This window comes from Halotalea alkalilenta (assembly GCF_001648175.1).
GTDB lineage: Bacteria > Pseudomonadota > Gammaproteobacteria > Pseudomonadales > Halomonadaceae > Halotalea > Halotalea alkalilenta_A.
On the sequence record NZ_CP015243.1, the window covers coordinates 1 to 461373 of the forward strand.

Genomic DNA, 461373 nt, shown 5'->3' on the forward strand with positions numbered 1-461373 from the left:
CTATGGTCGTCAAGCATATTCTGGCGCAAAGCCTGCCCATCAAGGCAAACTTCACTGATTCGTGGATCATGCTGGCCGAGATCGTCTCGTCGTATCCGTTGTCTTCGTCTTTCGATGACCTGACCACTTGGGGTTATATGGTCAAGCCTCACGGACCATTAGTACACGTTAGCTCAAAGCGTTGACCGCTCTTCTACACCGTGCCTATCAACCTCGTCGTCTTCGAGGGTCCTTTAGGGGGCTCGAGGCCCCAGGGAAGTCTCATCTTGAAGGGGGCTTCCCGCTTAGATGCTTTCAGCGGTTATCCCGTCCGAACATAGCTACCCGGCAATGCCACTGGCGTGACAACCGGAACACCAGAGGTTCGTCCACTCCGGTCCTCTCGTACTAGGAGCAGCGCTTCTCAAACTTCCAACGCCCACGGCAGATAGGGACCGAACTGTCTCACGACGTTCTAAACCCAGCTCGCGTACCACTTTAAATGGCGAACAGCCATACCCTTGGGACCGACTTCAGCCCCAGGATGTGATGAGCCGACATCGAGGTGCCAAACACCGCCGTCGATGTGAACTCTTGGGCGGTATCAGCCTGTTATCCCCGGAGTACCTTTTATCCGTTGAGCGATGGCCCTTCCATACAGAACCACCGGATCACTAGAACCTACTTTCGTACCTGCTCGACCTGTCCGTCTCGCAGTCAAGCACCCTTATGCTCTTGCACTCAATGCACGATTTCCAACCGTGCTGAGGGTACCTTCGTGCTCCTCCGTTACTCTTTGGGAGGAGACCGCCCCAGTCAAACTACCCACCACACACTGTCCTTCCCCCGGATCACGGGGGCAAGTTAGAACGCCAATGATGCCAGGCTGGTATTTCAAGGTTGGCTCCCCCCGAACTGGCGTCCAGGGTTCATAGCCTCCCAGCTATCCTACACAAGCAACATCAGCGTCCAGTGTGAAGCTGTAGTAAAGGTTCACGGGGTCTTTCCGTCTAGCCGCGGGTACACTGCATCTTCACAGCGATTTCAATTTCACTGAGTCTCGGGTGGAGACAGTGTGGCCATCATTACGCCATTCGTGCAGGTCGGAACTTACCCGACAAGGAATTTCGCTACCTTAGGACCGTTATAGTTACGGCCGCCGTTTACCGGGGCTTCGATCAGGAGCTTCGCCTAAGCTAACACCATCAATTAACCTTCCGGCACCGGGCAGGCGTCACACCCTATACGTCCGCTTACGCGTTAGCAGAGTGCTGTGTTTTTAATAAACAGTTGCAGCCACCTGGACTCTTCGACCGGTTCGCGCTCCGAGAGCTAGTCTCTTCACCCTACGCCGGCGCACCTTCTCCCGAAGTTACGGTGCCATTTTGCCTAGTTCCTTCACCCGAGTTCTCTCAAGCGCCTTGGTATTCTCTACCTGACCACCTGTGTCGGTTTGGGGTACGGTCACACGTTACCTGAAGCTTAGAGGCTTTTCCTGGAAGCGTGGCATCAACGGCTTCCCAGTTCCGAAAAACTGGTTCGTCTCGTATCTCGGCTTTGAACCTCCGGATTTGCCAGGAGATTCGGCCTACCTACTTTTACCCGGACAACCAACGCCGGGCCCGCCTAGCCTTCTCCGTCCCCCATCGCAGTAACGTCTGGTACGGGAATATTGACCCGTTTCCCATCGACTACGCCTTTCGGCCTCGCCTTAGGGGCCGACTCACTCTGCTCCGATTGACGTCGAACAGAAACCCTTGGTCTTCCGGCGGGGGTGGTTTTCACACCCCTTGTCGTTACTCATGTCAGCATTCGCACTTGTGATACCTCCAGCAGACCTTACGATCCACCTTCGCAGGCGTACACAACGCTCCTCTACCGCTCAGGCCATAGACCTGAACCCGTAGCTTCGGCACCTGGTTTGAGCCCCGTTACATCTTCCGCGCAGGCCGACTCGACTAGTGAGCTATTACGCTTTCTTTAAAGGATGGCTGCTTCTAAGCCAACCTCCTAGCTGTCTAAGCCTTCCCACATCGTTTCCCACTTAACCAGAATTTTGGGGCCTTAGCTGACGGTCTGGGTTGTTTCCCTTTTCACGACGGACGTTAGCACCCGCCGTGTGTCTCCCACGCTGCACTCATCGGTATTCGGAGTTTGCCTCGGGTTGGTAACCCGGGATGGGCCCCTAGCCGAAACAGTGCTCTACCCCCGATGGTGATACGTGAGGCGCTACCTAAATAGCTTTCGAGGAGAACCAGCTATCTCCGAGCTTGATTAGCCTTTCACTCCGATCCACAGGTCATCCGAATCTTTTTCAACAGATCCCGGTTCGGTCCTCCAGTTGATGTTACTCAACCTTCAACCTGCCCATGGATAGATCGCCCGGTTTCGGGTCTATTCCCAGCAACTATGTCGCCCATTTAAGACTCGGTTTCCCTACGCCTCCCCTATACGGTTAAGCTCGCTACTGAGAATAAGTCGCTGACCCATTATACAAAAGGTACGCAGTCACAGGACTTGCCTGCTCCCACTGCTTGTACGCACACGGTTTCAGGATCTATTTCACTCCCCTCGCCGGGGTTCTTTTCGCCTTTCCCTCACGGTACTGGTTCACTATCGGTCAGCCAGGAGTATTTAGCCTTGGAGGATGGTCCCCCCATGTTCAGACAGGGTTTCACGTGCCCCGTCCTACTCGTTTTCACACCCTATGCCCTTTCATGTACGGGGCTATCACCCGCTACGGCCCGACTTTCCAGACGGTTCCACTAGAACATAAGCTGCTTAAGGGCTTCTCCCCGGTCGCTCGCCGCTACTGGGGGAATCTCAATTGATGTCTTTTCCTCGGGGTACTTAGATGTTTCAGTTCTCCCGGTTCGCCTCCGTACGTTATGTATTGGCGTACGGATACCGACCTTCTGGCCGGTGGGTTTCCCCATTCAGAAATCGCTGGATCAAAGGTCATTTGCCACCTCCCCAACGCTTATCGCAGGCTATCACGTCTTTCATCGCCTCTGGCTGCCAAGGCATCCACCGTGTGCGCTTAATCGCTTGACCATATAACCCGAAGGGGTCTGGTCACCGATCAACGAAAACAATTTCGCCGGATACGCTTGAGACGTATCTCTCTGCCCGCCTTGCGGCCGGCAGGCCAGCGTTCACGACACGAGGTCTCCACCCCGGTGTTCGCGCTGGACTTGGTCAGCATGATCCACATTGTTAAAGAGCGTACTGTCGCGAAGACAGTCGGAAACCCACGTCTTCCTCTTGATCCGGAGGACATTGGTTTGCGACTGGCATCGGTATTTTCTTCGTTGGCCTGGACAGCGACCTCGATTCAAACGAATCGATGGTGGAGCCTAGCGGGATCGAACCGCTGACCTCCTGCGTGCAAAGCAGGCGCTCTCCCAGCTGAGCTAAGGCCCCGTTGTCGTCACCGCTCTCACAGATCCAACCAGGAGAATGGTGGGTCTGGGCAGATTCGAACTGCCGACCTCACCCTTATCAGGGGTGCGCTCTAACCAACTGAGCTACAGACCCAGCTTCGGGCACTCAGAGCTTACCTTCGGCATACTTCGAACTGCCGACCTCACCCTGCTTTCCACAAGGTCAGGGGATGCGCTCCAACCAACCGAGCTACAGACCCAAGCCGGGGCCGTAGACCCTTAGTACTTCGCTCTTGCTTTCGATCAGGCAATTTGGTGTGGGTACTCGGCTCAACCACGGCGCTGTCGTTTAAGGAGGTGATCCAGCCGCAGGTTCCCCTACGGCTACCTTGTTACGACTTCACCCCAGTCATGAACCACACCGTGGTGACCGTTCTCCCGAAGGTTAAACTAGCCACTTCTGGTGCAATCCACTCCCATGGTGTGACGGGCGGTGTGTACAAGGCCCGGGAACGTATTCACCGCGACATTCTGATTCGCGATTACTAGCGATTCCGACTTCATGGAGTCGAGTTGCAGACTCCAATCCGGACTGAGGCGAGCTTTCTGGGATTGGCTTCACGTCGCCGCTTCGCAACCCTCTGTACTCGCCATTGTAGCACGTGTGTAGCCCTACCCGTAAGGGCCATGATGACTTGACGTCGTCCCCACCTTCCTCCGGTTTGTCACCGGCAGTCTCCTTAGAGTTCCCGACCGAATCGCTGGCAAATAAGGATAGGGGTTGCGCTCGTTACGGGACTTAACCCAACATTTCACAACACGAGCTGACGACAGCCATGCAGCACCTGTCTCAGAGTTCCCGAAGGCACCCATCCATCTCTGGATAGTCCTCTGGATGTCAAGGGTAGGTAAGGTTCTTCGCGTTGCATCGAATTAAACCACATGCTCCACCGCTTGTGCGGGCCCCCGTCAATTCATTTGAGTTTTAGCCTTGCGGCCGTACTCCCCAGGCGGTCAACTTAGTGCGTTAGCTGCGCCACTAAATCCTCAAGGGATCCAACGGCTAGTTGACATCGTTTACGGCGTGGACTACCAGGGTATCTAATCCTGTTTGCTACCCACGCTTTCGCGCCTCAGCGTCAGTGTCAGTCCAGAAGGCCGCCTTCGCCACTGGTATTCCTCCCGATCTCTACGCATTTCACCGCTACACCGGGAATTCTACCTTCCTCTCCTGCACTCAAGTCCGCCAGTTCCAAATGCTGTTCCCAGGTTGAGCCCGGGGCTTTCACATCTGGCTTAACAGACCGCCTACGCGCCCTTTACGCCCAGTAATTCCGATTAACGCTCGCACCCTCCGTATTACCGCGGCTGCTGGCACGGAGTTAGCCGGTGCTTCTTCTGCGAGTAACGTCCCCCCTCCAGGGTATTAACCCAAAGGCGTTCCTCCTCGCTGAAAGTGCTTTACAACCCGAAGGCCTTCTTCACACACGCGGCATGGCTGGATCAGGGTTGCCCCCATTGTCCAATATTCCCCACTGCTGCCTCCCGTAGGAGTCTGGGCCGTGTCTCAGTCCCAGTGTGGCTGATCATCCTCTCAGACCAGCTACGGATCGTTGCCTTGGTAGGCCTTTACCCTACCAACTAGCTAATCCGACATGGGCTCATCCGATAGCGGAAGGTCCGAAGATCCCCTCCTTTCTCCCGTAGGACGTATGCGGTATTAGCGTGCGTTTCCACACGTTATCCCCCTCTACCGGGCAGATTCCCATGCATTACTCACCCGTCCGCCGCTCGCCACCAGGGAGCAAGCTCCCTGTGCTGCCGCTCGACTTGCATGTGTTAGGCCTGCCGCCAGCGTTCAATCTGAGCCATGATCAAACTCTTCAGTTTAAATCTTGCTGCCCCCCACCTTCGAAAAGACGGACGGCTTAGCCTGGCTCGACAGAGCTGTTACATCGACAAACGATGGATCGCTTGCCTTTGTGGTCGCTGCCTCGATGCCTGACTGGATACATCAGTGACGTTGCCGTCTCATCGAGCCGAGCGCCCACACAAATTGCCTGATCGACTTGTTAAAGAGCGTCTCGTCGCGGGCTGAACCTTGCTTCGAAGAAGCGTGCCCTGCGTCGAGTGGATGAGCATTCTACTCAGAAACGCTTTGGTGTCAACCACTTCCTTGAGGAAGTGTCGTTCGGAACCAGCCAACCACCCGTTCCCGAACCAACCTGAAACACCAAAACAATCAATGACTTGCTCTTCCCGCTGCGGGTTAACCCCGGTCAGCGAGGGCGTACTTTATAGACCCCCTCGCCACTTGGCAAGCCCTTTCCGCAGGTTTTTGATCGCGACTTTCAGCGCTCGGGCACCAACGAAACGCGGGCGAAACTACGCTTCCCTGCCTGAACGACGTAGCTACGGCCGAATTCGAGCAAGGCATCTTTGTCCATCACCACACCATCCACCTTGACCCGCCCGTTGTTGAGCAGGTCTTTGGCCTGGGCGCTGTTCTTGACCAGCCCCGAGCGGTTGAGCACGAAACCGATCGGCACACCGGCGTCCCCTGAGAAAGCGACCTCGACTTCCGGCATGTCCTCAGGCAACTCACCGTCGCCGAGTACGTTACCGCTCGAGCGATGGGCATTGGCCGCCGCCTCTTCGCCGTGATAACGGGCGATCAGCTCGCGCGCAAGCACCATCTTAATGTCACGGGGATTGGCGCCATTGGCCATCTCTTCGCGCAACGCCTCGAGCTCCGCATTGGACTTCAACGAGAGCAGGTCGAAGTACTTCCAGATCAGCGCATCGGGCATGGAAACCAGCTTGTTGAACATCGCCCCCGGCGCCTCGTCGACACCCACATAGTTGCCGAGCGACTTGGACATCTTCTGCACACCGTCAAGACCTTCGAGCAGCGGCATGGTGATCACCACCTGCGGGGTCTGGCCGAAATGCTTCTGGATCTCGCGACCCATCAGCAGATTGAACTTCTGATCGGTACCGCCCATCTCGATGTCCGCTTCGAGCGCCACGGAGTCGTAGCCCTGCACCAGCGGGTAGAGGAACTCATGAAGCGAAATCGCCTGATTCGCCTGATAGCGCTTCTCGAAGTCGTCGCGCTCGAGCATCCTCGCCACCGTGCTTTGCGCCGCGAGCTCAATCATTTCGGCAGCGCCCATCCTGGAGAACCACTCGGAGTTGAACCGCACCTCAGTGAGTTCGGGATCGAGAATCTTGAACACCTGCTGCCGATAGGTCTCGGCATTTGCCCTGACCTGCTCCTCGGTCAGCGGCTTGCGAGTCACGCTCTTTCCGCTCGGATCGCCGATGCGGCCAGTGAAGTCGCCGATCAGGAAGATCACCGTATGCCCCAGCTCCTGGAGCTGACGCATCTTGGTCAGCAGTACACTGTGGCCCAGGTGGAGATCGGGCGCGGTCGGGTCGAACCCGACCTTGATGCGCAGCTTACGACCCGAGCGCAGTTTCTCGAGCAGCGCGTCCTCGAGCAGGATTTCATCGGTGCCGCGCTTGATCAGCTCAAACGCCTCGACAACGTCGTTCATCAATCGTCTCTCTCGCGTCAGGAAAAGCGGATTCGGAAGCGACGCATCCCAACACGCTGCGCCACCTCGCCTGCAAAAAGGGCATGATTGTACCATGTCATCGACGATGCGCCCGCCGCGGCAGCTCGCTTTGCCGTCACCAGCGGCAGTTGGTTAATATCCGACTCCGCCACTTCGATCGCACCAATCTCCTCGCGCAGGAATTCGATCATGCCCGTCGATCCAACCACGCCACAGAGCGTTTCCGACCGCTTCGCGCAGGTCAGCGAGCGTCTCGCCCTGGCCCTCGCCGATGCCGGCCGTGATCCAGCAGCAGCCCGCCTGCTGGCGGTAAGCAAGACGCAGCCAGCGGACCGACTGCGCGCCCTTTACCAGGCAGGACAGCGGGCGTTCGGCGAGAACTACCTGCAAGAAGCGCTGGGCAAGCAGGCCATGCTTTCCGATCTCGACATCGAATGGCATTTCATCGGCCCGATCCAGTCGAACAAGACACGCGACATCGCCGAGCATTTCGATTGGGTACATAGCATCGATCGTGAGAAGATCGCCCAGCGCCTGAATGACCAGCGCCCCAGCGACCTCCCCCTCCTCGACGTATGCCTGCAAGTCAACGTCAGCCAGGAGCAGAGCAAGTCAGGAGTGGCCCCAGAGGCGCTGCTCCCGCTGGCGCAGCGCATAGCGGCGATGCCTCGCCTGCGCCTGCGGGGACTGATGGCGATTCCCGAGCCCTGTGACGATCCCGTACTTCAGCGAGCGCCGTTCGCACGACTGCGCGCGCTGTTCGAGTCGCTTCGGGCGGAGCTGCCGCAGGCTCCACTCGACACGCTGTCGATGGGGATGAGCGCGGACCTCGAGGCTGCGATCACCGAGGGCGCCACCATGGTCAGAATCGGTACCGCCATCTTCGGCCCGCGTGAATATCCGAGTGGCCCCTGAGAAGAAATGCTCGCCGCCGCTCGCAGCGCAACGATGGGGCGGCCAATCAAGGAGTTCGACATGTCCAGCCAGCTGAGCTTCATCGGTGCCGGCAACATGGCCCGCGCGATCATCCAAGGCCTGATCGCGAGCGGCCATCCTCCAGAGAAGATCACCGCCACCGCCACTCGCGAGCAGACCCTCGCACCGCTTCGCGAGCGCTTTGCCATCACGACCTCGCTGGACAATCAAGCAGCCGTGCTGAATGCCGATGTCTTGGTCCTTGCGGTCAAGCCACAGAAGCTCGCCGAGCTATGCGTGGGTCTTCGAGATGCCGTGCAGCAAAGGCGTCCGCTGGTACTGTCGGTGGCGGCAGGCATCCGCTGTAGTTCGATCGAGCGCTGGCTGGGGGGCAATATTGCCGTCGTCCGCTCGATGCCCAATACACCTTCGCTCGTCGGCACGGGGGCCTGTGGGCTTTATGCGGCACCTGGCGTAAGTGATGCACAGCGTGCCCTGGTGGAAAGGCTCATGGGCGCCGTTGGCATCACCGAATGGGTAGAGGAAGAGGAGCTGCTCAGCGTCGTCACCGCGATCGCCGGAAGCGCACCGGCCTACTTCTTCTATATGATCGAAGCGCTGGAAAAAGCGGGCGTGGCCCAGGGCCTGAAGCGGGATAGCGCTCGGCGGCTGGCGATCCAGACCGCGCTGGGCGCGGCGAAGATGGCCGCTCTCGGCGAACATGATCCCGAGACGCTGAAGCGCCAGGTGATGTCGCCCAACGGCACCACCGAGCGCGCGATCCAACGCTTCGAGGCCGGGGGATTGGAGGCGCTGGTGCTCGATGCCTGCAACGCCTGCCGGAACCGCGCCAACGAGCTGGCGGACCAACTCGACCAGCCTTAGCGCAAAGCGCTCGCGCTTTGCCGAAATCACGGGGGCGGCAACAGCCGCCCCTTCACGCGCCTGACACTGGAGGATGCCATGGGCTCCCAGATGGGAAGCATCGGCCTGACGCTGATCAATACGCTGTTCAATCTGTTCGTCTTCGTGCTGATGCTACGCTTTGCGCTGCATGCCTCGCGAGCCGACTACTACAACCCGATGACCCAGGGCGTGGTCAAGGCAACCGGCTGGCTGGTCCATCCGCTACAGCGCCTGCTACGCCCGATCGGCCGTTTCGATCTGGCTTCGCTGGTGGCAGCGATATTGGTCAAGATCGCCGCCCTGCTGCTGATCTTCCTGCTCTTCGCTGGCACCCTTCCCCCTGTGCTCAACCTGCTGATCGCGGGTTTCGCCGGCGCGCTAAATGCCCTGGTGAAGATCTATTTCTTCGCCCTGATCGTGATGATCATCCTCAGCTGGGTCGCCCCGCGAGCGGACCACCCTGGCGCGCTGCTGGTGATCCAGGTCACGGAACCGATCATGTCGCCGCTGCGCAGGGTGATTCCGCCGCTGGGAATGCTCGATCTGTCCCCGATCGTGGCCTTCATCCTGATCAACCTGATCGACAGTATCGTGGTCAGTTCGCTGGTCCGCGCCTCGATGCTGCCGGCCCGCGTGGTGGTGGGATATTGATGGTGAACACGCAGTCGGGTTCGGTGGGCCTGGTCGAACCCAGCATCGCGCGTTTCGATACGCCTCTCGAGCTTGCTTGCGGGAGGACGCTCGATGCCTTCGAGTTGGTCTACGAGACTTATGGCGAACTCAATGCGCAGCGCAGCAACGCCATCCTGATCTGCCATGCGCTGTCGGGCCATCACCACGCAGCGGGCTTCTACCCGGGGGAGCAAAAGCCCGGATGGTGGGACACCCACATCGGCCCCGGCAAGAGCATCGATACCCGTCGCTACTTCGTGGTTGCGCTGAACAATCTCGGCGGTTGCCACGGCAGCACCGGCCCCACCTCGATCAATCCCGCGACCGGACGGATCTGGGGCCCCGACTTCCCGCTGATGACGGTCACCGACTGGGTAGAGAGCCAGGCAAGGCTTGCTGACCATCTCGGCATCCAGCGCTTCGCCGCCGTGATAGGCGGAAGCCTCGGTGGCATGCAGGTGCTGCAATGGTCGCTCGCCTACCCCGATCGCCTGGCCCACGCGGTCGTGATCGCCGCGACGCCGAAGCTTTCGGCGCAGAACATCGCCTTCAACGAAGTGGCCCGACAGGCGATCCGTTCGGACCCCGAGTTTCATGACGGCTGGTACGCTGAGCACGATACGCTGCCTCGCCGAGGATTGAGGCTGGCGCGCATGGTCGGCCATATCACCTACCTCTCCGAGCTGGCGATGGGGGCGAAGTTCGGCCGCGACGTACGTAACGAACTCAACTTCGGCTACGGTGTGGAGTTCGAGATCGAGTCCTACCTGCGCTACCAAGGCGAGAGTTTTTCCAATCGCTTCGACGCCAACACCTATCTGCTGATGACCAAAGCGCTCGACTACTTCGATCCCGCGGGCGCTTGCGATGGCGACCTTGCCGCGGCGCTCGCACCGGCGCAATGCCGCTTCCTGGTGGTCAGCTTCAGTACCGACTGGCGCTTCGCGCCGGAGCGCTCCAAGGAGCTGGTCGATGCGCTGATGCTGGCAGGCAAGCGGGTGAGCTACGCCAACGTGGATTCACCCCACGGCCACGACGCCTTCCTTATGCCCCACCCCCGCTACGACACGGTGTTGGGAGGGTTCCTGCGCCACGCCGGCGACACCCTGTCACTGCCTAGGGCTGAAGATGAATGAGATGAGAGCGGATCTTGCACTGATCTACGAGTGGGTCGCACCGAACACCCGGATGCTCGATCTCGGCTGCGGTGACGGCGCCTTGCTCGAGCTGCTCGGACGCGACAAAGGGGTCACGGGCTATGGCCTGGAGATCGACCACGACGGGATCAATGGCTGCATCACGCGCGGTGTCGATGTGATCGAGCAGGACATCGACCAAGGCTTGGCCAACATCCCGGACGATGCTTTCGACTTGGTGGTGATGACCCAAGCGCTGCAGGCACTCAAGCGGCCCGACCTGACGCTGGACGAGATGCTTCGTGTCGGGCGGGAGTGCATCATCGCCTTCCCGAACTTCGCCTACTGGCGCCACCGCCTGCACCTTGGCATCAAAGGCCGGATGCCGGTCTCGTCATCACTGCCCCATGCTTGGTACGACACCCCGAATATCCACCTCTCGACTTTTCGGGACTTCACCAACCTGTGCCACTCCCGCGGCTACACCATCATCGACCAGGCTGTCGGTCGCCAGGGTTCGTGGAGCGTGCGACGCTGGCCAAACCTGCTCGGCCAAACGGCGATCTTCCGTATCCGCCGCTAGGCCCGGCGCTCGGCGGGAGCCACCGCTCACTGATAGAATCGAATCCAGCCGCCGCACGCCAGGAGACGCAGATGAATTTCCATACCCGCAAATGGATCAAGCCCGAAGACCTCAATCCCAACGGTACCTTGTTCGGCGGTAGCCTGCTGCGCTGGATCGATGAAGAAGCGGCGATCTATACGATCATCCAGCTCGACAACCCTCGCGTGGTGACCAAGTTCATCTCCGAAATCAACTTCGTCTCCAGCGCCCGCCAGGGCGACATCATCGAGCTCGGCATCACCGCGACCCACTTCGGCACCACCTCGATCACGCTCAAGTGTCACGTACGCAACAAGATCACTCGCAAGAGCATCCTCACCATCGAGAAGATCGTATTCGTCAACCTCGGCGAGGATGGCCTGCCTGCGCCACACGGCCGGACCCAGATCACCTACGTCAAGGACCGGCTCCCCAGCGAGGAGTGACTCGCTGGCGTCAGCGCCACTTCCAACCGGCGCTCCAGCGCCATTTCCGCCGTCGTACCCTCGGCCTCGATGCGGCAACCATAGGCCAGCACCTCGACACCGCACCGTACCGCATCGACCAGGCCGGCAGCGTACGCGGGGTCGAGATGCCAGGCCGGCAGCACCCGATCGATTCCCGTATGGGCGACACAGAAGAGCAGCACTGCACGCCCGCCACCGGCGGCGATGCCGCTCAGCGAGCGCAGATGCTTGAGTCCACGTACGCTGACCGCATCGGGAAAGTAGCCAAGTCCGTCCGGCTCGCGAAGCGTCACCTGCTTGACCTCGACGTAGCAGTCGGGAGAGGCGAAATGGTCGAGGCGAAAATCGAGTCGCGCGTCTTCGATACGTACTTCCGCCCGCATTCCCACCCATCCCTTGAGTTCTTCGATCACTCCCCGCTCGAGCGCCTCGCGCACCAAATGATTGGCGCGTGCGGTGTTGACCGAGGCGAACGACGAACGATCGGGATCGTCGAGCTGGATCAGCTCCCAGCTCCACGCCAGCTTGCGCTTGGGGCTATCGCTATACGAGAGCCATACCCTCGCCCCCTCGCGGTCGAGCCCGCGCATCGATCCGGTATTAGCGCAGTGGGCGACCACCTGCTCACCTGAATCCAACACCACATCAGCGAGAAAACGCTTGTAGCGCCGGACCAGGCGTCCTGTACGAAGTTCGTTGAATTTCAAACCATCTCCCGTCCAAAGATCGAAATTCTGTGCTATAAGGCCTCATCGCAATGCCATATACATCTTGCACTGCGAGGTTTTTTTCTATAAAAGGCTCTACCTTCGGTGGGTCAAGCACACCCGTGAGGGTGGGATCGCTGCGACCTTGCGGCCCAAGATACACTGCGCAATGAGGCATCCCCATGGCAGTAGCCGAACAGCAACCGGAAGCGCTGAACAAATTCACCCCGTACCAGCCGGCCCCGGGTGAAGAGTACATGAACGAGAAGCAGCTGGAGCACTTCCGTCAGATGCTGCTGGATTGGAAGCGGGATCTGATGGAAGAGGTCGACCGAACCGTTCGGCATCTTCAGGAGGAAGCGAACAACTTCGCCGACCCTGCCGACCGTGCTACTCAAGAAGAAGGGTTCAGTCTCGAGCTCCGCACTCGTGATCGCGAGCGCAAGCTGCTCAAGAAAATCAACGAGACCATCGAGAAGATCGACGAGGAAGACTACGGCTACTGCGAGGCCTGTGGTGTGGAGATCGGCATTCGCCGCCTCGAAGCCCGGCCAACCGCGACGCTGTGCGTTGACTGCAAGACCCTTGCGGAGCTCAAGGAGAAGCAGCTCGGCGGTTGAACCCCTCGATGCTCATTGATCCACGACGGACGCCTCGGCGTCCGTCTTGCTTGGGATCGAAAACCCAGGGAGCGAAAGCGATGAGCGGGGCTGCAAGCTATCGCGGAAGGTTCGCACCAACCCCGTCAGGCCCGTTGCACTTTGGCTCTCTGATCGCCGCCCTCGCTAGCTGGCTCGATGCACATGCGGTGGGAGGCGAATGGCTGCTGCGCATCGAGGACATCGATCCTCCCCGCTGCCCTCGTGGTGCAAGCGAGGACATCCTCCGCCAGTTGGAAGCATTCGGCCTCCACTGGGATGGCGATGTACGCCATCAGAGCCGGCGTAGCGAAGCCTACCAGCATGCCCTGGAAAAACTCGCCACCCTCGGCCTCGCCTACCCCTGCGGCTGCTCACGCAAGGATTGGCAGGGGTTCGACCACTACCCGGGCTGGTGCCGGGAAGGCAGCCTGCACCCAGATCGCCCGCAGGCATGGCGCCTTCGCACCGATTCAACGCACCAACCGGTCAAGGTCAGTTGGCAGGACCGCAGGCTCGGCCGGCAGGAATGGACCCCCGCCGCACTTGGCGACGTAGTGCTCAGACGACGCGATGGATTCTGGGCCTATCAGCTGGCAGTCACGGTCGACGATGGCGACCAAGGCATCACCGATGTGGTGCGTGGCTCAGATCTGCTCGACAACACTCCCTGGCAGCTGCTGCTACAGCGCAATCTGGATCTACCGACACCCAGCTACCTGCACCTCCCATTGGCCCGCGCCGCCAATGGGCAAAAGCTTTCGAAGCAAAACCTCGCCCCAGCGCTGCCCCGTAGCGAGGAGGCCGCGCGGACGCTTCTCCATGCGGCGCTGCGCGCACTTGGTCAGCATCCACCCGTCGAGTCGCTCGATGCACCGGTTCAGGAGCAGCTCTGCTGGGCGAAGAGCCATTGGCGCAGCACCGCGATCGGGCAGGGCGACATCGTTTTCCGACCGGCCCTCGAGTCTCGCTAGAAACCTATTTCCGCCACCGCGTCGACCATCATGGCGCTGAGTTCAAGCGATCTTTGGTGGCGCACCCAAGGTCGTATCTCGTCGCGCCAGAAACCTCGCTATGCTCAGCCCCAATCGGCAATGCACCAAAAACGACCGTTGGCGCACCATTTTTGAACGCAAGCACCAGCAACTTGGCCGAAGGCTGATGAGGCACGGAGTGACGCTCATCCCACCAAAACCATAACCGCATGTTTTAAATGTAAAAAAAACAAACTGGCACACATCGAGCATTAATATCAGCAAGAAAAACAACAACGCTCGTCAGCGAAGGAATAAAAACAACAACCTTCGCTCAAGGAGGCAGCGCAACAAAAACAACAAGCGCTCCTCTAGACATCCGATACAGCGATACCGACAAGAACAAGAATCGCTGGATGGAGACGAACGTGCCGACATGACAATAACAACGTCGGTCCAGGGAGAGTAATACGCGACGCCGCGAACGAGGCACAACAAAAACAACGCCTCCTGGTCGGCACCCCGGAACAAGAACAACTCACCGGGGCAGCCATCTCTTTTCGTTGATCAAAGAGAGCGTCCGCGTGCATGGAGGATTGTTTTGAATACGGCACGGCGCATTAGCCCGCCACACCAAGCGTCCGTCGAGCTCACGTATCTCGCGCCTGCAATGCGTATTCAGAGCGATGCGCCATACACGAAGAATTCAAGCGCATCTTTAGCTTCGCTGCTGTCGCCATGTGCCACGCAGCATTCCGGGGAGGCTTCGGCCTCCCTTTTGCTATTTGAGCGCAAGGCTCGGTAGCCGCTCTTTGCATCCCCGGGTACCTTGGTTACACTTACCGGAACCAGCAGAATGTCGATTCTCATTTCGTCCAGCTTCGATCAGGTACCGGTAAACGTTTGAAAACCCCAGTCGGCGACCAGGCCTCTCTTTCCGCTCCTCGCATCCTCCCTCGTGATGAGCACTCCCTCTCTCGAGGCATGCTCAGTGAAAACGCTCTCAAGGTTCTGTACCGCCTCAATAAAGCGGGGTTCCAGGCGTATCTAGTGGGAGGCTGCGTGCGTGACGGCCTGCTCGGCATCACCCCGAAGGATTTCGACGTTGCCACCGACGCGACGCCTGACGAGGTCAAGGCGCTGTTCCGCAACGCCATGATCATCGGCCGGCGCTTTCGCATCGTTCATGTCCGTTTCGGCCGGGAGATCATCGAGGTCACCACCTTCCGTGGCCAGCATGATGATGAGGATGACGTCAGCCGAGCGCACCGCTCGGCCACGGGCATGCTACTGCGCGACAACGTTTGGGGAAGCATCGATGAGGATGCGCTGCGCCGCGATTTCACCGTCAATGCGCTCTACTACAGCGTCGCCGATTTCTCGATCTATGACTGGACCGGCGGCATCGACGATCTCGAGCGCCGCCAGCTGAAACTGATCGGCGATCCTGAGGTGCGCTATCGGGAGGATCCGGTTCGGATGCTGCGAGCGATACGCTTCGCTGGCAAGCTCGGATTCAAGATCGAGGAACGTACCGCCGCCCCGATCATCGATCTCGCACCGCTGCTGCTCTCGATCCCCCCCGCGCGGCTGTTCGAAGAAGTGCTCAAGCTGTTTCTCAACGGTGCGGCGCTGGAGACCTATCGAGGCCTACGCGAGCATGGACTGTTCGCGATGCTGTTTCCGGTCACGTTCGATGCCTTGAGTGTCATGCCATGGGCCGAGGCGATGATCGAGCAGGCGCTGATCAACACCGACCAGCGCATTCTCGAGGGTAAACCCGTCACCCCGGCCTTCCTCTATGCTGCGCTGCTGTGGCCGGCTGTAGTGATGGATGCCAATGCCCTCGAAGAAGAAGGCATGCCAACGGCTCTCGCTCACCAGCAGGCGGCCCAGCAGGTGATCAGCCGCCAGTTGCAACACACCTCGATCCCGAAGCGCTTCAGCTTCCCGATGCGCGACATCTGGGAGCTCCAGCTGCGTCTGCCGCGGCGCAAGGGCAAGCGCGCCGACCAGGTGATGAGCCATCCGCGCTTCCGTGCCGGCTACGATTTCCTACTGCTGCGCGAAAACGCTGGAGAACTGGCGGCCGGCCTAGGGGAGTGGTGGACACGCTATCAAACCCTCGAGGACGCCGAGCGTCGGGTGATGATCAGCCAGATCGTCCACGAGCCCGCGGGCCTCGACGAGCCATTGCCCGAAACTGCATCCAAACCGACGCACTCACGCCGCCGGCCGCGTCGTCGCCCCCCTCGGGGAGAATGAAAGGATGCCCGACGCTGTGCTTGCCCATCGGGCTTTCATCGGTCTGGGCAGCAACCTGGATCTCCCACGAAAGCGAGTCAGCTCAGCCATCGAGGCACTCGCCTCGCTGCCGCTGTGCAGGCTGGTGAAGGCCTCGCCACTTTACGCCAGCCGGCCGGTGGGCCCGCAGGATCAGGACGACTTCGTCAATGCGGTGGTGGAGCTGCGTACCGCCTACTCGCCACTGGCGTTGCTCGACCAGTTGCAACGCCTCGAGCAGAGCCAACGTAGGGTGCGGCTGCATCGCTGGGGCCCACGCACGCTCGATCTCGACCTGCTGCTGTTCGATGATCGTGTGATCGAGCATCCTCGCCTTTGTGTTCCCCATCCAGAAATGCTAAATCGTGCCTTCGTATGGGTACCGCTGCTGGACATCTCTCCTGGCCTGCGCCTGCCCGACGACCGTGTACTGAGCGATCTGGTGGATGACTCACTACGCGGCTCACTGGTCGAGCTCACGCCCTGAGCCGACGCTTCCTCAACGATCTCCAACGAGAGCCTTGCCATGCCCGCCGTCACTCTCTCGACCCTCACAGGTCGCCGTGAGTCCAACACGCCCTTCAGTTGCCTGACTGCCTACGACGCCACCTTCGCGCGTCTGGCCAGCGACGCCGGCGTCGAGGTACTGCTGATCGGCGACTCCCTTGGCATGGTGCTTCAAGGACACTCGAGCACTCTGCCGGTCACCATCACCGACATCGCCTATCACACGGCCTGCGTCGCCCGGGCAGGAGTCGACAGCCTGATCATGGCGGATTTGCCGTTCATGGCCGATGTCAGCATCGAACGGCTGCTCGACAATGCGGGAATCCTGATGCGCGCGGGCGCGCAGATGGTCAAGATCGAAGGAGAGGCTTGGCTCGCCGAAGGCGTCGAAGCGCTCAGCCGACGCGGCGTACCGGTCTGCGTACACTTGGGATTGACCCCCCAGCATGTCAATGCGCTGGGCGGTTACCGTATCCAAGGTCGCGATCCGGAGAGCGCGCAGCGAATCATCGACGATGCCCTGACGCTGGAGCAGGCCGGCGCCGCGGTCGTGCTGCTCGAATGCGTGCCGAGCGATCTTGCCCTCGAAGTACGCGACGCACTGGCAGTACCCGTGATCGGTATTGGCGCAGGCCCTGATGTCGACGGGCAGATCCTGGTCATGCACGATATGCTCGGCGCCTCGCTCGGGCGCGTGCCACGCTTCGTGAAGAATTTCCTGATCGGCGAAGCATCGATCCAGGAGGCATTCGCGGCTTACCACGAAGCGGTGGTGAACCGGGAGTTCCCCGCCGAAGAACACTGCTTCTGAGTTCCTGGCGCACGCTCGGTACCGCTGGAGGGCACCCCATCATGCAGACATTCCATACCATCGCTGCGCTACGCCAAGCGCTCACCAAGGCTCGCGCAGCTGGCGTGCGTATCGCGCTGGTGCCGACGATGGGCAATCTCCACCAGGGCCACCTGGCTCTGGTGGAAGAGGCGCGACGTCGCGCCGATCTGGTCGTGGCGTCGATCTTCGTCAACCCGATCCAGTTCGGTCCAAGCGAAGATTTCGCGCGCTATCCTCGCACTCTGGACGACGATCGGGCGCAGCTCGAGTCGACAGGCTGCGATGTGCTCTTCGCACCCGATGTCGACACGCTTTATCCCAATGGGTTGGACGGATTGACCCAGGTGCGGGTGCCCAAAGTTTCGCAAGGACTTTGCGCCGCCACGCGCCCAGGGCATTTCGACGGCGTGGCGACAGTAGTCAGCTTGCTGTTCCACATCGTCGGCCCCGATGTCGCTCTGTTCGGCAACAAGGACTACCAGCAGCTCGCAGTGATTCGCAAGCTAGTCGCGGATCTGCACTTCCCGATCGAGATCGTCGACGTACCGACCGTTCGCGACGCCGACGGGCTGGCACTCTCTTCACGCAATGGCTATCTCGATCGAGAGCAGCGAGAACGCGCACCCTTGCTGGCTCGCAGCCTGCGCAGCATCGCCGAACGCCTGGCCCAGGGCATCCCGGCAGCCCAGGCCCTAGCGCAGGGGCGTGACACTCTCGAGGCTCAAGGCTTCGTGATCGACTACCTGGAGCTGCGCGCGCCCGATCTCGCGCCGCTCGACGGCGACGCTCGCCAAGCGATTCTGCTGGCCGCTGCCTATCTCGGTACGACCAGGCTGCTCGACAATCTTGCGGTCACTCTCCCGGGCTGAACCCTCGGCTCTGCGATCAGCCGGCTTCGACGAAGCGATCGCGCCCGGCATTGAATCCGCACAGCAGTGCCAGCAAGCCGATGGCGAGAATCAGCCCGGCCACCTCAAACCAGTCGCCGCGCAGGTCGTGCAGCAGCCCCACCCCCAGGGTGCCGAAAGAAGCGAGCGAGTAGCCGACTCCCTGAGCCATGCCGGAGAGCGCGCCCGCGCTCTGGGCATTGCGGGTTCTCAGCACCAGCAGCGCAAGCGCGAGACTGAACGTTCCGCCCTGGCCAAGCCCCAGCAGCACGATCCAGAGCCACAGGGTAGAGACAGGCATCAACAGGATGCAGAGCAGCGGAACGACGCTCAGGGCGAGGAACAGCGCGATCACACCGCTCTGGTGACGAAACCTGGCAGCGATGAACGGCCCGCCCAGCGCGGTGACGAGCTGCAAAAGCACCGATACGGACATCATCAGTCCGGCCTCGAGCGCGCCGAGCCCACGCGCCATCAGCATGGTCGGCAGCCAGCCGAAGACGATGTAGGCAAGCGAGGACTGCAGGCCCATGTAGAGGGTGACCTGCCAGGCAAGCATCGAACGCCAGGGCGCTCGCACACGTCGACGCTCCGACTTCGGTTCGTGCTTCGCGCGCCGAAGCTGAGGAATCCAGATCAGCGCGGCCGCCAGGGCCAACAGCGCCCAGCAGGAGAGCCCTAGCCGCCAGCTGCCACCGAATGCCTCGGCCAGCGGCACACTGGCACCTGCAGCGAGGGCCGCGCCGCTGCACAGCGCCATGGTGTAGATCCCGGTCAACAGGCTTGCATGGTGCGGATAGTGACGCTTGACCACGCTCGGTAGCAGCACCCCGGCCACGCCGATTCCCGCCCCCGCCATGACCGTGCCGAGCAGCAGTCCGGCAATGCCGAAGACACCACGCAGCGCAACGCCGGCGGCAAGCACCAGCAAAGCGAGCAGAATCGTTCTGGCGCTACCGTAGCGGTGGGACAAACGCGGGGCGAGAAAGGCGAAGGCGCCGAGGCAGAATACCGGCAGGAAGGTCACCACTCCCGCGAAGCTTGCACTGAGGCCAAGCTCACTGCTTACCTGGCCGAGCAGTGGCGCAAGGCTTGAGAGCGCTGGACGCAGGTTGAGCGCAACCAGTACCAGCCCGACCAGCAGCGGAAGATGATGCGAGAGGAAGGCACCCGCCGACTCACCGGGGAGATCGCGCCTGGATGGCTGCGCGCAGGCGTAGGACGGTTCCGCGCCCTTGGTCGACGACGGTGCTGCACCGGCAGTGGAAAGAGGAGTAGTCGTTGGCGAGGGCACGAGCAGGCGCCTTGTAAAGTCTTGGGCCAGCGAGTCTACCCGCAGCGGGAATCAGATTGAACCGTTCGGACAAGTCCATCGGTCCAATGTGCGAGAGCCCCGCATGGCTACTGCCATGCGGGGCTCTCGTTGAATCGTCCGGCGCGGCGGTCAGGCCGCGACCGGCGATTACTCTCCTTCGCCGAGGCCCGCCTCGAACGCTGCCTTCTCGGCCGGTTCGATCTCCTTGATCGACAGCTTGACGCGTCCGCGATTGTCGACGTCGAGCACCTTGACGGTGACCATATCGCCCTCGTTGAGGAAATCGCGCACGTCGTTGACGCGCTCAGGCACGATCTGCGAGATGTGCACCAGGCCGTCGGTACCCGGCATGAAGTTGACGAACGCGCCGAAGTCGGCGATCCGCACTACCTTGCCGCGGTACAGCTTGTTGATCTCCGCTTCGGCGGTGATCGCCAGCACGGTATCGACCGCTTTCTTCGAGCCTTCCTTGGTATCGGCATAGATCCGCACCGTACCATCGTCCTGGATGTCGATCGAGGCACCGGTGTCTTCGCAGATCTGGCGGATGGTCGCGCCACCCTTGCCGATCACGTCGCGAATCTTGTCGGTGTCGATCTTGATCAGCACCATCGAGGGCGCGTGGTCAGCGACCTCCGAACGGCTCTCGCTGATCACCCGGTTCATCTGCTCGAGGATGCTCTGACGTGCTTCGAACGCTTGGTTCAGTGCACGCTCCATGATCTCCTCGTTGATCCCCTCGATCTTGATGTCCATCTGCAGTGCGGTGACACCGTTGACCGAGCCTGCGACCTTGAAGTCCATGTCACCGAGGTGATCCTCGTCACCGAGGATGTCGGTGAGCACCGCGAAGCGATCGCCATCCTTGACCAGGCCCATGGCGATACCCGCAACCGGCGCCTTGAGCGGCACGCCTGCGTCCATCAGGGCAAGCGAAGAGCCGCACACCGATGCCATCGAGCTCGAGCCGTTGGACTCAGTGATCTCGGAGACCACGCGAATCGAGTAGGGGAAGTCGTCGCCGTTCGGCACCATCGCCTGAACGCCGCGCTTGGCCAACCGTCCGTGCCCGATCTCGCGACGCTTCGGCGAGCCGAAGAAGCCAGCCTCGCCGACGCTGTAGGGAGGAAAGTTATAGTGGAACATGAAACGCTCGTGGCGCTCGCCCTCGAGGCCCTCGATCAGCTGCGCTTCGCGCAGGGTACCGAGAGTCGCGGCGACGATAGCCTGGGTCTCGCCACGGGTGAACAGCGCCGAGCCGTGAGCGCGCGGCAGCACCCCGACCTGGATCGACAGGGGACGCACGGTCTTGTGATCACGGCCATCGATGCGCGGCTCGCCCGCCAGGACCCGCTCGCGAACGATGCGTTTCTCGAGCGAAGCGAAGGCACCAACCACCGCGTCGGCCTCGAATTCGCCAGTACCGGCCAGAAGTTCGATCGCCTGTGACTTGAGCGCGGCGAGCGCGTCCTGGCGGGCCATCTTGTCGGTCACCCGGTAAGCTTCACCGATGCCCGCTTCGAAGCCGACGGCAACCGCCTGCTTGAGCGCGACGTTTTCGACCGCTGGCTGCCAGTCCCACTTCGGCTTGCTGCCTTCCAGGGCGAATGCCTTGATCGCCTCGATCGCGACCTGCATTTCCTGGTGGGCGAAGAGCACTGCGCCGAGCATTTCGTCTTCGGTCAGCTCTTTGGCTTCCGACTCGACCATCAGCACCGCTTTATCCGTGCCGGCGACGACCATGTCGAGCTCGGAGCTCGCCAGTTCCGCCTGGCTCGGGTTGAGGAAGTAGCCGCGATCCTCATTGAAGGCCACGCGCGCGGCGCCAATCGGGCCGGCGAAAGGCACGCCGCTGATCGCGAGCGCAGCGGAGGTGCCAAGCATCGCCGCGATGTCGGGATCATGCTGCTTGTCGGCTGACATCACCGTGCAGATCACCTGCACTTCGTTCATGAACCCTTTGGGGAACAGCGGACGAATCGGCCGATCGATCAAACGTGAGGTCAGCGTTTCCTTCTCGGTCGGACGCCCTTCGCGCTTGAAGAACCCGCCGGGAATCTTGCCGACCGCGTAGGTCTTTTCCTGGTAGTGAACGGAGAGGGGGAAGAAGTCCTGGCCCGGCTTGACGTCTTTGCGAGCGACTGCGGTGCAGAGGACTACGGTGTTGTCGATGGTGACCAGCACGCTGCCAGTAGCTTGACGGGCGACGCGGCCAGTCTCCAGCGTGACGGTCTGACCGCCGTACTGGAAGGTCTTGGTGACGGGATTCACTCTGAATTCCTTCGAATGTTATACGATCGTGTACGCTTTCTATGCGCTCAGGTCGCCATCTTAGAGCCTTCGGCCTGCACTGTCACTGCGCCCTCGGGCGCACCATGAGTGCCATTACCTGGGACGCATCGAGGCGAAAAAAAACAGGCAGCCCACAGGGCTGCCCGTTCGATACAGTGCAAGGCTTGCGCTCAGCGACGCAGGCCAAGGCGCTGGATCAGGCTCTGATAACGCTCGAAGCTCTTGCCCTTGAGGTAGTCGAGCAGCTTGCGGCGCTGGTTGACCATGCGGATCAGGCCACGACGGGAGTGGTGATCCTGCTTGTTGCTCTTGAAGTGGTCCTGCAGACCTTCGATGTTGGCGGTCAGCAGTGCGACCTGGACTTCCGGGGAACCGGTGTCGTTTTCGCTGGCACCGAATTCCTTGACGATTTCGGCCTTGCGCTCGGCAGTAAGTGCCATGGGAGCTTCTCCAATCAATATGCTTTGAAATAAAGCAGTCAGTGTCGAAGACCACGCATATTTGCAGTCTTCAGCGAAGGCGACGTCAGCCGTTGGCCGCGTCACGCAAGAGACGTCGGGGAGCGAGCTCGCCCTCCTCCGTCACGGTGACGAGCCCCAGCAGGCGCTCGTCGCAGTACAGCCTCGCCATGGTGCCCGGGGCATGAGAACCGGTTGCACAGCGAATCCGCCGCCCCTGGTTCAACAGCAGGGCGGTCGGCTCATCGGTTTCGAGCCTGGGCAGGTGTGCGATCAGCGCATCGACCGGCAACAGTCGCACATCGCGCTCCTCGCCCAATGCCTCGAGCGCATCCAGGCCCACCATCGCACTCGCCTCGAACGGCCCCGTGCGCAGCCGCCGCAGCGCGCTGAGATGCGCACCGCAGCCAAGCGCCGCGCCGATGTCCATGCCAAGCGTGCGAATGTAGGTACCCTTGCTGCAATCGACCTCGAGATCGAACCAGCCGGCATCCGCATCGAGCGAAACGAGGCGCATATGATAAATGGTTACACGCCGCGGCGCACGCTCGATCTCGCGCCCTTCACGGGCCAGCTCGTAGAGCGGACGGCCCTGATGCTTGAGCGCTGAGAACATCGGTGGAATCTGCTCGATTTCACCACGAAATCGCGCCAGCACGCACTCGATGCCCGCTTCATCGAGCGCGGGTACCGGGCGCTCTTCCAGCACCACACCCTCTGCGTCACCGCTGTCGGTGGTGATACCGAGCTGGACGCGGGCGAGATAACGCTTGTCGGCATCCAGAGCGAACGAGGAGAACTTGGTCGCCTCGCCGAAGCAGATCGGCAAGAGCCCCGTGGCCATCGGATCGAGCGTGCCGGTATGCCCCGCCTTGGCGGCCTGGAATATCCCACGTGCGCGCTGCAGTGCACGGTTGGAACTCAGCCCCTTCGGCTTATCGAGCAACAGCACGCCGTCAACTGGACGGCCCCGACGGCGCTTGGCCATTACTCCGACTCCGGCTCGTCGTCGCGGCTGCGCCGATCGCTATCCACCGCACGCTCGATCAGCCGTGAGAGCTGATCACCCCGCGCTACGCTTTCGTCATAGTGGAAGCGCAGCTCGGGCACGTGACGAAGCTTCATCCGCCGAGCGACCTGCGAGCGCAGGAAACCGGACGCGCGCTTGAGGATCTCGAGGTTCTCGCGTACGCGAACAACATCGTTCTCGCCGAGCAGGGTGAAATAGACGTCTGCGTAGCCGAGGTCACGACTGACCTTGGCATCGCTGATCGTCACCATACCCAAACGCGGATCCTTGACCTCGCGCTGCACCAGCAGCGCGAGTTCCTGTTTGAGCTGCTCGGCGACCCGATCGGTCCTGGTAAATTCACGCATCTGCGCTCCTCGCGGCCCGCTTAGAGCGAGCGCTCGACTTTGACCTGATCGAAGACTTCGATCTTGTCGCCGACCTGGACATCGTTGTAGTTGCGTACGCCGATACCGCACTCCATGCCATTACGGACTTCGCTGACGTCATCCTTGAAGCGGCGCAGTGACTCGAGCTCGCCTTCGTAGATGACCACGTTGTCGCGCAATACGCGGATGCTCTTGTTGCGGTAGACGGTACCCTCGACCACCATGCAGCCGGCGATCGCACCGATCTTCGGCGCCCGGAACACGTCGCGCACCTCGGCGATGCCCACGATCTCCTCTTTCCACTCCGGCGCCAGCATGCCGCTCATCGCCTGCTTGACCTCATCGATCAGCTGGTAGATGACGCTGTAGTAGCGAAGATCCAGCCCTTCGCGGTCGACGATCTCGCGAGCGCTCGCATCGGCACGGACGTTGAAGCCGACGATGATCGCCTCACTGGCAACCGCCAGGTTGGCATCGGTGCCGGTGATTCCGCCAACCCCGGAGGAGACCACGGTGACCTTGACCTCGTCGGTGGAGAGCTCCTCCAGCGCATGGCGGATAGCCTCCAGCGAGCCCTGCACGTCCGCCTTGAGCACGATGTTGACCGAAGCGATCTCTTCCTTGCCCATCTGGCTGAACATGTTCTCGAGCTTGGCCTTCTGCTGCCGGGCGAGACGCACGTCGCGGTACTTGCCCTGACGGAAGTTGGCGACTTCGCGCGCCTTCTTCTCGTCGGCAACGACGTTGAACTCCTCGCCAGCATCAGGCGTGCCATCGAGACCGAGCACTTCGACCGGCATCGACGGGCCAGCCGAGTCGACCTGCTGACCGAGCTCGTTGACCAGCGCGCGCACTCGACCATAGTGCAGGCCGGCGAGCAGGATGTCGCCCTTGCGCAGGGTACCGTTCTGGACCAGTACGGTAGCCACCGGGCCACGCCCACGATCCAACCGGGATTCGATCACTACACCCTTGCCGGGTGCCTCCGGGACGGCCTTCAGTTCGAGCACTTCGGAAACCAGCAGCACCGCTTCGAGCAGCGCATCGATCCCCTCGCCGGTCTTCGCCGAGACCAGGACGAACTGGGTATCGCCCCCCCACTCCTCGGAGATCACTCCGTGCTGGGAGAGCTCATTGCGGACGCGGTCGAGATCAGCACCAGGCTTGTCGATCTTGTTGATCGCCACCACCAGCGGTACCTCGGCGGCGCGCGCGTGCTCGATCGCCTCGATGGTCTGCGGCATCACACCGTCGTCGGCGGCGACCACCAGGATGACCACGTCGGTCGCCTTGGCGCCACGCGCACGCATCGCAGTGAAGGCCGCGTGTCCGGGGGTATCGAGGAAGGTGACGTCACCGGTGGCATGCTCGACGTGGTAGGCGCCGATGTGCTGGGTGATGCCGCCCGCCTCGCCGGTGGCGACCTTGGTGCGACGAATGTAGTCGAGCAGCGAGGTCTTGCCGTGGTCGACGTGTCCCATCACCGTGACCACAGGCGCACGCGTGAACTCTTCACCCTCGTAGGAGATTCCTTCGAGGACTTCGGTCTCGAGCGCGTTGTCCTTGATCAGCTTGGGCTTGTGGCCCATCTCCTCGGCGACGATCGCCGCGGTGTCCTGATCGATGGTCTGGTTGATGGTGACCGCGGCGCCCATGTTGAACATCGCCTTGATCACTTCGGTCGCCTTGACCGACATCTTGTCGGCCAGCTCAGCGACGCTGATCGACTCGGGGATGCTGACCTCACGGATGATCACTTGGGTCGGGCGCTGGAAGCCGTGGGCATTGTCGCGCCCGCGACGGCCGCCGCGACGCTCGGAGCGCTTGGCCTTCTTGCCGGCCGAGCCACGACGCTCGCTGCGGTCGCTGCGATCGTCCTCGTCTTCGCGACGTCCACCGCTCTTGCGCCCGCCCCCGGCGGCCTTGCGGCCGGCAGCTTCACGGCCACGACGATTGTCGTTGCGCGGTTCCTTGAGCGGCGCGTTGACTACCGGCTCTTCCCCTGAGCTCTCTTCAGCGGAGGCGGAGGCGGCAGCCCCAGCCGGTGCCGTGACGGCTGGCGTTGAGGGCGCCACTGCCTCGGCAACGGGTGCCTGCTCGCGAGCGGGCTCGCTCGCAGGCGGCGCTACCTGTGCCTCCTGCAACTCTTGCACTTCGGCCTCGCCCGCCTGGGCCTCCGGCTCCGCACGAACATAGGTACGCTTCTTGCGGACCTGTACCTCGATCGTCTTGTTGCGATCACCAGTACGGATCTTGCTCTTGGTCTTGCGGGTCAGCGTGATCCGGTTACGACCCGGTCCCGCGCCACCGCCGTGCTGTTTGGTGAGGTGATCAAGCAAGCGCTGCTTGTCCTCCTCGGAGACGACATCGGTCTCTGCCTTATGGGTGAGACCAGCCTCGCTCATCTGTTCGAGCAGGCGGCTCGCATCGCGCCCCACCTTGCTTGCGAATTCCTTAACCGTCATTTCTGCCATTGCGACCCTCCTGAACCCGTTTCCCTGCTGCCCGTTGCGAAACCGCGCCGCCGCGCCTCGAAAGGCCGGCGGCTTTAGCCGCTACGCTTCGCCCTCGAACCAGGGGGCACGGGCGGTCATGATCAGTACCGCGGCGCGCTCTTCGTCCACGCCTTCGATGTCCTTGAGATCGTCGATCGACTGCTCGGCGAGATCTTCCATGGTGCGAATGCCACGACCGGCCAGCGTGAACGCCAGTGCACGGTCCATGCCTTCCATTTCGAGCAGATCGTCGGCCGGGGCGCCCTCTTCCAGGCTCTCCTCGCTGGCGATCGCCAGATTGAGCAACTCATCCTTGGCACGCGCGCGCAGCTCTTCGACCAGCACCTCGTCGAGCTCCTCGATCTCGAGCATCTCGTCGAGCGGTACGTAGGCAATCTCTTCGAGCGAAGTGAAGCCTTCGTCGACCAACAGACGAGCAAGGTCCTCTTCGATGTCGAGATGCTGGATGAAGTATTCGATGAAACTGTCGACTTCCTGCTCGAGCTTGCCCTGGGCTTCCTCCTCGGTCATCACGTTGAGCGTCCAGCCGGTCAGCTCGGAGGCAAGCCGCACGTTCTGCCCGCTGCGGCCGATCGCCTGGGCAAGATTGTCTTCAGCGACCGCGACGTCCATGGTATGGGAATCTTCGTCGACCATGATCGAGGCGACTTCGGCCGGAGCCATCGCATTGATCACCAGCTGCGCAGGATTATCATCCCAGAGGATGATGTCGACACGCTCGTTGCGAAGCTCGTTGGAAACCGCCTGGACGCGCGAGCCGCGCATCCCCACGCAGGCGCCGACCGGATCGATGCGACGGTCATTGGTCTTGACCGCGATCTTGGCCCGCGAACCAGGATCCCGAGCGGCACCTTTGATCTCGATCAGCTGCTCGGCGATCTCCGGCACTTCGATCTTGAACAGCTCGATGAGGAACTCGGGACGAGTGCGCGAAAGGATCAGCTGGGAGCCGCGAGCGTCAGGGTCGACCTTCCAGAGCAGCGCACGAACGCGTTCGTTCATTCGATAACGTTCGCCGGAAATCATTTCGCTACGTGGCAGGAAACCCTCGGCGTTATCACCGAGATCGATGATCAAGCCATCGCGGGTGGTCTTCTTCACCCCACCGGCGACCAGCTCTCCTTCGCGCTCGCTGTAGTGTCGCACGATTTCGGCCCGCTCGGCTTCACGCACCTTCTGCACGATCACCTGCTTGGCGGTCTGGGCCGCGATTCGGCCAAAGCTCACCGACTCGATCTGCTCCTCGACGAATTCGCCAAGTCCCAACGGCGGCTCACGCTCTTCGGCCGCGGAGATTGGAATCTCGCGGGCCGAGGTGGTGTAGTCTTCATCGGGAACCACGGTCCAACGCCTGAAGGTGTCGTAATCTCCAGTGGCACGGTCGATCCGGACCTTGACGTCGACGTCCTGTCCCTCGAAGCGCTTGCGAGTCGCGCTGGCCAGCGCAGCCTCGACCGCCTCGAAGATCACGCCACGAGGAACACCTTTTTCGTTCGAAATTGCGTCAACGACCAGCAAAATCTCTTTGCTCATGCCTTTGCCTCGCCAGATAAATCATTTTTGTCCCGCTCGAGGACCGTCCTTGGCCGACACCCACGCATCGCTTTGGCGACACTGCGCACCGCACTATTTTTCGAAGGTCGGCACCACCTGAGCGCGTTCGATCGTTTCGATCGGAAAGCCGAACTCTTCCTGATCGACCCGCAGGATCACTTCGTCCTCTTCGAGCCCGATCAAAAGCCCCTGGAACTTGCGGCGCCCCTCGAACGGAATGCGCAGACGCAGTTGGACACGATGTCCAGCGAAACGCTCGAACTGAGAAAGCGTGTAGAGCGGTCGATCCATGCCCGGTGATGAGACTTCCAGGTTGTACTGGCCAGCAATGGGATCTTCGACATCGAGCAGGCCGCTGACTTGACGACTGACTTTGGCACAGTCGTCGACGTTGACGCCTTTGTCGCTATCGATATACACCACCAGACGCGAATTCTTGCCCTGCGCGACGTAATCCACACCCCACAGCTCGAATCCCATCGCATTGACCGTCGGCTCGATCAGCGCCTGAATGGCCTGTTCCTTGGTCGCCATAGACAAAGGCTCCTATGAGTAAGACCGGCTCGAAGGGAATCGAAGAACATGACGTCACGCGACGACTCCCCAGGCGACGGACGCCTCGAATACGTTCGCGAACCGGCGCCGGACGGTTTCCGCTGGCACCCTGACGTGAAGACGGGAAAGGTGGCCGACTGGCAGCTACTGCGATCGAGGCGCTGCCACCGCGCAAGGGGCCGGCACGGACCATCATCCAACGGGCCGTCCGCCAACAAAAAGCCCCTTCTTGCTGGAAGGGGCCTTTCGAATAAACTTGGTAGCGGGGGCCGGATTTGAACCGACGACCTTCGGGTTATGAGCCCGACGAGCTACCAGACTGCTCCACCCCGCATCAACGCGCGAAATATTATAGATCTTTCGATCCGGAATCAACCTGGTACTGATTCCTCAAACCGGAAACGGAGGATTTCGCGAACCTTCGCTTCCTTTCTTCTACTGCCCTGTAGGTAATAAAACTGCCTACGAACTTTATTTGGTGCCGAAGGCGGGACTTGAACCCGCACGTCCGTAAGGACACTACCCCCTCAAGATAGCGTGTCTACCAATTCCACCACTTCGGCATCGGGGCTGACGCACTATACACTCAGAAGCCTTTACAATCAAATACTTCTGCTTCAGCGCCCAGGGATGGAATCTCACCATCCCCTTCACTCACAAGGCCACGAGCAGCTTACTGCTCCTCGCTTCCCTCGAGTGCTGGCGCAGCATTATCCACACCCTGCCCTTGATCGTCAAGCGCCGGAGCATTCTGGTTTTGCGACGGCGCGGCCTCGGGCGCAGTGAGCGGTGCCTCGCTGGGATCGGCGCTGCCCAGCCCTTGGGCCGGTGCATCGTCGAGCACGGGCACACCGCTGTGCTGACGCTCGATCAGGCTCGCATCCGGAATGCCGCTGATCGGCACGCTACCGGCGTTATTGGCATACCAGGCGAGGCCAACCGAAGTGGCGAAGAAGACTGCCGCCAACACCCCTGTGAGTTTGGCGAGAAAGCTGCTGCTGCCACGCGAACCGAAAACGGTCTGGGAGGCACCGCCGCCGAAGGCGGCCCCCGCCTCGGCGCCCTTGCCCTGCTGAAGAAGCACGAGCGCGACCAGCGAGATCGCCAGCAGCACATGAACCAAAAGGGTTATGACTTGCATGAAATCAACCTGCAGCATGACAAATGGATAAGAAATCGTCGACCTTGAGCGAAGCACCACCGATCAGGCCGCCGTCGATATCTGGCTGAGCGAGCAGCTCCTGCGCGTTTCGCGCATTCATGCTGCCGCCATAAAGCAGCCTCAGGCCACTCGCCAGCTTGGCGTCGAAGTCGCCTTGATAGCGACGGATCGCCGCCATCACTTCCTGCGCTTGCTCGGGTGACGGAGTGCGGCCGCTGCCAATCGCCCATACCGGCTCGTAGGCGATGGTGACCAAGGGGCGCTGCTCCGGCTCCAGCGGTGCCATTACCTTGCCGACCTGGCGCAGCACCACCCGCTCGGTATCTCCGGCGTCGCGCTCCTCGAGCGTTTCTCCGACGCAGAGAATCGGCTTCAGCCCCTCGTTGAGCGCGGCGACCATGCGATCGTAGACGTCTTCGTCGCTCTCGCGGTAAAGCCGGCGTCGCTCGGAATGCCCGACCAGCACATAATCCGCCCCGAGTTCCTTGAGCATCCTGCCGCTCACCTCACCGGTATGCGCCCCCGAACGCAGCGGATTGAGCGTCTGCGCGCCAATCTTGACACCGCTCGCCCCCAGCGCCCGCTGCATCTCGAGGATATAAGGAAAAGGCGGCAGCAGCGCCACCTCCACCGTGGGGGGCAAAGGAAACCCCTCCAGGGCGCGCGCGAACTCCTCGATCAATTGAGAGGAGCCATTCATCTTCCAGTTGCCGGCGATCAGCGGTGTACGCATGAGCATGCCTCGCATTGGGTGGGAAATGGTAATGGAGCGCTGGAGGCAATACAACTCGACTCGCCGCCTATCGCCAATGTCAATCCTGTACGCAGCGCTCGATGCTGGCCGCGATCCGGCCAGCCAACCGTTCGACATCGAAGCGCGGATGAGCCTCGACCATCACTCGAATCAGCGGTTCGGTGCCCGAGGGACGCAGCAGCACGCGACCGTCGCTGCCAAGCTCAGCCTCGACCGCACGTAGGGTTTCAACGACTCCAGCATCCTCGAGCAGCGCGCCGCGGTCAGCATCGGCACCTATGCGGACATTGACCAGCGTCTGCGGCGCTTTTTCATAGCCCACCAGCAGCGCTTCGAGAGAGCGGCCTTCGCGCATCATGATCGCCAGCACTTGCAAGGCAGCGACGATGCCATCACCCGTGGTTTGCACATGTCCGCAAACGATGTGTCCCGAGGATTCGCCGCCAAGCTGCCAACCCAACGCATCGAGTCGCTCGATCACATAGCGATCGCCGACGTTGGCCCGCTCGAAGGGTATCCCCTGACGTTCGAACGCCTGGGCAAGTCCAAGATTGCTCATCACCGTACCGACCACGCCGCCACCAAGCACGCCGCGCCGATGGCGATCGCTGCCGATCAGGTAAAGGATATCGTCGCCATCGACCTCGCGCCCCTTGGCGTCGATCAGGATCACTCGATCGCCATCGCCATCGAAGGCGATACCGATGTCGGCACCGGTCTCGATCACCTTGGCCCGCAGCGCCACGGTATGGGTCGAGCCGACGTTACGGTTGATGTTGAGGCCATCGGGAGAGGCGCCGATCACCGTGACGGTGGCGCCGAGCTCGCGAAATACACTGGGCGCGATGTGATAGGTCGCCCCGTTGGCGCAGTCGAGCACCACTTTGAGCCCATGCAGGGTGAAACGCCCCGGCACGGTCGATTTGCAGAACTCTATGTAGCGCGCAGCGGCGTCGTCGATGCGAACCGCCTTGCCCAGATGCTCGGAGTCCACGGTGACCAGCGGCTGGGTGAGCTCCTGCTCGATCTCGAACTCGATGGCATCGCCCAGCTTGGTGCCCGCCGCCGAGAAGAACTTGATGCCGTTGTCCTGGAAGGGATTGTGCGAGGCACTGATGACCACACCGGCGTCGGCGCGAAAAGTCTGGGTCATGTAGGCGATACCGGGGGTCGGCATCGGCCCGAGCAGCATCACGTCCACGCCCGCCGCCGAGAAGCCGGCTTCAAGCGCGGCTTCGAACATGTAGCCCGAAATCCGAGTATCTTTACCGATGATCACCCGCGTCTTCTGCCTGCGCGCGAGCACCCTGCCCGCCGCCCATCCAAGCTTGAGCATGAAGTCCGCAGTGATCGGTGACCTGCCCACGGTCCCGCGAATGCCGTCGGTTCCAAAATACTTGCGCTGCCGCGACGCATCCGAGCTCGCAGGCTCGACCGCTGTGTCCATTATGCCTTTCCCTCACGCAGCACCGCCCAGGTCATCTCGACCACATCCCAGGTCGCCGCCACGTCGTGAGTTCGAATGATTCGGGCGCCTCGCTCGACTGCCATCGCAGTCAACGCAAGGCCGCCGTAAAGCCTGCCCTCGCCCTTCTCACCAAGCGCTCGAGGCACCCCCTGAGCATCGGCGAGAGCCGCGCCAATCATACTCTTGCGCGAGGTGCCGACCAAGATCGGCAGCCCCAGTTCGACCAGCCCGGCCATCTCGGCCATTAGTCGAAGATTGTGCTCGGGCAGCTTGCCAAAACCGAAGCCCGGATCGATCACCAGCCGCTCGCGATCGATCCCGGCCGCCACGCAGTCGTCGACGCGCTGGCGCAAAAAGTCACCGACCTCAAGCTCGATCGCCTGGTCGTAGTGCGGATCCAGCTGCATCATGGTGGGCTCGCCGTTCATGTGCATCAGGCAAATCGCCATCGAGCTGGCGCATGCGGCCTCGAGCGCGCCGGAACGAGTCAGGGAGCGGACATCATTGATCATTCCGGCACCGAGCCTGCCGCACTCGCTGATCACACCGGCCGAGCTGGTATCCAACGAGACCACCACCTCGAACTCCCGCACCAGGGCCTCGACCACCGGCGCGACCCGCTCCAACTCCTCGTTGAGACTCACCGGAGCGGCGCCAGGGCGAGTCGATTCACCGCCGATGTCGATCAGCGAAGCTCCCTCTTCGATCATCCGCTGCGCATGTCTCAGCGCGGCATCGAGTCCGAGGTGCTTGCCGCCATCGGAGAAAGAGTCCGGCGTGACGTTGAGGATGCCCATGACCCGAGGCCTGGAAAGATCCAGCGAGCGCCCGGCACAATCGAGAACGGAAGGAGAGAAATAGCTTTTCATTTGCTCAGGAGAGGAACGCGGGGGATGGCGGGAAGCCGAAGGTGAAAAGCCGCGACCGCCAAACAGGCGGACGCGACTTCCAGCGATTGGGACGGTGGCTCAGTTCGCCGGGCCACCGACCGGGTCACCAGGACGGGGGCGATCGTCGCCGCTTTCACTCGGCGGGGCACCCTCTGCTTTTCCGTCACCCTCGACCACGGCACCGCCGCTCGGACCACCGCTATTGTCGCCCTTGGGCGGTGAAGGGAAGCGGCCTTCCATGATTTCCCTGATCTGATCGGCGTCGATGGTTTCATAGTGAATCAACGCCTCCGCCATCAGATCCAGCTTGTCCCGGTTGTCATGAAGGATCTGCTCGGCCCTGGCATAGCACTCGTCGATGATCTTGCGAACCTCGCGATCGAGCTTGGTCGAGGTCTCGCCGGAGCTGAACTTCGAGCCGCTCGCACCCGGCCCGCCGAGGAACTGGTGGGACTCGTCCTCGTCGTACATCAGCGGCCCCATTTCAGCCGAGAGCCCCCACTTGGCGACCATGCTGTGGGCGATCTCAGTGGCGCGCTTGATATCGTTCGAAGCACCGGTGGTAACGCCGTTCGGACCCAGCGTCATCTCCTCGGCAATGCGTCCACCGAACAGCGAGCAGATCTGGCTGATCAACTGCTGGCGAGAATAGCTGTAGCGATCTTCATTGGGCAGGAACATGGTCACCCCAAGCGCACGACCGCGCGGGATGATGGTGACCTTGTAGACCGGGTCGTGCTCGGGCACCAGCAGGCCGATGATCGCGTGTCCCGCCTCGTGATAGGCGGTGTTGCTCTTCTCTTTCTCCGACATCACCATCGAGCGCCGCTCGGCACCCATCATGATCTTGTCCTTGGCTTCCTCGAGCTCTCGCATGCCAACCACGCGAAGGTTGCGCCGCGCAGCGAACAGCGCCGCTTCGTTGACCACGTTGGCGAGCTCGGCGCCGGAGAAGCCGGGCGTACCGCGGGCGATCAGCTCGGGACGCACGTCGTCGGCCAGCGGCACCTTGCGCAGGTGGACCTTGAGGATATGCTCACGGCCGCGGATGTCGGGCAGTCCAACGGTCACCTGGCGATCAAAGCGCCCCGGGCGCAACAGCGCGGGGTCGAGGACGTCCGGGCGGTTGGTCGCGGCGATGACGATGGTGCCGTCGTTGGCCTCGAACCCGTCCATTTCCACCAGCAGCTGGTTGAGCGTCTGCTCGCGCTCGTCATGACCGCCCCCCCCATGCCGGAGCCACGCGAGCGGCCGACCGCATCGATCTCGTCGATGAAGATGATGCAAGGCGCCTGCTTCTTGGCCTGTTCGAACATATCGCGCACGCGAGAGGCGCCGACGCCGACGAACATCTCGACGAAGTCCGAGCCGGAAATGCTGAAAAACGGCACCTTCGCCTCGCCGGCGATCGCCTTGGCGAGCAGCGTCTTACCAGTACCGGGCGGCCCCACCATCAGAAGCCCGCGCGGGATCTTGCCGCCGAGGCGCTGGAACTTGGTGGGGTCGCGAAGGAAGTCGACGACCTCTTCTACCTCTTCCTTGGCTTCGTCGCAGCCGGCGACGTCCTTGAAAGTCGTCTTGATCTGATCCTGCGAGAGCAGCTTGGCCTTCGACTTGCCGAAGCTCATCGGTCCACCCTTGCCGCCTGCGCCACCCTGCATCTGGCGCATGAAGAACAGGAAGATGGCGAGAATGATCAGGATCGGGAAACTGGCGATCAGCAGCCGCGACCAGATGCTTTGCTCCTGAGGCTCACGCCCTTCGACCACCACGTTGTGGCTGAGCAGGTCGTCCATCAGACGCGGGTCGTCCGCCGCGGGGCGGATGGTCTGGAAGTTGGAGCCGTCGCCGCGCTCACCGCGGATCACGTACCCGTCGATGGTGACTCGCCGGATCTGGTCGTTCTGCACCTGCTGGACGAACTGGGAATAGTTCATCGACTGCGGCGAGGAATCGACGCTGAAATTGTTGAACACCGTCAGCAGGACCGCTGCGATGACCAACCAGAGAATCAGGTTCTTGGCCATGTCGTTCAAGGGGACACCCTCACTACGCTAAGTCTTTAACCACCGTCCGGGACCGACGGACACGCCTGACCCTCTGCGGCCTATCGAGCACGCCCCTTTCACCCTACACTGGCACGAAGCCTAAGTGCAGCATATCTGGCGAGATGGGGGCAACGGCCTCTCTATGCAAGTATCGCACGTTCGCCTTGGGAGGAAAGCTCACCCTTTGAAACCGCGACCGAGCAGATAGATTTCACGCGAACGGGGACGGGAAGCCGCCGGTTTGCGGCTGATGACCTTGGTGAAGGAGCCTCGCAGCTCCTTGAGATAAGCCTCGAAGCCTTCTCCTTGGAACACCTTGGCAAGGAAATCTCCATTCGGCTTCAGCACCTGTCGCGCCAGGTCGAGCGCGAGCTCGACCAGGTACATCGCACCCGGCTGATCAATGGCGTTCTGCCCACTCATGTTCGGCGCCATGTCGGAGATCACCATGTCCACCCGGCGCCCGCCAAGGGCGGACAAGATAGCATCGAGCACCGCCTCCTCGGTGAAGTCACCCTTAATGAACTCGACGCCAGCGAGCGGCTCCATGTCGAGGATGTCGGAAGCGATCACCACGCCCTGCGGCCCGACCCGCTTGGCCACGACCTGGCTCCACCCACCGGGGGCGGCGCCAAGATCGACCACGGTCATGCCGGGCTTCAGCAGCTGATCCTTATCGTCGATCTCGAGCAGCTTGTAGCTGGCTCGCGAACGGTAGCCATCGACCCACGAGCGCTTCACATAGGGGTCGTCGAAATGCTCCTTCAACCAGCCGGCACTCGATCGGCTGGTAGCGTTCTTGCGCTTCGGGGAAGAGGAATCACCGGCATCGCCGGAAGATGAACGGGCCAAGGGGTCACCTGGGAGTCTTGCGGGGGAACGAAAAACAGCGAATGACTGCATGAACATCGCGCTATCGCGACATCCAAGGCTTGGGGTAGACTGCGCGGTCAGCATTCAGGTACCAACACAGGCCATTCAAACTATCATGTCACTCTCGTCGGCTCAAAAGAAAAGCTTCCGCAGCATCGGCCACCATCTCGACCCGGTGGTTCAGGTGTCGGAGAACGGCCTCAGCGAAGGCGCTCTCAACGAGCTGGAACGCGCACTCGCCGATCACGAACTGATCAAGATCAAATTGATGAGCAACGACCGCGAGGAGCGCGAAGCCCAGATTGCCGCGGCATGCTCCCACAGCGGCGCGGAGCTGATCCAGAAGATCGGCAAGATGGCGCTACTGTATCGCCGCAACCCGAAGGCTTCCCCGAAGCTCTCCAACGTTCAGCGCTTCAGCAGATCCGAATGAGCCACCGGCGGCACGCCGCCGCCGGCCCATTTGTTCTCATCCTTCCCAGGCACGCACCGCTCAGATCACGAAGCTCAAGCCGACGCAGAACAGCAGCAGCGCGAACAGGCGCCGCAGCATCGTCTGCGACAGCCGATGCGCCAGCCTGACCCCGAACCGGGCGAAGACCATGCTGGTCAAGGCGATGCCAACCAACGCAGGCAGGTAGACGAAGCCGACGCTGTACTGCGGCAGCCCGCTCTCGCCCCATCCGAAGTACATGAACGACAGCGCGCCGAATATCGCGATCGGCAGGCCGCAGGCAGCGGATGTCGCCACCGCTTGCTGCATCGGCAGGTTCTTCCACGCCAGCAGCGGTACGGTCAGCGAGCCACCACCGATGCCGAAGATCGCCGAGGCCCAGCCGATCACCACACCGGCTATCTTCAGCCATAGCTTGCTCGGCTGCGTAAAACTGCCATCGCCCCCTTTCGGCTTGAGGTTGAAAGCGAGCTGGATCGCCATGCAGATGGCGAACACCCCGATGATGGTCTGCAAGCGCGGCCCTGAAATGTAGGAGGCGGTGAGCCCCCCGAGCACCGAGCCGAAGACGATCCCGACGGTCATCCACAGCACCAGGTGCCAGCGTACGGCGCCCTTCTTCTGATGACCCAGCACCGAGTTGATCGAGGTGAATACGATGGTCGCGAGCGAAGTGCCGACCGCAAGATGGGTAAGGATGTTGGCGTCCATGCCATGGGCGGCGAAGCTGTAGACCAACACCGGCACGATGATCAGCCCACCACCGACTCCAAACAGCCCCGCCAGCACTCCCGAGCAGGCGCCCAGCACCAGATACAGCAGAAACTCCATGTTGCTCCCTCGATGATGATCCCTTCACCGGCCAAGAGGTTGCAGGAATGGCCGCGCTACCGGAAGAAACTGACGATTGGCTTAACATTTCGACGCGAGGAATTCTATCCCATCGCAGACACCAACGCCCGCGAGGGGCACTCGCGGGCGTTGGTGTCTGCCACGGCTTGGAAGCCAGGTCAGATATGCTCGACTTCGCTGATCTCGTATTCGACGTCGCCGCCGGGCGTACGCACCAGCACGACGTCGCCCTCCTCCTTGCCGATCAGCGCGCGCGCGATCGGTGAGGTGACTGAGATCTTGCCGGCTTTGATCTCCGCCTCGTCCTCGCCAACGATCCGGTAACGGGTCGTCTCATCAGTGTCGAGATTGAGCAGAGTGACGGTCACGCCAAAGATCACCTTGCCATTCTTCGGCATCTTGGCGACATCGATCACCTGGGCATTCGACAGCTTGCCCTCGATCTCCTTGATACGCCCTTCGATGAAGCCCTGCTGCTCTCGCGCAGCGTGATACTCGGCGTTCTCCTTGAGATCACCGTGCTCACGGGCTTCAGCGATGTCGCTGATCACCTTAGGCCGCTCGACGCTTTTCAGCTGAGTGAGCTCATCGCGAAGGCGCTTTTCGCCTTCGACCGTCATGGGCACCTTGTTCATCACATCACTCCTGCATGCATATCCTGAAGACGCCGCACCTTGACCTGATCGCCGTATTCGAGCGCCAGACAAACGGCGCGCGCCCCCGCGAGGGTAGTCGCGTAGGGCACCTTGTTGGCGAGTGCGGTACGGCGGATCTCGGAAGAATCACTGATGGCTTGCCGACCTTCGGTGGTGTTGACGATGTAGTCCACGTCGCCGTTCTTGAGCATATCGACGATGTGCGGACGACCTTCGGACACCTTGTTGACAAGCTTTACGGGTAGCCCGGCCGCTTCGAGCGCCAGGGCGGTACCTTGGGTGGCAATCAGATCGAAACCCAATGTTAACAGAGAGCGCCCCACCTCGATAATGCCGACCTTGTCAGGATTGCGCACCGACAAGAACGCCACTCGCGGTTTGTCGCCACCCAGCTTGGGAATCGGCTCGTTGGCGCCAAGCTGGGCCTTGTAGAAGGCTTCGGCGAAGGTATCTCCGCTGCCCATCACCTCGCCGGTGGACTTCATTTCCGGCGAGAGAATCGGGTCGACTCCCGGGAACTTGGCGAACGGGAACACCGCCTCCTTGACGCTGAAGAACTTCGGCACGATCTCCTCGACGAAGCCTTGCTCTTCGAGGCTCTTGCCCGCCATGCAGCGCGCCGCGATCTGCGCCAGCGAAACACCGATGCACTTGGAGACGAACGGCACGGTGCGTGAGGCACGAGGATTGACCTCGATGATGTAGATCTTCTCGTCCTGCCAGGCGAGCTGGACGTTCATCAGCCCGACCACGCCGAGCTCGACCGCCATCTGCTTGACCTGCTGGCGCATCTCGTCCTGGACCGACCGGGGCAGCGAATAGGGCGGCAACGAACAGGCCGAATCGCCGGAGTGCACCCCGGCCTGCTCGACATGCTGCATCACCCCACCGATCACCACTCGCTTGCCGTCGCTGACCGCGTCGATATCGATCTCGATCGCCGCCGACAGGAAGTGGTCCAACAGCACCGGGCTGTCATTGGAGACCTTGACCGCATGGGTCATGTAGCGCTCGAGCTCTTCGGCGGAGTAGACGATCTCCATCGCCCTGCCGCCGAGCACATAGGAGGGGCGCACCACTAGCGGATAGCCGATCTTCTCAGCCTTGTCGAAGGCCTCGTCGAAGCTGCGCGCGGTCGCGTTCGGCGGCTGCAACAAGCCGAGCTTATCGATCATCTGCTGGAAGCGCTCGCGGTCTTCGGCGCGGTCGATCGCGTCAGGCGTGGTGCCGATGATCGGCACGCCGGCGGCTTCCAGGGCGCGGGCGAGCTTGAGCGGAGTCTGGCCGCCGAACTGCACGATCACCCCCTGCGGGCGCTCCTTCTCGACGATTTCGAGCACGTCCTCGAGCGTCACCGGCTCGAAGTAGAGCCGATCGGAGATGTCGTAGTCGGTGGAGACGGTCTCGGGGTTGCAGTTGACCATGATCGTCTCATAGCCGTCCTCGCGCATCGCAAGCGCGGCGTGGACGCAGCAATAGTCGAACTCGATCCCCTGGCCGATCCGGTTGGGGCCACCGCCGAGCACCATGATCTTGGGACGGTCGCTCGGATTCGCCTCGCACTCCTCCTCGTAGGTGGAGTACATGTAGGCGGTCGAGGTGGCGAACTCGGCGGCGCAGGTATCGACCCGCTTGTAGACCGGATGAATGCCGAAACCGTGGCGCCGGGCACGCACTTCGTCTTCCTTGATCCCGAGCAGCGTCGCCAGCCGAGCATCGGAGAAGCCCGAGCGCTTGAGCCGATAAAGCGTCTTGTCGTCGAGCCCATCGAGGCCTGCGTCGACGATGCGCTGCTCGGCCTGGATCAGCTCTTCGATCTGGACCAGGAACCAGCGATCGATCTTGGTGAAGCCGTAGATCTCATCGATCGACAGTCCTGCGCGGAAGGCATCGGCGACATAGAAAATCCGATCGGGCCCAGGACGCTGGAGCTCGCCCTGCATCAACGACATCGATGCCTGGTCGAAGCGGGTGAGTTTCGGGTCGAGGCCATCGACGCCGGTCTCCAGGCCACGCAGCGCCTTCTGCAGCGACTCCTGGAAAGTGCGCCCGATCGCCATCACCTCGCCCACCGACTTCATCTGGGTGGTCAACCGGTCATTGGCCTGGGGGAACTTCTCGAAGGTGAAACGCGGGATCTTGGTCACCACGTAGTCGATCGAGGGTTCGAACGAAGCCGGGGTGGCGCCGCCGGTGATATCGTTCTGGAGTTCATCGAGGGTGTAGCCGATCGCCAGCTTCGCCGCGATCTTGGCGATCGGGAAACCGGTCGCCTTGGAAGCCAGCGCGGAGGAGCGGCTGACCCGGGGGTTCATCTCGATCACCACCATCCGACCGGTTTCGGGATGGATACCGAACTGGACGTTGGAGCCGCCGGTCTCGACCCCGATCTCACGCAGCACCGCGAGCGACGCGTTGCGCATGATCTGGTACTCCTTGTCGGTGAGCGTTTGCGCCGGCGCGACGGTGATCGAATCGCCGGTATGCACACCCATCGGGTCGAAGTTCTCGATCGAGCAGACGATGATGCAGTTGTCGTTCTTATCGCGAACGACCTCCATCTCGTACTCCTTCCAGCCGAGCAGCGACTCGTCGATCAGAAGCTCCTTGGTCGGCGAGAGCTCGAAACCGCGATGGCAGATCTCCTCGAACTCCTCGCGATTGTAGGCCACCCCACCGCCCGATCCGCCCATGGTGAAGGAAGGACGGATGATGCAGGGAAAACCGAGCTCGGCCTGGATCTCCCACGCCTCGCTCATGTGATGGGCGATCTTGGCCTTAGGACACTCGAGACCGATCCTGCGCATCGCCTTGTCGAAGCGATCGCGGTCCTCGGCCTTGTCGATGGTGTCGGCGTCGGCGCCGATCATCTCGACACCGTACTTGTCCAGCACGCCGTGGCGCTCGAGATCCAGCGCGCAGTTCAGTGCGGTCTGTCCGCCCATGGTCGGCAGCAGCGCGTCGGGACGTTCCTTCTCGATGATCCGCTCGACCACCTGCCAGGTGATCGGCTCGATGTAGGTCGCGTCGGCCATCACCGGGTCGGTCATGATCGTCGCCGGGTTGGAATTGACCAGGATCACGCGAATTCCTTCCTCGCGCAGCGCCTTGCAGGCCTGGGCGCCGGAGTAGTCGAATTCGCACGCCTGGCCGATGACGATCGGGCCGGCGCCGATGATCAGGATGCTCTGGATGTCGGTACGTTTTGGCATGACGGTATCCGCGATGTGCTTTGCTTCCCCGGGAAGATCCCGAGTTCTCGAAGGTGATGCGACCACGCGGCGAGTAGCCGCGCGGCCCTGCGTATCAGTGGCCCTTGTGCGCGGCCATCATCGCGATGAAGCGATCGAACAGCGGCGCCACGTCATGGGGACCCGGGCTCGCTTCGGGATGCCCTTGGAAGCTGAACGCGGGGCAATCGGTACGCTCGATGCCCTGCAGGGTGCCGTCGAACAGCGAGCGATGGGTGGCGCGCAGATTGTCGGGCAGGCTCGCTTCGTCGACGGCAAAGCCATGGTTCTGGCTGGTGATCATCACCTTGCCGGTATCGAGATCCTGCACCGGGTGGTTGGCACCGTGGTGGCCATGCCCCATCTTCACCGTCTTCGCTCCGCTCGCCAGCGCGAGCAGCTGATGGCCGAGACAGATGCCGAACACCGGCACCTTGGCCTCGCACAGCGCCGCGATCGCCTCGATCGCATAGTCGCATGGCTCGGGATCACCAGGACCGTTGGAGAGGAAAACACCGTCGGGAGCGAGCGCGAGCACCTCTTCGGCGGAGGTCTCGGCGGGAACGATGGTCAGGCGACAGCCGCGCTCGGTGAGCATACGGAAGATGTTGTACTTGGTGCCATAGTCGTAGGCGACCACGTGGTAGGGGCGCTCGCGCTGTTCGAAGTCGCTGTAGCCTTTCCCGAGCACCCATTCGCCATCGTGCCACTCGAGCCGCTCGGTGGTCGATGCGACCCGGGCGAGATCCATGCCCTTGAGGCCGGGGAACTCGCGCGCCAGCTCGATCGCCCGCGCCTGCGCATCGCTGTCTTCGGCTGCGGGACCAGCCAGAATGGCGCCATTCTGCGCGCCCTTGTCGCGCAGGATACGAGTCAGGCGACGCGTATCGATATCGGCGATGCCGACGATACCCTGGGCACGGAGGTACTCATCCAGCGTGTGCTGGCTGCGAAAGCTGCTGACCAGTCGCGGCAGGTCGCGGATCACCAGGCCCGAGGCACAGACCCTGCTGGACTCGACGTCCTCCTCATTGACCCCGGTGTTGCCTATATGGGGGTAGGTCAGAGTGACGATCTGTCGTAGGTAGGAGGGATCGGTAAGAATCTCCTGATAGCCGGTCATCGCCGTGTTGAACACGACTTCCCCACTGGTCTGGCCATCGGCCCCGATGGAGACGCCATGGAACACACTGCCGTCCGCCAATGCCAGTATCGCGGGTTTGATCAAGGCTCTGTCCTCCCGAAGACAAGATGGACGCCCGGCCGAGAGAGACCGCCGCTATGCCGCGAAGCGCGGCCGGCGGTCGAACCGAGCGTGGTTGGATCCTGGTGTTCACCTCGAGGCGGCGTGAGGGATGAAAGCTTGCCGCGCGTAAAAAAGCGGGACGAATCCCGAAGGCTTCATCCCGCTTTCCGTGCAGTCCTGTACCGGCACCCTTGCATTCCTTGACTCCAAAGAGCCGGGACCGATTCGCCTTTGCGGGGCCACACACCTTTGCCCGAGGCCAAATTTTTCTGATTCTACGATATCCGGACTCAAAGGGCCAGTTCGGGCTCTCCAGAGAGAGAACGCCTGGAGTAGCGCAGGGTCTCTCCCGGCGTCGGCACGATGAATGCTTCGGAATCGATCCCTCGCGCCTCCCGCGCGGCCTCGAGCCGCTGCTGCGGCTCGAACTGACCGTCATCGGCGAGCGAGAAGCAACCGAAGTGGCATGCCAGGCTGCGCTGGCTGCCGAGCTGACGGTGCGCTTCCAAAGCCTCGTCCGGCCCCATGTGAAAATCGCGCATGAACCACTGCGGGCGAAAAGCACCGATCGGCAACAGCGACACCGCCATCGGCCCAAACCGCTGTCGCAGCTTGGCGAAGTCGTCGCCGAATCCAGTATCGCCCGCGAAGTATATCTTCCCGAGCGAGGTCTCGAGCACGAAGCCGCCCCACAGCGCACAGCGCCTGTCCCACAGCGAGCGCGCGCCCCAATGACGCGCGGGAACGAAGGTCAGCCGCCTCCCGCCAAGCTCGGCCTGTTGCCACCAATCGAGCTCTTCGACCACCCTGACGCCCGCATCCCGGCACAGCCTTCGATTACCGAGCCCGGTGAACAATTTCATGTTGGGGAATCGCCGCCCCAGCTGGCGCAAAGTCCATACGTCACAATGATCGTAGTGATTGTGGCTGAGCAGTACCGCATCGATACGCGGCAGTGCGTCGAGCGCCACTCCTGGGGGATGGAAACGCTTCGGGCCCGCAAAGGTGAAGGGGCTGGCGCGCTCAGACCAGATCGGGTCGGTCAGCAGGTTCAAGCCAGGTAGTTGAATCAGGAAGGTCGAATGATTGACCAGAGTCACCCGAATCTCGTCCTCCCCCGCCTCGGCGACTGGCCGGCACGGCCGCTCCAATCCTGGCTGCCAATGCCAGCGCGGAAGGTGGTTCTTGCGCTCCTGGCGCCAACGCTTGAAATCCTCGCGCGAACGTTCAGGCAGCGGCGGGTGATTGAAAAAACGCTCTCCATCGAAATGGTCCGAGCATGGGCCGCGATAGCGATAAGCGCTGGCCAGCCCCTTGAGGCGCAGCCACGAAAGCGGTGCAAAACGAGACATGAAAACGTTCGACTCTCCCTGAAACGATGGCAACTGGGCGGTGGCCACGCGAAACCGAGGCTTTCCCTCAGGCCCGACGACGGCTGCTCAGCGCAGCCGGGCGTAGAGCAGCGTATCGCCAAGCCGCCCGGCGGCGTCGCGACGGTGCCGGCGCAGCCGCCCCTCGAGCTCGAAACCCGACCGCTCGGCCACCCTTTGGCTGGCGAGATTTCGCGCATCGCAGCTGAGCCACAAGCGTTCGAAGCGAAGCTCTTCGATCAAACAGGTGGCGAGCGCGCGCAGCGCTTCGCTGAGATAGCCCCTTCCCTGGCTCTCGCCAGCTCCCCAATAGCCTAGTTCAGCACTCGGAATACACCAATCGATGTCACGCGCGTCCATCACCCCGACCAACCGCTCCTCCCCCTTGCGCCACAGCCCAACCGTCAGACTGCGCTCGCAAGCGTAGAGGCCACGCACACGCCGGCAGAAAGCTTCTCGCTCGCCCAAGGAAGTGTCCTTTCTCACCCAATCGAGCCAAGGCGCCAGATGCGCATGAGAGCGTTGAAGCTCAGCATGCAGCGGCTCTGCATCCGTGATCTCGAGCTGGCGCAGCCAAAGCCGCGGGCTCTCGATGCGTCGCGGCAGTCGGCTCATGTCACGATACCCCGCTGAGGCGCACAGCCTGTGAAGCCATCGGCGAACTGTGCAGGGCCTTGAGAGCCAGGCGCACCGGATGAGGTGCGAGGCGCACCCGAGCATCGAGCAGATCGAGCATCCAGCGCATCGCCCCCCCCCCCGGATTCAGCCGTGCTTGAGCCCAAGCACGTCCTGCATGTCGTAATGCCCTGGTGCGCGTCCGGCCACCCAGCCCGCGGCGCGCGCCGCGCCGCGGGCGAAGGTCATTCGGCTGGAGGCCTTATGGGTAATCTCGATGCGCTCGCCTTCGGCGACGAACATCACCGTATGCTCACCGACGATATCCCCACCGCGTACGGTGGCGAAGCCGATTTCGTCCGACCGCCGCGGGCCGCACTGACCGACGCGAGAGAACACTCCACACTGGTCGAGGTCGCGCCCCAGCGCATCGGCCACTGCTCGCCCCATCATCAGCGCGGTACCGGAGGGAGCGTCGACCTTGTGACGGTGGTGGGCCTCGATCACCTCGATGTCGAAGCCGGCGTCACCGAGTGCCTTGGCGGCGGTGGCGAGCAGGTTGAGCGAGAGATTCACCCCCGTACTCATATTGGCGGCGAACACCAGAGGCAGGCGCTTGGCGTACGCCTCCAATTGGTTCGACTGCTCGGCGTCGAGCCCGGTAGTGCCGATCACCATGCCCTTGCCGTGCTCGGCGCAGAAAGCCAGGTTGTCGAGCGTGGTCGCCGGTGTGGTGAAGTCGATCAACACATCGAAATCATCGATGATCCGATCGAGGCTGCCCACGGCGGTGACGCCGGCACGGCCGAGCCCGCAAAGCTCGCCGATATCGACACCGACCAGCGAACTGCCCGAACGGACCACCGCGCCGCCGAGATCAGCGTGCTCGTCCTCGAGCACCGCCTGCACCAGCATCCGCCCCATGCGCCCGGAGGCGCCCATTATCGCGATACGTGTCATGCCGCTCGTCTTCGCCTCTTCGAAATGGATCGGCGGGTAAAAGGCTTCATTCGTGCCTATCCCGCCGCGTCGCATCCAAGGTTAACCGCTCGGGCGACAGCCCGCACGGACTGAAGTAGCATCGCAGGGCCATTCAAGCCGACCGGTATTCCATGCGCGCTCTCGCTCTCTACCATTTGATCGCGGCCCTCGGCCTCGCCGCCTGCGCCCCGACCGGCCCATTCATGCTCGGCGGCCCGGAGGGAGGCGGCGAAGCCACCGGCGTCGGGCTCTGCGGCACCCTCAAGCTACCTGGCAGAATGCCCGATGGCACCGCTCTCGGCGGCATCTCCGCGCTGGCCTACGATGCCACCAACGATGTGCTCTACATGCTTGCCGATCGCGCACGGGTATTCACCGCCAGAGCTCTTTTCGATGACGACCGGCTGGTCAGGCTCGAGCTGCTCGACAGCTTCACCCTGCTCGATGCCAATGGCGACCAGCTCAGGATGCCCAGGTCGGACAGTGAATCGATGGCCTTGAGCGTCGCAGCGGATGGGGCAAGGACATTGTTGGTAGGCTTCGAGCGCGACCATCGCATTCAACGCTTTTCACTCGATCCCAAGCGCCTCGGCATACCCCTCGATGACCCGATTCGCCCCGAGGGTGTCCGCAGCGCACGCAACAACGGCAGCTTAGAGGCAATGACCATCCACCCGCGCTTGGGCGTCATCGCGGGGTTGGAGTTCTCCCCACGCGATCTGCCCCGCGGCGAGACCCGTCTGTTCGACCTGCATGGCAATGAATGGCGCTATCGGCTTGCCGAGGCCGCAGGCAGTGGACTTACCGCTATGGCGCCGCTCGACGATGGCTTGCTGACACTCGAGCGTGCCTTCAAACCGTTCCATCCGCTGGTGATCTCACTGCGCAAGGTGACACTCGAAGCCAATGGAGAAGCGCACGTCGAGACCCTGGCTCGCTTCGCCAGTGACCAAGGTTGGCGACTCGACAATTTCGAGGGGCTCACCCTGATCGGCGACCACCGCTACCTGATGGCCAGCGACAACAACTATCTGCCGATCCAGAGCAGCTTGCTGAGCTGCGTGGAGGTTCCTGGGGCGAGTGAAAAGCGATAGACGACTCCCCGACCTCACAGACCGGCAATACCCCGGCGCAAACCACGCCGTCCACCGCCGATAGCGCCGATAGCGCCGAGACCAGCTCGCCCTGAACGAAAGGGACGGCGATAGAATGGAAAAAGCCCCGAATCCGGGGCTTTTTCAACTGAAGGTGACGCTCAGGGACGCATGTCCTCGAAGAATTTCTTCACCCCGTCGAACCATCCGCTCTTACGCGGAGAATGCTTGGTGCCGGTACCGTCGAGGCTCTCCTGGAAAGCACGCAGCAACTCCTTCTGGCTCTCGTTGAGATTCACCGGGGTCTCGAGCACGACCTTGCACATCAGGTCCCCCGGCACGCCACCGCGCACCGGCTTGACACCCTTGCCGCGAAGCCGGAACTGCTTGCCGGTCTGGGTCTCCGGCGGGATCTTGAGCTTGACCCGACCTTCGAGGGTCGGCACTTCCAGCTCGCCGCCCAAGGTGGCATCGACGAAGTTGATCGGTACCTCGCAATAGAGGTCGCGCCCATCACGCTCGAAGATCGGGTGTGGCTTGATCGCTATCTGAACGTAGAGATCGCCCGAGGGGCCGCCATTGACGCCACCTTCGCCCTCGCCGTTGAGCCTGATCCGATCACCGCTGTCGACACCGGCGGGGATCTTCACTGACAAGGTTCGAGTCTCGCGCACCCGCCCTTCACCGTGACACTGCACGCAAGGGGTCTCGACCACCTCTCCGCGCCCGTGGCAGGACGGGCAGGTCTGCTGCACAGCGAAGAAGCCCTGCTGCATGCGCACCTGCCCCATGCCGTTACAGGTCGGACAGCTGCGCTTCTTGGTACCCGGCTCGGCGCCGTCGCCATGGCAATGGCCGCACTCGGCAAGCCTTGGGATGCGAATGTCGACGCTGGTGCCAGCGACCGCCTCTTCGAGTTCGATCTCGAGGTTGTAGCGCAGATCCGCGCCTCGCGCAGCGGAATTGGGACCACGCCCACGCCCACCAGCGCCGAAGATATCGCCGAACACATCACCGAAGATGTCGCTGAAGCCGCCCGCGCCGGCACCAAAGCCACCCGCGCCGAAGCCGCCGGCCTGACCATCGACACCGGCATGGCCGAACTGGTCGTAGGCGGCGCGCTTCTCCTGGTCCGAGAGCACTTCGTAGGCTTCGGATACCTCGCGGAACTTGGCTGCGGCCCCATCATCGTCCGGATTGCGGTCGGGATGATATTTCTGCGCCAACCGACGATAGGCTTTCTTGATCTCTTTCTGATCGGTGGATCGATCGACACCGAGAACTTCGTAATAGTCACGTTTCGACATGGGTCTATCGGCCTCCAGATAGCCGCCTAGGCCTCGTGCGCAAGCTCGGTGAGCACCTCACAAGAGCCATGAGTGTCAGTCAGGTTCGTTCAAGGCGATGCAGCGCTCGCCAATGGCTGCAAGAAATGCACCATCTACGGCTGCATCACGCGAAACGGCGCGGAAGCATGGACTTCCGCGCCATCGCTCGAAGCTGAGCGGCGAGACCGCCTTCGCTCCTTACTGTTTCTTGTCGTCTTTGACCTCTTCGTACTCAGCATCGACGACATCGTCTTCTTTTTTGCCGCCCTGCTGAGCCTGATCGGTGCCAGCGGACTCGCCGCCCTGCTGGGCCTGCTCGGCGTAGAGCTTCTGGGCCAGGGCGCCGGAAGCCTCGGTGAGGGCATCGAGCTTGGTCTGGATAGCATCCTTGTCGTCGCCCTTCAGCGCTTCCTCGAGATCCTTGATCGCCGTCTCGATCCGCTCTTTCTCACCTGCCTCGGCCTTGTCACCCGCCTCTTCGAGCGTCTTGCGAGTGGCATGGATCATACCGTCGGCCTGGTTACGCAGCTGTACCAGTTCCTCGAACTTCTTGTCCTCGGCCTGGTGAGCCTCGGCGTCGCGGACCATCTGATCGATCTCCTCCTCGGAGAGGCCGCCGGAGGCCTTGATCACGATGGACTGCTCCTTGTTGGTCGCCTTGTCCTTGGCCGACACATTGAGGATGCCGTTAGCATCGATGTCGAACGCCACCTCGATCTGCGGCATGCCACGCGGCGCCGGCGGAATGTCGGAGAGATCGAAACGGCCCAGCGACTTGTTCTGCGCAGCCTGCTTGCGCTCACCCTGCAGCACGTGGATGGTCACGGCCGTCTGGTTGTCATCGGCGGTGGAGAAGGTCTGGGTCTTCTTGGTCGGGATGGTGGTGTTCTTCTCGATCAGAGCGGTCATCACCCCGCCCATCGTCTCGATACCCAGCGTCAGCGGGGTGACGTCGAGCAGCAGGACGTCCTTGACGTCACCGCCGAGCACACCGCCCTGGATCGCCGCGCCCATCGCTACCGCCTCATCCGGGTTGACGTCCTTGCGCGCTTCCTTGCCGAAGAACTCAGCGACCTTCTGCTGCACCATCGGCATGCGGGTCTGGCCACCGACCAGGATCACATCGTCGATTTCGGAAGCCGAGAGGCCAGCATCGGCCAGCGCTGTCTTGCACGGTGCCAGCGAACGCTGTACCAGATCCTCCACCAGCGACTCGAGCTTCGCCCGGGAAACCTTGACATTGAGGTGCTTGGGCCCGGTCTGGTCGGCGGTGATGTAGGGCAGGTTGACGTCAGTCTGCTGCGCGCTCGACAGTTCGATCTTGGCTTTTTCCGCGGCCTCTTTGAGGCGCTGCATCGCCAGCGAGTCGCCGGACAGATCGATGCCACTATCAGCCTTGAACTGGCTGACCAGATAGTCGATCAGCTTGATGTCGAAGTCTTCGCCACCGAGGAAGGTGTCCCCGTTGGTCGCGAGCACTTCGAACTGGGTCTCGCCGTCGACGTCCGCGACCTCGATGATCGAGATGTCGAAGGTACCGCCACCGAGGTCGTAGACCGCGATGGTCTTGTCACCGCGCGCCTTGTCCATGCCATAGGCCAGCGCCGCGGCGGTCGGCTCGTTGATGATCCGTTTGACGTCGAGTCCGGCGATGCGCCCGGCATCCTTGGTCGCCTGGCGCTGGGAGTCGTTGAAGTAGGCCGGCACCGTGATGACTGCTTCGGTGACCGTTTCACCGAGGTAGTCTTCGGCGGTCTTCTTCATTTTCTTCAGGACTTCGGCGCTGATCTGCGGCGGCGCCATCTTTTTGTCCTTGACCTGCACCCAAGCGTCGCCGTTATCGGCTGCGACGATTTTGTAGGGCACCATTTTGATGTCTTTCTGCACCACATCGTCGCTGAATTTGCGACCGATCAGGCGCTTGACCGCATAGAGGGTGTTGGTCGGATTGGTCACCGCCTGACGCTTGGCGGACTGGCCTACCAGCGTCTCGCCATCGTCGGTATAAGCGATGATCGAAGGAGTGGTACGACCACCTTCCGCATTTTCGATCACGCGCGTCTTGTCACCATCGAGCACCGCGACGCAAGAGTTGGTGGTGCCCAGGTCGATACCGATGATACGTCCCATTAGATTCACCTCGAGTCTTTGAGCTTTGCGGCGGCTAACCGCTGACCATTCAATTAATGATTGCGCGAACGTCTTTGCGTGATATTCGGCAGTGATGAACCTCTTACCTTGCCGTGTCACACCACCTGGTTGCTTGGCTATATAAGGGCGCCGCGCGGGCTTTCAAGGGTAGCGCTGTGATTCCTCAGGGCACCTTGCTGACCACGACCATCGCCGGGCGCACCAGACGGTCGTTGAGCAGGTAGCCTTTCTGCAGCACTTCGATCACGGTATTCGGCTCCACCGCGGGATTCGGCACCATCGCCATCGCCTCGTGATACTGCGGATCGAATGGCTCGCCTTGAGGGTCGAGCACCGAGACACCGGCCTTGCGCAGTGCGTCGAGCTGCAAGTCGCGCGTCATCCTCACCCCCTCCCGATGCACTTCGGCGACCGATTCGTCCTGCAGGCTCTCGAGCGCCTTGTCGAGACTGTCGACTACCGGCAGCAGGCTGCCGACGAACTTCTCGAGCGCGAACTTGCGCGCCTTGTCGACTTCCTGATCGGCACGGCGGCGGGCGTTCTGCGCCTCCGCGGCGGCGCGCAGCGCCTGGTCACGGGCACCTGCGAGTTCGGCTTCGAGCTCCTCGATGCGGGCGGTGAGCTGATCGAGCTCGTCGCTACCGCCGACCGCCTGATCTTCCACGCTCAGCTCGTCCTCGACCGACAGACCGGGATCGAGCGTCTCATCGATCTCCAGCGGCTGCGGCTCGGCATCGCGCTCGGCGCGGGCGAGTTCTTCGTCGACTTGCTGCGGATTTTGTGGATCACGGGCCATCTTCACTACTCCTGACGCAATCTCGTTGATGGTCGAGGCCGCTCGGCGCGCACACCAAGCAGGCTGATTGAAGGGGTGTCGAACTTCCTTTCTGCTCAGCCGTTCGTCCGATGGACTCAAACATGGGGTTGATAGGTGTCGATCTCAAGCCACCAAAGCGCACATAGAGGACTGTATGAATCGACACTGCGCGGGTGTAATATCGCCAATGACTGTACGCATGCACATGAAACCAAGATGTCGCCAAGGCGACGCCCCATGTGATCAGGAGGAGCGTCCATGCTGACCCAGCTCACGATCCGCGACTATGCCATCGTCGATCGACTCGAACTCGACTTCCATCGCGGCATGACCGCGATCACCGGAGAGACCGGCGCGGGCAAATCGATCCTGCTCGATGCGCTATCGCTGTGTCTCGGCGAGCGCGCGGACGCGGGCAGCGTACGTCACGGTACCGAGCGCGCCGAGCTCTCCGCACGCTTCGATATCTCCCGGCTGCCAGAGGCCAAGGAGTGGCTGGAGGCGCGGGAGCTCGGCAGCGACGACTGCCTGCTGCGCAGGGTGATTTCGAGCGGCGGGCGCACCAAAGCCTGGATCAATGGCTCCCCCTGCACGATCGCCGACCTCAAGGCCCTCGGGGAACGGCTGATCGATATCCACGCCCAGCACGCGCATCAGTCGCTGCTGCGAGAGCAACAGCACCAGCGACTGCTCGACGAGTACGCCGGGATCACGGCCGAAGTCGACGAGCTGCGCGGGATGCACCGCGACTGGTCGCTGCTGCGCAAACGGCTCAGGCAGGCCCAGGAGAGCGGCGACGAGATCCAGGCCCGGCGCCAGCTGCTGCGCTACCAGGTCGAGGAGCTCGACACCCTCGGCCTCGCCGAGGGCGAGCTCGAACGCCTGGAGGAAGAGCAGACATCCCTGGCCCATGCGGAGCAGTCGCTCAGCGAGGCGCAGCTGGCGCTACGATACTGCGAAGATGATGAAGAAGGCGCCCTTGCGCGCCTTTTGAGGGCGCGCAGCGGCCTCGCCGAGCTGCCGGGCAGCGATCGCGGGGCGCTGGCCGCGGCGCTATCGCTGCTCGAGGAGGCCAGCATCCAGATCGAGGAGGCCGGCCGCGAGCTCAACCGCTTCGTCGATGCCACCGAACTCGATCCCACCCGGCTCGCCGAAGTCGACAGCCGACTCGGCGATGTCCACCGCATCGCCCGCAAGCACCATGTGATGCCGGATGAAGTGGTCGAACTTCATCGACGTCTGGCAGACGAACTGGCCCAGCTCGAGGTCGGGGACGACGATCTTGAAGCGCTGGCCTTGAAGACCCGGCAGCTGCGTGACGAGTGGCGCACCCTCGCCCAGCGAATCTCCGATATTCGTCAGCGCAAGGCGTGCGAGCTCGGCGAGCAGATCCAGGCACAGCTCGCCTTCCTCGGCATGGAGAAAGCTCGCTTCGAGGTGGCGGTCTCACCTCGCGAAAGCGCCCAGCCGGAGGGCATCGATCAGGTCCAGTTTCGAATCAGCGCGAACCCCGGACAGCCTCCCCGGGCGCTCAACAAGATCGCCTCCGGCGGTGAGCTTTCCCGCATAAGCCTTGCCATTCAAGTGGTGGCCGCACGCCATAGCACCATTCCCACGCTGGTCTTCGACGAAGTCGACGTCGGCATATCGGGCGCCACCGCGGAAATCGTCGGCCAGCTTCTGCGCGGGCTCGGCGAGCGTGATGCCCAGATTCTCTGTGTCACCCATCTGCCACAGGTGGCGGCACAGGGACACCAGCACCTGCACATCGAAAAGCAGGCCACCGATGAATCCACCCTGACCCAGATGGCACTTCTCGACGAGAGCGGGCGCATCCGGGAGCTGGCTCGGATGCTGGGCGGCGTCCATCTCTCCGAGCGCACCCTCGCTCACGCCCACGAAATGCTGAGCGCAGGGCAGCACGCCGCTCAGCACTGAGCACCGACACTGGGAGATGAGTGCGAATCTTCACCCGCCCTACTCACAGCCCCCGGTGGTAGATGACGGAAGGCCCAACGAAAACCGCCGCTTCCAAGGAAGCGGCGGTTTCATCGAACACTACGCAGCGGACTCAGCCACCTCGGCGTGAAACGCCATCCAGACGAGTGGCTTTCGAGCCCTTCGGACGCACGTACAGCACCAAGGCATGATCGACGAGTTCATAGCCCCGCTCCTCGGCGAGCTCACGCTGGCGACGCTCGATGTCGTGATCGAAGAACTCGATCACCTCTCCCGTCTCCAGGCAAAGCATATGATCGTGATGATCTTCCTGGGAAAGCTCGAATACCGCGTGACCACCGTCGAAATTGTGACGCACGACGAGCCCCGCAGCCTCGAACTGAGTCAACACGCGATAGACTGTTGCGAGGCCGACATCCTCGCCCGCCTCAAGCAGAGAGCGATAGACGTCTTCCGCGCTCATGTGGAGATCCTCTTCTCGAGTCGCCTCGAGAATTTGCAGAATCTTCACGCGCGGCAAGGTGACCTTTAGGCCGGCCTTGCGTAATTCCTGGTTCCTGTCGGCCATGGGATGCTCTTCGCAGTCACTGGATGTATCGGGTATGATCGACCAACGCAAACGATATGGAAAGTCAGGGGCAAATGCAAAATTCGATCAGAATCGTCACCCTTTGCTGTGTGATCAGCTTGATCGGTGGCTGCGGCTTTTTCAGCGTCTATAAACGCGACCAGCCCCAGGGTAACCTCATCACTCCCGAGATGGTGCAGCAGGTCCAACAAGGTATGACTCGCGAACAGGTCACCTACATCATGGGTGCACCGCTCATGGACAATCCGTTCGATGCCAACCAGTGGGACTACGTCTACCAGTTGCACACCGCCGATGGGCAGGTCTACGACAAGCGCGTCAGCCTTTACTTCCAGGATGACCAGGTATCGTACATCGACACCTCAGGCGACATAGGCACGGCCCCGCCAGCCAGGGAGCAGGCACCGCCCGCAAGCGAGGCCACCACTACTCCGCTGCAACCGGTCACCCCGATCCAATCGTCCACGCCCAGCGCAGGCGATTGAGGACGGCAAACCGCTAGCGATCTTTGGCCCGCGCCCGGCGGGCCGATTTGGGATCCACCTTGAGCGGTGAATAAACTTCGATTCGGTCTCCCTCGGAGACCGTCTCCGTTTCGGGCTCGCGTATTCGCTCACCGAAGACACCAAGCGGCGCCTCAACCAGCCAGCGCTCATCCGCCACGCCGAGCGCGCCGCCTCGCCCGGCCATAATGAAGGCTTGGCGTATCGTAGTGCCCGCGGCAACGCTTAGCCCCACCAGACGCTGCTCGCCTCCTGCCGCGAGCGCGACTTCTACCCTGATATTTTCTTCAGCCGCCATGAACCTGATCCGCACGCCGGGTAAAAGCATCCACCAACTGCCCGGCCATTTGGCCGAAAAGCTGTCCGAAAGCCATACCCAGCAAGCGGTTGGAAAAATCGAACCGCATCTCCAGCGTCACCCTGCAGCTCTCATCGCTCAACGGCTCGAACCTCCAATAGCCATCGAGGCTCTTGAACGGGCCTTTGACCAAGGACAGATCGATACGCTCAGGGGTGTGGAGATCGTTGCGAGTGACGATGCTCTGCTTGATCCCCCCCTTGGCGAGGGTCATCTCACCGATCAGGTAGTCGTCAGTGCGCTCGATCAGACGCGCCGCGCGGCATCCAGGGAGGAACTGGGGGTAGCTTTCGAAATCGTTGACCAAGTCGAACATCTGTCGACTGGAGTGCCGCACCAATGCGGTCCTTTTCACCGTAGGCATGCGCCCTCCGCTGACGACGTTGCGATGACCGGGTATCATCGCCCGCCTGTTCCAGGTTCAAAGCCTTGAATGATACCATGCCGCCCCCATCCTGCTGGTAGCGCGGCATGCGATGCCAGTAGCGCGACGTGCTTTTTTCGGCCGCTCGCGGATCAAGTCGCATCGTCCGACTCCCCTACTTTGTTTCCGACTTGCGAGGTCCCATGGGCAAGAAGAAAGGCCAAGCGCCGGGCAGCAATCTCATTGCCCAGAATCGCAAGGCGCGACACGAATACCACATCGAAGAAACCTTCGAAGCGGGCTTGGCCCTCGCGGGATGGGAAGTGAAGAGCCTGCGTGCCGGCAAAGGCCAGCTCACCGACACCTACATACTGGTCAAGAATGGCGAGGCCTGGCTGCTCGGTTCTCACATCGCACCGCTACCGACCGCCAGCACCCACAACGTCCCAGAGCCAGACCGCACCCGCAAGCTCCTGCTGCACAAGAAAGAGGTCGCCAGGATCTTTTCACGCACCCAGGACAAGGGCCACACCTGCGTTCCACTGCGCCTCTACTGGAAGGGTCACCTGGTCAAGTGCGAGCTCGCACTGGTGGTCGGCAAGAAATTGCACGACAAACGCGCCGCGGAGAAGAACCGCGACTGGGAACGCCAGAAAGGACGCATCATGCGGGAAAGCCGCTGATTCGAGAGCATGGGATTGAAAAGGACTCGAGCGGCCCCATTATCCCATTACAGCGCAGCCGCATTGGCCTGGATCACGCCATCTGCTATGCTCGCTGAGTTTCGGGGGCGTTATGGATTCGACGCTGGTGGCAAATCCCGAGGTGCATGCCGAGAGCGTAACGTATCTCGTTAATAAAACGTTACAAATGATATAGTCGCAAACGACGAAACCTATGCTCAGAAAGGTGCTCTCGCAGCCTAAACCTGCTTGAAAACCTGTTCTACCCGAAAGCGATGTGCCCATTCATCGCGGACGGGCGTGAGCTAAAACTGATGGGATCGTGTTCGTGGGTGCCTTCTCCTCGAATGCTAAATCTTAGAAGGCTCGCGTCAGCGGATCCTGCCCGTCGGAGCCGATGACGTTAGATCAAAAGACGGAACTAAGCATGTAGAGCCAACGGACGAGTGCCGGCGGACGCGGGTTCAACTCCCGCCGCCTCCACCAATCCAGGAACGGGCCATCGCGCAAGCGGTGGCCCTTTTCTTTGCCTGGAGCATGCTCGAACCGCCATCGACGAGGCATCTTCGATGAGGCTCGCGGCGGCCATTGGCATTCCGTACTCCGAGCAGATCTGGCTAGCCGCGGAAGATGGCCGCTGCGGCGGCGACCAGGGCTGCGTTATCGGGCGCGAGGGTGCCATCCCTGAGGTATTTACCGTCTTCCAGGCCGACGCGGGTCGACCATCGTCGCTCTCGTGCGAGCTCAACGAAGGGCCAGAGCGTGGCGTCGAAACCGTGGAGAAGAATCGGGCGGCGCACATTCGCACGCTGAAGCACTGCCGCGATGCCTTCCGCGACCTGGTACGCAACCTCGAGATCCTGCTCTTCGACTTCGATCAGTAGACGAAAAACCCGGCCATGGCTGGAAAGCGTGATGAAGCGCTCCGCGTCGGCCACGCTGGCGAGACCCGCCTCGACTCCGATTCCGCGTCGATGAAGAAGGTCGATGACCGCAGGTGCATCCGGTTCCGACAAATTCACCGAGGCGTAGTCAGGCAGTTCGGTCCAGCTGGCGATTGCACTGCGGGTGCGCTGCTCATCGTTTTCGATCCAATCCCCCGTCGACACTCCGATGAGCGTGCCAGGGCAGGCAAGGCGAACGGCGCGGATGGTTGCGTCCACGGCCTGCAGGCTCTCCTGCCCGCTCGGCCCACGGGGATGAAGGTGGAGTTCGCTCGCACCGAAATCGATACAGGCGGCCCCATCCAGCGCCATAGCCCGCGCCGTCAAAGGAAGTCGGGGATGAAAGTCGTGAGGGCGTGCGCCGTTGAGGCAAGCTTGGATGATCATATGGCCTCAGGTCGGGATGAGAAGCGGTACATGGAGCCACGAACCGTCAGGTTCTCCAAGCGGCCATCGGATCTCCCGCGCACGCTCGGTTGTTCATTTTCCTGCGCGATAATTGCGATGACTCGGCACGACCAGTCCACGAAAGATGGCGATATAGACAACCGCTACCCATCACAGTACCAAGCAAATACGCTCGTAAAATCGGCTTCCAACAACCACTAGGATAACGCGCTCATCCCAATCGACAGAGCGAATACCGCCAATACGAGAGCAGCCCCTCTCTGGAGATAGTCCGGACGAAGCCACGGCACTCGCCCACTGCCAAGCAGCGCGCCAAAGGCAATCCAACCACAGGCAATAGGTATCAGTAGCAGAGAAAAGACCAGGAACTGCCCCGCGAAACTGGGCAAATCCACGAATGTAGAGGAAGGAAACACAGCGCTTGCAAACAAAAGCCCCTTGGGATTGAGAAGTGTCGCCATGAACAGCGCCCGCTTACCCACGGGAGAGGATTTGACTTCACCAATCGCCAGGGTGGTTCGCCACATCTTGAACGCGAGCCAGATGATGAAGATGGCGCATAGAAACTTGATCACATGGGGCAGCAAAGGAAAATTGGCCGAGAGCGAGATCAGCAAATAACCCCAGGTGGCGATCGATACACCATAGCCACATAGCTCCACCGGAATCAGCGCCAATGAGCTCCGCACGCCGCGGTTCAGGCCTGAGGCAGCAAGCAAGGTATTCGTAGGTCCCGGAGTGATCAGGATCGCGATTATCGCGAGCAGGGACAGGAACCACTCATGTGAATACGACATGATGTTCAAGCTGAATGGCCAATGAGGCCATAGTTTTTATCACACCATCGCGGAAAAATCTCTTTGCATAGGACGCCCGAGGAGGTCTCTCGATGAGATGCTCCTTGGCCGGATGAAACCGAATCGCAGGTACGCCCTCACAGCCATCGAGCCTCGAGTCACCCAGCAAAAAATTCCTCGGATGCCCTTTCCACAGCCATCCAAGTAGGCCATAGCGCCCCTTTCCCAACCACTTCCCGGCAGGATATCGGGCCACGCCCTGCTCCCTGGCCCTGGTCCCACGACCGGATCTTCCGGCGGTCGCAATGGATCGCTTCCGTTGAGCGTAACAGCGCGCCTGGGATGAGGGCGAGCCTGGAAACGCGTTCCTGGTGGAAACGTGCGTAGCCCGCTGGAGCTGCTACTACTGAAAGGACCGCAGGATGCGGTCGTCGTTTTTTGCTACGCAACCGAGTCAAGGAGTCAGCCATGCAACGCAAAGGCATTCTCGCTTTAGCCCTTTCCCTCGGTTTTCTCGCCACGGGTGTAGCCTCGGCGCAGGAGGACTCGAGCAACAACAACGATTCCTCAGGCACGGCGGCTGCGACGCCGAGCCCGGAACGAGATCAGGACCAGGGTACAGCCCCGACAGCACCGAGCGAGGAGCAGGAAGGCGTCACCCAGGACGCCGATTCCACGCCGACCGCGCCACAGCACTCGCTGGATCCGGACAGTGCGGAAGAGCGCGTCCAGGAAGGCGATGATCAAGAATCTACGAGCACTTGGGACAGCATCAAGAATAACGTCAGCAACGTTTACGAGAGCGCCAAGGAGAAAATCCAGTAGGAATCCCAAGACCATCGGACGACACGAACAGCCTGTAACGCGCTCGACCGACGCGATGGTCGTTCGCCTGCTAGCCATGAGCTCGACCAAGGTCTAAGCTGCTGACGTCCTTTGGACGTCCAGAGCGTCATTCACTTTCCATCATGGAGCTCGACTATGCCTACCTTGTTCGACTCTTTTCGAATGGGCGATCTGACGCTACCCAACCGGATCATCATGGCCCCGCTGACCCGTTCCCGGGCCAGCGCGGGCCGAGTACCCAATGCACTCATGGCCGAGTACTACCGCCAGCGCGCCTCGGCGGGACTGATCATCAGCGAAGCCACTTCGGTGACACCAATGGGCGTTGGCTATCCGGATACTCCGGGCATCTGGTCTCAGGCTCAGATCGAAGGTTGGCGCGAAGTCACTGACGCAGTGCACCAAGCGGGCGGGCGCATCTACCTGCAGCTCTGGCATGTGGGGCGAATCTCGCACCCGTCCTATCTCGATGGCCGGGACCCGGTAGCCCCCAGCGCGATCGCCGCAGACGGCCCCGTCAGGCGGATAAGGCCGAAGACCCTCCACCCCATCCCCCGGGCGCTCGAGGCCGATGAGATTCCTGGGGTGATCGAAGACTATCGCCGTGGAGCGGAAAATGCCCAGCTGGCCGGTTTCGATGGGGTCGAGATCCACGGCGCGAATGGCTATCTGCTCGACCAGTTCCTGCAAACCGCCAGCAATCATCGAGATGATGCCTATGGCGGCTCGATAGAGCATCGCGCGAGGCTGCTGCTGGAAGTGACCGATGCGTGCATCGAGGTATGGGGAGCTCAGCGGGTAGGGGTCCATCTCGCTCCACGTGGCGATACCCACTCGATGGGAGACGAGAATCCGGAGGCGCTATTCGGCTATGTCGCCGACCAGCTCGGCATCCGCGAAATCGCCTTCATCTGCGCTCGCGAGTACCTTGGAGAGGATAGCCTCGGGCCGATGATCAAGCGTCGCTTCGGCGGCCCCTTCATCGCCAACGAGAAGTTCGATCTCGCTCAGGCCGAAGCGGCCATCGAACGCGGCGACGCCGACGCAGTGGCGTTCGGCAAGCTCTACATCGCCAACCCTGATCTGGTCGAGCGCTTTGAGCGCCGCGCCGCACTCAACGTACCGGAGCCGGAAACGTTCTACTCCGAAGGCGCGCACGGCTATACCGACTACCCCACGCTCGGCGCCTAGCGGCGGCGTGCGTGGAGTGCTTACTCGCGGGTCAGTTCGTAATCAAGCTGCGAGTCGATCGGCTCCATGCTGAGATCGAGCATGCGCAGGGTATTTTCATCGATGCGTTGGAAGAAACGCTGGTGTTCGCCTTGGGGATCGAGCTGGTAGACCACTGCGTTCTGATCCGCCGAGGTGCCGGTGACCTGCGTCCACTGACCTTCCGACAGCTCGACCTGATCGCCCTCGCCGGATCCTTTGTAGGTCTCCTTGAGCGAGAAGCCGCTGGGCTGCTCGTCCCCGGTGAAGCGCAGGGTCAGCTCGGTTTCGATTCCCTCGCACGAAGCACACGGCAAGGTACCGCGGAAGACCTGCGACTGTACCTGGGAATCCTCCTGGGAGGCCCCCGCCTGGCTCACGCGTGACGAATCGGTGGAGGGCGTCGGGCCGGTCTGCTCCGGCTCGTCATCCGCTCCGCCGCACCCCGCCAGCATTCCCAACACCAAGGCTCCGGCCACCAACGTCCTGGCCTTTGTCAGCCGACTCCTCGACATTTCCATCCCCTTCTTGATCTGATCTTGCCCAGCCCGTCTTCGAAGACGGCGCTACTGTTAATTAGCCTGCTAAAATTAAAATGACATCGCAGGACACCATTATCTGCCGGAGCATAGCATGCCTGTCTCACACGCTTTAACGTCGACGACCAATCCCGAACTGGTGATCAACAAACTCAAGCGACACTGGGCGCATAAGGAAAATCTCACGCTGAGCGAGCACACCGACGGGCTGCTGATCCAGTTCTCCCGCGGACGCTGCCTGCTGACGACACAGGGCAATACCCTCGTCGCCCAGCTGGACAGCGATGACGAGGCTGCGCATGGCCACTTGGAAACAGTGATGAAAGAGCACCTGGAGCGGTTCTCACCTCGCGACGAGACGCTCGTTCTCGAGTGGCGGCGTGGCTGACGCATCGTCAGCCCAAAGGCATGGTTCACTGCGTAGCGTCACCTGGCAACGCAAAGCCGATCACGTAGTCACCTCGGTCGGGCGACTGGCGTGCCCCGCCAGCGCTCACTACCACGTACTGCTTGCCGGTATTCGGAGACACGTAGGTCATCGGGCCGGATTGACTACCCACTGGCAGCCGCGCTTTCCATATCTCCTCGCCGGTGGCGCTGTCGAAGGCACGCAGGTAGTAGTCCTGGGTGCCAGCGAAGAACACCAGACCAGACTGGGTGGCCAGCGAAGCCCCGAGGGTCGGCATGCCGATCGGGATCGGCATGCGCATCTTGATCCCGAGCGGGCCCGTATCCTGCACGGTACCGACCGGCACCTGCCAGACCAGCTCCCGAGTCTTCAGATCGATGGCCGACATGGTGCCGAACGGCGGCTTCTGACAGGGGATGCCCAGCGGCGACAGGAAGCGCTGGCGCATCGCGCCGAATGGCGTGCCCTGCTGCGGAACCACCCCCATCTCGATGCCACTGGCACCGGCGGCGATCTGATCACGTGGGATCATGTAATGGGCCAATCCCAGACGCATGTCGTTCACGAACATGTAGTGGGTGGTCGGATCCACCGACACGCTGCCCCAGTTCATGCCACCCAGCGAGCCGGGGAACTGCAGCGCGCGATCCATACCCGGCGGCGTATAGGGCCCGTCATAGCGCATCTGCTTGAACTCGATCCTGCATAGCAGCTGATCGAATGGAGTAGCGCCCCACATGTCCGACTCGGCCAGGATTTCATTCCCGATCGAGGGCATCCCGACCGAGAACGGCTGAGTCGGGGAATAGCGCTCTCCAGGCATGTTGCCTTGCGGTACCGGACGCTCCTCGACCTCGGCTATGGGCTCTCCGGTCTCGCGATCGAGCATGAATATCTCGCCCTGCTTGGTAACCTGGATCAGTGTCGGCAAGATCCCGCCTTGGTCATCGGGAATGTCGTAGAGCAGCGGCTGCGCCGGAACATCCAAGTCCCACAGGTCGTGGTGGGTCATCTGATAGTGCCAGCGCACCCGGCCGGTTGCGGCCTCGACCGCGACTACCGACGAACTGTACTGATCATCCAGCTCGGTACGCTGCCCAGCATAGAAGTCAGGCGTCGCATTGCCGGTGGGCAGGTAGATCAGGCCTAGCTCGGGGTCGTAGGACATCGCCGACCACACGTTGGGTGTACCACGAGTGTAGGTCTCGCCTTCCGGCGGGCGCTGGGTGGTTTCAGGGTTGCCTGGATCCCAAGCCCATACCAGCTCACCGCTATGTACGTCGAAGGCGCGGACCACCCCCGGCGGCTCGTCGACGGCGAAGTTGTCGGCGACACGTCCTCCCACCACAACCAGGTCGCCGGCGACCAGCGGGCTCGAGGTCTGCTGGTACCAACCCTCGTTGACTGGCCCCATATCCGCCTGGAGATCGACCGTGCCATCGTCGCCAAAATCCGCGCATGGCTCGCCGGTCTCTGCGTCGATGGCGATCAGACGAGCGTCGATGGTCGGCAGGAACAGGCGCCGGCGGCAGGCCGCTGGTGCCTGGGCGGCGGCATCGCCCGAAGCGGCTTCGATCGACGCGTCCTCGTAGTAGCCCAGTCCGCGGCAACGCTGCCAATTCGGCGACTCAGCCTGCGGATCGAAACGCCAGCGCTCGGTACCGCTATCGACATCCAGAGCGAACACCTTGCCGTAGGCGGTGCAGTGATAGAGGGTGTCATCGACCTGCAGCGGAGTATTCTGGTCCTCGGCGCCAGAGCCCGTACTTTCCGGTATATCGCCGGTGCGGAAGGTCCAGGCAATCTGCAACTGACCGATATTGTCCTTGGTGATCTGATCGAGTGCGGCGAAGCGGTCACCCGCGACGGTATTGCCCCATGCTTTCCAGTCCGTCTGTGCCTGCCCCTCGGCGACCGGCACGACGTCAGGCGTCGAGGTGGCGCGCAACACCGGGCTGGGAACGAACATGTAGCCTATCGCCGCGGCCACAGCGAGTGCCATCACACCGGCCAGCGCATAGCCACCGCGTCCGCCACTCCCTCCCGAGGAGCGCACCAGGGCCGGATAGGCCAGGGCGATCACTACGCCGATCACCGCGAACGTCATCAACCGCGAGACCAGCGGCCAGAACTCGAGGCCAGCATCCGCTACCGCCCAGAATGACGTCGCGACGAAAGCCACCGCGTAGAGCCAGGCTCCCAGCGGCCTACGAGCGACCACCAGAACACCGGAGGCCAACATCGCAGCGCCCATTAGCACGAAGTACCAGCTGCCGCCGAGGAAGACCAAGTAGCCACCCCCGACGCCCATCGCCAATCCAAGAATGGCGACTGCCAGCCCGAGCAATAGCAGTAGCCAACCGCAGACGCCCCGGGCGCCGGCTTCATTTTCCATATGTCGATCCCTTTTTCATGACCCCGGTTGCATGCTCAGGTCGCGGCGAAGATGCAAAACAATACGGGGGAGCCCATCATCACTTCTCATGCGACCGTAACGAGACCATGTCGACAAGCAAGCCGCTCCACGAATCATACAGCTTAGATCATCATAATCTCGAGCGATTGAAGGTTAGCGACATAGCGTGGTCAGGCTGCCTTGGTTGCTCTGGCGCTCATTAATGATCGAGTCTGTGAAGGATATCTTCAGCCGACCAATATTCTAGACGCCAGCAATTAGCCCTGTCTTCATTACATCGAGCGCACTAACACTGAAAATGAGCGCATTTGCAGATTAATTGACTCATCAGGTTGCAAACGGCGCAGACATAGGCCATCAAAAGAGGCCATATCCCACCATCGTGACCAGGAAACCCAGCGGATTCTCTCCGGTAATCTTCACACCCTTTGATCGTTTCTTTTCATCATCAAATCATTTCTTTGTTCAACCTTCATCTCGTATGTACGCAGAACGTCGCAGAGAATGCGCAATGGACGTCGAGATCGTTGCTTTCAGCGCACCGACATACGAGGAACCAGGCGCATGGCCAGAACCACCGACCTAGAGTCGATCACTATTCTCCGCTGCGTTGCCTGCCTGCTGGTGGTGTATAGCCATGCCAATCAGTTTGCACTGAAGCTGGTCTCCTCGAACTTCCCGTTCATCGATATCGGCGGCGCGACCGGGCGGCTGGGCGTTGAAATCTTCTTCATGATCAGCGGCTATCTAATGATCTACGTTCATTGGAACGACTTTTCCGCCGGCAAAACCACCTACTTCCTGCTCAAGCGATGCGTTAGAATCTTGCCGATGTATTATTTCTTTACCCTTCTCGCCATCGCTTCTTTCATCATCTATCCATCCGCCTACAGTTCGATGAAATTCACCTGGCTCAGCGCGATGGCTTCTTTTTTCTTCGTTCCCATGGTCAAGGTCGATCAGCTCGACTTCCCCACCCCCATACTTTCAGTGGGCTGGACACTTTGCCTTGAAATGATGTTCTATTTGCTGTTCTCACTGTCACTGATATTCAGCCGGAAAATAGGAATCTTGTTCGTCGTCGCCAGCACCATCGGACTGGTCATACTGGGCTGGTCGACGGAAGGCGGCTTGCTGCTCGAGTTCTATACCTGGGACATCATTCTCTGCTTCACCATCGGCATGCTCTACGGCGTCGCCAACCGATGCGGATTCCATCTCCCCATCCCAGCGATCAACCAATCGATATGCGCGATCCTGGCCGCGACGGCCTACGTGATAGCCTTTCAGTACGAAATCAAACCACTGCTCTACCCGCTTACCTTCGCAGTGTTCTATTCGATTCTCTCGCTGGATCGTGGCGAGCGCGTTGCTTACCCCAGGCTGCTCATTCACCTGGGCAACGCCTCCTATTCCATCTACCTCTGCCACATGCTGTTGATTGGCGCCTTCGCGGTGATCCTGCAAAAGATAGGTCTCAGCGTGAACGGCTTGGCCAGCATGTTCTTCACCATCGCCATACTAGGGGCGAGCGCGACCGCCTGCGGCTGCCTGACCTACCTATGGTTGGAACGCCCCATGACCCGCCTCTTCTCGCCCTGGGTAAAACGCCGATCTCCCCAGGCGCTGGCGTGAGGCCGAAATACATCGCAGTGCTGGCGAGGATTGAACGGGCGGGATGGCCCCGGGGAACATGCGCGGCTACGCGACGTTCCCCGGGGCCAACGCTTACCCAACGATCATTACCCGCAGGCCACCGCTGGCTTCGATTGCCACATCGTCCGGAAAGTAGCACTCCAGGGCCCGGGATCCTGGATCCAGTTCAGGGCCAGGCTTCAGGACTACGGTGCCGATCTTCCATTGTATGGCTCACGCAACCTCATACAGCCGCCGCTCGACCAATGCATTCCCCCGCAGGCGGTTCGCTCTCTTGGCGATAGCGAGGACAGCAAGGTCTACCAGGGGCTCGACGACGATGACCAGCATATAGGCGCCACCGAATGCCAGGATCGGCATCGCGCTCTCGACGGTGAAACCTTGGCCATAGAACGCCCAGAAGGCGACCCAAGACACGATACCGGCCTGATAGATCGTCGAAAGTGCCAGCGCCTGGCGATACGTCAGGTCGACATAGGCAGTGTCCGGCCGAATGATGCGGCGCGCCAGGGCGGACACCGCGAACAGAGGCATCAGCAGCGTGGTGACGTTCATACCGTACTGCGGCAGATCGAAAGGCGCGAAGAATATGCCCTGGATCAGTAGCCCAAGTGCCAGGCCGATTGCTGCTGGCGCCGCGCCGAAGAGCAAAAACAGCGTCGACCCGAGGATGAAATGCACCTCGGAGACGCCGACAGGGTGATGCGGCAAGACCTCGAAGAAGCAAAAGACCAGGGCGGTCGTTGCCAAGGTCCGCGCCATGAGCGAGGGCAGGCTACGCTCGCGCATCGCCTCCCGCGCAAGCATGAGGGTGTAGGCGCCAGTGCCTGCCACCGTGGCATGGCTCAGCCAGATTTTGCCGGCATCCACAAGACCGGGCTCGATATGCATGGTGATCTCCTTGGCCGTCTGCGACAGCGTCGAATTGAGGCTTATGGGCACCAGCGATCAGCGCATCACCCGGAGCGCGGCTGAACGCAGGGCCGTTTCGGGTTCAACCAGCGGTTGCCGGACTGACGGCCACCGGTGAACGATGCGGCGCATGCCCATGGTGCATTGGCGGACAGCTCGCATGGGCCAGCGCCACCGGGTGCCCATGTGGCGTGTTCAGATACGCCTGTCGCCACTCCGATGCCCGGTGCGAGATATCCTCCGCGTCGGTCAGGCCCAGGGAAGCGATCATTTTTTCCATCGCCGACGTCCATTGGCGGTAGTAGGTGTCATTGGCGCTTTCTCCCGGCAGCGCTGGCGATGCCTTGATCTCTTCGCTGAACACCTGGACCCAATCCCGCCAGGGGAACAGGCCCGACTGGTACAGGTGAACCATCATCGAAAAAGCCTGGGCCTGCCACGGCTTGTCGAATACCGGGCCTTCTTCGTCCTTCGGTAGGCCAATGGCTTCGCAATCGTTTCGCGTCATCCCGCTCATGCTTCCTCCAGATAGCTTTCCCACAGGTCGATGTACACCTTGTCCGCACGTGCCTCGCCCCATAGCTCCAGAGCGGTGAAGCTTATGCTGTAAACGTGCTGGGGCTGCTCTCCCTGCCCGTGCGCCATGGTATCCGGCGTGGCGAAAACACCGTGGTCGGCTTCGATCCTGCCGACCTTGCCACGGACGTAGCGCGGCAGCCGAGTGTGCGTGGTCGGGTTGAGGTTCTTCGCGCGTATCTGGTCCCCCACTGCGAAGCGGGCATCCACTGCGTGGTCGACGCGGGCAGACGCGCCGGTCTGGACGACCGGCGCCACCATGTCCAGGGTCAGCACGGGCGCCGCGACCGAGTTGCGAGTCGGTTCGGCCGTTCCCCGGAGCTCGGCGGCGGAAATCACTCCCTTTTCGAGCAGCATGGTCTCGAACGAGTGAATCCAGTGCTCGTAGTAGCTGGCCTGCAAGTAATGCGCAGGCTCCATGCGCTCCATGGCATGGCGGAATTCATCCACATTGAAGTGTCCGCCGACGAAGAGAGCGGGGAACAGCGAGAACGCCCTACGCTCCCATTGATGATGGAAGTACGGCTCATCGACTTCCGCAAGAACCGGTCCGTGTCCATGCATACCACCTAGATCGTGTATCCCGTTCATAAGTCGCTCCTCGTCAGCAGGCTATGGCGCATCATCCGGAGACTTGGCCAGTCCCGTTCCGATCATCGAGTCCCGCGTGACCAGCTCGGCCAGTTGCTCCTCGCTCCATCCATCGGTTCCCGCGGGTCTTTCGGGTAGCACCAGATAGCGCAGCTCGGCGCTGCTGTCCCAGACGCGGACCTCCTTGTCCGCGGCAATGGTCAGGCCGAATTCTGCCAGCACGCTGCGCGGATCGATCACGATGCGCGAGCGATAAGGTGCCGACTTGTACCAGATCGGTGGCAGCCCGAGGGTTGGCCAGGGGTAGCAGGAACACAGTGTGCAGACCGTCACATTGTGGATATCGGCGGTGTTCTCCACCACCAGCATGTCCTCCCCCTGAACGCCGGAGACGCCCAGTTCGGCGATGGCCGCGGTGGCATTCTCCAGCAGCCGGCGCTTGTAAAGCGGATCGGCCCAGGCCTTGGCGACCACCCGCGCACCGTTGCGCGGGCCGATCTTGTGTTCATAGGTGTCGATCAATGCCTCTAGGGCAGCGGGATCGACCAGCCCCTTCTCGAGCAGGAGAGATTCCAACGCCTTGACGCGCAGCTCGATCTCTTCCGGCGGCTCGGTGTGGTCATGGTCGTGTTCATGGTTCATGTCAGGTGCCTCGCTGATCTGAAATTGACCGGTATTTCGCGCAGGGATCGCCTTAGAACGTCTGCCAATCGCCAGCCGCCTCGAATGCGGCCGCAGCCTGGTAGATCGTGCTTTCGGCGAAGTGCCGACCCACCAGCATCAGCCCTACCGGCAGACCATCCAACTGACCGCAGGGGACAGACATGGCCGGGTGACCGGTGACGTCCAGGGGCGTGGTGTTGCCGATCATCTCCAGCGCCCGGGTCACGTTCTCGGTCACCGGGCAGCCGAGCGCCGGCAGTGGCTGCGCGGTGATCGGTACGGTGGGCATCACCAGCAGGTCATAACGATCCAGCGCCTGGTCGTAGCCGGCCCGCGCCCTGCGCGCCAGATTCTGGGCCTTGGCGTAATAGCGGCCGTTGTAGCGTTCGAGGCCGTACTGGCCAACCAACATGCACAGCTTGAGCGATGCGGAAAGCGCATCGGCGCTGTTGCGCCAGCCGACGTGCTTGTCCAGTAGCCCGACGTCGTAGAGTCCCTTCCAGTTAAAACCCATGCCATTGCCATGCATCATCTGGACCGTCAGGCCCTCGCAGCCGATCGGGTGCCAGAGCGATCCCGCCAAGCCGTGCTCGGCTACTGACACCTCGCTGACCACGGCACCCAGCCGTTCCAGGCGGGCGATGCCCTCACGCACCTTGTCGGCCACGCGGGGGTCCAGGTTGGCCAAATGAAAGCCTTCGCTCAGGATGCCGATTTTCAAGCCCTCCACGCCACGCCCCAGCGCCTCGGAATAGGCATCGACCGGCGGCGCATATTGGCGCGGGTCGAGGCCATCGGCACCGGCCAGCACCTCCAGCATCAGAGCGTTGTCGCGCACGTTGGCGGTGATCGGTCCAACGTGATCGATGGTCGCCTCGATCGGCATGACGCCGGTGTACGGCACCAGGCCATGCGTCGGCTTCATCCCGTAGGTGCCGCAAAACGCCGAGGGGATGCGGATGGAGCCGCCCTGGTCACCACCGATGGCCATGTCCACCGCCCCGGCGGCCACCAGGGCAGCGCTGCCGGAGGAGGAACCGCCCGCGGCATAGCCGTGGCGACGCGGATTGTGCACTGGCTCAGGGTCAGAGGTATGGCTGCCACCGGACAGGCAGAAATGCTCGCAGGTGGCCTTGCCGAGGATGGTCGCCCCGGCGTCGAGCAGGCGGGTGACCACAGTAGCGTCGAAGGATGGTACGAAACCTTCCAGGGTGGAGGCGCCGTTCATCATCGGCACCCCGGCCAACGCCACGTTGTCCTTGAGCGCGACGGTACGCCCGGCCAGCTTTCCCTCGGCACTCCCCTGAACTTCGGTCCTGTAGTACCAAGCGTTGCACGGGTTCTCATCGCCGCTGGGTCGATAGCCAGCGGAACGAGGGTAGCGAACTTCGGGAACTTCATCGGGCAGCTCATCGACCAGGTCGTAGGCGTCGAAGCTTGACTGCATCAGGGCCAGGTATTCACTGGCCTGCTCCGATGTCAGCCGCATATGCAGGCGGCTGGCAAGGTCTTGGAGTTGATCGAGATTGGGGCGAACGATAGCCATGGGAGTTTCCTGTTCCTGCTCCAGGTCGGGCCAGCGCAGCCGGCCACTACGGAAAATGTGCTGTACGAATGCAAGGCGCGGACGCTTCGCGCGGGGCATGGAATCCAGCGCCACCGGATCCAAATTAGATCGAGCGACTCACTGGCGCTTGGCTCAGAAGGACAGCCGTTTGGTCGAGAAGGACAGCCTGCCGAACCCATGCCGTGCGACGACGGGCTCAGAACACCCGGACATAGCGAAGGTTCATGCGAAAGTCTTCCCTGGCGCCGTTGTCCACCGATAGATCCCGCCCCAGCTGCAGTTGGACCTGGTCCTTGGGCGTGACGAACTTGCTGGCCGTGAGGCGGAGATTGGTGGTCTCCAATCTGTTGTCCTGATCGACGCCGTCGACCTGGGTTTCCCCACCCCAGTTGTGGCCGAAGCCGATGCCGAAGTCGGTGGTGGGATCAGGCATGTAGCGCCCCATGATCTGGGCGCTATAGGAGACGTCCTGCTCCAGCCGGGAGGATGAGGAACCGAAATCCTTGTTGTCGCCGTACCAGATGACGTCACCGACCAGGTCGAGGGCCCAATTCTCGGTGAAGTGCTTGATGTAGGCGGCCTGGAAGTCGACTTTCCAGCGGTTCTCACCAAGGTTGAGCGCATCGTTCTTATCGTAGTCACCGGTAGGCACGTAGAGATAAGCGGTCGCGCTGAGGGTATCCCGGGCGTCGTTGAGCCGGTACTTGATCGGCGCGGTGAGGATGAGATCGCCGATTCCGCTGGCGCTGCCCATGGCGGATGCATCGCCGTTGCCCGACACATGGCCGAATGGCACCAGGAACTGCGGATCGATGGTCACCCTGTCGCTCAACCGGTAGACATGCAGCAGGCGAAGCATGCCGATGTTGGAGGTCAGGTTGAAGTCGGAGCTGCTCTTGCGCCCTTGGGAGTACAGGGCATCGGTGCTGGAGTGCTGGTAATAGATGAGGCCAACGGTCGATCCTGCGGGGAGCTGCTCGTAGTCACCGGGCGCCACTTCGACGGCCTGGGCAGGCAGGGCGGGCAGCAAAGCGGCGAGCAGCAGGAGGCGGGGTTGGTACATTATTGTTGCTCCTTGGCAAAGGGAGGCCGTGCCGCCTCGAGCGGCAGGCGGTTTCGGTGGCGAGGGATCAGGCCTGCATCGGTTGTGCGTCGCGCAGCATGCCGGTCCGCGGGTGGCAGTTGATGTACTCGAACATCTGGCTGCGGGCATCCGACACCGACACCTCGTGGTAAAGCCGCAGCTTCTGCAGGCCGGCAGCCACTCGGAAGAAGGTGGTGAAGATGCGCAGGTGGGTTGGGTGGGACTCCGCCCATCGCTCCAGCCTGTCGAGCGAGCGCCAGTGCCCGATGTCGTAGGCGATGTCGAGCAGGTTGCCGTCCAGATCGATGTTGCGTACGAAGCGGTTGCTGTAGCAGCCCAGCGCCTGGCCCTCATCGCGCAGGAAGTCCATCCCCTGCAGCAGCGGCGGCAGCATCTCGTCGAAGTACAGCGCGCGCTCTTCGTCTCCGGCCTCGGCCCAGTCCTGCCCGGAGCGGATCAAAGCGATGTTGTCGTGCCCCTGTACCAGCACTCGACCGCCCTTGGCGGGGTCTCCGGAAACGACCCGCAATTCGCCGGACGGCCGCATCCTGTCGGTCTGGGAGACCGGGAAGCGGTCACGCATCGAACCCCAGTAGCCGTGTTCCTCGATATCGCCGCTGATACCGTCCATCACGCCGCCGACGCCGGGCAGGTCGTCGCGAAAGCCGTACAGGGTTTCGAACTGCTCGGCGCGAGGGGCGATGATTTCGCGGAAATAGCCCAGCCCTTCGCCCAGGCGATCCTCGGAGGACCACCAGCCATCCACCTCCGGCGAACGCAACCAGCGGCAGTAGGCGGCCGAATCACGCCAGTAGCCGACGACGATGAAGTTCTCGTAGCCCTGATTATCGGTGTGGTGGGTTAGATCATGCTGCTGCGGACCATCGGCGAGGCCGAAGCTGGCGACGATGTCGCGCATGGCCTTCAGGGCGGCTTCACGCTGCTCTTCGCGAAACTGTATGCCGAGGTAAGCCATCACCACCTGCTGCAGGCTTGCATCCGCACGTGCCACCCACATGGGAAAAGGCGGCTGGTAATCATCGTCGACCCGACGCGACAGCGTGCGGGGACATTTGAGGTGCTGGTCGATGGCGGATTCCATGGGAGCTCCTGGTTGTGATTTTTGAATTCAGGCTTGCGGATGGAGTGATACGAGCGAGGTTCGTCCCGGCTCGACGGGGACGCACCGCGACGGTGATGGAGTCGAGAAGGAAGCGAATGCATCCGACGCCAAATCGCGCAGTCGCGTAAAACGGGGCCGTTCGGTCAGCCAGTGGCGCTCTTGGGCGAGCATGGGCATTCCTCGTCGATCGGAGTGGGAGAAACTCGACGAGAGAGAAATTAGGCAGGCGCGCCTCTCGGCGCTTGGTCAAGAAGGACAGCCACTTGGCTGAACGAGACAACTTACCGGCGGCGCAAAAACGCCCGCACTGCTGTGCCACGCAACCACGCACCACAACAGCGCAAGATCAGCGGCCTATTCCGCCTCACGCATCATTAAGTGACACCGGCAAGCGAAGCAGCAGTCCGTATGCGGCGCCGATCCATCCGGCAACGCGGACAAGTCGCTTTCGCGCACTGATACGGCTCATGGGAGGGCGTGGCGGTGCGAGCTGGGTCGGGCGCTCTCTACCGGCGGGACCGGATCAAGTGAGGACTTGGTTACCTTCGTCGAGGCTTTCAGCGACATGGCCTGTTAATTGCTTGAAGGCTGGACTCTCAAACAGTCGTCGTAGATCCGCCGATGCGAGGTGTCCGCCGTGAGCAGCACTCAGTATTCGACCAGCGTCGTCACTGCCCCCCGCCGCTTCGAGTATTGGAAGGAGGTCGTGTGTCGCCATTGCATTCCCGCCTCCAGCAAGCCTTTGGTCAAAAGCGACTTCGAAGGCCAACTCGCTGTCCGCGGCCTTGGCTCGCTTGACATCTGCACGCTGTCCGCACCGTTGCATTATTGGGAGCGCACGCCCCGGCATCTGCGCAGCGGCCCCGACGAAGACCTCTGGCTGGGCTTCACCCGGCATGGCTACGGCGAACTGGAGCAAGGCGGCCGCAGGGCGAAGCTGTCGGCCGGCAGCCTGATGCTCTACGACGCCTCGCAAACCTTCCGCTTCAGCCTCGGCGGCTCCGACATCCACCTGGTGCGTATTCCCCGGCATCTGCTGAGCTTCCGCCTGCCCGGCGTCGAGAAACTCACCGCCCAGGTGCTGGACGACCGCCGCCCCGGCGTGGTCCCGCTGCGTGAGATGCTGCTCCAGGCTGCCGCGACTCCCCCAGGGCTTCAGGATGCGGAAATTTCCAAGCGCTTCTCGCAGACGATGCTCGACCTGTTGGTACTCAGCCTGGAACTGCAGGATCTGAAGAAGACCAACGCCGAGCTGGATCTATACGCCCGGGTAATGAACTACATTCGTCTTCACCTCAGCGATCCGAATCTGACCATCGAGCGCATCGCCCAGGCGCACCATGTCTCCACCCGCACCATCACCCGCGCATTCGCCCGACACCAGAAGACGCCAGTCTCGGTGATCTGGCAGGAGCGCCTGCAGGCTAGCCGAGAGGCGATCGAGAACGGCCATGTGCGCAGTGTTTCCCAAGTCGCACTGGACCATGGATTCTCGGATTTCTCACACTTCAGCCACGCCTTCCGCAAGGCCTTCGGCGTCGCCCCACAGACGCTGCTGCGCAAGCACTGATGGCGATGGGCTGACGATCAGCCATTGGTGTCAGTCCGCTGCCTTCAAAGTCAGCCTCGTCCAGGACAGCGAAAGCCCAGATGTCGGCAACCTCCTCGATCACCTTGTTGATCGGCTTTCCTACGCCGTGGCCGGCGCGGGTCTCAACGCGCAGAAGGTGGGGGCGGTCGCCGAGATCGGCAGCCTGGAGAGCGACGACATACTTGAAGCGGTGGGCAAGCACGACGCGATCGTCTGTGTCGGCCGTCATCACCAGGATGGCGGGATAGGCCTTACCGGTGCGGATGTTGTGATAGGGCGAGTAGCTCAGCAGATTGCGAAAATCCGCCTCTTACGCCGGGTCGCCGAACTCACTGATCCATAGCTGAGCGCCGGTGAAGCGATCGAAACTCAGCATGTCCATCACGCCGACGCCGGGAAGCCCGGCGGCAAAGAGATCCGGCCGCTGGTTGACCACGGCACCGACCAGCAACCCGCCATTGGACTCGCCTTGGATCGCAAGCCCATCGGATGAGGCGATCCCTTCGGCCCGCAGATACTCGCCAGCGGCGATGAAATCGTCGAAGCTGTTCTGCTTGTCGAGCAGACGCCCGCCGTCATGCCAGCCCTTGCCGTATTCGCCACCGCCGCGGATGTTGGCGACGGCAACGACACCGCCCTGCTCCACCCATACCAACTGGGCAGGCGAATAGATTGGGATAGCGCTGATTCCAAAGCCACCGTAGCCGTACAGCAGGGTTGCGGCAGGTCTAGTGACGTCCTCGCGCCGGACGATGAACATCGACACCTTGGTGCCGTCCTTCGAGGCGTAGAAACGCTGCTCGACGACGATCCGATCGAGATCGACGGCGATCTTCGGCTGCGCCCATACTGAGCTTGTGTTGGTGGCCACGTCGTAGCGATAGATCGTGGTCGGCGCATTGTGGCTGGTGAAGACGAAGAACGCCTCGTCGTCCGTCGCTCGGCCGCGAACCCCCCCGGCGCTGCCGATGCCGGGTAGCTCCAAGACGCCGCCGGAGAAGCCATCAAGCCTGTAGCGCTCCACCTGCGTCTTCGCATCGACCAAGTAGGAGACGATGAGCCAGCCTCCGAACAGCGATGCATCGTTGAGGATCGCCTCCTTCTCGACGATCAAGTCAGTGAACGTCGGCTCGGCATCACCGAGATCCAGGGGCACGATCTTTCCGCGCTCTGCACCCTCCTGGGTAGCCAGGAACAACTTCGTCCCGATATTGCCGACGACGGACCAGTAGTTGTCGAAGTTCGCGACCAGTGTGCGCGGCGTCCAGCCGGAACTGGCCAGATCCACGATGGTCGGTGCGCTACCACCCGAGCCGGGGGAGGAGTGACCAGGTACCGGCCGTCGTCGGTCATGCCAGCCACGTGCACCAGGTACGGCTGCTCGGGCGTGGCATGGACGAGTCTATCCGCCTTCTGCGACGTGCCCAGCGCATGGAAGTAGACGGCATGACCGTCCACGCGCGCCTTTGGCGTCGTGCCCTTCCCCGGCTCGGAAAAGCTCGAATAGAAAAAGCCCGACCCGTCCTCCGCCCAGCCGTTGGGGTCGATCAGCACCCGATCCGACCCGCTCACGCCCTCGCGGGCGACGAGGAGCGCCTGATCGTCAAGCCCGGCGTTGCGCGTGAAGAAGTAGCGATTCCCCCGCTCCTGCGGTGCGGTGAGGCGTTCGTGATCGAACAGCGTGGTCAACCGTTCGCGCAGCAGCTCTCGGCCGGGTAACTCGGCCAGAAAGGCGCGGGTGAGCTGGTTCTGGGCTGCCACCCAGGCGGCGACGTCGGGATCACACTTGGCATCGTTCTCCAGCCAGCGGTAGGGATCTGCGATCTTGGTGCCGAAATGCTCGTCGACGACGTAGACGCGTTTGATTTCAGGATAGGGCATGGGCGCCTCCTGGTTCGCGAAGGAGATCAATCGTGAAACGCATAGACAGGATCCGATCGGCAATGACCGATCCAATGCTGATTGAGAAAAAGCGTAGCAAGCCTACCAAACGAGCACTCGTCTCCGGCTGGATTCATCTCACCGTATCGAACCAGAGCGCGGACCGTCGGCATTTCAAGACTTCTCTGACGATCTATTTTTCGAGATTTAGATCATCGAACGGTCTCGTAAAAGCGTCCCGGGTATTTGGGAATTTATCCAAGAACTCCTCGCCATATTTCGGCAATCAATTCGGAACAGCTACCAAGATTATTCGTCAGCTGTAAGCGAGAATCTCCATGAATCTTCAAGGGATGACTTCGACGGCTCCTGAACTCGTCTCGCTCCTCCGTAGCTCAGAATCGTAGAGAATCCCGTCTTCCCGCCATCCGGGCGATGACGACAAGATCGCAGAAGGCGACGGTGAGGCCTGACATTGGCTGCCGAGTATCGATTCACTTCAGCCATCGGACGATGCCGACAGGCTCCCCATTGATACAAGCATGTTGCGAAGCGATATGTGTCGGTCACCAGGACTTGTCATTACATTGCATTCAAGATGCTTCGATCATTAAAATGCTTATAAGTGTCGATATCCGGATAGAATGGAGTGCTTGAGCGCTGGCCGCCTCCCCCACTCATCTGAAGATCATGTTCTAATCGATACAGAAATGGCTCTACCACGCTGCTGAGATGAGTCAACGGGGTTATATGACGCTCGATGCAAAAACCTGAACGGGCATTGCAAGCCGACAAGACAGCGCTGGGCCGCAGCCGCGGGTGACCACGCGCGTTCGATCGTGAAACCGCCCTGGCACAGGCGACCTGCCTGTTCTGGTCCAAGAGCTATGAAGCGACCTCCATCGCCGACCTTATCAAAGCGATGGGGCTCGGATCGCCCAGCCTGTACGCGGCTTTCGGCTCAAAGGAGGCACTCTACGCCGGGGCGCTGCGACATTTTACGAGCCGTACGCGATTTTTTCCAAAAGCGAACGCTGGAAGAACTGAATGGATCGGGAAATGGATACACCATCATCGGTGGCCTGCTGATCCAATGGGGAAAAACGAGTAGGCAGAACATCGAAGCGTCTTATGACCATACATTCGTACGATCGTTTTTGACAATGTTCACGGTGGTCGTCGAGACGCACACGGAAAACGATGAAGGAGATCAGCGCGAATACGATACCTTGGCCGTTCTCAATAGCTGGAGAAACGACGGCTTTCGATGGGGATTACGCAGTGTTGATCGGACTTCGACAGCATGGCTCAGCGCGACTTACATTGCCGTAGGCTTGCCTTGAGCAATGTCTCCATTTCTTGAGCAATCCACATAGTCCCTGGCAACTATCGGGGGCCGGTTGATGCCCTCTGCTTAAAAGACATAAACCGCTCGCCCGCGTCATAAGGCGCCCGCTCTGCGAAGGCAACAACAATTTTCCTGGTGAAGCTCACGACAGCAAAGCATACAGTCCAGCCACTTCCACGCATTCAAACCAATCTATCCGAGTATTACCATTGCATACTTCATAGTGGATCTAATTATTATTAGCGCCATAATAAGAGATAAAACACCAACTGAAAATGCCCATATTTTTCGCCATCGAGTTTTCTGCCGTTCATGGTAACGCCGACCATAGTCAATAGCGGAAAGGACAGGAATCAATATGCCACCCAAGGAGAGGGCTAGCCCAAATAGTAGCGCCATTCCACCCAACTCGTCTTTAACAACTGCTACTGCAGCCAAAGCTAGAACCAATGTCGCCCCAAATGCATAATTTTTGATCAACTCAATGAATTCTTTTATTTCATTGACTTTACTTTCATCCGACATGGGAGGCTCCAATCATATTTAATCATCGGCAATAACTTTATTTACTTAATTCATTGACAAATGTCCATGTTCAATTGTGCACACCATTTTTACAACGCCCACCGCTCGCCCCACCCTCCCCAACCCCGCATCCTGGCCCGGTCTAGCGGTGCTGCGCCACACGTTGCCCCGCGCACCGTATCGTCCGCCCACTACCCGGAATCGAACATCGCCGATAGCTATCATCATGGCGTCCGCGTCCTCGATATCTCCGAGGGGGCGCGCACCATCCGCACCGTCTCGACCAGCGTGACCGGACTCATCGCGACCGCGCCGGATGCCGACGCTGAGAAGTTCCCACTCGATACCCCTGTACTCCTCACCAACGCCGCCGCGATCGGCCTGCGCGCCGTCGTCGACAGCATCACCAGCGCCGGCCGCCACCAGCTCGGCGTCGCTGAGCGGACCTTGACACTCACTGTCGGCCACCCCGACATCGCTGTCGAAACCCCGGTGCGCGTAACCGGCTACAAGCCCGAGATCGACGCCACCGCCTGGATCGCCACCGAAGTGACCCATTCACTCAGCGATAGCGGGCTAGTCACTGATCTCAAATGCGAGACGGATGGTGCATAACCAGCGGGTGATGAGAAATCAGATATCGACGGAAAGGTCACATAGTGGCATTTCTTGCAGGACAACTATTATTCATGCACTCTATCTATGATAATCCATGCATCTTGGGAGATCGCCATGCATACCCTCACACTTGCGGAACTACGCACGACCACCCATGCCGGTGGAATCAAAGGAGTGACGCTAAAAGCCGAGGGTGGGGCTTTTCTCATCCAGGTCAGCACCCGCAGGGGCACCGATGCCTTACTGGCCAAGGCACGCAGCAGCGAGCCGCGTCGCTTCGGCAATCCCGTCCAGGCGTTGAACCTGCTACATGACCTGGGCTTGGTGGTCGGCGAATTCGATGTCGCCCATTGGACACCCACGGCACGCAGCAGCACACGTGTACGGCCTGATCGCGCCATTGCGATGAAACGAGCACACGAAGCCGCCGGGCATGACGAATGGTTTCGCGCCGAGGTGGCCAAAGGCATCGCAGAGGCCGACGATCCCAATGCCCAATGGGTCAGCCATGAAGACACCAACGCAAGCTGGGCCGCACGACGAGCAGCCCTTCTCGAACGAACCAAAGGGCATGATCATTGAAGGTATTCTGGCTAGCCGCCGCACTTCGTGACCGAGATACCCAGCTCGAGTACATCGCCGCCAAAGATCCATTGGCCGCCGTAACTCAAGGCGATCGGATTCAGGGTCAAATCGATCATCTCGCAGAACATCCCAATCTAGGCCGCGAAGGACGCGTCAGCGGTACCCGAGAGTTGATCATCGCCAGTACACCATTCATCGCCGTCTATCGCGTACTTCCGCGAGCCAAGCGCATCGAACTCATCCGGCTACTACACGGCGCGCAGCGATGGCCGCTGTGATTGCAGAAGAGAAACCATGATGGAGCTACTCAGCCACCGGGGCCATTATGGATCGATCGAGACCAGCACCGAGGATAACTGCCTGTTTGGCAAGCTGCAGTTCATCCGCGCGCTGGTCACCTATGAGGGCGAAAACCGTCGAAGAGCTGACCGCTGCTTTCCAAGAGGCGGTCGACGATTATCTCATAGACGTACGAGCAGCTTGGCGTAGCGCCAGAGAAGCCATACCCATAGCCTGTGGAGGGAAAACCATGTTGTTCCCCATCGCGATAGAACGTGGCGACGATACGCATGCATACGGTGTGGCGGTCCCGGATATGCCGGGCTGCTTCTCGGCCGGTGACACCTTAGAGGAAGCATTGGCCAATGTTCACGAGGCTATTGAGGGCTATCTGGAAGTGCAGACCGAATATGGTGAGCCGCTTCCTCAGGCCCACTCGATCGAGCATCATTTGGGTAACCCGGACTACGAAGGCTGGATATGGGCGGTGGTCGATGTCGACCTGACCCCCTACCTGGGCAAAAGCCACAAGATCAACGTCACGCTGCCGGATCTACTGGTCAAGCAGATCGATGATTTCGTGGCCAGCAACCCCAGCGACAAGAGCCGTTCTGGTTTTCTATCCCGCGTTGCCTTGGCAGAGCTGGCACGCGCAAGGCGCAGCGCCTGACCGGTGGCGGCGTTGCAGAAAAAGGGAGCAGCGCCGCCAAGTGACCAAAAGCCTCAAAGTCGGCGGTACTGCCCCACCACCACCCCGCAGAACTCCACCGCGTCGAGGTCGAGCTCGATTTCCTGCCCACCGGACATCGACAGAAACCTCAGCCGTCCTGCCTGAACGTCCATCCGCACTACTCGCATGAAATCCACACCGCGCAACAACAAACAATCCCCATGCCCCGGAGCGGCTCGCTCGTCGACCACCAGCACGCCTCCCTCGGTGATCGCCGCTCCATCACGCCACAGCTCCACCACCTCGACGATATAGCAGTGGCCAGGATCCTTGATCAGATCAAAAAATGGCGCCCGTCATTGACGGGCGCACGATACTCGACTCGCATCAAACCCGCCCAAACCACTGTGCATACGTACACAAAAACAGCGCTTTGGGACGTTTGCAATATGTCACGAATCACTGATCACATGCCACCGAGTTCGGTGAATCACAGAGCCATGGGGCCTCCGCAGACATCGGGTGATACCACAATTCCCTACACCCTGAGACCATACACCTGCGGGGTATCGAGGTGGTGACATTAACCGACGCCAACACCCTCCCCGAAGGCCTCAAGACCAATCGCCGCAAGGGATCACGCGACAACATCGTCGCATGGACTCCCCGGCTTCAGGCGGCGTGGGATGCCGCAGTTCAGCGCAGAGCGAACATCTGGGAAAAGCGCGGCCGGGCCGTCCCTCTCAATCCGGCTCGGCGGCCTTTGATCATCTCGAGAAACGGCGATGCGCTGCAGAAAAGCTCGTTCGATAGCGCCTGGCAACGCTTCATTCACAACGCCATGGAGGACGGTGCGATCGACATCGAAGACCGCTTTGGACTGCATGATTTAAAGCGCAGAGGGATCACGGACACCGAAGGAAATAGGCACGACAAACAGGACGCAGCCGGTCATCGGTCACCAGCGATGATGGACGTTTACGACCTGAGTTTGCCGATCGTGCCGACCTCGGAAACGCGCAAATGAACCAACAATCTACGCGATCAATCTACGCAGAAACGAAAAAACCGCCCCGAAGGCGGTATGCTCTTTGCTGCAACTGCTTGAATTTTCTGGCTTTCGGATGGTGCCGGCACCAGGAGTCGAACCCGGGACCTACTGATTACAAGTCAGTTGCTCTACCAACTGAGCTATGCCGGCTTTACGTGGTGCTCGAGTTGGAATTCCGAAGCGGGGTGGCTGGGGTACCAGGATTCGAACCTGGGAATGCCGGTACCAAAAACCGGTGCCTTACCACTTGGCGATACCCCATCGAAGAAGTGGTGGCCAGAGACGGAATCGAACCGCCGACACGGGGATTTTCAATCCCCTGCTCTACCAACTGAGCTATCTGGCCCCTTGCCAACGGCGCTTATTTAAACGGATATCCTCCCCATGGTCAAGCACTTGCCGAAAATATTTGGTCCTGGGCCAGGCCTGCCGTGCGCGCCTCATTCGCTGGGGGGAACGTAGCCTTGGGCGGTGTCGGTAGGCTGGTTATCGAGAAACAGTTCGAGCTGCTCCATCAGGTACCGACGGGTCGCGGGGTCGAGCAGGTTGAGATGCTTTTCGTTGATCAGGCGCGTTTGCAGCGCCTGCCACTCGTTCCAGGCCTGCTGGGAAACGCTGGCTTGGATCTCCTGGCCCTTGGCGCCGGGCAGCGGGGGCATGGTGAGCGCGGGCAGCTCTTGCTGGTACTTGCGACAGAATACGGTGTTCGCCATGGCTCGCTCTTGCGGTCGGGAAAAGACGGCCGTGCTCTTGTCACAGCCCGTAAGGTTCTAGGTGGGGGCGGTGTCTCTCAGGTTCAATCGCGGCTCAATCGTTCGAGCAGCTTCTTGACCGGAGCGGCGAGGCCGATGCCGGAGAGATCCCGCGGATCGATCCAGCGGCGCTCGTCGTCGGCGATCCCGTAAGGGGGTGTCGCAACCTTGGCCGGGGTGGGCAGAATCTCGAGCTGGAAATGGGTGAAGACGTGAATGAAGGGCGCCCATTCGGGCTCGCGCTCGGCCCGTGGAGCATAGGTATCGAGCCAATCGTCGAGCTGCTCCTCGTCGTCGAACTGGGGTAGCCCCCAGAGCCCTCCCCAGAGTCCGCTCGCCGGCCGACGTTCGAGCAGCACGCGGCCGTCATCGCTGCATAGCAGCAGCATGCGGGTGTGCCGGCGCGGCACCGCCTTGCGAGGTTTGGACTCGGGGAAGCGGGTCTCCTCCCCACGGCGATGGGCCTCGCAGTGATCCTCGAGAGGGCAGAGCAGGCAGGCAGGCTTGGTCCGAGTGCACAGGATGGCGCCGATATCCATCATCACCTGGGTGTAGTCACCGACCCGCTGCTGAGGCGTGTAGCGCTCAGCGAGCTCCCACAGCCTGCGCTCGACCGCGGGCCGCCCAGGCCAGCCTTCGACGGCATGGAAGCGGCTGAGCACGCGCTTGACGTTGCCATCGAGGATCGCTGCACGGCCGTTACCTGAAAGGCTGATCACCGCGCCCGCGGTCGAGCGCCCGATGCCGGGCAGCTCGGCGAGCGCTTCGACGCTCTCGACCGGGAAGTGGCCGCCATGCTGCTCCACGACGATTTTCGCGGCTCGATGCAAGTTACGCGCGCGCGCGTAGTAGCCGAGTCCGGTCCACAAGTGCAGCACTTCATCGATCGGTGCGCTGGCGAGGGCGAAGACATCGGGAAAGCGCGCCATGAAACGCTCGAAATAGCCAATCACGGTGGCAACCTGGGTCTGCTGGAGCATGATCTCCGATACCCACACCCGGTAGGGTGTCTGCTCACGCTGCCAGGGCAGGTGAGTGCGTCCGTTGTGGTCGAACCAATCGAGCACCCGGCGCTGGAACCATTCGGGCGAAAGCTCGCTTTCCGAAGCTGGCGCTGGGCGCCTCGAAACGGCGTCGAGGGATGCTTCGGTCAATTGAACAACCCCCTCAATACATCACGCACGCGCTGTCCGTCCTGGGTGCCAAGGGCATCATCGATCCGAGCGCCAATGTCGCCTTCGAGGACGTCGTTGAGGTGCTGCCTCAGCGCCTCTCGCCCGCCCCGCTCGAGCTCCTCGGCGAACGCGACCTGATCGAACCGGCACCACTCTCCCGGCGCTCCGGCATACTCGCCCTCGCAGCGCAGTGGCAGCCTGATCCGCGAGAGCTGGGCCGAAACACCGCAGGCGCGCTGGGTTGGATCATCGACGAACCCGGCATGAAACAGCAGATCGAAACGACGGGCGGCGAGATCGCTCTGTCCCGCGCCAGTGAGTTCCAATCCCGGCACCGCCCCCTCGAGATCGTCGCTATGGACGACGCCGTGATCGATGGTGAAGGTTCCTTCCAACCGCTCGATCGGGGTGTCGCTCTGCGGCTCGCGGCTCGGCTGGCTGGCGGAGAGCGTCGCGGCGGCGGCGCAGATCTGCCCGGGCACGTCGACGCCACGCAGGCGGCCATCGACGATGGCGACGCGACCTTGTCCAGAGAGATTGCCGAGCAGTGCCTCGACGCTGTCGGCCTGGGTCGCAAGCTGCGCCTGAGCCTGCAGATTACCGGCGAAGCGCTGGTCGCTCTCATTGGAATAGGCGCTCAGCATCGGCTCGAGCGCCACACCCTCGACCTGGGGAGAAAGATCGAGACTGATCGGCGACTGGCGCAGGTCGGCACTGCCGGTCGCGCTGATCCGACCGCCATAAAGCCCGGCGCTGAAGTGCTGTAGCGCCACTTGGCCATGATCGTTGGTGAAACGTAGCGAAGCCTGGTCGAAATCCACTCCCCGCAGCTTGAGCCGTTCGATGGCGAGTCGTCCATCGATGGCGCTCTCGTTCAAAGCATCGAAAGAAGGCAGTGGCGTGATCGCGGTGGCGTCGCCTTCGGCGAAGGCGCGGGAAATCAGCCAACCGCCACTTCGACTCGCGGCGGCGTCCTGCTCGAGCGCTTCTCGCGGCGGCAAGTAGGGGTCCAGATCGAGCGAGGGAGAACGCAAGTCGAAGTCGAGCGCACGCCCATCGAAGTCCGCCGCCAGCATTCCCTCGAGTGTCTGGCCATCGATACGCGCTTGTAGATCGCTCAGCGTCAGCCGCGAACCTTCACCGCTCAACGCGGCGTCGAAGCCGACCTCGTTCAACGCTTGATCGCCAGCCATACCCTCGAGGCCCACTCCTCGATCGGCCAGCCAGCCACGCAAGCTGCCGTCGGCCAAAGCCAGCAGTCCCTGGTATTGAGGAGTGTCGAACAGCGACTCGACCAGAAGCGAACCACTGAGCTTCAGCTGGCTACCGCTATCGAGCTGCAGCGCGTCCAGTCGAACGCGCTGTTCCAGCATATCGGCGTCGAGGTCGAATCCGAGGCGCAGCAGCAGTGCGTTCCCATCGAGCGCCTGGGGATGGAATTCACCATTGAAGCTCACACCGCTGGCACGGTAGCGTCCCCGATCCAGTGCAATCTCGAGGCTCGGCAGGGTCAAATCGAGTCGCTGGTTGCGCTCGGGGGCGAGCGCGGGGATCGACGAGTTGGTACCGAGGGCGAGGTTCTCCATCGCATAGAGGCCGCGCCCAGGATCCCCCTTGACCCTGGCGTTGAGCGTGACTTGGCTGCTCACCTCAGGCGCCTGGCTATTCAGCTCGAAGGCAAGCTCGATGGGAAAGAAATGCCCCGGAGCCACGTTTGAGCCATTGAAGCGCAGGTTGTCGAGTCGTATGTCCAGGGGCGGATGATCGCTGCCTTGGTACAGGTAGTGATCGACGTAGTGAACCCGCCCCTGGGTGACCTGCACCGTGGAGATATCGACGGCCAATGGCCGATCGGCAGGCGTTCTGGGAGCACCGCTGCGCTCGCCGGTATCGACTTGGGAAAACCAATCTTCGTCACTCAGGCGCTGGGCGGGAGCGGTCTCGACCGGCGCTTCGGCGCTGGCCGCCGGATCGGCGAAATGGTCAGCGACCGCCTGCCAGTTGCCGCGTCCGCTATCGTCACGTTCCAACTCGAGACTCAGCCCATCGATCACCACGCCATCGATCGAGATGTCTCCAGCAAGCAGAGGCGCGAAACGCACCTTCACATCGGCACGGTCGAGGGCAGCGAAGGGGACGCTGTCGGCCGGCTGATCTGGCAGGCGAACGGTCACATCTTCGACGGAAACGCCAAGACGCGGATAGAAGGTCCAGGAGATCGGCCCATCGAGGGCAACGTCCAGCCCGGTACGCTGCTTGGCGGCCTCGATCAGGCGCGGTTTCAGGTCATTGGGGTCGAAGAAGGTCGTGGCGTAGATCACACCGCCCACTACTACGAGCGCGATGACACCTACGGCGGCGAGCAGAGCTCGAAACAGACCTTTCATTGCATCCCCCAAGACGACTCGAGCACGATACTTCTCAAACGCCAAGCCCCGCGCAGGGCCGGCCCCGCTCGCCTACCGAGCGGTAGCAGTGATGATAACTTATCGAACACTGTTCGACATCTCGGGATCGCCTCTTTTTCAACACCCTCAGGTGACCATGCAGTGTAGCGAACGTGGCTGGCGGTTCTCTATAATGCCGGGCATAGATTCCGTTCGTTCCGGCCTTTAGCGCCGGATGCGCCGCTCATAACAGAGTCGCCTTCGCGACCTGGGCCCCATCACCGGAAAGCCACACATGACCGATCTACCCGCCGCCGGCGAGCCAGCCGCGCGCCGCACCGCTACCGTCAAGCGGGATACCGCCGAAACCCGCATCGAAGTCAGCATCGATCTCGACGGGGAAGGTCGGCTGGACGTCCAGACCGGTGTTCCCTTCTTCGAGCACATGCTGGATCAGGTGGCACGGCACGGCCAGCTCGATCTCACCATCCGCTGCGATGGCGATCTCGAGGTCGACGACCATCACACCGTCGAAGACGTGGGCATCGCCCTCGGACAGGCGTTTCGCCAGGCCCTCGGCGACAAGCGCGGCATCCAGCGCTACGGCCATGCCTATGTGCCGCTCGACGAGGCGCTCTCACGCGTGGTGATCGACTTCTCCGGCCGCCCGGGGCTGTTCATGGAGGCGAATTTCACCCGCGCCACCATCGGTCGTTTCGAGACTCAGCTGGTCAGCGAATTCTTCCAGGGATTTGCCAACCAGGCCGCCGCCACGCTGCATATCGACAACCTCAAGGGTGTGAACGCACACCATCAGGTCGAGACGATATTCAAGGCTTTCGGCCGCGCGGTACGCCAGGCGGTCGCCTTCGATCCGCGCATGGGCGGGCGCATCGCCTCGACCAAGGGTACTCTCTGAGCATCGCAGCAGACTCCGCGGGTGCCGGCACACCGCCACCCTCACATCGATAGACGAGGCCTCAATGACCATTGCAGTGATCGACTACGGCATGGGCAACCTGCACTCGGTAGCGAAGGCGCTCGAGCACGTCACCGAAGAACGTATCGCGATCACCCGCGATCCCCGCGCGATCAAGGGCGCCACTCGCGTGGTGCTGCCCGGCCAGGGCGCTATCCGCGACTGCATCGGCGAGCTGGAGCGAACAGAGCTTACCGGGCTGGTCAAGACGCTGCTGGCGGATGGCGACAAGCCACTGCTCGGCATCTGCGTCGGCCAGCAGATGCTGATGGAAAAGAGCGAGGAAAATGGCGGCGTTCGCTGCCTGGGTTACCTCGAGGGCGAGGTCAAGCGCTTCCCCGCCGACATGGTCGAGCACGGTGAGCGGCTCAAGGTACCTCACATGGGCTGGAACCAGGTCGAGCAACACCATATGCACCCGCTGTGGGAAGGCATTCCCACCGGCGACCGGTTCTATTTCGTGCACAGTTACTACGTCGCGGCGTCGCACGATGCCGAGGTGTTCGGCACGGTCCGCTACGGCGATGTCGTCGCCCATGTGGCGACCGGGCGCGACGCCACTTTCGCCGTTCAGTTCCACCCTGAGAAGAGTGCGGCAATGGGCCTGCGCCTGCTGGCCAACTTCGTCGCCTGGGCCCCCTGAGCGCGATCATCATTCATCCAGCATCCGGCCCGCCGGATGCTGAAAAGCCGCCAGGCGCCATCGCGCCGCACGCTTTACGACCAAGGTACACCGACATGCTCGTGATCCCCGCCATCGACCTCAAGGATGGTCACTGCGTCCGCCTCAAGCAGGGACGCATGGAAGACGCCACCGACTACGGCGCCGACCCGGTAGCGATGGCCAGTCGCTGGGTCGAGGCCGGCGCCCGCCGGCTTCACCTGGTCGATCTCAACGGTGCCTTCGAGGGCAAGCCGGTCAACGGCGCAGCGGTCACCGCCATCGCTCGCGCCTATCCCGATTTGCCGATCCAGATCGGTGGCGGCATCCGCTCGCGCGAAACCATCGCCCACTACCTCGACGCCGGCGTCTCCTATGTGATCATCGGTACGCTCGCGGTCAAGCACCCCGAGTTCGTCGCTAAAGCGTGCAGTGAATTTCCCGGCAGGATCATCGTCGGTCTCGATGCCCGCGATGGCTTCGTCGCCACCGACGGTTGGGCGGAGGTATCTGCGCTGCGCGCGGTCGAGCTGGCCAAGCGCTTCGCCCATGACGGTGTTTCCTCGATCGTCTACACCGACATCGCCCGCGACGGCATGATGCAGGGTGTCAATGTCGCAGCCACCGTCGAACTGGCTGAGCAGGGCGGCATTCCAGTGATCGCTTCCGGCGGCGTCACCGACCTCGACGACATCCGCGCGCTGTCCGCGGTCGCCGATCGCGGCATCCTCGGCGCGATCACCGGACGTGCGATCTACGAAGGCAGCCTCGATCTGGCCCAAGCACAGGCGATCTGCGATGGCCGCTGAGTCTTCGCCCACCGCCACAGGAACAGGAGCCTCGAGATGAGCCTTGCCAAGCGCATCATTCCCTGCCTGGACGTCGACCGCGGTCGCGTGGTCAAGGGCGTCAATTTCGTCGGCATCCGTGACGCGGGTGATCCGGTCGAGATCGCTAAGCGCTATAACGACCAGCACGCCGACGAGATCACCTTCCTCGATATCACCGCCAGCCACGAACGGCGCGGCACCACCCTCGAGATGGTGAGTCGGATCGCCGGGGAAGTGTTCATTCCGCTCACCGTTGGTGGCGGCATTCGCAGCTGCGACGATATTCGCGCGCTGCTCAACGCTGGTGCGGACAAGGTATCGATCAACACCGCCGCGGTGTTCAATCCCGACTTCGTGCACGAGGCCGCGGAACGTTTCGGCAGCCAGTGCATCGTCGTCGCGATCGATGCCAAGCGAGTCTCCGCCGAGGACGAGGCGCCACGCTGGGAAATATTCACCCACGGCGGACGCAAGCCGACCGGCCTCGATGCGGTCGAGTGGGCACGCAAGATGGTCGAATTCGGCGCTGGAGAGCTGCTGCTCACCAGCATGGATCGCGACGGCACCAAGGCTGGCTTCGATCTCGGCGTGACTCGTGCGATCAGCGATGCCGTCGCGGTGCCGGTGATCGCCTCCGGCGGGGTCGGCACCCTCGACCACCTGGTCGAAGGGGTCAAGCAGGGCGGCGCTGATGCGGTGCTGGCTGCGAGTATCTTCCACTTCGGCGAATACAGCATCGGCGAGGCGAAGGACTACCTCGCCAAGCACGGCGTCGAAGTACGTCGCTAGGCGGCCGGCCTTTCTCCACGGCCTCGAGCGCGCGTGAAGCCTCGGCTTGCGCGCGCCCAGCCGTACGCGGGAGCGGCCGCATCTTCGCGCGTCCCTATCACGGTTCACTCATCGTCGAGCGATAGGCCGATATTGCTCACTCCTTCGTTACGCCCCAGTCGTTTCAGCGCGCGCAGCGCCGGCGCATCGAGCGGAGCCTCCAGTCGCTCCAGCACCTCTTGCTGGAAATCGCGCTCGTCCGCCATCAGCGGGTGAGCATCGATCAATGCGGAAAGCCCCTCCTCGTCCTCGATCTCCTCGCCTTCGCTGAGCTCGATGAAGCGCTCGACCCCATGGCGCGACAGCCGCGAGAGTTCGAGTGCCCCCTCCGGGCGCTGGCCGGCCAACGCTTCGAGGCAGGTCGAAAGAGCCAAGGTCGCGTCCCGCGCCATCTGCGCGCCGAAGCTGACATCGCTCTCAGCGAGCTGGTCGTCGAGCCCCGCCTCGATGGCGGCAAGCTTTTCTCCCTGGAGGGTGAAATCGATCCTGGCGGCGGGCACCAGCAGCGCCTCCCATACCAGTGCCATCGCACTATCGACACGACGTCGGTCACCGCCGCCACTCACCTCGTGAAAGAGCCGATAGTTGTGCAGCAAGCGCTCGGTGAGCGCGGCCATGAACACTATCGCCTCGCGCTCGGGCAGGTTGCGCAGCCGGGTCTCGAGTCGAGCCATATCGTCGTCATTCATGACGGTCTTCCCGTTCATCTCATTGGTCAAAACAGAGTTCAAGGCCAAAAGTAGTCTACGGGCACACGCCCGCGTGAATCGAGCAGCACGCCCTCCTCGCGCAGCAGCCGTCGCTGACGGTCGGCGCCAGAATGATCGGCGATTCTTCCCGACGCGTCGACCACCCGCTGCCAAGGCAGGCCGTGCCCATCGGGGAGGCTGCGCAACGCAGCGCCGACCATTCTCGCGGAAGCGCCGTCGGTCATCTTGGCAATCCGCCCATAGCTGGTCACTCTTCCTTTCGGCACCCGCGCTACGATGGTCAGGATCTGCTCCCGCAGCTGCTGGTTCATTCTCGCATCCTCCGTACGTCCCAGAGCCTGCTCAAGCCTGCCTGAGAAACGCGGCGCTCGGTGCGTACGACTATCGGATCAATGGAACATTTGCTACAACTTGTAGCGTCTCGGCCAGACTCGTACCGAGCCAAGTGCTTCGTCGCGGTCGCGCACCGGCACCTTTCACCAGCAATGCAAAGGGTCGCACCGCGAGGACGCCCCCACGCATCAGGACGGCGGGAGTTCGCACCATGCATGTCTACTTCCTGCAGCACCACCCCGACTACGGTCCCGCACGCATCAGTGATTGGCTCACCGGCATGGGCCACAGCTACAACATCTGCCGTCTCTACCACGATGAAATGCCTCCCAAGCTCGCCGATTTCGACGCGCTGGTGGTCCTCGACGGACCGGACAGCGCGCTCGACGAGGCGCCCTATCTCAACATAAAACGCGAACGCAAACTGATCGAACGTACCCTGGCCAGCGCCAAGCCGCTGATGGGCATCGGCTATGGCGGTTGTCTGATCGCCCAGTCGCTCGGCGCGATCGTCTCACCCGGCACCTTCGCCGAGCTCGGCTGGCACGGCGTAGTGCGCGCTCCCGCCTGCCGGTTACCATTACCGGAGCGATTCGATGCTTTCCACTGGCACAGGGAAATCTTCGGACTGCCGCAGGAAGCGCATCCGGTAGGCAGCACCACCGCAAGTCCGATACAGGGCTTCAGCTGGGACGACGAACGCGTCATCGCACTGCTCTTTCACCTCGAGGCCACTGCCACCTCGGCACAGGCGATCGCCGAGGTGGCGCTCGAGTGCGTCGGAGGCGACGAGCCCGGTGGTTTCATCCAGTCGCGCGGAGAGATGTTCGAGGCGACCCGCCGCTTCGACCGCCTCGCCCCGATGCTCGATCGGGTGATGATGGCCTGGCTGCGACTCGGCTGAGACATGTCATGGGGTCGATGACCACCAGGGCCCTGGTACGAAGCTCGAAGGGTCGGCGCGAGCGCCGACCCTTCGCATCGACGCGCAGCTCAGGCCGCCCATAGCGGAGCCGGGCTTTTCGCCACGCGCTAAGCGATCGAAGGCGGATGGCTCACCCGTGGACGTCGATCAAAGCGCCGCCTGCATAGCTCGAACACTCACCGAAAGAGATCAGCTCGAGGCCATGCTCACGCCCCAGCCGCTCGACATCGTCTTCCCAGGCGGGATCGACCGCGATTAACAAGCCACCCGATATCTGCGGGTCGCACAGCCACTGCCAATGCGCGTCGTCCATGTCAGCGAGCTGCTCGCCAATCGCTTGTCGATTGCGAACGCAGCCGTCGGGAACGGCGCCCTGGCGCCGATACGCTTCGGCCTCGCGCAGCATCGGCAGGCGGTCGAAGTCGACCCGAGCCGCGACTGCGCTCGCACGGCACATCTCACCCAGATGGCCGGCGAAACCGAAGCCGGTCACGTCGGTCATTGCATGCACGCCTTCGATCGCCGCCAGGGCGACGCCGATCTCATTGGGCCTGAGCATCACATCACGAGCCAGGGCCCAATGCTCGATGGCGAGCAGCCCTTGCGCCTGAGCCGCGATGAGGATGCCGACCCCGAGCGGCTTGGTCAGGTAGAGCTTGTCACCGGGCTTGGCGCCAGCGTTGCGCTTGAGCTGGACGAGGGGCACCAGGTCATTGACCGAGAGACCGAATAGCGGCTCGGAAGCGGCGATGGAGTGTCCACCGGCGAGGCTCAAACCCAGCTCGCGACACACCGCTTGGGCACCGGAGAGCACCTCGCCTGCCACGGTCGCGGGCAGGCTGTCCAGCGGCCAGCCGAGGATGCTGAGCGCGAGAACCGGAGTCCCACCCATCGCAAATACGTTGCCAATCGCATGGGTCGCACTGATGCGGCCGAAGTCGAAGGGGTCATCGACAATCGGAGCGAAGAAATCAGCGGTGCTGATCAATCCTTGACCATTGCCGAGATCGAATACCGCTGCATCCTCACGGCCCTGGTTGCCCACTATCAGGCGGGGATCGAAGGCACCGGGGCCTGCGGCACGGATGATGGCATCGAGCACGTCAGGGGCGATCTTGCCGCCACTCGTCGCGTCGAGATACTGGGTGAGTCGAATCGAGGTCATGGCGGCTTCCCTTGGTAGCTAGGACCAAGCATCAGAGACATCGCCACCGATAGGTGGCCAAGGCCCCGGCTCTAAAGCAAGCCTAGATCGCCGCGAGAGCGTCGGCGAGTTTGTCGACCGCGATTACCTGCATGCCTTCGGGCGGCTGCTTGGGCGCGTTGGCGCTCGGCACGATGGCACGAGTGAAACCATGCTTGGCGGCTTCAGCGATACGGCTCTGGCCGCTCGGCACCGGGCGAATTTCCCCGGACAACCCCACCTCGCCGAAGACCACCAGCTCGCGAGGCAGTGGCTGATTGCGCAAACTCGAGACCACCGCCAGTAACACGGCAAGATCAGCGCTGGTCTCGAGCACCTTGACCCCGCCGACCACGTTGAGGAATACGTCCTGGTCACCGGTGAACAGTCCCCCGTGCTTATGCAGCACGGCAAGCAGCATAGCCAGGCGCTGGCCATCCAGACCGACCGCGACGCGGCGGGGATTGCTCATCTGCGACTCATCGAGCAGTGCCTGGACTTCGACCAGAATCGGTCGCGTACCTTCCCATACCACCATTACCAGGCTGCCCGCGGACTGCTCCTCATGGCGAGAGAGGAAGATCGCACTCGGGTTCTTCACTTCCTTGAGCCCGTGCTCGAGCATGGCGAAGACGCCCAACTCGTTGACCGCACCGAAACGATTCTTCTGCCCACGCAGGGTGCGAAAACGAGAATCCGCGCCGCCTTCGAGCAGAAGCGATGCGTCGATCATGTGTTCGAGCACCTTGGGGCCAGCGAGAGTGCCATCCTTGGTGACGTGACCGACCAGCAGCAGCACGGTGTTGGTACGCTTGGCGAAGCGGGTCAGCGCCGCGGCGGATTCGCGCACCTGAGCCACGCCGCCCGGAGCGGAAGTGACCTCCTCGAGGTGCATGGTCTGGATCGAATCGATGATCAGGATATCGGGGCGTTCGCGTTCGGCGGTAGCGATGACCGTCTCGACGCTGGTCTCGGCGAGCATCCTGAGCCCCTGAGTGGGCAGCTGCAGCCGATGAGCGCGCATCGCCACCTGGGAGAGCGACTCTTCGCCGGTGACGTACAGCACCCGTTTGGCCTGGGCCAGCTTGCAGGCGGTCTGCAGCAGCAAAGTGGACTTGCCGGCCCCCGGGTTGCCGCCGAGCAGCACGGCGGAGCCGGGCACCAAGCCACCACCGAGCACGCGATCGAACTCCTCGAAGGTGGAGGAGAAACGCGGCACCTCGGCGAGATCGACGCTGGCTAGGTCGATCACCTCGTTCGAAGCGGCGCCGGCATAGCCTTGCCGCGCGGGCTGCGCGCCCGGACGCGGGCTGGGCGCGAGCCGAAGCTCGCTAAGCGTGTTCCATTCCCGGCAGTTACTGCACTGTCCCTGCCACTTGCTGTATTCAGCGCCGCACTCGGTGCAGACGAAAGCGGTCTTGGCCTTGGCCATCGAAACCTCTCGAAACTATGCCTTATCGATGACCGAGCTCGAGGCCAGGACGATCACGTCCACCCGGGGAGCCTGAGCGAGCGTGGGCGCATCGGCCATCGATCATTGACGCTGGAGACGCAGGCTCTCGCCATTCTCGAAACGATGAAGCTGGGGGTCGATCAGCTCGAGCGTGCGGTCATCGATTTGCAGGAAGTAGTACATTTGGCCATCGCTGCGCTGATCGGGTGTCAGCTCGAGCACCGACGCTTGGGGATCGGTGGGAATCCCTGAAATGATGTCCCAAGTGCCCTGGTAGTGCTCGGCGGGCGGATTCTGCGGATGGCCTTGATAGGCCGCATCGAGCGTGAAGGTTCGCTCGGAGGGGGATGCCGAGTTCTCGTCGCCCGAGAGCTCGACGGTAGTGAGGATGCCACTGCAACTGCGACAAGGCAGCGTGCCACGATATACCTGCTCGTCGGCGGACGAACTCTGTGATGCGGCACCCGAGCCGGCTGGCGCCGAACTCTGCTGCCCCGCACATCCCGCCAGCAGCACGGAAGCTCCAGCACCTGCCAGCAACATCTTGATATTCATTGCGTTCTCCTCAATCCCTGGATCAGCTACGAAGGCGCCGAGGCTGGGACGCCATCGTGATTTTCTCGCCCACATTAGCATATCGACACCGTGCAAGGAGATGACCACGAAAGCACTGGATTCAAGCCAACGATCATCCTGCGCGCCCGCGCTTGCGCGGCCAGCGTGCAAGCGCGACCATGAGGCTTTCGCCCTGGCGCCCTTGAAGCAAGCGAGACCACATGAGTAAGTTCTGGAGTCCCGAGGTACACCAACTCACCCCCTATGTTCCGGGCGAGCAGCCGCGCCAGCGGTTGATCAAGCTGAATACCAACGAGAACCCCTATCCACCGGCGCCCGGCGTCGCAGATACGCTGCGCGACTTCGATGCCTCCGCACTCAGACTGTATCCGGACCCCGAATCCCGAGCATTGCGCACGGCAATAGCCGAGCACTATGCGGTCACGCCGGAGCAGGTGTTCGTCGGTAACGGTTCCGACGAAGTGCTGGCGCTGGCATTCATGGCTTTCTTCCGCCAGCCGCTGCCTCTCTACATGCCGGAAATCAGCTACAGCTTCTATCCAGTCTATTGCCAGCTCTATGGTGTCGAACGCAAGGCGCTGCCCCTCGATCACGAGTGGAAGGTCGACCTCGAGGCATTTCCCACCAACAACGGTGGCGTGATCTTCGCCAACCCCAACGCTCCCACCGGCCATGCACACCCGCGCGAGGCGATCGCAGGATTGCTCGAGCGCCAGCGTGACTCAGTGGTGCTGGTCGACGAAGCCTACGTCGACTTCGGTGCGCAGAGCGCGGTTCCTCTGATCGAGCGCTATCCGAACCTGCTGGTTTGCGGCACCTTCTCCAAGTCCCGCAGCCTCGCAGGCCTAAGGCTCGGCTTCGCGATCGGCTCCAAGGAATTGATCGAGGGCATTGGGCGAGTCAAGAACTCGTTCAACTCCTACCCTATCGACCGACTCGCCGAAGCGTGCGCGATCGCTTCCCTGGCCGACCAAGCGTACTTCGAACGCTCTACGGCGGCGGTGATCGCAACCCGAGAGTGGAGCAGGGAAGCGCTAACAGCGCGCGGCTTCGACGTGCTGCCCTCGAGCAGCAATTTCCTCTTTGCCAGGCCGACGCGCATCGATGGGCCGGCACTGTTCGAATCGCTGCGCGAACGGGGGCTGTTGGTGCGTCACTTCTCGAGCCCGGCGCTGGCACCTTTCCTCCGCATCACGATCGGCACCGATGAAGAGATGCGCACGCTGGTCGAGGCGATCGACGAGATCCAAGCATGAGCGATCCAGGGCTGGGGCTCGATGGATTCCACCATGTGGCGTTGATCACCTCGGACTATCCGCGCGCCAAGCACTTCTATGTCGACATCCTTGGCGCCAAGGTGATCGACGAGACTTTGCGCGTGGAGCGTGAAAGCTACAAGCTCGATCTGCTTCTGCCCGGTGGTGCGCAGCTCGAACTGTTCTCCTTTCCTACGCCGCCACCGCGGGTCAATCGCCCGGAAGCCTGTGGCCTGCGCCACTTGGCCTTTCGCTGTCGGGATGTGGACGTCGCCCGCCAGGTGCTCGAGACACGCGGCGTGACCTGCGAACCAGTGCGGGTGGATGAACTCACCGGACGGCGTTTCACCTTCTTCGCCGATCCTGACGGAACACCGCTGGAACTCTATGAAGCCGGCTGAGCTGCGGTAACCCTCGACTCGTTGCATCGGCCATGAGTCGCAAGCAATGGAGTCGATCGAAACGCTCGATGCGCGCCGCAATCTTATCCACAGCGCCTGCCGCGAACCGGCTGTGGGTAAACCATCCACCGGGCGTGCGCTCCGCTGCCGTTCTCTCTGCTCTCGCCGCCCCTTTTGGGGCACCCCTTTTGGGGCGCCCCTCGCCGGGCGGCCCCAAAAGGTGAAAACCCCCGCACCATCGGTGCGGGGGTTCTCGGGATGAATGCTTGACGATGACCTACTCTCACATGGGGAGACCCCACACTACCATCGGCGCTGAGCGGTTTCACTGCTGAGTTCGGCATGGGGTCAGGTGGGACCCGCTCGCTATGGTCGTCAAGCATATTCTGGCGCAAAGCCTGCCCATCAAGGCAAACTTCACTGATTCGTGGATCATGCTGGCCGAGATCGTCTCGTCGTATCCGTTGCTTCGTCTTTCGATGACCTGACCACTTGGGGTTATATGGTCAAGCCTCACGGACCATTAGTACACGTTAGCTCAAAGCGTTGACCGCTCTTCTACACCGTGCCTATCAACCTCGTCGTCTTCGAGGGTCCTTTAGGGGGCTCGAGGCCCCAGGGAAGTCTCATCTTGAAGGGGGCTTCCCGCTTAGATGCTTTCAGCGGTTATCCCGTCCGAACATAGCTACCCGGCAATGCCACTGGCGTGACAACCGGAACACCAGAGGTTCGTCCACTCCGGTCCTCTCGTACTAGGAGCAGCGCTTCTCAAACTTCCAACGCCCACGGCAGATAGGGACCGAACTGTCTCACGACGTTCTAAACCCAGCTCGCGTACCACTTTAAATGGCGAACAGCCATACCCTTGGGACCGACTTCAGCCCCAGGATGTGATGAGCCGACATCGAGGTGCCAAACACCGCCGTCGATGTGAACTCTTGGGCGGTATCAGCCTGTTATCCCCGGAGTACCTTTTATCCGTTGAGCGATGGCCCTTCCATACAGAACCACCGGATCACTAGAACCTACTTTCGTACCTGCTCGACCTGTCCGTCTCGCAGTCAAGCACCCTTATGCTCTTGCACTCAATGCACGATTTCCAACCGTGCTGAGGGTACCTTCGTGCTCCTCCGTTACTCTTTGGGAGGAGACCGCCCCAGTCAAACTACCCACCACACACTGTCCTTCCCCCGGATCACGGGGGCAAGTTAGAACGCCAATGATGCCAGGCTGGTATTTCAAGGTTGGCTCCCCCCGAACTGGCGTCCAGGGTTCATAGCCTCCCAGCTATCCTACACAAGCAACATCAGCGTCCAGTGTGAAGCTGTAGTAAAGGTTCACGGGGTCTTTCCGTCTAGCCGCGGGTACACTGCATCTTCACAGCGATTTCAATTTCACTGAGTCTCGGGTGGAGACAGTGTGGCCATCATTACGCCATTCGTGCAGGTCGGAACTTACCCGACAAGGAATTTCGCTACCTTAGGACCGTTATAGTTACGGCCGCCGTTTACCGGGGCTTCGATCAGGAGCTTCGCCTAAGCTAACACCATCAATTAACCTTCCGGCACCGGGCAGGCGTCACACCCTATACGTCCGCTTACGCGTTAGCAGAGTGCTGTGTTTTTAATAAACAGTTGCAGCCACCTGGACTCTTCGACCGGTTCGCGCTCCGAGAGCTAGTCTCTTCACCCTACGCCGGCGCACCTTCTCCCGAAGTTACGGTGCCATTTTGCCTAGTTCCTTCACCCGAGTTCTCTCAAGCGCCTTGGTATTCTCTACCTGACCACCTGTGTCGGTTTGGGGTACGGTCACACGTTACCTGAAGCTTAGAGGCTTTTCCTGGAAGCGTGGCATCAACGGCTTCCCAGTTCCGAAAAACTGGTTCGTCTCGTATCTCGGCTTTGAACCTCCGGATTTGCCAGGAGATTCGGCCTACCTACTTTTACCCGGACAACCAACGCCGGGCCCGCCTAGCCTTCTCCGTCCCCCCATCGCAGTAACGTCTGGTACGGGAATATTGACCCGTTTCCCATCGACTACGCCTTTCGGCCTCGCCTTAGGGGCCGACTCACTCTGCTCCGATTGACGTCGAACAGAAACCCTTGGTCTTCCGGCGGGGGTGGTTTTCACACCCCTTGTCGTTACTCATGTCAGCATTCGCACTTGTGATACCTCCAGCAGACCTTACGATCCACCTTCGCAGGCGTACACAACGCTCCTCTACCGCATGCCTGCATCCTTAAGCCTACTCCCTTCACGCGCAACGCCACCCACTCGACGTTCGTGGATGGCTTTCACTCGCTGCGCTCGTGCAAGCGAATAGTCTTAAGTGATGCAGGCACACCCGTAGCTTCGGCACCTGGTTTGAGCCCCGTTACATCTTCCGCGCAGGCCGACTCGACTAGTGAGCTATTACGCTTTCTTTAAAGGATGGCTGCTTCTAAGCCAACCTCCTAGCTGTCTAAGCCTTCCCACATCGTTTCCCACTTAACCAGAATTTTGGGGCCTTAGCTGACGGTCTGGGTTGTTTCCCTTTTCACGACGGACGTTAGCACCCGCCGTGTGTCTCCCACGCTGCACTCATCGGTATTCGGAGTTTGCCTCGGGTTGGTAACCCGGGATGGGCCCCTAGCCGAAACAGTGCTCTACCCCCGATGGTGATACGTGAGGCGCTACCTAAATAGCTTTCGAGGAGAACCAGCTATCTCCGAGCTTGATTAGCCTTTCACTCCGATCCACAGGTCATCCGAATCTTTTTCAACAGATCCCGGTTCGGTCCTCCAGTTGATGTTACTCAACCTTCAACCTGCCCATGGATAGATCGCCCGGTTTCGGGTCTATTCCCAGCAACTATGTCGCCCATTTAAGACTCGGTTTCCCTACGCCTCCCCTATACGGTTAAGCTCGCTACTGAGAATAAGTCGCTGACCCATTATACAAAAGGTACGCAGTCACAGGACTTGCCTGCTCCCACTGCTTGTACGCACACGGTTTCAGGATCTATTTCACTCCCCTCGCCGGGGTTCTTTTCGCCTTTCCCTCACGGTACTGGTTCACTATCGGTCAGCCAGGAGTATTTAGCCTTGGAGGATGGTCCCCCCATGTTCAGACAGGGTTTCACGTGCCCCGTCCTACTCGTTTTCACACCCTATGCCCTTTCATGTACGGGGCTATCACCCGCTACGGCCCGACTTTCCAGACGGTTCCACTAGAACATAAGCTGCTTAAGGGCTTCTCCCCGGTCGCTCGCCGCTACTGGGGGAATCTCAATTGATGTCTTTTCCTCGGGGTACTTAGATGTTTCAGTTCTCCCGGTTCGCCTCCGTACGTTATGTATTGGCGTACGGATACCGACCTTCTGGCCGGTGGGTTTCCCCATTCAGAAATCGCTGGATCAAAGGTCATTTGCCACCTCCCCAACGCTTATCGCAGGCTATCACGTCTTTCATCGCCTCTGGCTGCCAAGGCATCCACCGTGTGCGCTTAATCGCTTGACCATATAACCCGAAGGGGTCTGGTCACCGATCAACGAAAACAATTTCGCCGGATACGCTTGAGACGTATCTCTCTGCCCGCCTTGCGGCCGGCAGGCCAGCGTTCACGACACGAGGTCTCCACCCCGGTGTTCGCGCTGGACTTGGTCAGCATGATCCACATTGTTAAAGAGCGTACTGTCGCGAAGACAGTCGGAAACCCACGTCTTCCTCTTGATCCGGAGGACATTGGTTTGCGACTGGCATCGGTATTTTCTTCGTTGGCCTGGACAGCGACCTCGATTCAAACGAATCGATGGTGGAGCCTAGCGGGATCGAACCGCTGACCTCCTGCGTGCAAAGCAGGCGCTCTCCCAGCTGAGCTAAGGCCCCGTTGTCGTCACCGCTCTCACAGATCCAACCAGGAGAATGGTGGGTCTGGGCAGATTCGAACTGCCGACCTCACCCTTATCAGGGGTGCGCTCTAACCAACTGAGCTACAGACCCAGCTTCGGGCACTCAGAGCTTACCTTCGGCATACTTCGAACTGCCGACCTCACCCTGCTTTCCACAAGGTCAGGGGATGCGCTCCAACCAACCGAGCTACAGACCCAAGCCGGGGCCGTAGACCCTTAGTACTTCGCTCTTGCTTTCGATCAGGCAATTTGGTGTGGGTACTCGGCTCAACCACGGCGCTGTCGTTTAAGGAGGTGATCCAGCCGCAGGTTCCCCTACGGCTACCTTGTTACGACTTCACCCCAGTCATGAACCACACCGTGGTGACCGTTCTCCCGAAGGTTAAACTAGCCACTTCTGGTGCAATCCACTCCCATGGTGTGACGGGCGGTGTGTACAAGGCCCGGGAACGTATTCACCGCGACATTCTGATTCGCGATTACTAGCGATTCCGACTTCATGGAGTCGAGTTGCAGACTCCAATCCGGACTGAGGCGAGCTTTCTGGGATTGGCTTCACGTCGCCGCTTCGCAACCCTCTGTACTCGCCATTGTAGCACGTGTGTAGCCCTACCCGTAAGGGCCATGATGACTTGACGTCGTCCCCACCTTCCTCCGGTTTGTCACCGGCAGTCTCCTTAGAGTTCCCGACCGAATCGCTGGCAAATAAGGATAGGGGTTGCGCTCGTTACGGGACTTAACCCAACATTTCACAACACGAGCTGACGACAGCCATGCAGCACCTGTCTCAGAGTTCCCGAAGGCACCCATCCATCTCTGGATAGTCCTCTGGATGTCAAGGGTAGGTAAGGTTCTTCGCGTTGCATCGAATTAAACCACATGCTCCACCGCTTGTGCGGGCCCCCGTCAATTCATTTGAGTTTTAGCCTTGCGGCCGTACTCCCCAGGCGGTCAACTTAGTGCGTTAGCTGCGCCACTAAATCCTCAAGGGATCCAACGGCTAGTTGACATCGTTTACGGCGTGGACTACCAGGGTATCTAATCCTGTTTGCTACCCACGCTTTCGCGCCTCAGCGTCAGTGTCAGTCCAGAAGGCCGCCTTCGCCACTGGTATTCCTCCCGATCTCTACGCATTTCACCGCTACACCGGGAATTCTACCTTCCTCTCCTGCACTCAAGTCCGCCAGTTCCAAATGCTGTTCCCAGGTTGAGCCCGGGGCTTTCACATCTGGCTTAACAGACCGCCTACGCGCCCTTTACGCCCAGTAATTCCGATTAACGCTCGCACCCTCCGTATTACCGCGGCTGCTGGCACGGAGTTAGCCGGTGCTTCTTCTGCGAGTAACGTCCCCCCTCCAGGGTATTAACCCAAAGGCGTTCCTCCTCGCTGAAAGTGCTTTACAACCCGAAGGCCTTCTTCACACACGCGGCATGGCTGGATCAGGGTTGCCCCCATTGTCCAATATTCCCCACTGCTGCCTCCCGTAGGAGTCTGGGCCGTGTCTCAGTCCCAGTGTGGCTGATCATCCTCTCAGACCAGCTACGGATCGTTGCCTTGGTAGGCCTTTACCCTACCAACTAGCTAATCCGACATGGGCTCATCCGATAGCGGAAGGTCCGAAGATCCCCTCCTTTCTCCCGTAGGACGTATGCGGTATTAGCGTGCGTTTCCACACGTTATCCCCCTCTACCGGGCAGATTCCCATGCATTACTCACCCGTCCGCCGCTCGCCACCAGGGAGCAAGCTCCCTGTGCTGCCGCTCGACTTGCATGTGTTAGGCCTGCCGCCAGCGTTCAATCTGAGCCATGATCAAACTCTTCAGTTTAAATCTTGCTGCCCCCCACCTTCGAAAAGACGGACGGCTTAGCCTGGCTCGACAGAGCTGTTACATCGACAAACGATGGATCGCTTGCCTTTGTGGTCGCTGCCTCGATGCCTGACTGGATACATCAGTGACGTTGCCGTCTCATCGAGCCGAGCGCCCACACAAATTGCCTGATCGACTTGTTAAAGAGCGTCTCGTCGCGGGCTGAACCTTGCTTCGAAGAAGCGTGCCCTGCGTCGAGTGGATGAGCATTCTACTCAGAAACGCTTTGGTGTCAACCACTTCCTTGAGGAAGTGTCGTTCGGAACCAGCCAACCACCCGTTCCCGAACCAACCTGAAACACCAAAACAATCAATGACTTGCTCTTCCCGCTGCGGGTTAACCCCGGTCAGCGAGGGCGTACTTTATAGACCCCCTCGCCACTTGGCAAGCCCTTTCCGCAGGTTTTTGACCCAAAGGTCAAAAACTCCGGAAAAAAGCCACCGGGTGGAAGTTACGAACCGAGCTCATCCATCATCGCCATCGGTACTGCCAAAGCCCCTGCAGCAGATCGACGAGGGTGAACAACCCATTCCACGGCGGCAACCAGGGCAGCAGGCAGACGATCACGACACCCATCGCCATGGCGCTGAACGGAGATTGATAGTCGAAGAGCTTGAGCGCGGTGCCGAAGGAGCGCTTCATCCTCTGGCCGACCATGTCCACGCTATAGCACTCATCGAGCAAAAGGTGGATCACAACGCCCAGGCAAAGTGCCGCGCCCTGCAGCCATGCCTGCTCAGCCGTACTACCGAAGAAGTGATAGCCAAGCGCGCTGATCGAAAAACCGCTGGCCAACGCGGCAAGCAGCGAATGCCAGACTCCCCGGTGCACCGTGAGACGACGAAACAAGCCGCTGGCGATATAGCGCACCCCGGTGTAGACGCCGATCCCAGTGCTGGCCAGTGAAGCAAGCGTCATGTGCGGTGTCAGTGCGATCACCGCAGCGACCATCGCGATCACCGCGAGCATCGTGAAGATCAACCCCACTGCGTGAGAGCGATCAGCATCGATATCGGGGAGTATTCCCCCCAGGGCCACCAAGCCGGTCAGCGCCAGCGCCTCGCTGAGCGTCCAGGCCCCCAAGTACCAGCCCGCGGTAGAAAGCCCCGCGCCGGTCATCGCCGCTGCGGATAAATGCGTCTTGAAGTCGGCCATGCGCCTTCATCTGTAGGAAATACCAGTGAACGAAAAAACACTGTTCAAAGAAACAGATTATGACGCACCATTGTTTGTAACAACAATCAATTACGCAGACATTCACTTCGACTGCGAAAACTACTCGGCGGCGTTCAGATACTCATCCTTGAGCTTTACGTAGTTATTCGCCGAATAGACGAAAAACGCGTACTCATCCGGCCTCAACTCCCGCAGCTTGCGCGCTGGATTGCCGGCATAGACGTGGCCGCGCTCGAGCCGTTTTCCCGGAGTCACCACCGCACCAGCAGCGATCAGCACTTCGTCCTCGACCACCACACCGTCGAGCACGACCGCCCCCATGCCGACCAGCACCCGGTCCCCGATCGTGCAGCCATGCAGCACCGCACGGTGGCCGATGGTCACCTCTCGACCGATGGACAGAGGGTAGCCCTCAGGGTTGTAGCCGCTGGCGTGGGTGATGTGCAGCACCACGCCGTCCTGCACGCTGGTTCGCGCACCGATACGAATGCGATGCATGTCGCCCCGGATCACCGCCTGTGGCCAAACGGAAACATCGTCGCCGAGCTCCACGTCGCCGAGCACCACGCTGGTTGGATCGATCATGACTCGCGCACCAAGCACCGGCGCGCGGCCGCGAAAACCGCGTACGTTCATCTTCGCTTCCTCGTTCTCGGTCGAATGCATTCATATCCTGATCAAGGAGGCTACCAGAACCAACGCCACCGGCGGGATCGCCAGCTACCGCGCCATGCCTCGCCAAAGCACGAACCCGACCTCGCGAACACCCGGCGCGCGCAGGGCGTGGCACTCATCGAGCACCATGACCGCAAACCAGACGATCAACAAGCCGCCGAAGGCAGGAAGAATATCCGGCGGGATGGTGGTGAGCAGGTCGAAGGAGGTCATCCCGGCGATCGGACGGACATCGGCCAAGGTGGAAGTCGAGCGCCGAGGAATCCAGCGTGACCAGCCAGTGCATCGCGCCATCCAGAAATCGGGCGAGGACATGACATAGCCCACTAACACGAGAAACCGCAGGTAAAGCAACTCGTATCTTGCGAAAAAAATAAACCTGGGTTAAATTTTAATACCTTGTTTGATAGGCCGTTGCCCGCAACAACGCGGGCCTTTTTCATCTGGAACCGAGCATCTCAAACCCGACCGGCGGAGAAGATCCATGCAAGAACTCTACTGGATCAACGACCTCGGAGAGGTCTGTCTGATCAAGCTTCCCCCCAAAGTCAGCTACGAATACGACTCCCCCATCGGTATGGCGCGCCTTACCCGCCATGACGCATATCCCCCTCTGACACTACTGCTGCCGCTGCCTCATGACCGCCGCGCCGTGCTCAGGCTCGAGCGCTGGATGCGCCAAGGTCTGCAGAGCCACACGCTCTGACCACTGACTAATCGGTAGGGCGCGATGACACTTACCCACGAAATGCGGCGCGCCCCTGAGAGATGCTAGGTAAAGAGCCGATGCTTCTCGCCACTCGCACAGCCCCAGCATGCCCCGCGAATAGAGCCTCGTCTTCCCCCGCCACCACCCGTCAGCGAGACCCGGCTCATATCGCGGCATAGGCTTGGCCAAGTTCGTTCAACTCTCCATTGGCATCGAACAACGTCGACGTAGCCAGTGGGCCATTCTCCCCTCCAATCCCCCATGGATACCAGGAATAGCCGCGCACCCACGGGGTGTTTTCCATGAACGCGCAGACTTCCTGCATGAATATCAGGGTCTCTTCGCGGTTATAGCGATTAGGCCTGGTGCCGTCCCATGCTTCCCAATCCCCTACCGCGAACTCATTGACCCACAGCGGGCGATCGTAGAGCTGGTGGACGAACTCGAGCAGATCGATGAACGCCTCCGACGAGGGAGATCCGTAATGGTGAAACCCCACCGAATCGACCCGTAAGCCACGAGACTGCGCTCCGGCCATGAACTCCTGCATCCAGGCACCGTGAGGCTGAGCGCAGGAGGGCCCGACCAGCTCGACGGGATCGACCTGCTCAAGGCTCGGCCAAGCATCCAGCGCCTGCTCGACCGGTACATTGGACTGATCCTGCCGGTCGGGCTCATTGAAACCAAACAGCAACTGTGGCCGGGGAGAGGCTATCGTGCCCAGCCAGTGGGGCGTGTCCGCTGGATTCCACCCCCAGACCATCGGCACGAAGCGCATCGTCGCATCGTTCGCCGGCATACCCTCTTCAGAAGGCGTCAATCCCCAGTTGTAGTACCACGCAGTATGCATTCCCGAAGCGGAGGGCGCGGCGCCCGCCAGCCCTTTCTTGGTACTGGTCGAGGTCTGCGCCATGGCCCAGTTGGCGCGAGCCGCGATCAGCGCGCTCGAGCAACCGGCGAGAAAAGTTCTTCTGGACAGGGTCATCGATGATTCACCTCGTGCGATGGGCAAAGGGTAGGCTCGGACGCCAATCACGACGCGATCGACTAATGCCCTTTCAGCGGAACATACTTCGGCCGAGACATCGTCCAGCATCATCGTCATTTCATCTCTCGATACGCCGAATCCTCCCTTCCACCGCAAAAGCGCAATTGAAACTCCCCCAGGTGGGCCCAACATGCAGTATGAACAGCCGTACACGCCGAGGACCCTTCATGCATAGCAACCCGTTGCTCCAGCCCCACGAGCTTCCGCCCTTTGCCGATATCGAGCCGCGCCACGTCGAGCCCGCGATCGATACACTGATCGAGCGCAACCGGGCCACCGTCGACCGGCTCGTGGCAGCGGGTGATTTCAGCTGGAAAGGACTGGCCAAGCCACTGGAAGATGCCGGGGAGGAACTGTCCCAAGCCTGGTCTCCGGTCTCCCACCTCAATTCGGTGAAGAATTCGAGCGAACTGCGAGAGGCCTACCAGGCCTGCCTTGCCAAGCTTTCCGCCTACGGCACTTGGTTCGGCCAGCACGAAGGGCTGTTCGCCGCTTTCGAATCGCTGCGCCAGAGCGCGGAATACGAAGACCTCGACGAAGCGCAGAGAAAGTCGATCGACAACACCCTGCGTGATTTCCGACTCGCAGGGGTCGACCTGCCAGCGGACAAGAAAGCCCGCTATGGCGAGATCCAGGCACGCCTTTCCGAGCTTTCCAATACCTTCTCCAACAACGTCCTCGATGCCACCCAGTCGTGGCATCTGGATATCGATGACGATACCCGCCTCGCAGGCCTCCCCGAGAGCGCGCGGGACACGCTGCGAGCCAACGCCGAAGCGAAGGGCGTCGAAGGCTATCGGGTCACTTTGGATTTCCCGAGTTTCTTCCCGGTGGTCACCTACGCCGATGATCGTGAACTGCGTCGCGAGGTCTACACCGCCTTCGTCACCCGCGCCTCCGACCAAGGGCCGGATGCCAGCAAGTTCGACAACTCCGAGGTGATGGCGGAAATCCTCTCGCTGCGCCACGAGCTCGCTCAACTACTCGGGTTCGCTACCTACGCCGACCTGTCACTGGCGACCAAAATGGCCGAGTCTCCGCGCCAGGTGCTCGACTTCCTCGAAGACCTCGCCACCCGTGGCAAGCCCCAGGCCGAGCGGGAATACGCCGAACTCCAGCAGTTCGCCCGCGAGGCTCTCGGCATCGAGCACCTCGAGCCTTGGGATTCGAGCTATGCCGCCGAGAAGCTCCGCGAGGCGCGCTATTCGATCTCGCAGGAACAGCTGCGCCCCTATTTCCCGGCGCCGAAAGCGATCGATGGTCTGTTCAAGGTGGTCAAGCGGCTCTACGGCCTGGAGATGGTCGAACGCCAGGACGCGCCGAAGTGGCACGATGACGTGCGCTTCTTCGAGATCTTCGATGATGGTGCGCCGATCGCTGGTTTCTATCTCGATCTCTACGCGCGTGAAGGCAAGCGCGGCGGTGCCTGGATGGATGTCTGCCGCACCCGCCTGCGGCGCAACGGCGGCGAGCTGCAGCGTCCGGTCGCCTATCTGGTGTGCAACTTCACCCGCCCGGTGGGCGGTAAGCCCGCGCTGCTCACCCACGATGAAGTGCTGACCCTGTTCCACGAGTTCGGCCATGGCTTGCACCACATGCTAACCCGCCAGGAGGTCGCCGACGTTTCCGGGATCAGCGGCGTGGCATGGGATGCGGTCGAACTGCCCAGCCAGTTCATGGAGAACTTCTGCTGGGAGCGTGAAGGGCTGGATCTGATCGCCTCCCACGTGGAGAGCGGCGAGCCGCTGCCCGAGGAACTCTACGAGAAGCTCGTCGCGGCGAAGAACTTCCAGTCTGCGATGCAGATGATGCGCCAGCTCGAGTTCTCGCTGTTCGACTTCCGCCTGCACTATGAACTCAAAGCGCCGACCAGCGCCGATGTCCAGCGCATGCTCGACGATGTACGCGCCAAGGTCGCAGTGGTGCCGCAGACCGAGTTCAACCGCTTCCAGCACAGCTTCAGCCACATCTTCGCCGGTGGCTATGCGGCTGGATACTACAGCTACAAGTGGGCAGAAGTGCTCTCGGCCGACGCCTTCTCGGCGTTCGAGGAAGCCGGCGTGTTCGATCAGGCCACGGGGCAACGCTTCCGCCTCGAAATCCTCGAACAAGGTGGCGCTCGCGACGCCGCAGAGATGTTCAAAGCATTCCGCGGCCGCGAGCCGAGCATCGAGCCGCTGCTACGCCATTCGGGGATCAGTTCCGCCGCCTGAATGCGCGCGGCAACGCTCATCGCCGCTCCCCGTCCCCTGGCCGACGGGCGGCGGCGCCTTCATTCATCTCGCCCTGGAGGGCGCATCGATATGCCCGCCATCAAGCGCTTCATCGCTGGGGCCGTATGCCCCCGCTGTGCGGCAATGGACACCCTGCGCAGCTGGGACCACAGCGGAATACGCTACCGCGAGTGCGTCGACTGCGATTTTCTCGAACAGCTCGCCATCGAACCGACGCCTACCACCGAAGAGCTCGCCACCCGGGTCAATCGGCCTCGTGAGAACGAGCGCGACAATGAGATCCAGACGGTACGCATTCTCGACCCAGGCACGCTGCGCCGCTGAACCTTCCCACCCGGCGGGATCGGACCGCGCCAGCCTTCGGCGCGGCACTTGCCACATTCAGCCAGGGCTGTGAGCGGGGATCACTCCGCAGGCAAAACGACCGCCGCCGCCACCCAAGGTCGGATGGTCGCTGTAGTTATCGCCCCCTGCATGCACCATCAGCGCACGCCCATAGAGATCGGACTCCTCCAATCGCGGCGCCAGGGTCGGAACCTGCGCGGTGCCATCCTCGGCCACGGCCAGAGCGGGCAGGTCGCCCAGATGGCTATCGTCCACATAAGGCCCCTGGTGGGTGCCATGCTCATCCGGATCATAGTGACCACCCGCCGCGCCTGCGGCGATGACTTCGCCCGCGTCGTTCTCGCCCGGCTCACAGCTCGGCGTGGTATGCAGGTGCAGCCCATGGATGGAGCTGTCGAGCCCAGAGAGGTCGGGAGTGACCAATAGGCCGTACTGGGTGTTTTCGAACGTCACGGTACCGATCGAGTCGCCGATACCATCGGCGCTGACCCGATGGACGTCTACTTCGACCGCGGCCATGGCCCAGGGGGCCGAGGTCAATGCAGCGGCACACAGCAAGGAAGGTAGATACTTCATTTGCGTCTCCTAGTGTCTTGGCGGGCGCGCGGCGCTGCCGCGCGTGTCCTGAAGCCTAGCCAAGATCAGCGAGGAGACACGAACTCTCGCATCGAAGCGGGTTGAGAGCGCTCAACGGCCGAGGGAGTCGAGGATCCGCAGGCTCGGGGAGGCTTGGTTGAGGGTATAGAAGTGCAGCCCTGGCGCGCCGCCCTCGATCAGGCGCTCGCAGAGCCGGCTCACCATCTCATGGCCGAAGGCACGCATGCTCTCCTGATCGTCGCCATAGGCTTCGAGCTGCTTGCGGATCCAGCGCGGAATGCCGGCACCGCAGACATCGGAGAAACGTACCAGGCTATCGAACTGGGTGACCGGCATGATCCCGGGAATGATCGGCGCTTCGACGCCGAGGGCACGCACCCGTTCGACGAAATGGAAGTAGGCCTCGGCATCGAAGAAATACTGCGTGATCGCGCGACTGGCCCCCGCCTTCATCTTGGCGGCGAAGAAGCGCAGATCGGACTCGAAGTCGCGGGCCTGCGGATGCATCTCTGGGTAGGCTGCCGCGAGCAGCTCGAAATGATCGCCGTGCTCGGCGCGAATGAGCTCGATCAGCTCGCTCGCATAGCGCAGCTCTCCACCGCCGCCTTGGCCAGAGGGAATGTCACCGCGCAGCGCAACGATGCGGCGAATGCCCAGCTCCCGATAGCGTGCCAGCAGTTCGCGCAGTTCCTGCTTGTCGCTGGAAATGCAGGACAGGTGGGGAACGGCATCGACCCCACCATCGCGCAGCTCGAGCACCGTTTCGAGCGTGCGATCGCGAGTCGAGCCCCCTGCGCCGAAGGTCACCGAGCAGAACTCGGGGTTCTTGGTCATCAAGGCGTCCCGGGTGGCAGTCAGCTTCTCACGGCCGGCGTCGGTACGGGGAGGAAAGAACTCGAAACTGACTTCGAAGGTTCGGGACATGCTGGCCTACCTGGAAAATCGAGCGACACGATCGGCATCGCCGATCGACGGAATCCGACCATTTTGCCCAGCCGAGCGAGGTGAAACCAATGAAAGTTAGTCGCCATCCACTTCGAAATCACTCATGCGGCATCGGGCCGTCGCAACTCATGGACTCAACATCACGTTGCTGACCGCCCCTTCGCCGACCTTCACTTCACGCTGTACCGGTTGGCGATGACGCCGCTGCTGGCCATTTTCCTCGGTCGCCCATTCGAGTCGGCTGATCAGGTAGTAGCTGCCAGCGGCCAGGTGCTCGAAGCGGAAATTACCGTGATCGTCGGCCAGCGTGCGGCGGGTGTATTCCTGTGCACGAGGGTCAGCGGGCGCGATTGGCCGGCCCGCCCGTAGCGCTTCGTAAGCTTCACGCGAATAGCTGGTCACCGGCGCTGCGAGTACGTCGACACCGGCACCCGGCACCACGCGTCCCTGGCCGAGATCGACCGAGACCTGGCCTGCGATGGTCGAACTACCCGAGCGCGCGAGCTTGGCGTACTCCGCCTCGGGAAAGGGTGCGCGTTGCGTGCTGGGCGCTTCGCTCGGCAGCAACCCCTGGCAGCCGGCAAGCAGTGAAAAGCTAGCGCAAAGAAGCGCCAGGGAGAGCGATCGTTGCATCGTGACCTCGAGACCAAGACCCTGAAACCCAGGCTATCAAACGGCGGGGAACATTCTGCCATGCCTCGGCGGCGGCGTCGGTTTCGTTAGCGTCAGCGCTTACAACCGATGTGTAAAAGCCGCGCCACGGAGGCCGCAGACAAAGAAAAAGACCGCCCAGGGAGCGGTCTTGGTGCCAGGGAAGGCTCGCTCTGTGGCGAACGCTTCGTTTTCTTACGCCTCATCAAGCGAAGAAATCCATAAGCGCCATCCTAGCAGAGCCCGCCGCGACAGCCAATTGGCTACGGACACGAAAAAAGCCGCTCCGGAGACCGGAGCGGTATAAAGACCGTGACTAGCTTGATGAGGAGATGCCAACAGTGAACCTGACATTCACCGGTAGCGTGTGGTGCTTGGCGAACACCACGGAACCGAGAATACATGGGCGAAAAGGATCGAGTCAATAGTAATGATAAAAATTATCATTAACGCCCGACTACACGACTCATACGGATCGAAACGAAAAAAACCGCTCCCAAAGGGAGCGGTAGAAGGACCGTGACTAGCTTGATGAGGAGATGTCAACGATGAACCTGACATTCACCGGTGACGTGTGGTGCTTGGCGAACACCACGATGACGAGATTAGCGGCGTTGCCGGGAAGCGTCAAGGGTAATGATAAATATTTTCATTACCTAAGAAGAAACCAGATTATTCGCGAACCATTGCCTTGTCGTCGTCCCGCCTGACGCCGCTCGATCGACACCGCACAGCACGACGAGGCCGAATAACGAGAAGGTATCACTGTCCTCGCGGGGCTCAACGATCGGCACTGCACTCGAGCACCAGCAGCGGATCCAGGCGTACGTCGAACCAGTTCATTCCCCAATGAAGATGCGGCCCGGTGGCGCGGCCGGTGGCACCCACCGCCCCGATCACCTCGCCCTGCTCGACCCGCTGTCCGATCTCGACGTCGATCCTGGATAGATGGAGGAAGTTGGAGCTGATCCCATAACCGTGATCGAGCAGCAGCGTCCCACCGGTGAGATAGAGATCGGGATTGGCGAAGGTGACCACCCCGCTCGCTGGCGCGACGACCGGCGTGCCGTTGGCGGCGGCGATATCCATCCCGGAGTGTGGCGCGCCCGGCGTACCGTTGTAGACCCGCATGTTGCCGAAGCGGCCACTGATCCGCCCCTTCACCGGCCAGACGAAAGGCTCGACGAAATCGGTGCGTGGATCATCACGTCCGCGTGACGCGCTCACTTCAGCCTGCTCGCGGCGAATTCGTTCAGCGATCTCGGGCGGCGGCGAAACGGTCCTCGGCGGTACACCGCTGATTCGCTCGACATCCCAGGCGCGCGGTTCGACCCTGATCGCGACCTCCTGGGGCGCGGCATCCGGCGGTGTAACCTTCACCGTCACCTCCGCTTGCGCATCGCGCGGAACACCCAGCACCACCGTGCCGTAGCCGGTGACCCGCAGCTCGCGCCCGGCATACTCCACCTTGCTGCCCGGCGGTACCCGCCCAATCACCATCGCCGACTGCTGCACCGCCTGTGGAAAGGTAATGGCTACCTCGGCGCGGGCGGGCGGCACGGAGATCGCGAGCACGCAGGCTAAGAGCATCAAGTAGAGAGGAATCAACGCAATACGCAGGTTCAGGGGCATCGGTGGCGCTCGGTTGGAGATGAATCCTGCTCAGCCTAGCGCAACTGGCGGGTACGGCTCCATGCCTGGCTCAGCGGCAAGGTAAAGAGGCCACCTCGGCGAGGGGTAAATCGGCTAGGCTGTCGAACGTTTCTTAGCCAAGCGACGATGGAGCCGAGATGAACGACCTGCTACTCAAGAGCGTGCGCCCCTGGGGCGATGAGAGCGTGGACCTGCTGATCCGCGACGGGCGAATCGCCGCCATGGCGCCCCATCTCACGGCCGAAGGTGTGGAAGTGATCGATGGCAAAGGCCACATCGCTTTGCCAGGGCTGGTCGACGCCCATACCCACCTCGACAAGTCGCTGCTCGGCTGGCCTTGGTATCGCAATGAGGTCGGGGCGCAGTTGCTCGACAAGATCGACAACGAACGCCAGGTGCGACAGGCACTCGGCCTCGACGCGCAGGTCCAGTCGATGCGCCATGCACTTCGCTCGCTGGCCTTCGGCACCACGCTGATCCGCTCCCACGTCGATATCGACACCGAGCAGGGACTCAAGGCGCTCGAAGGCGTGATCGAGACTCGCCGACGGCTTTGCGAAGTGCTCGACATCGAGCTCGTCGCCTTCCCCCAGTCGGGAGTGATGCGTCGCCCCGGCACCATCGAGCTGCTCGATCGCGCCCTGGCGCTTGGCGCCGACCTGCTCGGCGGCCTCGACCCCTGCGCGATCGACCGCGACCCCAAGGGCCAGCTCGACGTGCTCTTCGAGCTGGCCGAGAAGCACGGCAAAGGGATCGACCTGCACCTTCACGAAACCGGCGAGCTGGGCGCCTTTTCGATGGCGCTGATCTTCGAGCGCATCCGAGCCCACGGCATGCAAGGCCAAGTGTCGATCAGCCACGCCTTCTGCCTCGGCGCCCCTGACTGGCAGCGCACCCAGGCACTGATCGACGAATGCGCCGAGCTCGGGGTGACGATACTCACCACCGCACCGGCCTCCCGGGAGGTGCCGGCGATACAACGCTTGATCGCGGCAGGCGTGCCAATCGGCGTCGGCAACGATGGTGTCCGCGATACCTGGGGGCCCTACGGTAATGCGGACATGCTCGAGCGCGCCAAGCTACTCGGCCTGCGCAACAACCTGCGCCGCGACGACGAGATTGAGCTGGCGCTTGGGCTTTGCAGCTACCGGGGCGCGAGGGCGATCGGACACGAGTCCCGGCGCCTGAAGGTAGGCGAGCGAGCCGACCTGTTCCTGGCCACGGGGGAGACCGTCGCCGAGACGGTAGTCACCCATGCCCCACGCGCACTGGTGATCAGCCATGGGCGCGTAGTGGCTCGCAATGGTGAAGCCTTGCTGCCGACACCCTGATTTAGACGACGAGGGCCTTGAGCGCTCAGTCGCTCAAGGCGGGGCCCTGAACCAGCTCCTCGATCTTCGCCGGCGCGACGAAGCCAGGGGAGCGTGCGACCTCCTCACCCTGCTTGAACAGCAAGAGCGTCGGGGTCTGGCGCAGACGGTGCGAGAAGAAGAACGACTCGCCCACCACCTCGAGCTTGACCTTGGCCAGGGTCACGCCTTCAGCCGCAGGGCTGGCGGCGAACTTGCCGATCGACAGGTCGAGCATCTTGCAGCCTGGGCAGTCATCCTTGTAGAAATCCACCAGCAAGAGCGGATGCGCTGCGAGGGCGTCGGCGAAAGCGTCAGGCGAGGTGATGTCGATGGTGTTCATGGCTTTCTGCTGTCCTTGATGTGATGACGCCTCGCGTCCACTCGTTGATCGCTGCACGGTCCTTGTCGCCGTGCGGCATCTGTTCGATTTCCAAGCGCGGATAGGCCGATGCGAAGAACTTCGCCATTCGCTTCACCGCGCCGCAGTAGAACTCTTCACCCCACTGGGTCTCACCGGTACCGAACACTGCGACATGCGAAGGCTTGCCGACCCGCTCGAAGAGCTCGGCGATGAATTCCTTCATCTCCGGCGGCGTGCGTCCCGAGTTGGCAGTCCATGAACCCAGCAGGTAGAGATCGAACCGCTCGGCCGGAAAAGGCTCGGGAAGGACATCGGCGAGCGACTCGATGGTCACGTACACCTGCGTCACCCGATGGCCGAGGCGCTCGGCCTCGGCCTTGATCAGCTCGGCCACTTCGCGGGTGTTGCCACTCAACGAATCGAACCCAAGCAGGATCTCCATGGTGACGCTCCTGGGCGAAGCCCGCATACAGCGCGGACGGGGAAATCAAAGGTCGTCGAAACCGTTGTCCAGGTTGGTCTTCTTGTAGCTTGCGTTACGCATCTCGAAGAAGTCCGTCTTGGTCTCGGTGAAGTTGTCTGCGTAAGCCTTGATCCAAGGCATCACGTTGTCGCTGCTCTGCGAGTAGAGCTTGTCGATGCCGAGCATCCCCGCCATCTTGTTGGCGCGATACTTGACGTAGCCGACCATCTCATCGAGGTCGATGCCGTCGATGCCATCGAGCACCTCGGAGGACCACACGGTCTCCAGGTCGATCGCGTGGGCGAACGCCTTGTGGGTGTATTCGGTCAGCCGGTCGCCCTGGAGCTCAGGATTCTCGCCGACGATCGCCCGGATCAGCTCGCTGATGAACTTCGAGTGCGCCAGCTCGTCACGATTGATGAAGCTGATGATCTTGCCGGTGCCGGTCATCCGGTTCTGGCGCACCAGGTTGTAGAAATAGGCGAAGCCAGAGTAGAAGTTGATCCCCTCGAGGATCGACGACTGGATCAGTGCACGTACCAGCGTCTCGGCCGACTTCTCGGTCATGAAGTCGTTGTACGCCCCCATGATCGGCTCGTTGCGCTTGATGATCGTCGGATGGGTGCGCGCCAGTTCGAACACGCGGTTCTGGTCCTGGAGCCCAGCGATCGAGGCGAGCACGTAGGAATAGCTTTCGTTATGGATCACTTCCTGCTGGCCGATGATCGCCGCATTGGCGTGAGCGGCGGGATCGGTGATGTACTCGGCGACGTTGTAGATGAAGCGCGTCTGCGGCGAGTCGAGAGTGGCGAGCAGGCCGATGATCGCATCGAAAGCGTACTTCTCCTTGCCCGAGAGCTCGCCGTACTGCTTGGCGTCGCCCTTCATGTCGACCTCGTCGGGAATCCAGTAGTTGGTCGACAGCTCCTTGTATGCCCGATAGAAGGACGGGTAGGGAATGTCGTTCCAGTTGAGGATGCCGCTGGTCTTGCCGTTGATGATTCCAGTGGAGCGGTTCGGATTGAGCGGCTCGAGAATCTTGATCCGGTCGAGGCGGGAAGTAGCGGAGATCGTGGTCATGGTCTGCCTTGTCTGGTCGAATACGAAGCGAAACGCGCATGGCGCGTCAGCCATTCGGACGACGCGCCGCCCCGACTGGGGCTTGTGATCGAGGGCTCGCGGTCCGTCTGAAAAGTGCCTGCGCTCGGCGACTCTTCAGACCAGACCCAGGCCTCGGATCAGCTCGAGCACCACTCGCACTCGCTGATATCGATGTCGTTGGAGCGCACGTAGTAGGTGGTCTTGAGCCCTTCCTTCCATGCGGTCATATGCAGATCCAGCAGCGTGCTGGCGCGAATCCCGCTCGGCACGTAGAAGTTGAAGCTGATCGACTGGTCGACGTGGCGCTGGCGACGGCCGTTCTGGCGCACGCTGGCGAACTGGTCGACCTTGTAGGCGCCCTTTTCGTAGAACGGATAGGTCTCGAGCGAGAGGCCAGGCGCCACCACCGGACGGCGATAGTCCTTCTTTTCCTCGTAGTAGAAGACGCTGTAGATCGGGTCGATCGAGGCGGTGGAACCGGCGATCTGGGCGGTGCTCATGTTCGGTGCCACCGCCAGCAGATAGGCATTGCGCACCCCGAACTCGGCGACGTAGGCGGCGAGCGTCTGCCACTCGTCGCTGTCGTAGCCACGACGCTCGAAGTACTCGCCGGTATGCCAGTCGCTGCCCTTGAACACCTTGTAGGCGCCCTTCTCCTTGGCCAGCTCCATGCTCGCCTTGATCGCGAGATAGTTGATCCGCTCATAGAGCTTGTCGCAGTAGCTTTCCGCCTGCGGGTCGTTCCAGTCGATTCCTTTCTGCGCCAGCAGGTGGTGCCAACCGAAGGTGCCAAGACCGATCGCCCGGTACTTCCGGTTGGTGATCGTCGCCTGCGGCACCGGCAGCTCGTTGAGGTCGATCACGTTGTCGAGCATCCTCACCTCGATGCGAATCAGCCGCTCGAGGATGTCCTCGTCGACCAGATCGGGTTCGGCGAGCACCGCGCGCCCGAGGTTGATCGAGGAGAGGTTGCAGACCACGAAGTCGCCCGCCTGCTTGGTGGTGACGATCTGGTCGCCGCTGATCACTTCCTGGATCATCCGGGTCGGGCTCATGTTCTGCAGGATCTCGGTGCAGAGATTGCTCGAGTAGACCATGCCCTGGTGCTTGTTCGGGTTCATCCGGTTGACTTCGTCACGGTAGAACATGAACGGGTTGCCGGTCTCGAGCTGGCTGACCATGATCCGCTTGAAGATATCGATCGCCTTGACGATCTTGCGGCTGATCCGCTCGTCGGCGACCACCTCTTCGTACTTCTCGCGGAAGCTGCCGGAGCCGCGCTTTTCATCGAAGAAGTCCTGCAGATACCAGCCCTTGATCGCCTTGACCTCGTGCGGATCGAACAGATACCAGTCGCCACGACGCTCGACGGTTTCCATGAACACATCGGGGATGCACACCGAGGTAAACACGTCATGGGCGCGCAGCCGCTGGTCGCCATTGTTCAGGCGCAGGTCGAGGAACGATTCGATGTCCTTGTGCCAGACGTCCAGATAGACCGCGATCGCGCCCTTGCGCTGGCCGAGCTGGTCGACGCTGACCGCGGTGTTGTTGAGCTGCTTGACCCAAGGCACCACGCCGCCGCTGGAATTGGGCACGCCGCGGATCGCCGACCCAGAACAGCGCACGTAGCCGAGATAGGCACCGACCCCACCGCCGTGCTTGGAGACACGAGCGACGTCGGTGTTGCTGTCATAGATGCCCTGCAGGCTGTCGTCGACGGTATCGATGAAGCAGCTCGACAGCTGGCCGCCGATCTTGCCGGCATTGGCCAGCGTCGGGGTGGCGACGGTCATGTACAGGTTCGACAGCGCCCAGTACGCCTCCTTGACCAGAGTCATGCGACGCTCGCGGGGCTTCTCGTCCTGCATCAGGTAGAGCGCGATGGTCAGCCAGCGCTCCTGGGGCAGCTCGTAGACGTTGCGGGTGTGGTCGGTGGCGAGATAGCGGGTCGCGAGCAGATAGAGGCCGTTGTAGGTGAACAGCTTGTCACGCTCGGGCTCGATCACCTTCCCGGCTTCGATCAACTCGTCCTTGGAGTAGTTCTTCAGGATATCGCCGGAATAGATCCCGCGTTCACCCAGGCTCTCCTGCAAGCCGACGTAGGAGCCGTACTTGTCGTCGTCGTTGTAGAAGCGGTTCTTGCTCGCCTTCTTGTACAGCTTGTTGAGATAGAGCCTGGCGGCGAACAGCTCCCACTCCGGCGTCGCCACGTCGGTACGCGACTCCGCCTCGCGGATCAGGTAGTCGACCATGTCGTCGGCGGCGATGCTCTCCCTGCGCTCGATGAAGCCAAAGGCCTTCTGCTTGTACTCGCTGATGTCGAGGTTCGGGAACTCGGCATGGATGCGACCCAGGTAGCGTTCGAGGCGTTCGAGGTCGAAAGGCATCTGGCGTTTGCCAGCGTCCTTCACAATCAGGGGAGTCGTCATGGTGTTCTCGATGTCCATTCGGGTCGCTGTCTTCGGCCCGCCGCGAGCCAATGCACGCGTGAACCAGTCGGGGGCTGCGTAACCGTCGATCAGAAAAAAACAAAAGTGAAAAAGCGCGGCTGCGGCGCAAAAACTCGCTTGACAAGCTTGTCCGGGAACGTTCTGACCCAGAGTCGCCAAGTACCACATATGGTAAAGAATTAGACGCCGACAACCAATATATTGTGCCTATCCGATTCCGTCCATCCCTTTCTGAAGTGCCCACTAACGCCCTAGCCCAAGCATTGAAAGGACTTTTCTAAAGGCACCAAAGGGCCCGTCGCAAGCCTGTGGACAACCCTCGGTTTCATCCAGAGCACACACACAGCTCATCCACAGCTAACCCACAGGAATCGCCTTCGGAGACCATCGCGCGCAATGGAAAAACCGGCCATGCGGCCGGTTCGAAAGTACGGGTTGGAGAGATTCAGAAGGCCCGGTCGCGGGTCTCACCGATCGAGAGGATCGCCACCAGGCTGAGCAGTGCCATGCCCACCACATAGCCCCCGACCCATTGCAGCCCGCCCCAGCCGACCAGCCACTGCGCCGCATAGGGCGCGAGCGAAGCGCCGAGGATGCCGGCCAGGTTGTAGGCCGCGCAGGCACCGGTATAGCGCACCCGAACTGGAAACAGCTCGGGCAGCAGCGCTCCCATCGGGGCGAATATCCACCCCATCGCCAGTAATCCCATGCACAAGAACAAAAGCATCGAAGGTGTCGAGCCGCTGGCCACCAAGCTGCCGAGGACGAGCCCGGTAAGCAGCGTGAAGCAAAGCCCGCTGACGATCACTGGACGCCGCCCGAAACGATCGCAGGCCAATGCCGAAACCGGCGTCGCCAGCGCCATGAACACGATCGCCACGCAGAGCATGGCAAGGAAACCACCGCGGTCGAAGCCGAGCTGGCTGGTCGCATGGTTCAACGTGAACACCGTGGTGATGTAGAAGATCGCGTAGCAGGCCACCATCGCGAACGTGCCCTGGAGAAGCGGGCGCCGGTGGTCACGCAGCAGCTCCTTGAGCGGTGCGCGCACCGGCTCACGCGCCTGTTCACGAAGAAACGCCTCGGACTCGACCAGGGATACCCGGACGTAGAGGCCGAGGAACACCAGCACCGCGCTGACCAGAAACGGAATGCGCCAGCCCCAGGCCATGAAAGACTCGCTGCTCATCCCGAGCAGCAGCACGAGGAACATGCCGTTGGCGAGCAGAAAGCCAAGCGACGGCCCCAACTGCGGGAACATCCCGAACCAAGCGCGCCGCCCCTTGGGCGCGTTCTCGGTGACCAGCAGCGCAGCGCCTCCCCACTCGCCGCCGATGCCGAGCCCCTGGCAGAAGCGCAGCACGCAGAGCAGGATCGGCGCGGCCACACCGATCGAGGCATAGCCGGGCAGCAGCCCGATGCCTACCGTGGCGACGCCCATCAGCAGCAGGCTTGCGACCAGGGTCGACTTGCGCCCGAGCAGGTCGCCGAAATGGCCGAACAGCACCGAGCCGACCGGACGCGCGACGAAGGCGATACCAAAGCTCATGAAGGCGGCGAGCGTTTGCACCCCGGGCGATTCGGAGGGAAAGAACGCGGGCCCGATCACCAACGCTGCGGCAGTGGCGAAGATATAGAAGTCATAGAATTCGATCGTGGTGCCGATCAGGCTCGCCGCGATCACCTTGCGCGGCGAATTGGCCGGCCGCGCGCGCTCGGCGGCGCTTTCCTCTGCCAGGGCGGTGTCGAGGGTCATGTATGTCGCGCTCCAGCTGGCGCCAGGTCCCCGCTACGGGGGGAGTCGGGTGTCGATAAGAGAGGGCATGGAAATTCCGTGCGGCGCCGAGGCGATAGCGGGGGCCGCGCGGTGAGAGAGTTGCGGTGGCGGCTCGCCAAGGATGGGAGACGAACCGTCGGACGCCGATCAGGATCGAGGATCGACGCGACCACCGCGGACCTTCGGGGGTTGGAAGGCATGCGCAGTATAAGCGCCCTAAATGGACTGTGCATGCCCTACTTTAGACAAAAACGGCAATTCAATATCAACATACTCTCAGTATTAGCAATCCACCACATCTCAAACGATGAAACAGGGTTCGCAGCGCACCTCGCTTCTGACCGAGTTGGCGATGAAGCATGCCTGGTGAGCCTGATGGTGGATCCGCTCGATCAGCGCGCGCTCCGGCTGCTTGTCCCCAGCGAAGATCACCTCTGGACGCAGCACGACCTCGCGGATCATTTCACGCCCGGCCTCGTCCTTGCCCATCACCCCGTAGGCGGGATCGAAGTAGCGATCCACGCACAGCCGCCGCTTGGCCGCGATGCCGAGAAACCAGAGCATGTGGCAGCTGGCGAGCGCGGCGACGAACAGCTCCTGGATCGACCGCGCAGGCATCGGACATCGGCTCAGGCACCACCAGCGGCGACGAGGATCCATCCAGCTCGATGCCGCCGTCGAAACGCAGGCGGTGACGACGGCTATAGAGATTGTCGGTGAACCGCTGCTCCCCACGCAGCCATTCGAGCTCGGCGGTGTAACGGTGGCTCATATGCGGGCTCCTGTCGTATATGCGTGCCGCACTGCGGCCGCCAGCAGCCCCTCGGCGAGCGGCACCCGCTTGCCCTCGAGTGCGGCGCGCTCGGGCTGGAACAGCACCGCGACGAAAAATGGATGATCGGTGAGTTCGAACCCACGAACCTCGCCGCTTTCATCTTCGGCGTTGATCCGCAAACGGTCGCCGAACAATCCCTCGCGATAGGCCTGATTGACGCCGAAGCTGCAGCGATAGCGTGCCTCGATCTCGAGTGCATCGTCGTGCAATGCGCTCAGACGGCTCCCCGGCAGCAGCCGCACCGGCTGCGAACGCTCGATCAAAGCGCAGGCCAGCGGCGCGATCACCGCACGGCCTGCGTCGACCAGTTCGGCATGGGTGGCATCATCCCAGTCGAGCACGTCGAGCGCCCATTCGAGCAGCGCATGCTGGCAACCACCGCAGGTGCCGAGGAAAGGCACCCGGGCTTCCCGCGCGGCGCGGATCATCGAGAGTACCCGCCCGGTATCGGCGTAGGGGCTGCCCGGTGTACACCAAAGCGCATCCCAGCGGGACGCGTCGTCTTCCAGCTCAACGGTTGCCAGCCACACGCCTTCGACCTCGACGCCGAGCCGCGTGGCGGCCCGGTCGAGGGCGAGCGGAATCGCACGATGAGCGGTCACGGCGTCGGAACGATCGCCGATCAGACCAACACGTAAGGGCCGGGTCATGCAGGTCTCCTGGTCAGGGTAAATCGAAATCGAAGGCACGGAAGTCGTCGAGCCGCTCAGCGGCGGCGGAAAAAGCCCGCAGGCGCGGCGCCTCTATCCCCGCTGTCCATTCAGGCAGCATCGCGCTGCAGAATCGCCATGCCACCGCCAGGGCAATCGCGCCATGGGTCGCCCGCTCGGCGTCGAGCGGCGGCGATGCGATGGCAAGCTCCTGCTCGAGCTCACGCCACGCCACGGCGAGCTGCATGTCGATCCGCTCGACCCAGGGCGCGTGACGCTTCTCCTCTGGGCGCAGCCGCTGCTCATAGATCCGCTGCACCGCCTTTTCACACGCCGCCAGCGCCAGGCCGGTGATCCTCAGGTCGCGCAGCGCATCCCCAGGCGCCAGCGGCGTCAGGCTGTGCGACGCGGTGAGCCGCTCGACATGGAGGATGATCAGGCTGGAGTCGACCAGCACGGTGGCGTCGTCGCACACCAGGGTCGGCACCTTAAGCAGCGGATTGATCGCGCTGAACCGCTCGGGCTCGCTGAACACCGACAGCTGCTCGAGCTCGAATGCGACGCCGAGCCGACGCAGCGATATCGCGGTGCGCCTCACGTAGGGAGAATCGAGCATTCCGATCAAACGCATGTTCCATCTCCGTCAGCCATGCTTAACTTGGATATCGACCCAATGCATCGCCATCACCGCTTCAAGCCGAATCTAGCGCTCCTCATCGGCGATGAATATCGACTTCGTCATTCCATTTAGGTAAGCAAAACTGACATGCAACGTCTGCCCGCACTGAATACGCTGCGCTGCTTCGAGGCGACAGCCCGGCTCGGCAGCGTCACCCTCGCCGCCGCCGAGCTCTGCGTCAGCCACTCAGCGGTCAGCCAACAGATCAAGCAGCTCGAGGAGAACCTGGGTGTCGCACTGTTCGAGCGCAGCGGGAGAAGGATCAAGGTCAGCGAGCACGGCAGGCTTTATGCGCTGCAGGTCGGCCACCACCTCGCCGAACTGAATGCAGCCACCAGACAGCTGAGGCGCGCGCCACGAAGCCCCAGCCTGACGCTGTCGACCTTGCCTTCCTTCGGACAGCACTGGCTGCTGCCTAGGCTGCCGCGCTTTCGCGCCCGCCACCCCGACTGCCGGCTGGTCCTTCAAGTCGCCCTCGGCCTGCACGAGACAGCGATCGCCGGAGCCGACCTGAGCGTGCGGATGGGTCTCGGCGAATGGCAGGGCATGACCAGCCAGAAGCTGTTCGAGGATCGCTGGGTGATGGTCTGCGCGCCCCACTTCAACGGTGGCAGGCTGCCCGAACGCGCCGAGGAGATCATCCGCGCGCCGCGGATCGAGTCCGCGGAACCGTGGAGCGCCTGGTGCCAGGCAGCCGGCGTCGAGCCCCCACCGCCCGGCGGGCTCGCGATCAACGACTCGAACCTGATCCTCGAAGCGCTACGGCTCGGCTACGGCGTCGCGCTCGAGCGGCTCAGCCTGGTCGCGGGAGCGCTCGCGCGCGCAGAGCTGGTGCGGCTGAGCGAGATAGAGGTGAGCTACCCCTATCCCTACTGGCTGGTATGGCCGCGCGGACGCGGCGACTCCCCTGATTGCCGTGCCCTGCGCGCCTGGATCGAGGCGGAGGTGGACGACTATCTGGCCGGCCTCCCGGCCGGCTAGGGGCGATCCAGGCCGGCCATGAAGGCGCGTACCGCCTTGGCCGAGCTGTCGGCGGCAAGATTCAGGAACACGCCCATCTCGTTCTCCTCCTCGCCACCGCCGGCGAGATCGGAAACCGCGCGGAAGGCGATGAATGGCACCTGGTTGGCCCAGGCGACCTGCGCTACCGCGGCGCTTTCCATGTCGACCACCGAGGCACCGAAGGCCTCGTGGGCATAGCCGCGAAACTCAGCGTTATCCATGAATACCGGCCCCGAGACGCCGCTGCCGCCGACCACCAGCCGCGGCGGGTGATTCAAGCACTGCTGCTCGGCGTCGCAGCGCAGCGGCAGGTCGGCGGGCAGCCGCCGGGCCTCGGCGAGCAGCGTCTGGTCGGCGTCGAACCAGAACCTACGCTCGCCCTGCGGATGCTCGGCATTGACCACGTTGACGTCGCGCGGCACGAACATACCGAAGCCCGCGCGTTCGCTCGGTTCGGCGAACGGCGGCGGAACGAACTCGCCGGGGGCGGTCTCACGGGCGTAGATCCCCTCGAGGTAGTTACCCCAACGCTCGGCCACCACCACGTCACCGATGTTGAGCGACGGATCCAAAGAGCCCGCGATGCCGCTGAACAGGATCCGGCGCACATCGAAGCGGTCGAGCACGAGCTGGGTATTCATCGCGGCGTTGGTCATGCTCACCCCACTCAGAAACAGCACCACCGGCTGCCCTTCCAGAGTACCGGTGGCAAAGGCGACCCCATTGGCGCTGAAGTCGCGCCGCTCATCCAACCCTTCGAGCAGCCGTTCGAGCTCGGGGGCGAAGGCTGAGATCACCGCGGTGCGCGGCACGGTATCGAGCGGGTCGGCATAGGCGTAAAGACGCTGCGCCGCGGTGATCGAAAGGCCGAACAGCAGCCAGGTGAGAATCAGTGGACGAAGCATCAGGGTTCCCTGGGTCTGGATCTTGGTTGCTAGCCCAGACTCTACCCGAAAAGCGCACGGCTGCCGCCCCAGCCACGCAGGCCAAAGCGGCATCGATCACAGCCGAACGATGAGCTTGCCGAGATTGGCACCCTCGAGCAGGCCGATGAACGCGCCAGGCGCATTTTCCAGGCCATCGACCACATCCTCGAGATAGCGCACCTCGCCGCTTTCGACCCAGCCGCCCATGTCGCGCAGGAAGCTCGGAAACTGTTCGGCCACGAACTCGCGCTGGATGAAGCCGCGCAGGGTCAGGCTGCGGCTCAGCACCGCGTACATCACCGCCGGCAGCCGATCCTCGCCCTCGGCACGGCCGTGGGCGTTGTACTGGGCGATCAGGCCGCACACCGGCACCCTGGCGAACTCGTTGAGCAACGGCAGCACGGCGTCCCATACCTTGCCGCCGACGTTCTCGAAATAGACATCGATACCGTCCGGGCAGGCCTGCGCCAGCTGTGCGGCGAAATCCGGCGCGCGATGATCGAGGGCGACATCGAAGCCGAAGTGCTCGCGCAGCAGCCGGCACTTCTCGGCGCCGCCGGCGATCCCTACCGCGCGCGCGCCCTTGATCCGCGCGATCTGGCCTACCGCCGAACCCACCGGGCCGCTCGCCGCAGCGACCACCACGGTCTCACCGGGGCGGGGCCGTCCGATGGTCAGAAGCCCCGAATAGGCGGTGAACCCAGGCATACCGAGCACCCCGAGGGCGGTGGTCGGTGGCAGCTTTGGGTCGAGCCGGCGCAAGCCGCTCCCATCGGAGAGCGCATAGCGCTGCCAGCCCGAGTAGGAGAGCACCAGATCGCCTTCGGCGTAGTCGGGGTGGCGGCTCTCGACGACCCGGGCGACGGTGCCACCGACCATGGTCGCGCCAACGGCCACTGGCTCGGCATAGGACTTGGCATCGCTCATCCGTCCGCGCATGTAGGGATCGAGCGACAGATACTCCACCTTGAGCAGCACCTCGCCCTCGCCGGGGCTCGGCACGCTGCTCTGCTCGAGGCGGAAATCATTCGGATCCGGACGCCCGACGGGGCGCTTGGCAAGTACCACACGCTGATTGATCGATTGGCTCATTGATGTGCTCCTGGATGACGACGTGCCCCCATCCTAAGCGACAATCAGTTCGCCCACTAACGGCATCGTCGTAGCCGGCGCCCAACGCGACGACCCCGGCGCGGGGCCGGGGTCGTCGCTGATCGTCTAGCGCTGAAGCGGAAGTAGCCTCAGTGCAGATTCTCGAGCTTGGCGTGCCGGCGCGAATAGCCGAAGTAGAACACCAGGCCGATCGCCAGCCAGATCATGAAGGCGATCCAGGTCTCGAGCGCCAGGTTGAGCATCAGGATCACGCAGATCACCACCGAGAGCGGCCCCAGCACCCAGGGCGCCGGCACCTTGAAGGCGCGCTTGAGGTCAGGGCGGGTCCTGCGCAGTACCGGCACCGACACCGAGATGATGGTGAAGGCCAGCAGGGTGCCCATGTTGATCAGCTCGGCCAGCGCACTGAGCGGCACGGTCGCCGCGATCAGCGCCGACAGCGTGCCGAGCAGCCAGGTCGAAGCGACCGGCACCTGACGATCGTCTACCTTCGACATCCAGCCCGGCATCAGCCCATCGCGGGACATCGCGAACACCACCCGGGTCAGGCCATAGCCCATCACCAGGATCACGGTCATCATCCCGGTCACCGCAGCGAGGCTGACCAGCCCCGCGAGCCAGTCGATCCCGGCGCGCTGGAACACCAGCGCGATCGGGTCGTCGACGCCGCGGAAATCGGCGAACGGGACGATACCAGTGGCTACCGTGGCAACCAGCGCATAGAGCACCGCGCAGATCAAAAGCGAACCGATCAAGCCGATCGGCAGGTCACGCTGCGGCTGGCGCACCTCTTCGGCGGCGGAGGAAACGGCGTCGAAGCCGAGGAAGGCGAAGAACACCAGCGCAGCAGCACTGATCACGCCGGAGACGCCGAATGGCGCATAGGGCTCGAAGTTCTCCGGCTTGACGTACCAGATACCGACCGCGATCACGAGCAGGATCACCGCGATCTTGATCACCACCAGCAGGTTGTTGATCCGCTTCGACTCACGGATACCGAGGGCGAGGACCGAGGTGATCGCCATCATGATCACGAAGGCCGGCAGATTGAACAGCGTGGTCTCGCCCGCGGCGTTGACCCCGGGCGCGGCGGTCAGCGCCGCGGGCAGGTGCAGACCGAAACCGCCGATCAACGACTGGAAGTAGCCGGACCAACCCACCGATACCGCAGCGGTGGCGAGACCGTACTCAGCGATCAGGCTCCAGCCGACGATCCACGCCACCAGTTCGCCGAGGGTGGCATAGCTGTAGGTATAGCCGGAACCCGCCACCGGGATCATCGAGGCGAACTCCGAATAGCACAGCGCGGCCAGCGCGCAGGCACTGGCCGCGAGGATGAAAGAGAGCGCCAGCGCAGGCCCGGCCTGTACCGCCCCGACCCCGGTGAGAACGAAAATCCCGGTGCCGACCATTGCCCCCAGACCCAGCATGATCAGGTCGGTGGCGCCGAGCACCTTCTTCAGCTCCGACTTGCGCGCGTTGGCGCCGGTCATGACCTCGATTCTTTTCTTACGGAATAGACTCATGAATGCCTCTTGAAACGCATCCCTGGTGCGTAGTTGTACGAATTCGCCCGATGCGTCGCATGCGCACGAAATGGGAAGTCGCCATCGGCACGACGGCCGATGAGAGCGGCATTTTCCACCAACCGGCAGCGTTTGTCTTTGTCACCCGAACACTTTGGCGATTCGGATCACCCAGCGCCGATCCTTCAAGCAATTTTTCTTGCCGCCGATATGTCCAGGCTGACGCGCTATTTCCCGCAATCCCGCATCGATGGGCGATGCCCCCACAGGTACCTTAGGCGCATGAGTACAACTACAACGGCAATCAGCCTGCCCTCTCCGTCCCGTCCACTGGCATCCTCTTCCGTCTCCCGCCTGCCGCGACGGTGGAAAACCAGGCATCGTCTCTACTTCGCGCTGGTGCTGATGTGGCTCGGCATGATCGCGCTGGTCGTGATCATGGCGCTGCAGCAGCGCGCAGCAAGCGCCCAGGAACGCCAGGAGGGGCTGCGCAACCTGGTCTCGATCGCCGCCAGCATCCTCGATACCGAGATCAGCCGCGCGAGCACCGAAGGTTCGGCGCGGATCATCGCCCGTGACCGCGCCCTGCGCCTGATCGGCACGCTGCGCTTCGACACCGACAACTACATCTTCGCCTTCGACGAAGACGCCAAAATCCTCTCCCACCCCCGTCGTGAACGCGGTGACGACATGTCGGGACTCACCGACTCCAACGGCATCGCGATCTATCCGGCACTGATCGAAGTGGCCAATCGCGACGGCAGCGGCTTCGTGGAGTACCTGTCGCGCACCGCCGATGGAGAGGAACTGGAGCGCAAGTTGAGCTACGTCACGCTCGACCCCGCCACCCGCAGCTACATTGCCGCCGGGGTCTACGTCGATGACCTCCAGCACGACTTCGCCGCCGCGCTTCTGCGCTCAGCGCTGATACTGCTGCTGGTCGGCGGCATCGTCTCGCTGTTCATGCTGCTGCTGATCCGCAGCATCTCGCAGAGCCTCGGGGGCGAACCCGAGGAGGCGGCGAAGATGGTCGCGCGCATCGCCACCGGAGACCTGAGCGCCAGTCTCGCCCTGCGGCGAGGAGACAGCGCCAGCCTGCTGTTCCACATCCAGCGGATGCGCGAACAGCTGATCGAGACCATCGGCGAAATCCACGCCGAGAGCGACAGGATCGACCTCGGCGCGCGCGAAATCTCCAGCGGCAGTACCGATCTCTCCTCGCGAACCGAAGAGCAGGCCGCCTCGCTCGAGCAGACTGCCGCGAGCATGGATCAGCTCACCGCCACCGTGCGCCAGAACGCCGAGAATGCCCGTCTCTCCAGCGAGATTGCCCAGCAGGCCTCCGATGCCTCGCGCAAGGGACGCGACGCAGTACAGCAGATGGTCGGCAACATGGCCGAGATCAGCGCAGGTTCGAAGCGGATCAACGAGATCATCGGCCTGATCGACGGCATCGCCTTCCAGACCAACCTGCTGGCGCTCAACGCCTCGGTCGAGGCGGCGCGCGCCGGCGAGCACGGGCGTGGCTTCGCCGTGGTCGCCGAGGAGGTTCGCGGGCTCGCGGGCCGTTCGGCGAACGCCGCACGCGACATCAAGACGCTGATCAAAGAGGCCAGCGGGCTGATCGACAAGGGCGCGAGCCAAGCGGAATCAGCCGACCAGCGGATGCAGGCCATCTTCGATGCCATCACCCAGGTCGAAAGCCTGATCAGCGGCATCTCAGCGGCCTCGGAGGAGCAGCGCCAGGGCATCGAGCAGGTCAACCAAGCGATCGGCCAGATGGACCAGGTCACCCAGCAGAACGCCGCCCTGGTCGAGCAGGCCACCGCCGCCGCCGCCGCGCTCGAGAACCGCACCACGCGGATGCGCGAAGCGGTAGGCCGCTTTCGCCTGCCGACCGTCTGAGCGCTGCACGGCAAGGGCATGCCACCGCTTGCTCCCAAGCCACCGCCCAGGTGGCTTGGGGGCGAGACGAGAGGCAAACTAGGTGGCATGTGAGTTCGTCGCAGCGGCTGGCGCCCTAGGATGAACAAGGATCGCAACAGCTTCGGAGAAGCCCTTGCCCACCATTGACCGTCGACGCTGGGAACGGCCGAATGCCGAGCCCAAGCTGTCCCACGCGAACGCCCTGCTGATGCTGAGACGCTATGCCGCCAGTGCCGAGCTGCTGGCCCATGAGCGTCTCGCCGACGGCCTCGCCAACGGCGCCTGGCGGCTGGAGTGGCGCATGGGTGACGGGCATCACTGCGCTGTGCTGCGGATCAGCATCATGCTGCGTTCGACCATGAGGCGCGACTGCTCACCTGGCTGGATGGACGCTGCAATGCCCCCGCGCCGCTGCATTTCGAGCCAGCCCGGGATGACCAGCCACCCTGGATGCTGCTGCCTTGGCGTCCAGGCATGCCTCTCGGCGCTTGGCTACGCGGTGCCCGACCGGCCGTCGGTGCACTGGCCGAACCGATCGCCGAGCATCTCGCCGGGCGTCTCGCGCTGAAGCCGCCGAGCGCGCTAGGCCTGCCTGAATATCCCAATGCCTCGCTGGCGAAGCTGATGTTCGAGCTACTCGACCATCCGCTGGTGAACGCCCGACTGGCACCGCGGCTGCGCGTGCGGCTGCAGCGTGAGGTGGAGCGCCAGGGCGCGCGCCTCAATACCCAGCCTTCCCTCGACGGCTTGGTGCATAGCGACTTCAGCGGCTCCAACCTGCTGATCGAAGAGGATGCGCATGGCGTGCGCATTGGCGCGGTGGTCGACTGGGAGTTCGCCCACCTCGGCAGCGCGCTGATCGATCTCGGCCATCTGCTGCGCGCACCCGCCCTACGCGATCGCTCCTTCACCGACCGCTTCACCGAGGCGATGGCCACCCAGGGGCGGCCGCTCGCGCCCGGATGGATCGAAGCGGCGACGCTGGTCGATATCCTGGCCTGGCTCTATTTTCTCTCGCGCCCGCCCGAGCGACCAAGGCTGTTCGCCGACTGCAGGGCACGACTCGAGGAGATCCTCGTCCAGCTGGGCGACTGAGCGCCCGACGCGTCAGCCATCCGGCCCACACCCGGCCAACGCGCCCCTCGCCTCCTGCCGCCGCCGAGCCCTGGCAAAGCGCAGTGCCTCCTCCTCGGACTCGAGCAATACTTCGCGGACATAATCGATGTGCTGGCCGGAAAGCGCGCGGGCGCGCCGCGCCTGGCCATCCCGGATCGCTTCGAACAGCGCACGGTGCTGTTCGAACAATCGGTCCCGGGTTTCGGCGCGCTGGGCATGCATTCCGGCGATGTTGATCACGGTATTGCGGGTCATCATGCCGTGGAGACTGCGCATTGAGTGCAGCAGTACCAGGTTGTGGCTCACCTCGGCGATCACCAGGTGGAAGCCGACATCGGCCGCAGCCTCCTCGTCTCGCTGCTCTCCCAATGGGGCTCGATAGATCGCCTCGACCCGGGCGAAGGCCGCGGAGAGCCGCTCGCGATCGAGATCGGTGGCCCGCAGCGCAGCGTAGTAGGCGCAGCCTCCCTCGAGCAGATGGCGATACTCGAGCAGGTCGTGGCGCGCCTCGAGGCTTTCGGACATCAATCCATCGAGCGGATCGTCGAAGCTCGCGCCGAGCTGGCTGGAAACGTAGGTGCCCCCGCCTTGCCGGCTACTCAAGAGCCCCTTGGCCGCCAGCCGCTGGATCGCTTCACGCAGGGTTGGACGCGAGACACCGAAACGCTCGGCCAGCACCCGTTCCGCGGGAAGCCGCTCACCGGCGACGAAGTTTCCCTCGAGCACCAAGCGCTCGAGCTCGCGCACGATCTCATCAGCGAGACGACGCGGCCGGATCCGCTGCCCTACCGCCTCGGCCATCCTGGCCGGAGGCAATTGGTCAACTCGTCGTACCAAAGTATCAATCCTCCAAACGACAATACACGCCCAATGTCTAATGCGACTGCGTTGACCCTTACAGGGCTCTCATCCTCTACTGACTCTAGCATGAAGGTAAATTGGTTTTACCAATTTTCCAATACCCTTCGACACGTGGACGTCGATGCGACGATGAGGACATCCAATGGAACCCTGGCAGCAAGACTACCTGCCTCTTGGCAGTCTATGGCTCTCCGCACTAGCGGCATTGGTGCCAATCGTATTCTTCTTCGTCGCCCTGGCGGTGCTGCGTCTCAAAGGCCATGTCGCAGCGATCGTCACCCTGACGCTCGCGCTGGCGATCGCCATGCTGGTCTACGGCATGCCGGTGGGATCAGCGCTGGCCTCGGCGATCTACGGCTTCTTCTACGGGCTCTGGCCAATCGCCTGGATCATCGTCACCGCGGTGTTCCTCTACAAGCTGACGGTGAAGAGCGGCCAGTTCGATGTGATCCGAAGCTCGGTACTCTCGATCACCGAAGACAAGCGGATGCAGGTGCTGCTGATCGGTTTCGGCTTCGGTGCCTTCCTCGAAGGTGCCGCAGGCTTCGGCGCACCGGTGGCGATCACCGCAGCACTCTTGGTCGGACTGGGCTTCAATCCGCTCTATGCCGCGGGCCTCTGCCTGATCGCCAATACCGCGCCGGTGGCCTTCGGCGCCTTGGGTATCCCAGTGATCGTCGCCGGTCAGGTGAGCGGCCTGCCGGCGTTCGACATCGGTGCGATGACCGGACGTCAATTGCCGTTCCTGTCGGTACTGGTGCCGTTCTGGCTGGTCGCGATGATGGACGGCTGGAAGGGCATCCGCGAGACCTGGGTAGGCTGTCTGATCAGCGGGGGCACCTTCGCGGTCACCCAGTTCGCCACTTCCAACTACATCGGCCCCGAGCTGCCCGACATCACCTCCGCCCTGGTCAGCATGGCCTGCCTCACCCTGTACCTTCGCACCAAGCGTCCGGTCGCGGTGCTCGCTGGGATCAATGCGAACACCGTCACCCCGCCGACGCCAGGGCCCAGCCATACCCTGGGCCAAGTGCTCTATGCCTGGTCGCCGTTTTTGATCCTCACCGCCCTGGTCACGCTGTGGACGATGCCGATGTTCAAGGCGCTGTTCTTGTCCGGCGGCGCGCTCTACTGGCTCACCTTCAACATCGAAGTGCCGTGGCTGCACATGCTGGTCGAGCGCACCGCACCGATCGCCGCCGAACCCACGGGGATGCCGGCGGTATTCAAGTTCGACCCGCTCGCCGCCACCGGCTCGGCGATCTTGATCGCCGCGATCATCTCCACCTGGGTACTCAAGCTGTCGCCTCGCGTGGCGCTGTCCACCTTCAAGGAGACGCTGATCGAACTCAGGTGGCCGATCGCGACGATCGGTACCGTGCTCGGCTTCGCCTTCGTCACCAACTACTCGGGAATGTCCTCGACCCTGGCGCTGCTGCTCGCCGGCACCGGCGTGGCGTTCCCGTTCTTCTCGCCCTTCCTCGGCTGGCTGGGGGTATTCCTGACCGGCTCCGACACCTCCTCCAACGCCCTGTTCGGCGCGCTGCAGTCCGCCACCGCCCAGCAGTTGGGCCTGTCGGAAACGCTGATGGTGGCAGCCAACGGCAGCGGCGGGGTGACCGGCAAGATGATCTCGCCTCAATCGATCTCGGTGGCCTGCGCCGCGACGGGATTGGTCGGCAAGGAGTCGGACCTGTTCCGCTTCACACTCAAGCACAGCCTGGTGTTCGCCACCTTCGTCGGCATCATCACGCTGCTCCAGGCCTACGTCTTCACCGGCATGGTGGTCGGGCAATGATCGAACGATGACCGCCCCGGCGACGGCCTGACACCGCCGCCAGCACAGACCAATACCGGGCCCACCCGGAGGAGTACCTGATGAGCGAGATGTTCTTCGACGCAGCACCGAACGCCACCCGGGTGGCGCCGGCGCGCCCGCTGCCGCGCGACTATCCCGCGACCAAGCCGGGCGACGTCTACCTGTTCGGCACCTGCGTAGTCGACCTGTTCTATCCCGAGGCCGGGCTGGATGCGATTCGACTGCTCGAGCGCGAGGGTATCCGGGTCCACTTTCCCGACCAGCAGAGCTGCTGCGGCCAACCGGCCTATACCTCCGGCTATACCGACGAGGCGCGCGCAGTGGCGCGCGCCCAGCTCGCGCTGTTCGAGCACGACTACCCCGTGGTGGTGCCCTCCGGCTCCTGCGCGGGGATGTTCCGCCACCACTATCCGATGCTCTTCGCCGACGAGCCCGTGCTGCTGGCCCGGGCGCAGGCGCTGGCGGAACGCACCTTCGAACTCGCCGAGTTCTTGCTCGAGGTGTGTCGAGTGCAGTGGCGCGACCAGGGGCCGCCGGTGGCGGTGGCACTGCATACCTCGTGCAGCGCCCGGCGGGAGATGAACACCCACCTGCATGTCCGCACCCTGCTCGACCGACTCGACAATGTCGAACGTCGCGAGCATGACCACGAGAGCGAATGCTGCGGCTTCGGCGGCACCTTCTGCGTACGCATGCCCGAGATCTCCGGCGCGATGGTCGCCAACAAGATCGAATCCCTCGAGCGCAGCGGCGCAGCTCGGATGGTCACCGCCGACGGCGGCTGCCTGATGAACATCAGCGGCGCGATGGAAAAACGCGCGGCGGGGATGCCCAGCGAACACCTCGCCAGCTTCCTGTGGCGGCGTACCAATCCAGCGGCGGTGACCCAATGAACCAGGCCGCGCGTATTCCCGCCGTCGAGCTGTCCAGCCGCCAGCTGAAAGCCAATGCCCATGAGGCGCTGAACGACGCCCAGCTGCGCACCAACATGCGTACGGCGATGGACAGCCTGATCGCCAAGCGCCTCGCTGTGATGCCCGAGGCGGAGCGCGAGCCGCTGCGCGAGCTCGGCAACCATGTCCGCGCCCGCGCGCTGTCGAAACTGCCGGAGCTGCTCGAACGGCTGGAAGCGAGGCTCACCGCCAACGGGGTCCAGGTCCACTGGGCCGAGACCGTCGAGGAGGCCAATGCGGTGGTGCTCGACATCGCCCGTCGCCGCCGCGCCCGCGCGGTGATCAAGGGCAAGTCGATGGTCAGCGAGGAGATGGAGATGAACGAGGCGCTCGAGGCCGAGGGCATCGAGTCGCTCGAATCCGACATGGGCGAGTACATCATCCAGCTCGACCATGAAAAGCCCACCCACATCATCATGCCGGCGATCCACAAGAACGCCCGCCAGGTCGCCAAGTTGTTCGAACAGCACTTGGGCGAGCCCTATACCGAGGACGTCGACGAGCTGATCCAGACCGGCCGCCGGGTGCTGAGAAAGAAGTTTCTCGACGCCGACATCGGGGTTTCCGGGGTCAATTTCGCCATCGCCGAGACCGGCACCCTGCTGCTGGTGGAGAACGAGGGCAATGGCCGGATGTCGACCACGGTACCGCCTGTGCATATCGCGGTGACCGGGATCGAGAAGGTGGTGGAGAACCTGCGCGACGTGGTGCCGCTGCTTTCGCTCTTGACCCGCTCGGCGCTCGGCCAGCCGATCACCACCTACGTCAACATGATCTCCGGGCCGCGCAAGATCGATGAGCGCGACGGTCCCGAAGAGGTCCACCTGGTGCTGCTCGACAACGGCAGGAGCCAGGCCTTCATGGACGCCGAGCTGCGCCAGACCTTGAACTGCATTCGCTGCGGCGCCTGCATGAACCACTGCCCGGTCTATACCCGCATCGGCGGGCGCGCCTACGGCACCGTCTACCCTGGCCCGATCGGCGCGATCATCTCCCCGCACCTGATCGGACTGGAGAACGCGCCGGACCACCCCAGCGCCTCTTCGCTGTGCGGCGCCTGCGGCGAAGTCTGCCCGGTGAAGATTCCGATCCCCGATATCTTGCGCCGGCTGCGCGAGGAGAACGTCAAGCCTCCCGATGCGGCGAGCGCTCATCCGCTGCGCGGCCAGGGCAGCAAGCACTCGCCCCGGGAGCGCAGGCTATGGCGAATGTGGGTGCGGCTCTACACCTCGCCGAGACTCTATCGGGCGTTCAGCTTCGCGTTCACCCGGCTGCGTCGGCTGACACCTGCACGCCTCGGACCCTGGACGCTCAACCATGCGCCACCCCGTCCGGCGAGCCGCTCGCTGCACGAGCTCGCCCGCAAGCACCTCGACCGTGATCGCCTTGGAGCCAACCGATGAGCGCCCGTGAACGCATTCTCGCCAAGCTGCGCAGCGGGCTGGCCGGCAGCATCCCACGCCCCGACGACTTCGAGCCTGCGGTAGTCACCGAGCCCTGGCGCTACCCGGACCGTGCGGCGCGCATCGAGCGGTTGATCGAGCTGATGAGCGCCGTGCAGACCCGCTTCGAGCGCACCACCCGTGCCAATTGGCCAACGCGGGTGCTGGCCCTGCTCGAGGCGCGCGGCATCGATCGGCTGCTGGTCGCCACCGGTATGGCCCACGGCGCGAGGCTCGCCGAGCATATCGAGGGCGTCGCCAAGGCGCCCTCGCTGTTCGCCTACGACCGGCCAATAGAAGCGTGGAAGAGCGAACTGTTCGACAGCGTGCCGGCGAGCCTCACCACCACTCGCGGCGCGATCGCCGCCACCGGCAGTTTGATTCTCTGGCCGACCGTCGACGAGCCTCGGCTGATGAGCCTGGTACCGCCGCTGCACATCGCCCTGCTCGAGGCCAGCAGGATCCAGGACAACCTGCACGAGGTGATCGAGGCCGAGGGCTGGGCCGCGGGCATGCCGACCAATGCGCTACTGATCTCGGGCCCCTCGAAGACCGCCGACATCGAACAGGTGCTCGCCTACGGCGCACACGGCCCTGCGGAGCTTGTGGTGGTGCTGCTCGAGGATGCCTGAACGCCAGCCTCCGCCATCAGGCGCTCGAGCTCGGCGTGACGCTCGGCCTCAGGCAGCCCGCCGAGCGCCTCGACCGCGGCGTAGAAGCGCGTCCAATCCTCCCCGGCCCGAGCGAACAGCGCGCCGAACGCCGGTACCCAGCGGTCGTAGAGGGTGAAGGCCACCAGGGTCGCGTTGTTCATCTCACCCAGCATCCACTCATCGAAGCGGCGATCGCCGTGCCACTCGCGCTCGCGCAGGCAAAGATAGGCGGCGCGGTTGGCGGCGAAGATATCCTCCTTGCGCCGTGCCATCTCCTGCTGATCGAGCGGCGAGGCATAGAGCCGCGACAAGCGCTCGCGGGTGTCGCGCAGCAGCGTCTTGAGCTGCGCGCGCTGCCGAGTCAACAGATCATCGGCCGGCTCGAAGCGGCGCCTGCGCCATTCGATGATCCCCCGCTCCTCGACGAAGCTGGCATAGGACTCGTTAAAGCTGGTGTCGCCGGGAAGGTAGAAGCGCTGGTGGGACAGCTCGTGAAAGATCGTCCCGACCAGTTGGGCATCCGAAAACGCAAGCATCGGCGAGACCAGCGGGTCATCGAACCAGCCGAGCGTCGAATAGGCCGGCACCCCGCCGATGTACACATCCATGCCCCGCGCCGCGAGCCGCCCGGCCTCCCGCTCGGCGGTCGCCTGACGGTAATAGCCGCGATAGTCGACGCAGCCGGCGATCGGAAAGCAGTGCTCCAGCGCGGCGAGTGAAAAGCGCGGAGCCGCGTACAGGTTCCAAAGTACATAGGGTCGATGAAGCTCGGCGTAGAGCCGATAGCTGCGGTTGTCCGGCAGCCCCAGCGCGAGCGATGCGAAGGCACGGGCCTCGAGCGCTACCGCCAGCCTCCTTTTGAGCTCCGGATCCACGCCTGGATCGGCCAGCATCGGCGCGATCGGCTGGCGCGCGCGCATCAGCGAGTAGTGCCCCTCGACCAGCTGGCCGTAGTAGCCAACCGTCGAGCAGCCGCACAGCAGCCAAAACGACGCCAAGCCGAGAATCCTCGCCAGATATCGCCTGAGCGTCGCTCTCGGCAGCAGCGGTGACGAAACGGAATGGGCCATTCCAAATCCTGATTGGTCTCGATCGATCCGATCCGTGAGCATGAGGCCAAGGGCGTGCTCACCCCCGGCCACCCATACCAACGACAACTCAGCGGGACAAGGCGAGATCATGCAATCGACCCCCGACGTGGCGCTCGATCAACAGGCGCTATATCCGCTACCAGGCATTTTGAACAGCGGCCGCCTGCCGGTCTCCAGCCTGCATGCGCTCTACTACGAAGAGTCAGGCAACCCCGACGGACTGCCGGTGCTGTTCCTGCATGGCGGCCCCGGCGCTGGGTTCAAGCCCGTTCAGGGACGCACCATCGATCCTTCGCGCTGCCGGCTGGTGATGTTCGATCAGCGAGGCGCCGGGCGCTCGACGCCCACCGCTTCGCTCGAGGACAACACCACCCAGGCGCTGGTCGAGGATATCGAACGCCTGCGTCGCCATCTCGGGATCGACCGCTGGCTGGTGGCCGGCGGCTCATGGGGCAGCTGTCTGGCGCTGGCCTATGGAGAAGCCTATCCCGAACGCTGCCTCGGTTTTCGCCTGCATGGGATCTTCCTCGCCGACCAGGAGGGGATCGACTGGTGGTTCCAGGGGTCTCGGGCGATCTTTCCAGACCATTGGGAGACCTTCGCCGCCTTCGTCGAGCCCGATGAACGCCATGACCTGCTCGACGCCTACTACCGCAGACTGACCAGCGACGATCTCGAACTCCAGCGCGCCGCAGCCGAGCAGCTGCGCCAGTTCTCGGGCTGGACCCAGACCTTCCTGCCCGACCCCGAGCACGTACGCCAGCTGCTCGAAGGCGATGCCGCGCTCGCGCTGGCGCGCTGCTTCACCCACTACTGCCGTCATCGCGCGTTCCTGCGCCCGGGCCAGCTGCTCGACGAACTCGATCGGATCCGCGCGCATCCAGCGGAGATCGTCCAGGCCCGCTACGACACCGTGACGCCGGTGATCAGCGCCTGGCGCCTGCATCGTGCCTGGCCCGAAGCGAGGATGACCCTGGTCACCGAGGCCAACCATCTCGCCACCCAGCCACCGATGGCGACCGCGCTGCGTGCCGCCACCGACCGCCTGCTCGACCGGCTGATCCCCTGATCCGAGGCATCGCGCATGACCACTCCCGGTTACGACATCGAGACGCTCTACGCGCTGCCAAGCCTCAGGGCGCCGACGCTCTGTGCCAACGGCAAGCGGCTCGCCTACCTGAGCGACGAGAGCGGTTTCGACCAGCTCTGGCTGCTCGAGCTCGAAAGCCTCGATCGGCGCCAGCTGAGCGACTGGTCAGAGCCGCTGGGTTCGATCTCGTTCAGCCCGAACAACGATGCGGTCCTGTTCACTTACGACCACGGCGGCGACGAGCGCCATCAGTTCGCCCTCGTCGATCTCATCGACGGCAGCATCCGCCGGCTCACAGACGACCCCAGCGTCGTGCATCTCTGGGGCGCCTGGTCTCCGGACGGGCGCTCGATCGCCTTCAGCTGCAACGCCCGCGACCGACGCCATATGGACGTCCACCTGCTCGACATCGAAAGCGGCGCGCGCCGCTGCCTGATCGAGGGCGACGGCTTTCGCGAGGTGGTCGGCTTCTTTCCAAGCGGTGATGCGCTACTGGTGCGTGTCTCGCCCGAGTCGCTCAACGACCAGCAGCTATATCGCCTCGAGCTCGAAAGCGCAGACTGCCATCCACTGCTCGAACACGCAGGCCCTGCGCACTATTCGCAGATCAAGTTCGCAGCTAACGATCAGGCCCTGGTGCTCGGCGACCAGGAGCGTGAACGCCCCGCACTGTGCCGGGTCGACCGTGACTTCACCCGGCTCGAGACGCTGGTCGAGAGCGAATGCTACGAGCTCGACGGCTTCGCCCGCTCGCGTACCGATGAAAGGCTGGCCTGGACGCTCAACCGCGACGGCTGGAGCGAACTATGGGTCGGCTGCGGCCCCGATGGGGGCGACGCGTACCGGGTCGAGGGCCATCCGCCCGGCGTGATCTCGAACCTGGCTTGGCGCGAGCGAGAGCTTTTGTTCGCGCTCGAGGGTGCCACCACCCCCCCAGGCCTGTGGCGCCATCGCTTGGGCCAGAGCGGCTGCGAGCGCCTGCTGCCGCTGCAACCCACCGAGCTGCCCCAAGGCATCGAGCCGACCCTGTGCGATGTGCCAAGCTTCGACGGGCTGCGCGTGCCGTTTCTGCGCTACCGCCCGCGCGGTCCAATGCCGGCCGCTGGCTACCCCTGCGTGATCGTGATCCACGGCGGTCCGGAAGCCCAGTGGCGCCCGACCTTCCGCGCCGACCTGCAGTGCCTGCTCGATCGCGGGGTGATGGTGCTCGCACCCAACGTACGCGGCAGTACCGGCTTTGGTAAGCGCTACCACCAGCTCGACGACCGCGAGCGCAGGCTCGATGCGCTCAAAGACCTGATGGCGGTACGCGACTGGTGCGATAGCGAAAAGACCATCGATGCCAGCAGGGTGATGGCCTACGGCCGTTCCTACGGCGGCTTCATGGTGCTCTCGGCACTCACCGAGCATCCAGCTCGCTGGCGGCTCGGGGTCGAGTTCTACGGCATCGGTAATTTCCACACCCTGCTCGAGACCACAGGCCCGTGGCGACGGCGTCTGCGCGCTTCGGAATATGGCGACCCCGAGACCCAGGGCGCAGAACTCGAGCGTTTCTCGCCAATCCACCGCATCTCTCGCATCGAGGTGCCGCTTTTGATCGTCCAAGGGCTCGAGGATCCACGAGTACCGCCCGGCGAGAGCGAAATGGTCTACAGCTGCCTGCGCGGGCTCGGTCGCGAGGTCGACTACCTGCGCGTGCCCCATGCCGGGCACGGCTTCCTGCGCCGCGATCAGCGCCGCCGGGTGTTCTCGCGCACGGTCGAGTTCATCGCGCGCCACCTCTAGGGGCGGCGCTTTCGTCCAGCTGGAGCGAGGCGATCGATCAGCAACGCACTGCGCGCGATAGGTGTGAACGGTCCTTGACCCACCTTTGATCAGGAGTACGACGAGATGGATGCAACCGCACTGGTATGGACGCTGGTCGACGAGAAACGATCACTGTTCGAGACGCTCAGCGATCGGGTCTGGGAAACGCCCGAGCTCGCCTACGGCGAATATCGCTCCTGCCTCGAACACCGCAAGATGCTCCAAGCCCAGGGCTTTCGGATCACCGAGGAGGCCGCGGGGATCCCCACCGCGCTGGTCGGTGAGGCCGGAGCCGGAGGACCGGTGATCGCTTTCCTTGGCGAGTACGACGCGCTGCCCGGGCTCAGCCAGGCCGCCGGCGTCGCCGAGCCGCGGCCGCTGCCGGGCAACGGCTACGGCCATGGCTGCGGCCACAACATGCTCGGCTCGGCGGCGCTGCTAGCCGCTACCGCGATGAAGGATTACCTCGAAAGCCAAGGCGTGCCGGGCCGGGTGCGCTACTACGGCTGCCCCGCCGAGGAGGGCGGTGCGGCGAAGACGTTCATGGTCCGCGCCGGGTTGTTCGACGACGTCGACATCGCGATCTCCTGGCACCCCGCCTCCTTCACCCGGGTCGACGAGGCGCTGTCGCTGGCCAATACCCGGCTCGACTTCCACTTCGAGGGCCGGGCCGCCCACGCCGCCGCCGCGCCACATCTGGGCCGAAGCGCCTTGGATGCGGTCGAGCTGATGAACGTGGGAGTCAACTACATGCGCGAGCACATGCCGTCGAGCGCCAGGATCCACTACGCAATGCTCGATGCCGGCGGTATCGCCCCCAACGTGGTCCAGGCCAGTGCCACGGTGCGCTACGCGATCCGCGCGCGCGATCTTGCCGGCATGCGTGCGCTGATCGAGCGGGTCGAGAAGATCGCCCAGGGGGCGGCGCTGATGACCGAGACCCGGGTGGAGTCGAAGGTGGTCAGCGCGGTCTCCAACCTGCTCGGCAACACGCCACTCGAACGCGCGATGCAGCATTGCCTCGAGCGCCTTGGCGGCGTGCCGTTCGACGCCGCCGACTACGATTTCGCCGCCCAGATCCAGGCGACCCTGACCGCGACCGACATCGACAACGACCATGCCCGGGTCGGCCTCGCACCTTGGCCGCGAGCGCTCCACGACGGCGTGGTGGCACTCGATGCGCGCGGTGAACCGATGATCGGTTCGACCGATCTCGGCGACGTCAGCTGGGCGGTGCCGACCGTGCAGGCGAGGATCGCCACCCATGCGATCGGCACGCCAGGCCACTCCTGGCAGATCACCGCCCAAGGGCAGGCGGGTGCGGCTCACAAGGGCCTGGTCCACGCCGCCAAGGCCATGGTCGCGACCGGCCTGGCGGCACTGCTCGACCCCTCGCTGATCGAAGCGGCCAAAGAGGACCATGCCGCCCGGCTCGCGCGCACGCCCTATGCAAGCCCGCTACCCGCCGAGCTCAAGCCCCCGATCCAGCCGCGTCCCGCGGACTGACCCGTAGCAGCGGGTGTCGCAACGACCACAATAAAACCGAGAGAATCTGCCATGACGCCCCCTTCATCGCGCTACCGTCGGCTGTTCGCCGCCGCCGCCATCGCGCTGGTATCGCCGGTCGTCGCAAGCGCCGCGACACCGCCGAACACCCTGGTGATGGCCTGGAACATCGATGCGATCAGCACCTTCGATCCGGCCCAGATCGGCGAAGTGGTCACCGACGAAATCCTGCGCAACGCCTGCGATACCCTGGTCGACTTCGATCCCGACGACGCCAGCCGTGTGGTGCCGTCGCTGGCACGCTCCTGGTCGCTGTCCGATGACGGCCTGACCCTGACTTTCAACCTGCGCGAAGACATGCGCTTCCCGTCCGGCAACCCAGTGAGCGCGAGCGATGTCGCCTGGTCGATGAAGCGCGTGGTCGAGCTCGGCTTCGGCAACGCCGCCACCCTCGAGGAGTACGGTTTCACCGCGGATCGCATCGACCAGGCGATCGAGGTCCCCGACGCCCACACCTTGATGCTGCATTTCGACCATCCCTACCCGCAAGAGCTGATTCTCCAAGCGATCGCCGCCAATCGGGTCGCAAGCGCGCTCGATCAGGAAACGCTGATGGCAGAGGAGGTCGATGGCGATCTCGGCAACCGCTACCTGACCAACCATACCGAATGCGCAGGGCCCTACCGGCTGCGCCAGTGGAACGCCGGCGAGGCGGTGGTGCTCGAGGCCAACAGCGACTACTGGGGTGAAGCGCCGAAGCTGCCTCAGGTGCTGATCCGCCATGTCGCCGAGGCCGGCACCCAACGCCTGCTGCTGGCGCGAGGCGATGTCGACGTCGCCCGCGACCTGGCTCCCGAGGACCTCAGGAACCTCGACGGCAGCGACGGCATCGAGGTGGTCAAGGCACTCAAGCCACAGCTTTTCTACTGGAACCTCAACAACGGCGACCCGATCTTCGCCAATCCCAAGGTACGCCAGGCGATGCGCTATCTGGTCGACTACCAGGGGCTCGCCGACACCGTGATGGCCTACAGCGGCATGCCGCGGGCGAGCTTCGTGCCGCTCGGCTCGTTCGGCGCGCTCGACGAGACCGAAGGCCAGCCGTTCAGGCTCGATCTCGACGAGGCCAAGCGACTGCTGGATGAGGCAGGCTATCCGGACGGCTTCGAGACCCGGCTGATCTTCGGCACCCTGCCCTACTCGGCACCGATCGCCCAGAGCCTGCAGCAGAACGCGGCCAAGGTCGGCGTCAGGATCGAACTCGAACGGATGGCCAACGCCCAGCTGTTCTCGCGCGTGCGCGGGCGCGAGTACCAGTCGGCGATCCAGTCCTGGATGACCTCGGTGGCAGACGCTCACGGCATGGCCTCGCGCCTGCTCTACACCCCGGACAACCGGCTCGAGGCGCGCCAGAGCATGTACCCGAGCTGGCGCGCGGCGTATTACTCCGACGAGGTCAATCAAGAGGTCCAGGCGGCGCTGCTGGAGGCCGACCCCAGCGCGCGCGAAACCCGCTACCACGCGCTGCAAAGGGAGATGTTCGAGCAGGGACCGTTCGCGATCCTGTTCCAGATGTACGACGTCGCGGGCAAGCGTGTGGAGCTGCACGACTGGAAGTCGAACGGCTTCAGGGTCTACTACGACCTCGCCAGCAAGTGAACCGGACACCCACCCGACCCACCTCGGACCGAGTCGCGTCTGGCGATCCCGCCCGGCGCGGTACGCGACCGATGAACGTCTAGGAGCACGCCATGAGCGACTCAACGATCAACGGCACCGCGCTCCCGCCACGCGAGCCCAGCGCGCTGCTCGGCGGATTCAACTGGCTGGCACGTACACTCGCGACGGTGGCGGCGACGCTGTTCGGGCTGCTGGTGCTGACCTTCTTCATCGGCCGCCTGCTGCCGCTCGATCCAGTGATCGCGATACTCGGCGACAATGCATCGCAGGCCGCCTACGACGCGATGTATCGACAGCTCGGACTGGACCGGCCGCTGATCGAGCAGTTCGCAACCTACGTGGGTCAAGTGGTGCAATTCGACTTCGGCAGGTCGCTGACCTCGGGCAACCCGGTGCTCAGCGATATCGCCCGGGTGTTTCCCGCCACCCTCGAACTCGCCACCCTATCGATTTTGATCGCCACTGGATTCGGCATCCCGCTCGGTGTGCTCTCGGCGATGTATCGCGACAGCCCGCTCGACTACATCGTGCGGATCCTGACCTTGCTGGGCTACTCGGCGCCCAACTTCTGGCTCGGCCTGATGGGCCTGACACTGTTCTACGCCACCCTCGGCTGGGTCGCCGGTCCCGGGCGAATCGACTTCGTCTACGAGTACACCCTCACTCCGATCACCGGCTTCCTGCTGATCGACGCTCCCTTGCTCGGCGAGTGGCAGGCATTCGCCAACGCGATCAGCCACATCGTGCTGCCGGCCTCGATCCTCGGCTTCAGCGCCATGGCCTACATCGCGCGAATGACCCGCAGTTTCATGATCGAGCAGCTCAACCAGGAGTACGTGGTCACCGCCAGGGTGAAGGGGCTCTCGTGGGCCAAGACCGTGTGGGTACATGCCTTTCGCAACATCGCGGTGCAGGTGATCACCGTAGTCGCACTGTCGTACGCCTTTCTGCTCGAAGGCGCGGTACTGATCGAGACGGTGTTCGCCTGGCCCGGTTTCGGGCGCTACCTGACCAATGCGCTGCTCGCCGGTGACATGAACGCGGTGGTCGGCTGCACCCTGCTGGTCGGGACGATATTCATCGTGCTGAACCTGTGCTGCGACCTGCTCTACCACCTGCTCGATCCACGCACCCGCTGAGCCAGAGGCCAAGGAGGAGACCCGATGTCCCGCACCGACCATCCGACCAGGCTGCGCGCCTGGCTCACCGCCGAGATCGCAGGCTCCAGCCGCCAGGCCCGCGCCCAGCAGCTGTGGCGCGCGCTATGGCGGCTGCGCTCGAACTTCACCGCGCTAGTCGGCCTACTGATCCTGCTCGCGCTACTGGCGATGGCGCTGCTGGCACCATGGATCGCCACTCACGACATCTATGCACAGAACCTCGCCAACCGACTGAAGCCCCCCTCGGCCGCGCATTGGTTCGGCACCGACGAACTCGGCCGGGACATCTTCAGCCGCGTGGTATTCGGCGCCCGGATCACGCTCTACATCGCCTTGCTCACCGCCGCGATCGTAGCCCCCGTGGGGCTTCTGATCGGCACCGTGGCGGGCTACCTGGGCGGCTGGGTCGACGTTCTGCTGATGCGGGTGGTCGACATCTTCCTCGCCTTCCCCAGCCTGATCCTCGCACTGGCCTTCGTCGCCGCCCTGGGGCCTGGCATCGAGAATGCGATCATCGCCATAGCGCTGGCCTCCTGGCCGCCGATCGCGCGGCTGGCCCGCGCGGAGACGCTCTCGATCCGCGGCAGCGACTACGTCGCTGCGGTACGGCTGCAGGGCGCCTCGAAGCTTCGGATCGTGATCAACCACATCATGCCGATGTGCGTCCCCTCGGTGGTGGTCAGGGTCACCCTCAACATGGCCTCGATCATCCTCACCGCCGCCGGCCTCGGCTTCCTCGGGCTCGGCGCCCAGGCGCCGAGCCCCGAGTGGGGCGCGATGCTCTCCTCCGGACGCGAATTCATGCTGACCAGCTGGTGGCTGGCGGCAATCCCCGGCAGCGCCATCCTACTCACCAGTCTCGCCTTCAATCTGTTCGGCGACGGCCTGCGCGACCTACTGGACCCCCACCATGACTGAACCCAGCCTGCTCGAGATCGAAGACCTCAAGATCGGCTTTCCGACGCCGCGTGGCTTGCATCAGGTGGTACGCGGCGTTTCGCTGCGCATCGGCCGCGAGAAGGTCGGCATCGTCGGCGAGTCCGGTTCGGGCAAATCGCAGACCGGCCGCGCGATCCTCAAGATGACGCCGAAACACGCCCGGATCGAGGCCAAGCGGATGAGCTTCGACGGCATCGATCTGCATGCGGCCAGCGAACGGCAGATGCGCCGGATACGCGGCAATCGCATCTCGATGATCCTCCAGGACCCCAAGTTCTCGCTCAATCCGCTGATCAGGGTCGGCACCCAGGTCAGCGAGGCGTACCGCCTCCACCATCGGATCAACGCCGCGCAGGCGCGTCGGCGGACGCTTGAAATGCTCGAATCGGTGCGTATCCGCGACCCCGAACGGGTCTACCGGCTCTTTCCCCACGAGCTCTCCGGCGGTATGGGCCAGCGGGTGATGATCGCGATGATGCTGATCTCGGAGCCCGAGCTGATCATCGCCGACGAACCGACCTCGGCACTCGACGTCACCGTGCGCCGTCAAGTGATGGAGGTGCTCGGAGAGCTGGTGGAACGGCGCGGCGCCGGGCTGATGCTGATCAGCCACGACCTCAACCTGGTCGCCGAATACTGCGACCGGGTGCTGGTGATGTATGCCGGTCGGATCGTCGAAGCGCTGCCGGCCAGGGAACTGCACCAGGCTCGCCACCCTTATACCCGCGGCTTGCTGGAAAGCCTGCCGCGGCTCGACCGCAAGCGCGGGCTGCTGCCGGTACTGTCGCGCGACCCGGCCTGGCGCGAAGCGCCGTCGCTGCCGCTGGAGGAGATTCGCTGATGAACCAGCAACCCCTGCTCGAAATGGCCTCGCTCGAGATCCACTTCGGCCGCGGACGCGGCCGGGTCAAGGCGGTCGAAGAGGTCTCGTTCAAGCTCGCGCGCGGCGGCGCCTATGGGCTGATCGGCGAATCCGGCTGCGGCAAGTCCAGCGTGCTGAGAGCGATCGCCGGGCTCAACGACCACTATGGCGGATCGATCCTGTTCGATGGCCGCGAACTCTCGCCACGCCGCGACAAGCACTGGTTCAAGCGGGTGCAGATGGTGTTCCAGGACCCCTACGCCTCGCTGCACCCGCGCAAGACCGTGGCCAAGGTGCTGCGCGAGCCGCTGCGCATCCATCGATTCAAGGACGAGGAGCGCCGCATCGACCGAGTGCTCGACGAAGTCGGGCTCGGCGCGGCCTTCCGCTATCGCTATCCGCACCAGCTATCGGGAGGCCAGCGCCAGCGGGTCGCCATCGCCCGCGCGCTGGTGATCGAGCCGGAGCTCTTGCTGCTCGATGAGCCCACCTCGGCGCTCGACGTCTCGGTGCAGGCCGAGATTCTCAACCTGCTGGTTCGCCTGCGTGCCGAACGGGGCCTCACCTACCTGATGGTCAGCCACGACCTCGCGGTGGTGACCCATCTCTGCGGACGCGTAGGCATGATGCACGCCGGCCGCATCGTCGAGGAGCTCGACGAGGCCGACGTGCGTGCGGGCCATACCCGCGAGGCGTACACCCGCGCCTTCCTGGCCGCCAGCGCGGCCTGACTCGAACGTCGTTCATCGCCCACGCCGGACAAACACAAAAAAGGAACCGTCATGACGCACTCCCAACCAGCCCGTTCACGCACGATGATCAAGACCGCCGCGCTCGCCGCCCTGCTCGGTGCAAGCAATGCCGCGTGGTCGGCGACGCCGCCCGACACCCTGGTGATGGCATGGAACATAGATGCGATCAGCACCTTCGATCCGGCGCAGATCGGCGAAGTGGTGACCAACGAGATCCTGATGAACACCTGTTCGGCGCTGGTCGACTATGACCCGGAGGATGCCACTCAGGTGGTCCCGGCGCTGGCCGAGAGCTGGGAGGTGAACGAGGACGAGCGATCGCTCACCTTCCACCTGCGCGACGGCTTGACCTTTCCCTCCGGCGAGCCGGTTGAGGCCGACGATCTCGCCTGGTCTCTGGCGCGGGTGGTCAAGCTCGGCTTCGGCAACGCCGCCACCCTCGAGGAGTACGGCTTCACCACCGACAACGTCGAGCAGCTGATCACCGCGCCCGACCCGCGCACCCTGGTGATCCGCTTCGACCGCCCCTATCCATCCGACCTGATGCTCCAGGCGATCGCCGCCAACCGGGTCGCCACCGCGATCGATCGCGATACGGTAATGGCACAGGAAGTCGATGGCGACCTCGGCAACCGCTACCTCACCACCCGCACCGAATGCGCCGGCCCCTATCGGCTGCGCCAGTGGAACGCAGGCGAGGCGGTGGTGCTCGAAGCCAACTCCGGCTGGACCCCGGCACCCGCGCTTTCGCGCGTACTGATCCGCCATGTCGCCGAGCCCGGCACCCAGCGTCTGCTGCTCTCCCGCGGCGACGTCGACGTCGCCCGCGACCTGACGCCAGAGGATCTCGCCGCAGTCGAGGCCGCGCCCGATCTCGAGATCAACAAAGCGCTGCGACCACAGCTCTTCTACTGGGGATTCAACAACGACGACCCGATCCTCTCCAACCAGAAGGTGCGCCAGGCTCTGCAACTGCTGGTCGACTACCAAGGCCTCGCCGACACGGTGATGTCCTACAGCGGCATCCCGCGGGCCAGCTTCGTGCCGCTCGAATCGTTCGGCGCACTCGACCAGAGCGAAGGCCAGCCGTTCAGCCAGGATCTCGACCGGGCGCGGGAGCTGCTCGTCGAAGCAGGCTACCCGGACGGTTTCAGCATGCGGCTGATCTTCGGCACCCTGCCCTACTCGGCGACGGTGGCACAGAGCCTGCAGAACGCCGCGGCGCAAATCGGCATCAACCTCGAGCTCGAACGGATGGCCAACGCCCAGCTGTTCTCGCGCGTGCGCGGACGCGAGTACCAGATGAGCCTGCAGTCGTGGCAAACCTCGGTAGCCGATGCCCACGGCATGGCCTCCCGGTTGATCTACAACCCGGACAATCGGCTCGAGGCCCGCAATACCATGTACCCGAGCTGGAACTCGGCGTTCTACTCCGAGCAGGCCAACCAGGAGATCGAAGAGGCCCTGTTCGAGACCGACCCCGCCGCGCGCGAACAGCGCTACCACGCGCTGCAGCGGGAAGTGTTCGAGCTCACGCCCAGAGTGGTGCTGTTCCAGACCTACAACATCGTCGGGCTCAACCAGCAGTTGAAGGGATGGCAGTCCAACGGTTTTCGCAGCTACTACACCCTGACCAGCAAGTGATCGCTGCTCTTGCGGGCCGGCGACGCCGAACCGCCGACGATCTCCTCCCATAGCTGCTCGATGCCGCGTCCGAGCGGACGCGGCGAGCGGTAGAGGCGGATCTCGACCTTCTGGTGCCAGTGCGCGTCACCCGCCAGCCCCAGCAGGCCGGCATCGAGCTCAGTGCGCACCAGGCTCTCGGGCAGCCAGGCGAGCCCGCTGCCCGCCATCACCATGCCCTTCAGCGCACTGCTCATGGTGTTCTCGTACACCGTGACGAGCTCCAAGGGCTGGCGTTCGAACAGGCGCACGAGCAGCTGGGCGAAGAAGGCGCCTTCTCGATAGCCGAGGTAGCGAATCGGTCCCTCGGCGTCGATCGGATGGAGCGGCCGACCCGCCTCGTCGAGGCGCGAGACCGGCACCAGCCACTCCACACCGAGCGACACAGATGGACAGCGCGGCAGGATATCGCCAGGCGCCACCCACGGGTGGGCATAGGTGAGCATCAGGTCGCTCTCGCCCTCGATCAGGGTGGAGACGGTGCCGGCGAACGATGGGCGAGGATCGCAGAAACGCACCTGCAGCGAAGGATGCCCCTGCTGGAGCCCTGCGAACCAAGGCGGAAAAAAGGTCAGGCAGAGGGTATTGAGCGCGGCGAAATTGATCACACACGGCTGGCCGTCATCGATCGACCCGAGCTCGACCCGGGTGCGCTGCAGGGTGGACAGAATCTCGCGCGCCTTGGGCAGGAAGGCGAGCCCCTCGCGGGTCAAGCCCACCGGATGGGTGGTGCGGTCCACCAAGGGAAAGCCGAGGCGCTGTTCGAGCAGCCGGATCCTGCGGCTCAGCGCCGACTGGGTGACGTGGCGCTCGCTGGCCGCGCGGGAAAAATTGAGGCAGCGCGCCAGGGTGACGAAGTCTTCGAACCATTTGAGCTCCATGAGGCGCCCCCGGTTTGGTTTGTTGTTGGTGTCTGGTATTCGAAGCGGGTATGAAGGAACAACATACACCATCACCCGGCCGGCTCTACATTCGCCAAGGCTTAGGGCGTGCTAACACGCCCCAGGAAGTATCCACAAAAGAAAACGCCCCGCACGAGGCGAGGCGTCCTGGTCGCACGGGGCCGCGGCTACAAGCCGGCGCCTTGGCGCAGGACTTCGACCTTGTCGGTCTTCTCCCACGGGAAGGCGGTGAAAGTCTCGCGCTTGCGCTGGCCGTCGACGTCGATCCACTCGTAGGTGTGTTCGAACGGTTCGCGACCGAAGTGGCCGTAGGCTGCGGTGAGCCGATACATCGGGTGGAGCAGGTCGAGCATGGCGGTGATCGCGAAGGGGCGCAGATCGAAGTGCTCGCGAACCAGCTCGATGATCTTCTCGTCGCTGATCTTGCCGGTGTTGAAGGTATTGACCGACACCGAGGTCGGCTCGGCGACGCCGATCGCATAGGAGACCTGGATCTCGCACTTGTCGGCCAGGCCCGCGGCGACCACATTCTTCGCCACGTAGCGCCCGGCATAGGCGGCGCTGCGGTCGACCTTGGACGGATCCTTGCCGGAGAACGCGCCGCCGCCATGGCGGGCCATGCCACCGTAGGTGTCGACGATGATCTTGCGTCCGGTCAAACCGCAGTCGCCGACCGGGCCACCGATCACGAACTTGCCGGTCGGATTGATGTGGAACCTGGTCTTCTCGCTCAGCCACTCGGCGGGCAGCACGTCGCGGATGATCAGCTCCTCGACCGCATGGCGCAGCTCGGACTGGGAGATGCTCTCGTCGTGCTGGGTGGAAAGCACCACCGCGTCGACGCCGACGGGCTTGCCGTGTTCATCGTAGCGGAAGGTGACCTGGCTCTTGGCGTCCGGACGCAGCCACGACAGGATGCCGTTCTTGCGCAGCTCCGACTGGCGCTCGACCAGCCGGTGGGCGTAGTGGATCGGTGCCGGCATGAACGAGGGCGTCTCGTTGGTGGCATAGCCGAACATCAGCCCCTGGTCACCGGCGCCCTGGTCTTCCGGCTTGGAGCGGTCGACGCCCTGGGCGATGTCCACGCTCTGCTTGCCGATCAGGTTGAGTACGCCACAGGTGGCGCCATCGAAGCCGACCTGGGAGGAGGTGTAGCCGATATCGAGGATCACCTGGCGCACCAGCTCCTCGAGATCGACCCAGGCACTGGTGGTAATTTCACCTGCGACGATCGCGACACCGGTCTTGACCAGCGTCTCGCAGGCGACACGAGCCTGCTTGTCACGAGCGATAAGCGCATCGAGCACCGCATCGGAGATCTGGTCGGCGATCTTGTCGGGATGGCCTTCGGATACCGACTCGGAGGTGAACAGGGAGTATTCGCTCATTACAGTCTTCGACCCTCGCCTCGTAGTTCGAGCATGTGGGAGTGAGAAGTGGAAGCGACGGCGGCCGAAAACAGCAGCGATCGCCGACGATGGGGAAAAAATTCTACACGCACAGTGAGAGGGTGCCTAGCTTGGCTGCGCGCTTAGCTTATGTTCGAAAAATCGAGCATGGCCTGGGAAAACCAAGCCATGCCCAGCGCGTCGAGACGACCGAGAGACCTACACGACCAGCGAGTAGAGCAGCCAGACCAGCGCGAACGACATGAAGCCCACCGCCGTACCGATCACGGTCCAGGTCTTGAGCGCCACCTTGACGCTGATGCCGAGGAAGCGCGATACCAGCCAGAAACCGGAGTCGTTGACGTGTGAAAAGGTGATCGATCCCGCGGCGATCGCCACCACGATGCAGGCGAGAGAAACCCCTCCCAGCTCAGGATGAGCAGCCACCGCCGGGGCCATCAGTCCCGCCGCGGTGGTCGCCGCAACGGTGGCCGAGCCTTGGGCGACGCGCATGATGATCGCGATCAAAAACGCGGAGAGGATCACCGGCAGGCCAAGCGCATCCAGGCCATTGGAAAGCGCGGTGCCGATGCCGGTCGCGGTCAATACGCCGCCGAACATACCGCCCGCCCCGGTGATCAGGATGATCGAGCATACCGGGCCCAGGCCTTCGTCGACGAGCCTCTCCAGGCGCTCACCGACCGGCCCCTGGGTACGCCTGATCACCAATAGGTACATGGCCAGCAAAGTGGTGATCAAAAGCGCGATGGGTGTGTTGCCGATGAACACCAGGGTATGGAACCACACGCCTTCACCGGCGATGAGGCCGTCGGCGGCGAGCGTGGTCAGCCCGGTATTGAGAAAGATCAGCACCAGCGGCAGCACCAGGACCAGCAGCACGGTGGAAAACGCCGGCGCATTCTCGGTCGAAGCGTTGGGCTGGCCCAGCAGATCCGGCACTGCGAACGATGGATGCCTATTGGCGAGCAGCAGCGCCAACCGGTAGCCGACCAGGTACCAGGTGGGCAAGCCCACCAGCAAGGAGACGACCAGCACCATGCCGACATCGGCACCGATCAATCCCGACGCGGCGACCGGCCCTGGGTGCGGAGGCACCAGCGCGTGCATGACCAGGAAGGCACCGGTGGAAGGCAGCGCGTAGCGCAGAATCCCTCCCCCGAGCCGGCGCGCCACCGAATAGATGATCGGCAGCATCACGATGAAGCCCGCATCGAGGAAGATCGGAAACCCGAAGCAAAGTGAAGCGACCGATAGGGCGAACGGTGCGCGACGCTCGCCGAACACCTCGAGCAGGCGATTGGCCAGCACATTGGCACCGCCGGAGACTTCGACCATGCGTCCGAGTACGGCGCCAAAGCCGATCAACAAGGCGACGTTGCCAAGGGTCCTGCCGAACGGCCCGACCAGCGTGCCGATCAGCTCCTGGACATCGATACCGGCAGCGATCGCGGTCAAGATCGATACGATGATCAAAGCGAAGAAGGCGTGCAGACGCACCTTGATGATCAAGAAAAGCAGCAGGGCGATGGCGCCGAGCCCAATCAAGGTCAGCAGCACAGGGGATAAGGTCGTGGTGCTCGCTAGCGCATTACTATCCATGGCTCACCTGGGGTATTGCCTTCGTCGAGGCGTAGTGCACCAGCGGACGGCGCAAAACGCCGCCCGAGGCGAGGGAAGTGTGGTTGGGTCAGAGCACGCCCGGCGTACGAGGAAGCCGAGCGCGGGATGTACCGCCGCCTAGTCGAGCGGAGCCGGTCCCAGCTCTTCCAGCAGCTGCTTCATCTTGACGTAGGCTTTGTTGCGATAGGCGATCAGCTCGGGGATGCGTTCGGCCGGCACGTTGAGAAAGCCCGCCCCGCTCTTGGTACCGAGTTTGCCCTGCTGAATCAGGTCGCTGAGCACCTTGGGGGTGGCGAATCGATCGGGGAAATCGCTCTGTAGCGATTTGTAGCAGAAGTTATAGACGTCGAGCCCCGCCATATCCGCGATCGCGAACGGACCGAAGAACGGCAGGCGAAAGCCAAAGGTGGTACGCACCAGGGTATCGATCTCTTCCGCCGTCGCCACGCCCTCTTCGAGCAGCTGGGTCGCCTCGTGGAACAGCGCGTACTGCAAGCGGTTGAGGACGAAACCAGTGACGTCCTTGACCGTCGCGGTCTCCTTGCCGGTGGAGCGCACGATCGCGCAGGCCTCATCGATCGCATCCGACGAAGTGCCGGCGTGAGGGATGATCTCCACCCCGGGAATGAAAGGCGAAGGGTTGGAGAAGTGCACGCCGAGGAAGCGCGCGGGATGAGTCACTGCCTGCGCCAGGGCGGCGATCGAGATGGTCGAGGTGTTCGAACCGATGATCGCCTCCGGCTTCGCTGCCGCGCAGATTCGGCGCAGGGTCTCATGCTTGATCTCGAGTACTTCGGGTACCGCCTCCTCGATGAAATCCGCCCCCTCGACCGCCTCTTCGATCGATGCGGCGGCGGTGACGTTACGCTCGATCAGTTCTACCGCCCCCTCCGGAAACAGGCCGTCGGCGACGAACTGGCGAGCCTCTTCGACTATTCGCTGGCGATTACGCTCGGTCACCTCGAATGAGACGTCGGCGATCTTTACCTGCGCCCCTGCGATCGCCAGGACCTGGGCGATACCACCGCCCATGTATCCAGAACCGATGATGGCCACTGCGCGCGTCATGGTGTTCCTCCGAATGTCACGTCAATCACGGTTCAGTCCTGGTTGCCCTGGCGCACCTGGCTTTCGCCGAGCGCGTAGCCGGCTCGCTTGGGCAGGATCTGCTCGCGCAGGTAACGTTGGTTGCTGCTCGACACGCTGAGCCCATCGCCGCCGTAATGCTCGGTGCAGATCACCCCCTGGAAGCCATTGGCCAGCGCGATCTCGAACGCCTTGCGGTAGCTGATCAAACCGGATTCCAGCGGGGCGGGCATGGCGACGAAGTAATCGCGGGCGATATCTTCGTCGCGGATGTAGTTCTTGACGTGCCAGTAATTCGAGTAAGGCAGGGTTTTCTCGAGCATCTCGACCCAGGATTCGATCGGTCGGTGCAGGCGGATCAGGTTGCCGATATCGGGGTTGAGGCCAACGTTGGGCAGGCCGATATCCTTGACCAGGGCAACGGCCGAATCGGCGGTGCCGAGGTAGGTATCCTCGTACATTTCAAGCGAGACCAGCAGGCCGAGCTCTTCGGCATGGCGCCCCAGTTCGCGAAGCCGCTCCACCGCCAGTTTCCAGGTCGCCGCGTCGCCCACCGGGTCCTTGTGGCCCTCTACGGTCCAGAACCACAGCTGCGCTTGCTGCTGCGGGGTCAACGCTTGGTGCAGCCCGAACGACACCACCTCGCAACCAAGCGCCGCGGCGGCCTCCAGGGTGCGATGGCTATACGCCAGGTTGTCCTCCCACCCGGCCTCTTCGATCACGCTGCGACGAATCGCCGAGATCGCCGGGGTTCCCACTCCAGCAGCCCGCGCCGCTGCCTTGAGCTCATCGAGGCGCGCGGCGGACAGATCACCCGGGCGGACCCAGCTGTCGGTGAAATCGACATCGGTGAAACCCGCCTCGCGCACCTCGGTGAACACCCGCTGCCACGCCTCGGGCTCGGCATCGTTGATGTGGCGCCCTTGAGCATCGACGCCTGGAAACTGCAATAATGCAGCAGTGATTGGCCAGTTATCCGCGGTATAAGCCATGTTCGATTTCACTCCGATTGGCTGGCGGCACCACTTCCCATATCGCCAGCGGTAGTTCGATGTTCCATGACGGCGAAGACCGCCACGATGATTTGATATTCACGCCGACGTCGTCTCACCGGTCGCCGGCCCATAGCCACCACTCCCCTCGGAGCTCGGTCATTAGGATCGAAATGAATTCAATCTTTTGATCTTGTCTGGTTCAAATGAGCACGGCCAATATCGCCAATTGGTCATACTTTTATCAATGCGCGCATCATAGAACTTTAGTAGGCCGTCCCTTCATTCACACCACAGGAAAATAAATAATCCATATAAAACAATTACATGAATAAAAACACGGACAACGAACCAAGAACAAAATCGCAATAGCGCACTGGCCGCCCAATCGCATCACGCCCATGGCCCAATCAGCGAATGGCGACCACAACTGACCATTAGTACCCGACATTGGTATAGGTGTATCGATTAATCATCGAGACAACAGCTATAAAACAAGCACTACGCCAATTTTCGAGGACCAAAGTCGAATAGGGATATCGTCGGAGCGAGGCGGATACTCACTGCTCAACATCTGTTCATAAAAGGAACAAATATTTAAAGGCGAACGGCGCGAAGCGGGAATCTTCGTCGATCACCCTACGGCAACGAGCAGGCCGGCCCTTGCCACGACCGCCCTCCGATCGCGAGGCCACGGCTGCCAGGGCCAACCGCCGCCCATCAAGGAGCATCGATATGGCCCAGGTACACAAAGCCCCGCGCTTGTCGGCAGGCCAGCGAACGATCAGGAACCTGCGCTGGTGGGTGGTGGGTTTCGCCCTGCTCGCAGGGATCATCAACTACATGGACCGCAGCGCGATCGCCATCGCCGCACCGGAGCTGATGCGCGAATTCAACCTGAGCGCTGCGGATATCGGACTGCTCGGCACCATATTTTCATGGACCTACGCCTTCTCCCAGCTGCCCACCGGCTGGCTGGTCGATAAGCTTGGAGCGCGCAGGATGTACTTCATCGCCATCGCCGGCTGGAGCATCGCCACCGCGCTGATGGCGTTCGGCACCCGCCTATGGCATTTCGTCATTTTCCGCGCCCTGCTCGGGGTGATGGAGGCACCCAACTCGCCTGCCTCGGCCAAGCTGACCGCCGACTGGTTCCCCCGCGCAGAGCGAGGCCAGGCCACTGCGATCTGGGACAGCGGTTCGAAATGGGGCCCAGCGATCGCGCCGCCCGTGCTCACCCTGATCATGATCACCCTGGGCTGGAAGGCGATCTTCTTGATTCTCGGGCTGGCTGGGCTTGTGCTGGCGGTGGCGTTCTACCTGTTCTATCGCACCCCGGAGAACCATCGCCGCATCACCGCCGAGGAGCTCGAGATGATCGAGCAGGACCGCGCCAACCAGCCGCTGCGTCATGCCAAGGTCTCCTGGCTGGGGCTGTTCAGGCACCGTCAGGTGTGGGGAATGATGGCGGGATTCTTCTGCGTGATCTGGATCTGGAACATCTTCATCATCTTCCTGCCGCTCTACCTCCAGCAAACCCACGGCGTCAGCATCAAAGGCACGGGGTGGCTTGCCGCCATTCCGTTCCTCGGCGCGGCGATAATCGGCATCTGCGGTGGCTACGCGATGACTCGCTACGCCAAGACGTCGGGCAAGGACACCCTGACCACCAAGCGCCACGTGATGAGCATCGCCGCGGTCATCGCAGGCGCACTGGTCTGCTTGATTCCGCTGGTACCGACGCTATGGATGTCGATCGTGGTGATGACCCTGGCGCTGGGCTTCATCGCCACCATGCAGGCGGCGGCCTGGGCGATGCCGAGCGACGTGGTCGGCGCTTCCAAGGTCGCCTCGGTGGGCGCGATCCAGAATTTCGGCGGCTACTTCGGCGGCGCCTTCGCGCCGCTGCTGACCGGCATACTGGTCGACCGCACCGGCTCCTACACGCTCTCGTTTTTGATCGGCGGGGTGATCGCGGCGATGGCGGCAGTCGCCTATTCGACCATGGTGCGCTCGCCGATCACCGAAGATAGTGACGACTGATCCCCTCGACCCAAGGAGTACTCCATGCACGTTGCCATCATCGGCGCGGCCGGCATGGTCGGCGTCAAGCTGACCCAGGCGTTGATCGAGCCAAGCGCGCGCCACGGCCTCGAGATAGAAGCGCTGACGCTCATCGATGTGGTCGAACCGCCGCTGCCCGAGACGTTCCAAGGCGAACTGCGCCGGGAAGTGCGTGATCTGTCGGCGGCGGGAGAGGCGCAGCGCCTGGTCGAACAGCGACCCGACCTGATCTTCCACCTGGCGGCGATCGTCTCCGGCGAAGCGGAGCGCGATTTCGACAAGGGCTACCGGATCAATCTGGACGGCACCCGCGAGCTGTTCGATGCAATCCGCCAGGCCAACCTCAGCAGTGGCTACTGCCCTCGGCTGGTCTTCACCTCATCGATAGCGGTGTTCGGCGCACCGCTGCCTGAGCGCATCGGCGACGACTTCCACTCGACGCCGTTGACCAGCTACGGCACCCAAAAAGCGATCTGCGAGCTGCTGCTCGCCGACTATACACGGCGCGGCTTCTTCGACGGCATCGGCATCCGGCTACCCACGCTTTGCGTACGCCCCGGCAAGCCTAACCTTGCCGCATCGGGCTTCTTCTCCAACATCATTCGCGAGCCGCTGGTCGGCCAACCCGCGATCCTGCCGGTGCCGCGCGAGGTGCGCCACTGGTTCGCCTCGCCTCGCTCCGCCGTCGGCTTCCTGCTCCATGCGGCGACGATCGACACCGCTCTCATCGGCCCACGCCGCAGTTTGTCGATGCCAGGCGTGAGCGCCACCGTCGATGATCAGATCGAAGCGCTGCGCCGCGTCGCCGGTGACGCGGCGGTGGCGCTGATCGAGGAACGCCCCGACCCTGCGATCATCGCCATGGTCAGCGGCTGGGCACCAGGCTTCGATGCCGAGCGAGCGACGGCGCTAGGGTTCACCGCCGAGCGCGACTTCGAGCAGATCATCCGAGCCCACATCGAAGACGAGCTGGAACCCTGAGCGCCCGCGCCCTGGTGCTCGGCACTGTCGCCGGGCTACCAGGGCAACGGCGCTTCAAGCTCAGCGCCGCCCCACCTCGTCGAGGCTCAGGATGGTGTGGGCATTGGTCGCGCTGGTGGCGAGGGTGTCGATCACCCCGGTACGCAGCGCACCGAGGATGCCGGCGGCCTTGGTGTTTTCGCTGGCGATCGCGATGACATCGGGGATGCGCGCAAGATCGCTGATCGACAGTCCGATCACTCGCCCCTGCATCGGCGTCTTGGCCGGGTGGCCATGAATATCGATGAAGTCGTAACCCATCATGTCGCCAATCGTTCCGGCCAGCCGCGCCTCGGCGATCTCCTGGGGCGTGAACCAACCCATCCGCGCCATGTTGCTGTTCTCGCTCAGGTCACCGACCCCGATCAGGGCGATATCGGCACGTCGGGCGCGATCGAGGGTCTGGCGCACGGTGATGTTGTCGAGCAGCCGCTCGCGCGCGGTCGCGTCCTGTACCAGCGCCGGGGCATAGAGCGTCTCGCTCTCGCCGCCGAACCTGGCCGCCAGGCGCCGGCAGATATGGTCGGGGTTCATGTACTCGCCAGCGCGCAAAGAGCCGCCGATCGCACAAATGAACGAGCAGCGTCGCGCCTGCTGGACGAACACGTTGTCGGCCACGGAGCCAACGTTGCGCCCCATGCCCACGGCGACGATCGCACCGTCGTCGAGCGTGCGGGCCAGATGGTCGGCGACCAGGCTGGCAACGTTGGAGCGCTGGCGCTCCTCGTCGCCATGGTCGAGGGCGATCAGCGCGCGCTTGATGCCGAAGCGACGCTTCAACTCCTGCTCTATCTCGGCACTGACCGCGGGATGCAGACGCACCCGCACGTCGACGATTCCTTCCATATGGGCACGCTTGAGCAGTCGCCCCACCTTGATCCGAGAAATGCCCAGCCGCTGGGCGATCGCCTCCTGGGTCTCGCCTTCCACATAGTAGAGTGCGGCGATCTCGGTCATCAGATCAGCCTCGCCAACCTCACTGCGCTCGCTCATCGTTCTTTTTCTCCCCCGCTCGTTCGACAGCCTCCTGGCGCGCCCAACGATAGCACAGCCATAGAAGCCGGCCGGACAAACGCCGCCCCTCAACTTTTGATCACGCCAGGAACTTTGGATCAATCATCAGCAGAAAGCACACAATCCGGCGAAAGCTGAGCCATACCAAGGGATGAAAGGCTAATTAACGATCAACCAAAGTCGTATATAGACATTCCTCCAAGCGTTCGATACTGGATTCATCTCATCATTTGTTCACGTTAAGATCATATATCCGGTATCACCGGTGCAGCGCGCCCGCGAGGCGCCCCGCCACAGGAGCCAGTCCCATGACTCGTCTGTTCAATCGCCCCTCGGACTTCGCCAGCGAGCTGATCGAAGGCTTCGTCGCCGCCTACTCCGACAAGGTCCGCCAAGTCCCCGGCGGCGTGGTGCGCAACACCCGATCAAAGCAGGGTGAGGTCGCGGTGGTGATCGGCGGTGGGTCGGGACATTACCCGGCCTTCTCCGGGCTGGTCGGCCAGGGACTCGCCCATGGTGCGGCGATGGGCAACCTGTTCGCCTCCCCCTCCGCCCGCCAGGTCTACTCCGTCTCCCGCGCCGCCGACAACGGCGGTGGGGTGATCCTGAGCTTCGGCAACTACGCCGGCGACGTACTCCATTTCGGCATGGCCAAGGAGCGGCTCAACTCGGAGGGCATCCGCTGCGAGGTCCTGCCGGTCACCGACGACATCTCGAGTGCGCCGATCGAGGAGCGCCACAAGCGGCGCGGCATCGCAGGCGACCTGACCGTATTCAAGACCGCCGCCGCCGCTGCCGAGGCCGGCTACGACTTCGATGCCACGCTCGCCGTGGCCAGGCGCGCCAATGAGCGCACCCGCTCGCTCGGCGTCGCCTTCTCAGGCTGCACGCTGCCCGGTGCCAGCCAGCCGCTGTTCGAGGTCGCCGCCAACAAGATGGCGCTTGGCATGGGTATCCATGGCGAACCAGGTATCGAGGACTGCGACATTCCCACCGCCGACGAACTCGCCGAGCGACTGGTCGCTACGCTGCTCGAGGAGCTGCCGGAAGGGGTCGAATCGCCCCGCGGACAGCGCGTCACAGTGCTGCTCAACGGCCTCGGCAGCGTCAAGTACGAAGAGCTCTTCGTGGTCTATCGACGGGTCGCCCAGCTGCTCGGCGATGCTGGCGTCGAGGTGATCGAACCCGAAGTCGGCGAGCTGGTCACCAGCTTCGACATGGCAGGGCTTTCGCTCACTCTGTTCTGGCTCGACGAGGAGCTGGAGCGGCTATGGCACGCGCCCGCCGCGACACCAGCGTTTCGCAAGGGCGAGATCACCCTCGCCGAACCGCTCGAGGCGACCGAGCTCGAAATTCCCGACCTCGACGTGGTTACCCCCGCCTCCAGCGAATCGCGACGCGCGGCCGGCTGCGTGCTCAGCGCCCTGGAGGCGGCCGAGCGGGTGGTGCTCGCCAACGTCGAGAAGCTCGGCCGGATCGATGCGATCGCCGGCGACGGCGACCACGGCATCGGCATGGAGCGAGGTGTCACTGCGGCGGTGGAAAAGGCGCGCGAGCTCGAAGCCCGCGACGCTGGCGCCGGCACCCTCTTGACCCGTGCCGCCGATGCCTGGGCCGATCGTGCCGGCGGCACCTCCGGCGCGCTGTGGGGAGTCGCGCTGGGCGCGCTCGGCACCGCGATCGGCGACGAGCACGCCCCCGACGCCAAACGCGTCAGCGAAGGCGTACGCCGAGCGCTGGAAGGCATCATCCACTTCGGCAAGGCCTCTCCCGGCGACAAGACCATGGTCGACGCGCTGATTCCCTTCCACGAGACGCTCGAGCGCGAAGTCGAAGGCGGCGCCGAACTCGCCCAGGCCTGGCGCAAGGCGGCCGAGGCCGCGCATCGAGCAGCAGAAGAAAGCGCTCACCTGGTACCGAAAATCGGCCGCGCCCGCCCCCTGGCGGAGAAGAGCGTCGGCACCCCGGATCCCGGCGCGATCTCGCTGGCGCTGATCGTCGCCGCAGTCGGCGAAGTGATCAGCAAAGGCACTCCCGTTACCGCATGACCCAAGGACTCCTGAACATGACCGACAAACTGCGCATCATCATCGGTTCCGACGACGCCGGCTACGAATACAAAGAAGCGCTCAAGGCGGACCTGCTCGAAAGCCCGCTGGTCGCCTCGGTCGAGGATGTCGGCGTCGATGCCGACTGCTCCATCGCCTATCCGCACGTCGCGATCAGCGCAGCGGAAAAGGTCAGCGCCGGCGAAGCGGACCGGGCGCTGTTGATCTGCGGCACCGGGCTGGGCGTTGCGATCTCGGCCAACAAGGTGCCGGGCATCCGCGCAGTGACCGCCCACGACGGCTTCTCGGTCGAGCGGGCGATTCTCAGCAACAATGCCCAGGTGCTCTGCATGGGCCAGCGGGTGGTCGGGCTCGAGCTCGCAAGGCGGTTGGCGCGCGAGTGGCTGACCTATCGCTTCGATGAAAGCTCCGCCTCGGCTGCCAAGGTCCAAGCGCTGAGCGACTACGAAGCCACGCACGCCGAGGCCGAAAAGCAGCCATGAACGCCGCGCCCATCATTCTCGGCATGAGCCTCAAGATGTACTTCGGCCAGCGCCGCACGCTCGACTGGTGCCGAGAAGTGGCGAGCGCGATCGCGCGCCACCCCGCTGTCCTCGAAGGCCGGGTCGAACTGTTTCTGCTGCCCAGCTTTCCGTTGATCGCCCCCGCGCAGGAGATATTCTCCACCACCCCGATGCGCATCGGTGCCCAGGATCTGCACTGGGAGGATCAAGGCGCCTTCACCGGCGAGGTCAGCGGTGCCCTGCTGGCGGAAATGGGCGCGCGCTACGCCGAGATCGGCCACGCTGAGCGCCGCCGCCTGTTCGGCGAGACCGACGAGACGGTGGCATTGAAGACCGCCGCTGCACTGCGCAACGGCCTGACCCCGGTGCTCTGCGTCGGTGAAACGCACCAAGGCAGCGCCGAGCAGGCAGCGCAGGCCTGCCTCGCCCAGCTGGAGAGCGCGCTCACTGAAGCGCAGCGTCAGGGCCTGCATGGCGAAGTGATCCTCGCCTATGAGCCCGTCTGGGCGATCGGCGCAGCCGAGTCGGCCACCCCGGCATTCATCGCCGAGGTCTGCGATCTGCTGCGTACCGGACTCTCGAATGCGGGCCACCGTGCCAGGATCATCTATGGCGGCAGCGCCGGCCCGGGCCTGCTGTCGCGCATCCAGGACAGCGCGGACGGCCTGTTCCTCGGCCGCTTCGCCCACGACCCACGCGCCTTCGCAAGCATCCTCGATGAGGTCCAACTGCGCTGAGACCTTTCCCGCCACTTCTGCACACGGTGGGAAAAGGCTCGCGGCAGCGCGGCAGTGAAAATCATTATCGCGGCTATCCAGCCGTGGGAATGGACACTATCCTGTGTCGATGAGCCGTGGTCGTGTCGCGACAACCGTCAACGCCCGTAATATGGCGCCCGCACCCGTGACAAGCCGCCGCCGGTCATCGAAGGCGCGACGAACGCGGGCGACCATGGGACAACCACCGATGGCGCTGCGTCACAAAATTGCGTAGCTTTCCTACATCCTGGTCGGTCAGGCCGATCACATCTTCGACACTCACAGTGAACCTCAGGAGCCTCTAACGTCATGCCGTCACGTCGTCAGCTCGCCAACGCGATTCGCGCCCTCTCCATGGATGCCGTCCAGAAGGCCAACTCAGGTCACCCGGGCATGCCGATGGGGATGGCGGACATCGCAGAGGTACTATGGAGAGGTCACCTCAAGCACAACCCGAACAACCCGGACTGGCAGGATCGCGACCGCTTCATTCTCTCCAACGGTCACGGTTCGATGCTGCACTACTCGCTGCTCCATCTCACCGGCTACGACCTGCCGATGAAGGAGCTCGAGAACTTCCGCCAGCTCGGCTCGAAGACCCCTGGACACCCGGAGCACGGCTACACCGCCGGTATCGAGACCACCACCGGCCCGCTCGGCCAGGGCCTGGCCAACGGCGTCGGCATGGCAATCGCCGAGCGCACCCTCGCCGCCCAGTTCAACCGCGGCGACCACAATGTGGTCGACCACCGGGTCTGGGTCTTCGCCGGCGATGGCTGCCTGATGGAGGGCATCAGCCACGAGGCCTGCTCGCTGGCCGGCACCCTCGGCCTCGGCAACCTGGTGGTGTTCTACGATGACAACGGCATCTCGATCGATGGCGAGGTCGAAGGCTGGTTCACCGACGATACCGCCAAGCGTTTCGAAGCCTACGACTGGAACGTGATCGGTCCGATCGACGGCCACGACGCCGAACAGATCGATGCGGCGATCAACCAAGCCAAGCAAGTCGACGACAAGCCTTCGATCATCATCTGCAAGACCGTGATCGGCTTCGGCTCACCGAACAAGGCGGGCAAGGAAGAGAGCCACGGCGCCGCCCTCGGCGACGACGAAGTCGCACTGGCGCGCAAGGAACTCGGCTGGGACTACCCGCCGTTCGTCATCCCGCAGGAGATCTACGACGCTTGGGACGCCCGCGAAAAAGGCGCCCAGTTCGAGGCCGAGCACGACAAGCTGCTCAGCGCCTATGCCGAGGCCTATCCAGAGCTGGCCAAGGAGCTCAAGCGCCGCTATTCCGGCGAGCTGCCGGCCGCGTTCGATCCCGACAAGCTGATCCGTGAGGCGCAGGAAAAAGGCGAGAAGATCGCCTCGCGCAAGGCCTCGCAGAACGTGCTCAACGAGCTCGGCCCGATCTTCCCCGAGCTTTTCGGCGGCAGCGCCGACCTCGCGCCTTCGAACCTGACGATCTGGAAGGGTGTCGAGCCGATCAGCAAGACCAACTTCGGCGGCGCCTACCTGCACTATGGGGTGCGCGAGTTCGGCATGGGTGCGATCGCCAACGGCATCGCCACTCACGGCGGCTTCATTCCCTACGACGCGACCTTCCTGGTGTTCGTCGAATACATGTTCAATGCCGTGCGCATGTCCGCGCTGTCGCACACCCGTATCGTCCATGTCTTCACCCATGATTCGATTGGTCTCGGCGAGGATGGCCCGACCCACCAGCCGATCGAGCAGCTCGAGGCGCTGCGCGCGCTGCCCGGCCTGCACACCTGGCGTCCGTCCGACTCGGTCGAGACCGCGGTGGCCTGGGTCGAAGGGATCAAGCGTGAGAAGGGCCCGACCGCGCTGGCACTCTCCCGCCAGGGCCTGCCGGTGCAACCGCGCAGCGAAGCCCAGCTCGCTGCGATCAAGCGCGGCGGCTACGTGCTGCGGGAGACCGAAGGCACCCCTGAGCTGATCCTGATCGCCACCGGCTCCGAAGTCGGCCTCGCGGTCGACGCGGCCAAGGTGCTCGAGGAGAAGGGTCGCAAGGTCCGCGTGGTGTCGATGCCCTGCACCAGCATGTTCGACGAGCAGGACGCCGAGTACCGCGAGTCGGTACTGCCGCGCGCGGTGACCAAGCGGGTCGCGGTCGAGGCCGCCTCGGTCAACGGCTGGTACAAGTACGTCGGCCTCGACGGCAAGATCCTCGGCATGCACAGTTATGGCGAGTCGGGCAAGGCCGAGGATCTGTTCAAGCACTTCGGCTTCACCGTCGAGAACCTGGTGAAGATCGCCGAAGAGACGCTGGGCTGATCCAAGCGCCGGACGCACCCACGGGCTCACGCCCGCCCCGGTGGCCTATCCCACCGGGGCGGGCGTCTTCGCCACCGGGGCCTGCGTCCAAGCACGACCGAGACATTCCATATTCTATTTTTTCCGTTCTAAATCATCAGGTTGGTAATATTACGCATATTGCCAACCCGCTCTGTTTCAGCGATATTCCTTACCAACCTCCAGGAGCTGCCGCATGAACGTGCGCAAGATGGGCGAGCTTGATCTCAAGGGCAAACGAGTACTGATCCGCGAAGATCTGAATGTACCGATCAAGGAAGGCCGCGTGACCTCCGACGCACGCATCCGCGCCAGCCTGCCAACGATCAAGGCGGCGGTGGAAGCCGGGGCCAAGGTGATGCTGATGAGCCACCTCGGCCGTCCCACCGAGGGAGAGCCTGACGACGAGTTCTCACTCGCGCCGGTGGCCAGCCGCCTCAGCGACCTGCTCGGACAGAGCGTGCGCTTGGAGAAGGACTACCTCGAAGGACTGCCGGAGCTCGACGACGGCGAAGTGGTGCTGCTCGAGAACGTGCGCTTCAACAAGGGCGAGAAGAAGGACGACGAGACGCTGGCCCGCGCCTACGCGAACCTCTGCGACGTGTTCGTGATGGATGCCTTCGGTACCGCCCACCGCGCCCAGGCCTCGACCCACGGCGTCGCTCGCTTCGCTCCTCAAGCCTGCGCGGGCCCGCTGCTCGCCTCCGAGCTCGAGGCACTGCACAAGGCGCTGGCCGAGCCGAAGCGGCCGATGCTGGCGATCGTCGGCGGCTCCAAGGTGTCGACCAAGCTCGAAGTGCTCAATGCACTGTCGGAAAAATGCGACAAGATCATCGTCGGCGGCGGGATCGCCAATACCTTCATCGCCGCCGCCGGCCACTCGGTGGGCAAGTCGCTCTATGAAGCCGACCTGGTCGCGCAGGCCAAGGCGCTGATGGACAAAGTCGAGGTGCCGATCCCGGTCGACGTAGTGGTCGCCACCGAGTTCTCCGAGGGAGCCAAGGCGACGGTCAAGCCGGTCGACCAGGTGCTCGACGACGAGATGATTCTCGATGTTGGTCCGAAAACCTCAGCGACCTTCGCCGCCAGCCTCAAGGCAGCGGGCACGATCCTCTGGAACGGTCCGGTCGGGGTGTTCGAGATCGATCAGTTCGGTGAGGGCACCAAGGCGCTCGCCGAGGCGATCGCGGCGAGCGATGCGTTTTCGATCGCCGGCGGCGGTGACACCCTGGCGGCGATCGACAAGTACGGGATCAGTGAACAGGTCTCCTATATCTCCACCGGCGGCGGCGCCTTCCTCGAATACGTCGAAGGCAAGCAGCTGCCAGCGGTGACTGCCCTGGAAGCGGCGGCCAAACGCTGAGTCCAGGGTTTACCCCCCTCGCGGGTGAGGCCGGAGGCGGCACCGATCGCGCCGGCATGCGACGATAGCTGAATGAAAAGAGCACAGGCCACACGCCGCGACATCCGAGCGCGGCGGTAGGCGTCGAGAGAGAACCGGGGCGCCTTCGGGCGCCCCACCCACCGAGAGGTCATCCCCTCATGGCACTGATCAGCATGCGGCAGCTGTTGGACCACGCTGCGGAGCACGGGTACGGAGTGCCTGCGTTCAACGTCAACAACCTCGAGCAGATGCGAGCGATCATGGAGGCGGCCGACGCCACCGATTCGCCGGTGATCGTCCAAGCCTCGGCGGGAGCGCGCAAGTACGCTGGAGCCCCTTTCCTGCGCCACCTGATCCTCGCCGCGGTCGAGGAGTTCCCCCACATCCCGGTGGTGATGCATCAGGACCACGGCACCAGCCCGGCAGTGTGCCAGCGCTCGATCCAGCTCGGCTTCTCATCGGTGATGATGGACGGCTCGCTCGGCGAGGATGGCAAGACCCCGACCGACTACGACTACAACGTCGACGTCACTCGCCGCACCGTCGAGATGGCGCACGCCTGCGGCGTCTCGGTCGAAGGTGAACTCGGCTGCCTCGGCTCGCTCGAGACCGGCATGGCCGGTGAAGAGGACGGCATCGGCGCAGAAGGCGTGCTCGATCACAGCCAGCTGCTCACCGACCCCGAAGAGGCCGCCGACTTCGTTCGCGCGACGCAGGTCGACGCCCTGGCGATCGCCATCGGCACCTCCCACGGCGCCTACAAGTTCACCCGCCCGCCGACCGGCGACACGCTGTCGATTCAGCGGATCAAGGAGATCCATGCCAGGCTCCCCGATACCCACCTGGTGATGCACGGCTCCTCCTCGGTACCGCAGGAGTGGCTCGAGGTGATCAACCGCTTCGGTGGCGAGATCGACGAGACCTACGGCGTACCGGTCGACGAGATCGTCGAGGGAATAAAGCACGGCGTGCGCAAGGTCAACATCGACACCGATCTCAGGCTCGCCTCGACCGGCGCGATCCGCCGCTTCATGGCCGAGCACCCGAGCGAGTTCGACCCGCGCAAGTACCTCGCCGAGACGGTCAAGGCGATGCGTGACATCGCCGCCGCTCGCTACGAGGCCTTCGGCACCGCCGGCCAGGCGGCGAAGATCAAGGCGATCAGCCTCGAGAAGATGGCACAGCGCTACACAAGCGGCGAGTTGCGCCCCAACCTCTACTAGCCCAGCCGCATGCCGGGTTCCATCGTACGCCTCGCTACCAGCGAGGCGTTTTTTCATCCGCTGCGTCCGGCTCGCCACGCGGCTGCCGTCAAGCTGACCACCGGCCGTGGACAGGATCGAGCGTCGCTTGGGGGTGGTGCAACTGACGCGCTACCCTGACAGGATGAGGTGCCGGACAGCGGCGCCTCCTCCGATTCCACTGCCAAGGACCCTTCATGACGATTCGACGCGCGCACCTAGATGATGTCGACCTCCTCGCTCCGCTGCTCGACGCCTATCGTCAGAGCCTCGGCCAGCCAATCGACCTTGCGCTGGCGAGGGATTTCCTCAAGGCGCGCCTGATCCAGGACGAAGCGGTACTGTTCATCGCCATCGACACCAGTGGTACCGGCGTCGGCTTCGTCCAGCTGTTCCCTTCCTTCTCCGCCATCGCGGCCTCCAGGACCTGGATCCTCAACGATCTCTACGTCACCCCGGGGGCCCGTCGCTATGGGCTCGGTCGCGAGCTGACCCAAGCCGCCGCGCGCTTCGCCAAGGAGCAGCACGCCACCTCGCTGCAACTGACCATCTTCGATGAAAACGCTGACGCCCAAGCGTTCTACGAATCGCTCGGCTGGAAGCGCCAGCGCAAGCACGTGCTCTACGAGCTCCAGCTCTGAGGCTCGAGCGCTGCGGCTGAGATAGCGGACCGATGGGAGAAGCGATGACACCATCCATGTCGCCCATCCAGCTCAAGAGAGCGACCACATGGCTTCGTAGAGTGTGCGCAGGATCTTACGCGGCTCATCCATCATCGTGGTGACCTGGTACGAGGCAACGAAAGCCACCGTATAAAACAAGGGGGCTTGTCTTTCTTCGAGCCGCTGAACGATACGATGCAGCCAACATACCAAAGGCCGGCCCCATGTATTGACCAACAGGGTGGCAATCACACCGATGAAAGCGCCTGCCAGCACGTCCGATGCATAGTGATATCCAGCATAAATGCGCGGAAGGGTGCTGACGATCGCCGCCCATGAAAGGCAGAAGATGCCGAGTGAGCGTGAAAACAAAAATACGGCGGATGCCAAGGCGAAGGCCAGCGCGGCGTGATCGCTGGGGAACGAGCTCCAGTTTTCCAATGCCTGCAGATCGACGCCGTAGGGTGCCACGTAATCGGGGTTCTCGGCATGCATCGGCCTCGGCCGATTCGAAAATACACTTTGAATCAGCCTGGCCACTACCGTGGCCAATACCGCGCCGAGCCCGGCATTGAGGACGATCCGCCTCGCTTTTTCCACATCGGACTTCGAGAACCAGACATACCAAAGCAAGCATACGATGGGCAGCATTTTGATGCTGTTGGACTTCGTCGTTCCCACGATGATCAAATCGATGATTTCCCAACGGCTCGCGACGATACTCGTCAGTTTCAGCACGCTGGAATCAAGCGCCTGCATCATCCCTCATCCCCCTGAATTTTTATTTTTCAACCGATGAAACTCTCCAATACAGCTGATATCCATCGGGGGAACATCGGTCCTTTCACAACGAGAAAGGACGCATCAGATAGAAATAGTCTCTCATGAAAAATTTCTGAAACATTTATGTAATCAGCGCGGCCCGTCCCTTTTCACCGTCATTCGGTGCCATGGCCACATGCACTGATGCCCTCAACGCCTAGTACCTGGCTGCATTTGCGTCCCGAAGCGCCCGCCGTGAACCATACTGGTATGGCGAATCGGGCAAGAAGGAGAGTCGAGAATGGAGGAGCACGCGGCCAGTGGGATCGAGACGAGCAACGCCAGTACCCAGGAGGCCTTCGTCGCGCTGATGCAGACGCTGCTCGAGCGCGACCCGATCGGCATGCCACCTCCGGTGGTGACGTTCTGGTGCGGCGCGGGATTCTCCAAGGCGTGGGATCCGCGCGCGCCCACCGATGGCGAGCTTTTCTCGTTCGATGTCGAGGAGCTGGAAGCCCTGCCCAATCTGCGCCACATCCTGCATGTGATGGGCTGGGAGCAGTACCAAAGGCTCGACTTCGAACGCTTCAAGGCGCTGTCGTACGCGATGGATATGCAGGTTCGCTACCCCGATATCCGTAACCGCTACATCGACAGCCAGAACCTGGGCCTTGCGATCAACGAGATACGCGCGCTGATCTGGCGCCGCTTTCATGCCCGTTGCGACCTCCACGCGATCTCCGACGGCAGTCTGCGGTTCGACGACTCACCGCCGAGCGAGGGCCAGCAGGCGATTCTCGACTTCTTCAGCGCGCTGGAACGCTGCGCGCGCCGCTCGGGTTTCGGTCCGCTATGGCCGCTCTACCACTTCATCACCACCAATTACGATTTCACCCTGGAACGCCTGCAGGAGCGTATCGAACCAAGCGAGACGCCGGTGTTCGACCGCTTCTACCGAGGCATCACCCCGAGCAGCATCTGCGGGCGATCGATATGGGAGCAGGCTCCCCGTCGGCTGGACCGCAACCTTTTGAAGATCAACGGCGGCTTCGAACTGCAAAACCGCAGCGACGGGTTCGGCTTCGATTTCGACTATCGCGCCCGCGACGAGCAGGAGGTACGCCGCGATCCACCGCTTCTGATCCTGCCTTCGCAGGTACAGGACTACGGCGAGCGCTACTTCCAGCAGGTCTTTCCCAAGGCGGTGCGACTCTTGCGCGAGACCAGCGTGCTGGTGATCGTGGGCTACAGCATGCCGCCAGAGGACGCGCTACTGCGCTTCATTCTCCGCCAGCTGGCCGAAAGCCCGGACGACGCGCGCGGCAAGCATGTCTTCGTGGTCGATACCAAGAACCACGCCACCATCCGCGCCCGCCTCGAAGAACTGCTGTTCTCGATCGGCCGGATCGGCTGGCCAAGCGAGCACTACTACAGCGGCAAGTTCGAGCATTTCTGTGCCGAGCTGGCGCCTCGGGTGGGTCAGCGTGCCTGAACGCCGACCGGCCGCTCAGTTCAATCGAACAATAATTCGCGCCCCTGCCCGATGCGGTCTCCCACCTCGATGCCATGACGCTCGAGGTAGCCACCCTCCACCTCGAGCGCGGCGATGTAGGGCGCTTCGGGGTAGTAACTCGGACAGTTCATCGCGGTACGGCTTCGACAGGGCTCCATGGTGCGGATGGAGTGAATCCGTCCGTCGCCACCGATGAAAGCGATGTCGAGCGGAATCAGGGTGCGATACATCCAGTAGCCGTTGGACGCCGGCTGCTCGCGCCCCCCGTAGATGAACAGCATGCCGCCGTCCTCGGGCAGCGACTCGCGCTGCATCAGCCCGCGCGCGCGCTGCTCGACGGTCCCGGCCAGCTCCACCTCCAGCGAGCGTGTGCCGGTGCGGGTCTCGATGCCGAGCGGTACGCGCTCGGCGGCCTGTACCGCGGCAAAGCAGGCGGCAACCAGCAGCAGGAAGGCCGCGGCCGAACGAACGCACGAGCGCCGGAATCGAACGCCTTGAAAAGTGAACGACACTGCGAGACTCCTGTAACGAGATTGGCGCAACGACCACGGCACCGGTGATAATGTAGCCTCGACGGCAAGCCGTCGCGCACTCTCCACCGCCGACCCAAGCGAGGCCCGCGTGCCCCTTTCCGATTTTCTCATTGCCGTGGGCGTCATCTTCATCTGGGCGCTCAACACCATCGTCATCAAGGTCGGCGTCACCGAAATCCCCCCTCTCGAGATGACCGTTTTGCGCTTCATCCTGGTCGGCGTGCTGCTGCTGCCGTTCATGCGGGTGAACCGCCGCCAGTTGAAGTGGCTGCTGCTGCTCTCGTTCACCTTCGGGCTGATGCACTTCAGCCTGATGTTCCTGGGCCTGTCGATGAGCGAGGCGGGCACCGCCGCGCTACTGGTCCAGCTCGGCACGCCCTTCGCCACCATCCTCGCCGCGATATTCCTCAAGGAACGGCTCAATGCCAAGCGAATCTTCGGCCTGGCGGTCTCCTTCTCCGGGGTCATCGTGCTCGCCGGAGGCCCGAGCCTGCCCTCCGCGCTACCGCTCTGCCTGCTGCTGCTCAGTGCGATGGGCTGGGCCGTCTCCAACCTGCTGATCAAGATCGGCCCCCCGATTCCATCGCTGGCGATGGCCGGTTGGGTCTCGCTGCTGGCGATCCCGCAGGTGGCACTGGCGTCGCTGATCTTCGAAAGCGGGCAATGGGAGGCGATCCTCAACGCCGGCTGGCGGGGTTGGACCGCGGTGATCTACAGCGCGGTGCTCTCTTCGATTCTCGCCTACGGGCTCTGGTACTCGCTGCTGCGCCGCCATGTGATGGCCAAGCTGGTACCGATGACGCTGCTCACCCCCGTGTTCGCGGTCATCCTCGGCGTGCTGCTGCTTGGCGATGACCTCGGTGTATTCAAGCTGGCCGGCGGCGCGCTGGTGATCAGTGGGATAGGGATCATAAACGTGCGCTGGCGTGACCTGCTGCGGCCCAAGCGGGCCAAGGAGCGCCGCCGGCTGGCGGCGCAGCAGGCGGCACTGGAGCTGGAGCGTCGACGCCTCGAGGGGAGTGAGAAGGACGACGCCTGACGCGGATGCGCTGCACCCAGCCTTTGAAGCTCAGGCCTTGAATCCCAGCCCTTCGAACACGGTCTCTTCGAGCGGCCGGCGTTCGTTGGGCGACTCCTTGGCCTGCAGGCCCTCGGGCAGGACGGACTTGTCGCCGCGCTTGCCGATCGCGACTACCGCCTCGACCGCATAGTTCCCCGGCAACGCCAGCACTTCGCGAATCTTCTCCTTGTGGATACCGGTCATGCCGTGGGTGACCCACCCCGACAGCTGTGCCTGCAGCGCGATACTGGCCCAGGCCGCGCCGGTATCGAAGGAGTGGCTCGGGTTCTCGACCTCCTGTTCGGCACTGAGGCTGGTGGTCTTCGACAGCACCACGACCAGGGCCGATGCATTCTTGGCCCAGCTACGGTTGAAATCGTTGAGGAACTCGAGATAGGTATCCCAGCTATCGCTGCCCTGCTTGGCGTAGCTGAAGCGCCACGGCTGCACGTTGAAGGCGGAAGGCGCCCATCGCGCGGCCTCGAACAGGCTGAACAGGGTCTGGTCGTCGATCGCCTCTCCAGTCAGCGAGCGCGGTGACCAACGTTCGACGAACTGCGCATCGACAGGATACTGGGCGCTGCGTGCTTCACTCATGAAAGCTCCTTGGACGTCTGAAAACCGCCACGCGGCGCGCGGCGTAAAGAGAACCCAAGGATTACTCTTTGGTCGAAAGGATGTAAAGCCTCCTGCCTGACACGGTTTCACCCCGCCGCAGCGAGGCTGCTATGCTCGCCCGGGACAGATCCGATCGAGGTTTTACGCATGTCATCTCTCAAAGACCAACTGAGCTCGCTGGTCTACTCCACCGAACGCGGCGATCTGCGTGGCGACGATGCTGAAGCAGCCCGTGAGGCCCGCGATCAGGCCCGGCTCGCCGGACTCGACGGGATCGTGCGGATTCGTCGCGAGACCTCGGGACGCAAGGGCAAGGGCGTGACCACGGTGAGCGGCGTACCGCTCGCCGAGGAAGCGTTGAAGAAGCTCACCGCCGAACTCAAGAAGCGCTGCGGCAGCGGCGGCGCGCTGAAAGACGGCGTGATCGAGATCCAGGGCGATCACCGCGATACCCTCAAACGCGCCCTCGAGACCCAAGGCTACAAGGTCAAGCTCGCGGGCGGCTGACTGCCGCCATCACACCACCGCGCGCCACGCGGCCCGCAACCCCGGATACCCCATGCAACCATTCAGGCTTTTCATCTCCGCGCTCGCCGTGCTGCTGCTCGGCTCGCTCGGCGGCTGCGCGCTGTTTTCCTCGGGACCGGACTTCGCCACGCTCGAAGGCGAAGTCGAGCTCGCGCCCCCACCGCCGCCCGATGCCACGCTCGAAGTCTCGCTCATCGACCTCGGCGCCGGCCGTGAAACCGTCGCCATCACCCGGCAGCCAACCCAGGGCGGCTGGCCGCAGCGCTTCTCGCTGGTCTACGACGCCTCGAGCATCGATCCGCAACGCCGCTACGCGCTGGAAGCCGGTGTACGTATCGATGGCAAGCTGCGCTATCTCGACGCCGAGCCGCTACCGGTGCTGACTCAGGGCGGGCCAAGTCGCGACATCCGCATCGCGCTATCGCCGAGCAGCGAATGAACCGAGCCGCTCGGCCAGGGCGCTGAGGCTTTCGCCAAGCGGTGCTTCGACCTTGAGCGTGTAGAGATCGTCGGCGCGGGTGCGGCCGAGGTTCAGGCAGGCGATCGGCAGGCCGTCGGCGCTCGCTTTGCGGGCGAAGCGAAAGCCCGAGAAGACCATCAACGAGCTGCCGACCACCCAGAGACCGCGGCTTTCATCGAGCAGCGCCATCGCGTCGACGACGCGTGCCTTGGGCACGTTGTCGCCGAAATAGACCACGTCGGGCTTGATCACCCCGATGCCGCAGCGCGGGCAGTGCGGCACTTCGAAAGTCGAGAAATCGCCCTCGAGATAGGCATCCCCGTCCGGCGCGATGGCCGCATCGAGCATCGCCCAGGCGGGGTTGAGCTCGGCCAGCCGGGCATGCCAAGCAGCGCGAGGCATCCGTATGTCGCAATGCATGCAGCGCACTTCGTCGGCACGGCCGTGGAGGTCGATCACCCGCCGACTGCCAGCGGCTTGATGCAGCCGATCGACGTTCTGGGTGATCACCCCATTGACCAGACCGTGCCGCTCTAGGGCCGCCAGCGCCAGATGGGCGGGCCCGGGGAGCGCCTCCCCGAGCGCCCGGAAACCGACCAGCGCACGGGCCCAATAGCGCTGACGCGCGGCGTGGCTGCCGATGAAGGATTGGTGGGTCATCGGTGCGGGGCGCTTCCATTCGCCTTGTGCATCGCGATAGTCGGGTATGCCGCTGTCGGTGCTGACCCCTGCGCCACTGAGTACGCAAAGCGGCGCATGGGCGGCGATGAATTCGCTCAATGCCTCGAGGGCGGGGTATGACGAAAATGCGATGTCCAAGGCGTCTCTCTTTCCGATCGAGGATCAGCATGACTCAGCGGATCGCCAAAGCTTTCAGCGTAGCGTGATTCGACCGCCACAGCGCCCGGTACCAAGACGGCTGAAGCTGGCCGAAGCGGGGAACTCGTCGATCTTTCGGGCATCGAGGCCAATGCGCAGCTCAGTGAGGTTGTCGGCTCGATCGCAGACCAGCATCAGCGCGCGCCCATCGGCACCGAAAGCGTCACGAAAGGCCTGGATCAACGCATTGCGCCCGACCGCCTCGCCTCGGTGATCGAAAAGCCATGCGGCGAAGCGGCTACGCTCCACCTCCTCGAACAGGCTTACTGCCTGAGTGAAATAGCGCTCGGGCGAAATATCGAAACACGACGCATGCTTGGCGAACTGGTAGCGGTCGAGGCAGCTGCGCTCCCCCGGCATCACCCGCTCGAGCTCGAGCTCCAGGGCTCGATCGAGAATCAAAGGTTCGATCGAGCAAAAAGGCCCGCTTCGCTCTGGCGCGAAGCGAAAACACCCCTCGCGGTTCCACTCGCCGCGACCGACGCCGTCACGCGCAAGCGTAGCCGGCAGCCCCGGCCACAGTCCGTGCAGCACCAGCGGACCGGCATCGCCATCGCGGCATTCATCCCGCCCCTGCCCCGCGCCGGCGCAAAAGCCGGGGTGCCAGGTCAATGCGAGCACGTAATCATCGACCTCCTCGAGGCTCAGCGCCGCCTGGGCGGCGCCGCTGCTCGCCCAGAGTGCAAGCACCGCCAGGGCAGCGACACGGGCCAGCATCGCGCGCATTTCATCTCTCCTCATCGAACCGTTGGTGTCACCGAGTGTCGCATACACACATTGCATGGACCGGGCGCTTGCCCGATTATCAGCGAAGGATGTGCTTTCTCGCCAAGGCCGCCATCGAACGCGGCGGAATCGGTCTCATCCACGCCCTCCGACGAGGGCCGTCATTGCAGTCGTGGGCGACTACGTGTAGCCCGGGCACCCACCACCGCACCAGGGAATCCCGTATGGCAGAGCCCGAAACTTCGACCGACTCCTTGTACACCGAAGTGCCACAAGAGCGTACCTCCAGCCCCTACCGGCGCGCTTCCATCGCCTTCTTCTTCGCCCTTTCCGGCCTCGCTTTCTCCAACTGGGCGGTACGGATTCCCGATATCCGTGACACGCTCTCGCTCAACGAGGCGCAGATCGGCCTGCTGCTGCTCTGTCCCGTCGCCGGTTCGCTGAGCCTGACCCTGCTGTCGAGCTACTTGATCAGCACTTTCGGCAGCCGGCGCACCACCCGCATCGGCGCCTACCTGGTCATACTCTCGATCGTGCTGATCGGCTGGTCGCCGAGCGCTTATGCTCTCGGCGGTGCACTGGTGGTGTTCGGTGCCGGCATGGGCTTGATGAACATCTCGATGAACGATCAGGCCGCGAGCCTCGAGCGGCGCTATCGGCGCTCGATCATGTCGTCCTTTCACGGGGTGTTCAGCCTCGGCGGCATGATCGGCTCGCTGAGCGGTGGCGCGCTCGCCGCCGCGGGCCTGCAGCCCGCCTACCATCTCAGCCTGGTCGCGGTGCTGCTGCTGATCGGCACGCTGATCAGCAAGCGCTTGCTGATCAAGCCACCGCCGCGCGCCGAGCGGGCCGGCGGCCCGCTGTTCGTACTGCCCAAGGGGCGGCTGTGGTTGATCGGCGCGATCGCGGCGGCGACGGTATTCGTCGAAGGCTCGATGGCCGACTGGTCGGCGCTGTTTTTGACCGACGTCGGCGCAAGCAGGGGGTATGCCGCGCTGGGTCTGGCGGTATTCACCGGATCGATGGCGGTCGGCCGCCTGCTCGGCGACCGCTGGATCGACTTCGTCGGCCCGATGCGTGCGCTGCAGATCGGCGGAACCTTCGGCGTGATCGGGATAGGCGTGGCGGTACTGTTCGCCTCGCCGAACGTGGCGCTGCTCGGCTTCGTCCTCGCCGGGCTAGGCATGGCCACGCTCTTCCCCTGCCTGCTCAGCCTCGCCGGACGCAACCCTGCCATGTCGCCCTCCACCGCGATCGCGTCAGTGGCGATGATGGGCTATGTCAGCATGCTTGCCGGCCCCCCCATGCTCGGCTTCCTCGCCCATGCGATCGGGCTGCGCCTGGCCTTCATCGCGCTGCTGATCTCGGCGCTGGTGATCCTCACCATGGCACGCTCTGCCTCCCGCCCCTGAGACTCACCGCCAAGACCCCCTGAAACCCTACTGGGGCCGGATTTCCGGCCCCATCCCTCTCGGACTTATTTAGCCGGGCTTCTTTAGTCGATGCTCGACCAAAGGCGCGGGACTTTAACGTTACAGGATGAAGTCTTTATCGATACAGTCACGTCTCTACAACGATACAGGCATCATCCATGCGCTCTGCTCCCACCAGCCACTTCCTCTTCACCTTGCCATCGGCGCTGGGGCTGCTCACCCTGAGCCTTCCCGTACTCGCCCAGCAAACACCCTCCCTCGAACAGCGCTTGGCCGCGATGGAAGCCAGGATCACCGCGGCGGAGCAGCGTGCCGAGGAAGCCGAACGGCACGCCGCCGAGGCTCGCCAGGAGCTCGAACAGCTCCGGGCTCCCCAACTCGCCACCCTCCCCGCCCCCAGCCAAGAACAGCTGGTCGATCGCCAGGCAAACGCTGCGTTCGGCATGCCAAGCGGGAGCGAGCCCAATCTGGCCAGCGACGGAGCACCGCCGGCCGCCTCCGCTCCACCGGAGCCGCTGAGCGGTTTCGAGTTCGGCGGCTATGCTCGTTCGGGAATCCTGTTCAACGATCACGGCAATGGCGGCAAGGGCGGCCCCTACTTCACTCCCGCCGGCTCGGTGGGCGGTCCAGTCGGACGACTGGGCAATGAAACCGACACCTACGTCGAGGCCCAGCTGAGCTACAACCAAGTGTTCGACAATGGCACCCAGGCGCGCTACATGATGATGCTCGCCGATGGCGTCGAGACCCTCAACGACTGGACTTCCAACGAAAGCGACCTGAACGTTCGCCAGGTCTACGCCGAACTGACCGCGCTACCGGCGCTGCGCGGCAGCCGGGCGTTTCGCGATGCGACCTTCTGGGCGGGCAAGCGCTTCGATCGCGACAACTTCGACATCCACTGGTTCGACGCCGACTTCGTATTCCTCGCGGGTACCGGTGGCGGGATCTACGACATCCAGCCGACCGATTGGTGGCGCACCAACCTGTCGATGATCGGTCGCAGCTATGGCGATTACTCTGGCGCTGGCGGCAGCGACGACACCCAGGCGTACATCTTCACCTCGAACAACTTCTTCGGTCCCTGGCAGTGGATGGTCAACGCCATCCGCGCCAACGACAACGAATACAACTGCCGCGCGAACCGATACGGCCTGACCGAAGAGGAGTGCGAGGCCCTGACCACCAACAGCCGCGACGGCAAGAGCGCCGAGAGCGGCGTGCACTCCATGCTCGCCTATCACGGAGAGAGCTTCTTCGGCCTGCGAGAAGGCAGCTTCAAGGCCGCTTTCATGGCCGGCGGCGGGCTCGGCGCCGAGCTCAAATCGATCGGCGGCGACTCGGAGCTGCTCAGTGACGCACGCGCGATGCGTGCCGCGATCTATGGCACCACGCCGATCAACCGGACCTGGAGCATTGCGCCAGCGCTGATGGCGGAGCAAAGCAAGGATCGCTACGTCGAGGGCGATCGCTACGACTGGATATCCTTCAACACCCGCCTGGCCCAGGCGATCAACGAGAACTTCGAGCTCCAGTACGAGTTCACCTGGCAGAACATGGACCTGAGCCCCAAGGGCTACGCTGGGCGCGAAAGCGTCAAAGGCAGCTTCGCCAAGCTGACCTTCGCGCCGACGCTCAAGCCGATCACCGGCGATTTCTTCATGCGTCCAGAACTGCGCGCCTTCGTCTCCTACCTCGACTGGACCAGCGAACTCGACGATTACAGCACCACCGACGCTTTGGGCAGCAATGGCTTCACCAGCGGCCAGTGGCAGTTCGGGCTGCAGATGGAGACCTGGTTCTAATCCACTCGCGCGAACAGCGCCTGGTGCGCTCCGAGCTCAAGCTCGAGATCCGCCGGGCCGCTGAGCGGCGCCGGCGTGTCGAAGCCGGGAAGCTCAAGCAACGTGATGCGCCCGGACACAGCGATCCGTCGGTTTCCGGCGCAAGACGAGAGGTTGAACACGCAAAGCAGCCTTTCGTCTTCGTGGCGGCGCAGGAAGGCGAGCCAGTCGTCGCCTGCCTCGAGCAGGGTGATCTCACCGTGGTGCAGGGCGGGGTGGGTGCGGCGCAAGGCGAGGGCCTGTTTCAACCAGTGATAGAGCGAGGTGCGATCCTCGCGCTGGCGGTCGGCTGCGAGCGGGCGGTGGCGCGGTTCGACCGGAAGCCAGGGTTCGACCTCGCTGAAGCCGAGCTGGCTGGCATCGGCCTCCCATGCCATCGGGGTCCGGCAGCCATCCCGGCCCTTGTAGCGTGGCCAGCCGTTGATCCCGGCCGGGTCGCGCAGCCGCTCGTATGGCACTTGCGCCTCGGGCAGGCCCAACTCGTCGCCCTGGTAGAGGCAGATGCTGCCGCGCAGGCACAGCAGTACCCATAGCAGCAAGCGCAGACGAGCAGGGTCGTCCTCGGCATGCCAGCGACTCGCCATCCGCTCGACATCGTGGTTGGAGAGCGCCCAGCAGGGCCAGGCGTCCTGCGCCTCGTCCTCGAAGCGCTCGATCACGCCACGCAGGTAGGCCGCACTGCTGGCGCTCCCCAGCAGGTCGAAGGTGTAGGCCATATGCAGCTTGTCGCCACCCGAGGTGTAGCGCTTCATCGTCGAGAGCGGCCGGTCGCCGCCGACCTCGCCAACCGTCGTCGTCCCTGGGTAGCGGCGCATCAGGGCGCGGATACGCTTGAGGAACTCGAGGTTTTCAGGCCGGTCAGTGGTGTAGCGCTGCCACTGGTAGCTTCGCGGCAGATCGCGGTTGTGCTTGAGCGGCTTCTCCTGCGCTTCGGGATCCACCGCGGGATTGTCGGTCAAGGCGGCGTCGTGGAAGTAGAAATTGACCACGTCGAAGCGAAAGCCGTCGACGCCGAGCTCGAGCCAGAACTCGAGCGTCTCGAGCTGGGCCTGCTGGACCTCGGGATGGTGGAAATTGAGGTCGGGCTGCTCGGGGAGGAAGTTGTGGAAGTAGTACTGGTGTCGCCGGGTGTCGAAGCTCCAGGCCGGCCCACCGAAGCTGCCCAGCCAGTTGTTCGGCGGCGTGCCGTCTGGACGCGGGTCCGCCCAGACGTACCAGTCGGCCTTGGGATTGTCGCGGCTGGCGCGGCTCTCGGCGAACCAGGGATGCTGGTCCGAACTGTGGCTCAGCACCTGGTCGATGATCACCTTGAGCCCCAGCGCATGGGCTCGCTCGATCAGGGCCCGGAAGTCGGCGAGGGTGCCGAAGCGCGGGTCGACGTCGCGATAGTCGGAAATGTCGTAGCCGAAATCCTTCATCGGCGAGGTGAAGAAAGGCGACAGCCAGATACCGTCGACGCCGAGGCCGGCGATGTGCTCGAGCCGCGCGGCGACACCGGCGAGATCACCGATGCCGTCGTCGTTGGCATCCATGAAGCTGGCTGGATAGACCTGGTAGAGCACGCAGCCGCGCCACCACTCGTTACCGTCGAGCATGCTTTCCTCCTCGATTGTCCGGCTCCCGCCGGGGATCATTCGAAACCGCGACGCGCGATCCTCAACATGTCGCGGTTGAGCGTCTCCAGCGCCTCGTCGATGCTCGCCTCATTGGTCAATACCCGGTGGGTACGATCGAAGATCGCATTGGAGTAGCGCGGATAGAGCGTCTTGACCAGGCTCGCCGGCCGGGCCACCGCCTGCTCCACCGGGCCGCGCATCGTGCCGATGAAGGGTGCCGCCTCGAGCACCTCGGGGTCCTCGAACAGATCGACGTAGCTTGGCAGGTAGGAGAGGTTGATCGCGCGATACTTCTGGTTTTCGCGCCGGGTCAGGTAGGCGACCAGCTCAGCGGCCTCCTTGGGATGACGCGAGTAGCGCGATACCGCCAGGCTCCAGCCGCCGAGGGTCGAGACATGGCGACCGCTGGAGCCGCTGGGCACCGGGGCGACACCGACCTTGCCACGCACCGGGCTGCCCTCGCTCTGGGTCAGCGACCAGACATAGGGCCAGTTGCGCATGAACACCGCATTGCCCGACTGGAACACCCCCCGCGACTGCTCCTCGACATAGCTCAGCGTGCCCCGGGGCGAGATGGTATCGATCCAGCCATGAGCGCGCTCCAGCGCGCGACGGGTGGCGGGATTGTCGACATCGACCTGGCCATCCTGATCGAGGAACAGTCCACCGCCCTCCGAGACGACCCACTCGAGCAAGTTGCAAGTCAGCCCCTCGTAGGCCCGCCCCTGGAATACGAACCCCCAGATGCCACGGTTGCCCTCCTCGCGTTCGCGCTGCTGGATGTAGGCGGCGGTATCGGTCATTTCGTCCCAGGTCCGCGGCACCGGTCGGTCGTATTTCTCGAGCAGGTCTTCGCGGTAATAGAGCAGGCTCGCATCGGTGTAAAGCGGCATCGCCTTGAGCTCACCATCGATGGTGTTGTTGGCGATCACCGTTTCGAACTGGCCGGAGGTGATGTCCCCGGGCAGCAGCTGGTGCAGATCATGGAGATGGTCACCGAGGATCCCCGGCCAAGTAGTGTCGGTGAGAATCACATCGATATCGCTGGCCTGGGAGCCGAGCAGCTGCTGGTAGAGGGCCAGCTGCTCGGTGGAAGAGTTCGGCATCGAGATCAGATTGGCCCGATTACCGGTCTGCTGCGCCCACTCCTCGGCGGCGCGCTGGCAGTGCTCGGCCTGCTCGGTCGAGCCGCAGGTGAAGTTGATCGTCACTCCTTGGGCATGGACGAGACTGGCCGTCGCGCCCAGGGCGGCCCCGAGGGCCGCCCCATGCATCCAACGAGTGAAACGAGGACGATGTTGCATGGCCTTCTCCCTGGCAGTTGATCGACCCAGCCCAAGGCGAACGCACCGCGCGCTACCATCCTCGGCGCGAAATCCTCAGCAGATCGCGATTGAGCCCTTGCAGCGCCTCATCCGCGGTCGACTCTCCCGACAGCGCACGATGGGTACGCGAGAACACCGCGGTGGTGAACCGCGGATAGAGCGTACGAGTCTCGGACGCCGGGCGCGGCATCGCATTGGCCAACGGTTCGCGCAGCTCGGCCATGAACGGCACGGCGGCGAGCACCTCGGGATCATCGTAGAGCGCTTCGAACGTCGGCATCGCTGAACGCTCGATCGCCGCGCGCTTTTGTGCCTCGTATCCACCGAGATGGGCCACCAGCGACGCGGCCTGCTCGGGATGGCGGGAATAGCGCGACACCGCAAGCCCCCAGCCACCCAGCCCCGAAACATGCCCGCCGCCTTCGCCGCGCGGCATCAGGGTCACGCCGATCTTGCCGCGTACCGCACTGTTGGCGTTCTGGCCCAGCGCCCAGGCGTAGCTCCAGTTACGCATGAACACTGCGTTGCCGTTCTGGAACACCGCTCGCGCCTCCTCCTCGGTGTAGTTGAGCGTGCCGGGCGGCGAGATCGTACCCACCCAGCCCGCGGCCCTGGTCAGCGCCCGCTCGGCCGGCGCCGAGAGCACATCCACCCGGCCATCGGCATCGATGTAGTTCGAGCCACCCTCGGAGAGCAGCCATTCGAGCGCATTGACGGTCAAGCCTTCGTAGGAGCGCCCCTGGAAGGCATATCCCCACATCCCCCGATTGCCCGCGGCGCGCTCTTCACGCTGGATGTACGCAGCGGTCTCGGTGAGTTCGTCCCAGGTTTCGGGCACCGGCCGATCGTACTTCTCGAGCAGATCCTCACGGTAATAGAGGATGCTGACGTCGGCGAAGGCCGGCAATGCGACCATCCGACCTTCGACTATATTGTTGTCCACCACGCGGGGAAACTGGCCATCGGTGAGATCAGCGGGCAGGTGGCCCGCCAGATCGACGAGGTGATCGCCGAGCACCCCGGGCCAGACCGAGTCGATCGTCATGACATCGATGTCGGGCGAACGCGAGCCCAGGAGCTGTTGGTAAAGCGCCAGCTGCTCGGTGCCCGAAAAAGGCATCGAGACCAGCTGTACACGATTACCGGTGAGTTCGGCCCACTCCTGGGCGGCACGGACACAAGGGGTGTCCGAGACATCGCCGCCACCGCAGGTGAAGCGGATGGTGACCCCCTCGGCATTCGCCGCCTGCCCTCCAACCAGCGCCAACGCCAAAGCGCAGGCGCCCCAACCACGCAGACGGCTCACAGCGCTGCCCTGGCGGGACTGTCGACGCGGTTTTCGCGCCTTGCCAGCGCGCGGTCGTCGGGCCCGAACAGCTGGATGCGCTCGAGATCCGGCACCAGGTTCACCCGGTCACCGCGCTTCAAGCCCGTATCGACCTCGGTGCGACACACCGGCGGGTCCTCCTCGAGCGAGGCGCGCGCGCCGTTGGCGATCAGATAGACATAGGCTTCGTTGCCGAGGTACTCGACGTTGCCGACGACGAAACCGGCATCCGTCCCGGCCTGCTCCAGCTTGAGATGCTCGGGGCGCATGCCGAGGGTGACGCTATCACCGACGGCCAGCGCTCCAGTCTCGAATGGCAGCTCGAGCCGCTGGATGCCCGCCCCTTCGACCACGGTATGCGCGCCGGTGGCGACCAGCCGCACCTCGAAGAAGTTCATCTTCGGCGAACCGATGAAGCCGGCGACGAACTTGTTGACCGGGCGCTCGAACAGCTCACGCGGAGAGCCGACCTGCTCGATCCTTCCTGCGCTGAGCACGACGATCTTGTCGGCCAGGGTCATCGCCTCGATCTGGTCGTGGGTGACGTAGACCATGGTCGATTTGAGCCGCTCATGGAGTCGTGCGATCTCGACCCGCATGCGCACCCTGAGCGCCGCATCGAGGTTGGAGAGCGGCTCGTCGAACAGCAGGATATCCGGCTCACGCGCCATCGCCCGGCCGATCGCCACACGCTGGCGCTGGCCGCCGGAAAGCTCCTTGGGCTTGCGCCCCATCAGCTCCTCGAGCTGGAGAATCTTGGCGGTCTCCATCACCCGCTGGCGCACTTCCTCCTTGCCGCCGCCCGCGAGCTTGAGCCCGAATGCCATGTTGTCGAATACGTTCATGTGCGGATAGAGCGCATAGGACTGGAAGACCATGCCCACCCCGCGGTCCTTGGGCGGCAGCTCGTTGACCCGCTCGCCCTGGATCCTGAGCTCGCCAGCGCTGATCGACTCGAGCCCGGCGATCAGCCGCAGCAAGGTCGATTTCCCACAGCCCGACGGGCCGACGAAGACCACGAACTCACCGTCTTCGATGTTCAGATCGACGCCATGGATGATGCGGTTGGCGCCGAAGCGCTTCTCGACTCCGCTCAGTTCGACATTGGCCATCGCGTTGCACCTCCCGAATGCCCGGGCAGTACCCGGCTTGTCATGATCGATCGGCTGCCGTGCGTCCGCGCACGGCAGCTGCGTCAGCCTTTCACCGCCCCAGCGGTGAGTCCCGAGACGATGCGCCGCTGGAAGATCACTACCAGCACCACCAGCGGCACGGTGACCACCACCGACGCGGCCATGATCGGCCCCCAGGGCAGTTCGTACTGGCTGCCACCGGAGATCAGCGCGATCGCCACCGGCACGGTGCGCTGCGAGTCGGTCAGGGTGAAGGTCAAGGCGAAGAGGAACTCGTTCCAGGCTGCGATGAAGGCGAGCAGGCCGGTGGTCGCCATCGCCGGCCACATCAACGGCAGGAACACCCGGGTCAGGGTGACCCACGGCGTCGCACCGTCCATGATCGCCGCCTCCTCGAGCTCGTGGGGCAGCTGGCGCATGAAGGTCGTCAGCACCCAGACGGTGAACGGGAGGGTGAAAATGGTGTAGGAAAGCACCAGCGCCCAGGGCGTGTTGTAGAGCCCCAGCCAACGAATCACCTCGAACAGCCCGGAGAGCACCGCGATCTGCGGGAACATCGATACGCCGAGCACGATCACCAGCACCGCTCCGCGCCCGCGAAAACGCACTCGACCCAGCGCATAGGCGGCAGTGAGCGCGAGCAGCAGCGCCAGAAAGACCACGCAGACGGCGACCAGCACCGAGTTGAAGATGCTGCGTACGAAAGTCGGCTGAGCGAACAGAGCGCGGTAGTTGGAAAGATCGAAGCTCTGGATCCAGAAGCTCACGTCGAACAGCGCGCTGGAAGGTTTGAGCGAGGTGATGATCGCGTAATAGAACGGGAACACCGCATAGATACCCAGCACCAGCACCAGGCACCAGAAACCGAGCCGGCAGAGCGCGCGCTTGAGCGGCGCGAGACCGCTGCGGCGCGAGCGGGAACGGGAGGCGACGTTGGCGCTCATCTCGAGACTCCCAGTTGACGACGGCCAAGGTAGAGATAGATCACTGCGATCAGCGAGATCACCAAAAACAGCAGCGTGGAGGCGGCACTGCCGTAGCCGACGTCCTGGAACTCGACCAGCTGCTGGCGAGCATAGACCGACATGGTCATGGTGCTCGCCGAGTTGGAGGTCAGCACGTAGACCAGGTCGAAGATGCGCAGCCCGTCGAGCACGCGGAAGATCACCGCGACCAGCAGCGCCGGGGTGATCAGTGGCAGGGTGACGCGGAAGAACACCCGCACGGGGTGGATGCCATCGACCTCCGCGGCCTCGTAGCAGTCCGAGGGCAGCATCTGCAGCGCAGCGAGCACCAAAAGCGCCACGAACGGCGTGGTCTTCCATACATCGACCATGATCACCGCCCACATCGAAAGATTGGCATCGGCGGTCCAGGCCAGCGGCGCGTCGAGCACGCCCAGCACCATCAGCGCATGATTGAGGATGCCGAACTGGTCGTTGAGCATCCATGCCCACATCTGCGCCGACACCACGGTCGGGATCGCCCAGGGAATCAGCATCGCCGCCCGAACCAGCGTGCGCCCTCTGAACTTGGCGTTGAGCACCAGCGCAACGATCACCCCGAGCACCACCTCGAGACTCACCGATACCACGGTGAAGTAAAGCGTGTTGCCCACCGCGTTCCACCAGTCCGGATCGGCGAGCACGCCGTACCAAATACCATCCTCATAGAGCAGGTAGTTCTCGAACCCGATCCACTGCGCGGCGGCCAGGTCATTGAGCTCGGCGTCGGTGAAGCTGAACCACAGCGTGCGTAGCAGCGGCCAGCCCGCGACCAGCGCAAGGCCGATGAGCATGGGAGAGAGAAACAACCAGGCGGCGCGCACCCGTTGGCGACGCACCCGAGTCGCCCGCCCGCGAGGGGGGCCGCCGCTGCGGTTCGGTGACTCGATCGATGACATGGCTTCGGTCATTGAGGACCCCTTGCAGCCGACTGTGCGGATGTTTCGATCAAGCAACGTCGTCGCTATCTTGATCGTTAAAGAACGCAGCCCAGGAATACTCCAAAGCAGCTTCTACCCACAGCTAGACCTTAGCCGCAAACCAAACGGGAAGGCGCTGTCATCGGGCATGCAAGAAGATTTTTACGACCAAAGTAGGAGAAGACGCGCACTGGGCGGGAGGAAAGAAATCCCGCCTGGCGTGGGCGAGCCGCGCGGCTCATTCAGACTGCTCGGGGACTTCGACGCTGACCTGGATGGCATCGTGACGCCAGTACTCCAGGTCGCAGTCGATGATGCGGTCGAACTGATCCCGGTTGACCCGGGTGATCTGCAGCGCCGGGCTACCGGCCGCAGCCCGAAGCGCGAGCGCCGCGTCGGCGGCCAGCGCGATCGGGGTGATCTCGAAACGCACCCGGCCATAGCGAATGCCGTACTGCCCAGCATAGAGCTCGGTGAGCGAGCGGGTGAGATCGAGCTCGAGCAGGCCGGGGAAATAAGCCGGATTGAGATTGTGTTCGACATACAGCACTTGGCGCCCGTCGATCCTGCGCACCCGGCGGATCTGGATCACCTTGGACAGCGCCGGCAGCGCAAGCAAGGCACAGACCTCGCCACTGGCCGGAACGAGCCGGGCATGAACCACCTCGGTGGCGGGTGAGCGGCCTTGTGCCTCGACCATGGCGTGGAAGTGGGTGCGTGCCAGCGGGTTGTAGCGCACCCGGGCAGGCGAAACGAACCATCCCCTGCGCTCCTCGCGGTAGATCAATCCCTCCGCCTCCAGTTGGCTCAGCGCCTCGCGCAGGGTGATCCGGGTGGTGTCGAACAGCTCGCTGAGCCTGCGCTCCGCCGGCAGCTTGCCGTTCGGAGGCAGCAAGCCTTGGCCGATCTGCTCGACCAGCGCCTGTCTGATGGTGCCGACAGCGCCGATGGAACGTGGTGGGGCATCGGACACTCGATTGCTCCATTTTGGACTAGACCAGATTGACGAAAGTGTCACGGGACGCGCCGACACGGCTCGCGCCATCATCGCTCAGCCGATGACGCACAGATGAAAAGCAAGCCCCGTGCCAGTGTTTTCAAGGGTTGCGCAGCGAACCATGACGACCAGGCACAGCGAAATATCATCTCGACGGACTAAATTGGCTCGGGTTTTGCTGATCTAGACCAGATCCATCCCTCGTCCCGTCCAGGAGTACCGCATGAATCGCTTGCTCGCTTCAATGATCGGTCTGACCATCACCATGGGCTGCGGCCTCGCCGCGGCCGAGATTCCCTCCGAGCTGGAAGAAGCCGCACGCCAGGAGGGCCGGGTCGACAGCGTAGGCATGCCGGACAGCTGGGCCAACTGGAAGGACACCTGGGAGGACCTGCAGCGGATCTATGGGCTCGAGCACATCGACACCGACATGAGCTCGGCCCAGGAAATCGCCAAGTTCGCCGCCGAGGGAGAGAACGCCACCGCCGACATCGGCGATGTCGGCGCCTCCTTCGGCCCGCGCGCGGTGCAAAGGGGCGTTACCCAGCCCTACAAACCGACCACCTGGGCACAGATTCCCGATTGGGCCAAAGATGAAGACGGCCACTGGGCGCTGGCCTACACCGGCACCATAGCCTTCATCGTCAACACGCAGCTGGTCGATGAGGTGCCCCATAGCTGGGCCGATCTGCTCGAAGGCGACTACAAGGTGACCATCGGTGACGTTGGCGCCGCTTCCCAGGCGGCAAGCGGGGTGCTCGCCGCAGCCTATGCCAACGGCGGCAGCGAACACGACCTGACACCGGCGCTCGACTTCTTCGCCGAGCTCGCAAAGCAAGGAAGGCTGTCGTTCACCAACCCGGTGATCAGCAACATCGAGCGCGGCGAAGTCGAGGTCGGCATCGTCTGGGACTTCAACGCCCTCAACTACCGCGACCAGATCGACCGCGACCGCTTCGAGGTGCTGATTCCCTCCGACGGTTCGCTGACCTCCGGCTATACCACGATCATCAACAAGTACGCCAAGCACCCCAACGCGGCCAAACTGGCCCGCGAGTACATTTTCTCCGATGCAGGCCAGATCAACCTGGCCCGCGGCTACGCCCGTCCGATCCGGGCCGAGCACCTCACCTTGCCCGAAGACGTCGCCGCCCAGCTGTTGCCAGCCGAGCAGTATGCCGCCGCCCGCCCGGTCGAAGATGCCGCCGCGTGGGAACAGAGCGCCCAGCGGCTGCCGCGGCAGTGGCAGGAGCACGTACTGATCAACATGCAGTGAGTGGGTTGAACATCATCATGGTGATATTCGACGGGCTCGCCCATGACCACCTAGCCGGCGAGGAGCTTTTGGCATGAAGCATCGCTATTGGGCGCTGCTGCTGCTGTTGCCCTTCATCCTGTTCTTCGCCGTATTCCAACTCGTCCCGCTGGCCTGGATTATGGTGGCGAGCTTCGTCACCGTGGATGGGGAATGGGGCCTTTCGAACTATCGCGACGTGCTCGACTCGCCCTTCTACCTCCAGGCGATTCGCTACTCGCTGGAAATCTCGCTGTGGTCGAGCCTGCTGGGACTCGCGATCGCGGTGATCGGGGTGCAGTCGCTACGCCAGGTCGATTCCCGGCTGCGCGACATGGTGATCAGCTTCACCAACATGACCAGCAATTTCGCCGGCGTCCCGCTGGCCTTCGCCTTCATCATCCTGCTCGGCTTCAACGGTACCCTGACCCTACTGCTCAAGCAGCTCGGGGTGATCGAGGGCTTCAACCTGTACACCAAGGGTGGGCTGATCCTGATCTATACCTACTTCCAGATCCCCCTCGGCGTACTCCTGCTCTACCCCGCTTTCGACGCACTGCGCGACGACTGGCGTGAATCCGCAGCGCTGCTCGGCGCGGGTCCGCTGCGCTACTGGCGCCATATCGCCCTGCCGGTACTGACACCGGCTCTGCTCGGCACTTTCGTGATTCTGCTCGCCAACGCCTTGGGCGCCTACGCCACGGTCTATGCGCTGACCACTGGCAACTTCAACGTCGTACCGGTACGCATCGCCGCGCTGGTCGCCGGCGACATCTACCTCGACCCCAATCTCGCCAGCGCTCTGGCGATGCTGCTGGTCGCACTGATGGCGGTGATCACCGTGGTCCACCAGTGGCTGCTGAAGAGGAGCTACCATGGCAAGGGCTAGCGTGTACCACCGGCTGGTGGTGTGGCTGCTACTGCTGGTGCTGGTGTTGCCACTGGCCGCCACCCTGCTCTACTCGCTGGCGACGCAATGGTCGGCGAGCCTGCTGCCCGCCGGCCTGACCTTCGACTGGTACCTGCGCCTTTGGAGCGAGCCGCGCTTTCTCGCCGCCTTCGGGCGTTCGCTGCTGGTCTGCGTCGGCGCCCTCGCCTTCGCCTGCCTGCTGGTGCTGCCAGCCATGTTCGTCATCGCCTATCACTTCCCACGTCTCGACGCAGTGATGAACGTACTGATCCTGCTGCCGTTCGCAGTGCCGCCGGTGGTCTCCTCGGTGGGTCTGCTGCAGCTCTTCGCCGGCGGACCGCTCGCACTGGTCGGCACCCCGTGGATCCTGATCGGCTGCTATTTCACCATCGCCCTGCCGTTCCTTTATCGCGCACTGACCAACAACCTCCAGGCGATCGAGCTGCGCGACCTGATGGACGCGGCCCATCTGCTCGGAGCGAGCACTTTTCGCGCCGCGCTCAGCGTGGTGTTGCCCAACCTGCGCAAGGGCCTGGTGGTCGCGGTACTGCTGTCGTTCTCGTTTTTGATCGGCGAGTTCGTCTTCGCCAACCTGCTGGTCGGCACCCGTTATGAAACCCTGCAGGTGTATCTCAACAACATGCGCAATGGCAGCGGCCACTTCACCAGCGCCCTGGTGATCTCATACTTCATGGTCGTGCTGCTGGTGACCTGGGCCGCCAGCCGCCTCAACCGGGATCCGTCATCGTCATGAGCTTTCTCAACGTAGAGCGTCTGCACAAGCGCTATGGTGCCAATCCAGTGTTCAGCGAGATCGACTTTTCCGCCTCCCGTGGAGAACTGGTCACCCTGCTCGGCCCTTCCGGCTGCGGCAAGTCGACGCTGCTACGCTGCCTCGCCGGCCTCACCCCGATCGACGGCGGCCGGATCATGCTCGACGGTGAGGAGATCAGCAACGCAGCCCCCCAGCGGCGCGGGATCGCGATGGTGTTCCAGAGCTATGCGCTGTTTCCCAACATGACCGTACGCGACAACGTCGCCTTCGGCCTGCGCATGCAGCGCACCAGGAAGGACGAGTTGGAACGTAGGGTCACGGAGGTACTGGCGCTGGTCGAGCTCGATGGCCTGGAGGCCCGCTATCCGCATCAGCTCTCCGGCGGCCAGCGCCAGCGCGTGGCGCTGGCCCGTTCGCTGGTGGTGCGCCCGAGACTGCTGCTGCTCGACGAGCCGCTCTCTGCGCTCGACGCGCGTATCCGCCGTCATCTGCGCGAGCAGATCCGGCGCATCCAGCGTGAGCTCGAACTGACCATGGTATTCGTCACCCACGACCAGGAAGAGGCGCTGAGCCTGTCGGACCGCATCGTGCTGATGCGGGAAGGGAAGATCGTCCAGAACGGCAGCGCCGAAACGCTCTATACCGCACCCAAAGACGCCTTCGTCGCCGGCTTCATCGGTCACTACAACCTGCTCGATGCGGACGTCGCCGGCCGCTTGCTCGACCGCAGCTTCTCCAGTCGAGTGGCGATTCGCCCCGAGTCGATCCAGCTCGACGCAGGCCAGGGGATCGCCGGCGAGATCGTCGATCACAGCCTGCTCGGCAACGTGATCCGCTACCGGGTCAAGGCCAGGGGGGTGGAACTCTCGGTCGATGTGCTCAATCGCAGCGCCTCATCGCTGCTTGCGCCGGGCAGCCAGGTAAGGCTTGCGATCGCGGAGGAGAGCATTCGCGAGGTAGCCTGAGCGGAGTCAGGCCGGTGGGCAGGTCTCGCCGTAGATGCTCCAACCGGTCAAGGTTCGCCGCGGGGCGCGGTCGAGACCAAGCACCATGCAGGCGGCGAGCTCGCCCTTGCGCTGGCTGTCCTGGTAGACGGTGGTGAGCTGCGGCGAGCGCCGCTGCCCCTCTTCGAGCCCGTCGAAACCGATGATCCGGATATCTCCCGGCACCGAGAGCCCAAGGCGTTCGGCGACCGTCAGCGCCCCGAGCGCGATGCGGTCGGTCATGCACAGCAAAAGCCGTGGGCGCCGATCCTGCAACACAGCCTCGAGCACCGCTTCGGCATGGTGCTGGGTGTTGTGCTCGACATCGAAGATCGCCACTTTCTCAGGGTCGTGCCCCGCCTCCTGAAGCGCGCTGCAGATGCTGTCGAGGCGAACGTGCTGCATCAATTCGAGCTTCGGCTTGCCATCCTCACCCTGGCTACGCCAGCGCTCGAGGCGCAGCGAGACGATCACCGGTTCGAAATGCGCCGGCGTATTGTCGAGCGCCCAGCGGCTCAGTTCATGCATCGCCCGGCGGTCCTCGACGCGCACGCAGGGCAGGTCCGGCAGCTCGAAATCCACCGTGACCACCGGTTTGCCACGCTGGCGTAGACGCTCCACCAGGCTTGAGTCGTTTTCTACCCCGTAGACCACGAAACCATCGGCCATCAGTTCGCTGCCCGTGCCGCGCAGCGAACGCTCGGGCACCAGCAGCAGCCGGTGGCCGTGGCGATCGAGCACCTGGGCAACGCCACAAAGGAAGCGGTTGGCGATCGGATCATCGAAGCTGTAGGCAAGATCTTCGGTCAATACCACGCCGATGATGTGCGTCTTGCCAGTGCGCAACCCACGAGCCATTGCGTCAGGCCCGTCGTATCCGAGCAGCTGCGCCTCGGCGAGCACGCGCTCGCGCAGCTCGGTGGAGAGCTGGTCGGGGCGGTTGAAAGCGTTCGACACCGTGGTCACCGAGACCTTCAACCGCGCGGCAAGATGGTTGAGCGTCACACGAGGGCGCTCGCCCGTGCGCTGCTTGGCCATGTTCTCTCTCCCGATAGCGAATCAGGTGTGGGCGGCATCATCTGCGTGCTGCTTGCGTCCCAACGATGAAGGCGCCGATGCCTCCTCGGAAGCATCGGCGCCATGATATTACCCTGCGAACGGCGAAACCGCCCGATTCGCGATGCTCGTGCTAGCCGAGCAGCCAAACCGCGGCGTTGCCGGGCAGCTCGCCCTCGAGCGGCTGCGTCACACTTTGCGCCAGCGGCTTGCCAGCCGGCAGCGCGATCGGTTCGTCGCCCAGATTGAGCAGCACGGTCACCGCGCCGTTACGCAGCTTGAGCACGTCCTTGCGCGGGCTCTGCAGCCACTCGAGCTCGCCTTCCCCCAAGCCGTACTCACGACGCAGGCCCAGCAGACGACGATAGAGCGAGAGGGTCGATTCGGCATCACCCTCCTGGAGATCGGCGGCGTAGCGCGCGAAGCTTTCGGGCTGCGGCAGCCAGCTCGCCTCGCTCGGGCCGAAGCCGTAGGCGGGGGCTCCGGCGACCCAGGGCAGCGGGACGCGACAGCCATCGCGGCCCACTTCGTGACCTTCGGTGCGGAAGAACGCGGGGTCCTGGCGGAACCGGTCCTCCATGGTGGTGTGCTCGGGCAGGCCAAGCTCCTCCCCCTGGTAGAGATAGGCCGAGCCGGGCAGCGCCAGGGTCAGCTGGATCGCCGCGCGAGCGCGGCGAAGCCCCAGCGCCTCATCGGGTTGCTCGGCCGCCGCGTTGATGCCCTTCGGCCGTGCGCCGGGCTGGGAGAGACCGAAACGCGAGGTGTGCCGCACGCCATCGTGATTGGACATCACCCAGGTGGTCGGCGCGCCGACCTGGGCGGACTGCGCCAGCGAATCGTCGATCACCTCCTTCAATTCGTTGGCATCCCAGCGCGCCAGCAGGTAGTCGAAGTTGAACGCCTGCTGCATCTCATCGCGACGGATGTAGCGGGCCAAGCGTGCCTGCGGCTTGACCCAGGCCTCGGCGACCATCATCCGGTCACCATCGTACTCATCGAGCACCTTGCGCCAGGCGCGATAGATATCGTGGAGCTCGTCCTGGTCCCACATCGGACCGACATTGCCGCCCTCCACCATCGCCTGGCTACCGTCCCAATCGGGCAGCCCCTTCTGCTTGATCATCCCGTGGGCGACATCGACGCGGAAGCCATCGACTCCACGGTCGAGCCAGAAGCGCAGCACGTCTTCGAACTCGGCAAGCACCTCGGGGTTGCGCCAGTCGAAATCAGGCTGCTTGGAATCGAACAAATGCAGGTACCACTGCTGCTGGCCCTCGAGCCGTGTCCAGGCATCGCCGCCAAACACACTCTGCCAGTTGTTCGGCGGCAGCTCGCCCTTGGCGCCCCGCCCATCGCGGAAGATGTAGCGCGCTCGCTCCCGGCTGCCTACCGGCGACTTCAGCGCAGCCTGGAACCAGGCGTGCTCATCGGAGCTGTGGTTGGGCACCAGGTCGACGATCAGCTTGATGCCAAGGGCGTGGGCCTTTTCAAGCATGGTGTCGAAGTCGGCCAAGGTACCGAATATCGGATCGACATCGCGATAGTCGGCGACGTCATAACCGGCGTCGGCCTGTGGCGAGCGGTAGAACGGCGACAGCCAGATCGCGTCGACGCCGAGCTTGGACAGGTACGCAAGCTTGGCAGTGATGCCGGGCAGGTCGCCGATTCCATCCCCGTTGGAGTCGGCGAAAGAGCGCGGATATATCTGATAGATCACAGCGCTTCTCCACCACTCTCCATTGTGTTGAAGATGCTCGTCTTTATCGTTAAAGATAGCAGGCGCGGACATAGTGACTCCCTCCTGGATTCGGCAGTGATTTGAAAAGCGACGCAGCTCGAACTGTAACGTTGCAGAAGACCGGTAACCAAAAGCCTCGAGACTTCGGCTTCGATGATTCCATAAGGCCGAAGCGCCAAATGAATTGATATTGGGCTTTAGTGGCATCGCCCGCTCAAAGCTGGAATCAGGCGTCTCATTGTCGCCGCCGCGCAACTCCCGCATCATCGTGTCGAGGCGATGGGTCCGCCAACCATGCGATTCCGAGCCCTTCCCCAACGGCAATTGGTATGACGAGGCCTTCGGCGCCAAGGTTCTCGTATCATTGGCCGATACAAACATAACCATGGACAACGATGGAAGGTACTCGGGTGGAAAGGATCGCTTCAGGCCGATACGGCCAGATCGGCAAACGCACCAAACTGACGCGCGAGCAGGCGATGGCTGCGATACAAGACGCCGCGATCATCGAGTTCAGCCAACAAGGTTTCACCGGCGCGTCCACTCAAGCGATCGCCGAGCGCGCCGGATTGACCAAATCGCAACTGCACTACTACATCGACGGCAAAGAGTCGCTGTTCGACGAGATACTCTCCCATCTACTGGAGATCTGGGCAGAGTTGAGCGAGTTCGACGAACATCACGCCGACCCGGCCAAGGCACTGACGCGCTACGTCCGGCGAAAACTCGAGTTCAGCCTCGAGCAGCCGGAGCTCTCGCGCATCTTCACCACCGAAATGCTCAGCGGCGGCCACCGCCTCAAACGCCACTGGCCGCGAATGATCGAGCTCTGCGAACGCAAGCTCATGGTGATCGACGGCTGGATCGCCGAGGGCAAGCTGGTACCGATGAATTCACGCCTGTTGTTGATGCATATCTGGGCGCTGACCCAGTACTACGCCGACTATGCGCTGCAGGCCGAAAAGATGCTCGGCGAGCCCCTCGATACACCCCCACGTCGGGCGGAGCTCATCGACGAACTGAGCGCCTTCGTGCTGCGCGGCTGCGGGATAGCTCCGTTGACGTGATGGGCTCATCGATGGCCGCGAGCGTACCTATCGATCCGTCTGGCGAGGACGCCGCCGCGCGTCCGCAGCGCTGAAAAACCACTATCGTCCCCGAGCATCCCCCTCACCGCAGAGATCTCCCTCCAATCATCGCCCCGCGCCCAGGCCGCTCGCGCATGAGCGCTGCGGCCGTTTCGACGGCGGCATGTTGCAGGATTTAGCGCAGCGGTCGAACTGGTACGGCACTTGCGTGACCCAATCGCGACAACAAGGATTTCACCAAGGTACGCCGATGGCACGTTCGTTTCTTTGCCGATCACCAGCGATTTCTGCACTGATGACTCGCGCCCGGCCGGCCTTTTGCGCCAAAAAGGTGAAAAAGCGATGCCACCCGTCTTCATCGACGGCGGATACGACCAGGCAAAGCACAGCAGTTTCTGCCATTAGGCACCGCTTGGCCGGGTCATCCCATGCAGGCTGCTCGGTTCGCACCGACATCGATCGCTACGACGCCGGCTCCAAGACCACCACGAGACCAATAACCAAGGCCCCGGCACAGCCGAAGGCTACGCAGGAGATCGCTAGATGCTCGACCACCATACCTCTCTCGCGCCGCGCCACTTGCTCGCAGGCCTCGCTCTGCTGGCAGCCCCGACGCTGGTGCTGGCACAAACCAGTGACGCGACCGATCCCAACCAGCCCACGCCCGAGAGCTCACAATCGGACCCGGCGATGCAACAACAGTCGTCCGGCGAGGCTCGCGACTTGACCGAGATGTTCACTCGCGGCGAGTTTCACGGTGCGCTGCGTTCGCTCTACTACTCGACCCACAACGCCTACTTCACCCCCGGGCTGAACCAGGACACGATCAGCTACGGCGGCTTCGTCGGCTTCACCAGTGCGCGCTACCAGGGCTTCCGCTTCGGGTTGAGTGGAATCCTGCAGCGTGGCATCGACCATGCCGACGACCCGAGCCGGGTGGTCACGGAGCTCGGCCCCAACCAGACCAACATCGGCGAAGCCTATCTCGAGTATCAGCGCGATGCCTTCACCGTTACCGCGGGCAACCAGCGACTCGACCTGCCATTCGCCGGTACCTGGGACTGGCGCGTCACGCCGAACCTGTTCCAGGCGGTCGACCTGCGCTATGGCGACCAGGAGAACTATCTCGAGGCGACCCGGGTGTTCCGCTACATGCCCTGGGCCGGCGGTTCGTTCACCAGGACCACGATGTACAACTCACGCTGGGATTCGTTCTCGCCGGTGGAGGAAACCACCGATGGCATGTGGTCGATCGGCGGTGCCCGGGCGCTGTACGCCAATGGCCTGAAGTGGAGCGGCGAAGCATGGCACCAGGAGTATGAGGACTACACCAAGATCAACTATCTCGAAGGTCAGGTGGCGCTCGCCGAAGGAGACCTGCGCCCGTTCCTCGGCCTGCAGTTCATTCGCGGAACCGGCGATGGCAAGGAGCTTCTCGGCGAGGTCGACAGCCATGTCTACGGCCTGCAGCTGGGGATGAACTACGGCACTCTCAAGGCAACGCTCAACTACAATCACATCCCCTCGCGGGAGAATGCCTACCGCAACGGCGTGCTGGTCACTCCTTACGCCCACAACTCTTCGTCAGGGCCGATCTTCGCCCAGCCGTTCTTCACCAGTACCCAGGACCTCGGCGCCGGCAACGCCTACTCGCTCGACGTCTCGGGCCTGGCCACCGACCAGTTGGTGCTCGGCGCACGCTACTCGTTCATGGATCTCAAAGAATCGTCCGAGGTCGAAAGCCGCAACCAGTCCGAGTACATGGGCTTTGCGGTCTACAACTTCCGCGGTTCGCTCGAAGGCTTCAGCGTCGCCAACTTCCTCGGCGTGCAGCGCTCCCCGCGCGAAGGCAAGGAGTTCTGGCAGAACCGTCTGGCCCTGCAGTACGCCTTCTAGACTCGTCAAGCCAGCGCCTCGCCATCTTCGGCGAGGCGCTGCGGCTGATGCCCCTCAAGCGTGCTTGAGCAACCAGTCGAGCTCGAGCTCGGTGACCTGACGCTCGAAGCGCGCGAGCTCATTGGCCTTGCACAACCGGTAGATCCGCAGGAAGCCTTCGCCGAGGTAGCGGGCCAGCGGTGCGCTCTCCTCGAGCAGCGCCAGGGCATCGCTCTGGCGGGTCGGCAGCTCGACGCCGGGCTGATCGAGACCGTTGCCTTCGATCGGCGGATCGAGCGGCAGCGCATTATCGAGGCCGTGGAGCAGACCCGCGAGCAGCGCGGCGACGACCAGATAAGGGTTGGCATCGGCGCCAGCGACGCGATGCTCGATGCGGTAGTCACGCCGACCGCTGCGCGGGATGCGCAGCGCCACGGTGCGGTTGTTGTAGCCCCAGCTGGCTCGGGTTGGCACGTACATGCCCGGCTGGAAGCGCCGGAAGGCGTTGACGTTGGGGGCGAACAGCGCCATCGAGGCGGGCATCAGTTCGATCATCCCGGCGAGGGCACGGTGCAAAAGCTCGGTGTCCTCGACCTCCTCGTCAGCGAACAGGTTGTAGTCTTCGCGATCGACCAGGCTCAGGTGTATATGCATGCCATTGCCGGCGAAATCGCCGTAAGGCTTGGCCATGAAGGTGGCCTGGAGGTCGTGCTGGTCGGCGATCTGGCGAATCAGCCGCTTGAGCATCAGCGCATCGTCGCAGGCCTTGAGCACATCGTGGCCATGCTCGAGGTTGATCTCGAACTGCCCGGGCGAAGCCTCGGCCACCGCCCCCTCGGCCGAAAGCCCCTGCTGCCGGGCCATCTGGTTGATGTCGCTGAGCACCTCGGCGAAGTCATCGAGATTGTCGAGCGAATAGACCTGGCTCTGCTCGCTGCGCTCGCTGGTCACCGGCGAGCGCGGCGGCTGCAGCGCGCCCTCGGCGTCGCGTTCGCGATCGACCAGGTAGAATTCGAGCTCCACCGCGACCACCGGATAGAGCCCGCGCGCCTTGAGCTGCTCCCAGACGTGGGCGAGCACGTTGCGCGGCTCGAACGGGTGGGAGGCGCCCTGCTCGTCGACCATGGTCAACAGTACCTGGGCGATCCGCGCCGGGTCGTGGGCATTGGGCATCAGCGTGCCGAGCAGCGGCAGGCAGAGCAGGTCCGGTTCGCCGATCTCCTGGCCGAGGCCAGTCTCCTCGACCACGTTGCCGAGCAGGTCCATGGCAAACATCGAGGCGGGGAAATAGCAGCCCTTGGCCAGCCGTGGGAGTGAATCCACCGGCAGGCGCTTGCCGCGGAAGATGCCGTTGAGATCGGTGAGCAGTACATCGACATAGGCGGTTTCAGGGTGGGCGGCGAGATAGCCGTCCACCTCGGACTTGAACGCGGCCTTGTAGCGGGTGCGCTCCTCGCTGCCGTCGGCCGAACGGACGCCGGCGCTTAGATCAGTGATGAAAGAGGTCGCTTCCATGATAGGACTCTGCCTTTGCGATTCTTGTTATGGAAAATATAAATTCCACTTTCATGAAGCATAGTGCCGACGACCAGGCTTTTACAAGCGGCTGAAATTCGCACACTGACTCTTAATACCGGCTCAGACGGGCCGCTTCCTCGCCCAATACCCACCACCGCAAGTGGAGTATATTTCTTACACTCCTCTTGACCTCGTCACAGCCTCGCCACGCCCGGATTACTCCGCTCATAGTCGCTCTTTCGGCGAAAATGGTCGCAATTCCCTTTTTTTCCTGACTTCAACCGTAGACAGGAGACCCTGCCTCTCGTGTAGAGTGCGGGGCTTAATTGAGACTAAATTCAGCTGCAATAAAGCCAGCTTCACCACTGGGACCCATCATGACGCGCAAGACTTTCAGAGCACCAGGCCTGGCCTGGCAGATCCTGATCGGCCTGATTCTAGGCGTGCTGGTCGGCAGCCTGCTGCACGACCAGCCTGAAGCCCGCCAGTGGGCGGTCGCCAACGTGCTGCAACCCGCCGGCGACATCTTCATCCGCCTGATCAAGATGATCGTCATTCCGATCGTGATCTCCTCGCTGATCGTCGGTATCGCCGGAATGGGCGACGCCAAGAAGCTCGGCCGCATCGGCGCCAAGACGATCCTCTACTTCGAAGTGGTCACAACGCTTGCGATCGTGGTCGGCCTCATCGCCGCCAATCTGTTCCAGCCGGGCGCGGGCATCGACATGTCGAGCCTCTCCAGCGTCGACATCTCGAAGTACACCGCCACCGCGCAGGAGGTCTCCCATGATCACGCCTTCATCGCCACGCTGCTCAATCTGATCCCGTCGAACATCTTCGACGCCCTGGTGCGCGGCGACATGCTCGCGATCATCTTCTTCTCGGTGTTCTTCGGCCTCGGCCTCTCGGCGCTGCCGAACGAGCTGCGCGAGCCGTTCATCACTACCATGCGGGCAGTCTCGGAGACCATGTTCAAGGTCACCCACATGATCATGCGCTATGCCCCGATCGGGGTGTTCGCACTGATCGCGGTGACGGTGGCCAACTTCGGCTTCACCTCGCTCTTGCCGCTCGCCAAGCTGGTGGTGCTGGTCTACTTCGCGATCGCGTTCTTCGCCTTCGTGGTGCTCGGCAGCATCGCTTACTTCTACGGCTTCAGCATCTTCACTCTGATCCGCATCCTCAAAGACGAGCTGCTGCTCGCCTACTCGACCTCGAGCTCCGAGACGGTGCTGCCGCGGATCATGGCGAAGATGGAGGAGTACGGCGCACCGAAGGCGATCTGCAGCTTCGTGATCCCGACCGGCTACTCGTTCAACCTCGACGGCTCGACCCTGTATCAAAGCATCGCGGCACTGTTCATCGCCCAGCTCTATGGCATCGACCTGAGCCTCGGCGAGCAGCTCACCCTGGTGCTGACGCTGATGGTCACCTCCAAGGGGATCGCCGGTGTCCCGGGGGTGTCGTTCGTGGTGCTGCTGGCGACGCTGGGTAGCGTCGGCATCCCGCTCGAGGGGCTGGCGTTCATCGCCGGGGTCGACCGGATCATGGACATGGCGCGTACCGCGCTGAACGTGATCGGCAACGCACTCGCGGTGCTGGTGATCGCGAAGTGGGACGGCAGCTACGACGCCGAGAAGGGTGCCAACTACTTCGCCAACCGTGCCCAGGCCCGCGCCGAGCGCCGCGCGAACCGCGAGCGTCACGCCGAGGAGCGCTTGGAGGGCTGAGCTAGCCCCCCGGCCTCGGCCGGCCGGCCGGGCTCGGCGCCGCGCAAGCTCACTCCCCGCGCAGCCGCCCGCCCATCTCCTGGGCCAGGTCGACCGCGTAGTGGTCGGTCATTCCACCGATGAAGTCGAGCATCCTGCGGTAGCTCGCATAAAGGCTCCAGGAGGGCAGCGGGGTGTTCTCGCCAATCAGCGCCAGCACCCGCTGATGCTTGAAGCTCGAAGTGCCGGTGGTATGCAGCTCGTGAGCGGCGCCGATGAACGCCTCGAGCAGAATTCCAAGAGTGGTATAGGCACCGATCTCGAGCTTGGCCTTGCGCTCGTTCTGGAAGATCCGCTTGCGCGCGAGCTCCTTGGCACGCCCGACGCCCCAGGCGAGATCGGGGTGGCAGTGTTCGAGCAGATCCGAATCCAGGTTCCCCCCGAGAAGCGCCTGCTCATGCTCGACGAACGCCTCGGCGACTTCATTGACCGCGCGCTCCATCGCCGCCCCGCGCAGCGCGGCGACCCGGCGACGGCGTGACACCCCGCTGCGCTCCATCCGCTCGAGTTCGACCACGAATGGATCCCCCGGCTCGAGACCGGCGATCTGGGAGAGCACCTCGGCGACTTCATCGAAGCGCAGGATGCCCATCTCGAGGCCGTCCTCGAGATCGAGCAGCGCGTAGCAGATGTCGTCGGCGGCTTCGACCAGATAAGCCAGGGGATGACGACACCAAGCGAACACGCCAGGCTCTCGACGCCTGAGCCCGAGCAGTTCGGCGACCTCGGCCAGCAGCCCGCGCTCCGACTGGTAGGCACCGAACTTGCCACCGCCAAGGGCATGCTCGACCGTCCACGGGTACTTGAGCATCGCGCCAAGGGTCGCCGCGGTGAGCCGCATCCCACCGTTGAACTGGTTGTACTCGATCTGGGTGACGATCCTGAACCCCTGGGCGTTACCCTCGTAGGTGAGCAGGTCGCGGGTCTCAGCGTCGCTCAAGCCTTCGAACAGCTGCGGCGAATGGCGCCGCGCGGCCTGAAACCAGTCCCGAATCGCGTACTCACCGGCATGACCGAACGGCGGATTGCCGATGTCGTGCCCCAGGCAGGCCGCCTGGACGATCACCCCAAGGTCAGCCGAGGTGAGAAACGAGGGCAATCGCTCGCCCAGGCGCTCGCCGACGATCATCCCCAGCGAACGGCCGACGCAGCCGACCTCGAGGGAGTGGCTCAACCGGGTGTGGATATGATCGTTCTCGGTCAGCGGGTGGACCTGGGTCTTGCGCCCGAGCCGGCGGAAGGAGCCGGCGAAGACGATCCGGTCGTGGTCCTTGTGGAAGGGACTGCGGCCGACCTCGCGCCCGGTGCCGCTCGGGCGGTCCTGGAGGCGGATCGGCTCGAGCAGTCGGGCCCAGTGCATCTGCGTCATCGAAGGCTCCCTATGGCGGGCCGTTGCGGGTTCGCGTGATCTCAACGAGGCAACGCATTGATCTTTGAATGAATAGGCAGTGTACCGGGGTTTTGGCCGCTGGCGGCGCTTGCGTGGCGAGGAAGCCGGCCCAATAATGCCGCCTTCTGCGGCGAGCTAGTAGCCAGCCCGTCCTCGGATCGACCCACGCGATGCGAGCGCGACACCGCCGCAGAGGGGCTCGCGAGCAACTCAACGTTCGTCTTTTGTGAGGGCCACCATGCCCAAGCTGATCAGCTTCGACCCCTATCGCACCCTTGGGATGCACGGGGTGCGCTACATCAAACCGGAGCGCATGTACGACCACCTCGACGAGATCCTCGCCGCCGACTGGCTGCTGTTCCCCGCCTATTGGCAAGTCAACGTCCTGGTCCATGCGCTTGGCAAGCGGATTTTCCCAAGCCCCGCCAGCTACTACCTCGGCCATGACAAGGTCGAGCAGACCCGCGCCTTTCGCGCGCTGATCGACGCGCACCTGCCGGCCACCGAGATCCTCGCGTCCACCCAGGCCAATCTCGAACTGCTCGAGAGCAGGATCGGCTATCCGATGGTGCTCAAGGAGATACGCAGCGCCCGCGGCCAGGGCGTCGCCCTGGTGGAAGAGCGCAGCGCGCTAGAAGCCCTGGCGGCCGAGCGCGAGGTGCTTTATGCCCAGCCGCGGCTGCCGATCGACCGCGACCTGCGCATCGTGCTGGTCGGCAGCGAGATCATCGCTGCCTATTGGCGGGTCAGCCCGCTCGGTGATTTCCGCAGCAACGTCTCGGTCGGCGGTGAAGTGCGCTACGACCCGGTGCCTGAGGCGGCGCTGGCGCTGGTGAAGCGTCTCGCCCGAGCGAGTGGGATCGATCACGGCGGCTTCGACGTGGCGATGCTGAACGGCCATCCGATACTGTTCGAGTTCAACCGGCTGTTCGGCCATCAGGGTATAGAAGGCGCGATCCAGCGCATAGGCGACGCGATCGAACGCTACCTGGCCGTGCATGATGACGTTCGCGCGCGCCTCGACCTCGCCCAGCGAGAGGCGTCCAACGACGCATTCGATGAAAGCGAAAGCGCCTGAACACCCAGAGAAAGCAAATTGCGGCTGAATGGGCATGTACCAAAGTTTCAATCTGGCACGCCTATATCATTACCATCCGAATGGTTTTTAGCTTAACATCCGCGGGCGTCGAGGGAGCGACATGGTTTGGCAGGGATGCCCACCCTTGAACCGCGTTCGACGCACCCCCCCTTTTCTCGACCAATCCATCTGCAAGTCCCTGGTCGGTTTCCCGACGTTCCCCTTCTCTATTCGCCGCCGTTCATCGCCGTTTTGCGATGCACCCGCTCGCGCATTGCGCCAAGTCCCCTCCCGGACCGACGCCAGAATGATTGACAGGGTCGTTTCCAACTCATAACGTGGGCCGCCTATTTTCGCAAAATCACCGAAGTAGCCGCCATTAACGCGCTCATTCGACGATTTTATTCACTTTAAGCATGTTCTTAGACGATTTCGATCGAGACCGCCTCGATTCTGCGTGGAGACTGCCCGCTTGAACGCTCACGCCCCCGGCTATCGCACTTTCGGTCCCAGCGACGCCTGCGATTACCTGCGCCACCTCGGCCTCTTCACCGCCAATGAGCCTCTCGAGTGCGATGAGATCGGCGACGGCAATCTCAATCTGGTCTTTCGCGTACGTGGCGCGGGCAAGAGCCTGATCGTCAAACAGGCGTTGCCCTACGCCAAGGTGGTCGGAGAAAACTGGCCGCTGTCGCTGGATCGCGCCCGGATCGAAGGGGAGGCGCTGCTCGAGGCGGCCAAAGTGGTTCCCGCCCACGTGCCCAAGGTCCATCAGCTCGATCCGGTGCTGGCGCTGACCGTGATGGAAGACCTCTCCCACCTGACGATTGGCCGCGCGGCGCTGATCCAGGGACGCTACTTGCCGCTGCTCGGCGGCCATATCGGCGACTACCTCGCCCGGACTCTCTACGCCACCTCTCACTTCGCCCTTACTCCGCGCGAGGCCAAGGCGCTGGCCGCACGGTTCGTCAATCCAGACCTGTGCAACATCACCGAAGACCTGGTCTTCATCGACCCGTACTTCGATCGGCCAAGCAACGATTTCCCCGAAGCGCTGCGCCCGACCCTCGAACGCCACTGGGCGGACCAGGCACTCAAGCGTGAAGTCGCCGAGCTGACCCGGCTGTTCCTCTGCCAGGGCGAGGCGCTGATCCATGGCGACCTCCACACCGGCAGCCTGTTCGTCAGCGAAAGCGACACCCGGGTGATCGACCCCGAGTTCGCCTACTACGGGCCGATGGCCTTCGATATCGGCGCGTTCTGGGCCAACCTGATCCTCTCCAGCCTCTCCCATCGGGGCCATGGCCTCGAAAACGAGGCCCGCCGGGCCTACCGGCACTTTCTCTACGACACCCTCGAGACGAGCTGGCGCCACTTCGAGCGAGGCATGCGCGAGCAGCTCGCAGCCGGCAGCGTCGACCCATTCGCCAAGGTGGAAGGCTACTTCGACGCCCAGCTCGAACGCTGGTTCAGCGAATCGATCGGCTTCGCCGGCTGCAAGGCATTCCGTCGCATCGTGGGCCTCGCCCACGTCGCCGACATCGAGAGCATCCAGGACCCGGCGATCCGCCTGGAGGTCAAGGAGGACGCGCTCGAACTGGCGGCGAACCTGATCAAGCGCCGGGGCGAATTCGCTGGCGTCGAGGCGCTGCGCGCCTATCTCGAAAGCGCGATAGATGATCGCCAAGGAGATAACCGATGAGCGACCAGGCCGCCCGCCTGCCCCCGTCGGTGGAATGGCGCGATGGCGCCTTGATCCTGCTCGACCAGCGCCGGCTGCCGCTCGAAGTGCGCTATCGTCGATTGACCCGGGTCGAGGAAGTCTGGGAGGCGATCAAGCAGTTGGAGGTTCGTGGCGCGCCTGCGATCGGTATCGCCGCGGGCTTTGGCATCGCGCTCTGGGCTCTGGATGCCGAGGCCGACTCACCGCAGTCACTGCTGGAGGGGCTGGAGCGAACCCGTGTCTATCTCGAGAGTTCGCGGCCAACCGCGGTGAACCTGGCCTGGGCGGTACGCCGCATCTTTCGGGCCTGCCAGTCGGAGCCGAGCGTGGCGGCGATCCGCGCTCGCGCGCTGCTCGAGGCCCAGGCGATCCAGGCCGAGGATGCCGAGGCCTGCCGCAAGATCGGGGAGCATGGCCTGGCCCTGCTTCCCGCCGGGGCGACGGTGATGACGATCTGCAATGCGGGCGCGATCGCCACCGCCCGCTATGGCACCGCGCTGGCCCCCTTCCACCTCGCCCGCGAGCGAGGCCTCGAACTCTCGGTGATCGCCTGTGAGACCCGTCCGCTGCTACAGGGAGCGCGGCTGACCACCTGGGAGCTGGCCAGCATCGGCATCGACGTCACGCTGATCACCGATTCGATGGCCGCCCATGTGATGAAGACCCGCAGGATCGATGCGGTGATCGTCGGCGCCGACCGCATCGCGCGCAACGGCGACAGCGCCAACAAGATCGGCACCTACGGGCTTGCGCTGCTGGCCCGCGCCCATGGCATCCCTTTCTATGTCGCCGCCCCTTTCTCGACCATCGACTTCGAACTCGCCGATGGCTCCGGCATTCCGATCGAGGAGCGCGACGAGAAGGAGATCGTCGAAATCCAGGGGCAGCGCATCGCCCCCGAAGGGATCAAGGTGTTCAACCCCGCCTTCGACGTTACCCCGAACGAATTGATCGAAGGGCTGATCACTGAACGTGGAGTGATCCGCTGCGCCGAACTCGACTGTCACCAAGCCCGGGCCATGGGATGAAAAAAGAGCGCCCAATGGGCGCTCCAGACCTGCGAATCCGCGCAGCCGTAATGGCGACCTACTCCCAGCCGGCACGCTCCAGCACCGCCTGCGCCTCATCATAGGCGTCGGCATAGCGCAGCACAGAAGTGTCGTCGACCTTCCACTCGCCGAACATCTGCTCCGCCGCCACAGGCCCCACACCCTCGACCACCGGGTAGAACACACCCTCGCCGACGATTCGCTGCGCTTCGTCGCTGGAGAGATACTCCAGCAGCAGCCGGGCATCATCGACCCGCTGACTGCCCTTCACCAGCGCGTAGACATTGACGTTACGGTAGGCACCTCGCGCTTCGCTGCCCTCGCCCTGCTGGTTGGGGAACACCGCCTCGAGCGACTCGAGCGCTCGCTTGGCCTCCTCGTCGTCGCCCTGCATGATCCGCGGATAGTAGTAGTGATTGGCCACGGTGATCGCGCAGGGATCCTCAGGATCGGCAAGCGCCATCAGCAGCGCCGAGTCGCGCGCGCCGGGCGGCTGGGCGAAGTTGGCGACCACGCCCTCGGCCCAGCGCTGGGCCTCTTCGGCGCCGTGATTGACGACCATCATCGCGGCGAAGCTCGAGGTATAGGCGGACCCGCGCGGCCCCAGGCAGACCTTGCCACGATAGGCGGGATCGGCGAGCGCCTCGTAGCTCGCCGGTAGCTCCTCCAGCTTGCCGGGGTTGGCGAAGATGATCCGCACCCGCGTGGCATAGGCGCTCCAGCCCGCATCGAGATCGCGCAGCCCTTCATCGACCCGCGACTCGACCAGTTCTGATTCGAGCGGCTGCAGCAGCCCCGCACGTTCGAGCGTTCGTATCGCCCCAGAATCCGCGGTCATCAGCAGGTCCGCGGGAGGCTCTCCGGCAGCGACCAGGCGCTCGAACTCATCGGGCGAGAGCCGCACCGTCTCGATCGGTATCCCGGTCTGCTGGGTGAAGCCGACCAGCAAAGGATCGCCATCGATCGGACGGGTGGAGAAGACTTTCAACGGCTCGGCGGCATACAGCGGCAGCGCGGCGCCAAGACCGGCGCAAAGCAAGAGGAAACGAACGCGAGGCATGGGATGAGATTCCCTGTCATTGATCCCTGGAGGGGCCAGCTTAACCTTCGCGAATCAGGCTCCCCGAAGCTTGGTCAGCTCCACACAAGGCTGAGTCTCACGTTCAGCAGGACAAAGAAAAAACGCCTGCCGGATTAACGGCAGGCGCAAGCAGGGATCATTCAAGGGAACGGGAAAGATTGCTCTTCCCACACTCTCTGACTGCACTTGTGCAGAGATGTTCCCGGATGGAGAAATTTATTCCTTCGCGCCACCGACGACGTGCCGCTTCAATCACCACCCGCCGCCGCCGTCTCGACATCTACGCGGTAGAGTCCGCTGGTGGCGGTCATATAGACCTTCCAGCCGTCCGCCTCTTTGGCGAAGGCCAGGTTGGCGGTGATCTCCGGCAGCTCGATGCGACCCAGGCGGCGTCCGTCCGGTGCGAAGACCTGCACGCCGGAGCCACTGCTCGACCAGACATTGCCGCGCTCATCGACCTTGATCCCATCGGGTACGCCTGGCGAAACCTCGGTGAAGACCCGCTCGTTGACCAAGCTGCCGTCATCGCCGAGGTCGTATGCGAAGATCCGCTGCAGCGGCTCCTCGCCGTCGGCCCCACTGCGGCGGGAATCGGCGATGTAGAGGATTCCCTCGTCGGGTGAGAAAGCCAGGCCGTTGGGCGTCTGCACCGCGGGGGTATCGAGGCGGGTCAGGCTCTTGTCCTCGGGGTCGAATCGATAGACGTATTCACCGCCTTGCACTGCGCGACCGCCATAGCCTTCGGTCGGGGAGTCGATGCCAAAGGTCGGATCGGTGAACCAGATCGCCCCTTGGCGATCGACTACCAGGTCATTGGGGCTATTGAGCTTCTGCTCGCCGTAGAGATCGACCAGCACGCGCCACTCGCCGTTCTCCTCCAGCCGTTCGATCGCCCGCTTACCATGGGAAGCGGCGAGGATCCGCCCCTGATGATCGAGCGCGTGACCGTTGTGGAACTGGGCCGGACGTAACCACCGCTCATCGACGCCTTCATCCTCGCGCCAGGAGAGCACTCGATTGTTTTCGATGTCGCTCCAGATCAGCCGCCCATCGGGCAACGCCAGAGGCCCCTCGCTCCAGCGGGCGTCGCTGTACAAGCGGACCAGTTCGGCATCCTCGGCCACCAACTCGTGGAAGGCTGGATCATCGGCGATGACTCTACCCTCTAATCTCTCCCCGGCGGCTTCGGCCACAACGGGCGAGAGACCTGCGACCATGGCGAGCGCATAGCGGTAAGCTGACGGATTACTCATCAGTGACTCCAGAGTGGGGCAATGCATTGAAAATGCTCGGAATACTAGCCTCCACAGTCAAGCATCCCGGTCATCCCCCACCCTAAACTGGAGCTTAGGCTCCGTCCGAGCGGTCGTCCATCTCAGAGCAAACCTCAATCGCCCTCCGCCAGCGCCGGCAGCAGCACCTTGAGCTTGCGGGTCAGCGTGTTACGCCCCCAGCCAAGCAGCTCGGCCGCTTCGCCCTTGCGTCCCCCGGTATGCTTGAGCGCGGTTTCGATCAGGATGCGTTCGAAATCCGGCACCGCCTCCTCGAGCAGATGAGTATGCCCGGCGGCGAGCGCGCGATCGGCCCAGCCCCGAAAAGCGCTGCGCCAATCGCCGGAGGGAATCTCGCCACCCTCGGCCTCGCGCAGCTCAGGAGGCAGGTCGTCGACCAGCACCTCTCGCCCGGAGGCCATCACGGTAAGCCAGCGGCAGGTGTTCTCGAGCTGGCGCACGTTGCCGGGCCAGGGGAGCCTGGAGAGGTGCTGCTCCGCCTCGAGCGTGAGGATCTTGGGCTCGGCGGAGAGCTCGCGCGCCGCCTCGGCGAGGAAATGATGGGTCAGCCGGGGAATGTCCTCGCGGCGCTCGGCCAGCCGTGGCAGATGGATGCGGATCACGTTGAGGCGATGAAACAAGTCTTCGCGAAAGCGCCCCTCTTCGACCAGCTTCTCGAGATTCTGGTGGGTGGCGGCGATGATCCGCACGTTGGCACGCACCGGCGTATGGCCGCCGACGCGATAGAACTCACCATCGGAGAGCACCCGCAGTAGCCGGGTCTGGGTGTCCGCGGGCATGTCACCGATCTCGTCGAGGAACAAGGTACCGCCATCGGCCTGCTCGAAGCGCCCGCGGCGCTGGGCAGTGGCACCGGTGAAGGCGCCCTTCTCGTGGCCGAAGAGCTCCGACTCCATCAGCTCCTTGGGGATAGCCGCCATGTTCAGCGCGATGAACGGCCCGCGCGCGCGCGGGCTGTGCTGGTGCAGCGCGCGCGCGACCCGCTCCTTGCCAGTCCCCGACTCGCCGTTGATCATCACCGTGATGTTCGAGTGCGAGAGGCGGCCGATCGCACGGAACACCTCCTGCATCGCCGGCGCTTCGCCGATGATCTCGGCGGTGATGCCCTGCGGCACTTCGGTCGGCGCGCTGCGCTCGCGCGCGTGGGCGACGGCGCGACGAACCAGGGAAAGGGCATCGTCGACATCGAACGGCTTGGGCAGGTATTCGAACGCGCCTCCCTGATAGGAAGCCACCGCGCTGTCGAGATCGGAATGAGCGGTCATCACGATCACCGCCAGGTCAGGTAGCGCCTCGCGCGCCTTGGCCATCAGATCGAGGCCATCGGTGCCCGGCATGCGAATGTCGGTCAGCAGCACGTCGGGGGGGCGGCGTATGATCGCTTCGAGCGCCGCATCGGCCCGCTCGAAGCTGTGCACGTCGAGATCGGGCTGCGCCAGGGTGCGTTCGAGCACCCAACGGATGGCACGGTCGTCATCGACGATATATACGCGCGCTACGTCACTCATGAGGGTTCCTCGTCAGCATTGGCTTATTGTCTGTGCCGCGACCGCGACGTGGCCGTCGTCGGGGGTTGGTTCGTTGTTCTTCACGTCGCTCATCGGGGTCCTCACTTGTACGGAAAGCCCGCGGCATCCGCTGCAGGCCCTGCCCGGCGCCCCTCCGCCACGCTCTCGGGATCGAGATCGAGCGGCACCAGCAGGCGAAACTCGGTATGCCCGGGGCGGCTGTCGCACTCGATCAGGCCTTGATGCTGATGGAGGATCGACTGGGCGATCGAAAGCCCGAGCCCCGTGCCCTCGGCGCGCCCGGAGATCATCGGGTAGAACAGCGACTCGCGCAGCGACTCTGGAATACCGGGGCCGTTATCGATGATGCCCACTTCACACACCAGCCGGTGGCGCTCGACGCCGAGGGTGAACTGCCGCCGCGCGCGCGTCTTGAGAATCAGCTGCGGCGACTCGGTGTTGCTCTCCTCCATCGCCTGGAGACCGTTACGGGCGACATTGAGTACCGCCTGGATCAGCTGCGACTCGTCACCGAGCACGTTGGGCAGGCTCGGGTCGTAGTCGCGCAGGATCTCTACATGGGAGGTCTCAGCGCGCAGCAGGGTGTCGACCCGTTCGAGCACCACATGGATGTTGACCGGCTCGTGATGCGGCAAGGTGTTCGGCCCCAGCATCCGGTCGACCAGATCGCGCAGCCGATCGGCCTCCTCGACGATCACCCGGGTGAACTCGGCGAGCGCTGGGTCGGGCAGGTCTCGCTCGAGCAGCTGGGCTGCGCCGCGAATGCCGCCAAGCGGGTTCTTGATCTCGTGCGCGAGCCCGCGGGTGAGCACCTTGACCATCTCCTGGCGGGCGATCAGCGCCTCCTCGCGAGAGATGCGCAGCAGCCGGTCGCGCGGCTCCAGCTCGATCAGCAGTTCATCCGCGGAAAGCGGGGTCGCGGTGTAGTCGACGGTGACCTGCTCGCCGGTGGCGACCAGCAGGGTCGCTTCACGCTGGGTATAAGGGTGCTGCTCGGCCATCGCCTTGAGCAGCATGGCACTGATCTGCCCTTCCTCACCGTCGAGGCACTCGAGACAGCTGTTCTCTACCCGCGCCAAGCTCAAGCCCATCATGGCCTCGGCCGCTGGATTCAACCAACGGACCCGGAGCTGGTCATCCAGCAGGACCACGGCGGTGGTCAAGTGCTCAAGCAGGCGCGGGTACATGCCTTGACTCATCCTGTCTTCCATAAAGGGAGCATTCACCTGGGTAGTGCAAGAAGCGCGCCACAGTTGCACCGCGCCCGTGACACGCGCCATTGGAGCGCATCTTCCGTTAATAGCACGCCGCGCAAGTGCACCATAACAGTGCACGCATAATCTACACCTGCCTACCACCTTTCGCCTCAGCCCGCTGCTCATCGGCACGCCCGGGGCATCGACACATTCCATGCGACCCAACCAGTCCACACCTTTGCCTGCACGCGAGAGGTGCACCAATTCAATCCGAGAGGAACAGGTGGAGATAAAAAACCCCGTCGCACGATGTCGACGGGGTTCGGTAACCATCCAATGCCATCCGCTACCCGAACTGGCGCTCGGCGCTCAGCTCAGGCAGCTGGCCAGCGGTGATCAGACGCTGTAGTAGAGCTCGTATTCCACCGGGCTCGGCACCATACGAACCGCATTGACTTCTTCCATCTTGAGTTCGATGTAAGCGTCGATCGTATCGTCGGTGAACACACCGCCAGCGGTCAGGAACTCGCGATCCTCCTGCAGCGCTTCCAACGCCTGCTCGAGGCTGGAAGCAACGGTCGGCACCAGCTTGCCTTCTTCCGGCGGCAGGTCATAGAGGTTCTTGTCCAGCGCGTCGCCAGGATGGATCTTGTTCTGGATGCCGTCGATGCCAGCCATCAGCAGCGCGGCGAAGGCCAGGTAGGGGTTGGCGGTCGGGTCGGGGAAACGAGCCTCGACGCGCTTGCCCTTCGGGCTCGAGGTGTAGGGAATACGCAGCGAAGCGGAACGGTTGCGCGCGCTGTAGGCGAGCATGACCGGCGCTTCGAAGCCCGGCACCAGGCGCTTATAGGAGTTGGTCGACGCGTTGGTGAAGGCGTTCAGCGCACGCGCGTGCTTGATCACACCGCCGATGTAATAGAGCGCGGTCTCGGACAAGCCTGCGTACTCGTCACCAGCGAACATGTTCTGCCCATCCTTCCAGAACGACTGGTGGACGTGCATGCCGGAGCCGTTGTCGCCGGCCATCGGCTTGGGCATGAAGGTCGCGGTCTTGCCATAGGCGTGAGCCACGTTGTGGATCACGTACTTCATGGTCTGAACTTCGTCGGCCTTCTTGACCAGGGTGTTGAACTTGACCCCGATCTCGTTCTGGCCAGCGTTGGCGACTTCATGGTGATGCACTTCGACTTCCTGGCCGACCGCTTCGAGCGTGGAGCACATGGCCGCGCGCAGGTCGTGGAAGGAGTCGACGGGAGGTACCGGGAAATAGCCGCCCTTGACCCGCGGACGGTGGCCGAGGTTGCCGCCTTCGAGCTTGGTAGAGTCGGTCGCCCAGGCGCCTTCCTCGGAGGTGATCTTGAAAAACGAGCCGTTCATTTCGTTTTTGAAATGGACTTCGTCGAAGATGAAGAACTCGGGCTCGGGACCGAAGAAGGCGGTATCGCCCAGGCCGGTGCTCTGCAGATAGGCTTCGGCACGCTTGGCGATGGAACGCGGGTCGCGTTCGTAGCCTTGCATGGTGGCCGGTTCGATGATGTCGCAGCGCAGCACGATGGTGGAGTCTTCGGTGAACGGATCCAGGTAGGCGGTTCCGTCTTCCGGCATAAGGATCATGTCGGACTCGTTGATGCCCTTCCAGCCGGAGATCGAGGAGCCGTCGAACATCTGACCGTTCTCGAAGAACTCTTCATCGACGCTGCGCGACGGGATGGTGACGTGCTGCTCCTTGCCCTTGGTATCGGTGAAGCGAAGGTCGACCCACTTGGCGTCGTGTTCTTCGATGAGGGCAAGTGTCTTTTCTGCCATGTTGGTCTCCAGTAGGCACAGGACTTGAAACGAAATCTTGATCGAGTACCGGGCGACCACGGGCGGGCGCCTCGGGGGAAATCACATGTCGCAGCGGGCTACATGCCCGTCGCGGCCGAACCCAGGTCGCGACGGGCGGCCTCCAGGTCGACAGAAGGCGCCTCGACGGCGCTCTGACTGTACCCTTTTGATGCATGGAGCGTGCCAGAATGATGCAGGTCTTCGAGCTCACCTCATAACCCCATGATTATTATGATTAATCATTCACTAAATAGGGTTTTTTGATACTCTCCGGGGCCAGTGGCGAGCACCTTCAACCCGTACCAGCATAGCCATCGCACCATTTTGGATCAAAAAAACCGCAAACAGCACCATGCCGGTGCTTTTGGCATCTTTCTCGCCATCGATTCCGCCTGCCCTTTAACGACCAAGCCACGGCATCCCCTTCCTTTATATGCTCGGAGAACTTGCCGACGGTGTCGGGCTGAGCGAAGTGCACCATGCGCACGCAACGGCTATCCTGTATCCCTTCCGGCGGGTACAATGCCGAGCCAGCCCCTTCCCCGCGCATCCGACGCTCCGTATATCCGCAGCAGCTCGGTGGGTGCGCTAGAACCTGTCTGAGATCATCGCGAGCCGAGGTCAGGCTTCGATCAATCCGGGGCGCACAGCCAACGAAGAATGGAATTCCCATCGGGATGAACGAGCGATTCATGGCTCGGCTTGCGTTCGATCTCCCCATGCATGACCCGGCATCGCGGATCACAGACAGGCTTTCAGCAGATTACGGACCATAATTAATGTCACAGCACGAACTCGATTCCCGGATCGCCCATATCCGGAACATCGCCATCATCGCCCACGTCGACCATGGCAAGACCACGCTGGTCGACAAGCTGCTCCAGCAGTCGGGCACTCTCGACCGCCGCACCGAGGGTCAGGAGCGGATCATGGACTCCAGCGACCAGGAAAAGGAACGCGGCATCACCATCCTGGCCAAGAACACCGCGATCCAGTGGCGCGACTATCACATCAACATCGTCGACACCCCTGGACACGCCGACTTCGGCGGCGAAGTAGAGCGGGTGATGTCGATGGTCGATTCGGTACTGCTGCTGGTCGACGCGGTCGACGGCCCGATGCCGCAGACTCGCTTCGTCACCCAGAAGGCCTTCGACCAGGGCCTCAAGCCCATCGTGGTGGTGAACAAGATCGATCGTCCCGGCGCGCGTCCCGACTGGGTCATCGACCAGATCTTCGATCTGTTCGACAACCTCGGCGCCACCGATGAACAGCTCGACTTCCCGATCATCTACTGCTCCGCGCTCAACGGCATCGCCGGCCTCGACCCGGAAGAGCTGGCCGACGACATGACGCCGATGTTCCAGGCGATCGTCGATATCGTCGAGCCACCCAAGGTCGAACTCGACGGCCCGTTCCAGATGCAGATCTCCGCGCTCGACTACTCGAGCTACGTCGGTGTCATCGGCGTCGGTCGGATCAAGCGCGGCTCGGTCAAGCCCAATCAGCAGGTCACCGTGATCGACGTCGACGGCTCTACCCGTCGCGGCAAGATCGGCCAGGTCATGACCCACCTCGGTCTCGATCGGGTGCAGACCCAGGAAGCCACCGCCGGCGATATCATCTGCATCACCGGGATCGACGAGCTCGGCATCTCCGACACCCTGTGCGACCCGGCCGCGGTCGAGGCATTGCCGCCGCTGTCCGTCGACCAGCCGACGGTGTCGATGACCTTCCAGGTCAACGATTCGCCGTTCGCCGGCCGCGACGGCAAGTTCGTCACCAGCCGCAACATCAAGGAACGGCTCGACCAGGAGCTGATCCACAACGTCGCACTGCGCGTCCAGCAGGGCGAGACGCCGGAGAAGTTCATCGTCTCCGGGCGTGGCGAACTGCACCTTTCGGTGCTGATCGAGACCATGCGTCGCGAAGGCTTCGAATTGTCGGTCGGCCGCCCCGAGGTAATCATCCGCGAGATCGACGGGGTCAAGCAGGAACCGTACGAAGAGGTGATCATCGACTGCGAAGAGCAGCACCAGGGCTCGATCATGGAAGAGCTCGGCTATCGCAAGGGCGAGATGACCAACATGAACCCGGATGGCAAGGGCCGGGTGCGTCTGGACTTCATCATCCCCGCGCGTGGGCTGATCGGCTTCCGCGGCCAGTTCCTGACCATGACCTCGGGTACCGGCATCCTCACCAGCCGCTTCGATCACTACGGCCCGCTCAAGCCGGATGCCTCGATCGAGCGCCGCAACGGCGTCCTGGTATCGATGGTCACCGGCAAGGCGCTGGCCTATGCGCTCTATACCCTCCAGGAGCGCGGCAAGCTGATCATCGACCATGGCACCGAGGTCTACGAGGGGATGCTGATCGGCATCCACAACCGTGCCAACGACCTGGTGGTCAACCCGACCAAGGGCAAGAAGCTCGACAACATGCGCGCCTCGGGCAACGACGAGAACATCGTCCTCACCCCGCCGGTACGCTTCTCGCTCGAACAGGCGATCGAGTTCCTCGACAGCGACGAGCTGGTCGAAGTGACGCCCAACCACATCCGCCTGCGCAAGAAACACCTCACCGAAAACGAGCGCAAGCGCGCCTCGAAGTGAGTCTCCGGACCGCCCGCCTTTGGCGGGCGGTTCTGGTATGAGGGCAGAGCATTTCTTCGCTTGATGCCGCGCCTGGCGAGCATGTCGCCAACCGCGCGATCGACGCCTGATTCTCGACGCTCCCGCGGGACGCACTCTGCGCGACACCATTCCTGATTGCTAGCTCCGCGTCCAAAACCTCCCCACCGCAATCGCCGTATTCCGTCGAAACACGTACAAAGGGCCAGGCAGTGTCGTGACTTTGGTCTCATCACTGTCATGAAAACGTCACAATCCCCCGACAGGATGGGGCGACCCAGGCACTCGACTGCGAGATATCGGCATGGAATGGACACACCTGATTGTTCTGGCCCTGATCCAAGGGCTCACTGAGTTCCTTCCCGTCTCATCGTCGGCCCACCTGATACTTCCCTCCCAACTGCTTGGCTGGCCCGATCAAGGACTCGCCTTCGATGTGGCCGTCCACGTCGGCACACTCGCCGCTGTGGTGCTCTACTTTCGCACCCAGCTGCGCGAGGTGGCGGTGGGCTGGACCCGCCAGTTGACCGGCCACGGCTCGAGCCCCGAAAGCCGCCTCGGCTGGTCGGTGATCGCCGCCACGTTACCGATACTGGTGGTCGGTGGACTGCTCGCCAACTGGATCGAGCTGACCATGCGCTCGATGACCGTAATCGCCCTGACCACGATCATCTTCGGACTGCTATTGTGGTGGGCCGACCGACTCGGCAAGCGCTCCCGCGAAATGCCCCAGATCGATATACGCGTCGCGCTGTTGATCGGCCTTGCCCAGGTCATCGCTCTGGTGCCCGGTACTTCCCGCTCGGGGATAACCCTCACCGCAGGCCTGCTGCTCGGCTTCACCCGCCAGGCCTCGGCGCGTTTCTCGTTTTTGCTTTCGATCCCGCTGATCGCCGCCGCCGGCGTATTCAAGGGTGTCGAGCTTTGGCAAACCGGCGGTGTGGACGGCTGGCGCGACCCGCTGCTCGGCGCAATGATCTCCTTCGTCACCGCGCTGGTCTGCATCAAAGCGTTTCTCGCCCTGCTCGACCGTATAGGCATGCTGCCCTTCGTGATCTATCGACTGGTGCTCGGTGGCGCCCTGCTGCTGGTGCTGTAGCTCCTTCGCCTGCGCGGCACGAAGCTCGCAACCGCATTTTCTTCCCCCAGGATCTTCTCCACTGGCCCGGTGGAGTACGCAAGGAGTTGAACATTCATGACCTTTGGAGACGCCGGTGATGCGCTGATACTAGGCATCGTCGAGGGCTTGACCGAGTTCCTGCCGATCTCGAGCACCGGCCACCAGATCATCGTCGCCGACCTGCTCAACTTCTCGGGCGACAAGGCGGTCGCCTTCAATGTGATCATCCAGCTCGGCGCGATTCTCGCCGTAGTGTGGGAGTACCGCGCCAAGATTGCCGGCATTGCGATCAGCCTGCCCACCAACATCGAGTCGCGCCGCTTCGTGCGCAATGTGCTGATCGCCTTCTTCCCGGCGGTACTGCTCGGCTTGGCCTTCGCCGACGTGATTCAGCACTATCTGTTCAACCCGATCACCGTCGCTGCCGCCCTGGTGATCGGCGGCATCCTGATCCTATGGGCAGAGAAGCGTAAGCACCTCGTGCGAGCTGAATCGATCGAGCAGATTCGCTGGCACGATGCACTCAAGGTCGGCTGCTGTCAGTGCCTGGCGCTGATTCCCGGCACCTCGCGCTCCGGCTCGACGATCATCGGCGGGCTGTTCTTCGGCCTCTCGCGCAAGGCCGCGACCGAGTTCTCGTTCTTCCTCGCCATCCCGACGATGATCGGCGCCACCACCTACATGTTCATCAAGCACGGCAGCACCCTGATCGATGGCAATCTCGGCATGCTCGCGATCGGCTTCGTCACCGCTTTCATCTTCGCCATGATCGCGGTGCGCGCGCTGCTGCGCTTCATCGGCCACCACAGCTACGCCGCCTTCGCTTGGTACCGCATCGCCTTCGGTTTGCTGATCCTCGCGACTTGGCAGTTCGGCTGGATCGACTGGGCCCACGTCACCGAGCTATAGCGAGAAATCCGCCTATGCGCCGTGGAGGCATAGACGGCTCCTACGCATAGCGGGTATCAGCGCAGGCCAGGAAGCGGGCGTCCTGCTGGTGGCGCAGCCGCCAGAGCATCGATGTTTCGTCGAGCTCCACATCGCCCCCGCGAATCGGCTCGCCGGCCGCCACCGCACGCCGCAGCCGACCGGTCGCGGCGAGATAGAACGGCAACGGCGCCTCTTCGGCCAGTGCAGCGGCCGGCACCAGTGCCGGTCGCAGATGATCGATGGTGTGGTGATGCCCATGCGCGGTGAGCGCAGTGCCAGCGGGCAGGTCGCGCTCGGCGATACCGACCAGATCGAAGCGCGGCTTCGGTACCCGGGCACCGCTGGAGACGCCGTTGAGCACCGCCTCGAACAGGCTAGTGGCGACTTCGAGCCCGAGCAGATGGCGCGGCAGCAGGATCGTCGCGGCGTTGCCGTCGCGAGCGACCAGATGCCCTTTGGCCGCGAGCATCCGCCAGCTCTCGCGGTCATGGCAGCGGACGTTGACGAAGACACCGCCGGCCGGGCTGAATTCGTCCACCCGGCGCAAGCAGTTGAATACGTCGATCCGCCCTTCACCAGCGAGCAGGCCTCCCAGTTCGCGACGCTCGAAGATATCGGCGACCTCACCGAGCCGTGCGATCGGGCAGTGCAGCGAAGGCTGGTCGGGCACCAGCGCGCTGTGGTTGGCGACCAGCCCCAGTTCGCAGAGATCCGGCACCGCGCGCTGCGGCAGCGCTGCGGCCAGCTGAGCGCGCGCCGCCAACCATTCCGCCAGCGGCTGCCCACCGCGCTGCCAAAGCGTATCGAGGCCGCTTGCGTCTATCCGCCGCCCGTCACACTCGAGCGTCCGGGCGCAGGGGTCGTAGATGAAGTCGTACTCGCTGGCCTTGCCCGCACTGATCACTTCCAACCCGACTCGCTCAGCCCAGCTGATCAGGCCCAGCAGCAAACTCGGCTGGTCGCCATCGACCGGCGTCACGATACAGCCGCGCTCTCGCGCCATCTCGGCGAGCATCGGGCCGACCACGCTGTCGACCTCCTTCGAGGCCAGGGCCAGGTGACGACCGGCCTCTATCGCCAGAACCGCATGGCGGGCGCCGGCCTCGGGCTGCCCGGTCGCCTCGACGACCATATCGAAGGGCAGCGACAGCGCCATCGCCAGCGAGTCGGTGACCACGCAGTGGCCCGCGTCCCAGGCACGGCGCGCCTCGGTGGGCTCACGGCAAACGTGGATCTGGTCGAGGGGCCGTCCAGCGGCCCGCAGCGCGGCGACGGCGGTATCAAGATCGAGATCGACGGCGACCCGGGCATCGAGCCCCGGCACCCTCGGCGCATGCACCAAAAGGCTGCGTCCGAAGCCGCCGCTACCGACCACGCAGGCCTCGACCACCCGCTCACCTCGGCTCGAATCGCCATGATCGAAGTAATGCTCCAGGTTCATCGTGGGGTCTCCGCGCCCTGCCGGGGCCGCTCCTGCGACGCCTCAGGCTTCATCGCGCTGCGGCGTCGGAAGGCGCGCAGCCCGATCATTTTCGACACCAACGGCCAAGCCAGCATGAACACCCCCAGACCCATGATCGTCGAGACCAGCGGATTGGACCAGAACACCGCAACGCTACCGTCGGAGAACACCATCGACTGGCGGAACGCTTCCTCGGCGCGATCGCCCAGCACCATCGCCAGCACCAGCGGCGCGACCGGGTAGTCGAGCTTCTTGAACAGGTAGCCGAGCAGAGCGAAGAGCAGCACCAGCAAGATATCGAAGGTGGAGTTGGCGACCTGGTACACTCCGGTGAAGATCACCGCGATGATCAGGGGCCCGATGATCGCGAACGGCACCCGCAGGATCGAGGCGTAGAGCGGTACGGTGGCAAGCACCAGCACCACTGCGACCAGGTTGCCCAGGTACATGCTGGCGATCAGCCCCCAAACGAAATCCGGCCGTTCGACGAACAGCATAGGCCCCGGGGTGAGCCCCCAGATCATCAGCCCGCCCATCATTACCGCCGCGGTGGCCGAGCCAGGTACCCCGAGCGCGAGCATCGGCAGCAGTGCTGAAGTACCCGCCGAGTGATCGGCCGCCTCGGGGGAGACGATCCCATTCGGCTCGCCCTTGCCGAAGCGCTCCGGATGCTTGGAGAAGCGCTTGGCGATGCCATGGCTCATGAACGAGGCCGCGGTCGGGCCGGCCGGAGTGATGCCCATCCAGATCCCGATCAGGATGCTGCGTACCAAAGCCACTGCGTAGCGCGGCATCTCAGCGGCGGTGCGCAGCACATCCATCGGCTTGATTCGCGCCTTTATCCCCTTGAAATGCAGCCCTTCCTCAGTGGTGACCATCAGCTCGGCGATGCCGAACAGGCCCATCACCGCGACCAGGAAGCTGATCCCCTTGACCAGGTCGGGAATTCCGAAGGTCAGCCGCAGCCCGCCCGATACCGCATCCATGCCGACAGTGGCGAATACCAAGCCGAGCGCCAGCGAGACCAGGGTCTTCGAGGGCGCGCTCGAACTCATGCCGATGAAACTGGCGAAGGCGAGGAAGTAGACCGCGAAGTACTCAGGCGAGGAGAAGCGCAGGCCGAACTCCGCGACCCAGCTGGAGAGCAGCGTGATCATCACCACCCCGGCCAGCGCACCCAGCCCGGCGGAGATGAAGGCCAGGGTCAACGCCCGGGTGGCCTGGCCGTCACGCGCCATCGGGTAACCATCGAAGGTGGTCGCCACCGAAGAGGGCTCGCCAGGGATGTTGAACAGAATCGACGTCGTCGACCCACCGAACAGTGCTCCCCAGTACATGCAGCTGAGCAGGATGATCGCCGAGATGGGATCCATGGTGAAGGTCAGCGGTAGCAGCAGCGAGACACCGTTGGGGGCGCCCAGGCCCGGCAGCACCCCGACCAGCACGCCCAGCAGCACGCCGATCACCATGATCGTAATGTGGTACCAGCTGAGGACGGTGGCGAAACCATCCATCAGATGCATCAGGTTGTCCATGACGTACGCCCTCCAAGTGGCGCGGTGCGAAGCGGATCAGTAGATGCCCAGCCACGCCTCCAGCGGCCCTTTGAGCAGCGGGACCTGGAAGCCGATTTCGAAGATCAGGTAGAAGCAGGCACTGACCGCGACGCCGGTCGACGCCGCCACCCACCAGCGATAGCTCCCCTGCAAGCGCATCGCGAAGAGCATGTAGAGGAAAGTACCGACGTAGAGACCGAGCACTACCGAGACCGCCGCATAGCCGACCAGCGGCAAGGTGAAACGAGCGACCGAGCGCGCCCGAGCGCCATCGAGGAAGACCTCATCGAGATGGCGTTTCCAGATCAATGCGCGCCCCAGGTTGACCAGGCTGCCAAGAACGATCAGCACACCGATGTAGAAGGGAAAGTAGCCTGATGAGGGGCCGCTCGGCTCCCAGCCGACCCCCGCCTGCCAAGCACCGATGCAGACAGTCACCCCAATCGCGCCAGTGAGCAGCGCGGTCGTGATCTCCATGCTGTGCCGGGACACGTGCTTGTCAGCCATAGTGACCTCCAAGGTTGGATGGGCAGCGGTCACTCGACCAGCCAGCCCTCGGTGGCGAAGACGTCAGTGATCACTCGCGTGTTCTCGTCGATGTAGCTGCGCAACTCGTCACCGCTGAGGAAGGTGTCGGACTGCACGCTATTGGTCACGTACGCTTTCCACTCAGGGGTTTCGGCGACCTTTTGCAGCAGATCGCGGTAGAACTCGACCACCTCCTGGTCGACTCCGGCGGCGAGCCAAACGGTGCGCGGCATGCGGTATTCGGTGATCGGTATGCCTTGGGAGGCGCAGGTCGGCACGTCGCCCCATCCCTTGCCGTCGTAGACCGGCTCTCCCGCGGGCAGCGGCTCGGGAGAGAACACGCAAAGCGGCTTGACCATCCCCGCCTTCCACTGGCCAAGGTTCTCCGAGGGGTTGTTGACATTGGCGTCGACGTGCCCGCCGGAAAGCTGCACCAGCGCCTGGCTGCCGCCATTGAACGGCACATAGCGGAATTCGGTATCGGTCGCCGCCTGGAGCATGCTGACCAGGGTCTGGTCGGTGTCCTTGGACTGACTGCCGGAAAAGCGCATTTTGCCCGGCTCGGCCTTGGCGTCGGCAATGAAGGCGCCGGCGTCCTCCCACTCGGCCTTGCCGTTGACCCAGATCATGAACTCGTCGAACGCCATCGCCGCCACCGGCTGCAGGTCTTCCGCCGCGTAGGGCATTCGATTGACCTTGGGTAGCAGGTACTCGTTGTTGGTGCCGAAGGTCAGCTTGTAGGGATCGTTCTGGTAGCCGGCGGCGTAGACGAAGCCTTCGGCACCGCTGCCGCCTCCTTTGTTGGAGACGATGATCGAGGCGTCCATCAGATCGTGCTTGCTGATGATCGCCTGCACGGTTCGCGCGAAGTTGTCGGTGCCGCCGCCGGCCCCCGAGGTCACCACGAATTCGACCGGACGATTCGGCTCCCAGGCCAGAGACTGGGCGGATACCGCCAGCGTGGCGCAGAGCAGTGAAAGTGGCTTGATCATGATCGTGACTCTTTGACGTGGAGTTCGAGAAAGACCATCGATGGTTCAGGCCGTCGCGGTACGCCGCTGGGCGATCTGCCGGGCCATCCGCGCGGCGAGCAGGATCGCCTCGCGGCTGGCACCGATATCGGCACGACCTTGGCCCGCGATGTCGTAGGCGGTGCCGTGGGCAGGGGTGCAGATCGGAAAAGGCAGGCCGCCGAGCATGGTCACGCCGCTATCGAAGCCGAGCATTTTCATCGCGATCTGGCCTTGGTCGTGGTACATGGTCAGCACCGCGTGGTAGCCCTCCTTCAGCGCACGCAGGAAAACGGTGTCGGCGGGGAACGGGCCCTCGACGTCCCAGCCGCGCGCCTTGGCTTCGAGCACTGCGGGCTCGATCACATCGATCTCCTCCATGCCGAAGCTGCCGCCATCGCCCGCGTGGGGATTGAGTCCGGCAACGGCGATACGCGGCGCGGCATGGCCGGCGTCGATCAGGCAGGCATGGGTGAGTGCCAGTTCATCGAGGATCAGCGGGATGTCTATCGCAGCGGAAACCTCGGCGAGCGGGATGTGCGAGGTGACCCGGGCGTTCCAGACCTTGTCGAGGATGTTGAATTCACGCGCGCGGCCCGAGAAGCCGATCGCCCCGGCGACGAAGCGGATTTCATCGTCGTAGCCCGGATTGGCATAGCGCATCGCTTTTTTGTTGAACGGGGTGAAACACACCGCATCGACCAGCCCTCGATGGGCCAGATCCAGCGCCTGGCGGAAATTGGCGGAGGCGAACTCACCGCCTTCGAGGCTCGCGACTCCGCGCTCCACCTGCGAGGGGTCAAGGTTCCCCAGGTCGATGAAGCGCACCGCCTCACTGCTCGGCGCTTCCGCCTCGGCCAGGGAGACCGTGCGCATGGCAGGCTTGAGCTGTGCGACTTCGGCCCCCTGATCGAATATCCGGCGGTCGCCGATGACGATCAGCTTGGCATGCTCCAGCACGATGGGGTCACTGGCGATACGCGCGGTGAGCTCGGGGCTTATCCCGCAGGGATCCCCCATCGCCAGCGCGATGACAGGACGATCCGCTGTCTCCTTTCCAATCACGTGATCGTTCATTTTCTGATCTCATCTCCGGTGGACGCGGGGGTCGCGTGGGATGAGATTGCGCCGGAAAATAAAACGTATACATTATACAAAGGTATTTTTTCTGGGCTGACAGCATCGCACTTAGGTCTTACGACTTACGCCAAACCCTCTATCCAGCGTACGACGCAGTGTCGACGAATGGTTAGAATCAGCGATGCCGTTGCGCTCGATGGCCAACCGAAGAGCGCGCCCCATGACCCCACGACGCGCGTGCAGCGGCGTGGCAGGCTGGACCAGCCGATTCATTCACTACCGGACAAAGCCTATGACCCAGATCGGTTCCATCTCTCGCAATACGCTGCACGACGCCATCACCGAGCGGATTCGCGACATGATCATCGAGGGTGAACTGGTGCCGGGCGAGCGCATCTACGAAGGCCCTCTGTGCGAACAGCTCGGGGTCTCCCGCACGCCGCTTCGAGAAGCCCTGCGCTTTCTCGCCAGCGAAGGACTGGTCGAGCTGACGCCCAACCGTGGAGCCTCGGTGCGCCGCTTCAGCGCCCAGGACATCGAGGACATGCTGGTAGTGATCCGCGCGATGGAGGAACTCGCCGGCAAAATAGCCTGCGAAAAGGCCAGCGATGCCGAGATCGCCGAGGTTCGCGCGCTCCATGAGGAGATGCTCGGGTACTATCGAAGCCAGGACCGCTTGGCTTACTACAAGGCCAACCAGTCGATCCACAGCTCGATCGTGCGGCTTTCGCACAATGCCACGCTGGTGCACGCCCACGCCGGGCTGCAGTCACGGCTCAAGCGCATCCGCTTCATCGGCCACAGCGGTGCGGACAAATGGGCAGCCGCGGTGGGCGAACACGAGCGGATGATCACCGCCCTGGAAGCGCGCGACGCGGATGGCTTGATCGAGGCGCTTGGCGGCCACCTGACCAACGCTTGGCTACGGGTACAGGACAAGATTCAGGACGAGGCGTGAGGTATCGGCGGCCTGGCCTGAACCACCACCGGCCGGCGAGGCCAACGGCTCGTCCCGCCCCGGTCGAACGAGCGCAGATCGAAAAAAACGAATACAGCGTAGGAATCTAAACACTTCTCTTCGCGCTGCGACGAGCTACCCTTGTTGCGTCGCATACCCACTCGCTCGTCAGGAGAGAACACGATGACCAAATTGCTGGTGCTCTACTATTCGATGTACGGCCACATCGAGACCATGGCCAATGCCGTTGCGGAAGGCGCAAGCAAGGTCGAGGGCGTCGAGGTCACGATCAAGCGCGTGCCGGAAACGATGCCGGCGGAAGCATTCGCCAATGCCGGCGGCAAGACCGACCAGCAAGCACCGCTGGCGACCCCCGCCGAGCTTGCGGACTACGATGCGATCATCATCGGCACACCAACCCGCTTCGGCAACATGGCCGGGCAGATGCGCACTTTCCTCGACCAGACCGGTGGGCTGTGGGCCAGCGGCGCACTGCGCGGCAAGATCGCCAGCGTATTCGCCTCCACCGGCACCGGCGGCGGCCAGGAGCAGACCATCACCTCGACCTGGACCACCCTCGCTCACCACGGCATGGTGATCGTGCCGATCGGCTACGGCATTCCCGAAATGTTCGACATCTCCCAGGTGCGCGGCGGTACGCCCTATGGCGTCACCACCTTCGCCGGCGGTGACGGTTCCCGCCAGCCAAGCGCAGAGGAGCTGACGATCGCCCGCCACCAGGGCGAGTACGTCGCCGGCATCGCCGCGAAGCTCACCCGCGCCTGAAACAAGCCTCCCTAGGCTAAAACGCTCCTCCCATCGGCCGATCGGTAAGAAGACCGGCCGGATGGGAGGAGCGTTGTGCCGTTAGCGTATTGGTTCGTTTGCCTGATCCTGGGGCTAGCCGCCCCAAGCGTTGATGCCGCCGTCCCACACCGCGACGCCTGCGCGGCGCTCTCCGCCCTGGCGCAGCAGGTCCGCGGTTGGGATCGCGCCTATTATCTCGAAGGTCGGCGCGAGGTAGAGGACAGCGTCTACGACCAAGCACGCCGACACCTCGAACGCTGCGGGATGGCTCCCGCCACGCCGCGCTACGTCAATACCGAGCGTGTCGCCCATCCCGTGGTGCAAACCGGCCTTCACAAGCTGCACGGCCGGCAGGAGGTCGCCGAGTGGATGCGCGTACGCCAAGCGCTCTGGATCCAGCCCAAGGTCGACGGTGTCGCGGTCACGCTGGTCTACGAGCATGGCGTCCTGGCCCGCGCGATCAGCCGCGGCGATGGCCTCCATGGCCTCGACTGGAGCGCACGAGCCAAGCAGCTGCCAGCGGTCCCTCGCCGGCTCGAAGCCCCGGCGCCACCTCGGGTGGTCCTCCATGGCGAGCTCTATGCGCACCGCGACATGCACGTCCAGGCCGCCGATGGCGCCGCTAACGCCCGCCACCGCGTCATCGCGCTGATGCGCCAGCGCCATCTGAGCGAAGCGCAGCGGGAGGAGATCGGGCTATTCATCTGGGACTACGCCGATGGCCCGGCGACGCAGGAAGCCCGGCTGGAGGCGCTGTCGCGCTGGGGGTTCGACGACACCATCGCCCATACCCATCCGGTCGCGACCCTCGATGAAGCGGCGCGCTGGCGCGAACACTGGTATCGCACGGCGCTGCCGTTCGCCACCGACGGCATAGTGCTCAGGCAGTCGCATCGGCCACCGGCGAGCGCTTGGCATGCAAACCCTCCCCACTGGGCGGTGGCCTGGAAGCATCCATCTCCGGCCGCGCTGGCCGAGGTGCGAGAAGTGGCCTTCACCGTGGGTAGGACAGGGCGGATCACCCCAGTGCTGGAGCTCGAGCCGGTAGAGCTCGACGACAAGCGGGTGGCGCGCGTCTCGCTGGGCTCGCTGCGCCGCTGGCAAGCGCTCGAGGTGGTCCCGGGAGACCAGATTCGTATCGCGCTCGCAGGCAGCACCATCCCGCGCTTCACCGAGGTGGTCAGTCGCACGGCGCACCGCAACGTGCCGCTACCACCGCTGGCGCAGGCGCATGGCCTCACCACCTGCATGGAAGCCAGCGCCACCACCAGCGCCGCCTGCACCGATCAGTTCATCGCTCGCCTGCGCTGGCTCTCGGGCCGGTCGGGTCTGGATCTCGCCGGCATCGACCAAGGCGCTTGGCGGGCACTGCTGGCCGAGCGCGAGTCGATGGATCTGCTCGACTGGCTGGATGGGCAGGCGATGGATCTCGACGCGCCGCTCTGGCGGGCCTCACGCCAGGCAGCCCAAGGGCGTACCGCCAGCGATTGGCTGATCGCCCTGGGGCTGCCGCTCTCACGCCCGCTGCTGCAAAGCGCACGGGAAGCACTCAGCATCGACGGCACCGCAAGCCTCCTGGCGCTCACTCCATCCGAGTGGCGGCAGGTGCCCGGCATAGGCCCGACGCGGGCGCATCAGCTCGAGACGTTCCTCGGCATGGAGACGACCCAGCGGCTGCTGCAGCGCCTCGAACGGCGCGGCCTGCTGCGCTGGTGAGCGCGACGACGAAAGACGCCCGCGCTCCTTGCGGGGCGCGGGCGTCCTTGATCACCTGCCGGTCGAGGCTTACTTCTTCAGATCGACCAGGCGCAGGTAGGGTTTCTTCTCATCCCAACCCTGCGGGAAGAGTTTCTCGGCATCTTCGTTGCTGAGCGAGGGGACGATGATCACCTTGTCGCCTTCCTTCCAGTTCACCGGCGTCGCGACTTTCTCTTTGTCGGTCAGCTGGAGACTGTCGAGGGCACGAAGAATTTCCTGGAAGTTGCGCCCGGCGCTCGCCGGATAGGTGAGGATCAGCCTCACCTTCTTGTTCGGATCGATGATGAACACCGAACGCACGGTGAGGGTATCGTTCGCATTCGGGTGAATCATGTCGTAAAGCGAAGCGACTTTACGGTCGCCATCGGCAAGCAGCGGGAAGTTGAGACCATGGCCCTGGGTCTCTTCGATATCTCCCTTCCAGCGCTCGTGCTCCTCGAGGCTGTCCACCGACAGGCCGATCGCCTTGGTGTTGCGCTTGTCGAATTCGGGCTTCAGCCGTGAGACCTCGCCCAGCTCGGTGGTGCACACCGGGGTGAAGTCCTTCGGGTGAGAAAACAGGATCGCCCAGCTATCGCCGAGCCACTGGTGGAAGCTGATATCGCCGGCGGTGCTCCGCTGGGTGAAATCTGGGGCGGTATCGCCGAGACGCAATGTCATTATCTTCGCTCCTAACGTCGATGATTGCTTGGCTGGTCGATCGCGGCTCGCGGCGCGGTCGATGAAATCGCTTGGCCCCTGGGGTATCCGGACTGCTCAGGGTCGCCCCGGGTACGAGGCCATATGTTGCGACTTTGTCATTGCGCTGCAAAACAACGAGTTCGCCTAAGGTAATGCTCACCAGCATAGACCATACGATCGAACGATCGGCGAAAACCCCGTCGCACCGCATTCGTCGGGCGCTGGCTGCGGCAAACCCGCACCATCGCGCTCGGCGAGCGGCTGGACGACGAAGCTCAAGGGGAGTGTGATACTAAGACTATATAAAGGAGAGAGCGCGCCACTCAGCAGTAGCGAACGACGGCACGCTTGCTGTCGGGCACCACTACGGTGTCGCCCTTGTGCAGCAGCAGCTGAGCATCATTCTCTGCGCCATCGGCGTCTACACCGATCACCTCGGCAATGGAGTTCTTGTCGCCATCGCGGTCGAGCACGCGCAGGCGAACGTTGGCGCCGTGGTAGCGCGCAGTGATGATACAGCCAGTCTTCGGCTGCTTGCGGCTCATGCGGCGCGGCTCGTTATACCCGGTCACGCTGTCTTTGAATGGAATGTCCCATTCGATCTTACGTGCATCCATCTTACTCAGCCCTCGCTGAACGTCTGGTCACGGTGGTCGTTCTGATCGTTCGATGCGGGATTCACGCCCCGGTCATCGGCCTGTCAAATTTGGATTGCGAAGATACTCCTACGAATCGAAGGGTTCTACGATTCAATCCAGCCTCATACCGAATCGGCATGACCTAATCACCAGCGGCATCACTGACCATCAACTAACCGAATATTACGAAAGTCGCCAGCTTTCGAAGCGATCGATTCGCTCCGCGTTTCGCAACTTTTGCCGAACATTACGCCAACGCCTCCAGGCTCAGCCGCGCCCCGAAGCTGCGACGCGCCCCGGGTGCAAGACGCAACGCCGCGGCGAACTCGTCGCGATTGAAGGAATCGGGAGGAAACTCGGTCGGCTCGATCGCGATCGACTGGCGCCGACGTGGACCCAGGGAGTCCCCGGTATAGAGCTGCACCGCGCCGCTCGGCTGGGCGAGGACCACGGCAAGCCCGCAGTCCGGGGCCTCGAGGCGGGTACGCAGCCAGCCGTCGGCATCAGGTTCGAGATCGTAGAAGCAGTCATCGAGCGCCCGGCCGGCCAGCGCTAGCTCCGTTTCGTCGCAAACCGCATAGGCCTCGTCACCCGGCAGCGGGATCCTACGCGCATCGCAAATCACCCGTCGACAGGCGGGCAGGCGCACCCGGCAGGCGTCGAGATCGCCCCCAGGAGGCAGCAGGTAAGGATGCCAACCGCAGCCGAAGGGCGCATCCAACCGCCCTAGGTTGCGCGCTTCGAAACTCCAGGAAAGCCCCTTGCGATCGACCGAAAACGAGGTCAAGCAAATGATTTCGAAGGGATATCCACTGAGCGTACGAGGCGTAATCCGGGTTTCGAATACCAATTCAGCATGATCCGGCTCGAGCACCGCGTCGCGCAGCCGCCAATCGAGCCCGCGCACCACCCCGTGCATCGCATGGCCCTCGCCCTCGACCACCGGCAAGCGCAGGAGATCTCCATCGAAGCGATAGCGGCCATCGTTGATGCGATTGCTGAACGGTGCCATCAGCGCACTGCGCGCCGCATCGAGGGTGGCCAGTTCGCTACCCTCACGGTAGCCGTCGATCAGTTCGACCAGTCTCCCGTCGGGTGCGCGAGCGTTGGCGCAGAGCAGCGTCGCCCCACGCAGCGCGACGCGCATGCGGCATGCTCCCTCTTCGACCACCTCGACGACCGGCCACTGCTGCAATTGATCATGGCGCAGTTCGAATCCCATGCTTCGCTCCTGAATGGGGCGGCGCCGGACATGCCCGGCGCCGCATATCGGTAGCTGTGTCGATAACAAAGAGCATAGCCACGATCCCCCGGAAGGCGAGCATCGTCTCAGCCGCCAAGCTCTGCACTGAGCGAAGGCTGGACGATCTCGATCAAGTAGCCGTCGGGGTCCTTGATGAAGGCGACGTCCTTCATCTTGCCCTGTTCCGGGCGTTTGGTGAACTCGACCCCTTGCTCATCGAACCAGGCCACCGCAGCGGTAAGATCCGGCACCGCGATGCAGATATGGCCGTAGCCCTGCGGTTCGCTGTTGCCGTTGTGGTAACCGAACTCGGGATCCTCCTCGGTGCCCCAGTTGTGGGTCAGCTCGAGCAGCCCGCGGCGCGAGAAGGTCCAAACGCTGCGCTCCCCGGCATCCTCGGGCGCGATCTCATCATCGTCGAGATGATCGAGAAAATAGAGCGTGAAGCGCATCTCAGGAAAATCGAGCTTACGCAGCAGCCGCATACCGAGTATCCCGGTGTAGAAGGCGAGCGCCCGCTCAGGATCCTTGATCCGCACCATCGAGTGATTGAGCGTGAACCCGCGGGTCCGCGAGGGGACGTGTTCGACCACGCCCGGGGCCTGTTCGGTGAAGCTCATTCGATATCTTCCTCTGGTTCGATCGATCCGTGGCGGGGAGATGGCGACGCTGGCCGAGCGAATCAAGGCTCGACGCTCTCGACCGCTGCAACGATACTGGTGCGCGACCGCCAAAGGCCTGGAGCCCCCCATGCGTCGATCGCCTCTTCCGCTTTGCTTGATCGTGCTGCTCGCCCTGCTCGCTGGCTGTGCCGGACGCCCACCGCTCGAGACCAGCGACCGTGGACTGGACAGCGCGGATGGAATCAGCATCGAACGTGCGCTGATCATCGCCACCGCCAAGAGCAACCTGGGGGTACCCTATCGCTGGGGCGGCAACGACCCCGCCCAAGGGCTCGACTGCAGCGGGCTGAGCGAACTCAGCTACCGCGCCGCCGGCTTCTCGCTGCCGCGGATCACCAACGATCAGTTCCAGGCGATCCCCAAGACCGCTGTGGCCCGCCCCGGCGATCTTCTGTTCTTCGGTGCCGGCTCCCGCGCCACCCATGTCGGCATCTACCTCGGCAACCAGCAGATGATCCACGCCCCCGGCAGCGGCCGCAGGGTCGAGCTGGCCAATCTTTCGGTGCGCTACTGGCAGGACAACTACCTCGGCGCAGGCTCGCTCGCGCCCTGAACCTAGCCGCCCCTCATCGACCAGCCTGCGATCGTGAATCGCGACGGCCAGAAAACTCACTCGCCCTGCGCACGCTCGATGAGCGGCTCCTGCCACGCCAGTGTCGACATAAAAGATTGAAAAAGTAGGAAACTTACCCGATCGAGACGCTATAAAGCGCGCCAGATAGATTTTCGGCAGGGAATAATACCCAAAGTCGACGCGAACGACTCCCATCCGCGCGCATGATTGTCTACAATAGCGCCGCATCTCTCATTCGATCGGCCAGCCCGTTCGGGCTGGCCTGGAGGTCGGGGCGCTCGCCGCCGACGCTCGCTCAGCCACGTCAGACAGGAATCCGCAATGACCCAGACGATCGCAGTGATTCGCGGCGACGGTATCGGCCCCGAAATCATGGACGCCACCCTGCAGGTACTCGACAGCCTCGACGTCGGCCTCGACTACGAGTTCGTCGAAGCCGGTACCGGCGCACTCGAGTCGCAGGGCGAACTGCTGCCCCAGGCAACGCTCGAGTCGATCAGGAAGCACAAGGTGGCGCTGAAGAGCCCGCTGATGACGCCCGTGGGCGGCGGTTTCTCCTCGATCAACGTCCAGCTGCGGCGGATTTTCGATCTCTACGCCAACGTGCGTCCGGCGATCAGCTTCCCCAACACCAAGTCGCGCTACAGCAACATCGACATGATCACCGTGCGCGAGAACACCGAGGGTGCCTATCGCTCCGAGGGCCAGACCCTCTCGGAGGATGGCGAGATCGCCAAGTCTGAGATCCAGGTCACCCGCAAGGGCTCCGAGCGGATCGCCCGCTACGCCTATGAGCTGGCGAAGAGCACCGGGCGCAAGAAAGTGACCATCGTGCACAAGGCGAACATCATCAAGACCGCCTCTGGGCTGTTCCTCGAGACTGCGCGCAGGGTCGCCGAGGAGTATCCGGAGATCGAGACCCAGGAGATGATCGTCGACAACGCCTGCATGCAGCTGGTGATGCGCCCCGAGCAGTTCGACGTGGTGGTCACCACCAACCTGTTCGGCGACATCATGTCGGATCTCTGCGCGGGTCTGGTCGGCGGCCTCGGCCTCGCCCCGGGCGCCAACATCGGCGAAGAGGCCGCGATCTTCGAAGCGGTCCACGGCTCGGCGCCGGATATCGCGGGCAAAGGCCTGGCCAACCCCTGCGCGCTGCTGCTCGCCGCCGCACAGATGCTCGACCACCTCGGCAAGCAGGACAAAGCCGAGCGGCTGCGCGCGGCGATCATCGCCACCCTCGAAGCCAAGGACAGCCTCACCCCCGATCTCGGCGGCAGCGGCACCACCTCGAGCTTCGCCGCTGCGATCGCCAAGCGCGTCGCCGCTTGATCCACCCCATCGCATGATCGAAGACGGGCGGGGAATAGTACTCCCCGCCCGTCTTGCCCCCGCACGGGACGTATCGCTTAGCCCTTCGATCTGAGCGACACTCAAAAGACCACTCTTTTCGGACCCGTGCTCGAGATGACCTATCTTTACCTGCTCATCGCGGTAACCCTCGAGGTGATCGCGACATCCGCGCTACAAGCCTCGCAGCAGTTCACTCGCCCCGTGCCGGTGGCACTGATGGTGGCCGGCTATGCCGGCGCGTTCTACTTCCTCTCGCTGACCCTGCGTGTCCTGCCAGTGGGCATCGCCTACGCATTGTGGAGCGGCATCGGGATCGTGCTGATCAGCCTGGTCGGTGTGTTCTGGTTCCGTCAGACCCTCGATGCGCCTGCGATGATCGGCCTCGGCCTGATCATCGCAGGGGTCGCGGTGGTCAATCTGTTTTCCCGTACGATCAGCCACTGATTCAGCTCGGAAGTTCGACACCGGACGTTCAAGACAGGAGCCCAAGATGACCCTCGCTTCGCGCCGCCACTGGGTATTCGACATGGATGGCACCCTTACCCTCGCGGTCCACGACTTTCCGGCGATCCGTCGCGCACTGGATATCCCTGAGAATGCCGATATCCTCGGCCACCTCGCCTCGCTGCCCGAGCAAGAGTCACGCGCCAAGCACGCTTGGCTGCTCGAGCATGAGCGTGAGCTCGCTGGCATCTCGCGTCCCGCGCCAGGTGCGGTGGCACTGGTGCGACAGCTGCGGGACCAGGGTTGCGAGCTCGGTATTCTCACCCGCAACGCACGCGAACTGGCCTGGGTCACCCTGCGGGCGATCGGCCTCGACGACTGCTTCACTCCCGCCGAAGTGCTCGGGCGCGACGAAGCGAAGCCGAAACCCGACCCCGATGGCCTCTACAGGCTCGCCGCGCTCTGGAGTGCAGCGCCTGAACGGCTGGTGATGGTCGGCGACGGCGTCCACGATCTCGACGCCGGTCGCCGCGCGGGGGCCTACACCGTATTGGTCAACCGCGCCGAAGGGCACGATCCGCGCAGCACCCCACCCTGGCCTGAGCTGGTCGACCTGGAAGTGCGCGACTGCGCGGCGCTGGCCGCAGCGCTTCGCCACTCATCGGGCTGACTCAGCCGCGCGAGGCCAAGGGCGCATCGCCCTGGACGGCGATCGGCTCGCCGCCGCCGAACAGCAGCCGCACGGCGTCGACGGTGCGGGAGATGAACCCGCCCTCGGCCACCGGCTCGACCGCATAGAGCGCACCGCTCGCGACTACCCGCTCGCCCAGCAGCACCCGATAGCTGCCCACCGCCTCGCCTGCGCTGATCGGCGCCAGCAGCGGCGCGCGCGCGCCGACCAGCTCACTGCGCAACCCCTTCGGGTCGATATCGTCCGGCAACGACAGCACCAGGTCATGGTCGGTGGCCACGCCGAGCTGGTCGCTCGCACCTTTCCAGATCGGCAGGTCGCCGAACGGCACCCCGGCACGGGCAAGCTGGACGTTGCGGAAACGGTTGTAGCCGTAATCGAGCAGGACCTTCGCATCGTCGAAGCGACGCAGGTCGCTGTCCGCGCCCAGCACCACCGCGAACATCCGCCGCGACCCGCCGTTCGCTTGAGGCCGCTTGGCCGAGGCGATCACACAGTAGCCGGCGGCCGAGGTATAGCCGGTCTTGAGTCCATCCACGCTGCGGTCATCGCCGCCGACCATCAGGTTGGTCGCGTGCTTGACGAACTGACCGTGGCGAAAGACCGGCTCGGCGGAGATCTGGTAGTAGCCTGGGAACTCGCGGGTCAGCGCCAGCGCCAGTCGCCCGAGATCGCGCGCGGTCGAGTAGTGCCCTGGCGCGGTGATCCCGGAGACGTTGGCGAACCGGGTATCGCGCATGCCGAGCCGCGCCGCCTCCTGGTTCATCTCGGCGACGAAACGGGAGATATCGCCCGCCTGCGCCACCGCCAGGGTGATCGCCGCGTCATTGGCCGAGGCAATGATCAGCCCGCGCATCAGCGAGGCGATGCTGATTCGTTCGCCGGGCACCAGGTACATCTTGGATTCGTCGCCGGCGACCTCACGCACCGCCTGCGGCACGGTCACCGTCTCATCCCAATCGAGGCGGCCAGCCTCGATCGCGCGGAACACCACGAAGGTGGTCATCAGCTTGGTCAGCGAGGCCATCGCCCGGCGCTGGTCGGCATCGTGCTCGGCCAGCACCTGGCCTGAGTCGCCGTCGAGCAGTAGCCACGAAGGCGCCTCGACTCCGCTCGGCGGCGCCACGGCCAGCGCCGGCATGGCTTGGCTCAAGCCGAAGATCGAAAGCCAACCCACCAGCACCGCGCGGGCCAAGGCGGATGAACGGGAGAGAATCGACGACGATGACGACGCGAGCGAAGCGAAAGAGATCGAGCGAGACATGCGGCTACCGGCCTGGGGGGCATGACGCGCCCCGTGAATGGAGCGCGCATCATAGCCTTCGCCTCGGCCTCCAGCGACCCCGAAAGGCTCTGCCGCGGGAGCGAAGGGCCGGCGCTGCGGGATTGCGCAAAAGGCTGCTAGGCTCTCGCTGAATCATCCACGTCATCCACCACGAGCGAGCCAAGATGAAAATCCTCCTGCTCCACGGCCCCAACCTCAACCTGCTCGGCAAGCGCCAGCCCGAAATCTACGGCCACGAGACCCTGCAGGACGTCGAGAACAAGGTCCGTGGCCATGCTTTCGGCCGCGCCGAGATAGAGTGCTTCCAATCGAACCACGAAGGCGAACTCATCGACGCGATTCACCGCGCTCGCGAAAGCACCGATGCCATCATCATCAACGCCGGCGCCTATACCCACACCTCGGTGGCGATCCTCGATGCGCTGAACGCATTCGAAGGCAAAGTGGTCGAGCTGCACATCTCCAACGTCCACGCCCGCGAAAGCTTCCGCCACCACTCCTATCTCTCAGCCCGCGCCGATGGAATCATCGTCGGCCTCGGTACCTACGGCTATCTAGCCGCGGTGGATTTCCTCACCAGCTGAGCGGATGCCGCCCCCGCTGCCCAAACCGGCCGGGGGCGTCGCGCACGACGGCTTGCATTCCCGCACTGCGCGTCGCTTCATGAGTCTCGTCATCCACGCCTCACGGAGTCACCATGCGTCGTATCCTTCTCGCGCTGCTGCCACTGCTGCTGAGTGCCTGTGCCGCCGCCCCGGATTCCCCCCCACGCCCCACCTCGTCCGCCACCCAGGTCGAATGGCAGCGCGTCGCTCCGGGATGCCAAGGCGACGACTGCGCCTATGTCCGTGCCGACTATCCGCGCTACCCGGGCCAGCCCGAGCTCGACCGCGCGGTGCGTGAGGCCCTGGCGGGGCTCGCGGTGGACGTCGGTGAGACCAACACCGCCTCCGCCAGCCCCGAGGCCTATGCCACCCGCTTCCTTGCCATCGCCGCACGCGTCGGCGCCGACGACCCGCGCTGGGCGAGCGAGCTGAGCGCCCGTGAGCTGCGCCGTACTTCAAGCCTGGTGGTGCTCGAACTCGACGCCTACGTCTTCACCGGCGGCGCCCACGGCATGCCGACCACTCGCTACCTGGTCTTCGATCTGCGAGACCAGCGAGCGCTCGGGCTCGACGACCTGCTGCTGCCGGACCGCCGCGAGGCCTTCGAGCAGCTCGCCCGCGAGGCCCACGCCGACTGGGCGAGGCAGCAGTTCCCCGATGATCCCGACTTCACCGAGCAGTGGGAATTTTCGCTCACCGACAACGTCGCGCCGCTCACCGATGGGCTGACGCTCAAGTACGACGTCTACGCGATCGCTCCCTACTCGGAGGGCCAGCCGGAGCTGGTGATTCCTTATTCGCGACTCGATGGCATCCTCGATCCGCGCTGGCTGCAATAAGATGGAAGCCGGCCCGCGCCCAGCTGCGCGCCATTGCTCGCTTGTCCAGAACGACATCTGCGCTCGGCAAGCGCGTTCCCGCGGCCCCAGGAGTGACCCATGCGCACCATAGCCACTGTCTGCCTCGGCGGAGATCTGGCCGACAAGCTCGAGGCGATCGCCGCCGCTGGCTTCGAAGGCGTCGAAATCTATGCCCCAGACCTGGCGCAGAGCCGTCTCACCGAAAAGCGGATCGGCCATCTCGCCCGCGAGCTGGGCCTGCGCGTGATCTGCCTGCAGCCGCTCAAGGATTTCGAGGGCCACTGTGACCCCGAACAGCGTGGCGAGCGTCTCAAGCGCAGTTTCGAGACGATGGATGCGCTCGGTACCGAGCTTTTGCTGATCGCGAGCAACACCGATCGCATGGCGAGCGCCAACCCCGAGCGCCGTCTGGACGACCTTGGCGCTGCGGCCGAGTTCGCCAGCGCCCACGACAAGCGCATCGGCTTCGAGGCGCTTGCCTGGGGCGACCAAGTCTGCGACTACCGCCAGGCCTGGGAGATCGTGCGCCGGCTCGACCATCCACAGTTCGGATTGGTGCTCGACAGTTTCCATCCATTGGCCCGCAACGAACCGCTCGAGCTCATGGCGACCCTGCCGGCCGAGAGGATCTTCTTGGTCCAGCTCGCCGACGCGCCGCGCCGCGAGGTGTTCCTCGACAGCGGCGACGACGAGCTATGCAAGCGCCAGCTGCTCGACTGGAGCCGCCATGCGCGGCGCTTTCCGGGCGAGGGAGAGCTCGCGCTCGAGCCGTTCTATGCGGCGATCGCCGCGATCGACTATCGCGGGCCACTATCGATCGAGACGTTCAACGATCGCTACAGCGCCCACCCCGCCGCCGATGTCGCCAAGCAGGCGGCGAAGGCGCTGGATGGCGCGATCACCCGGATCGACGCCCTGCGCAAGGAGCACCGATGAAGCGAATGCTCGGCTACTGCATCGCACTGACCGGCCTGCTGGCCTCCTCGCTGGTGGTCGCCCAGGACCCGGCGGCCAATCCGCTGCTCGCCGAACGCGGCCATCATCGACCGCTGGTGATGATCGCACCGGAGGCCAACGACCCCGACTACCGCCGGCTGGCGATCGAGTTCGAGCAGCCGCCCAACCGCACCGCCCTCGAGCAGCGCGGCATGCCGCTGTACACCGTGGTCGGCGGCGTCGGTAGCCGCGACGGGCGTGTGCTCACTCCCTACGAGACCGCCGCACTCCTGGCTGCGCTGCAAAGCGATGGCTTCGGCCCGCTGCGGGTGATACTGATCGGCCGTGACGGCGAGCCGAAAATGGATATCGAAGGCTACCTGCCGTCGTCGCAGATCCTCGACATCGCCGACAGGATCGATACGAGGCGATAGCGCAGCCCCTGCGCTCATCAGGAAGCTTAAAAAACCCCGCCGCTGCCGAATCCAGTACAGCTGAGCGCCGATAACGGTACGCACTTTGGCTTTAAGATGATCCCTATCAGCGGTGCGCCACTGCGCAGGCGCCTTCTCCATATCGCTCATGGCAAGGATCATTCCAATGAAAACGCTCGATATCGTCATCGCCGGCGCCGGCATGGGCGGCCTCACTGCTGCCATCGCCCTCAAGCGCCAGGGCCATCGTGTCCGCCTGTTCGACCGCGCCCCGGAGCTGGCGCCCGCGGGCTCGGCGATCTCGGTATGGTCCAACGGAGTCAAGGTGCTCGGCGCGCTGGGGCTGAATGACGCGATCGACGCGGCCAGTGGCACCATGAGCACGATGAGCTACAGCGACCGGGACGGACGCCTGCTCACTCGCTTCAGCCTCGAGCCGCTCTACGACCAGGTACGCCAGAGCGCCAAGCCGATCGCACGAACCGAACTGCAGCGCGTACTGCTCGACGCGGTCGGTGCGGAGCACGTCACCCTCGGCGTCAGCTGTGCGCGCTATCAGCTCGAGGGCGAGCGAGTCGCCGTGTTCTTCGATGATGGGCAGCGCATCGAGGCGGACCTGCTGATCGCCGCCGACGGCACCCACTCGAAGCTGCGCGATCTGGTCGCGGGGCGGGCGATCGAGCGCCGCTACTGCGGCTACGTCAACTGGAACGGCCGGGTCACGGCCAGTGACGATCTTGCCCAGGCGGATGAGTGGGCGCAGTTCGTCGGCGAGGGCAAGCGGGTTTCGCTGATGCCGATGGGAGGGGATCAATTCTACTTCTTCTTCGACGTGCCGCTCGCCAAAGGCAGCGTCAACGATCGCGACCTCTACCGCGACGAACTCAGCGAGCACTTCGCCGGCTGGGCCGCACCGGTGCAGCGGCTGATCGAGCGCCTCGACCCCGCCACCGTCGCGCGCGTCGAGATCCACGACATCGAACCGCTCGAGCGTTTGGTCGACCAGCGCGTGGCGCTGCTCGGCGACGCCGCCCACGCCATGGCGCCCGACCTCGGCCAGGGCGGCTGCCAGGCGATGGAGGATGCCTGGGTGCTGGCCGAATGCCTCGCCGCTGCGGGTGAAGACGTCCCGGCGGCACTCGAAGCCTACGACCGCGCCCGCGTCGAGCGCGTCGCCTCGATCGTCGAGCGAGCGCGAAAACGCTGCGACATCACCCACGGCAAGCAGCCGGAGGAAACCCAGGCGTGGTATGCCGAACTCCTCGAGGAGAGCGGCGATCGCGTGATCCAGGGGATGCGCAAGACCATCCTCGGCGGCCCGCTGGGCTGAGCGAGCCGCGGACCGAGGGCCGCTAAGGCGGGCCGATGCTCATTCGGCCGTCACCGTGGCGAGATGCGACACCCCTCGGTCGCGCCCGGGAATCGCCGCGAGCAGCTCCTTGGTGTAGGCCTCCCGAGGCGCAGTGAATATCCGGTGCGCCGAGCCCTGCTCGACGATAATGCCCTTGCGCATCACGATCAGCCGATCACAGATCTGTGCCGCGACCCTCAAGTCGTGGGTGATGAACAAAAGCGAAAGATTCAGCTCCCGCTTCAAGCGCACGAACAGCTCGAGCACCTGGGCCTGGATCGAGACGTCGAGCGCGGAGACCGCTTCGTCGGCGACGATCAGCTCAGGCGCCAGTGCCAGCGCCCGGGCGATACCGATACGCTGGCGCTGGCCGCCGGAAAACTCATGCGGGTAGCGCTCGGCGACGGCTTCGTCGAGGCCGACCGTTGCCAGCAGGGTGCGTGCCTGAGCCAGCGCCTCGGCCTTGGCCACGCCGTTGGCGATCGGCCCCTGGGCGATCGCCATGCCGATGCGAATACGCGGGTTGAGCGAGGCGTACGGGTCCTGGAAAACCATCTGGATGCGCCGGCGCAGGGCCGCGCTGCGGTTTTCGAGCGGCGCTCCAGCGAACTGCATCACGCCTGCGTCGGCCCGCTCGAGCCCAACGATGCAGCGCCCCAAGGTCGACTTGCCCGACCCCGACTCGCCGACGATACCCAGCGTCTCTCCTCGCCCGAGGGTGAGCGAGATGTCGTTCAGCGCCGCGACCTCACGCTTGGGTTTGAACCAACCACCGCCGCTGCGATAGACCTTGGACAACCCCTCGACGCTCAACAGCACCTCCTCACGCGCCTCGCGCTCGGGCGGCAGCGCATCCCCCGGGATCGCGTCGATCAACGCTCGGGTGTAGGCCTCCTGCGGCGCGGCGAGCAGCGCCTCGGCGGTGCCCATCTCGACGATCCGCCCATGGCGCATCACACAGACCCGGTCGGCTATTTCCGCCACCACGCCGAAGTCATGAGTGATGAACATCACCGCCATCCCCCGGCGTGCCTGGAGTGCCTTGATCAGCCGCAGAATCTGCGCCTGGGTGGTGACATCCAGCGCGGTCGTCGGCTCGTCGGCGATCAGCAGCTCAGGCTCCAAGGCCAGCGCCATGGCGATCATCACCCGCTGGCGCTGGCCGCCGGAGAGCTCGAAAGGATAGGCCCGTGCGATCGACCGGGGATCCGGCAAACCGACCTCATCGATCAGCTCGATCACCCGCGCCTGGCGCTGCCTGGTGGTCAAAAGGCCGTGGGCTTCGAACACCTCGGCGATCTGCTCGCCGATCCGCATCAGCGGATTGAGCGCGGTCATCGGCTCCTGGAAGATCATCCCGATCCGCTTGCCGCGTAGTTTACGGTGCTCGGGCTCGCTCAGGCGCAGCAGGTCGATGCCATCGAACAGCACTCGCCCCGCGGCGGCACGCACTCCCGGCGGCAGCTGTCCCATCACCGCATTGGCGGTCATCGACTTGCCCGACCCGGACTCTCCGACCACGCAGAGTATTTCTCCCCGGTCGAGCTCATAGCTCAGATTCTCGGCCGCATAGAGCCGGTCGGCCCCCTCGGGCAGCGCCAGCGCCAGTCGTTCGATGCGTAGCAGTGGATTGGACATGGAGCCGGCTCCTCAGTGTCGCTGTCGCGCGAGCTGCGGGTTCAATGCATCGTCGAGCCCTTCGCCCACCAGATTGAGCGCAAGCACGGTGAGCAGGATCATCACCCCGGGGATCACGCTCAGCCACCAGGCCTGGCGCATTACCGTACGCGCGGCGCCGATCATGTAGCCCCACGACATCACGTCGGGATCGCCCAGCCCCAGGAACGAAAGCGAGGATTCGAGCAGGATCGCGGTGGCGATCATCAACGAGGCCAGCACGATCACCGGCGACAGCGCATTGGGCAGGATCTGGCGCACGATCAGATCCCAGTGCCCAAGCCCGGCCAGGCGAGCGGCCTCGACGTATTCACGCTGCTTCAGCGAGAGGAACTCGCCCCGCACCAGGCGCGCCACCGGTGGCCAGCTGACGATCGAGATGGCGGCAACGACAGAACCGACGCTCGGCGACATGATCGCCACCAGCACGATCGCCAGCGCGAAGCTCGGTATGGTCTGGAACAGCTCGGTGATCCGCATCAGCGCATCGTCGATCCAACCGCCGAAGTAGCCGGCCAATGCCCCCAGCGGCACGCCGATCGCCAGTGCCACCAGGGTGGAGATCAACCCGATCAGCAATGACACCCAGGCGCCATGGGCCAATCCAGCGGCGACATCGCGGCCCATGGTGTCGGTCCCCAGCGGAAAGCCCGAGAGCTCTCCCGGGGCGAGGAACGGGCGCTGGACCATCCGCCACGGCGACTCCGGATAGAGCAGTGGCGCGAGCAGCGCGAGCGCGACGACCATGACGAGGATCAAGAGGCCGAACAGCGCGCCACGGTTCTGGGCAAAGCGGGCGAAAAAGCTCATTTGGCCTCCTTGATGCGAGGGTCGGCGAGTCGGTAGATCAGGTCGGTGAGCATGTTGAACACGATCACCAGCAGCGCGCAGAAGAAGAAGATGCCCAGCAGCAGGTTGTAGTCACGCTGCATCAGCGCCTCGTACATCAATCTGCCGATGCCGGGCCAGGCGAACACCGTCTCGGTCAACACCGCCCCACCGACCATTTGGCCCGCCTGCAGGCCCGCCAGGGTAATGATCGGCAACACCGCGTTGCGCAGCACGTGGCGACGCTGGATCACCCCGGGAGCCAGCCCCTTGGCGCGCGCGGTCTTGACGAAGTCCTGCTGCCCGGCGTTCAGCATCGAGGCGCGGGTCATGCGGGTATAGACCGCCATGAAGAAGAGCCCCAGCGTGGTCGCCGGCAGGATCAGGTGCATGGCCACATCGCCGACATGGGCGAGCCCCTGGTAGTCGGCGCCTACCGTGGAGTAGCCGTAGGCCGGTAGCCAGCCGAGCAGTACCGAGAACACCAATACCGCCATCATCGCGACCCAATAGAGCGGTGTGGCGTAGAACAGAAGCGCCACGACCATGATCAGCGAGCCCGAGGAGTGCTTGGCCCGCATCGCCGCCAGCACGCCGGCGGACACCCCCAGCACCAGGGAAATCACGAACGCCGTGCCGGTGAGCAGCAGCGTCGCCGGCAGCCGATCGAGAATCAGCTCGAGCACCGGCATCTGCTGGCGGTACGAGTAGCCGAAGTCGAGCGTCAGCACACCGCTGACGTAGCGCCACAGCTGCACCGGCAGCGGCTGGTCGAGCCCGAAGCGCTCGCGCAGGTCATCGAGAAACTGCTGGTCCGTGGCGCCCGCCTCTCCGGCCATCACCGCCGCGGGGTCGCCCGGCGCCATGTGGATCAGGAAGAAATTGAGCACCACGATCGCCAGCAGCACCAGCACCGCCTTGACCAGGCGCCCCACGATGAAAGAAATGTAAGGCATCGATCCACCTCCTTATCAATCAGTCGGCGCGGCGCGATCAGCGTTCGATCCAGGCGTTCTTGAAGCCGTCGTTGAGTCCGATCCCGGTGGTGATCAGGTCGTGGACGTTGCAGCGGTAGAGCGTCGGCTGGCCCATCTCCAAAAGCCACGCCAGCGGCACGTCCTCGCGCAGGATGCGCTGGACCTCGGCGAAGTCGGCGAGACGCGCGGCTTCATCGTTCTCGACCGCCGCACGGGCGAACAGCGCGTCGACCTCGGGGTTGGCGTAGCCCTCGACGTTGTTCCAGGGCGATCCCTTGGCGATGTTGCTCGAGACGTAGGTCCGCGCGATGCCGAGCGAGGGGTCGCCATACTGGAAGAGGTAGGTGAAAGCGATGTCGTAGCTCCAGTCGCTGATCTTCTGGTTCCAGCCGGCGACATCGGTGGACTCGGTGGTCACCCTGATACCGACATCCTCGAGATTCTGGCGCACCGCCTCGGCCCAGCGCGTCCAGGTCTCGCCGTAGGGCAGCGGCAAAAGGCGCACCGGGGCACCGTCGTAGCCCATCTCCTCGAGCAGTTCGCGCGCCTTGTCGGGGTCGTAGTCGTACTGTTCGAGATCAGGATCGTGGGCCGCCAGGGTCGACGAGAATGGGCCGTTGGGCACCTTGCCGAGTCCGTTCCACAACACGTTCCTGACGAACTCGCGATCGAGCGCGTACATCACCGCCTGGCGGAAACGCTTGTCGGCGGTCGGCCCTTCGCGGTTGTTGAGCCACAGCATGGCGAACGGGTTGAAGTACTCGTTGCCGGCCTCGGTCATGCAGCTGCCATCGAGCGCTTCGAGCCGGGCGAGGTCGAAGTTCTCCACCGACCCCGCAGGCATCACCTGCAGCGTACCGTTCTCGAAGGCGGCGGCGCGCGAGGCGGCGTCGGGAATCACGTGCCAGTAAATCCTGTCCAGGTACGGCTTGCCCGCTTCGTAGTATTCCTCGTTCTTGACCAGCTCGATCACCGAGCCGCGGTCCCATCTGGCGAACTTGAAAGGACCAGTGCCGATCGGCGTGTTGTTGGCGGGGTTGTTGTAGAAGTCGGTGTCGGCATAGACGTGCCGGGGCACCATCGGCAGGGTGCCGACCTCGAACGCCTGGATGAAGGCCGGGAACGGCTGCTTGAGCGTGAACACCACGGTGTTGGCGTCCGGCGCCTCGATGCTCGCCACATGGTCGAGGATCGCCCGGGAGCGCGGATTGGTCTCGCGCATGAAGACGTCGGTGGAGAACACCACGTCGTCGGCGCTGAACGGCTCTCCATCGTGCCACTGCACGCCTTCGCGCAGATGGAAGGTGTAGGTCAGCCCGTCATCGCTGATCTCCCATGCGCTGGCCAGCTGCGGCATCGGCTGGAGCTGGGCGTCATAGCGCAACAGCCCCTCATAGATGTTGCCGGAGATGCGCTGGGTCGGGGCATTCTGGACCAGGCCGATCATCAGCCCCGGCGGCTCGGGCTGAATCGCCACATTGATCACCCCACCCGACTGCGGCTCCGACTGGGCATGCACGACGGCGCTGAAGCATAGGGCCAGGGCGGCTGCCGCCAGGCGGCCGGGAAGCGATACGAAAACACTCATGGCGTTTTTCCCATTGTTGTAATTGTCGATCGGACACGATCGCCGGCCGGGAACACCAGCCGACCGGCGGGTCGGCTGCGGGATTTCAGTCGGCGAAATCGGGCTGCAGCTGCGTGATCAGCCGCAGGTAGGCCTCCCATTCAGGGTCTCGCGCGGTGGTGTCGTGATCGCTGTCCCAGCGTTCGTACTGGCCGGCGACATGCTCGCAGAGCGATGCGGCGGGACGGCGAACCGGCGCGCCGGTGGCCATGATCGCGAGCTGCGCCTTGCAGCTGCGCTCGAGGTTGTACATGCGCCGGAACGCTCCCCCGACGCTGCGCCCGCAAACCAGCAGCCCATGGTTGCGCAGGATCATCACCGGCTTGTCGCCAAGATCGCGGACCAGCCGCTCGCGCTCGGCAAGATCGAGCGCGATGCCTTCGTAGTCGTGATAGGCGATGCGCCCATGGAACTGCATCGCCCACTGGTTGAGCGGCAGCAGCCCTTCTTCCAGGCAGGAGACCGCGACACCCGCCACCGAGTGGGTGTGGAGCACGCAGTGGGCGTCGGCGCGGGCGGCATGGATCGCGCTGTGGATGGTGAAACCGGCTTTGTTGATCCCCGCCCCGTCGGGGTCGTCGACGAGATTGCCCTCGAGATCGACGGTGACCAGGTTGGAGGCGCGGACCTCCTCGAAACGGTAGCCATAGGGGTTGATCAAAAAGCGCGATTCGCCCTCTTCGGCGCGCATCGAGATATGGGTGTAGATGCTGTCATCGAGCCCGAAATGGGCGATCAAACGGTAGGCAGCGGCCAGATCGCGCCGGGCCACGGCAAGCGACGCACCGGTCGCGGAAGACATCGACTGCATCGTTTCGTCCTTGCTTATCGTTGGAATGAACAAAACGGCCAAGTGCTTCCTCGCCTCGCGCTCGCTATCGTCGCAGCGTGGAAAGGAAGTGCGCCATCATTTCGTAGCCGTCCTCGATATCGGCGCGAATCGCCGCGCGCGCCCCTTCCTCGCTCCTCGCGACCAGCGCGTCGAGCACTTCCCAGTGGTGCTGGATCGCCACCCGCTCGGAAAACTCCCGATAGGCCAGCGCGATCACAGGCCCGGCACGCATCCACAGGCTGTCGATGAAGCGCTCGAGCAGCGGTAGCCCGGCAAGCTCGACGAGATGAAAATGGAAACGCTGATTGAGGCGCATCGCGCTCTCCATGTCTCCATTCGACAGCGCCTGATGATTCTCTTCGATGTTGCGCTTGAACAGCTCGAGTTCATGCGACTGGATGCGCTTCGCGGTGGTGGCCGCCGCCAAGCCCTCGAGTTCGAGGCGCAGCGTATAGACCTCGTCATACCCTGGCACGTCCAGCACCGGCACCCTGATATCGCGCGGCGAGCGCATCTCCAGCGCCTGCTCCTTGGCAAGTCGCAGGATCGCGTCTCGCACCGGCGTCACGCTGGTGCCGAACTGGTCCGCCAGCTCACGGATGCGCAATCGGTCGTCGGGCTTCAAGCGCCCTTCGATCAGCGCCTCGCGCAAATGGCCGTAGACACTGGCTCCCAGCGAAGCGTGCTCGACGCTCTCGAACCGGTGCTGCATGAATCGCTCTCCGTTCGCTGCTCGGCCAGGCGGGTTCACCACCATGCGCTGAAAGTCTTCGGCGCTGAAAACAAATGTACAGCCAGATGACGAGACTGTATAGGGTGTATGATGCATCATATAACTAAAACATGAAGCATCCTTTCATCCATCCGCCACGACGGAGCCTGCGGTGAAAATAATCAACAAAGACGACCACTTACAGCATGACCCTCAGTTCTTCGTGGTGCGCGGCCGGCTCAAGCGCAGCAATGAGCAACCCGCGCGAGGGGAGATTCTGCTCGCCGCTGCGCGCGAGGCAGGGCATTCGATCGTCGCCCCACGCGAGCATGGCCTGGCGCCGATCGAAGCGATTCACACCCGACGCTATCTCGACTTCCTCTCCACGGTGCATCCACGCTGGCAAACGCTCGAGGATGCCGGCGAGGAAGTGGTCGCCAATATCCATCCCTTTCCCGGCGAACCCTGTACCTACCCTCGCCATCTGGTCGGACAGGTGGGCTTCCACCTCGGCGACATGGCCTGCCCGATCGGCATGCATACCTGGAAAGCCGCATACGGCTCGGCCCAGTGCGCGATCGAGGCCGCGCAGCTGCTGCTCGAGGGCGAGCGCGCGGTCTATGCGCTGTGTCGCCCGCCGGGACACCATGCCTACGCCGAGCGCGCCAACGGTTTCTGCTACCTGAACAATGCCGCGATCGCGGCCCAATACCTGCGCAGCCGGCATTCGCGCGTCGCGATACTCGATATCGACGTCCACCACGGCAACGGTACCCAAGGGCTCTTCTATCCGCGCAGCGATGTGCTCACGATCTCGCTGCACGCCGACCCCCACTACATGACCCCGTTCTTCACCGGGCATGCCGACGAGCGCGGCTCGGGAGAAGGCTTCGGCTTCAACGTCAACTATCCGCTGCCCAAGGGGCTACCCACCGAAGGCTACCTCGAAGTGCTTCTCGATGCCTGCCGCCGGATCGTCGACTACGCGCCCGGCGCGCTGGTGGTCTCGCTCGGCCTCGATACCTACGAGCACGACCCCTACCAAGGCGTCGCGGTCTCCACCGCGGGCTTCGCCGATATCGGCGCGGCGATCGCCCGGCTTGGGCTACCCACTGCGCTGATCCAGGAGGGGGGATACTTGTCGGACGCGCTGGGCGACAACTTAGCCCGCGTGCTCGAAGGGTTCGAACGCGGCAGTGCGGACGCACGGCCATGAGCGGGCTCGAAGTCATCGATGCGGTGCTGAGCGCTGCATCGCCCCCGGTATCGTGCCGGCAAGCCGAGGCGTTCGTCGCAGAACGCTATGGCCTGCGCGTGACCGCGCGCGCACTCGGGGGGGAACGCGATCGCAATTTTCACCTGCGCGGATCGCATGGCCGCGACTACGTGCTCAAGATCGCCCACCCGGCCGAGCGGGCCGAAGTCGCCGATTTCCACACCCGGGCGCTCTTACACCTGGCCCGCACCGCGCCCTTACTCCCCGTGCCGCGCGTAGTCACCAGCCTGTCCGGCGAGACGGTGCCGCGCTATCAAAGCGCCTCGGCCGCTCCCTGCGTCGCGCGGCTGAGCACTTATCTGCACGGCCAGCCGCTGGCCGATCTACCGGTATCGACCGATCGTCGCCGCGCGCTCGGCACGCTTGCGGCCGAACTCGACCTGGCGCTGGAGAGCTTCCACCACCCAGCAATGCGGCTCAAGCTGCCGTGGGACCTGCAGCATGCCGCCAATCTCCGTCCGCTGATCGAGACGATCATCGAGCCGGGCACTCGCCAGCTGGCGATCGACGGGCTCGAGCGCTTCGAGCGGCACGCCGCAGCGGCGCTCGCCGGGCTCCGGCGCCAGGCGATCCACAACGATCTCAACAGCCACAACCTGCTGGTCGACGAGCACGGCGAGCGGGTGGCGGGCATCATCGATTTCGGCGACATGGTCTGCGCCCCGAGGATCAACGAGCTGGCGATCGCCGTCAGCTACCAGCTCGCGCTCGACGACACCTCCTGGTGCGAAGCGCTGGCGGTGGTCGAAGGCTACCATCGCGTGGCGCCGCTGCAGGCCATCGAGGTGAGCCTGCTGCCTGAGCTGGTCATCGCGCGCCTGATGATGGTGGTGACCATTTCACAGTGGCGGGCCGCACGCGCACCCGACAATGCCGACTACGTATTGCGCAACCATGCCCGCGCGCGCCGTGCACTAACGTACTGCCTGGCGCAGCCACGCGAGGCGCTGATCGCGCAGCTGCTGTCACGGCTCGACATCACCCAGGAGCAGGCGCCATGAGCGGCCTCGATGCAGATGACCGAGCGCTGCTCGAGCGCCGCCGCAAAGTGCTCGGCGGCGCTTACCGGCTGTTCTACGACCAGCCCCTGCACCCGCAGCGCGGCGAGGGGGTATGGCTTTACGATCGTCATGACCGGGCCTATCTCGACGCCTACAACAACGTCGCCTGCCTCGGTCACTGCCATCCTCACGTAGTCGCCGCCATCTCGCGCCAGGCCGCGCGGCTCAACACCCACACCCGCTATCTCGACGAAACCATCCTCGACTGCGCCGAACGCTTGCTCGCGACGCTGCCACCACCGCTTGCGCAGGTGATCTTCACCTGCACCGGCAGCGAAGCCAACGACCTCGCCTATCGCATCGCCTGCCAGTACACCGGCGCTCAAGGGCTGATCGTCACCCGCATGGCCTACCACGGCGTCACCCAAGCGCTCGCCCAAGCCTCGCCCTCATTAGGCGCGCAAGTGCCGCTCGGCACGCACGTACGCACGGTCGAGCTGCCCGACGCCTGCGACCGCGACGCGCTAACGCCGGCCCAGCGCTTCGCCGCCCAGGTGCAGCGCGCGGTCAATGAACTGGCAGCGGCCGGCATCCGCCCGGCGGCGCTGCTGCTCGACAGCGTGTTCGCCAGCGACGGTATCGTCACCGACCCGGCCGGATTCATCGCGCCAGCGGTGGAGGTCATCCATCGCGCCGGTGGACTGTTCATCGCCGACGAGGTGCAGGCAGGGCTCGCGCGGCTCGGCGAACCCTTCTGGGGGTTCGTGCGCCATCGCGTGAGTCCGGATATCGTCACCCTCGGCAAGCCGTTCGGTAACGGTCACCCGGTCGCCGCCGTGGTCGCGCGCAGGGAGTGCATGGAGGCATTCGGCCAGGCCTCGCGCTACTTCAACACCTTCGGCGGCAACCCGGTCTCTTGCGCTGCGGCCTTGGCGGTGCTGGAAGTGATCGAGCGCGAAGGTATCCCTAAACGGGTCGAGGAAGTGGGCGAATACCTGCGCCGTGGCCTCGGGCAGCTCGCCGCCCTCCACCCGGAGATCGGCCAGGTGCGCGGGGCGGGGCTCTTCATCGCCGTGGCATTTGCGTCCAATGCAGAGCGCAGCGCCGCAGCCATCGCCCGTGCGGTGGTCGAGGGCATGCGCGAGCGCGGGGTGCTGCTGAGCCTTACCGGCGCGGGCGGCGACGTGCTGAAGATTCGCCCACCGCTGGTGTTCGAGCGCCAGCACGCCGACATCCTGGTCGAGCGGCTCGACCAGACCCTGGCGGCGCTGCGCGCCGGCCCCCCGCCGATGACTTGAGCCCGCGGCAGCGGCGGCCTTAGGATGAACGGCCGTCGGTGCTGGGCACCGACGAGCGGATTTCAACGACAACACCGGACACTCTCATGCTTCCTTCCCTGCGCGCCCTGCTCGGTGCCTCGCTGTTCTGCGTTCTCTCTTCCGCCGCACTCGCCGAGGAACCGCCGCTGCGCATCGCTTCCGACGTTCCCTTTCCACCCTATGAAATGCTCACCGCCGATGGTGAGTTCACCGGCTTCGAAGTCGAGCTGGTCAATGCGATCTGCGAACGGATGCAGCGCCGCTGCGAATGGCAGGCGCAAAGCTTCGACGGCATCATCCCTGGGCTCTTGGCGCGCAAGTACGACATCATCGCCTCCTCGATGCTGATGACTCCGGCGCGCCAGCAGCAGGTCTCCTTCGCCAAGGCGTACTACTTCAATCCTTCGGTGTGGGTCGGCCCCGCCGATCGCCCCCTCGAGGTCGACGAGCAAGCCGATCTCAGCGGCAAGCGGATCGGCGTGCAGCGGGCAAGCGTCCAGGACGACTATGTCACCGCGACCCACCCGGAAGCGGATATCCGCCGCTATACCACGGTCGATACCGTCGCCGTCGACATGCAGGCTGGGCGTCTCGACCTGATCTTCGCCAATCTGCCCCAGGCGCAGGCGCTGCTGCTCGACGATGCGGCCTACGCGATCCAGGGCGAGCCGGTGAGAGGTCCCGAAGCGATCTTCGGCAAGGGCACCTCGGCGGCGTTCAGGAAGCGCGATACCGCGCTGGTCGAAGCGTTCAACCGTGGGCTGGATGAAGTGATGGCCAACGGCACCTACGACGAGATCATGCAGCGCTACTTCGACTACGACATCCGTCCGACCGAGTAACCAGCGCGGATTTCGAGCACGAGGCTGCACGGCGCATGACGAAAGGGGCTGCATCGTCCTCAGCGTGACAGCGCAAAGCAAGTCGGGCGGGGCCCGCCGGCTCAGATCTTGATCCGGCGCTCCTGCTTTTCTTCCTTGAGCACGGTCGCCAGCGCCTCCTTGGAGATGTAGCCCTGGGAGAGCGCGTGACGCGCCATGGTCGCGGTGTCGGCGGCGAGCACCAGGGTGCTGCCGGCGTCGGAGACCTCCTGGGCGAGCTTCTGGATCGCCGCGTCGCGCTCGCTGTCCTCGTTCACCGCGCGAATGTAGATGGTCTTGATCCGGGTCGGGAACTCACGAACGATCTTGGCGTAGACCTCGGGGTCCTGCTGGCCGCTGTCGCCAATCAGAATGAACGGCAGCTCCCCATAGAGCGACAGCATCCTGCGGATCATCAGCCGCTTGTGGTCCTTGGCCCGGCGCGGGAAGGGCCGGTGCAGCGACATCCCCCATTCACGCAGGAACAGCACCGGGCCGACGGGGATGCGATGCAGGCGAAAGAACTCCTCGAGCATCTCGTAGATGCTCCAAGGTCCGCGCGAGACATAGAGCAGCGGACGCTCACGCTCGCCGTCACCGAGATAGAGCGCTTGGTAGAACGCAGCGACACCGGGGAAAGCGGCTCGCCGATCGGCCTTTTCGAGGAACAGCCGGTAGAGCATCTTGGCCTTGTTGGCGACACCGGTGTACATCACCGTGTCGTCGATGTCGCTGATCACCGCGAAGTCGACGCCGAGCGGCGGGATATAGATCTCGGTGGTCGCCTTGACCGTCTCCTCGCTATCGACCAGCACCCGCAGCTCCGCCTCGTGCCACACACGGCTGAGCTCGAGCGGTCCGTCGATCGCCATGTGCGCCTCGAAGTAACCGTCGGCGTCGGTGGGTACGATGGTATGGGAGTCGCCAAGGCGCACCGCCACGTTGACCTCGCTCATTCCGCGGCGCATCAGGCGGCGGAAGACGTCGATCAGGTCGCGCAGCACCCCACCCTGCTCGATGCTCTCGCCGACCCCGCTCTGACGGAACACCCGCCCCATCAGAAAGACTTCACTATGGGAGCCGTAGCCTCGATAGGGGTGAATCACCAAACCGCCGCGCCCGCGGTCGCTCTTCATCGGGCGCGCATAGACGCTCAACCACTTGCGCAGTGCCCGCAGGGGATTCTTGCCGTGATGACGCATCGACGACCTCGAAGAATGGAAAGAATTGCCGCTCGACCCGAAACGTCCACCGCAGCGGCCCGTCATCTCACGACACGGCTAAGCGTAAGAGATTGTTAGGCTAAAATCCTCCATCATCATGCGGCGAACACGCCCTTGGCCCTGCAGTATGCACGACCACTCCACGCACCGAGAGACCTCATGGCCCTTACCGCCACGCCCTACAAGTTCAACCTCCAGCTGAGCGATCTCGATCGCGGGCTCTATCCCAGCGTGCGGCTCACCGTCGCCCGCCATCCCTCCGAGACACCGGTGCGGCTCGCGGCCAGGCTGCTCGCCTATGCGCTATGGTACGACGAAAGGCTAGAGTTCGGGCGCGGCCTGTCGAACGTCGATGAGCCCGCGCTGTGGGAGAAGAGCCTCGATGGCCGGGTGCTGCACTGGATCGAGGTCGGCCAGCCGGACGCTGAACGCCTCGATCGCGCCGCCCGCCGCGACCAGCGCGTGTCCCTGCTGGCCTACGGTAATCTCGCGCCCTGGGAAGAAAAGCACCTGCCATCGCTGGCGCGACTCGATCGCTTGCGCATCGCAGCACCAGACCAGCAAGCGCTGGAGACCCTGGCCGCCGGCCTGCAGAGAAGCATCGAGTGGAGCGTGATGGTCAGCGAGGGCGCACTCTACGTCACCGACGCAGAAGGACAGCACGATATGGGTCTTCGTTGGGTGAAATGAGCCGGGGTCCCCGGCAGGGAGGAAGGGTGCTGCATCGCCGGAAACTGCTCACCACCGCAGGCCTGGGTATGGCCGCGCTGCTGCTGCCACCGCTCGGGCGCGCACAGCCGGCGCCAAATTTCGATGCCGCGGTGGACGCGGCGCGGAGGCTCTCGCGGCTCAATTCACTGCTGGTGGCGGTCGACGGACGCACGCTGGTCAACGAGCGGCTGCACGGTCCCGCGCTGGACCGGCCGGTCAACATCAAATCGCTGTCGAAGACGCTGATCGCGGCGCTGACCGGCATCGCAATCGACCGTGGGCTGATCGCATCCAGCGACCAGCCGATCACCGAGCTGCTAGGACGACTGCCCGCGGATGCGACACCCGGGCTCGAGCGCATCACGGTGGGCAACCTGTTATCGATGCAGGCTGGACTCGAACGCACCTCGGGGTCGTTCTATGGACGCTGGATCGCAAGCCGTGACTGGACCGCCTACACCCTTACCCGCCCGTTCGTCGACCGTCCCGGCGGGGCAATGCTCTACTCCACCGGCAACACCCACTTGCTCTCGCGAATCCTCACCCGGATCAGCGATGCCTCGACCCTGACGCTGGCACGAACCTGGCTCGGCGATCCGCTTGGCATACAGATCCCGGCCTGGACTCGAGATCCGCAGGGGATCTACCTCGGCGGCAACGAGATGTCGCTGTCGCCGATGGCACTACTGCGTTTCGGTGAGCTGTTCCGTCAGGGCGGCACGATCGATGGCCGTCGAGTAGTCTCGGAGGACTGGATCGCAACCTCATGGCAGCCGCGCACCCGTTCGTTCTTCAACGGTAGCGCATATGGCTATGGCTGGTTCATCGACCGCTTCGGCGATCACCCGGTCTATTTCGGCTGGGGCTACGGTGGCCAGCTGCTCTATGTGCTGCCGAGCCTGGGAATGAGCGTGGCGATGCTCTCGGACCCCACGCCGCCGTCACCGGGCGGCGCCTATCTCGCCGCCCTCCATGCGCTGGTCGCCCAACGGCTGGTTCCCGCGGCCGAGGCCGCCCAGGCTGCCTAGGATCGCCATCGCACCCCGCTCATGATGAGTGCCCGAGAAGCAGGGATTCGGTTCAATGCGCACGCAGGGCATCGATCAGCTGGCCCTTGCGCAACGCCGAGTAGCCGCTCAGGCCAAGCTCCTTGGCACGCTGCTTGAGTGCGGGCACAGTGCACTGCTCGTAGGGTTCTGACTCGCCACCGCGCTTGCCGATCTCGGATCGGCCCTGCTTCGCCGCGGCGTTAGCTATCCGCGCCGCTTTCTCCTTCGATGCGCCTTGGTCGCGCAGCGCATCATAGGTGTCGCTATCCTTGATCCGCGGACCGGCGCTTCTTGCTCTAGGGGACATTGCGCATCCTCCCTGGCTTTATTTCCTGGGAACGATCGCCTGAAGCACGACTTTCGAAGCTTTTGAAGCACAACAGGGGAGGCGCCGATAAGACGCCTCCCCCGCAGCATAGACCAGGCTATCCGCCTCGCCAGTGCCTGACCGTGAGGATCAGGCCAGAGAGAAGATCAGCCAGGCGATAGCGAACCCCATCAGCCCTATCGCCGTCTCCAGCACGGTCCAGGTCTTCAACGTAGTCTTCACGTCCATGTCGAAGAACCGGCCGACCAGCCAGAAACCGGAGTCGTTGACGTGACTCACCACGACCGAGCCCGCGGCCAGGGAGAGCACGATCGCCGCCGTCTGCACTGCACCGAGGTCGGCAAGAGCGGGCTGGATCAACCCAGCCGCGGTGATCAGCGCCACCGTCGCCGACCCCTGCGCGATGCGCAACAGCGCAGCGATCAAAAAGCCCGCGGCGATCACCGGCAGCCCCAGCTCGGCCAGGGTCCCCGAGAGCGCATCACCGATTCCGCTCGCGCGCAGCACCCCACCGAACATGCCGCCGGCACCGGTGATCAAAATGATCGAGCAGACCGGGCCAAGCGCTGAGTCGAGCAGCTTCTCGACCGTATCACGACCCTTGCCGCGGCGGGTGCCGAGTACCGTAGCGGTGACCAGCACACCGATCAGCAGCGCCACCGGCGTGGTCCCGATCATCCGCAGGTAGCCGAACCAGGCCGCCTCACCGCTGAGCAGGCCGGCCACGCGCAGCGCCTCGAGCCCGGTATTGAGGAAGATCAACATCAAAGGCAGCAGCAGCATGGAGATCACAAGGATTGCGCTGGGCGGATTCTCCTCGCGTGGCTGCTGCTCGCCGAGAACATCGGGTACCGGCAGGTTGATTCGTTTGCCGACCCACAGCCCGAAGAGGTAGCAGGTGAAGTACCAAGTCGGCAGCGCGATCACCAGGCCCAGCAGGATCACCAGGCCGACGTCGGCACCGAGCAGCTCGGAGGCTGCCACTGGACCCGGGTGCGGCGGCACGAAGATGTGCATTACCGAGAAAGCGCCGGCGGCGGGCAGGCCATAGAGCAACATCGAACCGCCGACCCGGCGCGCGACGCTGAAGATTACCGGCAGCATCACGATCAGCCCGGCATCGAAGAAGATCGGGAAGCCGAACAGCAGCGAAGTGATCCCCAGCGCCATCGGCGCGCGCTTCTCGCCGAAGCGATGAATCATCTCATCGGCCAGCGACTGCGCTCCGCCGGAGACTTCGATGATCCGGCCGAGCATGGCACCCAGCCCGACCAGCAGCGCGACCCCACCCAGGGTGCTACCGAAACTGCTGGTCAAGGTAGTGATGATCTGGCCGGCGGGAATCCCGGTGACCAGCGCAGTCAACAGGCTGACGATGATCAGCGCGATGAATGCATGGACCTTGAACTTGATGATCATTACCAGGAGCAGCGCAATCGCCGCTCCGGCGATGCCTAATAAAGGCATTACGCCAAGCGTCTGTTCCCACTCTGCGGTCGAATTCATGACGGCCTCCCGGCGCGCAATCTCAAAGCCGGCTTGGCTTGGCGAGGTTCATATCGGCGATGACCTGGTCGACGATCGACTCAGGTGTGGACTCTGCGTTGATCGTCTCGCCCGGCTCGTCGGCAGTGAGACGTTCGAGGGTCGCGAGCTGGGAATCGAGCAACGATACCGGCATGTAGTGGCCCTTGCGCGAGCGCATCCGCTCGGTGAGCACCTCGTAGTCGACGTCCAACAGCACGAAGCGAACGTCGCATTCCGCCTCGCGGAGCAGGTCGCGATAGCTGCGTTTGAGCGCGGAGCAGGTCAGCACGACGTTCTCGCCAGCCTCACCCTTCGCACTGATCCAATCGCGAATGTCCCGCAGCCACGGCCAGCGGTCCTCGTCCTGGAGCGGAATGCCCGCCGACATCTTGTCGATATTGGCCTGGGGGTGGAACTCATCGGCTTCGGCAAATGCCCAGCCCATGCGCTGAGCGAATGCCTGAGCGGCCGTGGTCTTGCCGGAACCCGAGACGCCCATGAAGATGACGGCCATCGGTTGGGTCATGAGAAATTCTCCCGAACCTGGTGAGTAAAAAAGGTACATGATGGACGCACAGAACGTGGCCGCCCAATGAATGGCTGTGAACGGTACCATCAAGGCCCGGCCGACTCTATGCGGCAAATGCCACCCCCTACCAAAGTAGTAAACCAACGACGGTCAGATCGTCCCACCCGTCTGGTTCAGGGCGCTTTTCACCCCGGCAAAGCCCACGCTCGGATCCGCGTAATAAGCGCACAAAATCGACAATATCAGCTAAAAAAATACCTTCTGGTTGATATTTATTGCCATTTACATCGAACGTCACGACATCTCCCCCAACAGCCGGGCTACCGCTCGGACCGCTGGTGGCTTTCTTATTACTGAAGACCGCGGCGACCATGCGAACCATCGAGGTGGCAATCCCGGCGCTGGCGATCGGGCCGATCCGGCGTATGCTGGGGAGTCAATCCCTTCGCCGCCCGCCGCGGCCATGGACCACCGCGCCCTGAGAGAGAAGAAATGCCCGCAGAGACCGTGCAGACCATCGCCAACCGCATCGACATGCTGCGCCAAGCACTTGAGCGAGAGGGCCTCGATGCCTGGATCGCACCCTCTTCCGATCCCCATTTGTCCGAATACCTGCCGGCCCACTTCTCGAACCGTGAGTGGCTTTCCGGTTTCACCGGCTCGGCCGGCACCCTGGTGGTACTCGGCGACGATGCGACGCTCTGGGCCGACAGCCGCTACTGGGTCCAAGCCGAGCAGCAGCTCGATGGCAGCGGCATACAGCTGGAGCGACTGATTCCCGCCGAAGGTCGCGACCACATCGCCTGGCTGGTCTCGACGCTTGCCGAGGGAGCGCGGGTCGGGGTCGACGGCGCGGTGCTCTCGCTCGCTGCCGCCCGTACGCTCGAGGCCGCCTTCGCCGCCAAGGGCATCGAACTTGCCACCGACCGTGATCTGGTCGGTGCAATCTGGCCCGACCGCCCGGCGCTGCCCAAGGCGCCGGTCTACGCCCATCTCGATGAGTTCGCCACCACCAAGCGTGCCGTTAAGCTCACCGCGCTGCGCCGGGCACTCGAGGCGCGCGGCGCGCAGTGGCAACTGCTGTCGAGCCTCGACGACGTCGCTTGGCTGTTCAATCTGCGCGGCAGCGACGTCGACTACAATCCCGTGTTCCTCGCCCACGCACTGATCGGGCCCGAGCAGGCGACGCTGTTCGTCGACGAGACCAAGTTCGACGCAGCGCTCATCGATGAGCTGGCCGCCGACGGCGTGAACCTCGCCCCTTACGACTCAGTGCTCGAGGCGCTCGCCCAGCTGCCCTCGCAGGCGCGGGTGTCGCTCGACCCGAACAGGCTGAGCCTGCGGCTCCACCAGGCGCTGCCCGAGGGAGCCGCGACGATCGAGGGAATCAGCCCCACGACGCTGGCCAAGGCATGCAAGAGCGAGGCTGATCTCGTCCACGTGCGCCATGCGATGGAAGAAGACGGCGCGGCGCTGTGCGAATTCTTCGCTTGGCTCGAAGCCGCGCTGGCCAGGGGAGAGGCGATCACCGAGCTGACCATCGATGAGCGCTTGAGCGCGCGTCGCGCGAAGCGTTCACGTTTCGTCTCGCTGAGCTTTCCGACCATCGCCGGCTTCAATGCCAACGGCGCGCTGCCCCATTACCGCGCCACCGAGACGGCGCACGCCCGTATCTCAGGCAACGGCCTGCTGCTGATCGACTCCGGTGCCCAGTATCTCGACGGCACCACCGACATCACCCGGGTGGTACCGATCGGCACACCCAGCGATGCCCAGCGACGCGACTACACCCTGGTGCTCAAGGGCACCATCGCGCTCTCCCGCGCCCGTTTTCCGGAAGGGCTCAAGGCACCGCTGCTGGACGCCATCGCCCGGGCGCCGCTCTGGGCCGCGGGGGTTGACTTCGGGCATGGCACCGGCCACGGGGTCGGCTACTTCATGAACGTCCATGAAGGGCCACAGGTGATCTCCTATCATGCCCAGCCGGCTCCGCAGACCGCGATGCGCGCCGGCATGATCACTTCGATCGAGCCAGGTCTCTATCGTCCCGGCCAGTGGGGCATCCGGATCGAGAACCTGGTCGCCAACCAGCCGTTCATCGAGGCCGACGGTGAGTTCGGCGAGTTCCTGCACTTCGAGACCCTGACCCTGTGCCCGATCGACACCCGCCCGATCGATCTTGCGCTGCTCACGCAAGAAGAGATCGCTTGGCTCGACGCCTATCACGTCGAGGTCCGCGCCCGCCTGGCGCCCAAGCTCGAAGGCGAGGCGCTGGCCTGGCTCGAGCTTCGCACCGCACCGCTCGCCGGCTGAACATTGCTGCGGGGCGCAAGCCCCGCATCAGCTAAAGATTCAGCGCGGATCGGTTCCACAGCGCGGGTGAAAAGGATGCGTCCTGTCTCGCAAGGGCTGCGACTTAAGTCGTGATGCTTAACTCATTCTGTGCCGCTATAACGCAGTCTCCTTCCTGCCCATCCGGAGCCTGCCCATGAATCGCTCCCAAGCTGTCAACGGCGGCCTAGTGCGACATCTTCCCTGGCTGCTGCTGGCAGTCGTCGGCGCTTGCGCGCTGGGGGTCGTCGCACTACGCCGAGGTGAATCGATCAACGCTTTGTGGATCGTCGCCGCCTCAGTGTCGATCTATCTGGTCGCCTACCGATACTACGCGCTGTTCATCGCCACCAAGGTAATGCGCCTGGACCCGAATCGGGCGACACCGGCGGTAGTCAACAACGATGGACTCGACTACGTGCCGACCCACCGCCATGTGCTGTTCGGCCACCACTTCGCTGCGATCGCAGGCGCGGGGCCACTGGTCGGCCCGGTGCTGGCCGCGCAGATGGGCTACCTGCCGGGTACGCTGTGGCTGATCGCGGGTGTGGTGTTCGCCGGGGCGGTGCAGGATTTCATGGTGCTGTTCCTCTCCACCCGGCGTAACGGCCGCTCGCTCGGCGAGATGGTGCGCGAGGAAATGGGCCGGGTACCGGGCACCATCGCGCTGTTCGGCTGCTTCATGATCATGATCATCATCCTCGCGGTGCTGGCGCTGATCGTGGTCAAAGCGCTGGCGGAGAGCCCATGGGGCATGTTCACGGTGATCGCGACGCTGCCGATCGCGGTGTTCATGGGTATCTACATGCGCTTCATCCGCCCGGGACGAATCGGCGAAATCTCAGTGATCGGCCTGGTACTGCTGCTCAGCGCCATCTGGTACGGCGGAGCGATCGCCGCCGACCCTTACTGGGGTCCGGCCTTCACCTTCACCGGTGTGCAGATCACCTGGATGCTGATCGGCTACGGGATCGTTGCCGCGATGCTGCCGGTGTGGCTGCTGCTCGCACCGCGCGACTACCTCTCGACCTTCCTCAAGATCGGCACCATCGTTGGGCTCGCGATCGGCATCCTGGTCATCGCACCGGAGCTCAAGATGCCGGCGCTCACCCAGTTCGTCGACGGAACCGGACCTGTGTGGAAGGGCGCGCTGTTTCCGTTTTTGTTCATCACCATCGCCTGCGGCGCGGTCTCCGGCTTCCATGCGCTGATCAGCTCGGGCACCACGCCGAAGCTGCTCGACAACGAGGTCAACGCCCGCTACATCGGCTACGGCGGGATGCTGATGGAGTCCTTCGTCGCGATCATGGCGCTGGTCGCCGCTTCGGTGATCGAGCCCGGCCTCTACTTCGCAATGAACAGCCCACCGGCGCTAGTCGGCACCGACGTCGCCAGCGTCGCCGCCACGGTGTCGAGCTGGGGCTTCGTGATCACGCCGGAGACCCTGGAAGCCACCGCCCGGGATATCGGCGAGCACACCGTGCTGGCGCGAGCCGGGGGCGCACCGACGCTGGCGGTGGGGATCGCGCAGATCCTCCACCAGGTGCTGCCAGGTGAGAACACCATGGCATTCTGGTATCACTTCGCGATCCTGTTCGAGGCGCTGTTCATCCTCACCGCAGTGGATGCCGGCACCCGCGCCGGGAGATTCATGCTCCAGGACCTGCTCGGCAGCTTCGTGCCCGCCCTCGCCCGTACCGAGTCGTGGTTCGCCAACCTGCTCGGCACCGTCGGCTGCGTGGCACTGTGGGGCTATTTCCTCTACCAGGGCGTGGTCGACCCGCTCGGCGGGATCAACACCCTGTGGCCGCTGTTCGGGATCTCCAACCAGATGCTCGCCGGCGTCGCGCTGATCCTCGCCACCGTGGTGCTGATCAAGATGAAGCGCGGCCGCTACGCCTGGGTCACCGCGGTGCCCGCGGCTTGGCTTTTGATCTGCACCACCTATGCCGGACTGATCAAGCTGTTCGATGCCGACCCGGCGGTCGGCTTCCTCGCCCAGGCCAACCGCTATCGTGACGCGCTGGCCAACGGCGAGCTGCTCGCCCCGGCGGTCAACGCGGCGCAGATGCAGCAGGTAATGATCAACAACTACATCAACGCCGGTCTCACCGTGCTGTTCCTCGCCGTGGTCTCGAGCATCCTGTTCTACGCGATCAAGACCGCGCTGGTGGCCCGTCGCCACAGCGAGCGCAGTGACAAGGAAGCCCCTTACCAACCGATGCCCAGCGCCCACTGAACCAGCACGCCGCCGGCTTCGGCCGGTGGCGAGGAGAATCGCCATGTTCAACGACATCGCCCGCGCAGGCCGCTATCTCGGCCAGGCCGCAAGGCTCATGGTCGGCATGCCTGACTACGACACCTACGTCTCGCACATGCGCACCCGGCATCCCGACCAGCCGGTGATGAGCTACCAGGAGTTCTTCCGCGAGCGGCAGGACGCGCGCTACGGCGGCGGCAAGGGCCGTCCGGTGCGCTGCTGCTGACGGGTGCGCCTAGCGCGGCCCCGGAGCCTTTAGTAGGCTGCGACGACATTCACGCCAGCGGAATCGCGATGACCGACCCTACCCCCGACAGCCTGGTGCCACCGATCCCAGTGACGCTGCTCAGCGGCGCCCTCGGAGCCGGCAAGACCACGCTCCTGCGTGAACTGCTCGACGCCCGCCACGGGCTCAAGATCGCAGTGATCGAGAACGAGTTCGCCGCCAGCGGCATCGACGACCAGCTGCTCGGCGATACCCCGGTCACCGTCGTCGCCCTGGCCGACGGCTGCATCTGCTGTTCGATCGGCGGCGACCTGACCCGGGCGCTGGTGGTCCTGCTCGAGCGGCTGGACGCCGGCGAGCTCGACTTCGAACGGCTGGTGATCGAGTGCTCGGGGATGGCCGATCCCGGTCCGATCGCCCAGGCCTTCTTCGCCGAAGAACAGCTGCGTGATCGCTATCAGCTCGACGGCATCCTCACCCTGGTCGACGCCGTGCACGCCGAGCGCCAGCTCGACCGTCCGCTGGCCCAGGCGCAGGTCGGCTTCGCCGACAAGCTGCTGGTGACCAAGCGCGACCAGGTCGATGATGCCCGGCTCGAGGCGCTGTGTGCCCGGCTGGCGCGGATCAACCGCCGCGCCCCGATCGTGCTCGCCGATCACGGCAAAGTGCCGCTCACGGAGCTGATCGAGCTGCGCGGTTTCCACCTCGAAGGCGACCCCGATGCGCTGGTCGCCGCCTCATTGATCCCTCCCACTACCCTGTTCACCCCCTCACCAACCCCACACCGCCACGACGACGCCATCTCCACCCTGATACTGGAGAGCATCTACCCGCTCGATATCGACGCCTTGAGCGAGTTCATGAACGAACTGCTCGAAGAGCACGGCAACCGGCTGCTGCGCTACAAGGGCGTGCTCGATATCGAAGGGGAGCCGCGCCGGCTGGTGTTCCAGGGCGTATTTCGCCTCTACGGCTTCGACTGGGACCGCGAATGGGGCAGCGAGCCCCGCAAGAGCGTGGTGGTGTTCATCGGCGAGCACCTGCCGGAAGAACGGATCCGCCAGGGCTTCGCCCGAGCCACCGAAAGAAGGATCGGTTGATAGCGCCCGTTCGTAGTGAGGGCCCTTCGACTCGCGGTACTCGCTCAGGATGCTCGGAAACATCTCGTCTCGAACCACCGCCCTGGCGCCGCCGCACGATCCCTCGACTGGCGCCCCCATCGCCGGGCTAATGCTCGACCTTGACGGGTAAGGGCGCCGCTCGGGACGAACGGGGTGAGGTGAGCTTGTCGAACCGCCCTCGGGATGGACGGGTTTTGAAAGGAATTTCAAGGAGATCAGCGCAGCTATGCCGCGGCGATCTCTTCCATCTCCAGCGGCCGATACTCGCCGGGCGAAAGCCCTGGGTCGAGGACGATGCCGCCTACGCGCTCGCGGTGCAGGGCGACGACGTGGTTACCGAGCGTGGCGAACATCCGGCGGATTTGTCGATAGCGACCTTCGAACAGGGTCACCCAGGCCCGGTGGGCGTGCTCGATCTCGAGTATCGCGGGCAGGGTGTCGGTGGTCTCGTGGCGCAGGCGAATGCCGGTGGCAAATGCCTCGACGTCGCGCTGGTGCAGCGGACGGGCAAGATCGACGCAGTATCGCTTGGGCTTGCGCGAACCGGGCTGGGTGAGTCGCTCCGACCACTCGCTGTCGTTGGTCAGCAGCAGAAGCCCGGTGGTGTGGTAGTCGAGCCGCCCGGCGATGTGGAGATCCTCAGTGGCATCCGCCCCAAGCAGCTCGAGCGCAGTAGGATGCCGATCGTCGCGAGTGGCACTGATGCAGCCGCCCGGCTTGTACAGCATCAGATAACGCGGCGTACGCCCGGGGCGCAGCAATCGATCGTCGAACTCGACCCGGTCGAAGGCAGTGAGCATCCGGGTGCCATCGCGCTCGACCGTGCGATTGACCCTTACTCGCCCCTCGAGCAGCACCCTGCGCACACGCTGACGGCTCTGCTCTGGCAGTGCGATGATCACTCGATCGAGGCGTTCCATCGCGGTCAGCCGCTCACGCCGAGGGTACCGACGCCCTGGTGTCTGGACGACGCGAAACACATAGCAAACCGGGAAGTGATTCGGAGCACGCAGAGACATCCATAAGTCGTGGGTCGGGCGTCGACGATTCTGCCATGCCTCTCATCCCGGCGCCCAGCATCGCGCCGATTCACCGGCAACGACGACTCGCCTGGGCTATCATGCGGCCAATCACGCGAGTATCCCTTGCCTCGCGCTAGCCATCGATCAGGAAACCGCGGCATGTCCGATACCTCTGCAACTCCCGCTCAACTCGCTGCCGTCGGCTTCGCCGCGCTGGCGATCGGCAAGGCGTTCGATGCCCTCGAAGCCGTGCATTTCCCCCTCGACGACGCGCAGTACGCGGCGATGACCCAAGCGGTCGGCGGCTGGCTGCGCGAGCGCCACGGCGACGCTGCGGTCGATGCCGCCAAGCAGGCGCTCGGTGATGGCGCGCTGGGCAGTGACAACGCCGAAGAAGATGAGATCGACGCCGCAGTGGAAGCCGCCCAGCAGGGGTTGGCCGCGTCGTTCGCCATCCTCGGCGAGCAACGGGCCGATGCCATCGAGGCCGCCCATCAGGCAGGCTTGGCGGCGATCCGGGAGGCGCTCGCCGAGGCCTACGGAGAAGAAGCGGTAGCGACGCGCTGGTCTAGCGCGCTCTGAACCACAGCAGCGGACGGCGCAGCATCGCGCCGAACGCGCGCAGCGGGCTCGGCGGTGCATCGACATCTGCATGAGCCGATGCCGACGAGCGTGACAGAACGTGCCCTTCGACCTCCTTGAGCTCGGGCGCTCCCCGCTCGTCCAGCCTGAACCGACTCACCATCTGCTCGAGCAGCGCCGCCTGTTCGCGCAGCGAAGCGGCCGCCATCGCCGACTGGTTGACCAGTGAAGCGTTCTGCTGGGTCACATGGTCGACCCGTTCCATTGCCTGGGTAACCTGCTGGATGCCGATCGACTGCTCACTGGTGGCATGGCTGATCTCGCTGATCACCTCGCCGACCCGCTGGGTGCTGTCGACGATCTCCCGCATCACCGCGCCCGCTTCCTGAACCTGGCTCGCGCCGGCGTCGACCGCTTTCACGCTCTCACCGGTCAGCGCCTTGATCTCGCTGGCCGCATCCGCCGAGCGCTTGGCCAGCCGCTGGACTTCGATCGCCACCACCGAGAAGCCGCGGCCCTGCTCGCCCGCACGCGCCGCCTCCACCGATGCGTTGATCGCAAGGATATTGGTCTGGAAAGCGATCTCATCGATCAAACCAACGATCTCGCCGATGCGATGGCTGGAGCTCTCGATCAGCTTCATTCGCTCAACGACCTGCTCGATCACGCCGCCGCCTCGCTCCGCCGCCGCATTGGCATCCTGCGAGAGCAGGTCTCCCCGCTCGGCCGCCTGGGCGGTCTGCTGCACAGTGGTGGAAAACTGCGAAAGCGAAGCCACCGTTCCCTGCAGGTCGTTGGCGGTCTGCTCGGTGCGCGCCGCGAGATGCTGGTTACCGTCGGCGATTCCTTGGCTGGCACCGGCGATGTTTTCGCTGGCGTCGCGGATTTGCGCCACGATGCTCGCCAGCTGGCGCTGCATCTGCGTCTGGGTCTCCTGCAGCTTGGTGAGCTCATCGCTACCCGAGGCGTCGATGGGCTGGGTCAGATCGCCGCCGGCGATCGCCTCGGCGGTGTGGCGCGCCCGTCGTACCGGCACGCAGATCGCCCACATGTTCAAAAGCGTCAGCGGCACCACGATCAGCAGTACCAGCAGTATCTCGCCGAAGAAGGTCACCAGGATCTGGCGGAATAGGCTCGCCTGGCCTGCGACATTGGCGTCTATGTAGCCCTGTATCAGCGTATCGATCGAGCGCAGGCGCTGCTGCACGCCATCGAGTGCGGCGCCGCTATCACCTCCCCCCGTACGCCGCTCACGATACGTTTCCAAAGCAGCCAGCAGCTCAGGCGCCGCCGCGCCGGTGGTACCGATGCCCTCGAGCGCCGTCGCCAAGCGTGTCGCCTCATCGAGATGCTCACGCCATGCCCCCGACCCGTCGAGCGTGCGCAGCGTCGCCAGCCGATCCTGGAGTGCGACGAGGGTGCGCATACCGGCGACCCCCTCCTCGATCAGTTGGGTGTGCATGGTGTACATCCGCTGATTGCCGAGCAGTCCCGCACCGCTGAGGAGGATCAATAGTGCGATCACCATGCCGATAGCGCCAAGCATGCGCAGGCGAATGGTGAAGCGCCGAATCATCGCGAGGAAGATCATGAACTGGTTTCCGAGTGGCCTGGCAAGGAATCGTCGCCACCCGGCGCTCGGCCCGTCCCGGGTCGCGTGAAGCATGGTGGGCGGTCGGCAGTGGTGGCATCCATAAGAACATCGGCACGCGGGCGCGAATCTTTCGCTTTGATGACGAAAAATCATCTTTCGCTGACTGAAAGTCGCTGAGCGCGCCATGCCAAAAAGCCGGGCGCCTAGCCGACACCCCTGCCTCGACGATCGAATCGAGGCGAACGATGCCGCCGTCACGAGGTCCAGATGCCCACACTCAGGTAGAATCACCGCGAATGAATGCAACCCCTGGGAACCGACCATGATCCACAACGATGTGCTGCGCAGCGTGCGCTACACCCTCGATCTGCATGAGACCCGGCTGATCGAGCTCTTCGCGCTGGCGGACTATCCGGTCGAACGCGAGCAACTCGACAGCTGGCTCTCGCCAGAGGGGGAAGAGGGATTCGAGCCTTGCCCCGACGAGGCGATGGCGCACTTTCTCAATGGCCTGGTGATACTGCGCCGGGGGCGCGACGAAACGCGCCCACCGCAGCCGGTGGAACTGCCGGTGAACAACAACATGGTGATGAAGAAGCTGCGCGTTGCCTTCGAGCTCAAGGACGACGATATGCACAAGATTCTCGCTGCGGCCGACTTTCCCCTCTCCAAACCGGAACTCTCGGCGCTGTTTCGCAAGAAAGGACACAAGAACTACCGCCCTGCTGGCGATCAGCTGCTGCGTCGGTTTCTACGCGGCCTGGCGCTGCGCTTTCGTGAGCAGGTATGACCCGCATGAGTGTGGAACCGATTCGGCTGGGGCGCCGGCTAGCCGCACTGCTGCAATGCAGTCGCCGCGAAGCGGAGCTTTACATAGAGGATGGCTTGGTCAGCGTCGATGGCGTGTGCATCGATTCACCGCAGCACCGAGTGACCGATGAGCGCGTGGAGCTGGCGCCGGGGGCGAAGCTCGAGCATTCTCCACCAGTCACCTTGCTGCTGCACAAACCGCTGGGGGTCGATATCGACTCGGCCGGCGCACTGCTGCGTGCCGATCACCATGCCAGCGACGACATCGCACCGTTCCCGCTGCTCGGCCGCCACTTCAAGCGGCAGCTCGCGTTGATGCCGCTCGCCGCGCAGGCCGAGGGCCTGAGCGTCTTCACCCAGGTGCCGGGCATCGCACGCAAGCTGCGCGACGAAGCGCACACCCTGGAGCAGGAGTACATCATCGGGGTGAGCGGAGACATCGACACCGCGCTCGCCCAGCTCGAGCGCGAACCGCGCGAAACCCATGCCCGCTGCCGCGTCAGCCGCCAGAACGAAACCCATCTGCGCGTGGCGCTGAAGGGCAATACTCAGACCATCGTCCGGCTGTTCGAGGGGCTCGATATCGAACCTACGAGCTTCCGGCGGATCCGCATCGGCGCACTCAGCATGGGGCGTCTACCGAGCGGCCAGTGGCGCTATCTCAAGCAGAGCGAACGGTTCTAGGGCCGAGATCGCCGAAAGCCACGAGCAGCATCGCAGAAAGCAAAAGGCCGGGGCCGCCGCAATTAGCGGCCCCGGCCTAGTCACTGCCATGCGCAGGGCATGGCTCAGGCGACGTCGCTGACCTGCTCGCGGCTTGCCTGCTCGACCATTCTCAGTCGTACCGCTTCCGCTTCCTCGCGAGAAGGATAACAACCGAGGCGATTGTCAGCAGCGCAGGTTCGCTCGATCAGCAGCCAACCGACCACCTTGGCCGTCTCGAACTCGTCGTAATGGGGAATCACACAGTATGAAGTAGACATGCCAGTATCCTTTCCAGCCAAGTCACGAAAAGAGTATAGATGCCACGCCCGAAATGTCGCGATCAGGCATCTATTAAACGTTAGTCTCATCCGTCTGCGCTGACTAGTAAGGTTTTCCTCTATAACGTGTCATTTCCAACTCGCTGCGTAACCTCCTGTATTCGGCCGCAGCCGTCGACGACCGCGATGCCGCACTATTGTTGATAGCACAAGGGTTGAAAGAACAAGGGTTGAAAGAACAAGCGCTCGGGAGCGAATACCCCTCGCCTCTCAACCGCCATGGCATTTCTTGAATTTCTTGCCGCTGCCGCACGGGCAGGGGTCGTTACGCCCGATGTCCTTGAGCGCATTGCGCACCGGCTCGCGCGGCCCGTGGTCGTGATTGCAGTGCGATCCGTGGACGTGCCCGGGATGGTCGTGCTCGTGATGGTCGTGATCATGGTTGCAGTCGGGGCCATGGACGTGGGGCTGGTTCATGTCGAACTCCAGGTAGGGGCATGGCGTGATTATCGCGCGTGCGGGACCGCACGGCGAGCGCCTGGCCCCATCTCCTCCGCGCGCCCTTGGCGCACGGGCCGCCACTTCGCTGGTGTTGCCGAGACGCGCTCGCTCAGCGGGGCTCGTCGTCTTGCACCGGGCCTCGATCGCCATCCGCCTCGCTCGTATTCATGCGATTGAGCTTGCCGAACGGCACGTGCACCGACGGGAGCAGGGAGCTGGTCGCGGCGAGGTGCGAGGTCTGGTCGTCGAAGAAGATGTGCGGCTTGACGATCTTCAGCACCGCGCTCTTGTCCACACCGCCGAGGAAGAAAGCCTCGTTGACCGTGATTCCCCACTCTCTCATGGTGTGGATCACTCGCTCATGGGCCGGCGCATCGCGTGCGGTCACGATAGAAACCCGCAGCTTGGGCACGTAGGCGCTGTCGCTACGCTCCTGGTGACGTCGCTCCAATGCCTGGATGGTGGAGAGCCGCTGGAGCAGGTCGGCGAGCAGGCCGCGCTCGGCAGGCACCAATGCGTGCGCTCTCTCGTGCCGATGGTAGGCATCGATGCCTTGGGTCTGGTAGATGCTTTCGGATTCATCGGTGGTCAGCACGCCATCGAAATCGAACGCCACCCGCAGCTCGTCGCCTTGATCGAGCTCGTAGTGCCCCTCCATGACCTGTCCGGCGGGATACCCCGCCGCGATCGCCCCGCGAACGTCGTCGGGGTTGGCGGAGAGGAACAGACTGATATTGAGCGCTGGGATGAAGGGATAGGGCGAGCGCCCCTGGAGGAAGACCGCGCGGGAGATCGCCAGTTGATGGTGTTCGATCGACTTCATCACCCGAAGCCCGGTATCGGGATCGTTACGCGACAGCAGCAGGACCTCGATGGGCGGGTCGAGCGGATCGAGCTCACGCAGCGCCAGCAGTCTCTTGATGAAGGCGAAGGCCACCCCCGGCGTCAGCGGCTCGTTTTCGTGCCGACGCTGATAGTCGCGGTAGGCCGCCTCTCCCTGCTGGACGAACACTGCGTCCGAATCCGCCAAGTCGAAAAGCGCGCTCGAGGCGAGGCCGATCACCAGGCGATTGGACAGGTCATAGGGCATACGACGGTTTCCCGATCAACGGTTGAAACAACGGCAATCCAGCCAGTGACACAAGCCTACCCCACGCTTGAATGATCCGCCCATCGCACCCATTTCTTCCTCGGGATCGGTGTCGCGGCCAAATGGAAAAATCACTTCGCTGCCCCTTGAAAACCGTTGGCCCCGACCCTATTTAACATAACGTCAACGGAAGAAGTTATTCCCGAGACCACGAACGCCGCCAAGCGGGTTCGTGCGATCCCATGACTTCGCTGAAATCAGGAGGTTCGCGCCATGAATACGCTTTCACTCTCTCCGCTGTTCCGTCGCTCGATCGGCTTCGATCGTCTCAACGATCTGTTCGAGACTGCGATGAAAAGCGACGCACCGAGCTATCCGCCCTACAACGTCGAAAAGCACGGTGACAACGATTACCGCATCGTGGTCGCCGCCTCTGGATTCGACGAGCGCGAACTCGAGGTCAACGTCGAGAACCGCCTGTTGACCATCAGCGGCGCCAAAGAGCAGAAGGAAGAAGCGAGCCAGGTCAACTACCTGCACCAGGGTATCGCCCAGCGCTCGTTCAAACTCTCCTTCCGTCTCGACGAGCAGATCGAAGTGCAGGGTGCGCGGTTCGAGAACGGCCTGCTCAAGGTCGATCTGCTCCGCATCGTGCCCGAAGCCCAGCGTCCGCGTCAGATCGCAATCAACGGCCGCACCTCGCAGAGCCTCGAGCACCAGGGCGAAGCCCAGCGTGAAACCAGCGCCGTCTCCGTCGCCTGAGCCCATTCGGCTCGCATGAACGCAGACGCGTGGTGATCAAGTAGTGGTGGCAGAAAGCGAAGCCCCCGCCGGCAACGGCGGGGGCTTCGTCGTTCGACGTAGGGGAAACCAAGAAGCGAGATCAAAACACCTCGCTGGCGCTACACTGGAGAGGCATATTTCAACTTCTACGTCGCGAGGCCAGTGCATTGCCTTTTCTGCTCCGCTCTATCCTCTGGCTACTGCTAGCCCTGGCTATGCTGCTCTACATCAATATCTCAGCAGCGCATCTGCCAACGCCAGCGCTGGCCGCGATCTGGCTCGCACTATGGATACCGATCGCTCACGGCCTATGGACGCGCGCGCGTGCTCACCGCAGTGCTTGGCTTTCGACTTACCTGCATCCCGATGGGCGTTGGCACGACCGGCTGTCAGGTGGTCCGGTGATGGCACTGGTGCAAGGCTTACTCGCGGGCGGGTTTGCACTGGCCTTGATGGTCGGTGCGGCACGCCTCGAAGGGGTGATCGAATGGCGGCTGCTGCTGACTGGGCTGCCGCTGCTGGTAGTGCTGCGTGCCTTGATCCAAAGGCGGCTTTCAGACCATGTCAATCCGCGCTTGCTCGATATGTTCAGTTGGCGGATTGCAATGGGGACCACGGGCCTCCTACTACTGGCCGGTTTCACCCTCAGCGCACTATGGCGCGGCCAGCCGGACTACTCGACTATCCAGCTAGGTGAGGCGATATGGCGGGCGATCGCCGAACCCGAGGCCAAGAGCGATGCACTGCTCGGGCTGCTCCAGCTCGGTGCTGCCAAGGATGCCTTCGGCACCTGGCTCGGCCAGCGGCTGATCCCAAGTCTCGGCGCGCCATGGTTCCAGTTCGCCGGCTGGAGTTTATTGTTCGCCGCCAACGGGCTGTTCATTTGGGCCTGGATGAACTTATGTAGCGGACTGCTAGGGCTGGTCGGAGAGCGCCGAATCCCCACCCTGGAGACGGCGCAATGACCCGCCTTGACATCTGGCTGGGTCTGCCGATGGTTCTGCTCGGGCTCGCGCTCGGCTGGCTCGCGATCGACCAGCGTGCCAGCTGGCATGCCTTGTTTGCCCTCTCACCGCCGGTCGTGATCGAGTTCGCGGGCACCCGCCATCGCCTGCCCACAGACCAACTCACAGAGCTTGCCGAGTTCTCCAGCGAGCACTTCGCTGCCGCCGATTCGGCCAGCCAGCAGCGTATCCGCACAGCACTCGATGCCGAGCTCGACGCCCTATTCCTCGACCTCGATGCCCGGCTCCCCGGGTTCGCCGACTGGTACTACTCGATGACCGCCGAGTACTCTCGGCTGTTTTTCGGGATAATCGACCAACTCAGGCTCAGTGACAGCGATTATCTCGCAGGACAGGTGCAGCAGCGTATTTTCGACGACGCAAGGTTCGTTCAACGCCTCGAAGCCCTACAACTCAATGTCTTCACCCAACTCGACACCGAAAGCCGCACCGCCACCGAAAGCTGGGCTATCGCGCTAATCAGTCGACTCGACACCTATCCCAAGGCTTATCCCATCCCAGGTTTCGAAAATGCAGACCTTACGATCGATCTCGACGCCACCCTACAACGGCTCATCGGCCTCGACGACCCGCGCTTCGACCAACGCATCCTCTTCAGCGCGGTCGCGCTCTGCGCACCCAGCGGCCCAATCGCTTTGAGCTGTGGCGTCGCCATTGGGGTAGCTAGCTGGATTGCCATCGACTATGGACTGCTCAGCCTCGACGAGAAGCTGAATCGCCAGCAGCTCATTGATGATTGGCGCGCGAGCCTGAACAGCACACGTGAGGGATTACGCCAGGAACTTCACCAGCGCCTCGATACCGCCATCGGCCACCGCTTTGACGTGATCCAAGGCGAGGTTCAACGCAGCTTTGTGCCAGCGGAGCACCTGCATTCCGGGCCAGACGGACAGGGCTGACTGAGGCTCGGCCGCCCCATTTCTATACTCAGTGGTGGAATCACTATTCAGCGTATGACAGCCCATCACTCCACCGGTGGCACCCACTTGGTGGCGAAACATCTCGATGTGAACCAATACCCCTGGTCCAACGACTTCACCGAATGAAGGACTCGTTAGGGTCCATTCTTCACCCGCGAACAGCGCAGGATGCACGTAAATGAAGAGCCGGACCAGATGAACCCATAGTCCGGGGAGGCACATGAATATTGAAAGGATTCCTTAATAATTTTCCGTCTCGAAGGCCGACCCAGGCCAGGCCATTAAAATAAATGATAATATATCTCATAATCATTGATATTCACTAACCTCCATGCTAGAAACCACGGGCGGGACTCACACGGAATACAACGATACCGGCTCACGATATAACAGGGATTATTTCGGCAATGAATCACCCATCCAAGGGGTCATCTCCGCTAAATAACAAAAACCATCTAAAGGCCCGCTCAAAAAGACCTCATCACTGGATCGCTCTTTTCTCATCGAGTACCGCCATCCTCTTGTCCAGCCACGCGCTGGGGCAAGTCGCAGGCTCGAGCGAAACACTGGACACTCTCACGGTCGAGGCGGCACGGCAAAGCGCCGTGGGGCCTGATCGCACCATCGTCGCGGACAGTACCGCGACGGGCAGTAAAACCGATACCCCGCTGCTCGATCTTTCCGCCGCGGTCTCGGTGATCACCGAGCCGGAAATGAGAAAACGCAGCGTGCAGAACCTGCAGGAGATACTGGCCTATACCTCCAGCGTCTCGGTCGATGAATATGGCTCCGATGATCGCTATGACTTCTACCGCATCCGAGGCTTCAGTCAAACATCGCTCGGCACCTATCGCGATGGCCTTTCGGTACGTACGGCAAACTTCACCAGCAGCCGCGTCGAGCCCTATGGTTTGCAGCGGGTCGAGGTCCTGAAGGGCTCCACGTCGACCCTGTTCGGTCTGAACTCCCCGGGCGGCATCGTCAATACGATCACCAAGCGCCCTCAGGAGCAGAAGTTCGGCGAGGTCTATACCACACTGGGCGACGGCCACACCGAGACCGGCACCGATTTCGGCGGCCCGATCGATGCCAACAGGGAATGGACCTACCGTATCACCACCAAATGGCAGGACGGGGACAATGGCGTCGATCATGCCCGCGATGACCGCTTCTACTTCGCTCCCGCGCTCACCTGGCGGCCGAGCGATGCGACCTCGCTGACGCTGCTGGCGGGCTACAACAAGCGTAAGGGCAACACCTCCCGCAGCATCCCCTACGGCTCGGGTATCGACCCAGAAACCTTCCTGGGTGAACCCGACTTCGACAAGATGGACACCATCGAGCGCAACATCGGCTACCAGTTCGAGCATAACTTCGGCAACGGACTGACCTTCCGCCAGAACACGCGCTACACCAACCTGGATCTGCTCTACGAAACGGTCTATCCCGGCGCGGCCGATCCGTCCGAGGAGCGCACGGCCTTCGCCGTCCACGGCGAACGTAACCTTTTCACCATCGACAACCAGCTGCAGTACGACACCCAGGTCGCCGGAGTCGGCAGCCGTACCCTGGCGGGCTTCGACTATTTCAATGACGATGTGAATGAGCGCCAGTTCAACGGCACCGCCGCCGGCATCGACATCTATGATCCGAACTACTGCGGCCGGGCTTGCGTCAGCCTTGATAGCGGCAGCACTTGGAGCCAGAAGCAGATCGCCCGAGGTTTCTATCTACAGGAAGAGCTGACCTTCGCCGACCGCTGGATCCTCACCCTGGGTGGCCGATACGATGACGTCTACACCGGCGCGGATGCCTACAGCGCCAACGACTACGCCTTCACCAAGCGCGCGGGACTGACCTACCGGGTGCGCAACGACCTCTCCGTCTACGCCAATTACTCCGAATCGTTCCAGCCGCCGACCAGCCGCACCTTGATCGAGGGCAGCCCCGAACCCCAGGAAGGCACCCAGTACGAAGTCGGCATGAAATACCGCCCCGAGAACACCGACGCGATGTTCACGCTGGCCCTGTTCGACCTGACCCAGACCAACGTAACCACGAACGTGGACACCAACCTCTACCGCCAGACCGGAGAAGTGAACGTCCGCGGCATCGAGCTCGAAAGCAAGATAGCGATAAGCGATCGATTCAATCTGATCGCCTCCTACTCATACTGGGATTCAGAGATCACAAAGGACGGACTGACGGGTAACGAAGGCAACCGGCCAGGACTGGTGCCCAAGCATCTGGCTTCACTATGGGCGGACTACACCATACCCGGTGATGCCTCACGCGGAGACCTGACCCTGGGGCTGGGCACACGCTTCGTCAGCTCCTCCTATGTCGATGACGCCAACACCGGCAAAACGGGCTCCCACACGCTCGTCGACGCCCTGATCAACTACCGGATCAACCAGAACCTGGAGCTATCGCTCAACGCCACCAACCTGTTCGGCCGCGAATACATCTCCTACGTCAACGACTTCAGCAACGCCGCCTTCTACGGCGACTCACGCGCCGTACGAACGACGCTGAGATACCTCTGGTAGCCGGACCACCCACCGCCCACCCATATCGACTATGGGTGGGCGAAAACGGATAAGTGCAGAGGTAGAGGTAGTTTATGGGCTACCCGCGCGGCAGCGAACCCCCGCCGCGATCATCCGCACGGTGATCGACATTTCTGAGCTGCCTATACGGCAGCGAACTTGAGGATGTTGCGGATCCGATGCTTGTAGCCTTTCTGAGCTGCCTATACGGCAGCGAACTCGCCACGGACGCTAATCACCTTCAGAGAGCGTTTCTGAGCTGCCTATACGGCAGCGAACGGTCGTGCCGCCAGAGTCGCCGGGATGGGTGTTTTCTGAGCTGCCTATACGGCAGCGAACCTCGGGCATCTCGATCTCGCCACGCTCCATCATTTCTGAGCTGCCTATACGGCAGCGAACGGGCTGATCGGAGGGTGATTGGCAGCTGTCTGTTTCTGAGCTGCCTATACGGCAGCGAACTAGGTCGCGTTGGGTGCAGGCGCTGTCCCATATTTCTGAGCTGCCTATACGGCAGCGAACGCTAGCAAGGAGGATTTCAGAACCTTTGACCATTTCTGAGCTGCCTATACGGCAGCGAACGCGGACGACATAGACGCGATCCTTTGGGACTGTTTCTGAGCTGCCTATACGGCAGCGAACGTAGAACGCGGTCAGGCAAGCGCTCTGAGGGATTTCTGAGCTGCCTATACGGCAGCGAACAAACTGCCGGTGGTGATCTTCGCGTTGCAGCTTTTCTGAGCTGCCTATACGGCAGCGAACACGCAGAAGGATGCGCCAGTCACCAGTTTCCGTTTCTGAGCTGCCTATACGGCAGCGAACGCAGCTCGGTATCGCTCGATCGGCCATTCGACTTTCTGAGCTGCCTATACGGCAGCGAACCCGGTGGGCGTGCCGATCGACTTCGTTCCCCATTTCTGAGCTGCCTATACGGCAGCGAACGAGTATCTGTTCCGCCCGACCGGATTCCGGCCTTTCTGAGCTGCCTATACGGCAGCGAACATCGTGATGTACTCGGGATTTCCGCGCAGGTTTTTCTGAGCTGCCTATACGGCAGCGAACCCTAACCTTAACAGGTGGAAGAAAATGACAAATTTCTGAGCTGCCTATACGGCAGCGAACCTGCCGATGCAGGCGAAGGTTCGGATGAAACTTTTCTGAGCTGCCTATACGGCAGCGAACATGTCGGACAGAAGGAACATCTCGATCCCAAATTTCTGAGCTGCCTATACGGCAGCGAACGTTGGTGTTATCAGGAGATTCAATATCTTTCATTTCTGAGCTGCCTATACGGCAGCGAACCAAGCGCTGAAATCGCTCGCCGCACTCTGAAATTTCTGAACTGCCTATACGGCAGCGAACTTCCACAATTCAGGATCATAACCATTGTCGATTTTCTGAGCTGCCTATACGGCAGCGAACAAACTGCAAGGCGAGCGCGATCGCATCCGGCATTTCTGAGCTGCCTATACGGCAGCGAACCGTACTCCTCGCGGGTGATCGTCACGACCTCGTTTCTGAGCTGCCTATACGGCAGCGAACCATCGTGTCTCCATGCAAAGCTCCGCCCGCCCTTTCTGAGCTGCCTATACGGCAGCGAACCAGTAGCGCCGATTGTATCTCTTGACCTCGCCTTTCTGAGCTGCCTATACGGCAGCGAACCTCTCCCCGATGACGTATGGGAGCGTGAGGACTTTCTGAGCTGCCTATACGGCAGCGAACAGGCGGGCTTTCTTTTGCCCAGCCCTCTGTCATTTCTGAGCTGCCTATACGGCAGCGAACTCGGATGTGCGGCGCACAGACGCCCGCAGACGTTTCTGAGCTGCCTATACGGCAGCGAACGGTTGGCGAGCCAATATTCCTCATTGTACCCGTTTCTGAGCTGCCTATACGGCAGCGAACTCCAAATAACAGATTGACGGGCTTTCAGGGTTTTTTCTGAGCTGCCTATACGGCAGCGAACTGATGCGCCGACCAGCGGCGGGCGACCCATCCTTTCTGAGCTGCCTATACGGCAGCGAACATTGTTCACGGATCGAATTAATCGTCCCACCATTTCTGAGCTGCCTATACGGCAGCGAACTTGCCGACAAATACGGTGTCGGTTTTCTACTCGTTTCTGAGCTGCCTATACGGCAGCGAACATTCCGAAAGGCTGCGGATGCGGGAGCGAGGTTTTCTGAGCTGCCTATACGGCAGCGAACGGCTCATGTCATCGTCTCGCGTCGAGTATAGTTTTCTGAGCTGCCTATACGGCAGCGAACCTGATCGAGTGCTGGTATCGCACCCCGAAAGATTTCTGAGCTGCCTATACGGCAGCGAACGGGGGCGAGGGCGGCTCTTGCTCTCCTCATTCTTTCTGAGCTGCCTATACGGCAGCGAACCCAGCGTCGCAAACATCAGGGCAGTGGCTAACTTTCTGAGCTGCCTATACGGCAGCGAACGACCGCCGACGCCGAGCGGTACCGGTGGCTGCTTTCTGAGCTGCCTATACGGCAGCGAACGGGCGTTAGCGCGCACCCAAGTTCTGAGTACTTTTCTGAGCTGCCTATACGGCAGCGAACTTTCTCGCCCTGGAGCTGGCGGGCATAGCGCATTTCTGAGCTGCCTATACGGCAGCGAACGCACGCCATGTCTCGAGCCGAGCACGGGCATTTTTCTGAGCTGCCTATACGGCAGCGAACGCCGGGGAGATACGACCCGGGGCCGCGTAGATTTTCTGAGCTGCCTATACGGCAGCGAACCCGTTCCCCGTCCGGCCCGCGTGAACCGTCGTTTTCTGAGCTGCCTATACGGCAGCGAACCTCCTCTCTCAGCCGATCATTCTCGGCGACCTTTTCTGAGCTGCCTATACGGCAGCGAACCCGCCGAATGGTTCAACATAGGTGTCATATGCTTTCTGAGCTGCCTATACGGCAGCGAACGCAGGACGCTACAAAGCCGCTCCCGAAGTCGTTTTCTGAGCTGCCTATACGGCAGCGAACAAGGGAAAGAAAACCATCGCCACTCTGCAGTCTTTCTGAGCTGCCTATACGGCAGCGAACTACGCGGTAACGCTCAATCAGCCTGCCGGTTTTTTCTGAGCTGCCTATACGGCAGCGAACGGATTTCCTCGGGCGTCGGCTCCTCGGCGTCGTTTCTGAGCTGCCTATACGGCAGCGAACATACGGCGGAATGGAACCCAGCGGAATGCATTTTTCTGAGCTGCCTATACGGCAGCGAACCCGAGGGACACGGTTTCGGCCACGGCACGTTCTTTCTGAGCTGCCTATACGGCAGCGAACTCGCGAAACGGGAATTGTCGACGATACTCGGGTTTTCTGAGCTGCCTATACGGCAGCGAACGATCACGTCGCCCCGCGCTCGGGCTATCTGGCTTTCTGAGCTGCCTATACGGCAGCGAACGACGCGGCGGGCTCTCGGCCTCGCGCCACCGTTTTTCTGAGCTGCCTATACGGCAGCGAACCCCATGGCTCAGTAATGCGTTCTAGCCGGTACTTTCTGAGCTGCCTATACGGCAGCGAACACGACTTCATCTTCATTTCTTGGCTCCTGAAATTTCTGAGCTGCCTATACGGCAGCGAACCGTATCTAGTGCAATATGCGCTCGAGCAACTATTTCTGAGCTGCCTATACGGCAGCGAACCGCTTCGCGCCGGGTCGAGGCGCGAGCTATCGTTTCTGAGCTGCCTATACGGCAGCGAACGCTTTGTCATTGATGTTAAAGGAGATTTGTCTTTTCTGAGCTGCCTATACGGCAGCGAACGTCTATATTGTCAATCGGTCAGATATGCCCCATTTCTGAGCTGCCTATACGGCAGCGAACCTCGACGTTGCGATCGCCCCGCCGCGCTGCCGTTTCTGAGCTGCCTATACGGCAGCGAACCCATCGACGGGCCGGGTGTTGTATCCGCAGATTTTCTGAGCTGCCTATACGGCAGCGAACGCGGTGTCGGCAGCTGGCTCTGCATTCCCGACTTTCTGAGCTGCCTATACGGCAGCGAACAGGGGTGAGCAATGAGATACGTGACTATCAGCTTTCTGAGCTGCCTATACGGCAGCGAACATCGATCTCGTCAAATGCGACGGCGATAGCCTTTTCTGAGCTGCCTATACGGCAGCGAACGTCGCGAACTCAGTCGGCGCCGTGGCCGCAAATTTCTGAGCTGCCTATACGGCAGCGAACCCATCGACGGGCCGGGTGTTGTATCCGCAGATTTTCTGAGCTGCCTATACGGCAGCGAACACTAGCAAAGAGCGCTTTGCAGCGCATCGCCCTTTCTGAGCTGCCTATACGGCAGCGAACGGACAGATCATCCGATAGGTACTGCTCAGCCTTTTCTGAGCTGCCTATACGGCAGCGAACCATCCCGCGAGCGCGTCGTTGTAGATCTCGCTTTTCTGAGCTGCCTATACGGCAGCGAACGGGAGCTGAATGCTGCATTCGCGTCGCCGAGAGTTTCTGAGCTGCCTATACGGCAGCGAACTCGGCATTGAGGTGAGGAGCGATGTTCTCGCCTTTCTGAGCTGCCTATACGGCAGCGAACGCGACAGACGTGCCGAGGCTGAGTAACAGGATTTTCTGAGCTGCCTATACGGCAGCGAACTCGCTCGGGTTGATGTCCATCCAGACTGGGCTTTTCTGAGCTGCCTATACGGCAGCGAACGAGAAGCCGTTCGAAATCTCGTCATATCGGCTTTTCTGAGCTGCCTATACGGCAGCGAACGCGATAGGCGGCGTAGTAGCTCGGCACTGGCTTTTCTGAGCTGCCTATACGGCAGCGAACACGATGGTTCGTATTCATTTGATCTAGCGACCTTTCTGAGCTGCCTATACGGCAGCGAACCGGCTGGCGCCGGGTCGTGCGTGTATGTGTGTTTTCTGAGCTGCCTATACGGCAGCGAACATCCGCTGGCGCTCTTGTAGTCCCTTGCCGCTTTTCTGAGCTGCCTATACGGCAGCGAACTCAGCCGCGGCATTTTGTCGCTCGAGCGTAGCTTTCTGAGCTGCCTATACGGCAGCGAACGGCGACTTGCGCGAGGTGCTCAATCTCTGTGCTTTCTGAGCTGCCTATACGGCAGCGAACACAGCCGGAGAGCCTGTCAATGCTTTCCTTTCTTTCTGAGCTGCCTATACGGCAGCGAACTGCCTCCGCGGCGCGGGCGCGGGCGCCGTCCTTTTCTGAGCTGCCTATACGGCAGCGAACATCACCACCGTGCCCTACGTGCCCGGCGTGCCTTTCTGAGCTGCCTATACGGCAGCGAACGCGTCGGTGTAAGCCCCTCTCCGCTCGATCTATTTCTGAGCTGCCTATACGGCAGCGAACGGGGCAGCAACGCACGGGCGCTAGGTCGTCTATTTCTGAGCTGCCTATACGGCAGCGAACGATGATAACGCTACAATGCGCGATCGGGTTGATTTCTGAGCTGCCTATACGGCAGCGAACACGCTCGGCCGCGCGGCGTGGTTTGCCGTGTCTTTCTGAGCTGCCTATACGGCAGCGAACCTAATAGCATTGTTCATGAGGCTGTTGATGCTTTTCTGAGCTGCCTATACGGCAGCGAACGGGTCGCTTTTTAGTGCTGTAAAATGCATTATTTTCTGAGCTGCCTATACGGCAGCGAACGGGGCAGCAACGCACGGGCGCTAGGTCGTCTATTTCTGAGCTGCCTATACGGCAGCGAACGGGGCAGCAACGCACGGGCGCTAGGTCGTCTATTTCTGAGCTGCCTATACGGCAGCGAACGGGGTCCTCCGGCGAAACCGCGTGTCTCTCCCTTTCTGAGCTGCCTATACGGCAGCGAACGCGCTGCACCACTTCCGCCACTCCCTCCCACTTTTCTGAGCTGCCTATACGGCAGCGAACCCCCATGCCCTCCAGCCCCCGGCTTCTCTTCATTTCTGAGCTGCCTATACGGCAGCGAACCGCGACGATTGAGCTCCCCGCGGCCCTCGCTGTTTCTGAGCTGCCTATACGGCAGCGAACCAGGGGATGATGAAGGAGCGCACCGCCTCTCATTTCTGAGCTGCCTATACGGCAGCGAACGCTGACGACGGCGTCGAGATACCCACGCGCGATTTCTGAGCTGCCTATACGGCAGCGAACAGGAGCATGCAGCATGATCACCACCGATCCAATTTCTGAGCTGCCTATACGGCAGCGAACACGTGACTATCAGCGGCCACCGCCGCACTGACTTTCTGAGCTGCCTATACGGCAGCGAACCTCAGGGCGGGGCGATGATCGAAGCGGGTGGATTTCTGAGCTGCCTATACGGCAGCGAACGCCACCGCTTGGCCTGCAGCGAGATAATCCATTTTCTGAGCTGCCTATACGGCAGCGAACAAGAAGCGCAAGAGCGCGCGTGAACCAGCCGTATTTCTGAGCTGCCTATACGGCAGCGAACGGGTCGAGGCGCGAAGCGTTGGTCGAGGCCTGTTTCTGAGCTGCCTATACGGCAGCGAACCTCTGCCCGGCGGCGTTCGCGTAGTGCCGGTCTTTCTGAGCTGCCTATACGGCAGCGAACGATGATAACGCTACAATGCGCGATCGGGTTGATTTCTGAGCTGCCTATACGGCAGCGAACAGCTAACGCGGACCGGATTAGCTCCTCGCCCATTTCTGAGCTGCCTATACGGCAGCGAACCCCAGGAGCCGAATCTGCGCCGCAGCCGCGGCTTTCTGAGCTGCCTATACGGCAGCGAACCATGGAGACGGCCCCTAAGCGGCCTTTTTTCATTTCTGAGCTGCCTATACGGCAGCGAACATAATATTCTCTCAGCTCGCCCGTGGCGTCTATTTCTGAGCTGCCTATACGGCAGCGAACGCGTTTGACCATCTCGCCGTGGGTCCAGGTGATTTCTGAGCTGCCTATACGGCAGCGAACGCCCAATGCCTCTCGGTTCGTCTTCGCCCGGTTTTCTGAGCTGCCTATACGGCAGCGAACCCTATGTAGGGAATCGGCGATGGAGAAAGAGATTTCTGAGCTGCCTATACGGCAGCGAACAGCTGTAGATTTTGGAACGGGTTGGTGTCCTCTTTCTGAGCTGCCTATACGGCAGCGAACGCGGTTGATTGCACGGAACGCTGTTTCACCTGTTTCTGAGCTGCCTATACGGCAGCGAACGTTTACGACCTACTGCTGTCGAACGTCGTGATTTTCTGAGCTGCCTATACGGCAGCGAACAAAACAAGTGGTCTGAAATAATCGGAGCCACCTTTCTGAGCTGCCTATACGGCAGCGAACAATCGCAACGGGTTCATCGGTCTGTACGAGACTTTCTGAGCTGCCTATACGGCAGCGAACGGCATGACCCAGCAAGTCAGCGCATCCCAGTTTTTCTGAGCTGCCTATACGGCAGCGAACCAGTGCGGCCACCGTTCCGTAGACTGCCGCTTTTTCTGAGCTGCCTATACGGCAGCGAACTCGCGTCTGCTCTCGGACCAGTTCATCGACTCTTTCTGAGCTGCCTATACGGCAGCGAACCCGTCTGGCTATTGCGAACAGCATGCGCACCTTTTCTGAGCTGCCTATACGGCAGCGAACGAATTGGCGGCAATGTTTTGCCGCCGCACTCTTTTCTGAGCTGCCTATACGGCAGCGAACGCGGCGAACGTGGCGCACTCGCGTCTGCTCTCTTTCTGAGCTGCCTATACGGCAGCGAACTTCGTGATACGCCGATACTCCGTGAAAAGATCGTTTCTGAGCTGCCTATACGGCAGCGAACACCCGCGGCGACAGCCACAGGCATTCGGTTCTTTTCTGAGCTGCCTATACGGCAGCGAACAGCTCGATCACACAGCGCGCATGCTCTTTGACTTTCTGAGCTGCCTATACGGCAGCGAACTTCGTTGCGCATCGTTCACACTCCGTAATATTGTTTCTGAGCTGCCTATACGGCAGCGAACACGCATTAGTTGCATCGTCACGCGCGCCGACTTTTCTGAGCTGCCTATACGGCAGCGAACATAAAATCGAACCCGGTTTGCTTGCAAAGCTTTTTCTGAGCTGCCTATACGGCAGCGAACGCCACGCCCTGCGATCCAGGTAGTGGAACACTTTTCTGAGCTGCCTATACGGCAGCGAACTAGAACCCACCCAAGATAATCTATTGATTTTTAAAAAGAAATCACTTGATGAAACAATGCCCCCCTTTTCAGAGAGGCGTCAGTAACAGACTGATTTAATTGGCGTTAAAAAACCTTTCAAAAAAAGGGTCAGAACCAGGGCACAGTGGCCTCACTGCTCAATCCGTAATGATTGAAGCGACCGGCGACCGGTTGCGATTGCGGCTGGCCATGTTCGATGAATAGCGCAAACCGCTGTCCACTGGAGCGGCTACTGACCTGCACAAAAGGCAGGGCAATCTGCCGAGCGGCGGATTTTTCCATCAAACGCTGCGCCTCTTCTATTTCAATGCCCTGCCGTTGGGCAAGCCGCTTCGCCCGGCTGGCACCACCAGTATTGAACTGTCGGCGCCGAATGATCCGATGGCGCACTTCAACAGGCACTGGCTGAATAGCCTCCAGCATTAAGTGGTCACGCATGCCGGTGAACCACGAAATCGCCATCAACTGCTCCAGCCGCGCCTGCCCAGCATGCAACCGCAACTGGTCGCCCGGCGTGCGTGCGCGCACACCGGTCTTGTGACCGGGGAAGCTAACGCCGATGTCATCGGCGTTCAGATCATGCAGCGCCCGATGCAGCTTGCTGTATAGCGCCCCCATCAGCATCTCAGCGGGAAAGTCCGGGTCGGGCCGCAGACGAATGTCGAGATAGTGATCCATGACTTACCCCGCATCGCCGAAAACGCCACCACGGATGAGGGTCGCCATGACGAAGTGCTGCTGTTCGGTAGAGGGCGCCTGGTCCTTCAGCAGCCAGTTATCCAGCAGATTGTAGAAATCCACTTTCTGCTTTGGTTGCCGATAAGCGCTTCCCTGGGTGGTCACCGAGCCGTAGGGCTCGACGGCAATTGGGCCGAGGTCGCCGCCGTCTTCCGGTGCTGGATACCAGGTATCGATGGTACGCAGGGCATTGCCCAGCTTCTGAGAGTGGATGGCAGCTGTCTTGTCATCGCCAATGCTGTAAAGCGTCTTGCTCTTGTCACCACGGGAACGGTCGAGAATCAGCTCCTGCGAGGGGAAGACCTCCTGCCCTGCGCCGACCCGGGCAAAAGCCACCACATCCAACAGCAGATAACGCTCGCCGGACAGCGCCTCATTGATGAGTTCGCTTAACTCGCGAGTCGCCTTGCTACCTTCAAAGTCACGCAGCGAATGCTCGAACGCATCGAAGGTCCACTGCTGCTCCGCTTGGCCACCCTTCATCTGGCTGACGACGACTTCGATTTCTTCGGCGCCGACGCGATTGCGCCATAAGAAACGACCGTTGGCGAGGTTACAAGCGTAGCGATGGGCGAGTTCGCCAAAACCGTGCTCACTAACGTAGCCCGCCACTGTTTGCTTCAGCTTGCGCTGATACTCAGCGCTATTACATGCCGAAGGAGTGCCGGCGCCGGCCAGCACACGCAGCGTGAAATGCACGGCCAACGTGTCGGCATCGTGCGGCAGCGCTGCGACATCGACAGTCTGCAGGTTAGGATTTTCGATGGCAGCATCGAGCTTAGCCGGATCTTGATCCTTGGCCTTCAATCGATTGGAGATGGTGCCACGAACCGACTTTTCACGAACGGGGATAATACGCCAATTCGCATATTGAGCACGATCATCCCAAGTGCCTGAGCTGAACAGCGCATCGGACGGATCGAGCTTGCGCTCGAAGGCGAGGACGGAAGCGGTTTTGAGTGTGTCATTCTTGGCCATGAGAGGTTTCCTGCGTCAGTCGTTGATCAAGGTATCGATGTAGGCGTTGCTCAAGCGATAAAGGCCGCGTTCGAGATCGTTCTCCACGAACCACATCAAGGCTTCGGGATTCCTGATTCGGTGAGGGCTTACCCATTCGCCGACCGAGTAGAGGCTTTCGACGAATTGGAACGGCACCTCAGGATCTCGGGCATTAGCTACCGTGCCCGGATCGAAAAGGTCGGAAATAGCGCCGTAACCCACCGGGATCGGCACTAGCCAACCGGGATACGGGCGGCGAATCTCCCAGCTAACTTGCTCCGTGCCGTTATCGTCTTCACCCTTGGTGATCCGGCACTCGTGGTTGAGCCGCGACAGGTCGAGCCAGGCGTCCAGCGGCGTAGCACTCTGGTCATTCACTTTTAGCGTGGCGGTATGCTCAGTGAGTCGGTCATCCCGAAGTACCAGCGCAAACCCCGGCAACAACCGGCGCTTGAGCCGGCGCCATTGCTGCGCACCTTTTTCCTCATCGGAATCGAAACTGATCAATTCCGGCCGGTAGCGTCGCTCGCTGGGACGGGGTGGCATCACACTGCCTCCCGCAATACGCATGCCCTGCACTTGCTGATAAAGCTGGTTAGCTATCACCTGACGGCGCTCGGCGCTTTTCAGGTCATCTCCACCGCTTGCCTCGACCCCAATCAGCAGTGAGATTTCCAGATGCGCTCGGCCTTCCTCGACGATGGCTGCCGTGCTGCCAGTCTTGTCTACAGGATTACGGGTAAGATGAAAGGCCCGAATGAAGCCGCCTTCCGTAACCTGAGGATCGATGCGGTGGCACACTACACCGATTTCATTGAATACCAGCCTGATATCATCGGGCAGGTTGCGCTCCAGCGCCTGCACCGTGCCCATGAAGGCACTCATGGCGGGAAAGCCCCAGGTCATCGGACTGGAGATGGCGTTGACGTTCTGGATACGCAGTCGCGGAAGCACCAGCAGATGATTGATCATGCCGCGTCTCCTTGATCATTGTCTTCATCGCGCAACGTCTCTTGTAGATCGTCGAGCTGGCGTCGGAACTCAGTCACGATACCTTCGAACCGTCGCTTCCAATGATGGTGTTCCGCATCGCCAAAGCTCAGTGGGCTTTTATGGTTTAACTCTCGATTGAGCCAGTTGGCCGCGCGTGAACTGACGGCTGCGTGCCAGTTGGACTGGCGGCGAGCTTCGGCAAACTCTCCATCCTCCTCTGCCCGTCCAGGGTCTAGCCAATACTGTTCCTCCAAGGCCAGTTGGCACTTCTCGTCGGCAGTCCAGCCTGGCGCCAAGGAGTAGATATCGAATGTGAACAGCATCAACTCATCGACCAGCATTGCAGTGAGGTCGTCGCGAAGGTCGCGGGTATGCATGTTCTTGGCGGGATCCGTTTCCAGGAAACGCTTGAGCTCACTGATGGTCCGCCTGACGTCAGGACGTCCCTTAAAAGCTCGGAAAGCATCGCGCATCGGAGCGTAAATCTCGCGCGACTTCCAGTGCGGCGGCAGTGACGCCAGCAGATAGTTCTGGCCACCCCGTTCGCTATTGAGCTGCGAGATGTTCTGTGGTTTGGTGCCGCCGAGTTTCTGGACTGCCAGATTGGGATAGCTGGTGTAGCCCCCCTCAAAGAACGTTTTGTCCTTCAGCGCTTTGCGTGCCGCCTTGTTGTGATCGCCAAAGAACCAGGTATTGGGGCTGGCCTGCGCGTAGAAGCGGTGAGTGAGCGCTGTGCCATAGAGCGGCGCCAGCAGGTGGTAGTTTTTATCATCGGTGGGGTCGTCGCCGACCAGCCAGTAGAGCTGTTTACCCATGACATGAGAGCTGGGCGTCCCTTTGGGCTCGGTAATGCTCGCGAAGGCGCGTACCCAGTTTTCGGCTTCCTCACGATCCAGGCTCAAGGCATCGATTAATGCTTCGTCGAAATCGAGCGCCCGTTCCAGCAGCGTACGCCCCTGCCACTCCTGTTTCAGGAACTTGTAGACATCAAGCGCCGCTGCGTTGCCGACGACATCGCCCTGAAAATCGGCAGGCAGACAGTGGCTACCCACCAGACCGCCTTGATTCAACTGGCCAGGCTCAACGTAAAGGTTCGTGCCCTTGGCATCCGGGTGAATGGCCTTCAGGGAGTGCGTGACGACCTGAAGCTGGCTGACACGGCGGGCCGCATCGGCCAGCCAGGCTTGCGGATCGAACTGCTGCTGGAGCTCAAGATACTTAGGGTCGTCCGCCGCGAGCTTTTCCGCTTTGGTTGCAAAGCGATCACGGATAAACCATTCGACCAGGTCGCGTATAGACGCATGGTGTTGAGGTTCTGGCATAGGTTCCCTGCCTCAACTTGGGTAGCGTACCCAAGGCATGTCATAATGAGCCCCAAGCGTGATAACGCTTGGGGCATGGCTGGACCGAACTACCCGACTCTTCTAACGGGACGATAGCCAATCATCCTCACACCTCCTTGCTCTTCGGAAAGCAAACCAGACGTTATCGACGCTTTGCTCGCCCAATGAGCGGCCACTTATTTGGGCGAGCACCTCACCCGGCTCTGCCGGGTTCAGAAACAGAATAGGATTGCCCCCAGAACAAATCAATCCTAACAATCAATATTTTCCAAAATAAATTTTCAGATTCCCTTGGCGTGATAGACTGTCCAGCGCAGCCGAACAGGCCGCTTAGAAATAACAGTCAATGTCTTCGAGGCATTACGTTCACTGCCGCACAGGCAGCCTCAGCCGGCCCGATCAAGGCCGGCTGCTTTATTTCCGCCGCACAAACCCCAGCGCAGGGTGAAAGTGCCAACCCTGCGGGGCGTAATTCGTTTTCAGGCGGATGCGTCCGAAGCGCTGGGCGCAGCGCTCAATCGTCATGTCCATGGCCTCGGCTTGATCCACCACTGCCGCCATATAGTCGGGCTCGTTCCAGGGCGCGATGCGTGGATGGCGAAAAACGTCCTCCGGTATCCGGTCCAGCTCGGTCTCCATACGCGTCAGCTTCTCCTCCCTGCCATCCTGTTCCACCCGCCAGAAGCCGTAGTCTTCCCCAGATTCATCGGGCAGCAGTACGAATTCGCACTCCGGTTCGTTGTCTTCGCGGAAAGGCTGTTGCTGCATCGGTAACGCCCCAAGGGTCATCGATTGGGGACGATAAAAGAGATAGGCCCCGAAGTTGATCTGCACGGGCTCACCGCGACGTTTACGTCGCGGCCGGCCGGCAGCGACATCGCTCCCCTCGACCATAAGCGCGGCAAGGCGCGCATGCTCGAGATCGACGAGCCTACGTGTCGGCTCGAGCACTTCGTCTGGCATCAGTCGCGGACGTGAGTCGATATGCTCGATCTCTTCTGCCCTCAGCAGCTCCGTCAACTGGTGCGAAGCCAGCGGCCAGTCCCGCTCGGTTTCGAAGCCAGGCCGGTTAAAGGCTGGCGTGGTTCGTTTCAGGTGTCGGACATTGGTTCCGAGCAGCGCGATATTGGGGGCATGGACGGGTGTGGGACGATGGCGGCGCACGCGGCCGGCGAGCTGAATGATCGAGCGCATCGAGGAAGGCTCGACCACTGCCCAGTCATAATCGTGGTCTCTCCCCACCTCTGTGACCGGCGAGCCGAGCACGATGAATAGCTGATCCGCAGCGGAGCTTCTATCGATCCGCGCACGAACGTCAGGCAGGTCGAATACGGTATTCTCCGTGCGCCTGTCCAATGCACGGTCAAGCTGTGCTTCCAGACGCGAGCGCAGCAGCAAGGGGAACTGGGAGTGGTAAACACAAAGATGGATGTGCCGCCCTTCCGGTATGTCCGATCGATAAAAAGCCTGGGCAACGGCCACCAGCGGCTGGATATTGGCCATGCGCACCAAGCCAAAGCTGACTCGCTTGCCGCTGTTGGGATCGACAGTGTGGTGCTGAGCGTGAAGAGCGAATGCCTGCGCGAGAATTGTCTGCGCGATAGCTTGATGAACGGCGTCAGGATGAGCTGAAGGCGCAGATAGCGGGACGAGGTAGCCCCGACGAACCGCCGCCTGATCGCTGAGCCGGGCAGCGCGCTGCCGGGCAAACTGCATATGAGCAACATCGAACTGCCCGCCTTCGGCACATTCCTGCTGAACACAACCATGCTCATCGAACCAGGCACAGCAGGGACTCACCGGGGATCCTGGAACACCGCGATGGCGCTGATATTCTGTACGGCCAGCCCGATATGCCTCGAACAAGCCACGCACCAATGCCGGTGGCAGCGTGGCCGATGAGAGCAGCACTCGCGAGCCGAGCAGCCCTGCCCAGTACACCAGACGCGTGAGACCGGGAAGATCATCTATCTCGAAGTCATCTGGCTCATCGAGCACGAGGTCACTGCTCATGAGCCTCAGCATGGGCGCGATCTGACGGCCACCACGCAGGCTCTCCGTGGCCGGTATCAGGTGGTCGATGGTACACACCAGCACCGGGGCGCTGATCAGCGCCCTGGCATGCGGATCATCCGCGGCTCTCGACAGCAGCGGATGCTCGTCGATCTGGCCTTCGAAATGGACGTGGCTCTGCTCGTCAAGCAGTGCAGCGCGCGATTCCGAGCCACCGCCCCCACGCTGCTGGTGCTCGAAGAGTGCCCGGCTGGCGCCACCGCCGACCCGAATGGCCAGGTCGTCACTACCCAGCCCCAGTTTTTCGCGGTAGACCTGTCCGGTTTGCAACGTAAGCGTTCGCAGGCCAAGCGCTATCGAAAAACGAGCTCCTTCTTCGGGATCGTTCAAGGCATACATGATCCGGCCATTGGCGATCGTCTTGCCACAGCCGGTTGAGGCCATGTTGATGCCAAAAAAGCCTTGTCCGCGGGACTTGTCACGCAAGCCCTCCGCCAAGTCGAAAGCCCTGTCCTGCCAGCGAAAGCGAGGGTCGCGGCTACGCTGGCGAAAACCCTTGTGCCGGGCGATGCGTGGCAGGGCTCTCGTCATATCCGGCAAGCGGTGCACGATCTCACCTGCCGCGCGGGTCACGCCCAACAGGTGCTCTTCCAGCGGCTGGCATAGCTGACGCTTGCCGTTCAGCACGGCAGTGTTGGCATACAATTCCGTTGACCAAGCACCGGAGAGTCGGCCTGTGCCGGTCAGGCTCGAATAGTGATGATCCGCAAGCATCAATGCCAAACGCGCTAGATGCATGACGTAGACAGATTCCAACGGCGGCGCCAACGTCCGGACTTCCCTCAATTGGCGCGCCAGCCGCCGACTGCGCTGTCGCCATGCATCATTGGTAACAGGCAGGCCATGCGGGAATACCCAATATGGCCTGACATCTTGCATCTCGGCAGTCTCAACACACTCGTTCCAGGCGGCTGTAATGGCCTCGGGAAGCATCGGCAGGTTGGCGGCATTCATGTCTGCGCGAGCCCCGACCCACTTCTGCCGCCCGCCGTCATCGTAGGCGGGCAATGCCGGAAGGCGATGATGGCTCAAGATCAGCCAGCCAATCGCAGCGGCAAGCGGTGGCAATTTAATAAAAGGTGTCTTCTCCTCTTTGGCGACGTCATCCACCCCATCACTTCTGAGGCGGCCCAACCAGCAGGCATCATCATCCGGAGTGGGGCGCTCGAGCCGAGTAAGCCAAGTCTCGTCGTCATCATCACCGACAAAGGCTTCGAGCAAACGCAGCGACACCCATTCATGCCGATAGCGATTACGACCCTCCAGGCGGCCATGAAGCCGGTCCTGAAATGCGCGACTGGCCTTACCAAGATCATGAAACAGGGCTGCCATCGCAGCCAATGAATGAATCAAGTGGCCGCTGTACCAATCGTTTTCATCCTCCGCGCGCAAGATATTGCGGCGTGTAGTATTGGTCGGGGATGCTCCCTTCATATTGAACTGTGCGGTATTGCCGACGATCCATAGCAACTCGCTATGATCACGTCCACGAATCCAGTGGCAAGCCACGGCGGTATTCTTGCGCGCTCGCCTGCGTAGCAACTTGCGTAGTGTCTCCAGCCCGGCCTGGGTGATCGGCGTTTGCCAGGTACGATCGCCACGCCGTTCGGCGAATTGATCGAGAATGCGCCGTGTCTCCTTAAGAGCATTCTTGCTGCATTGGGAAACGAGCAGGACATTCACGCTCCTTGTGCTCCCAGGTCCAGGGCGACGGCCTTGAGAGTGTCGATCATGAAGTCCAGCGACTCGCTGCGAGTAAGATTCTCGATGCACGCCTGGCGGAATTCCTGCTCCTCGTCGCCGCGCACTGCGCTGACAAAGGCCTGAGGCAGGATGGTGGCATCCTTGACCAGATCGGCCACGTCGAATACCAGGCCGCCACGGCGTGTCTTGCCGTGCAGCACCGCCAGACCGTGGGGCAGGCCGAGCACCCAGGTGGCGCTGGCGGCGAGGCCGTAGGCGAGGTAGTTGCCGTGGTCGAGGAAGCGGTTGGCTGGATCCGTGCCGGAGCCGCGCTTGGCGCGCACGAAGTCGCCATAGCTCACCGCCCGCGCGGCTAGAGCGAACAACTGCTTGCTCAGGCGCGCTTCCTCGGTGAGCAGAAAAGTGTTGTCCTGCGCGGACTGGATGGCAGCTTGCGCGGCCTCGAGGGCGCGTTCGAGGGCGCCGGTATCTACCAGAAATCCGGCGTCCTTGAGCGTTCGACTGTTCAGCCAGCTGAGGCGAATGCGTCCCAGTCGGGCCAGTTGGAAAGCCCTGGCCGCCTCCAGGCGCTTGCCGTCATCGAACCAGAATCGCACCCAATGCTGGAGGTACTCGGTCGGCCGGTACTCGCTCTGCGGATTGAACCAAGCGATCTCGACATCCACTTCATTGGCGCTGAACAGCGGCGTACCTCCGCCACCGCAAAATCCCACCAGCACGCCCGCCTTTGCCAGCTCGCGCATCGCCGCCTGGGTGATCGATGTGCCAGTGCCAAGCAGCAGGGAGGTGGTATTGGCAATCGGGATATTCCAGTACTTCGACCGGTTACCCTCGTCGGTGACGTACTCGACTCGCCCACCGTTGACCAGTATTCGGCAATGCTGGAGGTAATAGAGATTGGCGCGCTTGGAGTGCAGGATCGTTTTCAAATCACTGGCAGCGATATCGTCCATGCGCGCCTCGGAACAGATGGGGTATGTGTCAGTTTGTATACTTTTATCAGACTTCCTTATCCATCGAAACGTCCCTATGGGCACGCTGAGGTCAATTCTCTCTACCTATAGCATCGCGAGGCATAGTTGCTGCCATGGATATGCCCTTTCCAGGCCTCACCACTGTAGCGGCCTGGTCGTCAAGGAGAGTCGACCAAGAGGAGGTATGAGTGACGCACCGAGGTGTCGGCCACATTGCGAAACATGGAAAATTGCACGAAAAAGCATATAATAAAGCGCAAAATCATATGATTCATTGTGAGGACAAACATGACCGGACTACTGGATCGAGCAGAGCATGCCGTCTCCGCCACAGCGATGGCCAGGGGCTTCAGTGCACGGCTCAAGGAAATATCTTCTCGCCGTACCGAGCGGCTGGTGGTGTTCAAAGACAATCAGCCCGCTGCTGTCATCATCAACGTCCAAGCCTATCAAGAGATGCTGGACGAACTGGAGAACCTTAGGGTGGAGTCAGTTGCAAGAGAACGTCTGGAGAATTTCCATGAGGATCAAGCGATGACTCATGAGGAAATGCGTGCTCGATTCGCCAAGGACGATTGAGGCATGGCTTGGGAGGTGCTCTATCATCCGGATGTGGCTGAAGACCTCGATCGCTTGGGGCCTGCATCAGCCAACCGGATTCTCGATGTCATCGAAGAGCGCATCAGGGATGGAGAGCCGGACAAGCTGGGTAAACCCCTCCGCGGGCTGCTCGCCGGCTGCCGCCGCATCAGAACCGGCAATACCAGGATCATCTATCGGATTAATGGAGAAGCCGTCCAGGTGCTGATCGTCGCGGTTGGAGCGAGGCGAGAAGAGGAGGTATATGCATTAGCCGAGAGGCGTGTATAGGCAACCGAAGGCGCGTTGGCCCATGGCTCAATATGCCTGGGGTCGTGGCGGGGTCCCGATCGAACGCGACGATGATCAGCTCGCCGCCTGTTTCACAGGTCCAGCGACCCTCTTTTTGCTGATGTTCCAGGAGTGATTATAAAACAAGGGGTTACGGGGCTTGGATCAGAAAGAGTGATATCGGGAATTTGTCCGCATAAGGCATATAAATCAATCGACTATATGAATTATGCGCTAGTTCGCTGCCGCATAGGTAGCTCAGAAAACCCCGGGAATTGTATCAACAATTGAAAGTTTGTTCGCTGCCGCATAGGTAGCTCAGAAAGAGTCGGTGAGTGCGCGCGATGAGTCGAATACGTTCGCTGCCGCATAGGTAGCTCAGAAAGTCATGCTTCAGGCGTGTTTGCTCGAGCGCATGTTCGCTGCCGCATAGGTAGCTCAGAAATTGGGGTGCCGGGCGCCGAGACGGGCGCTTGCGTTCGCTGCCGCATAGGTAGCTCAGAAAGAGAGAGCCGGATCGGTGCGATCCGGTATAGAGTTCGCTGCCGCATAGGTAGCTCAGAAAATGCCTCTCGACCAGCACTTTCCATGGCACCTGTTCGCTGCCGCATAGGTAGCTCAGAAATAATCTCGGCATGATAGACCCCTCAAACGAAGGTTCGCTGCCGCATAGGTAGCTCAGAAAAGGATTCATAGCGCGTGTAGAGCGGCTCGCCAGTTCGCTGCCGCATAGGTAGCTCAGAAAATGAACTGCATGCGATCGAGACGAGTGGAGACGTTCGCTGCCGCATAGGTAGCTCAGAAAAGCGGGCAAATGCACTGGCCGCTCGCTGGAAAGTTCGCTGCCGCATAGGTAGCTCAGAAAGGCAGCACCTCAGGTGGCCGAGGCTGGTTTTTTGTTCGCTGCCGCATAGGTAGCTCAGAAAAGCGCCATCACGAATACCCGCGTGATCGGGTTGTTCGCTGCCGCATAGGTAGCTCAGAAAGAGCCCCACGACTCGGCGATGCGTTCGATCCGGTTCGCTGCCGCATAGGTAGCTCAGAAAATGCTCGATGCCCAAGCTACCACCTGGTCGCGGTTCGCTGCCGCATAGGTAGCTCAGAAAAGACATGTTGATGCGTCGCTCGTACCACGCCGGTTCGCTGCCGCATAGGTAGCTCAGAAATCGACGACGCCCGTTAGCGTCACGCTCTTGCCGTTCGCTGCCGCATAGGTAGCTCAGAAAGGAGGATTAATCGGCGCTCATTAAAAATGCATGTTCGCTGCCGCATAGGTAGCTCAGAAAATGAACGCGCTTTTCTCGTCGCCCGCCTTGCGGTTCGCTGCCGCATAGGTAGCTCAGAAAGGAGGATTAATCGGCGCTCATTAAAAATGCATGTTCGCTGCCGCATAGGTAGCTCAGAAAATGAACGCGCTTTTCTCGTCGCCCGCCTTGCGGTTCGCTGCCGCATAGGTAGCTCAGAAAAGCATGTTCGCCCTGGACCACGGCCTCAACCGGTTCGCTGCCGCATAGGTAGCTCAGAAAGAGCGCACCCCGGATCTCGCGCGATTCGTACCGTTCGCTACCGCATAGGTAGCTCAGAAAAGCCGCGGTGTCGCAAAGCGCACGACGGCGTAGTTCGCTGCCGCATAGGTAGCTCAGAAAGGAGAGGCCGTTTGACACCGTGTCACGCAGACGTTCGCTGCCGTGCGGCAGCTAAAGAGTGATTCGGCGCTGGGCCGAATCACTCGGGTGAGGTTCTTGCGTTCGATCTCGCGGCGTCAGGCTTCGATGCGATTGATCACGCCGAGGCGGGGACTTTGAACCAGCCCCAGCCTCCTTTTCGCAGGGTCTTGAGGCGATAGAGCGCTTCGTCGGCGCGTTTGAGCAGGTCGTGCAGGTCGCGTCCGTCCTGGGGGTAGAGGCTTGCGCCGATGCTGGCGCCAAGCGTGATGGAGCGCGCTGCGAGTGCGAATGGCCGTGAGAGTGCTGTCTCGATGCGCCAGCAGAGCTGCTCTACCTGTTCGAGGGTACGTAGATGCGGCAGAAGTACCACGAACTCGTCTCCTCCCAGCCGACATACGAGGCCGCTGATCCCCACGCTGTCGCACAGCCGGCGGGCGACCTCGGTCAGTACTTCGTCGCCTCCATCGTGCCCGAACCGGTCGTTGATCCCTTTGAAGCCATCGAGATCGATGAGCAGCAGCGCGGCCATTCCTTCAGGGCCCCCGGAGATGGGCATCGACTTGGACCACCGCTCCTGCAGCACACGCCGGTTCGGCAGGCCGGTCAAGGGGTCCTCGAAAGCGATACGGCGCAGTACGTCTTCGGCGAGCTTCCTGTCCGAGATATCCTCGAAGGTGGCGATCCCTACGCCGACTTCATGCAGCAGGATGCCGCGGTGCTGAACGGTACGTATGGAGCCGTCGGCGCAGAGCACCTGCACTTCGAAGGGCTCGACCTCGGCAATTCCCGTCGATTCGACTTCCCAAAGCTCCTTCCATCGAACGCGCGCCTGTCGACGATCTTCTTCGAGCACATAGGCCCGATCGATCCAGTCATCCACGGTCGAGAATTCACCATCGGCGTAGCCGAAGGTGTTGGTGAAGAAGCGATTGACGAAACGTATCTGTCCCCCGGGCAGGGTGGCCCAGGAAAGCGGGGTTGGCAGGGCGTCGAGGATGATATGCAGGTCCCGGAACGGGAGATTGGCTCCATTGGCTGCTCGTTCCAGCAATTCTCTCACCACTTCCTCCCGATCGGCGTCCGCCTGCCCGGCCTCTGCCGACAAGCTATTTCTTACAGAATCGTTCCATAAGCGCAAAGTGCCAACCTTGCCGAGCTGAAGTTCGGGCGTCGCTGCCGAGGCATCGAGCCACTCGCCATGAGCATGCGAGTCACCCTGCGTGATTCACGCCGCCTGGCGGGCTCAAAGCGACACACCACGTTTCCATGGGATGAAATCCTGCTGGCCGAGCGACACAGCGCGAGCGAGGTGGCGACCAGAGGCGGTTTCAACACATAGCATCAGCAAGGCATCGGCAGTCTCATCGATCCCCGCCTCGCCGCCAATGATGCGCCCAGCATCGAAATCGATCACATCGCCCATCCGTTTCACCAACTCACTGTTGCTGGCGATCTTCAACACCGGCGCAATGGGATTGCCCATCGGGGTGCCCAATCCAGTGGTGAACAGCACCAGGTTGGCGCCGCTACCCACCAACGCGGTGGTGCACTCGGCATCGTTGCCGGGCGTGCACAGCAGCGTCAATCCTTTCTTGCGCACCGGCTCAGTGTAGTCGAGTACATCGACCACTGGACTGCCGCCCCCCTTCTTCGCCGCACCGGCCGATTTCATCGCGTCGGTAATCAGCCCATCACGGATATTGCCCGGCGATGGATTCATCGAGAAATCGGCGCCGACCTTGGCCGCGTGCGCTTGGTAGGCGGCCATCAGGGCGCTGAAGCGTTCGGCCACCGCGGCGCTTGCGCAGCGTGCGATCAGCTCGTGCTCGACGCCGCAGAGCTCGGGAAACTCAGCCAGTACCGCACTACCGCCGAGGGCTACCACCCGATCGGAGACCGCCCCAACCAAGGGGTTGGCCGAAAGACCCGAAAAGCCGTCTGAGCCGCCGCACTCGACACCGATGGTCAGCTCGGAGAGCGGCGCTGGTGCGCGCTCGACTCGATTAGCTTCGGCGAGACCCGCGAAGATCGACGCCAGCGCTTGCGTGATCAGCGTGCGCTCATCGCCGATACGCTGCTGCTCGAAGAACTGCACGGGCCTGCTCCCATTGGGGTCACGCTGCGCCATCGCCGCCTTGAGCAGCTCGATCTGGGCATTCTGGCAACCAAGGCTCAGTACAGTGGCACCCGCGACATTCGGGTGGCAGATGTAGCCCGCCAGCAGTCCGCAAAGCGCCTCGGCGTCCTCTCGGGTACCACCGCAGCCGAGCGTGTGGGTCAGAAAACGTACGCCGTCGACATTGGGAAACAGCGGCGCCGTCGGAGCGCTCGGAACCGGTGCGGCCTGTTCGCCATACAGCATCTCTCGCGCCATACGCTTGTAGTCGCGATAGGGATCGTCGTCGAGCACTTCAGCGACGCACTGGCGCAATACCTCTATGTTGCGATTTTCGCAGAAGACCAAGGGCACCACGATCCAGAAATTGGCGGTACCGACCCGACCATCGGCGCGATGGTAGCCATCGAAAGTGAGCCCCTCGAAGCGCGATACGTCTGGCCCCTGCCAGCTACTCGCCCCTGATTCAGCGCCGGCACCGAGCGTGGCATGCTCGACATTGTCGACCCGGATCGCCTCGCCAGCCGCGATCGCTCGTGTCGCCCGACCGACCGTGACGCCGTACATCACCACCTGCTCGCCGACCGCCAACGGCACCAAGGCGAACTTATGCTTGCGAGCGATCGGCTCTACCAATCTCACCCCGCCTTCGTCGACTTCATAGCCTTCAGGCAGATCGCGCAGCGCGACCCGCACATTGTCGTCGGGATGAATGCGCAGGGTCACCTGCTGTGGACGATCCGTGATGATAGTGCGTGTCATGGCGTCAGGTCTCTCGTCGCTCGATACTTTGGTCCAACCAATATCGAAATAAAATACGAGATATCGGCCTTCAACAACCCTTCGTAGACCAATGTCCAGTTTCAACCATTAATTGGACAGTCCAAATTCCGATGCTCGAACACCATCGACGCTTGAGATGGCAACTCTTGGAGTATCGACCGTGACAGGGCAAACACGCATCCTCAGCTGCATCGCCCCCGGCGAACTCCGGCTCTCCACCACCTCGCTGGGCGTCTGCGGCCCCAACGAAGTGCTGGTCAAGGTGCTGCGGGTAGGCATCTGCGGCACCGACATCCACGCCTTCGCCGGCCAGCAGCCCTACTTCACTTATCCCCGGGTGCTGGGCCACGAGCTCTCGGTTGAAGTGGTCGCCGCGGGTAGTCCACGGGATCTCGACATGCTTGGTCGCAAGGGCTACGTGATTCCCTATCTGCACGACCCGGATTCGCCGGCGAGCCGGCGTGGCAAGACCAACTGCTGTGAACGATTGGAGGTGATCGGTGTGCATCGCGATGGGGGCATGAGCGATTTCCTGGTACTGCCCGCTCGTCACGTGGTGCCCAGCGATCTTCTCGACGCCGAGCAGCTGGCGCTGGTCGAGTGCCTCGCCATCGGCGCCCATGGAGTGCGGCGCAGCGAACTGCGCGCAGGAGAAACAGCGGTGGTGGTCGGCGCCGGTCCGATCGGAATGGGCGTGATCCAGATCGCGCGTGCCCGAGGGGCCCGGGTCATCGTGATCGACCCCAATTCCCAGCGCTTGGCGTTCTGCCGCGAAAAGCTCGGGGTGACCGAGGCCGTCGATCCGCGCGAGCACTCGGTGGAAGAGGCCGTGGCCGCACTCACCGATGGTGGACTCGCCGACGTGGTGTTCGACGCCACCGGCAATCCCGATGCCATCGCTCGGGGGTTCGCGCTGGTTGGCCACGGCGGCCGCTATGTGCTGGTCAGCCTGGTCAAGGCCGACATCACCTTCCACGACCCGGAGTTCCATCGACGCGAGATCACCCTGCTCGCCAGCCGGAATGCCACTCGCGAGGACTTCGATACCGTGACCCGGTTGATGGAGGCAGGAGCGCTCGCCGAACGGGAAATGATCACCCACCGTGCCGAGCTCGAACAGATGCCGGCGGTCATGGCGCACTGGTGCGCTCCCGCAACGGGAGTGATCAAGGGCCTGGTCCACGTCAATGACTGACGCCGGGATTTTCCCGATCTTCCAAAGGGATACGACCATGAGACCACTTCGCCCTGCCATGGCTTTAGTCATCGCGGCCCTCACCATCGGCGCCTTCGCTCCCGGCGTCGCCGCCGAGACGGTAATACGCGTTTCCTACGGCAACCAGCCGGGAGAGCCGATCGATCTCGCCGTTCGCCAATGGGCAACCTGGGTCGAAGAGGAGAGCGGTGGAGACTTGGTGCTGCGCCCCTTCCCTGCCAGCCAGCTCGGCAACGAAACCGAGATCACCGAACAGGCTCGCTTCGGCTCCGCCGTGATCGGGATCAGCGCCTACAGCAACTTCTTCGACGTCGCGCCGGATCTCAGCGTCATCGACGCGCCCTACATCGCCGACAGCTTCGAAGCCAAGGCCCGGATCTTCGATTCCGACTGGTTTCAGGCCCAGTCCGCGGCGTTGGTCGAGCAGGGCTATCGCATCGTGGTGCCGTGGGTCGCCTACGGCGAGCGCCAGTTGCTCTCGAACCGTGAGGTACGCACGCCAGAGGATCTGCGCGGTGTGCGGATCCGGGTACAGAACTCGCCGATGTACGTAGCCGCGCTGCGCTCCATGAACGCGGTGCCGACCCCCATGTCGCTCGGCGACGTCTACCCGGCGCTGGCCCAGGGCATGATCGATGGGGTCGAGAACCCGATCCCGGTCCTGCATGGCGGGCGCTTCGAAGAAGTGGTGAAACGGCTGAGCCTGACCCGCCACATGCAGACCACCGCCCCCTTCGTCACTGGCGAGGAGTTCTGGCAGCGGCTCACCCCGGAGCAGCGCCGGATCCTCAGCGAGACCGGCGCACGAATGGCCGAGTACGCCAACCGACTGATCGAGGAGCGCAGCGAGGCGGACCTGGAGCGGATGCGCGACGCGGGCGTCGAGGTCATCGAAGTCGATCTCGCGCCATTTCGCAGTCGCGCACGCGAGATGATCCCGAGCGCATTCCCGCAGTGGTCCGATCCTGGGCTCTTCGATCGCATGCTCGAGATCACCGCCAATGACCCACCCCGCCCCGAGGAGGATCCTTTATGAGTACCGATGGCGCCGTTCTTTCCCCGCGCACCGGTTGGCTGGACGCACTCCTGCGCGTCGACGAGCTGCTCGCCAGCGTGGCGCTATTCGCCCTCTTCCTGGTCGCGATCTGCAACGTCTTCATGCGCTATTTCATGTCGATGCCGCTGGCCTGGGCCGAGGAAGTGCTGCAACTGCTGATGCTGTGGACGACGATGCTCGGCGCCAGCGCGCTGGTACGGCGCAACGAACATGTGATGATTTCGATCGTAAGCGACCGGCTACCCCCAAGGCTGGCGAAATGGAACACCCGAATCTTCAACGTCGGTGTGACGCTGGTATGCGCGGCGGTCATGCTGGTGTGGGGACTCAAGCTGCTGCCCTTCGCCGCGATGCGCAGCACACCGATGTTGAACATCCCCTTCTACTGGGTGCACCTGGCGATCCCGATCGCCGGCGCACTGATGCTGATCCACTCGTTGCGCAACCTGATCTCGCCCCCGGCGGTCGACCCCCTCGCCGCGGTCGCGCCTGGACTGATTCCCGATCTCCCGCCCCGCGTTCATGCGGGACCCGACATTGATCCGAGGAGCTGAGACGATGGCCGTTGCGAGCGCACTGATCGGAATGCTGGTGCTGTTCTTCATGGGTACCCCGGTGGCCTTCGCGCTGCTGATGTCGACGCTGCTCTACTTCGTGGTCGAAGGCAGCGAACCCATGGTCTTGCTGGTACAGCGCATGACCGGCGGTCTCAGCGCCGTCTCGCTGCTCGCCGTCCCCTTCTTCATCATGGCTGGGGTGTTCATGAATCGATCGGGGATCGCCACCCGGCTGCTGAATCTCGCCGGGCTGCTGACCCGACGCATGCATGGCGGGCTGGCCCAGGCCAACGTCATGCTCAGCGTACTGATGGGGGGGCTTTCGGGTTCGAACATCGCAGACTCAGCGATGAGCGCCAAGCTGCTGGTGCCGCGGATGACCGAGCAGCGCTACCCGGTCGGCTTCTCCTCGGCGGTGACCGCCGCCTCGTCACTGATCACCTCGACGATTCCCCCGGCGATCGCGATGATCGTCTACGGCTACGTGAACAACGTCTCGATCGGGCGGCTGTTCATGGCCGGCGTGATTCCCGGCGTGATCATGGCGATGCTGCTGATGGTGGCGGTCAACCTGATCGCCCGCCGGCGTGGCTTCCAGCTGCCACAGCGTGAACCAGTACCGAAGGGCCAGTGGCTGAGCATCACCCGCGCCGGCCTGCTGGCGCTGGTGCTGCCCGTGCTGGTGATCGGCGGCATCCGCTTCGGCCTGTTCACGCCGACCGAAGCCGGTGCCATGGCAGTGCTCTATTCGCTGTTCGTCGGCGTGTTCGTGTATCGGGAACTAAGGCCAACGACGATCGCCCAAGCCACCCGCGAGTCGATGCTGGCATCGGTCAACGTGCTGTTCATCATCTGCGTGGCCTCAGCGTTCGCCCGCTTTCTGACCTGGGAAGGCATTCCGCAGCAGATGACCGAGCTGCTCTCGGAGCACGTCAGCGGGCCGATCGCCTTCCTGCTGCTGGCCAACCTGCTGCTGCTCGCCATCGGCATGTTTCTCGAAGGCAATGCGATCCTGATCGTGCTCTCGCCGCTGCTGGCCCCCGTCGCCGCCGAGTTCGGCATCGACCCAGTGCACTTCGGCATCATCTTCATCATCAATGCCTCGATCGGCACCATTACGCCGCCGATGGGCACGGTGATGTTCACTACTTGCAGCATCACCGGTGCCGGCATCGGCACCTTCATTCGCGAGGTGCTGCCGTTCTGGGGTGTGATGCTGGTGGTACTGCTGCTGGTGACGTTCTTTCCAGCCCTGGCGCTGACGCTGCCCAACCTGATGTTCTGACCATCCGGATTGGTCCATGGTGAGCAAATGGCGAGGCGAATTGGTCCATCCAATATCAATTGCTATCATCGAGCCCTCCCCATCTCGCGAGAGCCGCCATGACCAGCGCCAAGCCCAAACGTCTCTACCAGCAGATCGCCGCCATCCTCCGCTCGAGGATCGAGGCAGGAGACTACCCCGTCGGCAGCCGCATGCCGGCGGAACGGCTCATCGCCGAGGAGCTCGATATCAGCCGCACGGTGGTACGCGAGGCGCTGATTCTGCTCGAGATCGAGAACCGGGTGGAGGTGCGCAAGGGCTCGGGAATCTATGTGATCGAGCCCAAGGAGGCTGCCGTCGAGCCGTCGCCGGAGCCCTATCACGACGAGCTGTCGGCCGGGCCGTTCGAGATGATCCAGGCACGCCAGCTGGTCGAGAGCAACATCGCCGAATTCGCCGCGCGGCAGATCACCAAGGCCGGGATCCTCGAGCTGCAGGAGATCTCGGCGAGAAGCCGCGCCGAGGATCGCTATCGGGATTCCGACTGGGATCGGCGCTTTCACCTCGGCGTCGCGAGCGCCACGCAGAATTCGGTACTGGTCTATCTGGTCGAGAAGATGTGGTACCAGCGGGAGAGAAACCCAATGTGGCGCAAGTTGTTCGACCGGATCGACAACCGCGAATCGCTCGCAAGCTGGTGCGACGACCACGATGCGATCCTGCGCGCCCTGATTCGGCGCGATCCGGTCGAGGCGCGATCGGCGATGTGGCGTCATCTCGAAAACACCCGGCAGATGCTATTCGATGCCAGCACCGTCGAGGACGGCAACGAAGTGGATCGCTACATATTCAGCGACAATCCGCTGCAGGATCTCGACCGCTGACGCGTAAGGCCCCATCGAAGGGCGAAGCGCGATGGTCACGGGTCGAAAGATCAGGCCGACGGATGCAGATCCCTTGGAGGAGTGGCAGATGCGACTAGCGGACAAGAAGGCGGTAGTCACCGCCGCGGGACAGGGCATCGGCAGGGCGATAGCGCAGCGCCTGGTTCGAGAGGGCGCCACGGTGATCGCCACCGACCTCGAGATCACCAAGCTGGCCGATCTCGAGGGTGCGCAGCCCGCAATGCTCGATGTGCTCGACAGCGAAGCGATCGCCGCGCTCGCCGTCGAACTCGGCACCATCGACGTACTGGTCAACTGCGCGGGCTATGTCCACCAGGGCAGCCTGCTCGAGTGCGACGAGCGCGCCTGGTCACGCTCACTGGCGCTCAACGTCGGCGCCATGTTCCACAGCTGCAAGGCGTTCCTGCCCGGCATGCTCGAACGCGGCGGCGGGGCCATCATCAATATCGCTTCGCTGGCGTCGAGCCTCAAGGGGGTGCCCAACCGCTTCGCCTACGGCACCACCAAGGCAGCGGTGATCGGCCTGACCAAATCGATAGCCGCCGACTACGTGACCCAGGGAGTGCGCTGCAATGCGATCTGCCCGGGCACCATCGACTCCCCTTCGCTGCGCGAGAGAATCAACACGCTGGCCTCGGCACAGGGACGCAGCGAAGCGGACGTACATGCCGAATTCATCGCCCGCCAGCCGATGGGACGGCTCGGTAGCAGTGAAGAAATCGCCGCGCTGGCCGCCTTTCTCGCCAGCGACGAGGCGGCCTTCATCACCGGTACCAGCCAGGTGATCGACGGCGGTTGGTCGAACTAGCGAAGCCCTTGCGAAGCGATCCGGGCGACTTCTCCTTTCAACGTCGGAGCTGAACAACAGATGAAACTCTTGCGCTACGGTCCCCATGGGGCGGAAAAACCCGGCATCCTCGACGCCGACGGCAGCCTTCGCGATCTTTCCGGCGACATCGACGATATCGCCAACGAGACGCTCACGCCCGAAGGGCTCGAGCGAATCCGCGCACTCGATCTTGCACGGTTGCCGAAGGTGGAGGGCGAGGTGCGCATCGCTCCCTGCGTCGGAGGGATCGGTAAGTTCATCTGCATCGGGCTCAACTATGCCGACCATGCCGCCGAGACCGGCGCCGACATTCCCAAGGAGCCGGTGGTTTTCGGCAAGTGGACCAGCGCGGTCTGCGGCCCCAACGACGATACCCTGATTCCCTGCGGCTCGGCTAAAACCGACTGGGAAGTGGAGCTCGGCGTAGTGATCGGCAAGCCCGGACGCTACATCGAGCCGCGCGACGCGCTCGATCACGTCGCCGGTTACTGCGTGGTCAACGACATATCCGAACGCGAGTATCAGCTCGAGCGCGGCGGCACCTGGGACAAGGGCAAGGGCTGCGACACCTTCGGCCCCATCGGCCCTTGGCTGGTCACCCGCGATGAGGTCGCCGACCCACAGCAACTGTCGATGTGGCTCGACGTCGACGGCCATCGCTACCAGGACGGCTCCACCCGTACGATGATCTTCTCCGTCGCCGAGATCATTACCTACCTCAGCCGCTTCATGAGCCTGCAGCCGGGAGATTTGATCTCCACCGGTACACCGCCCGGCGTCGGCATGGGGCAGAGGCCGCCGGTGTACCTGAGGCCGGGCCAGGAGGTGCGGTTGGGCATCGAGGGGTTGGGTGAACAGCGCCAGCGAACGGTTTCCGCCTGATCGGCGCTCAGATCGCGGCGCTCGACAGCTTGCCGTCCACCAGCCGCTGGACGCGGGCGGCCGGCAAGGCGGTCTCACGCGTCACCAAGGAGATGAAGCCGTTGTCCAGCGCATCCAGCTCATCGGCGATGGCGTCGAGGAACTCGGCTCGTTGGGTGGCAGGCAGACGGCGATAGGCAGGATAGGCCGATGCCGCGGCGCGGGCGGCGCTATCGATCTCGGCTGGCGTGGCCTGGCAAAATTCATAAGGCAGCCGCGCTGCGCTGGTGGCGTCGTAGCTATGGATACGCTCATCGCCCTCGCCGCTTCTCTCACCGCCGATGTAGTTCTTGCCTGTGATCTGCATGTCGCCTCCCTAAGCGCGATTGAAAATTCAAGTCCGACCCCGGTGTCCGCTGGTGCCCCTTCCAACCGCTCAGGCGCCGCGCCGTTCGGCCAGATGCGCGAAAAGCGAGCGGATGCCATAGGTCCAGGGCGCTATTTCCGTCGACAGGCTCACCTCGTTGACCAGCGCTCCCAGCCGGGGGGAAGAGATGATCACGCGATCACCGAGGTGATGGGTGAAACCGCCACCGGCCGTGTCCCGGTCCTCGGTCGGGGAGAACATGGTGCCGAGGAAAAGCATCATTCCATCTGGGTACTGGTGATGCGCTCCGATGGTTTGCCGAACGATGGCGAGCGGATCCCGGCTGATCTCGCTCATATGGCTGATGGCTTCGAGTTCGAAGCCGTCTCGTCCCTCGATCCGCAGCGACACATCAGCGGTGCGCACCGCATCGATGTCGAAGCGCTCATCGAACAGGCGGATGAACGGTCCGATCGCGCAAGAGCCGTTGTTGTCCTTGGCCTTGGTCAATAGCAGCGCACTGCGCCCCTCGATGTCGCGCAGGTTCACATCGTTGCCCAGCGCCGCTCCCACTGCTTCCCCCCGGCTGTCGACGGCAAGCACGATCTCCGGTTCGGGGTTGTTCCAGCTCGAATCAGGGTGCAGTCCAACCGGCGAGCCGAATCCTATGCTGGCCATCGGCGGCGCCTTGGAGAAAACCTCGGCATCCGGGCCGATGCCCACCTCGAGGTATGGGGACCAATGACCGCGACGCTGAAACTCCGCTTTCAGCGCCTGCGCTTCGGCAGAACCAGGCCGAACCGTCGACAGGTCGCGGCCGATCAACTCGACCATCGCACCGCGAATGGCCTCCGCCCTGGAGGGGTCGCCCTCGGCCTGCTCCTCGATCACTCTCTCGAGCAGGCTCACGGCGAAGGTCACGCCGGAAGCCTTCACCGGCTGCAAGTCACAGGGAGCGAGCAGGTAAGGCGCCCGCCCGCCGCCGGCGAGGCTGTTGTCGAGCAGCGCATCCAGCGTGCCGATGACCTCACCCGGCGCGTGTCGAACGATTCGATGACGATCCGAACGCTCGAGCAGGTCGGCGACCGTGGCAACGTGCTGCGTGAGATCGACGACCTCGCGATTGCGAATCGTCACCACAGCGGGGCCGTTGATCGGGGCATCACGCCAAACGCGGCCGACCAGCAGTGCCGAGTCCAGGTCGATAGGAAGATACGCATCACGAGCCATTGTTCGATCCATCGCTGATGTCGAACTGCCACTGTAGAAAAACCCCACCGCTTGTACAATATCTTGTTTTATTGTCCAATATGTTGGAAATATCCGCTCGATAAGGCGACGCCACGATGGCCACCGACTACGAAGTACCCGCGATCAGAAGAGCCCATCAGATCCTGGAGACGCTGGCGACGAAGGGGACCCCGGTCAGCGCGGCGGATCTTGGTCTAGCGACCGGGCTGCCGAAGAGCACGCTGTATCTGCTGCTCGAGTCCCTCGTCCAGCGACGCTGGATCGAGAAGAGAAGCGACGGTTATCTCATCGGTATCGGGCTCTACACCCTGGGGGCCTCGTATCTCCGGCACGACGCACTCCAGGAAGCGTTCAGGCATGCCGCGGTCGAGTTCGTGGAACGAGAGAAGGAGGTGCTGCAACTCGCGGTCCTGGACGGCGACGAGGTCGTCTACATCGCCCGCGAAGACGCTCCCCGCCCGGTGAGGCTGGTATCCGAGCTCGGTTCGCGGCTTCCCGCTCATGCCTGCGCACTCGGCAAGGCGCTGCTCGCCCAGCTCCCTGAGGCGAAGCTGCAACAGCTCCTGCCCGCACGGCTACCCGCCATCACCGAACACACGGTCACCGACCTCGCGCAGTTGCTCGAGCAGCTGCGCGAGGTACGAAGATCCGGAGTGGCCACGGAGCAGGAAGAGGTAACCGCTGGGCTCTGCTGTTTCGCCGCCTATGTCGGCCAGACCCCCAGCGGAAAAAGCATCGCCGTCAGCACCTCGATTCCCGTCGCTCGACTGGACGCGCAGCGCCGCAGCGACATCCGTGGCGAGATCGCCGATGTCGCTGCCCAAATGAAAAAAGCGATAGTCGGGTGAGGCGTTGCCTGCGCGATCCAGACAAGCATGCCTTCATTCTCTAAGTCTTCGAGACTATGGGTACCGGAGCGGACCCTCGGCACCATGACCTTCAGTGGCAAGGGAGAGTTCGGCACGACTTGGCGCCGACCTGTCCGCTGCCAGGCGCCAGATCGATGTCTGCCTCGACCACAGGGTGAACTTCTTCGCCATCGCCAATGCCAATTTCGACGGCCTCTCGAAGTTCCAAATACGCTGCTAATGAAAAATCTTCTGAACAGCGACAACGCTGGAGCAGGCGAAGTGGGCCTGTTCTTTTCTACCCATACGGTGGTGCGAGGCCGCGACGGTCAATGCGCCATTCGAACCATTGCACTCCCAAGTTTCTATCCGCGCGGCCGTGCGAGGCCGCGACACCCAAGCGACATACCCGCAGGCAACCACCACATGTTTCTATCCGCGCGGCCGTGCGAGGCCGCGACTACCCGTAGCCCTTCGACCCGGGCCGGGGAGGTACGTTTCTATCCGCGCGGCCGTGCGAGGCCGCGACAGCGATAGCCTCTCCCTACACCACGCTCGCCGAGGTGTTTCTATCCGCGCGGCCGTGCGAGGCCGCGACATGCCATGGCGTCGTTGGATGCCGCATAGGAGAAGTTTCTATCCGCGCGGCCGTGCGAGGCCGCGACGCGACCTCTACGTCTTCCTGTCTCAGTACATGCAGTTTCTATCCGCGCGGCCGTGCGGGCCGCGACCCCCACGGCATTTGTCCGCTGCTGGATTCACGAGTTTCTATCCGCGCGGCCGTGCGGGCCGCGACGGCAAAGTCACGCCGAGATCGTGGCAATACTGGGTTTCTATCCGCGCGGCCGTGCGGGCCGCGACCCCTCCTAGGCCAGCAGATCAGTCAGCGCTCGAGCGTTTCTATCCGCGCGGCCGTGCGGGCCGCGACCCCTTCACCGACCGCCCGAGGCGATCGGCTATCTGTGTTTCTATCCGCGCGGCCGTGCGGGCCGCGACATCGAGGACAAGTCTAGCGGCACCGGGCTGATTCAGTTTCTATCCGCGCGGCCGTGCGGGCCGCGACGGCGACTTCGTCGTCGTCGACATGCTCATCAAAGCGTTTCTATCCGCGCGGCCGTGCGGGCCGCGACCTCGCGGCTCTCGATGTCCTGGCGGCGTTCAGCCTTGTTTCTATCCGCGCGGCCGTGCGGGCCGCGACCAGCACAAGGACTGGTACATGCGTCGCGCTCAGGTTTCTATCCGCGCGGCCGTGCGGGCCGCGACTCGATGACCGAGGCGCAGTCCGAACCGGTGATCGTGTTTCTATCCGCGCGGCCGTGCGGGCCGCGACATTCATCGACGGGCTCAACCCTGCCGCGATCATCTCGTTTCTATCCGCGCGGCCGTGCGGGCCGCGACTCCAGCCCTGCGAGCCTGATCACAGGGATCGACACGTTTCTATCCGCGCGGCCGTGCGGGCCGCGACCCCCACTCTCATAACATATTGATAATGAAAGTGAAATACTTTTGGGACAGCGAAACTCTCCAAGGATGAGAGTTAATTTTTTAATTCCCCCCGTATATGAGAAAAAAGTGCAAAGAAAACAAATTGTTAAAGAACTGCGAACCCACCGGCAAAAACCACGACACTTAAGGTTCGCAGAGCTACGGGAAATCAGAAGACAAGAGGGCCGTTCATATCCAGTGAAGGTTTCGCACCGATATGCTCGATCCGATTCTTCCAATTCCTGCCCAGGAAATAGAAACGCAGGCTATCGACTTCATCATCGATCAACTCGATCAACCGCTGGCGAAGGCGCACCCACTGATCAGGCTCGACTTCGATCTCGAATACAGAGAACTGTACGCGCTGCCCCAAATCACGGCAGGCTTTCGCCACACGGCGCAAGCGCCCTTCTCCACCGTCGGACGAAGTGCTCACATCGTAACTGACCAGTACCATCATTGCTTGGCCTCCTCATGGATAGGCTACTTCTATTTCCAAAGGAATGGCGGGTAAGCATCCAGATCACCGCGCAGGTGGCGTGCAAGCAATTGAGCTTGCAGGATAGGCAGCATTCCTATTGGCGCCTTCTCGCCGATGAACGCATGGCTGAGCTCCTCACGCTTACGCTCTTGGTAAGCAGTCAATACAGTCTTGCGCGCATTATCGGCCAACACTACACCACCGCTTTCGGCGACAGTGAAGTCTTTCTCTCGCAACTGGCGACGATTGACTAGCGATAAAGCCAGACGGTCTCCCAATAGTGGCCGAAACTCCTCGGCTAGATCGAGTGCCAGACTGGGCCGTCCCGGCCGATCTCGATGAAGGAACCCGACAGCGGGGTCCAGCCCAGTACTCTCCAAGGCTGAACGACAATCATGGGTCAGTAGCGTATAAAGAAACGACAGTAGCGCATTGATACGATCACGGGGCGGTCGGCGATTACGACCGGTAAAACGAAAATCCTCGCTGCTATGGCGAATAAGGGAATCGAAGATACTGAAATAAACCTGTGCAGCTTCTCCTTCCAGACCTCGCAAACCACTGGTGGAGGGCTCATCTAGCAGATCACGAGTGATCCTACTCATACGTGAGCGCGCATTTTCCAGCCGTTTTCGCTCCCCCTCATCCAATTTATCGCCATAGTCCCGCAAACCGCGCGAGAGAACGGCCCGTTGATTATGCACTTTACCGATCAGTATACTACGCACGATTTCGGCGCATCCTGCGCCATCGTCGCTAACTCGATATTGTGTACGCCGCAGCAACACATTGCCCGATACAGGCCCCTCGATACGCGCGAGAAACTTGCCATTAGGCGATAAGTGCGTGATGGTTACCCCCTGCTCAGCACAAAAGCCCATTAGCGGTGGGGATACCAATACCCGCCCAAAGCATACCAGCGATTCGAGCATATGGATGGGCAAGCGAGCTCGCTCCTTACCTTCGATATCCATAACGATATTGGCACCATCTTTCTTGAGCCAGGCACCCTCGGTAGTGATATATAGCGTATTGAGCTGGCGACGCATGGCGACTCACTCATCCAGTGTTTGCAGTTGACGCACCAGCCAACGGCTCGCCGAGCGCTGCTTGCCCATTACTTGCGGCTGACAGATATCGGTCAGCGAGCAGTGATTACAGCGCTTGGATTCATAAATGGCGGGTGGAGTACGGTTGCTCTCGAATTGCGCGCGAGTATCCTCGATAACTTTCAGGGTCAATGCCCGCAACTCATCATCGAAGGTAATAACCTTGCGCCGCCGCGTTTTGCCATAGTAGAGCGCGCCCTGCTCGACTCTGACATCTAGCATCTCTTCCAGGCAAAGTGCCTGGGCGCATAGCTGCACTTCGTCGGCACGGTGCGCCTTGGGCCGGCCACGCTTGTACTCGATGGGCCGGACAACCACAGACTCTTGGCATTCGTCGAACTCGACCATGTCGGCGACACCACTCAAGCTCAGCACCTCGCTAGCCAGCGGTAGCGCCATGGCCGTATGAATACCGCGTCGGCGCTCATGCCCCAGGTGGTCAGCGCGCTCATGGAGGATGCGCCCTTCCGCCGTATAACGGTTCTCCGTCCACTGCTGCTCAAGGTGGATCAGCGCACATTGACGCGGACAGAACAGCATATGCTGCAGTGCTGAGAGCGGGATCAAGCGAGTCTCATCCCCCATTCCCACTGACCTACAAATGCTCGATTACGCTGACGCCGGCCGGCAAGCTCTCAGCATCTATAGCCACTCGATAATCACTGTAATGGCGAGCGGGCGTATCGGTCTCACCTTCGACACGCTCGACTTTCACGCTATCGAACAATATATGGGCCGGCGCATTACCCATCGGATGGTCATGCCTGAAGACGATCAGCTTGCGTGCCGACATTTCGCCTCGTGCGGCGGAGCGGTCGTGCTCGAACATATTGACCAGAGCGCGCCACAGCAACGCAAGGTCGTCCTCCGAGAATCCCGTGCGCTCAGCGAGCTTTGCCGATACATAGCCGTGTGCACGATAGAGACCATAGGGAATGATGTGCTTACGGCCCATGGTGCGTTCTTTTTCGAGATCGCGCTCATTGGTGACCGCCATGCGGGTAATCGATACCTCCATCGGCACCACCGGGTCGATGGAGCTGGCAAAGGCCATCTGAACCGGGCCGCGCACCTGTCCGGAGTTGACTTCGGTGGTCATAACCGCACCAAAGGTCCGCACATCGAAGAAATTCTTGCACATCCATTCGGTCACCGCCCGAGCTTTTTCCGCTTCCTTGGGGAGTTTCTTCGGCTCGGACTTTATCTCAAGCGCGTCGTACGCCTTCTTGTGCTGATTATTGAGGACCGACTTTTCCTGCATATAGATCGCATAACCGGCGTCTTTCTCTTTCTCAAGCGCAACATAGTTGCGAATCTTGCGCTTGAGGCAAACGTCGGTCACCAGGCCCTGATTGGTCTCAGGATCGAGTCTCGGCAGGTTACCCGCGTCCGGGTCACCATTGGGGTTGCCGTTGTTGACGTCGAACAGCAGCACAAACTCATAGCGGTTGGCGATGGCGGTCATGCGTCTTCTCCCTGCGTGGATTCTTCTGCTACCGTTGCGTTCCCACGCTTGGTGTAGCGTGCTTGCAATTGATGGTAGTAGCCGATGGCAAAGCGCCCTTGATCTTCGATGCCCAGACTTTTGGGAAAGCTGTCGCCCAAACCATCGACAATAGCGCCTATTTCGCTCTCTATCTTGTATGCCAGCCCACCCTTATCCTTCTTACGCATATTCGACAGGTGGTGCTGGACGTTGCGTAACAGCACTGGGAAAATACTGGCTGGAGTCGCTGATGCTGCGCCGTAATACCGGTCGCGAATGGTGGCATTCACTTCGTTTCCGAGAGCACCTCGCTGTGCATTTTCCAGTTCGGCGAATAGTCTGCCCAATAGATAGCCGGGATGAGTGGAATGAGGATCGAGACTCACGGGCACCTCCTGAGTGGTTGAGTTCGAATGTGCCGCGAGACGAGCCTCGCGCACGAGTACAGCCTTGCAGAGAGCGACGCGGATACCACTGATATCACCGTCGTTACGCATGCGCATGATGACGTTGGTGAGCAACAAGCGCGGATAACGACTCCCGGTCAGAATGGCACGGGTCAGCTCACCAGCGAGCTGCGGGGGAATATCCTCTGCTTTGGCCTTGCCATCTCGGCTCGGGGCAGTGGCATAGAGCAGCCGCCACATCGCTGGGGCGACGCCTTTCCATGGCATGGGCGCCAACTGTAAGTCGCGATAGTGCTGAGCATAGTGCCGCGCCAAGCGCTCCAGGTTATCGACATACCAGAAGCGCACCGATAGGCGTGCAGCATTGGGGGCCAATCCCAACACGAAGAACTGGGTATCCGCTTCTAGCATGGAATCCAGCTCTGCCAGAGGACGCCCCTCAGCAACCTGCCTCAACAGGGAGCCTAACTTGGCGGCTTCCTGCTCGTCGCTGGGCGGATCATTGAGCATCGCGAAGAATCCCTCGGCGGCTTCGGCATGTGCTGCATCCCTGGCCTTGGCCCAGAATAATGTCGTGGCATCACCGATTTGCAGACGCTGGCGGTTGTCGTCACCGCTTCTCAGCAAATGATTGAGCGCCGTCGAGTAACCAAAAATAGCCGCTTTTGAGATCGAGGCGTTATGATTCTTGCTGTAGCCGTAGGACTCATAGGCATCGCTGTTGAACGAGACGAGCGATGCACCCGATGGCTGGGCATCCCTGACGCCTCTGATCGCGGGGTGGTCGGTTCCCAGAGGCGCAATCTCCCCGGTGATCAGGCACTGGCCCGGAATGCCTTCGCCACTCTCCAAGGCGGCTACCCATATACGACGAGCTTCTGGGTTTTCATGCAGGTACTGCTGCTGGCCATCGAGACGAAATACGACATTGGTATCCATTACGTCATCGCTATACCCGAGGAGTTCGGCGAGTTGATCCGGCCGCCATTGATCGAGCAACCTCAAGAAAGCCCTCAGGTCGGGGGCCCCACTTTCGCCAAACAGCGAAAACTGACGTGCCTTGAATGCCGCATGCTCATCGGCCAGACGCTTGCCTTCACCGGCGCAGACGCCGAGGGAATAGGCCGTCTTGTCCCACAACGGATAGGCGTGAATACCCGAAGTACGCCGCTTGTCGACGGGCACCTGATAAGTACTCGGTTGCGGTTTCTTGCCCGTGGTGTCGCGCAGGTCATCGATCTGCAATGGCTCACCCTCGCGGGAAAACACCAGGCAGAAACTGATTTTCTCGCTGCTGAACCCCGGTACCGGCACCTTGTCTTGCTCTGCGAGCCGCTGATAGTAGTCGTTGAGCGCGGAGAGGATCATGCCAGCGCCTCCTCGAAGGGAGGCACCTCGATCACACCATCTCGCATCGTCGCGCGAAAAAAGCGCGGCACCTTGCCATCGGCGAAGTCGATATCGTGAAGCATAAATCCGAGGTCACGCTCGCCGCTCAATTGGTCATCTACAAAGGGCATGGCTTCATCGGATTCGACCAACGTAAAGTTGGCCGGAAACTCCCGTGTTCCTAGGCACGGCGTATGAAAACACTGTCCCTGCCTGGCACGACGATTGAAGATATCCAGATGCTTACCAGGAGTATCGATATCATCGGCACGTGAGGTGAACTCGAAATGCGCCTCGATCACGTAGCCGACATCGCGCAGAATGGTAGCGGCGCGCTGCTGGCGATTTTGATCGACGAAATAGGCCACCTCATCGACACGGCCCTCTTTCATGGCTTTGGTGACGGTACGCTCGGATAGTTTCCCCGCTACTTCGTTACGACGAAGAGACTCGAAACGGATCGGCTTCAGCACATGGATACGATCCACGCACCAGCGAATAGCGGGCTTCCAATAGATGGCCTCCAGGATGCCGCGTGCCGCAGAAGGCGTGATCACGTCATAGGAAAACCTTTCCGTTTTGAGCTCCGGTCGTGTAAAGCAGGCCCGCTCCCCCCAGATATGCAGACGAATCCCGAAAGCCATCACCTACTCCTATTCGCTCATTATGATTACATCGGCCAATTCACCAGATATTTGATTCGCCGGATCGGAATGTCGGCTCGCTCCAGTTCAGCCCCAGCGCCTTGCGGTCATAGAGATCCTCGTTGACCAGTACCATGAACTGCTCGCCGAACTTGCCGGGCTCGACGGCAGCGACGGCACCGACCCGCTCCAGCGCAACGAAGCCTTGGCGTGGCACCTGTACGGTATAGGGCTGCAGCTCGCGGGCGATACCGCCCACGCCCTCGGCATGCGCCAATCTCCTGAGCGCGCTGCGCGCGATATCGTCGAAGGGAATGATCACGGCACGCTGGCCGTTCTCGATCATGCGGAATTTCTGTTCAAGGGTTTCGAAAGGCAGGCCGTCGAGGCGACCCTCCTCGATCAGTCTCAACAAACCATGCCGGTCCAGCCGCTGGTCCCCTTGTTGCCAGTAGAGCAGCCGGAAGTAGGCGTCGATCGCCGCCAATGACAGCGGATCGGCGCCATACTGCCTGATTACCTCGCGGGTCACCTGGGCGAACTGCTTGAGTTCCGGCGGCGGCGCCCAGTCTTCGTTGGCGGTGGCAAAGATCGCGACCTCGCTGTCCGCCGCACTACGTTTGCCTTCCCGGTTACAGCGCCCGGCGGCCTGGGCGATGGAGTCCAAGCCCGCTTCGGCACGCAATACGCGTGGAAAATCGACATCGACACCCGCTTCAATCAAGGAGGTAGATACCACTCGACAAGGGGCACCAGCTTTGAGGGTCTCTCGTATCTCAGCCAGTACTCGGCGGCGATGCACGGCACACATTGAGGTGGTGAGATGGTAGGCGCCAGGCTGATCCGAGATCGATTCAAACAACGCCCGAGCATGGCGACGGTTGTTGACGATACACAACACCTGCTCGGTCGCGAGTAGTTCGTCATGCAGCTCGTCATCATTCAGCGTACCGATATGGCGTACCGTGACGCGCTCCAGCCGGCGATAAAGGCACTTAGGATCGGGGGCAAGCTCCCTGAGATCGCGCAAGCCACCAGCAAAGCTGCACTCAGGATCATCGGTTTCGGCCAGCGCCGGCTGCGTCGCCGTGCACAGCACGACGCTGGTGCGATAGTTCAACGCCAGTTCGTCCAGCGCCACCACGCTGGGACGCAGCAGCGGCAAGGGCAGGGTCTGCGCCTCGTCGAGGATCACCACGCTGCGGGAGATATTGTGCAGCTTGCGGCAGCGTGAGGTCTTGGCCGCGAACAGACTCTCGAAGAACTGCACCGCCGTGGTAACGATGATCGGCGCATCCCAGTTCTCGCTATCACGGCGCAGCTTGTCGATGGTGTAGCGGTCCCGCTGGTTACCAGCATCAAAGGCACTGTGATGCTCGAGCACGGCCGCTTCGCCGTATTCACCCAGCGCGCGCCGGAAGACCGCCGCGTTCTGCTCGACGATGCTGGTGAACGGAATCACGTAAATCACCCGATCCATGCCGTGCGCCATGGCGTGATCGAGAGCGAAGGCAAGCGAGGCCAGCGTCTTGCCGCCGCCGGTCGGTACCGTCAGCGTAAAGCGTCCCGGGGGTAACTCGGCCTGGCTTCGCACATGAGTCAGAATCTCACCACGCAGGCGATTGACATCGCTGTCCGCCTTGAACACCGACAGATGGGCATGCAGCGCATCGCGCAGGGCTTCCAACCTCGGCCCCCCGCCACGCGCATGAGGCAATCCTTTTTCATGCGAGGCATAGAAGGTCTCGGTATCGATGAAGTCGGCATCGACCAAGCAAGAGAACAGCATCCGAGTCAAAAAGGCGTACTGGAAGTGGCCTCGATCACGGCGCGGCGTGAAATGCGCTGGAGGTGTCAAACTGACAGGCAGGACGATCTCATCCCGCCAAGCCGGGTCGAGTTCGGGCAGGTCCGCCGCCATACGATCGTTCAGTGAGGAACGCTCGCCGCTATCGCGACCATTGGCCAACCCCGCATGATGGCCGGCAATCAGATAGGCCAACAGGTGGCCGAGTTGGGGATACTTTTCCATGGCGATACGCGCGCCTGCCGTGGAGTGATCGACCCGTACTGGCGCCCCCTCCAAGCGGCATTGGAATACCCTGGTGTACTTACCCAGGTCATGGAGCAGCCCCGCGACCTCGCCCCAAGGGCCTGCGCCGAAACGCGCGGCACGCTCGGCCGCCATCTGCCCAACACTGATCAAGTGGCTATCGAGCGATTGCCAATTCGACTTATCGGTCGTCAAGGTGGAGTGCGCGTAGAACATGACCCCTCTGCGCTCTTAACGCAAAGATAACGAATCACTCGAATTGCAACACAAAAATACGTAAATGCAAATCTGGTATTTGAAAACTCACCAACGTTTCCACGCGCGCTCAAATCTCAAGCGGATCGAGGTAATAGCACGGCAACGTGGTTTCACCAGGCATAAGAACGCTTCGCCGGGACACATGGGCTAGCCCCGCCCCTCCGGACAGATCAGATGGCATGATTCTGCCTGGAGAGCGAAGCGATGGCACGAAACAGAAGACATTTCACGGACGAGTTCAAGCGCGAGGCGGTGCGGCTGGCCGAGCAGCCTGATAGCAACGTATCGCGCGTGGCGCAGGACCTGGGTCTGGACCCCAGCGTTCTACGGCGTTGGGTCGGGCAGATGCGTGGCGGCACATGGGAGCCGGCGCCTGGTAAGCCGCTCAAGAGTGCCCAGCAGCAGGAGATCGAGCAACTGCGCCGGGAACTGGCCAAGGTCAAGACCGAGCGGGATATCTTAAAAAAAAGCGGTCGGATACTTTGCCAAGGACCAGACATGAAGTATCCGTTCATCGCCCGACACCGGGCCGTCTGGTCGGTCAGTGAGCTATGCCGAACCTTGGGCGTGTCACGCAGCGGCTTTTACGAATGGCATGGCCGCTCGCCCAGCGCTCGGAATCTGACCAACGAACGCTTGACTGGCCGTATCCGCGCGAGCTTCCAGGCCAGCGACCGGACGTACGGCAGCCCTCGACCTACGTGCCTGGGGTAAGCACTGCGGCAGGCACCGTGTGGCGCGACTAATGCGCCGCGCAAACCTTGTGGCACGAACCAGGCGCCGTCGCCATCCGTCAGATACGGGACCAAGATCGGCTCATGCCATTGCCGCCAATGTGTTGGATCGAGACTTTACGGCCAGCGCATCCAACCAGAAATGGGTAGCCGACTTTACCTACGTTTGGACTGCGGAGGGTTGGCTCTATGTGGCTGCCGTCATGGACTTGTACTCGCGGCGCATCGTCGGTTGGTCCATGCAGGCCAGCATGACGGATCAACTAGTGACCGATGCCCTGATGATGGCGTTGCATCGCCGAGGCCGGCCACGAGAGGTCCTACATCACTCTAACCAGGGCAGCCAATACAGCAGTGAGCAGTTCCAGATGCTGCTGACCGATGCCGAGATCGTGTGCAGCATGAGCAAGCGCGGGGATTGCTGGGATAATGCCGCTATGGAGAGCTTCTTCTCCATGCTGAAAACCGAACGGCTGAGCCGGCGAATTTACCAATCCCGAGATGAATGTCGCGCCGACGTGTTCGACTACACCGAGCGCTTCTACAACGCACGACGCCTGCACTCAACGCTGGGATACGTCAGCCCCATGCAGTTCGAAGCAACCACTTGTTAAGTTAACCAACCTGTTCGGAGGGGCGGGGCAAGCCCAACAATGAGCCGTTATGGTCTTGGACCAAACCTATGCCAACCGCGATATCGCCTTCGGCGTACCTTCGAAAACAAATGGGTTGAGGAACATCCGTGACCAAAACAGCTTGCGATCCACTTCGCTCAACCCGACCTCATCGCAAATGCTTGTCCAGCGCGCACGTACGGTTTCGATGTGATGCGTGATGATCTCAACGGCTTCGTTTCTTTCCAGCAGAAACTTTGGGGCCGCATCCAGGCAAACGGCTAGATTGCTCATCCGGTTCTCGCCGATGATCAGCATCGCTTGCGTTGCCTCGTTACCTGTCCGGTTCTGAGGGCATATATCGTAGGCTGGTGTCAGCTCCAGTGTGTTGCCGTCCCAGAAAGCAGCGTGGTTTCGTGCATGATCATCAGTGTTGCCACAGATGATGTTGAAGACTAGTCGGCCAAACAATTCGCGCAGCGTCGTTTCCGGCTCGTCGAAGCGTTGACGAATAATGTCCGAAAGTTCTTCATAGCTCGCGTATCGCGCCATCATCTCATCGAGGCCGAAAAGGGTCAGTACCGAGACCATCAGCCGGCGCTTCCAGCCACCTCTAGCCTTCGAGCGGTCGAAACGCTCGACCAGGAGAGCGTCCTTGCCTAGCGTGTGGTGGAAGCGCACCGGCGCTACATGCAAACCGACCTCCGCAGCCAGCCGCATAGCGATGTATTCAGCCTTCACAACATTGTAGGTGTCCGTCGAAGACGAGAACTTCGCGATGAATTTTTGTTTCTCTGCTTCGATCATCGCTTTCGGCCGTGCCCCGCCCAGCGAACTGCCATGAAAAAGAGCCTGATCAAGATCGGGCGTCAGCGGCACTCCGTTCTCCACCATTGCTGCTGCGTTCATCAATTCTTCTAGGGGCGCGGCCTGCGCAAGGCGCGGTACATACTCTGTTGGTGATGCCTGAAAATCGAGACCACCAATCCTGTCTGAACCGGATTCGAGTAGGTATGTCAGTTCATCCAGCGCCCCGACATCCGCGTCTTTACTCCTGGTCCCCACCAGTCGATTAAGGATGACACGACGCCCCCATGCGTCTGGTGCCGCGTCGCGTAGCGCACTCGCCAGCTTCAGCCCCGGCTCAGGAAAAATGGCGCCACGCGTCAGTGGCAGCTCAGGCTCATAGATCGGGATGCAATCGTTCCGCTCAAGGTAGCTGCGGCCATAGTTGAAGATGAGCTGGTCTTCATCCCGGCTCAGCCGACCCGCGACAACGGGCTCCATCGCATCGGGCAACCAGATCCACACATAGGCTTCGTCGACTGCTTTCCTAGAAGTCATCATTCACCACCTTCTTCGGATGATGAACAGCGCGGGGAAGAAGAGAGAGGATTTTCTCCGCGTTTGCGATGTGAAGCGTCATCGCAGATCGATCCGCGGTGAAAAGTGGAACGCCGGCAATGGTGGCGAGCTCAAAAACGGCTCCAATCGCGCATCCCATATCGCCTTGCTCGGCCCGATAGACCAGGCCGCGTGACACACCTGCGCGCTCTGCCAGTTCCTCTACCGTCAGCTCACGTTCGATTCGCGCATTGCGGATCATCAATCCGAGCAACCGCGCTGCATCGCGGCTATGGCGGGAGTAAGTGCGTGTGGAGGGTTTCGCCATGGCTACGCTCCTGTTCCTTTAACGAGGCATATTTCCAATTTTTGAACTATTAATAGAGCAATCTTGCTGACGAAAGACTGCGCGGACAAAGGCAATACGATCTATTAATGGATCATTCTATCCGGTTACGCCTCATTAGCGAAACAAAACATAAAGGAAAAAGCAGGCCTGCGACCGGCACTGGAGCCGTCGTGGGGTAGAAAAGGGGTGACAACCAAGCGGTCACGACCGATGGCCATCCACGCCAGCCGCATCCCCCCTCAGCCCTGGCCGCTGCGCAACGCTTCGAGCTCCTCGACCAGCGCGGCGGGAATCTCCACCGCGCCCTCTGTGATCGCTTGCCGGCGTGCGGCGCGGCGGCGCTCGGAGGGTAGCCGCGCGCCCTGGGCAACGATTTCGGCGAACAGCGCCTCGGCGCGCGTCTGGGCGGCTTCGAGTGAAACGCCGAGAAACGCCTGGGGATCGAGGGTGAGAATCAGCTCGCCATGGCAGGGGGCAGCGCCGCGCCCGTGGTCGAAACGCTGCGACTCCAGGCTGGTCATGTCGTCGATCAGGGGACCGGCGAGCAGTTCGATCATGGTCGCCAGCGCCGATCCCTTGTGCCCACCGAAGCTCAGCATCGCACCGTCCAGCGCGGCCTGCGGATCGAGCGTCGGCCGGCCTGCGCTATCGACCGCCCAGCCGGGTTCGAGCGGCTTGCCGGCGCGGCGATGCAGCTCGATATCGCCGCGGGCGATCGCGCTGGTGGCGAAATCGAACACGTAGGGCTCGGCGTGCGGGCGCGGCCAGGAGAACGCCAGCGGGTTGGTGCCGAACAGCCCGCGCGAGCCGCCGTGAGGCGCGACCCAGGCGTGGCTCGGCGTCATCGCGATGCCGACCAGCCCCTCGGCGGCGATGCGCTCGACCTCGGGCCAAAGCGCGGTGAAGTGAAAGCAGCGGTTGATCGCCATCGCCGCGATCCCCTGCCTGCGCGTCTTCTCGATCAGCGCGGGGAGGCCGCGCTCGAAGGCGAGCGGGGAGAAGCCGAACCGCGCGTCGACCTTGACGATCGCGCTGGCATGGTCGATCACCTCGGGCGCGACATCGCCGCGGGCAAGCCCTTCGCGTACCGCGCTGGCCATGCCGAGCAGCCGGTACACGCCATGGGAGTGGCAGGCATCGCGCTGAGCGGCATTGATCACCCGGCCGATCGCCTCAGCGTGGTCGGCATCGAAGCCGCTGGCGGCCAGCACGCCGTGGGTCAGGCGCTCGAGCGCCTCCAGCGTCAGCCGTCTGGTCTCAGCCATGACGAGCTCCAGCAAAGGGAAAGATCCAGCATATGGCCGCCTCCGCCACAAGGCCAGCCGGCGGCCGACGCCATGCTCCGCGCCTACGTCTTTCGGCGCCTACCCACGCCTGTCGACGCATTCTATGCTCTCGTTGTCAGATGACATGACGTCGTCTTCGCCACCATCCGCCGAGTGATTCTTTCCCTCTCGCCCGACCCGGCAATCGATCTTTGGATCACTGTATCGCTACGCTCCACGGAGGCTCGACCGACGCAATGGAAGCAGAAGCGCTCGTCACATCGCTCAGGAACCAGCTCGTCGACCTGCTCGGCCGGGATACCGTGGTCACCGAACCGCACGACCATGAGCCTTACTGCCGGGACTGGCACGGTGACATGACCAGCGCTGCGGTGGCCGTGCTGCGCCCACGCGATACCGGGGAAGTCGCCGCGGTGGTGCGCGCCTGCCGGACGCTCGATCTCGATATCGTGGCGCAGGGCGGCAATACCGGCCTGGTGCTGGGTGCCCTGCCCGATCGTCCCGAGCGCCAGGTGGTACTTTCGCTCGAGCGGATGCGCCATATCCGCAGCATCGACGAAGACGACTTCTCGGCGATCGTCGAGGCCGGCTGCGTGCTGGAAGAGCTCAAGCTCAGGCTCGAAGAGAGGGGGCTGTTCTTCCCGCTGACCTTGGGCGCCCAGGGCAGCTGCCGGATCGGTGGCAACGTCAGCACCAACGCCGGTGGCGTCAACGTGCTGCGCTACGGCATGACGCGCGAACTGGTGCTGGGCCTCGAGGTAGTGCTCGCCGACGGCAGCGTCTGGGATGGGCTGTCGACGCTGCGCAAGGACAATCGCGGTATCGACCTGAAGCAGCTGTTCATCGGTGCCGAGGGCACGCTGGGCATCATCACCGCGGTGGCGATCAAGCTCTCGCCGCTGCCCGAGCGGATCGAAACAGCGCTGCTCGGCGTCGGCGACCTGCATACGGCGATAGCGCTCTATCGCCACGCCCGGCGGGCATGCTGCGACCTGATCAGCGCGTTCGAATTCATGCCGCCTTCGGCGTTCACCCTGGCGCGCGAAGCACAGCCTGACCTGCCGCTACCCATCGCCACCGATTACCCCGCCTACGTGCTGATCGAGATTTCGAGCTCCGGCCTGATCGACGCCAAGCAGCTGATGGAGGGGCTGCTCGAGCAGGCCATGGAGGAATCGCTGGTGCTCGACGGGGTGATCGCGACGTCGCAGGCACAGGCGCGCCAGCTCTGGGCGATCCGCGAGGGCATGAACGAAGGCCAGGCGCTCAGGGGCCCGCACCTGCGCACCGATATTTCGGTACCGCTGTCACGGCTGGCGGAGTTCGTCGCCGAGATCGGCGCGGAGCTCGATGACGCGCTGCCGCAGTGCCTGGCGGTGGCCTATGGCCATGTCGGCGACGGCAACGTGCATCTCAACGTGCTGCCTCCGGCGGGTGCAACGCTTGCGGAGCGCCACGCCTTGATCGGGCAGGCGAAGAAGATGATCAATTTTCGCGTCGATCACTATCACGGCAGCTTCAGCGCCGAGCACGGCATCGGCCGGCTCAAGCGCGACGAGTTCGAACACTGGATCTCACCGGTCCATCGGCGCCTGCTCGAGGCCTTGAAGCGCGCGATCGACCCCGAGTACCGCCTCAACCCAGGCTGCCAGCTGCCCTCCATCACCGCGCGCTGAGCCGAGCCCAGTCGCCACCGCGAAGGAGCCGCCCGGACCGTGAAGCACTTCGCCCTCATCCATCGCAGCGGCCAGCTGCCCGCCCAGGTGGCCGCGAAGATCGCCGAGCGCATCGAGCAATGCAGCCTCGCTCCCGGTGACAAGCTACCGACCGAACATGCGCTGGCGAAAAGCTTCGGCGTCAGCCGCTCGGTGGTGCGCGAAGCCGTCGCCCAGCTGCGCCACGAAGGCTTCGTCCACTCCCGCCAGGGCGTCGGCATCTTCGTCGCCGACGCGCAGCATCGCCAGTCGATCCGCATCGAGCAGGACGCACTGAGGGACCCACAAAGCTTCTTCGATCTGTTCCAGCTGCGCGTACCGCTCGAGATCGAGGCCGCAGGGCTGGCCGCCCGCCGTCGATCCGAAGCCCAGCTGGAGGAGATCGAGCGCACCCTGGCCGAGATGAACGGGGTGCACAAATGGACCGAGGAGGGGATCGTCGCCGACCTCGCTTTCCACCGGACGCTGACGCTCGCGACCAACAATACCTACTTCACCACCTTCCTGGGGTTCATTGCCGAACGCATCGGCACCACCATCTCCGCCGCCCGCTCCACCGCGGTGCTCGAGGAGATCGTCGAGATCACCATCGCCGAGCACACCGTAATACGCGACGCCATCGCAGCGAGAGACGTGGCGGCCGCGCGAGTCGCCATGCATCGCCATATCGTCAACGCCGCTGGGCGCCTCGGCCTGCGCCTGGAGGATGAACGGCGCTGAGCCACGGCGGTGTCCGTGCACCACCGCGGCTGGTGTAGGTCAATCGCTTCGCAGCTCGGCGAGGATGGCCTGGACCCGGTCGATGACTTCCGGGCCGATCTGGTCGCGGTGGCGATCGTAGATCACCTGGGACTTCTCGCGCATCCGCTGCTGCTCCTCCGGCGAGATCTCGTTGACCGCGACCCCGGCCGCCTCGATCTCCTCCTTGGAGCGCAGGCTCGCTTCACGGATCACTCGGCGCTGGACGTCGCGCCCGACCACGGCGCAATCGCGCAGCGCCTGCTGCTCATCCTCGCTGTAGGTATCCCAGATCCGCTTGGAGAACATCACCAAAAACGGAGTGAAGGCGTGGCGGGTCTCGGAAACATAGTCCTGCACCTCGTAGAACTTCGAGGTGTCGATGGTCACGAAGGGGTTCTCCTGCGCATCGATCGCGCCGGTCTCGAGCGCCGAAAAGATCTCGCCGAATGCCATCGGCGTAGGATTGGCACCGAGGTTCTGGAAGGTATCGAGGAAGATGTTGTTCTGCATCACGCGGATGCGAGTGCCGGAGAAGTCCTCCCAGCGGGTGATCGGCCGCTGGGAGGAGCTGACGTTGCGAAAGCCGTTCTCCCAATAGGCAAGGTTGATCAGCCCGACCTGCTCGAGCTCCTGATTGATGAAGTCGCCGAACTCGCCATCGACCACGGCGTCCGCTTCCGCTTCGTCGGCGAATAGAAACGGCAGGTCGAAGACGCCGAGCGAAGGCACCATGCCCACCAGCGGCGAAGGCGAGGCGACCACGGCCTCCTGGATCCCTGAGCGCAGCGCCTGGGTCGCCTGGAGATCATCGCCCAGCGCACTGCTCCAGAAGGCGTTGATCCTCATCGCTCCATCCGATTTTTCGGCCAGGCACTCGGTCATCGCCCGTACGCCGTCAGCGACCGGATGGTCGGCGGCGATGCCGTTCGAAAGCCGGATGGTGCGATTGCTGAAATCGGCCAAGGCCGGCAGCGATAGGCTCGTCGCCAGCAGCGATACCACTCCCGTAAGCATCCATCTGTTCATCTTTTCACTCCCGATCATCGAGCATCGTGAGCCGGCCTCAACGCAGCCAAGCGAGAGGCACCAGCACCAATTGCGGGAAGGCGACGAGCAGCAGTAGCACCACCACTTGGGCCGCCAGGAAGGGCGCGACACCCCACACCATCTTGCCCAGCGGCACGCGCGATATGCCGCTGACCACGTTGAGTACCACCCCGACGGGTGGCGTGATCAACGAGATGGCGGTGTTCATCACGAACAGCACCCCGAAGTAGACCGGATCGATGCCCGCCATGGTGATGATCGGCATCAGTACCGGGGTCAGGATCAGAATCGTCGGGGTGAGATCCAGCGCGGTACCGACCACGAAGACCACCACCATGATCACCAGCATCAAAAGCTGCGGCCGGTCGATCAGCGGCTCGATCAGCCCGCTCAGCTCGCCGGGGATGTTCGCGGCGGTGATCAGCCAGGCGGAAACCAGCGCAGCGGCGACCAGGAACATCACCACGGCCGTGGTCTTGGCCGCGCGCACGACCACGGCGTAAAGGTCAGCGAACGAAAGCTCGCGATAGACGACCATGCCGACGAACAGCGCATAGACCGCCGCGATCACCGCCGCCTCGGTGGGCGTGACGACCCCGAAGCGGATCCCACCGATCACGATCACCGGCATGCCCAGCGCCCAGGCCGCGCGAGCGGATGCGCGCAGCCTTACCTTCATCGGCTGGCGCGGCAGGGTAGCGACCGTGGTCCGACGCACCAGCCACATCCAGGTCACCGCCAGGGCGACGGCCATCATCAACCCCGGGGCGATGCCGCCCATGAAAAGCTGGGTGATCGATACATTGGCGGCGACCCCGAAGATGATCAGTGCGATCGACGGTGGGATCACCGGCGCGATGATCCCACCCGCCGCCATCAGTCCCGCCGCGCGCGGCATGTCGTAGCCCGCCTGGCGCATCATCGGGATCAGGATCGCCGCCAGTGCCGCGGAATCGGCCACCGCCGAGCCCGACAGGCTGGCCATGATAATCGCGGCGACGATCGCCACCAGCCCCAGCCCGCCACGAATGTGACCGACGCAGGAGAGCGCGAACTCGATGATCCGCTTGGAGAGCCCACCGGCGTTCATCAGCTCGCCGGCGAGAAGGAAGAAGGGGATCGCCAGCAGGGTGAAGGTATCAGCGCCGGAGATCATGTTCTGGGCGACGATCTGGGCGTTGAAGATGCCCATGTAGTACATCAGCATCGCGCCGCAGAACATCAGTGCGAAGGCGACCGGCACGCCGATCGCCATGGCGCCGAGCAGTGAGGCGAGGAAAACGACGATGGTCACTGCGCGCGCTCCCCGATCAGCTCGTCATCGTACTCATTGGCGAAAGCGGCGATCTCCGCGTCGGTCACCCGGCCGAGCAGGATGTTCAAGAGCCGCAGCGCGGAGATGATGAAGATCATGCCACCAGTGAAGTAGCCGATGCCGTAGACCCAGATCATCGACAGCCCCGAGACCGGCGCGCGCATCGAGGCATTGATGTCGGATTGCTGCCAGGTACCCCAGAAGAAGATCGCCGCGCAGAACATCACCAGCAGCTGGGTCATCGCCATGCAGACCAGGCGCCCCGTGCGGCCAAATCGCTGCACCAGGGTTTCGATACCGAGATGAGCGTTCTCGCGAAAAGTGACGACGGCACCGATGAAGGTCACCCAAACGAAGCAGAAACGCGACAGCTCATCCGACATCATCAAGCCGGAATTGAAGAAGTAACGCATAACGACGTTGGAAAAAACCATGACCACCATGGCGGTCATCAGGATGACCAGTAAATACTCGAGAAGCTTGTAGAAGATATCGACGGCGATTTTCATAATGATCGACTCTCGTCATGTCGGCTGCCGCGAATGGAGAAGAGCGTACTGGTCCATACAATGGATAATGCACATTTCGACACCACCGCACCGGCGGCCCAGCCGCTCCTGGAGGCTCCGTTCAACCCCCATTCATCGCAAAAAAAGCGGGGTTCGGCGCATTTTCATGCCTCCCAACCTCATCGAGGACGGCCCGCCGGTTCGAAATGAATCTGAAAGTCCTGGTCAACCAAGAATATCTTTTACCGCCAATATTTTGAGCACGGTGATGTCCCAGTCACCGGGCATCGGGGGACTTTCCCGATCAACGCTTTGCATTAATCGGGATCGGCCATCGTTAATATTTATAGGCTTGTCAGGATGTCTGATGACTACAAAATCCGTCAATCCAACCCAGGACGAATAAGGGCATCTCTTTAGTTTATTCTTCTTAAGTCATATCGCATGACGTGCCCACCCAGCCGCCGCGCTCAACCGCACTTGGAATAGCCGCAGTTGAGGCAGGTGTCGCAGCCGTCGAGGCTGACCACCGCCATCGTCGAGCACTGCGGGCAGAGTGTCGCCCCGCGGGGAAATCCACTCACGGCGTCGTTGCCCGCACCGCTATTGGCTTCGAACTCGACGCGCTTGTCGTCGAGCCAGGCGCGGACCTCGGCTGAGGGCTGGTCGACCTCGAGCAGGCCGAGAGACTGTAGGTGGCGCTCGATCACCAGGCCGATCTCGGCCACGAGCGAAGGCACGTAGAGCCCACCGGGCTTGAGATAGCCGCCGCGCGGATCGAACACCGCGCGCAGCTCCTCGGCGAGAAAGGTGATATCGCCGCCCTTGCGGAACACCGCCGAGATGATCCGGGTCAGCGCCACGATCCACTGGAAGTGGTCCATGCTCTTCGAGTTGATGAACACCTCGAACGGGCGCCGCTCCTCGTGCTCGGTGCCGGGGTTGAGCACCAGATCGTTGATGGTGACGTAGAGCGCGTGCTCGTAGAGCGGTGACTTGATCTTGTAGGTCTCGCCAGAGAGCCGCTCGGGACGCGCCAGGCGCTCGTGCATCTCGGTACGCGGCGAGGCCGGTGCGGCGGCCGCTTGCGCGGTGGGCTCGTCGTCGCGCTGGTCTTCGACTACGGAGACCTTGACGATACGCCGGTCGATCCTCTGCACGCCATCGGTGGCGCTTTGCGGCTCGCCCCGTTGCGACATGTCTTTCTCAGTAGCGTCCATAATAGCCCTCCTTGATGGCGTCATAGAGGTTGGCGGCGGTGTGGGTCTCGCCGTCGTACTCGACCAGCGCGTCGCCGGGCAGCTCGACCGCCTCGCCGTCGTCGAGTTCGAAGCGGTAGCGGGTGCGGGCGAGATCCTGGCTGCGTACCAGCACGCCCTGGAACGCCGCCGGGTTGAAACGAAAAGTGGTGCAGCCCTTGAGCCCGCGCCGCCAGGCTTCGAGATAGACATCCTTGAACGCCTCGAACGGGCAGTCGGTCGGCACGTTGACGGTCTTCGAGATCGAGGAGTCGATCCAGCGCTGCGCCGCCGCCTGGATCGCCACATGGTCCAGCGGCGTGATCTGGCTGCTGTCGACGAAGTAGTCCGGCAGGCCGCGCTCGACGCTCGCCTCATTATCGACCAGCGCGCGATAGGCGAGCAGCTCATAGCTGACCACCTCGACCCGCTCCTTGGTCTTGCGCCCCGGGCGGATCAGGTTGCGTGAATAGCTGTGGGCGAAGCTCGGCTCGATACCGTTGCTGGCGTTGTTGCCGAGCGAGAGTGAGATCGTCCCGGTCGGCGCGATCGAGCTGTGATGGGTGAAGCGCGCGCCCTTTTCGGCCAGCGCCGCGACCAGTTCGGGGGCCTCCAGCGCGATCCGCTGCATGTAGCGCGAGTAACGCGCATGCAGCACACGTCCCGGCACCAGGTCGCCGACCGAGTAACCGTCGTCGATCATCTCCGGGCGCAGCCTGAGCATCTCGGCCGAGACCTCGAATTGCTCCTCGAGCAGCGGTGCCGGTCCTTTCTCCTCGGCAAGCGTAAGCGCCTCTTCCCAGCCGACCAGGGCGAGCTCGCGTGCCGCCCGCTCAGTGAACTCCACCGCCGCCTCGGAGTCGTAGCGGATCCCGAGCAGCGCCAGGCACGAACCCAGGCCGAGAAAACCCATGCCATGGCGGCGCTTGCGCAGGATCTCCTCGCGCTGCTCGGCCAGAGGCAGACCGTTGAGCTCGACCACGTTGTCGAGCATCCGGGTGAATACCCGCACCACCTCGCGATAGCGCTGCCAGTCGAATCGCGCCCCCGCGCTGAACGGCGCCTCGACGAAGCGGGTCAGGTCGACCGAGCCGAGCAGGCAGGCCCCGAACGGTGGCAGCGGCTGTTCGCCGCAAGGATTGGTCGCGCGAATCTTCTCGCACCACCAGTTGTTGTTGAACTGGTTGACCCGATCGATCAGCACGAAGCCGGGCTCGGCGTAGTCATAGGTCGAGCGCATCAGCTCGTCCCACAGCGCACGGGCGGGTACCTGGGCGTAGACCCGGCAGGCGACTAGGCCATCGTCGCGCTCGAGATAGTCGCCGCCTTCCGGCCAGGGCCGCCAGATCACCCACTCGGGGTCGTCGAGATCGAAGCTCTCGCACTCGTGGCGGTGCAGTGGAAACGAGAGCGGCCAGTCGCCATCGGCCTCGACCGCCTGGAGGAATTCATCCGAAATCAAAAGGCTCAGGTTGAACTGGCGCAGCCGGCTGTCCTCGCGCTTGGCCTGGATGAACTCGCGTACGTCGGGATGGCTGATGTCGAAGGTGCCCATCTGCGCACCGCGCCTGCCGCCGGCGGAGCTGATCGTCAGGCACATCCGATCGAACACGTCCATGAACGGCAGCGGCCCCGAGGTCTGAGCGCCGGCGCCGGAAACGAAGGCGCCGCGCGGACGCAGGGTGGAGAACTCGTAGCCGATGCCACAGCCGGCCTTGAGCGTCAGCCCCGCCTCGCGCAGCCGATCGAGAATCGCTTCCATCGAATCATTGATGGTGCCGGAAACCGTGCAGTTGATCGTCGAGGTAGCGGGCTTGTAGTGCTCGGCACCCGCGTTGGCGAGGATCCTCCCGGCCGGCACCGCGCCCTGGGCGAGCGCCCACTCAAAACGCTCGCCCCAGTGGCTGCGCAGCGCATCGGTCTCCTCCACCGCGGCCAGGGCGGCGGCGACTCGCGCATAAGTGCCATCGACATCGCGATCGACGGGAGTACCGTCACGGCGTTTGAGTCGGTACTTGCTGTCCCAGATGTCGAGCGATGCAGGCTGCAGGGCCAGCGGCTGCTCGCTTCGGGTCGAGCGTGTTGCGTCCATCTTTCTCTCCCGGGGAGGATGATCTTCACTGTAGTCGTGATGACAGGATCCGAGGATATACACATCATATTGGATCAACCTGCCACATCGGGCACAATATATTGTAATTTAACCTAGGTTAACAAGTATCCATTTGGTGCTTTTCTCGATCGCCGCACACTAGACCTTGGTGGAGTCCCGGGGCTTACGGAATATCGCCGTGTTAGATTAGTATGACTTTTAAACCTCTCTCATCGTCGCGAGATTCGTCATGGACCTAAGCGCCTTCGACACCGCCCTCGTCCAGTGCCCGCTGGTCGCGATCCTGCGCGGTATCACCCCGGCCGAGATCGACCCGGCCCTCGATGCACTGGTCGAGGCGGGCTTCAAGCTGATCGAAGTGCCGCTCAACTCTCCCGATCCATTCATCTCGATCGAGCGCTTGGCCGCGCGGGCCCCGGCCGACGTCGCCGTCGGCGCCGGTACCGTGCTCGACTCAGCCGATGTCCACCGCCTGGCGGACATCGGCGCGTCGCTGCTGGTCACCCCCAATGTCGATCTCGAGGTGCTTAAGGCCTCGCGCGAACGTGGCCTTGGTTCGCTGATCGGCTGCCTCACCCCGAGCGAGGCATTCACCGCGCTCAAGGCCGGCGCGCGCGCGGTGAAGCTGTTTCCCGCCGCACGCTTCGGCACCGGCTACCTCAAGGACATCAAATCGGTGCTGCCCAAGCAGGCCCGAGTGATGGCGGTGGGCGGGGTCAGGCTCGACAACATGGCCGAGTGGCATGCGGCCGGCATCCAAGGCTTTGGATTCGGCAGCAACCTCTACACCCCGGGCACCGATGCCGCGACCCTGGGCCAGCGCGCGCGTGCGCTGGTCGCGCAGTGGCAGCGGCTCGAGCGCGCCTGAGCATCCATCGTCCGCCTCACTATGATCAATTCGACCGGCGCCGAGCGCCGTTAGTTTGGAGCCGCATTCGTGAAGATAACCAAGCTCAAGACCTGGCAAGTACCGCCGCGCTGGCTGTTCCTCAAGATCGAAACCGATGAAGGTGTCTACGGTTGGGGCGAGCCGGTGGTCGAGGGCCGTGCGGCAACCGTCGAGGCCGCCGTCCACGAGCTCGCCGACTATCTCATTGGTCAGGACCCGAGCCGTATCGAGCACCTGTGGAACACCATGTACCGCGCCGGCTTCTATCGCGGCGGACCGATACTGATGAGTGCGATCGCCGGGATCGATCAGGCGCTTTGGGACATCAAGGGCCGTGCGCTCGGCGTGCCGGTGTACCAGCTGCTCGGCGGCGCGGTGCGCGACAAGATGCGGATGTACGCCTGGACCGGCGGCGACCGTCCCGAGGACGTGGGGCGCGGCGCGGCCAAGCTGGTCGAGGCGGGATTCACCGCGTTCAAGATGAACGGCACCCCAGAGATGCAGATCGTCGACAGCCACGCCAAGATCGACCTGACCATAGCGCGGGTCGCCGAAGCCCGGGAGGCGGTCGGTCCCGACGTCGGCATCGGCATCGACTTCCACGGCCGGGTGCACCGGCCAATGGCCAAGGCGCTGCTGCGCGAGCTGGAGCCGTTCCATCCGATGTTCGTCGAGGAGCCCGTGCTGCCCGAGCACCTGCCATGCCTGAAGCAGATCGCCACCGGCCTCGGCTACCCGATCGCCACCGGCGAGCGGCTGCACACGCGCTATCAGTTCCGCGACCTGCTGGCCGACGGCATGGTCGACATCGTCCAGCCCGATCTCTCCCACTGCGGTGGGATCTCCGAGGGGCTGAAGATCGCGACCCTCGCCTCCTGCTACGATGTGGCGCTCGCCCCTCACTGCCCGCTAGGCCCGCTGACGCTGGCCGCCTCGCTGCACCTGGACGCGGTGGCGCACAACGCCTTCATCCAGGAGCAGAGCATGGGTATCCACTACAATCAGGGCAACGACGTGCTCGACTATCTGGTCGACAAATCGGCGCTGGTGATCGAAGACGGCTTCTGCAAGATCCCCACTGGTCCGGGGCTCGGGGTCGAGATCGACGAAGCCTTCGTCGAGGAGCGCGCCAAGGTCGGCCATCGCTGGCGCAACCCGGTGTGGACCCATGAAGACGGCAGCATCGCCGAATGGTGAGGAGCATCCGATGAGCGGTCATTTGATCGTAGTGGACTGGGGCACGAGCAACTTCCGCGCCTTCCTGGTCGACTCGGAAACCGGCACCCTGCTCGATGAGCGCACCGCCGCGACCGGCATCCGTGCGCTCTCCACCGAGGAGTTTCCGCACTACTGCGCGCGCGCGCTGCAAGGCTGGCGCGAAGGCCACGGACGGACACCGGTGTATCTCGCCGGCATGGTCGGCTCCAAGCGCGGCTGGGCCGAGAGCCCACAGCCGAGCCTACCTCTCGATCTCGCCGCGCTGGCAAGCCAAGTGATCCCCGCACCGGGCCTCGACGACGGCTGGCTCCTGCCCGGGGTGAAGATCGTCGACCCCGACGGCAGCGGCCTGGTCGACGTGATGCGTGGCGAGGAGATCCAGATCTTCGGCGCGCTGGCGCTGGCCGCCACGCCGGACGGCGGCGACTGCTGCGCGCCGGGCAGCCACAGCAAGTGGGCGAGGGTCGAGGATGGCAAGCTGACGCGCTTTCTCACCGCGATGACCGGCGAGCTCTACCACGCGGTGCGCTTCCACACCCTGCCCGGAGAGCCCGCCCGCGAGGAGAGCGAATTCGATGAGCCGGCGTTCCGGCTCGGACTCGAGCGAGCCGGGGGCGACGGCGGCGTGCTGCATGCGCTGTTCGAGGCACGCTCGCGCCATCTCTATGCGGGCCTCGGAGCCGAGCAGGTTGCGAGCTTCATCTCCGGTGCGCTGATCGGCGAGGAGGTGCGAGCGATGCACGACGCACTCCCCGAGGTCGAAAGACTCAACCTGATCGGCGCTCCAGCGCTGCTCGCCCCCTACGCCATCGCACTCGAGCACCACGGCATCCAGGCATCGAGCTGGAGCGCCCGTGACGCGACGCTGGCCGGCGTGCGCGCACTCGCGGCGCGCCACCAACGCATTTCCTAGGAGCCCTGCGCATGCCCCCGATCAAGCTCGCCCTCGTCGGCCTTGGCAAGATCGCCCGCGACCAGCACCTGCCAGCGTTGGCAGCCAATCCCGACTATCAGCTCATCGCGCTGGTCAGCCGTAGCATCCACGAGCAGCAGGCGCTGACCGTGGCATTCCCCGAGGCCAAGCTCTTCACCGATCTCGACCAACTGCTCGCCAGCGGACTCGAGATCGACGCGGTATCGCTCTGCGCCCCACCCCAGGTACGCCACGCCCAGGCCGCCCGAGCGCTCGCCGCCGGCTGTGACGTGATGCTCGAAAAACCGCCGGGCAGCGGGATCAACGACGTCCAGGCGCTGATCCACCAGGCCGAGCGCCATGGCCGAGTGCTATTCGCCACCTGGCACTCACGCTACGCCCCCCAGGTCGAACCCGCGCGCGCCTGGCTCGAGAGCAAGCGCGTCACCGCGCTCAAGGTCAGCTGGCGCGAAGACGTGCGCCACTGGCACTTCAACCAGGAGTGGGTCTGGCAGCCCGGCGGGCTCGGTGTCTTCGACCCCGGAATCAACGCGCTCTCGATCGTCACCCGGCTGCTCCCCGACGGCCTCTACCTGACCAAGGCCCGGCTCGACTTTCCCAGCAACCGCCAGACCCCGATCGCCGCCCGGCTCGAAGGAGCGCTAGCCGGCCGCGCCAGCGGCCCGGTCGAGATCGAACTCGACTGGCTCAAGACCGGCGAGCAGAGTTGGGACATCGAGATCGGCACCGACCAGGGCCGCATCGAACTGACCCACGGCGGCAGCAGGATGCTGATCGACGGCGAGCAGATCGCCGTGGCTGGAGAGCAGGAGTATCCCGGCCTCTACGCCCGCTTCAGTGAACTGGTCGCACGGCGCAAGAGCGACGTCGACCTCACCCCGCTCGCACTTGCCGCCGACGCCTTCCTGCTCGGCGAGCGCCGCGAGGTCGACGCATTCGAGTGGTGAAAGCGAGCGAGCGAGCGACGAACCAGGCACCGGGTTCATGGAAATCGCCCGCGCAGCCATTCGCTGTCTTTCGAATCGACACCCAGCGGATCGCCCGTGAGCTCAGCGCATAGCTTTTCCAGGTAGCCGAGCATGAACTCGGCATTGTGCCGCGCCAGCCGCCGTCCAGCGCTGGTACGCATGGTGCCGGGCAGGCGCAGCAGCTTGGTCTGGAAATGGTCGACCGCGTAGCGCGTATCGTCGAACGCCCTGTTTCGGGCCAGTGGGTCATCGGGGTCGAACAGCGCGCGATCGAGCTGGCCACTGACGTGAAACACCCGGGCGATACCTATCGCGCCGAGCGCTTCGAGGCGGTCGGCGTCCTGGACGATACGCGCTTCCAAAGTACGCGGCTCGATCCCGGCGCTGAAGCTGTGCGCCTCGATCGCGTGCGCCACCGCAGGGAGGAGCTCAGGGGGGAAATCGGCGCAGCGGCTGGTGAGCAGCCCTATCGCCTCGCGGGCGGCGAGGCGCGATGAATGATGCCGCTGGGGGTGATCCTTCGGCAGGCTGACCAGATCATGGAAGTAGCAAGCTGCCGCCACCACCCTTGCGTCGGCACCGGACTCCTCCTCCATCAACCGCTGGGCGGTGCGCCACACCCGGCGGAAATGACCGAGGTCGTGGGCGCCGTCGAGGGTGGGAATCTCGCCCAGCAGGGCTTCGAAACGAGTGGGCCAGTCTGCGCTCGAGCGACTTGCTCCTCGGGGCTGATCGGTCATCTGTGCTCCAGGAAAGACATGCTAGGGTGGCAACGCGCCAGTAGCGCGATGGCGCTATAGCGACGACCACTATCAACGATAACGACGATCAACGCTGGGAACGCTCCACACATGCGCTCGTACAGGATCATTGCACTCCTCGTTTCGCTTTGGGCACTCACCGCCTGCGCCCATTCCCCGACGACCGCCAGCGAGCCGGTACGGTTCACCGTGCTGCACACCAACGATCACCATGGCCGCTTCTGGCGCAATGACGATGGAGAGTACGGCCTCTCCGCGCAGAAGACCCTGGTCGATTCGATCCGCGCCGAGGTCCAGGCGCAAGGCGGCCAAGTGTTGCTGCTCTCCGGCGGCGATATCAATACCGGCGTGCCGGCCTCGGACCTGCAGGACGCCGAGCCGGACTTTCGCGGCATGAGGATGATCGGCTACGACGCCATGGCGCTCGGCAACCATGAGTTCGACAATCCACCCGAGGTGCTCGCCCGCCAGGCCGAGTGGGCTGGCTTTCCGCTGCTCTCGGCCAACATCTACCATGCCGGTAGCGGGCAACACGCCTACCAGCCCTATGCGCTGTTCGATCTCGGCGGCATCGAGGTGGCAGTGATCGGCTTGACCACCGAGGACACCCCCAGGCTGGTCAATGGCAGCAACACCACGGGGCTCGAGTTTCGCGATCCCAAGCAGGAAGCGCGCCGGATGATCGACCAGCTCGAGCGCGAGGCGAAACCGGATGTGATCATCGCCGCGACCCACATGGGTCATTACGATAACGGCGAGCACGGCGCCAATGCACCAGGCGATGTCGAGCTGGCACGCTCGCTGCCCGCGGGGGCGCTATCGATGATCGTCGGCGGCCACTCGCAGAATCCGGTATGCATGGAGGAGGAGAACCGCAAGGATCCCGACTACCTGCCCGGCACGCCCTGCGCGCCGGATCGCCAGAATGGCACCTGGATCGTCCAGGCCCATGAATGGGGCAAATACGTCGGCCGTGCGGATTTCGTCTACCGCGACGGCACGCTCGAGCTCGAACGCTACCGGCTGATTCCGGTCAATCTCGGCCATGAGGTCGAGGGTAACTGGGTGCTGTTCGAATCCCTCATTCCCGAATCGGCCGACATGCTCGCCCTGCTGGCCCCTTATCAGGAGCGAGCGGGCGAAGAACTGCAGCGCCGGGTCGGCGAAGTCGATGCCAGGCTCGAGGGCAATCGCACCCAGGTGCGCTCGCGCCAGACCGACCTCGCCCAGCTGATTCTCGCCGCTTTCATCGAACGTGCCGATGCCGATCTCGCGGTGCTCAACGGCGGCGGTATCCGCGACTCGATCGAGGCCGGCGAGATCAGCTACGAAGATCTGCTTCGGGTCCATCCATTCGCCAATCAGCTGGCCTACGTGGATCTCGACGGTGCCGAGCTCGCCGAGTACCTCGCCACGGTCAGTGCGATCCCGCCCGGCAGCGGCGGCTACGCCCAGCTGCGCGGCGTTGGCCGGCTCGAGGATGGACGCTTCACGATAGACGGTGGGCCACTCGACCCAGAACGCCGCTATCGGCTGGCGACGCTCGACTTCGCCGCGCAGGGCGGCGACGGCTATCCCGCGCTCAGCCAGCATCCCAGCTACGTCGATACCGGCTTCACCGACGCCCAGGTGGTACGCGACTATGTCGAGCGCCACAATCCGCTACGCGCCGCGGACTTCGCGCCCGCTGGGCTTTGAAAGCGACCACGCCCGCGACGACGTCGCGGGCGTGGCGGAGACTGATTGAATTGAGCGCTCAGCAGTTGAGCACGGTGCCGCCGTTGAGGTGGATGGTCTGGCCGCTCATGTACGAGCTCTCGACGCTGGCGAGGTAAACGTAGGCCGGAGCGATCTCCGAAGGTTGGCCGGCGCGCTTCATCGGCGTCTGGGCACCGAAGGTAGTGACGCTCTCGTCGCCCATCGTCGACGGGATCAAAGGTGTCCAGATCGGTCCCGGCGCGACCGCGTTGATCCGGATGCCCTGCTCGGCCAACGGCTCGGCGAGCGAACGCACCAGCCCCTGGATCGCCCCCTTGGTCGCCGAGTAGTCGATCAGCCCGGGGTTGCCCTTGAACGCGTTGATCGAGGAGGTGCAGATGATCGTATCCCCCTCGCCAAGATGATCGAGCGCCGCCTTGATGGTGTAGAAGTGGCTGAAGATATTGGTGCGGAAAGTGCTCTCCAGCTGCTCGTCGCTGATCTCGCGAATGTCGTCGAGCTGCATCTGTTCGGCTGCGTTGTTGACCAGTACGTTGAGCGCGCCGAACTCGCTCACCGTGCGCTCGACCAGCTCGCGGCAGAACGAAGGCTTGCGCACATCGCCTGGCAGCAGCAGGCACTGGGCGCCCTCACGCTCGACCATGTCGCGGGTCGCCTCGGCGTCCTCGGTCTCGGATAGATAGTTGATCGCCACCGCTGCGCCTTCGCGGGCGAAGTGCACCGCCACTGCGCGACCGATACCGCTATCGCCACCGGTGATCAGCGCGACCTTGCCGGCGAGCTTGCCGGTGCCCTGGTAGCTGTCGCGAATCACCTCTGGCAGCGGAGTCATCTCCGACTCGATGCCCGGCGGGGTCTGCGGCTGGCTTTGAAACGTTCGTTCGCTCATCGTGCAATCTCCCTATTGCGGATGAATGGATAGCCTGACTGGCTCCACTAACCCTAGGAGAGTCCAGCCCAAGCGCAAGCCCACGGCGACCTCGCATCGCAAATCGCCCAGGCCGCCAGCCTCCATGCCGGCGTGGAGGAGCGCCTTAGTTGGCGCGTATCTCGATCGGGCAGATGAAAAGCCCGGCCGGCTCGGCCTGCTCCTCCCAGGGACGATGGTAGATCAACCGCAGGCTGCCCTGGCCGGCCCGCATCGCCTCGAAGCGCCAGTCGTAGACCAGCGGCGCACCGACCGCATCTGAGTCCGAGGCTTCATCGGCACGCGGTGCGCTGAGCAGGCGCAGCCCTTCGGGGCGATCATCGAGCTGCCACAGGTAACCGGTGCTTGGATTGCCGGGCAGAAGTAGCGACAGCCGCTCTCCCGTGGTCAGCACCAGCGGCTCGCAGCGCCCCTGGTCGTCGACGGTCAACACCTGGTCGGCATCGATCGTATAGGCGCTCGGGTCGCCCGCCCCCGCCCCGCGCGACTGATCCATCAGTTCAGGGTCGGCGAAGGCCGGGCGCGGAGCGTCACCGACCGCAACCGGCGCCTCGTCGCCACCACCGCCGAGCAGCGCACAGCCGCCCAGGCCAAGCAAACCGAATACCGTCATTGCCTGGAGCATCGCCTTGCATCGTTGATTCATCCGCCACATCCCTTGTCGATAACCTGACGCGCCCTGCGCACACCATGTATTGCGTGCGTGGGAGGGTAAGCGAAGCGATCGATGACGTCGACCGCTCGTTCGGCCTTGCCGAAAAGCGGCGCCGCTCCCATGCTGTGGGCTCGCGTTGTCATCGCCCTCATATCTCACGGTCATCCAGATGACGCTGCAACAGCTCAGCTACTTTCTCGCCGCGATGAAGCGATCGATGACGTCGACCGCTCGTTCGGCCTTGCCGAAAAGCGGCGCCGCTCCCATGCTGTGGGCTCGCGTTGTCACCGCTCCCATATCTCACGGTCATCCAGATGACGCTGCAACAGCTCAGCTACTTTCTCGCCGCGATCGAGCACGGCACCTTGTCCAAGGCCGCCGAGGCGCTGCGCCTGTCGCAGCCGAGCCTCTCCGAACAGATCATCCGGCTCGAGGAGTCGCTCGGGGCGACGCTGTTCGTACGCACCAACCGCCGGCTGCAGCTCACCGAGGCCGGGCGCAGGCTGGAGCCGTTCGCCCAGGCAACGCTCAGCGCGGCGCGCCAGGGGCACGATGCGGTGCAGTCGTATCGCTCGCTCAGCGGCGGGGTGGCGAGCTTCGGCACCTTCGGCAGCGCCCATCACTATTTCCTCACCGAGCTGGTCACCGTGTTCCGCCAGCGCTACCCGGAAATGCGGCTGAGACTGCTCGGCTACAACTCCTCCGAGGTCGCTCGCGCGGTCAGCGACGGCGAGCTGGAGGCGGGATTGGTGATGCTGCCCGTCGACGAGCGCAACCTGAAGGTGAACGAACCGGTGTGGTCGGCGCGGGTCGGCTATCTGAGCGCGGACCCGGCGCGGCTCGAGGGCGCCAAGACCATCGAGGACCTTGCCCGCGCACCGCTGATCCTGACCGAAGCGCGCTGGTGCCATGGCGATCCGGTGCGCCGGTTGCTCAATGCCCGAGCCCACGCGGCGGGCGTCGCGCTCGAGGCATTGATCGAGGTCGAACACCAGGCCACCGGCTTCGAACTCGCCGCCCGGGGCCTGGGCGACATGATCGCGACTCGGCCGATCCTCCATCACCTCGGCTACCAGGATCGACTCGGCTGGGTGCCGATCGAACCACCGCTGTTCGAGGTGTTCGCCTTCATCCAGCGCCACGACACCCCCATCTCACCTGCTACCCGGGTGCTGATCGCGCTGATGCGCGAGCAGCTGGAGAACATCCAGCGCCGCTATGCCGAGCTCGAGCGTTAGCCCGGCGTACATGCCCCGGTTGGAGATTTCGCCACGGCAGGCCAGTATGTAGACAGCCCCAAGGCACCGTTCACCTTCGCAGTGGAGCCCGTCCGATCATGTCCGAACAGCATGCGACCCTTTCGACCTCCCCTTTCACCGCCTCACCCTCCGACGCCCGCCAGCGGCTGCTCGAGCGCCTCAAGGCGATCGTCGGCCCGCGGGAGACGCTCACCGACGCGCGCAGCACGCGACGCTATCGCAAGGGCTTCCGCTTCGGCGAGGGCCGTGCGCTGGCGGTGGTGCGCCCCGGCTCGCTGATCGAACAGTGGCGGGTGGTGAAGGCCTGCGTCGAGGCGGACGTGATCGTGATCATGCAGGCCGCCAACACCGGGCTGACCGGCGGCTCGACCCCGGATGGCAACGACTACGACCGCGACATCGTGATCATCAGCACCCTGCGCATGGACCGCCTGCACCTGATCCGCGACGCACGCCAGGTGATCTGTTTCCCCGGCGCGACCCTCTACGGCCTCGAACGCGCACTGCGCCCGCTCGACCGCGAGCCGCACTCGGTGATCGGCTCCTCCTGCATCGGCGCCTCGGTATTCGGCGGGGTATCGAACAACTCAGGCGGTGCGCTGGTCCAGCGCGGCCCCGCCTACACCGAGCTTGCGCTCTACGCCCAGCTCAATGCCGACGGCCAGCTCGAGCTGGTCAACCATCTCGGCATCCGGCTCGGCGACGAGCCGGAGGAGATCCTCGCCCGGCTCGAACGCGGAGACTTCAAGGACGAGGACATCTCAAGCGATGCGGGCGCCGCCTCCGACCCCGAGTACCGCGACCATGTCCGCGAGATCGATGCCGAGACCCCGGCGCGGTTCAACGCCGACCCACGGCGCCTGCACGAAGCCTCGGGCTGCGCCGGCAAGCTTGCGCTGTTCGCGGTGCGACTCGACACCTTCCCGGCGGCCAAGGGCGCCAAGGTGTTCTATATCGGCACCAACTCGACCGCGGAACTCACCGAGCTGCGCCGCGCGCTGCTCGCCCCGGGACGCGAGCTGCCGATCGCCGGCGAGTACCTGCACCGCGACGCCTTCGACATCGCCGAGACCTACGGCAAAGACACCTTCCTGATGATCCAGCGCTTCGGCACCGACCGGATGCCGGCGATCTTCGCTTTCAAAGGCGCCGTCGACGCCTTCTTCGAGCGCTTGAAGATCTTCCCCGACCAGATCACCGACCGCGTCGGCCAGTGGCTCTCGCGGCTCTTTCCCAGCCACCTGCCCGCACGCATGAAGGAGTACCGCGATCGCTTCGAGCATCACCTGATGCTCAAGGTCCCCGCGGAGGAAGTCGCATCGACCCGCGCACTGCTCGGCGAGCTATTCCCCGGCACAGGCGGAGCGTTCTTCGAATGCAACGACGAAGAGGGCAGCAAGGCCTTCCTCCATCGCTTCGCCGCCGCCGGCGCAGCGATCCGCTACCGCACCATGCACGCTCGCGAAGTCGAAGACATCGTCGCCCTCGACATCGCGCTCAAGCGCAACGAACGCGACTGGTTCGAGACCCTGCCGGCCGAGATCGAATCCAAACTGGTCAAGAAGCTCTACTACGGCCACTTCCTCTGCCACGTCTTCCACCAGGACTACGTCGTCGCCAAGGGCACCGACTGCCTCGCTCTCGAGCACCAGATGTGGGCACTGCTCGACCAGCGCGGCGCCGAATACCCCGCCGAGCACAACGTCGGCCACCTCTACCGCGCTAAACCCGCGCTGCGCGAGTTCTACCAAAAGCTCGACCCCTGCAACTGCCTCAACCCCGGCATCGGCCAAACGCCCAAGGCGAAGCATTGGGGGCATGCACCGGCCAAAGCGGCCGCAAGCGACGAACCGGTCAACGGATAGCGTTCGAATCACCGGTGCCTGGCCGACCTGCCCGCCGTTCGTGGTGAGCCGAGCCTTCATCATCATCGCCGTCTCGCGAGAGGCCAGGAGGCGAGAGTCGAACCACGATCCAGCCGCCTCGGGCGAATTGGTCCAGCCCGCGAATCCCTGCTGAGAGCTGAATGCTCGCCATCGAGCTGTCGACTATCGACTTTCCATCGTTGCTACCTCGCACACCCGCATGGGGCGTTGCTTGTCGGCCCTCTAACCAACTGATAGGTTATAGATATATCAACTGATAGAACGGAGGTAGCGATGGTCACCTCGCTCGAGCAGGATCAAACTGGTCGCGATACCGGCACCAGCTTCTGGAAGAGGGTGGGCATCCCTCCCCGTGGCGCAGGACTGCACCAAGCCTTGCGGGATGGCATCCCCTACACGGTCTATACGCGGCTGGCCTCGATGGCGGGCTTGGAACACAAGGAGCTGGCCAAATATGTCGTCATTCCCCAGGCCACACTGCAGCGCCGGGCCAAGCTAGGCCGGTTCAAACAGGACGAGGGCGACAGGCTATACCGCTTCGCCGAAGTGCTGGAGGCAGCGACGGCGCTGTTCGAGGGGGACAAGGAGGGGGCGCGGCAATGGCTTCTTCATCCCGTCCGCGGCCTCGGGGGCAGGCGACCCGTCGAGATGCTCGCTACCTCGGCCGAAGTCGAGGCCGTGCTGGAGCTGATCGGCCGCCTGGAGCATGGCGTAGTGGCATGAACGAGATCCATGCTTACCGCTTGATCAAGAAGAAGTGGCAGGCGAGCGCCTTCGACGGAGAAGGAGCGCGTCTCTTCGGCGGACGCTGGAACAGCCGGGGAAAGTCTTGTGTGTACTTGGCCAGCTCCGAGTCGTTGGCGATGCTGGAGGTGATGGTGCATCTCAACGATTACGGCCTGCTGCGACATTACGCGATTCTGCAGGTGCGGCTCCCGGAAGACGCCATCATTCACCTACCCATCGACCAATTGCCGGATGACTGGCGGGATGAACCGGCCCCACCCTCAACGGCGGAGCTCGGCGATGGCTGGCTGGGAGGTGGCAGCAGCCTGGCACTGGCCGTACCGAGCGTGGTGGTCCCCCGGGAGCTCAATTACCTGCTCAATCCCACGCACCCACTATTCAAACAGATCGCCGCCGATGCTACGGAAATCGACTTCCAGCCAGACGCTCGCCTTTGAGCGATGAGGCGCAGTTCTCCACAGCCTGACTCCAGCCATAGCCTCCCCCTATACGAACCATTCCATTCGCCCCCTTCATCCCCTGGAAGGCCGGCGGGATAGTGATTCCATCGCTATCCCGTCGACAAGATTCCAATAGGGGGAGACGTGGGCACCACTGCGCGCTATTGCATCATCGGCGCTAGAGCCGGTTTTCCTCTCCATGACGGCCCGCATCGAAAGATAGCGGGCTCGTCGCGTCGCTCCACCAAAGTCTCATTCCCATACTCGATCAGAATTGATTCGAGTCAATGAGTGAGAGCCGGCGACGCCCTAGCGTAGGAATTTCCTCTCATCAGGAACGAATGATCGCAAAACAAGGATAAATAAACGGAGGCGATATGAATCCCTTTCTGCACGGTAGCTTATACGGACTGATCATTTGCGCCGTCATTGCCGTACTGGTGGCGCTCTCCCTCTTACTCAACCGGCTGGGCAGCATGACGAAAGACAAGCTAGGCAAGGAGGACGACATTCTTTGGGTGGCAGCGGCCATCGGCCTGGGTGTCGGCGCTTATGGGGTCACTCTGGTCGCGGCACTGCTGATGGAATCCGACCTGCCGGCGAGAATCACCGCGGCGTTGGGCTCCGCGGCGCTCGTCTTTAGTCTTTTCCTCTGGCTCGTCTCGGTCCATGAAAAGAAGAGATCGTATGCGGTGACGAAAAAGATCTGAGGCATGAAAACGCCCGCGCTGATTGCGCGGGCGTCGTCGTCTATGGCGAAGCGATATCGATGAATCAGTAGCCCAGCCGTTCGAGGATCGCGTCGATCGGCTCCGCGGGCGGGCGGCCATAGAAGGCGAGCAGCGCGTCGGTGCGGTTGGTGAAGAAACCGTCGACGCCACCTGCCTGCACCCGGGCGAAGTCCACTTCGTCATCGACGGTGTAGGGATGGATCAGCAGCCCGCGTTGGTGGGCCGCGCGATTCATCCACGGCTGGACCAAGTCGGGGTAGCTCTGCTCGCCACCGGCAGCCAGCGCAACCGAGGGGCCGACGCCGATCGCACCCTGCGCCTTGGCCCAATCGAGCCAAGCGAGGTAGTCCTCCGGTGAACGGACCCGCTGGGCCGCATAGTAGCGTGCCGGATCCTCGCCCTCACCCATCGCTGGGCCGTCCGCGGCGGGGATGTAGCCATCGCCGAGCCATAGCAGCAGGATCTTCGGCACCTCCGGCATCTCACGCTGCAGCGCCTCGAGGCTGGCTTTTTCGAAGGTCTGCAGCACCACCCGCCCAGGCATCGCCGCTACGTTCACCGCACCCTCGCCCTCGGCACGCGGTGCCAGCCAGCCCCGGCTGGCGAGTTTCTCGCGCAGCTCACGCTCGATACCAGGGAACTGGCCTGGCTGCTTGGTCTCGATGTAGAGACCGGGGCGGTTGACGCCGCCCTCGGCGATATCGATCACCTCATCGAGGGTCAGGATCTCGAGCCCGGCGAAGGCATCTCGCGCCCGCTCGGCAAACGCATGGTTGAACCAGGAGCCGGCATCGAGCGACTTGAGCTCCTCGAGGGTGAACGCACTCACCGGCGCATCCACACGGTCAGGGAAGCGCTCGGCCACGTCGCTGGTGCGACCCAGGGTGTCATCGTGCACTGCCACCAGTACTCCATCGGCGGTGCGCTGAAGATCGAGCTCGAGATAATCCGCCCCCTGCTCGCGCGCCAGCAGATAGGCCGCCCGGGTCGACTCGGGTGCATCGAACGACGCCCCGCGATGGGCGATCACCGCCGGACGCGGCAGTCCCAGCCGCTCGGCCAGGGCGATCCCGCCCTCTTCCCTTGGCAGCTCGCCCGGCGTCTGCGCCCCCGCCGTCGAGATCCCAAGACAGATCAAGGCCATCGTCATCATTGTTCTCATCAAAAGGCTCCTGAGGGTGGGTAGCGGTAGCGCTCGTCAGCAGTGTAACGAAGGCTATCGACGAAACCACCGCAGCGGCTAGAGCCAGTGCTGGGCGCGAATCCGCTCACCATCCTCGAAGCGCGACAGCCGAAACGGCCGAGGGTCGACGATCGGCTCGTCCTGGGTCACCAGGTCGGCGACCAACCGACCCGCGGCAGGGGCAATGCCGAAGCCGTGGCCGGAGAAGCCGGTGGCGACGAAGGCGCCCGGCAACCGCTCGACGGGCGAGATCACCGGAATCGCATCCGGCATGGTATCGATCAGCCCTCCCCAGCTCTGCGCCACTTCGAGACCGGCGAAGCCGGGCACCGCGCTGCGGAGCCGCTCGATCATCGCGGCCAGCGCCGGTGCGTGCGGGGCCGGGTCGAGCACCCGCAGGCGTTCATAGATCGATACCGCATCCGCGCGGCCGGGGCGCCAGTGGAAGGCCTCGTCGAAGCTACGCGCGCCGACCCTGAGGCTCAGGCTACGGTGCTCGACCCGATAGGCGGGCAGGAACAGGCGAGCGAAACGCAGGTTGTCCGGGGTCAGCTCGACCAGATTGGTCGCCGAGCTGGCGATCGTCCAGCCGCCGTCCAGGCGCTTGCGGAACGCCACACCGCCGAGGCTGACACAGGGTTCGATCGGCAGTTCGAGCGGCCGGGTGCGAAGCACCGAGGACAGCACCTTGAGCTGCGGCAGACGTTCGCCGACGCCCTGGAGCAGCAGCCGCGACCAGGCACCGCCGGCGACCACTACCGCCTGGCAGTCGATCGCGCCATGCTCGGTGACCACTTGGCCGACCCGACCCGCTTGACGCTCGATGGTACGCACCGCGCAGTGCTGCTGCAGGTTGAGCCCTCGCTCGATCGCCGCCATCGCCATTGCCGGCGCCGCCTTCTGCGGTTCGGCGCGGCCGTCGGCGGGCGTCTCCAGCGCGCCGGCCAAGGGTTCGGCGAGCCCCGGCACGCGCTCGACCACCTCTGCAGGCGACAGCATCCGGCTGTCGAAGCCATGCTCGCGCGCATGTTCGAGCCAGCGCAGATGGCGGTCGCGCTGCTGCTCGTCGCGCGAGGCGTAGAGGATGCCGTGACGACGAAAACCGGTCTCCCGGCCCAGCCGCGCATCCATGCCCTCCCACATCCGCATGCTCGCCTCGATCAACGCCAGCTCGCGAAGATCACGGCCGGTACGCCGGCACCAGCCCCAATTGCGACTCGACTGCTCGGCGGCGATGGAGCCTTTCTCGAGCAACACGGTTTCGATCCCTTTCTCCACCAGCGCAAGGGCGGTCGCGACCCCCACGATACCTCCTCCGATCACCACCACCTCTGCGCGACGCGGCATGCGATCGGAAGAGGGCACTACATCGACGAGCGGCCCCATCGGACATCCTCGTTATTGTCGTTGACGAATTGACGGCACCCGAAGCCTCAGTAGGCGTCTTCGACCGTCCAGTTGACCGGAATCTCGCTGATGCTGGCGCTGCTCGGCAGTTCCAGCACGGTGCGTACGATCCGTGCCAGGTCTTCGGGCTGGGTCATTTGCTCGGGCGCGACCTCGGTCAGCGCAGTGCCCATGTCGGTGGCGACGAAGCCGGGACAGATCGCGGTCGAGCGAATCCTGTGGGGTTCGCCGCACTTGCGCAGTCCATGGGCGAGCGCCAGTACGGCGAACTTGCTCATCGAGTAAAGACTCGAGCGCTCCGCTTTGACCCGCTTGGCGGATAGCGAGGCCAAGGTGACGATCCGCCCCTCGCCGCCAGCTACCAGGTGGGGCCAGAGCTTGCGGGTCAGCCGCATCGGCGCTTTGACGTTGACGTCGAAGGTGGCGTCGAAATCCTCATCACTGGCTTCGAGCACCGAAAGCGGGTTCATCACCCCAGCGTTATGGACCACCGCGTCCAGCCGTCCGAAGCGCGCCAGGGTCTGATCGATCCAGGCTTCATCGGTACTGGGGTCGAGCGCATCGTAGCGACAGGCGATCACCGGCAGCGATGCATCGAGCACGACCTCCTCGGGGCGTCGGCAGCCGAGACTCACCGCCCAGCCGTGGCTGAGCAGTTCTTGCGCGATCGCAGCGCCAATGCCGCGGCTGGCACCGCTGATCATCGCCACGCGGGGCGCCCCGGCGGCGGTATCGATGGTCGTCATGGTCATACGAGCACTCCTGATCGGGTCGAACACGCCTCAGTGCTGGCCGAGTACGCGCTCTGGGGAAGTGAGCCTGCGATCCAGCGGGTTGAGATACGGCTCGATGAGCGCGATCTCCTCGCGCAGCAGAGCGACATAGCGCTCTATCAGTTCAGGATTCAGCCGTGCGGACAGGAAGGTCAGGCTGAGCGAGGCGATCGGCCCGGTCTCGACCACGTGCAACGGCATCGAGATCCCAGCGACGCCGGGCAGCAGTTCGCCGCTGTCGAGCGCATAGCCCTGTACGCGCGTCTGCTCGATCAACTGCCACAGCCTTCCGTCGCTGAGTGCCGGATAGGCAGCGATCCGCGGACGGTTGCGCGCGACGATCTCCTCGCACTGCTCCTGGGGCAGGAAAGCGAGCATCGCCAGGCTGCCGGGCCCGACGCCGAGCGGTACCGAGCCACCGATCGACCCGGTGAGGGTCTGCAGCAGGCAGTCGCCATCGTAGCGATCGATGCACACCGAATCATCGCCATCGCGCGCCATCAGCATCGCGGTCTCACCCGTCGTGCGGCGCATCCGTTCGAGCGCCGGCTGGCACTGGCTGCGCAGTCCCGGACCGTTGGCGGCCTTGGCGCCAAAGACCATCAGCTTGGTCCCGAGCCGATAGCGGCGGCCCTCCGGGTCGCGATTGAGCAACCCATGCTCGACCAGGGCATTGAGAATCCGATGGCAGGTCGGCTTGTTGAGGTTCGAACGCTCACACAGCGATTTCAGCGTCTCGCCCTCGCTACTGCCATCGGCGACCAGATCGAGCAACGCAACGGCACGATCGAGCAGCTGAGCGCCGCTCTTGGCACGAGGTATGGTCATTTCTGCCTCTCCAAAATTCCATAATATGGAATATACAATCGACTTGTGCCGTGATGTGGAATTTTTCTTGACGCAAGAATTAGCATATCGGACGCTAAAGTGCCAATCACAACCATCGATCACCCAACCCGCCACCCTGGTCGAGGCACTGGATCACTGCGCTTGTGACTCGATCACCCCATGCATGGCGACCCTGATAGCAACAACAAAAGGATCTAAGCATCATGTCATTGCGTAACGCACTGCTCGCAAGCCTCTCCGGTGTCCTGCTGCTCGGCTCCCTCGGTGCCCACGCCGATACGCTCGAAGACATCAAGGCGCGTGGCGTGCTCACCGTCGGGATCAAGAACGACTACCAGCCCTACGGCTACCTCAACGACGAAGGCCAGAACGTCGGCTTCGAAATCGAGCTCGCCCGCTACATCGCAGCCGAGCTGCTCGGCTCCCCGGACAAGATCGAGCTGGTGCCCGTGGTTGCGGCCAACCGTACCGAGTTCCTCAACACCGGCCGTATCGACCTGGTGATGGCTACCCTCGGCGTCACCCCTGAACGCGAGAAAGTGATCGACTTCACCGTGCCGTACGTCTCCGCCGCCGGCGCTTCGATACTGGCGCGCAAGGAGGCCAAGTTCACTCAGTGGGAACAGCTGCGCGGCCAGAACGTCTGCGGTATCCAGGGCTCGTTCTTCAACAAGACGGTAACCGAGCAGTACGGCATCCGGCTGGTCAACTTCACCGCCCTGCCGGAAGCCTATCGGGGGCTCAAGGACAATCGCTGCGTAGCGATGGCGTTCGATGACATGAGCCTGCGCAAGAAGCTCGAGGAGCCGGGCTGGGAAGATTACAAAATCGCCGTCGAGCCCTATGAGTACCTGCCGATGGCCGGCGGCGTGCGCAAAGGTGACGAAGCCTTCCTCGAGGCGGTCAACGCCGCGATCGTCAAGGCTGAGGGCGAGAACAAACTGATCGAGTGGGAACGGGACTACGACATGCCCGCCTCCGAATACATCGCCCAGCGCGCCGAAGCCGCACGCTCGGCCAGCGAATGATCGGGTAGCACATGTTCGGATTAGACTTCACTTGGCTGCTCGATCCGACCTACCAGGGATGGTTGGTCGAAGGGGTGTGGATCACCTTGCAACTCGCGGCGGTGTCGTCGCTGGCAGCGTTGGTGATCGGTCTGTTCGGTGCGCTGGGGCTGACTTTGCGGCTCTGGTGGCTGGATGCGCTGATCGAGCTGTTCGTCGAGGTGTTCCGCAACACCCCGCCGCTTTTGCAGATGCTGTTTTTCTACTTCACCCTGACCCAGCTCGGCTTCACCGTCGAAGATCCAGTGACCGGGTTGCAACAGCCGCTGTTCAACGCCTTCTTCTCGGCGTCGGTATCGCTCAGCCTGTTCGGTGGCGCGCTCTGCGTCGAGGCCTTTCGTTCAGGGCTCGACGCCGTACCGAAAGCGACCCTGGAGGCTGCGCGCTCGCTCGGCTACGGTCGCTGGGCGCTGTTTCGTCGCGTGCAGGCACCGATCGCCACACGGATCTGCCTGCCGGGGCTGACCAACGTGCTCACCAACCTGTTCAAGACCACCTCCCAAGCCTCGGTGATCACCGTACCGGAGCTGATGTACGCCGCGGGCCAGGTCTACAACGATACCTTCCGTACCCTGGAGATGATGCTGCTGGTGCTGGTGATCTACGTGGCCCTGGTCAGCCTGCTGAGCTGGGCACTGCTTCGTCTCGAGCGGCTGTTCGCTTATCCAGGCTACGGACAGGGGGTGTGAGATGGTGATCAATCCAAGCTACGAACAGCGCAAACGCCTGCTGCTGATCGGTATCCTGCTGGCGGTGATCGCCCTGGTACTGGGCGACGCCGTCCGCGGTGGCTCAGCCGAGTGGAGCCGGGTGATCGCTCGGCTGCCGCTGCTGTTGACCGGTAGCGCCCAGGGCTGGCCGATCACCGGTGGCTTCCTGCTCAACGTGGTCATGGGTATCGCATCGATGGCGATCGCCACCGCGGTCGGCACGCTGCTGGGACTGTCCCTGCTGGCCCGGCGCAAGCTGGTTCGCCAGCCCGCGTTCGTGGTGATGAACTTCCTGCGCAACGCGCCCTGGTTGGTGGTGCTGTTCGCGATGCTCTACCTGCTGCCCTATCGGCTCACCCTGCTCGGCGTCACGTTCGAATTCTCGCCGCTGGCCAAGGCGATCATCGGCTTGAGCCTGCCTACCGCGGCGAACTTCGCCGAGGTGATCCGCGGCGCGGTGCAGTCGGTGCACGCCGGCCAGTGGGAATCGGCGCGCTCGCTCGGCTACAGCACCGCACAGATCTACCGCCGGGTGATCCTGCCCCAGGCGTTTCGCCGCATGATCCCAGGCTGGATGAACCTCTATGCGCTGCTGATGATCGCGACCTCGCTGGCCACCGTCACCGGGGTGCAGGAGGTCGTCACCCTGCTGCGCACCACGCTTTCGATGGAGAGCGAAACCACGCTCGTCTACTTCTACCTGGCGGTGCTGGCGATGTTCTTCGCGTACTGCTACCCGATCGCTCTGCTCGCCCGTCGACTGGAGAACAAGACCAAGGGAGATTCGCTATGACCTCACGCAGCGAAGCGCTGATCGAGCTCGACGGTGTACGCAAGTCGTTCGGCGATACCGAAGTGCTCAAGGGCATCTCGCTCAACGTCGGCAAGGGCGAGGCGGTCTGCGTGATCGGTCCGTCCGGCTCCGGCAAGTCGACGATCCTGCGCACCATCAACGGCCTGCTGCCCGTCGACGAGGGCTTCATCCGGGTCGGCGAGCATCGTGTCCATGAGTTGCGCAGCGACCGGGAGATGCGCCCGCTGCGCCGCCAAGTGGCGATGGTGTTCCAGCAGTACAACCTGTTCCCCCATCGCACCGTGCTCGAGAACGTCGCCATGGCACCGGTCCAGGTGCTTGGCCACGACCCCGAGGAGGTACGCGAGCGTGCGGTCCGACTGCTCGCCAAGGTGCACCTGGATGGCAAGGAGTCGCGCTATCCCGGCGAACTCTCCGGCGGCCAGCAGCAGCGCGTAGCGATCGCCCGGGCCCTGGCGATGCAGCCGGAGGTCATCTTGTTCGATGAGGTCACCGCGGCGCTCGACCCGGAGACGGTGAAGGGCGTGCTGGAGACCATCCGCGAACTCGTCGTGGAGGGCATGACCTGCGTGCTGGTGACGCACGAGATGCGCTTCGCTCGCGAAGTCTCCCACCGGGTCTGCTTCACCGACCATGGCCGGATCGTCGAGTCCGCGCCGCCCGCCGAGCTGTTCGACGCCCCGCAGGATCCACGCACCCGCGAATTTCTCGCCCAGGTGCTGTGACTTGCCGAAGAGAATCCAGATGGTCAGAGATGACGCAGTATTCAGCGATGATTTCGTCAAGCGCCCCTACTGGTGGGACGCCGCCCCGCCGGAAACCTGTCTCGACGCGCTACCCACCGAGGTCGACGTCGCCATCGTCGGCTCCGGCTATGCCGGCCTGAACGCGGCGATCGAGCTCGCCCGGCACGGGCGGCGCGTAGTGGTGCTCGACGCCGACGAGCTCGGCAGCGGCGCCAGCACCCGGACCGGCGGAATGGTCAGCAGCGGCCAGAAGCTGGTGGTCGGCGGCGCGATCAAAGGCATCGCTCCCGAACTGTTCCAGCGCATGATCGAGGATTCGATCGCCTCGTTCGCCTTCATCCAGCAGCTGGTCGAGGAGCAAAAGCTCGACGCCGATCTCGAGATCAAGGGTCGCTACTTCGGCGCCCACGCGGCGAGCCATCTGCCGAGGCTTTATCAAATGGGCGATATCCTCGCCCGGGTCACCGGGGTCAAGGTGCATCGCTTCAATCGCGACGACCAGCACCAGGTGATCGGCTCGGACTACTACCACGGCGGTATCCTGGTCGACGACTACGGCGGCCTTCACCCGGCCAAGTACCATCGCGCGCTGCGCGAGCTGGCCCGGCGCCACGGCGCCGAGCTGCGCTCCCACGCCCGGGTGCTGGAGATCAAGCCGGCAAGCCGCGGCAAGGTGGTACTCACCCAGCGCGGTGCGATCGAGGCCCGCGAAGTGCTGGTCTGCACCAACGGCTACACCGACGCCACGCCAACGCCGTCGCTGGCGCGCCGGGTGGTGCCGGTGCGCAGCTACCAGATCGCCACCGAGCCGCTGCCGCCGGAGCTGATCGAGCGGCTGGTGCCGGGCGGGCGAATGATCACCGACAGCCGTCGCGACCTGATCTACAGCCGCCCCTCTCCGGACGGCAGCCGGCTGCTGTTCGGCTCGCGTCCCGGCCTCTACGAGATCGACGAGCGCCAGGCCGCGCTCAAGCTTCGCGCACGCATGCTCGAGGTCTGGCCGGAGCTCGCCGACTACCGGCTCAGCCATGCCTGGAGCGGCAAGGTAGCGATGACGGTCGACAAGACCGCCCACGTCGGCGCGATGGATGAGGCGCACTATGCGCTGGGTTGCAACGGCAACGGCGTGGCGCTGATGAGCTGGCTCGGCTACCGGCTGGCGCAGAAACTGCTCGAAAGCGCGCCACGACCGCTCTCGTTCGACCGCGAGAAATTCCAGCGGCTGCCGTTCTACGACGGGCGGCCCTGGTTCCTGCCGCTGGCGAGCGGTTGGTACCGGCTACGCGATGGGATCGAACGGCGCTGGCGGTGAGCCGAGACGCCGCGGCCATGGGAACAGGGAGCAGGCAATGCAGACGATACGCACGGATGTAGTGGTGGTAGGGCTCGGTGCCATGGGTGCGGCCATCACCGACCAGCTCGCCCGCCGCGGAGTCGCAGTGGTCGGGGTGGATCGCTTCGCCCCCCCGCATGATCGCGGCTCCAGCCACGGCGAGACCAGGATCACGCGCCAGGCCGTCGGCGAAGGCGCCGCCTACGTCCCGTTCGTGCTGGCATCGCACCGTCACTGGCGCGAGCTCGAGAGCGCATGCGGCGAGTCGTTGTTCGAAGCCTGCGGTGCGGTGGTGATCGCCGGTGCGGCCGGTCGCGGCTCGCATCACGGCAAGCAGGACTTTTTCGCCACCACGGTCGCGACCGCCGAGCGCTTCGCCATCGAGCACCGCTGCCTCGAGCGTGATGAGCTGGTCGCCCGCTTCCCTCAGTTCGCCGGGATGCATCGCGACCAGCATGCCTACTTCGAGCCCGGTGGCGGCTATCTGCGCCCAGAGCGCTGCATCGCCGCGCAGCTGGCGCGGGCCGAACGCGCCAGCGCAACGCTTTTGCTGGATACCAAGGTGGAGCGGATCGACAACCGCTCCGGTGGCGTTCGGGTGACCACCGACAAGGCGGTCATCGAAGCCGACCGGGCAGTGGTCGCCGCCGGCGCCTGGGCAACCGACCTGCTCGGCGCGCCGTTCGAGCGCCTGCTGACGGTACGCCGCCAGACCCTGCACTGGTTCGGCCTCGAGGCGGACGCACGCTTTCCTGCCGATTCACCGGTTCACATCTGGATGCACGGCGCGGGAGACGCGGACTACTTCTATGGCTTTCCGCCGCTACCGGGAGAGCGAAGCGTCAAGGTAGCCACCGAACAGGACCGGGTCGCCACCCATGCCGACCAGCTGGATCGCCAGGTTGCGGCGACGGAGTCGCAGGCGCTGTTCGATGCCCACCTGCGCGGACGCCTCGCCGGGGTCTCCTCCCGCGTGGTCGACGCCGCCGCCTGCCTCTATACCGTCACCCCGGACCAAGGCTTCATCCTCGACGACCATCCCACCATGCCCGGCGTTTTCGTCGTCTCGGCCTGCTCGGGGCACGGGTTCAAGCATTCGGCGGGTATCGGTCAAGCGGTCGCGGAGCGGCTCTGCGGTGCTGAGAGCGAATTCGACCTCGCCCCCTTCGCGCTGGAGCGCTTCGACACCTAGCAGTGCCGAAGAGCAGTGATCATCGCCGTTCTCTGGTCGGGCTGACCCCGAAGTATTGCTTGTACTCGCGGGAAAACTGCGAGCTGCTGCGATAGCCCACAGCGCTCGCCGCCTGGGCGACCTGGCAGGCGTGCTCGGCCAGCAGCGCACGCGCCTTGAGCAGCCGCAGCCGCTTGAGGTACTGGAGCGGCGCAAGCTGGGTGGTCACCTTGAAGTGGTGATGGAAGTGGGATGCGCTCATGTTCGCGGCGCGGGCCAGCCTGTCGACGTTGAGCGACTCAGCGTAGTGTTCGTGGAGAAAGCGCAGCGCCTCCGCAATCCGTGGATAGTGGCCGCCGTCGAGCACCAAGCGACGCAGCGCCTCGCCTTGGGCACCGCGCAGGGCGGCGAAGATCACCTCTCTCAGCCTTGCTGCGCCGAGCGCACGGCACAGCACCGGATCGAACAAACAGTCGACCAGCCGCGACAGGGCCTCACCGAACTCGGCATCGATCGCCACTGCAGCCATTGGCTCGGGCGCCGGATCTTCCCTGCGTCCCGGCAGCTGGGCGGCGAGCTCGACGAGCGATGCCCTATCGAGGCGAATCGCGAGCCCGAGCAGCGGCGCCTGCGTACTTGCATGGGTCTCGCACTCGAACGGCAACGGCATGGCCTGGACCAGATAATGTCCGGCACCGTAGTGGATCACTCGATCACCGAGAAAGCCGATCTTGCCCCCCTGGACGATCACCACCAGTCCGGCGTTGTAGATCAGCGGCGTGCGGCGCTGGGCGCAGCGGCTGACGAGCAGCTCGACATCTTCGAGCATGGAGGGCTTGAAACCTCCCCTATCGGCAAGCGAGGCGAGGCGAGGCGCCAGACGAGCAGCGTAGTCGGCCGCCACCGAGGGCGGTGCGGAATGTTCCAGGATGGTCATTGCATCAACCTCTATTTCCGTTACACCGTAACATCATGCAGGAAAAACACCGTCCTATCCGCTCTTGAAGTGGGAATTCCATAGGATCAGGCAAAAAGAACGCAGGATCCAACATGGCGGTGCGGGCACTCGGCAACCACACTGTTACTTACTGGGAGGCGGCCTTTGTATCTGCACCCTATTCACCCTTCGGGCCGGTTGCCCGTTGCTCTGCCAGGAAACCAATATGTCCAATACTCGATCCTACGCTGCACTTTCCGCCACCACGCCACTCGAGCCGTTCAGCTTCGATCGCCGTGCGCCGCGCCCCGACGACGTGGCAATCGAAATCCTCTACTGCGGGGTCTGCCATAGCGATCTGCATTTCGTCCGCGACGACTGGGGCTTCAGCACTTATCCGGTGGTGCCGGGCCACGAGATCGTCGGCCGGGTCACCGCGGTGGGCGACAAGGTCGAAGGCTTCAAGGTCGGTGAGATCGTCGGCGTCGGCTGCATGGTCGACTCCTGCCGCCACTGCGAGGCTTGTGAAAGGGGACTCGAGCAGTACTGCCTCGAAGGCTTCACCATGACCTATGGCAGCCCCGACCGCCACGATGGCACCACGACCCAGGGCGGCTATTCGGACAAGATCGTGGTCAGCGAGCGCTTCGTCGTCCACATGCCCGAGGGCATCGATCTCAAATCCGCCGCGCCGATTCTCTGCGCCGGGATCACCACCTACTCTCCGCTCAAACACCATGGCGTCAAGGCTGGTCACAAGATCGGCGTGATCGGCATGGGCGGCCTCGGCCACATGGGGGTCAAGCTGGCCAAGGCGCTCGGCGCCGAGGTGACCCTGTTCACGCGCTCCCAGTCGAAGGTCGCGGAAGCCAAGCACCAGGGTGCCGACCATGTCGTTGTCTCCACCGACGAGGCGCAGATGGAAGCGGTCGCCGGGACCTTCGACTTCATGCTCGATACCATCCCGGTACAGCACGACCTGAACCCCTACCTCAAGGCGCTCAAGTTCGACGGCACTCACATCTTGGTCGGCCTGATCGAACCGATCGAACCGGCGATCCACTCCTTCGAACTGGTGTTCAAGCGCCGCGTGGTCGCGGGTTCACTGATCGGTGGGCTTCCCGAGACCCAGGAGCTGCTCGACTTCTGCGCCGAGCATGGCATTGGCTGCGATGTCGAAGTGATCGACATTCAGAACATCAACGAAGCGTTCGAGCGGATGCAGAAAGGCGACGTCAAATATCGCTTCGTGATCGACATGCAGTCGTTGAAGAACGCTGCCTGATCGTCGCGCATGGTGAATCGGCATCGCGTCATAGCGACGCGGTGCCGAACAGATCGCGCTCGAGCGGCACGCCTTCGAGTTCGAGCAGGTAACGTTTGACCGGCAGCCCACCGCCGAAGCCGGTGAGGCTGCCGTCAGTGCCGATCACCCGGTGGCAGGGCAGCACGATCGGCAGCGGATTACGGCCGTTCGCGGCACCCACCGCACGCACCGCGCGAGGGGCATCGATCCTCGCTGCGAGCCCGGCATAGCTGAGCGTCTCGCCATAGCCGATGGTCGCAAGCGCGCTCCACACCCGGCGCTGGAACTCAGTGCCCCGCGGCGCGAGCTTGAGCTCGAAGCGCCGGCGTCCCTGGTTGAAGTATTCATCGAGCTGGGTCCGCGCCAGATCGAGCAGCGGATGCTCACCCTCTCGCCAATCGTCTCCCAGCCGATAAGGATGGCGGGGATGCTCGAACTCGATCAGCCGGAGCCCTTCGTCGTCTGCGGCCAGCAGCAGCCTACCGACGGGACTGCGGATGTACGTATAGAACGTCATGCTGATTTCTCCTTGCGAAATGCGCCGCGCCTCACGATGAGCCGCCGAGTGCCGATGGGCGCGGTCGAGGGGCCCGCCTGGCTGGAGCTGGAGCACAGAGCTGCGCCTCGCGCCAGAGCTGGATCACCGCGTAACCGCGCCACGGCCGTATCGCTTCGAAGCGCGCGATCAGCGCCTTGGCGGTAATGCGTGCGCCTGGACCCGCGATGCTTCTCTGCACGATGAGGTCTTCAGCGGGCAGCGCATCGGGATGGCCGAGACCGCGCAGCGCGATGTAGTGGGCGGTCCAGGGTCCGATTCCCGGAAGCCGGACCCAGCGGGCGGCAAACTCCTCCAGCGACCGTTCGACGCGAAAATCCACCTGCCCCTCGAGCAGCGCCGCCGCCATGGCGCGCAGTGCCGCTGCGCGAGCGCGAGTCAGTCCGAGCGCGTCCAGATCACCCTCGGCGAGCGCTTCGGGGGGCGGAAACAGGCGCTCGAGCCCGGGCGCGAAAGGTTCGGCCAGAGCGACACCAAAGCGCTGCACCAGCCGGCTGGTCAAGGTGCGCGCGGCGCTGACACTGATCCTCTGGCCGATCACCGCGCGTACCGCGATCTCGAAACCGTCCCAGCCGCTCGGCAGGCGCAGCCCAGGGCGGCGCTCGACCAGCGGCGCAAGTCTTGGGTCCCGCGCCAGCACCTCGGCGATGGCATAGGGATCGGCGTCGAGATCGAACATCCGCCGCAGCCGAGTGACGATCTCCAAGAGCTTCGTGGTCGCCGCGCCGTGCAGTTCCAGGCGCAGCGCATGGGCGCCATCCGGCCAGGCGCTGACACGCAGCCAGCCAGGCTGCTGAAGGTTGCCGACCACCCGGGCGTAGCTCGACGCATCGACCCGTTCGATACCGGGCAGCGCGCGGCCGCGCAGGAAATCGAGCATCGCCTCGAAATCGTAAGGGGGACGGTAGCCGAGCCGCAGGGTCAGCGTCGTCGCTGCGCCGTCAGCCGCCCGCGAGCGACCGCGCAGCTCGCGTGGGGCGATACGGTAGGCATCGAGAAAGGCGGCGTTGAACCGTCGCTGGCTGCCGAACCCCGCCGCCAGCGCTATTTCAGTGATCGGCAGCCGCGTCTCGGTCAGCAACTGCTTGGCGAACAGCAGCCGCCGCGTACCATGCACCTGGCTCGGTGTAGCACCGAGGCGCTCGACGAACAGCCGCCGCAGCTGCCGCTCGCTTAAGCTTAGCCGCTCGGCCAGGTGCGCCAGCGGTCGTTCGGCAAGTACCCCTTCATCGATCAGCTTCAGCGCCCTTGCCAAGCGAGAGTCACCGCGCCGCCAGGCCCCACCGCCCGGTGCAAGCTCAGGCCGACAGCGCAGGCAAGGGCGGTATCCCGCCGCCTCGGCTGCCGCGGCGCTGGCGTAGTAGCTCACGTTCTCCGCCTTCGGCGCCGGGGCGGGACACATCGGCCGGCAGTAGATCCCGGTGCTGACGACCGCGGTGAAGAAACGTCCGTCGAAGCGCGGATCGCGGCTCAGTCTCGCCCGCTCGCAAACCTCCAAGCTGGGCAGCATGTCATCGATGGTCATGTTCATCGCTCGACGGTAGCACTCTCCCTGAGGGCTAACTAGCCGGATCCGGACATCATTGCCGAGAAAGCGAAACTTTCCCCGGCGCACCATGTCGCACCCCCTGTGGCACCACACCGCTCATCCATGCAGCCAAGGCGAACTTGCCCCATGCAGCGCAGAGACTTCATTCGTACCGCGGCGTCGATGTTCGCCGCCTGCGGGCTTCCAAGCGGCGCGCTACTGGCGGCGAACGTGAAGGTCGGCCCCGCCGACGGCGAAGCGCAACCGTTCGATTTCGATCGACTGAAGGCGCTGGCCGCCAAGCTCGCCGAATCCCCCTATCGACCCGACGAGCCGCCGCTGCCCAACGCGCTGACCCACCTGACCCCACAGCGCTACCAGCGGATCAAGTACCGTCGTGACCAAGCGCTGTGGCACGGCCGCGACGGCGAGCTCGAGGCGCAGTTCTTCCATGTGGGAATGGGCTTCAAGCAACGGGTACGGGTCCACGAGCTGGATCCGGCCAGCGGGCTGGCACGCGAGATCCACTTTCACCCTTGGCTGTTCGACTACGCAGGCGCCGACCTCGACCCCACGACGCTGACCGGCGACTACGGCTTCGCCGGGGTCAGGATTCGAAGGCGGCCGCATCTCGACTACCAGGACCAGGTCTCGTTCCTCGGCGCCAGCTACTTCCGCGCGATCGACGACAGCCTGCAGTTCGGCCTCTCCGCGCGTGGCCTTGCGATCGACGCGGGTGACGGCTACGGCGAGGAGTTTCCCAACTTCACCCGCTTCTGGCTCGAAACCCCGCCGCCCGACTCGACCCGACTGACCCTCTATGCGCTGCTCGAGTCACCAAGCCTTACCGGTGCCTATCGTTTCGTGATCGATTGCCAGGTCGAGGGCGTGAAGATGGACATTACGCCGGAGCTCTACCTGCGCCATGACATCGACCGCCTTGGCGTCGCGCCGATGACCAGCATGTTCGCCGTCGGCAAGACCCAGCCGATGGCGGTCGACACTTTCCATGCTCAACTGCACGACTCGGACCGGCTGTCGATCCAACGCAGCGACGGCGAGTGGATCTGCCGGCCGCTGCGCAACCCTCGTCGCCTCGCCCGCCAGCGCTTCGAGGACGACGAGACCCCGCGCGGGTTCGGGCTGATCCAGGCCGACCACGATTTCGCCAACTACCAGGACACCGAGGATCGCTACGATCTACGTCCGAGCCTTTGGGTCGAACCGCTCGGCGATTGGGGCAAGGGCGCCATCGAACTGCTCGAGCTGCCGACCCGAGGCGAGACCTCCGACAACATCGGCGCCTATTGGATACCCGCCGCACCGACCCGCGCCGGCGACCGGCTGCGGCTGCCCTACCGCTTGCACTGGAGCGCTCTGCCACCGGTGACGACCGAGCTCGCCCGGGTCCATGCTTCGTTCGCCGGTGCGGCTCAGGCCCCCGGGGTACGTCGCTTCGCGGTCGATTTCAGCGGCGCACTCGACGAGCTCGGCCAAGGCGAACGGATCACCCCCCGGCTCGAGGCCTCCCATGGCCACCTCGAGGATATCCGGCTGATCGAGTCGCCAGCGCGCGACGCCTGCCGGGTGCAGTTCGACTGGCGCGCCGACGACGATCCCGGCCCGGTGACCCTGTGGCTGAGCCTGCGCGCCGGGGACAGAGCGGCGAGCGAAACCTGGTGCTATCGCTTCGAGATGGCCTGAAGGCCCTCAATCCCCGGTCTTGGCGGCGAGCTCGGGAAACATCACGTCAGTGAAGCCGAAATAGCGGAAATCCGTGATCCTCGAGGGATACAGCCGGCCAAGCAGGTGGTCGTGCTCGTGCTGCACCACCCTGGCATGGAAGCCCTCGGCGATCCGATCGATCGGCTCACCCTCCGGGTCGACGCCCTGATAGCGAATCCGCGCATGGCGCTCGACCAACCCGCGCATCCCGGGGATCGACAGGCAACCCTCCCAGCCAGCCTCGAGCACGCCATCCTGCGGGGTGATCATCGGATTGAGCAGCGCCGTCGGCGCTACCGCCTCGGCCTCGGGATAGCGCTCGCTCGAATCGAAGCCGAACACCATCAGCTGCAGGTCGACGCCGATCTGCGGTGCAGCCAGCCCCACTCCCCCCGCCGCCCGCATGGTGTCGAACATGTCGGCGACCAGCTCGCGCAGTTCATCGCTTGCCAACATCTCGACCGGCACCGGCGGCGCCACACGCAGCAGCCGCTCGTCTCCCATCCTGAGAATCTCGCGAATCATCCTCTTCACTCCTGTTTCGGTGTCACTGCTCGCCGCGGTTCATTGCAGTGTCGTCGACCCGCGGGACAGGCTCAATCCGCGCAGCCAGCCGCCGAAAGCTCTCCTATGCCCACAGTACGAAATAGGATTGCAAACCGTGACCCAATACATCACACTCGTATGATCGTCAGCTTTCGCCACAAGGGGATGGCCCAGTTCTACACCACCGGCTCGACCCGCGGTATCCGGGCGGACCAGGCAAGGCGCCTGGCGCGCATACTGGCGTTTCTCGACCGTGCCGCCACACCGAGCGATCTGGACCTGCCCGGCTGGCGATTGCATCCGCTCAAGGGCGAGCTGCAAGGCCACTGGTCGATCTCGGTGAACGGCCAATGGCGGGTGATCTTTCGCTTCGTCGACAATGACGTGGAGCTGGTCGATCTACTCGATTACCACTGATACAGGCGGATAAAAAGATGGTCATGTTCGATCCTCCCCACCCCGGTGAAACCCTGCGCGAGGACGTGCTGCCGGCCCTCGGCATCAGCATCGCCGAGCTCGCGCGCCGGCTCGGCTTCGCCCGCGAGACCCTGTCACGGATCATTCATGGCCGGGCACCGATCAGCCCCGATCTCGCGGTGCGGCTCGAGCGCGCGGGGATTGGCCGCGCCCGCACCTGGCTCGGGGTGCAGATCGACTACGACCTCCGTCAGGCCGAGCGCCGCCCCCAGCCACCGATCGAGCCCTTCGCCCGCCTCAGCCTAGGCTGAGGCGGGACGAGCACGATCACGGCGTCGGGCGCATCACCCCCTGGGCGTCGCGCTTGAGCGGGGCGGGCTGGACCGGCAGCGGTGCGCCGGGCACCTGCTCGACGCTTTCGCCTTCGGGCCAGTCGGGCGGGGCGATGGCGACGTAGCGCGCGAAGCCGCCGGTGCCGCCGAGCGGCTTGGCGAAGCCGATCGAGATCAGCGCACCGGCCTCGGGCACCTTGTCGAGGTTGGCGACCCCCTCGGCCTGGGCGAAATTGTTGTGCATCAGCCACTCCTCGCCCTCGAGCGTCGGAGTCGTGTCGGTATCCAGCGGCTCATGGCCGTGGAACAGGATATGGCGCTCGAGGTGGAGGAACTTCAATGCCTCGAGACCGACACCGGGGAAGGGCTTTTGGTTGAAGCGCTCGCGCTCGTCCCAGCGCTTGTACCAGTCGGAGCGCACCATCACCACCGCGCCCTCGGGAATGCGCCCGTGGCGCGACTCCCACGCCTCGATGTCGGAAACCTGGAGGTGATAGCCGGGATCAGCGGCAACCTTCTGGCTCACGTCGATCACGACCAGCGGTCGCAAGGCATAGGTCGCCGGCAGGTCGCTGATCGTCGCACCGAGGGGATTCCAGTGCGCGGGCGGGTCGAGCTGGGTGCCGTACTGGTCGGTCGGCAGCTGGTAAGCGCTGGCGACGACGCCGTGCTTCTCGTAGCTGTACTCCTCGCCCTTGGCGACGAAGCCCGGGATATCCGCGCTGGCCACGGCGGGCTTGAACACTGCGTTATCGAAGCCGGGCCAGACCGCCTGCTCGGGCTCGAAGGCGTGGGTCAGGTCGATGTACTTGGCACTTTTCAGCGAGCGTTCGTAGAGCGTCCACAGCGAAGTATCGTCGTCGGCCCAGCTCGGGACGCTCGATAGCGCGAACAGCGCCAACGCCCAGACTGACGTAGAGCATGCATTGCGCACCGTTGTTCTCCTTGTCGATAGCATACCGCCCGACCCGCACCACAGCGTACGAGCCCCGGCAGAACCGGATCATAAGCCTATTCGCCATGACGATTGCTACCGCGAACCACGCTCACCACGAGTCAGACCGGGTGGCGCGGCTCCGCCGCGAGCAAGGCGGCGGTGTAGGCGTGCTGCGGAGCATTCAACACACTCTCGGCGTCACCGCTCTCGACGATCCCGCCACCTTGCATCACCGCCACACGATCAGCGAAATGGCGAGCCAGGCCGAGATCATGGGTGATGAACAGCATGCTCAGGCCCAGCTGTTCGCTCAGCCGTGCAAGCAGGGTAACCACCTGGGCACGCACCGTTGCATCCAGCGCCGATACCGCTTCATCGGCGACCAACAGCTCAGGCTCCAGCGCCAGGGCTCGCGCGATCGCAAGCCGCTGGCGCTGCCCCCCGGAAAAAGCGTGGGGCCTGCGGCTAGCTGCCTGCACATCGAGGCCTACCAGTTCGAGCAGCTCTGCGACGCGATCGCGGGCTCGTGCCCCCCTGGCGATGCCGTGCACCAGCATCACCTCTTCGATGGCGTCACCCACCCGCATGCGCGGATTGAGACTGGCAAAAGGATCCTGGAACACCACCTGCATGCGTTGGCGCAACCACTGGCGCTGCACACCCCTGGCGTTGAGCACGTCGATGCCATCGAAGGTCACGCTGCCACCGCTCGCGGGAGTGAGATTGAGCACGCAGCGCCCAAGCGTACTCTTGCCCGAGCCCGATTCGCCGACCAGCGCCAGCGTCTCGCCACGGTGGATATCCAGATCGACCGCGTGCAGCACCTGGAGCTCGTTGCTCGCCCCGAAGAAGCGGCGGCGGCTGGGGTAGCTCTTGCTCAAGCCCCGCACCCGCAACAGTGGCTCGCCCAGCGCGCTGGTATCCATCCGCGCCCGGGTCGGGAAGGCGCTGCCGCCGGGAAGGGCGGCGATCAGGCCGCGGGTGTAGTCATGGGCGGGAGATGCGAGCACTGCCGAGACCTCGCCCGACTCCACGATCTCGCCCTTGCGCATCACCACCATCCGATCCGCGACCTCAGCCACCACGCCCAGGTCATGGGTCACCATCAGCACCCCCATACCCTGGCTATCGCGCAGTTCACCGATCAGCTCGAGCAGTTGCCGCTGCAAGGTGACGTCCAGGGCGGTAGTGGGCTCGTCGGCGATCAGCAGCCGCGGTTCGCAAGCAATCGCGATCGCGATCATCACCCGCTGGCGCATGCCGCCGGACAGCTCATGGATGTACTGCCGCGCACGCCGCTCCGGCTGGTTGATACCGACACGCTCGAGCAGGCGTATCGCTTGGCGATGCGCCTGCCGCCACTGCTCGCCACAATGGCGTACGCGCACCTCGGCGATCTGCTCGCCGATGCGCAGCACCGGATTGAGCGCGCTCATCGGCTCCTGGAAGACGAAACCGATGCGTGCTCCGCGCAGTTTGGCGAGGGTGGCCGGCTGGTCGAGCGCGTAGCTCTCGCCGTCGAAGGTCATTCGCCCCGCTCGAACCCTGACCGTACTCGGCAATAGCCCCACCAGCGACAAGGCCGAGAGCGTCTTGCCTGATCCCGACTCACCGACCAAGGCCAGCGTACGCCCTGCCTCCACCTCAAAGTGGACGCCAGCGACCAACGCAGAATGCTCGCCATCGACGCCTATCTCCAGGCCTTCGACCCGCAGCAGCGATGTACTCACCTGGGATCGACTCCAGACGCGCGCTCGGCCCACTCGTGCCACGAGCCGACGAACACCTTGAGCTTGGAAAAGCCCGCCATGCGCAGCGCGTAGAACACGGTGGCGGCACGCGCGCCACGGTGGCAATAGAGGATCAGCGTCTGCCTGGGGTCGAGCCCGGCCTCGGTGGCCCGGGCGAGAATCTCGCTCGGACTGCGGTAGCTGCCGCCTTGCAGTACGTCCTCCCAGAACAGGTGCACGCTGCCAGGAATCCGGCCACCGCGAGCGCAGCAAGGGTGCACGAACTCCCCCTGGTACTCGCTGAAACGCCGCACATCGACCACCACCGTCTCCACGCCATCGGCGGCGGTGACCTCGTCGTAGCTTGCGATCGACTCCGCCCTCCAGGCGGCAGGTGCCACGGCGCGCCGCTCGAGCGCAATCGTCGAGCTCGCGCCAGCTCCTGGGGCCAGCTCGCCTGCGATGGCATGCCAGGCATCGATGCCGCCATCGAGGATCCGCCCATTGGGTAGGCCAAGCAGCTCGTGGAACCACAGCGCCCTCGGCGACACCATCCCGGTCGCGGTTTCGAAATAGATGGTTTGCGTGGCGGAGAAAGCGCCGATCTCCGCCAGCGCCTGCGCTGCAGCGGCCACCAGGTGCTGGATTCCTTCGTCATCGCTGCGATCGATGAATACGCTGTAGGCATCGAGATGCACCGCACCAGGCAGCGTCGAGGCCCGCCATGCATCGGCCGAGCGTACATCGACGAGCAGCGTGCCAGGGCGAGCCAGGCGGCTGGCAAGCTGGGCGGCATCGATGATAGAAGCGCTATTCATGGCGATTCTCCAGGCAGGGTAAGAAGCGCTTGCCAGCTGCCCACCTCGAGGCGTTCCGCCGCCTCGAGCAGCCGGGCAGCCAGCGCGATATCGAACAGGTTGAGCCCAAAGCTCGAGAAATAGACCGAGCTTCCCGGCACGGGTCGCCAGCGCCCGGCGACCAGGTCCGCAAGCGTTGCGGCCAGGCGCGCTGGTTCGAAACGCCCTGCGCGGTGCATCTGGAACAGGCTCTTGGCGCTGGTGAGACGAAATTCGCCCCAAAGATCGACCAGCACGGCGTCGAAACGCTCGATTGCCGCGAAGCTGACCTCGTTGCGCCCGATCTGGAGCACCAGCCGGTCCGCCGCCACCGCATCCTCGCCCACCAGGGGGCGTTCGGCGTTGGTGCAGCACAGCAGCGCATCCACACCCTTGCATGCCTCTTCCAAGCTAGCGGCGACCACCAGCTCGAATGGCCAGGCGCGCTGGGTGGCCCACGCCAGCGCTGACGGGGTGCGATTCCATATCGTCACCCGTTCGATGCCGGGAAAGCGCCCGGCAAGCATCGACAGGTGGGTACGCGCCTGGAACCCTGCCCCCAGCACGGTCACCCGGGTGAGCGGGCCGGGCGCTGCGTACTCGAGCGCGAGCGCGCTGACCGCCGCAGTGCGAACCGCCGTCAGCAGGCCGCTCTCGACCAGCCCACGCGGCCTTCCATCGAGATGGTTGACCAAGGTGGTCGAGTAGGACGAGGGCTGGCCCACACCCTGGGGCGGAAGATGCAGGCTCCACTTGAGCCCGACGGCATCGAACCTTCCGCCCACCCAGGCCGGTAGGCCATAGGCATAGCCGGGCCTGTCGTCGGTCGCCAGGGGGAGCACGCACTCAGGCGACATGCGAGCCTGGCCGGCCTCGAAAAGCGCCAGAACGTCGACGATATCCGCCATCGCGGCGTCGAAATCCCCTCCGCCAAGGGAGGTGACCTGGGCACGGTCAAGACAGCGCACGCCCAGTGTGGTCATTGCCGCCGGCCTTCCAGCAACCGCTCCGAGAAGGGGTAGAGCGCGGGGCTGCCACCGCAGTGGACGAACAGCACTTGCTGCCCTTGGGCGATGCGCCCCTTGGCGCACAGGTCGATCAGCGCGCTCATCGCCTTGCCGGTATAGACCGGATCGAGCAGTATCCCCTCGTCCTTGGCCAGCCGATGTATCGCCTCGACCCCGTCGTCGCTGGGCAGACCGTAACCGGGGCCGACATAGCCGTCCTCGACCTGGATTTCTTCAGCGGCGAAGCGCAGGGGCTGCTCGAGCAGTTCGGCGCAGTCGCTCGCCATCGCAGCGATCCGGCTCTGGAACCAAGCGGCATCGCGGCTCACGCTGACCCCGATCACCTTGGTCTGCGGCCAGTAGAGCCGGGCACCGACGATCAGTCCGGCGAGCGTCCCGCCGGAGCCAGCCGGCGCGAGCACGATGTCGGGCGGCGACCACTGCATCCGGGCGTACTGCTCGGCGAGTTCGGCCACCGCACGCACGTAGCCCAGCGCACCGAGCGGCGTGGCGCCACCCAGCGGGATGATGAACGGTACCTTTCCTTGCTCCCTCGCCCGCTCCGCGTGGGCTTGCATGCACGGCTCGACCTGCTCGAAGTAGGCCTGGGGATCGAGGTACTCGATCGTGGCACCGAACAGCTCGTCGAGCAGCAGGTTGCCCTCGCGCTGCTGCGGTGCGTTGCCGCGCAGCACCAGTACCGCCTCGAGGCCGAAGCGCCGCGCCGCTGCGGCGACCATCCTGGCGTGGTTGGACTGGTGCCCACCGGTGGTGATCAATACCTCGGCGCCGGCCGCGCGCGCCTCTGCCAGCAGGTACTCGAGCTTGCGCACCTTGTTGCCGCCGCCGCCAAAACCGGTGTAGTCGTCGCGCTTCATGCGCACATCGACGCCGAGCGCAGCGGAGAGACGCGGCAGCTCATCGATCGGGGTGGGTAGGAAGCCCAGCTCGACGCGGGCGAAGTCTTCGTGGCTGAGTGCCATGGCGTAACCCCTCCTTGGGGTGTATCAGGACTGGCGATGCGATGGGAAAGAGCTAGGGAAGCGCGCCAGCCAATCGGTCAACGAAGCGACCAGCCGATCGATTCCATCGAGCTCGATGTATTCGTCGATGCCATGTGCGTTGCCCCCGCGGCCCAGCCCTCCGATCACGAAGGCGTGGCTCACTCCGGCGAAGGCATGGGCTGGGGCGGCACCCGGCGACCACGGCCAGCACAGTGGCTCGACCCCCGCTGCACGGTAGCTGGCGATGAGCTCCAGGAACCCCGGGGCATCGGGGCTGAACGCGATACCGGGGAAGCATTCATCGACCTGGATGGCTGCAGCCGGGCGGGCCCGAATCACAGCGGCGACCCGATCGAGGAGCTGCGAAATCTCAGCACCCGGAGCGACCCGCAGGTCGAAGCGCGCCTCGGCCACCGCGGGGATGGTCGCCTTGCCGGGGAGCGGATGGCTGGTGAGCTCGCTGAGATTGAGCTGGTGGGCGCACAGCAGGCGGTGCAGCAAGGCCGCGCGATCGCCCGGCAGGGAGAAACGCTCGGTATGGCGGAATTCGAGTTCACGCTCGGGCTCGAAGCTCGCTGCTAGCTGATCGAACACCGGCACCAGCGACGCGGGCAGCGCTACTTCACCGAGTGCCCCATCGCGCAGCGGCGCCAGCGCCTCGATCAGCTCCCAGCATGGATTGCCGATCCACGGTGAATTGCTCGAGTGAATCGCCTGGCGCGGACCGCCCCAGGCGCCGCCTTCCACCCGGACCCGCCCATGTACTATCCCCTTGAAGCCGTAATAGACCCGCGGCGGTCCGCCCGCGTATTCGCATAGCGATGGGAAGAGCGTGGCCTCGGCCGAGCGCACCGGCGTGTCGCCGCGGAGGTAGTCACGCAGGTTGCGGCTCCCGCTCTCCTCCTCGCCCTCGATGAGCAGCTCGAGATTGACGCCAAGCCCACCCTGCTCGAGCAGATGGCGCACCGCGACCAGCATCGCCGCCAATGGCCCCTTGTTGTTCTCCGCCCCCCGGCCGATGTAGCGCGGACGCGGGGCATCGAGGTCCAGGCCACCGCGAAACGGCGGTAGCAGCCATCCCGACTCATCCGCCGGCATCACGTCGTACATGTTGTAGAGCTGCAGGGTGACCGGTGCGCCGAGATCGATACGCGCATGCACCACCGGCGGAAACGCATGGCGCCCTTCATCCACGATGGTGGCGCCCAGGACGGTGGAGAGATGCTCCTCCAGGCAGCGCGCCATGCGGGTCAACCCCTCCCGGTCACCCGCCACCGAGTGGATCGGCGTCCATTCATCGAGCAGCTCGAGCACCTGCGCCCTCAGCCGTGCCGCCGTGTTCAAAGGCGTATCCTCGGATTGAGCAGCGCATAGAGCAGATCGACCAACAGGTTGACCAGCACGAAGATCGCCGCGGCGAACAGCACGATCACCTGCACCAGCGGCAGATCCCGATTCTGTATGGCCTGCACCGCCAGGCGGCCGATCCCAGGCCAGGAGAAGATCACCTCGGTGACCAGGGCGCCGCCCAGCAGCGCCGCGAACTCCATCGCTTGGACCGTGATCACGGGAATCAACGCGTTACGCAGGGCATGGCGGCGTATCACTCGCCATTCGGACAACCCCTTCGCCCGAGCGGTGCGCACATAGTCCTGCCCCAGCGCGTCGATCAGGCTGTCGCGCACCAGCCGAGTCACCGCGCTCATGTAGTAGGCACCCAACGCCACGGCGGGCAGGATCAAATGCCGGAGTTCGCCATATCCGCCGGTGGGCAGCAGACGCCAGTGCAACGAGAAGAGCAGAATCAGCAAAAGGCCAAGCCAGAACACCGGCAGTGCCTGCCCCATCAGCGCAATGCAGCGGGCGAAGAAGTCGATCGCGCTACCAGGGCGCAGCGCCGCGACGACGCCGAGAAAGAAACCCAGCAGCGTACTCCAGCTCAGTGCCGCCAACGCCAGCAGCAAGGTGGCGGGAAGGCGCTCGACGATCAGCTCCAGCACCGGGCGTTGGAAGCGTAGCGAGACACCGAAATCGCCTTGCAGTAGTCGCGACAGGTAATCGATGTACTGCACCCACAGCGGGCGGTCGAAGCCCATCGCTTGGCGAAAGGCTGCGATCTCCTCGAAGCTCGCCTCTGGAGGCAGCATCAATGCAGCCGGATCACCACCGAGGTGCAGCGCATAGAACACCACCACCGTGACGCCCAGCATCACGAGCAGCGACTGCAGCAACCGATGAACTACGTAGCGCGCGTTCAAGTCATCACCTCGGTTTGATCCGATAGCGACGCGCCAAGGCATCACCGAAGAAATTGCATCCAACCACGAGCGCTGCGATCAGCACGCCCGGCCAGATCACCAGCCAATCGGCGACCAGCAGGTAGGAACGTCCTTCGCCGATCAGGTTGCCCAGGGTCGGCGCCGGCGGCTGGATACCCATGCCGAGAAAACCCACCGACGCCTCGAGCACCACCAGGCGCGGCAGATCGAGGGTGAACAGCACGAGCTGGGCGCCGAACAGGTTGGGCAGCAGGTGTCGCAACAGCGTCCGGTAGAGCGGCAGGCCCAGCGCCTTGGTCGCCTCCATGTACTCGAGCTCACGCAGTTCGAGGGTGCGCGCCCGCGCGACCCGCGCATAGATCGCCCAACCGGTGAGCCCAAGCACCGCGACCAGATTGCCAATGCCCGGCCCGATCACCGACACCAGCAGCAGGATGAGAAGAATGAAAGGAATCGCCAGCTGGATGTCGACCAGACGCATGATCAGCGCATCGACCCAGCCACCGAAGTACCCGGCAAGCATGCCCACCGTCGTACCTATCAGTAGCGAAATCATTCCAGCGCAGAGGACGATCGCCACCGACAACCGGCCACCCTCGAGCAGACGGGCGAGTAGATCGCGCCCGAGCTGGTCGGTGCCGAGTGGATGCCATACATCGCCACTCGACGAAAGCGGGGGCGAGAAGCTCGAGAGCAGATCCGCCTCCAGCGGATCCAGCGGCCAGAGCCACGGGCCGACCAGCGTGACCAGCGCGATCAACCCCAGCAAGCCGCCGCTCAGCCATAGATCCATCTCCCGCCGGCCCAGCATGAGCGTCAACGCCCCCCTCATGGGTTGAAGCCCAAGTCGAACAGCGGGATGCGCGCATCGGCCCGGCCTTCGAAGCGCACGCCATTGGCGACGCCGTAGAGGCTGTCTTCCTGGTAGAGGGTGAGCAGCAGGCGCTGGTCGACCACTCGCTGCTGCACCGCCGCGAGTAGCTCGATGCGCTCCTGCTCATCGAGCATCTGGCGACTGCGATCGAGCAGTTGGTCGAGCTCGGCGTCGCGCACGGTCGAGTAAGGCTCGCCGGAGCGCAGGATGGGATAGAGCGCCGCGTCGGCATCCAGTGTCTGGGTGGATCCCCAGCCCAACATGTAGATCGGTGCCTGGCTTCCCGATGGCACCTGCTGGGTATAGACCGACCACTCAGGGATCTCGAGGGAGACCTTCACACCGATCTGGCCAAAAGCCTGCGCCAGGTACTGCCCTACGTCAGCGCTCGCGTTGTAGCGGCGTGGCGCTTGCATACGAATCTCGAAGCCATCGCCATAGCCCGCCTCCGCCAGCAATTGCCGAGCGCGCTCAGGGTCGTAGTCCGGAGCCGGAAGCTCTAGATAGCCATGATCGAGCGGGCTGGCCTGGCTGCCATGCACGGTGGCGAACCCTCGCAGCAGGCGGCTGACCACCGCTTGTCGATCGATCGCAAGCGACAGCGCCTCCCTGACCCGCGGATCGTCGAGCGGGGGTTCGTCGCTCTTGAGTCCAAGATAGAGGGTGAGCCCACCATTCTCGACCCGATCCAAGCGCAGCTCAGGATTCGACTCGATCACCTGGGCCAGGTCCGCCGGGATGCTTTCAGCGAGCTGGACCTCTCCCGAGAGCAAAGCGGCTACCCGGGCGGTGGCTTCCGGAATCGGCCTCCAGATCACGCGCTCAAGCTCTGGGGCGCCCCGCCAGTAATCGGGGTTGGCGACCATGGTCAGATGGTCGTCACGCACGAACTCAGCCACCCGGTAGGGACCCGTACCCACCGGCGCGGAGGCGAATTTCTGCTCGCCGGCCTCTCGCAAGTAGCCCGGCGGGACGATGTAGGCCGGATAGCGGCTGAGCCTCGACGGCAGCAGCGGATCGGGCCCGGTGGTATGGAAGCGAACGGTATCGGCGTCGACGATCTCGACCTCGGAGATGGTGCGTACATAGCTGATCGTCGGCGCATTGGCGGCGGGGTCGAGGATCCGGTCGAAGGTGAACTTGACCGCTTCGGCATCGAATGGCTCGCCGTTGTGGAATTTCACCCCGGGACGCAGCTCGAACTCCCACGTCTGGTCGTCTATCACCCGCCACTCGGTGGCCAGGCCTGGTGCCAAACGCATCTGGTCATCGCGCATCACCAAGGTGTCGAACACGTTGTCGACCAGCGTCGCCGCTTCACGCAGGAAACCTGGGTCGAGCGCCGCCGGTGCGGTGGCCTGGGCGATGGTCAGCTCACTGGCCCGAGCATGGTCCGGCACCGACACCAGCGCGATCGGCAAGCAAAACGCCAACAACCTGGTCCATCCAAAGGGGGAATGCATGCTATCGAGCCTCCAGGAAATAGAGGGTGCGAACGGGGTGGTCGGGAACGACGCGCTGGTTTCGATATAGAATATATTCTGTATTTCGATGCCATCACAAGTTACTTTAGCGCCGGAAACCATCGATTCCGGCGGCAGCTGCTTTCAGCAAGGATCAATATGGAACGACCGAATACAGGCAGGTTCGCCCAGGCACCCAAAGGCGGCCTGAGCGGCTACGTCGAGCGCACGCTCAAGCAAGCGTTGATCGAAGGCAAACTGCTTCCTGGCGAGCGGCTGGTGGCCAAAGACCTTGCCGCCCAGTTGGATGTCAGCCCAACGCCGGTACGCGAAGCGCTGCTCAAGCTGGTCGCGTACGGCGCCCTGGAGATCAGCCCGGCCCAGTCATTCCAGGTGCCGGTGATCACACGGGCACAGTACGCAGAGATCGCGCTGATACGCGAAGCGATCGAAAGCCTGGCGACTTCGCATGCCGCCAGGGTGATCGATACCCAACGCATCGATCAGCTGGCGTCGCTGGATGAACGCTACAAGGCGGCGAGGCGGCGCGGTAAGAGCGCAGAGGCACTACAGCTCAATCGAGAATTTCGTTTCTGCCTCTACGAGGCTGCACAAATGCCGATACTGATGGCGCAGATCGAGCAGCTATGGCTCAGGGTCGGGCCCTGTTTGCACCATATCTTCCCGATCGACGAAGACAATCCGTTCGAAGCCCACAACTACGACAAGCTGGTCTGTGCGCTGCGCGAGCACGACAGCGAGGCAGCGGCGACGCTGATCGCCAAGGCGGTGCGCGAGGGTACCGAGATCATTCTGGAGCGACTCGGCCAATAAATCGCAAGCGTCCGGGCGACCGGCGCCTGCCTGACCGCCGATCGATGAACTCGCCTCGGCGCCAGGGCTGCATTAAGCGCGCAGTCTTCCTACCACTCACTTCCCATCACGGCACCAGCCGCCGTTCACAGGTCATGGACCAGCGCATCGATCGACTGCGTGCCGCTGACCAAGTCGAACGCTTTGCAACGTGCATTGTCGGCGTCGAGCACCGCGCCTGCGACCTGGGCGACATCGGCCCGAGGAATGCTGCGCTCGCCGTCGGCGCTTGGCTCGGTCGCGACCCGGCCTTTGGCGGGTTCGTCGGTGAGACGCCCAGGCCGAATGATGGTGTAGTCGAGGCCGCTCACCAGCAGGAGGCGGTCGGCATAGTGCTTGGCGACGTAGTAGGGCTTGATCTCCGGGTTCCAATCCTCCCGACGGTCGGCGCCGAAGGCGCTGATCATCACGAAGCGCCGGATGCCGCAGGCGCTCGCGGCTTCCATACACTTGACCGCACCGTCGAGATCGATCAGCAAGGTCTTGTCGAAGCCAGTGGCCCCGCCGGAGCCTGCGCTGAAGATCACCGCGTCACAGCCACGCATTCCCTTGCAGAGCGCGGCCACATCGTCCTCCAAGTCCACCCGCCGGGCCTCGATGCCGCGGCGATGATAGCTTTCGAGCTGTTCGGTGCGCCTGACCTGCGCGACAGGGGTGTGGTTGGACTGGGTGTGCAGTTGGGCAACGATCCGCTGGCCGATCTGGCCGGCGGCACCAATGACCAGGGTCTTCATGGCGAAATCCTCTTCTGCGCCAGAGTGACGTTTCAGCATAGAGCGCGTTGGCGAAAACCGATCGGCACCCGCGCGGATCTACAGCCTCAGTATGGGTGAGCCTGTACTTGGCGCCCGGCGCACTTGCACCATGGTCTTGCCAGCACAGGGTTTAATCCTTCGCTCATTTCCTTCTCTTCAGCTTGGCGTAGAACTAACGCCCAGGGTGCAGTGCCGCGTGCATTGCACTCCATCCAGCCGGAAGCTGCGGCAATGCCACGGAGAGCATGATCATGACCCAACAGGACGGCGTCGAACATACCCCGCTGAAGCGCGTGATGGGCCCCAAGCTGCTGCTGCTGTTCATCGTCGGCGACATTCTCGGCACCGGGATCTACGCACTCACCGGTGAAGTCGCCGCCGAGGTCGGCGGTGCCGCCTGGCTGCCCTTCCTGGTGGCCTTCGGGGTGGCGCTCCTGACCGCCTTCTCCTATCTCGAGCTGGTCACCAAGTATCCCAAGGCCGCCGGGGCGGCACTCTACGTGCACAAGGCTTTCGGCGTGCACTTCATCACCTTCATCGTCTGCTTCACCGTGATGTGCTCCGGTCTGACCTCAGCCGCCACCGCCTCGCGGGCGTTCTCGGCCAACCTGTTCGTCGCCGTTGGCGTCGATGCGGGTGCGGGTCTGGTAACACTCGGTGCGCTGGGTTTCATGCTGCTGGTGATGCTGGTCAATTTTCGCGGCGCCTCCGAGAGCGTGAAGACCAACGTGGTGCTGACCCTGATCGAGCTCAGCGGCCTGCTGCTGGTGATCCTGGTCGGCATCTATGCGATCAGCGGCGGCCAGGCGGACTTCTCCAGGGTAGTGGCGTTCGATACCCCCGAGGACAAGAGTGTGTTCCTCGCCGTCACCTCGGCGACCGCGCTGGCTTTCTTCGCCATGGTCGGCTTCGAGGATTCGGTCAACATGGCCGAGGAGACCCATGATCCATCGCGGATCTTTCCGAAGATCATGCTCACCGGGCTCGGGATCACCGCCTTCATCTACGTGCTGGTATCGATCTGCGCGGTCGCGCTGGTACCAGTGGGCGAACTCGCCGCCAGCAGCACGCCCTTGGTGCTGGTGGTCGAGCGCGGCGCGCCGGGGCTGCCTGTCGGCGCGCTGATGCCGATCATCTCGATGTTCGCGGTGGCCAACTCGGCGCTGATCAACATGATGATGGCAAGCCGGCTGCTCTATGGCATGGCCCGCCAGGGCGTGCTGCCGCACTTCCTCTCCCATGTCCACAGCACCACGCAGACACCCTGGAGCGCGATCCTGTTCACTACCGCGCTGGCGCTCGGACTCATCGTCTTCGTCTCCAACGTAAGCTCCCAGGCAGTCAGCGTGCTGGGAGGCACTACCGCGCTGCTGCTGCTCGGTGTATTCGCCTTCGTCAATGCAGCGGTCCTGGTGCTGCGCCGCGACCGGGTCGCGCACGAGCACTTCAAGATCAATCGGCTGTTTCCCTGCCTCGGGGTGCTGGTCTGCCTGTTTTTGGTCACCCCCTGGACCGGACGCGACCCATTCCAGTACGAGGTCGCCGGCTGGCTGCTCGCCCTTGGCGTTGTGATGTGGGGGGTGACGCTGATCACTCATCGCCGGCGTGCACGGCTCGATCCCGGCCGGCTGGAGTAAATCCCGATCCGGCGGTGCGTGCCTGGGCTACAATCGGCGTCTTCGCCCACACCGCCCAAGGACCAGACATGCAAGGCACGCCCTCGGACCCGACCCACCGCCAGCCGCAGGCGGGCCTCGCACCGGCTCGCCTGCGCCGCCTGCGTCTCGCCGCGCTGATCGAAGGCACCACCCTGGTGGCCCTGCTGCTGCTCGCCGTTCCGCTCAAGCATCTCGCCGGGCTGCCCGGCGCCGTCTCACTGATTGGCCCGATACACGGCGTAGCCTTCCTCGGCTATCTCGCCCTGGTGCTTCACGCCTATGCCGGTGGCGGCTGGCGAGCCGGCGAGATCGCGCGCCTGATCATCGCCGCCTTCATCCCCTTCGGCGCTTGGTTCTCGATCCGCCAGCTCAAGCGCAAACAGGCAAAAGCGTATGCCTAGCGCCCACCCCGATCGATGAGATGTCCCGCCGTCCAGGCCAGCCCTAGCTACCAGGGTCTCAGCCCGCTCGAGGCGCAGCGACGCTGAAGCTCGAACGCGCCAGCTCCACGAACGCGGCGACCCCGGCCGGTAGCGTCCTGCCGGCAAGGGTGAGAATCTCGATGAAGCGGGCGCCGAGCTCGGTCTCATCGATCGGGATCACTCGATAGCGCTCGGCGTCGGTGCGATGGCGCACGGTGAGTTCGGCGCATAGCGCAATGCCGCCACCGTCGAGGGCGAAGTGGATCAGGGCATTGAGATAGTTGCTGGTGAAGACCGGCTCGAGCAGCACCCCTTGCCGCGCGCAGGCCAGGTCGAACAGCTGGCGAACCGAGGTGTGGCCATGGGGCAGCGCCAGCGGATAAGCGACGATATCGGAGAGCGCGAGTCTCTCGCGGCCGGCCAACGGGTGGTCGTGAGCGACCAGCGCGTGGATCGGCGCCGCGGCACGCGCCTCGACCCGTACCTCGCGTCGCGGCCGGTGGTTGTTGGTGAAACCGATGTCGACCTCGCCTTCGCTAACCAGCCGAGTGACCTCCTCGACCGCACAGCTGTTCAAATCGACGTTGACCCCTGGGTGGTCGGCGAGAAACAGCCGGACCAGATGCGGGAGAAAATCGATCGCCATGCCCTCGACGCTGGCGAGCCGGACCCTGCCGATCTGACGCGCCTCGAGCGCGGCGATCTCCTCCATCAACCGCTGGGCCTCGAGGCGCTCGCGGCGCACGTGTGTGGCGAGCAGCTCGCCGGCGCCGCTGGGCACCATGCCCTTGGCCCGGCGCTCGAACAGCCGGGCGCCGAGCTCTTCCTCGAGCCGCGAGATCTGACGGCTGATCGCCGAGGGCGCGACGTTCAGCTGCGCCGACGCCCGGTTGATCGAGCCGTGCTTGACCACCTCGAGGAAGTAGCGCAGCGCGGTCTCTTGGAGCGATCGCGTGTCCATCTTGCGTTCTCGTCACAGGCATTGCCGTGCAGGCAACGGGGGAGTGTCCAAATTGATCTAACGACAATACCCGCGATCTCGCTAGGATCAAATCCTCCCCCGCTCTCTGCTTCTCTGACCTGCGGTGGAACACCGAGCTTCGACTCCAATCACAAGATAGGAAGCCCGAACATGTCTTCATTGTCCTTCCCACGTACCTGGCGGCACTGGCTACCCGTTGCGGCAATCACGCTGCTGATCTCCTTGCCCGCCGAAGCCACTACCCTGCGCACGGTGATGCATTCCGCGCTGCGCACCCTCGATCCGGTGGCAAGCAGCGCGACCATCGTGCGCAACCACGGCTACATGGTGTTCGACACCCTGCTGGGGGTCGACGACCAGCTCGAACCGCGCCCGCAGATGGCCGACTGGCAGGTCTCCGACGATGGCCTCACCTACACCTTCACCCTGCGCCCGGACCTCAAGTGGCATGACGGCACGCCGGTGACGGCGGCCGACTGCATCGCTTCGATCAAACGCTGGGCGAGCTACGACGCCGGGGGCCGGGTGATGATGACCAAGGTCGCCGCGCTCACCCCGCTCAATGATCAAAGCTTCGAGCTGCGTCTCGATGCACCGTTCGGCGAGGTGCTCAACCTGCTCGCCAAGCCCTCTGCGGTGCCCGCCTTCATGATGCCGGAGCGGCTGGCTTCGACCCCGTTCGGAGAGATGATCCCCGAGCAGATCGGCTCCGGGCCGTTCCGCTTCGTCGCCGACGAATTCCAGCCCGGCGTGGTGGTGGTTTACGAGAAGTTCGACGACTACGTGCCGCGCAGCGAGCCCGCCAACGGCACCGCCGGCGGTAAGCAGGTCAACGTCGACCGGGTCGAGTGGGTCAACATGCCCGACGCCCAGACCGCGATCAACGCCCTGCTCTCTGGCGACGTCGACTACATCGAGCGCGCACCGATCGACCTGCTGATGCTGCTCGAGAACCAGGACGGCATCCACACCGAGGTGCTCGACCGGCTCGGGATGCAGATCGAGGCGCGCATGAACTTCCTCCATCCGCCCTTCGACGACGTACGGATCCGCCGCGCCGCACTGCTCGCCATCGGCCAGCAGGACGTACTCGACGCGCTGATCGGCGATCCGCGCTATTACCAGGCGTGCGCGGCGATCTTCGGCTGCGGCACGCCCTATGCCTCCGAGAGCGGTGGCGAAACGCTGCTCAGCGGCGGCGACATCGAAAGGGCGCGCCAGCTGCTCGAAGAAGCCGGCTACGATGGCACACCGGTGGTGATCCTGCAGCCCACCGACGTCGCCACCCTCGCCCCCCAGCCGGTAGTGGTCGCCGACGCCCTGCGCCGGGCAGGCTTCAACGTCCAGCTCGAACCGATGGACTGGCAGACCGTGGTCAGCCGCCGCGCGAGCCAAGCAGCGCCGGCGCAGGGCGGTTGGAACCTGTTCATCACCAATTCGAACATCGACAGCATCTGGAATCCGTTGATCAACTCGCTGCTCACCGCAAGCGGCAGCGAGAGCAGCTGGTTCGGCTGGCCGACCGACCCGGATCTCGAGCAGCTGCGCGCCGACTTCGCCAGCGCCGAGGATGAAGCGGATCGCGTCGATATCAGCGAGCGGGTCCAGCGTCACGCGCTCGACCAGGTGATCTACGTCCCGCTCGGCCAGTTCCGTAATGTCGCCGCCTGGCGCGATGCGCTCGACAACGTGCTCAGCGGACCAGTGACCGCATTCTGGCAGCTGGACAAGCAAGACGACTGACTCCGACGAGAGAGGTATCCCGATGGAACCCTGTGATCTCAGTGCCAGCCAGGCGCGCCGGCTGATCGGCACCAAGCGGCTCTCGCCGGTCGAGCTGGCGCAAAGCTGCATCGCGCGAGTCGAGGCGGTCAACCCGGCGGTCAACGCGCTGGTCAGCCTCGATTTCGAGCGCCTGAATGAGGCGGCTCGGGAGGCCGAGCGGCAGGTCCAGGCCGGAGAGCCGCTCGGCGCGCTGCACGGCCTGCCGCTGGCGGTCAAGGACATGGTCGATGTGGCGGGTCTGCCTACCACCTACGGCAGCCCCGCCTATGCCGACAATGTCGCCCGCGCGGACGACCCGATGATCGCCCAGCTGCGCAGTGCCGGTGCCATCGTGATGAGCAAGAGCAACAATCCCGAGTGGAGCGCTGGTGGCAACACCCGCAACGCAGTGTATGGGGCGACCGGCAACCCCTTCGACCCGAGCCGCTCGGCGGCGGGCTCCTCCGGGGGCTCGGCCGCCGCACTGGCCTGCGGGATGGTCCCGCTGGCCACCGGTTCGGACACCGGCGGCAGCCTGCGCAACCCGGCGGCGTTCTGCGGCGTGGTCGGCTTTCGCCCCTCCCCTGGCGTCGTGCCGGGCCACGGTCGCGGCATGGCGCTGCTGCCGCTCTCCACCAGCGGGCCGATGGCCCGCTGCGTCGAGGATGTCGGCCTGATGCTCTCGCAGATGATCCGCCCCGACCGCCGCGACCCCTGGGTCTCGGTGGTCGAGGGTCGTGGCCACTACCAGGGCGAGGCGTTCACCCGCCTGCCGAACGTCGATCTCTGCTCGGCCCGGATCGCGGTGACCCATGACTTCGGCTTCGCGCTGACCGAGCGCCGGATGCGTGCCACCTTCGATGCCAAGCTCGCCCGCTTCTCCTCGGTGTTCGCCCGGGTCGAACAGACCCACCCAGACTGCGCTGGCGCCGATGACACCTTCGCGGTGCTGCGCGCCCTGCTGTTCTCTGGCCCGCACCGCCGGCTGCTCGAATCGCGCCCGGAGCTGGTCGGTCCCAACATCCGCGCCAATATCGAGGAGGCCTCGCGCTACGACGCCTTCGACGTGGTTCGTGCGCTCGAGCAGCAGACCACGCTGTACCGCGGCTGGCAGCGCTTCTTCGAAGATCACGACTTCATCCTCGCCCCCGCGGTGACCATCGCGCCACGCGACTGGCACGAGCTCTATCCCACCGAGATCGACGGCCAACCGACCGAGAGCTATTACCATTGGCTGGGAATGGCCTACGCCTCGACCCTGGCGGGCCATCCCTCGATCAGCCTGCCGCTCGGGGTCGATGAGCAGGGATTGCCGTTCGGGCTCCAGATCATCGGCCGCCGCGGCGAAGACCTCGCCACCCTCGGCTTCGCGCAGGCGCTCGAACGGCTGTGCGCCGGGGATTCAGAACTCGCCGCACCCCGCCCCGACATCGCCGCGCTCGCCCGCGCACCGCGGCTGAGCGAGAGCGCGGATTTCTACGGTTTCGGCTGAGAAGTTCCGTTTGCGCAGCGCTCACGGTCGATGCGAAGGTGGAGCCAACGATGATCGCCGCCGAGCGGGCGCAAGGAGATAGCGAAGTGGCCAAGCCTGAAGTGATCGTACTCGGTGGCGGGATGATCGGTGTCTGCACTGCGCTGCAGCTGCGCCTGCGCGGTGCCGAGGTGGTCCTGGTCGACCGTCGGGCGCCGGGGCTCGAGACCTCGTACGGCAACGCCGGGATCATTCAACGCGAGGCGGTCGAGCCCTATGCCTTCCCGCGCAATCTGGCTGCGATACTCAAGGTCGCGCGCAAGGGCGGCGTCGACGTCAACTACCACTTCACCGCGTTGCCGAGGCTCGCGCCCCAGCTGGCGCGCTACTGGTGGAGCTCGGCGCCGCGGCGCTATCCGCGCGCGGTCGAGGCCTATGCGCGCCTGATCGCGCACTCGATCGACGAACATGCGCCGCTGATCGAGCGCTCGGGTGCCACCGCGCTGATCCAGCAGCGCGGCTGGCGCCAGGCGTTTCGCAACCCGGCGCTACTCGAGCGCGAGCTCGAGGACGCCCAGCGGCTGGAGCGGGATTTCGGCGTTACCCACCAAGCGCTGGATGCCGATGCGCTGGCGAGCGCCGAACCCGCGCTGCGCGAGCGCCTCGCCGGCGCGGTGCATTGGACCCAGCCGTGGACGGTGCGCGACCCAGGCGCCTTGGTGGAGCACTATGCCGAGCTCTACCAGCGTCTCGGCGGCGGCCTGGTCGAAGGCGATGCCGCCACGCTGCGCAGCGAGAACGGCGGCTGGCGGGTCGATACCGTCGATGGACCGATAGCGGCCGCCCAAGCGGTGGTCGCGCTCGGCCCCTGGTCGGCGCAGCTGACCAGCCAGCTCGGCTATCGTCTGCCGCTGTTCGTCAAGCGCGGCTATCACCGCCACTATTCGAGCGACGGCCCGACGCTCGAGATGCCGCTGCTCGACACCGACAACGGGGTGATGCTCGCGCCGATGGCGCGCGGGCTGAGGCTGACCACCGGCGCCGAATTCGCCCAGCTCGGCGCGCCCTCCTCGCCGGTGCAGCTGATCAAGGCCGAACGTATCGCCCGTCGGCTGCTGCCGCTCACAACCGCGCTCGAGCAGACACCCTGGCTCGGCAACCGCCCCTGCACCCCCGACATGCTGCCGGTGATCGGCCCCGCCCCGCGCCATCGCGGGCTGTGGTTCCATTTCGGCCACGCGCACCAAGGGTTCACCCTGGGCCCAGCGAGCGGAAGGCTGCTCGCCGAGCTGATCCTCGGCGAGCAGCCTTATCTCGATCCCACCCCCTACAAAGTCGAGCGGCTACTTTAGCGCCGCTCGTTTTCAATCCTGCGCCTTTCTAACCCTGTACTTCGATCAAATGATCACCCAATGATCTAATACCTTAAGCGTATCCCTGCGCCCGGAAGCCAGCAATATTGCGGGCGCTCTCCCTTCCGCTGACCAAAGTCTACGTTGTGATCGACGCGGCCTTGGCGTTTATGTCTGATCGAACGCCTATTCATATGATCGATGCTCAAGCATATGAAAACAGGCAGGTGGCGCCGCACCAAGCGCCGCATCTCTCGTCGCCGCGGAGGTTGCCATGAAGAGTCGAATCATCCCGCTGTTGCTTGCCGGCGCGCTGTTCGCCACACCCGCGTTCGCCCAGCAGGGCCCTGGCCAGCAAAAAGCCGACAGCTACCGCTTCGTGCTGGTGCCCAAGGTGGTCCATCCCTGGTTCGACAAGGTCAACCAGGGCGCCCAGCAGGCAGCCGCGGCGATCGAGGCGCAGAGCGGCTCCAAGGTGGAGATCCAGTACTCGGCGCCTCAGAGCGCCAGCGTCGCCGAACAAAACGAGATCATCGAGCGGGCGATCTCGACGCGCCCGGACGGCATCATCGTCGACCTGCTCGACCCGAGCGGCAACCGCTCGGTGCTCGAGGAGGCAGCGGAACAGGGCATCCCGGTCACCCTGTTCGACTCGATCAATCCGGAGGGGATGAGCCTCACCACCGTCGGCAGCGACTTCTGCGAGCAGGCCAACATGGCCGCCAATCGGCTGGTCGAGCTGCTCGGTGGCGAGGGCAAGGTAGCGATCATGATGGGCGTGCCGACCGCGCCGAACCACGCCGAGCGCGCGCGCTGCGCCAGGGCCACGTTCGACGCCCACGAAGGCATCGAGGTGGTCGCCACCGGAGTCGACAACGACGACATCAACACCGCCCAGCAGCAGGCCTCGGCGATCATGCAGGCGCATCCCGACCTCGACGGCTGGGTCGCCGCCGACGCCGCCGGGCCGGTAGGAATCGGCCAGGCGATCAAGGAGGCCGACAAGGTAGGCGAAGTCCAGCTGGTCGGCCTCGACGATCTCAACCAGATGCTGGTGCTGATCCAGGAAGGCGTCGCCGACTCCTCATCGGCCTCGCGCCCGACGATGCAGGGCTACTGGTCGGTGATCAACATGTGGCAGCAGGCCACCGGCGCGCTGCCACCGAACCATATCGACACCGGCAACGTGATGATCACCCCGGAAAATGTCGAATCCTTCATGCAGTGATGAGCGCCACCGCGCGGACGAGGCCGCTCGTCCGCGCCCGGGGAGGAATCGAACGATGGCCTATCTGCGTATCGAGGGAGTGGGCAAGGAGTTTCCAGGGGTCAAGGCGCTCGACGACGTGAGCCTCGAGCTCTCGCTCGGCGAGGTGCACACCCTGGCGGGGGAGAACGGCGCGGGCAAGTCGACGCTGGTGAAGATCCTCACCGGCACCGAGCGGCCGACCCAGGGCCGGGTGCTGATCGACGGCCGCGATCCGCAGCAGGAAGGCGCGCTGTTCAAGACCATCGCCTACGTGCCGCAGGAGATCAATCTGTTCACCAACCTGAGCGTGGCGGAGAACCTGTTCATGCCGTTCTCCCGCTCCCATGCCGGCCGCTGGCTGTTCGACCGGCGCGGACTCGAAGCGCGCACCCGGCCCTGGCTCGAGCGCTTCAAGATCGCCGCGCAGCCGAGCGACAAGGTACGCGACATCTCGATCTCGGATCAGCAGCTGCTGCAGATCGCCCGCGCCTGCACCCAGGAGACGATGAAGGTACTGATCCTCGACGAGCCGACCTCCTCGTTGACCGACACCGAGGTGGCGAGGGTATTCGAGGTGGTGCGCGAGGTGATCGCGGCGAACTGCGCGGTGGTGTTCATCTCGCACAAGTTCGACGAAATGTTCGAGATCAGCGATGTGATCAGCGTGCTGCGCAATGGACGCAAGATCGCCACCCGACCGGCCGGCGAGCTCGATCATCGCCAATTGGTGACGCTGATGTCGGGCCAGGAGGTCGACATCACCGCGCGGATGCAGCCCGAGGGTCCGCTCGGCGACACCCTGCTGAAGGTGGAAGGGCTCTGCGGTCAGGGTTTCGAAGAGGTCTCGTTCGAGCTGCGCCGCGGTGAGATTCTCGGCTTCGCCGGTCTGGTTGGCGCCAGGCGCTCAGAAGTGATGCAGACGCTGTTCGGCTTCCTCCCCGCCCGCGCCGGACGCGCCACGCTCGCCGGGGAGCCGTGGCGGCTGGGCGACCCGCACTACTCGGTGTCCCATGGGCTTTTCTATCTCTCCGAGGAGCGCAAGTACCACGGCATCTTTCCCGGCCAGAGCGTGCGCCGCAACATCGGCATGGCACTGCTGCGCGACACCAGCCGCTGGGGCGTGATCGACGCCGGGCGCGAGCGCCGCGAGGTGGCCAAGATCATCGCCGACTACGAGATCAAGACCCCGACGATGGCGAGGAACATCGCCTTGCTTTCCGGCGGCAACCAGCAGAAGGCGATCATCGGCCGGGCGATGGCTTGCGCGCCTCGGGTGCTGATCTTCGACGAGCCCACCAAAGGCATCGACCTGCGCACCAAGATGGAGATCTACCGGCTGATGAAGGCACTCGCCGAGCGCGGGGTGGGCGTGGTGCTGGTGTCGTCGGAAATGGAGGAGCTCAAGCGCTGCGCCAGCCGCATCGTGACCATGTACGAAGGCCGGGTCAGCGGCGAGTTCGACATCATCGACGCCAGCAGCAGCGCGCTGGTCGCCGCCATCCACGGACAACGGAGGAATGATCATGCTGCGTAGGATGATGGGATTCATGGTGCTCAATCCGCTGAGCGGCGTGATCGCCGTGCTGGCGATCATCGTCCTGGTCGCAAGCCTGCTCTCGCCCAACTTCCTCACCAGCTACAACATGATGATCATCGCGCGCTCGTTGGCGTTCATCGGCCTGATCACCATCGCCCAGTCGATGCTGATGATCCTCGGCGAGCTCGATCTGTCACTCGGTGCCATCGGCGGCTTCTGCGGGGTGATCGGCGGCATCCTGATGGTCCAGGTCGGCCTGCCGCCCTGGCTCGCCTTCGCCCTCTGCCTACTGATCGGTGCGCTATTCGGGCTGGTCAATGGACTGCTGGTCACCGTGCTGCGGCTGCCCTCGCTGGTGCTGACGATCGGCATGGCCGGGGTCTACGGCGGCCTCAACCTGGTATTGACCCGGGGCGTGGCGATCACCGGCATCCCCTCTTCGATCGGTTTTCTCGGCACCGGGCGCTGGCTGGGCCTGCCTATACCGTTCTGGATCATGCTGGTGTTCCTCGCCATCGCCTCGTTCATCACCTTGAAGACCCCGTTCGGCCGCTACATGTACGCGGTTGGCAGCAACGCCCCCGCCGCGCGGATGCTCGGCATCCATGTCGACCGGGTGCGGGTCGGCGTGTTCGCCTTCGCGGGCTTTCTCGCCGCGCTGGCCGGAATGCTGATGGTCGCCCGGCTCGGCTCCGCCCAGCCGTCGATCGGCGACTCCTGGGTGCTCGGCCCGATCGCAGCGGCGGTGATCGGCGGCGTGCCCACTACCGGCGGCATCGGCACCCCGCTGGGGGCGATCTTCGGCGCGGCGATCATCGGCGTGATCGAGAACATCATCGTACTGTTCGGCATCTCACCGTACTGGCAATCGATGGTCAGCGGCGCGATCGTGGTACTGGCGATCTCGCTCGACGCGATTTCGCGGCGCTACTTCAAGCGTGAATGAGATGCCCGACCGAGCGAGCCGGTGCAACGCACGGCGCATCGCGTTCGCTCCGAGCTCAAGACCCGGCCCGCGGCTTTGCTACACTCAAGGCCGACGGCCGGGCGCCCAGGCTCGGCGTGGCCCCATCGGGAGATTCGAGAGTGAGCGAACGCAACATCAAGTCGTGGCTGACCGACATGGACGGCGTGCTGGTCCATGAGAACAAGGCGATTCCCGGCGCTGCCGAGCTGATCCAGCAATGGCAGGAGCGTGGCACCCCTTTCCTGGTGCTGACCAACAACTCGATCTACACCCCGCGCGATTTGAGCGCCCGGCTGCGCTACAGCGGCCTCGACGTACCCGAGGATCGAATCTGGACCTCGGCACTGGCCACCGCCGCCTTCCTCAAGGACCAGACCCCCGGCGGCTCCGCGTTCGTGATCGGCGAGGCGGGGCTTACCACCGCGATCCACGAAGCCGGCTTCATCATGACCGACGCCAACCCGGACTACGTGGTGCTTGGCGAGACCCGTTCCTACTCGTTCGAGGCGATCACCAAGGCGATCCGCCTGATCAACAAAGGCGCCCGCTTCATCGCCACCAACCCCGATGCCACCGGCCCCAGCGCCGAAGGCCCGCTGCCCGCCACCGGCGCGGTCGCCGCACTGATCACCCATGCCACCCACCGCACCCCGTACATCGTCGGCAAACCCAACCCGATGATGTTCCGCTCCGCGCTGAACAAGCTCGGTATCCACTCCGACGGCACCGGGATGATCGGCGACCGCATGGACACCGATGTGGTCGCCGGCATCGAGGCCGGATTGCATACCGTGCTGGTGCTCAGCGGGATCGCCGACAGGGCCGAGATCGAGCGCTACCCCTTCCGGCCCAAGGAGGTGCTCGACTCAGTGGCCGACCTGCTGGACAAGGACGGCAAAGCCACCAAGGCGGAGAAGGCGCAAACGAAGAACGGGTGAGCGGATGAACTTAGGTGTTGGGCTGGGCCCAGGCGAGGCGGGAGGCACGAAAGACGCCGCGATCACCACATCGTCTTGCGCGCGCGCTCGGCCCAGCTGCGATCGTACTCCTCCCCGCCGATCTCGCCCTGGCTGAGCTCGGCGAGGATCTCGCCTGGAGTCGGCAGGGTGCTCGGGTCGGCGTGGCTTTCCAACTGCCATAGCCCGGCGCGAATCAAGGCGCGGGCGCACTGGAAATAGACCTCCTCGACCTCGATCACCATCACCGAGCGCGGCGCCTTCTCCTCCACCGCGAAGGAAGCGAGCAGCGCCGGATCGGTATCGAGCTGCGCGCGGCCGTTGACCCGGATCGCGTTACCGATCCCCGGGATCAGGAACATAAGCCCAACCCTCGGATCGCGCACCACGTTGCGCAGGCTGTCGATCCGATTGTTGCCACGCCGGTCCGGCAGCAGCAGCCGGTCGGGCGAAGCGACCCGCACGAACCCCGGCTTGTCGCCACGAGGCGAGCAGTCGAGCCCCTCGGGCCCCGCCGTCGCCAGGGCGACAAAGGGCGAGCGCTCGATGAAGCGCTGGTACTGCGGCGTGATACGGCTCGACACCTTGGCGGTGGAGGCCGCCGCCACCTCGCCGAGTGCGCCATAGATCGCCTCCAACTCGGCGATATCGCGAATGACCGCCATGCTCTCCTCCCGATGACTCCGTCGGCGGGACATCAGCGCGCCGGCCAGCGCCAGGCCGGGCGCTCGAACTCCTCGAGGCCTTCCACCCGAGTTTCACCCAGCGTCTTCTCCAGCGCCAGCGTGTGGCACTCGCCGGTCTGCTCGAGGGCATGGATCAAGCGTCCGGCATGGGACACCACGATCAGCTGCGAGCGCTGTGCCGCCTGGCCGATCAACCGCCCGAGCGCCGGTAGCAAGTCCGGATGGAGGCTGGTTTCCGGTTCGTTCAGTACCAGCAAACTGGGTGGGCGTGGCGACAGCAGCGCGGCGATCCAGAGCAGGTAACGCAGCGTGCCGTCGGATAGCTCGCCAGAACGCAGCGGCCGCAGCAGGCCTGGCTGCTGGATCAGGATCTCGAAGCGCCCGGCTTCGACCTCGATCGACAGCCGGCTGCCGGGAAAGGCGTCGTCCACCGCCGCATCCAACGCTTCGACATCGCCGATCTCGCGAATGGTTTGCAATGCTGCCGCCAGATCGGCGCCGTCCGCGCCGAGCACCGGGGTGTGGGTACCGATCTGCGTTCGACGCGCGGGTGCCTCGCTGTCGCTCCTGAAATGATCGAAAAAGCGCCAGCCGCGTAAGCGCTCGCGCAGTTCAAAAAGTTCAGGCGCTCCACGAGGGTCGGCATAGACGCTCATCATGCTGTCGAAGCTCGCCACATGGCTGTCGATCACTCGCCACTCACCTGCATCATCGCGCAGCCGCAGCACCGGCCCACGGCGCTCGAGCAGGAGACTGGCCGGGCGTACCAGTGGCCCCGACCAGACGCATTCGCGCTTGATCACCGGGTCGAGCATGAAGGCGGTGGGGCCGCGAGGCTCTGGCAAACCGAGATCGATGCAGTAGCCGAAGTCCTCAGCGGCAAAGCCGAGCCGAAGATTGACCGAAGCGCGCCGCCGGACGCCCTCCACCGGTTGCTCGCCGCGTCGCATCGCCGCACTGATGCGCTCAGGTCCCGCCCACAGCGTCGAAGGCAGCCCGCCCTCGCGTGCAAGCGATGGGATCACTGCGCCTTGGGCGGTCTCGGCCAGCAGGCGCAGCGCTCGATAGAGGCTCGTCTTGCCGCTGCCATTGGCACCGGTGACCAGATTGAGTCGCCCGAGCGGCACGACCAGATCGCGCAGCGAGCGATAGTTGGAGACCGCCAGGGTGGTGAGCATCGAGGGTTCGGCCAGGTAGCGAAGATCGAAGTCCACTCTAGCAGAACGTTGGAGGAAGGCGCGGCCGGCATGGGCCGCGCCTGACCCATTGATCAGAAGCGGATTTCGCCCTTGAGTCGCAGGGTGCGGCCCTCGCCCCAGGACACCCGGTTCGGGTTGCCACCGGAGGAGACGAAGTATTCACGATCGGTGAGGTTGGTGACGTTCAGCTGCAGCGAGGTCTCGTTGCCCAGCAGCCGCGGCGTTTTCCACGACACGAAGGCATCGACCGAGGTGTAGGCGGGCAGCGTGAACGAGTTGTCCAGGTTGCCGTAGCGCTTGCCGACGTAACGGGCTCCCGCGCCGATACGCATGCGACCGTCCAGCACCTCGGCGGGCAGGTCGTAGGCGAGATAGGCGCCGGCTGCGTTTCTCGGCACGTTGAACAGCTGGTTGCCCTCGGTCTGCGGGGTGTCCTTCTCGATCTTGGCATCGGTGTAGGCGTAGTTGGCGAGCAGGCTCCAGTCCTCACTGAGCTGGCCGCTCAAGCTCCACTCGATACCGCGCGAACTCACCTCGCCCGCGAGCCGCTGGAGGGTGTTGCCGGCATCGTCCTCACCAGCGACCTGCTGGACGTTCTCCTTGCGGATATCGAACAGCGCCAGCTGGGTGGTCCAGCCGCCGTTGTCGTACTTCGCGCCCAGCTCGTACTGGCGTCCGGTCTCCGGCTCGTAGCTGCCCTCGACCGTACTGCCCGGGGTGAACTCGTTGGGCCGGTAGGACTGGCTGTAGTTGGCGTACAGCGACAGATCGCTGCGCGCTTGGTAGACCAGCCCGATGAACGGCAGCAGCTTGGCATCGCTTTCGTCGGTGCTGACCACGAACGGCTGGTGGCCGCCGATCTTGACGTCGTAGTGCTGATAGCGAAGCCCGGGCGCAAGGATCCATCGATCGTTCAAGTGGATGTTGTCCTTGAAGTAGAACGCGTTGCCACTTATCCGCTGGTAGTTATCGCTATTGTTCGGATTGACCGGGCCTTCGGGATCGAGCCGTCCATATTCGGGATGGTCGGGGAAGAACCCGCCCACCACCGGGCCATCGATGAAATCCCCCGAGACGTCCCGGCGCAGGTCGTAATCGACCCCGACCAGCAGTTCGTGCTCCATGTCGAGCCACTGCCGCGAGGCGATCCAGTCCAGCGCGACGTAGACGTTTTCCCGGTCGGCGCCGGTATTGCGCCGGAAACGGCGGCTCAGCTCACCGGTCTCGGTATTGTAGCCGCGCGGATCGGCCTGATAGTCGTTGTAGTGGTCCTGGTTCCAGCCGAGCGTCAGCTTCACTCGCGAATCCTGGTCGAACCGGTACTCGGTAGTCGAGGAGACCACCTGGCGTATGCCTTTCGATGCCGTCCAGGGTTCGTCCAGGCGCTTGTCGCGACTGCCGACGTAGTGGCCATCCTGGATCACCGCGCCGCGATCGAGGGTGTTGTCGTAGTCGAGATACTGATAAGCGAGCAGGAAGGAGAGATCCTCCCCTTCGTAGGAGAGCGACGGGGCGAACAGCTGCTGCTTGTTGTCGCCGAAGTTGCGCCAGTAGTCCTCGTTCTTACCCTGCCCGATGACCCGTAGCGCCCAGCCGGTCTCCTTCAGCGGACCGGTGACGTCGAAATAGGCGTCTCCCCCGCCGTGGCTGCTCAAGCTCCCACCGAGGATGCGCTGCCACTGATACAGCGGCTTCTTGGTGATCACATTGATCACCCCGCCGGGTTCCTGCATGCCATAGAACAGCGACGCCGGCCCCTTGAGGAACTCGACCCGCTCGGTGGTGACCGCCTGGAAACTGCGCCCGACCGGCATTCGCACTCCGTCGAGCAAGGTACCGCCGTCATCGGTGTTGCCGAACCCACGCTTGAGCAGGCCATCCTGGGTACCGCCGAAGTTGTTGCCCACCGCGACCCCGGGGACGAACTTGATCAGATCCTCCATGGTCTGCGGCGCCTGGTCCTCGATCACCTGCGCGGAGACGGTATCGACGGTCCGAGACTGCTGCAGGTTGGGAACATCCATCTTGTCGCCGGTCGAGCTGTAGCCCGAGCGGTAGCTCGTGGCTCCAGTGCCACCGTAGCTCTCGCTGACGCGGAGGGTCGGCAGCTGGGCGACATCGGCGACCTCCTGGGCCACGGCTGCGGGTACCCCCAGCGCTGCGCCGAATAGGCCTGCCGAGCAGATAGCCAGGCGCTTTGAAATCGGTTCCATCGGTTGAGAAAAATCCCCTGAATTGAATTTCCAGCTTTCGATCACGGTCGTTGGATTCGGTCATCCACGCGCAGTGGATCACTCTCCATCGAGCGTCCAAGCGAGCGGGAACCAGCGGGGCATCTCCAGAGAGGCGCAGCCAATCGATCGCTGAATTGGATTTGTTTAGATCATTCAACGCCTCGGAAACCCGAGCACCAAGCGCTTAAGCCGAGACGAAGTAGCAGCCTTCTATCGCTAATGATATTCATTGTCAACTGAATTCGATCTTAACGAACCCTCGCTTTCAGTCGAGTAGCCGTACGCCGCATTTGAAGGTGGCGATGAATGGAACGCATACCGCGCATCGACCGCCTTCGCCGAGGATTTCTTAATTCAAACTTATCAACGGCATTCAACCTTCGGATGATTCATGGCTACAACGACATTACAATGTGGCGTTTTAGCACAGCGCTGAAAATGCGTTTCAATCTCAAGTGCAGCCCAACGCTTACACTCCGTTCCCGCCCAATATCGGAAACTATCCGTTGATCGTGGACTGAATCAGTCACACCTGGTGTCGAGCCCCGTATGAAAAAATGCCGCAGTCTCGTACTTTGCAGTATGGGTATCCTTCTCTCCGCACCCAGCTGGAGCGCCGATGAGCCTCCAGTGGACGTCGTCCTCATCGGCGGCGGCATCATGAGTGCCACCCTGGGCACCTACTTGAAGGAATTGGAACCCGATTGGAACATCCACCTCTATGAGCGCCTCGATCAGGTCGCCGACGAGAGTTCCAACGCGTGGAACAATGCAGGGACGGGGCATGCTGCCTTCGCCGAGCTCAACTACACCCCCGAGCAGTCCGATGGCAGCGTCGACATTTCGAGGGCCGTCGCGGTCACCGAGCAGTTCGAGATCTCCCGCCAGTTCTGGGCGCATCAATTGACCCAGGGTGTGCTGAGCAACCCGAGATCCTTCATCAACACTACGCCGCACATGAGCTTCGTCTGGGGCGAAGACAACGTCGACTTCCTGCGCAAACGCCATGAAGCGATGGTCCAGAACCCACTCTACGTGGGAATGGAATACTCCGAGGACTACGATCAGATCGCCGAATGGGCACCGCTTCTGATCGAGGGCCGCACCCCCGGCGAGCGCCTCGCGGCCACCCGCATGCCGATCGGTACCGATGTCAATTTCGGCGAGATCACCCGGCAAACCCTCAGCGCGCTGACCCAGCGAGAAGGTTTCTCCCTCTCCACCGGTAGCGAAGTGCGCGACCTGACCCGCAACGACGACGGCACCTGGAAAGTCACGATCGCCGATCTCAACGACGGCGGCCGTGAGACCAGCGTCGATGCACGCTTCGTCTTCATCGGCGCGGGCGGTGCCGCGCTGAAGCTGCTGCAGCGCTCGGGTATTCCCGAAAGCAAGGCCTACGCTGGATTCCCGGTCGGCGGTCAGTTCCTCTATACCACCAACCCCGAAGTCGTCGCCCGACATGATGCCAAGGCCTACGGCAAAGCCTCGGTAGGTTCGCCGCCGATGTCGGTACCCCACCTCGACCGTCGCGTGCTCGATGGCGAGCCTGCGCTGATGTTCGGGCCCTTCGCCACCTTCTCCAGCAAGTTCCTCAAGCAGGGCTCGTGGACCGACCTGTTCAGCTCGATGACCTTCAGCAACACCTGGCCGATGGTCCAGGCTGGCTGGCACAACCTCAGCCTGTCGCGTTATCTGATCGGTCAGCTGATGATGTCGCAGGACGATCGCATCGACTCCCTCCGCGACTACTACCCTGAGGTCAATCCGGACGACTGGAAGCTGTGGACGGCTGGGCAACGCGTACAGATCATCAGGAACGACGAGGAGAAAGGCGGAGTGCTCGAGTTCGGCACCGATACCGTGATCGCCTCCGACGGCTCGCTGGCAGCGCTGATGGGTGCATCCCCAGGTGCCTCCACCTCGCCCTCGATCATGCTTCGCCTGATCGAACGCGCCTTCCCCGAGGAAGTCGCCAGCGACGAGTGGCAGCAAAAGCTGCACGAAATCATCCCCTCCTACGGCCAGAAGCTCTCCGAGAACCCCGAGCTGCTGCGCCAGGTACGGCTCCAGACTCATGAGCTGCTGGAGCTGAGCGAGCCGATGCCGAGCGACGAGGTAGGATCGACGCCCGCACCGGAAGACGACCTACCGCCGGTCGAGCAGTCCGACGAGCAGGAAGCACAGCAGCCCGAGCTCGAAGCCCAGGAAGTTTGAGCCAGGGCAGCAAGTAGAGCAGACGAAAGGGGAGCCGCAAGGCTCCCTTTTTTGGTTTTCCACGATGGTGCCAGGACATCATCGGCCAATACCTCGCTGGGACGCATCAACCCGTGTTGGCTGGCGAACGTGTGCTTGGCGGCTCGATCAGCCGTGCAGCGTAGGAGGTTCCACCGATCCGGCGCGCCCCGCGGCGAAGCGCTCGAACGAGAAGGCATCGAGCGCATGCCGGGGCGGACGCCCGAGCGCCAGGTCGGCGAGCAGCATCCCGGTCACCGGACCGAGGCAGAAACCGTGCCCCGAGAACCCCATCCCCACCACCAGCCCGTCGATTCCCGGCGCGGTCGCGATCACCGGCAGCGCATCCGGCGTCATGTCGATCAATCCGGCCCATAGCGCCTCGACCGGAGCCGCGGAAGCGCCGGGAAGCAGCTGCTCCAGTTTGGCGACGACCTCCCCCACGCTCTCCATCCGCGGCTGCACCACAGGCCGAGGACCATCCGTGCCGGTGTCGATCGACATCCCGCCGTGCCAGGGGTGGATGCCGCTGGTGATCCGAAGACGACCATCGACCTGCTGACGGCCGGCCCAGTCGCCGCCAGCGACACCGATCACAGGCTCGATCAGCGGTGCGACCGGGACGCTTCGGATCACCGTGACCATCTGGACATCCAGCGGCACTTCAAGGCCAAGCGGATTCAGCAACTCGTTGCCGAGCACTCCCGCGGTCAGTACGACGCAGGCCGCACCGATGCGGCCATGCTCGGTGACGACGCCGGTGACACGACCACCCTCCGTGCAGATCGAGTTCACCCGCTGACCGAGCAGGAAGGACACCCCCCTCCTGCCCGCCGCCGTAACGTAGGCGTTGACCGTGGCGTGGGGGTCGGCGTGTCCATCGCTGGGGCACCAGGAGGCGCCGGGAATCTCGGTCGAAACTCCGGGTGCCACGGCGCGGATCGCTTGATTGTCAGGCAGGAAGGTAAGCGCCAGACCCAAGCGGGACTGCTCGGCGACCATGCGCCGAACCTGGTCGTACTCATCCTCGTTGCGGGCCAGGCGCAGGTTGCCCTTGCGCGTGTAGTGCAGCGGCGCTTCGAGCTCCTCGTGGAGCGTCTCCCATATCGCCACCGCCGCTCGCGCCAGCGGCAGCTCAACCGGATCGCGGCCCGACTGGCGAACACCCGCCAACGTCCAGCCCGAGGCCATCGCCGCGGGAGCGAAGCGATCGATCACGGCGACGGAGTGCCCCTCCTTGGCCAACGAGTAAGCGGTGGCGCTACCGCTGATTCCGGCGCCAATGACGATGACATCGAAGTGCTGGTTCATTGTTGGTCTTGTACTCAGCCATGAAGAGAAAGAGAGCGCTGCATATTGCCTGTCCAACCGTCGAAGCGCGCTAGCGAAAAGGCAGAAAGGTCGCGCTCCGGACGCTGCCCGACGACGAAATCGCGCATGATCCTGCCGGTGACCGGACCAAGGCATAAGTCATGCCCATATAGGGCCCATAGGGCAAGCTCGAAAGCGGTTGGGATATCCGCGCCCATCGGGCCTGTCGACTAACTTCGCCGAGTGACAGAAGTCCGCGATAGGATCGAAATCTACACCTACCGCCAAGAATTGCACATGTCAAAAGAGATCGCGCTCACCTCGCTGAACACTCGCCCCGAATTCACCGATGCCTGTGCTGCATGGAGCTACTCGGAGTGGGGCGTCCACTCGCCACGCACGCTCCTGGCAACGCTTTGATGGTATCGCCGAGCAGCCTCAGGCGCCGCAATTCCGCTGACTTTCGCCGCTCACATCGACAACCGGCCGGTGGGTATGGCCAGTCTCTTCGAACAGGACTGCTCATTGCATCCAGAACTGCGTCCTTGGCTGGCGGCAGTATTCGTACATCCGCGCTAATGGCTGGCGGGAAACGGGCACCGTGAGTTACCCGGATGGCGACCGGCTGAGTCTCATGATCAAGCAGTTGGTGCACTAAATCAGGCGGGCAGTGAAAGGTGGGTAGATCCACCTGCTGTTCAATCCCTCGAGTACGAGAGCAATCGTCATCACACTCCACTGCCCCGCTGTCACTTGAGAATATGCCGCCGGATCAGCTGCGCCAGGTCCTCCCCGTCGCGGCGTTCGACCGCGTCGATCATGGCGAAATGCTCCCGGCTGGAATGCTCCGCCAGCTCGCGCGTCGCCCACTGGCCGATCCTAGCGCCGGCGACCCGGCCACGCTGGGCGAAGGCCAATGCCACCAGCTCCCGGTTGGTGCACTTCGAAAGCAGCTCTCGATGAAAGGCAAGGTTGGCTTCGTACTGCTGGAGCAATGAGCCCTTGAAGATCATCTCTTCGAACTGCGTCGCCAGCGTCCTGAGCCGGTGAATGTCCTCCACGGTGGCCTGCAGGACGATGTCTGCGGCGGCGGCGCTTTCGAGCACCGCGCGGATCTCGTCGATGTGTCGGCGTTGGACTGTATCCAGCACGCATACATGGTAACCGCGATTGGGCACGTGCTCGACCAACCGTTCGGAGACCAATTGATCCAACGCCTTGCGCACTCCTGCGCGTGAAGACTGGTAGCGCTGCTCCAGGTCCACCTGCTTGAGCCAAGTACCCGAAGTGAGCTCGCCGGTATTGATGTCATGCGCGATGCGGTCCGCGAGTTCTGCGCTATTCACCCGATTCGTCCCATGCGTTGCCGTTTGGAAATCGCCGGCGCCTTGCGTCGGCCGGGCCTAGTGTAGGGCAGCCCAGAGGGAAAGCAAAAATCGGCTCGATTTTATAAAAACATATTGGCGCCAATTTTGGCGTGTGATTAACTCCTGCCTATCGGCCGATCCAACAACCCACAACTTCAAGAAGAGCCGCGATGCTGACGCCAGTCGTTGACGCGCCCTCAGAGCGCTACAGACAGCTGTACCACCGGGGCAGCACTACGGTATTTGCTTGCCGACACGACCCCAGGTTCAGCTACTGCCTTTACGTCCCCCCTGAGTTGGACCAAGCACCGGAAAGCTACAGGCTGCTGATCGCCGTTCATGGCACCGGCCGCACCATGAGCGCCTATCGCGACGCCTTCGTGGAGTTCGCGCTCTATCACCGGTGCGTGGTGCTGGCGCCTTTGTTCCCCGTGGGGCCCTGCGGCGACGGAGAGCCGGACGGCTTCAAGTACATCATCGAGGACGACATTCGTTACGACCTGGTGATGCTCGCGATTATCGACGAGGTCGCAGCAGCGCTAGGCATCGATGCCTCGAAGTTCCTCATGTTCGGCTATTCCGGCGGCGGCCACTTCACCCACCGCTTCATGTATCTGCATCCTCAGAGACTGCTGGCGGCATCGATCGGCGCCCCTGGTTCGGTCACCCTGCTCGACGACACCCGTGACTGGTGGGTGGGGATACGTGATTTCGAACGGATATTCGGCCATCCCATCGATCTGTCGGCGATGCGCGACGTCGCCATCCAGCTGGTGGTGGGTGCGGCGGATCTCGAAACCTGGGAAATCAATCACCCACCGGGATCACGTCGCTGGAGAGAAGGTATCAACGATACCGGGCCAACACGGGTCGATCGCAATACCGCCCTGCTCTCCAATCTCAAGGCCCACGGCATGCGGGTAGAGCAGTCGATCGTACCCAATGTGCCCCACGACGGCATGAAAGTGCTGCCCACCGTGAAAGCCTTCTTCAAACGCGTGCTGGATGGCCATGCCAGGGACGATGCCAAATGAATGCTCCGAAACCGTTTCCCTTGATCGAAATCAGCGGCCCGCCGAGGATGCGTGGCCGGCAGTACGGGGAACAAGCCGCGTCGCGAATTGGCCAAAGCGTGGCGGTGTACGGTGACCAGCTCTCTTCGCTGGGTCTGGATGATGCGAAACGTGCAGCGTTGCTCGATGAGTTCGAAGTCCAGATCGCCCGATTCGATGCCGACTATCTCGAGGAGATGCGTGGCATTGCCGAGGGCGCCTCGGTGAGCCTTGCCGACATCGTGATGATCAATGCCCGCACCGAAGTCGTTTCACGCGCGCGGATGATCGCCAAGCAGGAACCGCTGCACGACGACTCGATCGAGGATGGCTGCACGGGCGCGGTGATTCTCCCCGAACGCAGCGCCAGCGGACACTTGATCCATGGCCAGAACTGGGACTGGCGGGCGGAGTGCGTTGAAACCTCCGTGGTGCTGCGCGTGCAGCGTGAAGAGGGCCCGGAGCTCCTCACCTTCGTCGAAGCCGGAGGGCTTGCGCGCAGCGGGCTCAACGGCGCGGGCCTGGCGATAACGGCGAATTTCCTGCGCTGCGAGCGCGACTACCGCCAGATCGGCGTGCCCCTTTCCTTGATTCGACGCAAGGTTCTGGAGCAATCGCACATGGCATTGGCGATGAAAGTAGTCGCGACGACGCCCAAGTCCTGCTCGAACAACATGATGCTCAGCAGCGCAGAGGGCTTCGCCATCGACTTCGAGTGCGCACCGGATGAAAGCTTCGCGCTGTATCCGAGCGACGACATCATCGTGCATGCCAACCACTGGATGAGCGACGTCGCGCTAGCAAAGCTCCAGGAGCGCGGCATCGAAACCTCTCCCGATAGCCTCTACCGTGCCTGGCGGGTGCGCAGAAGGCTCGAGGCGAGCGGTCAGCGCGTGGGTGTCGATGATTTGAAGGCCGCGTTCTTCGACGATTTCGCCTCTCCCTACTCCGTGTGCCGTCCTCCCCGCCCTGGCTTCCAGGGTGATCTGTCCGCCACCGTCGCCATGGTGATGATGGAGCCCGCGCTGGGCAGGCTCGAAGTGGCCCCGCTGCCGGCATTGAACCAGGAATTCGGCCAATACCATTTGCAGGAAAAGATCGCCGTTGGCGTGTGAACGGCGAATGCGCGTGACTGAAAGATCGAACAATTAGAAGGAATCCGTCATGAAGCCCCTTGCTTGCATACCACTGCTGTTGCTGTGCGGATTGACCTCGGCCGGCGCGGCGGCCAACGACACCATCACCGTGGCCATGAACGCGGACATTCGCAGCACCCAACCCGGCGTCAACCGCGACGGCAATACCGATGGCGTGATGATGCATGTCGTCGAGGGCCTGGTGGGTTACCGCGAGGATGGCAGCGTCGGCCCGATGTTGGCCCAAAGCTACGAAGTCTCCAACGATGGCCGCACCTACACCTTCCATCTTCGCGAGGATGTACGGTTCCACAACGGTGAGACGATGACCGCAGAGCACGTCGTGTGGAGCTGGAACCGCTGGATGGATCCAGATACGCAGTGGCGCTGCGTCAGTGATTTCGACGGCAGTTCGGACCTGCAGGTCACCGACGTGACTGCGGTGGATGACCACACCGTGACCATGACACTGGCATCTCCCAGTGCTCTGTTCCTGGCCAACATGGCACGCCCCGACTGCGGCGCGGTGGCGGTGATCCACCCCGACTCGCTGGATGAGAACGGCGCATGGCGCGAGCCGGTCGGCACCGGTCCGTACAAGCTCGAGCAGTGGAACCACAACCGCTCCATCGTCCTGACGCGCTTTGCGGATTACGCTTCCCGCGAAGAACGGATGGACGGCTACGTAGGCGGCAAGGAACCGCGGATCGGCACCGTACGGATCCTGGTCATACCCGACCCAGCCACCGTGGTGGCGGGTCTCCAGGCGGGAAACATCGACGTAGCACCGATCAGCGCCACCGATGCCCGGGCACTGCGCAACGCATCCGGGATCAAGATCGACACCGCCGACAACGGGCTGCGTAACGGACTGCTGATCCAGACCAACGCCCCTCCGCTCGACGACCCGAGGGTCCGCAAGGCCGTAGCACTGGCGATCGATACCGAGCAGGTCGCACTCGGCAGCAGCGAGGGCATGGCCACGCCGAGCAACTCGAACGTACCGATCTCCTCGGCCTGGTACGGCGAAGTACAGCAAACCGGCTATGAATACGACCCGCAGGCCGCTCGCGAGCTGCTCGCCGAGGCCGGCTACAACGGCGAGCCGATCGAGATCATCGCCAACCAGCGCCCCAAGGTGCCGAGCTACGACGTCGCGATCATCGCGCAGTCGATGATGCAGGCGGCCGGCATCAATGCCCGGGTCAACACCATGGAGTGGGCGACACAGCTCGACCGCTACTCCAGCGGGCGTTACCAGATGATGTCGTTCACCTACTCGGCGCGCTTCGACCCCGCGTTGATGTTCGAGCAGATCACCGGGGACAAGGCGCAAGAGCCGAGGAAAGTGTGGGACGACCCAAGAGCGCGGGAGCTGATCCAGGCGCTTTCGCTCACCGAGGATACCGGGCAGCGCCAAGCGCTGGTGGATGAACTGCACACCCTCATGATCGAACAAACGCCGTTGATCTTCCTCTTTCCCGGCGTCTCGATCGCTGCCTATCGCGATCGTGTCGAAGGCTTCGCCCCTTGGTTCGGCGAGTCGCCCAGGCTTTGGAACGTCAGTATCACCCAGTGACCGGAGAGCACCATGTTCTTGCACCTGGTTAGGCGAATCGGCTCCTCGATACCCACCCTCATCCTGGTCTCGGTGCTGATCTTCCTACTGATTCGACTGGTTCCGGGAGACCCCGCTCAACTGCTGCTTGGCGATCTCGCCACCGAGCAGAGCCTGGCCCGGGTACGCCAGCAGATGGGGCTCGATCTCTCCTATCCCCAGCAATACCTGATCTGGATTTCACAGGTACTGCAGGGGGACTTCGGCCACTCCATCCAGACCGGCCAAGCCATTGCGCCGATGATCATCCAGCGCTTCGGCGTGACGCTGAGCATCGTGCTGGTGGCCATCGTGATTGCCTCGTTGATTGCCATCCCGATCGGCATGATCGCGGCCTGGAAGCAGAACTCCCGGCTCGACGTCGGGTTGGTGACGCTCGCCACACTGCTGCTCTCGATCCCGAGTTTCTGGATGGGGCTCTTGCTGCTGCTGCTCTTCGGCCTGCAGCTGGGCTGGCTACCCGTGGTGGGATACGTCTCGCTGCGCGAAGATTTCCACACCGGTCTGCTTTATCTGATCATGCCGATCATCACCTTGGTGCTGGTCGAAAGCGGCACCCTGGTGCGAATGATGCGCTCGAGCACGCTGGAGGTGCTGCGGCTGGACTACATCTCGCATGCACGTGCCAAAGGCGTAGGAGAGGCAATGGTGTTGGCCCGCCACGCCTTCCCCAACGCCTTCGGCCCCACGCTCACCCTGATGGGCATCATGCTCGGCAACCTGCTCAGCGGCATCGCCGTAGTCGAGACGGTCTTCACCCTCCCCGGCTTGGGCCGTCTACTCGTCGACGGCATCTACGCCCGCGATTATCCAGTCGTGCAGGGCTGCATGCTGTTCATCGCGTCGCTCTACATCGTGGTCAACATCGGCATCGATGCGATTCACCCGTTGTTCGACCCAAGGGTGAAGGACGCATGACCACCAAGCCAAGATTCGCCCTCCCCGCCCTCAATGCCCTGCTCGGCTCGGCGATGATCGGCACGCTTGCGTTGGCGGCACTGGCTGGTTTGCTCTGGACGCCTTTCGATCCGCTTGCGATCGATATCCTCGGCAAGCTGCAAGCGCCCGGCACGCAGCACTGGCTGGGAACCGACGAGTTCGGCCGCGACGTAATGAGCCGCTTGATGAATGCGGCCTTCACCACTCTTTCGATCGCCGTGCTCACCGTACTCGCCGCGACCCTGACCGGCGTTTGCCTCGGCATCCTCAGCGGCTACCTCGGTGGAGTGGTGGACAGGGCGGTGATGATGATCACCAACACCCTGCTGGCCTTCCCAGGAATACTGCTCGCCCTGGGCTTGCTGAGCGTACTGGGCAATAGCCGCTACGGCATCGTCCTGGCGCTGGGCCTGGCCTACTGCCCCTCGGTGGTGAGGATCGTACGCAGCACCGTGCGCAGCCTGCGAGAGAGCGACTATGTAGAGGCATCGAGAGTGATGGGCCACTCGGAGGGATTCATCCTGCTGCGCCATATCCTGCCGAATTGCCTGGCGCCGCTGATCGTGCTGGCTACCTCCATGCTCGGCTGGGTGATCATCTCTGAGAGCGCGCTCTCCTTCCTCGGCCTCGGCGTGCCGCCGCCCGAGCCCACCTGGGGCAACATGCTCGCCGCCAGCCGCGACAATCTCTCCGATGCCGCTTGGCTGGCGATCTTCCCGGGGCTGTGCATCTCGTTTGCCCTGCTTGGCGTCAACCTGCTCGGCGACGCGCTGCGCGATCTCCTCGACCCGAGGATGCAACGATGAGCAGCACCGAGGATCTTCCACTGCTGGCGGTCGAAGGGATGACGATAGCCGCCAACGGCAAGGTCGTCGTGGATGACATCGGCTTCGAACTCTTTCGCGGAGAAACCATCGCCATCGTCGGCGAATCGGGCAGCGGCAAGACGCTCGCCACGCGGGCGCTGATGGGCCTGCTGCCGACCGGGGTGGAATGCGATGAGGGCCGCATGCGCTTCGACGGCAAGGAGTACCGTATCGACGAGCTGAGAGCGCTCAAGACGCTGCGGGGCCACCGCCTGGGGATGATTTTCCAGGAGCCGATGACCTCCCTGAACCCGGCCCTGAAGATAGGACGGCAGCTGCATGAGGGGCTGAAGCTGCATACCCGGATCAGCCGAGCCGAACGCGAACAGCGCATCCTCGCGATGCTCGAGCGAGTGGGCCTTACGCGGGACGCCAATCTGCTCGAGTGCTATCCGCATGAGTTCTCCGGCGGCATGCGCCAGCGCATCATGATCGCCTCGGTGATGCTGATGTCGCCCTCGCTGGTCATCGCCGACGAGCCGACCACCGCGCTGGACGCAGTGGTTCAGCGCGAAGTGATGGAGACGCTGCTGGCGCTGACACGCGAGCAGGGCAATGCGGCGATCCTGATCAGCCATGATCTGGCCATGGTCGCCCACTACGCCTCGCGCATACTGGTGATGCGCGAGGGTCGTCTGGTCGAGCAGGGCACCACCGAGAGGCTGCTGGCCGCGCCTCAGCACCCTTACACCCGCAAACTGCTCGACGCGCTGCCAAGGCGAATCGCCCTGCCCACCCCCGAGCACAGCGGCCCGCCGGTACTGTCCCTGAACCAAGCGGTGATCGAGTATCCGGGGCGCAAGCGTTGGTTCGGCGCAGCGATCGCCAAGCGCGCGGTCGACGATTTCAGCGTAGCGGTGGCCAAGGGCGAAACCGTCGCGCTGGTCGGCGCCAGCGGCTCCGGCAAGACCACGGTGGGCAAAGCGATCGTCGGCCTGGTGCCACTGCGAAGCGGCGAGCTGTGCTTCTCGGGCACACCATGGTCCGCCATGGACCAGCGCCAGCGCCGAGCCTGGCGGCTCGATTGCCAGATGATCCAGCAGGACCCCTTCTCCTCGCTGGATCCACGCATGCGCGTCCGGCAGATCATCGACGAACCGCTGCGCTTGGTCGACACCATGAATCGCGCACAGCGACAAGCGCGAATATGGGAGGTGGTAGAAGAGGTAGGGCTCGACCCAGCCTTTCTCGAGCGTTTTCCACACCAGCTCTCCGGAGGCCAGCGCCAGCGCGTGGCGATCGCCAGGGCGATCGCGCGCAAACCAAGGTTCATCGTCGCCGACGAGCCCACCTCGGCACTGGATATGACGGTGCAGAAGCAGATCCTCACCCTGCTGGGCGAGCTGCAGCGCCACTATGGCTTCGCCTGTCTGCTGATCACCCACGATCTGGGCGTGGTCGAGCAGATCGCCCACCGGGTAGTGGTGATGGAGCAGGGTCGGATCGTCGAGAGCGGTGAGCGCGACGAAGTGCTCGACGCGCCTCGTCATGCCTATACCCGACGCCTGCTCTCCTCCCTGCCACTGCTGTCGGCATGCGACAGCGGAGGCTTCCAGCTGAAGCCTCGCGCATTCATCGACCCAGTTGAGCAAGAGAGCTAAAGAAGGGACAAGGCGCAAGCACGCAACGATTGCACCCTGCGCGAAGTGAAAGGCGGCGAGTGGCCGAGCGGATGAGCAGCACCTTCCGCCCATGTATCAGCTCGTCGTCCGGGCTCCCCTGAGCAGCAGATCGATCAAGCGGAGGGCACGCGGCTTCCAATCGCCGCCCGGCCGCACCGTCCCGACCCCGACGATGGCGCGCAGCAAATCGAGAGGCGCGATATCGAGCCTGAGACCCGTGGCCTCGATTCGCTCGACCAGCATGTCGATCGGCGGCGCAAGCCGGGCTGGCGTACCGCTGTAAAGCGCTTCCGAGCCGCCAATCAGCGTCTCGAGCACTGCTTTGAGATCCTGCTTGGCCTCGAGAAAATCAACGAACAAGCGCAGCCATTCGCGCAGAGCCTCGACGGGCGCCTTCGTGGAAGCAAGCTCGGAGGCCGCCTCGACCAGCCTATCGGTCTCCTGCTGATACACCGCCTCGATCAACAGATCGCGCGTCGGAAAGTGGCGATAGAGCGTACCAATTCCCACCCCCGCATCGCGCGCGACCTGCTCCAGACTGGCCGTGGCACCTCGATCGGCGAAGACACGCTTCGCCGCCTCGACGAGCTTGGCCCTGTTTCGCTTCGCATCGGCCCGAGGCCGACGTCCTCCATCGGAGGGGTTGTTTTGCGACACCTGATTCAAGCCCTTGATAAACGGAGGAAGCCTCCGTATATTCAAAAAGTGGAGGATGCCTCCACTTTTTCTGACGTCTAGCGCTGCGCGCAAGCCCGCGCGCCATCCATACGCTTCAGGAGACATCATGAACGCGTTCAACACAACGGCGGAACAGCTCACCCTCCTGCGCAGCCCCGGGCCAGCGGGGCTTGAAGATAAAGTGAACTACCTTCTCGACTACATCGCCATCACCGACGTGGTGCAGCGTTATGGTCAAGCCACCGACGCGCACGATTTCAGGCTGCTCAGGACCTGCTACGGCGACGAGATCGAAGTCGATCATAGCCCGACGATCGGGATGGGACGGATACGTGTCTCAGCCGACAAATGGTGCGAACTCGCCGATAAATTCCACAGCCAGCTCAGCGGCGACGAGCACATCATGATTCCACAAAGCATCGTCATCGACGGCAACACGGCCTCTTGCCATGTGCTCATGCATGCAAGCCATTTTTATCGCGACGCGAACGGCAGTCCCTATCAAACACTCGTCGGAACGTACGATTTCAAGTTCGTAAGAGCCGACGATGGTTGGAAAATCGCCGAATCCGTTCAAGGACTGAACTGGACCGAGGGAAACTGGCAGTTCCACAACGAGATCAAAGACTCACTGGGAACCCCGGATCTCAACTGACCCCGCACGTACTCGTCATCGAAGCGGAACTTCCAGCAGCCTGAGCGCTTAAGTTGGTCAGGGCAGCGTTCGCACGCTGCCCATCGGGAAATATACCCGGTTCTCTACCCATCCGGGGCTTGAAAGCCAAGCAACGCCCATAATGGAAAAGCCCCGAAAACCAGCGGATTAGCTGATTTTCGGGGCTTTTTGCCTCACGGTGACCTGCGAGGTGGGAAGACTGGCGCGCCTGGCGAGACTATAACAATTCACGTAACCAATTGATTTTATTACAAATACTTTTGGAAATAAAGTTCAAATATACCCATCCATATACCTAAAGGTGGTAGGGAATGTCGAACCTGGACTGTTTCGTGGAAAGCACCTGAGGAATTGGGATCGAACCATGGCATGTTCGCCAACCTAAGACCCCTTGATTCCGCTGTGCCTAATGAGCTTGTCGAACCACACTTCACTCAGGACGAAGGCTTGAAAGAAAGAAGGTATTGAGGTTCGTGTTGCCACCTATCTTCGGCTCCTATATTCCATTATACAAGTAAAACTTTTAATCACCTTCTCCTCATAACGGAATGATTTTAAATATTCCCTTACCTCTGTTAAATTCAGTAAAGAATAAAATATTAGGCATCAATACAGCCATATAAAATAATTGTTACATGTTTAATTAAAGACGACATCAATTAATTTATTTTGTCCTGAAGAAACTAACTTACACCATATAAGAAGCAATACACCGAGGAGCAACAAAGCTGCAATAAAATTATTCGAACTAGTTTTAGTGCCGCTCGAATTATCTCTCGCGTTATTTTCTTGAGAAGACAATGGAGCCACAAAACTTTGAATAATAGGCAGCCCATTTATAGCTATCATTATTAAAGTCGATCCATACATAAGGAGATCGCTTGCTAAATCTATAGATGCCTCTGTTAATTGCCTTGGAGGAACCAAGTGCATCACAACAAGAGTCAAAAAATTTGCTAATACCGAGATTACGACTGACAATACTAATGCCGGAAATGGATATACACGAGCCAACAATTTGATAATACATGCCATTGAAAGAGATATCGCAAGGAAAAAAGACAAAATTAACAACAAATTAGCCACATTAATATCTGTTGCTTGAACCTGATGCCCTACATTATTTTGCACTATTACTTTAACACCCGTTGGTACCTTTTGGTTTTGAATATACGCTTGCAACATTCCAGCACCAGAGATGAACATTCCCGCCACGGTTGTCGAAACCATAATAGGGGATGATTTTAATTCTCTTATAGCAGATTCTTTTAGCATAACACTCAGCCCCAAAATCCAAATAAAATATAGAAATTTAATTACGCAATCATACATTGAGAAATTGTAATATTAAAACCCTAAATATTATCGTAAATTAAGAGCTTTCCATAATCCCCTATGCAATATTATGTTTTCGTCTTCATTAAATGAAGAATGCCTATTCCTATATTTAAATGTGTAAAAAGTGGTTCCTCCAGATCGATGTTGAATATTTCCTAAAGCACTACATTCAAATAAAGCCTCTACTATCTCTAAAATTCTCTCCGGCATCAGTGAATTCGGCGATTTTCTAGAGACATCTATTAATTCGTTTATATGAAAATCTCTTTTTCTCACCTTACCAAGACACTTTATTATCTTTGAAATTTCATCAGGACGAGCATATCCATTCAGTTCATCCTTTATCTCGGGAAGAAAATATTTTATGGAATATTCGCGCATCCCGGATTTGATCCTTTCAATAGTTAATTTTCCCGCTGATGCAAAATTTTGGATATAATTTAATAGTTGCAAAAAGTCACGCGGGGTATGGCGAGTCATGTCGAGTAAATATTTCCGAGAAGAAGTTCCATCAATGGTTGGAGGAAAAAAATCATCAAACAAATTTAATTCTCTTTGCAAGCTTCGAACTGCTCTAATTTGTGCAGCCTTTAAAAGGAGAGAGTTATCTGGATCATTTGGGTCATGATACCAATCCATTTCGATAGAAAAATCTTGACGTATTTTATTATTGTTAGAACCTGGAAGGCGCTCAAAAAGGTCTGTTCGGCAGAGTAAAATAATCTTCGCCGGAACTTTTTTTCGTGCGAAAGATGAATTTAATCTACTAACTTCATATATCAATGCCGATAATGATTTATACTGTACTTCTCGAGCCGTCAATATATCATCTAGCCCATCGATAATAAGATAATGATTGCTTTCGCTACGAAGATCAGATATCAACTCTTTCAAACTTTCAACGAAGTTAGGAATTTCAGAGGCAGGCTTAGTCTCCGAGCCAGCCCAGGAATATTCGGCAAGCCGTCCTGGCAAAGATAATTTAAAACTATGTCTTGCACTGGTTCGCACGATAGATGCAGGATCTGACTTTGGGGATAATCCCATTTCACGAAAGGCTTTTACTGCATCTCTAAAAATAGATGATTCGGGATAAGAAAGACCTTCATCTTTTTCAAATGATTCTAGCAGGTAAATTAATAGTATCCATGACCATGCAGAAGGATATTTTGTTTCTGGCTCAGAATCTCCGCGTATGATTTTAGCGAAAGGGGTAAATGGAAAATCCTGTAATGATACAACTCTAGCAAATGCATTATGCTTATCATGCAAATTTAACTCAATTCGTTCTGCAATTGATGACTTCCCAGATCCTTTATAACCTAAAAATAAAAATTTCGACCCAGTGGTCGCTTCAATATCAACAGATCTAAAATCTACATGCCCTTCAGTAATAAGCCCTGGATCTCTGGCGCGCTCTGTTTCTGCACTAGAATAACCAAATACTATTTGACTAAAATCACCCATAAAAAATCCTCTTAACTGGAACAATTTCAAAAATAACAACCATTAGATAAATCTGAATTTTTCAGCTCTTTTAATCCCAAGCGAAAAAGAATCGAATCGCGGCCTGATGACTGCAAAAAAGCACCGCGGCCTTAACCTCTCAAAAGACGCAGGGTATTCAGGCTCGTCGAATGACATGAGCAGATTTTGAAAGAAATCTGCCTGTCCAGACTTCCAGGATCAGCGGTATAGGATGTCGGTGTTTTGAAAGCCATATCGACTAATCTCTTATGTAAAAAAGAAAACTATTCGCTGACAGAGTAAACTGAAGACTGCGGCTGCGGATCCCCCGCTCCTATGTTTCCTCTCGGGATGGAGATCCGTCAGGCTCCTATAGCCTTTCTCAAGACTACTTTTTATTTCAATTTGACACAATCTGTAGCATACCTTCCAGATCCTCGCCGCATTTTTCTCTTCCTTCTCGAAAAAACGCATAAATCCGCATAATTTTTTGCCCCCGCTCCCCTGCCCGCCGCCCCAGCACTGGCGCGGTTTTCGGCCGTCTCCAGCCTGCCGAAAAGCCCACCCATTTAGCGCGCAGGCGGGGCGGGGAGTCGACAACGCGCGGGCGGGTCGCGGCGCGGTGGCGGCGTCGGTGCACCAAAGGACACAAAAAGGCCGCGCAGTGCGCGGCCAAGGCTGGGTGGGCGTCGTTAGCGGTCAGCTGCGCTGGCGCCGTCTGGCTTGCTCTCGCTCCACGCGCAGGCGATGACGATAGGCAGGAGAATGCACCTTTTGGGCGTCGCCTTCGCGACTATCACGCTTGATCCGGCGCATCGACTCGGGCAGTGGATCCCGCTTGGATTCGCCGTGCCCATGTCGGGCAATCAGCGCTTCGAGCCACTGGCGGTAGCGGTGCGTCGTGGCCTGCCGCTCCTCGGCCTGACCGGCGAGGGTGGGCGCGTAGTTACCGAAGCTACGCCCGACGATAGGGTCTTGCGCTACCTGCTCCTCGATCAGCGCGCGGTGCGAGGCGATCGCCGCGAGCAGCGCTTGCCCCGCCTCGGTGCCGAACACCTGCGCGGCCAGGGTATCCACCCGGTAGCGGCGCCATCCCTCCCTGGCGGCCCGGTAGTGGCCCAGGTAGGCGGTGCGACGATCGGCATTGTCGAAGCGTACCTCCTCGAGGTCGGCCTCGAGCGTGTCGGCGAGTTGCTCGTACTCGCCGGCCAGCTCGGCATGCTCGGCCGCCTTGGCCTTGAGCTGGCGAATCGGCTTGGTCAGTTCCCCGTCGGCGTCACGGAAGCGTTCACGCCATTGCCGGGTCGCTTCCTCGGCTTCGAAGCGGGCGGCGTTCGCCGCCTGGCGGTGTTTGTCGACCCGGTCGGCCATGGCCAGGGTCTTGGTGCGGCTCTCCTGATAGGCGGCCTTGGCCTGGTCGTGGGCGTCGAGTTGGTTGACGAGCGATTGGGGCAGTGTGGCGCGGTCGTTCATGGTCGTTCCTTGGGGTGGTGTCGGTGTCGTGGTCTTTTTCGCCGGCCAGGAAGGCGGATCCGGTCGCGTTTCGGGGGTGTCGGTGGAGTGTGTCCTCCCTATAAAACGTTCCTCTCTGTATAAAATCGGCTGCAACACGTGCAACGAGGCAACAACCCATCAACCATGCGGGTTACAGCGCGATTTCGATGTGCAACGGCCCCGTGCAGCAGTGCAACGGACCTCCGTTTTCGGAATAAGAGAAAGAAATGGTCTTAATAAAAAGCTATATGTGTTGCCCCGTTGCCTCCTTCTTCTTTAGCGGTGCAACGCTTGCGCCCAGCAGTGGCGTGGGCGTTGCACCGTTGCCCGTGTTGCCCCAGCTTTTTCGGCCGGGAAACCAAAGCCTTCCCCTTCGTTGTCTCTTGGGTCGTCGCTTCGAGGTGATATTTTGCTAGCAGGCTAAGTTTTTGCTTCCGTGCTCGGCATCGCGATCGACCTCCCTTTCCTGGCCAGCGAATACCTCGAGGCGGGTAGGAGCGATGACGTAGAGGCGGGTCTGTCCACCGTTCTTGAGTCGGTAGTTCTTCTGCCATTTGCCGGCATCGCGTTTGGCGATGGCTTCGGCGGCGGCGAGCGCCTTGACGATACGATCGAGCCCGAACCCCGGCGCGGCCTCGGCGAGCCCGGCACGGTTGAACAGGTACAGCCGCTGGTCGTCGTGGAGCTCCCAATAACCGGCGCGCTGATTGACCACCACGAAGCTATCGATGCAGGAGAAGCGGCTATCGCCGTGGCGGTCGATGAAGTCGGCGATGCTGGCGAGGATCTGGCGATCCTCGGCGTTACCGTCGCCCACCCGGGCCAGCCACTCGGCGAATAGCTGGCGGCAGGCATTGAGCGCGTCGCCCTCCTGCCAAGGGAGCAAGGCCTGGTCGATGGCCAGCTCCCCCGCCAGTGCGATCAAAGCGAAGCGATCGGCGACCCGGCCTGCCTGAGCGTTATGGACGTCGAAGCCGTTGCGGATCTCGGCGAAGCGGGTACACAGCCGGTCGAGGTCGTCATGCTCGAGCAGCCGCTCGACGAACACCGGGCCGGCATGACCATAGCTGCCATGGGTGGCCACGGTCAGGGTGCGGTGGAATTCCTCGCCGCTCAGCCCGTGGAGGTCATCGAAGGCACGATGGCGGCGAGAGCCGGCGTTGACGTCGACCATGCGCAGCTCGGCGCCGGCATGGGCCGGGTTGCCGGAGATGGCGGCATGCTCACTCAGCGAGCGCTCGCCGCTGGAGAGCGCCAGCAGTCGCCAATAGAGCTTGGGCCGCCCTTCGCGCTCGCGGGTCATCGTGCCCTTGCCGGTACCGTTGGCGATCGCATAGGCCATCTCCTGCACCCGCTTGGGATCCGCCCGCTTGATCTCATCGAGGATCAGGATGGTGTCGTTCCGGCCGGTCGCCTCGATCTCGACCCCGCCCTTGGAGATGTCCCACGAGGCGGCGAACACGCCGGGATCACCCCAGACCGAGGCGGCGACCAGCTGGGCGAGTGATTTCCCGCTCGAGGAGTCACCAACCAGATGCACGCCGCCGCCGTGGACGCCGACCTTGTAGAGCAAGGGGCCGGCGAGCGCACAGCACAGCGACAGGATCAGCACCGGGTTGCCGAGGCAGGGCCTGGCCACCTCCGCCTGCCAGGCGTCCAACGTGCCGGCCTGGGTGAACAGGCGCGCCCCGCGCCCGCTCTCCTGGTAGCGCACCTCGGCCTCGCCGATGATCCGACCCGGCAGCACGAAGGCGCCGGAAGCGGCGTGCCAGCCCGGTTTGGTGGTGGTGGCCAGCACCTGGTCGAGCCGGTGGTGGCTGGCGATATAGGCCGGGATCAGCTTGCGCTGGTAGTACTCGACCACCAGGCCCTGGCGCATCAGCGCGCGCAGCAGCTCCTCGCCCTTGCCAGCGAGCGACTCCATCGCCATCACCCATTCGACGGTGCGGCCGCGATAGTCGAAGCGCAGCAGCCGGCCGACGCTGCCATCCTCACTGTCGACGGTCTCGGCGACCACGAACAGCGGCGCGCAGATCCAATGATCGACCGGGATCCCCCGGTCATCGCCGGGGCTCTGCTTGAGGCCGTGGTACCAGGTGCCGGCGGCGAAGTGCTTGCCTTCGACCGTGGTCGGCTCGGTGTAGACCGCGAAGCACGGACGCGGCGGCATCAGGCGTTCGACGGGCATCGATGCACCTGCCGACGTGCCGGGCTCGGTGGTCTCCACGAGTGCGAGCGGCTCTTCGCCACGCCGGGGCGTTGCTTTGCCTTGTGCCGGGAACCGCTCGGTCGGGCGAGGCACTTTTTCATGGGAGCGGCGACTCATGGGCGGCCCTCCTCGCCGAAAGCGTCATTCATCGCCACCTGACTGGACGGGTCAGGAAGCAGACCGAGCCGCCAGCGATAGAGGTCGTTGAAGTCGGTCAGCCCGTCCGGGCTCCCTACTGGCCAGCGAGGAAACACCACCCGTGCCCCGTGCGTCTCAGCAGCGACGATCGCCGCCTGACGCCCGGGATTGCCGTCGGTCTGGCGGTCGTCATCGCCGGTGACGATCAGCCGGGCGGCGGCGCCATAGCGTTCGCGCAGGCGGGCCACCACCGCGGCGAGGTTGCCGGCATGCATCGCGCAGGCGACCGCCCGTCCAGTGACGTGATGCAGGGTCGCGCCGGTGGCCCAGCCCTCGCAGATGAACAGTGGCGCCCCCCGGGTGACGCGGCCAAGGGTGGCATAGGCGCCGGCGACCCGGCCGCCGCGCAGGAAGCGCTTGCGGCCGTCGATGCCGATGCATTGCAGGTTCACCAGTCGCCCGTCGCCGTAGAGCGGCACCAACAGAGTGCCGTCGCCACCCTGGCGCAGCTTGAACGGCGGCAGCGCCTTGGCCACCAGGTAGGGATGCGAGGGACTGGCCGACTGCGCCGCGTCCCACAGCCAGCGCGCACGGCGCTCGGCATCGCGATGGCGGCGGCGCTGCTCGGCCTGGGCCTGGCGCTCGCGCTGCGCACGCTCAGCGATCGCCTCGGCGGATGCGGGCGCTGCCCCGCTATCGCTTGGGGACGATGAGGAAGCGAAAGCACCGAGCCCCAGGGCACGATCGATCGCCATCGCCGCATCGACCTGGCGGCAGCCGTGCAGGTAAGCATACAGCGACACCAGGTCGCCGCCGTGGGCGGCATGTGAGGCGAAGTCGTTCCACTTGCCGCTGACCAGCGAAACGCCGAAGGAACCGGCCGCACGGTCGCCGCGGGCCGGGTTGCGAGCGACCCACTCGCTACCCTGGCGCTTACCCTCGGGCAGCCAGGTGGCGACCAACCGCTCGGCGGCCGGGAGCGCCCGCTGGGCCACGGCGCGGATCTTGGCGAAGGTGGCGTGTTCACTCATCGCGTGGTCCTCCCTGCCCGGGGGCCTCCGCATCGTTGGCGGCAAAGCTCACCCGCCGGACGATGCGTTCAATGTTGTCGAGGAGCTGGCAGGCACGCGTGCTGGTCACGGTGATCTCGCCGGCGTGGACAAGCGCGATACAGGTACCCAGCAGCAGATGGAGGTTTTCGGTCAGTTCGGAGCCCAAAGCCACCGCCTCGCGGTAGCGCTGGGAAGTGCGTGGGCATTCGCTTGCCTCGAGCGTGGCCGGATCGGCGATGGCCACCGCGAACCGCTCCTCGATCACGGTAAGCGACTGCTCGAAGCACTGCGCCTGCGCCTCGGTCAACCAGCCAGCCGCGTGGGCGAGCTGAATCTGGCCATGGGTCATCCAGATATTGGCGACCCGCGTCGCCCGCGAGGCGGTGAACACCGCCTCGAGGCGCCGCTCGAGAAGCTGTGCGACGCTCGGCCGGGGATGCTTGCGGGTAACCAGTGTCAGAGGCGGCTTAGCCATGGCACACCTCGCGGGCTTTCGATGGGCTAATGGCGTGCTTGTAGGCGTAGTCGATCAGCTCGAGCGCATCGTCCAGCAACAGATGTATCGCGTTGGCGATATGGTCGATGTCGCTTGAGTCGGCGTGCTTCGACGACATATTGGCGAGCGACCACATCAGGTCTCGCGCGCTTTGAAGGCGATACTCGCCATCTTCGTAGATCTCTTCGAGCCCTACGCTGGGATCGATGCGGCGCCCGCGCGCTAGGACGGAGAGCTGCGGCGGAACGTAGACGTGCTCAACCATGCCTCACCCCCTCCCCTGCGCTGGCGTGGAAGGCATGGCCGAGCAGGCACTCGGCATCGGCGGCCAGGTACTCGGCGGCCACGGTGATGGCGTGGAGGTCGGCTTGGCCGGCACCGTCGAGGTCGTGGCGATTGATACAGGCGAGCAGCTCGAGCACGGCGCACAGCCGGCGGCTGCCATCGTCGAACAGCGCGCGGGCACTGGCGTCGGGATGCACGGTAAGGGTGAAGGGATTAGCCATGCGCCACCTCCGATGCCTGGAGCTGGTCGAGGATGGCGGAGAGAGCGTCGAATTCTGGGGTGGGGAGTGCGCCGAGGGCTTGGGCCATCGCCAACATGCCGAGCAGTTGCTCGCGCTGTGCGGGACGGCGATTGACGCGATAGACGATCAGCCGGGCACCGAGCTGGGCGACGGCGATCTGTTGAAGCGAGGGGGTAAAACGCGGACGTGCAGATGCACGTGAGGCGTGAATGGCCATGGGGCGTAACTCCTAGAGTAATGGAGTCGCCACCGATCCTTCTCACAAGATTGGGGGCGACCGTACGCGGGGTGAGAAACCGGCACTCTAGGAAACCGGCCGGGCCGAAGCCCGCCCACGCACGGCCGCCATAACACATTGCAGACACAAAAAAAGCGCCAGCAATGATTGGGGCGCTACTGCGCCTAGAGTCACTCGGGTTCTCACGCCCGGTCGCAGATTTTGCTGCGACGGACGCATGATAGCGAGACCCGTATGGCCTCGGCAAGCCGGGCGAGGAATCGGTGATGCCGTTGGTCCGCTGTGCGGGAACAATATCGAGACCAACGGAAGTGTCCACGCTCGGCGTGTGCGTGATAACCTGAATACGATGATTGGTTGGATATGCCCTGGCAGCGTTGGCCCGCTGACCAGGGTTTTTGCGTTGTTTGGGCACGAGAAGGCTCCTTCCGCCCGATGGCAAGCATCGGGCAGTGATCGAATCGAGGTGGTTTAAAGCGAACTAAGGCGGGACTTAGTAATCGACTTCGATAGCGGCGGTGTCGTTGGCGGCATGGCGGTCATCCAGCATCACCACCGAGACGAGACCGCTTGCGCCATAGCGTTGGATCCGTGCGCCGGGCCGCTGGGTGGCGTCGACCAAAGCGGCCTGGATCGTGTCGATATCTTCCTCGGTGAAGCGTAGCGATTGGCCGGCGACGGTCATGGTGAAATGTTTCATGCGCGGGCCACCTGGCAAATCTCGAACGGTGTGTTCAGGGCTTGGTTACGGGCAGCTACCCTCTCGGCAATCCAACGATCAATCTCGACCTCGAGCCAAGCGACGCTGTTTTCGCCAATCGGCACCGGCGCGGGGAACGTGCCCTTGCGCATCTCGGCATAGATCGCCGAGCGGCTCTTGCCGGTCTTGAGCTCCACCTCCTGGCGGCGCAGCAAGCGGTTGCCGAGCTTGAGCGCATCGACGGGGGTAAAGGGGCGGTCGGATTCGATGTGCAGCATAGTGTTGGCGTCTCCAGGGCCTGGGTTTTAGGGTCCAAGCAGGGGCTTCGGGGCGTGACCAGCTCGGGACAGACATAGCTTGCCGAGGACCGATGAGGACTGCGAGCACCTGGCTATGTAGCATCGTTCTCTTACACAGATATCGGGAGGAAAATCCCATGTTCCCTATTTTACTCACTTATCGAGTGAGTGGATGCTAGCCATGTAGACTGCATGGCACCGTATAGGCACACTACGGCCCGCTGAAGTAGCCATGCCCACGCCAGCGATTCATTGGCTTGTAATAGACCTCTGACAACCGGCCAATGCCTGCGCAGAAGTGAATCAAAGTGAGCCGTTTCGAAGCGCTTCTGGCACCCTAAAATCGGGCTACAGTCTGCGCCGTTACTGGCTTCGCTGAAGATCATGGAGTGAATCAAAAAACTACCCCTGCGCAAAACGCAGGCGCGGGGGAGTCTGCGCGGCGAGGGGACAGTGGAGCAATCGCGCCAAAACTACCGATCCAGCATGCAACCACATACGCGTGCGGCCCGCACGCCTGATCCACGACAGCGAAGAGAAAGGTCGGCGATGACTGAAAAGACCAGCAATCGTCCACAGGCGGCGAGTGGCTGCCGTAAACGCAATGCCCGCTGGATGTGCCCCTATTGCGACAGCCCCACCCGTATCCGCACCAGTAGGCAGGTTGAAGAATTCGAGGTCCGAGGGCTAATCGAATGCACCGAATGCACTTGGCGGGGTCATTTCCGCGCGGAAATCTACGAGACAGCCTCGCTGAGCGATTCACCTAGCGCAGAAGGGCGCTATGTGTCACTGCCGTATTCCCGATGGCTTCGGGATGCCCTAGACCAAGCACACCTCAGCAATGTGCCAACGATGGCCAAACGCATCCGTAACAAGTAATCACTCAGATCGACCGTCGCTGAATCAGTTACGCGATCAAGCGCTGTGCTTATCGACTCCCTCACGGAGATAGCCATCGAGCAGGTCCGCCCACTCCTGCATCATCCTCGGTCGCTGCTCAGGCGACATGTGCATGGCGTGGACGTAGACGCCCTCGATCCCGGGCAGCTTGTGGGAGAGCTGAAGCTCGATCCATTCGCGTGGGAAGCCGCGTTCCTTAAGCCCGGTGGCGATGACGTGGCGGGTGCCGTGGGGCACGTGACGGCCGGCGTAACCCATGCGCTTGAAAGCCATCCCCAAGGTCATTTCGGAGATTGGCTTGCGGGGATCGCTGCGGCCGGGAAACAGCAGCGGATAGTGCCCGGTGATCGCGCGCAGCTGCTCGAGTACGGCGAGAGCTTGGCGAGGTAGTGGTACTTGGTGGGCGCGGCCCATCTTCATCCGCTCGGCGGGCACGTGCCAGACGGCCGCCTCGAGGTCGAACTCCTTCCAGTGCGCCTGGCGCAGCTCTCCAGGGCGAGCAGCGGTGAGAAACAGCAGCTGCATGGCGTACTTGACCATCAGGCCACCGCGATAGTCATGAATCGCGCGGTAGAGCGCGGGCACCTCCTCCTGGCTGACATGGGCGAAGCTGCGCTTGCCAGGACCGCGCTCGAGCGCGACGCCAAGATCACTCAGCGGATTGTTGGCCGCCCTGCCAGTGACGATGGCCAGGCGGTAGATATCACGGCAGAAGAAGTGCACGCGGCGCTTCTGCTCGTGCTTGCCTTGCTCTTCCAAGCGCTTGAGCACCGCGAGCCACTCCAGTGGCTTGATCTCCTCGATGGGGCGATCACCGAGGAAGGGGAAAACGTGGAGCTCGAGCACCGCCCAACTCAGCTGGGCGCGCTTGGAGGTCGCCTTCCAGCGCTTAGAGGCATTGTCATGCCACTCCTTGGCCAGCAAGCGCAGCGTATTGCGTTGGGTCTCGGCATGCTCCTGCTGGTCCTGCTTACGCTGTTCGCCGGGATCGATGCCCTGCTTGACCAGCCGCCGCGCGTCGAGCGCCTGTTCGCGCGCCTGAGCCAGACTCACCTCGGGATAGTGGCCAAAGCTCAGCATGTTGCGCTTGCCGTTGGGCCGGTAGTAGCGCCAGCGCCAGCCCTTGCGCCCGTGGGGGAAGATGACCAGCTGCAAGCCATAGCCATCGGTCAGGGTGATGGTCTTGTCGCCAGGCTTGGCGAGCTGGACCTGTCGCGCGGTGAGAGCCATAAATAGGTATACGATCTAAATCTAACTGGGAAATATACCCAATTCTATACCTATCGGAGGCTGGAATGCCAAGGAACGCCCAGAACGGGAAAAGCCCCGAAAACTAGCTAATTCGCTGTTTTTCGGGGCTTTTTTGGCCTCGCGAGGAACCGCGAGGAAGGTATACTGGCGCGCCTGGCGAGATTCGAACTCACGACCCCTGCCTTCGGAGGGCAGTACTCTATCCAGCTGAGCTACAGGCGCACATGCGTTTCCAACTGGAAACAGCGCGTTATCGTACGTGGTGCGGGCGCGTCTGTCTACCTCGTTGATCTCGGCGGGAGGCGCTCGATAGGGTTACCCACATCCCTTTATGCGCAGCTGAGCTTACGACTGGCTGTGGATAACTCATCCTTCCGCGCAGGCCGGGCTACGCTGAGAACGAGGGTCGATTTGGCGTCGACTCCAACTCCAAGTGTGACTCTAACCGATGACGATACCGGAGGTTCACTCCTCGAGGAGGTTGGCATGGCACTGCGCTCCGCTTCCCGACCGTTACGCACTTCTCCCCATCCCCGCCGCTTCAGGGTAAGGGCTTCACCATCGATGAGGCGCCGCCAAGGCCTGTGGCGGCTCGCTTGGAGCCTGCCGTTCGCGCTGGCCGCGCTGCTGGGTTTGATCCTGGCGTTCCACCTCCAGGCGGCGCAGCCCGATGGCGAGGCGATCTTCGACGCCAACTGCGCCGGATGCCATGAAAGCGGCAGGGGCCCACAGCGCGGTGACATCGAGCGTTTGGCGCGGCTGTACGACCAGGGCGTCGAGACGCTCTACGCCAATGCGCTCAATGGCACCGGTGGGATGCCGGCGCGCGGTGGCAATGCCGCGCTCAGCGATGACGAGGTGTTCGCCGCGGTCGACTACCTGTTCAGGCCCATCACCGCGCAAAGCGATTGAGCGCCCGCCTCAACCCAAAAGCGATCTGAGTCCGGCGATGGCGCTGGCGCCGCGCTCGTGTTTCTTCTCGGGGTCTTCCTTGTCGGCGCGGCCTTCCCATTCGAGGATTTCGTCGGGGAGTTCGTCGAGGAAGCGGCTGGGGGTGCACTGCATCATCTCGCCGAACGCCTTGCGCTGCTTGGCCAGCGTCATGGTCAGGGTGCGCCGGGCGCGGGTGATGCCTACGTAGGCGAGCCGGCGCTCTTCTTCGACGGTGCCGGATTCGATCGCGTTGCGGTGCGGCAGCAGGTCTTCCTCGAGCCCCATGATGTAGACATGGGGATATTCGAGGCCCTTGGAGGCATGCAGGGTCAAAAGCTGGACGCGGTCGGTGTCGTCCTCCTCGGCCTGCTGATCCATGATGTCGCGCAGTACCAGGCGCGAGATCGCGGCTTCGACGTCGTCGGTCTCCCCTTCCTCGCCCTCGGCATCGGTGGGAGTGACGTTGTCGCCGGGACGCATCGAGCGTTCGAGCTGGTCGATCAGCGTCCAGACGTTCTGCATCCGCTTCTCGGCGACGATCGGGGCGCTGGCGTTCTGGTGCAGCCAGGCTTCGTAGTCCATCTCCTCGAACATCTGGCGGATCGCGCTGATCGCGCTGCCCTGGTCCATCCGCCGGCGCACCCCTTCGAGGAACTGGTTGAACCAGCCGAGCCGCTGGATCGCTTTTTCATTCAGCACCTCACCCAGCCCCAGCTCCGCGCAGGCGGCGAACAGGCTGGTCTCGCGGGAGGCGGCGTAGTTGGCGAGCTTCTCGATCGTGGTCGGGCCGATCTCCCGGCGCGGGACGTTGACGATGCGCAGGAAGGCGTTGTCGTCGGCCGGATTGATCAAGAGCCTGAGATAGGCCATCGCGTCCTTGATCTCGTTGCGCGAGAAGAACGAAGTACCACCCGAGAGCTTGTAGGGAATCTGGTAGTGCTGGAGCTTGAGCTCGAGCAGCCGGGCCTGGAAGTTGCCGCGATAGAGCACCGCGAAGTCGCGCCACTTGGCACCGAGCTTGATCCGCCGGGTGAGGATCTCGCTCGCCACCCGCTCGGTCTCGGCCTCTTCGTTCCTGCACATCACGATGCGGATCGCGTCGCCTTGGCCCATCTGTGACCAGAGGGTCTTCTCGTACACATGGGGATTGTTCGCGATCAGGGTGTTGGCCGCCTGGAGGATCAGCGCGGTGGAGCGGTAGTTCTGCTCCAGCTTGATCACCTTGAGCCTCGGGAAGTCTTCGCCGAGCTGGACCAGGTTCTCTGGCCGCGCGCCGCGCCAGGCGTAGATCGACTGATCGTCGTCGCCGACCACGGTGAAGGTCTCGCGCTCGGCCATCAGGAGCCGCACCAGCTTGTACTGGCTTGAGTTGGTGTCCTGGTATTCGTCGACCAGCATGTAGTGGATCCGCCGGCGCCAGCGTGCGAGCGCTTCTTCGTCACGCTCGAACAGTTTGGCCGGCAGGTAGATCAGGTCGTCGAAGTCGACCGCATTGTAGGCCTTGAGGTGGCGCACGTAGGCCTCGAACACCCGAGCGGCGAAGGCCTCGTCTTCGCTGGCCGCGTGGGAAAGCGCATCCCCAGGCGTGACCAGGTCGTTCTTCCATGCCGAGATGGTGTGCTGGATGCGGTTGATCTGGTCGGCATCGACCTGGGCATCCTTCTGCATCAGATCGCGCAGCAGCGCCTTGGCATCCTCGGGATCGAACAGCGAGAAGCCCGAGCGATAGCCCAGGCTCTTGAGCTCGGCGCGGATGATGTTGAGCCCGAGGGTGTGGAAGGTCGACACCGTCAGCCCATAACCGGTGCGCCCGGGGAGCATCTTGCTCACCCGCTCCTTCATCTCGCGCGCGGCCTTGTTGGTGAAGGTCACCGCGGCGATCTTGCGCGCGCTCATTCCGCATTCGCGAATCAGATAGGCGATCTTAGTGGTGATCACGCTGGTCTTGCCGGAGCCGGCACCGGCAAGCACCAGGCACGGGCCGTCGATGTAGCGCACCGCTTCCTGCTGGCGCGGATTGAGCCTGTTGACCTGCGACTTGATGTCATCGCTCATCGATCCGCTCCTGCTGGGCTGGTCGGCACGGCGCCAGTGAAACCGAGCTGGCGCCAGGATTCGTACACCATCACCGCGCAAGCGTTGGAAAGATTCAGGCTGCGGCTGTTCTCGCGCATCGGGATACGCAGACGCTGGGCTTCGGGCAGCGACTCGATCAGCGCCCTCGGCAAGCCACGGCTCTCGGGGCCGAACAGCAGCGCATCTCCCGGCGCATAGCGCGGCGCGTCGTGGGCCAGCCGACCCTTGGTGGTGATCGCGAATATCCGCTTGGGCGCGATTTCGGCGAGAAAGGCCGGATAGTCGGCATGCACCCTGGCCTGCGCCCACTCGTGATAGTCGAGCCCGGCCCGGCGCAAACGCTTGTCATCGAGCTCGAAACCGAGCGGTTCGATCAGATGCAGCCTGAAGCCTGTGTTGGCGCAGAGACGAATGATGTTGCCGGTATTGGGCGCGATCTCCGGCTCGAAGAGGACGATGTCGAGCATGGGTGGCGTCGGCCTGGGAGCTGTTCAACCTGGAAATGGGAGCGAAGCATGCATGCGACCCGCAGCGCGGGCGAGAAAAGATGATACCGCATGGCTCGATGGGGCGCTCGTCGATGCCCGCTCGATGCTCATTCCTCTTCTGGATCGTGATCGAACAGCTGGCCGAGCTCAGCAGACCGCCTCGAGACCCACCTGTATCCTGGGTAATCACAGCGTCTAGCGCGTAATGTAGGACGACTTCCTTGCATGGCTCGGGCGACTGCTGCGTGAAGCGAATCGGCGTTGGTCTCCGAACCGGTAGCGTCTTAAAAAGATATTAATGAGCCTACCGCATGATTTCCTAAAAGCTCGTGCTTGGGTATGGATCCACATGACATGAACCTTCTCCTCGTTGAAGACGACCAGATGCTGGGCGAGTCCATTTGCGACGGCGCACGCCAAAGCGGCTGGCACATTGACCATGTCGGTGATGCAATTGCGGCGCGCAGCGCGCTGATAGACCATACCTATGCTGCCGTTCTGCTCGATATCGGTCTTCCGGGAGACTCGGGCCTGTCCGTGTTGCGTTCCATGCGTGGGCGTTACGATGCCACGCCGGTGCTGATCCTCACCGCACGCGGCCAACTCAGCGAGCGCATCGCCGGCTTGGACGCAGGCGCTGATGACTATCTGATAAAGCCATTCCAGTTCGATGAACTCTGGGCGCGGGTGCGCTCGGTGGTCCGCCGCAGCCAGGGGCGTGTCGTTCCGGTATTTACCTACGGCGACGTGCGCATTGACCGCAGCAAACGCGTAGTCACCAAGGCCAGTGTCGAGGTCGCCCTCAGTGCCCACGAATACCGCACTTTGCTCGCCCTGGTCGAGCGGGCCGGCCATGTCGTCACACGCGACCATCTGCACAATGTCGTTTACGGTACGTCCAGCAACGTAGAGAGCAACACCATTGCCGTGTTCATCCACCAGCTGCGCCGCAAGCTCGGGGACGACCTGGTCCGGACCGTTCACGGACTCGGGTACGTCATTGGGCAGCCAACCGCATGAAGTCGCGCTCCTTCAACGCGCAACTGATACTGGTGATCGTCGCGGTCATCGCCCTTTGCTGGGCGGTAGTGCTCGGGGTCGTGCTCACGCAGTTCTCGCTCAACCGAGCCAGCACTTGGGATGAGAAACTCGGCGCCATAGCGACCCAACTACTGGTCACGATCCCCGCCGATAGCGATTTCGACGGAGAAGGCGGCCCGGGGCTCAAGCTGCGCACGGCCCCAGGCACCGAGCACGAGCCTCTCGTGTTCCAGATCTGGGTCGATCGCAACCGGATGGTCGCCGGTACTCCAGGGGCGCCCGAGTCGCCGCTCCAGCCTGACTTCGCCGATGGCGCAGCCTCGACCCTGGTAGAAGGCCAAAAGTGGCGTGTCTACTCTGCATCCGATAGCACCGGGCGGGTAACCGTCCAAGTGGGTAATCTTCAGAGCGCCGTAGACGCAGACATGCGCCACGAGGCAGCCCACGCGCTTGTGCTGGCAACGGTGTTGCTCGTGATCGCTGGTTTCATCATGTGGCTCGTGAGCCAAGCGGCACTAAAGCCGGTTCGCGCACTAGGGGTGGCGATGCGCCATCGCCGTCGCTTCGATTTCACCCCCTTGCCGCTGGATCGCCTGCCGCGGGAACTGCATCCATTGGTCGACTCCTTCAATCACGTCCTCAGGCAACTCGACGAGGCCATCGAAGGCGAGCGTCGCTTCATCGGCGATGCGGCCCATGAACTACGCACCCCCTTGTCCGCTTTACAGGCACAGGCCGAGATCGCACTGGGAGCCACCGATCCCCAGAACAAAGATGCCGCGCTCAGAAAGCTGCTGGTGGTCGCCAGGCGCAGCACAAGGCTGTCCGAGCAGCTGCTCGATCTGGCGAGCATCAATGCCGGCGCCAAGGCGCCCAGGCACGTACCGGCCGATCTGAGCAAACTGGTGCAGCACGTCGCCCAGGAGTTCGAGGTCTACGCCAGCCTGAACCAACGCTCGCTCTTCCTCGATGTGCATGCCTGCACGATCTCGTGCGACATCGATGAAATCGGCATTCTGCTGCGCAACCTGATGCACAACGCCATGCGCTACACCTGCGAAGGAGGCAACGTGCTCGTGCGCTGCGGTTACCAGAAACCCTCGGGGAACGAGCCGGTGCCCATGGTCTACCTGGAAGTCGCAGATGACGGCCCTGGCGTTCCGGCCGAGGAGCGCGAGGCCATCTTCGAGCGCTTCCACCGGGTCGCGGGCACACCCGTGCGCGGCAGCGGTATCGGCCTGTCGCTGGTGGCGGACATTGCCGAGTCGCACAATGCCACCATCCAGACCGGCACCGGACTGGAGGACCGAGGGCTCATGGTGCGCATTGTGTTTCCCGGCGTTGACGAGCCCCAGCTCCCTGAGTGATCCACACGATCCGGTCGTGGTCGGCGGACCACACGGCTCTTTGAATGGCCCAAGATACATGCCGTTCACATTTCCTACTGAAGAATGGCCCGCTGCTTAAAAAATTCCTAACAACTCTAAAAATCCCCTAAATCCGCTCGAGCAGTATTCGCTCTCACAGGTGCGTCGTGTTGATGCGCCACGAGATCGGAACGTTCAATGCCGGATCGCAAGCCAAGCTCGGGCACGGCGCTCCCCCACGACTATCCCCAGTGCGCTCCGCGCCGGCAGCCGGGGAGTGCGCCTCGCGGCTACCGCCAGGACCTGGGCACTGCTGCGCCGCAGTTGCTGCACCGGCGGACAGGCCTGCCTGGTGCCAGTCCGCTGCTGCGCGTTGGGGCATGTGGCATAGCGGTATTGCTGCTGGCCGTGCTGGCGGGTTGTGCAACCCAGGCGCCGTACCAGTCGAAGCGCCTGGAGGCGCCCGAGGCCTGGACCCTGCCCGCCGCGGAAACGACGCAGGCCACAGTCGGTGATGAGGCCTGGTGGCGCCAGCTCAACGATCCCGCGATCGATGCCTTGGTGGACGCCGCCCTCGCCGACAGCCCCAGCATCGCTCAAGCCATCGCCAGGGTCGACGAGGCCCGCGCCTTGCTCGGCGCCACCTCGGCGCAGCGCATGCCCACCGTGGACATCGACGGCAACACCACCCGAGCCCGCAGCCTGAACACCGACAGCCCGAGCGGCGGCACGACCCTGAGCACGCAGAGCAGCCTCGGGCTGGGGCTGTCCTGGGAGATCGACCTGTTCGGCCGGGTACGCAACTCGGTCGAAGCCGGCATGCAGCGGCTCCAGGCGCGCGACGCCGATGCCAGGGCTGCGCGGCTGGCGCTGACCTCGCAGATTGGCGACCTGGTGCTGGCGTCGCGCGCCTGCGAGCTGTCCACCGCCGTGCTGCGCGAGGAAATCGGCTCGCGCGAAAAGACCCTCAGGCTGACCCGCAGGCGGCTGGACACTGGCTTCGTCGCCCCCATCGAAGAAGCGCGGGCGCAAAGCGGCCTGGCCACTGCGCGCACGACGCTGGCCACGCGCGAGGAAGCCTGCGCACGCAACATCAACGCACTGGTGGCGGCCAGCGGCCAGCCGCGCGGCGCCGTACAAGCCATGGTCGCCATGGACACTCGGGCGCCCAGCGTGGCCGAGCGGGTGAGCGCCATCGCGCCCGCGCCCGTGGTCCAGCTGGCCCTGCCGGCCAGCGTCCTTGCGGCCCACCCGGCGGTGGTCGCGGCCGAACGCGAAGCCGCGGCGGCCTGGTCGGAGATCGCGGTCGCGCGCGCCGAGCGCCTGCCCCGGCTCGATCTGGCCGCTGCGCTGAGCGGACAGTGGCTGCGGGCCGCCGGTCAATCCCTGGGCGAGACCGTCTGGTCCCTCGGGCCGACGCTTGGTGGCCCACTCTTCGACGGTGGCCGGGGCGCGGCCAATGTCGACGCGGCCCAGGCCCGCTACCGCGCCGCCGACGAAAACCTGCGGCTGGTGGTGCGTTCGGCCGCGCAGGACGTCGAGAACGCCATGGCCGCCATCGCGTCGGCCAACGAGCGCCGGCGCAGCACGCTGGACGCCGTCACCGCCGCACAGCGCGTGCTGGACGCAACGCAGGCGCGCTGGAACGTCGGTGCCGAAAGCTTGTTCGAGGTCGAAGACGCACGTCGACAGCTCGCCAACGCCCAGGACAGCGCCATCGCCGCGGCTCACGACAGCAGCCGGGCCTGGATCGCGCTGGTGCGCGCCTCGGGCCACGCCACCGCGGCCACCACGGGTGGTGCGCTGTCATGACCACCTCCATGCCCTCCCCGAAGCACAGGGCCCCGGCATCGTCCGCGCGGCGCCGGATCGGCCTGGTCGCGCTGGCGAGCATCGCCCTGCTGGCACTCGCTGCCACCGCCTGGGGCTACATGTCGCGCGACGTCGCGCCGGCCCCGGCGCACAGCCTGGTCTCGCTGTCGGTGACGGCCACTGCTGCGCGCGCAGTGCAATGGCCCAGGACGCTGGACGCCAGCGGTGCGGTCGTCCCCTGGCAGGAGGCCGTCATCGGCGCGCAGACCTCCGGGCTGAGCATTACCCGGCTCGATGTCGCGGTGGGTGATGTGGTGCGTCGCGGCCAGCTCCTGGCCCGCTTCGACACGGCCACGTTGCGCGCCGAGGAAGCGCAACTGGTGGCGGCACTCAGCCAGGCGCAAGGCGTGGCGGCACAGGCCGAGGCCAACCGCACCCGCGCCCTGCAGCTCAAGGGCAGCGGCGCCATCAGCGAGCAGGAGGTACAGCGCTACGTCACCGAGGCCATCACCGCCAGGGCCCAGGTCGCCGCCGCCCGGGCCCAGTTGGAGGCCAAGCACCTGCAACTGCGCCAGGCCGACGTGCTTGCGCCTGACGACGGCGTGATCAGTTCGCTGAGCGCCACGCTGGGCGCGGTCGCCAGCAACGGCCAGGAGCTGTTCCGGCTGGTGCGTCAGGGCCGGCTCGAATGGCGCGGCGAGTTCACCGCCGCCCAGATCGCCAGCATCAGCATCGGCCAGGCCGTGACCCTGCAATTGCCCGATGGCCAACGTGCGCAGGCCCGTGTGCGCCAGATCGCGCCGCTGCTGGACATGCGCTCGCGGCTGGGAGTGGTTTACGCGGACATCGAGCCCGGCAGCCTGGCGCGCGGCGGCATGTACGTCGATGGCCGCATCTCGCTCGCCCCCAGCCCCGCGCTGGTGGTCCCGGCAGCGAGCGTGGTGGTGCGCGACGGGCGCAGCATCGTCTTGCGCCTGGAAAGCGCGGGCGAGGAATCCAGGGTCCAGGCCCAGCCCGTGACCGTGGGCCGGCGCCAGGGCAGCGAAGTCGAGATCCTGGACGCGCTCGCCACGGGTGAGCGCATCGTTGCCCAGGGTGCCGGTCTGTTGGCCGATGGCGACACCGTGCGGATCGCCCCCGCTGCGGGTGACGCACCAGCCTCCCCTGCGATGGAGGGGCCGCGATGAATTTCGCCACCTGGTCACTGCGCAACCCGATTCCGGCCGTGCTGCTCTTCGCGCTGCTGACGCTGGCGGGCCTGTATGGCTTCCGGCAGTTGCCGATACAGGCCCTGCCGGACATGGAGCTGCCCTCGGTCACGGTGACGCTGTCCCAGCCCGGCGCCGCACCGGCCCAGCTCGAAACGGAGGTTGCCCGCAAGGTCGAGGACTCGCTGGCCCTCGTCTCCGGCCTGCGCCATACCCGCACCACGATCACCGATGGCCAGGTGCAGATCCAGGCCGAGTTCGCCCTGGAGAAATCGCTGTCCGACGCGCTGATTGAGACCAAGGACGCCGTCGACCGCGTGCGCTCGGACCTGCCGACGGACCTGCTGCAGCCCGCCGTCAGCGCCCAGACGGTCAGCAGCCGCCCGATCCTGACCTACTCGATCAGCTCCCAGGACATGGACGAGGTCGCGCTGTCCTGGTTCGTCGACGACACCCTGAGCAAGAAGCTGGTCGATGTGCCGGGCGTGGGGCGGGTGCAACGCCTGGGCGGCGTGCAGCGCGAGATCCGCGTGGAGGTCGACCCGGTGCGGATGAACGCACTGGGGGTGACCGCGGCGGACGTATCGCGCGCGCTGCGCCGTACCCAGCAGGACTCCTCGGGCGGACGCGGCCAACTGGGCGGCGAAGAGCAGTCGCTGCGCACGGTGGCCACCGTGCGGCAGGCCGACGAACTGCGGGCCATGCCGGTCATCCTGGCCACGGGAGGCAAGGTGCGGCTGGACCAGGTCGCCAGCGTGCACGACACCGCCGCCGAGCGCACCCAGGCGGCCCTGCTGGATGGCAAGCCCGTCATCGGCTTCACCATCCAGCGCACCAAGGGCTTTGACGAGACCCGCATCGCCGCGGGCGTCACCCAGGCGCTCCAGGAGCTCCAGGCGCAGCACAGGTCCCTGCAGGTCACCCCGATATCGGGCAGCGTGGCCTACACGCTCGAACAGTTCGACGGCTCAATGGCCATGCTCTACGAGGGCGCGATCCTCGCGGTTCTGGTGGTCTGGCTGTTCCTGCGCGATTGGCGTGCGACGCTGGTGGCCGCCTCGGCGCTGCCACTGTCGATCCTGCCGGCCTTCGCCGCGATGTGGTGGCTGGGCTATTCGCTCAATACCCTGACACTGCTCGCGCTGGCGGTGATCGTCGGCATTCTGGTCGACGACGCGATCGTCGAGATCGAGAACATCGAACGCCACCGGCGCCTGGGCAAGTCGACCATGCAGGCCACGGCCGATGCGGTCAACGAGATCGCACTGGCGGTGATCGCCACCACGGCCACCCTGGTGGTGGTGTTCGTGCCGACCACCCTCATGGGCGGCGTGGCAGGGCTGTTCTTCAAGCAGTTCGGCTGGACCGCGGTCATCGCCGTGCTCGCCTCGCTGATGGTGGCGCGGCTGATCACGCCCGTCATGGCGGCCAAGCTGCTCAAGCCCGGAACGCACACCGCCAGCGAGCGGGATGGTCCGCTGATGCGGCGCTACCTGCGGCTGGCGAGCTGGTGCCTGCACCACCGCGGCAAGACCATGGCCGCGGCCGCCGCCTTTTTCATCGGCTCGATGGCATTGCTGCCGTTGCTGCCCACCGGGCTGGTGCCACCCTCCGACCGGGGCTTCTCCACCGTCACGCTGGAGTTGGCGCCGGGCAGCACGCTCAACGACAGCGTGGCCATCGCGGAGCGCGTGCGCGAGGCGCTGCGCGAAGTGCCGGGAATTCAAAACATCTTCACCACGGTCGGCGCGGCCGAAAGCGGCGGCGACGCGCAGGTCGCCGAGGTGCGCAAGGGCGAGATCACCCTGGTGCTGTCCGAGCGCAAGCAGCGCGCCGGCCAGTCCGAGATCGAGCAGGCCGTGCGCGGGGCGCTGGAGAACGTCCCCGGCGCGCGTTTTACCGTCGGTGGCGGTTCGGGCGAACAACTGCAGATGATCCTCACCAGCGACAACCCCGCTGCGCTCAGGACCACGGTGGATGCCTTCACCCGGGAGTTGCGTGCCGCCGGCCTGTCCGGCGTGCGCAGCACCGCCAGCCTGGAGCGCCCCGAGATCGTCGTGCGTCCCGACCTCAATCGGGCGGCGGAGCACGGCGTGAGCAGCGCCGCCATCGGCGAGCTGATGCGCACGGCCACCAGCGGCGATTTCGACGCCCAGCTCGCCAAGCTGAACCTGGACAACCGCCAGATCGGCATCCGGGTGCGTGTCCCCGACGCCGTGCGCCAGGACATGGCGGCGCTCGCCAGCCTGCGCGTGGCCTCGCGCGACGGCCTGGTGCCCTTGTCCAGCGTGGCCACCTTCGCCGTGGAGAGCGGGCCGGCGCAGATCGACCGCTACGATCGCCAACGCTACGTCAGCGTAACCGCCGACCTGGGCAGCCGCTCCCTGGGTGAGGCATTGGCCATCGCCCATGGCTTGCCCTCCGTGCAGAACCTGGCGCCAGGCGTCTCGCTGATCCAGACGGGCGATGCCGAGGTCGCGGCCGAGCTGTCATCCGGCCTGACGCTCGCCATCGTCACCGGCATCCTCTGCATGTTCTGTGTGCTGGTCCTGCTGTTCAAGGACTTCTTCCAGCCCATCACCATCCTCTCGGCGATCCCGCTGTCGCTGGGCGGCGCCTTTATCGCGCTGCTGCTGATGGGCAGCCAGCTGGATGTGCCGTCGATGATCGGCCTGGTGATGCTGATGGGCATCGTCACCAAGAACTCGATCCTGCTGGTCGAGTACGCGGTGCTGGCGCGCCAGGAGCGCGGCCTGTCGGTCATCGATGCGCTGCTCGATGCCTGCCACAAGCGCGCCCGCCCGATCGTGATGACCACCGTCGCCATGATCGCCGGCATGTTGCCGATCGCCCTGGGGCTGGGCGCGGACGCCAGCTTCCGCCAGCCCATGGCGATCGCGGTGATCGGCGGCCTGCTCACGTCGACCCTGCTGAGCCTGGTGATCGTGCCGGCGGTGTTCAGCTACGTCCACGACTTCGAGGCCTGGCTCGCGCGGCGCTTCAAGACACCCCGCGCTGCGGACGATCCGGCAGACGGACCCGCGCCTCCCGACGCCTCCGTTCCCCGAGGAGGGCATCGATGAATTCGCCCCGTGCGCGCATGACCGTGAACCGGGGGCCGCCCGTTCCATGCCTGCGGCCAGGCCGCGAAGAGCAACGAGATTTTCCCCAATGCACCACAGAAAGGATCCACCCATGTCTCGACAAGCATTCTCCCGTCGCCCGCTGGCACCGTCCAGGCCGAGCCTCATCGCTGCCGTGGCGCTCTGCACCGCATGGGCCCCGGCCGCCCTCGCGCAGGAAAGCCAGACCAAGGACGGCAGCCAGTGGACCCTGGGCATCGGCGCCGTCGTACTCGACAAGCCCTACCGCGACTTCGACCGCGAAGTGCTCCCCCTTCCATTGCTCTCCTACGAAAGCGAGTGGATCAGCGCCTCCGTCCCCACGTTCGACGTCAAGCTGCACTCCACCGACTCCCTTTCGTTCCGCCTGCGCGCCCGCTGGTCCGGCGATGGCTACGAAGCCAAGGATGCTCCGGTCCTCAGCGGCATGGACGAGCGCGAGTCCAGCCTGTGGGCCGGCGGCGCGGTGACCTGGAAAACCGATTTCGCGAACCTCAGCGGTGAAGTGCTGGCCGATACCATGGGCAACAGCAAGGGCACGCGCGCCAAGCTGCAGATCGACCGTCGATTCGCTACCGGCAAGTTCGGCTTCACCCCACGCCTGGCCGCGGAGTGGGTCGACGACGAGTACGTCGACTACTACTACGGCGTTCGGCGCTCCGAAGCCCGGGCCGGCCGGGCCTTCTATGAGGGCAAGGCCACTACGAACATGCAGTTCGGCCTGCGCATGGACTACTCGCCGTCGCGCCACCACTCGCTGTTCGTCGACCTCGGCGCCACCCGATTCGGCGGCTCCGTCAAGGACAGCCCGCTAGTGGACAAGAGTACCGGCACTTCGCTGGCGCTCGGCTACGTCTATCGCTTCTGACACGCTCATCGGCCCCATCGCCATAGGTACTTGCTACCTATGGCGCCGGAGATCTCGGAATGAAAGCCATCCAAACCCTTGTGCTGGCCGCGATCGTGCTAGGTACCAGTGCCTGCACCAGCAGTGCCGTGAAGCAGCCGGCGCCGACCAGCGCCAATCCGCCCAAGACGGTCATACAAACGGAGCAGGACGCCAATGCCCTGAATGCCACGCCGGCGGTGCAAGATCCCTGGGAAGGGTTCAACCGCAAGATGCACAGCTTCAACAATGTGCTCGACCGCTTCGTACTACGGCCGGTGGCCGTCGGCTACGACACGATCACGCCAGACCCGGTACAATCAGGTGTGTCGCGCTTCTTCGGCAACCTGCGCCTGCCTGCCACCGCCGTCAACCAGGCGTTGCAGGGTCGGCCCGGCCAGGCTGGAGCGTCGCTTGGGCGATTCGTCGTCAACTCCACGGCCGGCATCGCGGGGGTGTTCGATCCGGCCGAACACATTGGCATGCCCAAGCGCGATGACGAGGACTTCGGCCAGACGCTGGCGACCTGGGGCTGGCGGGACTCGCGCTACCTGGTGATGCCGCTGCTTGGTCCTCGCACCGTACGCGACACCGTTTCCATTGCCGTCGACTCACCGATGTCGCCCATCAGCCAAATCGACAAATCCGGCGTCGCCGACAAACTGACGATCATGCAAATGGTCGATGGCCGCGCCCAGATGCTGCCGATGGATCAAGTCCGCAAGGACGCGCTCGACGACTACGTCTTCGTGCGCGATACCTGGGCGCAGCGACGCAAAGGCCAGATCGAACAGGACCTGCGTAGCAATCGTGACTGATCCACTCGCAGAGCCACTTGCATTGCCGGCTTGGGGTATCGGATGAAGCTGCGTCGAACCCAGGCGGCAGCCTCTTCGACGCAAGACATGATGGAGCGGGTCTTTCAGCAGGTCTTTCAGCGGGATCAGAGCGGGCTTGCAGCGCTCGCCTGCGTACGTGCGGTACTGGAGTCATCATGAAACAAATAAAGATCGGCGCCTGAGGCGCCGATCGATGTGGCAAGGTAATCTCGGTCAGAAACCGACGCTGACGCCGAGAACCGGTCCGCTGTCGAGGGTCTGGTTGCCGCGGCCTTCGAAGTCCGTGCGGAAGTAACGGTAACCGCCGTAGACGTAAGTCTGAGAGAGCAAGTTGACCCGCGCCTGGGCGCCGTACTCGTAGCTCTTGTCGACGTCGCCGTGGCTGAGCCCCGAGGGCGTATAGAAGCCGTAGCCACCGACCGAGGTGAGCGGGATCGGGGTGTCGACGAAGGCCGAGCCGCCGATACCGAGGCCGCCGCCGTTGCCGTAGTGGGTATCCTGGTACTGATAGCGTCCGCCGACCGCGAGATCCACACCAGGCAGATAGGGCGAGAACATCAGCGAACCGGAGTAGGCCTTGGCATTGCTGCCGCTATCGTCGGTGCTGAGGTAGCCGACCCCGGCACGCAGGCCGGGTGCGATGGACTGGCTGGCCTCGAGGCCGAAGGAATCCCTGCCGCCATTGGCAGAGACGCTGAAGGCGAGCGCCTGATGGCTGGCGAGCAAAAGCCCGCCGGAGGCGAAGACGATGCCGAGTTGCTTGATCATGAACGTACTCCACATGGCAATTGCGCGACGAGCAGATGTCTGTCGTCACGAATGGTGGCATAATGAGCGCGCTTATCAAACAGTGTTTCTTAAAAAAACATTAAAGTCGTGACCTGCATGCAGGGGCGCAGCGGCGGGGCTCTCAGTCTACCCGGACGCCATAGCGCTCGCGGTAAGCGCGGATGACTCCAGCATATCGTTCGAGACCGCTTTCCGAGGTTTTGGTCTCGAGATATTCGAGGATGCCGTCGAGCGTCACGATCGGAATCACCGGAATGCCGAATTCGGCTTCGACCTCCTGGATCGCACTGCGTCCATGTTCGTCGTCGCTGCCGCGTTCCTGGCGGTCCAGGGCGACGACCACCCCAGCGGGCGTCGCGCCCTGGGTCTCGATCAGCGACATGGATTCGCGAATCGCGGTTCCAGCAGTGATCACGTCGTCTATGATCAACACACGCCCTTCGAGTTCGGCACCAACGATGCTGCCGCCCTCGCCGTGGTCCTTCGCCTCTTTACGATTGAACGCGTAGGCCACATCACGGTCGAAGCGATCGGCAAGCGCCACGCAGGTGGTAGCGGCTAGGGGTATGCCTTTGTAGGCGGGTCCGAAAAGGACATCGAAGTGCAGCCCCGAACGCTCGATTGCCTCAGCGTAGCAGCGACCCAGCGTCGCCAGGGCTCGCCCACCGCGAAAGCGGCCGGCATTGAAGAAGTACGGGCTCACTCGTCCCGATTTCAGCGTGAACTCGCCAAAGGAAAGGACATTTTCGGCGATGGCGAACTCGATGAATTCGCGCTGGTAATCGTGCATCTACGTGCCCCGCTAGGCGACCGAATCATTCTCTCGGCGCTTTTTGACCAAAAAGTACAAACCTCGGGTATCATACACGCGCGGAAATTAAGGGACCACGTATGAAGATTGCCAGCATCAACGTCAACGGTATTAAGAGCGCCGTGGATCGAGGCTTTCTCGACTGGCTGAGCGAGCAGGACGCCGATGTCGTCTGCGTGCAGAACCTCCAGGTCAAGAGCTTCGAACTCAGCGAAGAGATTCTCTATCCCGAAGGGTACGAGGGCTATTTCCTCGATGCCGAGCAGGACGGTTTCTCAGGCGTCGGGCTCTATTGCCGGCAAATTCCCAAGGCGATCATGTATGGTCTCGGCTTCGAGCAGTGCGACCACGAAGGCCGCTTCCTGCAGGCTGACTATGACAAGTTCAGCGTCGCCTCTTTCCTGATGCCCGAGGAGCCGGAAGCCAAGCTCAAGTTCATCGCTCAGTATAGCGACTACCTCAACAAACTGCGCCGCAAGCGCCGCGAGTACATCATTTGCGGCACGTGGCACATCGCGCACAAGACCATCGACGTGCGCCATTGGGCCGAGCACCAGACCACGCCGGGCTTTCGCGCCGAGGAGCGTGCGTTCATGGACCAGGTGTTCGGTCCGATGGGCTTCATCGACACCTTCCGCGAGATCGACCGTGATTCGGATCAGTACACCTACTGGCCGAAGCTCGACCAGGAAGTGCCGCGCAATCGCCAGGACGGCTGGCGGCTCGACTACCAGATCGTGGGCCCGAACCTGCAGCGCTCGGTGAAGGACGCCTGGATCGACACCGAGGCCACGTTCTCCGAGTACGCGCCGCTGTTCGTCGAGTACGACCTCGAACCCTAGGGCGTATCGACGCTCATTCGCGCAATGCGTTGCTGGCTTCTCCGCTCGACGGTACCCGGTCCCCGATGCCCCGCCTCCCACTGGAGGCGGGGCATTCGCGTTTCAGCGCTCGAGCCGCTCATGAATGCGGCTGGCGAAGCGTGCGGCGAAGCCCTCGACCTGGGCCCAGTCGGTGTATTCGAACTCCTTGCTGGCGTCGGTCTCCCCACCGGTCATCCGCATGATCAGCTGGATCATCAGCCGGTCGACCAACCGATAGCGCGGATAGCGCAGCGCGCCCGCCACCACCTCGCAGAGCTCGGGCCGCCAAGGACTCGCGGCGAGGAACTTGCGGGTGTAGGCGTTGGTCTCGGGCGTGCGTTTTTGTGCCTTTCGCGCGGTCAGGTTGACCGCGACGAAGGCGCTGGGGCGCGCGTTGAGCGCCTCCCGGTGGCGCTCGGCGTAGCGCGCCAGGCGGGGGTCGAATTTACCGTAGCGGATCGAAGCACCGATCAGCACCGCACAATAATCATCGGGCGCCGGTACCTCCTCGGCGTGCAGGTCACGCAGCTCGCACTCGAGCCCCGCTTCGACCAGCTGGTCGCGGATGGTCGAGACGATCAGCCGGGTCTGGCCATCACGCGAGCTGTAAAGCGCCAGCGTGCGGGTCGCATCGGTCGGGTTCATACGGACGATTCCATCTCGAAACGGCGCCGCGAACATCAAAGCGCCGATCATGGGTTAGACAGCGCTCAGATCAGCCCCAGCGCCTCGCGCTGGTGAGCGAACAGCTGCTGTCCGGCACGCTCGGCGAGATCGAGCATCGCATCGAGCTCGACGCGCGAGAAGGCGGCCTTCTCGGCGGTGCCCTGTACCTCGATCAGGCCGCCCTCGCCGGTCATCACCACGTTGAGGTCGGTGTCGGCGCTGGAGTCTTCGATGTAGTCGAGATCGACCACCGGCGTACCCCGGTAGACGCCCACCGAGATCGAGGCGACCAGCTGGCGGAAGGGATCGGTCTTGATCTTCTTCTTGCGCTGGAGGTAATGAATGGCGTCGATCAGCGCCACACAGCCGCCGGTGATCGCCGCGGTGCGGGTGCCGCCGTCGGCCTGGATCACGTCGCAGTCGACAGTGATGGTGTATTCACCGAGCTTCTTCAGATCGACCGCGGCACGCAACGAGCGTCCGATCAGCCGCTGGATCTCGAGCGTACGCCCGCCCTGTTTGCCTCGCGCGGCTTCACGCGCGCCGCGAGTATGGGTGGCGCGCGGCAGCATGCCGTACTCGGCAGTGACCCAGCCCTGGCCCTTGCCGCGTAGCCAGCGCGGCACGCCCTCCTCGATGCTCGCATTGCAGAGCACCTTGGTGTCACCGAACTCGATCAGCACCGAGCCTTCGGCATGCTTGGTGTATTCACGGGTCAGGCGGATCTCGCGGGGGGCGTCGGCTTGTCTTCCACTCGGGCGCATATCGACTCTTCATTGGGTGACGGAGCGGTCGCGTCAGCGACCGTTGGCCGACCATTCTAACCCGCCACCGCGTCGCACGCCGATCGTATAGACTCGGCAATCCCAGCCAAGACCCAAAGATCCAAGGAGATCGAACGGATGCGCAGCATGACCGGCTTTTCGCGCGAGCAGACCAACGCCGACTGGGGCAGCCTTGCAATCGAGCTGCGCTCGGTGAACCAGCGCTATCTCGATTTGCACTTCCATCTCGCCGAACCGCTGCGCCAACTCGAGCCTGCGTTTCGCGAACGGCTGCGCGACAGGCTGCAGCGCGGCAAGGTGGAAATCACCCTGCGCTATCGCCCCGACACAGGCGAGCAGCCGCTCGTCCTCGACGACGAGCGGCTGGAGCGCATCGCCGCGGCACTCGCCGAGATCCGTGCACGGCTGCCCGAGGCCGCCGCGCCCACCGCGCTCGATCTGCTCGGCTGGCCCGGCGTCACCCGCGATGCAGCACCCAGCCTGGCTCCGGTCGAGCAGGCGGCGCTCGCGCTGTTCGAGCGTGCCCTCAGCGCCCTCGAGGAGGCCCGCTCGCGCGAAGGCACGCGGCTCGGCGCATCGATCGAGGCGCGTCTGGTCGGCATCGAGGCCCAGGTGCGGGAGGTACGCACGCTGATGCCCGTGATCCTCGCTCGCCAGCGCGAACTGCTCGAGCGCCGCGCCCAGGAGCTCGAGATCGAGCTCGATGAGCAGCGCCTCGGCGCCGAACTGGCAGCCCTGGTGCAAAAAGCGGATGTCGAGGAAGAACTCGACCGGCTCGACAGCCACGTGGCAGAAGTGCGCCATCAGCTCACCGCCGATGGCCCGATCGGCCGCCGCCTCGACTTCCTGATGCAGGAGCTCAACCGCGAAGCCAACACGCTATCGTCGAAGTCGGTGGTCAAGGAAACCACGCTCTGTGCGGTGGAGCTCAAGGTGCTGATCGAGCAGATGCGCGAGCAGGTGCAGAACCTGGAGTGAGCGACGCTCGACATACGCCTCCAATCGAGCACCGATGCCGCCGGCGCGAGATCCCGGGCACCTAGCGATCGCCGTCGCACGGCGATCGCTGGGCCAGCGGCTTCGCTGTGGCCCCGGCCGGTGCCTCCCGCATCATTGGCCGGGTACGGCCGCCCAGGGTCACCAGCAGGACGCCGGTGACGATCACCAGCATCGCCACCAGTTCCAAACCGCTGATCCGCTCGCCGGCGAAGCCGATGCCCAGAGCCACCGCGACCAGCGGATTGACGTAGGCATAGCTGGTCGCCGCTGCCGGTCGAACGTTGGCGAGCAGGTAGACGTAGGCGCTGAATGCGACCAGCGAGCCGAACACCACCAGGTAGCCGAGCGCCAGCCATCCGGCCAGGCCGGGCATGGCGGTGACCCGCTCACCACTCGCCAGCCCCACCGCCAGCAGCGCCGCACCACCGCATAGCATCTCGGCCGCGCTCGCCATCATGCCCTGCGGCAGCGAAAGCCGTTTGCTCAGCACCGAACCGAATGCCCAGGCCGCCGCGGCCACCAGCAGCAGCGCCGAGCCCTGGGGATTGTCAGCAAGATTGGCCCCCAGGTTGAGCAGCGCCATGCCGATGATGCCAAAGCCGATCCCCAGCCACTCCCCAAGCCGTGCGCGCAGGCCGAAGCCCGCGGCGAACAGCAGGGCGAAGAGCGGTACCGTCGCGACCGACAGCGCGGCAACCCCGGATGCCACACCGCGATGCTCGGCGATGCATACCCCACCGTTGCCGATCCCGAGCAGCAGCAGGCCGATCACCGCGGCGCCGCGCCATTCACGGGCGCTGGGCGCCGGATGCCCGCGCAGCCTCAACCAGGCGTAGAGCAAGGCACCGGCGATTAGAAAGCGCACCCCAGCGAACAGCAGCGGCGGCCAGTGGGAAACGCCGACGCCGATGAACAGATAGGTCGAGCCCCAGATCAAGTAGAGGGCCAGGAAAGCGCCCGCCAGCAGCAGCGGGCTGCCGCTGGCTTCACCGGCGCTCGCGGAGGAATCGTTCATTGGGAGTCTCGACAGTGATCGACAAGAGCCTCAGCATAGGCTTGGTCAGCGGCTCGCTTAATCGCCGTTCGAAGGAAATACCGCCCCGCGGCTTTCGATTCATCGGTATACCCAGCGGTTCAGCACCGATTTAACGCGTGACCTTCATTTTCTTTTTTTGCCTGCCTGCGAAGACCGAATGGACCGCTACGACCGTCGACTGCTCAAGACCCTGCAAGCCAACGCGCGCACCTCCTACGCCGAGCTCGGCCGTATCGTCGGACTCTCAGCGCCCGCGGTGGCGGAGCGCGTCGCCCGCCTCGAGGAGCGTGGCGTGATCAAGGGCTACCGGGCCGAGATCGACCCCGCCCGCATCGGCGCGCCGATCGAGTGCGTGATCCTGCTCACCCTGCCCCATCGCGACAACGAGCGGATCATCGCCCAGCTCGCAAAATGGCCGGAAATCACCCGCTGCCGGCGCATCACCGGCGAGGCCTGTACGCTGGTCGAAGCCCGGCTGGCCGACGCTGGCGAACTCGAAGCGCTGATCGACCGGCTAGGTCGATATGGTGAAACCCGGACCTCCGTGGTGCTCTCGACGCCGATCGACCGGGAACTGGACCTGGATCACCTCGCCCCCGACGAACGACCGTGATGAAGATGAGCGACTATTTGCTCATTTAATTTCTGTTTCGCTAAAAATGAGCATTGTTTTGCTCATTCAACTGCCCTAGCCTAGGTTTTAGAGCAAATATTTGCCCAACCGGGGATCAACGCATGGCGCTCACCATCCAAGCCCATCACCACGGTAGGTGGCATGACGCCGCGCAGCTCATGGTTGATGATCCATCACGCGGTCGAGCCGGGCCGGCAAGGCTCGAGTATGACCCGCTCTACGCTTGTGACTGGCTGGGCCATGACGACCTGCCCGCATGCAGCCTGCGTCTGCCCGTGGAGCTGATTTTGGTGCATCGTTCGCCGCACTGGTTCGGCTTCCTCGATGACATCATGCCAAGCGGCGCCGGACGCAGGTTCTGGATCGCCTACCTCGGCCTGACCAACCTGGAGCCTCACCAGCAGGACTATGAGCTGCTCAGCCGCGGGACCATCGCCCCGGTAGGCAATCTGCGCATCGCACAAGCCGTTCCCGAACAGGCCTCGACCCAGCGCTTCGGACTCAACGAGGTGGTCGAGCGCGATACCGACTTTCTCGAATACGCCCAGATGCACGGTGCTGCCAGCGGGGGTGCCACCGGCGCGGGAGGCGAAGCGCCAAAGCTTTTGCTGCGGCGCGACGACCACGAGCGCATATGGATCGATGCACGCCAGGATGACGACATCTGTCTCGATCGCCACTACTTGGTCAAGTTCCCCCGCGGCGCTCGCGGCACCATCGATGCCGACATCCTGCGTACCGAGTACCACTACTACCAGGAGCTGAACTCGCTCGGCATCGAAACCATCGCGACCGAGGGGATGGAGCTGCGGGAGGGAACGCGCTACCCCTCGCTATGGCTGCCACGCTTCGACGTCGGCGAACGCGAAGGGCGATTGGAGCGCTACGGGTTGGAGTCGATCTACTCGCTGCTCGATAGGGGGCCGGGGGAGTATCTCAACCAGTTCACGGTGATCCGCACGCTGGCCCGGCTCCTTGCCCAGCGTGAGCACGACCAGGGCTTCGACCAAGCCGGATTCACCATCGAATGGGTGAAGCGAGACTTGCTGAACATCGCCTTCGGCAACGCCGACAACCATGGCCGCAACAGTGCGCTGATCAAGCGTCCCGAGGGCGTCACCCTGGCACCGGTCTACGACTTCGCCCCCATGCGCGCCGATCCCGAAGGCATCGTCCGAACGACCACCTGGGGACAACCGTTCGAGAGTGGCGGGCGCTTCGACTGGCACGCCATCGCCGCCGAGCTCGTCGACCTGGTCGAACCGGAGCGCCTGCTGGACGCACTGGGGCGCCTTGCGCGACAGCTGGTCGGCCTGCGCGATCGCCTGGAGACGCGAGGGGTGCCATCTTCGATCCTCGACATGCCGAACGTTGGCCTGGGCAATCTCGACCAGCGGATCAACACCTGGAGGTTGCCGTGAGCGAGATCGAACCGAGTCCGCGCGAGGCGCTGCTGCTCGAACTGGTCAGGCAGCTGCTGGCGGGCGACATCAGCCAAGGGGCGCTGCTTCAAAGGCTACGCAAGGAAGCCCTGGGGCTGAGCCAGGAGCAGTACGCCAAGCTGGTAGGCGTCAGCCGCCGTACGCTTTCAGCGATCGAGAACGGCAGCGCCCAGCCCACCCAGACCGTGCTCGATGCGGTATTCCGCCCGCTCGGACTGCGCAGCGCGCTGCTGCCGCGCAGTCCCGAACTGCTCTCGCTGCTGCTCGCCTCGAGCGCGCCCGAGGTTTAGCTCGGTCCCTTGTGCACCCACATCGCGCCCCCATATCGATCGATTCCTTGGCATGAAGCCTTCGCGCGATGCCCCAGGGCTGCGCTCCACCATGAAAGACGAGGACCCCGATGCGACTCTACGTCTATGACCACTGCCCGTTTTGCATCAAGGCGCGGATGGTGTTCGGGCTCAAGGACGTGCCCTTCGAGCTGATCACCCTGCTCAACGACGACATCGAGACACCGACGCGAATGATCGGCAAGAAGATGCTGCCGATTCTCGAAAAGGACGATGGCAGCTATCTGGGCGAAAGCATGGATATCGTCCGCTACATCGACGACAACTTCGGCGGCGCGCCGGTGCTGGCTGGCCCGACCAACCCCGAGATCCAGCGCTGGTGCAGCGCGGCCGGCCCGACCCTGATGCGGCTCAGCATGCCGCGCTGGGTACGCGCGCCGCTGGGCGATTTCGCCACCCCCGAGGCAGTGGCCTTCTTCACCCGCAACAAGGAGGCGATGATCGGCCCGTTCGATGAACAGCTCGCCAACTCGAGCGCCCTGATCCAGGAGATGCAGCGCTGGCTCAACGAGCTCGAGCCGCTGATCCTCTCGTCGCAGGCGGTCAATGGGATACTCTCTGCCGATGATTTCGAGCTCTTCCCCACGCTGCGGATGCTCTCGATCGTGCGCGGCATCGAGTACCCGGCGAAGGTAGAGGCGTATCGCCAGGCGATGGCCCAGCTCACCGAAGTACCGCTGCACGACGATATCGCCGTCTCGGCATAACGAACGGACGGCTGCCTGCGCAGGGGGCATTTCAGGGCAGACGCGCTGGCGATCGGGGATGGGATATGTGCGATAATATCCGCTGGTCAAACTCGGGTTTTCGTTTCATGTCCATTGATACCGCTTCGTCCAGTGCGCCGACCGAGCGTGGCACGCTGTTCATCGTTTCCGCGCCCTCCGGCGCGGGCAAGACCAGCCTGGTGGCTGCGTTGCTGGAGCGTCTCGAAGGAATCGGCGTATCGGTCTCGCACACCACCCGAGCGATGCGCCCCGGCGAGCGTGATGGGATCAACTACCACTTCGTCGATCAGCCACGCTTCGAGGCGATGATCGAGGCCGGCGATTTCTTCGAGTACGCGCGGGTCTTCGATCGCCTCTACGGGACCTCGAAACTGGAGGTCGAGAGCCGGCTCGCACGCGGCGAGGACGTGATCCTGGAGATCGACTGGCAGGGCGCGCGCCAGGTACGACAGCAGCTGCCCGATGCACTGTCGATCTTCATCCTGCCGCCCACGCTCGCCAGTCTCGAGCAGCGTCTCGGCAACCGCGGCCAGGATTCCGCCGAGACCATCGCGCGACGGATGAAAGAAGCGGTCAGTGAGATGTCCCACTATGACGAGTATGATTTCCTGGTGTTCAACGACGTGTTCGAGCATGCGCTGACCGAGCTCGAAAGCGTGATCCGCGCCGAACGCGCACGAACGAGCAGGGTTCATCGGCGCAGCGGCGCGCTTCTCGATGCGCTCTTGTCACCGGTCGATGCACTCGAGTAGACTCGCCCTCTTTTGAATCGCCCGTGGGATCGCCTAAAGTGGAAGGCAAGTGCGGCCAGCCGCCGCGCGCTGCCCGTGGCTTCGATCCCACGTTTTTCCGTAAAACGCTCACAGCAGGTGATATGCCATGGCGCGAGTGACCGTCGAAGATTGTCTCGAGAACGTCGAAAACCGCTTCCAACTGGTGATGATCGCCAGCCGGCGCGCCCGCCAGCTCGCTCGCGGATCGCGCACCCCGGAGCTACCTTGGGAAAACGACAAGCCCACCGTAATGGCGCTGCGCGAGATCGCCGCTGGCCAGGTCACGGTTGCCGTACTCGACGAGCCGATCGAGGCTCCGCCGCCCCGTATCCGACCAGAGCCGCAGCCCGAGTTCGACCTCTAAAGGCCCCATGCGCGCTCCGGGGCCTCTCGCCTCGGGCGTGCATCGTGCCACGCTCCCCCGCGCGCCATGTTCACCATCGATGATCTCGCCGATAGACTGGAAGGCTATCTCTCAGAAGAAGAGATCCGCCAGGTAAAGCGTGCCTTCTACTATGCCGAGCAGGCCCACGACGGCCAGCGCCGGCGCTCGGGCGAGCCTTACGTCACCCATCCCCTCGCAGTCGCCAACATCCTCGCCAACATGCACATGGACCATCAGAGCCTGATGGCCGCGATGCTGCACGACGTGATCGAGGACACCGGGGTGACCCGCGAGGCGCTGGAGGAGCAGTTCGGCGAGGAGGTCGGCAATCTGGTCGACGGAGTATCGAAGCTCGCCAAGATCGCCTACGAAGACAAGGCGGTCGCCCAGGCCGACAACCTGCAGAAGATGGTGCTGGCGATGTCCCGCGATATCCGGGTGATCATCGTCAAGCTCGCCGACCGGCTGCACAACATGCGCACCCTCGGCTCGCTGCGTCCGGATAAGAAACGCCGGATCGCCCGCGAAACGCTCGATATCTATGCCCGCATCGCCGACCGCCTCGGGATCAACACCATCCGCGTCGAGCTCGAGGACCTCTCCTTCCAGGCGATTCACCCGATGCGCGCCGAACGCATCCGCCGCGCGGTGGTGCGCGCCCGGGGCAACCGCCGCTCGCTGGTGCGCCAGGTGCAAAGTACGCTCCAGCAGTGCCTCGACGACGAACAGCTGCCGGGCACGGTGGTCGGCCGCCAGAAGCACCTGCTGTCGATCTATCGCAAGATGCGTGACCAGCACAAATCCTTCACCGACCTGATGGATGTGTTCGGCTTCCGTATCATCACCGACAGCGTCGATGCCTGCTATCGCATCCTCGGCGCGGTGCACAACCTCTACAAGCCGGTGCCGGGGCGGTTCAAGGACTACATCGCCATCCCCAAGGCCAACGGCTACCAGAGCCTGCATACCACGTTGTTCGGGATCAACGGCTATCCAATCGAGGTGCAGATCCGCACCCGCGACATGGAGGCGATGGCCAACAATGGGATCGCCGCGCACTGGCTCTACAAGGCCGGCCAGACCGCCCAGCCCATCGCCTCGGGCAGCCACGCCCGGGCCCGCGAATGGGTGCGGGGCCTGCTCGAGATGCAGCGCCACGCAGGCAACTCGCTGGAGTTCATCGAACACGTCAAGAACGACCTGTTCCCCGATGACATCTACGTGTTCACCCCCAAGGGCGAGATCATGGAGCTGCCGCGCGGCGCCACCGCGGTGGACTTCGCCTACATGGTCCACACCGACGTCGGCAACGCCTGTATCGCCTGCCGGGTGAACCGCCACCTCGCCTCGCTGTCGATGCCGCTCGCCAGTGGCCAGACCGTCGAGATCATCACCGCGCCCGGGGCCAAGCCGAACCAGAACTGGCTCGGTTTCGTGGTCACCGCCAAGGCGCGCTCGGCGATCCGCCACTTCCTCAAGCACCAGCAGCGCAGCGACTCGATCCTGCTCGGCCGGCGGCTGCTCAACAAATCGCTGGCCGCCTTCGATTTGAGCATCGACCAGCTGCCGCCGGGGATCATGGAGGCACTGCTCCACGAGGAGAACCTCGAGGACGCCGACGAGCTCTACCACACCATCGGCCTCGGCGGCCGGGTCACCTACAGCATCGCCCGCCGTCTGGCCCAGGCCGAAATCGGCGGCGACCTGGCACCGCTGCCGGAGATGCAGCCGCTGGCGATCGAGGTCGGTGACCACAACAGCGCGATCACCTTCGCACGCTGCTGCTACCCGCTGCCGGGGGACGACGTGGTCGGCCATCTGTCGAGCGGCAAGGGCGTCGTGATCCATCGACGCGAGTGCGGCAACCTGGTCGGACTGCTCGCCGATCCGGAGAAGAGCGTCGAGGTCGACTGGCCAGGCGGGCTCGACCAGGAGCTGCCCTCGGCACTGCGCCTTGAGATCGAAACCCGCCGGGGCCTGGTCGCCGAGCTGGCGGCGCTGGTCGACGACGCCGACGCCAACATCGAGCGGATCGATACCGAGGAGCACGACGCTCGCCTGACGGTGATCCATATCGTGCTGATGGTACGCGACCGCGTGCACCTGGCGCGGATCATCAAGCGCATGCGCAACCTGACCCACATCGAGCGCGTCACCCGGGTGATCCAGCGCTGAGCGCTTAAGGAGCGCTCTCAAGGGCTACTGCGCGCCGCCGCATTGTGATGAAATCGACCTTTCGACGCCTCATTTTCCAGGGCGTTTTCTTGTTTCCGCCGCTGCAATTCCAGGAGAGACCATGAGTAACCGCGCTGCGATCCAATCCGACAACGCTCCCGCCGCCATCGGCCCCTATTCCCAGGCGGTCAAGGCCGGCAACACCGTCTATCTCTCGGGCCAGATCCCGCTCGACCCCAAGACCATGGAGCTGGTCGGTGGCGAGATCGAGGTCCAGGCGCGCCAGGTATTCACCAACCTCGCCGAAGTGTGCAAGGCCGCCGGCGGCTCGCTGGGTGAGATCGTCAAGCTGAACCTCTACCTAACCGACCTCGACAACTTCGGCAAGGTCAACCAGATCATGGAAGAGTTCTTCACCCAGCCCTTCCCCGCCCGCGCAGCGGTCGGCGTCAAGGCGCTGCCCAAGGGCAGCCAGTTCGAGGCGGAAGCGGTGATGGTGATCGGCGACTGACCGCGTCGCCATCGCAGCGGGCGCTACCCAGCCTTCAGCGGAGTCCGGGCATCGCTGAAGGCCGGCGCGGAGAGCATCGAGGACTTGCCCGCCGCGCGCTGATCGATCAGCGCACGGTGGCGCCCAAGCCAGCTTCCTTGATCACCTGCTCATAACCGTCACGAAAGCTAGGGTAGGTGAAGCGATAGCCGAGTTCGACCAGCCGCGCGTTGGAACAGCGCTTGCTCGCCCGCCGGCGCAGCGGCGACTGGATCACGCTGCTCGGCTCGACCTTGAGCCGCTTGGCCAGCCAGCCCATCACTTCGCTGATCGGAGTGGGCTCGCAGTCGCTACCGAGATAGACATCATCGAGCGGCTGTCCGCTCAGCGCCCGTGCGATCAGCCAATCGAGCACGCCGACGCAGTCGTCGCGGTGGATGCGGTTGGAGTACATCACCGGCGCCGAGGGCGCCACTCGGCCCTCGAGCACCTGTTGGATCAGCCGCTCGCGACCAGGCCCGTAAATGCCGGAGAAACGCACCACGCTGCCCGGCAAGGGGCTCTCGATCAGCCGGCGTTCGGCCTCGACCATCAATTGACCGGAGAAGCCGCTGGGTTCGGTAGGGCTTCGCTCGTCGACGGTCTCACCCTGCTGCTGCGCGTAGACCGAGGTGGAGGAGACGAACAGCACTCGCTTCGGCTTGTGCTCGCGGTTCTCGAAAACCTTCAATACCGCGTCGAGACCGTCTCGATAAGCGCTGCGATAGGCACTCTCTTCGAATCTATCAGCACTGATAGCGTATACTAGGATATCCGCATCGGGCAGCGACTCGAGCGGCTCGTTTGCACCGACATCCAGCGCCAGAGGTTCGATGCCGGCGGGCAGCATGGCCACGTTGCGACGTGCACCGATCACCCGATGCCCCGCGTCGAGCAGGCGCTTTCCCAGCGCACCGCCGACGTCACCACAGCCAAGAATCAGAATCGTACTGTTCACCTTTATACCGCTCCTTGGTAAAAACGAGGTGGATGCGATGCTAAGACGCTTCATCGCGACGACCGCCGTACGCCATGATGAACGTCTCACCAGGCCGACCTGGAGTGCCAACCACGCTTGTGAGTCGCACCCTAGTCGGGTAGCCATCGCTCACTGGCGTCGACGGCAGCGCCCGACTGGAAGGGATTCATGACTCTAACAGAACTTCGCTACATCGTGACGCTTTCCCAGGAGCGCCACTTCGGCCGCGCCGCGGAGCGCTGCTTCGTCTCCCAGCCGACGCTTTCGGTCGCGGTGAAGAAGCTCGAGGAAGAACTCGGCATCGCGCTCTTCGAGCGCAGCAAGTCGACCGTCCAGGTGACACCGATGGGCGAACGGATCGTCGCCCAGGCCACTCGCGTGCTCGAGCAGGCCAACGTGATCAAGGAACTCGCCAGCGAAGGCAAGGACCAGCTCGGCAGCCCCCTGCGCATCGGCGCGATCTACACCATCGGACCTTATCTCTTCCCCCACCTGGTGCCGATGCTCTCCGAGCTCGCGCCTCAGATGCCGCTCTACATCGAGGAGAACCTCACCGGCGAGCTGAGACGCAAGCTGCGCGCGGGCGATCTCGACGTGATCGTGGTGGCGCTGCCGTTCACCGAGCCGGACGTGCTGACCAAGACCCTCTACGAGGAGCCCTTCGAGGTACTGCTGCCGAAGGGCCACCCCTGGCTCGCCTTCGATGAGATCGACAAGGAGATGCTGCTCGAGGAGCGCCTGCTGCTGCTCGGGGAAGGGCACTGCTTCCGTGACCAGATCATCGAGGCCTGTCCTGCGCTCAACGCGCGGATCAACAGCCCGAGCAATACCCTGATCGCCGAGGGCGGCTCGCTGGAGACGATTCGCCACATGGTCGCCTCCGGCCTCGGCATCACCGTGCTGCCACGCTCGGCCACTGGGCTGCGCTTCTACGAGGATGGGCTGCTCGAAACCCGGCCGTTCAAGGCTCCCGCGCCTTCGCGCTCGGTGGCGATCGCCTGGCGCACCAGTTTTCCGCGACCCAAGGCGATCGATGCGCTGACCACCGCGATCGAACGCTGCAGGCCGCGTCTCGACGCGGTCAGCGAGCCGACCCGGGCAACCACGCGCAAGGCCCTTGCATGAGCACGGCGCGTGAGCGCGCTCGTATGGACCCCGAGACGAGTACGCACCAAAGCGAGCTCGACCAGCCGGTCACCGAGCTGGCCGGTGTGGGTGACGCGATGGCGGCAAAGCTGGCCCGGCTGGGCCTCGACTCGATCGCCGACCTGCTTTTCCACCTACCACTGCGCTACCAGGACCGCACCCGACTGACCCCGATCGGCCAGCTGCGCGCGGGCCAGGAGGCGGTGGTCGAAGGTGAAGTCACCGCCTGCGATGTGATCCAGGGCCGGCGCCGCAGCCTGCTGGTGCGACTCAAGGATGCCACCGGCATTCTTTCGCTGCGCTTTTACCATTTCGCCCCCGCCCAGGCCCAGCAGTTCGCCCGCGGCAGCCGTGTACGGCTGTTCGGCGAGGCGCGCGCCGGCAGCACCGGGCTCGAGGTCTACCACCCCGAATACCAACTGCTCTCCGCTACCGTAGAGCGCAGCGCCGATGGCGAGATCGAGGAGAGCCTGACCCCGATCTACCCGACCACCGAAGGGTTGACTCAGATGCGCCTGCGGGGCTTGATCGCGCAGGCGTTCAAACGCTACGAAGCGCACCCCGGCTCGCTCCCGGAGCTGCTGCCCGAACCGCTGCGCGAGCGCTTCAGCCTGCTCGCGCTGAACGACGCGATCCGATATCTGCACCATCCGCCCCCCGACGCTTCGCTCGATCAGCTCGCGGCCGGTACCCACCCCGCCCAGCGCCGGCTCGCTTTCGAGGAACTGCTCGCCCACCAGCTCAGCCTGCGTCAGGTGCGCAGCCGTATCCAGCGCGACACCGCCCCTTTGATCAAGGGGGGCGACGGGCTCAAGGCGCGCTTTCTCGCCGCGCTGCCGTTTTCGCTCACTGGCGCCCAGCGCCGGGTGCTGGCCGAGATCGACCGCGATCTCGAACGCGAGATCCCGATGCTGCGGCTGGTCCAGGGCGATGTCGGCTCGGGCAAGACCGTGGTCGCGGCGGTGGCCGCGCTGAGCGCCGCCGCCCACGGCTACCAAGCCGCGGTGATGGCGCCCACCGAGCTTCTCGCCGAGCAGCACTACAAGAGCTTTCGCGCCTGGTTCGAACCGCTCGGCCTCGACGTCGCCTGGCTCGCGGGGCGGCTCAAAGGCAAGCAGCGCCTCGATGCCAAAGCGGCGATCGAGGATGGCCGCGCCCAAGTGGTGGTCGGCACCCACGCGCTGTTCCAGGCTGACGTGCGCTTCCATCGGCTGGGGCTTGCGATCATCGACGAGCAGCACCGCTTCGGCGTCCACCAGCGCCTGGCGCTACGCGAGAAGGGTGAAGCCGCGGGTATCACCCCCCACCAGCTGGTGATGACCGCGACCCCGATTCCACGCACGCTGGCGATGAGCGCCTATGCCGATCTCGATCTCTCGGTGATCGACGAGCTCCCCCCGGGACGCAGCCCGGTGAAGACCGTTGCCGTCGCCGACAACCGCCGCCAGGAAGTGATCGAGCGGATCAGGAGCGCCTGCAGCGAAGGCCGTCAGGCCTACTGGGTCTGCACCCTGATCGAGGAGTCCGAAGCGCTCGAGAGCCAGGCCGCCGAAGCGACGCTCGCCGCGCTGGAAGAGGCACTGCCCGAGTTCGCCATCGGCCTCGTCCATGGACGAATGAAGGCGAGCGAAAAGAGCGAGGTGATGGCCGCGTTCAAGGCCGGCGAGCTCGACCTGCTGGTCGCCACCACGGTGATCGAGGTCGGCGTCGACGTGCCCAATGCCAGCCTGATGATCATCGAGAATCCCGAGCGCCTGGGACTCGCCCAGCTGCACCAGCTGCGCGGCCGGGTCGGACGCGGCAGCACCGAAAGCTTCTGCGTACTGCTCTACCATCCCCCGCTCTCGGATCACTCCCGCGAACGCCTCGCTGTGATGCGCGAGACCAACGACGGCTTCAAGATCGCCGAGAAGGATTTGGAGCTGCGTGGTCCAGGCGAGGTGCTCGGTACCCGCCAGACCGGGCTGATGGGGATGAAGATCGCCGACCTCGTCCGTGATCGCCCGCTGCTCGAACCCGTCCACCGCCTCGCCGCCGAGCTGGTCGATTCCCACCCTCGATCCGTCACCCCCTTGATTCGCCGCTGGCTCGGCGAAGAGGCCAACCGCTACGGAGCGGTGTGATCGCCCGGCACCTGGCCGGGAGAGACAAGCGTCGCAGGCGTGCGGTTGCCCCATCGAGCGCCATCCTGGCGAAACCACGCGGGGGTGGACGGGGGCTGACGAGCATTGGCAGACCCTGGGACTATCAGCCTACGCTGTGGGACAGGATCTGCGACCGGACAGGCGACCAACCCCGTGAACATCGACTCCCCGCTTTACCCAATGCCTATCGATGAAGAGCAGCGTCTGCTCACGTTGGACGAGTATCATCTCGTGGACACGCCGCCTACGGGGGATTTCGATCGCTTGGCCGCGCTCGCCGCGCGCTTGTTCGATGTTCCGATCGTGCTGATTTCGCTGGTGGCAAGCGACCGGCAGTTCTTCAAGGCCCACGTCGGGTTCGATATTTGCGAAACCAGCCGCGAGATCTCTTTTTGCTCCTACACCATCGTCGAGGACGACATTCTTTTCATACCCGATGCATTGAGTGACCCGCGCTTCTCTTCCAATCCCCTGGTCATCGGTTCGCCCTTCATACGATTCTACGCGGGCAAGCCTCTGGTCACGCCAACGGGCGAGAAGATCGGCACCGTCTGCCTGATCGACGCCAAACCGCATCCTTCTTTCAGCGACGAAGATCGCCAGAACCTTTCCGACCTGGCGGCGCTGATCATGGAGAGGATGGAGCTGCGTCGCCTCGATCACCTCAAGCAGATCAATCAGGCCCGCTTCGATAGCCTTGCCACCGCCTCTCCCAATGCCATCGTCTGTTCCGATGCCAACAACCGGATTACCTACTGGAACCCATCGGCGGAAAAGATTTTCGGCTACTCGGCCAAGGAGGTCATGGGGCTGCCCATTACCATCATCATTCCCGACGGCCGCAGGGATCTCTACGACGCCGAGCTTCGAAAACTGCAGCGATCGAAGAAAAAGGAGCTGGGCAGTAATTCGATACTGCTTTCGGGGCTGCGCAAGGATGGCAGCGAATTCCCAGCCGAGTTTTCAATTGCGCTGTGGGAAGAAAACCACAGGCCTTGCATAGGTACCATCGTGCGGGATGCCACTGAGCGCCAGCAGCACGAGGAGCGGCTGTTTCGACTCGCATCGCTCGACTCCCTCACCAATCTGTTCAATCGCGGCGCATGGAACGTCTGCTTGGCGGAGTCGTTGGCCGCAGCAAGGCCCGTAACGGTCCTGCTCCTCGACCTGGACAGCTTCAAGGAGGTCAACGATACATTCGGCCACTCCGCCGGCGACGCGGTGCTGAAAGAGATGGCCATACGCATCGAGGACAACTGCACCAATGCGCTCATGCTCGCGCGCCTCGGCGGCGATGAGTTCGTGGCGCTGCTTCCAGGTAATGATGTCCGAGCGGCGAGGATGACCGCCAAGCGGCTGGTAGCGGCCGCCTCCTTGCCGTTCGAATTCGCCGGCAGGTCGATCAGGATCGGGATGAGCATCGGCGTCTCGCTCGCCCCCAACCACAGCACGCACCCTGAAGAGCTGCTCGGCGCCGCCGATCTCGCGCTGTACCAGGCGAAAGCCGCGGGGAGAGGCCGCTATGAATTGTTCACGCCATCTTTCCGCGAAGTCGCCATCGCACGAAGGGCGTTCGAGCATGAACTGAAGCTCGCGTTCGAGAATGGCGAATTCGAGCTTTTCTACCAGCCTCAGGTCGTGACCGGCACACAGCGGGTGGTCGGAGCCGAGGCGCTGATGCGGTGGCGTCATCCCAAGCGCGGCCTGCTGACGCCTGCATCGTTCATGGATGTGCTGATCGCGAAGCCTTCCGCCAATGCCGTGGGGGAATGGGTGCTGCGCAGCGCCTGCGAAACAGCGGCCAAATGGCGGACGAAAATTCCCGATTTTCGTATCAGCGTCAACCTGTTCGAGGCGCAGCTGAGCTCGGGGCGGCTTTTCTCCGTGGTCAAGGAGGTACTGGCCAAAACCAAGCTTCCCGGCGATTCGCTCGAGCTCGAGATCGTCGAGAACATCCTTTTGCGCAACGACGACACCACGCTTCGGCTTCTGCATAGACTGCGCGAGCTCGGTGTCGGCCTCGCGTTCGATGATTATGGGACGGGCTTCGCATCGCTCGGCCTGCTGAAGCGCTATCCGGTGAGCCGGTTGAAAATAGACCGCTCGTTCATTCGCAACGTCAACTCGGACGCCGAAGACTCAGCGGTAGTGAAAGCGATCATCTACCTGGGTAAGAGCTTCGATCTCGATGTGATCGCCGAAGGCGTGGAGACGCAGCAGCAGCTGGATTTCCTGATCGACAACGATTGCGTCGAAGCGCAGGGCTATCTGTTCGGCAAGCCGATGCCGGCCGCCGAATTCACGATGAAGTTCGTCGATCCCATCTAGACGCCGGCGTCATGCCGGAAAACCGCGATCCCCAGCGGGTGCCCGACTACACGGCGAGAGATTGACGCTCGCACCAGCGAGTGGCCCAATCGATGCTTCTTCCTCAAGGACCGTCGTCGATGGACGTCCCTCAGCAGCGCTTGGTCTATTTCAGCACCACGGTGGAATCGGGCTCGCTACGCAAGGCGGCGACCCGACTCGGTATCGCGCCTTCGGCGGTGAGCCGACAGATCTCTCTGCTCGAGCAGGCGCTCGATGCGCCGCTGCTCGAGCGCACACCGAGAGGTATTCGCCCCACCGCGGTGGGTGAGATGGTGCTCGACTACTGCCGGCGCAGGCGGATGCTCGAGGACGAGTTCGTCGCCGGACTCGAAACCTACCAGCGGATGGAGACCGGCACGCTCTCGCTGGTGGTCGGCGAGGGCTTCGTCACCGACCTGATCGGCCAGCCGTTGAAGGCGTTCACCGAGCGCTATCCCGGCATTCGCCTCGACATCCAGCTGGCCGGCACCGACGATATCATCGAAGCGGTAGTCGAGGACCGCGCCCACATCGGGCTGATGTTCCACGAGCGGGTGCATCCACGCATCCGCTTCTGGCACTCCAGCCGCCAGCCGCTGCTGATGATCCTCCCACCCGACCATCCGCTGGCCGACGGCGACACTCCGCTGAGCTTCGAGGCGATCGCCGATACCCCGCTTGCCGCCTGGCGCCCGGGTCACGGTATCCGCACCCTGGTCGACCAGGCCTTCGACGAGGCGGGCCGGCGCCCGCGCATCGCACTCGAGACCAACTCCATGGCGGTGCTGCGCCAATCGGTGGTCGCGGGGCTTGCGGTGACCTTGCTGCCTCGCTTCGCCGCCGCGCGCGAGCTCGATGATGGCACCGTGGTCGCCCGCCCGGTCGCCGCTGCACCATTCCAGAACTCCCAGGCGCACATGATCACTCGTGTCCAACGCCGACTGCCGAAGGCGGGGCTGGCGCTGCTGCGCCATCTACGTCTCTGGATGCAGGCGTTTCGCAGCGCCGACTAAGACCAGACCACTCTCGAAGCTCAGCGCACCCGCGCGGTGGGGCCGACCACGGTGTCACCCGGCGCGACCGGCTTGGTCACGATCGCCCCGGCACCGACCTTGGCGCCCTCGCCGATCTCGATGTTGCCGAGCACCAGCGCCCCGGCACCGAGGAAGGCGCCGCGCCTCACCTTGGGGTGGCGGTCACCGTCGAGCTTGCCGGTGCCGCCGAGGGTGACGCCCTGGAACAGGGTGACGCCGTCCTCGACCACCGCCGTTTCACCGATCACGATGCCGGCGCCGTGGTCGATGAAGATCCCGCTGCCGATCCGCGCGGCGGGATGGATATCGACGGCGAAATCGCAGGCGACACGGTACTGGAGATAGCTTGCCAGATCGGTCAGCCCGAACTGCCACCAGGCATGGGCGACGCGCTGGCACTGTAGCGCGCGATAGCCAGGAAAGTAGAGCAGCGGGGTGAACGGCTCAGGAATAGCGGCGTCCTCGCGCAGCAGCACCAGGATGTCATCGAGGGCGGCGTCGACGATCCGCGGCTCGGCGGCCAGCGCCTCGCGCACCTGGTCGCGGGCGGCCTCGAAGGGCACATGCTCTGAGGCCAGCGTCCGCGCGATCACGCCGGCCAGCGCCGAAGCGAAGCCATCGTGCTCGAGCAGGCTGGCGCGATAGTACCCGGCCAGCAGCGGATGGCGCTGGATCGCTGCATGCGCGGCTTCCAGCATCTGCGCCCAGAGGGTGTCGCATCGATATTCTCTTGGCATCTCAGCGGTTCCGCGCGAAAACGGGGTTCACAGCAAGCACTCCTCGCACTGTTCGAAGCGCAACAGCGTGCCGCCCAGCACTTCAGGAGGAATCTCGACCACGCCCGCCGACAGGCGAGCGAAGGGCACCGCCCGCTCGCGCCAATACTGCACCGCGGCTTCGAGATCGAGACATTCGACGCTCAACGCCACCGCGCGTGGCGGCGAGGCCGCGAGCGGGCCTAGCGAAGGCAGCCGGGCCGCGAGCGCAGCGGCGCCGAGCAGCCAGCAGTCGCCCTTCTCGGTACGTACACGAGAGCCTCCCTCCACCGATTCGACGGCATCAGCACCGTGGATCGCCTGGAAGTGCCCGATATCGCGTTCGGGCGCGTCGCTCAAATACCATACCGCGCTGATCCGCGCTGCCTGGTTGGGGTGGCGCTCGAGATTCGGGTCGACGCGAAACAGCTCCGGGCGCAGCTGCTGGCAGAGAAACTGGGTGAGGAAGGGCCGTTCGGGATCATGGAGGATATCGAGGGCGACACCGACCTCGACATCGCGGCCATCGGGCAGATGAGCCAGCCGGCGAAATTCGATCGGATCCCAAGGCGAGAAACCGTGCGCCTCGACCAGCGCATGGTCGTGCGCCATCTGGCCGCTTTCGAGCGCGACCATCGCGATCCCCTCGCCAAGGGTCAGGCGTGCCTCGATCAGCCGAGCGAAGCGAAAGCCGTTGGCATCGGCGTAGCTGGTCTGCTCCGGCCGGGCGATCGCGATCAATTCGATGAAGTTGTTGGCGAAGAACAGCAGATGGTTATCGGTGCCCCAGGGGTGGCTGTGACGCGAGTTGAGGGTGAAGCCGAGCATACGCGCACGCGTGTATGCCTGATCGAGATCGCGTACCGCGATCAGCGGATGATCGATACCGAAACTCATCGTCTTGCTCCTTGCACGAACGCTCAGGATGAAGAGCCCGGCCGCCGTGGCCAGGCTCGCGCTCGATCGTTACACCAGGCCGCTGCCATAGCCCATCGCCACGCTCGAGCGCGCGGCGGTCTCGACCCATACGCTCTGCGCCACGCTGTACTCGCGCAGCCCGTCGAGTCCACTCGAGCGACCATAGCCGCTGTCGCGGAAGCCACCGAAGGGAGACATCACGCTGATCGTCTTGTAGCCGTTGATCCACACCGTACCGGCGCGCAGCTGCGCGGCGACCCGGTGGGCACGCGCCGGATCCTGCGTCCATACCGCCCCGGCGAGGCCAAAGCGAGTGGCGTTGGCGAGCGCCAGCGCCTCTTGCTCGTCATCGAACGGCATCACCACCAGCACCGGACCGAACACCTCCTCACGGGCAATGGTCATCTCCGGGGTGACATCGACCAGCACCGTCGGTGCGACGAAGTAGCCATCGGCGCCCTCCGGCAGCCCTTGGGGACGACCGCCACCGCTGACTACCCGCGCCCCAGCCGCCTTGGCCTCTTCGATCATCCGGGTGACCCGCTCGAACTGCCGCGCGTTCTGCAGCGGCCCCATGCGGGTGCTGGGCCCCGAGGGCAGGCCGACCGGGATCAGCGCAGCGGCACGCGCCAGCCGCTCGACCACTCGATCGAATATCTCACGCTGGACCAGCAAGCGCGAACCAGCGACGCAGCTCTGCCCCGCACCGCCGAAGATCGCCGCCTGGGCGCCCCCTACGGCATCGTCGAGCTTGGCGTCGTCGAACACGATATTGGCCGACTTGCCGCCGAGTTCGAGCACGCTCGGCACCAGCCGACGGGCACCGGCTTCAGCGATCACCCGCCCGCTTTCGGGCGAACCGACGAACACCAGCTTGCTGATCCCATCATGGCCGGTGAGCGCCTGGCCGGTAGTGGCCCCGAGACCGTTGACGATGTTGACCAGCCCGCGCGGCAGGCCGCTGGCCTCGAGCAGCCCAGCCAGCGCCACCGAGCTGAACGGGGTCAGTTCGGAGGGCTTGAGCACCACACCGTTGCCAGCGGCAAGCGCGGGCGCGAGCTGCCAGCCGCAGGTGAACAGCGGCGCGTTCCACGGCGTGATCTGGCCGACCACGCCGAACGGCACGTAGCGGACGAAGTTGAGGTGCGAGGTCGGCACCGGGATCACCTCGCCATGCTGCTTGTCGCACCAGCCGGCGTAGTACTCGAACATCTCGCGCACCTTGGCGACTTCGCCACGGCAGTCGCTGATCGGCTTGCCCGCGACCAGGCTTTCAAGCTCGGCGAGCGCATCAGCTTGCGCGATGATCGCCTGCGCCGCGGCGTACATCCGCCGTCCTCGCTCGGAAGCGGTGAGCCCGCTCCACACCAGCTGGGCCTCGGCGGCGCTGGCCACCGCGCGATCGATCAACCCGGCTCCAGCGTCGTGATAAGCGATCAACTCGCGCCCGGTCACCGGGTCGTTCAGCGCGATACGCTCACCCTCGCCGCCGAGCGATTCGCCCGCGATCCAGTTCGAGCGCGGCGTATCGCCGGCGAGGCCGAAATGATCCAGCAGCGCCGCGAGCCGGCGCTGGGCCTGAAGATCCAGGGAGATGGGGTTGGAAGTAGTCATCAGCGGGGGTCCTCGCTTTTCGCCTGCGCCAGGATCGGTTCGACGATGCGGTTGAAATCATCCGTATCGGTGGGTGCCTGTGGATCACGGTGCCACAGCGCTACCACCTGCTCGAGCAGTGAGAGCGAAACCCCAAGGCCCGCCGCCGCGTCACGGGCGAGACGCAGGTCCTTGCGCATCAGCCCGGTGGTAAAGCCAGAATCGAAGCGCCCGGACAGCACCCACTCGGGGAAGTTGACCTCGCTGACCGCGCTGCGCCCGGAGCCGCTATTGATCCCAGCGAGGCAAGCGCTCGGCTCGACACCAGCCTTCGCCGCCATCGCCACCGCCTCGGCGGTGCTGATCAGGTGTGCGGCACAGAGATAGTTATTGGCCAGCTTGACCACGTGCCCGGCACCGGCGGGACCGACGTGTGTGCGCTTGGCGGAAAGCGCCTCGAGCATCGGCATCACCCGCGCGACCGTCGCCTCGCGGCCACCGAGCAGCATGCCCATCTTTCCGCTGGCAGCGCCCTTGGGGCCACCACTGACCGGCGCATCGAGCCATTCGAGCCCAGCGGCCTCGACCTTGGCCGCGAGCTCGCGAGTGACGTCGGGATCGCTGGTCGAGGTATCGACGATCACCGCGCCGCGTGGCGCGCGCTCGAGCAATCCAGGGGAGGATTCGATCACCTCGCGCACCTGCACCGAGGTCGGCAGGGAAAGCAGATAGACATCCGCATTCGGCAGCGCCTGCGGCGCGACCACCTCGAGCCCCTGCTCGGCACGACGCGCCCGCGCGGTCTCGAATACATCGGTGCCGATGACCGCGAACCCCGCCGCTTTGAGGGTGAGCGCCATATTGCCGCCCATCTGGCCAAGGCCTATCACACAGATCTTCATTCGCGGCTCCACGATTGTTGGTTGTATGTCGAAGTCGGCGTTCGGGCCAGCACGCCTCGAACGAAGACCCAGTATCGGGAGCCGCGGTGTTCGATTGAAAGCGAGATAGTGTTCTGATCGATGACCAGCCGTATTCGACCCTGGGGACCATACCAACCGACCGTATCCCCCGATGCGCTTCGCTCGATCGGGATGCTCGGATAGCCGGCGAGGGACGAGCCAACCCCGCTCGCGGTGAGCCGGCGAGGACCCTTCGACTCGCGATGCTCGCTCAGGGCACTCGGAAACATCTTGAGTCGAACCACGGCCTCATCGCCGCCGCTCGATCCCTCGACTGGCGCCCCTCAGTGCCGAGCTGATGCTCGGCCTTGGCGCGTATCGGCGCCGCTCGGGACGAACGGGTTGGGAATCGGTGCAAAGGGCCAGCCTCCCACGCCCGCTAGTGTCCTTCGATGCGCTTCGCTTACTCAGGACGCTCGGATAGCCGGCGAGGACCCTTCGACTCGCGATGCTCGCTCAGGGCGCTCGGAAACATCTCGAGTCGAACCACAGCCTCATCGCCGCCGCTCGATCCCTCGACTGGCGTCCCTCATTGCCGATCTGATGCTCGGCCTTGGCGCGTATCGGCGCCGCTCGGGACGAACGGGGGAAGGTATGCGCTCAGAGCATTCAGGAGATCAAATCCATTCGTCGCGAGCCGCAGATGATGACCCACCTCCCGTTCGTGGTGAGCGCCCGAGGAACGAGGGCAGTCGAACCACGGCCTCATCGCCGCCGCTCGGGACGAACGGGGAGGAACTGAAGACGGCTTCTCTTCCCCCCGCTTGGATCAGGCCTGCTCGCTGGCTTTGACGGTCTGGAACACTTCGAAGCCCTCGAACTTGGGCGGACCGAGGTAAACTTGCGCGCGTTTCGACTGGCCAGCATTGGCATGGGCTGCGCGGAAAGCCTCCGACTTGGTCCAGGCAGTGAAGTCCTCGCGCGAGCGCCACAGGGTGTGGGAGGCATAGAGCACGTGATCTTCCTCGGCCGGGCCGCGCAGCATCCGGAACTCGATGAAACCGGGCAGCCCGTCGAGGTGGCTTTCGCGCTCGAGCCAGATCTTCTCGAAGGTCTCGGTCGCGTCGGGACGCACCTTGAAGCGGTTCATGGCGATGAACATGTGGACAACTCTCCTGGTCAGCGAATGGAACCGGCTGTGGATAACTAGAGTGTCATCCGCCGGTGATCTGAAAATTGAAACGGCAACCCTGTTTCATTGCGACGCCGCTCCTTTCGATACTCGGACGATAGCGTCACTGAATGCAATCATGCGAAAAGCGGGCACCTCGCCCGCTCGCGGCAAGCGCTTGCCACTATAACGATAATCGATGCCCTAACGGGCTCGCACGGGAGGTTCGTCCATGAGTTCCATCACCCAGAGCGCCCAGGCGCACTCCCTCTCTGGGCGGGGGCTGCGTCTTTTCCTGCTCGCACTGGCGATCACGATAGTCGCCGATTTGATCGGTGCGGTGAGGATTCCCCTCGGCATCGGTCAGGTGGTGCTGCTGCCGATGGTCTGGGCACTGTTGATCGGCGCCGCGCTGGGTGTTTGGCATACTCGCCTGCCGCGCCCGACGCAGGTCGACCTACCGCTTCAGTATCTTGCCGCCGCAGTGCTCCAACCAGCGCTGCTGCTGTTCATCGCCAAGCTCGGCCTGCTGGTCGGCGGCTCGCTGCCCAGGCTCGCCGATGCCGGCTGGGCGCTGGCGCTGCAGGAGGTCGGCAATGTGATCGGCTGCGTGCTGCTGGCGATGCCGGTGGCGCTGCTGCTCGGGATCAAACGCGAGGCGATCGGCGCGACTTTCTCGATCGGTCGCGAGCCGGGACTGGCGATCATCGGCGAGCGCTTCGGGATGAACTCCGCTGAAGGCCGCGGCGTACTCGCCGAGTACATCACCGGCACTCTGATCGGTGCGATCTTCATCTCGCTGTTCGCCGGCTTCGTCGCCAGCCTCGGCATCTTCCATCCCATCGCTCTGGGCATGGGTGCGGGAGTGGGCTCGGGCAGCATGACCGCCGCCGCAGTGGGCGCCATCGCCGCCCAGCACCCCGAGGTGGCCGACGAGGTGGCGACCTTCGCCGCCGCCGCCAACCTGATCGCGACGACCATCGGCACCTATTTCACTCTGTTCATCTCGCTGCCGCTGGCGGTGTGGACCTACAACAAGCTCGAACCGCTGATCGGGCGTCGCGCCCATCAGCCGCACCGGCCCGCAGCCGAGGTCGATGAGAGCGTGGTCCACGAAGTACCGGCGCTCGGCTACGGCCAGCGCCTGCTCGCCTGGCTGATGGTCGGCCTGATGGTGCTGGTAGGCAACTGGATCGGCTTCAGCGTGCCGATGCTCGAGGCACTGCCCGGTGTGGCACTGATCCTGATCGCCGTGGTGATCGGCGATGCGCTCTATCACGGTACCCGGCGCTTGCTGCCCGCCGTCTGCTGGGTCTCGCTGGTAGCGATGGCGATGACCTTCCCGGCGACGCCGTTCTCGGCCGAGATCAGCGCATTGACCGCCAAGGTCAACTTCCTCGCCATGGTCACCCCGATGCTGACCTTCGCCGGGCTTTCGCTGGCCAAGGACATTCCCGCCTTCCGCCAGCTGGGCTGGCGGATCGTGGTGGTATCGCTGCTGGCCAACGCAGGGGTCTTCCTCGGCGCCACGCTGATCGCCCAGTTCTTCGCCCACTCGCTCTGAGGCACTACCGAACGCCCTTTACCGGCAGGATCGCAAGCGCACCGACCAACGCCAGCGCAGCGGCGGTGATGAACAGGGCAACGTAGTTGCCGCCGCCGCCGATGGCGAGGAACAGCGGGGCCACCGCCGGCGCCAGCGACTGGGGCGCGGCGTTGGCGATGTTGAGGATACCCATGTTCTTCGCCGCGTCCTGCTCGCGATTCGGCAGGATATCGACCACCAGTGCCTGGTCGACGGCGAGATAGACGCCAAAGCCGAGCGATGAGACCACGATCGCGGCCAGGAAGCCGGTGAAGCTGCTGGTCACGGTGAGAATGCCAAGGCCCGCGGCGTAGACCAGCCCGGCGAGCAGCACGAACGGCTTGCGTCGGCGCGAGCGGTCGGAAAGCCAGCCGGAGATGAATGAAGCCAGCATCATGCAGCCGCCCATCACCAGCGAGGAAACGAACACCCGCCGGCCGATGTCCAGCGCATCGATGCCGAGCACGTCGGTGAGGTAGTAGACCTGATAGGTCATCAACATCGCCCCACCGATGAACAGCAAAAAGCGGCTCACCCAGGCCCAGGCGAAATCGGGATGCTGCCTGGGATCGAGCCAGAAATCGCGCAGCATCCCGAGCGTCGAGAATGGTTTGGGTGGCGCCAGCCCGGCCACCTCGGGCTCGGGGTAGCGAAGGGCGAACAGGAGCATGCATCCGAGCCCGATCAGCGCCGGGACCAGGAACATCGCCATGCCTTCGGCACCGACCAAGTCGACGATCGCCGCTCCGGAAAACACCGCGACGTTGGAAGACATGCCATAGAACGCCGAGACCCGCCCGCGCTGCTGTTCCGGCACCCGGTCGGGAATCACCGCGATCAGCGCGGAAAGCGTGGCATTGAGCCCGGCCTGGACCACGCACCAGAGCACCCCGACCCACCAGAGCGATGTGCTCGCACCGATTCCGGCGAGCCCCAACACCCCCACCAGCAGGCCACCGAACATCCACGGGCGTCGTCGCCCGAAGCGCGAGCGGGTACGATCCGAGAGCTGGCCGAACAGCGGATTGGCCACCATCGCCACTAGCGCACCGGCACCGAGAATGAACCCGAGGCTGACTGCTTTACCAGTCGGGTCGAGCTCGGCGACGCGGATTGCCATGGTGATCGTCACCGGGGTCATCACGGCGAGGAAAAGCCCGAACGAGGCGATCGTGTAGCGCAGCATGAAGCCCGCGCCAACCTCGGCCAGCACCGGCTCCATGCGGGAGCTATCCGCTAATCTCTCGTGCCGCTCCATCGGCATGCCCTTCTCCCGAAGCGTCTGGCGCCAGCGTCGAGTCGCTGCGCAGCCGTGCGATCATCCGCGCCGGGTTCCCTGATGGCGACTGAAGCCTCCATCGCAACCGAAAGCGCTTTCATCGCAGTCTGGGCCAGCGTCGGCACTCGCGCCAGGAACGAGCGAACGAGCCTGCCGAGGTAATCCACAGCGGGGCGGAAATGCGCGCACGAGCACGCCTCGTGACGAGACACGCAAAGAGGATCGAGAGAGGGGAATTCAAGTAGCGGCTACCGGCGACGAATGCCGCCGGTGCCGATCAGAGCGCGCCTTACTTGCTGGAAACGGCGTCTTTGAGGCCCTTGCCGGGCTTGAAGCTTACGTTCTTGCTCGCTGGAATGGTCAGCGGAGCGCCCGTCTGCGGGTTCTTGCCGGTGCGCTCGGCACGCTCGCGAACGGTGAAAGAACCGAAGCCGACCAAGGTGACGTCGTCACCCTTGGCGACACTGGCGGTGATCTCTTCGAGGATCACGTTCAGCACCTGGCTGGCCTTGTCCTTGGAGAGATCGGCCTGCTCGGCGATTGCCGCTGCGAGTTCTGGTTTACGCATCATTGCCTCCTGGGTATGCCATGACGATGGCGAATCTGCCGGCTGAGCCGGACGTTTTTTTGTTGAGCCAACCATCCCCCACGCTAATAGCGCGAAGAAGCCGACTCCGTACGGGGCGTCGCGATAAAGCTTCCTGCCGTCGCGACGACCGATGCTCCATCCGACAGTGAAACCGAAAGCCTCACCCACCGACGACTATCCAATCAGGCACCGGAGCCATCGAGGCAGCACCGCCTGTGCCATTTCCCGCCCGGTGATGCGGCGACCATATCACAAGCACTGGATGCCTTGGTCTGGGACGCATGCACGATGGTGCGAAAGCTCGGAAACAGCGTTCGACATGCTAGCAACACTCTCCGTCCCTGCCTAGACGTGTTTGGGCGTAGATAATCCGCCATGAATCCGGCTCTCATGCCGGTGTTACACTGCCGGTGTCCGATATCCGAGCATATGGAAACCCGATGTCCGCCTTCACCGCTCTTCAAACCGGTCCGCTGCGCCGCCTGCCCGACTTCGCCCGACTGATGCGCCTCGACCGCCCGATCGGCACCTGGCTGCTGATGTGGCCCACCCTCTGCGCCCTGTGGCTGGCCGCGGACGGTATGCCCAGCCGTCACATCCTGGTGATCTTCGTGCTCGGCGTCTATCTCATGCGCGCCGCCGGCTGCATCATCAACGACTACGCCGACCGCAACTTCGACGGCCACGTCAAGCGCACCAAGGAGCGGCCGCTGGCGACCGGGCGCATCTCTGCGCGCGAGGCATTGACGCTGTTCGCGATACTGTTGGTGGCGGCCTTCGTGCTGGTCTGTTTCACCAATCCGTTCACCGTGATGCTTTCTTTCGGCGCAGCCGCGCTGGCGGCGCTCTATCCGTTCATGAAGCGCTACACCCATCTGCCCCAGTTGGTACTTGGCGCCGCGTTCAGCTGGAGCATCCCGATGGCCTTCGCCGCGGTGACCGGCAGCGTGCCCGCCGCCGCCTGGTGGCTGTTCTTCGCCAACCTGGTGTGGACGCTGATGTACGACACCCAGTATGCGATGGTCGATCGCGACGACGACCTCAAGATCGGGGTCAAATCGACCGCGATACTGTTCGGCTCGCTGGACCTGGCCATCCTGGCGATGCTCCAGGCACTGGTCCTGCTGCTGCTCATCGGGCTCGGACTCTCGTTCTCCCTGGACGGCTACTTCTGGATCATGCTGCTGGGAATCGCTGCGCTGTTCGTTCATCAGCAATGGCTGACCCGGCATCGCTCGCGCGAGGGCTGCTTCCAGGCCTTTCTCAACAACCACTGGGTCGGTGTAGTGATGTTCGCCGGCATCAGTCTGGCCACCTGGCCCGCCTGACGGGGGTATGTCACGAGACTGTCACGTCACTGCGCTTGAATCGTCATGTGTCTGCGCCCCAGGGCGCGGTCGCGGGCCGGCAGAAGGCCGGGGATTCGCCCCGCCTGCAACCCACCCAGAGAGATGATCTGCAATGACCCGAACCGTGTTGATCGTCGATGACGAATCCTCCATCCGCGATATGATCGCGATCGCCCTGGAGATGGCCGACTTCCAGGTCCTCGAGGCCGACAGCGCGCAGCGGGCGCTGGCGCTGGCCGTCGACGAACGTCCCGATATGATCCTGCTCGACTGGATGATGCCCGGCATCAGCGGCGTCGAGCTGGCGAGAAGGCTCAAGCGCGAGGAGACCACTCGGGAAATCCCGGTGATCCTGCTCACCGCCAAGGGCGAGGAGGACAACAAGGTGCAAGGGCTCGAAGCCGGCGCCGACGACTACATCACCAAGCCGTTCTCGCCCCGCGAGCTGATCGCGCGGATGCGCGCAGTGCTGCGCAGGGCGGCGCCCGCGAGCCAGGGCGTGATCGAGGTCGATGGCCTGTCGATCAATACCGAGAGCCAGCGAATCAGCATCGACAACGAGCCGATCGACATGGGACCGACCGAATATCGCCTGCTGGCGTTCTTCATGTCCCACCAGGAGCGCGCCTACTCTCGCGCACAACTGCTCGACCAGGTCTGGGGCGCCAGCGTCTATGTCGAGGAGCGCACGGTCGACGTGCACATTCGCCGCTTGCGCAAGGCGCTCGGTGAGCGTCACGATTACCTGATCCAGACGGTGCGCGGCACCGGCTATAGGTTCTCACGCCAGCGCTCACGCGCCTGACAAGGAGGCGGCCACGGGCTCCCGATGCGCCATTGGACCCGCGAATTCTTGCTGCTCGCTCTATGCGGCGCGCTCGGCACCCTGCTGGGTGGGCACTACGGCCACTCCGGCTTCGGCCTTGCCGCCGGACTGGGACTCTACCTGCTTCTGACCTTTCGCCAGCTCAGGCGGCTGTATCGCTGGGCCAAGGCTCCAGATAGCGCCAATCCACCGTCGGCCACCGGGCTTTGGGGCGAGCTGTTCGATCGCCTCTACCGCTACCAGAAGCAGGAGCGCCAGCAGCAGGCCCACCTGCAGGGCGTGATCGATCGCGTCGAGCGCTCCTCGGAGGCGATGTACGACGCGATGGTGATCCTCGACGCCCACGCGGCGCTGGACAGCTGGAACGCGGCGGCGACCAGGATGCTCGGCTTCGAGCAGCCTCAGGATCGCGGCCAGCACGTCACCAACCTGCTGCGCCATCCGCGCTTCGTCCACTACTTCCTCGCCCAGAACTACGATGATCCGCTCGAACTGCCTTCGCCGGTCGACGAGTCGCGCACCTTGCAGTTCCAGATCACCCCGTTCGGCGATCACGAGCGCTTGATGGTGGTACGCGACATCACCCGACTGCAGCGACTCGAGCAGATGCGCCGCGACTTCGTCGCCAACGTCTCGCACGAGCTGCGCACCCCGCTGACGGTGTTCACCGGCTATCTCGAGCCACTGGCCCAGGCCGCTGAAACCGCGCTGCCGCCCAGGCTCGCGCGCGGCGTCGCGCAGATGGAGCAGCAGGCCGACCGCATGCGCCACCTGATCGACGACCTGCTGATGCTGTCGCGGCTCGAAAACGAGCAGAGCTTCTCGCCGCGTATCGCCGTCGATGTCGCCGCACTGATCCAACAGGTGCACAGCGACGGCGTCGCGCTGTCGAAGGGTCGCCAGAACTTCGAGCTCAAGATCGAGACCTCCGCTGAGCTGCTCGGCGCCCGCGAGGAGCTGCGCAGCGCGCTGACCAACCTGGTCTCCAACGCCGTACGCTACGCCGGCAACGGCCGCCGTATCGAACTGCGCTGGTACTTGGCCGACAGCGGCGAAGGCCGCCTGTCGGTGAGCGACGATGGCGAAGGCATCGAGCGGCGCCACCTTTCCCGTCTTACCGAGCGCTTCTACCGCGTCGACAAGAGCCGCTCCAGCGCGACCGGTGGCACCGGCCTTGGGCTTGCGATCGTCAAGCACGTGCTGCTGCGCCACCAGGGCCGGCTGGAGATCGAATCGAGCCTCGGCCGCGGCGCCCGCTTCACCCTCTGCTTCCCCGCCGAGCGGGTCAGCCTGCCGACGCCCAGCGACGCCTGCGCCGATTGAGCGGTCCACCGAGGGCGTGTTGACACGCCCTAGCTGCTGGCGAGGATCGCTCCAGCTTGAGCAGGACCGTGGTACTTCTCGATCAAGGCGAACAGGATCGCCGCGCTCTCGGCGTCGTAGAAGCCGGTGTGGTCGGTCGGCCTGAAGCGCATCTGGAAGCTCTTCAGCACCCGCAGGGTCTGATCGTCCATGCGCCCGGTCTGCTCGAGCCGATAGCCATAGCGCGCAAGGCCCTGCTGGAGCGCACGCACGCTGGGAACACGACCGTTGGAGAACTGGTTCAGGTAGCGGGCCACCGTGGCGCGCTCGGGCCAGGCGCCAACGCCCGCCTGGGCGAGGCGCTGCCAGGGGAAGAACGGCCCCGGATCGAGCTTGCGCCCGGGCGAGATATCGGAGTGGGCGACCACATTGGTAGGCTCGATGTCATAGCGCTGGACGATGTCCTTGGCCAGCGCGATCACCAGTTGGATCTGCGACTCCGAGAACGGCGACCAGCTCAGCCCGCTCGGGGTCTGGGTGAAGCCCGGGTTGACGATCTCGATGCCGATCGAGGTGTCGTTGAGCCCTTCCCGGTCCCCCCAGGCGCTGACACCGGCATGCCACGCCCGCATCGACTCGTCGGCGAGCTGCAGCACCACCGGCTGCTGCTGGAACTCGCCAGGCTGGTCGAGCACCAGGTAGTGGGTCCCCACCTGGCTGCCGGTGAGGGCGCGCAGCGCAGCGGCGTCGTCACCGCCGGTATAGTGGATCACCAGATAGCGAACCCGCTGGTTGACCCCGGCACTGCGCACCGAGTGGTCGACGCGATAGCCGCTGCGTCGTTCGAGAGCACGCCCCTCTTCGGCGGAGTAGCGCCGCGCAGGCGCACGATCCTGGATCACCGGGGTCTCGAAATCGAGCACCTCGACCACCGGGGTCGGCACCTGAGGAGGTGAAGGAGGCGTCGGAGCAGGAGGTGCACCGGCGCAGCCGGCGAGCAGCAGGGCGAATGCGAGGGACAGGAAACGCTTCGGCATGGCGGGACGAATCTCGCAGCAGGTCATGGAAAAGCTCGACACCAGGACACTTCCCCACCGACGGACGACGGAGAGCGTACAGCGGATGTGGGCCAGCGTTCAGGGTGGAGAGCACAGGGCGCCTTGTCGATGCCCGTACTGGATTGCCCGTGCTGATCATAGTGCCTGCGCGAAGGCCAGGACAGCGCCGGCGAAGAATGTCTCAGCATCCTTCAAGACAGCTCAAGTCCTTCGCCAAGCGCCGGGACTTGGTCCCTCGATTGCGTCGTGCATGCCCCTCGGTTCCTTGACGGGCTCGGCTAGCCGACGAGCAACGAGCCGAGCCGAATCACGCCCGCGTGCACTCAGCGCGGGCTGATCTTCGCGCCTTGCAGCGAAACGCCGGCCTGGATTCCCGCGTTGTTCATCACGAATCCGATGATCGGCTGCTGCATGGTGTTGGTATTGATGTTGCCACTCGCACCAATGTCGGCCACCGCCACGCTGGCATCGGCCCCGACGGTCCAGCCGTTGCTGCTGGTGAAGTCACGCAGTGCCTGATCGGTCATGAACAGATAGATGATCGCCCGCGACTGAGCGCCGGCCTGGAACCCTATCGAACCGGCAGTGGTGGTGTAGTAGCCCGAGGTCTGGTTGCCGATCAGCAAGGCGCCATCGCCGTGCTCGGCACCAACCACGAAGCTGGCACCGATCACCCCGGGAAACACCAGCACGCCCTTGGCCCTGGAAACCAGCTCGCGAGCCTCGGGCGAGGCCCGATAGAGCCGCTCGAGGGCCTGCTGGACGTCGTTGTCGATCTGTCGCTGCTGGGTCATCGCATCGCTGCGATCCTGGGGCGTGGTGGTGGTACAACCGGCCAGTGCACCGCCCGCAAGCAGCGCGGCGAGCGTAACCGCACCGGTACGACGCAGCCAATATTCCTTGTTTCGCATCTCTTCTTCTCCCTGAAAACAGGCGCTGAGACCTCTCGCCGGTACCGCCTGGGCCGCGCACCTCTCTCATGCGCAACGAACCAAGAACTTATAGTTCGTTAATCTTTGACCTGCAAAGATCGCCCCTCGGCATTCAAGGCCGCATAGCGTCTCTGCCACATCACCGCACCGGCGGCCACCGCACCGGGCATCACCACCAGGTTCAGCAGCGGAATCCATACCGTCAGGCTCACCGCAGCGCCGAAACCGAGCGTTCGCCACCAGCCCGCAGCAAGCAGCCCGCGCATGCGTGGAAAGCTCACCCCGTGGTTGTCCATCGCATAGTCGAGATACTGGATCGCCATGCACCAAGCCGAGAACAGCATCCAGAGAAACGGCGTGAACAGATTGAGCCCCGGCACGAAGCCGGCGGCGAACAGCAGCGCCATGCGCGGCAGGATGTAGGCGAGCTTGTGCAGTTCTCGCTTGAAGCTGTCGATGGCCTGGCGTCCAAGACTGCGTGAATCCTCGCTGCCGCCGCCAAGCCGGCGCTCCACGGCTTCGGCGAGAAAGCCATAGAAGGGCGAGGCGATCAGGTTGACCATCAAGGTGAAGGTGAAAAACGCAGGGATCAGCAGCGCGATCGCCAGCAGTGGGACGATCAACCAGTCGAGCCAGCCGAGCCAACTGGGCACCAGCGCCATCCATTGATCCATCCACGAGGAGAAACCGCGCACCAGCAAAGTGATGGTGATCGCGTAGAGCACCAGGTTGATGAGCACCGGCACGATCACGTAGCGGCGAAGTCCCGCGGAGAGCACGAGACGGATACCGAGGCGCAGGGCATTCAAGCCTTCGAGCATGGGGCACCCCAAAAAACGACGCGGCGCCGGAAAGGCGCCGCGTCGTCGTCGAGAAGAAAAGAGTTCAACCAATATCGTCGAGATCCTTCTCGTCGAGATCGCGCAGATGAGTGTGGCGCAGGTCGAGGCCCTTGACCAGATAGATCACCGATTCGGCGAGGTTGTCGGCATGGTCGCCGATCCGCTCGAGCGCACGCAGCACCCAGAGCACGTCGAGTACGCCGGAGATCGATGCCGGGTCCTCCATCATGAAGGTGACCAGCGAACGCAGCGCGCTCTTGTACTCATTGTCGACCTCGGTGTCGGCGCGACGCACTTCGAGGGCGAGCTTGGTATCGAAGCGGGCGAAAGCGGTCAGCGCGTTGCGCACCATGTCCCGCACCATCGCGCCGACCCGGCGGATTTCGACGAAACCGCGGTCATTGTGCTGCCCACCCATCAACGCCAAGGCGTGGCGAGCGATCTTGTCCGCTTCGTCACCCATTCGCTCGAGGTCGGAGGCGGCACGGATCACCGCCAGCACCAAGCGCAGGTCGGAGGCGGCGGGCTGTCGACGGGCGAGGATATGGGTGCACTCGTCATCGAGCTGCAGCTGCATCTCGTTGACTTCATGGTCGAAGCGGCGCACCTCCTCGGCGAGTTCGCCATTGCCGTCGAGCAGTGCGGTGAGCGCATCGAGGATCTGTTTCTCGACCAGACCGCCCATCGCCATCAAATGGGTCTTGAGTCCCTCGAGCTCCTGATTGAACTGGCGGGAGATGTGCTGGCTATGTTGTTCGCTGGAAATATCCATGGGGCTCTCCCGAAACGAATCGAAGGTGGGACGCAGCAGCTCCTCCTACCCAATGGGTCGCGCCGTTGAAATCGGCTCGGAGCTCGCCACATGCGTCATTCGAGTATGACTGCGTTTGGTGACGGTTCGATGAACCTCATAGCGGCTCGAGCTTGGCGAAGCCGAGCACCAGCCACTTGTCGCCGTGGTCCTCGAAGCCGACCTGGACCCGGGCGCGATCGCCCTGCCCCTCGGCATCGAGAATCACGCCCTCGCCGAACGTCGGATGGCGCACCCGCTGGCCGAGCGAGAGACTCGCACCGCCCCCCTCGACCCGGGACTGGCGCACGAGCCCCTGGGCCGGACGCGGCGAACGCGATGCGCTGAAACCCGAGCGCTCGGCAAGCGGTCGAGAGACCTGGCCACGCAGGCGAACCTCCTCGACCAGCCCGGCGGGCAGCTCGCGGATGAAACGCGAGGGCCGTTGGTAAGTCTCCTTGCCGTGCAGCCGGCGCATCTCAGCATAGGTCAGATAGAGTTTGGTCATCGCCCGCGTGATACCGACATAGCACAGCCTGCGCTCCTCTTCGAGACGCCCCGGCTCCTCGACCGACATCCGATGGGGGAAGAGCCCCTCCTCGACGCCCGCGATGAACACCAGCGGGAACTCGAGCCCCTTGGCCGAGTGCAGCGTCATCATCTGCACCGCATCCTCGAACTCGTCCGCTTCGTGCTCGCCGGCATCGAGCGCGGCATCGGCAAGGAAGCGTCCAAGCGTCGCCTCCCCGGCCGCCTCGCCTTCCGGCTCGAAGGGGTCGGTGCCGCGAACGCCACTCTGCCCCTGGGCGAAGGCGCGCGCAGCACTCACCAGCTCCTCGAGGTTCTCGACCCGGGCCTGGCCCTTTTCGCCCTTCTCGGCACGGTGGTAGTCGATCAATCCGGTGGCCCCGATCACGTGGTCGATCAGCTCATCGAGCGGCAATCCCGAGGTATCGTTGTCGAGCTGGTCGATCAGGTCGGCGAACGACGACAGCGCGCTGGCCGCCCGGCCCCCGATCAGCCTGCGCGCCACCGCGTCGTGCAGCGCCTCCCATAGCGACATGCCCTCGTCACGGGCATGCGCGCGCAGCTGCTCGACGCTCTTGGTGCCGATCCCTCGGGTCGGCACGTTGATCACCCGCTCGAGCGCCGCGTCGTCATCGCGCGTCACTATCAGGCGCAGGTAGCCGAGGGCGTTCTTGATCTCGAGCCGTTCGTAGAAGCGATGGCCGCCATAGATCCGATAGGGCATGCCGGCGCGGATCAGCGCCTCCTCGAGCACCCGCGACTGAGCGTTGGAGCGATAGAGGATCGCGATGTCGCGGCGTGCATGCCCCTCGCGCACCGCCCGGCCGATGGTATCGACGATGAAGCGGGCCTCGTCGAGATCGTTGAATCCGGCGTAGAGCGAGATCTTCTCGCCCTCGCCGACGTCGGTCCAGAGCTCCTTGCCCATCCTCCCGGCATTGTTGCGGATCAGCGAGTTGGCCGCCTCGAGGATCGCCTCGGTGGAGCGATAGTTGCGCTCGAGGCGCACCACCCTGGTATCGGCGAACTCATCGCGAAAGCGCGCCAGATTCTCGACCTTGGCCCCACGCCAACCGTAGATCGACTGATCGTCATCGCCGACCACGGTAAGCCGCGCACGATCGCCGGCGAGCAGCTTGAGCCAAGCGTACTGCAGGGTGTTGGTGTCCTGGAACTCGTCGACCAGGATGTGGCCGAAGCGCTCGCGGTAGTGTTCGAGCAGGTGCGGATTGTCGCGCAACAGCTCGAGCGAGCGCAGCAGCAGCTCGCCGAAGTCGACCAGGCCCGCGCGCTCGCAAGCGAGCTGATAGAGCTCGTAGAGATCGACCATCTGGCCAAGGTAGGGATCACCCGCGGCATCGACCTGGCCAGGACGCAGCCCCTCTTCCTTGCAACCGGAGATGAAGTTCGCGACCTGGCGCGGCGGGAAGCGCTCATCGTCGATGCTGTGATCCTTGAGCAGCCGCTTGACCAGGCGAAGCTGGTCATCGCTGTCGATGATCTGGAAGTGTTCGACCAGCCGGGCGTCGTGCCAATGGGTGCGCAACAGACGATGGGAGATGGAGTGGAAAGTGCCCACCCACATGCCTCGCGGTGGCAGGCTGAGCAGCGCATCCAGCCGAGTGCGCATTTCCCGCGCCGCCTTGTTGGTGAAGGTCACCGCCAGGATGGAGAACGGCGACAGCCCCTCCTCCTCGAGCATCCAGGCAATTCGATGAACCAGCACCCGGGTCTTGCCCGAGCCGGCACCGGCAAGCACCAGCAGGTTGCCCTGCGGTGCGCTCACGGCCTCGCGCTGAGCCTCGTTGAGCGAATCGAGAAGAGGGTGTTGGAGAGTCACGAAGGGCACCCGATACAGGTCTTGAATGGACGGAAAGTCTATCACAGCCCTCGCCACCGACCCGACCGGGAGCTATCGGAAGAGTGGCCCACGAAGGCATCGAAGCGAACGACCAGCCTAGAGCTCGGACAGGGTCAAGATCACAATGTTCCAATATCGTTCCAGTCCTGGCCCGACATTTGCTATGTTAATTCTCGAGGGTCGATGCACGCGCTTGGTCATCAGGCTGTCATAGCGCCGACGTATCACCTCACTGGCAGGACTTGGGCTAGGTCCGAATCGTCGCCGAGCGGCTAATGGCAACGGCAAGAGCGTCCAAGCGCGGTATGGGCTTCGCGATGGCACCCGCTTCGCGATTCCCTCGACGCGAATCCCTCGACATCGGGACGCTTCCAGCGCGGAGTCATCCGGTACGGCACTTTTTGAGGCAGAGTCCAGCACAGCTCTCTTTGCATCAAGGAGTCAGCGAATGCGCCGTAAGTCGTCCCAGAACGTGGTAGAAAATCGTCTTCTCAACACCTTCCTCACCCTCGAGGCGCTCGCTCAGAGCAAGCGTCGTCAACTCGCCGAATATCGATACCGCAACGCCCGCCAGGGCATCGAACGCCACTGGGAGCGAAGGCGGCTCGCCCAGGATAGCGACCTCTACTGATCTTCCCACTCGCGAGTCAGTCTTGAGAGCATGGTCAAAGCGCCGTCCAACCGGCGCTTTGTTCGCCTCAGATGGGTCGATCGAGATGCAAGGAGCGGTTGAAACACTCAGAACAGCGCATTCTGCCGCTCGCCTGGAAAAGCCGCGGGCGCAGGCCAGTCCGATGGCTTCATGGAAGCATCGATGATCCGCTGATAGCACTGCCGGGCGAGCCATGGCGCGGCTTTATTGTCGGGTGTATGCACAAATAAAAAAGGTGTTTTCCCCTGATTTATCCACAGGTTCAGACGTTCGACCCAAGGGGTGAAATAGTCCGCGTTGCGCCGCATGTCGGCATGGCCAATGAAGCGCACGATCGGCGCATTCGCCGTGGAGATCACGTGTAATGGACGTTTCGGCTTTTCACTCTGGGCCTTGGCAAGCGATGGTGCGGCATCGGCGGGGGTGGAAAACAGTGCCCTGACATCGAGCATGACGCGATCGGCGCCGTGAGTTATCAACAATTGATTGAACTCTTTTTCCACCTCGCCTTTGGCAAACATCGCCGGATCGCGCGGCTCCACCGCACAGCCCACCCCTGTGGGCCAGCGTTCGAGCAGACGAGCAAGCTTATCGAGTTCATCACCGCCAAAATTACGCGGCAACTGCACCATGATGGGGCCTAGACGTTCTCCCAGAGGCGATAGCTGTGCGATGAACGCCTCGAACTCCGATTCGATGCCGTCCAACCGGCGCTCATGGGTGAGCCGCGACGGCAGCTTGAAACAGAAGCGAAACTCCTTCGGAGCGAGCGTCGCCCAAGCGGCCACCGTTTCGGCCTTGGGCGCACCGCTGTAGAAGGTGGTATTGCCTTCCACCGAGGAGAACACCGTCGCATAGTCGGCCAGGCTTTCGTTCATTGGCGTATGCGGGCCATAAAGCGTACCGCGCCAGTCCGAATTGGCCCACATCGCGAGCCCCAGGTGCAGTCTGCCCCCTTTTTCGTTCACCATCCTTGCTGCCCCGATGCTATACCGACCGATGACGGGCTTTCGTACGCCCATCGCTGTGCACTACTATCTTGGCGGCCCCCGCCGCACGCCTTTCGCTACCGGCATGAAATCCCCTGAGGTCATGGCCGTTTCGCCACGCGCTTTGGCAAGTAGAGGTCTCTTGTTTCGTGGATAACCTGCTGATGTCCATTCGCCGTCTTCGCGCCGGAATACTCTGCCGACTTTCGCCTTCCATACCGCTGCGTCGCGTCTGCGCTGCGCTGCTCGGCCTGGGAGCGCTCGGCATGCTCGGCGCCTGTAGCACCGCCAGCACCACCTCACCACAGCCGGGCACGCCGGTGGTGATCAGCTCGCCCGGGGCGGCGCCGAGCCTGCCGGTGCCGCCGGATCCCCAGCACACCCGCCTCGAAGCCTCGGACTGGCATGGACTGCCAGGCTGGTCGCAGGATAACGCGCTTTCGGCCTGGAGCGCATTTCGCTCGAGCTGCCTCGCGCTGGTCAGAAAATCCAACTGGCAGCGGGTCTGCAAGAGCTCCGAAACCATCGACCCACTGGATAGCCGTGCGATCCAGCGCTTTTTCGAAACCAACTTCGTTCCCTATGCCGTGGTCAACGACGACGGCTCCACCACCGGCACCATCACTGGCTACTACGAGCCGATCCTGCGCGGTTCCCGCACTCGACACGGCCCTTACCAGGTTCCCTTGCACCGCCTGCCCACCGGGCTCAGCAAGGCACAGCTCACCCAACCTCGCGCAACGCTGCTCGGCAGCGGTGTACTCAAAGGCCATGAGCTGGTGTGGGTCGACGACCCGGTGGAGGCGGCCTATCTGCAGATCCAGGGATCGGGGCTGATCGAGCTCGACGATGGCACCGTGATGCGTGTCGGCTTCGCCGGTACCAACGAACGAGCGTTCAACTCGTTCAGCCGCTGGCTGCTCGATCGCCGCCAGATCACCCCCGCCCA

405 protein-coding genes, 10 tRNA genes, 5 rRNA genes, 1 other RNA gene, 3 pseudogenes and 3 CRISPR repeat arrays (1 of these 427 only partly in view) are annotated in these 461373 nt (G+C 63.4%); of the genes and pseudogenes, 195 read left to right on the plus strand and 229 right to left on the minus strand.

Features of this window, described 5'->3' with window-relative positions:
- Positions 1-137: 137 nt before the first annotated feature.
- From A5892_RS00005 to A5892_RS00030, 6 genes are all read right to left on the minus strand, one after another.
- A 23S ribosomal RNA gene (locus A5892_RS00005) occupies positions 138-3033 on the minus strand.
- A gap of 293 nt (positions 3034-3326) precedes the next feature.
- A tRNA-Ala gene (locus A5892_RS00010) sits at positions 3327-3402 on the minus strand.
- Between the two features lie 37 nt (positions 3403-3439).
- A tRNA-Ile gene (locus A5892_RS00015) sits at positions 3440-3516 on the minus strand.
- A 196-nt stretch (positions 3517-3712) separates the two neighbouring features.
- Positions 3713-5252 (minus strand): 16S ribosomal RNA (locus A5892_RS00020).
- Together the 16S and 23S rRNA genes with 2 tRNA genes alongside form the textbook arrangement of a ribosomal RNA operon.
- A 461-nt stretch (positions 5253-5713) precedes the next feature.
- Positions 5714-6922, minus strand: coding sequence for a tyrosine--tRNA ligase (tyrS, locus tag A5892_RS00025; RefSeq protein WP_064121050.1), 1209 nt, complete (start codon positions 6920-6922; stop codon positions 5714-5716).
- A 17-nt stretch (positions 6923-6939) separates the two neighbouring features.
- Positions 6940-7134: a hypothetical protein gene (locus A5892_RS00030; protein ID WP_064121051.1), complete on the minus strand. Its 195-nt coding sequence runs from the start codon at positions 7132-7134 to the stop codon at positions 6940-6942.
- Here A5892_RS00030 and A5892_RS00035 point away from each other — a divergent pair.
- From A5892_RS00035 to A5892_RS00060, 6 genes are all read left to right on the plus strand, one after another.
- The gene (locus tag A5892_RS00035; protein ID WP_064121052.1) at positions 7133-7858 is read left to right on the plus strand and encodes a YggS family pyridoxal phosphate-dependent enzyme; all 726 of its coding nucleotides are present in this window, start codon (positions 7133-7135) and stop codon (positions 7856-7858) included. The two genes, A5892_RS00030 and A5892_RS00035, sit on opposite strands and share 2 nt — an antisense overlap.
- A 60-nt stretch (positions 7859-7918) precedes the next feature.
- Complete coding sequence (gene proC, locus A5892_RS00040; RefSeq protein WP_064121053.1) at positions 7919-8743, plus strand: pyrroline-5-carboxylate reductase; 825 nt, start codon at positions 7919-7921, stop codon at positions 8741-8743.
- A gap of 78 nt (positions 8744-8821) precedes the next feature.
- Complete coding sequence (locus tag A5892_RS00045; RefSeq protein WP_064121054.1) at positions 8822-9415, plus strand: YggT family protein; 594 nt, start codon at positions 8822-8824, stop codon at positions 9413-9415.
- A complete protein-coding gene (gene metX / locus A5892_RS00050) occupies positions 9415-10572 on the plus strand; it encodes a homoserine O-succinyltransferase MetX (RefSeq protein ID WP_064121055.1) in 1158 nt (385 codons plus the stop codon). The genes A5892_RS00045 and metX overlap by 1 nt, the downstream gene beginning before the upstream one ends.
- A 1-nt stretch (position 10573) precedes the next feature.
- Complete coding sequence (gene metW / locus A5892_RS00055; RefSeq protein ID WP_064121056.1) at positions 10574-11155, plus strand: methionine biosynthesis protein MetW; 582 nt, start codon at positions 10574-10576, stop codon at positions 11153-11155.
- 71 nt (positions 11156-11226) lie between these two features.
- A complete protein-coding gene (locus A5892_RS00060; RefSeq protein ID WP_027349610.1) occupies positions 11227-11622 on the plus strand; it encodes an acyl-CoA thioesterase in 396 nt (131 codons plus the stop codon).
- Here A5892_RS00060 and sfsA read toward each other — a convergent pair.
- Positions 11589-12350: a DNA/RNA nuclease SfsA gene (gene sfsA / locus A5892_RS00065; RefSeq protein WP_064121057.1), complete on the minus strand. Its 762-nt coding sequence runs from the start codon at positions 12348-12350 to the stop codon at positions 11589-11591. The genes A5892_RS00060 and sfsA overlap by 34 nt on opposite strands.
- 182 nt (positions 12351-12532) lie before the next feature.
- On the opposite strand from sfsA, the gene dksA reads away from it, so the two are divergent.
- Positions 12533-12970 (plus strand): RNA polymerase-binding protein DksA, encoded by a 438-nt coding sequence (gene dksA / locus A5892_RS00070; RefSeq protein ID WP_027349608.1) that lies wholly within the window; start codon positions 12533-12535, stop codon positions 12968-12970.
- A gap of 80 nt (positions 12971-13050) precedes the next feature.
- A complete protein-coding gene (gene gluQRS / locus A5892_RS00075) occupies positions 13051-13962 on the plus strand; it encodes a tRNA glutamyl-Q(34) synthetase GluQRS (protein WP_064121058.1) in 912 nt (303 codons plus the stop codon).
- Positions 13963-14640: 678 nt separating this feature from the next.
- Here the strand turns inward: gluQRS and A5892_RS20055 are convergent.
- On the minus strand, positions 14641-14832 hold the full coding sequence (locus tag A5892_RS20055; protein ID WP_150123435.1) for a hypothetical protein: 192 nt from the start codon (positions 14830-14832) through the stop codon (positions 14641-14643).
- 33 nt (positions 14833-14865) lie between these two features.
- Between A5892_RS20055 and pcnB the strand changes: the two genes are divergently transcribed.
- From pcnB to panC, 4 genes are read left to right on the plus strand one after another with little or no spacing between them, the layout of a single operon-like run.
- A complete protein-coding gene (pcnB, locus tag A5892_RS00080; protein WP_223302746.1) occupies positions 14866-16227 on the plus strand; it encodes a polynucleotide adenylyltransferase PcnB in 1362 nt (453 codons plus the stop codon).
- 4 nt (positions 16228-16231) lie between these two features.
- Positions 16232-16732: a 2-amino-4-hydroxy-6-hydroxymethyldihydropteridine diphosphokinase gene (gene folK, locus A5892_RS00085; RefSeq protein WP_064121060.1), complete on the plus strand. Its 501-nt coding sequence runs from the start codon at positions 16232-16234 to the stop codon at positions 16730-16732.
- Between the two features lie 39 nt (positions 16733-16771).
- Positions 16772-17563: a 3-methyl-2-oxobutanoate hydroxymethyltransferase gene (gene panB / locus A5892_RS00090; protein WP_064121061.1), complete on the plus strand. Its 792-nt coding sequence runs from the start codon at positions 16772-16774 to the stop codon at positions 17561-17563.
- Positions 17564-17604: 41 nt separating this feature from the next.
- Positions 17605-18453 (plus strand): pantoate--beta-alanine ligase, encoded by an 849-nt coding sequence (gene panC / locus A5892_RS00095; protein WP_064121062.1) that lies wholly within the window; start codon positions 17605-17607, stop codon positions 18451-18453.
- Between the two features lie 16 nt (positions 18454-18469).
- On the opposite strand, the gene A5892_RS00100 is transcribed toward panC, so the two are convergent.
- The 16 genes and pseudogenes from A5892_RS00100 to rlmE all read right to left on the minus strand — a co-directional run bounded on the left by A5892_RS00100 (position 18470) and on the right by rlmE (position 35733).
- Positions 18470-19765: a CynX/NimT family MFS transporter gene (locus tag A5892_RS00100; RefSeq protein WP_064121063.1), complete on the minus strand. Its 1296-nt coding sequence runs from the start codon at positions 19763-19765 to the stop codon at positions 18470-18472.
- A 168-nt stretch (positions 19766-19933) separates the two neighbouring features.
- The gene (pnp, locus tag A5892_RS00105; protein WP_064121064.1) at positions 19934-22057 is read right to left on the minus strand and encodes a polyribonucleotide nucleotidyltransferase; all 2124 of its coding nucleotides are present in this window, start codon (positions 22055-22057) and stop codon (positions 19934-19936) included.
- Positions 22058-22248: 191 nt separating this feature from the next.
- Positions 22249-22518: a 30S ribosomal protein S15 gene (gene rpsO, locus A5892_RS00110; protein ID WP_064121065.1), complete on the minus strand. Its 270-nt coding sequence runs from the start codon at positions 22516-22518 to the stop codon at positions 22249-22251.
- 85 nt (positions 22519-22603) lie between these two features.
- The gene (gene truB, locus A5892_RS00115; RefSeq protein WP_064121066.1) at positions 22604-23524 is read right to left on the minus strand and encodes a tRNA pseudouridine(55) synthase TruB; all 921 of its coding nucleotides are present in this window, start codon (positions 23522-23524) and stop codon (positions 22604-22606) included.
- A complete protein-coding gene (gene rbfA, locus A5892_RS00120; protein ID WP_064121067.1) occupies positions 23524-23913 on the minus strand; it encodes a 30S ribosome-binding factor RbfA in 390 nt (129 codons plus the stop codon). Before rbfA ends, truB begins: the two co-directional genes overlap by 1 nt.
- A gap of 20 nt (positions 23914-23933) precedes the next feature.
- The gene (gene infB, locus A5892_RS00125; RefSeq protein WP_064121068.1) at positions 23934-26408 is read right to left on the minus strand and encodes a translation initiation factor IF-2; all 2475 of its coding nucleotides are present in this window, start codon (positions 26406-26408) and stop codon (positions 23934-23936) included.
- 81 nt (positions 26409-26489) lie between these two features.
- A complete protein-coding gene (gene nusA / locus A5892_RS00130) occupies positions 26490-27983 on the minus strand; it encodes a transcription termination factor NusA (protein WP_027349598.1) in 1494 nt (497 codons plus the stop codon).
- Positions 27984-28076: 93 nt separating this feature from the next.
- Positions 28077-28538, minus strand: coding sequence for a ribosome maturation factor RimP (gene rimP / locus A5892_RS00135; RefSeq protein WP_064121069.1), 462 nt, complete (start codon positions 28536-28538; stop codon positions 28077-28079).
- A gap of 278 nt (positions 28539-28816) precedes the next feature.
- Positions 28817-28893: transfer RNA gene (locus tag A5892_RS00140), tRNA-Met, on the minus strand.
- Between the two features lie 142 nt (positions 28894-29035).
- Positions 29036-29122, minus strand: a tRNA-Leu gene (locus A5892_RS00145).
- Between the two features lie 110 nt (positions 29123-29232).
- Positions 29233-29700, minus strand: coding sequence for a preprotein translocase subunit SecG (secG, locus tag A5892_RS00150; RefSeq protein ID WP_064124209.1), 468 nt, complete (start codon positions 29698-29700; stop codon positions 29233-29235).
- A gap of 4 nt (positions 29701-29704) precedes the next feature.
- A complete protein-coding gene (tpiA, locus tag A5892_RS00155) occupies positions 29705-30454 on the minus strand; it encodes a triose-phosphate isomerase (protein ID WP_064121070.1) in 750 nt (249 codons plus the stop codon).
- A 79-nt stretch (positions 30455-30533) separates the two neighbouring features.
- On the minus strand, positions 30534-31922 hold the full coding sequence (glmM, locus tag A5892_RS00160) for a phosphoglucosamine mutase (RefSeq protein ID WP_064121071.1): 1389 nt from the start codon (positions 31920-31922) through the stop codon (positions 30534-30536).
- Positions 31922-32740, minus strand: a complete 819-nt coding sequence (gene folP / locus A5892_RS00165) for a dihydropteroate synthase (protein WP_064121072.1) — start codon at positions 32738-32740, stop codon at positions 31922-31924. The genes glmM and folP overlap by 1 nt, the downstream gene beginning before the upstream one ends.
- Before the next feature lie 171 nt (positions 32741-32911).
- A pseudogene (ftsH, locus tag A5892_RS00170) lies at positions 32912-34869 on the minus strand (ATP-dependent zinc metalloprotease FtsH).
- 189 nt (positions 34870-35058) lie between these two features.
- Positions 35059-35733, minus strand: coding sequence for a 23S rRNA (uridine(2552)-2'-O)-methyltransferase RlmE (gene rlmE / locus A5892_RS00175; protein WP_064121073.1), 675 nt, complete (start codon positions 35731-35733; stop codon positions 35059-35061).
- 136 nt (positions 35734-35869) lie between these two features.
- Between rlmE and A5892_RS00180 the strand changes: the two genes are divergently transcribed.
- Positions 35870-36187 (plus strand): YhbY family RNA-binding protein, encoded by a 318-nt coding sequence (locus A5892_RS00180; RefSeq protein WP_027349590.1) that lies wholly within the window; start codon positions 35870-35872, stop codon positions 36185-36187.
- 60 nt (positions 36188-36247) lie between these two features.
- Here A5892_RS00180 and A5892_RS00185 read toward each other — a convergent pair whose 3' ends face one another.
- From A5892_RS00185 to dapB, 7 genes are all read right to left on the minus strand, one after another.
- Positions 36248-37039, minus strand: coding sequence for a sulfite exporter TauE/SafE family protein (locus A5892_RS00185; protein ID WP_064121074.1), 792 nt, complete (start codon positions 37037-37039; stop codon positions 36248-36250).
- 179 nt (positions 37040-37218) lie between these two features.
- A complete protein-coding gene (greA, locus tag A5892_RS00190; RefSeq protein WP_027349588.1) occupies positions 37219-37695 on the minus strand; it encodes a transcription elongation factor GreA in 477 nt (158 codons plus the stop codon).
- Positions 37695-40928: a carbamoyl-phosphate synthase large subunit gene (gene carB, locus A5892_RS00195; RefSeq protein ID WP_064121075.1), complete on the minus strand. Its 3234-nt coding sequence runs from the start codon at positions 40926-40928 to the stop codon at positions 37695-37697. Before carB ends, greA begins: the two co-directional genes overlap by 1 nt.
- Before the next feature lie 94 nt (positions 40929-41022).
- Entirely contained in the window at positions 41023-42174 is a 1152-nt protein-coding gene (carA, locus tag A5892_RS00200) for a glutamine-hydrolyzing carbamoyl-phosphate synthase small subunit (RefSeq protein ID WP_064121076.1), read from the minus strand.
- A gap of 308 nt (positions 42175-42482) precedes the next feature.
- The gene (locus A5892_RS00205) at positions 42483-43544 is read right to left on the minus strand and encodes an MBL fold metallo-hydrolase (RefSeq protein ID WP_064121077.1); all 1062 of its coding nucleotides are present in this window, start codon (positions 43542-43544) and stop codon (positions 42483-42485) included.
- Between the two features lie 87 nt (positions 43545-43631).
- Positions 43632-44177, minus strand: a complete 546-nt coding sequence (locus A5892_RS00210; protein WP_064121078.1) for a GNAT family N-acetyltransferase — start codon at positions 44175-44177, stop codon at positions 43632-43634.
- 147 nt (positions 44178-44324) lie between these two features.
- Complete coding sequence (gene dapB, locus A5892_RS00215; RefSeq protein ID WP_064124210.1) at positions 44325-45137, minus strand: 4-hydroxy-tetrahydrodipicolinate reductase; 813 nt, start codon at positions 45135-45137, stop codon at positions 44325-44327.
- Between the two features lie 152 nt (positions 45138-45289).
- Here dapB and A5892_RS00220 point away from each other — a divergent pair, with 152 nt between their 5' ends.
- On the plus strand, positions 45290-46252 hold the full coding sequence (locus A5892_RS00220) for an esterase-like activity of phytase family protein (protein ID WP_064121079.1): 963 nt from the start codon (positions 45290-45292) through the stop codon (positions 46250-46252).
- A 161-nt stretch (positions 46253-46413) separates the two neighbouring features.
- On the opposite strand, the gene dnaJ is transcribed toward A5892_RS00220, so the two are convergent.
- The 3 genes from dnaJ to grpE form a co-directional block, all read right to left on the minus strand.
- Positions 46414-47559, minus strand: coding sequence for a molecular chaperone DnaJ (gene dnaJ, locus A5892_RS00225; RefSeq protein ID WP_064121080.1), 1146 nt, complete (start codon positions 47557-47559; stop codon positions 46414-46416).
- A 219-nt stretch (positions 47560-47778) separates the two neighbouring features.
- Positions 47779-49710, minus strand: a complete 1932-nt coding sequence (dnaK, locus tag A5892_RS00230; RefSeq protein ID WP_064121081.1) for a molecular chaperone DnaK — start codon at positions 49708-49710, stop codon at positions 47779-47781.
- A 184-nt stretch (positions 49711-49894) separates the two neighbouring features.
- Positions 49895-50527 (minus strand): nucleotide exchange factor GrpE, encoded by a 633-nt coding sequence (gene grpE, locus A5892_RS00235; RefSeq protein WP_064121082.1) that lies wholly within the window; start codon positions 50525-50527, stop codon positions 49895-49897.
- A gap of 279 nt (positions 50528-50806) precedes the next feature.
- On the opposite strand from grpE, the gene recN reads away from it, so the two are divergent.
- Entirely contained in the window at positions 50807-52486 is a 1680-nt protein-coding gene (recN, locus tag A5892_RS00240; RefSeq protein WP_064121083.1) for a DNA repair protein RecN, read from the plus strand.
- Between the two features lie 133 nt (positions 52487-52619).
- On the opposite strand, the gene fur is transcribed toward recN, so the two are convergent.
- A complete protein-coding gene (fur, locus tag A5892_RS00245) occupies positions 52620-53075 on the minus strand; it encodes a ferric iron uptake transcriptional regulator (RefSeq protein ID WP_064121084.1) in 456 nt (151 codons plus the stop codon).
- Positions 53076-53149: 74 nt separating this feature from the next.
- Here fur and A5892_RS00250 point away from each other — a divergent pair, with 74 nt between their 5' ends.
- Positions 53150-53581 carry an outer membrane protein assembly factor BamE gene (locus A5892_RS00250; RefSeq protein WP_064121085.1) on the plus strand — a complete coding sequence of 144 codons (432 nt, stop codon included), beginning with the start codon at positions 53150-53152 and terminating at the stop codon, positions 53579-53581.
- 13 nt (positions 53582-53594) lie between these two features.
- On the opposite strand, the gene A5892_RS00255 is transcribed toward A5892_RS00250, so the two are convergent.
- Positions 53595-53897, minus strand: coding sequence for an RnfH family protein (locus A5892_RS00255; protein WP_064121086.1), 303 nt, complete (start codon positions 53895-53897; stop codon positions 53595-53597).
- Positions 53887-54321 (minus strand): type II toxin-antitoxin system RatA family toxin, encoded by a 435-nt coding sequence (locus A5892_RS00260; RefSeq protein WP_064124211.1) that lies wholly within the window; start codon positions 54319-54321, stop codon positions 53887-53889. Before A5892_RS00260 ends, A5892_RS00255 begins: the two co-directional genes overlap by 11 nt.
- Positions 54322-54524: 203 nt before the next feature.
- Here A5892_RS00260 and smpB point away from each other — a divergent pair, with 203 nt between their 5' ends.
- Positions 54525-55004, plus strand: a complete 480-nt coding sequence (gene smpB / locus A5892_RS00265; protein WP_027349574.1) for an SsrA-binding protein SmpB — start codon at positions 54525-54527, stop codon at positions 55002-55004.
- A gap of 103 nt (positions 55005-55107) precedes the next feature.
- Positions 55108-55490, plus strand: a transfer-messenger RNA (tmRNA) gene (gene ssrA / locus A5892_RS00270).
- 131 nt (positions 55491-55621) lie between these two features.
- Here the strand turns inward: ssrA and A5892_RS00275 are convergent.
- Positions 55622-56335, minus strand: a complete 714-nt coding sequence (locus tag A5892_RS00275) for a 3-keto-5-aminohexanoate cleavage protein (RefSeq protein ID WP_064121087.1) — start codon at positions 56333-56335, stop codon at positions 55622-55624.
- 218 nt (positions 56336-56553) lie between these two features.
- Positions 56554-57153 (minus strand): LysE family translocator, encoded by a 600-nt coding sequence (locus tag A5892_RS00280; protein ID WP_064121088.1) that lies wholly within the window; start codon positions 57151-57153, stop codon positions 56554-56556.
- A 468-nt stretch (positions 57154-57621) separates the two neighbouring features.
- Between A5892_RS00280 and A5892_RS00285 the strand changes: the two genes are divergently transcribed.
- Positions 57622-57978, plus strand: coding sequence for a hypothetical protein (locus A5892_RS00285; RefSeq protein WP_064121089.1), 357 nt, complete (start codon positions 57622-57624; stop codon positions 57976-57978).
- A 156-nt stretch (positions 57979-58134) separates the two neighbouring features.
- Positions 58135-59190 carry an alkene reductase gene (locus A5892_RS00290; protein ID WP_064121090.1) on the plus strand — a complete coding sequence of 352 codons (1056 nt, stop codon included), beginning with the start codon at positions 58135-58137 and terminating at the stop codon, positions 59188-59190.
- Between the two features lie 20 nt (positions 59191-59210).
- Here A5892_RS00290 and A5892_RS00295 read toward each other — a convergent pair whose 3' ends face one another.
- Positions 59211-59663, minus strand: a complete 453-nt coding sequence (locus A5892_RS00295; RefSeq protein WP_223302857.1) for a copper resistance protein NlpE — start codon at positions 59661-59663, stop codon at positions 59211-59213.
- Positions 59664-59841: 178 nt separating this feature from the next.
- On the opposite strand from A5892_RS00295, the gene A5892_RS00300 reads away from it, so the two are divergent.
- Positions 59842-60135: a DUF2218 domain-containing protein gene (locus tag A5892_RS00300; RefSeq protein WP_064121091.1), complete on the plus strand. Its 294-nt coding sequence runs from the start codon at positions 59842-59844 to the stop codon at positions 60133-60135.
- Positions 60136-60160: 25 nt separating this feature from the next.
- Here A5892_RS00300 and A5892_RS00305 read toward each other — a convergent pair whose 3' ends face one another.
- Positions 60161-62551: a glucose/quinate/shikimate family membrane-bound PQQ-dependent dehydrogenase gene (locus A5892_RS00305; RefSeq protein WP_064121092.1), complete on the minus strand. Its 2391-nt coding sequence runs from the start codon at positions 62549-62551 to the stop codon at positions 60161-60163.
- Positions 62552-63136: 585 nt separating this feature from the next.
- On the opposite strand from A5892_RS00305, the gene A5892_RS00310 reads away from it, so the two are divergent.
- Positions 63137-64207: an acyltransferase family protein gene (locus A5892_RS00310; RefSeq protein ID WP_064121093.1), complete on the plus strand. Its 1071-nt coding sequence runs from the start codon at positions 63137-63139 to the stop codon at positions 64205-64207.
- Positions 64208-64441: 234 nt separating this feature from the next.
- On the opposite strand, the gene A5892_RS00315 is transcribed toward A5892_RS00310, so the two are convergent.
- From A5892_RS00315 to oxdA, 7 genes are all read right to left on the minus strand, one after another.
- Positions 64442-65119 (minus strand): energy-coupling factor ABC transporter permease, encoded by a 678-nt coding sequence (locus A5892_RS00315; RefSeq protein ID WP_064121094.1) that lies wholly within the window; start codon positions 65117-65119, stop codon positions 64442-64444.
- 103 nt (positions 65120-65222) lie between these two features.
- The gene (locus A5892_RS00320; protein WP_064121095.1) at positions 65223-65657 is read right to left on the minus strand and encodes a nitrile hydratase accessory protein; all 435 of its coding nucleotides are present in this window, start codon (positions 65655-65657) and stop codon (positions 65223-65225) included.
- Positions 65654-66307, minus strand: a complete 654-nt coding sequence (nthB, locus tag A5892_RS00325) for a nitrile hydratase subunit beta (protein ID WP_064121096.1) — start codon at positions 66305-66307, stop codon at positions 65654-65656. Before nthB ends, A5892_RS00320 begins: the two co-directional genes overlap by 4 nt.
- Before the next feature lie 21 nt (positions 66308-66328).
- Complete coding sequence (gene nthA / locus A5892_RS00330; RefSeq protein WP_064121097.1) at positions 66329-66949, minus strand: nitrile hydratase subunit alpha; 621 nt, start codon at positions 66947-66949, stop codon at positions 66329-66331.
- A gap of 52 nt (positions 66950-67001) precedes the next feature.
- Complete coding sequence (locus A5892_RS00335) at positions 67002-68630, minus strand: amidase (protein ID WP_223302747.1); 1629 nt, start codon at positions 68628-68630, stop codon at positions 67002-67004.
- A gap of 103 nt (positions 68631-68733) precedes the next feature.
- Positions 68734-69600, minus strand: coding sequence for a transporter (locus A5892_RS00340; RefSeq protein ID WP_064121099.1), 867 nt, complete (start codon positions 69598-69600; stop codon positions 68734-68736).
- Positions 69601-69667: 67 nt separating this feature from the next.
- Positions 69668-70723 carry an aliphatic aldoxime dehydratase gene (gene oxdA, locus A5892_RS00345; RefSeq protein WP_064121100.1) on the minus strand — a complete coding sequence of 352 codons (1056 nt, stop codon included), beginning with the start codon at positions 70721-70723 and terminating at the stop codon, positions 69668-69670.
- A 658-nt stretch (positions 70724-71381) separates the two neighbouring features.
- On the opposite strand from oxdA, the gene A5892_RS00350 reads away from it, so the two are divergent.
- Entirely contained in the window at positions 71382-72314 is a 933-nt protein-coding gene (locus tag A5892_RS00350; protein ID WP_064121101.1) for a helix-turn-helix domain-containing protein, read from the plus strand.
- Here A5892_RS00350 and A5892_RS20595 read toward each other — a convergent pair.
- Both A5892_RS20595 and A5892_RS20600 read right to left on the minus strand, forming a co-directional pair.
- Positions 72253-73551: pseudogene (locus tag A5892_RS20595) on the minus strand (prolyl oligopeptidase family serine peptidase); the annotation flags it as partial. The gene A5892_RS00350 and the pseudogene A5892_RS20595 overlap by 62 nt on opposite strands.
- Entirely contained in the window at positions 73446-74216 is a 771-nt protein-coding gene (locus tag A5892_RS20600; RefSeq protein ID WP_064121103.1) for a hypothetical protein, read from the minus strand. The gene A5892_RS20600 and the pseudogene A5892_RS20595, both read right to left, overlap by 106 nt.
- An 850-nt stretch (positions 74217-75066) precedes the next feature.
- Here A5892_RS20600 and A5892_RS20605 point away from each other — a divergent pair.
- Both A5892_RS20605 and A5892_RS21055 read left to right on the plus strand, forming a co-directional pair.
- Entirely contained in the window at positions 75067-75327 is a 261-nt protein-coding gene (locus A5892_RS20605; protein ID WP_223302858.1) for a TetR/AcrR family transcriptional regulator, read from the plus strand.
- Entirely contained in the window at positions 75305-75559 is a 255-nt protein-coding gene (locus tag A5892_RS21055) for a hypothetical protein (protein ID WP_441294770.1), read from the plus strand. The genes A5892_RS20605 and A5892_RS21055 overlap by 23 nt, the downstream gene beginning before the upstream one ends.
- 197 nt (positions 75560-75756) lie before the next feature.
- Here A5892_RS21055 and A5892_RS20060 read toward each other — a convergent pair whose 3' ends face one another.
- Positions 75757-76089: a hypothetical protein gene (locus tag A5892_RS20060; protein ID WP_150123436.1), complete on the minus strand. Its 333-nt coding sequence runs from the start codon at positions 76087-76089 to the stop codon at positions 75757-75759.
- 66 nt (positions 76090-76155) lie between these two features.
- On the opposite strand from A5892_RS20060, the gene A5892_RS20610 reads away from it, so the two are divergent.
- From A5892_RS20610 to A5892_RS00375, 4 genes are all read left to right on the plus strand, one after another.
- Positions 76156-76704 carry a hypothetical protein gene (locus A5892_RS20610; protein WP_064121104.1) on the plus strand — a complete coding sequence of 183 codons (549 nt, stop codon included), beginning with the start codon at positions 76156-76158 and terminating at the stop codon, positions 76702-76704.
- Between the two features lie 54 nt (positions 76705-76758).
- Positions 76759-77289, plus strand: coding sequence for a hypothetical protein (locus A5892_RS00370; protein ID WP_223302748.1), 531 nt, complete (start codon positions 76759-76761; stop codon positions 77287-77289).
- On the plus strand, positions 77286-77570 hold the full coding sequence (locus tag A5892_RS19685; protein ID WP_082890188.1) for a type II toxin-antitoxin system RelE/ParE family toxin: 285 nt from the start codon (positions 77286-77288) through the stop codon (positions 77568-77570). The genes A5892_RS00370 and A5892_RS19685 overlap by 4 nt, the downstream gene beginning before the upstream one ends.
- 251 nt (positions 77571-77821) lie before the next feature.
- A complete protein-coding gene (locus tag A5892_RS00375) occupies positions 77822-78241 on the plus strand; it encodes a type II toxin-antitoxin system HicB family antitoxin (RefSeq protein WP_064121106.1) in 420 nt (139 codons plus the stop codon).
- A 53-nt stretch (positions 78242-78294) separates the two neighbouring features.
- Here A5892_RS00375 and A5892_RS00380 read toward each other — a convergent pair whose 3' ends face one another.
- Positions 78295-78498, minus strand: coding sequence for a hypothetical protein (locus A5892_RS00380; RefSeq protein WP_150123437.1), 204 nt, complete (start codon positions 78496-78498; stop codon positions 78295-78297).
- A 320-nt stretch (positions 78499-78818) separates the two neighbouring features.
- Here A5892_RS00380 and A5892_RS00385 point away from each other — a divergent pair, with 320 nt between their 5' ends.
- Complete coding sequence (locus A5892_RS00385) at positions 78819-79268, plus strand: hypothetical protein (RefSeq protein WP_223302749.1); 450 nt, start codon at positions 78819-78821, stop codon at positions 79266-79268.
- Between the two features lie 98 nt (positions 79269-79366).
- Here A5892_RS00385 and A5892_RS00390 read toward each other — a convergent pair.
- From A5892_RS00390 to A5892_RS00415, 6 genes are all read right to left on the minus strand, one after another.
- Positions 79367-79442: transfer RNA gene (locus A5892_RS00390), tRNA-Thr, on the minus strand.
- A gap of 36 nt (positions 79443-79478) precedes the next feature.
- Positions 79479-79553, minus strand: a tRNA-Gln gene (locus A5892_RS00395).
- A 9-nt stretch (positions 79554-79562) separates the two neighbouring features.
- Positions 79563-79638: transfer RNA gene (locus tag A5892_RS00400), tRNA-Phe, on the minus strand.
- 94 nt (positions 79639-79732) lie between these two features.
- Positions 79733-80005: an oxidative damage protection protein gene (locus A5892_RS00405; protein ID WP_027349511.1), complete on the minus strand. Its 273-nt coding sequence runs from the start codon at positions 80003-80005 to the stop codon at positions 79733-79735.
- An 83-nt stretch (positions 80006-80088) separates the two neighbouring features.
- A complete protein-coding gene (gene mutY, locus A5892_RS00410; protein ID WP_064121109.1) occupies positions 80089-81198 on the minus strand; it encodes an A/G-specific adenine glycosylase in 1110 nt (369 codons plus the stop codon).
- On the minus strand, positions 81195-83606 hold the full coding sequence (locus tag A5892_RS00415; RefSeq protein ID WP_064121110.1) for an AsmA family protein: 2412 nt from the start codon (positions 83604-83606) through the stop codon (positions 81195-81197). Before A5892_RS00415 ends, mutY begins: the two co-directional genes overlap by 4 nt.
- A 295-nt stretch (positions 83607-83901) precedes the next feature.
- On the opposite strand from A5892_RS00415, the gene hisB reads away from it, so the two are divergent.
- The 4 genes from hisB to hisF all read left to right on the plus strand — a co-directional run bounded on the left by hisB (position 83902) and on the right by hisF (position 86865).
- Entirely contained in the window at positions 83902-84525 is a 624-nt protein-coding gene (hisB, locus tag A5892_RS00420; RefSeq protein WP_064121111.1) for an imidazoleglycerol-phosphate dehydratase HisB, read from the plus strand.
- A 64-nt stretch (positions 84526-84589) separates the two neighbouring features.
- The gene (gene hisH, locus A5892_RS00425; protein ID WP_064121112.1) at positions 84590-85228 is read left to right on the plus strand and encodes an imidazole glycerol phosphate synthase subunit HisH; all 639 of its coding nucleotides are present in this window, start codon (positions 84590-84592) and stop codon (positions 85226-85228) included.
- Positions 85229-85323: 95 nt separating this feature from the next.
- A complete protein-coding gene (gene hisA / locus A5892_RS00430; RefSeq protein ID WP_064121113.1) occupies positions 85324-86055 on the plus strand; it encodes a 1-(5-phosphoribosyl)-5-[(5-phosphoribosylamino)methylideneamino]imidazole-4-carboxamide isomerase in 732 nt (243 codons plus the stop codon).
- Between the two features lie 36 nt (positions 86056-86091).
- A complete protein-coding gene (gene hisF, locus A5892_RS00435; protein ID WP_064121114.1) occupies positions 86092-86865 on the plus strand; it encodes an imidazole glycerol phosphate synthase subunit HisF in 774 nt (257 codons plus the stop codon).
- Positions 86866-86969: 104 nt separating this feature from the next.
- Here hisF and A5892_RS00440 read toward each other — a convergent pair whose 3' ends face one another.
- Positions 86970-87593, minus strand: coding sequence for a YjaG family protein (locus A5892_RS00440; RefSeq protein ID WP_064121115.1), 624 nt, complete (start codon positions 87591-87593; stop codon positions 86970-86972).
- A 38-nt stretch (positions 87594-87631) separates the two neighbouring features.
- Complete coding sequence (locus A5892_RS00445) at positions 87632-87925, minus strand: MGMT family protein (protein ID WP_064121116.1); 294 nt, start codon at positions 87923-87925, stop codon at positions 87632-87634.
- 233 nt (positions 87926-88158) lie between these two features.
- Here A5892_RS00445 and A5892_RS00450 point away from each other — a divergent pair, with 233 nt between their 5' ends.
- Positions 88159-88851, plus strand: a complete 693-nt coding sequence (locus A5892_RS00450; protein ID WP_064121117.1) for a type 1 glutamine amidotransferase — start codon at positions 88159-88161, stop codon at positions 88849-88851.
- Positions 88852-89002: 151 nt separating this feature from the next.
- Here the strand turns inward: A5892_RS00450 and selD are convergent, their stop codons facing one another.
- The 3 genes from selD to A5892_RS00465 all read right to left on the minus strand — a co-directional run bounded on the left by selD (position 89003) and on the right by A5892_RS00465 (position 92063).
- Complete coding sequence (gene selD, locus A5892_RS00455) at positions 89003-90037, minus strand: selenide, water dikinase SelD (protein WP_064121118.1); 1035 nt, start codon at positions 90035-90037, stop codon at positions 89003-89005.
- Positions 90038-90119: 82 nt separating this feature from the next.
- Positions 90120-91487, minus strand: coding sequence for a DNA repair protein RadA (gene radA / locus A5892_RS00460; RefSeq protein WP_064121119.1), 1368 nt, complete (start codon positions 91485-91487; stop codon positions 90120-90122).
- Positions 91488-91589: 102 nt separating this feature from the next.
- Entirely contained in the window at positions 91590-92063 is a 474-nt protein-coding gene (locus tag A5892_RS00465) for a copper resistance protein NlpE N-terminal domain-containing protein (protein WP_064121120.1), read from the minus strand.
- Positions 92064-92284: 221 nt separating this feature from the next.
- Here A5892_RS00465 and hisC point away from each other — a divergent pair, with 221 nt between their 5' ends.
- Together hisC and gloA2 are read left to right on the plus strand one after the other, a co-directional pair.
- Positions 92285-93340, plus strand: a complete 1056-nt coding sequence (gene hisC, locus A5892_RS00470; RefSeq protein WP_064121121.1) for a histidinol-phosphate transaminase — start codon at positions 92285-92287, stop codon at positions 93338-93340.
- Positions 93337-93741: an SMU1112c/YaeR family gloxylase I-like metalloprotein gene (gene gloA2 / locus A5892_RS00475; protein WP_064121122.1), complete on the plus strand. Its 405-nt coding sequence runs from the start codon at positions 93337-93339 to the stop codon at positions 93739-93741. Before hisC ends, gloA2 begins: the two co-directional genes overlap by 4 nt.
- 264 nt (positions 93742-94005) lie before the next feature.
- Here gloA2 and rrf read toward each other — a convergent pair.
- The 8 genes from rrf to A5892_RS20075 form a co-directional block, all read right to left on the minus strand.
- A 5S ribosomal RNA gene (rrf, locus tag A5892_RS00480) occupies positions 94006-94121 on the minus strand.
- A gap of 122 nt (positions 94122-94243) precedes the next feature.
- Positions 94244-97238: ribosomal RNA gene (locus A5892_RS00485) — 23S ribosomal RNA — on the minus strand.
- 293 nt (positions 97239-97531) lie between these two features.
- A tRNA-Ala gene (locus A5892_RS00490) sits at positions 97532-97607 on the minus strand.
- A 37-nt stretch (positions 97608-97644) separates the two neighbouring features.
- Positions 97645-97721 (minus strand) — tRNA-Ile (locus tag A5892_RS00495).
- A gap of 196 nt (positions 97722-97917) precedes the next feature.
- Positions 97918-99457: ribosomal RNA gene (locus tag A5892_RS00500) — 16S ribosomal RNA — on the minus strand.
- 514 nt (positions 99458-99971) lie between these two features.
- Positions 99972-100655 carry a metal-dependent hydrolase gene (locus A5892_RS00505; protein ID WP_064121123.1) on the minus strand — a complete coding sequence of 228 codons (684 nt, stop codon included), beginning with the start codon at positions 100653-100655 and terminating at the stop codon, positions 99972-99974.
- Between the two features lie 120 nt (positions 100656-100775).
- Positions 100776-101312, minus strand: a complete 537-nt coding sequence (locus tag A5892_RS00510; RefSeq protein WP_064124213.1) for a gamma carbonic anhydrase family protein — start codon at positions 101310-101312, stop codon at positions 100776-100778.
- A gap of 84 nt (positions 101313-101396) precedes the next feature.
- Positions 101397-101705 carry a hypothetical protein gene (locus tag A5892_RS20075; RefSeq protein ID WP_150123438.1) on the minus strand — a complete coding sequence of 103 codons (309 nt, stop codon included), beginning with the start codon at positions 101703-101705 and terminating at the stop codon, positions 101397-101399.
- Between the two features lie 130 nt (positions 101706-101835).
- On the opposite strand from A5892_RS20075, the gene A5892_RS00520 reads away from it, so the two are divergent.
- Positions 101836-102057, plus strand: coding sequence for a hypothetical protein (locus tag A5892_RS00520; RefSeq protein WP_064121125.1), 222 nt, complete (start codon positions 101836-101838; stop codon positions 102055-102057).
- A gap of 166 nt (positions 102058-102223) precedes the next feature.
- Here the strand turns inward: A5892_RS00520 and A5892_RS00525 are convergent, their stop codons facing one another.
- Positions 102224-103165 (minus strand): glycosyl hydrolase, encoded by a 942-nt coding sequence (locus A5892_RS00525; protein WP_064121126.1) that lies wholly within the window; start codon positions 103163-103165, stop codon positions 102224-102226.
- A gap of 110 nt (positions 103166-103275) precedes the next feature.
- Here A5892_RS00525 and prlC point away from each other — a divergent pair, with 110 nt between their 5' ends.
- Both prlC and A5892_RS00535 read left to right on the plus strand, forming a co-directional pair.
- Entirely contained in the window at positions 103276-105321 is a 2046-nt protein-coding gene (gene prlC, locus A5892_RS00530) for an oligopeptidase A (protein WP_064121127.1), read from the plus strand.
- Between the two features lie 90 nt (positions 105322-105411).
- Positions 105412-105666 carry a YheV family putative zinc ribbon protein gene (locus tag A5892_RS00535; RefSeq protein WP_064121128.1) on the plus strand — a complete coding sequence of 85 codons (255 nt, stop codon included), beginning with the start codon at positions 105412-105414 and terminating at the stop codon, positions 105664-105666.
- 57 nt (positions 105667-105723) lie between these two features.
- Here A5892_RS00535 and A5892_RS00540 read toward each other — a convergent pair whose 3' ends face one another.
- The 3 genes from A5892_RS00540 to A5892_RS00550 form a co-directional block, all read right to left on the minus strand.
- Positions 105724-106263: a superoxide dismutase family protein gene (locus A5892_RS00540; RefSeq protein ID WP_064121129.1), complete on the minus strand. Its 540-nt coding sequence runs from the start codon at positions 106261-106263 to the stop codon at positions 105724-105726.
- Positions 106264-106374: 111 nt separating this feature from the next.
- Positions 106375-107208, minus strand: coding sequence for a methylenetetrahydrofolate reductase [NAD(P)H] (gene metF, locus A5892_RS00545; RefSeq protein WP_064121130.1), 834 nt, complete (start codon positions 107206-107208; stop codon positions 106375-106377).
- Between the two features lie 147 nt (positions 107209-107355).
- The gene (locus A5892_RS00550) at positions 107356-107862 is read right to left on the minus strand and encodes a hypothetical protein (protein ID WP_064121131.1); all 507 of its coding nucleotides are present in this window, start codon (positions 107860-107862) and stop codon (positions 107356-107358) included.
- Positions 107863-108428: 566 nt separating this feature from the next.
- Here A5892_RS00550 and A5892_RS20385 point away from each other — a divergent pair.
- Positions 108429-108590 carry a hypothetical protein gene (locus A5892_RS20385; protein ID WP_190295641.1) on the plus strand — a complete coding sequence of 54 codons (162 nt, stop codon included), beginning with the start codon at positions 108429-108431 and terminating at the stop codon, positions 108588-108590.
- A 70-nt stretch (positions 108591-108660) separates the two neighbouring features.
- On the opposite strand, the gene A5892_RS00555 is transcribed toward A5892_RS20385, so the two are convergent.
- Entirely contained in the window at positions 108661-109512 is an 852-nt protein-coding gene (locus A5892_RS00555; protein ID WP_150123440.1) for a M23 family metallopeptidase, read from the minus strand.
- Positions 109513-109670: 158 nt separating this feature from the next.
- Between A5892_RS00555 and A5892_RS00560 the strand changes: the two genes are divergently transcribed.
- Positions 109671-110864, plus strand: coding sequence for an amidohydrolase family protein (locus A5892_RS00560; RefSeq protein ID WP_064121132.1), 1194 nt, complete (start codon positions 109671-109673; stop codon positions 110862-110864).
- Between the two features lie 25 nt (positions 110865-110889).
- On the opposite strand, the gene A5892_RS00565 is transcribed toward A5892_RS00560, so the two are convergent.
- The 8 genes from A5892_RS00565 to A5892_RS00600 all read right to left on the minus strand — a co-directional run bounded on the left by A5892_RS00565 (position 110890) and on the right by A5892_RS00600 (position 119156).
- Complete coding sequence (locus A5892_RS00565; protein ID WP_064121133.1) at positions 110890-111225, minus strand: thioredoxin family protein; 336 nt, start codon at positions 111223-111225, stop codon at positions 110890-110892.
- A complete protein-coding gene (locus A5892_RS00570) occupies positions 111197-111688 on the minus strand; it encodes a flavodoxin (protein WP_064121134.1) in 492 nt (163 codons plus the stop codon). The genes A5892_RS00565 and A5892_RS00570 overlap by 29 nt, the downstream gene beginning before the upstream one ends.
- A 45-nt stretch (positions 111689-111733) precedes the next feature.
- Positions 111734-112789: a ribonucleotide-diphosphate reductase subunit beta gene (locus A5892_RS00575; RefSeq protein WP_043445896.1), complete on the minus strand. Its 1056-nt coding sequence runs from the start codon at positions 112787-112789 to the stop codon at positions 111734-111736.
- Positions 112790-112947: 158 nt separating this feature from the next.
- On the minus strand, positions 112948-115242 hold the full coding sequence (locus tag A5892_RS00580; RefSeq protein ID WP_263281393.1) for a ribonucleoside-diphosphate reductase subunit alpha: 2295 nt from the start codon (positions 115240-115242) through the stop codon (positions 112948-112950).
- Between the two features lie 466 nt (positions 115243-115708).
- Complete coding sequence (locus A5892_RS00585; RefSeq protein WP_064121136.1) at positions 115709-117019, minus strand: MFS transporter; 1311 nt, start codon at positions 117017-117019, stop codon at positions 115709-115711.
- Between the two features lie 321 nt (positions 117020-117340).
- On the minus strand, positions 117341-117658 hold the full coding sequence (locus A5892_RS00590; protein ID WP_223302750.1) for an OsmC family protein: 318 nt from the start codon (positions 117656-117658) through the stop codon (positions 117341-117343).
- 150 nt (positions 117659-117808) lie between these two features.
- Positions 117809-118525: a CTP synthase C-terminal region-related (seleno)protein gene (locus A5892_RS00595; protein WP_064121137.1), complete on the minus strand. Its 717-nt coding sequence runs from the start codon at positions 118523-118525 to the stop codon at positions 117809-117811.
- A gap of 13 nt (positions 118526-118538) precedes the next feature.
- The gene (locus A5892_RS00600; protein WP_064121138.1) at positions 118539-119156 is read right to left on the minus strand and encodes a glutathione S-transferase; all 618 of its coding nucleotides are present in this window, start codon (positions 119154-119156) and stop codon (positions 118539-118541) included.
- A 135-nt stretch (positions 119157-119291) separates the two neighbouring features.
- Between A5892_RS00600 and A5892_RS00605 the strand changes: the two genes are divergently transcribed.
- A complete protein-coding gene (locus A5892_RS00605; RefSeq protein ID WP_064121139.1) occupies positions 119292-120185 on the plus strand; it encodes a LysR substrate-binding domain-containing protein in 894 nt (297 codons plus the stop codon).
- Here A5892_RS00605 and A5892_RS00610 read toward each other — a convergent pair.
- From A5892_RS00610 to A5892_RS00620, 3 genes are all read right to left on the minus strand, one after another.
- Positions 120182-121111, minus strand: a complete 930-nt coding sequence (locus A5892_RS00610; protein ID WP_082890190.1) for a 5'-methylthioadenosine/S-adenosylhomocysteine nucleosidase — start codon at positions 121109-121111, stop codon at positions 120182-120184. The genes A5892_RS00605 and A5892_RS00610 overlap by 4 nt on opposite strands.
- A 96-nt stretch (positions 121112-121207) precedes the next feature.
- Entirely contained in the window at positions 121208-122224 is a 1017-nt protein-coding gene (locus A5892_RS00615; RefSeq protein ID WP_064121140.1) for an NADP-dependent oxidoreductase, read from the minus strand.
- 149 nt (positions 122225-122373) lie between these two features.
- The gene (locus tag A5892_RS00620; RefSeq protein ID WP_064121141.1) at positions 122374-123771 is read right to left on the minus strand and encodes an amino acid permease; all 1398 of its coding nucleotides are present in this window, start codon (positions 123769-123771) and stop codon (positions 122374-122376) included.
- A 282-nt stretch (positions 123772-124053) separates the two neighbouring features.
- On the opposite strand from A5892_RS00620, the gene A5892_RS00625 reads away from it, so the two are divergent.
- Both A5892_RS00625 and A5892_RS00635 read left to right on the plus strand, forming a co-directional pair.
- The gene (locus tag A5892_RS00625; protein ID WP_082890191.1) at positions 124054-125676 is read left to right on the plus strand and encodes a methyl-accepting chemotaxis protein; all 1623 of its coding nucleotides are present in this window, start codon (positions 124054-124056) and stop codon (positions 125674-125676) included.
- A gap of 402 nt (positions 125677-126078) precedes the next feature.
- Positions 126079-126792 (plus strand): phosphotransferase family protein, encoded by a 714-nt coding sequence (locus A5892_RS00635; RefSeq protein WP_263281438.1) that lies wholly within the window; start codon positions 126079-126081, stop codon positions 126790-126792.
- A 12-nt stretch (positions 126793-126804) separates the two neighbouring features.
- Here A5892_RS00635 and A5892_RS00640 read toward each other — a convergent pair whose 3' ends face one another.
- Entirely contained in the window at positions 126805-127629 is an 825-nt protein-coding gene (locus tag A5892_RS00640; RefSeq protein WP_317627707.1) for a GntR family transcriptional regulator, read from the minus strand.
- A gap of 187 nt (positions 127630-127816) precedes the next feature.
- Here A5892_RS00640 and A5892_RS00645 point away from each other — a divergent pair, with 187 nt between their 5' ends.
- The 4 genes from A5892_RS00645 to A5892_RS00660 all read left to right on the plus strand — a co-directional run bounded on the left by A5892_RS00645 (position 127817) and on the right by A5892_RS00660 (position 132520).
- Positions 127817-129472 (plus strand): lactate permease LctP family transporter, encoded by a 1656-nt coding sequence (locus A5892_RS00645; protein WP_064121146.1) that lies wholly within the window; start codon positions 127817-127819, stop codon positions 129470-129472.
- 80 nt (positions 129473-129552) lie between these two features.
- Entirely contained in the window at positions 129553-130386 is an 834-nt protein-coding gene (locus A5892_RS00650) for a (Fe-S)-binding protein (protein WP_064121147.1), read from the plus strand.
- Complete coding sequence (locus A5892_RS00655; RefSeq protein ID WP_064121148.1) at positions 130383-131849, plus strand: LutB/LldF family L-lactate oxidation iron-sulfur protein; 1467 nt, start codon at positions 130383-130385, stop codon at positions 131847-131849. Before A5892_RS00650 ends, A5892_RS00655 begins: the two co-directional genes overlap by 4 nt.
- Positions 131846-132520 (plus strand): LutC/YkgG family protein, encoded by a 675-nt coding sequence (locus tag A5892_RS00660; protein WP_064121149.1) that lies wholly within the window; start codon positions 131846-131848, stop codon positions 132518-132520. Before A5892_RS00655 ends, A5892_RS00660 begins: the two co-directional genes overlap by 4 nt.
- Here A5892_RS00660 and A5892_RS00665 read toward each other — a convergent pair.
- The gene (locus A5892_RS00665; protein WP_082890193.1) at positions 132466-133611 is read right to left on the minus strand and encodes an aminopeptidase; all 1146 of its coding nucleotides are present in this window, start codon (positions 133609-133611) and stop codon (positions 132466-132468) included. The genes A5892_RS00660 and A5892_RS00665 overlap by 55 nt on opposite strands.
- Positions 133612-133720: 109 nt before the next feature.
- Between A5892_RS00665 and pip the strand changes: the two genes are divergently transcribed.
- From pip to A5892_RS00710, 9 genes are all read left to right on the plus strand, one after another.
- On the plus strand, positions 133721-134701 hold the full coding sequence (pip, locus tag A5892_RS00670) for a prolyl aminopeptidase (protein WP_064121151.1): 981 nt from the start codon (positions 133721-133723) through the stop codon (positions 134699-134701).
- 15 nt (positions 134702-134716) lie between these two features.
- Positions 134717-136507 carry a S9 family peptidase gene (locus A5892_RS00675; RefSeq protein WP_064121152.1) on the plus strand — a complete coding sequence of 597 codons (1791 nt, stop codon included), beginning with the start codon at positions 134717-134719 and terminating at the stop codon, positions 136505-136507.
- 105 nt (positions 136508-136612) lie between these two features.
- Positions 136613-138034, plus strand: coding sequence for a M20 family metallopeptidase (locus A5892_RS00680; RefSeq protein WP_064121153.1), 1422 nt, complete (start codon positions 136613-136615; stop codon positions 138032-138034).
- A gap of 51 nt (positions 138035-138085) precedes the next feature.
- Positions 138086-139693 (plus strand): ABC transporter substrate-binding protein, encoded by a 1608-nt coding sequence (locus A5892_RS00685; RefSeq protein WP_064121154.1) that lies wholly within the window; start codon positions 138086-138088, stop codon positions 139691-139693.
- A gap of 92 nt (positions 139694-139785) precedes the next feature.
- Positions 139786-140853: an ABC transporter permease gene (locus A5892_RS00690; RefSeq protein ID WP_082890194.1), complete on the plus strand. Its 1068-nt coding sequence runs from the start codon at positions 139786-139788 to the stop codon at positions 140851-140853.
- Positions 140854-140877: 24 nt separating this feature from the next.
- Positions 140878-141792 (plus strand): nickel transporter permease, encoded by a 915-nt coding sequence (gene nikC, locus A5892_RS00695; protein ID WP_064121155.1) that lies wholly within the window; start codon positions 140878-140880, stop codon positions 141790-141792.
- A complete protein-coding gene (locus tag A5892_RS00700; protein WP_064121156.1) occupies positions 141785-142654 on the plus strand; it encodes an ABC transporter ATP-binding protein in 870 nt (289 codons plus the stop codon). The genes nikC and A5892_RS00700 overlap by 8 nt, the downstream gene beginning before the upstream one ends.
- Positions 142654-143406 carry an ABC transporter ATP-binding protein gene (locus A5892_RS00705; protein WP_064121157.1) on the plus strand — a complete coding sequence of 251 codons (753 nt, stop codon included), beginning with the start codon at positions 142654-142656 and terminating at the stop codon, positions 143404-143406. Before A5892_RS00700 ends, A5892_RS00705 begins: the two co-directional genes overlap by 1 nt.
- Positions 143407-143457: 51 nt before the next feature.
- Positions 143458-145071 carry an ABC transporter substrate-binding protein gene (locus A5892_RS00710; RefSeq protein WP_223302751.1) on the plus strand — a complete coding sequence of 538 codons (1614 nt, stop codon included), beginning with the start codon at positions 143458-143460 and terminating at the stop codon, positions 145069-145071.
- On the opposite strand, the gene A5892_RS00715 is transcribed toward A5892_RS00710, so the two are convergent.
- The 5 genes from A5892_RS00715 to A5892_RS00735 form a co-directional block, all read right to left on the minus strand.
- A complete protein-coding gene (locus tag A5892_RS00715; protein WP_064121158.1) occupies positions 145050-145991 on the minus strand; it encodes a LysR family transcriptional regulator in 942 nt (313 codons plus the stop codon). The two genes, A5892_RS00710 and A5892_RS00715, sit on opposite strands and share 22 nt — an antisense overlap.
- A 188-nt stretch (positions 145992-146179) precedes the next feature.
- Positions 146180-147400 (minus strand): methionine adenosyltransferase, encoded by a 1221-nt coding sequence (metK, locus tag A5892_RS00720; RefSeq protein WP_064121159.1) that lies wholly within the window; start codon positions 147398-147400, stop codon positions 146180-146182.
- A gap of 219 nt (positions 147401-147619) precedes the next feature.
- Positions 147620-149020 carry a GntP family permease gene (locus A5892_RS00725; RefSeq protein WP_064121160.1) on the minus strand — a complete coding sequence of 467 codons (1401 nt, stop codon included), beginning with the start codon at positions 149018-149020 and terminating at the stop codon, positions 147620-147622.
- A 138-nt stretch (positions 149021-149158) separates the two neighbouring features.
- Complete coding sequence (locus A5892_RS00730; protein ID WP_064121161.1) at positions 149159-150109, minus strand: 3-hydroxyacyl-CoA dehydrogenase family protein; 951 nt, start codon at positions 150107-150109, stop codon at positions 149159-149161.
- Positions 150110-150141: 32 nt separating this feature from the next.
- Entirely contained in the window at positions 150142-151119 is a 978-nt protein-coding gene (locus A5892_RS00735) for a sugar phosphate isomerase/epimerase family protein (RefSeq protein ID WP_064121162.1), read from the minus strand.
- 735 nt (positions 151120-151854) lie between these two features.
- Here A5892_RS00735 and A5892_RS00740 point away from each other — a divergent pair.
- Positions 151855-153162 carry an MFS transporter gene (locus tag A5892_RS00740; RefSeq protein ID WP_064121163.1) on the plus strand — a complete coding sequence of 436 codons (1308 nt, stop codon included), beginning with the start codon at positions 151855-151857 and terminating at the stop codon, positions 153160-153162.
- A gap of 24 nt (positions 153163-153186) precedes the next feature.
- A complete protein-coding gene (denD, locus tag A5892_RS00745; RefSeq protein ID WP_064121164.1) occupies positions 153187-154164 on the plus strand; it encodes a D-erythronate dehydrogenase in 978 nt (325 codons plus the stop codon).
- A 60-nt stretch (positions 154165-154224) separates the two neighbouring features.
- Here denD and A5892_RS00750 read toward each other — a convergent pair whose 3' ends face one another.
- Positions 154225-155196, minus strand: a complete 972-nt coding sequence (locus tag A5892_RS00750; protein ID WP_064121165.1) for a sugar-binding transcriptional regulator — start codon at positions 155194-155196, stop codon at positions 154225-154227.
- Between the two features lie 329 nt (positions 155197-155525).
- Here A5892_RS00750 and A5892_RS00755 point away from each other — a divergent pair, with 329 nt between their 5' ends.
- The 7 genes from A5892_RS00755 (at position 155526) to A5892_RS00785 (ending at position 164132) form a co-directional block, all read left to right on the plus strand.
- Entirely contained in the window at positions 155526-157265 is a 1740-nt protein-coding gene (locus A5892_RS00755; RefSeq protein ID WP_064121166.1) for a dihydroxyacetone kinase family protein, read from the plus strand.
- A 17-nt stretch (positions 157266-157282) separates the two neighbouring features.
- Positions 157283-157768, plus strand: coding sequence for a ribose-5-phosphate isomerase (locus A5892_RS00760; protein WP_064121167.1), 486 nt, complete (start codon positions 157283-157285; stop codon positions 157766-157768).
- Positions 157765-158526 (plus strand): triose-phosphate isomerase family protein, encoded by a 762-nt coding sequence (locus A5892_RS00765; protein ID WP_064121168.1) that lies wholly within the window; start codon positions 157765-157767, stop codon positions 158524-158526. Before A5892_RS00760 ends, A5892_RS00765 begins: the two co-directional genes overlap by 4 nt.
- 330 nt (positions 158527-158856) lie before the next feature.
- On the plus strand, positions 158857-160848 hold the full coding sequence (gene tkt, locus A5892_RS00770) for a transketolase (RefSeq protein WP_064121169.1): 1992 nt from the start codon (positions 158857-158859) through the stop codon (positions 160846-160848).
- Positions 160849-161062: 214 nt separating this feature from the next.
- On the plus strand, positions 161063-162229 hold the full coding sequence (locus tag A5892_RS00775; RefSeq protein WP_064121170.1) for a phosphoglycerate kinase: 1167 nt from the start codon (positions 161063-161065) through the stop codon (positions 162227-162229).
- A 179-nt stretch (positions 162230-162408) separates the two neighbouring features.
- Positions 162409-163473 carry a class II fructose-bisphosphate aldolase gene (gene fba, locus A5892_RS00780; protein ID WP_064121171.1) on the plus strand — a complete coding sequence of 355 codons (1065 nt, stop codon included), beginning with the start codon at positions 162409-162411 and terminating at the stop codon, positions 163471-163473.
- A 215-nt stretch (positions 163474-163688) separates the two neighbouring features.
- A complete protein-coding gene (locus tag A5892_RS00785) occupies positions 163689-164132 on the plus strand; it encodes a GNAT family N-acetyltransferase (protein WP_064121172.1) in 444 nt (147 codons plus the stop codon).
- 72 nt (positions 164133-164204) lie between these two features.
- Here A5892_RS00785 and A5892_RS00790 read toward each other — a convergent pair whose 3' ends face one another.
- Positions 164205-164915, minus strand: a complete 711-nt coding sequence (locus A5892_RS00790) for a phosphatase PAP2 family protein (RefSeq protein ID WP_082890196.1) — start codon at positions 164913-164915, stop codon at positions 164205-164207.
- A gap of 301 nt (positions 164916-165216) precedes the next feature.
- Between A5892_RS00790 and A5892_RS00795 the strand changes: the two genes are divergently transcribed.
- Entirely contained in the window at positions 165217-166407 is a 1191-nt protein-coding gene (locus A5892_RS00795) for an SIR2 family protein (protein WP_064121174.1), read from the plus strand.
- Positions 166408-166427: 20 nt separating this feature from the next.
- Here the strand turns inward: A5892_RS00795 and A5892_RS00800 are convergent, their stop codons facing one another.
- Complete coding sequence (locus A5892_RS00800) at positions 166428-166940, minus strand: DUF192 domain-containing protein (RefSeq protein WP_064121175.1); 513 nt, start codon at positions 166938-166940, stop codon at positions 166428-166430.
- 109 nt (positions 166941-167049) lie between these two features.
- On the opposite strand from A5892_RS00800, the gene A5892_RS00805 reads away from it, so the two are divergent.
- Positions 167050-168000 (plus strand): DMT family transporter, encoded by a 951-nt coding sequence (locus A5892_RS00805; protein ID WP_064121176.1) that lies wholly within the window; start codon positions 167050-167052, stop codon positions 167998-168000.
- A 30-nt stretch (positions 168001-168030) separates the two neighbouring features.
- Here A5892_RS00805 and A5892_RS00810 read toward each other — a convergent pair whose 3' ends face one another.
- The gene (locus tag A5892_RS00810) at positions 168031-168618 is read right to left on the minus strand and encodes a nitroreductase family protein (RefSeq protein ID WP_064121177.1); all 588 of its coding nucleotides are present in this window, start codon (positions 168616-168618) and stop codon (positions 168031-168033) included.
- A 168-nt stretch (positions 168619-168786) separates the two neighbouring features.
- On the opposite strand from A5892_RS00810, the gene yciH reads away from it, so the two are divergent.
- Both yciH and A5892_RS00820 read left to right on the plus strand, forming a co-directional pair.
- Positions 168787-169146, plus strand: coding sequence for a stress response translation initiation inhibitor YciH (gene yciH / locus A5892_RS00815; protein WP_064121178.1), 360 nt, complete (start codon positions 168787-168789; stop codon positions 169144-169146).
- A gap of 52 nt (positions 169147-169198) precedes the next feature.
- The gene (locus tag A5892_RS00820; RefSeq protein WP_064121179.1) at positions 169199-169606 is read left to right on the plus strand and encodes a YbaY family lipoprotein; all 408 of its coding nucleotides are present in this window, start codon (positions 169199-169201) and stop codon (positions 169604-169606) included.
- On the opposite strand, the gene A5892_RS00825 is transcribed toward A5892_RS00820, so the two are convergent.
- Positions 169586-170446 carry an NAD-dependent protein deacetylase gene (locus tag A5892_RS00825; RefSeq protein WP_317627708.1) on the minus strand — a complete coding sequence of 287 codons (861 nt, stop codon included), beginning with the start codon at positions 170444-170446 and terminating at the stop codon, positions 169586-169588. The genes A5892_RS00820 and A5892_RS00825 overlap by 21 nt on opposite strands.
- Before the next feature lie 54 nt (positions 170447-170500).
- Entirely contained in the window at positions 170501-171232 is a 732-nt protein-coding gene (locus A5892_RS00830; protein WP_223302752.1) for a ribonuclease T2 family protein, read from the minus strand.
- 224 nt (positions 171233-171456) lie between these two features.
- Between A5892_RS00830 and A5892_RS00835 the strand changes: the two genes are divergently transcribed.
- Both A5892_RS00835 and A5892_RS00840 read left to right on the plus strand, forming a co-directional pair.
- Positions 171457-172644, plus strand: a complete 1188-nt coding sequence (locus A5892_RS00835; RefSeq protein WP_190295642.1) for an MFS transporter — start codon at positions 171457-171459, stop codon at positions 172642-172644.
- A gap of 179 nt (positions 172645-172823) precedes the next feature.
- Positions 172824-174470, plus strand: a complete 1647-nt coding sequence (locus A5892_RS00840) for a carbohydrate porin (RefSeq protein WP_064121180.1) — start codon at positions 172824-172826, stop codon at positions 174468-174470.
- On the opposite strand, the gene A5892_RS00845 is transcribed toward A5892_RS00840, so the two are convergent.
- The 7 genes from A5892_RS00845 to A5892_RS00875 all read right to left on the minus strand — a co-directional run bounded on the left by A5892_RS00845 (position 174467) and on the right by A5892_RS00875 (position 182807).
- Complete coding sequence (locus A5892_RS00845; protein ID WP_064121181.1) at positions 174467-176104, minus strand: alpha-glucosidase; 1638 nt, start codon at positions 176102-176104, stop codon at positions 174467-174469. The genes A5892_RS00840 and A5892_RS00845 overlap by 4 nt on opposite strands.
- Positions 176105-176139: 35 nt before the next feature.
- Positions 176140-177429, minus strand: a complete 1290-nt coding sequence (locus tag A5892_RS00850; protein ID WP_082890199.1) for an ABC transporter substrate-binding protein — start codon at positions 177427-177429, stop codon at positions 176140-176142.
- A 52-nt stretch (positions 177430-177481) separates the two neighbouring features.
- Positions 177482-178756, minus strand: a complete 1275-nt coding sequence (locus tag A5892_RS00855; RefSeq protein ID WP_082890200.1) for an ABC transporter substrate-binding protein — start codon at positions 178754-178756, stop codon at positions 177482-177484.
- Complete coding sequence (locus A5892_RS00860; protein ID WP_064121182.1) at positions 178753-179889, minus strand: ABC transporter ATP-binding protein; 1137 nt, start codon at positions 179887-179889, stop codon at positions 178753-178755. The genes A5892_RS00855 and A5892_RS00860 overlap by 4 nt, the downstream gene beginning before the upstream one ends.
- Before the next feature lie 83 nt (positions 179890-179972).
- Positions 179973-180854: a carbohydrate ABC transporter permease gene (locus A5892_RS00865; protein WP_082890201.1), complete on the minus strand. Its 882-nt coding sequence runs from the start codon at positions 180852-180854 to the stop codon at positions 179973-179975.
- Positions 180851-181825 carry a carbohydrate ABC transporter permease gene (locus A5892_RS00870; protein WP_064121183.1) on the minus strand — a complete coding sequence of 325 codons (975 nt, stop codon included), beginning with the start codon at positions 181823-181825 and terminating at the stop codon, positions 180851-180853. Before A5892_RS00870 ends, A5892_RS00865 begins: the two co-directional genes overlap by 4 nt.
- Positions 181826-182072: 247 nt before the next feature.
- Positions 182073-182807 (minus strand): UTRA domain-containing protein, encoded by a 735-nt coding sequence (locus A5892_RS00875; RefSeq protein ID WP_064121184.1) that lies wholly within the window; start codon positions 182805-182807, stop codon positions 182073-182075.
- 247 nt (positions 182808-183054) lie between these two features.
- Here A5892_RS00875 and A5892_RS00880 point away from each other — a divergent pair, with 247 nt between their 5' ends.
- The 4 genes from A5892_RS00880 (at position 183055) to A5892_RS00895 (ending at position 186775) form a co-directional block, all read left to right on the plus strand.
- Positions 183055-184107: an ABC transporter substrate-binding protein gene (locus tag A5892_RS00880; RefSeq protein WP_064121185.1), complete on the plus strand. Its 1053-nt coding sequence runs from the start codon at positions 183055-183057 to the stop codon at positions 184105-184107.
- A 73-nt stretch (positions 184108-184180) separates the two neighbouring features.
- Positions 184181-185014: an ABC transporter permease gene (locus tag A5892_RS00885; RefSeq protein WP_064121186.1), complete on the plus strand. Its 834-nt coding sequence runs from the start codon at positions 184181-184183 to the stop codon at positions 185012-185014.
- The gene (locus tag A5892_RS00890) at positions 185001-185789 is read left to right on the plus strand and encodes an ABC transporter permease (RefSeq protein ID WP_064121187.1); all 789 of its coding nucleotides are present in this window, start codon (positions 185001-185003) and stop codon (positions 185787-185789) included. Before A5892_RS00885 ends, A5892_RS00890 begins: the two co-directional genes overlap by 14 nt.
- Positions 185786-186775, plus strand: coding sequence for an ABC transporter ATP-binding protein (locus A5892_RS00895; RefSeq protein WP_064121188.1), 990 nt, complete (start codon positions 185786-185788; stop codon positions 186773-186775). Before A5892_RS00890 ends, A5892_RS00895 begins: the two co-directional genes overlap by 4 nt.
- A 6-nt stretch (positions 186776-186781) precedes the next feature.
- Here A5892_RS00895 and A5892_RS00900 read toward each other — a convergent pair whose 3' ends face one another.
- Complete coding sequence (locus A5892_RS00900) at positions 186782-187831, minus strand: LacI family DNA-binding transcriptional regulator (RefSeq protein ID WP_082890202.1); 1050 nt, start codon at positions 187829-187831, stop codon at positions 186782-186784.
- Between the two features lie 151 nt (positions 187832-187982).
- Entirely contained in the window at positions 187983-189566 is a 1584-nt protein-coding gene (locus A5892_RS00905) for a glycoside hydrolase family 13 protein (RefSeq protein ID WP_223302753.1), read from the minus strand.
- Positions 189567-190066: 500 nt separating this feature from the next.
- On the opposite strand from A5892_RS00905, the gene A5892_RS00910 reads away from it, so the two are divergent.
- On the plus strand, positions 190067-190654 hold the full coding sequence (locus A5892_RS00910; RefSeq protein ID WP_064124225.1) for a TetR family transcriptional regulator C-terminal domain-containing protein: 588 nt from the start codon (positions 190067-190069) through the stop codon (positions 190652-190654).
- A 564-nt stretch (positions 190655-191218) separates the two neighbouring features.
- Entirely contained in the window at positions 191219-192571 is a 1353-nt protein-coding gene (locus A5892_RS00915) for a hypothetical protein (protein WP_064121190.1), read from the plus strand.
- 54 nt (positions 192572-192625) lie between these two features.
- On the opposite strand, the gene A5892_RS00920 is transcribed toward A5892_RS00915, so the two are convergent.
- Positions 192626-194065, minus strand: coding sequence for a glutamine synthetase family protein (locus tag A5892_RS00920; protein ID WP_064121191.1), 1440 nt, complete (start codon positions 194063-194065; stop codon positions 192626-192628).
- A 380-nt stretch (positions 194066-194445) separates the two neighbouring features.
- Between A5892_RS00920 and gltP the strand changes: the two genes are divergently transcribed.
- Positions 194446-195798, plus strand: a complete 1353-nt coding sequence (gene gltP, locus A5892_RS00925; protein ID WP_064121192.1) for a glutamate/aspartate:proton symporter GltP — start codon at positions 194446-194448, stop codon at positions 195796-195798.
- 49 nt (positions 195799-195847) lie between these two features.
- On the opposite strand, the gene A5892_RS00930 is transcribed toward gltP, so the two are convergent.
- Positions 195848-197206: a deoxyguanosinetriphosphate triphosphohydrolase gene (locus A5892_RS00930; RefSeq protein ID WP_064121193.1), complete on the minus strand. Its 1359-nt coding sequence runs from the start codon at positions 197204-197206 to the stop codon at positions 195848-195850.
- Positions 197207-197465: 259 nt separating this feature from the next.
- Between A5892_RS00930 and A5892_RS00935 the strand changes: the two genes are divergently transcribed.
- The 3 genes from A5892_RS00935 to mtnA all read left to right on the plus strand — a co-directional run bounded on the left by A5892_RS00935 (position 197466) and on the right by mtnA (position 201056).
- The gene (locus A5892_RS00935; RefSeq protein ID WP_064121194.1) at positions 197466-198305 is read left to right on the plus strand and encodes an ATP-grasp domain-containing protein; all 840 of its coding nucleotides are present in this window, start codon (positions 197466-197468) and stop codon (positions 198303-198305) included.
- 472 nt (positions 198306-198777) lie between these two features.
- Positions 198778-200007: an S-methyl-5-thioribose kinase gene (gene mtnK / locus A5892_RS00940; protein WP_064121195.1), complete on the plus strand. Its 1230-nt coding sequence runs from the start codon at positions 198778-198780 to the stop codon at positions 200005-200007.
- On the plus strand, positions 200004-201056 hold the full coding sequence (gene mtnA, locus A5892_RS00945; RefSeq protein WP_064121196.1) for an S-methyl-5-thioribose-1-phosphate isomerase: 1053 nt from the start codon (positions 200004-200006) through the stop codon (positions 201054-201056). Before mtnK ends, mtnA begins: the two co-directional genes overlap by 4 nt.
- A gap of 58 nt (positions 201057-201114) precedes the next feature.
- On the opposite strand, the gene A5892_RS00950 is transcribed toward mtnA, so the two are convergent.
- The 5 genes from A5892_RS00950 to glnA form a co-directional block, all read right to left on the minus strand.
- On the minus strand, positions 201115-202137 hold the full coding sequence (locus A5892_RS00950; RefSeq protein WP_064121197.1) for an extracellular solute-binding protein: 1023 nt from the start codon (positions 202135-202137) through the stop codon (positions 201115-201117).
- Positions 202138-202406: 269 nt separating this feature from the next.
- Positions 202407-203411 carry an SMP-30/gluconolactonase/LRE family protein gene (locus A5892_RS00955; RefSeq protein WP_150123442.1) on the minus strand — a complete coding sequence of 335 codons (1005 nt, stop codon included), beginning with the start codon at positions 203409-203411 and terminating at the stop codon, positions 202407-202409.
- Between the two features lie 134 nt (positions 203412-203545).
- Complete coding sequence (gene ntrC, locus A5892_RS00960; protein WP_027348969.1) at positions 203546-204958, minus strand: nitrogen regulation protein NR(I); 1413 nt, start codon at positions 204956-204958, stop codon at positions 203546-203548.
- A 101-nt stretch (positions 204959-205059) separates the two neighbouring features.
- Positions 205060-206166 carry a nitrogen regulation protein NR(II) gene (glnL, locus tag A5892_RS00965; protein ID WP_082890204.1) on the minus strand — a complete coding sequence of 369 codons (1107 nt, stop codon included), beginning with the start codon at positions 206164-206166 and terminating at the stop codon, positions 205060-205062.
- Between the two features lie 405 nt (positions 206167-206571).
- Positions 206572-207981 carry a glutamate--ammonia ligase gene (gene glnA / locus A5892_RS00970; RefSeq protein ID WP_064121198.1) on the minus strand — a complete coding sequence of 470 codons (1410 nt, stop codon included), beginning with the start codon at positions 207979-207981 and terminating at the stop codon, positions 206572-206574.
- Positions 207982-208781: 800 nt separating this feature from the next.
- Between glnA and typA the strand changes: the two genes are divergently transcribed.
- From typA to A5892_RS00985, 3 genes are all read left to right on the plus strand, one after another.
- Positions 208782-210614 (plus strand): translational GTPase TypA, encoded by a 1833-nt coding sequence (gene typA, locus A5892_RS00975; protein ID WP_064121199.1) that lies wholly within the window; start codon positions 208782-208784, stop codon positions 210612-210614.
- A 322-nt stretch (positions 210615-210936) separates the two neighbouring features.
- Positions 210937-211731 (plus strand): undecaprenyl-diphosphate phosphatase, encoded by a 795-nt coding sequence (locus A5892_RS00980; RefSeq protein WP_064121200.1) that lies wholly within the window; start codon positions 210937-210939, stop codon positions 211729-211731.
- A 96-nt stretch (positions 211732-211827) separates the two neighbouring features.
- Positions 211828-212661 (plus strand): undecaprenyl-diphosphate phosphatase, encoded by an 834-nt coding sequence (locus A5892_RS00985; protein ID WP_064121201.1) that lies wholly within the window; start codon positions 211828-211830, stop codon positions 212659-212661.
- A 40-nt stretch (positions 212662-212701) separates the two neighbouring features.
- Here A5892_RS00985 and A5892_RS00990 read toward each other — a convergent pair whose 3' ends face one another.
- The 5 genes from A5892_RS00990 to A5892_RS01010 are packed head-to-tail and all read right to left on the minus strand — an operon-like array spanning position 212702 to position 218315.
- The gene (locus tag A5892_RS00990) at positions 212702-214123 is read right to left on the minus strand and encodes an NAD(P)H-dependent oxidoreductase (protein WP_064121202.1); all 1422 of its coding nucleotides are present in this window, start codon (positions 214121-214123) and stop codon (positions 212702-212704) included.
- Entirely contained in the window at positions 214120-215679 is a 1560-nt protein-coding gene (locus A5892_RS00995) for a tripartite tricarboxylate transporter permease (protein WP_064121203.1), read from the minus strand. The genes A5892_RS00990 and A5892_RS00995 overlap by 4 nt, the downstream gene beginning before the upstream one ends.
- 36 nt (positions 215680-215715) lie before the next feature.
- A complete protein-coding gene (locus tag A5892_RS01000; protein WP_064121204.1) occupies positions 215716-216207 on the minus strand; it encodes a tripartite tricarboxylate transporter TctB family protein in 492 nt (163 codons plus the stop codon).
- A 29-nt stretch (positions 216208-216236) separates the two neighbouring features.
- Complete coding sequence (locus A5892_RS01005) at positions 216237-217220, minus strand: Bug family tripartite tricarboxylate transporter substrate binding protein (RefSeq protein ID WP_064121205.1); 984 nt, start codon at positions 217218-217220, stop codon at positions 216237-216239.
- Positions 217221-217265: 45 nt separating this feature from the next.
- A complete protein-coding gene (locus A5892_RS01010; RefSeq protein ID WP_064121206.1) occupies positions 217266-218315 on the minus strand; it encodes a 4-hydroxythreonine-4-phosphate dehydrogenase PdxA in 1050 nt (349 codons plus the stop codon).
- 295 nt (positions 218316-218610) lie between these two features.
- Here A5892_RS01010 and A5892_RS01015 point away from each other — a divergent pair, with 295 nt between their 5' ends.
- The 3 genes from A5892_RS01015 (at position 218611) to ligB (ending at position 221799) form a co-directional block, all read left to right on the plus strand.
- Positions 218611-219276, plus strand: a complete 666-nt coding sequence (locus A5892_RS01015) for a GntR family transcriptional regulator (RefSeq protein ID WP_064121207.1) — start codon at positions 218611-218613, stop codon at positions 219274-219276.
- 183 nt (positions 219277-219459) lie between these two features.
- Entirely contained in the window at positions 219460-220062 is a 603-nt protein-coding gene (wrbA, locus tag A5892_RS01020) for an NAD(P)H:quinone oxidoreductase (protein WP_064121208.1), read from the plus strand.
- Positions 220063-220137: 75 nt separating this feature from the next.
- Positions 220138-221799 carry an NAD-dependent DNA ligase LigB gene (gene ligB / locus A5892_RS01025; RefSeq protein WP_082890205.1) on the plus strand — a complete coding sequence of 554 codons (1662 nt, stop codon included), beginning with the start codon at positions 220138-220140 and terminating at the stop codon, positions 221797-221799.
- A gap of 69 nt (positions 221800-221868) precedes the next feature.
- Here the strand turns inward: ligB and A5892_RS01030 are convergent, their stop codons facing one another.
- From A5892_RS01030 to gloA, 4 genes are all read right to left on the minus strand, one after another.
- Positions 221869-222501, minus strand: a complete 633-nt coding sequence (locus A5892_RS01030; RefSeq protein ID WP_064121209.1) for a peroxiredoxin — start codon at positions 222499-222501, stop codon at positions 221869-221871.
- 344 nt (positions 222502-222845) lie between these two features.
- Complete coding sequence (locus A5892_RS01035) at positions 222846-223067, minus strand: hypothetical protein (protein ID WP_150123443.1); 222 nt, start codon at positions 223065-223067, stop codon at positions 222846-222848.
- Between the two features lie 340 nt (positions 223068-223407).
- Positions 223408-224382: an aldose epimerase family protein gene (locus tag A5892_RS01040; protein ID WP_064121211.1), complete on the minus strand. Its 975-nt coding sequence runs from the start codon at positions 224380-224382 to the stop codon at positions 223408-223410.
- A 107-nt stretch (positions 224383-224489) separates the two neighbouring features.
- On the minus strand, positions 224490-225023 hold the full coding sequence (gloA, locus tag A5892_RS01045; protein WP_064121212.1) for a lactoylglutathione lyase: 534 nt from the start codon (positions 225021-225023) through the stop codon (positions 224490-224492).
- Positions 225024-225153: 130 nt separating this feature from the next.
- Here gloA and A5892_RS01050 point away from each other — a divergent pair, with 130 nt between their 5' ends.
- The 4 genes from A5892_RS01050 to A5892_RS01065 all read left to right on the plus strand — a co-directional run bounded on the left by A5892_RS01050 (position 225154) and on the right by A5892_RS01065 (position 228127).
- Positions 225154-225639 carry a C40 family peptidase gene (locus tag A5892_RS01050; RefSeq protein WP_027348982.1) on the plus strand — a complete coding sequence of 162 codons (486 nt, stop codon included), beginning with the start codon at positions 225154-225156 and terminating at the stop codon, positions 225637-225639.
- Between the two features lie 342 nt (positions 225640-225981).
- Positions 225982-226992, plus strand: a complete 1011-nt coding sequence (locus tag A5892_RS01055) for an isocitrate dehydrogenase (protein ID WP_064121213.1) — start codon at positions 225982-225984, stop codon at positions 226990-226992.
- A 135-nt stretch (positions 226993-227127) separates the two neighbouring features.
- The gene (locus tag A5892_RS01060; RefSeq protein ID WP_027348984.1) at positions 227128-227457 is read left to right on the plus strand and encodes a DMT family transporter; all 330 of its coding nucleotides are present in this window, start codon (positions 227128-227130) and stop codon (positions 227455-227457) included.
- A gap of 46 nt (positions 227458-227503) precedes the next feature.
- The gene (locus A5892_RS01065) at positions 227504-228127 is read left to right on the plus strand and encodes an HAD family hydrolase (RefSeq protein WP_064121214.1); all 624 of its coding nucleotides are present in this window, start codon (positions 227504-227506) and stop codon (positions 228125-228127) included.
- 1 nt (position 228128) lies between these two features.
- Here A5892_RS01065 and A5892_RS01070 read toward each other — a convergent pair whose 3' ends face one another.
- Entirely contained in the window at positions 228129-229412 is a 1284-nt protein-coding gene (locus A5892_RS01070) for a D-alanyl-D-alanine carboxypeptidase family protein (RefSeq protein WP_064121215.1), read from the minus strand.
- A gap of 185 nt (positions 229413-229597) precedes the next feature.
- On the opposite strand from A5892_RS01070, the gene aroQ reads away from it, so the two are divergent.
- The 5 genes from aroQ (at position 229598) to hpxO (ending at position 233598) form a co-directional block, all read left to right on the plus strand.
- Entirely contained in the window at positions 229598-230017 is a 420-nt protein-coding gene (gene aroQ / locus A5892_RS01075) for a type II 3-dehydroquinate dehydratase (RefSeq protein ID WP_064121216.1), read from the plus strand.
- 113 nt (positions 230018-230130) lie between these two features.
- Positions 230131-230877 (plus strand): RsiV family protein, encoded by a 747-nt coding sequence (locus tag A5892_RS01080; protein ID WP_064121217.1) that lies wholly within the window; start codon positions 230131-230133, stop codon positions 230875-230877.
- Positions 230878-230976: 99 nt separating this feature from the next.
- The gene (locus A5892_RS01085; protein WP_064121218.1) at positions 230977-231834 is read left to right on the plus strand and encodes a sugar phosphate isomerase/epimerase family protein; all 858 of its coding nucleotides are present in this window, start codon (positions 230977-230979) and stop codon (positions 231832-231834) included.
- Positions 231831-232268 (plus strand): DUF4174 domain-containing protein, encoded by a 438-nt coding sequence (locus tag A5892_RS20390; RefSeq protein WP_064121219.1) that lies wholly within the window; start codon positions 231831-231833, stop codon positions 232266-232268. The genes A5892_RS01085 and A5892_RS20390 overlap by 4 nt, the downstream gene beginning before the upstream one ends.
- 166 nt (positions 232269-232434) lie before the next feature.
- On the plus strand, positions 232435-233598 hold the full coding sequence (gene hpxO / locus A5892_RS01095; RefSeq protein WP_064121220.1) for an FAD-dependent urate hydroxylase HpxO: 1164 nt from the start codon (positions 232435-232437) through the stop codon (positions 233596-233598).
- 39 nt (positions 233599-233637) lie between these two features.
- Here hpxO and A5892_RS01100 read toward each other — a convergent pair whose 3' ends face one another.
- The 6 genes from A5892_RS01100 to A5892_RS01125 all read right to left on the minus strand — a co-directional run bounded on the left by A5892_RS01100 (position 233638) and on the right by A5892_RS01125 (position 240272).
- Positions 233638-235257 carry an ABC transporter ATP-binding protein gene (locus tag A5892_RS01100; RefSeq protein ID WP_064121221.1) on the minus strand — a complete coding sequence of 540 codons (1620 nt, stop codon included), beginning with the start codon at positions 235255-235257 and terminating at the stop codon, positions 233638-233640.
- Positions 235258-235269: 12 nt separating this feature from the next.
- On the minus strand, positions 235270-236106 hold the full coding sequence (locus A5892_RS01105) for an ABC transporter permease (protein ID WP_027349001.1): 837 nt from the start codon (positions 236104-236106) through the stop codon (positions 235270-235272).
- Positions 236103-237080, minus strand: coding sequence for an ABC transporter permease (locus A5892_RS01110; protein WP_064121222.1), 978 nt, complete (start codon positions 237078-237080; stop codon positions 236103-236105). The genes A5892_RS01105 and A5892_RS01110 overlap by 4 nt, the downstream gene beginning before the upstream one ends.
- Before the next feature lie 37 nt (positions 237081-237117).
- Positions 237118-238689 carry an ABC transporter substrate-binding protein gene (locus tag A5892_RS01115; RefSeq protein ID WP_064121223.1) on the minus strand — a complete coding sequence of 524 codons (1572 nt, stop codon included), beginning with the start codon at positions 238687-238689 and terminating at the stop codon, positions 237118-237120.
- An 85-nt stretch (positions 238690-238774) separates the two neighbouring features.
- The gene (locus tag A5892_RS01120; RefSeq protein ID WP_082890207.1) at positions 238775-239539 is read right to left on the minus strand and encodes a class II aldolase/adducin family protein; all 765 of its coding nucleotides are present in this window, start codon (positions 239537-239539) and stop codon (positions 238775-238777) included.
- A gap of 64 nt (positions 239540-239603) precedes the next feature.
- On the minus strand, positions 239604-240272 hold the full coding sequence (locus A5892_RS01125; RefSeq protein ID WP_064121224.1) for a GntR family transcriptional regulator: 669 nt from the start codon (positions 240270-240272) through the stop codon (positions 239604-239606).
- A gap of 172 nt (positions 240273-240444) precedes the next feature.
- On the opposite strand from A5892_RS01125, the gene A5892_RS01130 reads away from it, so the two are divergent.
- The 4 genes from A5892_RS01130 (at position 240445) to A5892_RS01145 (ending at position 244710) form a co-directional block, all read left to right on the plus strand.
- On the plus strand, positions 240445-241488 hold the full coding sequence (locus A5892_RS01130) for a histone deacetylase family protein (RefSeq protein WP_064121225.1): 1044 nt from the start codon (positions 240445-240447) through the stop codon (positions 241486-241488).
- Positions 241485-242549, plus strand: a complete 1065-nt coding sequence (locus A5892_RS01135; RefSeq protein WP_064121226.1) for a phosphotransferase — start codon at positions 241485-241487, stop codon at positions 242547-242549. Before A5892_RS01130 ends, A5892_RS01135 begins: the two co-directional genes overlap by 4 nt.
- A complete protein-coding gene (locus A5892_RS01140; protein ID WP_064121227.1) occupies positions 242546-243847 on the plus strand; it encodes an aspartate aminotransferase family protein in 1302 nt (433 codons plus the stop codon). Before A5892_RS01135 ends, A5892_RS01140 begins: the two co-directional genes overlap by 4 nt.
- A gap of 86 nt (positions 243848-243933) precedes the next feature.
- Positions 243934-244710 (plus strand): transporter substrate-binding domain-containing protein, encoded by a 777-nt coding sequence (locus A5892_RS01145; protein ID WP_064121228.1) that lies wholly within the window; start codon positions 243934-243936, stop codon positions 244708-244710.
- A gap of 101 nt (positions 244711-244811) precedes the next feature.
- Here the strand turns inward: A5892_RS01145 and A5892_RS01150 are convergent, their stop codons facing one another.
- A complete protein-coding gene (locus tag A5892_RS01150) occupies positions 244812-245930 on the minus strand; it encodes an App1 family protein (protein WP_064121229.1) in 1119 nt (372 codons plus the stop codon).
- A gap of 180 nt (positions 245931-246110) precedes the next feature.
- Here A5892_RS01150 and A5892_RS01155 point away from each other — a divergent pair, with 180 nt between their 5' ends.
- Together A5892_RS01155 and A5892_RS01160 are read left to right on the plus strand one after the other, a co-directional pair.
- Positions 246111-246641, plus strand: coding sequence for a YaeQ family protein (locus tag A5892_RS01155; protein WP_064121230.1), 531 nt, complete (start codon positions 246111-246113; stop codon positions 246639-246641).
- A 26-nt stretch (positions 246642-246667) separates the two neighbouring features.
- Positions 246668-247690: a serine hydrolase domain-containing protein gene (locus A5892_RS01160; protein ID WP_223302754.1), complete on the plus strand. Its 1023-nt coding sequence runs from the start codon at positions 246668-246670 to the stop codon at positions 247688-247690.
- Between the two features lie 52 nt (positions 247691-247742).
- Here A5892_RS01160 and A5892_RS01165 read toward each other — a convergent pair whose 3' ends face one another.
- The 4 genes from A5892_RS01165 to A5892_RS20080 form a co-directional block, all read right to left on the minus strand.
- Positions 247743-248018, minus strand: a complete 276-nt coding sequence (locus A5892_RS01165; RefSeq protein ID WP_064121232.1) for a DUF7218 family protein — start codon at positions 248016-248018, stop codon at positions 247743-247745.
- 150 nt (positions 248019-248168) lie between these two features.
- Positions 248169-249545, minus strand: a complete 1377-nt coding sequence (locus tag A5892_RS01170) for a GntP family permease (protein ID WP_064121233.1) — start codon at positions 249543-249545, stop codon at positions 248169-248171.
- A 22-nt stretch (positions 249546-249567) separates the two neighbouring features.
- On the minus strand, positions 249568-250092 hold the full coding sequence (locus tag A5892_RS01175; RefSeq protein ID WP_150123444.1) for a gluconokinase: 525 nt from the start codon (positions 250090-250092) through the stop codon (positions 249568-249570).
- A gap of 127 nt (positions 250093-250219) precedes the next feature.
- The gene (locus tag A5892_RS20080; RefSeq protein WP_150123445.1) at positions 250220-250477 is read right to left on the minus strand and encodes a hypothetical protein; all 258 of its coding nucleotides are present in this window, start codon (positions 250475-250477) and stop codon (positions 250220-250222) included.
- A 110-nt stretch (positions 250478-250587) separates the two neighbouring features.
- On the opposite strand from A5892_RS20080, the gene A5892_RS01180 reads away from it, so the two are divergent.
- From A5892_RS01180 to yjiA, 4 genes are all read left to right on the plus strand, one after another.
- Positions 250588-252408: an aminopeptidase P family protein gene (locus A5892_RS01180; protein ID WP_064121234.1), complete on the plus strand. Its 1821-nt coding sequence runs from the start codon at positions 250588-250590 to the stop codon at positions 252406-252408.
- Positions 252409-252583: 175 nt separating this feature from the next.
- Positions 252584-254665, plus strand: coding sequence for a carbon starvation CstA family protein (locus A5892_RS01185; RefSeq protein ID WP_064121235.1), 2082 nt, complete (start codon positions 252584-252586; stop codon positions 254663-254665).
- A 43-nt stretch (positions 254666-254708) separates the two neighbouring features.
- Positions 254709-254912, plus strand: coding sequence for a YbdD/YjiX family protein (locus tag A5892_RS01190; RefSeq protein ID WP_027349017.1), 204 nt, complete (start codon positions 254709-254711; stop codon positions 254910-254912).
- 68 nt (positions 254913-254980) lie between these two features.
- Complete coding sequence (gene yjiA, locus A5892_RS01195; protein ID WP_064121236.1) at positions 254981-256012, plus strand: GTPase; 1032 nt, start codon at positions 254981-254983, stop codon at positions 256010-256012.
- 245 nt (positions 256013-256257) lie between these two features.
- On the opposite strand, the gene A5892_RS01200 is transcribed toward yjiA, so the two are convergent.
- Complete coding sequence (locus tag A5892_RS01200; RefSeq protein ID WP_223302755.1) at positions 256258-257052, minus strand: pseudouridine synthase; 795 nt, start codon at positions 257050-257052, stop codon at positions 256258-256260.
- Between the two features lie 162 nt (positions 257053-257214).
- Between A5892_RS01200 and A5892_RS01205 the strand changes: the two genes are divergently transcribed.
- The gene (locus A5892_RS01205; RefSeq protein WP_064121238.1) at positions 257215-257637 is read left to right on the plus strand and encodes a hypothetical protein; all 423 of its coding nucleotides are present in this window, start codon (positions 257215-257217) and stop codon (positions 257635-257637) included.
- Here A5892_RS01205 and A5892_RS01210 read toward each other — a convergent pair.
- The gene (locus A5892_RS01210; RefSeq protein WP_064121239.1) at positions 257624-259228 is read right to left on the minus strand and encodes a methyl-accepting chemotaxis protein; all 1605 of its coding nucleotides are present in this window, start codon (positions 259226-259228) and stop codon (positions 257624-257626) included. The two genes, A5892_RS01205 and A5892_RS01210, sit on opposite strands and share 14 nt — an antisense overlap.
- Positions 259229-259553: 325 nt before the next feature.
- Between A5892_RS01210 and A5892_RS01215 the strand changes: the two genes are divergently transcribed.
- Together A5892_RS01215 and A5892_RS01220 are read left to right on the plus strand one after the other, a co-directional pair.
- The gene (locus A5892_RS01215) at positions 259554-260021 is read left to right on the plus strand and encodes a DUF1456 family protein (protein ID WP_064121240.1); all 468 of its coding nucleotides are present in this window, start codon (positions 259554-259556) and stop codon (positions 260019-260021) included.
- A gap of 5 nt (positions 260022-260026) precedes the next feature.
- On the plus strand, positions 260027-260725 hold the full coding sequence (locus A5892_RS01220; protein ID WP_064124230.1) for a S4 domain-containing protein: 699 nt from the start codon (positions 260027-260029) through the stop codon (positions 260723-260725).
- A gap of 104 nt (positions 260726-260829) precedes the next feature.
- Here the strand turns inward: A5892_RS01220 and A5892_RS20085 are convergent, their stop codons facing one another.
- The 3 genes from A5892_RS20085 to A5892_RS01230 all read right to left on the minus strand — a co-directional run bounded on the left by A5892_RS20085 (position 260830) and on the right by A5892_RS01230 (position 262615).
- A complete protein-coding gene (locus A5892_RS20085) occupies positions 260830-261024 on the minus strand; it encodes a hypothetical protein (protein ID WP_150123446.1) in 195 nt (64 codons plus the stop codon).
- A 270-nt stretch (positions 261025-261294) separates the two neighbouring features.
- Positions 261295-261501, minus strand: coding sequence for an SEC-C metal-binding domain-containing protein (locus A5892_RS01225; RefSeq protein WP_064121241.1), 207 nt, complete (start codon positions 261499-261501; stop codon positions 261295-261297).
- 133 nt (positions 261502-261634) lie between these two features.
- Complete coding sequence (locus A5892_RS01230; protein ID WP_064121242.1) at positions 261635-262615, minus strand: 5'-nucleotidase; 981 nt, start codon at positions 262613-262615, stop codon at positions 261635-261637.
- A 273-nt stretch (positions 262616-262888) separates the two neighbouring features.
- Here A5892_RS01230 and A5892_RS01235 point away from each other — a divergent pair, with 273 nt between their 5' ends.
- The 4 genes from A5892_RS01235 (at position 262889) to A5892_RS01250 (ending at position 267892) form a co-directional block, all read left to right on the plus strand.
- Positions 262889-263377 carry an Hsp20 family protein gene (locus A5892_RS01235; RefSeq protein ID WP_064121243.1) on the plus strand — a complete coding sequence of 163 codons (489 nt, stop codon included), beginning with the start codon at positions 262889-262891 and terminating at the stop codon, positions 263375-263377.
- Positions 263378-263565: 188 nt separating this feature from the next.
- The gene (locus A5892_RS01240; RefSeq protein ID WP_150123447.1) at positions 263566-264363 is read left to right on the plus strand and encodes a hypothetical protein; all 798 of its coding nucleotides are present in this window, start codon (positions 263566-263568) and stop codon (positions 264361-264363) included.
- Positions 264360-265322, plus strand: a complete 963-nt coding sequence (locus A5892_RS01245; protein ID WP_064121245.1) for a hypothetical protein — start codon at positions 264360-264362, stop codon at positions 265320-265322. The genes A5892_RS01240 and A5892_RS01245 overlap by 4 nt, the downstream gene beginning before the upstream one ends.
- 542 nt (positions 265323-265864) lie before the next feature.
- Entirely contained in the window at positions 265865-267892 is a 2028-nt protein-coding gene (locus tag A5892_RS01250; protein ID WP_223302756.1) for a TonB-dependent siderophore receptor, read from the plus strand.
- Positions 267893-268023: 131 nt separating this feature from the next.
- Positions 268024-275979: direct repeats of the CRISPR family, unit length 28 nt; unit sequence TTTCTGAGCTGCCTATACGGCAGCGAAC.
- A 129-nt stretch (positions 275980-276108) separates the two neighbouring features.
- Here A5892_RS01250 and cas6f read toward each other — a convergent pair.
- The 6 genes from cas6f to cas1f form a co-directional block, all read right to left on the minus strand.
- Positions 276109-276678 carry a type I-F CRISPR-associated endoribonuclease Cas6/Csy4 gene (cas6f, locus tag A5892_RS01255; RefSeq protein WP_064121246.1) on the minus strand — a complete coding sequence of 190 codons (570 nt, stop codon included), beginning with the start codon at positions 276676-276678 and terminating at the stop codon, positions 276109-276111.
- Between the two features lie 3 nt (positions 276679-276681).
- Positions 276682-277716: a type I-F CRISPR-associated protein Csy3 gene (gene csy3 / locus A5892_RS01260; RefSeq protein WP_064121247.1), complete on the minus strand. Its 1035-nt coding sequence runs from the start codon at positions 277714-277716 to the stop codon at positions 276682-276684.
- 15 nt (positions 277717-277731) lie between these two features.
- Complete coding sequence (csy2, locus tag A5892_RS01265) at positions 277732-278709, minus strand: type I-F CRISPR-associated protein Csy2 (protein ID WP_064121248.1); 978 nt, start codon at positions 278707-278709, stop codon at positions 277732-277734.
- Positions 278706-280052 (minus strand): type I-F CRISPR-associated protein Csy1, encoded by a 1347-nt coding sequence (gene csy1 / locus A5892_RS01270; protein ID WP_064121249.1) that lies wholly within the window; start codon positions 280050-280052, stop codon positions 278706-278708. The genes csy2 and csy1 overlap by 4 nt, the downstream gene beginning before the upstream one ends.
- 435 nt (positions 280053-280487) lie before the next feature.
- A complete protein-coding gene (cas3f, locus tag A5892_RS01275) occupies positions 280488-283829 on the minus strand; it encodes a type I-F CRISPR-associated helicase Cas3f (protein ID WP_064121250.1) in 3342 nt (1113 codons plus the stop codon).
- On the minus strand, positions 283826-284803 hold the full coding sequence (gene cas1f / locus A5892_RS01280) for a type I-F CRISPR-associated endonuclease Cas1f (protein WP_064121251.1): 978 nt from the start codon (positions 284801-284803) through the stop codon (positions 283826-283828). The genes cas3f and cas1f overlap by 4 nt, the downstream gene beginning before the upstream one ends.
- Before the next feature lie 309 nt (positions 284804-285112).
- Here cas1f and A5892_RS01285 point away from each other — a divergent pair, with 309 nt between their 5' ends.
- Together A5892_RS01285 and A5892_RS01290 are read left to right on the plus strand one after the other, a co-directional pair.
- The gene (locus A5892_RS01285; protein WP_064121252.1) at positions 285113-285403 is read left to right on the plus strand and encodes a hypothetical protein; all 291 of its coding nucleotides are present in this window, start codon (positions 285113-285115) and stop codon (positions 285401-285403) included.
- A gap of 3 nt (positions 285404-285406) precedes the next feature.
- Positions 285407-285694 (plus strand): type II toxin-antitoxin system RelE family toxin, encoded by a 288-nt coding sequence (locus A5892_RS01290; RefSeq protein ID WP_064121253.1) that lies wholly within the window; start codon positions 285407-285409, stop codon positions 285692-285694.
- A gap of 237 nt (positions 285695-285931) precedes the next feature.
- Positions 285932-287340: a CRISPR direct-repeat array (repeat unit 28 nt; unit sequence GTTCGCTGCCGCATAGGTAGCTCAGAAA).
- A 136-nt stretch (positions 287341-287476) separates the two neighbouring features.
- On the opposite strand, the gene A5892_RS01295 is transcribed toward A5892_RS01290, so the two are convergent.
- The gene (locus A5892_RS01295; RefSeq protein ID WP_082890575.1) at positions 287477-288421 is read right to left on the minus strand and encodes a sensor domain-containing diguanylate cyclase; all 945 of its coding nucleotides are present in this window, start codon (positions 288419-288421) and stop codon (positions 287477-287479) included.
- A gap of 183 nt (positions 288422-288604) precedes the next feature.
- Complete coding sequence (locus A5892_RS01300; protein ID WP_064121254.1) at positions 288605-290239, minus strand: UxaA family hydrolase; 1635 nt, start codon at positions 290237-290239, stop codon at positions 288605-288607.
- Positions 290240-290420: 181 nt separating this feature from the next.
- Here A5892_RS01300 and A5892_RS01305 point away from each other — a divergent pair, with 181 nt between their 5' ends.
- The 7 genes from A5892_RS01305 to A5892_RS01335 all read left to right on the plus strand — a co-directional run bounded on the left by A5892_RS01305 (position 290421) and on the right by A5892_RS01335 (position 296970).
- Entirely contained in the window at positions 290421-291455 is a 1035-nt protein-coding gene (locus tag A5892_RS01305; RefSeq protein ID WP_223302757.1) for a zinc-binding alcohol dehydrogenase family protein, read from the plus strand.
- 37 nt (positions 291456-291492) lie between these two features.
- On the plus strand, positions 291493-292512 hold the full coding sequence (locus A5892_RS01310) for a C4-dicarboxylate TRAP transporter substrate-binding protein (protein ID WP_064121256.1): 1020 nt from the start codon (positions 291493-291495) through the stop codon (positions 292510-292512).
- Positions 292509-293087 carry a TRAP transporter small permease gene (locus tag A5892_RS01315; RefSeq protein ID WP_064121257.1) on the plus strand — a complete coding sequence of 193 codons (579 nt, stop codon included), beginning with the start codon at positions 292509-292511 and terminating at the stop codon, positions 293085-293087. The genes A5892_RS01310 and A5892_RS01315 overlap by 4 nt, the downstream gene beginning before the upstream one ends.
- A gap of 4 nt (positions 293088-293091) precedes the next feature.
- On the plus strand, positions 293092-294375 hold the full coding sequence (locus A5892_RS01320; RefSeq protein ID WP_027351068.1) for a TRAP transporter large permease: 1284 nt from the start codon (positions 293092-293094) through the stop codon (positions 294373-294375).
- 98 nt (positions 294376-294473) lie between these two features.
- Positions 294474-295238 (plus strand): FCD domain-containing protein, encoded by a 765-nt coding sequence (locus A5892_RS01325; RefSeq protein ID WP_027351067.1) that lies wholly within the window; start codon positions 294474-294476, stop codon positions 295236-295238.
- Between the two features lie 88 nt (positions 295239-295326).
- Entirely contained in the window at positions 295327-296067 is a 741-nt protein-coding gene (locus A5892_RS01330) for an SDR family oxidoreductase (protein ID WP_064121258.1), read from the plus strand.
- Between the two features lie 60 nt (positions 296068-296127).
- Complete coding sequence (locus tag A5892_RS01335; protein ID WP_064121259.1) at positions 296128-296970, plus strand: fumarylacetoacetate hydrolase family protein; 843 nt, start codon at positions 296128-296130, stop codon at positions 296968-296970.
- 7 nt (positions 296971-296977) lie between these two features.
- Here the strand turns inward: A5892_RS01335 and A5892_RS01340 are convergent, their stop codons facing one another.
- Together A5892_RS01340 and A5892_RS01345 are read right to left on the minus strand one after the other, a co-directional pair.
- Positions 296978-297316, minus strand: coding sequence for an aldehyde dehydrogenase family protein (locus A5892_RS01340; protein ID WP_064121260.1), 339 nt, complete (start codon positions 297314-297316; stop codon positions 296978-296980).
- A 69-nt stretch (positions 297317-297385) separates the two neighbouring features.
- A complete protein-coding gene (locus A5892_RS01345; protein WP_150123448.1) occupies positions 297386-298546 on the minus strand; it encodes a fumarylacetoacetate hydrolase family protein in 1161 nt (386 codons plus the stop codon).
- Positions 298547-298662: 116 nt separating this feature from the next.
- On the opposite strand from A5892_RS01345, the gene A5892_RS01350 reads away from it, so the two are divergent.
- Positions 298663-299415 carry an IclR family transcriptional regulator gene (locus A5892_RS01350; RefSeq protein ID WP_064121262.1) on the plus strand — a complete coding sequence of 251 codons (753 nt, stop codon included), beginning with the start codon at positions 298663-298665 and terminating at the stop codon, positions 299413-299415.
- Between the two features lie 699 nt (positions 299416-300114).
- A CRISPR array of direct repeats spans positions 300115-300880; the repeat unit is 32 nt; unit sequence GTTTCTATCCGCGCGGCCGTGCGGGCCGCGAC.
- Positions 300881-301069: 189 nt separating this feature from the next.
- Here the strand turns inward: A5892_RS01350 and cas2 are convergent.
- The 7 genes from cas2 to A5892_RS01385 are packed head-to-tail and all read right to left on the minus strand — an operon-like array spanning position 301070 to position 308685.
- On the minus strand, positions 301070-301360 hold the full coding sequence (gene cas2, locus A5892_RS01355) for a CRISPR-associated endonuclease Cas2 (protein WP_064121263.1): 291 nt from the start codon (positions 301358-301360) through the stop codon (positions 301070-301072).
- Between the two features lie 29 nt (positions 301361-301389).
- On the minus strand, positions 301390-302430 hold the full coding sequence (cas1c, locus tag A5892_RS19695; protein WP_082890210.1) for a type I-C CRISPR-associated endonuclease Cas1c: 1041 nt from the start codon (positions 302428-302430) through the stop codon (positions 301390-301392).
- Positions 302431-302436: 6 nt separating this feature from the next.
- Complete coding sequence (gene cas4, locus A5892_RS01365) at positions 302437-303057, minus strand: CRISPR-associated protein Cas4 (RefSeq protein ID WP_223302758.1); 621 nt, start codon at positions 303055-303057, stop codon at positions 302437-302439.
- A gap of 28 nt (positions 303058-303085) precedes the next feature.
- Positions 303086-303955: a type I-C CRISPR-associated protein Cas7/Csd2 gene (gene cas7c / locus A5892_RS01370; protein ID WP_064121266.1), complete on the minus strand. Its 870-nt coding sequence runs from the start codon at positions 303953-303955 to the stop codon at positions 303086-303088.
- Complete coding sequence (gene cas8c / locus A5892_RS01375; RefSeq protein ID WP_064121267.1) at positions 303952-305751, minus strand: type I-C CRISPR-associated protein Cas8c/Csd1; 1800 nt, start codon at positions 305749-305751, stop codon at positions 303952-303954. Before cas8c ends, cas7c begins: the two co-directional genes overlap by 4 nt.
- Positions 305748-306416 (minus strand): type I-C CRISPR-associated protein Cas5c, encoded by a 669-nt coding sequence (cas5c, locus tag A5892_RS01380; protein WP_064121268.1) that lies wholly within the window; start codon positions 306414-306416, stop codon positions 305748-305750. Before cas5c ends, cas8c begins: the two co-directional genes overlap by 4 nt.
- 40 nt (positions 306417-306456) lie before the next feature.
- The gene (locus A5892_RS01385) at positions 306457-308685 is read right to left on the minus strand and encodes a CRISPR-associated helicase/endonuclease Cas3 (protein WP_064121269.1); all 2229 of its coding nucleotides are present in this window, start codon (positions 308683-308685) and stop codon (positions 306457-306459) included.
- Positions 308686-308931: 246 nt separating this feature from the next.
- Between A5892_RS01385 and A5892_RS01395 the strand changes: the two are divergent.
- Positions 308932-310075, plus strand: a pseudogene (locus A5892_RS01395) (IS3 family transposase).
- 66 nt (positions 310076-310141) lie between these two features.
- Here A5892_RS01395 and A5892_RS01400 read toward each other — a convergent pair.
- The 3 genes from A5892_RS01400 to A5892_RS01410 all read right to left on the minus strand — a co-directional run bounded on the left by A5892_RS01400 (position 310142) and on the right by A5892_RS01410 (position 313033).
- Positions 310142-311419, minus strand: a complete 1278-nt coding sequence (locus A5892_RS01400; RefSeq protein WP_064124233.1) for a type II toxin-antitoxin system HipA family toxin — start codon at positions 311417-311419, stop codon at positions 310142-310144.
- On the minus strand, positions 311409-311747 hold the full coding sequence (locus tag A5892_RS01405) for a helix-turn-helix domain-containing protein (protein WP_064121270.1): 339 nt from the start codon (positions 311745-311747) through the stop codon (positions 311409-311411). Before A5892_RS01405 ends, A5892_RS01400 begins: the two co-directional genes overlap by 11 nt.
- 260 nt (positions 311748-312007) lie before the next feature.
- Complete coding sequence (locus A5892_RS01410) at positions 312008-313033, minus strand: Ldh family oxidoreductase (protein WP_064121271.1); 1026 nt, start codon at positions 313031-313033, stop codon at positions 312008-312010.
- A gap of 257 nt (positions 313034-313290) precedes the next feature.
- On the opposite strand from A5892_RS01410, the gene A5892_RS01415 reads away from it, so the two are divergent.
- Positions 313291-314730 (plus strand): FAD-binding oxidoreductase, encoded by a 1440-nt coding sequence (locus A5892_RS01415; protein WP_064121272.1) that lies wholly within the window; start codon positions 313291-313293, stop codon positions 314728-314730.
- Between the two features lie 39 nt (positions 314731-314769).
- The gene (locus tag A5892_RS01420) at positions 314770-315489 is read left to right on the plus strand and encodes a FadR/GntR family transcriptional regulator (protein ID WP_150123449.1); all 720 of its coding nucleotides are present in this window, start codon (positions 314770-314772) and stop codon (positions 315487-315489) included.
- A gap of 39 nt (positions 315490-315528) precedes the next feature.
- On the opposite strand, the gene A5892_RS01425 is transcribed toward A5892_RS01420, so the two are convergent.
- The 5 genes from A5892_RS01425 to A5892_RS01445 all read right to left on the minus strand — a co-directional run bounded on the left by A5892_RS01425 (position 315529) and on the right by A5892_RS01445 (position 321711).
- A complete protein-coding gene (locus A5892_RS01425; RefSeq protein WP_064124235.1) occupies positions 315529-316536 on the minus strand; it encodes a TRAP transporter substrate-binding protein in 1008 nt (335 codons plus the stop codon).
- Positions 316537-316573: 37 nt separating this feature from the next.
- Complete coding sequence (locus tag A5892_RS01430) at positions 316574-317851, minus strand: TRAP transporter large permease subunit (RefSeq protein ID WP_064121273.1); 1278 nt, start codon at positions 317849-317851, stop codon at positions 316574-316576.
- The gene (locus A5892_RS01435) at positions 317848-318381 is read right to left on the minus strand and encodes a TRAP transporter small permease (RefSeq protein ID WP_064121274.1); all 534 of its coding nucleotides are present in this window, start codon (positions 318379-318381) and stop codon (positions 317848-317850) included. Before A5892_RS01435 ends, A5892_RS01430 begins: the two co-directional genes overlap by 4 nt.
- Positions 318382-318851: 470 nt before the next feature.
- Positions 318852-319601 carry a TSCPD domain-containing protein gene (locus A5892_RS01440; RefSeq protein WP_223302759.1) on the minus strand — a complete coding sequence of 250 codons (750 nt, stop codon included), beginning with the start codon at positions 319599-319601 and terminating at the stop codon, positions 318852-318854.
- Complete coding sequence (locus A5892_RS01445) at positions 319588-321711, minus strand: adenosylcobalamin-dependent ribonucleoside-diphosphate reductase (RefSeq protein ID WP_064121275.1); 2124 nt, start codon at positions 321709-321711, stop codon at positions 319588-319590. The genes A5892_RS01440 and A5892_RS01445 overlap by 14 nt, the downstream gene beginning before the upstream one ends.
- Before the next feature lie 250 nt (positions 321712-321961).
- Between A5892_RS01445 and A5892_RS01450 the strand changes: the two genes are divergently transcribed.
- The 4 genes from A5892_RS01450 (at position 321962) to A5892_RS01465 (ending at position 325720) form a co-directional block, all read left to right on the plus strand.
- Positions 321962-322600 (plus strand): 2-dehydro-3-deoxy-6-phosphogalactonate aldolase, encoded by a 639-nt coding sequence (locus A5892_RS01450; protein WP_064121276.1) that lies wholly within the window; start codon positions 321962-321964, stop codon positions 322598-322600.
- A gap of 69 nt (positions 322601-322669) precedes the next feature.
- Positions 322670-323818 carry a galactonate dehydratase gene (dgoD, locus tag A5892_RS01455; RefSeq protein ID WP_064121277.1) on the plus strand — a complete coding sequence of 383 codons (1149 nt, stop codon included), beginning with the start codon at positions 322670-322672 and terminating at the stop codon, positions 323816-323818.
- 10 nt (positions 323819-323828) lie between these two features.
- Positions 323829-324752 carry a 2-dehydro-3-deoxygalactonokinase gene (locus tag A5892_RS01460; RefSeq protein ID WP_082890211.1) on the plus strand — a complete coding sequence of 308 codons (924 nt, stop codon included), beginning with the start codon at positions 323829-323831 and terminating at the stop codon, positions 324750-324752.
- 11 nt (positions 324753-324763) lie between these two features.
- On the plus strand, positions 324764-325720 hold the full coding sequence (locus tag A5892_RS01465) for a Gfo/Idh/MocA family protein (RefSeq protein ID WP_064121278.1): 957 nt from the start codon (positions 324764-324766) through the stop codon (positions 325718-325720).
- Positions 325721-325755: 35 nt separating this feature from the next.
- On the opposite strand, the gene A5892_RS01470 is transcribed toward A5892_RS01465, so the two are convergent.
- Entirely contained in the window at positions 325756-326481 is a 726-nt protein-coding gene (locus tag A5892_RS01470) for a phosphohydrolase (RefSeq protein ID WP_064121279.1), read from the minus strand.
- Positions 326482-326592: 111 nt separating this feature from the next.
- On the opposite strand from A5892_RS01470, the gene ushA reads away from it, so the two are divergent.
- Complete coding sequence (gene ushA / locus A5892_RS01475) at positions 326593-328200, plus strand: bifunctional UDP-sugar hydrolase/5'-nucleotidase UshA (RefSeq protein WP_064121280.1); 1608 nt, start codon at positions 326593-326595, stop codon at positions 328198-328200.
- A 58-nt stretch (positions 328201-328258) separates the two neighbouring features.
- On the opposite strand, the gene A5892_RS01480 is transcribed toward ushA, so the two are convergent.
- Positions 328259-329110, minus strand: a complete 852-nt coding sequence (locus tag A5892_RS01480; RefSeq protein ID WP_064121281.1) for an SDR family oxidoreductase — start codon at positions 329108-329110, stop codon at positions 328259-328261.
- Between the two features lie 145 nt (positions 329111-329255).
- Positions 329256-329795, minus strand: a complete 540-nt coding sequence (locus tag A5892_RS01485; protein WP_190295643.1) for a protease inhibitor I42 family protein — start codon at positions 329793-329795, stop codon at positions 329256-329258.
- Between the two features lie 323 nt (positions 329796-330118).
- Here A5892_RS01485 and A5892_RS01490 point away from each other — a divergent pair, with 323 nt between their 5' ends.
- The 5 genes from A5892_RS01490 (at position 330119) to A5892_RS01510 (ending at position 334846) form a co-directional block, all read left to right on the plus strand.
- A complete protein-coding gene (locus A5892_RS01490) occupies positions 330119-331042 on the plus strand; it encodes a LysR family transcriptional regulator (RefSeq protein WP_064121283.1) in 924 nt (307 codons plus the stop codon).
- Positions 331043-331140: 98 nt separating this feature from the next.
- Complete coding sequence (gene dld, locus A5892_RS01495) at positions 331141-332928, plus strand: D-lactate dehydrogenase (RefSeq protein WP_064121284.1); 1788 nt, start codon at positions 331141-331143, stop codon at positions 332926-332928.
- 294 nt (positions 332929-333222) lie between these two features.
- Positions 333223-333672, plus strand: coding sequence for a type II RES/Xre toxin-antitoxin system antitoxin (gene parS / locus A5892_RS01500; protein ID WP_064121285.1), 450 nt, complete (start codon positions 333223-333225; stop codon positions 333670-333672).
- Positions 333669-334133, plus strand: a complete 465-nt coding sequence (locus A5892_RS01505; RefSeq protein ID WP_064121286.1) for an RES family NAD+ phosphorylase — start codon at positions 333669-333671, stop codon at positions 334131-334133. The genes parS and A5892_RS01505 overlap by 4 nt, the downstream gene beginning before the upstream one ends.
- 380 nt (positions 334134-334513) lie before the next feature.
- Entirely contained in the window at positions 334514-334846 is a 333-nt protein-coding gene (locus A5892_RS01510) for a hypothetical protein (RefSeq protein WP_064121287.1), read from the plus strand.
- A gap of 64 nt (positions 334847-334910) precedes the next feature.
- On the opposite strand, the gene A5892_RS01515 is transcribed toward A5892_RS01510, so the two are convergent.
- The 4 genes from A5892_RS01515 to A5892_RS01530 form a co-directional block, all read right to left on the minus strand.
- Positions 334911-336029: a glycerophosphodiester phosphodiesterase gene (locus tag A5892_RS01515; RefSeq protein ID WP_064121288.1), complete on the minus strand. Its 1119-nt coding sequence runs from the start codon at positions 336027-336029 to the stop codon at positions 334911-334913.
- Between the two features lie 78 nt (positions 336030-336107).
- The gene (locus tag A5892_RS01520) at positions 336108-337436 is read right to left on the minus strand and encodes an NAD(P)/FAD-dependent oxidoreductase (protein WP_064121289.1); all 1329 of its coding nucleotides are present in this window, start codon (positions 337434-337436) and stop codon (positions 336108-336110) included.
- Positions 337437-337483: 47 nt separating this feature from the next.
- Positions 337484-338209 carry an SDR family NAD(P)-dependent oxidoreductase gene (locus tag A5892_RS01525; protein ID WP_223302760.1) on the minus strand — a complete coding sequence of 242 codons (726 nt, stop codon included), beginning with the start codon at positions 338207-338209 and terminating at the stop codon, positions 337484-337486.
- A 30-nt stretch (positions 338210-338239) separates the two neighbouring features.
- Complete coding sequence (locus A5892_RS01530; protein ID WP_064121290.1) at positions 338240-339058, minus strand: IclR family transcriptional regulator; 819 nt, start codon at positions 339056-339058, stop codon at positions 338240-338242.
- Between the two features lie 224 nt (positions 339059-339282).
- On the opposite strand from A5892_RS01530, the gene A5892_RS01535 reads away from it, so the two are divergent.
- From A5892_RS01535 to solA, 6 genes are read left to right on the plus strand one after another with little or no spacing between them, the layout of a single operon-like run.
- Positions 339283-340107 (plus strand): transporter substrate-binding domain-containing protein, encoded by an 825-nt coding sequence (locus tag A5892_RS01535; RefSeq protein ID WP_064121291.1) that lies wholly within the window; start codon positions 339283-339285, stop codon positions 340105-340107.
- An 11-nt stretch (positions 340108-340118) separates the two neighbouring features.
- Positions 340119-340835, plus strand: coding sequence for an amino acid ABC transporter permease (locus A5892_RS01540; protein ID WP_064121292.1), 717 nt, complete (start codon positions 340119-340121; stop codon positions 340833-340835).
- Position 340836: 1 nt separating this feature from the next.
- Complete coding sequence (locus A5892_RS01545; protein WP_082890213.1) at positions 340837-341649, plus strand: amino acid ABC transporter permease; 813 nt, start codon at positions 340837-340839, stop codon at positions 341647-341649.
- Positions 341646-342395 carry an amino acid ABC transporter ATP-binding protein gene (locus A5892_RS01550; protein WP_027351030.1) on the plus strand — a complete coding sequence of 250 codons (750 nt, stop codon included), beginning with the start codon at positions 341646-341648 and terminating at the stop codon, positions 342393-342395. The genes A5892_RS01545 and A5892_RS01550 overlap by 4 nt, the downstream gene beginning before the upstream one ends.
- A gap of 19 nt (positions 342396-342414) precedes the next feature.
- Positions 342415-343728, plus strand: a complete 1314-nt coding sequence (locus A5892_RS01555; RefSeq protein WP_064121293.1) for an NAD(P)/FAD-dependent oxidoreductase — start codon at positions 342415-342417, stop codon at positions 343726-343728.
- Positions 343729-343765: 37 nt separating this feature from the next.
- Entirely contained in the window at positions 343766-344941 is a 1176-nt protein-coding gene (gene solA, locus A5892_RS01560) for an N-methyl-L-tryptophan oxidase (protein ID WP_064121294.1), read from the plus strand.
- A 19-nt stretch (positions 344942-344960) separates the two neighbouring features.
- Here solA and A5892_RS01565 read toward each other — a convergent pair whose 3' ends face one another.
- Entirely contained in the window at positions 344961-345857 is an 897-nt protein-coding gene (locus A5892_RS01565) for an AraC family transcriptional regulator (RefSeq protein WP_064121295.1), read from the minus strand.
- 226 nt (positions 345858-346083) lie between these two features.
- On the opposite strand from A5892_RS01565, the gene A5892_RS01570 reads away from it, so the two are divergent.
- Positions 346084-347142 carry an NAD(P)-dependent alcohol dehydrogenase gene (locus A5892_RS01570; protein ID WP_064121296.1) on the plus strand — a complete coding sequence of 353 codons (1059 nt, stop codon included), beginning with the start codon at positions 346084-346086 and terminating at the stop codon, positions 347140-347142.
- 28 nt (positions 347143-347170) lie between these two features.
- Here the strand turns inward: A5892_RS01570 and A5892_RS01575 are convergent, their stop codons facing one another.
- Positions 347171-347680: a methylated-DNA--[protein]-cysteine S-methyltransferase gene (locus A5892_RS01575; protein ID WP_064121297.1), complete on the minus strand. Its 510-nt coding sequence runs from the start codon at positions 347678-347680 to the stop codon at positions 347171-347173.
- A gap of 31 nt (positions 347681-347711) precedes the next feature.
- Positions 347712-349244: an AlkA N-terminal domain-containing protein gene (locus A5892_RS01580; protein WP_064121298.1), complete on the minus strand. Its 1533-nt coding sequence runs from the start codon at positions 349242-349244 to the stop codon at positions 347712-347714.
- Between the two features lie 150 nt (positions 349245-349394).
- Between A5892_RS01580 and A5892_RS01585 the strand changes: the two genes are divergently transcribed.
- Entirely contained in the window at positions 349395-350951 is a 1557-nt protein-coding gene (locus tag A5892_RS01585; protein ID WP_064121299.1) for a glucan biosynthesis protein, read from the plus strand.
- Between the two features lie 6 nt (positions 350952-350957).
- Here A5892_RS01585 and def read toward each other — a convergent pair whose 3' ends face one another.
- On the minus strand, positions 350958-351497 hold the full coding sequence (gene def, locus A5892_RS01590; protein WP_064121300.1) for a peptide deformylase: 540 nt from the start codon (positions 351495-351497) through the stop codon (positions 350958-350960).
- 159 nt (positions 351498-351656) lie between these two features.
- Here def and A5892_RS01595 point away from each other — a divergent pair, with 159 nt between their 5' ends.
- A complete protein-coding gene (locus A5892_RS01595; protein WP_064121301.1) occupies positions 351657-351935 on the plus strand; it encodes a type II toxin-antitoxin system RelE/ParE family toxin in 279 nt (92 codons plus the stop codon).
- 23 nt (positions 351936-351958) lie between these two features.
- The gene (locus tag A5892_RS01600; RefSeq protein WP_223302761.1) at positions 351959-352246 is read left to right on the plus strand and encodes a HigA family addiction module antitoxin; all 288 of its coding nucleotides are present in this window, start codon (positions 351959-351961) and stop codon (positions 352244-352246) included.
- A 16-nt stretch (positions 352247-352262) separates the two neighbouring features.
- Here the strand turns inward: A5892_RS01600 and A5892_RS01605 are convergent, their stop codons facing one another.
- The 9 genes from A5892_RS01605 to A5892_RS01645 all read right to left on the minus strand — a co-directional run bounded on the left by A5892_RS01605 (position 352263) and on the right by A5892_RS01645 (position 362367).
- Positions 352263-353201 (minus strand): cyclase family protein, encoded by a 939-nt coding sequence (locus tag A5892_RS01605; RefSeq protein ID WP_223302762.1) that lies wholly within the window; start codon positions 353199-353201, stop codon positions 352263-352265.
- A 122-nt stretch (positions 353202-353323) separates the two neighbouring features.
- Positions 353324-354934, minus strand: a complete 1611-nt coding sequence (locus A5892_RS01610) for a dipeptide ABC transporter ATP-binding protein (RefSeq protein ID WP_064121303.1) — start codon at positions 354932-354934, stop codon at positions 353324-353326.
- A complete protein-coding gene (locus A5892_RS01615) occupies positions 354931-355752 on the minus strand; it encodes a sulfurtransferase (protein WP_064121304.1) in 822 nt (273 codons plus the stop codon). The genes A5892_RS01610 and A5892_RS01615 overlap by 4 nt, the downstream gene beginning before the upstream one ends.
- Entirely contained in the window at positions 355749-356753 is a 1005-nt protein-coding gene (locus A5892_RS01620; protein WP_064121305.1) for a hypothetical protein, read from the minus strand. Before A5892_RS01620 ends, A5892_RS01615 begins: the two co-directional genes overlap by 4 nt.
- A complete protein-coding gene (locus A5892_RS01625) occupies positions 356750-357760 on the minus strand; it encodes a 1-aminocyclopropane-1-carboxylate deaminase/D-cysteine desulfhydrase (RefSeq protein ID WP_064121306.1) in 1011 nt (336 codons plus the stop codon). The genes A5892_RS01620 and A5892_RS01625 overlap by 4 nt, the downstream gene beginning before the upstream one ends.
- A 24-nt stretch (positions 357761-357784) precedes the next feature.
- Complete coding sequence (locus A5892_RS01630) at positions 357785-359125, minus strand: M20/M25/M40 family metallo-hydrolase (RefSeq protein ID WP_064121307.1); 1341 nt, start codon at positions 359123-359125, stop codon at positions 357785-357787.
- On the minus strand, positions 359122-360039 hold the full coding sequence (locus tag A5892_RS01635) for an ABC transporter permease (protein ID WP_223302763.1): 918 nt from the start codon (positions 360037-360039) through the stop codon (positions 359122-359124). The genes A5892_RS01630 and A5892_RS01635 overlap by 4 nt, the downstream gene beginning before the upstream one ends.
- A 4-nt stretch (positions 360040-360043) precedes the next feature.
- On the minus strand, positions 360044-360871 hold the full coding sequence (locus A5892_RS01640) for an ABC transporter permease (RefSeq protein WP_082890578.1): 828 nt from the start codon (positions 360869-360871) through the stop codon (positions 360044-360046).
- Between the two features lie 17 nt (positions 360872-360888).
- Positions 360889-362367, minus strand: a complete 1479-nt coding sequence (locus A5892_RS01645; protein ID WP_223302764.1) for an ABC transporter substrate-binding protein — start codon at positions 362365-362367, stop codon at positions 360889-360891.
- A gap of 189 nt (positions 362368-362556) precedes the next feature.
- Here A5892_RS01645 and A5892_RS01650 point away from each other — a divergent pair, with 189 nt between their 5' ends.
- Positions 362557-363231: an FCD domain-containing protein gene (locus tag A5892_RS01650; RefSeq protein WP_064121311.1), complete on the plus strand. Its 675-nt coding sequence runs from the start codon at positions 362557-362559 to the stop codon at positions 363229-363231.
- Between the two features lie 125 nt (positions 363232-363356).
- On the opposite strand, the gene A5892_RS01655 is transcribed toward A5892_RS01650, so the two are convergent.
- A complete protein-coding gene (locus A5892_RS01655; protein WP_064121312.1) occupies positions 363357-364004 on the minus strand; it encodes an SDR family oxidoreductase in 648 nt (215 codons plus the stop codon).
- A gap of 272 nt (positions 364005-364276) precedes the next feature.
- Between A5892_RS01655 and A5892_RS01660 the strand changes: the two genes are divergently transcribed.
- Positions 364277-365662 (plus strand): APC family permease, encoded by a 1386-nt coding sequence (locus tag A5892_RS01660; protein ID WP_064124240.1) that lies wholly within the window; start codon positions 364277-364279, stop codon positions 365660-365662.
- Between the two features lie 68 nt (positions 365663-365730).
- Positions 365731-366084 (plus strand): DUF3817 domain-containing protein, encoded by a 354-nt coding sequence (locus tag A5892_RS01665; protein ID WP_082890215.1) that lies wholly within the window; start codon positions 365731-365733, stop codon positions 366082-366084.
- Between the two features lie 58 nt (positions 366085-366142).
- Here A5892_RS01665 and A5892_RS01670 read toward each other — a convergent pair whose 3' ends face one another.
- Positions 366143-367066, minus strand: a complete 924-nt coding sequence (locus A5892_RS01670) for a LysR family transcriptional regulator (protein ID WP_064121313.1) — start codon at positions 367064-367066, stop codon at positions 366143-366145.
- A gap of 171 nt (positions 367067-367237) precedes the next feature.
- Here A5892_RS01670 and A5892_RS01675 point away from each other — a divergent pair, with 171 nt between their 5' ends.
- The 7 genes from A5892_RS01675 to A5892_RS01705 all read left to right on the plus strand — a co-directional run bounded on the left by A5892_RS01675 (position 367238) and on the right by A5892_RS01705 (position 376365).
- Positions 367238-368830, plus strand: a complete 1593-nt coding sequence (locus A5892_RS01675) for an ABC transporter substrate-binding protein (RefSeq protein ID WP_064121314.1) — start codon at positions 367238-367240, stop codon at positions 368828-368830.
- Between the two features lie 22 nt (positions 368831-368852).
- Positions 368853-370343 carry an amidase gene (locus A5892_RS01680; RefSeq protein ID WP_064121315.1) on the plus strand — a complete coding sequence of 497 codons (1491 nt, stop codon included), beginning with the start codon at positions 368853-368855 and terminating at the stop codon, positions 370341-370343.
- Positions 370344-370393: 50 nt separating this feature from the next.
- Entirely contained in the window at positions 370394-371674 is a 1281-nt protein-coding gene (locus A5892_RS01685) for an NAD(P)/FAD-dependent oxidoreductase (RefSeq protein WP_064121316.1), read from the plus strand.
- Between the two features lie 274 nt (positions 371675-371948).
- Positions 371949-372902: a substrate-binding domain-containing protein gene (locus A5892_RS01690; protein ID WP_064121317.1), complete on the plus strand. Its 954-nt coding sequence runs from the start codon at positions 371949-371951 to the stop codon at positions 372900-372902.
- A gap of 55 nt (positions 372903-372957) precedes the next feature.
- Positions 372958-374457 (plus strand): sugar ABC transporter ATP-binding protein, encoded by a 1500-nt coding sequence (locus A5892_RS01695; protein ID WP_064121318.1) that lies wholly within the window; start codon positions 372958-372960, stop codon positions 374455-374457.
- Positions 374447-375406 (plus strand): ABC transporter permease, encoded by a 960-nt coding sequence (locus A5892_RS01700; protein ID WP_082890216.1) that lies wholly within the window; start codon positions 374447-374449, stop codon positions 375404-375406. Before A5892_RS01695 ends, A5892_RS01700 begins: the two co-directional genes overlap by 11 nt.
- 140 nt (positions 375407-375546) lie before the next feature.
- Positions 375547-376365, plus strand: coding sequence for an HAD-IIA family hydrolase (locus A5892_RS01705; RefSeq protein ID WP_223302765.1), 819 nt, complete (start codon positions 375547-375549; stop codon positions 376363-376365).
- A gap of 62 nt (positions 376366-376427) precedes the next feature.
- On the opposite strand, the gene A5892_RS01710 is transcribed toward A5892_RS01705, so the two are convergent.
- From A5892_RS01710 to A5892_RS01720, 3 genes are read right to left on the minus strand one after another with little or no spacing between them, the layout of a single operon-like run.
- Entirely contained in the window at positions 376428-377048 is a 621-nt protein-coding gene (locus A5892_RS01710) for a pyridoxamine 5'-phosphate oxidase family protein (protein ID WP_064121320.1), read from the minus strand.
- A gap of 32 nt (positions 377049-377080) precedes the next feature.
- The gene (locus A5892_RS01715) at positions 377081-378283 is read right to left on the minus strand and encodes an AAA family ATPase (RefSeq protein WP_317627709.1); all 1203 of its coding nucleotides are present in this window, start codon (positions 378281-378283) and stop codon (positions 377081-377083) included.
- A 56-nt stretch (positions 378284-378339) separates the two neighbouring features.
- Positions 378340-380481 carry a TonB-dependent siderophore receptor gene (locus A5892_RS01720; protein WP_082890217.1) on the minus strand — a complete coding sequence of 714 codons (2142 nt, stop codon included), beginning with the start codon at positions 380479-380481 and terminating at the stop codon, positions 378340-378342.
- A 603-nt stretch (positions 380482-381084) separates the two neighbouring features.
- Between A5892_RS01720 and mqo the strand changes: the two genes are divergently transcribed.
- A complete protein-coding gene (mqo, locus tag A5892_RS01725; protein WP_223302766.1) occupies positions 381085-382719 on the plus strand; it encodes a malate dehydrogenase (quinone) in 1635 nt (544 codons plus the stop codon).
- Positions 382720-382866: 147 nt separating this feature from the next.
- On the opposite strand, the gene A5892_RS01730 is transcribed toward mqo, so the two are convergent.
- Positions 382867-384048 carry an NAD(P)/FAD-dependent oxidoreductase gene (locus tag A5892_RS01730; protein ID WP_064121322.1) on the minus strand — a complete coding sequence of 394 codons (1182 nt, stop codon included), beginning with the start codon at positions 384046-384048 and terminating at the stop codon, positions 382867-382869.
- Between the two features lie 297 nt (positions 384049-384345).
- Between A5892_RS01730 and A5892_RS20880 the strand changes: the two genes are divergently transcribed.
- Complete coding sequence (locus A5892_RS20880; RefSeq protein WP_263281394.1) at positions 384346-384468, plus strand: hypothetical protein; 123 nt, start codon at positions 384346-384348, stop codon at positions 384466-384468.
- 329 nt (positions 384469-384797) lie between these two features.
- Here A5892_RS20880 and A5892_RS01735 read toward each other — a convergent pair whose 3' ends face one another.
- Positions 384798-385394, minus strand: a complete 597-nt coding sequence (locus A5892_RS01735; protein WP_064121323.1) for a GntR family transcriptional regulator — start codon at positions 385392-385394, stop codon at positions 384798-384800.
- 317 nt (positions 385395-385711) lie between these two features.
- Between A5892_RS01735 and A5892_RS01740 the strand changes: the two genes are divergently transcribed.
- Genes A5892_RS01740 through A5892_RS01765 form a run of 6 tightly spaced genes read left to right on the plus strand, consistent with a single transcriptional unit; the run spans position 385712 to position 392627 of the window.
- Complete coding sequence (locus A5892_RS01740) at positions 385712-386449, plus strand: hypothetical protein (RefSeq protein WP_223302767.1); 738 nt, start codon at positions 385712-385714, stop codon at positions 386447-386449.
- Positions 386446-387582: a C45 family autoproteolytic acyltransferase/hydolase gene (locus A5892_RS01745; protein ID WP_064121325.1), complete on the plus strand. Its 1137-nt coding sequence runs from the start codon at positions 386446-386448 to the stop codon at positions 387580-387582. Before A5892_RS01740 ends, A5892_RS01745 begins: the two co-directional genes overlap by 4 nt.
- Before the next feature lie 49 nt (positions 387583-387631).
- Entirely contained in the window at positions 387632-389182 is a 1551-nt protein-coding gene (locus A5892_RS01750; protein ID WP_064121326.1) for an ABC transporter substrate-binding protein, read from the plus strand.
- Between the two features lie 12 nt (positions 389183-389194).
- Entirely contained in the window at positions 389195-390139 is a 945-nt protein-coding gene (locus A5892_RS01755) for an ABC transporter permease (RefSeq protein ID WP_027350992.1), read from the plus strand.
- Positions 390136-390966, plus strand: coding sequence for an ABC transporter permease (locus A5892_RS01760; RefSeq protein ID WP_064121327.1), 831 nt, complete (start codon positions 390136-390138; stop codon positions 390964-390966). Before A5892_RS01755 ends, A5892_RS01760 begins: the two co-directional genes overlap by 4 nt.
- Positions 390963-392627: an ABC transporter ATP-binding protein gene (locus A5892_RS01765; protein WP_064121328.1), complete on the plus strand. Its 1665-nt coding sequence runs from the start codon at positions 390963-390965 to the stop codon at positions 392625-392627. The genes A5892_RS01760 and A5892_RS01765 overlap by 4 nt, the downstream gene beginning before the upstream one ends.
- A 96-nt stretch (positions 392628-392723) precedes the next feature.
- Here A5892_RS01765 and A5892_RS01770 read toward each other — a convergent pair whose 3' ends face one another.
- Positions 392724-393434, minus strand: coding sequence for a TetR/AcrR family transcriptional regulator (locus A5892_RS01770; protein ID WP_223302768.1), 711 nt, complete (start codon positions 393432-393434; stop codon positions 392724-392726).
- Here A5892_RS01770 and A5892_RS01775 point away from each other — a divergent pair.
- On the plus strand, positions 393433-393981 hold the full coding sequence (locus A5892_RS01775; RefSeq protein WP_064121329.1) for a nuclear transport factor 2 family protein: 549 nt from the start codon (positions 393433-393435) through the stop codon (positions 393979-393981). The genes A5892_RS01770 and A5892_RS01775 overlap by 2 nt on opposite strands.
- Positions 393982-394641: 660 nt before the next feature.
- Here the strand turns inward: A5892_RS01775 and A5892_RS20090 are convergent.
- From A5892_RS20090 to A5892_RS01830, 13 genes are all read right to left on the minus strand, one after another.
- Positions 394642-395277, minus strand: coding sequence for a hypothetical protein (locus A5892_RS20090; protein WP_150123452.1), 636 nt, complete (start codon positions 395275-395277; stop codon positions 394642-394644).
- An 87-nt stretch (positions 395278-395364) separates the two neighbouring features.
- A complete protein-coding gene (locus A5892_RS20095) occupies positions 395365-396807 on the minus strand; it encodes a P-loop ATPase, Sll1717 family (protein WP_150123453.1) in 1443 nt (480 codons plus the stop codon).
- Positions 396808-397506: 699 nt separating this feature from the next.
- Positions 397507-398280, minus strand: coding sequence for a hypothetical protein (locus A5892_RS01780; RefSeq protein ID WP_064121330.1), 774 nt, complete (start codon positions 398278-398280; stop codon positions 397507-397509).
- Positions 398281-398713: 433 nt separating this feature from the next.
- Positions 398714-400489 carry a DUF927 domain-containing protein gene (locus tag A5892_RS01785; RefSeq protein WP_064124246.1) on the minus strand — a complete coding sequence of 592 codons (1776 nt, stop codon included), beginning with the start codon at positions 400487-400489 and terminating at the stop codon, positions 398714-398716.
- 134 nt (positions 400490-400623) lie between these two features.
- On the minus strand, positions 400624-401679 hold the full coding sequence (locus A5892_RS01790) for a toprim domain-containing protein (protein WP_064121331.1): 1056 nt from the start codon (positions 401677-401679) through the stop codon (positions 400624-400626).
- Positions 401672-402175 carry a hypothetical protein gene (locus tag A5892_RS01795; RefSeq protein WP_064121332.1) on the minus strand — a complete coding sequence of 168 codons (504 nt, stop codon included), beginning with the start codon at positions 402173-402175 and terminating at the stop codon, positions 401672-401674. The genes A5892_RS01790 and A5892_RS01795 overlap by 8 nt, the downstream gene beginning before the upstream one ends.
- Positions 402168-402461 carry a hypothetical protein gene (locus A5892_RS01800; RefSeq protein WP_064121333.1) on the minus strand — a complete coding sequence of 98 codons (294 nt, stop codon included), beginning with the start codon at positions 402459-402461 and terminating at the stop codon, positions 402168-402170. Before A5892_RS01800 ends, A5892_RS01795 begins: the two co-directional genes overlap by 8 nt.
- Positions 402454-402702, minus strand: coding sequence for a hypothetical protein (locus A5892_RS01805; RefSeq protein ID WP_064121334.1), 249 nt, complete (start codon positions 402700-402702; stop codon positions 402454-402456). Before A5892_RS01805 ends, A5892_RS01800 begins: the two co-directional genes overlap by 8 nt.
- Complete coding sequence (locus A5892_RS01810) at positions 402695-402940, minus strand: hypothetical protein (RefSeq protein WP_064121335.1); 246 nt, start codon at positions 402938-402940, stop codon at positions 402695-402697. The genes A5892_RS01805 and A5892_RS01810 overlap by 8 nt, the downstream gene beginning before the upstream one ends.
- Before the next feature lie 514 nt (positions 402941-403454).
- On the minus strand, positions 403455-403661 hold the full coding sequence (locus A5892_RS01815) for a hypothetical protein (RefSeq protein WP_064121336.1): 207 nt from the start codon (positions 403659-403661) through the stop codon (positions 403455-403457).
- Entirely contained in the window at positions 403658-403939 is a 282-nt protein-coding gene (locus tag A5892_RS01820) for a helix-turn-helix transcriptional regulator (RefSeq protein WP_064121337.1), read from the minus strand. Before A5892_RS01820 ends, A5892_RS01815 begins: the two co-directional genes overlap by 4 nt.
- Before the next feature lie 939 nt (positions 403940-404878).
- A complete protein-coding gene (locus A5892_RS01825; RefSeq protein WP_064121338.1) occupies positions 404879-406093 on the minus strand; it encodes a tyrosine-type recombinase/integrase in 1215 nt (404 codons plus the stop codon).
- 166 nt (positions 406094-406259) lie between these two features.
- Positions 406260-406336: transfer RNA gene (locus A5892_RS01830), tRNA-Arg, on the minus strand.
- Between the two features lie 264 nt (positions 406337-406600).
- Here A5892_RS01830 and A5892_RS01835 point away from each other — a divergent pair.
- Positions 406601-407026 carry a c-type cytochrome gene (locus A5892_RS01835; protein WP_082890219.1) on the plus strand — a complete coding sequence of 142 codons (426 nt, stop codon included), beginning with the start codon at positions 406601-406603 and terminating at the stop codon, positions 407024-407026.
- Between the two features lie 9 nt (positions 407027-407035).
- On the opposite strand, the gene rep is transcribed toward A5892_RS01835, so the two are convergent.
- Both rep and trmL read right to left on the minus strand, forming a co-directional pair.
- Entirely contained in the window at positions 407036-409102 is a 2067-nt protein-coding gene (gene rep / locus A5892_RS01840) for a DNA helicase Rep (RefSeq protein WP_064121340.1), read from the minus strand.
- The gene (trmL, locus tag A5892_RS01845; protein WP_064121341.1) at positions 409099-409590 is read right to left on the minus strand and encodes a tRNA (uridine(34)/cytosine(34)/5-carboxymethylaminomethyluridine(34)-2'-O)-methyltransferase TrmL; all 492 of its coding nucleotides are present in this window, start codon (positions 409588-409590) and stop codon (positions 409099-409101) included. Before trmL ends, rep begins: the two co-directional genes overlap by 4 nt.
- Positions 409591-409965: 375 nt before the next feature.
- Between trmL and A5892_RS01850 the strand changes: the two genes are divergently transcribed.
- The 7 genes from A5892_RS01850 to A5892_RS01880 all read left to right on the plus strand — a co-directional run bounded on the left by A5892_RS01850 (position 409966) and on the right by A5892_RS01880 (position 419865).
- A complete protein-coding gene (locus A5892_RS01850; protein ID WP_064121342.1) occupies positions 409966-410631 on the plus strand; it encodes a response regulator transcription factor in 666 nt (221 codons plus the stop codon).
- On the plus strand, positions 410628-412019 hold the full coding sequence (locus A5892_RS01855) for an ATP-binding protein (protein WP_064121343.1): 1392 nt from the start codon (positions 410628-410630) through the stop codon (positions 412017-412019). The genes A5892_RS01850 and A5892_RS01855 overlap by 4 nt, the downstream gene beginning before the upstream one ends.
- A 396-nt stretch (positions 412020-412415) precedes the next feature.
- The gene (locus tag A5892_RS01860; RefSeq protein ID WP_223302769.1) at positions 412416-413831 is read left to right on the plus strand and encodes an efflux transporter outer membrane subunit; all 1416 of its coding nucleotides are present in this window, start codon (positions 412416-412418) and stop codon (positions 413829-413831) included.
- The gene (locus tag A5892_RS01865; protein WP_064121344.1) at positions 413828-415018 is read left to right on the plus strand and encodes an efflux RND transporter periplasmic adaptor subunit; all 1191 of its coding nucleotides are present in this window, start codon (positions 413828-413830) and stop codon (positions 415016-415018) included. Before A5892_RS01860 ends, A5892_RS01865 begins: the two co-directional genes overlap by 4 nt.
- Positions 415015-418122: an efflux RND transporter permease subunit gene (locus A5892_RS01870; protein ID WP_064121345.1), complete on the plus strand. Its 3108-nt coding sequence runs from the start codon at positions 415015-415017 to the stop codon at positions 418120-418122. The genes A5892_RS01865 and A5892_RS01870 overlap by 4 nt, the downstream gene beginning before the upstream one ends.
- A gap of 112 nt (positions 418123-418234) precedes the next feature.
- Complete coding sequence (locus tag A5892_RS01875; protein WP_064121346.1) at positions 418235-419029, plus strand: MipA/OmpV family protein; 795 nt, start codon at positions 418235-418237, stop codon at positions 419027-419029.
- 59 nt (positions 419030-419088) lie between these two features.
- On the plus strand, positions 419089-419865 hold the full coding sequence (locus A5892_RS01880) for an MlaA family lipoprotein (protein ID WP_064121347.1): 777 nt from the start codon (positions 419089-419091) through the stop codon (positions 419863-419865).
- Positions 419866-420099: 234 nt separating this feature from the next.
- Here A5892_RS01880 and A5892_RS01885 read toward each other — a convergent pair whose 3' ends face one another.
- Entirely contained in the window at positions 420100-420654 is a 555-nt protein-coding gene (locus tag A5892_RS01885; protein WP_064121348.1) for a YfaZ family outer membrane protein, read from the minus strand.
- Between the two features lie 142 nt (positions 420655-420796).
- Positions 420797-421465 (minus strand): orotate phosphoribosyltransferase, encoded by a 669-nt coding sequence (gene pyrE, locus A5892_RS01890; RefSeq protein WP_064121349.1) that lies wholly within the window; start codon positions 421463-421465, stop codon positions 420797-420799.
- A 101-nt stretch (positions 421466-421566) separates the two neighbouring features.
- Here pyrE and A5892_RS01895 point away from each other — a divergent pair, with 101 nt between their 5' ends.
- Positions 421567-422328, plus strand: coding sequence for an exodeoxyribonuclease III (locus A5892_RS01895; protein WP_027350975.1), 762 nt, complete (start codon positions 421567-421569; stop codon positions 422326-422328).
- A gap of 102 nt (positions 422329-422430) precedes the next feature.
- Here A5892_RS01895 and hemG read toward each other — a convergent pair whose 3' ends face one another.
- Both hemG and rph read right to left on the minus strand, forming a co-directional pair.
- Positions 422431-422994 (minus strand): menaquinone-dependent protoporphyrinogen IX dehydrogenase, encoded by a 564-nt coding sequence (hemG, locus tag A5892_RS01900; RefSeq protein WP_064121350.1) that lies wholly within the window; start codon positions 422992-422994, stop codon positions 422431-422433.
- 65 nt (positions 422995-423059) lie between these two features.
- On the minus strand, positions 423060-423779 hold the full coding sequence (rph, locus tag A5892_RS01905; RefSeq protein ID WP_064121351.1) for a ribonuclease PH: 720 nt from the start codon (positions 423777-423779) through the stop codon (positions 423060-423062).
- Positions 423780-423917: 138 nt separating this feature from the next.
- Between rph and A5892_RS01910 the strand changes: the two genes are divergently transcribed.
- Entirely contained in the window at positions 423918-424778 is an 861-nt protein-coding gene (locus tag A5892_RS01910) for a YicC/YloC family endoribonuclease (RefSeq protein ID WP_064121352.1), read from the plus strand.
- Positions 424779-424839: 61 nt separating this feature from the next.
- On the opposite strand, the gene yedA is transcribed toward A5892_RS01910, so the two are convergent.
- Entirely contained in the window at positions 424840-425814 is a 975-nt protein-coding gene (gene yedA / locus A5892_RS01915) for a drug/metabolite exporter YedA (RefSeq protein ID WP_064121353.1), read from the minus strand.
- Between the two features lie 178 nt (positions 425815-425992).
- Here yedA and A5892_RS01920 point away from each other — a divergent pair, with 178 nt between their 5' ends.
- The 8 genes from A5892_RS01920 (at position 425993) to A5892_RS01955 (ending at position 432833) form a co-directional block, all read left to right on the plus strand.
- Complete coding sequence (locus A5892_RS01920; protein WP_064121354.1) at positions 425993-426448, plus strand: Lrp/AsnC family transcriptional regulator; 456 nt, start codon at positions 425993-425995, stop codon at positions 426446-426448.
- A 122-nt stretch (positions 426449-426570) separates the two neighbouring features.
- Complete coding sequence (locus A5892_RS20625) at positions 426571-427890, plus strand: type II toxin-antitoxin system HipA family toxin (protein WP_064121355.1); 1320 nt, start codon at positions 426571-426573, stop codon at positions 427888-427890.
- On the plus strand, positions 427887-428201 hold the full coding sequence (locus A5892_RS20630; protein ID WP_064121356.1) for a helix-turn-helix transcriptional regulator: 315 nt from the start codon (positions 427887-427889) through the stop codon (positions 428199-428201). The genes A5892_RS20625 and A5892_RS20630 overlap by 4 nt, the downstream gene beginning before the upstream one ends.
- A gap of 110 nt (positions 428202-428311) precedes the next feature.
- Positions 428312-428968 (plus strand): glutaredoxin 2, encoded by a 657-nt coding sequence (grxB, locus tag A5892_RS01935; RefSeq protein ID WP_064121357.1) that lies wholly within the window; start codon positions 428312-428314, stop codon positions 428966-428968.
- Between the two features lie 107 nt (positions 428969-429075).
- Positions 429076-429741, plus strand: coding sequence for a guanylate kinase (gmk, locus tag A5892_RS01940; RefSeq protein ID WP_064121358.1), 666 nt, complete (start codon positions 429076-429078; stop codon positions 429739-429741).
- A gap of 127 nt (positions 429742-429868) precedes the next feature.
- Positions 429869-430126, plus strand: a complete 258-nt coding sequence (rpoZ, locus tag A5892_RS01945; protein ID WP_027350966.1) for a DNA-directed RNA polymerase subunit omega — start codon at positions 429869-429871, stop codon at positions 430124-430126.
- Between the two features lie 66 nt (positions 430127-430192).
- Entirely contained in the window at positions 430193-432322 is a 2130-nt protein-coding gene (locus A5892_RS01950; RefSeq protein ID WP_064121359.1) for a RelA/SpoT family protein, read from the plus strand.
- A gap of 121 nt (positions 432323-432443) precedes the next feature.
- Positions 432444-432833, plus strand: a complete 390-nt coding sequence (locus A5892_RS01955; protein WP_027350964.1) for a RidA family protein — start codon at positions 432444-432446, stop codon at positions 432831-432833.
- 106 nt (positions 432834-432939) lie between these two features.
- On the opposite strand, the gene A5892_RS01960 is transcribed toward A5892_RS01955, so the two are convergent.
- On the minus strand, positions 432940-433809 hold the full coding sequence (locus A5892_RS01960; RefSeq protein WP_064121360.1) for an SDR family oxidoreductase: 870 nt from the start codon (positions 433807-433809) through the stop codon (positions 432940-432942).
- A gap of 189 nt (positions 433810-433998) precedes the next feature.
- On the opposite strand from A5892_RS01960, the gene A5892_RS01965 reads away from it, so the two are divergent.
- The 4 genes from A5892_RS01965 to A5892_RS01980 all read left to right on the plus strand — a co-directional run bounded on the left by A5892_RS01965 (position 433999) and on the right by A5892_RS01980 (position 440482).
- Positions 433999-434955, plus strand: coding sequence for a hydrogen peroxide-inducible genes activator (locus A5892_RS01965; RefSeq protein ID WP_064121361.1), 957 nt, complete (start codon positions 433999-434001; stop codon positions 434953-434955).
- Positions 434889-437099 (plus strand): ATP-dependent DNA helicase RecG, encoded by a 2211-nt coding sequence (recG, locus tag A5892_RS01970; protein ID WP_082890220.1) that lies wholly within the window; start codon positions 434889-434891, stop codon positions 437097-437099. The genes A5892_RS01965 and recG overlap by 67 nt, the downstream gene beginning before the upstream one ends.
- Before the next feature lie 174 nt (positions 437100-437273).
- Complete coding sequence (locus A5892_RS01975) at positions 437274-439448, plus strand: putative bifunctional diguanylate cyclase/phosphodiesterase (RefSeq protein ID WP_223302770.1); 2175 nt, start codon at positions 437274-437276, stop codon at positions 439446-439448.
- Positions 439449-439567: 119 nt separating this feature from the next.
- Positions 439568-440482, plus strand: coding sequence for a LysR family transcriptional regulator (locus A5892_RS01980; RefSeq protein ID WP_064121364.1), 915 nt, complete (start codon positions 439568-439570; stop codon positions 440480-440482).
- A 20-nt stretch (positions 440483-440502) separates the two neighbouring features.
- Here A5892_RS01980 and epsC read toward each other — a convergent pair whose 3' ends face one another.
- From epsC to A5892_RS02005, 5 genes are all read right to left on the minus strand, one after another.
- Complete coding sequence (gene epsC, locus A5892_RS01985; protein ID WP_082890221.1) at positions 440503-441240, minus strand: serine O-acetyltransferase EpsC; 738 nt, start codon at positions 441238-441240, stop codon at positions 440503-440505.
- Positions 441241-441267: 27 nt separating this feature from the next.
- On the minus strand, positions 441268-442155 hold the full coding sequence (locus A5892_RS01990) for a VOC family protein (RefSeq protein WP_064121366.1): 888 nt from the start codon (positions 442153-442155) through the stop codon (positions 441268-441270).
- A 69-nt stretch (positions 442156-442224) separates the two neighbouring features.
- Positions 442225-443790 carry an aldehyde dehydrogenase family protein gene (locus tag A5892_RS01995; protein WP_064121367.1) on the minus strand — a complete coding sequence of 522 codons (1566 nt, stop codon included), beginning with the start codon at positions 443788-443790 and terminating at the stop codon, positions 442225-442227.
- Positions 443790-444671, minus strand: coding sequence for an NAD(P)-dependent oxidoreductase (locus A5892_RS02000; protein ID WP_064121368.1), 882 nt, complete (start codon positions 444669-444671; stop codon positions 443790-443792). Before A5892_RS02000 ends, A5892_RS01995 begins: the two co-directional genes overlap by 1 nt.
- 829 nt (positions 444672-445500) lie before the next feature.
- Positions 445501-445833: an antibiotic biosynthesis monooxygenase family protein gene (locus A5892_RS02005; protein ID WP_064121369.1), complete on the minus strand. Its 333-nt coding sequence runs from the start codon at positions 445831-445833 to the stop codon at positions 445501-445503.
- Between the two features lie 241 nt (positions 445834-446074).
- On the opposite strand from A5892_RS02005, the gene A5892_RS02010 reads away from it, so the two are divergent.
- Positions 446075-447406, plus strand: a complete 1332-nt coding sequence (locus tag A5892_RS02010; RefSeq protein WP_064121370.1) for a DUF3100 domain-containing protein — start codon at positions 446075-446077, stop codon at positions 447404-447406.
- A 4-nt stretch (positions 447407-447410) separates the two neighbouring features.
- On the opposite strand, the gene A5892_RS02015 is transcribed toward A5892_RS02010, so the two are convergent.
- A complete protein-coding gene (locus A5892_RS02015; protein ID WP_064121371.1) occupies positions 447411-448691 on the minus strand; it encodes an MFS transporter in 1281 nt (426 codons plus the stop codon).
- A 304-nt stretch (positions 448692-448995) separates the two neighbouring features.
- A complete protein-coding gene (locus A5892_RS02020) occupies positions 448996-449274 on the minus strand; it encodes an HU family DNA-binding protein (protein ID WP_064121372.1) in 279 nt (92 codons plus the stop codon).
- 461 nt (positions 449275-449735) lie between these two features.
- On the opposite strand from A5892_RS02020, the gene ubiA reads away from it, so the two are divergent.
- The 3 genes from ubiA to phoR all read left to right on the plus strand — a co-directional run bounded on the left by ubiA (position 449736) and on the right by phoR (position 452793).
- Positions 449736-450623, plus strand: a complete 888-nt coding sequence (ubiA, locus tag A5892_RS02025; protein ID WP_064121373.1) for a 4-hydroxybenzoate octaprenyltransferase — start codon at positions 449736-449738, stop codon at positions 450621-450623.
- A gap of 133 nt (positions 450624-450756) precedes the next feature.
- Positions 450757-451449, plus strand: coding sequence for a phosphate regulon transcriptional regulator PhoB (phoB, locus tag A5892_RS02030; protein WP_064121374.1), 693 nt, complete (start codon positions 450757-450759; stop codon positions 451447-451449).
- Between the two features lie 24 nt (positions 451450-451473).
- Entirely contained in the window at positions 451474-452793 is a 1320-nt protein-coding gene (gene phoR, locus A5892_RS02035; protein ID WP_064121375.1) for a phosphate regulon sensor histidine kinase PhoR, read from the plus strand.
- 29 nt (positions 452794-452822) lie between these two features.
- Here the strand turns inward: phoR and A5892_RS02040 are convergent, their stop codons facing one another.
- The 5 genes from A5892_RS02040 to uvrD form a co-directional block, all read right to left on the minus strand.
- Complete coding sequence (locus tag A5892_RS02040) at positions 452823-453851, minus strand: N-acetylmuramoyl-L-alanine amidase (protein WP_223302771.1); 1029 nt, start codon at positions 453849-453851, stop codon at positions 452823-452825.
- Between the two features lie 302 nt (positions 453852-454153).
- On the minus strand, positions 454154-454741 hold the full coding sequence (locus A5892_RS02045) for a BPSL1445 family SYLF domain-containing lipoprotein (protein WP_064121376.1): 588 nt from the start codon (positions 454739-454741) through the stop codon (positions 454154-454156).
- 98 nt (positions 454742-454839) lie between these two features.
- A complete protein-coding gene (gene cysZ, locus A5892_RS02050; protein WP_064121377.1) occupies positions 454840-455583 on the minus strand; it encodes a sulfate transporter CysZ in 744 nt (247 codons plus the stop codon).
- Positions 455584-455647: 64 nt separating this feature from the next.
- On the minus strand, positions 455648-456376 hold the full coding sequence (gene phoU, locus A5892_RS02055; RefSeq protein ID WP_064121378.1) for a phosphate signaling complex protein PhoU: 729 nt from the start codon (positions 456374-456376) through the stop codon (positions 455648-455650).
- Positions 456377-456512: 136 nt separating this feature from the next.
- Entirely contained in the window at positions 456513-458762 is a 2250-nt protein-coding gene (uvrD, locus tag A5892_RS02060) for a DNA helicase II (protein ID WP_064124249.1), read from the minus strand.
- Between the two features lie 469 nt (positions 458763-459231).
- Here uvrD and A5892_RS02065 point away from each other — a divergent pair, with 469 nt between their 5' ends.
- Complete coding sequence (locus A5892_RS02065; RefSeq protein ID WP_064121379.1) at positions 459232-459414, plus strand: hypothetical protein; 183 nt, start codon at positions 459232-459234, stop codon at positions 459412-459414.
- Positions 459415-459521: 107 nt separating this feature from the next.
- Here the strand turns inward: A5892_RS02065 and A5892_RS02070 are convergent, their stop codons facing one another.
- Positions 459522-460406 (minus strand): DUF72 domain-containing protein, encoded by an 885-nt coding sequence (locus A5892_RS02070; protein WP_064121380.1) that lies wholly within the window; start codon positions 460404-460406, stop codon positions 459522-459524.
- A 182-nt stretch (positions 460407-460588) separates the two neighbouring features.
- Here A5892_RS02070 and mltA point away from each other — a divergent pair, with 182 nt between their 5' ends.
- Positions 460589-461373, plus strand: the 5' portion of a protein-coding gene (mltA, locus tag A5892_RS02075) for a murein transglycosylase A (protein WP_064121381.1). Its footprint extends 406 nt past the window's final position; the window shows 785 of its 1191 coding nt (coding positions 1-785); the start codon lies at positions 460589-460591; its stop codon lies beyond the right edge, outside the window.

Excerpts from the sequence above, each read along its gene's own strand:
- A5892_RS01030 (WP_064121209.1), bottom strand. The coding sequence starts at position 222,501 with ATGACATTGCGTCTCGGCGATACCGCCCCAGATTTCACCCAGCGGAGC.
- A5892_RS00340 (WP_064121099.1), bottom strand. The coding sequence starts at position 69,600 with ATGTACCAACCCCGCCTCCTGCTGCTCGCCGCTTTGCTGCCCGCCCTG.
- A5892_RS00415 (WP_064121110.1), bottom strand. The coding sequence starts at position 83,606 with ATGAAAGGTCTGTTTCGAGCTCTGCTCGCCGCCGTAGGTGTCATCGCG.
- A5892_RS01480 (WP_064121281.1), bottom strand. The coding sequence starts at position 329,110 with ATGAGCGAACGAACGTTTCAAAGCCAGCCGCAGACCCCGCCGGGCATC.
- A5892_RS01245 (WP_064121245.1), top strand. The coding sequence starts at position 264,360 with ATGACCCGCCTTGACATCTGGCTGGGTCTGCCGATGGTTCTGCTCGGG.
- panB (WP_064121061.1), top strand. The coding sequence starts at position 16,772 with ATGCCCGCCGTCACTCTCTCGACCCTCACAGGTCGCCGTGAGTCCAAC.
- A5892_RS00680 (WP_064121153.1), top strand. The coding sequence starts at position 136,613 with ATGGATGCAACCGCACTGGTATGGACGCTGGTCGACGAGAAACGATCA.
- A5892_RS01185 (WP_064121235.1), top strand. The coding sequence starts at position 252,584 with ATGAATCGCTCCCAAGCTGTCAACGGCGGCCTAGTGCGACATCTTCCC.
- A5892_RS01385 (WP_064121269.1), bottom strand. The coding sequence starts at position 308,685 with ATGTTCTACGCGCACTCCACCTTGACGACCGATAAGTCGAATTGGCAA.
- A5892_RS02070 (WP_064121380.1), bottom strand. The coding sequence starts at position 460,406 with ATGGTGAACGAAAAAGGGGGCAGACTGCACCTGGGGCTCGCGATGTGG.
- A5892_RS01995 (WP_064121367.1), bottom strand. The coding sequence starts at position 443,790 with ATGACTACTTCCAACCCCATCTCCCTGGATCTTCAGGCCCAGCGCCGG.
- A5892_RS01730 (WP_064121322.1), bottom strand. The coding sequence starts at position 384,048 with ATGAACCAGCACTTCGATGTCATCGTCATTGGCGCCGGAATCAGCGGT.
- A5892_RS00660 (WP_064121149.1), top strand. The coding sequence starts at position 131,846 with ATGAGCGCCCGTGAACGCATTCTCGCCAAGCTGCGCAGCGGGCTGGCC.
- A5892_RS01525 (WP_223302760.1), bottom strand. The coding sequence starts at position 338,209 with ATGACCATGACGACCATCGATACCGCCGCCGGGGCGCCCCGCGTGGCG.
- pyrE (WP_064121349.1), bottom strand. The coding sequence starts at position 421,465 with ATGCACGATTACCAGCGCGAATTCATCGAGTTCGCCATCGCCGAAAAT.
- hisC (WP_064121121.1), top strand. The coding sequence starts at position 92,285 with ATGAGTAAGTTCTGGAGTCCCGAGGTACACCAACTCACCCCCTATGTT.
- A5892_RS02000 (WP_064121368.1), bottom strand. The coding sequence starts at position 444,671 with ATGAAGATCTGTGTGATAGGCCTTGGCCAGATGGGCGGCAATATGGCG.
- A5892_RS00180 (WP_027349590.1), top strand. The coding sequence starts at position 35,870 with ATGTCACTCTCGTCGGCTCAAAAGAAAAGCTTCCGCAGCATCGGCCAC.
- A5892_RS01580 (WP_064121298.1), bottom strand. The coding sequence starts at position 349,244 with ATGACCATCGATGACATGCTGCCCAGCTTGGAGGTTTGCGAGCGGGCG.
- A5892_RS01555 (WP_064121293.1), top strand. The coding sequence starts at position 342,415 with ATGGTCAGAGATGACGCAGTATTCAGCGATGATTTCGTCAAGCGCCCC.
- A5892_RS01190 (WP_027349017.1), top strand. The coding sequence starts at position 254,709 with ATGTTCAACGACATCGCCCGCGCAGGCCGCTATCTCGGCCAGGCCGCA.
- infB (WP_064121068.1), bottom strand. The coding sequence starts at position 26,408 with ATGGCAGAAATGACGGTTAAGGAATTCGCAAGCAAGGTGGGGCGCGAT.
- A5892_RS01655 (WP_064121312.1), bottom strand. The coding sequence starts at position 364,004 with ATGAAGACCCTGGTCATTGGTGCCGCCGGCCAGATCGGCCAGCGGATC.
- A5892_RS01675 (WP_064121314.1), top strand. The coding sequence starts at position 367,238 with ATGTCTTCATTGTCCTTCCCACGTACCTGGCGGCACTGGCTACCCGTT.
- A5892_RS00790 (WP_082890196.1), bottom strand. The coding sequence starts at position 164,915 with ATGATGCAGGCGCTTGATTCCAGCGTGCTGAAACTGACGAGTATCGTC.
- yjiA (WP_064121236.1), top strand. The coding sequence starts at position 254,981 with ATGACCGACCCTACCCCCGACAGCCTGGTGCCACCGATCCCAGTGACG.
- A5892_RS20880 (WP_263281394.1), top strand. The coding sequence starts at position 384,346 with ATGTCAAAAGAGATCGCGCTCACCTCGCTGAACACTCGCCCCGAATTC.
- nthB (WP_064121096.1), bottom strand. The coding sequence starts at position 66,307 with ATGAACGGGATACACGATCTAGGTGGTATGCATGGACACGGACCGGTT.
- A5892_RS00555 (WP_150123440.1), bottom strand. The coding sequence starts at position 109,512 with ATGCCCCTGAACCTGCGTATTGCGTTGATTCCTCTCTACTTGATGCTC.
- A5892_RS01575 (WP_064121297.1), bottom strand. The coding sequence starts at position 347,680 with ATGACGTTCTATACGTACATCCGCAGTCCCGTCGGTAGGCTGCTGCTG.
- A5892_RS01530 (WP_064121290.1), bottom strand. The coding sequence starts at position 339,058 with ATGACCATACCTCGTGCCAAGAGCGGCGCTCAGCTGCTCGATCGTGCC.
- gloA (WP_064121212.1), bottom strand. The coding sequence starts at position 225,023 with ATGAGCTTCACCGAACAGGCCCCGGGCGTGGTCGAACACGTCCCCTCG.
- ushA (WP_064121280.1), top strand. The coding sequence starts at position 326,593 with ATGCGCTCGTACAGGATCATTGCACTCCTCGTTTCGCTTTGGGCACTC.
- tkt (WP_064121169.1), top strand. The coding sequence starts at position 158,857 with ATGCCGTCACGTCGTCAGCTCGCCAACGCGATTCGCGCCCTCTCCATG.
- A5892_RS00445 (WP_064121116.1), bottom strand. The coding sequence starts at position 87,925 with ATGAACCAGCAGCTGCGGGAGCAGATCCTGACCATCGTAGCGCGGGTG.
- A5892_RS01470 (WP_064121279.1), bottom strand. The coding sequence starts at position 326,481 with ATGACCGATCAGCCCCGAGGAGCAAGTCGCTCGAGCGCAGACTGGCCC.
- A5892_RS00030 (WP_064121051.1), bottom strand. The coding sequence starts at position 7,134 with ATGATCGAATTCCTGCGCGAGGAGATTGGTGCGATCGAAGTGGCGGAG.
- tpiA (WP_064121070.1), bottom strand. The coding sequence starts at position 30,454 with ATGCGTACACCGCTGATCGCCGGCAACTGGAAGATGAATGGCTCCTCT.
- A5892_RS01720 (WP_082890217.1), bottom strand. The coding sequence starts at position 380,481 with ATGGAACCGATTTCAAAGCGCCTGGCTATCTGCTCGGCAGGCCTATTC.
- A5892_RS00310 (WP_064121093.1), top strand. The coding sequence starts at position 63,137 with ATGGCCAGAACCACCGACCTAGAGTCGATCACTATTCTCCGCTGCGTT.
- A5892_RS01795 (WP_064121332.1), bottom strand. The coding sequence starts at position 402,175 with ATGGCTAAGCCGCCTCTGACACTGGTTACCCGCAAGCATCCCCGGCCG.
- A5892_RS01800 (WP_064121333.1), bottom strand. The coding sequence starts at position 402,461 with ATGGTTGAGCACGTCTACGTTCCGCCGCAGCTCTCCGTCCTAGCGCGC.
- dapB (WP_064124210.1), bottom strand. The coding sequence starts at position 45,137 with ATGACACGTATCGCGATAATGGGCGCCTCCGGGCGCATGGGGCGGATG.
- A5892_RS01150 (WP_064121229.1), bottom strand. The coding sequence starts at position 245,930 with ATGCGTCATCACGGCAAGAATCCCCTGCGGGCACTGCGCAAGTGGTTG.
- A5892_RS01440 (WP_223302759.1), bottom strand. The coding sequence starts at position 319,601 with ATGGACGCTACTGAGAAAGACATGTCGCAACGGGGCGAGCCGCAAAGC.
- A5892_RS00775 (WP_064121170.1), top strand. The coding sequence starts at position 161,063 with ATGAACGTGCGCAAGATGGGCGAGCTTGATCTCAAGGGCAAACGAGTA.
- aroQ (WP_064121216.1), top strand. The coding sequence starts at position 229,598 with ATGAAAATCCTCCTGCTCCACGGCCCCAACCTCAACCTGCTCGGCAAG.
- A5892_RS00465 (WP_064121120.1), bottom strand. The coding sequence starts at position 92,063 with ATGAATATCAAGATGTTGCTGGCAGGTGCTGGAGCTTCCGTGCTGCTG.
- mqo (WP_223302766.1), top strand. The coding sequence starts at position 381,085 with ATGGGTATCCTTCTCTCCGCACCCAGCTGGAGCGCCGATGAGCCTCCA.
- A5892_RS01100 (WP_064121221.1), bottom strand. The coding sequence starts at position 235,257 with ATGTCCAATCCACTGCTACGCATCGAACGACTGGCGCTGGCGCTGCCC.
- A5892_RS01875 (WP_064121346.1), top strand. The coding sequence starts at position 418,235 with ATGTCTCGACAAGCATTCTCCCGTCGCCCGCTGGCACCGTCCAGGCCG.
- A5892_RS01285 (WP_064121252.1), top strand. The coding sequence starts at position 285,113 with ATGACCGGACTACTGGATCGAGCAGAGCATGCCGTCTCCGCCACAGCG.
- A5892_RS01950 (WP_064121359.1), top strand. The coding sequence starts at position 430,193 with ATGTTCACCATCGATGATCTCGCCGATAGACTGGAAGGCTATCTCTCA.
- csy2 (WP_064121248.1), bottom strand. The coding sequence starts at position 278,709 with ATGATCAATCATCTGCTGGTGCTTCCGCGACTGCGTATCCAGAACGTC.
- typA (WP_064121199.1), top strand. The coding sequence starts at position 208,782 with ATGTCACAGCACGAACTCGATTCCCGGATCGCCCATATCCGGAACATC.
- A5892_RS01880 (WP_064121347.1), top strand. The coding sequence starts at position 419,089 with ATGAAAGCCATCCAAACCCTTGTGCTGGCCGCGATCGTGCTAGGTACC.
- A5892_RS00735 (WP_064121162.1), bottom strand. The coding sequence starts at position 151,119 with ATGGCTTATACCGCGGATAACTGGCCAATCACTGCTGCATTATTGCAG.
- A5892_RS01000 (WP_064121204.1), bottom strand. The coding sequence starts at position 216,207 with ATGGCTGACAAGCACGTGTCCCGGCACAGCATGGAGATCACGACCGCG.
- A5892_RS01435 (WP_064121274.1), bottom strand. The coding sequence starts at position 318,381 with ATGAAAATCGCCGTCGATATCTTCTACAAGCTTCTCGAGTATTTACTG.
- A5892_RS01660 (WP_064124240.1), top strand. The coding sequence starts at position 364,277 with ATGACCCAACAGGACGGCGTCGAACATACCCCGCTGAAGCGCGTGATG.
- A5892_RS01505 (WP_064121286.1), top strand. The coding sequence starts at position 333,669 with ATGAACGAGATCCATGCTTACCGCTTGATCAAGAAGAAGTGGCAGGCG.
- A5892_RS00585 (WP_064121136.1), bottom strand. The coding sequence starts at position 117,019 with ATGACCCTCGACACCGCCCTGGCAGAGGAAAGCGCCGCCGAGCGCGCG.
- grxB (WP_064121357.1), top strand. The coding sequence starts at position 428,312 with ATGCGACTCTACGTCTATGACCACTGCCCGTTTTGCATCAAGGCGCGG.
- cas2 (WP_064121263.1), bottom strand. The coding sequence starts at position 301,360 with ATGATGGTACTGGTCAGTTACGATGTGAGCACTTCGTCCGACGGTGGA.
- A5892_RS20060 (WP_150123436.1), bottom strand. The coding sequence starts at position 76,089 with ATGTCGGATGAAAGTAAAGTCAATGAAATAAAAGAATTCATTGAGTTG.
- carB (WP_064121075.1), bottom strand. The coding sequence starts at position 40,928 with ATGCCAAAACGTACCGACATCCAGAGCATCCTGATCATCGGCGCCGGC.
- A5892_RS01865 (WP_064121344.1), top strand. The coding sequence starts at position 413,828 with ATGACCACCTCCATGCCCTCCCCGAAGCACAGGGCCCCGGCATCGTCC.
- A5892_RS00590 (WP_223302750.1), bottom strand. The coding sequence starts at position 117,658 with ATGCCTGCGCGGTCGATCCAGGAGCTGTTCGTCGCCGCGCTCGCCAGC.
- A5892_RS01065 (WP_064121214.1), top strand. The coding sequence starts at position 227,504 with ATGACCCTCGCTTCGCGCCGCCACTGGGTATTCGACATGGATGGCACC.
- A5892_RS02020 (WP_064121372.1), bottom strand. The coding sequence starts at position 449,274 with ATGCGTAAACCAGAACTCGCAGCGGCAATCGCCGAGCAGGCCGATCTC.
- gloA2 (WP_064121122.1), top strand. The coding sequence starts at position 93,337 with ATGAGCGATCCAGGGCTGGGGCTCGATGGATTCCACCATGTGGCGTTG.
- A5892_RS02015 (WP_064121371.1), bottom strand. The coding sequence starts at position 448,691 with ATGCCGATGGAGCGGCACGAGAGATTAGCGGATAGCTCCCGCATGGAG.
- A5892_RS01680 (WP_064121315.1), top strand. The coding sequence starts at position 368,853 with ATGGAACCCTGTGATCTCAGTGCCAGCCAGGCGCGCCGGCTGATCGGC.
- A5892_RS01060 (WP_027348984.1), top strand. The coding sequence starts at position 227,128 with ATGACCTATCTTTACCTGCTCATCGCGGTAACCCTCGAGGTGATCGCG.
- A5892_RS00275 (WP_064121087.1), bottom strand. The coding sequence starts at position 56,335 with ATGATCATCCAAGCTTGCCTCAACGGCGCACGCCCTCACGACTTTCAT.
- A5892_RS20055 (WP_150123435.1), bottom strand. The coding sequence starts at position 14,832 with ATGAGAATCGACATTCTGCTGGTTCCGGTAAGTGTAACCAAGGTACCC.
- A5892_RS00205 (WP_064121077.1), bottom strand. The coding sequence starts at position 43,544 with ATGTCTCGTTTTGCACCGCTTTCGTGGCTGCGCCTCAAGGGGCTGGCC.
- A5892_RS00985 (WP_064121201.1), top strand. The coding sequence starts at position 211,828 with ATGACCTTTGGAGACGCCGGTGATGCGCTGATACTAGGCATCGTCGAG.
- nthA (WP_064121097.1), bottom strand. The coding sequence starts at position 66,949 with ATGAACCATGAACACGACCATGACCACACCGAGCCGCCGGAAGAGATC.
- oxdA (WP_064121100.1), bottom strand. The coding sequence starts at position 70,723 with ATGGAATCCGCCATCGACCAGCACCTCAAATGTCCCCGCACGCTGTCG.
- A5892_RS01520 (WP_064121289.1), bottom strand. The coding sequence starts at position 337,436 with ATGGGGCCGCTCGTCGATGTAGTGCCCTCTTCCGATCGCATGCCGCGT.
- A5892_RS01550 (WP_027351030.1), top strand. The coding sequence starts at position 341,646 with ATGACCTCACGCAGCGAAGCGCTGATCGAGCTCGACGGTGTACGCAAG.
- recN (WP_064121083.1), top strand. The coding sequence starts at position 50,807 with ATGCTGACCCAGCTCACGATCCGCGACTATGCCATCGTCGATCGACTC.
- A5892_RS01310 (WP_064121256.1), top strand. The coding sequence starts at position 291,493 with ATGAGACCACTTCGCCCTGCCATGGCTTTAGTCATCGCGGCCCTCACC.
- greA (WP_027349588.1), bottom strand. The coding sequence starts at position 37,695 with ATGAACAAGGTGCCCATGACGGTCGAAGGCGAAAAGCGCCTTCGCGAT.
- A5892_RS01850 (WP_064121342.1), top strand. The coding sequence starts at position 409,966 with ATGAACCTTCTCCTCGTTGAAGACGACCAGATGCTGGGCGAGTCCATT.
- A5892_RS01835 (WP_082890219.1), top strand. The coding sequence starts at position 406,601 with ATGGCACTGCGCTCCGCTTCCCGACCGTTACGCACTTCTCCCCATCCC.
- ntrC (WP_027348969.1), bottom strand. The coding sequence starts at position 204,958 with ATGAGTGACGTAGCGCGCGTATATATCGTCGATGACGACCGTGCCATC.
- A5892_RS01145 (WP_064121228.1), top strand. The coding sequence starts at position 243,934 with ATGCTTCCTTCCCTGCGCGCCCTGCTCGGTGCCTCGCTGTTCTGCGTT.
- A5892_RS01325 (WP_027351067.1), top strand. The coding sequence starts at position 294,474 with ATGACCAGCGCCAAGCCCAAACGTCTCTACCAGCAGATCGCCGCCATC.
- A5892_RS01320 (WP_027351068.1), top strand. The coding sequence starts at position 293,092 with ATGGCCGTTGCGAGCGCACTGATCGGAATGCTGGTGCTGTTCTTCATG.
- A5892_RS20625 (WP_064121355.1), top strand. The coding sequence starts at position 426,571 with ATGGCGCTCACCATCCAAGCCCATCACCACGGTAGGTGGCATGACGCC.
- A5892_RS00210 (WP_064121078.1), bottom strand. The coding sequence starts at position 44,177 with ATGAGCCGACTGCCGCGACGCATCGAGAGCCCGCGGCTTTGGCTGCGC.
- A5892_RS01140 (WP_064121227.1), top strand. The coding sequence starts at position 242,546 with ATGAGCGGCCTCGATGCAGATGACCGAGCGCTGCTCGAGCGCCGCCGC.
- A5892_RS00710 (WP_223302751.1), top strand. The coding sequence starts at position 143,458 with ATGACGCACTCCCAACCAGCCCGTTCACGCACGATGATCAAGACCGCC.
- secG (WP_064124209.1), bottom strand. The coding sequence starts at position 29,700 with ATGCAAGTCATAACCCTTTTGGTTCATGTGCTGCTGGCGATCTCGCTG.
- A5892_RS01300 (WP_064121254.1), bottom strand. The coding sequence starts at position 290,239 with ATGACACGCACTATCATCACGGATCGTCCACAGCAGGTGACCCTGCGC.
- A5892_RS00255 (WP_064121086.1), bottom strand. The coding sequence starts at position 53,897 with ATGGCGGCTGAAGAAAATATCAGGGTAGAAGTCGCGCTCGCGGCAGGA.
- A5892_RS00715 (WP_064121158.1), bottom strand. The coding sequence starts at position 145,991 with ATGGAGCTCAAATGGTTCGAAGACTTCGTCACCCTGGCGCGCTGCCTC.
- A5892_RS00845 (WP_064121181.1), bottom strand. The coding sequence starts at position 176,104 with ATGCTCGACGGTAACGAGTGGTGGCGCGGCTGCGTGCTCTACCAGGTC.
- cas8c (WP_064121267.1), bottom strand. The coding sequence starts at position 305,751 with ATGATCCTCTCCGCGCTCAACGACTACTATCAGCGGCTCGCAGAGCAA.
- A5892_RS00280 (WP_064121088.1), bottom strand. The coding sequence starts at position 57,153 with ATGTCGTATTCACATGAGTGGTTCCTGTCCCTGCTCGCGATAATCGCG.
- A5892_RS01010 (WP_064121206.1), bottom strand. The coding sequence starts at position 218,315 with ATGAACGATCACGTGATTGGAAAGGAGACAGCGGATCGTCCTGTCATC.
- A5892_RS01895 (WP_027350975.1), top strand. The coding sequence starts at position 421,567 with ATGAAGATTGCCAGCATCAACGTCAACGGTATTAAGAGCGCCGTGGAT.
- A5892_RS01335 (WP_064121259.1), top strand. The coding sequence starts at position 296,128 with ATGAAACTCTTGCGCTACGGTCCCCATGGGGCGGAAAAACCCGGCATC.
- A5892_RS01750 (WP_064121326.1), top strand. The coding sequence starts at position 387,632 with ATGAAGCCCCTTGCTTGCATACCACTGCTGTTGCTGTGCGGATTGACC.
- A5892_RS01585 (WP_064121299.1), top strand. The coding sequence starts at position 349,395 with ATGCAGCGCAGAGACTTCATTCGTACCGCGGCGTCGATGTTCGCCGCC.
- A5892_RS01485 (WP_190295643.1), bottom strand. The coding sequence starts at position 329,795 with ATGAATCAACGATGCAAGGCGATGCTCCAGGCAATGACGGTATTCGGT.
- A5892_RS02045 (WP_064121376.1), bottom strand. The coding sequence starts at position 454,741 with ATGCGAAACAAGGAATATTGGCTGCGTCGTACCGGTGCGGTTACGCTC.
- A5892_RS00705 (WP_064121157.1), top strand. The coding sequence starts at position 142,654 with ATGAACCAGCAACCCCTGCTCGAAATGGCCTCGCTCGAGATCCACTTC.
- A5892_RS00930 (WP_064121193.1), bottom strand. The coding sequence starts at position 197,206 with ATGACGCAGATGCACTGGGCCCGACTGCTCGAGCCGATCCGCCTCCAG.
- parS (WP_064121285.1), top strand. The coding sequence starts at position 333,223 with ATGGTCACCTCGCTCGAGCAGGATCAAACTGGTCGCGATACCGGCACC.
- A5892_RS01965 (WP_064121361.1), top strand. The coding sequence starts at position 433,999 with ATGACTCTAACAGAACTTCGCTACATCGTGACGCTTTCCCAGGAGCGC.
- A5892_RS00535 (WP_064121128.1), top strand. The coding sequence starts at position 105,412 with ATGCCCGCCATCAAGCGCTTCATCGCTGGGGCCGTATGCCCCCGCTGT.
- A5892_RS01450 (WP_064121276.1), top strand. The coding sequence starts at position 321,962 with ATGGACCTAAGCGCCTTCGACACCGCCCTCGTCCAGTGCCCGCTGGTC.
- A5892_RS02065 (WP_064121379.1), top strand. The coding sequence starts at position 459,232 with ATGCGCCGTAAGTCGTCCCAGAACGTGGTAGAAAATCGTCTTCTCAAC.
- A5892_RS01405 (WP_064121270.1), bottom strand. The coding sequence starts at position 311,747 with ATGGCGAAACCCTCCACACGCACTTACTCCCGCCATAGCCGCGATGCA.
- A5892_RS01755 (WP_027350992.1), top strand. The coding sequence starts at position 389,195 with ATGTTCTTGCACCTGGTTAGGCGAATCGGCTCCTCGATACCCACCCTC.
- A5892_RS20095 (WP_150123453.1), bottom strand. The coding sequence starts at position 396,807 with ATGGGTGATTTTAGTCAAATAGTATTTGGTTATTCTAGTGCAGAAACA.
- A5892_RS00300 (WP_064121091.1), top strand. The coding sequence starts at position 59,842 with ATGCCTGTCTCACACGCTTTAACGTCGACGACCAATCCCGAACTGGTG.
- A5892_RS01790 (WP_064121331.1), bottom strand. The coding sequence starts at position 401,679 with ATGAGTGAACACGCCACCTTCGCCAAGATCCGCGCCGTGGCCCAGCGG.
- A5892_RS02005 (WP_064121369.1), bottom strand. The coding sequence starts at position 445,833 with ATGTTCATCGCCATGAACCGCTTCAAGGTGCGTCCCGACGCGACCGAG.
- A5892_RS00570 (WP_064121134.1), bottom strand. The coding sequence starts at position 111,688 with ATGGAGATCCTGCTTGGGTTCGATTCGTTGAGTGGCAACACCCGCGAA.
- A5892_RS01340 (WP_064121260.1), bottom strand. The coding sequence starts at position 297,316 with ATGCAGATCACAGGCAAGAACTACATCGGCGGTGAGAGAAGCGGCGAG.
- A5892_RS00315 (WP_064121094.1), bottom strand. The coding sequence starts at position 65,119 with ATGCATATCGAGCCCGGTCTTGTGGATGCCGGCAAAATCTGGCTGAGC.
- metW (WP_064121056.1), top strand. The coding sequence starts at position 10,574 with ATGAGAGCGGATCTTGCACTGATCTACGAGTGGGTCGCACCGAACACC.
- A5892_RS00835 (WP_190295642.1), top strand. The coding sequence starts at position 171,457 with ATGGCAGAGCCCGAAACTTCGACCGACTCCTTGTACACCGAAGTGCCA.
- A5892_RS01350 (WP_064121262.1), top strand. The coding sequence starts at position 298,663 with ATGGCCACCGACTACGAAGTACCCGCGATCAGAAGAGCCCATCAGATC.
- A5892_RS01615 (WP_064121304.1), bottom strand. The coding sequence starts at position 355,752 with ATGAATAGCGCTTCTATCATCGATGCCGCCCAGCTTGCCAGCCGCCTG.
- A5892_RS00850 (WP_082890199.1), bottom strand. The coding sequence starts at position 177,429 with ATGCAACATCGTCCTCGTTTCACTCGTTGGATGCATGGGGCGGCCCTC.
- A5892_RS01545 (WP_082890213.1), top strand. The coding sequence starts at position 340,837 with ATGGTGATCAATCCAAGCTACGAACAGCGCAAACGCCTGCTGCTGATC.
- panC (WP_064121062.1), top strand. The coding sequence starts at position 17,605 with ATGCAGACATTCCATACCATCGCTGCGCTACGCCAAGCGCTCACCAAG.
- A5892_RS00675 (WP_064121152.1), top strand. The coding sequence starts at position 134,717 with ATGACCACTCCCGGTTACGACATCGAGACGCTCTACGCGCTGCCAAGC.
- cas1f (WP_064121251.1), bottom strand. The coding sequence starts at position 284,803 with ATGGACGATATCGCTGCCAGTGATTTGAAAACGATCCTGCACTCCAAG.
- phoB (WP_064121374.1), top strand. The coding sequence starts at position 450,757 with ATGACCCGAACCGTGTTGATCGTCGATGACGAATCCTCCATCCGCGAT.
- A5892_RS00955 (WP_150123442.1), bottom strand. The coding sequence starts at position 203,411 with ATGAGTAATCCGTCAGCTTACCGCTATGCGCTCGCCATGGTCGCAGGT.
- ubiA (WP_064121373.1), top strand. The coding sequence starts at position 449,736 with ATGTCCGCCTTCACCGCTCTTCAAACCGGTCCGCTGCGCCGCCTGCCC.
- A5892_RS00725 (WP_064121160.1), bottom strand. The coding sequence starts at position 149,020 with ATGGATAGTAATGCGCTAGCGAGCACCACGACCTTATCCCCTGTGCTG.
- A5892_RS00405 (WP_027349511.1), bottom strand. The coding sequence starts at position 80,005 with ATGGCGAACACCGTATTCTGTCGCAAGTACCAGCAAGAGCTGCCCGCG.
- A5892_RS01410 (WP_064121271.1), bottom strand. The coding sequence starts at position 313,033 with ATGGCTGAGACCAGACGGCTGACGCTGGAGGCGCTCGAGCGCCTGACC.
- A5892_RS01760 (WP_064121327.1), top strand. The coding sequence starts at position 390,136 with ATGACCACCAAGCCAAGATTCGCCCTCCCCGCCCTCAATGCCCTGCTC.
- A5892_RS00320 (WP_064121095.1), bottom strand. The coding sequence starts at position 65,657 with ATGAGCGGGATGACGCGAAACGATTGCGAAGCCATTGGCCTACCGAAG.
- A5892_RS01665 (WP_082890215.1), top strand. The coding sequence starts at position 365,731 with ATGCAAGGCACGCCCTCGGACCCGACCCACCGCCAGCCGCAGGCGGGC.
- phoU (WP_064121378.1), bottom strand. The coding sequence starts at position 456,376 with ATGGATATTTCCAGCGAACAACATAGCCAGCACATCTCCCGCCAGTTC.
- A5892_RS01110 (WP_064121222.1), bottom strand. The coding sequence starts at position 237,080 with ATGCCTTACATTTCTTTCATCGTGGGGCGCCTGGTCAAGGCGGTGCTG.
- A5892_RS00890 (WP_064121187.1), top strand. The coding sequence starts at position 185,001 with ATGGCAAGGGCTAGCGTGTACCACCGGCTGGTGGTGTGGCTGCTACTG.
- A5892_RS01980 (WP_064121364.1), top strand. The coding sequence starts at position 439,568 with ATGGACGTCCCTCAGCAGCGCTTGGTCTATTTCAGCACCACGGTGGAA.
- A5892_RS01175 (WP_150123444.1), bottom strand. The coding sequence starts at position 250,092 with ATGACCCAACCGATGGCCGTCATCTTCATGGGCGTCTCGGGTTCCGGC.
- gmk (WP_064121358.1), top strand. The coding sequence starts at position 429,076 with ATGTCCATTGATACCGCTTCGTCCAGTGCGCCGACCGAGCGTGGCACG.
- A5892_RS20080 (WP_150123445.1), bottom strand. The coding sequence starts at position 250,477 with ATGGTTCGCATGGTCGCCGCGGTCTTCAGTAATAAGAAAGCCACCAGC.
- A5892_RS00655 (WP_064121148.1), top strand. The coding sequence starts at position 130,383 with ATGAACCAGGCCGCGCGTATTCCCGCCGTCGAGCTGTCCAGCCGCCAG.
- yedA (WP_064121353.1), bottom strand. The coding sequence starts at position 425,814 with ATGAACGATTCCTCCGCGAGCGCCGGTGAAGCCAGCGGCAGCCCGCTG.
- A5892_RS01165 (WP_064121232.1), bottom strand. The coding sequence starts at position 248,018 with ATGTCCCCTAGAGCAAGAAGCGCCGGTCCGCGGATCAAGGATAGCGAC.
- wrbA (WP_064121208.1), top strand. The coding sequence starts at position 219,460 with ATGACCAAATTGCTGGTGCTCTACTATTCGATGTACGGCCACATCGAG.
- A5892_RS00525 (WP_064121126.1), bottom strand. The coding sequence starts at position 103,165 with ATGACGATGATGCTGGACGATGTCTCGGCCGAAGTATGTTCCGCTGAA.
- A5892_RS00730 (WP_064121161.1), bottom strand. The coding sequence starts at position 150,109 with ATGACGCGCGCAGTGGCCATCATCGGTTCTGGATACATGGGCGGTGGT.
- A5892_RS20385 (WP_190295641.1), top strand. The coding sequence starts at position 108,429 with ATGAACCTGACATTCACCGGTGACGTGTGGTGCTTGGCGAACACCACG.
- A5892_RS00565 (WP_064121133.1), bottom strand. The coding sequence starts at position 111,225 with ATGAACACCATCGACATCACCTCGCCTGACGCTTTCGCCGACGCCCTC.
- A5892_RS01400 (WP_064124233.1), bottom strand. The coding sequence starts at position 311,419 with ATGACTTCTAGGAAAGCAGTCGACGAAGCCTATGTGTGGATCTGGTTG.
- cas7c (WP_064121266.1), bottom strand. The coding sequence starts at position 303,955 with ATGACCGCCATCGCCAACCGCTATGAGTTTGTGCTGCTGTTCGACGTC.
- cas6f (WP_064121246.1), bottom strand. The coding sequence starts at position 276,678 with ATGGATCACTATCTCGACATTCGTCTGCGGCCCGACCCGGACTTTCCC.
- A5892_RS00830 (WP_223302752.1), bottom strand. The coding sequence starts at position 171,232 with ATGCGCGCGATGCTGGCCCGTGTCGCTGCCCTGGCGGTGCTTGCACTC.
- A5892_RS00610 (WP_082890190.1), bottom strand. The coding sequence starts at position 121,111 with ATGCTTCGTCCACTGATTCTCACCTGGCTGCTGTTCGGCCTTTCGATC.
- A5892_RS00950 (WP_064121197.1), bottom strand. The coding sequence starts at position 202,137 with ATGCCTCGCGTTCGTTTCCTCTTGCTTTGCGCCGGTCTTGGCGCCGCG.
- csy3 (WP_064121247.1), bottom strand. The coding sequence starts at position 277,716 with ATGGCCAAGAATGACACACTCAAAACCGCTTCCGTCCTCGCCTTCGAG.
- A5892_RS00060 (WP_027349610.1), top strand. The coding sequence starts at position 11,227 with ATGAATTTCCATACCCGCAAATGGATCAAGCCCGAAGACCTCAATCCC.
- rimP (WP_064121069.1), bottom strand. The coding sequence starts at position 28,538 with ATGGCGACCAAGGAACAGGCCATTCAGGCGCTGATCGAGCCGACGGTC.
- A5892_RS01625 (WP_064121306.1), bottom strand. The coding sequence starts at position 357,760 with ATGGCACTCAGCCACGAAGACTTCGCCCGCGTCGAGCTGGGCTTCCTA.
- A5892_RS01120 (WP_082890207.1), bottom strand. The coding sequence starts at position 239,539 with ATGCAGTCGATGTCTTCCGCGACCGGTGCGTCGCTTGCCGTGGCCCGG.
- A5892_RS00560 (WP_064121132.1), top strand. The coding sequence starts at position 109,671 with ATGAACGACCTGCTACTCAAGAGCGTGCGCCCCTGGGGCGATGAGAGC.
- dld (WP_064121284.1), top strand. The coding sequence starts at position 331,141 with ATGTCCGAACAGCATGCGACCCTTTCGACCTCCCCTTTCACCGCCTCA.
- denD (WP_064121164.1), top strand. The coding sequence starts at position 153,187 with ATGCACGTTGCCATCATCGGCGCGGCCGGCATGGTCGGCGTCAAGCTG.
- hpxO (WP_064121220.1), top strand. The coding sequence starts at position 232,435 with ATGAAAACGCTCGATATCGTCATCGCCGGCGCCGGCATGGGCGGCCTC.
- A5892_RS01700 (WP_082890216.1), top strand. The coding sequence starts at position 374,447 with ATGCTGCGTAGGATGATGGGATTCATGGTGCTCAATCCGCTGAGCGGC.
- A5892_RS01885 (WP_064121348.1), bottom strand. The coding sequence starts at position 420,654 with ATGATCAAGCAACTCGGCATCGTCTTCGCCTCCGGCGGGCTTTTGCTC.
- A5892_RS01820 (WP_064121337.1), bottom strand. The coding sequence starts at position 403,939 with ATGCTGCACATCGAATCCGACCGCCCCTTTACCCCCGTCGATGCGCTC.
- A5892_RS00700 (WP_064121156.1), top strand. The coding sequence starts at position 141,785 with ATGACTGAACCCAGCCTGCTCGAGATCGAAGACCTCAAGATCGGCTTT.
- A5892_RS01825 (WP_064121338.1), bottom strand. The coding sequence starts at position 406,093 with ATGGCTCTCACCGCGCGACAGGTCCAGCTCGCCAAGCCTGGCGACAAG.
- A5892_RS01135 (WP_064121226.1), top strand. The coding sequence starts at position 241,485 with ATGAGCGGGCTCGAAGTCATCGATGCGGTGCTGAGCGCTGCATCGCCC.
- A5892_RS01170 (WP_064121233.1), bottom strand. The coding sequence starts at position 249,545 with ATGAATTCGACCGCAGAGTGGGAACAGACGCTTGGCGTAATGCCTTTA.
- A5892_RS00540 (WP_064121129.1), bottom strand. The coding sequence starts at position 106,263 with ATGAAGTATCTACCTTCCTTGCTGTGTGCCGCTGCATTGACCTCGGCC.
- rpoZ (WP_027350966.1), top strand. The coding sequence starts at position 429,869 with ATGGCGCGAGTGACCGTCGAAGATTGTCTCGAGAACGTCGAAAACCGC.
- gltP (WP_064121192.1), top strand. The coding sequence starts at position 194,446 with ATGACGCGCAAGACTTTCAGAGCACCAGGCCTGGCCTGGCAGATCCTG.
- A5892_RS00375 (WP_064121106.1), top strand. The coding sequence starts at position 77,822 with ATGTTGTTCCCCATCGCGATAGAACGTGGCGACGATACGCATGCATAC.
- A5892_RS01205 (WP_064121238.1), top strand. The coding sequence starts at position 257,215 with ATGTCCGATACCTCTGCAACTCCCGCTCAACTCGCTGCCGTCGGCTTC.
- radA (WP_064121119.1), bottom strand. The coding sequence starts at position 91,487 with ATGGCCAAGGCCAAGACCGCTTTCGTCTGCACCGAGTGCGGCGCTGAA.
- A5892_RS01225 (WP_064121241.1), bottom strand. The coding sequence starts at position 261,501 with ATGAACCAGCCCCACGTCCATGGCCCCGACTGCAACCATGATCACGAC.
- A5892_RS01290 (WP_064121253.1), top strand. The coding sequence starts at position 285,407 with ATGGCTTGGGAGGTGCTCTATCATCCGGATGTGGCTGAAGACCTCGAT.
- solA (WP_064121294.1), top strand. The coding sequence starts at position 343,766 with ATGCAGACGATACGCACGGATGTAGTGGTGGTAGGGCTCGGTGCCATG.
- A5892_RS01650 (WP_064121311.1), top strand. The coding sequence starts at position 362,557 with ATGGAACGACCGAATACAGGCAGGTTCGCCCAGGCACCCAAAGGCGGC.
- A5892_RS00840 (WP_064121180.1), top strand. The coding sequence starts at position 172,824 with ATGCGCTCTGCTCCCACCAGCCACTTCCTCTTCACCTTGCCATCGGCG.
- grpE (WP_064121082.1), bottom strand. The coding sequence starts at position 50,527 with ATGGCCCGTGATCCACAAAATCCGCAGCAAGTCGACGAAGAACTCGCC.
- A5892_RS01620 (WP_064121305.1), bottom strand. The coding sequence starts at position 356,753 with ATGACCACACTGGGCGTGCGCTGTCTTGACCGTGCCCAGGTCACCTCC.
- A5892_RS01210 (WP_064121239.1), bottom strand. The coding sequence starts at position 259,228 with ATGATCTTCCTCGCGATGATTCGGCGCTTCACCATTCGCCTGCGCATG.
- A5892_RS01710 (WP_064121320.1), bottom strand. The coding sequence starts at position 377,048 with ATGGCGGTCATTCGCGATATCGCCGAGTTGGAGGCGATCTATGGCGCA.
- A5892_RS01695 (WP_064121318.1), top strand. The coding sequence starts at position 372,958 with ATGGCCTATCTGCGTATCGAGGGAGTGGGCAAGGAGTTTCCAGGGGTC.
- A5892_RS01810 (WP_064121335.1), bottom strand. The coding sequence starts at position 402,940 with ATGGCCATTCACGCCTCACGTGCATCTGCACGTCCGCGTTTTACCCCC.
- A5892_RS01445 (WP_064121275.1), bottom strand. The coding sequence starts at position 321,711 with ATGGACGCAACACGCTCGACCCGAAGCGAGCAGCCGCTGGCCCTGCAG.
- A5892_RS00765 (WP_064121168.1), top strand. The coding sequence starts at position 157,765 with ATGAACGCCGCGCCCATCATTCTCGGCATGAGCCTCAAGATGTACTTC.
- A5892_RS01990 (WP_064121366.1), bottom strand. The coding sequence starts at position 442,155 with ATGAGTTTCGGTATCGATCATCCGCTGATCGCGGTACGCGATCTCGAT.
- A5892_RS01015 (WP_064121207.1), top strand. The coding sequence starts at position 218,611 with ATGACCCAGATCGGTTCCATCTCTCGCAATACGCTGCACGACGCCATC.
- cas1c (WP_082890210.1), bottom strand. The coding sequence starts at position 302,430 with ATGCGTCGCCAGCTCAATACGCTATATATCACTACCGAGGGTGCCTGG.
- A5892_RS01780 (WP_064121330.1), bottom strand. The coding sequence starts at position 398,280 with ATGAACGACCGCGCCACACTGCCCCAATCGCTCGTCAACCAACTCGAC.
- A5892_RS01805 (WP_064121334.1), bottom strand. The coding sequence starts at position 402,702 with ATGGCTAATCCCTTCACCCTTACCGTGCATCCCGACGCCAGTGCCCGC.
- hisH (WP_064121112.1), top strand. The coding sequence starts at position 84,590 with ATGACCATTGCAGTGATCGACTACGGCATGGGCAACCTGCACTCGGTA.
- A5892_RS00600 (WP_064121138.1), bottom strand. The coding sequence starts at position 119,156 with ATGCGTTTGATCGGAATGCTCGATTCTCCCTACGTGAGGCGCACCGCG.
- metK (WP_064121159.1), bottom strand. The coding sequence starts at position 147,400 with ATGAGCGAATACTCCCTGTTCACCTCCGAGTCGGTATCCGAAGGCCAT.
- cysZ (WP_064121377.1), bottom strand. The coding sequence starts at position 455,583 with ATGCTCGAAGGCTTGAATGCCCTGCGCCTCGGTATCCGTCTCGTGCTC.
- A5892_RS01770 (WP_223302768.1), bottom strand. The coding sequence starts at position 393,434 with ATGATGTCTCCTGAAGCGTATGGATGGCGCGCGGGCTTGCGCGCAGCG.
- rpsO (WP_064121065.1), bottom strand. The coding sequence starts at position 22,518 with ATGGCACTTACTGCCGAGCGCAAGGCCGAAATCGTCAAGGAATTCGGT.
- A5892_RS00185 (WP_064121074.1), bottom strand. The coding sequence starts at position 37,039 with ATGGAGTTTCTGCTGTATCTGGTGCTGGGCGCCTGCTCGGGAGTGCTG.
- fur (WP_064121084.1), bottom strand. The coding sequence starts at position 53,075 with ATGGCCGACAGGAACCAGGAATTACGCAAGGCCGGCCTAAAGGTCACC.
- rph (WP_064121351.1), bottom strand. The coding sequence starts at position 423,779 with ATGCGCCCGAGTGGAAGACAAGCCGACGCCCCCCGCGAGATCCGCCTG.
- A5892_RS01920 (WP_064121354.1), top strand. The coding sequence starts at position 425,993 with ATGGACCGCTACGACCGTCGACTGCTCAAGACCCTGCAAGCCAACGCG.
- mtnA (WP_064121196.1), top strand. The coding sequence starts at position 200,004 with ATGAGCGACCAGGCCGCCCGCCTGCCCCCGTCGGTGGAATGGCGCGAT.
- A5892_RS01490 (WP_064121283.1), top strand. The coding sequence starts at position 330,119 with ATGACGCTGCAACAGCTCAGCTACTTTCTCGCCGCGATCGAGCACGGC.
- A5892_RS01955 (WP_027350964.1), top strand. The coding sequence starts at position 432,444 with ATGAGTAACCGCGCTGCGATCCAATCCGACAACGCTCCCGCCGCCATC.
- A5892_RS20090 (WP_150123452.1), bottom strand. The coding sequence starts at position 395,277 with ATGCTAAAAGAATCTGCTATAAGAGAATTAAAATCATCCCCTATTATG.
- folK (WP_064121060.1), top strand. The coding sequence starts at position 16,232 with ATGCCCGACGCTGTGCTTGCCCATCGGGCTTTCATCGGTCTGGGCAGC.
- A5892_RS00820 (WP_064121179.1), top strand. The coding sequence starts at position 169,199 with ATGCAACCATTCAGGCTTTTCATCTCCGCGCTCGCCGTGCTGCTGCTC.
- A5892_RS00650 (WP_064121147.1), top strand. The coding sequence starts at position 129,553 with ATGAGCGAGATGTTCTTCGACGCAGCACCGAACGCCACCCGGGTGGCG.
- A5892_RS01200 (WP_223302755.1), bottom strand. The coding sequence starts at position 257,052 with ATGTCTCTGCGTGCTCCGAATCACTTCCCGGTTTGCTATGTGTTTCGC.
- yciH (WP_064121178.1), top strand. The coding sequence starts at position 168,787 with ATGTCATCTCTCAAAGACCAACTGAGCTCGCTGGTCTACTCCACCGAA.
- A5892_RS00620 (WP_064121141.1), bottom strand. The coding sequence starts at position 123,771 with ATGAGTCTATTCCGTAAGAAAAGAATCGAGGTCATGACCGGCGCCAAC.
- A5892_RS01670 (WP_064121313.1), bottom strand. The coding sequence starts at position 367,066 with ATGGACACGCGATCGCTCCAAGAGACCGCGCTGCGCTACTTCCTCGAG.
- dksA (WP_027349608.1), top strand. The coding sequence starts at position 12,533 with ATGGCAGTAGCCGAACAGCAACCGGAAGCGCTGAACAAATTCACCCCG.
- A5892_RS00220 (WP_064121079.1), top strand. The coding sequence starts at position 45,290 with ATGCGCGCTCTCGCTCTCTACCATTTGATCGCGGCCCTCGGCCTCGCC.
- A5892_RS00870 (WP_064121183.1), bottom strand. The coding sequence starts at position 181,825 with ATGACCGAAGCCATGTCATCGATCGAGTCACCGAACCGCAGCGGCGGC.
- A5892_RS01055 (WP_064121213.1), top strand. The coding sequence starts at position 225,982 with ATGACCCAGACGATCGCAGTGATTCGCGGCGACGGTATCGGCCCCGAA.
- hisF (WP_064121114.1), top strand. The coding sequence starts at position 86,092 with ATGAGCCTTGCCAAGCGCATCATTCCCTGCCTGGACGTCGACCGCGGT.
- A5892_RS00750 (WP_064121165.1), bottom strand. The coding sequence starts at position 155,196 with ATGAGCGAGCGCAGTGAGGTTGGCGAGGCTGATCTGATGACCGAGATC.
- A5892_RS01685 (WP_064121316.1), top strand. The coding sequence starts at position 370,394 with ATGATCGCCGCCGAGCGGGCGCAAGGAGATAGCGAAGTGGCCAAGCCT.
- A5892_RS01565 (WP_064121295.1), bottom strand. The coding sequence starts at position 345,857 with ATGACCATCCTGGAACATTCCGCACCGCCCTCGGTGGCGGCCGACTAC.
- nikC (WP_064121155.1), top strand. The coding sequence starts at position 140,878 with ATGTCCCGCACCGACCATCCGACCAGGCTGCGCGCCTGGCTCACCGCC.
- A5892_RS01745 (WP_064121325.1), top strand. The coding sequence starts at position 386,446 with ATGAATGCTCCGAAACCGTTTCCCTTGATCGAAATCAGCGGCCCGCCG.
- A5892_RS00260 (WP_064124211.1), bottom strand. The coding sequence starts at position 54,321 with ATGCCTACGGTGAAAAGGACCGCATTGGTGCGGCACTCCAGTCGACAG.
- fba (WP_064121171.1), top strand. The coding sequence starts at position 162,409 with ATGGCACTGATCAGCATGCGGCAGCTGTTGGACCACGCTGCGGAGCAC.
- A5892_RS00295 (WP_223302857.1), bottom strand. The coding sequence starts at position 59,663 with ATGCTGGCGGGGTGCGGCGGAGCGGATGACGAGCCGGAGCAGACCGGC.
- A5892_RS00045 (WP_064121054.1), top strand. The coding sequence starts at position 8,822 with ATGGGCTCCCAGATGGGAAGCATCGGCCTGACGCTGATCAATACGCTG.
- metX (WP_064121055.1), top strand. The coding sequence starts at position 9,415 with ATGGTGAACACGCAGTCGGGTTCGGTGGGCCTGGTCGAACCCAGCATC.
- A5892_RS01640 (WP_082890578.1), bottom strand. The coding sequence starts at position 360,871 with ATGCTGGGCCGGCGGGAGATGGATCTATGGCTGAGCGGCGGCTTGCTG.
- A5892_RS00915 (WP_064121190.1), top strand. The coding sequence starts at position 191,219 with ATGCTCGACCACCATACCTCTCTCGCGCCGCGCCACTTGCTCGCAGGC.
- truB (WP_064121066.1), bottom strand. The coding sequence starts at position 23,524 with ATGGCCAAGCGCCGTCGGGGCCGTCCAGTTGACGGCGTGCTGTTGCTC.
- A5892_RS00575 (WP_043445896.1), bottom strand. The coding sequence starts at position 112,789 with ATGACCACGATCTCCGCTACTTCCCGCCTCGACCGGATCAAGATTCTC.
- A5892_RS01125 (WP_064121224.1), bottom strand. The coding sequence starts at position 240,272 with ATGCAGCACCGGTTCGAGAGCGTCGAGCACGCTTCGCTGGGAGCCAGT.
- A5892_RS01855 (WP_064121343.1), top strand. The coding sequence starts at position 410,628 with ATGAAGTCGCGCTCCTTCAACGCGCAACTGATACTGGTGATCGTCGCG.
- hisB (WP_064121111.1), top strand. The coding sequence starts at position 83,902 with ATGACCGATCTACCCGCCGCCGGCGAGCCAGCCGCGCGCCGCACCGCT.
- A5892_RS01050 (WP_027348982.1), top strand. The coding sequence starts at position 225,154 with ATGCGTCGATCGCCTCTTCCGCTTTGCTTGATCGTGCTGCTCGCCCTG.
- A5892_RS00665 (WP_082890193.1), bottom strand. The coding sequence starts at position 133,611 with ATGGCCCATTCCGTTTCGTCACCGCTGCTGCCGAGAGCGACGCTCAGG.
- A5892_RS00550 (WP_064121131.1), bottom strand. The coding sequence starts at position 107,862 with ATGCAACGATCGCTCTCCCTGGCGCTTCTTTGCGCTAGCTTTTCACTG.
- A5892_RS00510 (WP_064124213.1), bottom strand. The coding sequence starts at position 101,312 with ATGAACGTACGCGGTTTTCGCGGCCGCGCGCCGGTGCTTGGTGCGCGA.
- selD (WP_064121118.1), bottom strand. The coding sequence starts at position 90,037 with ATGACCTCGATTCGACTCACCCAGTATCTCGACGCGACGAGTGGCGGC.
- A5892_RS00980 (WP_064121200.1), top strand. The coding sequence starts at position 210,937 with ATGGAATGGACACACCTGATTGTTCTGGCCCTGATCCAAGGGCTCACT.
- pip (WP_064121151.1), top strand. The coding sequence starts at position 133,721 with ATGCAATCGACCCCCGACGTGGCGCTCGATCAACAGGCGCTATATCCG.
- A5892_RS00440 (WP_064121115.1), bottom strand. The coding sequence starts at position 87,593 with ATGAATGACGACGATATGGCTCGACTCGAGACCCGGCTGCGCAACCTG.
- A5892_RS01785 (WP_064124246.1), bottom strand. The coding sequence starts at position 400,489 with ATGCCCGTCGAACGCCTGATGCCGCCGCGTCCGTGCTTCGCGGTCTAC.
- A5892_RS01510 (WP_064121287.1), top strand. The coding sequence starts at position 334,514 with ATGAATCCCTTTCTGCACGGTAGCTTATACGGACTGATCATTTGCGCC.
- def (WP_064121300.1), bottom strand. The coding sequence starts at position 351,497 with ATGATTCGCGAGATTCTCAGGATGGGAGACGAGCGGCTGCTGCGTGTG.
- A5892_RS00900 (WP_082890202.1), bottom strand. The coding sequence starts at position 187,831 with ATGGCCAAGCAGCGCACGGGCGAGCGCCCTCGTGTGACGCTCAACCAT.
- A5892_RS01690 (WP_064121317.1), top strand. The coding sequence starts at position 371,949 with ATGAAGAGTCGAATCATCCCGCTGTTGCTTGCCGGCGCGCTGTTCGCC.
- A5892_RS00450 (WP_064121117.1), top strand. The coding sequence starts at position 88,159 with ATGCATGTCTACTTCCTGCAGCACCACCCCGACTACGGTCCCGCACGC.
- A5892_RS01465 (WP_064121278.1), top strand. The coding sequence starts at position 324,764 with ATGCCCCCGATCAAGCTCGCCCTCGTCGGCCTTGGCAAGATCGCCCGC.
- rep (WP_064121340.1), bottom strand. The coding sequence starts at position 409,102 with ATGAGCGATGACATCAAGTCGCAGGTCAACAGGCTCAATCCGCGCCAG.
- smpB (WP_027349574.1), top strand. The coding sequence starts at position 54,525 with ATGGGCAAGAAGAAAGGCCAAGCGCCGGGCAGCAATCTCATTGCCCAG.
- A5892_RS00990 (WP_064121202.1), bottom strand. The coding sequence starts at position 214,123 with ATGAACCTGGAGCATTACTTCGATCATGGCGATTCGAGCCGAGGTGAG.
- A5892_RS01515 (WP_064121288.1), bottom strand. The coding sequence starts at position 336,029 with ATGAGAACAATGATGACGATGGCCTTGATCTGTCTTGGGATCTCGACG.
- A5892_RS01115 (WP_064121223.1), bottom strand. The coding sequence starts at position 238,689 with ATGAGTGTTTTCGTATCGCTTCCCGGCCGCCTGGCGGCAGCCGCCCTG.
- A5892_RS01425 (WP_064124235.1), bottom strand. The coding sequence starts at position 316,536 with ATGAACAGATGGATGCTTACGGGAGTGGTATCGCTGCTGGCGACGAGC.
- A5892_RS01345 (WP_150123448.1), bottom strand. The coding sequence starts at position 298,546 with ATGGCTCGTGATGCGTATCTTCCTATCGACCTGGACTCGGCACTGCTG.
- A5892_RS00810 (WP_064121177.1), bottom strand. The coding sequence starts at position 168,618 with ATGAGTGAAGCACGCAGCGCCCAGTATCCTGTCGATGCGCAGTTCGTC.
- A5892_RS01005 (WP_064121205.1), bottom strand. The coding sequence starts at position 217,220 with ATGATCAAGCCACTTTCACTGCTCTGCGCCACGCTGGCGGTATCCGCC.
- epsC (WP_082890221.1), bottom strand. The coding sequence starts at position 441,240 with ATGCCAAGAGAATATCGATGCGACACCCTCTGGGCGCAGATGCTGGAA.
- A5892_RS01595 (WP_064121301.1), top strand. The coding sequence starts at position 351,657 with ATGATCGTCAGCTTTCGCCACAAGGGGATGGCCCAGTTCTACACCACC.
- A5892_RS00910 (WP_064124225.1), top strand. The coding sequence starts at position 190,067 with ATGGCTGCGATACAAGACGCCGCGATCATCGAGTTCAGCCAACAAGGT.
- A5892_RS01815 (WP_064121336.1), bottom strand. The coding sequence starts at position 403,661 with ATGAAACATTTCACCATGACCGTCGCCGGCCAATCGCTACGCTTCACC.
- nusA (WP_027349598.1), bottom strand. The coding sequence starts at position 27,983 with ATGAGCAAAGAGATTTTGCTGGTCGTTGACGCAATTTCGAACGAAAAA.
- A5892_RS00995 (WP_064121203.1), bottom strand. The coding sequence starts at position 215,679 with ATGGACAACCTGATGCATCTGATGGATGGTTTCGCCACCGTCCTCAGC.
- A5892_RS00795 (WP_064121174.1), top strand. The coding sequence starts at position 165,217 with ATGGAGGAGCACGCGGCCAGTGGGATCGAGACGAGCAACGCCAGTACC.
- A5892_RS00885 (WP_064121186.1), top strand. The coding sequence starts at position 184,181 with ATGAAGCATCGCTATTGGGCGCTGCTGCTGCTGTTGCCCTTCATCCTG.
- hisA (WP_064121113.1), top strand. The coding sequence starts at position 85,324 with ATGCTCGTGATCCCCGCCATCGACCTCAAGGATGGTCACTGCGTCCGC.
- A5892_RS00290 (WP_064121090.1), top strand. The coding sequence starts at position 58,135 with ATGCCTACCTTGTTCGACTCTTTTCGAATGGGCGATCTGACGCTACCC.
- rbfA (WP_064121067.1), bottom strand. The coding sequence starts at position 23,913 with ATGCGTGAATTTACCAGGACCGATCGGGTCGCCGAGCAGCTCAAACAG.
- A5892_RS01220 (WP_064124230.1), top strand. The coding sequence starts at position 260,027 with ATGAGTGTGGAACCGATTCGGCTGGGGCGCCGGCTAGCCGCACTGCTG.
- A5892_RS00250 (WP_064121085.1), top strand. The coding sequence starts at position 53,150 with ATGCAAAATTCGATCAGAATCGTCACCCTTTGCTGTGTGATCAGCTTG.
- metF (WP_064121130.1), bottom strand. The coding sequence starts at position 107,208 with ATGTCCCGAACCTTCGAAGTCAGTTTCGAGTTCTTTCCTCCCCGTACC.
- A5892_RS00755 (WP_064121166.1), top strand. The coding sequence starts at position 155,526 with ATGACTCGTCTGTTCAATCGCCCCTCGGACTTCGCCAGCGAGCTGATC.
- A5892_RS00740 (WP_064121163.1), top strand. The coding sequence starts at position 151,855 with ATGGCCCAGGTACACAAAGCCCCGCGCTTGTCGGCAGGCCAGCGAACG.
- A5892_RS01085 (WP_064121218.1), top strand. The coding sequence starts at position 230,977 with ATGCGCACCATAGCCACTGTCTGCCTCGGCGGAGATCTGGCCGACAAG.
- A5892_RS00935 (WP_064121194.1), top strand. The coding sequence starts at position 197,466 with ATGCCCAAGCTGATCAGCTTCGACCCCTATCGCACCCTTGGGATGCAC.
- A5892_RS00880 (WP_064121185.1), top strand. The coding sequence starts at position 183,055 with ATGAATCGCTTGCTCGCTTCAATGATCGGTCTGACCATCACCATGGGC.
- A5892_RS00625 (WP_082890191.1), top strand. The coding sequence starts at position 124,054 with ATGAGTACAACTACAACGGCAATCAGCCTGCCCTCTCCGTCCCGTCCA.
- dnaK (WP_064121081.1), bottom strand. The coding sequence starts at position 49,710 with ATGGGACGTATCATCGGTATCGACCTGGGCACCACCAACTCTTGCGTC.
- A5892_RS01105 (WP_027349001.1), bottom strand. The coding sequence starts at position 236,106 with ATGAGCTTTTTCGCCCGCTTTGCCCAGAACCGTGGCGCGCTGTTCGGC.
- trmL (WP_064121341.1), bottom strand. The coding sequence starts at position 409,590 with ATGCTCGACATCGTCCTCTTCGAGCCGGAGATCGCGCCCAATACCGGC.
- phoR (WP_064121375.1), top strand. The coding sequence starts at position 451,474 with ATGCGCCATTGGACCCGCGAATTCTTGCTGCTCGCTCTATGCGGCGCG.
- A5892_RS00690 (WP_082890194.1), top strand. The coding sequence starts at position 139,786 with ATGAGCGACTCAACGATCAACGGCACCGCGCTCCCGCCACGCGAGCCC.
- A5892_RS00865 (WP_082890201.1), bottom strand. The coding sequence starts at position 180,854 with ATGAGCGCCAACGTCGCCTCCCGTTCCCGCTCGCGCCGCAGCGGTCTC.
- glnL (WP_082890204.1), bottom strand. The coding sequence starts at position 206,166 with ATGTACCCGCGCCTGCTTGAGCACTTGACCACCGCCGTGGTCCTGCTG.
- A5892_RS00760 (WP_064121167.1), top strand. The coding sequence starts at position 157,283 with ATGACCGACAAACTGCGCATCATCATCGGTTCCGACGACGCCGGCTAC.
- A5892_RS01540 (WP_064121292.1), top strand. The coding sequence starts at position 340,119 with ATGTTCGGATTAGACTTCACTTGGCTGCTCGATCCGACCTACCAGGGA.
- A5892_RS01235 (WP_064121243.1), top strand. The coding sequence starts at position 262,889 with ATGAATACGCTTTCACTCTCTCCGCTGTTCCGTCGCTCGATCGGCTTC.
- A5892_RS01180 (WP_064121234.1), top strand. The coding sequence starts at position 250,588 with ATGCCCGCAGAGACCGTGCAGACCATCGCCAACCGCATCGACATGCTG.
- A5892_RS20085 (WP_150123446.1), bottom strand. The coding sequence starts at position 261,024 with ATGTCTACTTCATACTGTGTGATTCCCCATTACGACGAGTTCGAGACG.
- A5892_RS01080 (WP_064121217.1), top strand. The coding sequence starts at position 230,131 with ATGCGTCGTATCCTTCTCGCGCTGCTGCCACTGCTGCTGAGTGCCTGT.
- A5892_RS01330 (WP_064121258.1), top strand. The coding sequence starts at position 295,327 with ATGCGACTAGCGGACAAGAAGGCGGTAGTCACCGCCGCGGGACAGGGC.
- csy1 (WP_064121249.1), bottom strand. The coding sequence starts at position 280,052 with ATGCCAGAACCTCAACACCATGCGTCTATACGCGACCTGGTCGAATGG.
- A5892_RS01040 (WP_064121211.1), bottom strand. The coding sequence starts at position 224,382 with ATGGGATTCGAACTGCGCCATGATCAATTGCAGCAGTGGCCGGTCGTC.
- A5892_RS01035 (WP_150123443.1), bottom strand. The coding sequence starts at position 223,067 with ATGAGCCGCAAGCAGCCGAAGACTGGCTGTATCATCACTGCGCGCTAC.
- A5892_RS00685 (WP_064121154.1), top strand. The coding sequence starts at position 138,086 with ATGACGCCCCCTTCATCGCGCTACCGTCGGCTGTTCGCCGCCGCCGCC.
- A5892_RS00595 (WP_064121137.1), bottom strand. The coding sequence starts at position 118,525 with ATGACCCGGCCCTTACGTGTTGGTCTGATCGGCGATCGTTCCGACGCC.
- A5892_RS00920 (WP_064121191.1), bottom strand. The coding sequence starts at position 194,065 with ATGGAAGCGACCTCTTTCATCACTGATCTAAGCGCCGGCGTCCGTTCG.
- A5892_RS00645 (WP_064121146.1), top strand. The coding sequence starts at position 127,817 with ATGGAACCCTGGCAGCAAGACTACCTGCCTCTTGGCAGTCTATGGCTC.
- dnaJ (WP_064121080.1), bottom strand. The coding sequence starts at position 47,559 with ATGTCGAAACGTGACTATTACGAAGTTCTCGGTGTCGATCGATCCACC.
- A5892_RS01600 (WP_223302761.1), top strand. The coding sequence starts at position 351,959 with ATGTTCGATCCTCCCCACCCCGGTGAAACCCTGCGCGAGGACGTGCTG.
- prlC (WP_064121127.1), top strand. The coding sequence starts at position 103,276 with ATGCATAGCAACCCGTTGCTCCAGCCCCACGAGCTTCCGCCCTTTGCC.
- A5892_RS00860 (WP_064121182.1), bottom strand. The coding sequence starts at position 179,889 with ATGGCCAATGTCGAACTGAGCGGAGTCGAGAAGCGCTTCGGCGCCAAC.
- A5892_RS01155 (WP_064121230.1), top strand. The coding sequence starts at position 246,111 with ATGGCCCTTACCGCCACGCCCTACAAGTTCAACCTCCAGCTGAGCGAT.
- A5892_RS01315 (WP_064121257.1), top strand. The coding sequence starts at position 292,509 with ATGAGTACCGATGGCGCCGTTCTTTCCCCGCGCACCGGTTGGCTGGAC.
- proC (WP_064121053.1), top strand. The coding sequence starts at position 7,919 with ATGTCCAGCCAGCTGAGCTTCATCGGTGCCGGCAACATGGCCCGCGCG.
- glmM (WP_064121071.1), bottom strand. The coding sequence starts at position 31,922 with ATGGACACAGCGGTCGAGCCTGCGAGCTCGGATGCGTCGCGGCAGCGC.
- gluQRS (WP_064121058.1), top strand. The coding sequence starts at position 13,051 with ATGAGCGGGGCTGCAAGCTATCGCGGAAGGTTCGCACCAACCCCGTCA.
- hemG (WP_064121350.1), bottom strand. The coding sequence starts at position 422,994 with ATGAACCCGACCGATGCGACCCGCACGCTGGCGCTTTACAGCTCGCGT.
- A5892_RS01910 (WP_064121352.1), top strand. The coding sequence starts at position 423,918 with ATGCGCAGCATGACCGGCTTTTCGCGCGAGCAGACCAACGCCGACTGG.
- A5892_RS20390 (WP_064121219.1), top strand. The coding sequence starts at position 231,831 with ATGAAGCGAATGCTCGGCTACTGCATCGCACTGACCGGCCTGCTGGCC.
- A5892_RS00520 (WP_064121125.1), top strand. The coding sequence starts at position 101,836 with ATGCAAGAACTCTACTGGATCAACGACCTCGGAGAGGTCTGTCTGATC.
- A5892_RS20610 (WP_064121104.1), top strand. The coding sequence starts at position 76,156 with ATGTTCAATTGTGCACACCATTTTTACAACGCCCACCGCTCGCCCCAC.
- A5892_RS01775 (WP_064121329.1), top strand. The coding sequence starts at position 393,433 with ATGAACGCGTTCAACACAACGGCGGAACAGCTCACCCTCCTGCGCAGC.
- A5892_RS00605 (WP_064121139.1), top strand. The coding sequence starts at position 119,292 with ATGCAACGTCTGCCCGCACTGAATACGCTGCGCTGCTTCGAGGCGACA.
- A5892_RS00305 (WP_064121092.1), bottom strand. The coding sequence starts at position 62,551 with ATGGAAAATGAAGCCGGCGCCCGGGGCGTCTGCGGTTGGCTACTGCTA.
- A5892_RS01415 (WP_064121272.1), top strand. The coding sequence starts at position 313,291 with ATGGAAGCAGAAGCGCTCGTCACATCGCTCAGGAACCAGCTCGTCGAC.
- A5892_RS01460 (WP_082890211.1), top strand. The coding sequence starts at position 323,829 with ATGAGCGGTCATTTGATCGTAGTGGACTGGGGCACGAGCAACTTCCGC.
- glnA (WP_064121198.1), bottom strand. The coding sequence starts at position 207,981 with ATGGCAGAAAAGACACTTGCCCTCATCGAAGAACACGACGCCAAGTGG.
- A5892_RS00580 (WP_263281393.1), bottom strand. The coding sequence starts at position 115,242 with ATGACGACTCCCCTGATTGTGAAGGACGCTGGCAAACGCCAGATGCCT.
- A5892_RS01070 (WP_064121215.1), bottom strand. The coding sequence starts at position 229,412 with ATGTCTCGCTCGATCTCTTTCGCTTCGCTCGCGTCGTCATCGTCGTCG.
- A5892_RS00285 (WP_064121089.1), top strand. The coding sequence starts at position 57,622 with ATGCAACGCAAAGGCATTCTCGCTTTAGCCCTTTCCCTCGGTTTTCTC.
- A5892_RS01765 (WP_064121328.1), top strand. The coding sequence starts at position 390,963 with ATGAGCAGCACCGAGGATCTTCCACTGCTGGCGGTCGAAGGGATGACG.
- A5892_RS00035 (WP_064121052.1), top strand. The coding sequence starts at position 7,133 with ATGCCCGTCGATCCAACCACGCCACAGAGCGTTTCCGACCGCTTCGCG.
- A5892_RS00895 (WP_064121188.1), top strand. The coding sequence starts at position 185,786 with ATGAGCTTTCTCAACGTAGAGCGTCTGCACAAGCGCTATGGTGCCAAT.
- A5892_RS02010 (WP_064121370.1), top strand. The coding sequence starts at position 446,075 with ATGAGTTCCATCACCCAGAGCGCCCAGGCGCACTCCCTCTCTGGGCGG.
- A5892_RS01870 (WP_064121345.1), top strand. The coding sequence starts at position 415,015 with ATGAATTTCGCCACCTGGTCACTGCGCAACCCGATTCCGGCCGTGCTG.
- cas5c (WP_064121268.1), bottom strand. The coding sequence starts at position 306,416 with ATGGCTTTCGGGATTCGTCTGCATATCTGGGGGGAGCGGGCCTGCTTT.
- folP (WP_064121072.1), bottom strand. The coding sequence starts at position 32,740 with ATGGGCATCCTCAACGTCACGCCGGACTCTTTCTCCGATGGCGGCAAG.
- A5892_RS00615 (WP_064121140.1), bottom strand. The coding sequence starts at position 122,224 with ATGAGCCAATCGATCAATCAGCGTGTGGTACTTGCCAAGCGCCCCGTC.
- A5892_RS00505 (WP_064121123.1), bottom strand. The coding sequence starts at position 100,655 with ATGGCCGACTTCAAGACGCATTTATCCGCAGCGGCGATGACCGGCGCG.
- A5892_RS01215 (WP_064121240.1), top strand. The coding sequence starts at position 259,554 with ATGATCCACAACGATGTGCTGCGCAGCGTGCGCTACACCCTCGATCTG.
- tyrS (WP_064121050.1), bottom strand. The coding sequence starts at position 6,922 with ATGAACGACGTTGTCGAGGCGTTTGAGCTGATCAAGCGCGGCACCGAT.
- A5892_RS20600 (WP_064121103.1), bottom strand. The coding sequence starts at position 74,216 with ATGCCCTATCCTGAAATCAAACGCGTCTACGTCGTCGACGAGCATTTC.
- A5892_RS01570 (WP_064121296.1), top strand. The coding sequence starts at position 346,084 with ATGTCCAATACTCGATCCTACGCTGCACTTTCCGCCACCACGCCACTC.
- A5892_RS00785 (WP_064121172.1), top strand. The coding sequence starts at position 163,689 with ATGACGATTCGACGCGCGCACCTAGATGATGTCGACCTCCTCGCTCCG.
- A5892_RS01230 (WP_064121242.1), bottom strand. The coding sequence starts at position 262,615 with ATGCCCTATGACCTGTCCAATCGCCTGGTGATCGGCCTCGCCTCGAGC.
- A5892_RS01535 (WP_064121291.1), top strand. The coding sequence starts at position 339,283 with ATGTCATTGCGTAACGCACTGCTCGCAAGCCTCTCCGGTGTCCTGCTG.